Source organism: Citrobacter sp. CK199 (assembly GCF_030333285.1).
GTDB lineage: Bacteria > Pseudomonadota > Gammaproteobacteria > Enterobacterales > Enterobacteriaceae > Citrobacter_B > Citrobacter_B koseri.
Genome location: NZ_JAOWGF010000029.1, coordinates 159,867 through 621,239, shown reverse-complemented (window position 1 = coordinate 621,239; position 461,373 = coordinate 159,867). Strand labels below are relative to the sequence as shown.

Below are 461,373 nucleotides of genomic sequence, written 5' to 3'. Positions count from 1 at the left end.
AACGCATGCAGATTAACGCCTCTAAAATGAAGGCGAATGCTGTACTGCTGCACAGCTGCGAAGTCACCAGTGGAACGCCAGGCTGCTACCGTCAGGCTGTTTGCATCGGTTCCGCCCTTAACATCTCGGCTAAATGAGCAGTTTTCAGTTTGAGCAAATAGGCGTTATTCGCTCCCCCTATAAAGAAAAGTTCGCCGTCCCGCGCCAGCCTGGTCTGGTAAAAAGCGCCGACGGCGAACTGCATCTTGTTGCGCCCTATAATCAGGCCGATGCCGTTCGCGGTCTGGAAGCGTTCAGCCATTTGTGGGTAATCTTCGTCTTTCATCAGACGATGGCTGGCGGATGGCGCCCGACGGTTCGCCCTCCCCGTCTCGGCGGCAATGCCCGGATGGGCGTCTTCGCGACCCGCTCCACCTTTCGCCCTAACCCTGTCGGCATGTCACTGGTTGAGTTGAAAGAGATTGTCTGTCAGAAAGAGAAAGTCATCCTGAAGCTGGGCAGCCTGGATCTGGTTGATGGCACGCCGGTTATTGATATCAAACCCTACCTGCCGTTTGCCGAGTCATTACCGGGCGCAACGGCCAGCTACGCGCAACAGGCGCCTGTGGCAGAGATGCACGTCAGCTTCACGGCCGACATTGACCAACAGCTTTCACGGCTTGAACAACGTTACCCGCAACTGAAAACATTTATCGGCGAAGTGCTGGCGCAAGATCCGCGTCCTGCCTATCGTAAAGGTGAAGAGACCGGTAAAACGTACGCCGTCTGGCTGCACGATTTCAACGTGCGCTGGCGCGTCACCGAAGAGGGTTTTGAAGTCTTTGCGCTGGAACCCCGCTAATTTCACGCCCTTCTCTTTTGACATCCCTTTCTCGCTGGTAAACTAAATCACTTTTTTTGTGTCAGGCTCGCGTTGAGCCTGTTCGATCGTCCAACTGGAACCGTAACAACATGCGTACTAGCCAATATCTGCTCTCCACTCTGAAGGAGACACCTGCCGACGCCGAGGTTATCAGCCATCAGCTGATGCTGCGCGCCGGGATGATCCGCAAGCTCGCCTCCGGGTTATATACCTGGCTGCCGACTGGCCTGCGCGTCCTGAAAAAAGTCGAAAACATCGTGCGTGAAGAGATGAATAACGCCGGTGCCATCGAGGTGTCAATGCCAGTGGTTCAGCCTGCTGACCTGTGGCAAGAGAGTGGTCGTTGGGAACAGTACGGCCCGGAACTGCTGCGTTTTGTTGACCGTGGCGAGCGTCCGTTCGTACTCGGCCCGACTCACGAAGAAGTTATCACCGACCTGATTCGTAACGAACTCAGCTCTTACAAACAGCTGCCGCTGAACTTCTTCCAGATCCAGACCAAATTCCGTGACGAAGTACGTCCGCGTTTCGGCGTAATGCGTTCCCGCGAGTTCCTGATGAAAGACGCCTACTCTTTCCATACCTCTCAGGAATCGCTACAGGAAACTTACGACGCGATGTATGCCGCTTACAGCAAAATCTTCAGCCGTATGGGCCTGGATTTCCGCGCGGTACAGGCAGACACGGGGTCTATCGGCGGTAACGCATCCCACGAGTTCCAGGTACTGGCGCAAAGCGGTGAAGATGATGTGATCTTCTCTGATTCTTCTGACTACGCGGCTAACATTGAGTTCGCCGAAGCCGTTGCGCCGAAAGCGCCGCGCGCGGCTGCCAGCCAGGAGATGACGCTGGTTGATACGCCAAACGCGAAAACCATTGCGGAGCTGGTTGAGCAGTTCAATCTGCCGATTGAGAAAACCGTCAAAACGCTGCTGGTGAAAGCGGTTGAAGGAAGCAGCTACCCGCTGGTTGCTCTGCTGGTACGTGGCGATCACGAACTGAACGAAGTGAAAGCGGAAAAACTGCCGCAGGTTGCCAGCCCGCTGACCTTCGCCACAGAAGAAGAGATTCGTGCGCTGGTGAAAGCCGGCCCGGGTTCTCTCGGCCCGGTAAATATGCCGGTTCCGGTGGTGATCGACCGTACCGTTGCAGTAATGAGCGATTTCGCGGCAGGCGCCAACATCGACGGTAAGCACTACTTCGGCATCAACTGGGATCGCGATGTCGTGACGCCAGAAGTCGCCGATATCCGTAACGTCGTGGCAGGCGATCCAAGCCCGGACGGCCAGGGCACGCTGCTGATTAAACGCGGCATCGAAGTGGGTCATATCTTCCAGCTGGGCACCAAGTATTCCGAAGCGCTGAAAGCCTCCGTACAGGGTGAAGATGGTCGTAACCAGATCCTGACGATGGGTTGCTACGGTATCGGGGTAACGCGCGTGGTGGCGGCGGCGATTGAGCAGAACTACGACGAACGCGGTATTGTATGGCCTGACGCCATCGCGCCATTCCAGGTTGCCATTCTGCCGATGAACATGCACAAGTCCTTCCGGGTGCAGGAACTGGCGGAAAAACTGTACGGCGAACTGCGCGCACAAGGCATCGAAGTGCTGATGGATGACCGTAAAGAGCGTCCGGGCGTCATGTTCGCGGATATGGAACTGATCGGCATCCCGCACACTATCGTGCTGGGCGACCGTAACCTGGACAACGACGATATTGAATACAAATACCGTCGTAACGGCGAGAAGCAGTTGATTAAAACTGGCGAGATCGTCGATTTCCTGGTGAAAGCCATCAAAGGCTAAACACAAAAAACCCCGCTGATGCGGGGTTTTTTAATGTCCAGACGGGGTCGATACCGCAATTACTTGCTGGAACAATCCTGTCCAGGAACGAATTTAATCTCTTTATCGGCCACCAGCGTTTTTACCTGCGCGCCCGTATCCGGGTTGGCTTCCTGCGTAAAGTGACCTTCCACCGTTAATAATACCGGCTTTTCCGCAGCGCCTCGTGCCGCCAGATAATCACGTTCCAGCTGAGCATTGTTCGCCACCGGCATGCGTTTCCCGGTAGCGCAATCGGTAAAGGTCGCCGCATCCGCCATATAGAAATACATGCCGCGCACCGGCATTGGCGTTACGGGCAAACTGGCAGACACCGACTCAAGCGTGTAATTAAACTGCGACTCAATCGGATTACCTTCACGATCAAGCATTTCCAGAGCGTCGCCTTTCGCACGATAGTAAGACTTCTCGCCTTTGCTGTCGGTCAATACCAGTTTATCGGCTGTACGCGCCCAGGTGCCATACGAGGCAAACGAAGAGGGTTCTTCACGAACGCCCTGATAACGTTCATTCATCACCCATGTTCCATCTTTTTCCAGGAACAAAGAGGTTTCGATCCCTTCACAGTCTGCGCAAGGCAATACGCCACGCCAGCTTTGCTGCATCGGTTTTAATTCTGCCGTCTGCGTCGGCTGTAGCGCCTCCACTTCAGTACGATTATTACATCCGATCAAGGCAAAGAGCGTACATGCTGCCGCTACTGACAATATCGCTGTTTTCACCATAAATTCCTTATGAAATGTTATCCCCGCTCGTCACTCCTGAGGACGACGAACTCTACCGCGAAGCGCCTTCACTGTGGATTTTTGTGCCTTCGATGACAACCTGCGTTCTTTCGACGCGCGCGTAGGGCGGGTTGCCCGTCGGCTTTTTTGCACTGCGGTTAATTCTTTGATGACTGCCACCAGCCGGGCGATAGCCGCCTCCCGGTTGAGCTCCTGGCTGCGATACTCCTGCGCCTTAATAATAATGACGCCATCGCTGCTAATAAGGTGATGGCTGGCAGCCAACAAACGTTCCTTATAATACTCTGGCAGGCCAGAGGCCCGAATGTCAAAGCGCAAATGGATAGCCGTTGAGGTCTTATTAACGTGCTGTCCACCCGCTCCCTGCGCACGAATGGCTGTGATTTCCAGCTCATTGTCGGGAATCGAGACATTTCGGGAGATGACAATCATGAAGGCTGTTGCCATGCAGCCAGATGAATTTCCAGATTATTCTGAGAATCCGACAGCCAGATGGCGCCATCCTGAATCGTTGCCTGCAACGTCATGGTTCGGCCGGCAAAATCACTCAGTTTCACCAGTTGCTCATCATCCAGATACCACACGGACAGGTTAGCGTACTGCGCGCATTTACTCTGGTTCTGCTGCCACCAGATTTGCGCGGCACGACTATTATAGGCAAACAGCGCAACCTCCGCAGCCTGGGTACAGGCTTTCTTAATGCGGCGCTCATCCGGCAGCCCCAGCTCAACCCATAAATCAATCCCCAGATGGTCGTTACGCAGCCATGCCTCAGGCTCATCTTCTGCGCTCAGACCACGCGTGAACTGTAGGCGCTCATCGGCATATTTAATCCAGGCCAGAAGGCGCAGCATCATGCGCTCCTGCGTTTCAGAAGGGTGACGCGCCAGCGTCAATGCCGCGTCAAGAAACTGGTTGCGATCAAGATCCGCCACATTGACTACGGCTTTATAAATCGTCGCTTTAAGCGCCATGAGAGAACTCCTTTCGAATCAGGGACACATTGTAGCGAAATCTGCGTCAAAAGGCTGTTAACGGATGTCGTATACCTGCGCCGTCAACCTGCTGATATTGCCTGGATGGGTATGTTATAGTCACCTTGCTAAACAGAGTTTATCTTCGTAGGCTTAGACTTGCATCCACGGTTAAGTCAGAGTGCTGACAGGAGGGCATGTGGAAAAATATTGTGAGTTAATACGCAAGCGGTATGCGGAAATCGCCAGCGGAGACTTAGGGTATGTCCCGGATGCGCTGGGTTGTGTATTGAAAGTGCTTAATGAAGTGGCAGCAGACGATGCCCTTTCAGAGTCGGTCAGGGAAAAGGCGGCATATGCTGCCGCGAACTTACTGGTGAGCGATTATGTCAATGAATGAAACGTATCAACCCATCAACTGCGATGATTACGATAATCTTGAGCTCGCCTGCCAGCATCATCTGTTACTGACGCTGGAACTTAAGGATGGAGAAGTTTTACAGGCGAAAGCCAACGATCTGGTGTCGCGCAAAAACGTGGAATATCTGATCGCGGATGTCGCCGGTGAAACACGCGAGCTGCGTCTGGACAAAATTACCAGCTTCAGTCATCCACAAATCGGTACTGTAATCGTCAGCGAATCCTGATTCTTTTGTTGCCGGATGGCGGTGCAAGCACCTTATCCGGCCTACTTTCCATGCGATACGTAGGCCTGATAAGCGCAGCGCCATCAGGCATTACGCGATGACGATGTCTCTTCCTTCCATTCCAGCCTGACGCCTGCTCCCTCCTCCGCCAGACCATCACAGGTAACAAAAATACCTGCGGCAGCAATCAACGTCTCGCCATAAAACAGCAGCGGCGTGGTATCCCGCCGCCAGGGCGGTACGCCCAGCTCCTGCCAGATTTTCTTTAGCTTACGCCCGCCATTGCGCCCGATAATATGCAGTAACCCAGATGCCTTAAAGCGTATGCTAACTGGCTCGTCGGCACGCGGCATGCGCAGGTCGCCTCCTGGAACGAGCCGCACCGTCCCAAGTCCAACGGGCAGCGATAACGGTGTTTGCCACGATGACCACGGGATCACCGTCGCGCTTTGGCCGGTAACGGATTTTATCCACCATAGCTGTGACTGATAACGGCGAATGTCGTACTCGCCAAAGCGCAAACAGGGAGCGGCGTCCTCACGCGCCAGCGCCACCTCCTGCCAGATACGTTCCAGCCCGTCGCGGGAAGGCATCGGCGCATGCTTCGCGGCCAGCCAGCGGCGCAATAGCGCAGCACGTCGCGGGCCGCTCATCGCCATTAACGGCGCTAACTGCAATGCTCCATCAGCGGTGATACAGCCCGCTAAATCCTCTGCCAGAAGCTCATCCAGCAGGCGCTCCTGTTCTGCGCAAAGCGCGGCGCTACGGGCAGTCGCTTCAGCAAAATGCGGCCAGCGTTGTTGCAGCAGCGGCAGCACCCTAAGGCGCAGGAAATTACGATCGTAGACATCATCCTGATTGCTTTCATCCTCAATCCAGCGCAGCGCATAGCGTTTTGCCCACTGCTCCAGCGCCGCACGGGTTTCCCCAAGTAACGGGCGGATCAGCTGCGTTCCGGCAAACGACGAGCGTTCCCCCATAGCGGACAATCCCGCCGGGCCGCTGCCGCGCTTCAACGCCAGCAAAAACGTTTCACATTGATCGTCAAGATGCTGGGCCGTGACCAGGACTTCACCGGGATGCAGCGCCTGCGCAAAGGCCGCGTATCGCGCCTGGCGCGCCTGAGCCTCAATCCCCAACCCCTCATCCTGAAGCTGCACTCGTCGGACAACCAGCGGCACCTGCCACTGCTGGCACACAGCCTCGCAATGCGTCACCCAGCTATCGGCATGAGAGCTTAACCCATGATGAATATGGATGGCGCGCAGCGTGACATCAGGCTGCTGTTCTCGCCATTGCACCAGTTGATGCAGCAGTACGGTAGAATCCAGCCCGCCGCTAAAGGCCACCAGAATCTGGCGGTATGGCAGGAGTGAGGCGTTCAGGGTGAGTGTTGTCATGATCATTGCTTAACTGTGGCACTGCCCGGCACGTTACCGGGCAGAAACCGTGATGACAAGTTTTACTGCTCATACAGTTCGAGCGGCAGTCCGTCTGGATCGTTGAAAAAGGTAAAACGTTTATTCGTAAACGGGTCAACGCGAACCGGCTCGCATTTAACGTTGTTCTCCTCCAGATGCGCTACCGCTTTGTCTACGTCTTCCACGCTGAACGCCAGATGCCGCAGACCGCAGGCCTCCGGTCGGCTCGGTCGCGCAGGCGGGAAGGGAAAAGAAAAAAGCTCAATCACATATTGCCCGTTTAACGCCAGGTCGCCTTTCCAGGAATCACGTTCTTCCCGGTACGCTTCACTCAACAGCGTGAAGCCCAGTACGTCACAATAAAACGTTTTGCTCGCCGCATAATCCGTCGCGATAATCGCAATATGGTGAACCTGTTTTAATCCCAGCATAGCGTCTCCTTAATGTGTTATCAGCACGTTACCCGCCTTGCCGTCGCGAGGGCAAGCCATCATGCCGTTTTTAAGACTCTCACTCGGTAAACGCCATCCTCATCCTGTTTTGCGCCATGAATATCGGTCTCAAAGCCAGGGTAATGGTGGCCGATGGAACACAGCATCAGCAGAAAATCGAGTACCGCACGGCTCGCTTCGGTGATCATCTCCCCCGGCATCAGCAACGGCACGCCAGGCGGATACGGCAGCACCATACTGGCGGAAATACGCCCCACCAGTTGATCAATCGCAATGGTCTCCACTTCGCCTTTTATCTGCCTCTGCCAGGCCTGATGCGGCGTCATTTTCATTTCGGGCAATGTGTCGAACGCCCGTAACATCAACCCGGAAAGATCGTGCTGGCGGATCAGTTTATGGATACCCTGCGCCAGATCCTGAATCCGCATATTACGATAAAAATCTGGATCTTCGGCGTACAGATCCGGCAGCATATTTTTAATGCGCAGATTAAGATCGTAAGCGCGTTTAAACTCCGTCAGGCCGCGCAGCAACCCCATCGCCCGGGTTTTATCAATACCAATACTGAACAGGAACAGCAGGTTATAAGGCCCGGTTTTTTCTACCACCACGCCGCGCTCATCAAGGAACTTCGCCACCAGCGCGGCGGGAATCCCCTCCTCGCTCATGTTGCCCTGCTCATCCATACCGGGCGTCAAAATGGTGACTTTCACCGGATCGAGAAACATATGGTCGGCATCCGCATCGGTAAAACCGTGCCACTCCTCGCCGGGCGCAACGGGCCAGCATTCCGCTTCATCCACCTCTTCCGGTTGCCAGATATCAAAGAACCAGCCTTCCGACTCTTCGCGCAGCCGCTGTACCTCTTTGCGAAAATGAAGCGCCCGCTCCACGGAGCGATTGATCAATCGTTTACCCGGATTGCCACGCAGCATTGCCGCAGCCGTCTCAATCGACGCCACGATGGGGTAGCTTGGCGATGTTGAGGTGTGCATCATAAACGCTTCATTAAAGGTATCTTCATCGTAATCCCCTTTAATGTGAATAAGCGATGCCTGGGACAGCGCCGCCAGCATTTTATGCGTCGACTGCGTTTCGAAGATGACTTTTCCCGGCACCCGCTCGCCGCTCATCCCGCTTTTCCCCTGATAAATCGGGTGAAAATGGGTATAGGGCACCCAGGCCGAGTCGAAATGGATCGAAGGGACATCCAGCGTTTGTTTAATCCAGTTGGTGTTGTACAGCAGGCCGTCATAGGTCGAGTTGGTGATAACCGCATGTACCGGCCACTGCGCCTGCGCCGTCTCCGAAACCTTATGTTCAATACTCTCACGCGTAAATTCACGCTTAGGAATGCCCCCCAGAATACCGAGTGCGTTACGCGTGGGTTTCAGCCAGAGGGGCACCACATCGCTCATCATCAACAGGTGCGCGAGAGATTTATGGCAGTTGCGGTCAATCAGCAGCGTGCTGCCCGACGGCGCCGCGTACATGCCGACAATTTTGTTCGATGTGGAGGTGCCGTTGGTCACCATATAACTCTGCTCGGCGCCGAAGGTGCGGGCAATATACTCTTCCGCCTCCAGGTGCGGCCCGGTATGGTCCAGCAGCGAACCCAGTTCGGTCACGGAAATAGACACATCCGCTTTTAGCGTATTCCCTCCGAAGAAGTCATAAAACAGACAGCCAATTGGGCTTTTCTGGTAAGCGGTTCCCGCCATATGCCCCGGCGTACAGAAGGTATACTTCCCTTCCTTCACATAGGTAAACAGCGCCCGGGTGAACGGCGGCGTGATGTTATCAAGGTATTCATTCGTATACTGGCGGATGCGGGTTGCAATATCTTCTGACTGGCCGAGCGCGTATTCAAAAAACCACAGTGCCATCCGCATATCATGCACGCTGACATCCATCGTCGAATGCGTATTGATAAACGCATACAACGGCAGGTATTCATTTAGCTGGTTGATATCGCTACACAAATCGAGGCTGTACTCATCCCAGTCAAAAATGACGCCACAGATTCGCGGATTGTGTTCAATGAATTTCAGCAGGTCGACGCTATTTTGCGGCCAGATAATCTGAAACCCCTGCGACTGTAGGGCAAGCTCAAGTTCCTTGATGGGTTCGTCTTTATAAAAAACGCCATGCGGCCCCATGATGGCAATGATATTCATGCGTTCCTCCTGGAAAAACCTTAGCTAATCATAGCCTGGTCAAACCGCAGGTAAAAAAAAGGGCCACAAAATGTGACCCTTTTTACTCCATGTCCGATAAGCGCAAGCGCCATCAGGCATTGATGATGTTTACGCGTAGCCGTAGCTCATCAGGCGCTGATAACGACGGTTTTTCAAATCGTCTTTGCTCAACACGTCGAGATCGGCGAGATCGGCCAGCAGTTGCGCTTTCAGAGAAGCCGCCATCGCTTCCGGGTTACGGTGCGCGCCACCCAGCGGTTCCTGAATGATAGAATCAATCAGCTTCAGCTCCTTCAGGCGCGGCGCAATAATACCCATCGCTTCGGCAGCCAGCGGCGCTTTGTCCGCGCTTTTCCACAGAATGGACGCACAGCCTTCCGGGGAGATAACGGAATAGGTGCTGTACTGCAACATATTCACTTTATCGCCCACGCCAATCGCCAGCGCGCCGCCGGAACCCCCTTCGCCGATAACGGTACAAATCACCGGTACGCTCAGGCGTGACATTTCACGCAGGTTACGTGCGATCGCTTCAGACTGACCGCGTTCTTCCGCGCCCACGCCAGGGTAAGCGCCAGGGGTGTCGATAAAGGTAATGATCGGCATGTTGAAACGCTCAGCCATTTCCATCAGACGCAGCGCTTTGCGATACCCTTCAGGTGCCGGCATGCCGAAGTTACGACGGATTTTCTCTTTCGTTTCACGGCCTTTCTGATGACCAATAATCATCACTGGACGACCATCCAGACGCGCGATACCGCCGACGATAGCTTTATCATCCGCATAGGCGCGATCGCCCGCCAGTTCGTCAAATTCATCAAACGCCAGGCGAACATAATCCAGGGTGTATGGACGTTGCGGATGGCGCGCCAGTTGAGCAACCTGCCATGCGCCAAGATCGGCAAAGATTTTGCGCGTCAGTTCTACGCTTTTTTCACGCAGACGATGCACTTCTTCATCGATATTAATATCCAGTTTCTCGTCCTGGCGGCTTACCGCTGTCAGAGAATCGATTTTCGCTTCCAGCTCTGCAATCGGCTGTTCAAAATCAAGGAAATTCAGACTCATAGTATTCCTGTATTAGTCAAACTCCAGTTCCACCTGCTCCGAACCAATGAGGCCACGGAGATCGTTTAGCAAACGATCGCTCGGAGAGACACGCCACGTCGCGCCAAAACGCAACCGCGCGCGTGCATCCGCCCTCTGATAGTAGAGATGTACTGGAATTGTCCCCGAGCGGTGGGGTTCCAGAGACTGACGGAGTCGGTTTAAAAGCTGGTCATCAATTTGCCTGTCCGTCAGCGAGATAGCAAGCCCGCGAGCATATTTTTCCCGGGCTTCGTCAATATCCATGACTTCACGGGCCATCATTTTAAGCCCGCCGCTGAAGTCATCAAAGCTGACCTGTCCGCTGACGATAAGTATGCGGTCTTTTTCCAGCAATTGCTGATATTTATCCAGAGCGTCGGTAAACAGCATAACTTCCAGACGTCCAGAGCGGTCATCCAGCGTACAGATGCCGATACGATTGCCGCGCTTGGTGACCATAACCCTTGCAGCAATCACGAGCCCCGCAGCCGTGGTGACTTTACCACGTTCTGTCGGATGCATGTCTTTCAGCCGGTAGCCTCCGACATAGCGCTCAATTTCTTTTAAATACTGATTGATAGGGTGTCCCGTCAGGTAAAGCCCCAACGTTTCACGTTCCCCGTCCAGCACCACCTGTTCCGGCCACGGCTGGCAGCTGGCATAGGATTGTTCAATTTGTTCCGGCTCTTCCGCCAGTACGCCAAACATATCCGCCTGCCCAATCGCTTCCGCTTTGGCATGCTGTTCGGCGGCTTTCAGCGCGTCGCCCAGCGAGTTCATCAGCGCGGCGCGGTGCGGCCCAAGGCGGTCAAACGCCCCGGACATGATCAGTTTTTCCAGTACCCGGCGGTTGAGCTTTTTCGTGTCCGTGCGGGCGCATAAATCAAACAGCTCGCGGAAGTAACCGTCTTTATTGCGCGCCTCGATGATAGCTTCAATCGGGCCTTCACCCACGCCTTTGATCGCGCCGATGCCGTAAACAATTTCGCCATCGTCGTTAACGTGGAAGTGATACAGCCCTGAATTGATATCCGGCGGCAGGATTTTAAGCCCCATGCGCCAGCATTCATCCACCAGACCGACCACTTTTTCGGTGTTGTCCATATCGGCGGTCATTACCGCCGCCATAAACTCTGCCGGGTAGTGCGCTTTCAGCCACAGCGTCTGGTAAGACACCAGCGCATAGGCGGCGGAGTGCGATTTGTTAAACCCGTACCCGGCGAACTTTTCCACCAGGTCGAAGATTTTTATCGCCAGCTCGCCGTCAATGCCGTTCTTTCTGGCGCCCTCTTCAAAGACGGAACGCTGTTTCGCCATCTCTTCCGGCTTTTTCTTACCCATCGCACGACGCAGCATATCCGCGCCGCCAAGGGTATAACCGGAAAGCACCTGGGCAATCTGCATAACCTGTTCCTGGTACAGGATGATGCCGTAGGTCGGCTCCAGTACGGGTTTCAGGCTTTCATGCTGCCATTGCACGTCTGGATAGGAAATCTCTTCACGGCCATGCTTACGGTCGATGAAGTTATCCACCATGCCCGACTGCAACGGGCCGGGGCGGAACAACGCCACCAGCGCGATCATATCTTCGAAGCAGTCAGGTTGCAGACGCTTAATCAGATCTTTCATGCCGCGGGATTCAAGCTGGAAGACCGCCGTGGTTTCCGAGCGTTGCAGCATGTCGAAACTTTTCTTGTCATCCAGCGGGATCGCCGCGATATCCAACGGCGGTTCGCCATTCTTCTCGCGGCGGGCGTTGATCATCTCCAGCGCCCAGTTAATGATGGTGAGCGTGCGCAGCCCCAGGAAGTCGAATTTGACCAGCCCGGCGTATTCCACGTCGTTTTTATCAAACTGCGTTACCGGGTGCTGACCGGCCTCATCACAGTACAGCGGCGCAAAATCGGTGATTTTGGTCGGCGCGATAACCACGCCACCGGCGTGCTTACCGGCGTTACGCGTGACGCCTTCCAGCTTGCGCGCCATATCGATCAGCGCTTTAACTTCCTCATCCGCCTCGTAAATTTCCGGCAGTTGCGGTTCCGCCTCAAACGCTTTCGCCAGCGTCATGCCCGGGTCAGGCGGCACCAGCTTCGAGATACGATCCACGAAACCGTACGGATGCCCCAGCACGCGCCCCACGTCGCGGATAACCGCTTTCGCCGCCATCGTACCGAAGGTAATAATCTGAGATACCGCATCGCGGCCGTACATATCCGCTACGTGTTCGATAACCTGGTCGCGTTTCTCCATACAGAAGTCAACGTCGAAGTCAGGCATGGAGACACGTTCCGGGTTAAGGAAACGTTCGAACAGCAGGTCGAATTCCAGCGGATCAAGGTCGGTAATTTTCAGCGCATAGGCCACCAGCGACCCCGCACCGGAACCGCGCCCCGGCCCTACCGGTACGCCGTTATCTTTCGACCACTGGATAAACTCCATCACGATGAGGAAGTAGCCTGGGAACCCCATCTGGTTAATAACCTGAAGTTCAATGTCCAGACGTTCGTCATAGGGGGGACGCTTCTCTTTACGCACCGCTTCGTCAGGGAACAGGAATTCGAGACGTTCTTCCAGACCTTCTTTCGATTTCTTGACCAGGAAGTCTTCGGTGGTCATGTCCCCCGTCGGAAACTGCGGCAGGAAGTATTCGCCCAGACGGACGGTCACGTTACAGCGTTTGGCAATCTCAACGCTGTTTTCCAGCGCTTCCGGGATGTCGGAGAACAGTTCGCACATCTCGTCTTCGCTACGCATATATTGCTGCGGCGAATAGTTACGCGGGCGTTTAGGATCGTCGAGCGTAAAACCATCGTGAATAGCCACGCGGATTTCGTGCGCGTCAAAGTCCTCGCTGTTAATAAAGCGGACATCATTCGTTGCGACAACCGGCAAGCCACGCGTTTCCGCCAGCTCAACCGCCGCATGCAGATACGTTTCCTCATCCTGCCGACCCGTGCGGATCAGCTCCAGATAGTAGCGGTCGGAGAAATATTCTTCATAGAAGGCGACGCATTCGTCCACCAGCGCACTGTTGCCGCGCAACAAACTGCGGCCCACATCGCCCATCCGGCCACCGGAAAGCAAAATCAGACCGTCTTTTAATTCAGTCAGCCATTCCCTGTCGATCACCGGCCCTTCTGCGCCGTAGCCACGCTGATAGGCTTTTGAGATCAACAGAGTAAGATTCTGATAGCCCGTATTATTTGCCGCCAGCACGGTCAACTGGCAGAGTTCATCTCCCAGCGGAGTGCCGCGAACATGGAAATCAGCGCCGACAATAGGCTTAATCCCTGCGCCGTGGCCCGTTCCGTAGAACTTCACCAGACCGCAAAGGTTGGTAAAATCGGTGATCGCCAGCGCAGGCATGCCTAACGCGGCCGCCTTTTTTACCAGCGGCCCGGTTTTCGCCAGCCCATCGATCATGGAGTAGTCGCTGTGCACCCGCAGGTGGACGAAACGTGGTTCAGACATCTTCAGATTCCCGTTTACTTAATCTCGACACAAGAATCAGGACGCAAGTCCCAGGGCGCGTTTGACAGGAGCAAAACTACGTCGATGATGCTCCGTCGCACCATGTTCAGCAAGCGCCGCCAGATGAAAAGCGGTCGGATACCCTTTGTGCTGGGCAAAACCATACTGTGGGAAAATACCGTCCAGCGCCGCCATTTCGGCATCGCGCGTCACTTTCGCAATAATAGATGCCGCGCTGATCTCGGCCACACGGCTGTCGCCTTTCACCACCGCCATAGAGGGCACGGGCAGTGCCGGACAGCGGTTGCCGTCAATCAGCACATATTCCGGCGCAATATGCAAACCGGCAACGGCGCGCTGCATCGCCAGCATCGTGGCGTGCAAAATATTTAGTTCATCAATTTCATGAGGTTCCGCGCGTCCCAGACTCCAGCTTAACGCTTTTTCTTTGATTTCATCATACAGCGCCAGACGGCGCTTTTCTGAGAGCTTCTTGGAATCATTGAGACCCACGATTGGGCGAGCCGGATCGAGGATCACAGCGGCCGTCACCACCGCGCCGACCAGCGGGCCGCGTCCAACCTCATCCACACCCGCGACCAACTGCGTATGCGGATAAACAAATTCGATCATTGTGCTAACTCCAGGACAGCGTCCGCCGCTTGCTCATCGGCATTACAACGGATTTGCTGGTGCAACTCGCGGAAGGTGTCATGCATCGCATGGCTGGTTTTGCCATTCGCCAGCAGCGGCAGCAAGGCCTCTGCAAGCGCATGCGGCTCACACTCTTCCTGCAACAGCTCTTTGACTAATTCTCTTCCCGCCAGCAGATTAGGCAGCGAAACATAATCGGTCTTTACCAGGCGCTTCGCCAGCCAGAAGGTAAAGGGTTTCATCCGATACCCCACCACCATCGGGCATTTCGCCAGCATACACTCCAGCGCCGCCGTACCAGACGCCAGCAATGCGGCGTCGCTGGCCACCATCGCTTCACGTCCCATTCCGTCGAGCAGATGCACGGAAAGCTCCGGCGCAACCTCAGCTTTAATGCGCTCGAACTGCTCGCGGCGTTTGGCGTTCACCAGCGGTACGACAACTTCAAGGTCAGGATAGGTCTGACGCAGCAGCTGCGCGGTTTTCAGGAAGTCCGCGCTCAGCATCTCCACTTCCGCGCCACGGCTACCGGGCAGTAGCGCCAGGCAGTGTGCATCATGCGAGATTCCCAGCACATCACGCGCGGCGTTTTTATCCGGGTCCAGCGGCATAGCGTCCGCCATCGTATGCCCGATAAAACGGCATGGCACGTTAAACTTGTCGTAAAACGCTTTTTCGAAAGGCAGAAAAGCCAGCACCATATTGGTGGATCTGCCTATTTTGAAAACGCGTTTCTGTCGCCACGCCCAGACGGACGGACTGACATAATGGATGGTTTTTATACCCTGCTTTTTCAGGTTGCCTTCAAGGGTAATATTGAAGTCCGGCGCATCAATGCCGACAAAAACATCCGGCTGAAGCTCGGTAAAGCGGCGGGTCAAATCGGCACGAATATGCAATAAGCGACGCAGGCGACCAAGCACTTCAACAATGCCCATTACCGCCAGCTCTTCCATCTCATACCAGGCTTCGCAGCCCTCAGCCTGCATACGCGGCCCCGCCACGCCGACGAAACGCGCGTTGGGCACACGCGCCTTCAGCGCGCGAATCAAGCCTGCACCAAGAATATCGCCGGAGGTTTCTCCGGCGACCAGGGCTATCGTTAAGGGACGCTGTTCCGCCATTAACGAATCAGACCGCGCGTTGAGCGGGCAAAGAAATCGCTAAAGAGTTGCACTTCCGGGTACTGCTTCGCCAGTTCGGCAATTTCCGGTTTAGCTTCATCCAGCGTTTTGCCGCTGCGGTACAACGCTTTATAGGCGTTGCGGATCGCGGTGATCGCTTCGCGGGTGAAACCGCGACGCTTCAGCCCTTCGATATTGACGCCAAACGGCGTCGCGTGATTGCCCTGAGCAATAACGTACGGCGGAACGTCCTGAGCAACGCCAGAACAGCCGCCAACCATCACATGCGCGCCAATGGTGCAGAACTGGTGCACTGCGGTCATGCCGCCGATGATGACAAAATCATCCAGCGAAACGTGGCCCGCAAGCGTAGCGTTATTGGCCAGAATACAGCGGTTGCCTACTGTACAATCGTGCGCCACATGGGCATTGATCATCAGTAAGTTATCGCTGCCCACCTTCGTCAACCCACCACCCTGCACTGTGCCACGATGAATGGTGACGCTTTCGCGAATGCGGTTACGATCGCCAATTTCCACACGGGTCGGTTCGCCAGCATATTTCAGATCCTGGTTTACTTCACCGATGGAGGCGAACTGATAAATCTCGTTATCGCGACCAATTTTTGTATGGCCATTCACGACAACGTGAGACTTCAGTACGGTACCCTCACCAATTTCGACATGGGGTCCAACAATACAAAAAGGACCAATATGAACATTAGCGCCAATACAGGCGCCGTCTTCCACAATGGCGGTTGGATGAATAAAGGCGGATTTATCAATCACGTATCAGGCCTCCCGGCTACGAGCACACATCATGGTTGCTTCGCACACGACTTTGCCATCGACCAGAGCAACCCCTTTAAAGCGGGTCAGGCCACGGCGCGTTTTCTCGAAAGTCACTTCCATGATCATCTGATCGCCAGGCACGACAGGACGCTTAAAGCGCGCTTCGTCAATACCCGCGAAGTAATACAGTTCACCCGGCTCCAGTTTTCCAACGCTTTTAAACGCCAGAATCCCTGTTGCCTGCGCCATCGCTTCCAGAATCAGCACACCCGGAAAAATCGGTTTACCCGGGAAATGGCCCTGGAAGAAAGGCTCATTTACGGAGACATTCTTCACTGCGCGCAGAAAACGACCTTCTTCAAAGTCCAGCACACGGTCAACCAGCAAAAACGGAAAACGGTGCGGCAGAAGTTCTAAAATCTCTTCAATATGCAGAGTATGAGTGTTAGTAGTCAAAATACTCTTCCTGTCCAAATATACTAAAAGGCAATAATAACACGGCCTGCCGCAATCATATGAATGTGACAGGCCGTAAAAGGATGGCACTACAGGTGGAACGCTAGTCTTGTTGATTAACCTTGCGCTCAATCGCTTTGAGACGCTTGCTCATATCATCAATGTTCATCACCAGTGCAGCGGTTTTACGCCATACTTTGTTAGGCTGCAACGGAATGCCTGAAGAATAGACGCCAGGCTCAGTGATAGGACGCATGACCATCCCCATACCCGTCACCGTGACTTTATCGCATATTTCCATATGCCCGTTAATCACGCTGGCCCCGCCAATCATGCAGTAACGGCCAATCTTCAGGCTGCCCGCCATAATGACGCCACCGGCAACCGCCGTATTGTCGCCAATCACAACGTTATGTGCAATCTGGCACTGGTTATCAATGATAACGCCGTTGCCGATCACAGTGTCATCCAGCGCGCCACGGTCAATCGTCGTACAGGCGCCGATCTCAACACGATCGCCAATAATGACGCGACCAAGCTGCGGGATCTTCACCCAGTTACCCCGATCGTTAGCGTAACCAAAACCGTCTGCGCCGACGACAGTGCTCGACTGGATCAGGCAATTCTCACCGATCTGAATGTCGTGGTAAATCGTTACATTCGCCCACAGACGCGAACCTGCACCGATTTTTGTGTTTTTCCCGACGAAGCAACCTGCGCCGATAATCACGTTATCGCCCAGTTCTACGCCAGACTCAATTACCGCATTCGCGCCAACTGAAACATTGTTACCCAGCGTCGCTGTCGCATCGATCGCTGCACTCGGTGCAATATTCTGCGCAGGCTGCGGCGTGGTATCTAAAATTTGCGCCATTCGCGCATACGTCAGGTAGGGGTTCTTCACTACCAGCGCAGCACTCTTAGCAAAAGGAAGATCGTCCTGCGTCATGACAACGGCAGAAGCCTGGCATACGCCTAAGTGTTCACGGTATTTAGGATTCACCATGAACGTGATGTGGCCTGTTTGCGCAGATTGCATGGACGCAACGCCGGTGATGACGATATCGCCATCACCGTGTAATTCTGCATCCAACTGCTCTGCTAAATCAGCCAGTCGAATTGAAGGCATTACTTATTTAACCTGTTTCAGTACGTCAGCAGTGATGTCTTTCACGTCGCTGCTGTTATAAGCAACTGTGTTGGCATCAACGACCAGATCGATACTCTGGCTGTTAGCAACGGATTTCACAGCAGTCTGGATACGGGTAACCAGTTTGCCACGCTCTTCGTTGGAACGACGCGCGCGATCCTGTTCAAAAGCCTGGGCTTTCTGAGAGAAAGTCTGGCGTTGAGCCATCACGTCTTTTTCCAGCTTAGTACGTTCGCTACCTGCTTTCATGGACTGCAAACGCTGCATTTTAGATTGCAGATCGGTTTCCATACGCTGCAATTCGCTGGCACGGCCTTTGAACTCGTTTTCCAGCGTGTTAGAAACACCCGTCTTCTGTGCGACCTGTTGGAACAGGCTACCCATATTAACGATCGCAATTTTGTCAGCAGCCTGTGCGGACGTTACCATCGCTAAACCGAGACCTGCAGCTAATAACCACTTTTTCACAATAAACTCCTTACCATCCCATTTGTGCCCGCAGGCACAGTTCTTTGCGTGGCCAGGCGATCTCAGACGAGATCGCCAAAAGTCATCGCTACACTACCATTACATTCCTTTGTACAGAACAATTACCAGGTCTTACCAATGTTAAACTGGAACTGTTCCGATTTGTCTCCATCGTACTTTTTGAACGGCTGGGCGTAGGAGAAGACCAACGGCCCCAATGGGGACATCCATTGTAATGCGATACCAGCAGACATACGGATATTACTCGGATCGCTGTAGTCCGGGTAACCGGCATACGCGTTCGAATCCCAGTTCGTATCCCAGACAGTACCTACGTCCCAGAAGAAGGAGGTACGAACCGAGTTAGCGTACTTGTCGCTAATAAACGGCGTCGGGGTGATGAATTCGAGGCTGGCGACAGCCATAGCGTTACCGCCTACTGCGTCATCAGACTTACACGGCGCAGTTTCAGTGCTCTTACAATCGTTATCGTAGTCGTCATCGCCGTCATGACGGCTGCTCGCCGGGTAGTACACCGCTTTTGGACCGATAGTATTGGACTGGAAGCCACGCACGGTGCTTGAGCCACCGGCATAGAAGTTCTCATAGAACGGCATCTCTTTGCCGCCAATACCGTCACCATAACCCCAACGAGTACGACCCAGAACCACCCATTTGTGATCGTCATCGATCGGCACATAGGTCGCGGTATCCAGCGTCGCTTTGTAGTATTCGTTATCAGAGCCCGGGATGGTCACTTTACCATTCAGGTTGACACGCGTACCTTCCGTCGGGAAGAAGCCACGGTCCAGCTTGTTATAAGTCCAACCGTAGTTGAAGGTGAAGTCGTTAGCGCTGAATGAGTTGCGGTCATTCGTATTGGACGGATATTCACCCATCGAGTTCAGGTAACGCCACATGGCAACCTGCGGCTGCATGTTGGACAGGGAGTTATGTACATAACCTAAACCTGCACGCAGCGTGTTGTACTCGTTAATCGGGAAGCCCAGCGTAACGTCCGTACCATAACTTTTGTTGGTATAGTCGGACAGATCTGCATCATCTGCCTGGAAGTCATTATAGAAGATACGGCCGCCGAGGCTGACGCCATCAACGGTGAAGTATGGGTTAGTGACAGACAGTTCAGTATAGGTCTGGTAGTCGTTTTTGGTCCCGTTAATACCCACGGAATAACCCGTACCTAACCAGTTGTCCTGCTGAACGCCCGCCTGGAAGCTCACGCCGCTTTCTGTGCCGTAACCAATACCGAAGTTAAAGCTACCGGTGTTACGCTCTTTCACTTTATAGACGACGTCAACCTGGTCCGGGCTGCCCGGAACGCGCTGCGTGTCGGTATCGACGGTTTCGAAGTAACCCAGACGGTTCAGACGCTCTTTACCCTGATCGACCAGATCGCTGCCTAACCATGCCCCTTCCATCTGGCGCATTTCGCGGCGCAGGACGGAATCTTTCGAGGTGTCGTTGCCTTCAAAACGGATCTTACGCACGTAGAAACGGTTACCCGCATCAACGTTCACACGTAATTTAACGGTTTTGTCGGCATCGTTGATTTCAGGCTGCGACTGCACGCGCGGGTAGGCATAGCCATAACGACCAAGAAGTTTCTTGATGTCGTCTTCCATTTTGGTCACTTTGGTGCCGTTATAGAGTTCACCTGGTTCGATCTTCGTCAGGTTCTCAATCTCGGCGGAGTGTCCAGCCAGGTTACCGCTCACCTGCACACCGGAAAGCTTGTACTGATCGCCTTCGGTGATATTAACGGTGATGTAGATGCCTTTCTTATCCGGCGTCAGGCTGACCTGCGTCGAATCGATGTTGAAACGGGCATAACCGCGATCCAGATAGTAGCTGCGCAGCGTCTCAAGGTCGCCAGCCAGTTTCTGTTTCTGGTATTTACGATCGCCCACGACGTTCCACCACGGCACTTCGTCGCGCAGTTGGAAGTGAGAAATGAGTTCGTCAGTGCTGAAGGCATGGTTGCCGACGATATTGATCTGTTGGATCTTCGCCGATACACCCTCCTGGAACACCAGTTTGAGATCCACACGGTTACGCGGCAGCGGCGTGACGACCGCTTTTACGCTGGCGCTGTATTTACCAACGCTGTAGTAGAAGTCTTCCAGTCCTTTTTCGATATCAGAGAGCGTGGTGCGATCCAGTGATTCGCCAACACGCACGCCAGACGCCTCAAGGTTCTGCTTCAGCATGTCATCTTTCACCGATTTGTTACCGGAGAAAGTGATGCTGGCAATCGTCGGACGTTCTTTTACCTGAACCAGAAGCGTATCACCATCGCGCAGGACGCGGACATCCTCGAAGTTGCCAGTGGCGAACAGAGCACGAATGGTATTACTGATATCTTCATCATTAACCGTGTCGCCTGTGCGCACCGGCATACTGAGGAGGGCCGCACCAACGGCGACTCGCTGTAGGCCTTCGAAATGAATGTCCTTCACCACGAACCCTTCAGCACCGTATACGGTGGCGCTGCTAAACAGCAGCGACGCTATGAGCAACTTTTTCATCGCCATCGTTATTATGCGTTCTTCCTAACTAACTCTCTTACAACCGAGAGAAATCATTGAAAAGTGCAAGCCCCATTAACAACACCAGCAAAATCGCGCCAATGCGGTAACTAAAGTCTTGAACCCGCTCGGATACCGGCCCGCCCTTCAGCTTTTCAATCGCCAGGAACAGCAGATGCCCCCCGTCAAGAACGGGCAGCGGAAACAGGTTGATTATCCCTAAGTTCACGCTGATAAGCGCAAGAAACATCAGGTAATAAATGCCCCCAAATTCCGCTGACATCCCAGCCCCCTGAGCGATAGAAATCGGCCCACTGAGGTTGTTCAGTTTCACATCACCGGTTATCAATTTTCCCAGCATACTGACCGTCAGCTTCATCAACTGCCACGTCTTGTCCGTGGCTTCGAGGATGGCGCTGAATGGCCCATACTGGCGTACAGTCTTGTACTCATCCGGCAGAGGAATAATTTTAGGCACAACACCCGCAAAACCTTCTGCCTTTCCGTTAACCGGCTTTGTATCCGGGATTAACGTCAAAGACAAGGAACTCCCCTGCCTTTCAATTTCCAGCGCTAACGGCTTATCTGGATTGTTGCGCACAAGCGTCACAAACGTCATCCATTGCGTTAACGACTGACCATCGACTTTAACGATCCTGTCGCCTGCTTGCAAACCCGCCTTACTTGCAGCGGAGTTCGCCTGCACTTCTGACAGCACCGGTTCGATCTGTGGACCACGCGGCCGAATCCCTAAAGAAGATACAGGATCTTCTTTATCTGGCTCAAATGCCCAGTGGCGCAAATCTAACGTTTTATCCTGGCGCTGATTACTGCCGAACGGCGCCACGCTGATTGTCGTACGCTCATCGCCGATTTTGGACACCAGCTGTAAGCGCACCGCATCCCAATCAGGGGTTTCGATGCCATCAATGGCTTTAAGTTCCGTACCAGGAAGAATTTGCGCCTGGGCGGCAATCGAGTTGGGTGTTATTTCACCAACCACCGGACGAACGCCAGGGACGCCGATGATAAAAACCAGCCAGTAGGCAAAAATAGCGAAAAGAAAATTTGCAATCGGACCTGCGGCGATAATCGCCGCCCGCTGTCCCACGGTTTTATTGTTGAAAGCGTGGTGGCGCAGTTCCGGCACAACCGGCTCAGCGCGCTCATCCAGCATTTTGACGTAACCGCCGAGGGGAATCATGGCGATCACATATTCCGTACCGTATCGATCGGTACGCCGCCAAAGCGCTTTCCCAAAACCGATAGAAAAGCGCTCGACACGAACACCGCAGCGCCGGGCAACCCAGAAATGACCAAATTCATGCACGGTGATAAGCACACCCAGTGCGACGATGAATGCAGCCAGATTCCAGAGAATACTCAGCATAAAACCTTCCGTTAGAGTGTCCTGAATACCAGTAACAACAGGCAAGCAAAGACCGGTACTGCCGCCGTCAGGCTATCAATACGATCCAGAATACCACCATGCCCTGGGATCAAGTGACCACTGTCCTTAATTCCTGCTTCACGCTTAAACATGCTCTCAGTCAGATCGCCCAGCACTGACGCCAGGGCCGCGATGACAGAACAAATCAGTAAGGTTGAAGGCGCAACATCCAGATTCGCCCACATGCCGTAACCCCATGAAATCACGGCGGCAGTCGCGAGTCCGCCAATAAAGCCCTGCCAGGTTTTACCAGGAGAAACCTTTGGCGCAAGTTTATGTTTGCCGAACAGTTTGCCAAACATATATGCCCCGGAGTCTGCCCCCCAGACGAGGATCATGACATAGAGCAGCCATATGGCGCCACTGTAATGATTCTCATCATAGTGCCAGGCGCGCAGCGCCAGCATTCCCCAAAAAAAAGGAATGATGGTTAACACCCCGAAAATTACGCGTAATGTCTTTGAATTACGCCAGATCGCCGCCGAACCGGGATAAAATAACACCAGTAATAATGCAACGACCCACCAGCCCAACGACGCCCAAAGCGAAACCTCAACAAGCGGCTGATGAATGTTGCGGTGATATTCAGGCAGCAAAAACAGCATCAGCGCCAGCAATAACCCGCACAGCACCGCCAGCCAGACCCGCTGAGTACGCGTGGTAAAACCGCTTAACTGTCCCCATTCCCAGGCGGCCAGCATACAAACGACCAGCGTGACAATGGCGAACCCCACCGGCGGGAGTAAAAAAAGCGCCGCGATGACAACGGGTATTAAAACAAAAGCAGAAATCAGGCGATACTTCAGCAAAAGCGACCCCCATCAGGCTTTTTCATCACCGGGCTCGGTGCCGCCGAAACGACGCTCTCGATTGGCAAAGGCATGCAGCGCCCCTTCAAAGTCTTGTTCATCGAAATCGGGCCAAAGAACATCAGTAAAGTAAAGTTCGGCATAGGCAATTTGCCAAAGCAAAAAGTTACTAATGCGATGCTCTCCCCCAGTCCTAATTACTAAATCTACAGGAGCCAGTTCATGCATACAGATTTTCTGGTTTAGCATCTCTTCGTCAATCTGATCAGGGCGCAGCAGTCCTTCCTGCACCTGTTCTGCCAGTTGCCTGACTCCCTGGACAATATCCCAACGTCCGCCATAATTCGCCGCGATATTCAGCGTCAGCCCGGTATTCTGGGCGGTAAGCGCTTCAGACTTGCGAATACGTTCTTGCAAACGCGAGTTAAATCGACTGGTGTCGCCAATAATGCGCAGGCGAACGTTATGGCGATGCAGGCTTTTTACTTCGCTATCCAGCGCCCACACGAACAGCTCCATTAACGCACTCACTTCCTGCGCTGGTCGGTTCCAGTTCTCACTGCTAAAGGCATACAGCGTTAACGCATCAATACCGTTGTTGGCAGCGAAAGATACGGCCCGACGGACGGATTTTGCTCCGGCCTTATGCCCAAAGGCGCGAATCTTCCCTTGCTTTTTCGCCCAGCGGCCATTGCCATCCATAATGATTGCTACATGGCGACAGCCATGTGCTGGCAAATTTTCGCTTAGTGGTTGAGTTGCAGACAACATAACGCGTTTTTAGTCCCTGAAAGGATTTAACGGTACTCAGGAATACTGAAGCCTTTTGCGCTTCATCCTTCAGGCTGCCTCTTCGTTGGCTATGAATGATGCAACCTGAATGATTTTGTGCATCCACAAAAAAGCCGTGTCAAACCACGGCTTACCTGACCGCATAAAGCCAAATATCTGCGATCGGGTGGCGCAGACTATATCACTGAAGCCCAACGCTAACAAATAGCACGATCCTGTGTAGAGGGATTATCATCAGCTTGCGAGTCGCATCACCTGTTTTCTGGCGACGTCACGCGCGACGGCATCAACCCTGAGAACGTCGTCAACGCTTCCCGGTTCCTGCAAATCCATTTTCTCCAGCACAGATAAATTGAGCTCAGCAATATCTGTAAAGCGAATCTCTTCAGCCAGAAATGCGGCGACGGTGATTTCATTCGCCGCATTCAGCGCGGTTGTCGCGGCCTGGCCTTGCTCAAACGCGTCCATCGCCAGTTTCAGGCACGGATAGCGCTGATAATCTGGCGCAGAGAACGTCAACGCACTGAGCTTGCAAAAATCGAGCGGCTTCACGCCAGAGTTCACGCGATTCGGCCACGCCATCGTATGCGCGATTGGCGTACGCATATCCGGCTCCCCCAGTTGCGCCAGAACGCTGCCGTCCTGATAACGCACCATTGAGTGAATAACCGACTGCGGGTGAATCAACACGTCCATCTGGCTTGCGCTGGCGTTAAACAACCAACGCGCTTCAATGTATTCCAGACCTTTATTCATCATGGTGGCGGAATCGACGGAAATTTTTCGTCCCATAGACCAGTTCGGATGACGACATGCCTGATCGGGCGTCATGGCCGCCAGATCGCACAATGGCGTTTCACGAAAAGGGCCACCAGACCCGGTAAGCAAAATCGACATCACGCCATTTTGCTCCAGCTCAGCGTATCCCAGATCGTTTTGAATAGGTTGGGGCATACTCTGAAAAATCGCGTTATGTTCGCTATCTACCGGTAAAAGCCGGGCTTTACTGCGTTTCACCTCGTCCATAAACAGACGCCCGCAGGTGATCAGCGACTCTTTATTGGCAAGCAGGATGGTTTTACCGGCGCGAATCGCCGCAAGCGTAGGCAGCAGACCTGCCGCGCCCACGATAGCCGCCATCACCTGATCGACCTCATCCAGCGCAGCCATATCGCAGGCGGCCTGTTGTCCGCTCAGGACGTCAGTGCGGCTTCCATGTTCCAGAAGCGCAGTTTTCAGCCGTTGAGCGCTCTGTTCATCGTCCATCACCGCATAACGCGGCGAAAACTCCAGGCACTGCTCTACCATACGGGTGACATTTTTACCCGCAACCAGCGCGACAACACGGAAGCTTTCAGGATTATGGCGCACCACATCCAGCGTGCTGCAACCAATAGAGCCGGTCGAGCCCAGAATGGTTAGTTGCTTCATGAAACGTCCAGAAGAATTGAGACAGGATAGAAAGCAAAACGCCGCCCGGAAGACCCGTCAGGGTCAACCAGCGGCGTTTTAGTCGTACAGGAAAATCAGAACTGCATCAGTTCCGCTTCTTTTTCCGTCAGCGCCGCATCAACTTTCTTGATGGCAGCGTCAGTCAGTTTCTGTACTTCGTCCTGAGAACGGCGATCGTCATCTTCGCTGATCTCTTTATCTTTCAGCAGCGCTTTTACTTTGTCGTTCGCATCACGGCGTACGTTACGCACGGCAACACGCGCCTGCTCTGCTTCGCCACGAACGATTTTAGTCAGGTCTTTACGACGTTCTTCAGTCAGCGGCGGCAGCGGAACACGGATATCGCTACCCGCAGAACTCGGGTTCAGGCCGAGGTCAGAAGCCATAATCGCTTTCTCAACCGCCGGGCTCATGGAGCGATCGAACACATTGATTTTCAGCGTGCGGGAGTCTTCTACCGTTACGCTCGCCAGCTGACGCAGCGGAGTCGGCGTGCCGTAATATTCCACGACAATGCCATCCAGCAGGCTGGGAGAAGCACGACCCGTGCGAATTTTGCTGATTTGGTTTTTAAACGCTTCAACGCATTTTTCCATGCGTACTTCAGCATCTTTTCTGATATCGCTAATCACGTTACGAATCCTTGAAAACTAGTCTCAGTCGACCAGACAATCACACAATACACTTCATCCTTCAGGCTGCCTCTGCGTTGGCTGCGAACGTTCTTCCCTGCCACGTACCAGTGTACGCGCCTCGGGATTCACGCTCTTGCCGCCGTGATGCAGCATGAATGATTTCGTGTATACAGAGTATGCTCAGTATAGTCTCGTTTAATTCATGCCACAGGATATATAAATCCTGCCGGGTAAAGGCGAATCTTACCCGGAATTGGCCATCACGGGAATTATTCCGTGATTAAAGTCCCTTCTTTTTCGCCCATCACGACGCGACGCAGCGCGCCCGGCTTGTTCATATTGAAGACACGAATTGGCAATTTGTGGTCACGAGCCAGCGTGAACGCGGCCAGATCCATCACTTTCAGCTCTTTATCCAGCACTTCGCCGTAGGTGAGTTGCTCATACATCGTGGCGGACGGATCTTTGGCCGGGTCCGCAGTAAATACGCCATCGACTTTCGTGGCTTTCAGCACCACATCCGCTTCAATTTCGATACCGCGCAGGCAAGCCGCAGAGTCGGTGGTGAAGAAGGGGTTGCCGGTGCCCGCAGACAGGATAACCACACGGTTATTACGCAGCAGACTAATGGCTTCTGCCCAGCTGTAGTTGTCACACACGCCATTCAGCGGAATAGCGGACATCAGGCGGGCGTTCACATAGGCGCGGTGGAGCGCATCGCGCATCGCCAGACCGTTCATCACGGTGGCCAGCATGCCCATGTGGTCGCCCACAACGCGGTTCATACCCGCTTTCGCCAGACCAGCACCACGGAACAGGTTACCGCCACCAATCACCACACCAACCTGAATGCCCAGTTCCACCAGTTCTTTGATTTCCTGAGCCATACGATCCAGTATGCTTGCATCAATACCGAAGCCTTCCGAACCCTGCAAAGCTTCGCCACTCAATTTAAGCAGAATACGTTTATAGACGGGTTTTGCATTGGTAGCCATGTTTCTTTCCTGAGACTGTCAACGATTGAGATGAGTTAATTCCGGCGACATTGTATGTCGCTTTTCAGCGCAGCCACTATAGGGGTTGGCTGAATTTACAAGATGGACGCAAAAAGAAGCCGCCCTCAGGCGGCTCCTTTTCGACAATTAAGACTGCTTGGACATCGCAGCAACTTCTGCTGCAAAGTCAGTCTCAACTTTCTCGATGCCTTCGCCCACTTCAAAGCGGATGAAGCCAGTTACGTCGGCGTTGTGCTCTTTCAGCAGTTGACCAACAGATTTGCTCGGTTCCATAACGAAAGGCTGACCGGTCAGAGAAACTTCGCCGGTGAATTTCTTCATGCGGCCTTCAACCATTTTCTCTGCGATTTCTTTCGGCTTACCAGACTGCATCGCGATATCCAGCTGTACCTGGTATTCTTTCTCTACCACTTCAGCAGACACGTCTTCCGGCTTAACGAACTCAGGCTTGCTTGCAGCAACGTGCATTGCCAGCTGTTTAACCAGCTCTTCGTCAGCGCCTTTAGCCGCAACCAGAACACCGATGCGCGCACCGTGCTGGTAAGAACCCAGAACGTCGCCTTCCAGGGAAGCAACACGGCGAATGTTGATGTTTTCACCGATTTTTGCCACCAGAGCAACGCGCTCTTCTTCGAACTGTGCTTTCAGCACGTCAACGTCAGTGATTTTGCCAGCAACAGCGGCGTCCAGCACTTTGTCAGCAAATGCCTGGAAACCAGCATCTTTAGCAACGAAGTCAGTCTGGCAGTTAACTTCCAGAATGATGCCGTAGTTGCCGTCGATTTTGGTTTTGATCACGCCGTCAGCAGCAACGTTGCCTGCTTTTTTCGCTGCTTTGATCGCACCGGATTTACGCATGTTTTCGATTGCCAGCTCGATGTCGCCATTCGCTTCAGTCAGTGCTTTTTTGCAATCCATCATGCCTGCGCCAGTACGCTCACGCAGCTCTTTTACCAGGGATGCGGTAATTTCAGCCATTCTAAAATCCTCGGAAGATTTGATCTGCCCGGCATCAAACCGCACAGATTTAAAAGTGAAAAAGGGGCCTAAAGGGCCCCTAACCAAACGTGATACTACCTGGTTTATAAGGGGGCTCGAACGAGCGTGCCTTATTATTCAGCTTCTACGAAGCTTTCTTCCGCCTGAGAAGCCAGATCCTGAGAACGGCCTTCACGAACGGTTGCAGCTACAGCGCCCAGGTACAGGCTAACAGCACGGATTGCGTCGTCGTTACCCGGGATAACGAAGTCAACACCGTCCGGATCAGAGTTGGTATCAACGATAGCAAATACCGGGATACCCAGGTTGTTTGCTTCTTTGATAGCAATGTGCTCGTGGTCAGCATCGATAACGAACAGTGCGTCCGGCAGGCCGCCCATGTCTTTGATACCGCCCAGGCTGTTTTCCAGTTTCTCAAGCTCACGAGTGCGCATCAGCGCTTCTTTTTTGGTCAGCTTTTCGAAAGTACCGTCCTGAGACTGAGTTTCCAGGTCTTTCAGACGTTTGATGGACTGACGAACGGTTTTCCAGTTAGTCAGCATACCGCCCAGCCAGCGATGGTTCACGAAGAACTGGTCGCAGCTGTTAGCAGCGTCTTTCACCGCTTCGCTTGCAGCACGTTTAGTACCAACGAAAAGGATTTTACCTTTGCGAGAAGCAATCTTGTTCAGTTCAGCCAGCGCTTCGTTGAACATCGGTACCGTTTTCTCAAGGTTGATGATGTGAACTTTGTTACGCGCACCGAAGATGAACGGCTTCATTTTCGGGTTCCAGTAACGGGTCTGGTGACCGAAGTGAACACCAGCCTTGAGCATGTCGCGCATGGAAACAGTTGCCATGATTAAAACCTCTATATATAAAAGTTGGGGTTATGCCTCCACGTATCCCATATTACCGACCCCAAAGGGCACCCCGGAATATGTGCCGATACGTGTGTGTTGTTACACAAAGTGAGATTTGTCGCTTCAGTCCATCTTGTGTAGTCTTCGAATGGAACGGAAGTCCGGCGCGCTTTATACCACAAATACGCCGCGGACACCAATAATTGTTGGCTCGATGTGCTGTTAATGATTCTCAATTTGGCAGGCTACGCTTTGGACTGATACCATTGACAGCACTTACACAATTATTGTCGAAATAATCGACACCGATGGACAGAATTCATGGCTATCTCAATCAAGACCCCTGAAGAAATCGAAAAAATGCGCGTCGCTGGCCGCCTGGCCGCAGAAGTGCTGGAGATGATCGAACCGTATATCAAACCGGGCGTCAGCACCGGGGAACTGGATCGCATCTGCAACGACTACATCGTCAATGAACAACACGCGATCTCCGCTTGCCTCGGCTACCACGGTTATCCGAAATCCGTTTGCATCTCCATTAATGAAGTGGTGTGCCACGGTATCCCGGACGATGGCAAATTGCTGAAAGACGGCGATATCGTCAATATCGACGTAACCGTAATTAAAGATGAATACCACGGCGATACGTCAAAAATGTTTATCGTCGGCAAACCGACGATTCTGGGCGAGCGCCTGTGCCGAGTAACCCAGGAAAGCCTGTATCTGGCGCTGCGAATGGTCAAACCGGGCATCCGTCTGCGCACGCTGGGCGCGGCCATTCAGAAATACGCGGAAGGCGAAGGCTTCTCTGTCGTTCGCGAATATTGCGGTCACGGGATTGGTCGCGGCTTCCATGAAGAACCGCAGGTTCTGCACTACGATGCGGACGACGGCGGCGTGGTTCTGCAACCGGGAATGACGTTCACCGTTGAACCGATGCTGAACGCCGGTGATTACCGCATCCGCACCATGAAAGACGGCTGGACGGTAAAAACCAAAGACAGAAGCTTGTCTGCGCAGTACGAGCATACTATTGTGGTAACCGAAAACGGCTGTGAAATTCTGACGTTACGCAAGGATGACACCATCCCGGCGATTATCACGCACGACGCATAAACTTTTGCCTGATGGCGCTACCGCTTATCAGGCCTACAATCAGCGTTTACCCGTAGGCCGGATAAGGCGTTAACGCCGCATCCGGCTTTTTAATGGGTGGCGCATAATGAATACTCTTCCTGAACAGCACGCGAATACGGCTCTCCCCACCCTACCCGGCCAACCGCAAAATCCGGGAGCCTGGTCGCGTGACGAGCTTACCGTCAGCGGAATTAAAGCCCACATTGATATTTTCCAGCAGTGGCTGGGAGACGCTTTTGACAGCGGGATTTCCGCAGAGCAATTGATTGAAGCCCGCACCGAATTTATCGACCAGTTGTTGCAACGACTGTGGATCGATGCCGGATTCGGGCAAATTGCCGATCTGGCCCTGGTGGCCGTCGGCGGCTATGGCCGGGGCGAGCTGCATCCGCTTTCCGACATTGACCTGCTCATCCTGAGCCGTAAAAAGCTGCCCGACGCTCAGGCGCAAAAAGTCGGGGAACTGCTGACCTTGCTGTGGGATGTGAAGCTGGAAGTCGGGCATAGCGTGCGCACACTGGAAGAGTGTTTGCTGGAAGGGCTGTCAGACTTAACCGTCGCCACCAATCTGATTGAAACACGTCTGCTGATCGGCGACGTGGCGCTTTTTCTGGAGCTGCAAAAGCATATTTTCAGTGAAGGCTTCTGGCCGTCGGAGAAATTTTTCGCCGCCAAAGTCGAAGAACAAAACCAGCGCCACCAGCGCTATCACGGCACCAGCTATAACCTTGAACCCGATATTAAAAGCAGCCCTGGCGGCCTGCGTGATATCCACACCCTGCAATGGGTGGCCCGCCGCCACTTCGGCGCAACGTCTCTCAATGAGATGGTCGGCTTCGGCTTCTTAACCCAGGCAGAACGCGCCGAGCTAAACGAGTGCCTGCATATTTTGTGGCGCATTCGCTTCGCGTTGCACCTGGTGGTCAGCCGTTACGACAACCGCCTGCTGTTCGACAGGCAGCTCAGCGTTGCCCAGCGGCTCAACTACACTGGCGAAGGCAACGAGCCGGTTGAGCACATGATGAAAGACTATTTCCGGGTCACGCGTCGGGTCAGCGAACTGAACCAGATGCTATTGCAGCTGTTTGATGAAGCAATCCTCGCCCTGCCCGCCGATGAAAAACCGCGCCCGATTGATGACGAGTTTCAACTGCGCGGCACGCTGATCGACCTGCGCGATGACGATCTGTTTATCCGTTCGCCGGAAGCGATCCTGCGGATGTTTTATACGATGGTGCGCAATAGCACCATCACTGGCATCTATTCCACCACGCTGCGCCATCTGCGCCATGCCCGCCGCCACCTGACCCAGCCGCTGTGCTACATCCCGGAAGCGCGCTCTCTGTTTCTCAGTATGCTGCGTCATCCGGGCGCCGTCAGCCGCGGTTTGCTGCCAATGCATCGCCACAGCGTGCTTTGGGCTTACATGCCGCAATGGTCGCATATCGTCGGCCAAATGCAGTTCGACCTGTTCCATGCCTATACGGTGGATGAGCACACCATTCGCGTAATGCTGAAGCTGGAAAGTTTCGCCAAAGAAGAGACCCGCCAGCGCCATCCACTGTGCGTCGATCTCTGGCCGCGCCTGCGGCAACCGGAACTGATCCTGATCGCGGCGCTGTTCCATGATATCGCCAAAGGGCGCGGCGGCGATCACTCGGTACTCGGCGCGCAGGACGTGCTCAAATTTGCCGAACTGCACGGCCTGAACTCACGCGAAACGCAACTGGTCGCCTGGCTGGTACGCCAGCACCTGCTGATGTCGGTTACCGCCCAGCGGCGCGATATCCAGGACCCTGAGGTCATCAAACAGTTCGCCGAAGAGGTGCAAACGGAACACCGTCTGCGCTTCCTGGTATGCCTGACGGTCGCTGACATTTGCGCCACTAACGAAACGCTGTGGAACAGCTGGAAGCAAAGCCTGTTGCGCGAACTGTACTTTGCCACCGAAAAACAGCTACGTCGCGGCATGCAAAACACGCCGGATATGCGCGAACGCGTGCGCCATCATCAGCTTCAGGCACTGGCGCTGCTGCGAATGGACAATATAAACGAAGAGGCGCTGCATCAAATCTGGACACGCTGCCGCGCTAACTATTTCGTGCGCCATAGTCCGAATCAGCTGGCCTGGCATGCGCGTCATCTGTTACAGCACGATCTGACCCGACCGCTGATTCTGGTCAGCCCACAGGCCACGCGCGGCGGAACGGAGATCTTCATCTGGAGTCCTGATCGCCCTTATCTGTTTGCCGCCGTTTGCGCAGAGCTGGACAGGCGCAATCTGAGCGTTCATGACGCGCAAATCTTCACCACCCGCGACGGCATGGCGATGGATACCTTTATTGTGCTGGAGCCGGACGGCAGTCCTCTCTCCGCCGACCGTCACGAAGCCATCCGTTTTGGACTGGAGCAGGCAATTACCCAGAGCAGCTGGCAGCCTCCGCAGCCGCGTCGCCAGCCAGCCAAATTACGCCACTTTACCGTCGATACCGAGGTCACTTTTCTGCCTACTCACACCGACAGAAAATCGTTCCTTGAACTTATCGCTCTCGATCAGCCGGGCCTGCTGGCGCGGGTCGGGCAAATTTTTGCCGATCTGGGAATTTCGCTTCATGGCGCCCGAATTACAACCATTGGCGAGCGAGTAGAAGATTTATTCATAATCGCGACAGCCGACCGGCGTGCCCTTAATAATGAGCTACAGCAGGAAGTGCATCAACGGTTGACAGCGGCCCTCAATCCAAACGATAAAGGGTAGTGTGTTTATTCATATGGAAAGAGTTTAACAATGCAGCAGTTACAGAACGTTATTGAGTCCGCTTTCGAGCGCCGTGCCGACATCACTCCGGCGAATGTAGATACCGTGACCCGCGAAGCGGTTAACCAGGTCATTTCTCTGCTGGATTCCGGTGCGCTGCGTGTGGCAGAAAAGATTGATGGCCAGTGGGTGACTCACCAGTGGCTGAAGAAAGCGGTTCTGCTCTCTTTCCGTATTAACGATAACCAGGTTATCGACGGTGCGGAAAGCCGCTACTTCGATAAAGTACCGATGAAATTCGCCGACTATGACGAAGCGCGCTTCCAGAAAGAAGGCTTCCGCGTAGTGCCGCCTGCCGCTGTGCGTCAGGGCGCGTTTATCGCACGCAACACCGTGCTGATGCCATCCTACGTAAACATCGGCGCATTCGTTGATGAAGGCACGATGGTAGATACCTGGGCGACCGTAGGTTCCTGCGCGCAGATTGGTAAAAACGTACACCTGTCCGGCGGCGTCGGCATCGGCGGCGTACTGGAACCGCTACAGGCGAACCCGACAATCATCGAAGATAACTGCTTCATCGGCGCGCGTTCTGAAGTGGTTGAAGGGGTGATCGTTGAGGAAGGTTCCGTGATCTCTATGGGCGTGTACATCGGTCAAAGCACCCGTATTTATGATCGCGAAACGGGCGAAATCCATTATGGCCGCGTACCGGCAGGCTCCGTTGTGGTTTCCGGCAACCTGCCGTCGAAAGACGGTAAATACAGCCTGTACTGTGCGGTCATCGTGAAAAAAGTTGACGCGAAGACGCGCGGAAAAGTCGGGATCAACGAGCTGTTACGTACCATCGACTAACAATGATTTGAAAAAGCGGGCTGAGCCCGCTTTTTTTACATCTGTGGCTGGCGGAAAGAGAACTTTTCGTTAATTATTCATAGGTTATGTTGAGATGAAGGGTACCGCTATGTATGACAATCTGAAAAGTCTGGGCATTACCAATCCTGAAGAAATCGATCGTTACAGCCTGCGGCAAGAAGCCAACAACGATATCCTGAAAATCTATTTCCAGAAGGATAGAGGCGAGTTCTTTGCCAAAAGCGTAAAGTTCAAATATCCCCGCCAGCGTAAAACCGTCGTCGCCGATGGTATCGGACAAGGTTACAAAGAGGTGCAGGAGATCAGTCCTAACCTGCGCTATGTGATCGATGAGCTGGATCAGATCTGCCAGCGCGATCGCACGGAAGTCGATCTCAAACGTAAGATCCTGGATGATTTACGTCATCTGGAAAGCGTGGTCGCCAACAAGATCAACGAAATTGAAGCCGATCTGGAAAAACTAACGCGTAAGTAAGCTGTGTGTTGCCGGATGGCGGCGTGTTACGCCTTATCCGGCCTACAGGTAACTCCCGGTAGGCCTGATAAGCGTCGCGCCATCAGGCAATCAATGCTGCTCGTCCAGTTGCAGCGCGACATACAGCAACAGCCGATCGTCAAAATTGCCCAAATCCAGCCCCGTCAACTCAGAGATGCGGTTCAGACGGTATTCCAGCGTATTACGGTGAATAAAGAGCGCCTTCGACGTTGCCAGCGGCTGCACGTTATGGCGAAACCACGCGGCCAGCGTCCGGCGTAACAGCCCGTTATTATCCATCGCCTTCAGCTTTGAGAGCGGGCGTGCCAGCTCATTGGCCTGCCAGCCACCACGCAGGCTGTCCAGCAGCACTGGCAGCATCAAATCCTGGTAAAAGTAGCTGCGTTGCTCCGGCATACGCTGCTTGCCCACCATCATGGTGGTACGCGCAGTGCGCCAGGAGCGGGCGATACTGCCCGGGCCGGTAAAATAGTTCCCCAGTGCGACCCGAAAGCGCAATTGCCCGTTCTCTTTCATCCGGGCAATCAACTGCTCAATACGCTTGCGATGATCGTCCGCATCCCAGCGCCCAAACTGATTCAGCGCCGGTTTCAGCACAACCATTTCCGTCAAAGAAACGATAGCAATCAAATTGTTGCGTTCAGGCGTCGTTAACGCATTTTGCAGCTGCTGCAACTCCTCCATCGCGCTGTCAACGCCAAGCTGCCCGCTGTCCACTTCGACCACGGCAGCCACACGCGGTTGGTTCAGGTCGATACCCAGCCGCTGCGCCCACTCCGTCAACGCTGGCGTATTTTCCTCGGCCTGAATCAGGTTCATCACCAGTTCTTCACGCAGACGGCTGTCCTGGGCCAGCAGATGCATCAGCCGCGACTGCTCCAGCATCATTTCGGCCGTCATACAGACCAGCTCACCGTATTTTCGCAGGTGTTGCGGCTCACCGGTTAAACCAATAACGCCGACGATCTCCCCTTCCAGGCGCAACGGCAGGTTGATCCCCTGGCGCACGCCGTGGAGATGCCGCGCCACCGCATCATCAATATCGACCACGCGCCCCTGCGACAGCACCAACAGCGCGCCTTCGTGCAATTCACCAATGCGCTCCCGATCGCCGCTACCGATAATACGCCCACGGGCATCCATTACGTTGATATTGGTATCGATGATGCGCATTGTGCGCGCCACAATATCCTGTGCCATTTTGGTATCAAGATGCCAGCCAGCCATAATCCCCTCCTGTGAGCAGAGCTCAAGCATAGGGAAGATGCTAACCTGCATCATTGTGCATCTGCACAAACTAAAGCAGAGAAGTATGGAGTTGTGGGGGGCCTCACAGAATGTGAGAAATGCCCTTTTCCCGGACAGGAAAAGGGCAAGAGAGGAAATTACTGCATCAGCAGATAGATGGTGCTATCGCCACGCTGAATATTCAGCGCCAGAACAGAAGGTTTGCTGTCGAGGATTTTACGCAGCTCAGCGATGTTCTTAATCGCCTGCTGGTTGGCTCCCACAATTACATCCCCTTTCTTCAGGCCAATCTGCGCAGCCGGCGTATTCGGCTTCACGTTGCTGACAACAACGCCTTTATCCTGGCCTTTGTTGCTCATTTCCGCGCCTTCAATACCATTGAAGATGGAGCTGGAATCAACCTGATTCTGGCTGCTCTGTTGCAGTTCCAGGTTGACAGTCACCGGCTTGCCATCACGCAGCAGACCAAGGCTGATTTTGCTGCCTACCGGCATCGTACCCACCTGGGCGCGCAGCGCGGCAAAGCTGCTGATCGGCTTACCGTTCAGGGACGTGATCACATCCCCGGCTTTAATACCGGCTTTCGCCGCAGAAGAGTTCGCCATCACCTGGCTGACAAACGCGCCGCGCTGGGCATCAACTTTCATCGCCTTCGCCAGTTCCGAGTTTAGCTCCGTCCCCATGATACCCAACTCACCGCGTTTAACCTGGCCATACTCCACCATCTGGGAGGTCAGGTTTTTCACCATGTTGCTGGGGATAGCAAAACCAATACCGATGTTGCCGCCGTCCGGCGCAAGAATCGCGGTGTTAATCCCGATCAGTTCACCGTTCAGGTTCACCAGCGCGCCACCGGAGTTACCACGGTTGATGGCGGCATCCGTCTGGATAAAGTTTTCGTAGTTTTCCGCGTTCAGACCGCTACGGCCCAGTGCGGAGACGATACCGGAAGTCACCGTTTCGCCCAGACCAAACGGGTTGCCGATAGCGACGGTATAATCCCCCACGCGCAGCGCGTCGGAATCCGCCAGCTTAATGGCCGTCAGATTTTTCGGGTCCTGAATTTGAACCAGCGCGATATCAGAGCGCGGATCTTTACCGACGACCTTGGCGTCAAATTTACGGCCATCGCTCAGTTGAACTTTGATGACCGTCGCGTTATCCACCACATGGTTGTTGGTGACGACATAACCTTTTGCGGCATCAATAATGACGCCGGAGCCCAGCGCCATAAATTTCTGTTGCTGACCGCCGCCCTGACCCCCGCCCTGGCAGAACGGAGAACTCTGGAACGGCGAACCGTCCTGGCAGAATGGCGAATCATCGCCAAAGAACTGCTGGAAATTACGCGGCATGCGCGGCGTGTTGACGGTTGTGCTACCTTCCACGTTGATACTCACCACCGATGGCATCACTTTTTCGAGCATCGGTGCCAGACTTGGCATCTGCTGGGCAGTCGTTGCCGAAGACGCCGTCTCAGCCGCCGTTGCAGACAGGGGGGACAGCGCCAAACCTAAACTCAGAGCCAGTGCACTCATTGCTAATGTGGTTTTTTTCATGTGTTTCAATCTCGATTAACAGATAACGCAAAATTGCTGTGTACGTCAGATTCGTTTTATAGCGCGAAGTTCCAGAATAAAGTTTCTGGAAAAAGTAAAAATTTATTGTTCATCTTTACAAAAGCGTATTTATTATTCAACCGCCATCAGACGCCGGTATTCATCCCAGGCGTACAGATCCGTCATCCCGCTGATATAATCCTGGATCAAACGGCAGCGATAATAATATTCCAGCGTGGGGTACTCCGGCGCCTCCGGCGATAATTTACTGACGGCCTCCACGTAAGCCAGGCGATGGCGCGTAGAGAGCTTCTGGAATAAACGAGATTCTATTGGAAAGCGCTTCACCCGCTCTTTTTCAACCAGTTCCCTGAAATCGACCAGGGACATACGTAATAACGGTTGGTAAATTTCTAATAACCCGCTGATGACGCGGTAGCCCTGTAATTCCAGTTGTTCAACATCCGGGTGGCTAAACACATGTTTTATCGCCACATTTTTATATAACTCAAGCAACTGGCTGAAGCTGCTGGCGTCTTCCAGCAGCGCATGATTGAAACTGCCGTCAAAGATTTGCGGCAAGTTATCAATAAAACGCTGAGCCGCGTAGGGCACCAGTTTATTTAGCGTATTCACGCGTAAATACATAAAGAACTGATCTTCCGTACTGCGACTTAGCGAATTTGAGCGAGACTTTTCCCAGGCATTCTCAACAACCTGAGTAAACAGCGACCCTTTTTCATGGTGGCCCCATGCTTCGTAAAGATGGTGATATAACTGCTCAACGCTGAAGATTCTTTTCTCGACGGCATCTTCCAGATCGGCCACGCAATAAGAGATATCATCGGCGGCCTCCATAATCCATGTTAATGGGAAACGGCTGTAAGGCGCTAACGCAAGTTCTTTACGTAACCTCTCAATATACGGCGCTTCAGAGAGATAATACCCCGGCTTTTTCATTAAATAACGGTGCGTCGCGGGCGTTTCTCCTCGCCACCATGCCGGGCGAGTGTATTTTAAAATGCCGCCCACCTGCGCCCAGGTCAGATTCATGCGCATTAATGTATGCACCAGGCGGATGCCCTGCGCGTTGCCCTCGAAATGACATAAATCCTGGCGCACCTTGCGACGAATATCATTCAAAGACTCCTCGCCTTCACGCAGACGCAGCGCCGCCACCGCGCAGCGATCGTCGCTAAGCGGCTGGCTTTCCGCATCCGCCGGGTGCAGGCGCTGGCGAAACCAGTCATTGATCGCCGCCTCGCCGAAATGACCAAACGGCGGATTGCCAATGTCATGCATCAGGCAGGACATTTCCACAATGCTCTCAAAGGGGCCGGTCAGTTCATCCAGACCGTATTGTTCCAGCAGCTTTAACTCTTTTAACCGGCTCAGGATCTCTTTCGCGATATAACGCCCGACCTGCTGCACCTCCATAGAATGCGTCAACCGCGTCCGAACGGCGGCGTTACGCTCCAGTGGAAAGACCTGCGTTTTTTGCTGAAGCCGACGGATCGCCGGGGAATTGATGATGCGTCCACGATCGCTTTCAAAGATCCGCAGGATCTCATGTTCGGTCTTCACACCCTGCGGTGAACGATAACGACGATGCCAGTTAATTTTATTTCGGAAATCGATCTGTGCCATGTCCTCTCCCGCCTGAGAAATGCGCTTCCCCTTAAGCGCATGATAGACTATGCCCTCAAATCTGGCTTATCGCGAGTAAATCTATGAAAATCGGCATCATTGGTGCAATGGAAGAAGAAGTTACGCTGCTGCGTGACAAAATCGAAAACCGTCAGACGATCACCCTGGGCGGTTGTGAAATTTACACCGGCCAACTGAACGGGACCGAGATTGCGCTGCTGAAATCCGGCATCGGTAAAGTCGCGGCGGCGCTGGGCGCAACGTTGCTGCTGGAACGTTGCAAGCCGGATGTCATTATTAATACCGGTTCCGCTGGCGGTCTGGCCCCGACGCTGACAGTCGGCGATATCGTCGTTTCCGATGAAGCGCGTTATCACGACGCCGACGTTACCGCGTTTGGTTATGAATTTGGTCAGCTTCCTGGCTGCCCGGCAGGTTTTAAAGCCGACGACGCGCTGATCGCGGCGGCGGAATCCTGCATCGCAAAACTCAACCTGAATGCGGTTCGCGGACTGATCGTCAGCGGCGACGCTTTCATTAACGGCTCCGTGGGCCTGGCGAAAATCCGCCACAATTTCCCGCAGGCGATTGCCGTGGAAATGGAAGCGACCGCGATCGCGCATGTCTGCCATAACTTCAACGTGCCTTTCGTGGTGGTTCGCGCCATCTCTGATGTGGCCGATCAGCAATCCCACCTCAGCTTTGACGAATTCCTGGCCGTAGCCGCGAAGCAGTCCAGTCTGATGGTTGAAACGCTGGTGCAGAAACTGGCGCATGGCTAAATTATTCCCCAGGGCGCTGGCCGCCCTGCTTTTAGCCCTTCCGCTGTGGCTTTGTGCCGCACCGCGCGTCGTTTCCCTCTCCCCTTCCAACACCGAACTTGCCTTTGCCGCAGGGATCACGCCCGTTGGCGTCAGCAGTTATTCCGACTATCCCCCGCAAGCGAAAAACATCGAAGAAGTCTCCACCTGGCAAGGGATGAATCTGGAACGTATTGTGGCGCTCAAACCCGATCTGGTCATCGCCTGGCGAGGGGGCAATGCTGAACGGCAGGTTAACCAGCTGGCGTCCCTGGGCATTAAAATCATGTGGGTGGATGCCGTAACCATTGAGCAGGTCGCCGACGCACTGCGCCAGCTTGCCGCATGGAGTCCTGAGCCAGAAAAAGCCAGACGCGCGGCGCAAACGCTGCTGGACGAGTATGCCGCGCTAAAATCGCAGTACGCTGATAAACCGAAAAAACGCGTTTTTCTCCAGTTTGGCGCGAATCCGTTATTCACCAGCGGAAAAGGCTCCATCCAGAACCAGGTTCTGGAGGTCTGCGGCGGAGAAAATATTTTTGCGGGCAGTCGCGTCCCCTGGCCGCAGGTCAGCCGCGAGCAGGTGCTGGCCCGACATCCGCAGGCGATTGTCGTTACCGGCGATGCGGGCGAAATTCCTAAAATCGAACAATACTGGCAAAATCAGCTAAAAATCCCGGTTATACCGCTGAATGGTGACTGGTTTGAACGCGCGAGCCCGCGTATCATCCTCGCCGCAAAACAACTCTGTAATGCGCTTTCACAAGTAGAATAGAACCTGCGCAGTCAGGTTCTCAGTGGGGATTCGATAATGCTCGTCTATTGGCTGGATATTGTAGGCACAGCTGTCTTTGCTATCTCTGGCGTATTGCTGGCCGGAAAGTTGCGTATGGACCCGTTTGGCGTACTGGTATTGGGCGTCGTGACCGCAGTGGGCGGCGGGACAATCCGCGATATGGCGCTGGATAACGGGCCCGTCTTTTGGGTCAAAGATCCGACCGACCTGGTGGTGGCGATGGTCACCAGCATGCTCACCATTTTGCTGGTGCGCCAGCCGAGACGATTGCCTAAATGGATGCTTCCCGTGCTGGATGCCGTCGGCCTCGCGGTGTTCGTCGGTATCGGCGTCAATAAGGCGTTCCTTGCTGAAACAGGCCCGCTGGTCGCCATCTGTATGGGCGTGATTACCGGCGTCGGCGGCGGGATTATCCGCGACGTGCTGGCGCGTGAAGTGCCGATGATCTTACGCACGGAGATTTATGCCACGGCCTGTATTATCGGCGGCATCGTGCATGCGACGGCGTTTTATACCTTTTCCGTGCCGCTGGAAAGCGCCAGTATGATGGGGATGGTTGTGACGTTAATGATTCGTCTGGCCGCAATTCGTTGGCATTTAAAATTACCGACGTTTGCTCTGGATGAGAACGGGCGTTGATTTCACTGCCCGATGGCGCTGACGCTTATCGGGCCTACATTCAGGAACGCAGCAACACGCACCGTAGGCCGGATAAGACGCCCTGCGTCGCCATCCGGCAATACATCAGATACTAAAGGACGAACCACACCCGCAGGTGCTTTTCGCATTCGGGTTGGTGACCACAAAGCGGGAACCTTCCAGACCTTCGGTGTAATCGACAGCGCCGCCTACCAGATATTGCAGGCTCATCGGGTCAACCACCAGGCCAACACCCTGCTTCTCGATGGTCATATCACCTTCGTTCACCTGATCATCAAAGGTAAAACCGTACTGGAAACCGCTGCAACCACCGCCGGTGATATACACGCGCAGTTTCAGATTCGGGTTATCTTCGTCAGCGATCAGGCTTTTTACTTTCTTGGCTGCTGCTTCAGTAAATTGCAGTGGCAGCGCTACGTCATCACTCATTTTTTGCTCCAAACGACATTGGCAATTGGGCAAATTATAACCCAATCGTTATGGCATTATCTAATACCCTGGTATTTCATTCAAGTATTCTCACCAGCGACCGACCGCTGGCTTTTTGCCGCCTGCTCCGCATCCTGTTTCGCCAGCGTGCGCGCAAGGATGGTGGAGTATAGCGGTTTTCCGCCCATAAATTGTGCTAATAGTGTTGCGCCAAGACAGGTAATAATCATTGGCAAAATGAGCTGATAGTTATCGGTCATCTCCAGCACTAACACGATTCCCGTTAAAGGCGCACGCACCGACGCCGCCAGCAACGCGCCCATTCCGGCAATCGCGAATGTTCCGGCCTCCAGATGGTACTGCGGAAAACACGCCGCAGCCGCCATACCAAATGCGGTGCCGAGCAACGTCCCCAGCGCCAGCATTGGCGCAAAAATTCCGCCCGGCGCACCGGATGAGAAACAAAGCAGCGTGGTAAGGATGCGGGCAATAAAAATAAACAGCAGCAGAGCTACGCTGTAATTCCCCGCCGCCGCAATGGGGATCAAATTAAACCCACCGCCCGCCGCTTCCGGCTCAATTAAGCCGAGAATACCGCACAGGCCGCCGATCGCGCCGCCCATCAGAACCCACTTTTTGATTTCGCCGCCGTGAAAACGCTGGAACATATCCTGAGTGCGTAATACCAGGTGATTGAACAGCGGCCCGACGCAGCCAAAAATCATGCCGAGGATTAAATATAACCATAGCGTATTAACTGGTGCGTTTGAGAGCTTCCCGACCTCAATAATCGGCGCTTCACCGTTAAAAATACGAAACACAATGCTCGACATGATCACGCCCGTAAACACGGCTTTGATCGAAATTAAATTGTAACGAAACTGCGGGCGCATCTCTTCGATGATAAATAAGATCCCCGCCAGCGGCGCGTTAAAGGCTGCCGATAACCCTGCGGCCGCGCCGGTTGCCAGTAAGGTGTGACGCGCCTCAGCGCTACGCATACGGAAGAGATCCAGCACCATTCGCCCGATATTGCCCCCGATTTGTACCGTCGGCCCTTCCCGCCCCAGCACCATGCCAGCGCCCAGCGTTCCCATACCGCCCACAAATTTCACCGGCAGCACGCGCCACCAGCGGACAGGACGCAACTCTTCCAGCGCGCCTTCTATTTCCGGGATGCCCGACCCACCGGCTTCCGGCGCAAACTTACGCACCAGAAAATAACCGACCATCGCCAGCAGCGCAGAGAGGATAAAGGCCAGCGGCCAGACCAGAATCGCGTAATCGGCCGTCTGAACGAGCGCGCCGATACGTAAGTTTTGCACCCAGGTCACGGCTTTCTCAAACGCGACGCCAATAAGACCCGTGACGGTGCCGACCACCGCCGCCGTTAATAAGATGGCCAGCGGCGTTTTATCCCGCTGAAGTAGTCTGCGGATCAGATCCCCGCGCCGTAAGCGCACAACTTGCTGTGCTTCGAAAGTGGGAGTGTCTGTGTTCATCAGATGATCATTAATTGGTAATACAAATACAGAAGCGGCATTGTACCCGCCTGTTTCGGGAAAATCCCCTGTAAATCGTCATGTTTCAAATGCGCAAAATGTTCATAACCTTCTGTGAATAACTTAGAATAAAGGGCATTCACTTTTTCTACGAACCAGGAATCCCATCCATGAGCAAGTCTGAAAACCTCTACAGCGCAGCGCGCGAGCTTATCCCCGGCGGCGTCAACTCCCCTGTTCGCGCCTTCACTGGCGTGGGCGGCACCCCGCTGTTTATCGAAAAAGCAGACGGCGCGTATCTGTATGATGTCGATGGCAAAGCGTACATCGATTACGTCGGCTCCTGGGGTCCGATGGTGCTGGGCCATAACCACCCCGCCATCCGTAATGCAGTGATTGAAGCCGCTGCGCGCGGGCTGAGCTTCGGCGCGCCGACCGAGATGGAAGTTAAAATGGCGGAGCTGGTCACCGAACTGGTGCCGACTATGGACATGGTGCGGATGGTGAACTCCGGCACCGAAGCCACAATGAGTGCGATTCGCCTGGCGCGCGGCTTCACCGGTCGCGACAAGATCATCAAATTTGAAGGCTGCTACCACGGCCACGCCGACTGCCTGCTGGTGAAAGCGGGTTCCGGCGCACTGACGCTGGGCCAGCCGAACTCACCGGGCGTTCCGGCTGATTTCGCCAGACATACCCTGACCTGCATCTATAACGATCTGGCTTCTGTACGCGCGGCGTTCGAGCAATATCCGCAAGAGATTGCCTGTATTATCGTCGAGCCGGTGGCGGGCAATATGAACTGCATCCCTCCGCTGCCGGAATTCCTGCCGGGCCTGCGCGCCCTGTGCGACGAATTCGGCGCACTGCTGATCATCGACGAAGTGATGACCGGTTTCCGCGTGGCGCTGGCGGGCGCACAGGATTATTACGGCGTAGTGCCGGATCTGACCTGTCTGGGAAAAATCATCGGCGGCGGTATGCCGGTAGGCGCATTTGGCGGACGCCGCGATGTGATGGACGCACTGGCGCCGACTGGCCCGGTTTACCAGGCGGGAACGCTTTCCGGCAACCCGATTGCCATGGCGGCGGGTTTCGCCTGCCTGACCGAAGTCGCCCAGCCGGGGATTCACGAGACGCTGGACGAACTGACGACCCGCCTGGCAGAAGGCCTGCTGGACGCCGCGCAGGAAGCCAATATTCCACTGGTGGTGAATCACGTCGGCGGTATGTTCGGCATCTTCTTTACCGACGCGGAATCCGTAAACTGCTATCAGGATGTAATGGCATGCGACGTTGAGCGCTTCAAACGTTTCTTCCACATGATGCTGGATGAAGGCGTTTACCTGGCGCCGTCCGCCTTCGAGGCAGGCTTTATGTCCGTGGCGCACAGCATGGACGATATCAACAAAACCATTGATGCCGCGCGTCGGGTATTTGCGAAGCTGTAAATCGTCATTGCCGGGTGGCGCTTACGCTTACCCGGCCTACATATGGCACCGTAGGCCGGATAAGGCACCATTACCGGCTCTGCTTACGTAACAGATAAATAAAATACGGCGCGCCGATAAACGTCGAGAGCAATCCCGCCGGGATCTGATACGGGAACAACACCATTCTGCCGCACCAGTCGGCGAAAACCAGCAGTATTCCCCCCGCCAGCGCCGACATAATCATATGCGGCATCGTGCGGCGAAAACCGAGCATCCGCGCGATATGCGGCGCCATCAGCCCGACGAAGCTCAGCGGCCCAATGGTCATCGTCGCGGTCGCCGTCAGACAGGCCGCCAGCAACAACAGCCCAACACGCGATGGCGTCAACGCGATACCCACCGCCCGCGCCGTCTCGCCGCCCAGCGGTAAAATGGTTAACCAGCGACGACACAGCGGCGTAATCGCCAGCAGAATCACCATCACAATGCCGGTGCGTACCACCTGTTCTTCCGACGCGTTGTAGGTCGAACCGGAGATCCAGGTCAGCACTCCCGCCATGCGCGGATCGCCGCTCGCCTGTAACATCATCAACAGCATCGTAAACGCCGTACTGAGCGCCATCCCCGCCAGCAGCATACGGTGCGGAGAAAAGCCCCCGCGTCCTGCCGCGACCATGATGATCAGCAACGTCGCCGCCGCGCCAATGCTCCCGGCAGGCAGCAGCCAGCCAAAGGCGTTACCCGGCACCAGGAACAGCATCAGCACCACGCCGAACGCCGCGCCGGAGCTGATCCCCAGCACTTCCGGGCTGGCCATCGGGTTTCCGGTCAGGCGTTGAATAATGCACCCCGCTACCGCCAGCATCACGCCCGCAATCAATGCCGCCAGAATACGCGGCCAGCGCCAGGGCATCAGTTCATCCAGCAGCGCGCCGCTCGCCCAGTTCCAGCCGTGCGCGTCACGGCCAAAAGAGAGCGCCACGAACACCGCTAACAGCAGCACGACACCGCCTGCCAGCGCAAAACTCAACACATGCTGGCGTTCCGCCGCTACGCGGTCATTGGCGTTCATTGCCGGAGCGCTCATGCTGCGCAGACGCGGCAGCAGCCACAGCAACAGCGGCGCGCCAATCAGCGCCGTCACGGAACCCGTGGAGACCTCCATCCAGACGCGGGTCAGCCACAAAATGGTCTGATCGGAAAGCCAGAGGATCAGCGCGCCAATCAGCGGCGCCAGCATCAGGCGCGCCAGTAAGCGACGCGCGCCAAGCATTTTCGCCAGCAGCGGGGCGAACAGGCCGATAAAGCCGATAATCCCAACGGCGTTAACCAGCATCGCGCTGAGCACGATCGCCAGCGATAAAGCCGCCAGACGCGCCAGCGACAAGGCCAGCCCCAGATTGCGCGCCACGCCGTCATCCAGCCCCATCAGGGTCATCGGACGCAGCAATAGCAAGGTGAGCATCACGCCGCCCAGCAGCTGCGGCCACAGCCTCTGCACCCCGCTCCAGTCGGTTTGCGTCAGCGTTCCGGTGCTCCACAGGAACATGCTTTGCAACTGGTCGTGGTGGAAAATCACCATCAGCTGGTTAATCGCCCCGCAATACAGGCTCACCACCAGACCGGCGAGAATCAGCGTAACCGGTGACAGGCGTTTTCCCCAGGCGACGCCAAACACCAGCGCCCCCACCACGCACGCGCCTGCCAGCGCCGCAAATTGCGTGGCCATCGCGCCGGGAATCGCCCATAGCGTCGTTACAGTAATCCCGAGCTGCGCCCCTGTCGCCACGCCGAGCGTCGTTGGCTCCGCCAGCGGGTTACGCAGCACCTGCTGGAACAATACGCCCACCAGCCCAAGTCCGGCCCCGACCAGCAAGGCGATCGCCAGGCGTGGTAGCAGGCTATAGTGGAAAATCATTTGCTCAATGCTGTCGATATCCGGCGACCAGAACGCTTGCTGCCACTGGCTGCGCGGCAATGCGATGGAGAAGTTAAACCAGGTCAGCCAGGCAGCGGCGATAAATAACACCGCCAGCAGCAACGCCGGAAATAGCGCAATACGTCGGCTCACGCTTTACCTCCCAGCGCATTATCCAGAATGCGCACGAAACGCATGCTCGACAGCGTCGCGCCATAAAACCAGACGGCAGGCACGCGCTGAAAACGTCCGGCGCGCACAAACGGCATCGCCTGCCACAGCGGCGTCGCCATCAGCGCAGCCATATCCGGGTTATTGCCGTGATCAAAACAGAGGACGTCAGCGTCTTTATAGGCCGCCAGCCGGTCGATACCAACCGCAGTGCTGCCCCAGAAATTGGTTTCCCCCTGCCAGGCATTGCGAATGCCGAACGCGTCCAGCGTCTCCTGGAATAAGCAGTTCGGGCCGAAAACCAGCATATGGCGCGGATCGAGCAACGTCATCAGCAGCAGAGGCCGGTCGCCACGCCGGGCAAAGCGCGGTTTCTGGCTGTCGATAAAGCTATCGTATTCCGCCAGATGGCGGCTGGCCGCAGACTCAAGATTAAGCAGTTGCGCCATTTCAATTAACGACTGACGCGCTACCGCTAACGGTTTTTTGCCGTCGCTGAAGCTAAAACCGCGCCCCGGCGCGATACGCGCCAGCTTTTCAGGCGAAGGGCCATAGCCTGCCGACCAGACCATAAATGAGGGCTTCATTTCGGTCAGCAGTTCCAGATTAGGTTCGGTACGCAGCCCAACGTCAATGACCGACTCCGGCAATGCGGGCTCGTTAACCCACAGGCGATAATTGGGAATATCCGCCACACCGTAAGGCATGATGCCGAGCGCTAACAGCAACTCTACCGGCAACCATTCCAGGGCGACAATACGATGAGGATCGACGGTTGCGGCCCGGGCTTGCCCCATTTGCCAGAGCAGAGGAGAAAGCGCCATCGCCGTTAACAATCGACGTCGGGTAATAGAATGTAAGCCGCTCATTAATAGACAAAACTCACGGGTGCGGCGCCAGCCGGATGCGGCAAAATGCCCATCGGGATGCCATAAATCAGCTCCAGCGTTTCACCACGCATCAACTCTGCTGGCGTTCCCTGGGCAATCATTTCGCCACCGCGCAGCGCCACCAGATAATCACAGTAGCGGGCCGCCATGTTGATATCGTGCAAAACGGCAATCACCGTCAGCCCACGCTGCTGGCTTAAGCGGTGCACCAGCGCCAGCACATCAACCTGATGCGCGATATCCAGCGCGGAGGTGGGTTCATCGAGTAGCAGACAGCGGCTATCCTGAGCCACCAGCATGGCGATCCACGCCCGCTGACGTTCCCCACCGGAGAGGCTGTCCACCAGACGGTGCGCCAGTGGTTTTAGTCCCACCAGCGTAATCGCCTCTTCCACTTTTTCTCTGTCGGTTACGCCAAAACGACCCAGCGCGCCGTGCCACGGATAACGCCCAATCGCCACTAGCTCGCGCACCGTCATCCCTTCCGCCTGCGGAAGCTGCTGCGGCAGATAGGCGACCTTGCGGGCAAACGCTTTACTGTTCCAGCTGTTCAACGGCTGATCGTCGAGCAACACGTCGCCTTCCGACGGCGGTTGATGCCGCCCCAGCATTTTCAGTAAGGTTGATTTACCTGAACCGTTGTGACCAATAAGCCCGGTAACTTTACCCACCGGAAAGGTCAGCGAAAGAGGATGCAGAAGCGTGCGGCCAGGCACACGAAAGGAGACATTACGTAGGGCGAAAGTCGTGTCGGGACGGGTTATGTTTTCCTGCATAGCGGCCAACTTGTAAAGCGGGCACGGCGAACCGTGCCCAGAGAGAAATTAGAAACGGAAGGTTGCGGTTGCAACGACCTGACGCTCCGCGCCCCAGAAGCAGCCATAGGTAGCAAAACAGCTGGAGACATATTCACGATCAAGCAAGTTTGTTACATTTACTGCAACACTGGAACCCGCCATCCCCAAACGAGCCAGATCGTATTTCACAACTGCATCCATCACAGTTGAACTACCGACCTTAAAGGAGTTCTCCGGATCGCCATAGCTGGAGCCAACTAAACGGCCACCAGTCCCCAGCGTTAAGCCAGAAAGGTAACCTTCGTAAAAGGTATAGTCGCCCCAAAGCGAAGCCATATGTTTCGGCACCTGAACAGGGGTTTTGCCTTTCAGCGTTGTGTCTTCCGTATATTCAGCATCCGTATACGTATAAGACGCTGTCATATTAATGTTCGCATTAACTGCCGCTTTCGCTTCTAACTCAACGCCACGTGAACGCACTTCACCTGCCGGAACCTGAGCAAACGGATTACTTGGATCAGAAGTCAGATTGTTCGTTTTGGTCAGTTCATAGACAGCAGCAGTGACTACAACAGGCAGATCTTTCGGCACATATTTCACACCAGCTTCATATTGCTTACCTTTAGAGGGAGCATAAGCAACGTTGTCCGCAGGTGTAGCAGCCCAGGCTTTAGACGGGTTCGGTTCGAAAGACTCGCTGTAACTGAAATATGGCGTAATGCCATTATCGAAGAGATAATTTATCCCGGCACGCCAGGTAAATTGCTCATCGTTACGTTCAACTTTCTGGTTGCTGGAACGAATTGTTGTTGCCTGCTCAGACCAATCATAGCGCCCTCCCAGAGTTGCAACCCATTTATCCCATTCCAGTTGATCCTGAACATACAGGCCAGTCTGATGTTGAGTATTTAACTGGAAAGGTTTCGCATCCGGGAACACGACATCCTCATATACAGGATTATTCATATCTAACGGAGGCGCTGTACCATAAGCGTTGTCGATATCGTTACGCAGACGAGAATAGTCAACACCCGTCAGCAGAGTATGCGCCACATCACCTGTAGCAAACTTGCTTTCCAACTGTGTATCTACACCAAAATCATTATAGTTTTCATTCGCGACAATACTCTGTCGGGTCAGTTGGTTGCCAACAGCACCAAAACCGTACACTGTTTGCTGAGATGTCTTAATTTGGCTATAACGTAAATTTTGGCGCACGGTAAATGTGTCATCGAAACTGTGCTCAAAGCTATACCCGACCATTCTTTGGTAGCGAGAATAGGTATTGTTAGGAGCAGCATCGGTAAAACTTACTGGAATACGAGAACCGTCAGGTAAGGGTTCTACCGTCCCCTCTTTCGGCAACCAGCCATAAAAACCCGTTGAAGGTTCATTCTGGATATTTGCACGCAGTGTCAGGTTTGTTTTCTCATCCGGTTTCCAGCTAAACACGGGAGCAATGGCATAACGCTTCTGCTTCGCAAAATCCTGTTGCTCATCGTTTGAGCGAGCAAGCCCTGTTAAGCGATAAGAATAGACGCCATCATCATCCAGAGAATCGCTGAAATCAAAACCAGTCTGGAACAGATTGTCTGTTCCCATTTTAAATTGAATTTCTTTTAAAGGCTCTGACGTCGGGCTTTTGCTTACCATAGAGATCAAGCCGCCCGGATTACTTTTTCCATAAAGAACGGACGTCGGTCCACGCATCAATTCCACACGTTCAAGCATATAGGGATCAACAACAGCAGAACTGTAGTAGTCACCCTGTAATTTGATGCCATCCAGGTAATTGTTCGGGGTTGGGCCTGGCGTGTAAAAACCACGAATAATAACAAAATCATAGGTGGTAGAAGCGCCGCGTGTTGAAGCGGCAGCCCCTGGAGTATATGCCAAAGCCTCTTTTACTGAGCCTGGCTGATGAATATCCATCTCTTCACGAGTCACCACCGAAACAGACTGTGGTGTTTTCTCAATCGGGGTATCGGTCTTGGTGGTGGTTGCGGATCGTTTGGCCGCAATCGTCGGTGATGGCCCCCAGGCACTTTCCTGCTGGGCAGGTGCAGCGGTTACGGTGATAGTTTCTTCTTTCGGTTCAACCGCCGCCTGTGCATAGACAGACATGCCGCTAACCGCTGTGGCTACTACGACTGCGATTTTACGCAGCGAAGAGTTTGGCTGAGCAGTTTTAAGACGCGCCATTGGTATATCTCTAATGAAAAGTGAATGATAACGTAAACGAGAATTATTCTTATGACCGCAGCATAATATTCGAAACGTTGGCGCGATAGCAAGCAATACGCGCCCCTATCAAAACTAAGGGGTTAAGAAATAACCAGATGAAAAGGAAGGGTTAATGATTTAGGCTGGAATGTTATTCTGCGGAAATTTGCCGGATGGCGGCGCTGGCGCGCCTTATCCGGCCTACAAGATCCAATGCGTTTATTGGTTCTGTAGGCCTGATAAGCGCAGCGCCATCAGGCGCAACGGTTAGTTACTACCAAACATATCCTTGATCCACCCCGCCACGCCGTCGCTGTCTTTCTTCTCCTGCTGCGCCGGTTGCTGCTGTTGAGGCTGCTGTTGCTGCGAAGAAGACTGATCGAACGGATTCCCGGTCGGCTGCTGCTGTTGCATCATTTCGCCCTGCTGGCACAGCGCGTCCGGGTCGGTCGTCCAGACCGGCAGCGCACGCATTCCACCGCTACAGACGAAATTACCGTCGTAATCAACGCCCATATCCACCACATCTTCCGGCGGCGTCAGCGTCAGCGGCGTTGGCGTTTGGTTCGCCAGATAACGCTGATAAATCGACATCGCGCCGCTGGCGCCGTACAGTTTCGTCGGCTGGTTATTATCGCGACCCACCCAGGTAATCGTCACCTGGCTGCCATCAATCCCTGCAAACCAGGTATCGACATTGTTGTTGGTGGTCCCGGTTTTACCCGCCAGATGCAGACCCGGATACTTCGCACCCAGCTGACGTCCGGTGCCGCGCTGCACAACCTGCTGCATCGTCCATAACGTCATATACGCCGCCTGCGCCGGAACCGCGCGCTCAGCCTGCGGGAAGCTCTGATACAGCACCGTACCGTCTTCCGCAATCACCGAACGCAATGCTGACAACGGCGCCCGGTTGCCGCCGCTGGCGATGGTCTGGAACGCTTGCGCCACTTCGATTGGCGTCAGGTTCAGCGCCCCCAGCAGCATGGCCGGAACCGGATGCAGCTGATCTTTCGGCACGCCCAGCTTCATCCAGGTATCGGTGACGGCAGGAAGCCCCAGCGCCATCCCCAGATTCACCGTCGGCACGTTCATGGAGCGCGTCAGCGCGTCCACCAGCATCACTTTGCCACTTTCGCTGTAACGACGGTCATCATTCTGCGGGGACCAGACCTGCCCGTTCGGCTGACGAAGCGCGATCGGCGCGTCGGCAATCCAGGTGTTCAGGCGATACAGCTTCGGCTGGCTTAACGCCGTCAGATAGGTCGCCGGTTTTGCCAGAGAGCCGATAGAACGGCGCGCCTGCATCGCACGGTTGTACCCGGCGAACTGCGGCTCCGCCCCGCCGACCATCGCACGCACCTCGCCGCTGAAGCGGTCTACCACCACAATCGCGGTTTCCAGATCGCTCAGATTGCGCTGTTTCTTCAGCGCCGGAATGCCCTCAACGGCCGCTTTTTCAGCCGCATCCTGCGCCACGGAATCAAAAGTGGTGAAGATCTTCACGCCAGAAAGGTCTTTCACTTTGTCGCCGAGCTTCGCCTGCAACTCCTGACGCACCATCTGCATAAAGGCTGGCTGTGGCGAGATCACCCCGCCGCGCGGCTGCACGCCCAGCGGACGCGCGCTCAGCATGTCGTACAGCTCCTGGTCGATCACCTGCTGTTGTTGCAGCAGACGCAGTACCAGATTACGACGCTCCAGCGCCAGTTTCGGGTTACGCCACGGGTTGTAGATTGACGCCCCTTTCACCATCCCCACCAGCAGCGCCTGCTGATCGAGACTCAACTCTTCGACCGGGCGGCCAAAGTAGTACAGGCTCGCCAGCGGGAAGCCGCGAATCTCGTTATCGCCGCTCTGGCCGAGATAGACTTCGTTCATGTACAGCTCAAGGATCCTGTCCTTGCTGTAGCGCGCATCCATCAGCAGCGCCATGTAAGCTTCGTTCGCTTTACGCCAATAGGAGCGCTCGCTGGTGAGGAACAGGTTTTTCACCAGCTGTTGCGTCAGCGTACTCGCCCCCTGAACCGTGCGCCCGGCGGTAAGGTTCGCCAGCACCGCACGACCGATGGAATACAGGCTAACGCCATCGTGCTCATAGAAATGACGGTCTTCCGTCGCCAGCAGCGTATCCACCAGCAGATCCGGGAAACCGCTGCGCGGCACGAACAGGCGCTGTTCGCCGTTCGGCGAAGAGAGCATGGTGATCAGGCGCGGATCGAGACGGAAGAAACCAAACTGACGGTTGTTATCCATATTCACGATCGTATCCAGATGGCCGCCGTCAAAGGTCAGACGCGCACGCACCTGCCCTTCTTTGCTGTCCGGGAAGTCAAACGGACGGCGGATCATCTCGATGCTGTTCGCCTGCACGGTAAACTCGCCGGGACGCGTCATTTTCGTCACCTGACGGTACTGGGTGGCCTCCAGCAATTTCACCATTTCATTCTTGCTGACGGGCATTTCCGGCTCAAGGTTAACCATCCGGCCATATACCGCCGCAGGAAGCTGCCAGACTTTGCCATCAATACGGCTACGGATTTTTTGATCCAGATAGACGCCGTAGATCGCAATCAGCACGACAAAAACAATCGACAGTTTTAGCAGTAGCCAGAGCCAGCCACGCTTGCCACGAGGCTTACGCCCTTTGCCCTTACCGTTACGCGGCATCGGTTCTTCATCCTCATAGTCATCATCATAATCGTCGTCGTACTCTTCATCTCTGAGTCGACGACGGCTTACCTTTTGTTTCACCGGACGCGGTGGTTTCCCTTTGCGTCCAATTGGCTCGCGGTCATTCCCGGCCATGCTTTTTCTCCGCAACATACAGGCGCAAAGGCCCGATTCTCTGTTCTTCCGTCAGTCGACAGAAGAAGAAATCTCTCAATTTTCTGCCATGTTTACGCCGGATGGCGGCTTCGCCTTATCCGGCCTACATTTGAGCGAGCAGGCCTGATAAGCACAGCGCCATCCGGCAGTCATGAATACTTCTTCGTGCGCCGCGTTGGCGCGGTATTCGCCGGATCGTCCGGCCAGACATGTTTGGGATAACGCCCTTTCATCTCTTTTTGTACCTCGCGGTACGCTCCCTGCCAGAACGCGCTTAAATCGCGCGTAATCTGTAGCGGGCGTTGAGCCGGTGAGAGCAACTCCAGCACCAGCGGCACGCGCCCCTGCGCGATAGCAGGCGTATTCGCTTCGCCAAACATCTCCTGCATTCTGACCGCCAGCGCTGGCGGGTTATCTTCGTGATAACGAATGGCTATCCGGCTTCCCGTCGGCACAGTGTAATGCGCGGGCAGCTCACTATCCAGACGTTGCAGCATAGACCAGTCCAGCAGGCCGCGTAACGCCTGGGTAATATTCAGGGCTTTCAGGGCGCGCAGCGTATGAACGCCCGTCATATGCGGCAGCAGCCAGCTTTCCAGCGTCGCCAGAAGAGAAGCGTCATCAACGGCGGGCCAGTCGTACTCCGGCAACCATTGCGCCGCGCGCAGCAGACGCAGGCGGAACTGTTCAGCCTCCGGCGTCCAGTTGAGCACACTTAGCCCTTTATCGCGAATGCCATTGAGCATCGCCTGGTGCAGTTCCTCTTCCGAAGGCTTAGCCAGCGGCTGAACTTTTACCGTCAGTTGCCCGATACGCATTCGGCGCAGCGCCTTTAACGTTCCCTGCGCGTCGTCCCACTCTACCGTGTCGGACTGCTGCAACAGCGCCGGACATGCCTGAATAAGCGCCTCAATATCCAGCGGTAAAGCCAGCAGAATACGGGCATCCGGCGACGCGCTCCCCTGCAACAGCAACGGTGCGATAAGCCACTCATGGCGACCCAGCGCATCATCGGCGTCGAGCACCGCGCCCATGCCATTCGCCAGTTGATAGCGCCCTTCCTGACCGCGTCGACGCGCGATACGATCGGCAAACGCCTGCGCAAGCAGCGGCGCCAGCATCGTGCCGTCCACTTCGCCGCCTCGCCCGTTGAGCCGTTTCAGGAGCTGCTGGCTACGCTGCTGCCAGCCCGGTTGCTGGCGCGAAAACGCCACGCTGAGGTCGGTATTGCCCGCGCGCGGCGGCTCCTCCAGAATCGCCGCCAGTTTCGCCGCTGTCGCCTTTTCACTGTCATTGCCGGCGCTGACCAGCATCGCCGCCAGACGGGGGTCGTTGCCAAGCCGCGCCATTTTCTGCCCCGTCGCGCTCAGCCGCTCGCCATCCAGCGCATTCAGCATCTGCAACAGCCGCCGGGCTGCCTGCACGTTGGTAGACGGGGGAAGGTCCAGCCAGTTTAGCTGCGCGGGATCGCTGCATCCCCATTGCAGCAGCTCCAGCAATAAACCGGACAGATCGCTTTGTAAAATCTCCGGCTCGCTTTGCGCCGCCGCCCTTTCCGCCTGCTCTTTCGCCAGCAGGTGAACACACACGCCCGGTTCCAGACGCCCGGCGCGTCCGGCTCGCTGCGTCATGGAGGCCTGGCTGACGCGCTGGGTAATCAGCCGCGTCAGGCCGGTTCGCACGTCATAGCGCGCCACGCGCTCCTGCGCGCTGTCCACCACCAGACGGATACCCTCGATGGTTAAACTGGTTTCGGCAATATTGGTCGCCAGCACGACTTTGCGCATCCCGCGCGGCGCAGGCAGTATCGCTTTACGCTGCGCCTCCAGAGACAACGCGCCATACAGCGGGCATAACAGCACATCATCCGCCACGCGCGCGGCCAGGTGTTCCTGTACGCGCAGAATTTCCCCAACGCCCGGTAAAAACAGCAGCAGAGAGCCGGTTTCGTGACGCAGCAAATCTGCCGTGGCGATGGCCACCGCCTCATCAAAACGCAGTTGGGCCGGAAGTGACTGGTAGCGACGCTCAACGGGCCAGGCACGCCCCTCAGACACCACCTGCGGCGCATCAGGAAGGCGCTGTTGCAGCTTCCCGTTGTCCAGCGTCGCAGACATGATCAGCAGTTTCAGATCGTCACGCAGCCCTTGCTGCACGTCCAGCAGCAGGGCCAGCGCCAGATCCGCCTGCAAACTACGCTCATGAAATTCATCAAGGATCACCAGCCCGACGCCGCTCAGCTCGGGATCGCGCTGGATCATTCTTGTCAACACCCCTTCCGTCACCACTTCAAGCCGCGTCTGCGGGCCAACACAGCTTTGCGCGCGCATCCGATAACCGACCGTTTCGCCAGGCTTCTCGTTCAGGAGTTCCGCCAGCCGCTGCGCCACATTGCGTGCCGCCAGGCGGCGCGGCTCCAGCAGGATAATTCGCCCCTGAATGCCTTTATGCGTCAGAAACTGCAACGGCAGCCAGGTCGATTTCCCCGCGCCGGTTGGGGCGGTGAGCAAAACCTGGGGCGCGCTTTCAAGCGCGGCAAGTAATTCGGGCAGTACGGCGGCAACGGGCAACGACGTCACAAATGGCTCCAGAGGGTTAACATTCTTCGCGCTGCATTGTAGCATCGCGTTAATTCATAACCGAGTACCCATCATGTCTGAGCCGAAAAGGCTGTTCTTTGCCATTGAATTGCCCGACGAGGTTCGTGAGCAGATCATCGCCTGGCGCGCCGGTCATTTTTCCCCGGACGACGGCAGGCCGGTCGCCGCAGCGAATTTGCACCTGACGCTGGCGTTTTTAGGCGAGGTGAGCGCGAGCAAGCAACAGGCGTTATCACAGCTTGCCGGACGCATCCGTCAGCCGAGCTTTACGCTCAGGCTGGATGACGCGGGCCAGTGGCTACGTTCGCGGGTCGTCTGGCTGGGGATGCGACAGCCGCCGCGCGGGCTGCTGCAACTGGCGAACATGTTACGTGCCCAGGCGGCGCGTAGCGGTTGTTATCAAAGCCCGCAGCCTTTTCATCCGCATATTACGCTGCTGCGCGACGCCAGCCATGCGGTCGCCATTCCAGCGCCGGGTTTTTGCTGGTCGTTTCCGGTCAATGAATTTGCGCTTTATGCCTCGTCGTTCGAACGCGGCCGCACACGTTACACACAACTACAGCGCTGGACGCTTGCCGAATAAAATAGTCTGCAAAGCAGGCTTTAAGGAAATCACATGCAGTTCTCTCCGCCATTGCAGCGCGCCACCTTAATTCAGCGCTACAAACGTTTTTTAGCCGATGTCATTACGCCGGACGGCACGGAATTAACGTTACACTGCCCAAATACCGGTGCGATGACCGGATGCGCCACGCCGGGCGATACCGTCTGGTATTCGACATCAGAAAATACTAAACGCAAATATCCGCACACCTGGGAATTAACGCAAACCCGGACAGGCGCACTTATCTGCGTTAACACCCTGTGGGCAAACAGATTAACGAAGGAAGCGATTCAGAATGAGCAGCTTTCAGAACTTTCAGGCTACAGCCTGTTAAAAAGCGAAGTAAAATACGGCGCGGAACGCAGCCGTATTGATTTCATGTTACAGGCAGATTCCCGACCCGACTGCTATATTGAAGTGAAATCGGTCACATTAGCGGAACAAGAGTATGGTTATTTTCCCGATGCCGTCACCTTACGGGGACAAAAACACCTTCGGGAACTGATGAGCGTAGCGGCTGAAGGCCATCGCGCCGTGGTGTTATTCGCGGTGCTGCATTCAGCCATTACACGGTTTTCACCCGCGCGGCATATCGATGCAAAATATGCGCAACTATTGATTGAAGCACAGCTAAAGGGGGTAGAAATTCTGGTTTATAAAGCCGAACTTTCTGCCGAAGGTATGACTCTAAAAGAACCGTTACCCATGACTTTATAATGGCGTAAACAATCGGTTAATTAGTATTCTGGTCGCGTACGCAAATACGCTTTTCCTCACAGGGTTGTCAAGTGTTACGTTTAGATAATTGCTATCCTGAAAAGCATCTGCTATTTATAGCGACCTGATTTTTCCCCCGACAATGGGGATCGATAGTGCGTGTTAAGGAGAAGCAACATGCAAGAAGGGCAAAACCGTAAAACATCGTCCCTGAGTATTCTCGCCATCGCTGGGGTGGAGCCGTACCAGGAGAAACCGGGCGAAGAGTATATGAACGAAGCCCAGCTGTCGCACTTCAAGCGTATTCTTGAAGCATGGCGTAATCAACTCAGGGATGAAGTCGATCGCACTGTGACTCATATGCAGGACGAAGCGGCTAACTTCCCTGATCCGGTTGACCGTGCCGCGCAGGAAGAAGAATTTAGCCTTGAGCTGCGTAACCGCGACCGTGAGCGCAAACTGATCAAAAAGATCGAGAAAACGCTGAAGAAAGTGGAAGACGAAGATTTTGGCTACTGCGAATCCTGCGGTGTCGAAATTGGTATTCGCCGTCTGGAAGCGCGTCCAACAGCCGATCTGTGCATCGACTGCAAAACGCTGGCTGAGATCCGCGAAAAACAAATGGCGGGCTAATCCCGTCAGACCGTAGAACGCCGGATGGCGCTACGCTTATCCTGCCTGGCAACAATTCGTAGGCCGGATGAAGGGTTTGCGCCGCCATCCGGCAAAATCCGGGCGGGGTTATCTCCCGCCTTATTCTTTTATATTGTCCACCGGTATGACCAACGCACACTATATTGGCCGCTTCGCCCCGTCCCCCTCTGGCGAGCTGCACTTTGGTTCACTGATCGCCGCCCTCGGTAGTTACCTGCGAGCCCGCTCTCAGCATGGGATCTGGCGAGTACGCATTGAAGATATCGATCCCCCTCGTGAAGTTCCCGGTGCCGCAGAGACAATTCTGCGTCAGCTGGAACATTACGGCCTGCACTGGGATGGCGATATATTGTGGCAGTCCCAACGCCATGACGCCTACCGCGACGCGCTCGCCTGGCTGCGCCAGCAGAATTTAAGCTATTACTGCACCTGCCCGCGCGCGCGTATTCAACGCATCGGCGGCGTTTACGACGGCCATTGCCGAACCTTGCAGCATGGGCCGGAAAATGCCGCCGTGCGGATTAAACAGTTCAGTCCGGTGATGCAATTTCATGACGTGCTGCGCGGCGATATCCAGGCCGACCCGCTGCTGGCGCGCGAGGATTTTATTATTCATCGCCGCGATGGTCTGTTCGCCTATAACCTGGCGGTGGTCGTGGACGATCATTTTCAGGGCGTCACGGAAATCGTGCGCGGCGCGGATTTAATCGAACCCACGGTACGGCAAATTTCGTTGTACCAGCAGTTCGGCTGGCGCGCGCCGGACTATATTCATCTGCCGTTGGCGCTCAACGAACAAGGCGCTAAACTTTCCAAACAGAATCATGCCCCAGCCTTGCCGGAGGGCGATCCACGCCCCGTACTCATTGCCGCGCTGCGCTTTCTGGGCCAGAACGCCACGGCACAATGGCAGGATATGCATACCGACGAATTATTGCAGTATGCGGTGGATAACTGGACGCTTACGACGGTGCCGGAATCGGCAAGTGTAAATCCAGCATTCTCAAATGCGTCTTGCTGAGCTATGATTAGCCGCTATTTTTACGCAGTAACTTGTCCTGATTGATGTTTGACACTACCGAGGTGCACTATTTTTACCCGAGTCGCTAATTTTTGCCGCAAGGTGCTAAACCGCGAGGAGAGCGAGGCCGAGCTTGCCGTCGCCCGTCCACATATGACGGTAATCCCGCGTGAGCAGCACGCTATTTCCCGCAAAGATATCAGTGAAAATGCTCTGAAAGTAATGTACAGGCTCAATAAAGCGGGATATGAGGCCTGGCTGGTTGGCGGCGGCGTACGCGATCTTCTGCTCGGCAAAAAACCGAAAGATTTCGATGTCACCACCAACGCAACGCCGGATCAGGTGCGGAAGTTGTTCCGTAACTGTCGTCTGGTGGGTCGCCGTTTCCGTCTGGCGCACGTCATGTTCGGCCCGGAGATTATTGAAGTGGCGACATTCCGTGGTCACCATGAAGGCAACGACAGCGACCGCGCCACCTCCCAGCGCGGGCAAAACGGCATGCTGCTGCGCGATAACATCTTCGGCTCCATTGAAGAAGACGCCCAGCGTCGCGACTTCACCATTAACAGCCTCTATTACAGCGTGGCGGATTTCACCGTGCGCGATTACGTCGGCGGTATGCAGGATCTGAAAGATGGCGTGATTCGCCTGATCGGCAACCCTGAAACGCGTTACCGCGAAGATCCGGTGCGAATGCTGCGTGCAGTCCGTTTCGCCGCAAAACTCGATATGCGCATCAGCCCGGAAACCGCAGAGCCGATTCCGCGCCTGGCGACCTTACTCAACGATATTCCGCCAGCGCGTCTGTTTGAAGAGTCTCTGAAACTTCTGCAAGCGGGCTATGGTTTCGAAACCTACAAAAAGCTGCGTGAATACAGCCTGTTCCAGCCCCTGTTCCCCACCATTACGCGTTATTTCACCGAAAACGGCGACAGCGCGATGGAGCGCATCATTGCGCAGGTGCTGAAAAATACCGATAACCGCATTCATAACGACATGCGCGTTAACCCGGCGTTCTTGTTTGCCGCCATGTTCTGGTATCCGTTGCTGGAAATGGCGCAGAAAATCGCTCAGGAGAGCGGCCTGGCCTATTACGACGCCTTTGCGCTGGCCATGAACGAGGTGCTGGACGAAGCGTGCCGTTCGCTGGCGATCCCGAAACGCCTCACAACGTTAACCCGTGATATCTGGCAACTCCAGTTGCGGATGTCCCGCCGTCAGGGCAAACGCGCCTGGAAGCTGCTGGAGCACCCGAAATTCCGCGCCGCATACGATCTGCTGGCATTGCGCGCCGAGGTGGAAAACAACGCTGAACTGCAACGTCTGGCGCAGTGGTGGGGCGAGTTCCAGGTTTCAGCGCCGCCCGATCAGAAAGGCATGCTGAATGAACTGGATGAAGACCCCGCGCCGCGCCGCCGCCATCGTCGTCCGCGCAAACGCGCGCCACGCCGCGAGGGAACCGCGTGACGGTTGCCTATATCGCGCTCGGCAGCAACTTAGCCTCTCCGCTGGAGCAGGTTAATGCTGCCGTGAAGGCTATCGGCGACATCCCGGACAGCCGTATTGTTGCCGTTTCCTCGTTTTACCGCACTCCCCCGCTAGGCCCGCAGGATCAGCCGGACTACCTGAACGCCGCCGTTGCGCTGGAAACCCAACTGGCGCCGGAAGAACTGCTCAACCACACGCAGCGTATTGAGTTACAACAGGGCCGCGTTCGCAAAGCCGAACGCTGGGGGCCGCGCACGCTCGATCTCGACATCATGCTGTTTGGTGATGACGTAATAAACACGCCCCGCCTGACGATACCGCACTACGACATGAAAAATCGCGGTTTTATGCTGTGGCCGCTCTTTGAAATCGCCCCCGACCTGGTGTTCCCGGACGGCGTTACGCTGCATCATTACCTCACACGCCTCGCAGCAGAAAAACCTGCCTACTGGTAAATTGCCCGCCCCTCTTTAGCGTTTACTGCTTTCGGGTTAATCGATTGCTTAAATCCATTGCCCCCATCAATGCTGCTGTTAAAATGCCGGTTAATATGACCTCCACCATCAGGAAACGTTATGAAACCGACGACTATCGCCTTGCTGCAAAAATGTAAGCAAGAGAAAAAGCGCTTCGCAACTATCACCGCCTACGATTACAGCTTTGCCAGACTCTTCGCTGACGAGGGTATCAACGTGATGCTGGTAGGCGACTCGCTGGGCATGACGGTTCAGGGACACGATTCCACCCTGCCTGTTACCGTAGAAGATATCGCTTACCACACGCGTGCGGTGCGCCGTGGCGCGCCTAACTGTCTCCTGCTCTCCGACCTGCCGTTTATGGCCTATGCCACCCCGGAGCAGGCGTTTGAAAACGCCGCCGTGGTGATGCGCGCGGGGGCGAATATGGTCAAAATCGAAGGCGGCGCCTGGCTGGTCGATACGGTAAAAATGCTCACCGAACGCGCGGTGCCGGTGTGCGGCCATCTGGGACTGACGCCGCAGTCCGTCAACATCTTTGGCGGCTATAAGATCCAGGGGCGCGGCGATGCGGGGCAGGTACTGCTGGATGATGCGCTGGCGCTGGAAGCGGCAGGCGCGCAGTTGCTGGTGCTGGAATGCGTACCGGTTGAGCTTGCTAAACGCGTCACCGAAGCGCTCTCTATTCCGGTCATCGGCATTGGCGCAGGCAACGTAACCGACGGTCAGATCCTGGTGATGCACGACGCCTTCGGCATTACCGGCGGCCACATTCCGAAATTTGCTAAAAATTTCCTGGCGGAAGCAGGCGACATGCGCGCCGCCGTGCGGCAGTATATTGCCGAGGTTGAGTCCAGCGTCTATCCGGGCGAAGAACACAGCTTCCATTAATGGGGTGCTTGTAGGCCGGATAAAACGCCCTGCGTCGCCATCCGGCAAAATGCCTGATGGCGCTACGCTTATCAGGCCTACAAACCACGGTCCATCAGGCAACTTAAGGAGTCTTGTTGTGCTAATTATTGAAACCCTGCCGCTGCTGCGACAGCATATTCGCCGCCTGCGCCAGGACGGTAAACGCATTGCGCTGGTGCCAACGATGGGCAACCTGCACGATGGTCATATGAAACTGGTTGAGGAAGCGAAAGCGCGCGCTGACGTCGTGGTGGTCAGTATTTTCGTGAACCCAATGCAGTTTGACCGCCCGGACGATCTGGTACGCTACCCACGAACGTTGCAGGAAGATTGCGAAAAGCTGAACAAACGCAAAGTGGATTTCGTGTTCGCGCCGGCGCCAGCGGAAATTTACCCGCAAGGCACCGACGGCCAGACTTACGTTGATGTTCCCGGGCTGTCCACCATGCTGGAAGGCGCCAGCCGTCCGGGCCATTTCCGTGGTGTTTCCACCATCGTCAGCAAACTCTTCAATCTCGTCCAGCCGGACATCGCCTGCTTTGGCGAAAAGGACTTCCAGCAACTGGCTTTAATCCGCAAGATGGTGGCCGATATGGGCTACGACATCGAGATCGTCGGCGTACCGATTATTCGCGCCAAAGATGGTTTAGCGCTGAGTTCGCGTAACGGTTACCTGACCGCCGAACAGCGCAAAATTGCTCCTGGCTTAAATAAGGTGATGAACAGCGTCGCCGAGAAATTGCTGGCGGGTAATCGCGATCTGGAAGAGATGATCGCCGTCGCCGAGCAGGAGCTGAATGAAAAAGGCTTCCGCGCGGATGACATTCAGATTCGCGACGCGGACACGCTGCTGGAACTCACCGATAGCAGCAAACGCGCGGTGATCCTGATGGCGGCATGGCTGGGTCAGGCTCGCCTGATCGACAATCAGTCCGTTACATTAACCCAGTAGACAGGGGTTAAAAATCAGGCAATACTGCCTGAGAATTTCCTCAAAGCAGGCAACGCCTGCTTCGTTATCGCTAAGATTTAAAGGTAGAAGTTATGATTCGCACTATGCTGCAGGGCAAACTCCACCGCGTGAAAGTGACTCAGGCGGACCTGCACTACGAAGGTTCCTGCGCCATTGATCAGGATTTTCTGGACGCAGCCGGTATTCTTGAAAATGAAGCCATTGATATCTGGAACGTGACTAACGGCAAGCGCTTCTCAACCTATGCGATTGCCGCCGAGCGTGGTTCCAGAATCATCTCCGTGAACGGCGCAGCGGCGCACTGCGCTGCGGTGGGCGATATCGTGATCATCGCAAGTTTCGTTACCATGTCAGACGAAGAAGCGCGTCGCTGGCAGCCCAACGTTGCCTATTTTGAAGGCGATAATGAAATGAAGCGCACCGCGAAAGCGATCCCGGTACAGGTTGCCTGATATTTCCCAAATATATTATTATATTAATAAAAGGAGCCGAAAAACTTCAGCTCCTTTTATTTTAAATAATTCCGGCCTTTCTTATCAGGACAACTAATAATATTAGTTGAGGCGTTATCAGAAAATTTAAACAAACGTTCAACAATCCATCGTTATATTTATTTATATCATTAAATTCTTTTCCTCACAAATTCATCAGATGAATAACCAAAAATAAAAACACTTACCTTTCAACGAAATAACCATCAGTTAAGTTTACTTAAACACCATTTAAGTAAAGATAATTACAATTATCAATAAATATTTTCCTATACTCCGCAAAGTTAATGTAATTCCCCGGCCGGCCTTTACGCTTAACAGACGAAGTACTTTTTCTAAAAACGTAAAGTACACTTATTATCTAATACGGATGTTTATCAAAATGGCATTGAAAAAATACGCATTAGCTGCGGCAGTTCTGGCAACTATTTCCAGTTCAGCATTCGCAGCAGACGCAGATCGTGGCACCATCACCTTCCACGGCCTGGTCACCCCGAATACCTGTAACATCACGCTGAAAGATGATCCACTGAGCTCCCAGACAACTAAAGACTTCAACGTCACTCTGCCGACCGTGTCAGTAGAAGACTTCACCCCAGGTACTGCTGCCGACGTTAACAGCACCCTGGGCCAGGCTAAGTTCGCGCTGTCTATTTCCTGTGCGGATACTGAGTTGCAGTCTGCTGATGCGCAGTTTGATTCCTGGGGCGGTTCTTCCGCAAACAACGAAGGCGCGCTGGTTCCACCAACTGGCCTGCAAGGTTCAGCAACCAACGTAAGCCTGGTTCTGCACAACGATGGCAACACGAAGACCGATCTGATCAAAATCGATCATCCTAACAACACTCAGTCAACCACGCTGACTGATGGCAAAGGCGAATTGAACTACACCGTCGCTTATATGGGCCCGGCTACTGGCGTAACCAGCGGTTCCGTGCAGGCACAGGTTGCCTTCACCATGAACTACCAATAAGCAACAGGACTGTTGTTCTTCATCCTCTGGCTTAAGCCAGAGGATGTTTTCGTTACATCCAACAGGGAGTGGGTAGCATTATGTTCAGCCTGACGTTAAAAACCGGATTAAAAACCCTCACCGCCGCCATGATCGGCATCGCCTCGTTTCAGGCATGCGCCGACGTGGTTATCTCCGGCACACGCATCGTATATCAACAATCCATGAAAGATGTGATTGTGAACCTGGATAACCGAGGCAAAAACCCGCTGTTACTTCAGATCTGGCTGGATGACGGGAGCCCGAACGTTAACCCGCAGGAATTAAAACTGCCTTTTGTCATTACCCCGCCCATTTCACGCATCGATCCAGGGAAAGGCCAGTCTGTGCGTGTGACATATTTACAGCAGCCGCTGCCGCAGGATCGGGAATCCTTATTCTGGTTTAACGTACTGGAAATTCCCAAAAAAGCAACGGCGAAAGACGGCGAAAGCCAGAACCAACTGCAACTCGCTTTCCGTACCCGTATTAAGCTATTTTTCCGCCCGGACGGTTTAAAAGGCACCCCGGGTGAGGCGATGAAGCAGGTTAAATGGTCGCAAACGCGCCAGGGCAACACCCTGTCTTTAGTTGGCCGTAACGACTCGCCCTATAACGTTTCACTCTCCAGCGCAACGTTTAAGGTCGGCGCCAAAGAGTATGAAATTGACAGTAAGTCGATTAAGCCGTTCTCCAGCGAAACCATGACGGTTAAAGGATTAACGAATAACGCCAGCGGAGAAGTGGTGTATATCGCTATCAATGATTTTGGCGGAACGGAAAAACTCACCGCCAACGTTAATTAATAAATTAAAAATATATTTTTTCTTCTTATATAACGGCAACCCGCTTTAATCGACTGGACTTGTTATGATTTTTCGACGATCTCTATTATGTCTCGCCATTAGTGCGGCATTGCCGTTCTCTGTTCATGCGACGGGAAATACGCCTGCACAGTCCTCTGCTCCCGACTCAGAGGAAATGGTAGAGTTTAACGATCAATTCCTGCTGAATATGGGGAGTGCAGTCGATGTAAGCCGTTATGCTCAGGGTAATCCAATATTACCGGGAACCTACCGGGCGAAAATAAGCCTGAACGGTGAAAATAAATCGACGCAAAACATCGAATTTAAAGATAACGGAACGCCACGCGCCACGCCGTGTATTACCGCATTGTTGCTGAAACAAGCGGGCGTTGATAGTAGCGTGCTGGGGAATACTATTTCCGACGATGATACAACCTGTATTGATATCAAAAAATATTATCCCCACTCGTCGGTGAATTTCGATACCTCAAAACTTACCCTGGAATTGACGATGCCGCAGCTTTACGTTCTCAAGCGCCCGGCGGGATATGTCGATCCATCATTATGGGATGCAGGTATTCCGGCGGCGTTGCTGTCGTACAACCTCAACGCCTGGCATAGCGAAAGCGATGGCAATAATTCCGACACGGCTTACGCCGGTCTGCAATATGGTCTGAATTTGGGCGCATGGCGGCTGCGCTCCCGTGGCACCTACAACTGGGATAAAGACAACGGCTCGGACTACTCCAGCCAGGACATTTACCTCCAGCGCGATATTCCGGCGTTAACCGCGCAGGTTGTGGCGGGCGAAACCTACACCAACGGCGATACCTTCGACTCCGTCAGCCTGCGCGGGATGCGCCTGTACAGCGACGATCGCATGCGCCCGGAAGGCCGTACCAACTACTCACCAGTCATTCGTGGCGTCGCCAACAGCAACGCCAAAGTCACCGTCATGCAAAGCGGCAGCAAAATTTATGAAACCACCGTACCGCCAGGCCCGTTTGAACTGAGCGATCTCAGCACCACCGGCTACGGTAACGATCTACAGGTGACTGTAGAAGAGTCTGACGGCAGCAAGAGAACCTTCACGGTTCCTTTTTCCTCGGTTACGCAGATGATGCGTCCGGGAACCTCACGCTGGGAGTTTGGCGCGGGCGAACTGAACGACGATTCGCTGCATGACAGACCGAACATTGGTTACGCCACCTGGTATTACGGTCTCAACAACACCTTTACCGGCTACGCGGGCGTGCAGTACAGCGACATGGATTTTTACGCCGGTTTGCTTGGCGTGGCGATGAACACCGCGATCGGCGCCTTCGCGTTAGACGTCACGCAGTCACATGCACAAATTGACGAGCTGGGAACGCTGACCGGCCAAAGCTATCGCCTGACGTACAGCAAAGTCATCGAAACCACCGACACCTCATTCAATGTGGCGGCATACCGTTTCTCGACGGAAGACTACCTCAGCTTACGGGACGCCGCCGCGCTACAGGACGACGTGAAATACGGCAGCTATAAGAATCAGTCATATGAGTCCAGCGACGAACTCTATTCTGACTATCAGCGTATGAAAAACCAGTTTCAGATTAGCGTCAGTCAACCGCTGGCGTTCAATGGTGAAAACTACGGCTCGCTCTATGTCACCGGCACCTGGGAAGACTACTGGAATGAGAGTGGTTCCACCTCAAACTACAGCGCAGGTTACAGCAATGACTTCCGCTATGGCAGCTACAGCATCTCGCTCCAGCGTACCTATGATGAAGATGGCGAAAAAGATGACAGCGTTTATCTCAACGTCAGCATTCCGTTAAGCACGTTCTCCAGTGAACGTAAAAATATTGCCGGTTTTAACAACGTCAATATGAGCGCGCGTACGGATATGGAAGGCAGCGCCAACTTTAACAACACCGCCAGCGGTAATACTGAAGACGGTAAGATTAACTACTCCATCAGTACGGCAAGCAATACCGGTGATTATGGCGATTTGAATCAGATCAGCGGTTACGGCTCGTGGAGCAGTCCGTATGGCCCCCTGTCAGTCTCTACCTCTTTTAGCGATGACAGCAGCAAACAATATTCCGCCAACTATAGCGGCGGCATGGTGGTTCACACTGGCGGCCTGACGATGGCGCCAGGAACGTTAAGTGACACCGGCCCCATCATTCTGGTTCATGCCAGCGGCGCAAAAGGCGCGCAGCTCGGTTACGGCAAAGGTGAAATAGGTCGTTCAGGATACGCGATTATGCCGTATGCCTCGGCTTACCGTGAGAACCGCGTTGGGCTGAATATCAGTTCTCTGGACGCCGACGTCGAGGTCAAAAACACCAGTGAAACCATCGTCCCGCGTGATGGCGCCGTGGTGCTGGTCAACTTCGAAACCGACGAAGGTCGTTCTCTCATCCTTGAACTTCTACGCAACGATAAAGGCTTTATTCCACTCGGCGCAGACGTCCTGACCGATAAAGGCGAGCTGGTCGGCGCCGTCGGTCAGGCCGGGCAGGCTTATGTGCGCGGCGTAGAAGATCAGGGCACCCTGCGAGTTGTCTGGGGTAAAGAAGCAGGTAGCGCCTGTACGGTGAATTATCACATTACCGACAGCGCACAAAAGGCAGGATTAACCACAATCCTGAACAATCAACTCTGTCATATGCAATAAGTTATTTTTCTACAGGGAGTTCCCTTAATGACTTTAAAAAGTAATAAATATCTCCGCAGTTTACCTGTCGCTATGTTAGCGCTGGCGGTGTGTTCATCCGTTCATGCAGACAACGGCGACAGCATCGACATTACCTTCCGAGCCAATATCCGGGACACAACCTGTGATATGACGATTAATGACTCGGACAGTAGCTCCACCATCATCATCGGCGCCGACGGCAAAGTGTCGCTGGGCGATATCATTAAATACCAGACCAGCGAGGCAGCGTCAGGGCCAACGATGGCGCAATTCGCCCTGAAAATTAAAAACTGCCCGGAATCCGTAACCGGAATTAAAGCCTCCATCAGCGGCACGACCTCCGGTTACGACAGCGGTACGCCGAAAACCATCCTCCTCCCCGGTACGGGTGAGACAGGCCCCACCGGGGTTGGCCTGAAATTCTCTCGTGTCAGTGCGCCAACCAGCTATTTTGCTATTTTTGCCAACGAAACGGAGACCTCAGATAACGATGCCGAGGTGATTAAATGGAGTCCTGCTGAAATAGACAGCAAACAGGTCGACCTTGTGGCGCGTCTGGTGACGACAAGGATCTCCGGTACAACCCCGGCGGTTGGCGCCTTCCAGGCAACAGCAACCTTTAACTTTAGCTATGAATAATTCCTGCGATATAACGGAGCATCATAATGAAATCTAATTCTCTTTTTCTCGCGCTGGCGGTAGCTGGTGGATTATTCAGCGGCCTGACCCACGCCGCCCCGGTGACAGGCACCAATCAGTTGCAGGCTATCTTTACCACTGAGATCCTCCCCGGCACCTGTAACACCCAGGTGACGGATGCAGATGGCCCGACCAGCACGATTGACTTCGGCGATCTGTATAAGAACGAAGTCGGTACGCGTACCGAATCCTTTAATATCGCACTGACCGAATGCGCGGGCGTGTTAACCACAACCGTGGCGGCTCAGCCAGGGGCGGGCAATACCTGTTCCGGCGACTCCTACGCGACAACAGGCGCCACGAATACCGCCGTTGAGATCTGGGAAACCGCCGCAGACTCAGGCACCCAGTTAGCCTGCCAGACGGGCAACCCTTCGAATGTACTGACGCATTCGTTTGGTTCGAAGAATATGAACCAGAGCTACACCTATCCTCTGGTGGCTCGCTGGGTCGTTGCGAACGGTAAAACAGCCGCTGATATCACAACAGGTGAAGCGACGTCGCTTATCACCTTTTTAGTCACCTACCAGTAATGTAGCCAGCGGGCAACTATGCGACAGACACTATTTTTTATGCGATTTACTTTCGCCCTGCTGGTGGGCCTGGCAGGACTGTGGCCTGTCGTCAGTCAGGCTGACGACAGCGGAATGGACGTCAATTTTAAGGCGAAGATTCTGGCCAATACCTGCCAAGTAAGCCTGGAAAATGGCGGTAATGTCGAGTTGCCAACCGTCACGCGCAGTTGGTTTTACAATACGGACAACAGCGATCGCCTGCGGCCGGAAACGGACGCTGGCGGTACAACGTTTACCATTCAGGTTGTCAACTGCGACGTGCCGCCAGCAGGAAGCGAAGGAAGCCAGCAGCTTCATTTTCGATTTGAACCGCAATTCGGTATAAACCCCGACAACAGCCAGGTATTTATCAATAACGCGGTCAGCGATCAGGCCAGAAATGTCGGTGTGGTTGTTTTTTCCGCCACACACCACACGAACGTATTGAATAGCGATGGCAGTTCCGACGTAGCGTATGACCTTAGCGGGCAAGCGGCACCGCTCTTTCCAGCAGATTATGTGTTTTACGCCCGCTACCAGAACACGGGCGATGTCGGCAACGGACTGGTGACCAGCAATGTGGTGGTCAATGTAACCTATCAGTAAAGGGATTTATGATGAAATTACGCTATTTACTGCCGTTATTATTTTGCGTGCTCTCCATTTCCGCCAGGCAAGCGTTAGCAGACACCGCATGTCATTTTACGACACAGCAGGCCAGTATACCTGCTTTCTGGACTGCCAGAACGCTCATTGGCCCCATCGGAGGCATTGATACGCCGCTCATCATTATGAACCCTCAGTCTATGGAGGGTGATTTCCCTTTATTCCAGGGAGCGGCGCCCATCACATGCGGAGGTAATGGGAGCAATGCCGTAACGTTGACCGGCCCTACCGACGCCAATTTGTGGGATCAATATACCACTCAGGGGTCAGATGGCCCTACCGGGCTGCTCAAAACCTCGATTCCCGGCATTGTTTACACCTATTCCGTGAGGTGTATCGGGAACTGCCACAACGGCAACAACACTAACGATCTGGATTTAAACCTGCCGCTGCCCGGAGGAACGTCAACCTTCCCAAGCCATGGCGATGCCCCCTGGACGGGGCCTAGCGCAACACGCAACTGGGATATCTTCGTTACGATGTATCAGACGCCAGACTACCACCCCCGAAATGGTCAGACGGACGGGAACGCGCTGCCAGGGAAAATCGGTACTCTGCACATAGGAGATGCCGGGCAAAACGATCTCGACCTTATGATGAGTGGAGCATCAATGGCATTTTCCGTCATGGAGCCAACCTGCCAGGGGATGGGGATAAATAATGACGAATACGATCGGGACGTGGATTTTGGCGACTTTTACCGTTCCGATTTCGAAAAAACGGGCGAGTCGGTAGAAAAGCCGTTTACGTTTAACTTATTCCGCTGCTCATTGACGACCGTTACCGTCACCCTGACCGGCAATCATGGCGCAGACAATACGATTCTCACCAACTCTTCAGGGAGCGCCGAGGGCGTGGGCGTAAAAATTCGTTCCATTATCAATAACAACACACAAACAATGAAGGTAGACGGTTCGGAGCGTGTCGGTATCACCTACAGCGGAAATCGTGAGTGGTATCATGAATCTATTGGTCTGGATTTCACCGGGCAGTTAATCAAAATCGGTACAATTAAAGCCGGCACTTTTGAAACCGTCGGTACTTTCACCCTCAGCTACGAATAACGTTCCCTGCGGCTGACTGCCTGTCAGCCGCATCATCGTCTCCACGAATTGACCGTCAGTACGCGTACAAATCATGCTTCAGCACAAAAGGCGGATTTTTTTGCTGTTGATGCCAGAGACTGGTGACATCGGGCGCGCCGAGGGAAACAATGGTGTCACGGAACGCCGCGCTGCTCATGGATTCCCGCGCGACAAGCATTTCTTCAAGCAATGAATACGTCACACCGGCAATCACTTCGCAGCCGGAATGTTTATGGCTCATCAGCGACGCCACACGATAAGGCGCGGCGCCGGACGTGTCCGTTAAAAAGATCACCCCATCGCCGGAATCCGCCTGGTGTAATGCTTCACACATCATACGGCTGAGCATATTGGTACTCAGACCACGCCAGAAGTTCACCGCCCGGCACTGCGCCAGCGGGCCATGTTTTTCTTCCAGACGATCCTGTAGCTCCTGCGCGCGATCGTCATGACAGGTAATCACCCAACCCAACATAGCCTACCTCCTTAGCAAGCAAGTAGTTTATCAGTGTGATAAATGAGTAAGGGTGATAAACGTCAAAGTCTGCCTCTCCCCCCGGCGGAGGAGAGGAAAAACATTACGTGCGCAAGCCGCGTCCGCGCTGAATTAAGTACCAGCACAGCAGGTAAAACGCCAGGATAAACACGGCCAGCACGCCGAACGTAGTGACCAGCGGTACGTCGTGAATGCCCAGGAAACCATAGCGGAAGCCGCTGATCATGTAGACAATCGGGTTCAGATGCGACAATCCTTGCCAGAACGGCGGTAGCAGCGTCAGGGAATAAAACACCCCGCCCAGGTAAGTGAGCGGCGTCAGCACGAACGTCGGGATCAGGCTGATATCATCAAAGGTCTTCGCAAAGACCGAGTTCAGCAGCCCTGCCAGCGAAAACAGCACCGCCGTCAGCACCAGCGTTAACGCCACGAACACCCAGGAGTGTACCTGGAACGGCACAAAGAACAGCGAAATCACCGTAACCAGAACCCCTACGCACAGCCCGCGCGCCACGCCGCCGCCAATATATCCGATGATAATGACGTGCGTCGGGACAGGCGCCACCAGCAGTTCTTCAATGTTGCGCTGGAATTTGGCGCTAAAGAAGGATGAGGCCACATTGGCATACGCGTTGGTGATCACCGCCATCATGATTAAGCCCGGCACGATAAACTGCATATAGCTAAAACCGTGCATCTCGCCAATGCGTGAGCCGATCAGATTACCGAAGATAATAAAATAGAGCGTCATGGTGATGACCGGCGGCACCAGCGTCTGCACCCAGATACGCATAAAGCGGTTAATCTCTTTCGCCCAGATGCTTTTCAGCGCGACCCAATACAGCTGCATCATCCGCGATCTCCTTTTTTATCATGCACCAGAGAGACAAACAGTTCTTCCAGGCGGTTTGCCTTGTTACGCATACTGAGAACCTGAACGCCCTGGCTGCTCAGTTGCGAAAAGACGCTATTGATGCCCTGTTCCCGCAATACTTCGACCTCCAGCGTCGAGGTATCCACCAGACGGTACTGATAGCCTTCCAGCCTCGGCAGCGGGCTTTTCGCCGCCAGATCGAGAATAAACGTCTCGGATTTCAGCTTAGAGAGCAGATTTTTCATCGAGGTGTTTTCCACCAGCGCGCCGTGCTGAATGATACCGATGTTGCGACACAGCATTTCCGCTTCTTCAAGATAGTGCGTCGTCAGGATAATCGTGGTGCCTTTGTCGTTTAAATCCTTCAAAAAGCCCCACATTGAGCGGCGAAGTTCAATATCCACCCCCGCGGTGGGTTCATCCAGAATCAACAGTTTCGGCTCATGCATCAGCGCCCGGGCGATCATCAAACGGCGCTTCATCCCGCCGGAGAGCATACGCGCGCGTTCGTTACGTTTTTCCCACAGATCGAGTTGTTTCAGGTACTTTTCGCTGCGCGCAACGGCTTCTTTACGCTCAACGCCGTAGTACCCCGCCTGATTGACGACGATCTGCTGGACGGTTTCAAACGGGTTGAAGTTAAATTCCTGCGGCACCAGGCCAAGCTGGCGTTTGGCGTTGACCACATCTTTTTCAAGGTCGTAACCAAAGACGCAGACGCGCCCGGAGGTTTTGTTAACCAGCGAGCTGATAATGCCAATGGTGGTTGATTTCCCCGCTCCGTTTGGCCCCAGAAGCGCATAAAAATCACCCGCTTCAACCTGCAAATCGATCCCACGGAGCGCCTGAACGCCGCCCGGATACGTTTTTTTAAGTTGCTGAAGTTCCAGTGCAATGGTCATGAATTTTTACTTACCTTACGTTCTTACACTTTATTTACACTCTAAATAATTCGAGTTGCAGGAAGGCGGCAACGCAGTGAATCCCCGGAAGCTTACACCAGTAAGTGACCGGGGTGAGCGAGGAAGCCAACGCACCTGCAACGTGAAGAATGACGAGTATATGGTTTAAATAATCCCGGAGTTGCCCTATATTAGCCCAACGCACTTATTTGGTTACAGGTCGTTAACCTCCATGAAAGACATAGATACACTCATCAGCAACAATGCACTATGGTCAAAAATGCTGGTGGAAGAGGATCCCGGATTTTTTGAGAAACTGGCGCAAGCGCAAAAACCGCGCTTTCTATGGATTGGATGTTCCGACAGCCGCGTTCCCGCAGAACGTTTAACCGGCCTTGAGCCGGGCGAATTATTTGTTCACCGCAATGTTGCCAACCTGGTCATTCACACCGATCTCAACTGCCTCTCCGTGGTGCAGTATGCCGTCGATGTACTGGAAGTTGAACACATTATTATTTGTGGTCACTACGGTTGTGGCGGCGTCCAGGCGGCCGTTGAAAACCCGGAACTGGGGTTAATTAACAACTGGTTGCTGCACATTCGCGATATCTGGTTCAAACATAGCTCATTACTCGGAGAAATGCCGCAGGAGCGTCGAATCGATACCCTGTGCGAGCTGAACGTGATGGAACAGGTATACAACCTGGGCCACTCAACCATCATGCAGTCCGCGTGGAAACGCGGTCAGAAAGTGACGATTCACGGCTGGGCCTACGGTATTCACGACGGCCTGCTGCGCGATCTGGAAGTCACGGCGACCAACCGTGAAACGCTGGAACAGCGCTATCGTCGGGGGGTTTCAAACCTCAGCAAAAAGCATATTAACCACAAGTAAACGTGTATTGCCGGGTGGCGGCTACGCCTTACCCGGCCTACATTTCTACGGACATAGCACCTGTAGCGCCATCCGGCACAACGTTCTTACTCGTCCAGCAACACCACTTTACCAACATACGGCAGATGGCGATAACGCTGGGCATAGTCGATGCCGTAACCCACAACGAACTCATCCGGGATCGAGAAACCGATAAACTCAACCGGGACGTCAACCTCACGGCGAGACGGCTTATCCAGCAGCGTACAAATCGCCAGAGACTTTGGCTCACGCAGGCTCAGGATTTCCCGCACTTTCGACAGCGTATTCCCGGAATCGATAATATCTTCGACAATCAGAACGTCCTTGCCACGGATATCTTCATCCAGGTCCTTGAGAATTTTCACATCGCGAGTGGTGGACATGCCGCTACCGTAGCTGGAGGCGGTCATAAAATCGACTTCATGAGACACCTGTACCTCGCGGCACAGATCCGCCATAAACATAAATGAGCCACGCAGCAGACCTACCAGCACCATGTCACTGCCGCTGTCTTTATAACGTTCAGTAATTTGACGACCCAGTTCGGCAATGCGCGCTTTGATCTCCGCTTCGGGGATCATTACTTCTACAGTATGTTTCATATCTCTAACCATATGATTTAAAAACAAATCACTTCATGCCTGCTCTTGATAAGACAGCATCGAAGCGCAAGGCACGCAGTATACCAGCAAAAGTATTTATTCGCGGCATCTGTTAATAAAGCTCATTTTGTGATGACGATCACACTTGTTAAATCCTATAATTAATTGCTACTAAAAAATTAACAAATTGAGATGGTATCTTTTTATGGCAAATAACAACGCAAAAGCGCCACGGCTTCTCGTGACGCTGACAGCCCTCTTCGCTGCACTCTGCGGGCTGTATCTGCTGATCGGCGGCGGCTGGCTGGTCGCCATCGGCGGCTCCTGGTACTACCCGATTGCGGGCATCGTCATGCTTGGCGTCGCCGGGCTATTATGGCGCAGCAAGCGTTCCGCGCTGTGGCTGTATGCCGCCCTGCTCCTCGCCACTATGATCTGGGGCGTGTGGGAAGTCGGCTTCGACTTCTGGGCGCTGACCCCGCGTAGCGACATTCTGGTCTTCTTCGGCATCTGGCTGATTTTACCGTTTGTCTGGCATCGCCTGAGCGTCCCTTCCAGCGGCGCTGTCAGCGCACTGGTGGTTGCCCTGCTGATAAGCGGCGGCATCCTCACCTGGGCTGGCTTCAACGACCCGCAAGAGATCAACGGTACGCTAAGCGCGGACGCGGTGCCTGCCGAACCGATCTCTCCGGTTGCGGACCAGGACTGGCCTGCCTATGGCCGCAATCAGGAAGGGCAGCGCTACTCCCCGCTGAAGCAGATCACTGCTGATAACGTCCACAACCTGAAAGAGGCGTGGGTGTTCCGTACCGGCGATCTGAAGCAGCCGAACGATCCGGGTGAAATCACCAACGAAGTGACCCCGATTAAAGTCGGCGATACGCTGTATCTGTGTACCGCCCACCAGCGTTTGTTCGCGCTGGACGCGGCGAGCGGGAAAGAGAAGTGGCATTTCGACCCGCAGCTCAATACCGATCCCAGCTTCCAGCATGTCACCTGCCGTGGCGTCTCCTATCATGAAGCCACGGCCGATAACGCCTCGCCGGATGTCGTTTCAGACTGCCCGCGCCGGATTATTCTGCCGGTGAACGATGGCCGTATTTTCGCCCTCAACGCGGACAACGGCAAGCTGTGCGAATCCTTTGCCAACAACGGCATTCTGAACCTGCAAACCAATATGCCGGTCACTACGCCGGGCATGTATGAACCCACATCACCGCCGGTCGTGACCGACAAGGTGATCGTCATTGCAGGCGCCGTCACCGATAACTTCTCTACCCGCGAGCCGTCCGGGGTTATTCGCGGCTTTGACGTGAACAGCGGTAAATTGCTATGGGCATTCGATCCCGGTGCGAAAGACCCGAACGCGATCCCGTCGGATGAGCACCACTTCACGCCAAACTCGCCAAACTCCTGGGCGCCAGCCGCGTATGACGCGAAGCTGGATCTGGTCTATCTGCCGATGGGCGTCACCACCCCGGATATCTGGGGCGGCAACCGTACGCCGGAGCAGGAGCGCTATGCCAGCTCGATCCTGGCGCTCAATGCAACGACCGGTAAACTGGCCTGGAGCTATCAGACCGTTCATCACGATCTGTGGGATATGGATATGCCGTCCCAGCCGACGCTGGCGGATATCACCGTGAAAGGGCAAACCGTTCCGGTCATCTACGCTCCGGCAAAAACCGGCAATATTTTCGTGCTGGACCGTCGCAATGGTCAGCTGGTGGTGCCTGCCCCGGAAAAACCGGTGCCGCAGGGCGCGGCCAAAGGGGATTACGTCACCAAAACGCAGCCGTTCTCTGATTTGAGCTTCCGTCCAACGAAAGACCTGACCGGTGCGGATATGTGGGGCGCCACCATGTTCGATCAGCTGGTGTGCCGCGTGATGTTCCATCAGATGCGTTATGAAGGGATCTTTACCCCGCCATCAGAAAAAGGCACGTTGGTCTTCCCGGGCAACCTCGGTATGTTCGAATGGGGCGGCATTTCCGTCGATCCGAACCGTCAGGTGGCGATTGCCAACCCGATGGCGCTGCCGTTTGTCTCTAAACTGATCCCACGCGGCCCGGGTAATCCGATGGAGCCGCCGGAAGATGCCAAAGGCACCGGTTCGGAATCGGGTATTCAGCCGCAGTATGGCGTACCGTATGGCGTGACGCTGAACCCGTTCCTGTCGCCGTTTGGTCTGCCGTGTAAACAGCCTGCCTGGGGTTACATCTCCGCGCTGGATCTGAAAACCAACGAAGTTGTCTGGAAAAAACGTATTGGTACGCCGCAGGACAGCATGCCGTTCCCGATGCCGTTTAAAGTGCCGTTCAATATGGGGATGCCAATGCTGGGCGGCCCAATCTCTACCGCTGGCAACGTGCTGTTTATTGCCGCGACCGCAGATAACTACCTGCGCGCTTACAACATGAGTAATGGTGAAAAACTGTGGGAAGGCCGTCTGCCCGCAGGCGGTCAGGCAACGCCTATGACGTATGAAGTCAACGGTAAGCAGTACGTCGTGATTTCCGCCGGGGGTCACGGTTCGTTCGGGACGAAGATGGGCGACTATATTGTCGCGTACGCTCTGCCTGACGACGCGCAGTAACGTTTATGCCGGATGGCGGCTTCGCCTTATCCGGCCTACAGGATGCTCATTTTACTGTAGGCCGGATAAGCGTCAGCGCCAACCGGCATGTTTATACCGTAAAACCGAGACTGTAGGCCGGATAAGCGCCAGCGCCATCCGGCATGTTTATACCGTAAAGCCAAGCATCATGCCTGTATCTTCATGCTCCAGCAGATGGCAGTGCGCCATGTAAGCATGTTCTTGCGATGCCTCGTGATCAAACTTCACCAGCACCTCGCTGATCCCGCCTTCAACCCTCACCGTATCCTTCCAGCCTGCGCGATGCGCCGCCGGAGCGCTGCCGTTTTCCGACAGGATGCGGAACTGCGTACCATGAATATGGAACGGATGCAGCATCATGTCGCCTTCGCCGGAAATAACCCAGCGCTCATACTGCCCTTTGGCGGCGGCAAACATCGGTGTCGTCATATCAAACACCTGGCCGTTGATCTTATTGGCATTGTGGAAATCGAACTTCCCACCGTGATTCATATGTCCACCATTGCCGTGATTCATTGAGCCATGATTCATATGCCCCATCATCTGCCCATGATCCATTCCCGCCATCGCCCGGTCGCCATACTTTTGCATCAGCATCTGCATACCCATCATGTCGAGCATCGGGTCCATCGACAGTTGCAGTTTTCGCTGCGTCAGGCCATCAAGAGAAGGCAACGCAGGCATCGTGGTCAGCGTATCCGGCAAAGTGCCGGAGGCCGTGACCGCCAGCGGCTGGATATGCATAACCGGGTGCGGTTTATCAAACGGCGCGATCGTCATCCCCATCTGGCTGACGGGCAGCGTCATCAACTCAAACGCTTTGCCGTCGCTGATGTCGATAAGCACTTCGAAACGCTCCCCCATTAACATGGGCAGTGCGTTTACCTTCACCGGCTCCGCCAGCAGGCCGCCATCGCTGGCGATAACATACAGCGGGCGGTTGTCGCTGGTGGCGATGTTCAGTGAACGCGCGTTGCAACCATTCAGCAGGCGCAGACGCAGCCAGCCTTTTGGCGCAGCATGTTGCGGATAAATCGCCCCGTTGGTCAGCAGCGTGTCGCCAAACCACCCGACGGCGGCAGTCATCATATCCAGCTGATAATTGATTTGTCCGTCAGGAGAAAACTGTTTGTCCTGAATAATCACCGGCACATCGTCTATCCCCCACTGTTTCGGCAGGAGCAGTTTGCCAATGTCTTCATCTTCAATCAGTACCAGGCCCGCCAGTCCCATCGCCACCTGACGACCGGTTTTCCCATGCTGATGAGGGTGGAACCAGCAGGTTGCCGCACGCTGTTCAGGCGTGAAGGTGACGGAGCGCTTGCCGCCCGCCGCAATCCCCCCCTGCGGGCCGCCGTCCACTTCGCCGGGAACTTCCAGCCCATGCCAGTGCAGCGTCGTCTCCTCGGCAAGCTGGTTATGAATATCCACGGTAATACGCTGACCTTTGCGCAGTTTTAGCGCCGGCCCGAGTAGCGTGCCGTTGTAGCCCCAGGTCGCTGCCGTTTTACCCGCGAAGGTCGACTGTCCGGCTTTGACAATCAGCGAAATGTGATTGCGCGCGTCGGCGGTTAAAAGATCGGGAATGGGTAACGCGGGACGTTCCGCAGCAAACACGGCGCGGCTCCACAACGGCAGTGCCGATACGACCCCAAGCGCCACAGAATATTTTAAGAAATCACGACGTTGCATAATCACTTCCTTATTTTCAACCGGCGGGACGCAGTCTGACCTTTGAGCATAGACCCTCCCCTTACGGGAAGGTCAAGTCACAGACGCCCGTCGGATACAATAATAAATGTCGTCGCCTCGCCCGCAGTGTGCTAACGTTTAATTTCCGTGATGCAGTGGTAGAAGCAATGAAGACGTTTTTCAGAACAGTGTTGTTCGGCAGCCTGATGGCCGTATGCGCAAACAGCTATGCGCTCAGTGAATCCGAAGCCGAAGATATGGCAGATTTAACGGCGGTGTTCGTCTTTCTGAAAAATGACTGCGGCTACCAGAATCTCCCGAACGGTCAGATTCGTCGCGCACTGGTCTTTTTTGCCCAGCAAAACCAGTGGGACCTCAGCAATTACGACTCCTTCGACATGAAATCCCTCGGTGAAGACAGCTACCGCGATCTGAGCGGCATCGGTATTCCCGTCGCCAAAAAATGCAAAGCGCTGGCGCGCGATTCCCTGAGTTTGCTGGCCTACGTAAAATAACTCGCGTTATACCCAACGGATACCTTATTGCTGAAATAATGACCGTGCATCATCGGTCATTGTTAGCTATTATGTTGCGCCCATTTTTTACGGGTGTTAACAATGGAGGTATCAGCCAATGGCCGAAAATACGAAGTGGCATGAAACGCTACACGACCAGTTTGGTCAGTACTTTGCCGTAGACAACGTGCTGTATCACGAGAAAACCGATCACCAGGATCTGATTATTTTCGAGAACGCCGCGTTTGGCCGCGTAATGGCGCTGGACGGCGTGGTGCAAACCACCGAGCGCGATGAGTTTATCTATCACGAGATGATGACCCACGTTCCGCTGCTGGCACACGGCCACGCGAAACATGTGCTGATCATCGGCGGCGGCGACGGCGCAATGCTGCGTGAAGTGACACGGCATAAAAATGTCGAAACCATCACGATGGTGGAGATCGACGCAGGCGTGGTCTCTTTCTGCCGTCAGTATCTGCCGAATCACAACGCAGGCAGCTATGACGATCCGCGTTTTAATCTGGTGATCGACGATGGCGTTAACTTCGTGAATCAGACCAGCCAGACCTTTGATGTGATCATCTCCGACTGTACCGATCCGATCGGCCCCGGCGAGAGTCTGTTCACCTCAACCTTCTATGAAGGTTGCAAGCGCTGTTTGAATCCGGGCGGGATCTTTGTCGCACAGAACGGCGTCTGCTTCCTGCAACAGGATGAAGCCATTGACAGCCACCGCAAGCTCAGCCATTACTTTGGCGATGTCAGCTTCTACCAGGCAGCCATTCCGACCTACTACGGCGGCATTATGACCTTCGCGTGGGCGACGGACAATGACGCGCTGCGCCACCTGTCGACCGAGATTATTCAGGCGCGTTTCCATACCTCCGGCCTGAAATGCCGTTACTACAATCCGTCTGTTCACACGGCAGCTTTTGCCTTACCTCAGTATTTGCAAGACGCGCTCGCAACACCGTCGTCCTAAGGAGAAGATAAGAAATTGAAAAAACTGAAACTGCATGGCTTTAATAATCTGACCAAAAGTCTGAGTTTTTGTATTTACGATATCTGCTACGCCAAAACCGCAGAAGAGCGCGATGGTTACATTGCCTATATCGATGAACTCTATAACGCCAATCGCCTGACGGAAATTCTGTCAGAGACGTGCTCCATCATCGGCGCGAATATCCTGAATATCGCCCGCCAGGATTATGAACCCCAGGGCGCCAGCGTCACTATTCTGGTAAGCGAAGAGCCGGTCGACCCGCAGCTTATCGACAAAACAGAGCATCCCGGCCCGCTGCCCGAGGCCGTCGTCGCCCATCTGGATAAGAGCCATATCTGCGTGCATACCTACCCGGAAAGCCACCCGGAAGGCGGATTGTGCACCTTCCGCGCCGACATTGAAGTTTCGACCTGCGGCGTGATTTCCCCGCTGAAGGCGCTGAATTACCTGATCCACCAGTTAGAGTCCGATATCGTCACCATCGACTACCGCGTGCGTGGGTTTACCCGCGACGTCAACGGCATGAAACACTTTATCGATCATGAGATTAACTCCATTCAGAACTTTATGTCCGACGACATGAAGTCGCTGTATGACATGGTGGATGTGAACGTGTATCAGGAAAATATCTTCCATACCAAGATGCTGCTTAAAGAGTTCGATCTTAAGCACTACATGTTCCACACTAAACCGGAAGATCTGACGGAAACCGAGCGCAAAGAGATTACCGCTGCGCTGTGGAAAGAGATGCGCGAGATTTACTACGGCCGCAATATCCCTGCGGTATAAGCGTAACGGCGGAGCACGGAGGCTCCACCGTATTTAGCGTTGTTGAATGAAATGACGGTAAGCCGCAACAACCTGAAGAAAGTCCTCCACGCCGCAGAGCGATAAGCTCTCTTCGTCGTAGTAGTTCATCCCCTCTTCCATTTCGTCGCCGGTAAACTCCAGCTGATTAGCGCGAACCATCACCTCTTCGCCATCCATCCAGAGCGTATATTCATGTCCCGCCCGTTGCCAGGAACGCTCACTGCCCTTTAGCGCACGCGCCGCTTGTTCCACTTCATCAAGCAAGGCCAGGTTCTCTTTCACTTCTTCGTTAAACCAGTGCCCCACCACCTCGTGGCCCATGGACATTCGCACTTTTACCACTCCGGTAATATCGCGCAGAAATTCGTAATCCATAATGTGTTCCTCTGCTCCCGGCAATGCGCCATTACCGCATTGCGCCCATGCTGTAATTATCGCAGCACAACGGAAGAAAAAAAGCGGAACGGGCGGAAGGAATAGAAATAAAAATGCCCGGTGACGCAAGGTTTCACCGGGCATTGATGCGTTTTTACGCAGAACAGGTCGGAGCCGTTACACCGCAGTCTGGAAAATCACGCCGTCGGCTTTCTCGGTGTACTGGGAAAGCTGATCGAAGTTCAGATAACGGTAGGTATCCACGGCGGTTTTATCCACCTGCGCAACGTAGGTCTGGTACTCTTCCGGCGTCGGCAGTTTGCCGATCAGCGCCGCAACCGCCGCCAGTTCCGCAGAAGCCAGATAGACGTTCGCCCCGGTTCCCAGACGGTTCGGGAAGTTACGGGTTGAGGTAGAAACAACCGTCGCCCCGTCAGCCACACGCGCCTGGTTCCCCATGCACAGTGAACAGCCTGGAATTTCAATCCGCGCGCCGCTCTTACCAAAGACGCTATAGTAGCCCTCTTCGGTCAACTGCGCGGCATCCATACGGGTTGGCGGCGCCACCCACAGGCGGGTCGGCAGCTGGCCTTTGTGCGCATCCAGCAGTTTACCTGCCGCACGGAAGTGACCGATGTTGGTCATACAGGAACCGATAAAGACTTCGTCAATCTTCTCGCCCTGCACATCAGACAGCAGACGCGCATCGTCAGGATCGTTCGGCGCGCAGAGGATCGGCTCTTTGATATCAGCCAGATCGATCTCGATCACCGCCGCATAATCGGCATCCGCGTCCGCTTCCAGCAACTGCGGGTCCGCCAGCCATTTTTCCATGCCCTGAATACGGCGCTCCAGGGTGCGGCGATCGCCGTAACCTTCCGCGATCATCCACTTCAGCAGAACGATGTTGGAGTTCAGGTACTCGATGATCGGCTCTTTGTTGAGCTTAATAGTACAGCCTGCCGCAGAACGCTCCGCAGAGGCATCGGTCAGCTCAAACGCCTGTTCCACTTTCAGATCCGGCAACCCTTCGATTTCCAGAATGCGGCCAGAAAAGATGTTTTTCTTACCTTTCTTCTCAACGGTCAGCAGACCCTGTTTGATCGCGTACAGCGGGATCGCGTGTACCAGATCGCGCAGGGTGATACCCGGCTGCATTTTGCCTTTGAAGCGCACCAGCACTGATTCCGGCATATCCAGCGGCATGACGCCGGTCGCCGCCGCAAATGCCACCAGGCCAGAACCCGCCGGGAAGGAGATGCCAATCGGGAAACGGGTATGGGAGTCGCCGCCCGTACCAACGGTATCCGGCAGCAGCATACGGTTCAGCCAGGAGTGGATTACGCCATCGCCCGGACGCAGAGAGACGCCGCCACGGTTCATGATGAAATCCGGCAGCGTGTGGTGCGTAGTTACGTCAACCGGTTTCGGATACGCTGCGGTATGGCAGAAAGACTGCATCACCAGGTCAGACGAGAAGCCCAGGCACGCCAGGTCTTTCAGTTCGTCACGGGTCATTGGGCCAGTGGTATCCTGAGAGCCTACGGAGGTCATTTTCGGTTCGCAGTAAGCGCCCGGACGGATACCGGCAACGCCGCAGGCGCGGCCCACCATCTTCTGCGCCAGCGAGTAGCCGCGAGCGCTTTCCGCCACGTCTTTCGCCTGACGGAACACATCGCTGTGCGGCAGACCCAGCGCTTCACGCGCTTTGGTGGTCAGGCCGCGACCGATGATCAGCGGAATACGACCGCCCGCGCGCACTTCGTCGATCAGCACGTCGGTTTTCAGTTCAAAGCTCGCCAGCAGTTCGCCGGTTTCGTGATGGCGGACTTCACCTTTGTACGGGTAAACGTCAATCACATCGCCCATGTTCAGGTTATTCACGTCCACTTCAATGGGCAGCGCGCCCGCATCTTCCATCGTGTTAAAGAAGATAGGCGCAATTTTGCCGCCAAGACACAGACCGCCGCCGCGTTTGTTCGGCACATTCGGGATGTCATCGCCCATGAACCACAACACGGAGTTGGTGGCGGATTTACGCGAAGAACCGGTGCCGACAACGTCGCCCACGTAGGCTAACGGATAGCCTTTTTGCTGCAACGCTTCGATCTGTTTGATCGGCCCCACCACGCCAGGCTGATCCGGCTCAATGCCTTCACGGGCGTTTTTCAGCATCGCCAGCGCGTGCAGCGGAATGTCCGGGCGGGACCAGGCATCTGGCGCCGGAGAGAGGTCGTCGGTGTTGGTTTCACCGGTCACTTTAAAGACGGTAACGGTGATTTTTTCAGCCAGAGCAGGACGGTTCAGGAACCATTCGGCATCGGCCCAGGACTGCATCACCTGCTTCGCGTATTCGTTGCCCGCTTTGGCTTTTTCTTCTACATCGTAGAAGTTGTCGAACATCAGCAGGGTATGGGACAGCGCTTTAGCGGCAATCGGCGCCAGTTTGGCATCGTCCAGCGCGTCAATCAGCGGATGAATGTTGTAACCACCCTGCATGGTGCCCAGCAGTTCAATGGCTTTTTCTGGAGTAACCAGCGGGGAGGTGGTGTCGCCTTTCGCGACGGCAGCGAGAAAGCCCGCTTTTACATAGGCGGCTTCATCGACGCCAGGGGGAACGCGGTTGATTAACAGGTCTAACAGGAATTCTTCTTCGCCCACAGGCGGGGTCTTCAGCAGCTCGACAAGTGCGGCCATTTGGGTTGCATCTAAGGGTTTGGGCACAATCCCAAGGGCGGCACGCTCAGCTACGTGCTTACGGTATTCTTCTAGCACGACGGTTCTCCTCGCTCTCATTGTCATAGTGCGGCGCTTTTGTATATGGGCGATTCTCTTCACGCTCCTGTGAGACAGCAGTTTGTAGGGTAAATGCCCGATACCGCAACGGGCAGAATAGCAGGATTTTAGTGGGGTGTTAATCTGTTTACAAAAAAGCAACATAAAAAAGTGGCTGAATCGTTACGCATGGTCTATTGCCCTTCGCCTTTTCAGGAAAGAGACATTTTCCCCTGCAACGTTTGCTCACATTATTTCGAACGCTAATCATCACCTGACGGTAGCGATCCCAATATTAGTCAAAAATTAAACTCCCGCCGCCCTATACTCACGCAACACCGCACCCGCTGGCGGCAGGCATAATGACCATGACGATTCTTCAGGAATCGGGAGAGATAAAATGACGTTGCCCTTTAAGCCCCATGTAATTGCGCTGGTATGCAGCGCAGGGTTATTTGCCGCTTCGGGTGTGTTGTATGTAAAAAGCCGCACGCCCGAAGCCCCGCTTCAACCCGCGCCCGTTGCCGTGCAGCCGCAGCCGACCGCCGCCGCGGAACCTGAAGCAAAAGCCGCGTTTACCGCAGCGCAAATCGATCAATGGGTCGCCCCAATAGCGCTCTACCCTGACTCGCTGCTTTCTCAGGTGCTGATGGCCGCCACCTATCCAGCGAACGTGGTTCAGGCGGTGCAGTGGTCGCATGACAACCCAACCCTGCAAGGCGATGCGGCAATACAGGCCGTCTCCGGTCAGCCCTGGGACCCGAGCGTGAAATCACTGGTGGCGTTTCCCCAGTTGATGGCGCTGATGGGCGAAAACCCAACGTGGGTGCAAAACCTTGGCGACGCTTTTCTGGCCCAGCCGCAGGACGTCATGGACGCGGTGCAACGGTTGCGTTTACTGGCGCAGCAAACCGGCTCGCTGAAATCCACGCCGCAGCAAACGGTTAGCAGCACGCCGAAGCAGAGCGCCGCCGCTAACGTACAGAGCACGACGCCGACGGTGATCAAAATTGAGCCCGCCGATCCACAGGTCGTCTATGTTCCCAACTATAATCCCGCGACCGTTTACGGCGCCTGGCCGAACACCGCTTACCCGCCCGTGTATCTGCCGCCGCCTCCCGGACAGCAATTCGCCGACAGTTTCGTGAAAGGCTTTGGTTATAGCCTCGGCGTCGCCACCACCTACGCGTTGTTCAGCAGCATCGACTGGGACGACGATCATCATCACCACGACGATGACCATCACCACCACGATGATAACGACCATCACGGCGGCAATGGCTACCAGCACAACGGGGATAACATCAATATCAATGTGAATAACTTCAATCACATTACCGGGCAAAATCTCAAAGGGCAGACAATGGCCTGGCAGCACAACCCGGCGTATCGCAACGGCGTGCCCTATCAGAACAACGCGGTGTCCCAACGTTTTCATCAAACCGATGTCAGCGGCGGGTTAAGCGCTACTCAACAGACGCCAGCCTCCCGCGACGGCCAGCGTCAGGCGGCGATGGCGCAATTCCAGCAGCATAGCCACGCGTCTCCCGCCACGCGAACCCAACCGCCTGGCGCGACGTCCCGCGATGCCCAGCGCAAAGCGGCCTCGCAGCAGCTAAACCAGATTGCCCAGCGGAATAACTATCGCGGCTACGACACCCGGCAAAACAGCGTTCACAGGGAGTCGGCTCAGTCACATTCACTGTCACAGCAGCAACGGGAGACCGTTCACCAGCGCGTCGTATCCGCCACGCCGCAGCAGCGTCAGACCTTCCGGCAGAACCATGCCAATGTGTTCAGCGGTAACGACAGCCGTTCGCCCTCCTGGCAATCTCAGCAGCAGCGCGGCCAGCAGAGTCGTCACGTCGGCAATCTCAATACTGAACAGCGTGCCGCTGCGCGTGAACACCTTTCCGAGCGCCATGAATTTCGCCGTCGTTAACCGGAGTCGATGATGAAAAAAATCCTGTTAAGCACCCTGCTGCTGTCGCTGCCGTTGTTGAGCTACGCGCAACAACGCTTCCCTTCGCCTGACGACGCGGCAACGGCGTTCGCGACCGCAGTCGCCACGCAAAACGAGGCGCAGTTGACTGCGCTATTGGGCGACAACTGGCGACAGTTTCTGCCGCAGGAAGGCGCCGACCCCGAAGCCGTTGCCCGCTTTAACCGCGACTGGAAAATCAGCCACCGTATCGTGCAGCAAGGCGATACCGCGCACCTGAACGTCGGGCGCGACGAGTGGCAACTGCCTGTACCGATGATGAAAGATGCTGATGGCTGGCATTTTGATATGGCGGCCGCTCAGGACGAGATCCTCACCCGCGCCATTGGCCGCAATGAACTGTCGGCGATAGAAGCGATGCGCGCCTATGTGGATGCCCAATACGATTACTGGCAACGCAAACAGAGGTTCGCGACAAAACTCATCAGTAGCAAAGGTCAGCAGGATGGATTGTACTGGCCGGTACAACCCGGCGAGATATCCAGCCCGTTAGGCCCGGCATTCAGTCCTTCGGCACCCGGTGAGGGTTATCACGGCTACCATTTCCGCATTATTCCTGATAGCGAAAAGAACGGTTTCGCCCTGCTGGCCTGGCCGGTAATTTGGGGGAAGACGGGCGTCATGAGCTTTATGGTGAATCAGGACGATAAGGTGTATCAGGCGAACCTGGGAAGAGAGACGGAGAAGAACGTCGCGAAAATCAATAAATTCAATGCCGATGCCCACTGGCAGACCGTTGAGTAAAAGCGGTTGTCAAAGATTACAGGCCGGATAAGGCGTTGATGCCGCCATCCGGCAAAACCCGGGGCAGGATTTGCCCCAATAAAAAAGCGGCCGCTAAGCCGCTTTTTCTTTATCCACTCAGAAGATTATTTCTTCTTCGCTTTCGGGTTCGGCAGGTCGGTGATGCTGCCTTCGAACACTTCGGCTGCCAGGCCAACGGACTCGTGCAGAGTCGGGTGAGCGTGGATAGTCAGCGCGATGTCTTCAGCATCACAGCCCATCTCGATCGCCAGACCGATTTCGCCCAGCAGCTCGCCGCCGTTGGTGCCGACAATCGCACCACCGATAACACGGTGAGACTCTTTGTCGAAAATCAGCTTGGTCATACCGTCTGCGCAGTCAGAAGCGATAGCACGGCCAGACGCTGCCCACGGGAAGGTGGCGGTTTCGTAGCTGATGCCTTTCTCTTTCGCTTCTTTCTCCGTCAGACCTACCCATGCAACTTCTGGCTCAGTGTAGGCGATGGACGGAATAACTTTCGGATCGAAGTAGTGTTTCTTACCGGCGATAACTTCAGCGGCAACGTGACCTTCGTGAACACCCTTGTGCGCCAGCATCGGCTGACCGACGATATCGCCGATAGCAAAGATGTGCGGTACGTTAGTGCGCAGCTGTTTGTCTACGCGGATGAAGCCACGGTCGTCAACTTCTACGCCAGCCTTGCCAGCATCGAGGTTTTTACCGTTCGGCACACGGCCGATAGCCACCAGCACCGCATCGTAACGCTGTGCTTCTGCTGGTGCTTTTTTGCCTTCCATGGAAACGTAAATACCGTCTTCTTTCGCTTCAACGGCAGTCACTTTGGTTTCCAGCATCAGGTTGAATTTCTTGCCGATGCGTTTGGTGAAGACTTTAACGATGTCTTTGTCAGCCGCCGGGATAACCTGGTCGAACATTTCAACCACGTCGATCTCTGAACCCAGCGCATGGTACACCGTACCCATTTCCAGACCGATGATACCGCCGCCCATAACCAGCAGACGTTTCGGTACGGATTTCAGTTCCAGTGCGTCGGTGGAGTCCCAGACGCGCGGATCTTCGTGCGGAATAAACGGCAGTTGGATCGGACGGGAACCTGCTGCAATAATCGCGTTGTCGAAGTTGATCACGGTTTTGCCGTTCTCGCCTTCCACTTCCAGGGTGTTGGCCCCGGTGAATTTACCCAGACCGTTTACCACTTTCACTTTACGGCCTTTCGCCATACCAGCCAGACCGCCGGTCAGCTGAGTGATAACTTTCTCTTTCCAGGTACGAATTTTGTCGATATCGGTTTTCGGCTCGCCAAAAACGATACCGTGTTCAGCCAGTGCTTTGGCTTCTTCGATAACTTTTGCTACGTGCAGAAGAGCTTTAGAAGGGATACAGCCGACGTTCAGACAAACACCGCCGAGGGTGTTGTAACGTTCTACGATTACGGTTTCCAGACCTAAATCAGCGCAACGGAAGGCAGCAGAGTAACCTGCCGGGCCTGCCCCAAGTACCACGACCTGAGTTTTGATTTCAGTACTCATCATGACCTCTTAATTTATTCCCGGCGATCCCTGGTCTTGTCGCCCATCATCCACCGGGTCGTTCTATCCGCCCGTATTTTACAAAATTGTTAACAATTTTGAAACAACAAACGGCAACCGATTTGTCTTTCGCACGATAACCTCACTCACTTCATGAGATTACCAGAAAAAAGCCGGCCGTCAGGCCGACTTTTTTGCTTGCTTACATCACCAGACGGCGAATGTCAGACAGCGTGTTGTTGATGATGGTGATAAAGCGAGCACCATCAGCACCGTCAATCACGCGGTGGTCGAAGGAGAGAGAAATCGGCATCATCAGACGCGGAGTAAACTCTTTACCATTCCACACCGGTTCCATTGCGGACTTAGAAACGCCGAGGATAGCCACTTCCGGCGCGTTCACAATCGGCGCGAAGTGGGTGGTGCCCAGGCCGCCGATGCTGGAGATAGTGAAGCAACCGCCCTGCATTTCGCCAGCGGTCAGCTTACCATCACGCGCTTTCTTAGAGATGGTCGTCAGTTCACGGGACAGCTCAGTAATGCTCTTCTTGTTCACATCTTTGAACACCGGAACAACCAGACCGTTCGGCGTGTCGACCGCGACACCAATGTTGATGTACTTCTTCAACGTCAGGCGCTGACCGTCTTCAGACAGAGAGCTGTTGAAGCGCGGCATCTGTTCCAGAGCAGCGGCAACGGCTTTCATGATGAAGACCACTGGCGTGAATTTCACGTCCAGCTTACGTTTTTCAGCTTCCGCATTCTGCTGCTTACGGAACGCTTCCAGATCGGTGATATCCGTTTTGTCGAAGTGCGTAACGTGCGGGATCATCACCCAGTTACGGCTCAGGTTAGCACCAGAGATTTTCTGGATGCGGCCCAGTTCAACTTCTTCCACTTCACCAAACTTGCTGAAGTCCACTTTCGGCCACGGCAGCAGACCCGGCAGAGAACCGCCGGTTGCGCCCGCTGGCGCGGATTCAGCGCGCTTGATAGCGTCTTTCACGTAAGCCTGAACGTCTTCGCGCAGGATACGACCTTTACGGCCAGTGCCCTTCACTTTCGCCAGGTTAACGCCGAACTCGCGCGCCAGGCGGCGAATCAGCGGGGTCGCGTGAACGTAAGCGTCGTTTTCAGCAAACTCAGATTTGCCTTCCGCTTTTGCCGCAGGCGCAGCAGCCGGTTTAGCGGCCTGAGCAGGTGCAGCGGCAGGTGCCGGAGCAGCAGCAGCCGGAGCCGCGGCAGGGGTAGCGCCTTCCACTTCGAAGACCATAATCAGAGAGCCGGTAGACACTTTGTCGCCAACGTTAACTTTCAGCTCTTTAACCACGCCCGCGAACGGCGCCGGCACTTCCATAGAGGCTTTGTCGCCTTCTACGGTGATCAGCGACTGTTCAGCTTCCACTTTATCGCCGACTTTAACCATCACTTCGGTGACTTCAACTTCGTCGCCGCCGATGTCCGGTACGTTAACGTCTTTCGCGCCAGCTGCTGCTGCCGGAGCCGCCGCTGCTGGTGCTGCCGCCTGAGCCGGCGCAGCAGCAGGCGCAGCGCCCGCCACTTCGAAGACCATGATCAGAGAGCCGGTAGACACTTTATCGCCAGCGTTGACTTTGATCTCTTTAACTGTACCCGCGAACGGAGCCGGCACTTCCATAGAGGCTTTGTCGCCTTCTACGGTGATCAGCGACTGCTCAGCCGCAACTGTGTCGCCCACTTTGACCAGGATCTCGGTGACTTCAACTTCGTCGCCGCCGATATCCGGTACGTGTACGTCTTTCGCTGCCGCAGCAGCAGGAGCGGCTGCCGGAGCAGCTTCTTTCTTCTCTTCTGCCGGAGCTGGCGCAGCGTCAGCTGCACCGTCGGCGGAATCGAAAATCATGATAAGTGCGCCCGTCGCGGTTTTGTCGCCAACAGAGACTTTAATCTCTTTAACGACGCCCGCCTGCGGCGATGGAACTTCCATAGAGGCCTTGTCGCCTTCTACGGTGATCAGCGACTGTTCAGCTTCAACTTTGTCGCCCACTTTGACCAGGATTTCGGTGATTTCAACTTCATCAGCCCCGATGTCCGGTACGTTGATTTCGATAGCCATTATTCTTTTACCTCTTACGCCAGACGCGGGTTAACTTTATCTGCATCGATGTTGAATTTGGTGATGGCTTCCGCTACCACTTTCTTATCGATTTCGCCACGTTTAGCCAGCTCGCCCAGAGCCGCAACAACCACATAAGATGCATCCACTTCAAAGTGGTGACGCAGGTTCTCACGGCTGTCAGAGCGGCCGAAACCGTCAGTACCCAGTACGCGGTAATCATCAGCCGGTACATAAGTACGAACCTGCTCGGCGAACAGTTTCATATAGTCAGTCGATGCCACTGCCGGCGCGTCGTTCATTACCTGGGCAATGTACGGAACGCGTGGAGTTTCCAGCGGGTGCAGCATGTTCCAGCGCTCACAATCCTGGCCATCACGCGCCAGTTCAGTGAAGGAGGTGACGCTGTAAACGTCAGAACCTACGCCGTAATCTTTCGCCAGGATCTCTGCTGCTTCGCGAACGTGACGCAGGATAGAACCGGAGCCCAGCAGCTGAACTTTACCTTTCTTACCTTCGAGGGTTTCGAGTTTGTAGATACCTTTACGGATACCTTCCTCAGCACCTTCCGGCATGGCTGGCATGTGGTAGTTTTCATTCAGCGTGGTGATGTAGTAGTAAACGTTCTCTTGTTTCTCACCGTACATACGCTCCAGACCATCGTGCATGATGACCGCAACTTCGTACGCGTAAGACGGATCGTAAGAGATACAGTTCGGGATAGTCAGAGACTGAATGTGGCTGTGACCATCTTCGTGCTGCAAACCTTCGCCGTTCAGCGTCGTACGACCGGAAGTACCACCGATCAGGAAGCCGCGCGCCTGTTGGTCACCTGCTGCCCAGCACAGGTCGCCGATACGCTGGAACCCGAACATGGAGTAGTAGATGTAGAACGGGATCATCGGCAGGTTGTTGGTGCTGTAAGAGGTCGCAGCGGCCAGCCAGGAAGAACCTGCGCCCAGCTCGTTGATGCCTTCCTGCAAAATCTGACCTTTCTCGTCTTCTTTGTAGTAAGCAACCTGCTCACGGTCCTGCGGGGTGTACTGCTGGCCGTTCGGGCTGTAAATACCGATCTGACGGAACAGGCCTTCCATACCGAAAGTACGCGCTTCGTCGGCGATGATCGGAACCAGACGATCTTTGATCGACTTGTTTTTCAGCATCACGTTCAGGGCACGAACGAAAGCGATAGTGGTGGAGATCTCTTTGTTCTGCTCTTCCAGCAGCGCGCCGAAGTCTTCCAGGGTCGGCAGTTCCAGCTTCTCAGTGAAGTTCGGCTGGCGGCTCGGCAGGTAGCCGTGCAGTTTCTGACGCTGTGCGTGCAGGTAAGTGTGCTCTTCAGAACCTTCCGGGAAGGTAATGTACGGCAGTTTTTCGATATCAGCATCGGATACCGGCACGTTGAAACGATCGCGGACGTAACGAACGCCGTCCATGTTCATTTTCTTAACCTGGTGCGCGATGTTTTTACCTTCGGCAGTGTCACCCATGCCATAACCTTTGATGGTATGGGCCAGGATTACCGTTGCTTTGCCTTTGGTTTCCTGCGCTTTTTTCAGTGCAGCGTAGACTTTCTTCGGATCGTGACCACCACGGTTCAGTGCCCAGATCTGCTCATCAGTCCAGTCAGCAACCAGGGCTGCGGTTTCTGGATATTTACCGAAGAAGTGCTCACGTACGTAAGCGCCATCTTTGGATTTGAAGGTCTGGTAGTCGCCGTCAACGGTTTCGTTCATCAGCTGGATCAGTTTACCGCTGGTGTCTTTACGCAGCAGCTCATCCCAACGACCGCCCCACATCACTTTGATCACGTTCCAGCCAGCGCCGTCAAAGATGCCTTCCAGTTCGTTAACGATTTTGCCGTTACCGGTTACCGGGCCGTCCAGACGTTGCAGGTTACAGTTGATGATGAAGACCAGGTTGTCCAGTTTCTCACGGGTGGCGATGGTGATAGCCCCTTTGGATTCCGGCTCGTCCATCTCGCCGTCGCCCAGGAAAGCGTAAACGGTCTGTTTGGACGTGTCTTTCAGACCACGGTGTTCCAGATATTTCAGGAATTTAGCCTGGTAGATCGCACCAATTGGCCCCAGACCCATAGATACGGTCGGGAACTGCCAGAATTCCGGCATCAGTTTCGGGTGCGGGTAGGAAGAGAGGCCTTTGCCATGAACTTCCTGACGGAAGTTGTCCATCTGCTCTTCAGTCAGACGGCCTTCCAGGAATGCGCGTGCATACACGCCCGGGGAGATGTGGCCCTGGAAGTATACCAGGTCGCCGCCATCCTGCTCATTGCGTGCGCGGAAGAAGTGGTTGAAGCAAACATCATAAACGGTTGCGGAAGACTGGAAGGAAGCCATGTGGCCACCCAGTTCGAGGTCTTTTTTAGACGCACGCAGTACGGTCATGATGGCGTTCCAGCGGATAGCTGAACGGATACGACGCTCCAGTTCCAGATTGCCCGGGTATTCCGGTTCATCTTCAACGGCAATAGTGTTTACATAGTTGCTAGCCCCTGCACCTGCCGCTACTTTCACGCCGCCTTTGCGGGCTTCAGAAAGAAGCTGGTCAATCAGATACTGAGCACGCTCAACACCTTCTTCACGGATGACCGATTCGATCGCCTGTAGCCAGTCGCGAGTTTCGATCGGATCCACGTCATTTGGGAAACGTTCTGACATGGGGGTATTCCTTATCTATCTAATACGTTGATTTGTCTGGAACCTGTCCCATTGAGCTTTCGCCAGAAAGCGCAATAAGACAGGTTCTGCGTTTAGTTGCCGCGCGCTATAATTTGCGCTTGATTTACAACATCTTCTGGTTAACGTTCTGCCAGAAAAATCACTAATTCTTTCGTTGCTCCAGACGGCGTAAGGCGCGTTCACGACGGCTTTCCTCACGGCTTCTGTCCAGGAGAATCTCTTCGATAAACGCCAGGTGACGATGCGACGCTTCACGCGCATCGATCGGATTACCGGCGATGATCGCTTCAAAAATACGGGTACGATGACTGCTCACCAGCGGAAGCATCTCCCGGCGCGCATACAGCAATTCAAAGTTCTGACGAACGTTTTGCGCCAGCATCGGCTCCATACACCTTAGCAGATGGAGCAGCACCACATTGTGCGCCGCTTCGGTGACAGCGATTTGATACTGGAGAACCGCGTCGGATTCGGCATCCAGATCGCCGGACTGTTGTGCAAGCTCGATGGCATGATGGAGTTCACGAATGCGGGTTTTGTCTTCATCCGTGCTACGCAATGCCGCGTAATAAGCGGCAATGCCTTCCAGCGCATGGCGCGTCTCAAGCAGGTCAAATTGGGATTCAGGATGATCGGAGAGCAGTTCTACCAGTGGGTCGCTAAAGCTCTGCCACAGACTGCTCTGCACAAAAGTTCCGCCGCCCTGGCGACGAAGCAGCAAACCCTTCGCTTCGAGACGTTGGATCGCCTCGCGTAAAGAGGGGCGGGAGACGTCGAACTGTTTAGCCAGTTCACGTTCCGGTGGGAGTTTTTCGCCGGGGCGCAAAGTCCCCTCAAGAATTAAAAACTCCAGCTGCTGCTCAATCACATCGGATAGTTTTGGTTGGCGGATTTTGCTGTAGGCCATGATTTCCTGTCTTAAGCCATTTGCCCGGAGTCAATTGGTCTTACCAATTTCACGTTCGTGACGCTAAAGTAACAAAGTATTCACCTTCTGTCCATACAGGTTTTGATTGAAATCAGTAAACCACGCACATTTTAACAAGATTACAGAAATAACGTTTCAAAGATGTAACTATGCACAAATGTTAAATTTACTCCCCTGGGAGTAGATTTAACGTAATTGAAACGAGGAAAAATTTTATCTGAACCGATTCAACCGCTTATTTAATGCTTTTATATTCACAAATAATGAATAAATATTTATCAGCTAAAATTTGAGGTGGGAGAGGTGGTATTTACAAATGGTTTCTTTTTATTCAACTCGTCATCGTCCCTTCATAAAGCAGGTGCATTAACGCACGCATACCATTATTCTTTAGCCGACGAAAGACTTTCGGTAACAATTAAGATTTCATCAGCGTAAACATATTAATACAACAAATGGAATTGCAAACTTACACACGCGTCACTGCGTAGTTCAAAAATAACCACACACGAGGTTTCATGATGGAAGGTCAACAGCATGGCGAGCAGCTAAAGCGCGGTCTTAAAAACCGCCATATCCAGCTAATCGCCCTGGGGGGCGCAATCGGTACCGGGCTGTTTCTGGGCAGCGCATCCGTTATCCAGTCAGCAGGGCCAGGGATTATTCTGGGTTATGCCATCGCGGGCTTTATCGCTTTTCTGATCATGCGTCAGTTAGGTGAAATGGTGGTTGAAGAGCCGGTTGCCGGTTCGTTCAGCCACTTCGCCTATAAATACTGGGGCGGATTTGCAGGCTTCGCTTCCGGCTGGAACTATTGGGTGCTGTATGTGCTGGTTGCAATGGCGGAACTGACGGCGGTCGGAAAATACATTCAGTTCTGGTGGCCTGAAATCCCCACCTGGGTCTCCGCTGCGGCCTTCTTTGTGCTCATCAACGCCATCAACCTGACCAACGTGAAAGTGTTTGGTGAGATGGAGTTCTGGTTTGCCATCATTAAAGTTATCGCAGTGGTGGCGATGATCCTCTTCGGCGGCTGGCTGCTGTTTAGCGGCAACGGCGGCCCGCAGGCAACCGTGCGTAACCTGTGGGAACAAGGTGGCTTCCTGCCGCATGGTTTCACCGGGCTGGTCATGATGATGGCGATTATCATGTTCTCCTTCGGCGGACTGGAGCTGGTCGGGATCACGGCGGCGGAAGCGGACAACCCGGAGCAAAGCATTCCGAAAGCGACGAACCAGGTTATCTACCGTATTTTGATTTTCTATATTGGTTCGCTGGCGGTGCTGCTTTCTCTGCTGCCGTGGACGCGCGTAACGGCTGATACCAGCCCGTTCGTCCTGATCTTCCACGAACTGGGCGATACCCTCGTGGCCAACGCGCTGAATATCGTGGTACTGACCGCGGCGCTGTCCGTCTATAACAGCTGCGTATACTGCAACAGCCGTATGCTGTTCGGCCTGGCTCAGCAGGGCAACGCGCCGAAAGTGTTTTTAAGCGTGGATAAACGCGGCGTACCGGTGAACACCATTCTGGTTTCCGCACTGGTTACCGCGCTCTGCGTGCTGATTAATTATATGGCGCCGGACTCGGCATTCGGCTTGCTGATGGCGCTGGTGGTCTCTGCTCTGGTGATCAACTGGGCAATGATCAGCCTCGCGCACATAAAGTTCCGTCGCGCCAAACAGCAGCAGGGAGTGAAAACTCGCTTCCCGGCGCTGTTCTACCCGCTGGGTAACTGGGTCTGCCTGCTGTTTATGGCGGCGGTGCTGGTCATTATGCTGATGACGCCAGGCATGGCCATCTCGGTCTACCTGATTCCGGTGTGGATTGTCATTCTGGGCGTAGGCTATCTGTGTAAACAGAAAACCGCAAAAACCGTTAAAGCGCATTAATCCCCACAGCCCTCACTTGCAAGAGTGAGGGTTGCAACCTGCCTCACATTTTCCTCTGTATAGCCATTTTATCCATATCAGCGGCGTTATCCTGCAACGCAATTACTTCGCTTGCGCAGAATAATTCTCTACATCATCTGATGGGAGACGTTTCAATGGAAAAGGGTAAGCTGTCGATAAAAGAAAAAATCGGCTATGGCATGGGTGACGCCGGATGCAACATCATCTTTGGCGCCATAATGCTGTTTGTTAACTATTTTTATACAGATATTTTTGGGCTGGCTCCCGCTCTGGTCGGTGTATTACTCCTCTCCGTTCGCGTGATTGATGCCGTTACCGACCCGATTATGGGCGCAATCGCCGATCGTACCCAAAGCAAATACGGGCGATTTCGTCCCTGGCTACTGTGGATTGCCTTCCCTTATGCGCTGTTCAGCATCCTGATGTTCACCACCCCGGAATGGACATATAACAGCAAGGTTATCTATGCGTTTGTCACCTATTTCCTGCTATCGATTACCTACACCGCCATCAATATTCCCTACTGCTCATTAGGCGGCGTCATCACCAACGATCCGCAAGAGCGCGTGGCCTGCCAGTCATACCGTTTTGTGCTGGTCGGGATTGCCACTCTGCTGTTGTCATTAACGCTGCTGCCGATGGTGGAGTGGTTTGGCGGCGACAATAAAGCCAAAGGCTACCAGATGGCGATGACCGTACTGGCGATTATCGGCATGTGCATGTTCCTGTTCTGCTTCGCCACCGTTCGTGAACGCATTCGTCCTGCCGTTCCTACCCATGATGACATGAAGAACGATTTCAAAGACGTATGGAAAAACGATCAATGGGTGCGCATCCTGCTGCTGACATTGTGCAACGTCTGTCCGGGTTTTATCCGCATGGCGGCAACCATGTATTACGTGACCTGGGTAATGGGGCAAAGCACTCACTTCGCCACCCTTTTCATTAGCCTTGGCGTGGTGGGAATGATGATCGGCAGTATGCTGGCGAAAGTGCTGACCGACCGCTGGTGCAAACTGAAGGTCTTCTTCTGGACCAATATCGCGCTGGCGCTGTTCTCCTGCGCCTTTTACTTCTTCGATCCAAAAGCCACTACGCTTATCGTGGTGCTTTACTTCCTGCTTAACATCCTGCATCAGATCCCTTCCCCGCTGCACTGGTCGCTGATGGCAGACGTCGATGACTACGGCGAATGGAAAACCGGCAAGCGCATCACCGGCATCAGTTTTTCCGGCAACCTGTTCTTCCTGAAACTGGGTCTGGCGATTGCCGGAGCAATGGTCGGTTTCCTGTTATCCTGGTATGGCTACGACGCTGGCGCCAAAGCGCAGAGCGACACGGCAATCGGCGGTATTGTTCTGCTCTTCACTGTGATCCCCGGCGTCGGCTATCTGATCACCGCCGGCGTGGTTCGCCTGCTGAAAGTGGATCGCGAACTGATGAAACAGATTCAGAAGGACCTGGAAAAACGCCGCGCCAACTACCGCGAGCTCAACGATGACCCGCAATTTAACGTCGCTGAAACAGTAAGGAAAGCCTGATGCAAAACTGGCCCAACCCGTTTATTGAACAACGCGCCGATCCGTTTATTCTTCGCGACGGCAACCATTATTACTTTATCGCCTCGGTGCCGGAGTATGACCGGCTGGAGATCCGTCGGGCAAACTCGCTGGAAAACTTACGCACCGCCTCCCCTGTCGTCGTCTGGCGTAAACCTGAAAGCGGCCCGATGTGCGAGCTTATCTGGGCGCCAGAGATTCACCGCATCGACGGCAAGTGGTACATCTATTTCGCCGCCGCGCATACCCAGGCGCTCGACAAACTGGGAATGTTCCAGCACCGTATGTTTGTCCTGGAGTGTACAGATGCCGACCCGCTCAGCGGCGTCTGGGAAGAAAAAGGTCAGGTCAAAACACCATTTGATACCTTCGCGCTGGATGCCACGACTTTTAGCCATCAGGGAAAACAGTGGTATTTGTGGGCGCAGAAAGCGCCGGATATCGCCGGAAATTCCAATATCTATCTTGCCGGGCTGGAAAATCCGTGGACGATCAAAGGCGCGCCGGTGATGCTCAGCAAACCGGAATATGACTGGGAGTGCCGGGGTTTTCGCGTCAATGAAGGGCCTGCGGTTATAACGCACGGCGATAAGCTGTTTATCAGCTATTCCGCCAGCGCCACCGACGAAAACTACTGTATGGGTCTGCTGTGGATTGATATGCATGCCGATCCGCAAAATCCGGCAAACTGGCACAAATCACCGCGTCCGGTCTTTACCACCAGCAATGAAAACCGCCAGTATGGGCCAGGGCACAACAGCTTTACCCAAACGCCGGAAGGCGATGATGTACTGGTCTACCATGCGCGAAATTATACGGAGATTGAAGGCGATCCGCTGTACGATCCGAACCGTCATACCCGCCTGAAGCTGATTCGCTGGGACGAAAACGGAATGCTAGATTTTGGCATCCCGCCTGCGGATACCGTCTGAGCACGTTGCCCGGCGGCGCTGCGCTTACCGGGCCTATAAACCTATAAATGAGTGATGCCGTAGGCCGGATAAGCGCAGCGCCATCCGGCAAAACGACATTACACCAGCGCTCCATAAATGGTCAGAAACGCGATCGCCACCACCACCACCAGAGACGTTTTCTTCGCCATTGAGACAGCGGCTTTCGGCGTTTCGACCTTATCCGTGTGCGGCTCGCGGGCCAGCGAGAACTGTGCCAGACGCGTCAATACCTGGTACTGGGACGTGCGCAGATCCGCCAGCGAAACAAACCAGGCGGGCAGCGCCTTCTCGCCATGCCCCAGCAGCGCATAAACCACGCCAGCCAGACGCACCGGAATCCAGTCCAGAACATGAAGAATCGCGTCAATGCCAGACTGCAAACGTTGATGCGGCGTTTGATAACGCGCCAGCCAGGACTGCCAGGCGCGCAGAAACGCATAGCCGACCAGCGTCACCGGCCCCCACGGGCCGCCGACAATAAACCAGAACAGCGGCGCCAGATAGAAGCGGAAATTTATCCAGAGCAGCGCATTTTGCAGCTCGCGCAAAAACTCCCGTTCGTTGCAGTCTGGCGGCACGCCGTGGATCAGCGTCAGTTCGTTAGCCATCGCTTCACGGGCATGGGCATCATTACGGGAAGCCGCGTTCAGGTACGCGTGATAATGCAGACGAACCTTCCCTGCGCCAATACACAACACACCAATCAGTATCCAGACCACCAGCGTGGGAGCGTTAAACAGTAAACCTTCCAGCGCACGCAGCAGCAGGAACGTCACCGCCATCGCAACAATCGTCATCCCCAGCGTACGCACCATCGAAAAATGCGTCGTCCGGCGGAACAGGACCTCCAGTCGGTGGTCGAGGTGCCAGTGCTCACCCAGCTTGAACAGGCGCTCAACAATCAGCACCAGTAATGTCGTAAACAGCGTCATGTCATCTCCTTGTGTGACGAGGCGGTGACCAGCGCGCGAAACTTCGCCCAGTCGAAAGACGGACCGGGATCGGTTTTACGCTCAGGCGCAATATTGCAGTGTCCGGTCATGTTGTCGGCTATCGCCGGGTAAAGCGCAATCAGCGTGCGCGTCACGGCGGCCAGTTGCTGATACTGCGCATCGGTATAAGCCAGCGTGTCCGTTCCCTCCAGCTCGATACCAATGGAAAAATCATTACAGCGCTCACGCCCCTGATAGTTCGACACGCCCGCATGCCAGGCACGCTTGTCGAAAGGGACATACTGCACAATTTCGCCATCACGGCGAATCAGACAATGTGCCGAAACGCGCAAATGGGCAATCTCGGCAAAAAAAGGATGGGCAGCGGGATCGAGTGTTCCGGTGAATAGCGCATCAATCCACGGACCACCAAACTCGCCTGGCGGCAGGCTGATATTGTGCACCACCAGCAAAGAAGGGGTTTCGTCATCCGGGCGGCAGTCAAAATGAGGAGAGGGGACGCGTCGCGCCTCCGCCAGCCAGCCCTTGTCTAACAGCATACAGAACCTCCTTTTATATGGTGCAGTTATCCGGTTCAGAGTAGCATGTTTCTACCTTATGATTCGTTACCAATTTGGAGTTTTATCATGCCGCCTCGCCGCTACAACCCTGACTACCGACGTGACGCGCTGTTGGAACGCATAAATCTGGATATCCCCACCGCTGTCGCCCAGGCGCTGCGTGAAGATTTAGGCGGAGAAGTTGACGCAAATAACGATATTACCGCGCAGCTTTTACCGGAGAACACCCGTTCTCACGCCACGGTGATTACCCGTGAAGATGGCGTATTCTGCGGAAAACGTTGGGTAGAAGAGGTCTTTATTCAACTGGCCGGCGATGATGTCAGCATCACCTGGCGCGTACAGGACGGCGACAGCATTAAAGCCAACCAGCCGCTGTTTGAACTGGACGGACCGTCTCGCATCCTGCTGACCGGCGAGCGCACCGCGTTGAACTTTGTTCAGACGCTTTCCGGCGTCGCAAGCGAAGTCCGTAAATACGTTGATTTGCTGGCGGGGACAAAAACGCAACTGCTGGACACCCGCAAAACCCTACCGGGTCTGCGAACCGCATTAAAATACGCCGTATTGTGCGGCGGCGGCGCGAATCACCGTCTGGGGCTTTCCGACGCCTTTCTGATTAAAGAGAACCACATCATCGCTTCCGGCTCAGTGCGCCAGGCAGTCGAGAAAGCCTTCTGGCTGCATCCTGATGTGCCGGTTGAAGTTGAAGTTGAGAATCTGGATGAGCTGGACGACGCGCTGAAAGCGGGCGCAGACATCATCATGCTGGATAACTTCGAAACGGATCAGATGCGTGAAGCGGTGAAACGCACCAACGGACAGGCGCGGCTGGAAGTTTCCGGCAATGTCACTGATGAAACCCTGCGCGAATTTGCCGAAACCGGCGTGGATTTTATCTCCGTTGGCGCGCTGACCAAACATGTGAGAGCGCTCGATCTCTCCATGCGTTTTCGCTAACGCCGAATTGTCATGCCCGATGGCGCTTTGCTTATCGGGCCTACAAATGATGCAAATCCCGGCTGATAATGCCCGGTGGCGCTCCGCTTATCGGGCCGACAAATGATGCAACGCCCTGCCAATAATGCCCGATGGCACTTCGCTTATCGGGCCTACAAATGATGCAACACCCTGCCGATAATGCCCGATGGTGCTTCGCTTATCGGGCCGACAAACGATGTAACGCCCTGCCGATAATGCCCGATGGCGCTCCGCTTATCGGGCCTACAAATGATGCAACACCCTGCCGATAATGCCCGGTGACGCTTTGCTTATCGGGCCGACAAATGATGCAAATCCGTAGGCCGGATAAGGCGTTTACGCCGCCATCCGGCACATTTTTTCGGGCTGCCTCGCAAACCTGTTGCCTTGCTATGCAACCCGCCAACAATCTTCTGAATCCCCTTTCCCGTTTCGATTTTTGCCGCTCGCGAATTATCCCCTACGTTTGCCAAAGTAGCGCCTGTTAACTCAAGGAGCAGACAATGGACAAACAACGCGGATTTACGCTTATCGAACTGATGGTGGTGATCGGCATTATCGCCATCCTGAGCGCCATCGGCATTCCGGCCTACCAGAACTACCTGCGCAAAGCCGCACTGACGGATATGTTGCAGACATTCGTTCCTTACCGCACCGCCGTCGAACTCTGCGCGCTGGAACACGGCGGCATTGCAACCTGCGACGCCAGCAGCAACGGCATCCCCTCTCCGACCACCACCCGCTATGTCTCTGGCATGAGCATAGAAAAAGGCGTGGTAATGCTCACCGGGCAGGAGAGTCTCAACGGCCTGAGCATCACCATGACGCCCAACTGGGATAACGCCAACGGCATCACCGGCTGGACGCGCAGTTGCAACATCCAGAGCGACAGCGCGCTGCAACAGGCTTGTGAAGATGTTTTCCGCTTTGACGCCAGCTAAGGAGAACGCGATGAACATCACGCAACTTACGGCGCTGTGCCTGCGTCATCAGGGAATATTGCTCGATGCCGATAACGAGGTGGTTCACGTCGCGGTCGTGGATTCACCGTCCCATGAACTGCTGGACGCCCTGCACTTTGCCACAACAAAGCGGATCGACATTGTCTGCTGGACTCGTCAGCAAATGGAAGGCCATATGCATAAGCCGCGGAAAATGCTCCCGGCCGTCATTGCCGACGATAGCCGCACAGCGGCGGAACTTTTGCAGCAGATGCTGGAATCCGCGCGGGCAAAACGCGCTTCCGACATCCACATTGAACCTGCGGAAAACCACTACCGAATCAGGCTACGCGTGGATGGCGTACTTCATGCCTTGCCCGGCGTGTCATCCGTCACCGGCGCGGCACTGACGGCAAGATTAAAGGTACTGGGCAATCTGGATATTGCCGAACATCGACTCCCGCAAGACGGGCAATTTACCGTGACGCTTGCGGGCAATTCGGTTTCATTTCGTGTCGCGGTCCTCCCCTGCCGGGACGGTGAGAAAGTGGTGCTGCGGTTACTTCACCAGGTCGAGCAGGCGCTTGATCTCAACGCGTTAGGCATGCCTGATACGCAACTCGCCCTGCTCATGCAGGCGCTACGGCAACCGCAGGGACTGGTTCTGGTGACAGGCCCTACCGGCAGTGGAAAAACCGTAACGCTCTACAGCGCGCTACAGGCGCGCAACACCCAGGATGTGAATCTCTGTAGCGTAGAGGACCCGGTCGAAATTCCTGTCGAGGGCCTTAATCAGACACAAATTCATCCGCGCGCCGGACTTACCTTTCAGAGCGTATTACGCGCGCTGCTGCGTCAGGACCCCGACATTATAATGGTGGGCGAAATCCGTGATGGCGAAACGGCAGAAATTGCGATTAAAGCCGCGCAAACCGGCCACCTGGTGCTGTCCACGCTGCACACCAACTCCACCAGTGAAACGCTGATACGTTTACAACAGATGGGCGTCGCGCGTTGGATGATCTCATCCGCCCTGACGCTGGTCGTCGCCCAGCGACTGGTCAGAAAATTATGCCCGTACTGCCGTCATCTTGCCGCAGAGTCTGTCTCGCTTCCCGCCGCGCTATGGCCTACCACGCTTCCCCGCTGGCAAGCGCCCGGTTGCGAACGTTGCTACCACGGATTTTATGGGCGTACCGCGCTCTTCGAGGTTTTGCCTGTTACGCCCGCATTGCGACAGTTGCTTATCAACAATGCAACCGTTGAGGCGCTGGAGTCCTGCGCCCGACAGGAAGGGATGAGTACGCTTTTTGAGAACGGCTGTCATGCGGTTGAACAAGGATTGACGACCTTTGAAGAACTCCTGCGCGTTCTGGGGCTACCCCATGTCAGCTAAACAGCTTTGGCGCTGGCAAGGGATTAACGCCACGGGCCATTCGGAAGAGGGGGCCTTATGGGCTGACGATCGTGCCGCACTGCTCGTTGCTCTGGAACATCAGCACATCATGCCGATACGCGCAAAACGCTTGAGCGTTAAAGCGGCACACTGGCGCGCAGAACAAAGCGCGGAGATCGTCCACCAACTGGCGACGCTTCTCAAAGCGGGGCTTACGCTTTCCGAAGGACTGACATTGCTTGCCGGGCAGCATCCCTGTCGACAATGGCAGGCGCTGCTGCAAACGCTGGCCCATAACCTGGAGCAAGGCGCCCCGCTTTCTTCCGCGCTGGCGCAATGGCCGCAGGTCTTTCCTCCACTCTATCAGGCGATGATCCGTACCGGGGAACTTACCGGAAAACTCGATGAATGCTGCTTTGAGCTGGCACGTCAGCAAAATGCCCAAAAACAGCTTGCTGACAAAGTCAAAAAAGCGCTGCGTTATCCCATCATAATTCTGACGATGGCCGTGATGGTTGTTTTCGCCATGCTGCACTTTGTCCTGCCGGAGTTTGCCGCTATTTACCGGACATTCAATACGCCGTTACCGGCACTGACGCAGGGCATCATCACACTGGCGCAGTGGAGTGCCCAATGGGGCTGGCTGATGGCGCTGCTCGGTATCGCAACGGGGGTAATCTACGGTTTGATAATAAAAAAACCGTACTGGCAGATTCAACGCCAGCGTCTTCTGCTGCGCTGTCCCGTTATTGCACGCCTGGTCAGAGGCCAAAAACTCACGCAGATTTTCACCATCCTGGCATTAACGCAACGCGCCGGAATCCCCTTTTCACAAGGGCTGGAAAGTGTCGCAGAAACCCTGAATTGCCCTTACTGGTCTCAGCGTTTAGCTCAGGTTCATCGCGATATTCATGCCGGAAAACCGGTCTGGCAGGCGCTTAAAAATGCCGGTGAGTTCAGCCCATTGTGCATACAGTTGGTCATGACCGGTGAAACTTCCGGCGCGCTGGATGCAATGTTGCATAACCTTGCCCGGCACCACGGTGAGAATACGCTATCGCTGGCGGATAACCTGGCGGCGCTACTGGAACCCGCCTTGCTTGTTATCACAGGGGTCATTATTGGTACGTTGGTCGTGGCAATGTATTTGCCCGTTTTCCATCTGGGGGATGCAATGAGCGGTATGGGATAATGCTGGCGCATTGTGCTGCGCCAGCGCACGGGATTACAGGCTATTGAAAATGCGGTTTTCTTGTTCCTGTACCCGAATAAACGTCGTGCGTTTCGTCAGCTCTTTCAGACGGGAGGCGCCAACGTAGGTACAGGCTGAACGCAGACCGCCGAGGATATCACGCGCGGTGTATTCCACCGGGCCACGCAGCGGCAGCTTAACGGTTTTCCCTTCTGCTGCACGATATTGCGCAACGCCGCCAACGTGACGGGTCATAGCGGATTCAGAACTCATGCCATAGAACAGCATAAATTTCTCGCCATTCTCTTCAACAATTTTACCGCCGCTTTCTTCATGGCCTGCCAGCATACCGCCCAGCATCACGAAATCCGCGCCGCCGCCGAACGCTTTTGCGACATCGCCAGGCATGGTGCATCCGCCATCGCTGACAATCATACCGCCCAGACCATGCGCGGCATCGGCGCATTCAATCACCGCAGAAAGCTGCGGATAGCCCACGCCAGTTTTCACACGCGTGGTACATACGGAGCCAGGCCCAATCCCGACTTTTACAATATCCGCGCCGGAGAGAACCAACTCTTCACACATTTCACCGGTCACCACGTTACCGGCACAAATGGTTTTTGTCGGCCATGCTTCACGCGCCTTTGAAACAAACTGCACGAAGTGTTCGGAGTAACCATTTGCCACATCAATACAAACAAAGTTCAGTGCCGGGCTCTGCGCCAGAATCTGTTTGGTTTTTTCGAAATCAGCATCGGAGGTGCCTGTTGAAACCATCACATGCCTGAGAACATCCTCAGAGGCGGTACTGGTGAAAGCGTTCCAGTCCTCAACGGAATAGTGCTTATGTACGGCAGTCAGAATGTCGAACGATGCCAGAGCGATTGCCATCTCGAAAGTCCCGACGGTGTCCATATTGGCCGCGATAATCGGCACGCCGGACCAGGTCTGACCTGAATGTTTAAAGGTGAATTGACGTTCCAGTTCAACATCAGAACGACTTTTGAGAGTAGAGCGTTTAGGGCGGATAAGAACGTCTTTGAAACCTAATTTCAGATCTTCTTCGATACGCATGTGCGGATTCCTGGGGTTAATGGCGAAAAAGCGAAACTCACAACTCCAGTGACGTTATCATACGCACTAATCAGGCTTGCGCAAGACTGCGAAATTCTCTTTTTTTACGCTACAATCCCATAAATTTACCTGGCGAATAGTAGATAATGCCTACAGTAATATCGCCTTCGCGCGCTCAACTTTTAACCATTTGATTATCAAACCTAAATCCCAGGATCTGGACTTATGAGGTATACAGTAGCCTTAACCGGCGGCATTGGCAGTGGTAAAAGCACCGTTGCGAATGCATTCGCTGACCTCGGAATAAACGTTATCGACGCCGATATTATTGCGCGTCAGGTGGTTGAACCCGGTCAACCCGCCCTTATGGCGATCGCTGAACATTTTGGTTCTGCACTTATCGCGCCAGACGGTTCGCTACAACGCCGGATGTTGCGCGAACGTATCTTTGCCAGTCCTGAAGAGAAGTCCTGGCTGAATGCCCTGCTCCATCCGTTAATTCAGCAGGAAACCCGGCGTCAGTTTCAGCAGGCAACGTCCCCTTACGTGCTATGGGTTGTGCCCCTGCTCGTCGAAAATGCGCTGTATAAACAAGCCAATCGCGTTCTGGTGGTCGACGTGACGCCCGAAACGCAGCTCTTGCGAACCATGCAGCGCGATGATGTGACGCGTGAACATGCTGAACAAATTCTGGCTGCCCAGGCAACGCGTGAAGCACGCCTTGCCGTGGCAGATGATGTTATTGATAATAATGGCGCACCGGACGCTATCGCGTCGGATGTCGCCCGCCTGCACGCGCGCTATTTACAGCTTGCGTCGCAGTTTGTCTCACAGGAAAAACCGTAATGCACACCCAGGTCCTTTTTGAACACCCTCTCAATGAGAAGATGCGTACATGGCTGCGCATTGAGTTTCTGATTCAGCAACTCTCCGTCAATTTGCCCCTCGCAGATCATGCGGACGCTCTGCATTTTTTCCGTAACATCGGGGATTTGCTGGATGTGTTCGAACGTGGTGAAGTGCGGACCGAGTTGCTAAAAGAGCTTGAGCGTCAGCAGCGCAAACTTCAGGCCTGGGTTGAAGTGCCGGGGGTTGACCAGAGTCGAATTGAGGCTCTGCGCCAGCAATTGAAGATGGCGGGCAGCATTTTGATTTCTGCTCCGCGTATCGGGCAGCAGTTACGTGAAGATCGCCTGATTGCTCTGGTTCGTCAGCGCCTGAGTATTCCTGGCGGTTGTTGTAGTTTTGATTTGCCGACCCTGCATATCTGGCTGCATTTGCCGCAGGAACAGCGTGATGCGCAGGTTGAAACCTGGATCGCCAGCCTGAATCCGCTCAATCAGGCATTAACGCTGATCCTGGATTTGATTCGTAATTCCTCGCCGTTCCGTAAGCAAACCAGCCTGAATGGTTTTTATCAGGACAATGGCGATGATGCCGACTTGCTGCGTTTGCAACTGGCGCTTGATTCACAGCTCTATCCGCAAATTTCCGGGCATAAGAGCCGCTTTGCGATTCGCTTTATGCCGCTGGATAGCGAAAATGGGCTGGTGCCTGAGCGCCTCGATTTCGAACTGGCATGTTGTTAAGGAGTAAAGATGTCAGAAACTATCACCGTTAGCTGCCCAACCTGCGGGAAAACCGTTGTCTGGGGCGAAGTGAGTCCGTTCCGTCCATTTTGTTCTAAACGCTGCCAGTTGATCGATCTCGGCGAGTGGGCCGCTGAAGAGAAGCGTATTCCAAGCTCTGGCGACTTGTCAGAAAGCGACGACTGGAGTGAAGAGCAGAAGTAATTCAACTAAAACGTAGGGCGGGCAAGCGTAGCACCCCCGCCATAATTTGCCGGATGGTGGCGTTGCCTTATCCGGCCTACGAACTACGAACACCATTAGCCAGCAATCAGCTTTTCAATTACTGGCGCATTCGCGGGCGGGAAATCTTCCGCATTCAGAGCATCTTGCGCAATCCACCGTCCCGGTTGCCCCTCTTTTCCCCACGGCTCCCCTTCCCAGTGATCAACTAACCAGAACCACAGTGTGATGTGCCTGTCCGGGAACTGATATTCCAGCTTTTCAAATAGCGTCGCTTCACGCGGGGTGATCCCTACTTCTTCCTGCAACTCCCGGATCAGCGCCTGCTCCGGCGTTTCGCCCGCTTCGATTTTCCCGCCGGGAAACTCCAGTTTATTGGCCATATGAGCATCGGCCGCACGTTGGGTAATAAAAATTTCGTGGTTCGGGTTGCGAATAATCCCGACAGCGATTTGCAGTTTTTTCATACGGTTACATCCATAAAAAAGGCGCAGTCACCTGCGCCTCATTGTCTTTATTCAGACCTTAGCTCAGACGGCCGTGGCACTGTTTGTATTTTTTACCGGAACCGCAAGGGCAAGGATCGTTACGACCCACTTTACGATCGCCCGTTTGCGCTGCCAGAGCAGCCGCCGCTGCGCTGTCGTCATCCTGATGACTAAGCTGCTGCATCTGCGCTAAACGTTCGGCTTCTTCGCGGCGCTGTTGTTCCATCGCCTCCACTTCTTCAGGCATACGAACCTGAACTTTGCTCAGCGTACTGACCACTTCATACTTCAGCGATTCCAGCATTGCTGCAAACATGGAGAAGGACTCGCGCTTGTATTCCTGCTTCGGATCTTTCTGCGCATAGCCACGCAGGTGGATACCCTGACGCAGGTAATCCATCGCCGCCAGGTGCTCTTTCCACAGCGAATCGAGAGTTTGCAGCATGACGCCTTTTTCGAAGTGACGCATCATCTCTGCGCCAACCACTTCTTCTTTACGCTGATACACTTCGATTGAGTGTGCCAGAATACGCTCACGCAGCGTCTCTTCGTGCAGCTCCGGCTCTTTATCCAGCCACTCGGCAATTGGCATATCCAGATCGAAGTCGTTTTTCAGACGTTCCTGCAAACCCGGAATATCCCACATCTCTTCCAGCGACTGCGGCGGAATGTACGCATCGATCGTCACTTTAAAGACGTCTTCACGAATGCTGTTGATGGTTTCGCTGACATCGCTGACATCCAGCAGTTCGTTACGCTGGGTGTAAATGGCGCGACGCTGATCGTTCGCGACATCATCGTATTCCAGCAGTTGCTTACGAATATCGAAGTTACGGCTTTCAACTTTACGCTGCGCATTAGCAATCGCTTTAGTCACCCACGGGTGCTCAATGGCTTCACCTGGTTTCATACCCAGTTTACGCATCATGCCCGACACACGGTCAGAGGCAAAAATACGCATCAGCGCATCTTCCATTGACAGGTAGAAACGGGAAGAGCCCGCATCGCCCTGACGACCGGAACGACCACGCAACTGGTTGTCGATACGGCGAGATTCGTGGCGCTCAGTACCGATGATGTGCAGACCGCCAGACGCCAGCACCGCCTCATGACGAACCTGCCAGTCCGCTTTGATCTGCGCGATCTGCTCTGGCGTTGGGTTTTCCAGCTCCGCCACTTCAGCCTGCCAGCTACCGCCCAGCACGATGTCCGTACCACGACCGGCCATGTTGGTGGCGATAGTGACCGCAGCCGGGTAGCCCGCCTGTGCAACAATCGCCGCTTCGTTGGCGTGGAATTTGGCGTTCAGAACGTTATGCTTGATGCCCGCTTTGGTCAGCTCATTAGAGACCACTTCAGATTTTTCGATCGAGATCGTACCCACCAGTACCGGCTGGCCGTTCGCGGTACGCTCTTTGATGTCTTCAATGATCGCCTGAATTTTTTCCGCTTCGGTCATGTAGACCAGATCCGGCATATCCTTACGGATCATCGGACGGTTGGTCGGAACCACAACGGTATCCAGCTTATAGATGGAGCTGAATTCGAACGCTTCCGTATCCGCTGTACCGGTCATACCGGCCAGTTTCTCATACAGACGGAAGTAGTTCTGGAAGGTGATGGATGCCAGCGTCTGGTTCTCGTTCTGGATTTCCACGCCTTCTTTCGCTTCCACAGCCTGGTGCAGACCGTCGGACCAGCGGCGACCCTGCATGGTACGACCGGTGTGTTCATCAACGATAATCACTTCGCCATCTTTAACGATGTAATCCACGTCGCGGGTAAACAGCGCGTGCGCGCGCAGCGCGGCGGTTACGTGGTGCATCAGCATGATGTTACCCGGAGAGTACAGGGACTCGCCTTCATCCATAATGCCTTCTTTCACCAGCAGTTCTTCGATCAGCACCAGACCGCGTTCCGTCAGGTTGACCTGACGCGCTTTCTCATCAACGGAGAAGTGACCTTCACCCTGGAAGGTATCAGAGTCTTCTTTCTCCTGGCGAATCAGGTGCGGGATGATCTTGTTTACTTTCTTGTACATTTCCGAGCTGTCTTCAGCCGGGCCGGAAATGATCAGCGGCGTACGCGCTTCATCGATCAGGATGGAGTCGACCTCATCCACCAGCGCATAGTGCAGTTTACGCTGTACGCGCTCTTCCGGGCTGAACGCCATGTTATCGCGCAGGTAGTCAAAGCCGTATTCGTTGTTGGTGCCGTAAGTGATGTCGGCGGCGTAAGCTTCACGTTTTGCTGGGGCAGGCATGCCCGGCAGGTTAATACCGACGCTCATCCCGAGGAATTCAAACAGCGGGCGGTTGTTTTCAGCATCACGTTGCGCCAGATAGTCGTTCACTGTGACGACGTGTACGCCCTTACCGCTTAACGCGTTCAGGTAAGCAGGCAGCGTTGCGGTCAGGGTTTTACCTTCACCGGTACGCATTTCCGCGATACAGCGATCGTTCAGCACCATACCGCCCAGCAACTGGACGTCAAAGTGACGCATGCCGAATACGCGCTTACTCGCTTCACGAACCACGGCGAACGCTTCCGGGATCAGGCTTTCAACGCTTTCGCCTTTCTCCAGACGCACGCGAAACTCTGCCGTTTTCCCTTTCAGTTCGTCATCGGAGAGTTTTTCCATCTCCGGTTCCATGGCATTGATGATGCCGACCGCTTTACGCATACGACGCAAGGTACGATCGTTACGACTACCGAATACTTTGGTTAACAATTTGATTAGCATAATAAAATCTCAAACGCCCCGCGATGCGGAGTCTCTATAATTAGTTGAAGGTTTTTTGTTTTTAGCTGAGGCGTTGAGGGCCAGCGCGGATTCCCTGCGCCTGACTTATCCAGGCGGGAACGCTAAATGAGGCCTGAGGCGTAAAGTGCGCACGGGCGACGCGACGTACAATCGTTGGCGGTGTGCCTTCCTGCGTCAGCATCGCGCTGAGCGTGTTCAGTAACGCAATATGGTGCGCCTGAAGTGGCGAAGACTCTTCAACAACCGGCAGCGTTTGCGGCGCCATGGCAAAAGAGAGATGGCGGATAACCGTGCGAATCGCATGCTGATGCCAGTAGTCGACGGTAAAATTCGGGCGGCGGTTACTCGCCTCCAGCAGCGCGAGCTGGCTGAAGTTAACCTTAGCAGATTGATCGTGATTACTGGCGGTCGCTTTCGCCGGCGTATTAGGCTCGGCTGCGTTACTGAGAGCGGGCAGACCAAAGCTAGCCGCGACCATCCCCAATAAGAGATGCGGCCAGAAGTACCGTCTACCTAACTGTCGCCAGCGCGTCAGTATTCCACTCACGTCATTGCCACCCTGATATGCCCGGCATGTGGGCTTACGAATTCAAAACGTTTTTTGCGCACAAATCTTACCATTAAAGCGTACGCTCTACAGCAGTAATGACATGGCGCTGAGGATAAAAATGCTTAAGAAAGCAGCGAACGCACTGTATTTCGGTTCAGCGGCAGAGAAAAAGGCGAAGGCAAACGCCGTACGGAAGAGATAAAAAAACGACTGGCTTACCTGGCCGGAGAGGGTGCCAGATTAACCAGTCGAATTTATGCGACAGGTATACACTTCATCCTTCAAGCTGCCTCTTTGTTGGCTGCCTTCTCTCACCCCAGTCACGTACTGGTCGTACGTTCCTGGGAATTCGCTCAGTTGCCGTCTTGATGCAACTTGAATGATTTTGTGTATAGCTATTATGCCAGTACAGTCGAAGGCGCTTTGAAAGCCAACGGCAGTTCTGCGTCGTCCTGGAAAGTCACATATTCCCAGGCTTCCTGTTTCGCCAGGACAGCCTGCAACAGTTTGTTATTCAATGCGTGACCGGACTTATACGCGGTAAACGCACCAATAATGTTGTGACCGCACATGAACAAGTCACCGATCGCGTCGAGCATTTTGTGACGAACAAATTCGTCTTCAAAACGCAGGCCGTCTTCGTTCAGTACGCGATAATCGTCAACAACGATGGCACAATCGAAGCTGCCGCCCAGGCACAGGCCACGGGACTGCAAATATTCGATATCACGCATGAAACCGAAGGTACGCGCACGGCTGATCTGGCGCATGAATGCATCCGCAGAGAAGTTCATCGCATAGCGCTGGCTGCTGGAATCAATCGCCGGATGGTTAAAGTCGATGGTGAAATCCAACGTAAAACCATTGTACGGCTTAAATTCAGCCCACTTATCGCCATCTTCGACGCGAACCGTCTCTTTGATGCGTACAAATTTTTTGGCGCAGTTCAGCTCATCAATACCCGCATCAAGCAGCAGGTAGACAAACGGAGCAGCACTGCCATCCATGATCGGGATTTCCGGCGCATCGACTTCGATAACGATATTATCGATACCCAGACCCGCCAGAGCAGCGTTAAGGTGCTCTACGGTTGAAATCCGTACATCATGCTCGTTGACCAGACACGTACAGAGCATGGTATCACGCACAGATTTGGCATCGGCCGGGAAATCTACCGGTGGATTCAAGTCGGTGCGACGATAGATGACCCCGGTGTTGGCCGGCGCAGGGCGTAAGGTCAGGGTGACTTTCTTGCCGGTATGTAAACCGACACCTGTCGCCTGAACGATACGTTTAAGTGTCCTTTGTTTGATCATCGTATAATCTCGCCAAATTACCTATCCAACCGAAGTGTACTATACATTCGGTGGGCCAGTTTAGCACAAAGAGCCGTGAATCCCAAATTCCAGCCAATTCTTAATCGGCTTGCTTACGCAGGAACGCAGGGATATCCAGATAATCCGGTTCTTTTGCCGTTTGCGGCGTATTGTCGTTCACCACTTTTGCGACCGGCTTCTGCTCTTGCGTCAGCGGCGCCATGCCGTGCTGCTGGTAACGATCCATCACCGGCTGCTGTACCTGTTTGTTGGTCACCAGGGTGATTTCAGGACGCTTGTCCATACCAATACCGGTTGCCACAACGGTGACGCGCAGTTCGTCGTTCATATCCGGGTCCAGAGAAGTACCGATAACCACGGTCGCGTTATCCGACGCAAAAGCACGGATGGTGTTACCGACGGTTTCGAACTCATCCAGACGCAGGTCGAAGCCCGCAGTGATGTTAACCAGCACGCCGCGCGCGCCAGACAGATCGATATCTTCCAGCAGCGGAGAAGAGATCGCCATTTCTGCCGCTTCTTCCGCACGGTCTTCACCGCTTGCCACGCCGGAGCCCATCATCGCGTAGCCCATTTCGGACATCACGGTGCGCACGTCTGCAAAGTCGACGTTCATCAGACCCGGGCGGGTAATCAGCTCAGCGATACCCTGAACCGCGCCTTTCAGCACGTCGTTCGCCGCGCCAAACGCATCCAGCAGGGAGATACCGCGTCCCAGCACTTTCAGCAGTTTGTCGTTCGGGATGGTGATCAGCGAGTCCACATGTTTGGACAGCTCAGTAATACCCTGCTCCGCAAATGCCATGCGCTTCTTGCCTTCGAAGTTGAAAGGCTTCGTCACCACGGCAACGGTCAGGATACCTAAATCTTTTGCCACTTCCGCAACCACTGGCGCTGCACCGGTACCGGTACCGCCGCCCATGCCTGCTGCGATAAACACCATGTCTGCGCCGTCAAGCGCTGCACGCAGTGCTTCACGATCTTCGTCCGCCGCATTGCGACCGACTTCCGGGTTTGCACCCGCGCCCAGACCTTTGGTGATGCCGCTACCAATCTGAATGGTCTGCCCAACCGCAGTCTTACGCAACGCCTGAGCGTCGGTATTCACCGCGAAGAATTCAACACCTTCGATGCGCTCGCGCACCATGTGTTCAACGGCATTACCGCCGCCGCCACCGACGCCGATGACTTTAATCACCGCGTCGTTGGTCAGTTCCATAGGTTCAAACATAGTTTCTCTCCGTTTTGTGCCTGTCGCCTGAGACCGTTAATAGTCGCCGGTCTCATAAAAATTAAAACTCTTTTCGCAGCCAGCTATTAAGTCGCTTGATCCACGAGCCAACTGATGCCGTAACACGTTTTTCCACTTCCGCTTCGCCACTTAAGTGGGACTCTTTCCCGTAGTGAAGCAGCCCCACCGCCGTTGAGTAGTACGGCTCCTGGGCATAATCCGTCAGTCCGGTAATATTCAGCGGCGCGCCAATACGCACTTGCGTATGGAACACGCGCTGAGCACAGGCAGCAAGACCTTCAATTTGCGCCGCGCCGCCGGTTAATACAATCCCCGCCGCCAGATGATGTTTCACACCCTGCTGGCGAAGCTGTTCCTGTAATTGCAAAATCTCTTCGTTGACCAGGTTGAGCAGCTCGGTGTAACGCGGCTCAATCACCTCCGCAAGCGTCTGACGTTGCAGGCTACGCGGCGGACGACCGCCCACGCTCGGCACTTCAACGCTTTCGTCTTTGCCGACGATAGAGCCCAGCGCGCAGCCGTGACGCACTTTGATGGCTTCAGCATCGCTCGGCGGCGTACCGAAGGCATACGCGATATCGCTGGTCACGACATTCCCTGCGTAAGGGATTACCTTGGTATGGCGCAACGCCCCGCCAGTATAAACGGCGATATCCATTGTACCACCACCGATATCAACCACGCAGACGCCCAGTTCACGTTCATCTTCCGTTAAAACGGAGTAACTGGCCGCTAACCCGGCAAATATGAGTTGGTCAACTTTCAGGCCACAACGTTCCACCGCTTTAACGATGTTTTTCGCCATGTCGTTGTGGCATGTGATCAAGTGCACTTTTGCCTGCATACGCACGCCGGAAAGGCCAACCGGATTCTTAATGCCTTCCTGGTAATCGATCGCATATTCCTGCGGAATGACATGCAGTACACGATGCTCATCACGCACGCGCACCGACTTCGCGGTATGCACGACGTTTTCCACATCTTCCTGCGTCACTTCTTCTTCGGAGATCGGCACCATACCAATTTCATTCTGACAGCTAATGTGCTTGCCAGAAAGCGCCAGATACACCGAGGAGATCTGGCAATCCGCCATCAGCTCCGCCTGGTCAATGGCGCGCTGTACGCACTTCACCACTGACTCGAGGTCGTTCACCCCGCCTTTATCCATACCTCGCGACGGGCAACTGCCCACGCCAATGATATTGACCATACCGTCGGGCAGAACTTCCCCTACTAAAGCGGCAACCTTCGCGGTGCCAATCTCCAGTCCTACTACCAGTTTTCTGTCCGTCGCCTTGATCATTGTTGTTCTGCCTGTGCCTGATTCTGTTGCTGATTAGATTCCTCTGGAGGTAAGGGTGCCCACCCTACTGCCGCCCCCGAGTCATAACGCAAATCAACGTAGCTTATCCGTTTGCCATCGGTTTGCGCCTGCTGCTGTAAAACCGGATAAAGTTCTACAAAGCGAGCCAAACGTTTCATCGTATCGCCCCTGCCGAGGTTGAGCTTAATATCGTTATTCAGCGTCAACTGCCAGGAACGACGCGCGGTCATTGCCGCTTCCTTCAGGGTGAATCTGTCCTTAGCCAGCACCTGCCCCATATCGCGATACCCCTGCAACACTTCACTCGCGCTGCCTTCCGGGCCATACAACATGGGTAATACCTGTTTACTGGTTCGCTCTGCCGGTACGCTGAAGGTATTGCCTTCGGCATCAACCATATGCTGATCATTCCAACGCGCAATCGGCACATATTCAACCAGATGAATCTTCAATTCATCAGGCCATTGCTTTCTGACGCTGGCCTGTTTAATCCACGGTAAACGCTCTATCTGGCTCTGGATAATGTTCACATCCTGAGTCATAAACGTACCCGGCGCGCCCAACGCCAGAATCGACTGGCGGATGTCATCATTGCGCGTGTAATGCCGCTCGCCGGTCAACACCAGTTTCGACAACGGCAAACGCTGCGCGTCTTCCATCCAGCCCAACACAACCCAGCCGCTGACAAACACGGTGCAGAGCACCGTCAGCAGGAACAGTATTCCTGCAAGACGCGTTCCATTATTGCGCCGTGAAGAAGACACCTCTTCATCACTGTTTCGCGTGTTCAGCGCAGCCTGCGACATATCAGTCCGCCAACTCCAGAATTCGTACCACCAACTGCGAGAAGCTCATGCCCGCCTGACGCGCCGCCATCGGCACCAGACTGTGGCTGGTCATACCCGGCGAGGTATTCGCTTCCAGCAGATAAAACTGGCCATCGCTGTCCAGCATGACGTCGATGCGGCCCCATCCTTTGCAACCCAACGCGGTCCACGCTTTCAGGACCAATGTCTGCAAAATAGCCTCTTGTTCCTCTTCCAGACCTGCCGGGCAGAAATATTGTGTCTCATCAGAGAGATACTTCGCCTCATAATCATAGAAGGTTCCGGCGGGTTGGATACGAATTGACGGTAAAATTTCTTCACCGAGTATCGCAACCGTAAATTCCGGGCCACTGAGCCATTTCTCAATCAGTACTTCTTCATCATGCTGAAAAGCCAATGCTAATGCTGCCTGCAAAGCATTTTCTTCTACCACTTTCGACATGCCGACGCTGGAACCTTCACGGCTCGGCTTCACAATCAGCGGCAAACCCAGCGCAGAAATTCGCGTTAGCGCGTCGTCGCTAAGCCCTTTTTCAAACTCAGCGCGCGTCAATGCCACCCACGGCGCAACCGGTAATCCGGCGCCCTGCCACAGCAATTTGCTGCGCAGTTTATCCATTGAAATTGCTGAAGCCATCACCCCGCTGCCGGTATAGGGCAGGCCAATCAGATCCAGCATCCCTTGCAGCGTGCCATCTTCGCCGCCGCGACCATGCAACGCAATAAACACCTTCTGAAAACCCATTGATTTCAGCAGGGTGACATCAACCTCTTTCGGGTCGATCGGATGCGCATCCACGCCGCCTTCGCGTAACCCGGCCAGCACCGCCGCGCCGGAATTCAGCGAAACATCACGTTCGGCGGAGGTTCCACCCAACAGGACCGCGATTTTATCAGCCATGTTGCTCCTCCTCCTGGGTTTGCGGCTTCAGTTTAATTTCAGCTAAGGTGCGCGCAATTTTGCCGATATTTCCCGCGCCTTGCACCAAAATCAAATCATTACCGGTTAATACCGGCGCCAGCATTTGCGCAACCTGCGCCGGTTCGGAGACCAGAATCGGGTCAATTTTACCGCGACCGCGAATCGTACGGCACAGCGAACGGCTGTCCGCTCCCGGAATTGGCGCTTCGCCTGCGGCGTAAACATCCAGCATTAACAGCGCGTCAACCTGCGTCAGCACATTGGCGAAATCGTCGTACAGATCGCGCGTACGCGTGAAGCGGTGCGGCTGGAAAACCATCACCAGATTTTTATCCGGCCAGCCTGCACGCGCGGCCTTAATGGTGGCGTCGACTTCCGTTGGATGATGGCCGTAATCATCGACCAGCATCGCCGTCCCTGCTTTACCGTTTACCGGCTCAAGCGGGAATTCACCGAGGAAATCGAAGCGACGCCCGGTGCCCTGGAAGCTTTCCAGCGCGCGCAGAATCGCCTCGTCGTCAATCCCTTCTTCGGTCGCCACCGCCACGGCAGCCGCCGCGTTCAGCGCATTGTGGCGGCCCGGCGCATTCAGCGTCACCTGCATTGCAGGTTTATCCTGACGCAGCAGCGTAAAATGCCCCTGCGGCCCAACCTGCTGGTACTCTTCCACACGCACGTCAGCGTCGTCGCTAAAACCATAAGTTGTGGTCTGACGGCCCACGCGCGGCAGCAGCTCGCGGATCACCGGATCGTCAACACACATCACTGCACGACCATAAAACGGCAAATTGTGCAGGAAATTAATAAAGGTCTGCTTCAAATTTTCGAAGTCGCCCTGGTAAGTATCCATATGGTCGGCTTCAATATTGGTGACAATCGCCACCATCGGTTGCAGATGCAGGAACGACGCATCGCTCTCATCCGCTTCCGCAATCAGATAACGGCTGTGGCCTAAACGCGCATGCACGCCAGCCGCTTTCACCAGCCCACCGTTGACGAAGGTCGGGTCCAGCCCCGCTTCCGCGTAAATGCTGGAGACCATCGCGGTGGTCGTTGTTTTACCGTGCGTCCCGGCAATGGCGATGCCGTGACGAAAACGCATTAACTCCGCCAGCATCTCCGCGCGGCGGATCACCGGAATACGCGCTTCATGCGCCGCGACAATCTCCGGGTTATCCGCAGAGATCGCGCTGGAAACCACCACCACGCTCGCATCGCGCACGTTTTCCGGGCGATGATTGAAGAAAATGGTGGCGCCGAGGTTCGCCAGTTGCTGCGTAACCGGATTCGGCGCTAAATCAGAACCACTGATCTGATACCCTTCATTGGCCAGAACTTCGGCAATACCGCCCATACCGGCACCACCGATGCCGACAAAGTGGATGTGCCGAACGCGACGCATTTCGGGCACGATAGAACGCAGTTTTGCCAGTTGTTGTGTATTCATTCTTTACGCCATTCACTTCTCAATTCATGCGGTGCAAAAGGCACCGCCACAATTACGCCCGGGCAGCCCGGCTCACTTCATTTGCAACACGCTCGGTGGCATCTGGAATAGATGCAGCGCGGGCACGTTCTGCCATGGTTAATAACGTTTCTCGCGACCACCCGGACAGGGTGCTGGCGACGGCATCCACAGTAAACTGCGGCTGCTCAAAAATTTTGGCGGCCCCCGCTTTCTCCAGCGGCAGGGCATTCCAGTACTGCTGCCGGTCTTTATGCTGAAACGGCACAAACAGCGCGGGCAAACCGGCGGCGGCGATTTCACTCACCGTTAACGCGCCAGAGCGGCAAACGACAACATCCGCCCACGCATAGGCTGCGGCCATGTCATCAATAAATTCCGTCACCTTATGCTGCGGTTGCCCCGCCCCGGCATAAGCCTGCTCTACGGTCTGCTGCGCGCCTTTACCGCTTTGATGCCAGATAGTGACCGTATCGCCCAGTTTTGCCGCAACCTGCGGCAGCGTCTGGTTCAATACCCGGGCCCCCTGAGAGCCACCCACCACCAGCACGCGAATCGGCCCTTCACGTCCGGCCAGGCGTTCTTGCGGCAAGGGGAGCGCCAGTACGTCAGTACGTACCGGGTTTCCGACCACGTCCGCTTTCGGAAACGCGCCGGGAAAAGCCTGCATCACCGTCGTGGCGATTTTCGCCAGCCACTTATTGGTCAACCCTGCAATGCCGTTTTGCTCATGCAGCACAACCGGAATACCCAGCGACCACGCCGCCAGACCGCCGGGGCCAGAGACATAGCCGCCCATGCCGAGCACCACATCAGGCTTAAACTGCTTCATGATCGCCCGCGCCTGGCGCCAGGCGTTAAAAATACGCAGCGGTGCCGCCAGCAGCGCTTTCACGCCTTTTCCGCGCAAACCGGAAATGCGAATGAAATCAATCTCAATGCCATGCTTTGGCACTAAATCCGCTTCCATACGATCGGCGGTTCCGAGCCAGCGTACTTGCCAGCCCTGGTCCATTAAATGGTGCGCGACGGCCAGTCCTGGGAACACATGTCCGCCAGTACCGCCCGCCATCACCATTAACCGCTTCGGTTGACCACTCATCGTGAACCTCGTGTAAACGCCTGCGCTTTTTCCAGACGCGTTTCATAATCAATACGTAACAAAAACATGATGGCCGTCGACATGATCAGCAAACTGGAACCACCATAACTGATCAGCGGCAGCGTCAGACCCTTCGTTGGCAGCATGCCTGCCGCCGCGCCGACGTTGACCAGCGCCTGGAAGCTGAACCAGATTCCAATCGAGCAGGCCAGGAATCCTGAAAAACGGTGATCAATCTCCAGCGCCTTACGGCCAATCGACATCGCGCGAAAAGCGACGAAGAATACCATTAAAAGCGCCAGTACCACACCGATATAACCCAGTTCTTCCCCAATAATGGCGAAGATGAAGTCAGTATGCGCTTCCGGCAGATACTCCAGTTTTTGTACCGAGTTCCCCAGCCCCTGCCCCCACATCTCACCACGGCCAAATGCCATCAGGGATTGCGTCAGCTGGTAGCCGCTGCCAAACGGATCTTCCCAGGGGTTCCAGAAAGAGGTCACACGGCGAATACGATACGGTTCGGCGAGGATCAGCAGGATCACCGCCGATATCCCCATGCCGATGATGGCAATGAACTGCCATAACTTCGCCCCGGCGAGAAACAGCATCGCCAGCGTGGTAACGAACAGCACCACCACCGTCCCGAGATCGGGCTGCGCCAGCAGCAAAATCGCCAGCACCAGAATCACGCCCATCGGTTTTAAGAAGCCGCGCAGGTTATTACGCACTTCATCAACTTTGCGCACCAGATAGTTGGCGAGGTAGCAGAACAGCGACAGTTTGGTAAATTCCGCAGGCTGAATACGCAGCGGCCCCAGCGCAATCCAACGCGATGCCCCGTTAACTGAGCTACCCACCACCAGCACGATCAACAACATGATGATCGACGCGATCAGCATCGTGGTGCTGTACTTTTGCCAGAACTCCATCGGTAAACGCAGCGTGATCATCGCCAGGCAAAACGCCAGGAGTATGTACAGCGCGTCACGCTTGGCAAACAGGAAAGGATCGTTCGCCAGACGTTGTCCGACAGGCATTGACGCCGACGTCACCATGATGAAACCGATCGCCGCCAGGCCAAATGTCAGCCAGAGCAACGTGCGGTCGTACATGATCAGGCTATCGTCGTCTTTATCGCGCGACGCCATCACCCAGCCTTTAAGCGCCGTAAAGACCCATACCAGGATTCCAAATCCCGGCAGGCGCGGCATTCTCAGGCGAGGGAGAGATAAACGCATCAACCTAACTCCTTCGCCAGACGGGTAAAGACATCGCCCCGTTGCTCAAAATTCTTAAACTGATCGAGGCTGGCGCAGGCCGGAGACAGCAGGACCATATCGCCCGGTTGCAAACGCGGCGCCAGCAGACGCATCGCCTCTTCCATCGTCTCAGTTTGTTCTGCGATTTCCGGGCGCAGCGCCGCCAGCTGCGCGCCATCACGACCAAAGCAGTACAGGCGAACGCGATCGCCGCCCAGGTAACGGGTGAGCGAAGAGAAATCCGCCGATTTACCATCGCCGCCGAGCAGCAGGTGCAGCGTACCGTCTACGTGCAGGCCATTCAGCGCCGCTTCCGTGCTGCCTACGTTGGTGGCTTTGGAGTCGTTAATCCAGCGCACGCCGTTATGCTCCAGCGCCAGCTGGAAGCGATGCGCCAGGCCGGTAAAGGTCGTCAACGCTTTCAGGCTGCTGGCGCGCGGTAAACCCGCCGCATCGGCCAGCGCCAGCGCCGCCAGCGCATTGGTGTAGTTGTGCTGGCCGGAAAGCTTCATCTCTTTCACGTTCAACACTTTTTCACCCTTCACCCGCAGCCAGGTCTCGCCCTGCTGGCGATTGAGGTGATAATCCCCCATGTTGACGCCAAAACTGACGCAACGCGCATCCGCGCCGCGTACCGGCATGGTCAGCGCGTCATCGGCATTCACCACGCAAACTTTCGCATTCTCATACACGCGCAGTTTTGCCGCGCGATACTGTTGCAGACCAAACGGATATCGGTCCATATGGTCTTCGGTAACGTTCAGGATGGTTGCGGCAACGGCCTGTAGGCTGGATGTCGTTTCCAGCTGGAAGCTGGAAAGCTCCAGTACGTACAGCTCGCGAGCGGCGTCCAGCAGCATCAACGCAGGCAGACCGATGTTACCGCCAACGCCCACGTTCACGCCCGCCGCTTTCGCCATCTCACCTACCAGCGTGGTCACGGTGCTTTTCCCGTTCGATCCGGTGATCGCCACGATCGGCGCCTGCGCTTCGCGACAGAACAGTTCGATATCGCCGACAATCTCAATACCCGCATCGGCGGCAGCGCTCAGTGAAGGGTGCGCCAGAGCAATACCAGGGCTGGCGACAATCAGATCCGCCGCCAGTAGCCAGTCATCATTCAGGCTGCCGACGTGACGCTCTACCGCTTCCGGTAATTTGTCCAGACCCGGCGGCGTCGCACGGGTATCCATTACGCGCGGCGTTACGCCGCGCGCCAGGAAAAAGTCCACGCAGGAAAGTCCGGTCAATCCCAGACCAATAATGACGACTTTTTTACCCTGGTAATCAGCCATGATTAACGTACCTTCAGCGTTGCCAGGCCAATCAGGACCAGCATCAGCGAAATAATCCAGAAGCGCACGATAACGCGCGGTTCCGGCCAGCCTTTCAGTTCATAGTGATGGTGAATCGGCGCCATGCGGAAGATGCGCTGCCCGCGCAATTTAAAGGAACCGACCTGCAAAATGACTGACAGGGTTTCCACGACAAACACGCCGCCCATAATCACCAGCAAAAACTCCTGACGCAGCAGCACCGCGATGATGCCCAGCGCGCCGCCCAGCGCCAGCGACCCGACGTCTCCCATAAAGACCTGCGCCGGATAGGTGTTAAACCACAGGAAACCTAAGCCCGCGCCGACAATCGCCGTACAGACAATCACCAGTTCACCAGCATGACGTAAGTACGGAATATGCAGGTAGTTGGCGAAATTCATGTTGCCGGTTGCCCACGCCACCAGCGCAAAACCGGCGGCGACGAATACGGTCGGCATAATCGCCAGGCCGTCCAGTCCATCGGTCAGGTTAACCGCGTTGCCCGTTCCGACGATCACGAAGTACGCCAGCAGCACGTAGAACAGACCCAGTTGCGGCATCACGTCTTTAAAGAACGGCACCACCAGTTCGGTGGCCGGCGTATCTTTCCCTGCCAGATACAGCGCGAACGCCACGCCCAGCGCAATTACCGACATCCAGAAATATTTCCAGCGAGCGATCAGCCCTTTGGTGTCTTTACGCACCACTTTGCGGTAATCATCGACAAAACCAATAATGCCGTAGCCCACCAGCACCACCAGCACGCACCAGACGTACGGGTTAGACGGGTAAGCCCACAGCAGGACGGAGACCACAATCGCCGTCAGAATCATAATCCCGCCCATTGTCGGCGTACCGCGCTTGCTAAAGTGCGATTCCGGGCCGTCATTACGCACGACCTGGCCAAAAGACAATTTTTGTAAGCGGGCAATCATACGCGGGCCCATCCACAAGGAGATGAACAGCGCGGTCAGCAGGCTGACGATGGCGCGAAACGTCAGATAGGAAAAGACGTTAAAGCCGGAATAATATTTGACCAAATGTTCGGCCAGCCAAACTAACATGTTCCATTCTCCTGTAATGCGCGTACTACCTCTTCCATGGCGGCACTACGTGAACCCTTCACTAAAATAGTAATAATCTGATGCTCCGCAATCAGCGTGTTAAGACGCGCGACCAGAGCCGATTTATCCGCAAAATGTTCGCCAACGCCGCTGGCATTGCCGATCGCCTGACTCAGTTTTCCTGTACTCAGCACGCTGTCGATACCCGCCGCTTTTGCCGCTTCACCGACCTGAACATGGCATGCTTCGCTTTCCGCGCCCAGCTCCGCCATATCGCCGACCACCAGCACCCGGTAGCCTGGCATTTCAGACAGCACCTGCACAGCGGCGGTCATCGAACCGACGTTGGCGTTATAGGAGTCATCAAGTAACAGCTGGTTGTCATTCAACTGGATGGGGAACAGGCGCCCCGGCACGGCTTTCAGGTTCGCCAGACCGGTTTTAATGGCGTCAAGGGTCGCCCCTACCGCCATCGACAGCGCAGCCGCCGCCAGCGCGTTTGCAATATTGTGGCGACCAGGCAGCGGCAGCAGGACATCAATGTCGCCCGTCGGCGTTTGCAGCGTGAATTCCGTACCGTGCGAGGTCACATGGATATTGGTCGCGGTAAAATCGCTGTTAGCGGCATTCGGTGAAAAACGCCACACTTTGCGATCGCCAATAATGCCCTGCCAGTTCAGCCAGTCGTTGTTATCGGCGTTCATAATGGCGATCCCATTCACCGGCAAGCCGGTATAGATTTCGCCTTTCGCTTTCGCCACGCCCGCCAGCGAACCGAATCCTTCCAGGTGCGCTGCCGCCAGATTATTAACCAGTGCCGCTTCAGGACGCGTCAGGCCGACGGTCCAGGCAATTTCGCCCTGGTGATTGGCGCCTAACTCAATGACGGCATAGTCATAATCGTTGTTTAACCGCAGCAACGTCATCGGTACGCCGATATCGTTATTCAGGTTGCCCGCGGTGTATAAGGTGTTGCCACACTGACTCAGAATGGCGGCGGTCATCTCTTTAACGGATGTTTTGCCGGAGGAGCCGGTTAACGCCACGACGCGAGCGGGAACCTGCGCCCGAACCCATGCGGCCAGTTCGCCGAAGGCCAGCCGCGTATCTTTGACGATCAGCTGCGGCAGATCGCAATCCAGCGGGCGACTCACCAGCAGCGCACCGGCGCCGCCCTCTTTCGCGTTATCCGCAAAATCGTGGGCGTCGAAACGCTCGCCTTTCAGCGCCACAAACAGGCAGCCCGGCGTCACCTTACGCGTATCAGTCGTGACCGCGTCAATCGTCAGGTCAGCGCCCTGTAATTCGCCGTGCAGAATACCGGCCAGTTGGCTGAGCGTTACGCTAATCATGCGATCACCCCCAGCAGACGTGCAGCCGTTACGCGGTCGGAGTAATCAAGGCGCTGAGTACCGACAATCTGGTAATCCTCATGCCCTTTACCCGCGACCAGAACCACGTCGTTTTCTTTCGCCTGCATAATGGCGCAGGTCACCGCCTCTGCGCGGCCTTCCATCACTTTCGCGTGCCCGGCATCCAGCATACCCGCCAGAATGTCGTTGATGATCGCGCGCGGCTCTTCGGTACGTGGGTTATCGTCCGTCACGACCACCACGTCCGCGAACTCTTCGGCAATCGCCCCCATCAGCGGACGTTTACCTTTATCGCGATCGCCGCCGCAGCCAAAGACGCACCACAGTTGACCAGTACAGTGCAACCGCGCAGCCTGCAACGCTTTTTCCAGCGCATCCGGCGTGTGGGCGTAATCGACCACCACCGTGGTTTTGCCCGGCGCGCTGAACACCTCCATCCGCCCGCAAACCGGTTGCAGTCGAGGGGCGGTTTTCAGCAGATCCGCCAGGGGGTAGCCAAGCGCCAGCAACGTTGCCAGCGCCAGCAGCAGGTTGCTGACGTTAAACGCGCCCATCAGACGGCTTTCAATCTCGCCTTCGCCCCAACTGGAGTCGAAACGGATCGTCGCGCCGCTATCGTGGTACTTCACCTCAACCGCTTTCAGCCAACGTCCGTGGCAGTTCGGGTTGATATGATCCTCCATCGAGACCGCAACGGCATCCGGCAACCTCACCAGCCATCGGCGTCCGACTTCATCATCGGCATTGATGATAGCCTCGCCGTAATGGTGCGTTGAATAGAGCATCCATTTCGCCGCTTCGTAATGTTCCATGTCACCGTGATAATCAAGGTGATCGCGGCTTAAATTCGTGAAAACAGAGGCGGCAAATTTCAGCGCGGCGACCCGGTGCTGCACCAGACCGTGGGAAGAGACTTCCATTGCACCGAATGTTGCGCCCTGCTCAACCAGACTGGCCAGCACATGCTGTACGTCAACGGCGGAACCGGTTGTGTTCTCCGTCGGGATCACTTTGCCCAACAGACCATTACCCACCGTTCCCATTACCGCGCTGGTTTCGCCAAGCAGTTGGCTCCACTGCGCCAGCAGTTGCGTGGTGGTGGTTTTTCCGTTCGTTCCGGTCACGCCGACCAGACGCATATGTTCAGATGGCTCGTGGTAGAAGCGGCCCGCCAGTGCAGATAAACGCTCGTTGAGCTGGCTCAGATAGATAACCGGCACACCGTGCATTTCACGGATTTCCCCGTCGGTCGCCTCATCTTTGGCCTCTGCAATAATGGCAGCCACACCTTGCGCTATCGCCTGCGGGATATATCGACGCCCGTCCGCCTGATGACCCACCACTGCCACAAAGAGATCGCCCGATGCAGCCACACGGCTGTCGAGTGTCATCTCCCGCAGTGCTCGCTCCGGTGCGCCAGGCACCCACGGAGCGAGAAGGTCGCGCAAATTACGATCTGCCACCTGTTCCCTCGCCTTGGTTAATTACAAATTCACTTTTTTCGCCCGTTGCCAGCGCATCCGGTTCGATGTTCATGGTGCGCAGTACGCCGCCCATAATGGCACCGAATACCGGCGCGGAAACGGCGCCGCCGTAGTATTTACCCGCCTGCGGATCGTTGATAACAACCACCAGCGCGAAGCGCGGCTGACTCGCAGGCGCAACGCCTGCGGTATAAGCAATGTATTTGTTGATGTAGCGGCCATCCGGCCCCACTTTTTTCGCCGTACCGGTTTTAATGGCGATGCGATAACCTTTGATCGCCGCCTTCACGCCGCCGCCGCCCGGCAGCGCCACGCTTTCCATCATGTGGACGACGGTACGAACGGTCGCTTCCGGGAAGACGCGCTCGCCCGGTACAGGAGGATCAACTTTGGTAATCGACAGCGGACGATAAACGCCGTAGCTGCCAATCGTTGCGTAGACTCGCGCTAACTGTAACGGGGTTACCATTAGCCCATAGCCGAAAGAGAAGGTGGCCCTCTCTATGTCAGACCACCGTTGTTTTTGAGGATATAAGCCACTGCGTTCTCCGACCAACCCCAAATTGGTCGCCTTTCCTAGCCCAAAACGTGAGTAAGTATCTACTAACGCTGAGGACGGCATCGCTAACGCCAGCTTAGAAACGCCGACGTTACTCGACTTCTGTAAAACCCCGGTCAGGGTCAATTCGCTGTAACGCGCCACGTCTTTGATTTCGTGACCATTAATTCGATATGGCACCGTGTTCAGCACGGTGTTTTCACGCACAACCCCGCGCTGTAACGCGGTCATCACCACCATCGGTTTGACGGTTGAACCGGGTTCAAACACGTCCGTGATGGTGCGGTTACGCATAGCGTCTTTCGGCGTACCGGTCAGGTTATTCGGGTTGTAGGACGGGCTGTTCGCCATTGCCAGCACTTCGCCAGTATTGACATCCACCAGCACGGCGCTGCCTGACTCCGCTTTGTTGAAGGCCACGGCGTTGTTCAGTTCGCGATAGACCAACGCTTGCAGACGCTCATCAATGCTCAGCGCCAGATTGTGCGCGGCCTGGCTGTCGGTAGAAGAGATATCTTCAATAACCCGGCCATAGCGGTCTTTACGTACAATACGTTCACCAGGCTGGCCGGTCAGCCATTTATCAAAACTCTTCTCAACCCCTTCGATCCCCTGGCTGTCAACGTTGGTAAAACCGATAAGGTGAGCGGTCACTTCCCCGGAAGGATAGTAACGGCGGGACTCTTCGCGCAGATGAATGCCTGGCAGCTTCAGTTTTTTGATGTAGTCGCCGAGATCCGGGTTAACCTGACGCGCCAGATAGATAAAGCGGCCTTTCGGGTTCGCATTAACGCGAGCCGCCAGTTGGTCGAGCGGCATTTTCAGCGCGTCCGCCAGCGCTTTCCAGCGGTTGTCCAGCGTGATCCCGCCTGCATCATGCAGCTCTTTCGGGTCCGCCCAGATGGCTTTTACCGGCACGCTCACCGCCAGTGGGCGACCAGAGCGATCGGTGATCATGCCGCGAGAGGTGGAGACTTCCTGTACACGCAAAGAGCGCATGTCGCCCTGACGCACTAACATGTCAGGCGCAATAATTTGCAGCCAGGCCACGCGCCCCAGCAGGAAACCCAGCGCCAGCAGAATGCAGCCGCACAGCAACGCAAAACGCCAACTGACAAAGTTGGCTTGTTCTTCCTGGCGTTTTGGTTTGAGCGTCTTTGCCGCTGCTTTCATGCGTCGCGTTTATCCTTATTTTTGCACTACGATATTTTCTTGTGAGGGATCGACATGCTGCATCTGCAACTTTTCCGTTGCGATCCGTTCTACCCGGCTATGATCGCCGAGCGCGTTTTCTTCAAGAATCAGGTTGCGCCATTCGATATCCAGCGCATCACGCTCCAGCACCAGTTGCTCGCGCTGCGCGGTTAACAGGCGCGTATGGTGCGCCGTTGTCACGACGGTGACCGCCGTTAAAATAATGCAAATGAACAGGCAGAGTGGCAGCTTCCCAAATCGCAAAAGATCGTCACCGATCACGCCAGGCAAAGCATGGCGATTGGTGATTCCCGTCGATCCCTTCACTTTGCTCAGGGCTTCTGTCACTCTGCTGATCATGCGTTCGTCCTCTCTGCAATACGCAGAACTGAACTACGGGCGCGTGGATTTTCCGCCACTTCTTCTTCGCCCGGCATCAACTTGCCTAATGCTCTTAGCTCACGACCGCCCAGTTTTTTGAGCTGCTCTTCCGTCATCGGCAACCCTGCTGGAACCTGTGGACCGCGGCTTTGCTCACGCATAAAGCGCTTCACAATACGATCTTCCAGCGAGTGGAAACTGATAATGGAAAGCCGCCCACCCGGGGCCAGCACGCTGAGCGAGCTTTTTAGCGCCTGCTCTATCTCCTCCAGTTCACTGTTCACCCAAATGCGCACCGCCTGGAAGGTACGGGTCGCGGGATGTTTGAATTTGTCCTTCACCGGCGTCGCCGCTGCGACCACTTCCGCCAGTTCTTTGGTGCGGGTCATGGGCTGTTCGCGGTTGCGCTCCACAATGGCGCGGGCAATACGTTTCGCAAAACGCTCTTCGCCAAAGGTTTTCAGCACCCAAGCAATATCGGCTTCTTCCGCGGTTTGCAGCCATTCTGCGGCAGACTGACCGCGCGTTGGGTCCATACGCATATCCAGCGGGCCATCGCGCATAAAAGAAAAACCACGTTCGGCATCATCGAGTTGCGGTGAAGAGACGCCAAGATCAAGGAGAATCCCGTCGATCTTGCCGATAAGTTCGCGCTCACTTACATAATCAGCAAGCGCAGAGAAAGGTCCATGAATGATGGAGAAGCGAGGATCATTGATGGCCTGGGCTTCGGCAATAGCCTGCGGATCGCGATCGATCGCCAGCAAACGTCCCTCTTCGCCAAGCCGGGAGAGGATCAGACGTGAGTGGCCGCCGCGACCAAATGTCCCATCAATGTAGATGCCGTCAGGGCGAATGTTCAGACCGTTTACGGCCTCGTCCAACAGCACCGTAGTGTGTTTAAAATTTTCCATCATCATTATAGAGACAAGTCCTGCAGTCGTTCCGACAAGGTTTCGGTTACTGACTGCTCAGCGTCGATATCTTCCTTGACCTGTTGATACCAGGTCGTTTCATCCCACAGTTCAAACTTATTGAACTGTCCAACCAGCATCACTTCTTTCGTCAGCCCGGCATGTTGCCGCAGAATTGGCGCGATCAATAAGCGACCCGCGCTATCCATCTGACATTCGCTGGCATGCCCCAACAGTAAACGCTGCACGCGGCGCTCAACCGGGTTCATGCTCGACAGACGCGATAATTTTTGCTCGATAATTTCCCATTCAGGCAGGGGGTAAAGCAGCAGGCACGGGTGATGGATGTCAATGGTACAAACCATTTGACCGGTAGCGTTCTCGATCAGTTGATCCCGGTAACGGGTGGGCACAGATAAGCGCCCCTTACTGTCGAGATTGACTAACGTTGCTCCCCGGAACATGCCAGCCTCACCCCTTATTACCACTTTGCCCCACAAATTCCCACTTAAAGGAGTTTACGGAGCGGAGGAAAAGCTTGTCAAGCAAGTCAGGACGCTTACCGGAGTAAAAAACCCAATGTATACGGCTAATATCAGCGTTGATTAAATTCCGTCCAACGAGCGAAGCAAATTAACGTCATGAATATTTGTAAGAAAAAAGATCCAAAAACTCATCACCGTTTAAAACGACTCAATATCATCTGATAAAAATATAAAGTGTCAGTTTGCGACGCGAGCGGCATTTTAGGACAATATGCAGCGAGATAACAGTACCTGTTTATCGCTCTCTACGCCCCGCACCGACAAGCCAGCCGCGACGTGAAGGCCACATCGAAAAAAAGTGTTTGTTAATTCGGCAATTCGTCGCCCGCATGTAACAAAATAATACAAAACGGGTTCAATACGACGTCTCAATAAACCTGAAGTCGGTATCGACAGGTTTAAAATCAGCATATTTGAAAGATAAGTCGGATAATTCTAAGGAATAATCTTAATTATGGTGTGAGTATTGTTGGCAGGTGAATATTTGCCCGGTCAGCGACAACGCGCCGGGCGATTTGCCGGATGGCGGCATAACCGCCTTATCCGGCATACAGAAATGGACTAACTGCGGCTAAGAATACCGCGGCGGTACAAATTACGTTTGATTCGCGTTAAACCTGGCTTCGGTTTACGCGGCTCATCCAGGCTGGCCAGGACGATCTCCAGGACGCGTTCAGCAACATCACGATGACGCTGTGCGACCGCCAGAACCGGACACTGCAAGAAGTCGAGCAGTTCATTATCGCCAAAGGTGGCGATCGCCAGGTTGGAAGGCAGCTTCCCGTCACGACGTAACGTCACATCCATCACGCCCTGCAAGAGCGCAAACGACGTGGTAAACAGCGCCTGCGGCATCGGGTGAGTTTCCAGCCATTTTTCGAACAGGTGCGCCGCCGCTTCCCGCTCGTAGCTGTTGGCGTACAGATAGTGTACTTCGCGCGGATCGTCTTTCCATGCGGTACGGAACCCCTGCTCGCGCAGGAAACTGACGGACAGCTCCGGCAACGCGCCCAGGTAAAGCACCGTTTCCGCCGGGAATTTACGTAACTCTGCCGCCAGCATTTCCGCATCATCCTGATCCGCCCCGACAACGCTGGTGAAATGTTCGCGATCCAGCGCGCGATCCAGCGCCACGATGGGGAATGAACCATTGGCCCAGCGCTGGTAGAACGGATGCTCCGGCGGTAACGAGGTTGATACAATGATCGCATCCACCTGGCGTTGTAGAAGATGTTCGATACACCGCATTTCGTTATCCGGCTGATCTTCTGAGCAGGCAATCAGCAGTTGATAACCGCGCTGGCGCGCCTGGCGCTCCAGGTAGTTTGCGATACGGGTATAACTCGTGTTCTCCAGATCGGGAATGACCAGTCCGATAGAACGTGTGCGTCCAGCACGCAGCCCGGCGGCCACAGCATTCGGGTGGTAATTATGCTCACGCACCACCGCCATGACTTTCTCGACGGTCTTGTCGCTCACGCGGTATTGCTTTGCTTTTCCGTTAATAACGTAGCTTGCAGTCGTTCGCGATACACCGGCCAGCCGAGCGATTTCATCCAGTTTCACAATTGCCCCTTGCGTAAAATGTACAAACCATAACCATTGTGACGGCATGGGTTAAATTTCTTAACATCTAAGCGCAGAATAGTGACTGCGGCAACCGCTTTTATTCCGGGTTACCACTGATTTCGCAAAAAAAAGCCAACGGGTAGCGTCGGCGGAGGTCGAGACGTCACCTGTAGGCCGGATAAGCATTAGCGCCATCCGGCTGGGTATAATTGCCTGATGGCGCTTCGCTTATCAGGCCTACAATTGAAATACAACACAATGACTAACGCATGATCTTGTCGCCGCGCGAAAGCCCGACGACGCCGGAACGGGCAACTTCAACAATTTTCGCCACTTCACGCAGCGTCGCCAGAAACGCGTCCAGCTTATCGCTGGTGCCTGCCAGCTGGACGGTATAAATAGAAGGCGTGACATCAATAATCTGCCCACGGAAAATCTCCGTGTTGCGCTTCACCTCTTCCCTTCCGTATCCGCTGGCCTGAATCTTCACCAGCATGATTTCTCGCTCAACGTGCGCGCCCTGCCCAAGTTCGCTTACGCGCAGAACATCCACCAGCTTGTGCAGTTGCTTTTCGATCTGTTCCAGGACTTTCTCATCGCCAACCGTCTGGATGGTCATACGCGATAACGTCGGATCGTCGGTCGGCGCGACGGTAAGGCTTTCAATGTTGTATCCACGCTGGGCGAAGAGGCCAATCACACGCGACAATGCACCCGACTCGTTTTCCAGCAATACTGATAATATCCGGCGCATAATCAGGTCCTCTCCGTTTTGCTTAACCACATTTCATCCATCCCGCCCCCACGAATCTGCATCGGGTAGACATGCTCACTGCCATCGACGGTGACATCGACAAACACCAGACGATGGTTACGCACATGTTCCAGCGCTTCGCCCAGCTTGCTCTCCAGTTCATCTGGATGATTAATCTGGATACCGATATGCCCATAAGCCTCAGCAAGGCGTACAAAATCGGGCAGCGACTGCATGTAAGACTGGGAGTGGCGCCCGGAGTAGATCATGTCCTGCCACTGTTTGACCATGCCGAGATAGCGGTTATTCAGGTTGAGCACCAGTACCGGCAGTTCATATTGCAGCGCCGTCGACAGCTCCTGGATGTTCATCTGAATGCTGCCATCTCCCGTGACGCACACCACCGTTTCATCCGGCAGCGCCATCTTCACGCCCAGGGCCGCTGGCAGGCCAAAGCCCATCGTGCCGAGACCGCCGGAGTTAATCCAGCGACGCGGCTTATCAAAGGGGTAGTAGAGCGCGGCGAACATCTGGTGCTGACCGACATCAGAAGTGACATACGCATCGCCTTTCGTCAGACGCCAGATAGCCTCGATCACCGCCTGCGGTTTAATGCTCTCGCTTTGGGTGTCATATTTCAGGCACTGACGGGCGCGCCAGCGTTCAATGTGTTGCCACCAGTCGCGAATATCATCCAGCGGCTGCTGTGCGACTTCCTGCGGCAGTAATTCCAGCATTTGCTCCAGAACCAGGCGCGCATCGCCCACAATGGGAATATCCGCCGTCACGGTTTTAGAGATAGACGTCGGATCGATATCGATATGCAGCACGGTCGCATTCGGGCAGTATTTCGCCAGATTATTGGTCGTGCGATCGTCAAAACGCACCCCGACGGCAAAAATCACATCGGAATGATGCATGGTCATGTTGGCTTCATAGGTGCCGTGCATCCCCAGCATCCCTAACGACTGACGATGCGTGGCCGGGAATGCGCCCAGCCCCATCAGCGACGAGACGACCGGCAGGTTGAGCGCTTCAATGGTTTGCCGCAGTTGTTCATGACAACCCGCATTCACTGCACCGCCGCCGACGTAGACCACCGGTTTTTTTGCCGCCGCCAGCGTTTGCAGCGCGCGCTTAATCTGCCCTTTATGCCCTGTCGTGGTCGGGTTATAAGAGCGCATACTGACCGACTCCGGCCAGACGTAGGGCAACTTTTTCGCCGGATTCAAAATATCTTTCGGGAGATCCACGACCACGGGTCCAGGACGCCCGCTTGCCGCCAGCCAGAACGCTTTTTTCAGCACCTGCGGGATGTCTTCCGTCTGTTTAACGAGGAAGCTGTGTTTCACCACCGGACGTGAGATCCCCACCATGTCGCATTCCTGAAAGGCGTCATAGCCAATCAACGACGTCGCCACTTGCCCGGAAAGGATGACCAGAGGAATGGAGTCCATATAGGCCGTGGCAATACCGGTGATCGCATTCGTGGCGCCTGGCCCGGAAGTGACCAGAACGACCCCGACTTCACCTGTTGCCCGCGCCAGGCCATCCGCCATATGCACAGCCGCTTGTTCATGACGGACAAGCACATGATCAATACCACCGACCGTGTGCAGCGCATCATAAATATCGAGGACCGCGCCCCCGGGATAACCGAATACCTGCTTCACGCCCTGATCGATGAGCGATCGGACGACCATCTCGGCTCCAGACAACATCTCCATGGCTTGCTCCACTATTATGATGATTTACCTTTTGCTAACACATTAACTGCTCACCATGACGCAGGCAATTCAGGCTGATGTCGTCGTTCGAAGATAAATAAGAATAAATGAGATGAAAGCGCAGAAGAAACGGCGAATTACACCAGGATAAGCAGATGTGATGATAAATAATCGCTTAAAAATGGGGACTTACAGCAATATCGCCATTTTTTGCGATATGCGTAAAGCGCCTGGATGCACAATTCAGTATAAAATTTCACACACAGACGAAAAAGCAGAATAAACCAGATATTTCACTCTGATTTATTCCGCCCGTATTCACTTTTGACAGACAGAAACCAATAACTCTTCCATCCATTGATGACCCTTATCCCGACCCGCGGCATCATGCCAGGAAAGATAACAGGTCCGGCTATTCAGTTTTAAAGGCAACGGTAATATCTGTAACGCTAATGACTCGGCAAATTCATCGGCTAACCAACGCGGCGCAACTGCCACCAGTTGCGTTTGAGAGACAACATTAAGCACGCTGATCAACGCCATTCCCTGATAAGCGATGCAGCTTTGTCTGTCTGGCGTGTCATACCACGGCTGGCTAAATGAGGCATAACGATCGAGTGAAACGACCGCATGTTGTTCATTATAAACATCGCTCTCCAGCAACGGACCGCTGATACGCGGATGTTTTCTGCTGGCGACCAGCACCATTTCATCTTTAAATAACGATACGCTGGTAAACTCAGGACGGCGAAACTCTTCATACCCAATAACAAATTCCGTTTCCTGATAACGCAGCTGATGTTCCGTATTTTGATTTAACGATGATTTAAAAACGACATGAATATTCGGCGCAATCTTTTCAACGCGATTATAAATAAGCGACGTCAGAATATTATCCAGCGGGCTGCACACGCAAAGATGGAATACACGCTCGCTGCTGGCGGGTTCAAAACCTGAACCGGGCAACTCATTTTGCACCAACTGTAACGCCTGGCGAACGGAACCAAATAGCTGATAAGCGCGCGCCGTTGGCTGGATACCGCGTCCGTACCGGACAAACAGCTCGTCATTAAACATGACTTTCAGACGCGCCACCGCATTACTGACTGCGGGCTGCGACATCCCCAGGGAGTGGGCCGCCCGCGTGATATTCTGCTCTTGCATCACGGCGTCAAAGACGGTCAGTAAATTCAGATCAACCATACGAAGCTGAGGCTTAACCATTTCTATCGGATGCGGTTTATCTATTTCTATCTCTGGCATAGTTAACTCCACTGTCACACTAAACTCCCTTTTTCTTGACGAAATGCAGAAATAATCTCAGGAAATATGATTTATCATGCATATAAAATAAGAAAAAGAGAAAACATAAAAATTAGGAAAACATAAAGGCATCGTTCAGGAAAAGGCGAAAGCCCATGCCAGTATAATACGGCAGAGGCCACAGCACGATGATTCATAATGTTTAAATTACAAAAGCAATATAAACATAAGCGTGGCGAATACACAATCATGCTTTTGGTGAATAATAAATTAAGTTTTAATTAATTGTTTATATTAGTTGTGCTTTTACTCTTAACAATAATTTATCAATAACGTGTGCAACGGTTTCATTAATTTATTCACGAAAGATATAAAAATAAATAAAATCAAAAAGATAAGTACGACCTTTGCAATACCTTTACTCCCCTTTCAGCTTGCTGTAGTTGCAAATAAACATGCTCAAATATGTCAAACAGTGAAAAGTATGTACGCACCTCCTGTCGATTTATTTTGCATTCGCCTGAAAGTTCAGCACAATTAGCTAAAGTACAGAACGCAAGATCCCCTCTGCATGGGAGGGTTTATCTGCAACAGGGTTGACATCGCGCAGCGTATCCAGTACCACTAAAAGCATATCGCATTCATCTGGAGTTGATTTAATGATTCGTATCGCTCGCTTTAACGGTCTACTACTACTAAACGCATCTTCGTTGCGCGGTAGACTGGTGAGCGACATTCAGCATTAAGTCAGCATCAGTAAGTAAAAACCCGCGCCGTTGCGCGGGTTTTTTTATGCTCGAAGCAAGGCGCCCTAAAGAGACAAGGACCTAAACCATGAGCCAGCAAGTCATTATTTTCGATACCACTTTACGCGACGGTGAACAGGCGTTACAGGCTAGCCTGAGTGTGAAAGAAAAGCTGCAAATTGCCCTGGCCCTTGAACGTATGGGCGTCGATGTGATGGAAGTGGGTTTTCCCGTCTCTTCACCTGGCGATTTTGAGTCGGTACAGACTATCGCCCGCCAGGTCAAAAACAGCCGCGTTTGCGCGTTAGCCCGCTGCGTGGAAAAAGACATTGACGTCGCGGCAGAATCACTGAAGGTCGCGGACGCTTTTCGCATCCATACCTTTATCGCCACCTCGCCGATGCATATCGCCACCAAGCTGCGCAGCACGCTGGATGAAGTGATTGAGCGTGCTGTCTATATGGTTAAGCGTGCGCGTAATTACACTGATGACGTGGAGTTCTCATGCGAAGACGCAGGTCGTACCCCGATTGACGATCTCGCTCGCGTCGTGGAAGCGGCGATCAATGCGGGCGCGAAAACAATCAACATTCCCGATACCGTGGGCTACACCATGCCCTTCGAGTTCGGCGGTATTATTTCCGGGCTGTATGAGCGCGTACCGAATATCGACAAGGCCATCATCTCCGTACATACCCATGATGATTTAGGTCTGGGCGTCGGCAATGCACTGGCGGCCGTCCACGCGGGCGCGCGTCAGGTTGAAGGCGCCATGAACGGTATCGGCGAACGTGCCGGTAACTGCTCGCTGGAAGAAGTCATCATGGCGATCAAGGTACGCCAGGACATTCTGAATGTGCATACCCGCATCAATCACCAGGAGATCTGGCGCACCAGCCAGTTGGTCAGTCAGATCTGCAATATGCCGATCCCGGCGAACAAAGCTATTGTCGGCAGCGGCGCGTTCGCCCACTCCTCCGGCATTCACCAGGACGGCGTGCTGAAAAACCGTGAAAACTACGAAATCATGACGCCAGAGTCTATCGGCCTGAACCAGATCCAGTTGAACCTGACCTCTCGCTCCGGGCGTGCTGCCGTAAAACACCGTATGGACGAGATGGGCTATAAAGAGAGTGAATACAATCTGGATAACCTGTACGACGCTTTCCTGAAGCTGGCGGATAAAAAAGGTCAGGTATTCGATTACGACCTGGAGGCGCTGGCCTTCATCAATAAACAACAGGAAGAGCCAGAGCATTTCCGTCTGGACTATTTCAGCGTGCAGTCCGGCTCTAACGATATCGCCACGGCCTCCGTCAAACTGGCCTGCGGCGACGACATCAAAGCGGAAGCCGCGAACGGCAACGGCCCGGTCGATGCCATTTACCAGGCCATCAACCGCATCACCGATTACAACATTGAACTGGTGAAATACAGCCTGTCGGCGAAAGGCCACGGCAAAGATGCGCTGGGCCAGGTGGATATCGTCGCCAACTATAACGGCCGTCGCTTCCACGGGGTCGGTCTGGCGACCGATATCGTCGAATCCTCCGCGAAAGCGATGGTGCATGTCCTGAACAACATCTGGCGCGCCGCCGAAGTCGAAAAAGAATTGCAACGCAAAGCTCAGAATAAAGAGAACAATAAGGAAACCGTGTGATGTCGAAGAATTACCATATTGCTGTTTTGCCGGGTGACGGTATTGGCCCGGAAGTGATGGCGCAAGCCCTGAAAGTCCTGGAAGCCGTTCGCAGTCGTTTTGCCATGCGCATTACCACCAGCCATTATGATGTCGGCGGCGCCGCTATCGACAACCACGGTCAACCGCTGCCGAAGGCGACCGTTGAAGGCTGTGAACAAGCGGATGCCATTCTGTTTGGCTCCGTCGGCGGCCCGAAATGGGAAAATCTGCCGCCGGACAGCCAACCGGAACGCGGTGCATTGCTGCCGCTGCGTAAACACTTCAAATTGTTCAGCAACCTGCGTCCGGCAAAGCTGTACCAGGGGCTGGAAGCCTACTGCCCGCTGCGCGCCGACATCGCGGCCAACGGTTTCGACATCCTGTGCGTGCGTGAATTAACCGGCGGGATCTATTTTGGTCAGCCGAAAGGCCGCGAAGGTAGCGGGCAACATGAAAAAGCCTTCGATACCGAGGTGTATCACCGTTTTGAAATCGAACGTATTGCGCGCATCGCCTTCGAATCGGCGCGTAAACGTCGCCGTAAGGTTACGTCGATCGACAAAGCCAACGTCCTGCAAACGTCTATTCTGTGGCGCGAGATCGTCAATGAGGTCGCCAAAGCGTACCCGGATGTCGAACTGGCGCACATGTACATCGACAATGCCACGATGCAGTTGATTAAAGATCCCTCTCAGTTTGACGTGCTGCTGTGCTCCAACCTGTTTGGCGACATTCTGTCTGACGAATGCGCGATGATCACCGGCTCAATGGGGATGTTGCCTTCCGCCAGCCTGAACGAGCAGGGTTTCGGCTTGTATGAACCTGCGGGCGGTTCTGCGCCGGATATCGCCGGGAAAAACATCGCCAACCCGATCGCGCAGATCCTGTCGCTGGCGTTGCTGCTGCGTTACAGCCTGGATGCTGACGATGCGGCAACGGCCATTGAAAGCGCCATTAACCGCGCATTAGAAGAAGGTATTCGCACCGGTGATTTAGCCCGTGGCGCTGCCGCTGTCAGTACTGATGAGATGGGCGACATCATTGCCCGTTATGTCGCCGAAGGGGTGTAATCATGGCTAAAACGTTGTATGAAAAATTGTTCGATGCGCATGTGGTTTATGAGGCGCAGAACGAAACCCCGCTGCTGTACATCGACAGGCATCTGGTGCATGAAGTGACCTCCCCGCAGGCGTTTGACGGCCTGCGCGCCCACGGCCGCCCGGTTCGCCAGCCCGGTAAAACCTTCGCGACGATGGATCATAACGTCTCTACGCAAACCAAAGACATCAACGCCTCTGGCGAGATGGCGCGGATTCAGATGCAGGAGTTGATCAAAAACTGCAAAGCGTTCGGCGTGGAGCTGTATGACCTGAACCACCCGTATCAGGGGATCGTCCACGTAATGGGGCCGGAACAGGGCGTGACCTTACCGGGGATGACCATTGTTTGCGGCGATTCCCATACCGCCACGCACGGCGCATTCGGCGCGCTGGCATTTGGCATCGGCACCTCCGAAGTTGAACACGTTCTGGCGACGCAGACCCTGAAACAGGGCCGCGCAAAAACCATGAAGATTGAGGTGAAAGGCACGGCTGCGCCGGGCATTACGGCGAAAGATATCGTGCTGGCGATTATCGGTAAAACCGGCAGCGCGGGCGGTACGGGCCATGTGGTCGAGTTCTGCGGCGAAGCAATTCGCAATCTGAGCATGGAAGGTCGTATGACCCTGTGCAACATGGCGATCGAGATGGGTGCCAAAGCCGGTCTGGTCGCGCCGGATGACACCACCTTCAACTACGTAAAAGGGCGTCTGCACGCCCCGAAAGGCAGCGATTTTGACGATGCCGTCGCATACTGGAAAACCCTGAAAACCGACGACGGCGCAACGTTCGATACCGTCGTGACCCTGCAAGCGGAAGACATTGCGCCGCAGGTTACCTGGGGAACCAACCCGGGTCAGGTTATCTCCGTCAACGACAATATCCCCGATCCGGCCTCGTTTGCCGATCCTGTCGAGCGCGCAAGCGCCGAAAAAGCGCTGGCCTATATGGGGCTGAAACCGGGCATTCCGTTAACCGACGTGGCGATCGACAAAGTGTTTATCGGTTCCTGCACCAACTCGCGTATTGAAGATTTACGCGCGGCGGCGGAAATCGCCAAAGGGCGTAAAGTTGCACCGGGCGTTCAGGCTCTGGTGGTTCCCGGCTCCGGCCCGGTAAAAGCGCAGGCAGAGGCGGAAGGTCTGGATAAGATCTTTATCGAAGCCGGTTTTGAATGGCGTTTACCAGGCTGTTCTATGTGCCTGGCGATGAACAACGACCGACTGAATCCGGGCGAGCGCTGCGCCTCCACCAGCAACCGTAACTTTGAAGGTCGTCAGGGGCGCGGCGGACGCACGCATCTGGTTAGCCCGGCGATGGCTGCCGCTGCCGCCGTCACCGGTCATTTCGCCGATATTCGCAGCATCAAATAAGGAGCACACCATGGCAGAGAAATTTACCCAACACACCGGCCTGGTCGTCCCGCTGGATGCTGCTAACGTCGATACCGACGCGATTATACCGAAACAGTTTTTACAGAAAGTCACCCGCACCGGTTTTGGCGCGCATCTGTTCAATGACTGGCGTTTTCTGGATGAAAAAGGTCAGCAACCGAACCCGGAGTTCGTGCTGAACTTCCCGGAATATAAAGGCGCATCGATTCTGCTGGCGCGGGAAAACTTCGGCTGCGGTTCATCGCGCGAGCACGCGCCGTGGGCGCTGACTGATTACGGCTTTAAAGTGGTCATCGCGCCGAGCTTCGCGGATATCTTCTATGGCAACAGCTTTAACAACCAGCTGCTGCCGGTGAAACTGAGCGATGAAGAGGTCGATGAACTGTTCGCCCTGGTGAAAGCCAATCCGGGGATTAAATTTGAAGTGGATCTGGAAGCGCAGGTAGTAAAAGCGGGCGATAAGTCCTACAGCTTTAAAATCGACGACTTCCGCCGCCACTGCATGTTGAACGGTCTGGACAGCATCGGCCTGACGTTGCAACACGAAAGCGCAATTGCGGCATACGAAGAGAAACAACCGTCGTTTATGCGCTGATTCTCAGCATACCTGCCGGATAGCACTTCGTTTATCCGGCCTGCCACTCTGTGTAGGCCAGATAAGGCGAAGCCGTCATCCGGCATTTTTTACACATCCTTCACCCGCCCGGTCATCACCAGCGCCACCAGCGAAATCGCCGCTATCACCCAGTAAACAGCGAAATGCCCGTAGCTTTGCGCGACCGCGCCCTGAATCACCCCCGCCAGAATCACTCCCGTGGAGATACTGTTGGTAAACAGCGTGGTGGCTGAACCGGCGCGGCCAGGCATTAAATCCTGAAACCACAGCATACCAATCCCCGCCACAATGCCGATAAACACCGCGTTAAACAGTTGCAGGATAAGCAACGCCGTCTGGCTGTGAAAGAAAATCAGGCCGAGATAAAACAGTACCCCCGCAGCCACGGCGATAACCATCATCCGCCGCTTACCGAAGCGCTTCACCGAGTAGCCAGCCAGAATCATCGCCGGGATCTCCAGACCTGCTGCGGTTCCCATCAATATTCCGGCCAGTTTATCCGGTAAACCCAGCTCAAGGCTTATCCATAGCGGCATATCAATGATGTACATGGTGTTGCAGGTCCACATCAGCGTGGAGGCGATAAACAGCATACGGACGTTTTTATCCTGCCAGCCGCCCGCTTCCGTGACCGGAACATCGGCAGGCTGCTCAACGCGCGCCACCGAGGGCAGAATAAAAGCAATCAACGCCAGGCTGATGGCGAATATGCCGGCGGCAATGGAAAACATCGCCGTGAAGCCATAGTTCAGCGCCAGCATAAAAGCCAGCGGCGGGCCAATCACCCATGCCAGTGAAAGCTGCGCACGCATTACCGAGCTGAACATCACCACTTCACGCGCGGAGTTATCGGCATATTCCCGCGCCAACGCAAATAGCTGCGGCATGGCGGTATTGGCCAGCGACGCGAATAACACGCCGCAGGTGATCAGGGTGAGATAATGGCGATTGAAGGCGAACAGTAGCGCGTTGCCAATCGCCATCAGGCAGCAGAACATAATCAGCTTACGGCGATCGCCTTTACTGTCCGAGCGTTTTGCTAATGCAAGGCTGACCAGAATCCCGGCAATCGCGTTGACCGTGTAAAAAAGGCCGACCCAGAACGGCTGCGCACCCACTTCACGACTTAAAAACAGGCTCAGCGTCGGTGCCTGCAACGCTCCCGCCACGCCCATCATAAAGGCAACCAGCATAAAAGCGGCATAAACACCGTTGAGGCGCCGTCCCATCGTCATTAACCAGAGCATACTTTCCCTTTTTATGGCTAAACGCAGCCGAAACGAAAAAAGCCAGCAGGAATTATCTGCTGGCGCGGCGATAAACACCAATACTCAGTCACACATGATGTCTGCAATTCGGAAATCCGAGGTCAGGCAGTCACCTCCCACTGCATCAGTTCTTCAAGCATCTTTAAGCGCTGCGGCGCGCTCGGACAAGCCAACCAGGACAACCCTTCTGTCGCGGTAAAGTACTTCAAATAAAACTGACGCATCGAAGACCTCTCCATATTGCTTCATCGGAATTCATTATTGACCTAATATGGGGATAGTAAAATTGCTGAGTTTTGCGCAGGAGTTCCCCTTTTATGTCTTCAGGTCGTCTGCAACAACAGTTCATCCGTCTGTGGCAATGCTGCGACGGCAAAACGCAAGACACCACGCTCAACGAGCTGGCGGACCTGCTGAGCTGCTCCCGCCGCCATATGCGTACGCTGCTAAATACCATGCAGGAACGTGGCTGGTTGACGTGGGAGGCGGAGGTCGGACGCGGGAAACGCTCCCGTCTGACCTTCCTCTATACCGGGCTGGCGCTACAGCAGCAGCGGGCGGAAGACCTGCTGGAGCAAGATCGCATCGACCAGCTGGTACAGCTGGTGGGCGACAAAACCGCCGTGCGGCAAATGCTGGTGTCCCACCTGGGGCGCAGCTTTCGCCAGGGGCGGCATATTCTGCGCGTGCTCTACTATCGTCCAATGCACAACCTGCTGCCTGGCACCGCATTGCGTCGTTCAGAAACCCATATCGCCCGGCAAATTTTCAGCGCACTGACGCGCGTAAATGAGGAAAATGGGGAACTGGAAGCCGATATTGCCCACCACTGGCAACAGATTTCCCCTTTGCAGTGGCGTTTTTTTCTTCGTCCGGGGATTCACTTCCATCACGGACGTGAGCTGGAGATGGAGGATGTCATTGCCTCACTGACGCGCATCAACGCCCTGCCGCTCTACTCGCACATTACCGAGATAGTCTCCCCCACCGCCTGGACGCTGGATATTCACCTGTCGCAGCCGGATCGCTGGCTGCCGTGGCTGCTGGGTCAGGTTCCGGCGATGATCCTGCCGCGGGAGTGGGAAACGCTGAATAACTTCTCCAGCCATCCGATCGGCACCGGCCCTTACGCGGTGATGCGTAATACGCGCAACCAGTTAAAAATCCACGCCTTTGATGATTTCTTCGGCTATCGGGCGCTGATTGATGAAGTGAACGTCTGGGTATTGCCGGACATTGGCGACGAGCCGAACGGCGGTCTGACGTTAAAAGGGCCGACCGAAGATGAAAAAGCCATCGAAAGCCGGCTGGAAGAGGGCTGCTACTATATGCTGTTCGACGCCCGGACGAATCGCGGCGCGAATCAGGAAGTCAGAGAGTGGATAAGCCGCGTGCTCTCCCCCAGCAATTTGCTCTTCTATGCCGACGAGCAATACCAGCGCCACTGGTTCCCGGCTTACGGATTACTGCCCCGCTGGCACCATGCCCGCCCGGGACACGGCGAAAAACCCGCCGGGCTGGAGACAATCACGCTGACCTACTACCACGACCACATCGAACATCGGGTGATCGCGCAGATCATGAGCCAACTGCTGGCTGAACATCAGGTCCATCTGGATATCCATGAGATCGACTACGATCAATGGCATGCGGGGGAGGTCACAAGCGACATCTGGCTCAACAGCGCCAACTTTACGCTACCGCTCGATTTTTCCCTGTTTGCGCACCTGTGCGAAGTCCCGCTGTTGCAGCATTGCATCCCGCTGGACTGGGAGGGCGACGCCGCGCAGTGGCGAAACGGCGAGATGAACCTGGCAGTGTGGTGCCAGCAATTGCTCGCCAGTAAAGCGATCGTCCCGCTGATCCACCACTGGCTGATCATCCAGGGGCAGCGCAGTATGCGCGGGCTACGTATGAACACCCTCGGCTGGTTTGACTTTAAATCGGCATGGTTTGCGCCACCCGACCCATGATTGCCGCTTAGCAACAAAATCACTACACTAACGCCGTCCTCAACGGGGTGCTGATAAACATACGCAAAACCATTCGTGAAGTGTATGGGCTGAGAAAATACCCGTCGAACCTGATCCGGATAACGCCGGCGAAGGGATTTGAGACTGCTTCTCAAGTCCTTTGCCACCCACTTTATGAGGTGCAAAGTGTTAAAAAAATGTCTTCCCTTGCTACTCCTGTGCGCAGCGCCTGCCTTCGCCAAACCTGTTCTGACCGTCTATACCTATGACTCCTTCGCTGCCGACTGGGGGCCTGGCCCGACAATCAAAAAAGCCTTTGAAGCTGACTGTGATTGCGAACTGAAGCTGGTGGCGCTGGAAGATGGCGTGTCGCTGCTCAACCGCCTGCGAATGGAAGGGAAAAACAGCAAAGCCGACGTGGTGCTTGGCCTGGACAACAACCTGCTGGAAGCCGCCACGCAAACCCGCCTGTTCGCGAAAAGCGGCATTGCGCCTGATGCGGTTAACGTGCCAGGCGGCTGGCATAACGACACATTCGTGCCGTTTGATTATGGCTACTTCGCCTTCATCTATGACAAAAACAAACTGAAAAACCCACCGAAAAGCCTGAAAGAACTGGTAGAGAGCGATCGGAAATGGCGCGTGATTTATCAGGACCCGCGTACCAGTACACCGGGGCTGGGTCTGCTGCTGTGGATGCAGAAAGTCTACGGCGATAACGCGCCGGAAGCCTGGCAAAAACTGGCGGCCAAAACGGTCACCGTCACCAAAGGCTGGAGCGAATCCTACGGCCTGTTCCTGAAAGGCGAAAGCGATCTGGTACTGAGCTACACCACCTCTCCGGCGTATCACATCATCGAAGAGAAGAAAGATAACTACGCCGCCGCCAGCTTCAGCGAAGGTCATTACCTGCAAGTGGAAGTGGCTGCGCGCACTGCCGCCAGCAAACAGCCGGAACTGGCAGAAAAATTCCTCAAGTTTATGGTTTCACCGGCATTCCAGAACGCCATTCCCACCGGCAACTGGATGTATCCGGTCGCTGACGTCGCCCTACCCGCAGGATTTGAACAACTGACGAAGCCATCCACCACGCTGGAATTTACGCCTGCGGAAGTGGCATCCCAGCGTCAGGCATGGATTAGCGAATGGCAACGCGCCGTCAGCCGCTAATTCCCGGCTGGCTGATACCCGGGCTTTCTGCCGCCGCGCTGATGGTGGCAGTGGCTCTGGCGGCATTTCTGGCGCTATGGCTTAACGCGCCGCAGGGTGAATGGTCGTCGCTGTGGCAGGACAGCTACCTGTGGCACGTCGTGCGTTTCTCGTTCTGGCAGGCGTTCCTGTCGGCGCTGCTCTCCGTCATCCCGGCGATTTTCCTCGCCAGAGCGCTCTATCGTCGCCGTTTTCCCGGACGTCTGGCGTTATTGCGCCTGTGCGCCATGACGCTGATTTTACCGGTGCTGGTCGCCGTTTTCGGTATCCTCAGCGTCTACGGTCGTCAGGGCTGGCTGGCCTCGCTGTGGCATACGCTGGGGCTGGAGTGGCATTTCTCGCCCTACGGCTTGCAGGGGATTTTACTGGCGCACGTCTTTTTTAACCTGCCGATGGCAAGCCGCCTGCTGCTTCAGGCGCTGGAAAACATTCCCGGCGAACAGCGACAGCTCGCCGCGCAGCTAGGTATGCGCGGCTGGCACTTCTTCCGCTTTGTTGAATGGCCGTGGCTGCGTCGTCAAATCCCGCCGGTGGCGGCGCTGATTTTTATGCTCTGTTTCGCCAGTTTCGCCACCGTGTTGTCACTTGGCGGCGGCCCGCAGGCTACCACTATCGAGCTGGCCATCTATCAGGCGCTGAGCTACGACTACGATCCTGCCCGTGCGGCCATGCTGGCGCTGATCCAGATGATATGTTGTCTGGCTCTGGTGCTGCTGAGCCAGCGGCTGAGTAAAGCCATTGCCCCCGGCGTCACGCTGGTGCAAGGCTGGCGCGACCCTGACGATCGGCTCCACAGCCGCCTGACGGACAGCCTGCTGATCGCCCTGGCGCTGCTGTTGCTTCTCCCGCCGCTGCTGGCGGTTATTATTGATGGCGTCAATCGCAGCCTGTTGGACGTGCTGGCGCAACCCATTTTGTGGCAGGCGCTGTGGACCTCTCTGCGCATTGCGCTGGCGGCGGGAGTGCTGTGCGTCATCCTGACGATGATGCTTTTATGGAGCAGCCGCGAACTGCGCGCCCGCCAGCAGGTACTGGCAGGCCAGGCGCTGGAACTGAGCGGGATGTTGATCCTTGCTATGCCCGGCATCGTGCTGGCGACCGGCTTCTTTTTACTGCTCAACAACAGCGTTGGACTACCGGAGTCGGCTGACGGTATTGTGATTTTCACCAACGCGCTAATGGCGATTCCCTATGCGCTAAAAGTGCTGGAAAACCCCATGCGCGACGTGACCGCACGTTACAGTATGCTGTGTCAGTCATTGGGCATTGAGGGATGGTCGCGGCTGAAGGTGGTGGAACTGCGCGCCCTGAAACGCCCTCTGGCGCAGGCGCTGGCCTTTGCCTGCGTGCTCTCCATCGGTGATTTTGGCGTGGTGGCGCTGTTTGGCAACGACGATTTCCGCACGCTGCCGTTTTATCTGTATCAGCAAATTGGCTCCTATCGCAGCCAGGACGGCGCGGTTACCGCATTATTACTGCTGATGCTCTGCTTTATGCTGTTTACCGTTATCGAAAAATTACCGGGGCGAAATGTTAAAACTGACTGATATCACCTGGCTTTATCACCATTTGCCCATGCGCTTCACACTGTCGGTAGCGCGCGGTGAACAGGTGGCGGTTCTCGGGCCAAGCGGCGCCGGGAAAAGTACGTTGCTGAATTTAATCGCCGGGTTTCTGACACCGGCCAGCGGCACAATAATGATTGAAGGTCAGGATCACACCACGACCCCGCCCTCCCGCCGTCCCGTTTCCATGCTGTTTCAGGAAAATAATCTGTTCAGCCACCTCAACGTGCGGCAGAACATCGGGCTGGGGTTAAACCCTGGGCTAAAGCTGAACGCGGCTCAGCGGGAGAAGCTGCATCATATTGCACGCCAGATGGGGATCGAAAATCTGCTGGAGCGCCTGCCGGGCGAGCTTTCCGGCGGGCAACGTCAACGCGTGGCGCTTGCGCGCTGCCTGGTGCGCGAACAACCGGTATTGCTGCTCGACGAGCCGTTTTCCGCTCTCGATCCCGCCCTGCGTCAGGAGATGCTGACGCTGGTCAGCGACGTCTGCCGCGACCAGCAATTAACCCTGCTGATGGTGTCACATAGCGTGGAGGATGCCGCGCGCATTGCGTCACGCTCGATTGTCGTGGCCGACGGGCGTATCGCATGGCAGGGCAAAACGGATGAGTTATTAAGCGGTCAGGCCAGCGCCTCGGCATTGCTGGGCATTAAAGCGTAATGGGATGCCCGGCGGCGTTACGCTTACCGGGCCTACGGACAGGCATCCGTTGTAAGCCGGATAAGCGTCAGCGCCATCCGGCAAAAGATTCCTCAGTAACCCACGACTTTACGCAGAATATCGATATACACCGGCATCAGCGGATGACGAAGCAGCATCACCAGCGCGACAATGCCCGCGCCGAGCATCACCGGCGCCAGCCATAACAAGCGGCCTCGCGGTAAAAACGGCGTTAAGCGATCGGCGGCGGCCTTACCGCTACGCCATAACCGCCAGCACAGCCAGGCCGCCAGCCACAGCAGCAGCGCCGTTGCCAACAACAGCCATTTGAAATAGCCGCTCTGCATATCGGCCGGAATGTCGATCGCAGCGCCCGCCAGAATCCCCGGCAAGAAATAGAACGGCGGCCACAGCACGCAACCAATAATATTCGGCACGATAAATTTCGCGACGGGCAGATCCAGCATCCCCGCCACCATCGGCACCAGCGGCCGCGTCGGGCCAACAAAACGCCCGACCAGAATAGTGAACATGCTGTGTTGATGCAGCGCGTGTTCGGTTTTGTCCAGCAGCGCTTTGTTCTTTTTCATAAAAGACCAGCGGTGCAGCGGCTTTTTGAAGCGCCAGCCCAACCAGAAGGAGATCCAGTCCCCCAGCAGGCAACCGATAATGCCCGCCAGCCACGCATGCCAGAAATTCAGCTCACCGCTGCCGATAAGCGCCCCCAGCCCCGCCATCATCACCGTACCGGGCAGAATCAGACCGACCAACGCCAGCGACTCCAGAAAGGCCACCAGCGCCACCGCAATTAGCGAGTACAGAGCGGATTGGAGAATAAAGTGTTCCAGCAATGCTTGCATAATGTGTCCGTCAGATTTACGAAGCAGCGATTCTGCTAACCCTCACCCGCTTCGTCAAGTCGCCAATTGTCTGAATAGATTACGCGTTATGACATCTTTGCAGACACATCATTCACTTTTTATTCACAACCAGCGCGGAACTCGCTCGGGCTGGCCCCGGTACATTTTTTAAAGACGCGAGAGAAATAAAGCTGATCGTCAAACCCGACATTGCGCCCGACGGTGGCTATCGGCATCCGCGTCGTGCTGAGCAGCAGCTTCGCCTGGCTGATGCGCTGATCCTCGCGCCAGCTCAGTACGCTAATGCCTAACTGTTGGCGGAACAGGTGCGACAGGCGGGACGGCGACAGGCAGACGTGCTGCGCCACGCTGGCAATATCAAACTGGCTGTCCGCCAGATGATCGCTGATGTACTGACAGGCGTCGCGCACCCGGCTGTCCATCGGCGGATGCAACGATTCATTGATCGCCTCCATACGTCGCAGCAGAAGCTGCTCCAGCAGGTTAATCGCCAGCAGTTCAGAGTAGCGCCCTTCCCCCTGCCCGGCATTGATGATTTGACCAAAAAGCTCATTAAAGCGCGGCTGGTGCGCTTCGTCAGGGCGGAAAAAACCGGTCTGCGCAAAAATCGTCGGCCAGGTGAGCCACTCCTGCCAGTAGGCGCGCGGTCGGAAGTACACCCACTGGTGATACCATTCGCTCGCGTTGGGATGGCGACCGTAGTGGTGTACCTCGCCAGGCGGAAACAGCAAAATATCCCCCGGACGGCAGACAAACTGTTTGCCGTGGTTATTGATCACCCCTTCCCCGCGAATCGTAAGATTAAGGATATATCCCTTCATCCCCAGCGGGCGGTCGATAAAAAAATCCAGATAGCCGTTCGCCTCAATGGGCGTCAGCCCGGCAACCAGATGCGCATTAAACGAATAGCCCGGCAGCAGGGGATCATTTTGCGTTTCAGCCATAAATTCAATACTCCCGGCGTTCTGAGAAGAAACCAATTGTCCATATTGAGTGAGACATCTTCACCTTCCCCTCTGCGCCCCGCCGTCATTGCGGTTACGGACCATCAACCCCGCTTGCGAAAAGAGATTTGTAACAAAGGCCGATTGCGAAGGCGATAAAAACGGGTAACAAAAGTGTCTATAACTACGGCAGAAATGTCCACATTGAATATTTGCACAGCGTCACACTTTGCAATGCCATAGCATTTTAATCCATAAGATTAGCGGATCCTGCCTGACGATTTTTATCCCCGCTATCTACTGTTTCTCCATACCTGTTTTTTTCGATGGAGTAAGACGATGGCGATTGCAATTGGCCTCGATTTTGGCAGTGATTCAGTTCGTGCTCTGGCGGTGGATTGCGCCACCGGGGAAGAGATCGCCACCTGCGTAGAGTGGTATCCCCGCTGGCAGGAAGGGCGCTATTGCGACGCCCCGAACAACCAGTTCCGCCATCATCCACGCGACTACATAGAGTCAATGGAAGCCGCGTTGAAAAACGTCCTCGCGACCCTGAGCGCGTCACAGCGTGGCGAGGTGGTCGGCATCGGCGTCGACAGCACCGGCTCCACCCCCGCCCCTATTGATGCCGACGGCCACGTACTGGCGCTGCGTCCTGAGTTCGCCGAAAACCCGAATGCGATGTTCGTCCTGTGGAAAGATCACACCTCGGTCGAAGAAGCGGAAGCCATCACCCGCCTGTGCCATACGCCGGGCAAAACCGATTATTCCCGCTACATCGGCGGCATTTACTCCAGCGAATGGTTCTGGGCGAAAATTCTGCACGTTACGCGTCAGGACAGCGCCGTCGCGCAGGCCGCCGCCTCCTGGATTGAGCTGTGCGACTGGGTGCCTGCCCTGCTCTCCGGCACCACGCGCCCGCAGGATATTCGCCGTGGTCGCTGTAGCGCCGGACATAAATCGCTGTGGCATGAGAGCTGGGGCGGTTTGCCGCCCGCCAGTTTCTTCGATGACCTCGATCCCATCATCAACCGCCACCTCGCCTGGCCGCTGTTTACCGACACCTTCACTGCCGATCTGCCGGTTGGCACGCTGTGCGCGGAGTGGGCGCAACGCCTCGGCCTGCCGGAAAGCGTGGTCATCTCTGGCGGCGCGTTTGACTGCCATATGGGCGCGGTTGGCGCGGGCGCGCAGCCGAATGCGCTGGTGAAAGTGATCGGCACATCGACCTGCGACATTCTGATTGCCGACAAGCAGAGCGTCGGCGACCGCGCGGTGAAAGGCATTTGCGGCCAGGTAGACGGCAGCGTCGTGCCTGATTTTATTGGCCTGGAAGCGGGACAGTCGGCATTCGGCGATATCTATGCCTGGTTTGGCCGCATTCTCGGCTGGCCGCTGGAGCAGCTTGCGGCGCAGCATCCTGAACTGAAAGACCAAATCGCCATCAGCCAAAAGCAGCTACTCCCGGCGCTGACCGAGGCGTGGGCGAAGAATCCATCGCTGGATCATCTGCCCGTAGTGCTCGACTGGTTTAACGGTCGCCGCACGCCGAACGCTAATCAGCGTCTGAAAGGGGTGATTAGCGATCTGAATCTCGCCACCGATGCGCCAGCGCTGTTTGGCGGCCTGATCGCCGCCACTGCCTTCGGCGCACGCGCCATTCAGGAATGCTTTACCGAACAGGGCATTGCCGTCAACAACGTGATGGCGCTGGGCGGCATCGCCCGTAAGAATCAGGTGATCATGCAGACCTGCTGCGACGTGCTCAACCGTCCGCTACAGATTGTCGCCTCAGACCAGTGCTGCGCGTTAGGCGCCGCCATTTTTGCCGCCGTCGCCGCAAAAGCGCATGTCGATATCCCTGCCGCACAACAAAAAATGGCCAGCGCCGTAGAGAACACCCTGCAACCGCGCCCGGAACAGGCTCAACGCTTCGAACAGCTTTATCAGCGCTACCGGCAGTGGGCGGTCAGCGCTGAACAACACTATCTTCCGACTGCCGCCCCGGCGCCAAAAACCCCGGTCAGCCAGGCAACCCTGACCCATTAAGGACACGACAATGACGATTTTTGACAACTATGAAGTGTGGTTTGTGATTGGCAGCCAGCATTTGTATGGCTCTGAAACGCTGCGCCAGGTTACTCAGCATGCCGAACATGTGGTAAAGGCGCTGAATACCGAAGCGAAACTGCCCTGCAAACTGGTGCTGAAACCGCTGGGGACGTCGCCTGACGAGATCACCGCGATTTGTCGTGACGCCAGTTATGACGATCGCTGTGCGGGCCTGGTGGTCTGGCTGCACACCTTCTCGCCCGCGAAAATGTGGATTAACGGGCTGAGTATTCTCAACAAGCCGCTGTTGCAGTTCCACACCCAGTTCAATGCCGCCCTGCCGTGGGACAGCATCGACATGGACTTTATGAACCTGAATCAGACCGCACATGGCGGACGCGAGTTTGGTTTTATTGGCGCGCGTATGCGTCAGCAGCACGCGGTAGTGACCGGTCACTGGCAGGATAAACACGCGCACGCGCGTATCGGCTCATGGATGCGTCAGGCGGTCTCCAGACAGGATACCCGCCACCTGAAAGTGTGCCGCTTTGGCGACAACATGCGTGAAGTGGCCGTGACCGACGGCGATAAAGTGGCGGCGCAGATCAAGTTCGGCTTCTCGGTGAATACCTGGGCGGTGGGCGACCTGGTGCAGGTCGTGAATGCGGTTAGCGACGGCGACATTAACGCGCTGGTGGATGAATACGAAAGCCGCTATACCCTGACGCCCGCGACGCAAATTCACGGCGACAAGCGGCAGAACGTGCTGGAAGCCGCGCGTATTGAACTGGGCATGAAGCGCTTTCTGGAACAGGGCGGCTTCCACGCGTTCACCACGACGTTTGAAGATTTACACGGCCTGAAGCAGCTTCCAGGGCTGGCCGTACAGCGCCTGATGCAACAGGGCTACGGTTTCGCTGGCGAAGGCGACTGGAAAACCGCCGCGCTGCTTCGCATCATGAAAGTGATGTCTGGCGGTTTGCCGGGCGGCACCTCATTTATGGAGGATTACACCTACCACTTTGAGAAGGGCAACGATCTGGTGCTCGGCTCGCACATGCTGGAAGTATGCCCGTCTATCGCGGTGGAAGAAAAACCGATCCTCGACGTGCAGCACCTCGGCATCGGAGGTAAAGACGCGCCCGCCCGTCTGATCTTCAACACCCAAACCGGCCCGGCGATCGTCGCCAGCCTGATCGACCTCGGCGATCGCTATCGTCTGCTGGTCAACTGCATCGACACCGTAAAAACGCCGCATGACCTGCCGAAGCTGCCGGTCGCCAACGCGCTGTGGAAAGCCCAGCCGGATCTGACCACCGCATCCGAAGCGTGGATTCTCGCCGGGGGCGCGCACCACACCGTCTTCAGCCATGCGCTGGATCTGAACGATATGCGCCAGTTCGCAGAGATGCACGATATTGAAATCACCGTCATCGATAACGATACCCGCCTGCCCGCCTTTAAAGACGCGCTGCGCTGGAACGAAGTTTATTACGGTTTCAAACGTTAACAGTTGCCGGATAGCGGCGTAAATGCCTTATCCGGCCTACAGGTCGCACCAACCTCGTAGGCAGGATAAGCGCAGCGCCATCCGGCGTGGAGACAGCTATGTTAGAAGATCTCAAACGTCAGGTGCTGGAAGCCAATCTGGCGCTGCCAAAACACAATCTGGTGACTCTCACCTGGGGGAACGTCAGCGCCATCGATCGCGAGCGCGGCGTCTTCATCATTAAACCTTCCGGCGTCGACTACAGCGTGATGAGCGCAGAGGATATGGTGGTGGTCAGCATTGCCACGGGTGAAGTGGTGGAAGGAACGAAAAAGCCCTCCTCCGATACGCCGACCCACCGTCTGTTGTATCAGTCTTTCCCGTCGATTGGCGGCATCGTCCACACCCATTCGCGCCACGCGACCATCTGGGCGCAGGCCGGGCAATCCATCCCGGCGACGGGGACGACCCATGCGGACTATTTTTACGGCACGATCCCCTGCACGCGCAAAATGACCGATGCGGAGATCAACGGCGAATATGAATGGGAGACGGGCAACGTCATCGTCGAAACCTTTGAAAAACAGGGTATCGATGCCGCGCAGATGCCGGGCGTGCTGGTGCATTCACACGGTCCGTTCACCTGGGGAAAAAACGCCGAAGACGCGGTGCATAACGCCATTGTGCTGGAGGAGGTCGCCTGTATGGGCATCTTCTGCCGCCAGCTTGCGCCACAGTTGCCGGATATGCAGCAAACGTTGCTGGATAAGCACTACCTGCGCAAACACGGGGCGAAGGCCTATTACGGGCAGTAATGGATAACCCGACGGCGCAACCATACCTGTATAAAACCACAGCAAAACGTTCCGAACCAGGCTATAATCATGCCTGGTTTTTTAATGAGTACGCAGCGTGGCGCAGGCAGGTTTTATTTTAACCCGGCACTGGCGGGATACCCCGCAAGGAACGGAGGTCTCATTCTGGCTGGCAACGGACACTGGTCCTTTGCAGGTCACGCTCGCGCCGCAGGAGTCGGTCGCGTTTATCCCTACGCATCAGGCCGCCCGCGTCACCTCGCTGCTGCGCACAGAAAACGGCTATCGCCTGACGCCGCTCAATTTGCAGGATTTTCATCGCCAGCCTGTCTCGGGGTTGTACTGCCGCTCGCACCGACAACTGATGCGTCTGGAAAAACAGCTGAAAGAACAGGGTGTAACGGTCTATGAAGCCGATGTGCGCCCACCGGAACGTTACCTGATGGAGCGGTTTATCACCGCTCCCGTTTGGCTGGAGGGCGACACAAAAGACGGCGCGATCGTCAATGCTCGCCTGAAACCGCACCCAGACTACCGCCCCCCGCTGAAATGGGTATCGCTGGATATTGAAACCACCCGACACGGCGAGCTGTACTGCATTGGCCTGCAAGGCTGCGGGCAACGCGTCGTTTTTATGCTCGGCCCGGCGAATGGCGATGCCTCGGCGCTGGATTTCCAGCTTGAGTATGCGGCGAGCCGCCCGCTGCTGCTGGAAAAACTCAACGACTGGTTTGCCCGGCACGATCCTGATGTGATCATCGGCTGGAACGTGGTGCAGTTTGATTTACGTGTCCTGCAAAAACATGCCGAGCGCTATCGTATCCCTCTACGTCTGGGGCGCGACAACACCGAGCTGGAATGGCGCGAGCACGGTTTCAAGAACGGCGTGTTTTTCGCCCAGGCCAAAGGGCGGTTGATCATTGACGGCATTGAGGCGCTCAAATCCGCGTTCTGGAATTTCTCATCATTTTCACTGGAAACCGTGGCCCAGGAGCTGCTTGGCGAAGGGAAATCGATCGATAATCCCTGGGACAGAATGGACGAAATTGACCGCCGTTTCGCCGAAGATAAGCCCGCTCTCGCCACGTATAACCTCAAGGACTGCGAGCTGGTGACGCAGATTTTTCATAAGACGGAGATCATGCCGTTTTTACTGGAGCGCGCCACCGTTAACGGTCTGCCCGCTGACCGCCACGGTGGTTCTGTCGCCGCCTTCGGTCATCTCTATTTTCCCCGTATGCATCGCGCCGGTTACGTTGCGCCGAATCTCGGTGAAGTCCCGCCGCATGCCAGTCCTGGCGGTTACGTGATGGACTCGCGCCCTGGCCTGTATGACTCCGTACTGGTGCTGGATTATAAGAGCCTGTACCCGTCGATCATTCGCACGTTCCTGATCGACCCGGTTGGGCTGGTGGAAGGGATGGCGCAACCGGACCCGACACACAGCACCGAAGGCTTTCTTGACGCCTGGTTCTCGCGAGAAACGCACTGTCTCCCGGAGATCGTCACGCAGATCTGGCACGGGCGCGATGAGGCCAAACGCCACGGCAATAAACCGCTGTCTCAGGCGCTGAAGATCATCATGAATGCGTTTTACGGCGTGCTCGGGACGACGGCCTGCCGCTTTTTCGATCCCCGACTGGCCTCGTCGATCACCATGCGCGGCCACGCGATCATGCGTCAGACCAAAGCGCTGATCGAGGCGCAGGGTTATGACGTGATCTACGGCGATACGGATTCTACTTTCGTCTGGCTGAAAGGCGCGCATTCTGAAGACGAGGCGGCAAGGATTGGCCGCGAGCTGGTGCGTCATGTGAATGACTGGTGGACGCAATCCCTGCAACAGCAAAAACTGACCAGCGCGCTGGAATTAGAGTTTGAAACCCACTTCCGCCGTTTTCTGATGCCGACCATTCGCGGGGCGGACACCGGCAGCAAAAAGCGCTATGCCGGGCTGATTCAGGAAGGCGAGAAGCAGCGAATGGTATTTAAAGGGCTGGAGACCGTGCGCACCGACTGGACGCCGCTGGCGCAGCGATTCCAGCAGGAGCTTTACCTGCGTATCTTCCGCCAGGAACCCTATCAGGAGTATGTCCGGGAAACCATCGATAACCTGATGACGGGCAAGCTGGATGAACAGCTGGTTTACCGCAAGCGACTGCGCCGCCCGTTGAGCGAATATCAGCGTAACGTTCCGCCGCACGTTCGCGCCGCCCGACTCGCCGATGAACAAAACATCAAGCTGGGGCGCCCGGCGCAGTATCAGAACCGCGGCACGATCAAATACGTGTGGACGACTAACGGCCCTGAGCCGCTGGATTACCGGCATTCACCGCTGGATTACGAGCACTATTTAACCCGCCAGCTACAGCCGGTTGCAGAGGGAATACTTCCCTTCATCGATGATAATTTTGCTACACTACTCACAGGACAACTGGGGTTATTTTGACGCGTGACGAATGCGCCGCCATCCATTACCATAGCGCCCTTTCCATTCCTGGACCCAATTAACACTGCTGCCATTCTATTTTGGTAGCGGGTGATTATTGCCTGCAATTAAAGATATAGAGCCGAACATATATGCCTTTTACACTTGGTCAACGCTGGATCAGCGATACAGAAAGCGAACTGGGACTTGGAACCGTCGTCGCGATGGATGCGCGAACTGTCACCTTACTTTTCCCGGCGACAGGTGAAAACCGTCTGTATGCGCGCAGTGACTCCCCCGTGACCCGCGTGATGTTTAACCCTGGTGATACGATTACAAGCCATGAAGGCTGGCAGCTACAAATCGATGAAGTAAAAGAAGAAAACGGCCTGCTTGCCTATACTGGCACCCGCCTTGATACCGAAGAAACCGCCGTCACGCTGCGTGAAGTCCTGCTCGACAGCAAGCTGGTTTTCAGTAAACCGCAGGATCGCCTGTTCGCCGGGCAAATCGACCGGATGGACCGATTCGCCCTGCGCTACCGCGCACGTAAATTTCAGAGCGAGCAGTACCGCATGCCGTGGAGCGGTCTGCGCGGTCAGCGCACCAGCCTGATTCCCCACCAGCTCAACATTGCCCATGATGTCGGTCGCCGCCACGCGCCGCGCGTCCTGCTGGCGGATGAAGTGGGCTTAGGAAAAACCATCGAAGCCGGGATGATCCTGCACCAACAACTGCTGTCTGGCGCGGCGGAACGCGTGCTGATCATCGTCCCGGAAACCCTGCAACATCAGTGGCTGGTTGAAATGCTGCGCCGCTTCAACCTGCGCTTCGCGCTGTTCGACGACGAGCGTTACACCGAAGCCCAGCACGATGCCTACAACCCGTTTGAAACCGAGCAACTGGTTATCTGCTCGCTGGACTTCGCGCGTCGCAACAAACAGCGTCTGGAACATCTGTGCGACGCACAATGGGACCTGCTGGTCGTCGATGAAGCTCACCACCTGGTGTGGAGCGAAGACGCGCCAAGCCGCGAATATATGGCGATTGAACAACTGGCGGAACGCGTGCCTGGCGTCCTGCTGCTGACCGCAACGCCTGAACAGCTGGGCATGGAAAGCCACTTCGCCCGCCTGCGTCTGCTCGATCCAGGCCGTTTCCACGACTTCGAACAATTTGTCGAAGAGCAAAAAAATTACCGCCCGGTCGCCGACGCCGTCGCCATGCTGCTGGCAGGCAACAAGCTGAGCAACGAAGAGCTGAACATGCTCGGCGACCTGATTGGCGAGCAGGACATCGAACCGCTGCTGCAAACGGCGAACAGCGACCGCGATGGCGCGCAGAATGCCCGCCAGGAGCTGGTCTCCATGCTGATGGACAGACACGGCACCAGCCGCGTACTGTTCCGCAACACCCGCAACGGCGTCAAAGGCTTCCCGAAACGCGAGCTGCACACCATCAAGCTGCCGCTGCCAACGCAATATCAGACGGCGATTAAAGTCTCCGGCATTATGGGCGCGCGTAAAAGCGCGGAGGACAGAGCGCGCGATATGCTCTACCCGGAGCAGATTTATCAGGAATTCGAAGGGGATAGCGGCACCTGGTGGAACTTCGACCCGCGCGTGGAGTGGCTGATGGGGCATCTGACCAGCCACCGCTCGCAGAAAGTGCTGGTGATCTGCGCGAAAGCCGCCACCGCGCTGCAACTGGAGCAGGTGCTGCGCGAGCGCGAAGGCATCCGCGCCGCCGTATTCCATGAAGGCATGTCCATCATTGAACGCGACCGCGCCGCCGCGTGGTTTAGCGAAGAAGACAGCGGCGCGCAGGTTCTGCTGTGCTCGGAAATCGGTTCTGAAGGCCGTAACTTCCAGTTCGCCAGCAACCTGGTGATGTTTGACCTGCCGTTTAACCCGGATTTGCTGGAGCAGCGTATTGGCCGTCTGGACCGTATCGGCCAGGCGCACGATATTCAGATCCACGTTCCGTATCTGGAAAAAACCGCGCAGTCCGTGCTGGTTCGCTGGTATCACGAAGGGCTGGATGCCTTTGAGCACACCTGCCCGACCGGTCGCGCCATCTACGATACGGTGTATCACGATCTGATCGCTTACCTGGCGACGCCTGAAAATACCGACGGTTTTGACGCGCTGATCAAAACCTGCCGCGAGCAGCACGAAGCGCTGAAGGCGCAGCTGGAGCAAGGGCGCGACCGTCTGCTGGAGATCCACTCTAACGGCGGCGAGAAAGCGCAGGCGCTGGCAGAGAGCATTGAAGAACAGGATGACGACACCAGCCTGATCGCCTTCGCCATGAACCTGTTTGATATCGTCGGGATTAACCAGGATGACCGTGGTGAGAACCTGATTGTGCTGACGCCTTCCGATCATATGCTGGTGCCGGACTTCCCTGGCCTGCCGGAAGATGGCTGCACCATTACGTTCGAGCGTGATGTGGCGCTGTCGCGTGAAGATGCGCAGTTTGTTACCTGGGAACATCCGCTGATTCGCAACGGACTGGATCTGATTCTGTCTGGCGATACCGGCAGCAGCACGATTTCGCTGTTGAAAAACAAAGCGTTGCCGGTGGGAACGCTGCTGGTGGAACTGGTGTATGTCGTTGAAGCGCAGGCGCCGAAACATTTACAGCTTAACCGTTTCCTGCCGCCGACGCCGGTGCGCATGCTGCTGGATAAAAACGGCAATAACCTGGCCGCGCAGGTGGAGTTTGAAACCTTCAACCGCCAGCTGAGCGCCGTTAACCGTCATACCGGCAGCAAGCTGGTCAACGCGGTTCAACAGGACGTACACGCGATTCTGCAACTGGGCGAAGCGCAGGCGGAGAAATCGGCCCGGGCGCTGATCGACGCCGCGCGTAGCGAAGCGGATGAAAAACTGTCTGCCGAACTGTCGCGTCTGGAAGCGCTGCGCGCCGTTAACCCGAACATCCGTGATGATGAACTTGCGGCGATCGACAGCAACCGTCAGCAGGTAATGGAAAGCCTGGATCAGGCCAACTGGCGTCTGGATGCCTTGCGTCTTATCGTCGTCACGCATCAGTAACGGAGCAAAAAATGGGGATGGAAAACTACAATCCGCCGCAGGAGCCCTGGCTGATTATCCTGTATCAGGATGAGCACATTATGGTGGTCAACAAGCCCAGCGGCTTGTTGTCCGTGCCGGGCCGCCTTGAGGAGCACAAAGATAGCGTGATGACGCGTATTCAACGCGATTATCCGCAGGCGGAGTCGGTGCATCGTCTGGATATGGCGACCAGCGGCGTGATTGTAGTGGCGCTGACCAAAGCGGCGGAACGGGAACTGAAACGCCAGTTCCGCGAGCGTGAGCCGAAAAAACAGTACGTTGCGCGCGTGTGGGGGCATCCAGCCCCTGCCGAAGGGCTGGTTGATTTACCGCTGATCTGCGACTGGCCGAACAGGCCGAAACAGAAAGTGTGCTATGAGACAGGTAAGCCTGCGCAAACCGGGTATGAGGTGGTGGACTTCGCTGCGGATAACACCGCACGGGTGGTGCTTAAACCGATTACCGGGCGTTCTCATCAGCTACGTGTGCATATGCTAGCGTTGGGACACCCCATTCTCGGCGATCGCTTCTACGCGTCGCCAGAAGCGCTGGCGATGGCGTCGCGTCTGTTGCTGCATGCCGAAACGCTAACCATCACCCATCCCGCGTATGGCAACAGTATGACCTTTAAAGCCCCGGTAGATTTTTAAATTCTGTACCCATTTTTGCCGGGGGCGCTTCGCTTGCCCGGCCTACCGTTCTCAACGTAGGCCGGATAAGACGCTTTACGTCGCCATCCGGCAAAACCATTATTTAAAACCTTTCTGCTCTTTAATCATTTCATACGCTTTCTGAATTTCCTGCGCTTTTTGCTTCGCCATCTCCATCATCTCCGGCGGCAACCCTTTTGCGACCAGTTTGTCCGGGTGGTGCTCGCTCATCAGTCTGCGGTACGCGCGTTTAATGGTTGTCGCATCATCTGTCGGCTTAACCCCCAGCACATTGCAGGCATCTTCCAGCGTAGGGCCACGCTGCGCCTGCTGCCAGCCGCCGCCGGACTGCTGTTGCTGATAACCGCCGCCAAACTGCGCCCCGCCCTGCATCATGCGTAAGAACTGATCGAACTGAGCGCGGGAAATCCCCAGCTCCTCGGCGATAACGTACAGCACTTCCCGCTCGTTCGGATGGAGCGTTCCATCCGCAAACGCCGCCTGAATCTGAATTTCCAGAAACATCCGTATCAGATCAAACCGCCCAAAGCAGACGCTGCGAAACTGGCGCATTTTTTCACGTAACGGGTAATTATCCGATTTTCCCACGCGAAACGCGTGTTGGGCGGCGGTACGTGATTCGCCGTGTAAGTTCATCCGGTCCATCAACTGGCTGGCAATATGGATATCCGCTTCCGTCACGCGCCCTTTCGATTTGGTTAAATGCCCCATGACCTCAAAAGTGGTGGCGAAAAACAGTGCCTGCCGTTCACGCTGATTGGCGAACCATGCCATTTTGCGGCTGCGGGCTTTGTCGAACATGTGGCCTATCAGCAGACCTAATACCACGCCCCAGAAGCCGCCTCCCATCATCAGCGCCACTGCGACACCTACAATCTTTCCCCAGTACTGCATAGACTCCCCAAATCTTTACGCTGACAGTGAGGCTATGTCCCACAATATAGAGTGCTTTTCCTGGAATGAAGGCTGCGGTCAATTGTGGGACATCGCCTATAATTTGCATTATCATACCTGTCATTCAATGCCGTGCCTAACACCACAGACACATACCCATTGGATTTCACGTTGCAGCAAGACCGCCGCACAGCCGCCAGACGCTTATCCAGGCAAGTCGCCGGGGGCATGCGAATAACGTCCACGAAAGCGCAACCTGAAAGACGACGGGTAGAAAAGGGACAGGATTAACACTAGCGTAGTGAAGATGAGTACGTTAGTCTCTGACCGTTTGTCACGCGCAACGCTACTGATGATGGAACAATAAATACAACGTATGAAAAAACGTATTCCCACTTTCCTGGCCACCATGATCGCCAGCGCCCTTTATAGTCAGCAGGGACTGGCCGCCGACCTTGCCTCGCAGTGCATGTTGGGTGTGCCAAGCTACGACCGTCCTCTGGTGAAAGGCGAGACGAACGAATTACCCGTGACGATCAACGCCGATCACGCGAAAGGGAACTACCCGGACGACGCGGTATTCACCGGTAATGTCGATATCAACCAGGGTAACAGTCGCCTGCAAGCTGACGAGGTGCAACTCCATCAAAAAGAGGCGCCAGGCCAGCCGGAACCGGTGCGTACCGTCGATGCGCTCGGCAACGTCCATTATGACGACAATCAGGTTATTCTGAAGGGGCCGAAAGGCTGGGCGAACCTGAACACCAAAGACACAAACGTGTGGGAAGGCGACTACCAGATGGTCGGCCGTCAGGGGCGCGGGAAAGCGGATCTGATGAAGCAGCGTGGCGAAAACCGCTATACCATTCTGGAAAATGGCAGCTTTACCTCCTGTCTGCCAGGCTCCGATACCTGGAGCGTTGTGGGCAGCGAAGTGATTCACGATCGTGAAGAGCAGGTAGCGGAAATCTGGAACGCCCGTTTTAAACTGGGTCCGGTTCCCGTCTTTTACAGCCCTTATTTACAGCTGCCGGTCGGTGACAAACGCCGCTCCGGTTTTCTGATCCCGAACGCGAAGTACACCACCAAGAACTATTTTGAGTTCTACCTGCCGTATTACTGGAACATCGCGCCCAATATGGACGCCACCATTACGCCGCATTATATGCACCGCCGTGGCGGTGTCATGTGGGAGAATGAGTTCCGCTACCTCAGCCAGGCGGGCGCGGGTTTAATGGAGTTCGACTATCTGAATTCCGATCGCGTTTACGACGATGAGCATCCGAACGACAGCAACTCCCGTCGCTGGTTGTTCTACTGGCGTCATGGCGGCGTGATGGATCAGGTATGGCGCTTTAATGTCGACTATACCAAGGTCAGCGACTCCAGCTACTTCAATGACTTTGACAATAAATACGGTTCCAGTACCGACGGTTACGCCACGCAGAAATTCAGCGTCGGCTATGCCGTGCAGAACTTTGATGCCACGGTGTCGACCAAACAGTTCCAGGTATTCAGCGATCAGAATACCAGCAGTTACTCCGCTGAGCCGCAGTTAGACGTTAACTTCTACCAGAATGACGTTGGTCCATTCGATACGCGTATTTACGGCCAGGCCGTGAAGTTTGTGAACACCCGAGACAACATGCCGGAAGCGACTCGCGTTCACCTGGAGCCAACCATCAATCTGCCGTTATCGAATCAGTGGGGCAGCATCAATACTGAAGCGAAGCTGCTGGCGACGCACTACCAGCAAACCAATCTGGACTCGTACAACAACAATTCGCGAAACGTCAATAAACTCGATGAGTCGGTTAACCGCGTAATGCCGCAGTTCAAAGTCGATGGCAGGATGGTGTTTGAACGCGATATGACGACGTTGGCACCTGGTTACACCCAGACGCTAGAGCCGCGCGCGCAGTATCTGTACGTTCCCTATCGTAACCAGAGCAGCATCAATAACTACGACTCCTCATTATTGCAGTCCGACTACAGCGGCCTGTTCCGCGACCGCACATATGGCGGTCTGGACCGTATCGCCTCCGCAAACCAGGTCACGACCGGCGTCACATCGCGTATTTATGATGATGCCGCAATTGAACGTTTTAATGTTTCCGTGGGTCAAATCTACTATTTCACGGAGTCTCGCACCGGCGATGACAACATAACCTGGGAGAATGACGACAAAACGGGCTCACTGGTTTGGGCGGGCGACACCTACTGGCGTATCTCCGACCGCTGGGGACTGCGTAGCGGCATTCAGTACGACACGCGTCTGGACAGCGTCGCGACCAGCAGCAGTACGATCGAATACCGTCGCGATGAAAATCGTCTCTTACAGTTGAACTACCGTTATGCCAGCGCGGAATATATTCAGGCTACGCTGCCGTCTTATTCCACTGCGGAGCAGTATAAAAACGGGATTTCCCAGGTCGGGGGCGTTGCCAGTTGGCCGATTGCCGATCGTTGGTCTATCGTAGGCGCTTACTACTTTGATACCAATGTGAATAAGCCTGCCGACCAGATGCTCGGCGTGCAGTACAACTCCTGCTGCTATGCGATTCGCTTCGGTTATGAGCGTAAGCTGAACGGTTGGGATAACGATAAAGAACACGCTGTTTATGACAACGTGATCGGCTTTAACATTGAATTGCGTGGTCTGAGCTCCAACTACGGTCTCGGCACCAAAGAGATGTTGCGTTCGAACATTTTGCCGTATCAAAGCTCTCTGTGATTTGATTGATTTACCACGTAATCCGCATTGCGGTTAATTGAAATGGAAAAAGTATGAAGAACTGGAAAACGCTGCTTCTCGGTATCGCCATGATCGCGAATACCAGTTTCGCTGCCCCGCAGGTGGTCGATAAAGTCGCAGCCGTCGTCAATAACGGCGTCGTGCTGGAAAGCGACGTTGATGGCTTAATGCAATCAGTAAAACTTAATGCGGGTCAGGCTGGTCAGCAGCTTCCTGATGATGCCACGCTACGTCATCAGATCCTGGAACGTTTGATCATGGATCAAATCGTTCTCCAGATGGGTCAGAAGATGGGGGTGAAAATCTCTGATGAACAGCTGGATCAGGCTATCGCCAATATCGCTAAACAGAACAACATGACGCTGGACCAGATGCGCAGCCGTCTGGCTTACGATGGTCTGAGCTACTCGACCTACCGTAGCCAGATCCGCAAAGAGATGATCATCTCCGAAGTGCGTAACAACGAAGTGCGTCGTCGCGTCACCATCCTGCCGCAGGAAGTGGATGCGCTGGCCCAACAGGTCGGTAACCAGAACGATGCCAGCACAGAGCTGAACCTGAGCCACATTCTGATCCCGCTGCCGGAAAACCCGACGTCGGATCAGGTAAGCGAAGCGGAAGCCCAGGCGCGTTCGATTGTTGATGAAGCGCGTAATGGCAGCGATTTCGGCAAACTGGCGATCACCTACTCCGCCGACCAGCAGGCGCTGAAAGGCGGCCAGATGGGCTGGGGACGTATTCAGGAGCTGCCGGGCATTTTCGCGCAAGCGCTGAGCACGGCGAAAAAAGGCGACATCGTTGGCCCGATTCGTTCCGGCGTTGGCTTCCACATTCTGAAAGTGAACGATCTGCGCGGCCAGAGCCAGAGCATCTCCGTCACTGAAGTTCATGCCCGCCATATTCTGCTGAAACCCTCGCCGATCATGACCGATCAACAGGCGCGCCTGAAACTGGAAGAGATCGCAGCAGACATTAAGAGCGGCAAAACGACCTTTGCTGCCGCAGCGAAAGAGTTTTCACAGGACCCAGGTTCTGCCAACCAGGGCGGCGATCTGGGCTGGGCGGCAGCGGATATTTTCGATCCTGCCTTCCGCGACGCGCTGACCCGCCTCAACAAAGGCCAGATGAGCGCCCCGGTGCACTCCTCCTTTGGCTGGCACCTGATCGAACTGCTGGATACGCGTAACGTTGATAAAACCGACGCGGCGCAGAAAGACAGAGCTTACCGTATGCTGATGAACCGTAAGTTCTCGGAGGAAGCGGCGACCTGGATGCAGGAACAACGCGCCAGCGCTTACGTTAAAATCCTGAGCAATTAATGGCTACTGTTCAACGCGTTGTTATCACTCCCGGCGAACCCGCCGGGATTGGTCCTGACTTAGTCGTTCAGCTCGCACAGCGTGAGTGGCCGGTCGAACTCGTCGTCTGCGCAGATGCCCGTCTGTTAACCGACCGGGCCGCGTTGCTCGGTTTGCCCCTCTCGCTTCTTCCCTACTCGCCAAATCACCCTGCAAAACCGCAATCCGCCGGCACGCTGACCCTGTTGCCGACAGCACTTCGCGCTCCTGTCACCCCAGGTCAACTCTGCGTTGAGAATGGGCAGTATGTGGTGGATACGCTGGCGCGCGCCTGCGACGGTTGTCTGCAAGGGGAATTTGCGGCGCTGATCACCGGTCCGGTTCACAAAGGCGTCATCAATGACGCTGGCGTACCGTTTACCGGACACACGGAATTTTTTGAAGCGCGTTCGCAGGCGAAGAAAGTGGTGATGATGCTGGCCACCGAGGAGCTGCGGGTCGCGCTGGCGACAACGCACCTGCCGTTAAGAGCGGTTGCCGACGCCATTACGCCCGCTTTGCTGCATGAGGTGATCGGCATTCTGCATCATGATTTACGCACGAAATTCGGCCTTGCCGATCCGCATATTCTGGTGTGCGGGCTAAATCCGCATGCGGGTGAAGGCGGCCATATGGGAACCGAAGAGATCGACACGATCGTTCCGGTACTGGATGATCTGCGCGCTCAGGGGATGCGCTTAAGCGGCCCTTTACCCGCCGACACGCTTTTCCAGCCTAAATATCTCGATCATGCCGATGCCGTGCTGGCGATGTACCACGATCAGGGTCTCCCCGTGCTAAAATACCAGGGATTTGGTCGCGGCGTGAATATCACGCTGGGCCTGCCTTTTATTCGAACATCCGTAGACCACGGCACCGCGCTTGAACTGGCGGGTCGGGGGCAAGCGGATGTCGGCAGTTTTATTACGGCGCTTAATCTCGCCATCAAAATGATTGTTAATACCCAATGAATAATCGAGTCCATCAGGGCCACTTAGCCCGTAAACGTTTCGGGCAAAACTTTCTCAACGATCAGTTTGTGATCGACAGTATTGTCTCCGCCATTAACCCGCAAAAGGGTCAGGCAATGGTCGAAATCGGCCCCGGTCTGGCAGCGCTGACGGAGCCTGTCGGCGAACGTCTGGACCAGCTCACGGTGATCGAACTTGACCGCGATCTGGCCGCGCGCCTGCAAACGCACCCGTTTTTGGGGCCGAAACTGACGATTTATCAGCAAGATGCCATGACCATGAACTTTGGCGAGCTGTCTGAAAAGATAGGTCAGCCGCTGCGCGTATTCGGCAACTTGCCCTACAACATCTCCACCCCGTTGATGTTCCACCTCTTTAGCTATACTGATGCCATTGCCGACATGCACTTTATGTTGCAAAAAGAAGTGGTCAATCGTCTGGTTGCAGGGCCGAACAGTAAGGCGTATGGTCGATTAAGCGTCATGGCGCAATATTATTGCCAGGTGATCCCGGTGCTGGAAGTGCCACCATCCGCCTTCACGCCGCCGCCTAAAGTCGATTCCGCCGTTGTGCGCCTGGTGCCTCACACGACGATGCCGTATCCGGTGAAAGACATACGCGTGTTGAGCCGCATCACCACCGAGGCGTTTAACCAGCGTCGTAAAACGATTCGCAACAGCCTCGGCAATCTGTTCAGCGTCGAGGTGCTGACGGAACTGGGCATTGACCCGGCATTGCGAGCGGAAAATATCTCTGTCGCGCAATATTGCCAGATGACGAACTATCTGTCAGAAAACGCGCCTTCGAAGGAGAGTTAAGCATGATCAATTCGCCCCGAGTGTGTATTCAGGTTCAGAGCGTCTACATTGAAGCGCAATCTTCACCTGATGATGAACGTTACGTATTCGCATACACGGTAACCATCCGCAATTTGGGGCGAGCGCCAGTGCAGTTGTTGGGGCGTTATTGGCTGATAACCAATGGTCATGGCCGCGAAACCGAAGTACAGGGCGAAGGTGTGGTTGGCGTGCAACCGCACATCGCGCCCGGAGAAGAGTACCAGTACACCAGCGGCGCCGTTATTGAAACGCCGCTGGGCACCATGCAGGGTCACTACGAAATGATCGATGAAAAAGGCGTCGCCTTTACTATCGATATTCCCGTGTTCCGACTCGCCGTTCCAACACTTATTCATTAAAACTAAAGCAATGGCAACATACCTCATTGGCGACGTTCACGGTTGCTACGACGAACTGATCGCATTGTTACACCAGGTGGAATTTACCCCCGGTTCAGATACCCTGTGGCTTACCGGCGATCTGGTCGCTCGCGGCCCTGGTTCTCTGGAAGTGCTCCGCTACGTGAAATCACTGGGCGACTGCGTGCGTCTGGTGCTTGGCAATCACGATTTACATCTGTTGGCCGTCTTTGCGGGCATTAGCCGCAATAAGCCGAAAGACAGGCTGACTCCGCTGCTGGAAGCGCCAGACGCCGACGAACTGCTCAACTGGCTGCGCCGTCAGCCGCTGTTGCAGGTAGACGAAGAGAAGAAGCTGGTGATGGCGCATGCGGGCATTACGCCGCAGTGGGATTTACAGACAGCGAAAGACTGCGCGCGCGATGTTGAAGCCGTACTGTCGAGCGACTCCTATCCCTTCTTCCTCGACGCGATGTACGGCGATATGCCGAACAACTGGACGCCGGAGCTAACGGGTCTGGCGCGGCTGCGTTTTATCACGAATGCCTTCACCCGTATGCGTTACTGTTTCCCGAACGGCCAACTGGATATGTACAGCAAAGAGTCGCCGGAAAACGCCCCTGCGCCGCTGAAACCCTGGTTCGCCATTCCGGGACCGGTTAGCGAAGCATACAGCATTGTCTTTGGTCACTGGGCGTCGCTGGAAGGTAAAGGGACGCCGGAAGGCATTTATGGTCTGGATACCGGCTGCTGCTGGGGCGGGGATTTAACCTGCCTGCGTTGGGAAGATAAGCGCTACTTCGTGCAGCCGTCGAATCGTCATCTTGATTCAGGCAAAGGAGAGGCGGTAAACGCCTGAGCGTTATTTTGTAGGCCGGATAAGGCATTTACGCCGCTATCCGGCATTCACGCCACATTATTGCCTGATGGCGCTTCGCTTATCAGGCCTACAAATCCGCATTACAACATGCCGGATTAACGACGTTCCAGAATCTCGAAGCAGTAGCTGTGAGAATTCTGCTCATCGGCGTCGTGGAACTCGCTGAAGACCGATTCCCAGTCATCCGGTTCGTAGTCCGGGAAATGGGTGTCCCCTTCCACTTCGGCATCAATATGCGTCAGATACAGTTTCTGCGCTTTCGGCAAGAACTGTTCGTACACGCGTCCGCCGCCAATCACCATAATCTCTGGCGCATCGCCGCAGGCGGCAATCGCTTCATCGACCGATTTCACCCACTGCACGCGATCGTCAGTGCCAGGCTGGCTGCTGATGACGATGTTTTTACGCCCTGGCAGCGGTCGTCCGATGGATTCCCAGGTATGGCGCCCCATAACCACAGGCTTGTTTAAGGTGTTACGTTTAAACCAGGCGAGATCGGCAGGCAGGTTCCACGGCATGGCGTTTTCCATGCCGATAACGCGATCTACCGCTAACGCCGCAATCAGACTGATCATTGAATATTTCCTGGATACAAAAAATTGTCGCCACTATACGGAAAGAGCAATCTTTCGTCGACTAACGAAAAGAGGAATAGCACGAAAATTTTCCGTTCTGCTGGCAACCCGACTTATTTAAAGCGGTGTCAGCCCGCAGGCCGCCATCAGGCCCAATGCCGGATGGCGGCATAAATGCCTTATCCGGCCTACGATGGTTTGTAGGCCCGGTAAGCGCAGCGCCACCGGGCAAATTGCCGGATGGCGGCGTAAACGCCTTACCTGGCCTACGTTGACGGTTTCACTTCCGGCTCATCATCTGCATCCCCCGTATGTTTACCTTCATCCGTGCCTTGCCAGCCGTGGCGTTGAATTAACGATAAATGTTCACGGTCTTCAGTAATAATCTCGCTCAACATAGCGCTGGTGCGTTTATAGACAGCCGCGCGGGACGTTGGATCGTTTTCCCCTTTCGCCATCTCTTCCACCATCTGCGTATTAAAACGACGGAACAGATCGGCACGCTCGCGCGCCTCGTAGCGTCCCAGCCCTAATTTCTCCAGCGCCTGACGCCCTGTTTTTAACGCGCCTTCAAATGTTTCACGCTCCGGCATCTCAACACCGGCCTGTCGCAGACGGATGTAGTGATCGACATCGCGGGCGCGGGCAATAATTTGCAGGTCGGGGAAATGGGCTTTTACCATTTCTGTCAGTTGTAAACTGGTTTGCGGATCGTCAATCGCGTTGATCAGCACTTCCGCTTTTGCCGCACCGGCGGACTCCAGCAGATCCATGCGCGTCGCGTCACCGTAAAAGACCTTCATGCCAAATTTGCGCAGCGTTTCAATATGATCCGGGTCATGGTCGAGAACCACCATTTTTACTCCGCTCGACAGCAGCAAACGCCCCGTAATCTGCCCAAAACGGCCAAATCCGGCGATGATCACGCGCGGTTGCTCCGCATCGATCTCATCCGCTTCACGCGCTTCGCCGATTGCGGATTTTTCCAGACGGCTCAGGAGCACCAGAAAAATGGGCGTCGCCGCCATTGAGAGCGCAACGGTGAGCGTCAACGCCTTCGCCCATTCCGGGTCGAGTACATTGGCCATTTGCGCCGCGCCGAATACCACAAAGGCAAACTCACTCCCCTGCCCTAATAATACGGCAAACCAGAGACGTTGCTTATTCGGCACCCGTAGCGGCCTGGCGACAAGCCACAGCATTACCGTTTTAATTACCAGGAAACCGACCAGCAGGATAAGAATGCGTAACGGATTATCGATCAGCGTGCCAAAGTCGATAGACATGCCGACGCCGATAAAGAACAGCCCCAGCAGCAGCCCTTTAAACGGTTCTATGTCGCTTTCCAGCGCATGCCGGTATTCCGAGCTTGCCAGCAACACGCCCGCCAGAAACGCCCCCATCGCCATCGACAGCCCCACTTCTTCCAGCAGCAAGCCGAAGCCAAAGACCAGAAACAAGGCCACGGCGCTGAACACTTCACGCAAACCGGAACGCGCGACAAAACGCAACGCCGGGCGCGTGACATAGCGCCCTAACAGCACCACCAGCGCCAGCGCCCCTGCCACTTTTAACGCAGACAGTGCAAAGACGCCCAGCGTCGTTGAAGCGCTGCTGGCGGCCAGTAAGGGGATCATCGCCACCAGTGGAATAGCGGCAATATCCTGAAACAGCAGCACGGCGAATGTGCTACGGCCCATTTGCGAGACGGTCAGGTTACGCTCATCCATCGCCTGCATCGCAATCGCCGTGGAAGAGAGCGCCAGCGTCATGCCGATCAGCTCCGCCACCTGCCAGCGCAGACCGAGGAACATACAGAACAGGCCAATCAACCCACCGCATACCACCATCTGCAACGCGCCGCCGCCAAAAACCGACGCACGCAATTTCCACAAACGCTGCGGGTCCAGCTCCAGCCCAATCACAAACAGCATCAGCACCACGCCAATTTCGGCGAAATGAAGAATAGCTTCAGCGTCCGTCACCAGACGCAGCCCCCACGGGCCGATAATACACCCGGCAATGAGGTAGCCCAGCACCGACCCTAAGCCCAGCCGGACGGCAATCGGCACAATCAGCGCGGCCGATCCCAGATAAATCAGCGCCTGTATCAGCGTATGGCTATCCATGATTTGCCTCCTGCCACGCCAGCAAACGTTGCTTGTAGTGGCGCGCCTGCGCCTGGAGCGTTTCGTCATCACAGACAAACGTACAGTGCATCGCAAAAGGCGGCAGCCAGTTGAGCCCACAATAGAGCGCGGTAGCCTGTAACGGCTGCGAGAGCACGTCAAAGCCCGGATAGGCGCCAATAGCGAAGTGGCTTTCGCCTCCGCCGGTCGTCACGGCCCACATCAGATCTTTGCCCCGGAGCGCCGTGCCGCCATGCCCGTAGGCCCAGCCATGCGCGAGGACTTTGTCCATCCAGAGTTTGAGTAAAGGGGGAACGCTGTACCACTGCATTGGATGCTGCCAGATGATAAGACGCGCGCGCGCCAGCGCCTGCTGCTCGGCGGCAACATCAATATTGAAGTCAGGATAAAGCTGATAGAGCGAACGAATTTCGACGCCATCCAGCGTCCTTGCCTGTTCCAGCATCCGTTTATTCGCATGCGAGTGCTGCGGATACGGATGGGCATAAATAATGAGGATCATGAAGTAGCCTGTTATTTTACATCTCTGTTTTATCACAGAGTGTAGTCAGTAATTTAACAGGCTAATAGTGAATATTATTGAGCAGCTAAATGGATAAAACTGAATTAATTATCCAGTTCGCTCATGTTCTTCACCTGATCGCGGTTGATCTGTTCCGTTTTACCGGTTTCTGCGTTTTTGTAGGACACCAGTCCGGTATCATCATCGACCTGTGGTTTACCATCGGTGACGATCGTTTTGCCGTCGGTGGTTTTTATGGCCTGGTTTGATGAACAGCCCGCTACGGTAAATACCGTCGCAGCGGCAAAAAGAGACGCAATAAGAAGTTGTTTTTGCATGGTGTTCTCCCTGCTTTTCAGTCATTTTCAGTGGCATACCCATTAACTATAGACTAACTGACTGACCTTAAAAGAAAATACAGAACACTCTGAAGATATCCCCTAGCACAGGGGCTTGTTGCGAATCGTCATACTGCTCGTCTGGGCAAGCGTCAGTCCACGCGTCTCCGGCGCAAAGGCGATGGAAATAAGCAGACCGATAAGTGAAATTCCCGCCCCCATCAGCATGACGTAGCTGATCCCATATCTGGTGATGAAGATCGGCAGCGCCCACGTTGAAAGGATGGTGCCAATTCGACTCAGGGACATAATGACGCCCACGGCAGACGCGCGAATATCCGTCGGGAACAGCTCATTCGGGTAGAGCCACTGAAGGTTCCCCGGGCCGCCGGAGAAAAAGGCGTACACCGCAAAGGCCGCAACCACCAGCCAGATCCCCATTTCTGGGATCAACCCCAGCACAGCCAGCGCCAGCGTCATCATAACAAAGCTGCCGATCAGCAATGGCCGTCGCCCTATGCTGTTCAGCCAGTACATCGGCGGAATACAGCCCAGCATAAAGAACAAACTGATCACCACATTACCCAGCGCCGCGCTTTTCCCGACGCCCAGCCCCAGCAGGCCGACAATCTGCGGGCCAAAGGTATAGATGGCGAACATCGGGATGACCTGGCAGGTCCAGATGGCGGCGACAAACAAAACAAACGGGAAGTGACGGCGATTAAACAGCTGTAAGAAGCGCGTCTCCTGGGGCGGTTCTTCATCGAACGCCACCGGCTCGCCAAACAGTTTAATCATCATCTCCTCACACTCTTTCACCCGCCCCTTACGCAACAGCCAGCGCGGTGATTCGGGAAGATCGAAGCGCCCGATCAGGATCATAATGCAGGGAATTGCCGCGCTCCCCAGCATCCAGCGCCATCCGCCCGCCACATCGTACAACCAGTAGCCGACCAGGTCGGCGCAGGTGGCGCCGACGTACCACATCGCGGCAATAAAACTGATCGAGAAGGCGCGCTGGCGGGTGTTGGAAAACTCGGTAATCATCGAGGTGGCGATAGGATAATCCGCGCCAATCACCACCCCAATCAGCACGCGCATGACGAGCAACTCCATCGGCGATGAGACAAACATCGTCGCTACCGATATCACCCCAATGGCGATGATATCGATGAGGAACATTTTACGTCGCCCCACTTTGTCTGAGATATAGCCGAACAGCGACGTACCGACAAACAGCCCGGCCAACGTGCCTGCCCCCAGCAATCCCAGCCACTGCGCATCCAGCTTCAGCGCAGGCGTGAGCTGCTCCAGCGCCACGCCAATCATGACCAGTACGTAACCGTCCAGGAACGGCCCGCCGCTTCCCCACAGCATAATTCTGCGGTGAATAGAGGAGAATTTAATGTCGTCAAAGTTCCTGGGCTGCTGCATAGCCGCGTCCTGTTTTGTTTTCACTTGATGCCTGATGGCGCTACGCTTATCAGGCCTACGAATCACGTATTTTGTAGGCCGGATAAGACGCATCAGCGACGCCATCCGGCATCAACCTCAGCCGTAGCGAAATTCCACGCCAAAGGTGCCGCGCGGGTATTCCCATTTCTCCAGCGCCGTCCCCAACCCGAGAATTCGACAGGTGCCGCACTCCAGGCACCCGGCGTAATCAAAACGTACGCTGCCGTCGTCCTGCTGTTTATACAACCCGGCCGGACACGCCTTGATCAGCACCTCCAGCGCCTGCTTATCCGGTTCGGTTTTCAGGATGATGTGCGGATTGTCTTCATCCACATTGAATTTATTGACGCCCAGTTTGACGTCCACATTGACGGGAGAAGTCATAATACGGTCACTCCTTTGATGCCATCCTTCATCAGGTTGATGAAGCCCACTTTCTTCGCGTGGCGCAGGATTTTTTTACGCACAGGGACGGGAGCGCTGCCATCGACGGTAAACAGATCGCGGGCAATGCCCACCGCCATTTCAGGGTAGCGCGTGAACATACGCGGGTTGTCCAGAAACGCCGGTAAGCGCTGGTACATACGCATATCCCGCATCGGCCCGTTGTCGAGATGCTGTCGATATTCCGCCAGCCCCTGTCGGCTGAAATCGTTGCTCTGCATGGCCGAAAGTACGGTCTTCGCCGCCGCTTCCCCTGCCGCGACGGCCAGGTCCATACCGCGAATCGTAAAACCGAGGTTCATACACATACCGGCGGCGTCACCGGCAATCAGCACGCCGTCGCCCACCAGCTCCGGCTGCATATTCATTCCCGCTTCCGGGACGACGTGCGCGGCGTACTCCAGCAGTTTTCCGCCCGCAATCAGCGGCGCCACCGCCGGATGCTGTTTAAAATCTTCCAGCATTTGTGGAACCGACTTTTTCGCCTCTTTCAGATGATGCAGACCGCAAACCAGCCCCAAAGAGAGGGTCGTTTTATTGGTATAGAGGAAGCCGCCGCCCATCAGACCGTCGGTCGGAGAACCGGCAAACAGACAGGCCGCGCCTTCATTTCCCTGTAATCCGAAGCGATCCACAATGACCGATTCAGGCAACTCAATTAACTCTTTTACGCCTACCGCGACATGGGCGGCATCTACACGTTTCGCCATTCCCAGTTTTTCCGCCAACAGCGAGTTCACGCCATCAGCGAGAATGACCGTTTTCGCTTCAATAACGTCGCCATCCGCCTCAACGCCCACCACTTTGCCGTCGCGCTGAACAAGATTATCCACGCGGATGCCGGTTATCAGCTGCGCGCCCGCCTCTTCAGCCTGTTCCATCAGCCAGGCGTCAAATTTACTGCGCAATACGGAATAAGAGACCTGCGAAGGCGCGGCATCCTCGCCATTGACGTAATCCACCGCCATCGCCCCTTTTTCGGTCATAAAAGCGAGTTTTTCATGGGTGATCACGCGTTCAACCGGGGCATGTTCAGCAAAACCGGGGATAATGCGCTCCAGACTGTGCGCGTAGATGCGCCCGCCGGTGACATTCTTCGCGCCAGCGGAATTGCCGCGCTCAATAACCAGCACCTGCGCCCCTTCACGGGCGAGCACCAGCGCCGCGACGGAACCCGCCAGCCCGGCCCCCACGATGATGGCATCAAAGATATCTTCGGACATAAGAACTCCAGATTTACCTGTCAGCGGCAGGGCCGATACCCACAAGCCCTGCCCGAGTGGATCAGCGTGCTAAAGCGCTCGTAAGCGCAGGCAGAATCTTCATCACATCGCCGACAATGCCGTAATCAGCGTATTGAAATATCGGCGCATTTTTATCTTTGTTGATGGCGCAGATGGTTTGTGAACCGTTCGCGCCCACCATGTGCTGGATCTGCCCGGAAATGCCCACCGCGAGGTAAAGCTCTGGTTTAAGCATCAGGTTGGAGATGCCGACATAACGCTCGTGCTCCATCCATTTTTCGTTTTCCGCCACCGGACGAGAACACGCCAGTTCCGCGCCTATGGCCTGACACAGCGCCTGGGCCAGCGAGATATTCTCTTTGCTGCCGATGCCGCGCCCGACGCTGACCACCAGTCGCGCTTTATCAAGATCGACCGTGTTGCTCTGGCGCGCCTGCGTTGCGGTGCGCGTTACGACGACATCTGGCGACTGCCACTGCACGTCATGCGACTCGCCGTGGCGGGACGCGTCCGCCTGTTGCGCCTCGAACGTGCCGCTGCCGACGGTGATCACCGCATACGGTGATGTAATGGTCTCTTCGCCAATCGCCAGCCCGCCGTAGACCATATGCCGGACGGTCGCATGGCCCTCCTGCTGCGTTACCGCACTGGCGTCGTTAGAGACGGCCGCCGCGAGACGAAATCCCAGCTTTGCCGCCAGCAGTTTGCCACGGCGGGTATTAGGCAGCAGCACCAGACCCGAATCCCCCTGCTGGCGAATCGTCTGTGCCATCACCCCGGCGTAATCTTCCACCATGCGGTCGTCCGGTTTACCGCGTAAATGCCAGATGTGATTCGCCCCCAGCTGGCGTGCCGTCTCGCCCTCGGCGTCGTGCTGCACAAACGCATGAATCTGCTCGCCTGAAGCCAGTGCGCCGCTCATCAGCTCCGGCAGACGAGAAGGGGTATCGCTGAATACCCAGACATGAGAAAACGTGTTCATAATATCCCCCGGTAATTAAATGATTTTGCGCAGATGTTCGGCGAACGCGGCGATCTGTTCTTCACCATCGCCTTCAATAACAATGCGCTGACGCTCGCGTTGTTTCGGTGCGGCGACCTTCTGGACGGAGTACGCGTCTGGCGCACTGAAACCAATATCCGCCGCAGACCAGACCTGCACCGGTTTTTTCGCCGCGCCCAGAATCGCTTTCATCGACGGGATCTGCGGAGCGTTAATGTCTGTGGAGACCGCCACCACCGCAGGCAGGGGAATACTCAGGGTTTCAATTTCATCTTCCAGTTCACGCTCAACGGTAAGCGCACTTTCCGTCAGGGAGAGGATTTTGCTCACGCCGTTGATGGCCGGAATGTTCAGCGTTTCACCCACCAACAGGCTGACCTGCTGGGCATAAAGGTCGGAGGAACCGTCGCCGCAAACGATCAGATCAAAGCCCGATTTTTGCGCGGCGGCGGCAAGCGCTGCGGCGGTGCGTTGCGGCAAAGCCTGTTCAAACTGGTCGTCTATCACCACGACCAGTTCATCTGGCCCACGGGAAAGCACATCTTTACGCCCTTTGGCGTTGGTCAGCGCCTTGCCGCCTACACTCATGGCAATCACCTGGGCATCGCTTGCCTGCTGCTTTAACTGGCAGGCAGCTTCAATCGCATTCAGATCGTACTGACTGATTTTGGCATCCGCTTTGCTGATATCTAATGAACCATCGGCATTATTGATCGCAATATCCTGCTCATCAGGCACGCACTTGTAACAAGTAATTATCTTCATTGCATCTCCAGAAATCATGAAGGAAACGTCATCCATATCGGCGGTGTTAAATACAGATATCACGCTCTTTAATTCGGAAATAAAACTTTAATCACCAATATTGAAAATGTCACACGCTGATATTTACAACTTTCAATATTGTTAAGCACTTCACTAATATTGAACAGCACCCGTAGAACATAAAAATTTTCAATATTGCTTGATGGATCACCAATATTGAATGAGAGATGCGCGCAATTCGACCAAAATACATCACATCCAATTGTTTTAAATTGATTTTATTTGAAAGTAAGGGTCAAAAACACCAGACAAAAAAGTGTGATCAACATAACGGATTACCGCAAAATGAATACCCATTATGAGTTACTCGCCAAAGCGACTCTGAGGTCTAACTGTCATCAGATTATTACTAAGAAAAATAAACAAAATATAACAAACGGGAACGTAACATAAATTTCGTTTTGACACTGGAATTGACTCATGAAAAATGAAAAGAGAAAGTCCGGGATTGAACCTAAGGTTTTTTTCCCGCCGTTAATAATTGTAGGGATACTTTGTTGGCTAACCGTCAGAGATCTCGACGCTGCGAATATTGTTATTAATGCCGTCTTCAGTTATGTCACAAATATCTGGGGTTGGGCATTTGAATGGTACATGGTGGTGATGCTTTTTGGCTGGTTCTGGCTGGTCTTCGGCCCTTACGCTAAAAAAAGATTAGGTGATGAACCGCCTGAATTCAGCACCGCCAGCTGGATTTTCATGATGTTCGCCTCCTGCACTTCCGCCGCCGTGCTGTTCTGGGGCTCAATCGAAATTTATTATTACATCTCGACGCCGCCCTTTGCTCTGGCACCTGGCTCCAACGGCGCCAAAGAGATCGGCCTCGCCTACAGCCTGTTTCACTGGGGGCCGTTACCGTGGGCGACTTACAGCTTCCTCTCCGTCGCGTTCGCCTACTTCTTTTTTGTTCGCAAAATGGACGTGATTCGTCCCAGCTCAACGCTGGTGCCTTTAGTGGGCGAGAAACACGCGAAAGGGTTATTCGGTACTATTGTCGATAACTTCTATCTGGTGGCGCTGATCTTCGCGATGGGCACCAGCCTCGGTCTGGCGACGCCGCTGGTGACAGAGTGTATGCAGTATCTGTTCGGCATCCCTCATACGCTGGAACTGGACGCCATCATCATTACCTGCTGGATCGTTCTGAACGCCATTTGCGTGGCCTGCGGCCTGCAAAAAGGGGTGAAAATCGCCAGTGACGTGCGTAGCTATCTCAGCTTCCTGATGCTCGGCTGGGTGTTTATCGTCAGCGGCGCCAGCTTCATCATGAACTACTTCACCGATTCCGTCGGTATGCTGTTGATGTATCTGCCACGCATGTTGTTCTACACCGATGCGATCGGCAAAGGCGGCTTCCCGCAGGGCTGGACCGTTTTCTACTGGGCATGGTGGGTCATTTACGCCATCCAGATGAGTATCTTCCTCGCGCGTATTTCCCGCGGCCGTACCGTGCGTGAACTGTGCTTTGGGATGGTGCTCGGCCTGACCGCCTCCACCTGGATTCTGTGGACCGTTCTTGGCAGCAACACCCTGCTGCTGATGGATAAAAATATCCTCAATATTCCACAACTGATCGAACAGCACGGCGTGGCGCGCGCCATCATCGAAACCTGGGCCGCACTACCATTCAGCACGGCTACGATGTGGGGATTCTTCATCCTCTGCTTTATCGCCACCGTCACGCTGATTAACGCCTGCTCCTACACGCTGGCCATGTCCACCTGCCGCGAAGTGCGCGACGGTGAAGAGCCGCCGCTGCTGGTACGTATCGGCTGGTCGGTGCTGGTTGGCGTTATCGGCATCGTCCTGTTAGCGCTCGGCGGGTTAAAACCCATTCAAACCGCGATTATCGCCGGAGGATGCCCGCTGTTCTTCGTCAACATCATGGTAACGCTCTCCTTTATCAAAGACGCCAAAGTGCACTGGAAAGATAAATAAACTCAATAAACTCCTTACAAATGAGGCTGGAAGATGGATTTTAATTTGAATGACGAGCAGGAACTGTTTGTCGCCGGTATTCGTGAACTGATGGCCAGTGAGAACTGGGAAGCCTACTTTGCCGAGTGCGATCGCGACAGCGTCTACCCGGAACGTTTTGTGAAAGCGTTGGCGGATATGGGCATCGACAGCCTGTTGATCCCGGAAGAACACGGCGGGCTGGAAGCAGGTTTCGTCACCGTTGCCGCCGTATGGATGGAACTGGGGCGTCTGGGCGCGCCAACTTACGTGTTGTACCAATTGCCGGGAGGTTTTAACACTTTCCTGCGTGAAGGGACCCAGGAGCAAATTGATAAAATCATGGCGTTCCAGGGAACCGGCAAGCAGATGTGGAACTCGGCGATCACCGAACCGGGAGCGGGATCGGATGTTGGCAGTTTAAAAACTACCTATACCCGTAAAAATGGTAAGGTTTATCTTAACGGCAGCAAGTGTTTCATCACCAGTAGCGCCTACACCCCCTACATCGTGGTGATGGCACGGGACGGCGCCTCCCCGGACAAACCGATTTATACCGAATGGTTTGTCGATATGAGCAAACCCGGCATCAAGGTTAACAAACTTGAGAAGCTCGGCCTGCGCATGGACAGCTGCTGTGAAATCAATTTTGACGATGTTGAGCTGGACGAAAAAGACATGTTCGGCCGGGAAGGTAATGGCTTTAACCGCGTAAAAGAAGAGTTCGACCACGAACGTTTCCTGGTGGCTTTAACCAACTACGGTACGGCGATGTGCGCGTTCGAAGACGCTGCGCGTTACGCCAATCAGCGCGTGCAGTTTGGCGAGACGATCGGCCGCTTCCAGCTGATTCAGGAGAAGTTCGCGCATATGGCGATCAAATTAAACTCCATGAAAAACATGCTGCTGGAAGCCGCGTGGAAAGCGGATAACGGCACCATCACCTCGGGCGATGCCGCGATGTGTAAATACTTCTGCGCCAACGCCGCGTTTGACGTGGTAGACAGCGCCATGCAGGTATTGGGCGGCGTCGGGATTGCGGGCAACCACCGCATTACGCGTTTCTGGCGTGACCTGCGCGTTGACCGCGTCTCCGGCGGCTCTGACGAAATGCAGATCCTGACGCTCGGCCGCGCCGTGCTGAAGCAATACCGTTAAACATTGCCCGGTGGCGGGCCTACAAACCATCCGGCAATTTGCCCGGTGGCGCTACGCTTACCGGGCCTACAAACATCGTAGGCCAGATAAGGCGTTTACGCCGCCATCCGGCAACATGCCCGGTGGCGCTGCGCTTGCCGGGCCTACAAAAAATGCAGGAATTTATTTATGAACCGTTTACCGATGCCCACTTTCGGGCCGCTCGCCGGATTGCGGGTCGTGTTCTCCGGGATTGAAATCGCCGGGCCGTTCGCCGGACAAATGTTCGCAGAGTGGGGCGCGGAAGTGATCTGGATTGAAAACGTCGCCTGGGCCGATACCATTCGCGTCCAGCCGAACTATCCGCAGCTTTCACGCCGAAACTTGCATGCCCTCTCCCTAAACATCTTCAAAGATGAAGGTCGGGAAGCGTTTCTGAAACTCATGGAAACCACTGACATCTTCATTGAAGCCAGCAAAGGCCCGGCGTTTGCCCGTCGCGGAATTACCGATGACGTGCTGTGGGAACACAACCCCAAACTGGTGATCGCCCACCTTTCCGGTTTCGGTCAGTACGGCACGGAGGAGTACACCAACCTCCCGGCTTACAACACCATCGCCCAGGCCTTTAGCGGCTACCTGATTCAGAACGGCGATGTCGATCAACCCATGCCCGCGTTCCCGTATACGGCGGACTATTTTTCCGGGATGACCGCCACCACCGCCGCGCTGGCGGCTTTGCACAGAGTGCGTGAAACCGGCAAAGGCGAAAGCATTGATGTGGCGATGTATGAAGTGATGCTGCGCATGGGTCAGTACTTCATGATGGATTACTTCAACGGCGGCGAAATTTGCCCGCGCATGACCAAAGGCAAAGACCCCTACTACGCCGGATGCGGGCTGTATAAATGCGCAGACGGTTACATCGTGATGGAGCTGGTCGGCATTACGCAGATCAACGAGTGCTTTAAGGATATCGGTCTGGCGCACATTCTGGGTACGCCAGAGGTGCCGGAAGGCACCCAGCTTATCCATCGCGTTGAGTGCCCTTACGGGCCGTTAGTCGAGGAAAAACTGGATGCGTGGCTGGCAACCCGTTCCATCGCCGACGTGCAAGCACGTTTCGCCGAGCTGAATATCGCCTGCGCGAAAGTGCTGACCATTCCAGAACTGGAAAGCAACCCGCAGTACGTCGCCCGCGAATCCATTACCGAGTGGCACACGATGGATGGCCGTACCTGTAAAGGGCCAAACATCATGCCGAAATTCAAAAACAACCCAGGGAAAATCTGGCGTGGCATGCCGTCGCATGGCATGGACACCGCCGCCATTCTAAAAAACATCGGTTACAACGAAGCAGATATACAGGAACTGGTCAGCAAGGGTCTGGCCAAAGTTGAGGATTAAACGCAAAGCGCTAACCGGTTTATCCGGTTAGCGCGCATGCCTATTTTCGAACGGATAACAGTGCAATGGATATCGTTGGCGGACAAAACTTACGTCAGATGTGGGACGACCTGGCCGAGGTATACGGAAATAAAACGGCGCTTATTTTTGAATCCAGCGAAGGCGTTGTCCGGCAATTCAGCTACGCGTCGCTGAATGAAGAGATCAACCGCACGGCGAACCTTTTCCTCGCCTCAGGCATTCAGAAAGGCGATAACGTCGCGCTGCATCTGGATAACTGCCCGGAGTTCTTTTTCTGCTGGTTTGGTCTGGCCAAAATTGGCGCCATCATGGTGCCGATCAATGCCAGGCTCCTGCGCGAAGAGAGCGCCTGGATTTTACAAAACAGCCGCGCGCAGCTCATCGTCACCAGCGCTGAATTTTATCCGATGTATCGCCAGATACTGCTTGAGGACGATACCCTGCTCAATCATATCTGTCTGATTGGCGAAAATGCGCCCGTTGAAGATAACGTTAGCCATTTTTCTCAACTGAAAGACCAGCAGCCTGCCACATTGTGCTATGCGCCGCCGTTATCCACTGACGACACGGCGGAGATTCTGTTTACTTCTGGCACCACCTCGCGGCCAAAAGGCGTGGTCATTACCCATTACAACCTGCGTTTTGCGGGTTACTACTCCTCCTGGCAGTGTGCGCTGCGTGAAGATGACGTCTATCTGACGGTGATGCCCGCCTTTCATATTGACTGTCAGTGTACTGCGGCAATGGCGGCATTCTCCGCAGGCAGCACCTTTGTGCTGATCGAAAAATACAGCGCCCGCGCGTTCTGGGGACAGGTACGAAAGTATCGCGCCACCGTCACGGAATGTATTCCGATGATGATCAGGACGCTGATGGTGCAGCCCGCTTCCCCGGAAGAGAGGCAGCATTGTCTGCGCGAAGTGATGTTCTATCTCAACCTTTCCGTGCAGGAAAAAGACGCTTTTATTGCACGTTTCGGCGTCCGGCTGCTGACCTCTTACGGGATGACGGAAACCATTGTCGGCATTATTGGCGATCGTCCCGGCGATAAACGGCGCTGGCCATCTATTGGTCGCCCTGGATTTTGCTATGAGGCGGACATCCGCGATGAGCAGAACCGCTCGCTGCCCGCCGGAGAAATCGGTGAAATCTGTATTAAAGGCGTGCCGGGAAAAACCCTCTTTAAAGAGTATTACGCCAGGCCGGAAGCCACCGCCAAAGCGCTGGAAGCCAACGGCTGGCTGCATACCGGTGATTCCGGCTATCGGGATGAGGAGGGATTTTTCTATTTCGTTGACAGGCGTTGCAACATGATTAAACGCGGCGGCGAAAATGTCTCCTGCATCGAACTGGAAAACATTATTTCGGCTCATCCCAAAATTCAGGACATCGTCGTTATTGGTATTCACGATTCGATCCGCGATGAAGCCATTAAAGCCTTTGTGGTGCTTAATGAAGGTGAAACATTAACGGAAGAGGAGTTTTTCGCTTTCTGTGAACAGAATATGGCGAAATTCAAAGTCCCCTCTTTTCTTGAGATAAGAAATGATCTGCCCCGAAACTGTTCAGGAAAAATAATTAAAAAGAACCTGAAATAAGCATTCTTACCCGTCCGATTTTAAATAATGGAGTGAAGATATGAGTGAATCATTACATTTGACCCGTCACGGCCCGATTCTGGAAATTACGCTGGATCGCCCGAAAGCGAATGCAATAGACGCAAAAACCAGTTTTGAGATGGGCGAAGTTTTTCTCAATTTCCGTGACGATCCCGAATTGCGTGTGGCGATCATCACCGGTGGCGGCGAAAAATTCTTCTCCGCAGGCTGGGATTTAAAAGCGGCAGCCGAAGGCGAAGCCCCGGACGCCGATTTTGGCCCCGGCGGGTTTGCCGGTTTAACCGAGATCTTTGACCTGGATAAACCGGTGATTGCCGCCGTTAACGGCTATGCCTTCGGCGGCGGGTTCGAACTGGCGCTGGCGGCGGATTTTATCGTCTGCGCCGATAACGCCAGTTTCGCGCTGCCTGAAGCAAAGCTCGGCATTGTGCCTGACAGCGGCGGCGTGCTGCGCCTGCCTAAGCTGTTGCCGCCTGCTATCGTCAACGAAATGCTGATGACCGGCAGACGAATGGACGCAGAAGAAGCCTTGCGCTGGGGAATTGTGAACCGGGTTGTCAGCCAGCAAGCGTTAATGGACAGCGCCCGCGAACTGGCGCAACAGTTGGTGAACAGCGCGCCGTTGGCGATTGCCGCCCTCAAAGAGATCTACCGCGCAACCAGCGAAATGCCGGTGGAAGAAGGCTATCGCTACATTCGCAGCGGCGCATTGAAGCATTACCCGTCGGTACTGCACTCTGAAGATGCGATCGAAGGCCCGCAGGCGTTTGCCGAAAAACGCGATCCGGTCTGGAAAGGCCACTAGCGCCGCGCTGCCGGATGACACTAACGCTTATCCGCCTACTGCCGTAGGTCGGATAAGGCGCAGCCGCCATCCGACAATAATCACGGAGGAATAACCATGAGCTATTACGCCTTTGAAGGCCTGATTCCGGTAGTACATCCAGAGGCGTACGTGCATCCCAGCGCCGTGTTGATTGGCGATGTCATCGTCGGCGCCGGCGTCTACATCGGCCCACTTGCATCGCTGCGCGGCGACTATGGGCGTCTGATTCTTGAGGCGGGCGCTAACCTTCAGGATGGCTGCATCATGCACGGTTATTGCGATACCGACACCATCGTGCATGAAAACGGGCATATCGGGCACGGCGCAATCCTTCACGGCTGCGTGATTGGTCGTGATGCGTTGGTGGGCATGAACAGCGTAATCATGGATGGCGCAATCATCGGCGAAGAGAGTATCGTCGCCGCCATGAGTTTTGTAAAAGCGGGTTTTGTCGGCGCGCCCAGGCAGCTGCTGGTTGGCGCACCTGCGCGCGTCAAACGTGATGTCACGAATGAAGAGCTGCACTGGAAACGGCTCAACACGCAGGAATATCAGGATCTCGCGGTACGCTGTCGGGCATCGCTATGTGAAACGCAACCCTTAACCCAGGTCGAAAAGAACCGGCCGCGCCTGAAAGGCACGACGGAGGTGAAGCCAAAATCGGCGTAGCGCTTTGTGCCGGATGGCGCTGACGCTTATCCGGCCTACGAGTCAACACACCGTTGCAGGCCGGATAAGGCATTTACGCCATCATCCGGCACACCGACATTACCGACGCATACTTTTTGATAGCATCATCTGCCATTTCTGCTCACGGTTTAGCTCTGCGGGCGGAACCGGCATTCGCGGGGTTCTCTCCGCTTTTACCATCTTCTCCTGCGCGCGATGACCCAAACGCGCATAGAGCTGCGCGTCAATACGCTTAATACGCACCAGACGCTGGCACTGGCATCCTCGCCCTTCCAGCTGATTAGGGATCGTCCTGGTCTCGCACTCTATTTCCCCCACTTCAGAAAGAATATACGAAACCGTATTAATCGCTTTGCAATAATCCATATTAAATTGCTTCGCGATCTCTTTGGCGCTCACCCACCGGTTTTCTGCCATTACCCAATCAGCAATTAACAAATAAAGTGGTTTCTCAACATATTTTTCACTCATAAGCACACCATTTTACAAATTAAAAATCTTGCTACGGTTCGTTATGGCCTGAATATAAATAACGCCATTAACCATAAATAAATTGTGGATATAAGGGGATAGTATGCGACTTAATTGTTGATTAGTGTGAGCGAAATCGTGCTTGTTACATTGAAAACCACATCCAGGAAGCGTATGTGACCAGGAATGACCTTATGGCGTAAAAAAAGGTTCCTTTGCAGGAACCTTTTTATATCACCAGATAAATGCGTCTGCCGCTTACTTCGTAATTTGCGCGTGCATTTCCTGTACGGAGATCACCTTTTCAGTCGCATCGGCGTTCAGCGCCATCGTCGTGGCGAAGCCGCCGTTCAGGGTCGTGTCGTAATGCACTTTATACTGCAACGCGCTGCGGCGAATCAGTTTAGAGTCCTCAATCGCCTGACGACCTGCGGTGGTGTTGATGATGTAGGTGTATTCGCCATTCTTGATACGGTCCTGAATGTGCGGACGACCTTCATGCACCTTGTTGACCAGACGCGGGTTGATACCCGCCTCACCCAGCACAATCGCCGTACCGTGAGTCGCATCCAGTTCGAAGCCCTGTTTCAGCAGCTTCGCCGCCAGGTCCACCACGCGTTCTTTGTCGCCTTCACGGACGGAGAGCAGCGCACGGCCCGATTTCTTCATCGTCGAGCTGCTGCCAAGCTGCGCTTTGGCGAACGCTTCAGCGAAGGTGCGGCCGACGCCCATCACTTCCCCGGTAGAGCGCATTTCCGGCCCTAACAGCGGGTCAACGCCCGGGAATTTGTTGAACGGCAGCACCACTTCTTTCACCGAGTAGTACGGCGGGATGATTTCTTTCGTCACGCCCTGCTCGGTCAGCGATTTTCCTGCCATCACGCGCGCCGCCACTTTCGCCAGCGGTAAGCCGGTCGCTTTGGAGACAAACGGTACGGTACGCGCCGCACGCGGGTTCACTTCAATCAGGTAGACTTCGTTGTCTTTCACCGCGAACTGCACGTTCATCAGACCACGCACCTGCAACTCAAAGGCCAGCTTCTGCACCTGCTGGCGCATCACGTCCTGAATCTCTTTGCTTAACGTGTAGGCCGGCAGAGAACATGCGGAGTCACCGGAGTGCACGCCCGCCTGTTCGATGTGTTCCATGATGCCGCCAATCAGCACCATTTCACCGTCGCAGATAGCATCCACATCCACTTCCACCGCGTCATCAAGGAAGCGGTCCAGCAGTACCGGCGCATCGTTAGAGACGCTGACTGCGGTCTGGAAGTAACGACGCAGGTCAGCTTCGTCGTAAACGATTTCCATCGCGCGGCCGCCCAGCACGTAGGACGGGCGAACCACCAGCGGATAGCCAATCTCTTTTGCCTTCTCAACGGCCTGTTCAATCGCCGTCACGGTGGCGTTAGCAGGCTGTTTCAGTTTCAGACGGTCAACCGCCTGCTGGAAGCGCTCACGGTCTTCCGCGCGGTCAATCGCATCCGGGCTGGTGCCGATAACCGGCACGCCTGCCGCTTCCAGCGCGCGCGCCAGTTTCAGCGGAGTCTGGCCGCCGTACTGTACGATGACGCCTTTCGGTTTCTCGACGCGCACGATTTCCAGCACATCTTCCAGCGTGACCGGCTCGAAGTACAGGCGGTCGGAGGTGTCGTAGTCGGTGGAGACCGTTTCCGGGTTACAGTTGACCATAATGGTCTCGTAACCGTCTTCGCGCAGCGCCAGCGAGGCGTGTACGCAGCAATAGTCAAATTCAATCCCCTGGCCGATACGGTTCGGGCCGCCGCCGAGCACCATGATTTTGTCGCGATCCTGGTTCGGATTCGCTTCGCACTCATCTTCATAAGTGGAGTACATGTAGGCGGTGTCGGTAGCAAATTCCGCCGCACAGGTGTCCACGCGCTTGTAAACCGGGTGCAGGTTGAACTGGTCACGCAGTTTGCGCACTTCCGCTTCGCGCACGCCCGCCAGTTTAGCCAGGCGCGCATCGGCGAAGCCTTTGCGCTTCAGCATCCGCAGGAAGTCAGCGTCGAGGCCGGTGATGCCAAGCTCTGCCACTTTCTCTTCCAGACGAACCAGTTCCTCAATCTGCACCAGGAACCAGCGGTCGATGTTGGTCAGGTTAAAGACGCCATCGACAGACAGCCCCGCGCGGAACGCATCAGCGATGTACCAGATACGCTCGGCGCCCGCATCTTTCAGCTCGCGACGAATTTTGGTCAGCGCTTCCGGGTCATCCAGGCTGACTTTCGGGTCAAAACCGGCGGCGCCCACTTCCAGACCGCGCAGCGCTTTCTGTAAGGATTCCTGCTGAGTGCGGCCAATCGCCATCACTTCGCCGACGGATTTCATCTGGGTGGTGAGACGGTCGTTGCTGCCCGCGAATTTTTCAAAGTTGAAGCGAGGAATTTTGGTGACAACGTAGTCGATGGACGGTTCGAACGATGCCGGAGTACGGCCGCCGGTGATGTCGTTCATCAGTTCGTCGAGGGTGTAACCCACCGCCAGTTTCGCCGCCACTTTGGCAATCGGGAAGCCGGTGGCTTTTGACGCCAGCGCCGAGGAGCGGGAGACGCGCGGGTTCATTTCGATGACAATCAGACGACCGTTTTTCGGGTTCACCGCAAACTGAACGTTGGAACCGCCGGTTTCCACGCCGATTTCACGCAGTACCGCCATCGAGGCGTTACGCATGATTTGGTACTCTTTGTCCGTCAGCGTTTGCGCCGGAGCCACCGTGATGGAATCACCGGTGTGGATGCCCATCGCGTCAAAGTTCTCAATAGAGCAGACGATAATGCAGTTGTCGTTCTTATCACGCACCACTTCCATTTCGTACTCTTTCCAGCCAATCAGCGACTCATCAATCAGCAGTTCGTTGGTTGGGGAGAGATCCAGACCGCGCGCGCAAATTTCTTCGAACTCTTCGCGGTTGTAGGCAATACCGCCGCCGGTGCCACCCATCGTAAAGGATGGACGGATAATGCACGGATAACCGACGTCAGCGGCAACCGCCAGCGCCTCTTCCATCGTATGCGCAATACCGGAGCGGGCAGTGTCGAGGCCGATTTTCTTCATCGCCACGTCGAAACGGCGGCGGTCTTCGGCTTTATCAATCGCATCGGCAGTGGCGCCGATCATGGTCACGCCGAACTCAGCCAGCACGCCCTGACGCTCCAGCTCCAGCGCGCAGTTCAGCGCCGTCTGGCCGCCCATCGTCGGCAGCACCGCATCCGGGCGCTCTTTCTCAATAATTTTACGCACCACTTCCCAGTGAATCGGCTCGATGTAGGTCGCATCGGCCATTTCCGGGTCGGTCATGATGGTCGCGGGGTTAGAGTTCACCAGGATGACGCGATAACCTTCTTCGCGCAGCGCTTTACACGCCTGGGCGCCAGAGTAGTCAAACTCACACGCCTGGCCGATAACAATCGGGCCCGCACCCAGAATCAGGATACTTTTTATGTCTGTACGTTTTGGCATGGCTCTGTTTACTCCTGATTATTTCGCGGACTGACAGTACTGCTCAATTAACTCGATAAAGTGGTCGAACAATGGCGCGGCATCATGCGGACCAGGGCTCGCCTCAGGGTGTCCCTGGAAGCTGAACGCCGGTTTATCGGTGCGATGAATCCCTTGCAGAGTGCCGTCGAACAGCGATTTGTGCGTCACTCGCAGATTTGCAGGCATAGAAGCCTCATCCACCGCAAAACCGTGGTTCTGCGCCGTAATCATCACGGTATTGTTATCGATATCTTTTACCGGATGGTTACCGCCGTGGTGGCCGAACTTCATCTTGATGGTTTTCGCGCCGCTCGCCAGCGCCAGCAGCTGATGGCCGAGGCAGATGCCGAAAACCGGAATATCGGTTTCGAGGAATGCCTGAATCGCCTCGATAGCGTAGTCGCACGGCGCCGGATCGCCAGGGCCGTTAGAGAGGAAGATACCGTCCGGGTTCATCTTCAGCACCTCTTCGGCGGAGGTCTTCGCCGGAACCACCGTCAGGCGGCAGCCTCTGTCTACCAGCATACGCAGGATGTTGCGTTTCGCGCCGTAGTCGTAAGCCACAACGTGGAACGGCAGGTCAGTTTCTGATTTGGCTTCCGGCAGGTCGTCTGCAAGCGTCCAGCTTCCCTGCGTCCAGCTATAGGATTCAGCGGTGGTCACTTCTTTCGCCAGATCCATTCCGTTGAGGCCCGGGAAGGCTTTCGCTTTCTCCAGCGCCAGTGCCGCATCCGGGTTATCACCCGCGATAATGCAGCCGTTCTGTGCGCCCTTCTCACGCAGCAGGCGCGTCAGCTTACGGGTATCAATATCGGCAATCGCCACGATGTTATGGCGTTTCAGGTAAGAAGAGAGGTCTTCAGTATTGCGGAAGTTGCTGGCAATCAGCGGCAGATCGCGAATGACCAGACCTTGCGCATGAACCTGAGAGGATTCTTCATCGGCTTCATTGGTGCCGACATTACCGATATGAGGATAAGTAAGAGTGACAATTTGGCGGGAATAGGAAGGATCAGTGAGGATTTCTTGATAACCGGTCATTGAAGTATTGAAAACGACTTCCCCAACCGCCGAACCTGTTGCCCCTATGGCCCGACCGTGAAACTGGGTTCCGTCTTCCAGAACCAATAGCGCTGACTTAATCAAAACACCCTCCAGAGAATATTCACTCACTTTATTTGCATATTAATTCATTTGTATAACCTGAATCAATGCAAATCTGCTTACCCGTGGATTTCTGGCAAACGGCGGCATTCTGAAGATAAGGCGGGTAAAAGTCAACTTAAAGGCGGTATTTTTTGTATTGTTTTACGACTCAGGGAAGGATGTTCTGATTTAACAGGCAAAAAGATCAGCTAACTTGTCCTGGAAAACGCTTGCGTGGCTGAAAGAATGCATTATGAAACCAGAGAGAAGGAAAAAGTGGACCATTTGGTCAAAATTTACATAAAAGCAACAAATAAACAGAAGAAAACAGATAAATTCACAAGTTTAAATAAAAAACAGAAAGATAATGCTAAAAATAATAGGGCAATAAATTATTGCCCTATGTAATCAACAAATTATGATTACTATAACCACATCACGAAGGGTAAAAACAGGCTATAAATTGTTTAAATCCAGCACATCTCGCATATCAAAAAGACCATTTGGCTTTGATTTTAGCCAGATAGCCGATCTGACCGCACCATTCGCAAACGTCATACGGCTGGAGGCCTTATGCGTGATTTCAATACGTTCACCAATATCAGCAAACATCGCGGTATGTTCACCCACAATGTCGCCAGCACGAACCGTCGCAAAACCGATGGTGCCCGGCACGCGTTCGCCGGTATAACCTTCACGACTGTATACCGCGCACGCTTTCAGATCTTTGTCCAGCGCGTGGGCGATCGCTTCCCCCATCGCCAGCGCGGTGCCTGACGGCGCATCCACTTTATGGCGATGGTGCGCTTCGATAATTTCAATATCGGTATAGTCGCCCATCACTTTCGCCGCTTTCTCAAGTAGCTTCAGCATGACGTTAACACCGACGCTAAAGTTGGCGGCGAACACAATGCCGATATCCTGTGCGGCATCGCGAATGGCCTGCTTGCCTGCGTCATCAAATCCCGTCGTGCCAATGACGATGCCTTTACCGTGCTGATGGCAAAACGCCAGGTGCGACAGCGTCCCTTCCGGGCGAGTGAAATCGATAAAGATGTCAAAATCATCTTTTACCGCTTCCAGGCTACTTTGCACGGTGACGCCCGTTTTCCCTGCGCCTGCTAATTCACCGGCATCGCTGCCCAGTAACGAAGAACCTTCCCGCTCCAGCGCCGCGCCGAGTTGAACGCCGTCCATCCCCAGGGCGGCCTGAATCAGCTGACGTCCCATGCGTCCCCCGGCTCCCGCGATGGCAACGCGGATTTGTGCATCATGCATAGCTATTCTCTTTTGTTAATTTTGCGTAAATCGTTTTCAGATTAACCAGCGCCACGCCGCGCCGCTAGCCAAAAACGTCGATAATTAGAATTTAATGATAAACAGGGAGAGATATCAGTAAAAGCTATATGCGGGAAAAGCGGGACACCGCAGGCAACTCTGCCTGCGATCAAGAGCAAATGGACGCTATTCAATGGAATAGTTAATGATGAGCTGCCCTTTCTTCATTTTGATCCCACCGATCGTTATACGACCAAGTTGGCCGAGCGAAGTGACATGTGTTCCTCCACAGAAGTACATCGGAAGTTCACCAAACCCCACTTTACGTCGCTCACCGTCAAACTCAATTCGGCGGGCATAATCCTTCGCCTGCCACTGTTCAATACACGCCAGCAGATTTTCAGCATCAGGAAGACGAGCATGTGCACCTGCTGAAAAGGTAATGCGCCCCTCACCCGGCCAGTGGTGTGCTTTCACTGGCGACCAACCCCATGTTTCTCCCGCACACCCGATAAGATGGCCTGCTGAATGCAGACGAGAGTTGAGCAAACGCGTCTGTGCATCGACTTTTAGCTGCACCATTCCCGCTGCAACAGGTTGCGGCAGAATATGTATAATTTGATTATCACGTAACATGATTCCGCAAACCGGAATATCCGCAATCCAGCCTTTGTCTGCGGGTTGCCCACCTCCCTGAGGGTGGAATAATGTTTTATCGAGCGTAACGGCATACAGGCCATCCATTTGTGGAGAGCACCCCGTCACACATGCCATACCTTCTGTATCATCGGTGTTGTAATAAAGACGTTCTGTCATATGTCCTCCTGTCGTGAAGGGCAGTATATTATTTATCCCGGAGCAGATAATCCGCCTGCCCGGCAATGAATCTTTGCCTGAGAAACACAAATGAATTTGACACTCCTTCCCGATCTGGCCACTTTTGTGTTGATTGTTGATCACGGTAGCTTTTCTGCCGCAGCGCGCGCAGCAGGTGTGACCCCATCAGCCATGAGCCGCAGCGTTTCACGCCTTGAACGCGAAACGGGCAGCCAGTTGTTGCATCGTTCAACACGTAAGCTGGCATTAAGTGAAACAGGAAAGATGGTGTATGAACATGCGAAAATGATGCTGGAAGCAGCGCGACAGGCCATTGATTCCGGGGGAAGCGTACAACACGTTCCTCAGGGAAAGATTACGCTCAGCGTACCCAAAGCCGTCGGACGCTTCGTTATTCATCCACTGATCCCGCAATTTCTTGAACGTTTTCCCCTGGTTGATGTTTGCCTGAGGCTCGAAGACCGCTATATGGATCTCATTGATGATGGTGTCGATCTGGCGCTGCAAATCACCAATACCCCCTCGCCCGGGTTGCATGGCAAGCCGTTAATGCCAATCACCCACATCCTCTGCGCCACGCCAGAGTATCTGCAAAAACAGGGGACACCGAAGCACCCGGAAGATTTACGTCAGCACAGTTGCATTAGCCTCGGAGAGACGCCAACGGACTCACGCTGGAAATTTCGTAAACAAGGTAAGACAGAAGTCGTTCAAACAACGGGGCGCTATGCGGCTAATCATACGGGTGTAAGACTGGACGCAGTAAAGCGCCATCTGGGAATTGGCAGTCTCCCCGCATTCACGGCCAGAGAAGCGTTACAAGACGGCGAAATCATGCAGGTGTTGCCGGAGTGGACGTTCATCAGCAACTACTCCGGCGAGCTATGGCTTTTGTGGGCTGGAAACAAGCATATGCCGCTCAAAATACGGGCCATGATTGATTACCTTAGCCAACAACTAAAATCCTAGGGTGCCAGCGCCAGCACGTCGGCGACCCACTGCTGGAAGCCAGCCACATCAATCTCCAGCGCCACCTGCACGTTAGGGCTTTTACCCAGCCGGCCTTCAATATCAACAACCGTTGTGCCTGCGGTGTATTCCCCCTGCGTCTCTACCGCGACAAAACAGGGTTTAACGGTGAACAGATCCGGGCGAACCAGCCAGGCGATGGCGCAGAGATCGTGCATACGCAGCCCGGTGTTCATGCTGCCGCTGCGGTAGTGGCTAAACAATGCATGCAGCATTTTTCCCGTCCGGTTAAGTTCGGGCAGTTTTGCCAGATAATCCGGCGCCAGCAGGGCCTGGTTGGTCACGTCCAGCCCGCACATCACAATCTCTACCCCACTCTGAAAAACGCGGGAAGCGGCTTCCGGGTCGACGGCAATATTGAATTCGGCGTTCGGCGTAAAGTTCCCCCGCTCCGCAGAGCCGCCCATGATCACCAGACGACGAATGTTAAAAGCGCATTCCGGGTAGTGAATCAGCAGCAGCGCAATATTGGTCAACGGGCCGATCGCGACCAGCGTGACGGGTTCCGGGGCGCTCATCAGGGCATCCCGAATGGCGATAAAGGCCGGTTTTGCCAATGGCTGGCAATCATGGGCGACAAAGTCATAGCCTTCCATGCCCGACTCGCCGTGGACGTAAGCAGCATCGCGCAACGGGCGCAGCAGCGGCGTGGCGGCCCCCTGCGCTAGCGGGATATCCACGTTCCAGAAATGCAGCAGTTGCAGCGCGTTGCGGGTGGTTTTCTCTACGGAGACATTCCCCGCGACGGTGGTCATCAGTTGCAGGTCAAGCTGCGGGGCAAACAGGGCGGCGGCGATGGCGGCGGCATCGTCTATACCCGGATCGGTATCCAGAATAATGGGCAGGCGCATGTTTCCTCCATAAAAAGATGACAAGCTCCAGGGTTGGCATCCGATTATTGGCAAACCTTTTGCCGGTTGGCAAGCGACCGACCGACAAAAGGAGACGAAACAAAATTTGTCATTAATCCCATACGCCAAAACGTGTTGGCTCATCGTATTAATGCGCCGCCGCAAAGGCCTGTAGCGGGGCTTCCATAATGACATTACTCAGATGGCCAATGTGCTCAATCTCCACCTCAATACGATCGCCTTCCTGCATGAATAACGGCGGATTCCTCTTTTTCCCTACGCCGCCCGGCGAGCCCGTAATGATGACGTCACCGGAATTAAGACGGGTGAAAGTGCTTATATACTCAATTAATTCAGCAACTTTATGGATCATACTGCTGGTGTTATCTTCCTGTACCATGCGGCCGTTGAGCCAGGTGCGGATCGCCAGCTGATGCGGATCGGGAATTTCATCGGCAGTGACCATCCACGGGCCAAAAGCGCCGGTCTGCCGCCAGTTTTTCCCCGCAGTAAACCAGCTGTGCTGCCAGTCGCGTGCGGAGCCATCCATATAGCAGCTGTATCCGGCGACATGGTCAAGCGCATGGTTGCGGGAGATATTCTCGCCACCGTTACCGATGATCACCGCCAGCTCTCCCTCGTAATCAAACTCATGCGAATGACGTGGCTTGAGTACCGGCATGTTGTGCCCGGTTTGCGAATCCGCAAAACGAACAAACAGCGTCGGCGCGGGGTCATGCTGATCGAACTCCTGGCGCTTTTCGGCGTAGTTCATGCCGACACAGAGTATTTTTTCCGGTCGCTCTATCACCGGTAAAAAGGTGATTGCATCCATTTTTAGATCGACCGGCGTCTGCGCGAAGCGCCGCGCCTGCTCCAGACCATCCCCCTGCAGTAGCGCCTTCAGGTCCCGATACTGGTCGCCGATGCGGTTCCCCAAATCAATAACGCCTCCGGCAGTAACGATGCCATAGCTGCGAGTACCCTGATAAAGAAAGCTTGCGAGTTTCATAATTATCAATCCTGCATACTTCAATTAAATAAGAAAGTTACCCAGCACCAGCAGCGAAATGGAAACATTTATCGCCCCGCCGATACGCGTCGCAATTTGTGCGAATGGCATCAGGCTCATGCGGTTGCCTGCGGTTAAAATCGCTACGTCGCCCGTACCGCCTTGCCCACTCTGACAGCAGGAGACAATGGCGACATCAATAGGATGCATACCGATTTTTTTACCAACGAAGAATCCTGTCGCGACCAGCGCAGCAACGGTACTGATAATGACCAGAAGATTGGTCAGGGTGAAGGCGTTCACCAGCTCCTCCCACGGCGTAATGGCGACGCCAACCGCGAACAGAATGGGGTAAGTCACTGAAGTCTGGAAGAATTTGTACACCACTTGCGAGCCTTCAAGAACGCGGGGCGATACGCCGTTAACTAACTTGACCAGCACAGCCACAAACAACATGCCAACCGGTGCGGGCAAGCCAATCAGCTTGTGCCCTAACATCCCCAGCATATAGAGCAGTATCGCCAGCAGCGCGCCTGCGGCAATCGTGGTCACATCCGTTTTGCCAGAGACGCCTTCCGCCAGTGACGGAGATTGTTCATCGGCATTCGCACGATTTGGCATCAATTGACCTTCGCCGGTCAGATGCGGGAAGCGCTTGCCCAATTGGTTCAGGCAGCCGGAGATGATAATGGCGGTCAGACTGCCCAGCATCACCATCGGTAAGATACGACCGAGCGCCACCCCTTGATCCATGTGTAACAGGGTCGCATAGCCGATTGAAAGCGGAATGGCGCCTTCGCCAACGCCGCCGGCCATGATGGGCAAAATAATAAAGAAGAAAATCTGAAAGGGTTCGAGGCCAAGCGCCAGGCCGACGCCCATACCAACAACCATGCCGACGATTTCACCGCATAACATTGGGAAGAAAATACGCAGAAAACCCTGAATCAGCACGGTGCGATTCATACTCATAATACTGCCGACGATAATGCAGCAGATATAGAGATACAGGATGTTGGTAGATTTATAGAACTTGGTCGTCGACTCCACCACCACATCCGGCAGCAGACCATAGTAAACTAACGCGGAAGGAATAAAGGTCGCGCAAATTGCGGCGGCCCCCAGTTTGCCGACGATGGGCAAACGCTTTCCAAACTCTCCGCAGGCAAAGCCAAAAAAAGCCAGCGTGGCGACCATCACGACAATATCGCTCGGCAGCTTCCCGCCCAGGCAATCAATCGCGATTAATGCGCCGGCCAACAAAAACATCGGTAATGGAATAATACCGATTTTCCATGTATCCATAATGTGCCACCAGCGCTCTTTAAGTGACAAGCGCTGAATGTTTAACGGTTCATGAGTAACAGAGAAAGAATCATCAGTCGTGCTCATTATTAAGCCCTCGGTTATTTTTCAGGGTTAGTTTATGGGCTTCAATATTTACTTTGTGTGAGTACTGACGAATTCAAAAAGAAGTTTTAATGGTCTCTATAGTTTTAATGGTTTCTATTATTTTATGTGATTTATCTCTTATTTAACGCCGTGGTTTTTATGGTTTCTTTTCAGCGCGTATTTAAAGCAACGTTTGGTAACACCGTTGCGCCTGCGCGCTGCCTACTGCAATATATTCTGCTGTGCAAAAGATCACAGGTTTCTGGCAAAATCGCTTCATTCAGGCCAAAAGATGATACAGTGACGTATCCCTGATGACGATGCCTGAACATTATGAAAGTTTCATTTCAGATCAAACTGTTTATATCGCTGATTGCTTTTTTCTCCATATTATTTGCCTTACTGGGTGGATACTATTATATGCACGTAGAAAAGCAGCTTTATCAGGAGATGGGAGCCAGGGCAAAAATACAGGCGGAAGAAATTGCGCTTATTCCGAATTTGCGAAAAGAAGTCGTGGAAAGAGATACCACGGCGATTCATCAATTTATGCAAAAAATAGCCGCGCATAGCGACGCCAGTTTTATTGTTATCGGAGATAAAGAAGGCATCCATCTGTTTCATTCGGTTTATGCCGACAGAGTAGGAAAAAAGCTGGTTGGCGACGATAACACTGAAGTGCTTCACGGAAAGAGCACCACGACAATTCGCCGTGGCGGCCTGGGCATCTCCCTGCGCAGTAAAGCGCCCATTGTTGACGATCAGGGCGAGGTTATTGGTATCGTCTCCGTTGGATACCTCACCAGTTACCTCAACACCATTACGGTGAATAAAGCCGTCAGTATCCTGGTTGCCGCCATCCTGCTGCTGATATCCCTTTTTGTCTTTTCCTGGTTCTTCACCCGCAGTATTAAAAAACAGATTTTTTCACTGGAGCCGCGAGAGATAGGCCTGCTGGTTCGTCAGCAAAAAGCGATGATGGAATCGATTTATGAAGGGGTAATCGCCATTGATAATAATTTGCACATTGAGGTGATCAATCAGGCTGCCCGCGAGCTGCTGGGTTTAGGCCAGCCTGCGCAGGCGATACGCGGTCAACACATTACCGAAGTGATTACGCCATCCCCCTTCTTCCTTAAAGAGGTAATGCTGAAGAATGACACTCATGATGAAATCTGCCGTTTCAATGAATTGACGGTTATCGCCAGCCGGGTGCGCATCATGCTGGAGAACTCGCTTCAGGGATGGGTGATAACCTTCCGCGATCGCAATGAAATAGACAGTTTGAGCGCTCAGCTAAGCCAGGTAAAACGTTACGTAGATAATTTGCGCATCATGCGCCACGAGCAGCTCAATTGCATGACGACCCTTTCTGGTTTACTGCATATGGGTCGTTACAATGAAGCCATTGATTATATTCAGGCCCAGTCAGAACATGCCCAGGAGCTGCTGGACTTTATCTCATCGCGCTTCAGTTCACCGACGTTGTGCGGCCTGCTGTTAGGTAAAGCGGCAAGAGCGGGTGAAAAAGGGGTGGAACTGAATTTCGATCCCAGCTGCCGGATGGATGGGCCTTTTCCGCCACTTGCAGAATCAGAACTGATTTCGATCCTGGGCAATTTACTCGATAACGCGATCGAAGCAACGCAGCGATCGACATTACCGCATGCGCCAGTGGACGTGCTGATCAGACTCAACGAGCATGAGTTGATTATCGAAGTGGCCGATCAGGGAGTCGGTATTAAACCGGAGATTCGCGAGCATATTTTCGAACGTGGCGTCACCACGAAAACCCGGGGCGATCATGGCATTGGATTGTATCTGATTGAAAGTTATGTCACTCAGGCGGGAGGGGTGATAGAAGTCGCTGATAATTCGCCGCGCGGCGCCATATTTACGTTGTTTATTCCCGCTACGGGAATTTCCCGCAGTCCCGTACAGGAACTGGAAGGTACCGATTATGCAACCTGAACTTATCGATGTCCTGATCGTTGAGGACGAGAACGAACTGGCGCAGCTGCACGCTGAACTGATCGACAAACATCCGAGACTCCGACTGGCAGGCATTGCCTCCACGCTTGCCGATGCCCGGCAAAAACTCAACCAGCTGCGGCCTCAGCTACTGCTGCTGGACAACTATCTACCGGATGGTAAGGGTATTACGCTCATCAGCGATCCGTTAGTCATGAACACGAATTGCTCAGTGATCTTTATTACTGCCGCCAGTGATATGGATACCTGTAGCCTGGCGATTCGCAACGGCGCGTTTGACTACATCCTGAAGCCAATCTCGTGGAAACGGCTCAGCCAGTCGCTGGAACGTTTTGTCCAGTTTGCCGAACAGCAGCGGGTATGGAAAATTGTCGATCAGCAAAACGTCGATTCACTCTACCTGTTACAGGCGAAAAATTACCGTCAGGAGAATGGCAGTAAGGGGATTGAAGAAATCACGCTGGCGCTGGTGCAGAAGCTTTTTACAGAAAACAGCACACGCAGCTTCTCCGTTGACGATGTGGTTGCCGGAACGGGGTTAAGTAAAACCACGGCACGCCGCTATGTTGAACACGGTGTCGAGACGGGGTTTCTTCGCGTCGAGATGCTGTATGGCAAGCCAGGACATCCGCGCAGGATGTATCGCCTGAGCGATACGTAATGGCATAAAAGATGCCGGTCGGATAGCAGACCGGCGTCAAAGCGTAATTACTCTACTTCACGAACATCCACACGCAGTTCTTTCGGCACTTCGAAAACGATGTTCTCTTCGCGGCCTTCCAGCGGAATGGCTTCGCCGCCGCCAAGCTCTTGCAGGCGAGCGATCACGTTCTGCACCAGAATATCCGGTGCGGAAGCGCCAGCGGTCACGCCAACGCACTTCGCCTCTTTCACCCAGGCTTCCTGGATGTCGGTGGCATCGTCGATCAGAAACGCCGCTTTCCCCATACGCTGCGCCAGTTCAGCCAGACGGTTGGAGTTGGAGGAGTTTTTCGAACCGACCACCAGCACAACATCGGCCTGTTCCGCCAGCGCGCGCACCGCTTCCTGGCGGTTCGTCGTGGCGTAGCAAATGTCATCTTTACGCGGCCCGACAATTTTCGGGAAGCGTTGACGCAGCGCGTCAATCACATCAGACGTGTCATCGACAGAGAGCGTCGTCTGGGTCATAAATGAGAGTTTGCCTTCGTTTTTGACATCAAGCGACAAAACGTCGTCCGGCGACTCGACCAGATACATGCCCCCTTCCGGGTTGCTGTACTGCCCCATCGTCCCTTCCACTTCCGGGTGCCCGGCATGACCGATCAGGATTGACTCTTCGCCGCGACGGCTGGCGCGCGCCACTTCCATATGCACTTTTGTTACCAGCGGACAGGTGGCGTCAAAAACGGTGAGATCGCGGCTTTTCGCCTCGTTACGTACCGCCTGGGAAACCCCGTGTGCGGAGAAAATCAGGATCGCGCCGTCCGGCACTTCACTGATCTGCTCGATGAAAATCGCCCCGCGCTCACGCAGGCTATCCACCACGTAGCGGTTGTGCACCACTTCGTGACGGACATAAATTGGCGCGCCGTAAATAGCCAGCGCGTTTTCTACAATGCTGATAGCGCGGTCTACACCTGCGCAAAAGCCGCGCGGGTTGGCCAACAGGATCTGCATTTTACGCCTCCAGTGCCGGATCGATTTCCAGCACTTCAATATCAAAATGAACGGTATGCCCGGCCAGCGGATGGTTGAAATCGACGGTAATCGAGTCACCGTTAATTTCGCGGATCACGCCAGGCATCTCACTGCCGTCCATTGCGGTAAAGAGCATAATTGCCCCTACTTCAGGCTCGCCCGCGTCCATAAACTCGCGGCGAGAGAAGTATTGAACCAGGTCCGGGCTCGGTACGCCAAACGCGGCATCCGGTTCCAGAGAAAACGTGGTTTTATCGCCGTCTTTCAGTCCCAGAAGATGCTGCTCCAGCCCTTCAGACAGGGAGCCGTCACCCAGGCGGAATAGCGCTGGCTTACCATTGTTACGCGTTGACTCAGCGGTAGAGCCATCGTCAAGCTTTAAGGTGAAGTGCACCAGCACCGCACTGTTACTCTGTACTGATTTAGACATGCAGGTTTGCTCACTTGTTTTGGGTCACCTGTTTGCCCGGTGGCGCTTACGCTTACCGGGCCTACAAGAGGCTTGTTTTGGGCTACCTGTTTGCCCGGTGGCGCTACGCTTACCGGGCCTACAAGAATCGCGCTATTTTGTAGGCCGGATAAGGCGTTTACGCCGCCATCCGGCATTTTATTACGCCTGCTTTTTCGGCAGGAAACCCTCCAGCACAATCAACGCCGCACCGATACAAATCGCGCTATCGGCCAGGTTAAAGGTGGCGAAATGCCAGTCGCCAACATAGAAGTCGATCATATCGACAACGAAGCCGTGCCACAGACGGTCGAACAGGTTGCCCAGCGCACCGCCAATGATTAACGCATAAGCGATGTTGTTCAGCTTTTGCGTCGCCTTCGAGCGATACATCATCACCATCAGGATAACGCAAATACCGATGGCGATACCGGCAAAGAACCAGCGCTGCCAGCCGCCGCTGTCGGCGAGGAAACTAAACGCCGCACCATAGTTGCGCGCGTAGTGCAGATTAAGCGACGGGAACAGCGACACCGTATCCCCCAGAGCAAAGTTCTGGAGGATCAGGTACTTGCTGCCTAAATCGATAATCAGCACGACCACCACCAGCCACAGCCAGCGCAGTCCTGTTGAACAAAGAGGCTTACTCATCAGGCAAACTTACGTTTTTCGCCATCACCGGCGATGTTGCTGACACAGCGGCCGCAGATCTCTGCGTGTTCCGCTACCTTGCCGACATCCGTGGTGTAGTGCCAGCAGCGTGGGCACTTCTCACCTTCGGCTTTACTCAACGCGACTTTCAGCCCTTTGAGCAGTTCGCTCTGCTGCGCATCAGCAGAAGCCTCCGCATAGTCAGCGACTTTCGCGCCAGAGGTCAACAGGACAAATCGTAATTCATCGCCCAGTGCAGTCAGCTTCGCCGCCAGTTCCGGTTCAGCGTACAGGGTGACAGCCGCTTCGAGAGAACCACCGACTTTCTTATCCGCACGCGCCTGCTCGATAATCTTGTTCACTTCGCCACGCACTTTCAGCAGCTCGTCCCAGAAACTATCGTTCATCGGCTCAGTCGCGGCCAGGCCAAACAGACCTTCATACCACTCACCGGTAAAGACGTACTTCTCACGATCGCCTGGCAGATAACCCCAGATTTCATCTGCGGTGAAGGACATGATCGGCGCCATCCAGCGCACCAGCGCTTCTGCGATATGGTACAGCGCGCTCTGGCAACTACGACGCGCCACGCTGTCGGCTTTCGCGGTGTACTGGCGGTCTTTGATGATGTCGAGGTAGAACGAGCCCATCTCAACGGAGCAGAAGCGCATCAGACGCTGTACCACTTCGTGGAAATCATAGGCTTCGTAGGCTTTCAGGATATCGTCCTGCGCCGCTTTCGCGCAGCCCACCGCCCAGCGATCCAGCACCACCATATCTTCCGGTTTCACCATATCTTTTACCGGATCAAACCCGTTCAGGTTCGCCAGCAGGAAGCGCGCGGTGTTACGGATACGACGATAGCTGTCGGCAGCGCGTTTCAGGATCTCGTCGGAAACGGCCATTTCGCCGGTGTAGTCGGTAGACGCCACCCACAGACGCAGAATATCCGCGCCCAGTTTGTTCATCACATCCTGCGGAGAAACGGTGTTACCGATGGATTTGGACATTTTGCGGCCCTGACCATCCACGGTGAAGCCGTGGGTCAGTACCTGACGGTACGGCGCTTTGCCCTTCATCGCAGTGGAGATCATCAGGGAGGACATGAACCAGCCGCGATGCTGGTCGGAACCTTCCAGATACATATCCGCCGCATGACCGGCAAACTCAGGACGCACATCGACCACAGAAGCGTGCGTCGAACCGGAGTCAAACCAGACGTCCAGCGTATCCGGCACTTTTACGTACTGGTCAGCGTCGTCGCCGAGGATCTCTTTCGGATCGAGATCCCACCATGCCTGAATGCCGTCCACTTCAACGCGCTTCGCCACTTCTTCCATCAGTTCGATGGCGCGCGGGTGCAGCTCTTCGGTGTCTTTATGTACGAACAGAGACATCGGCACGCCCCAGGTACGCTGACGGGAAATACACCAGTCAGGACGGTTCGCAACCATTGATTCAATACGTGCCTGACCCCAGTCCGGGATCCACTGTACGCCTTTGATCTCTTTCAGCGACTGCTCGCGCAGGCCTTTCTGATCCATGCTGACGAACCACTGCGGCGTCGCACGGAAGATGATCGGCGTTTTGTGACGCCAGCAGCACGGATAGCTGTGTTGCAGCTTCTCAACGTGCAGCAGCGCGCCTTTTTCACGCAGCAGCGCAACGACGATATCGTTCGCTTTGAAAACGTTCACACCATCGAGCGTCGGATACGTGCCTGGCAGGTAAGCGCCGTCCGGTCCGACCGGGTTAGCGGTTTCCAGACCGTATTTTTGACCGATGACATAGTCGTCCGGGCCATGACCAGGCGCGGTATGCACCGCCCCCGTACCGGCATCCAGCGTGACGTGATCGCCGAGGATAGCCGGAACGTCGAAGTCCATAAACGGATGGGTAAAGCGCAACAGCTCCAGCTCCGCGCCTTTTACGGTGCCGAGGATGGTATAGTCAGCCGCGCCAAGGCGCTGCATCACGCTTTCCACCAGGTCTTTCGCCAGAATCAGCGCCTGGCCGTCAATTTGTACCAGCGCGTAATCAAAATCCGGCGCCAGAGAGATCGCGCGGTTCGCAGGCAGCGTCCACGGGGTGGTGGTCCAGATAACCAGCGAGATCGGGCCGTTGACGCTGGAAACGCCAAACTTCGCTTTCACCGCATCCTGGTCAGCGGCGTGGAACGCCACGTCGATAGACGGAGACGTTTTGTCATAATATTCAACTTCCGCTTCCGCCAGCGCGGAACGGCAGTCCACGCACCAGTGCACCGGTTTCGCGCCTTTATGCAGATGGCCGTTGCCGATGATTTTACCCAGCGCGCGAATGATGTTGGCTTCAGTTTTGAAGTCCATCGTCAAATACGGATGCGACCAGTCGCCCAGCACGCCCAGACGGATGAAGTCTTTACGCTGGCCGTCAACCTGGGTGGCGGCGTATTCGCGACACTTCGCACGGAATTCCGCAGCCGTGAATTTTTCGCCCGGCTTACCGTATTCCTGCTCGACTTTCAGCTCGATCGGCAGACCGTGGCAGTCCCAGCCCGGAACGTAAGGCGAGTCAAATCCCGCGAGTCCTTTGGACTTCACGATAATGTCTTTCAGAATCTTATTAACCGAGTGACCAATATGAATGCTGCCATTCGCATAAGGAGGGCCATCATGCAGAATGAAGGTTTTTTTGCCTTTTTTGGCCGCACGAATGATGCCGTACAGGTCATCATCGGTCCAACGCGCCAGCATTCCCGGTTCACGCTTGGCGAGATCGCCGCGCATCGGGAACCCTGTTTCCGGCAAATTCAGGGTTGATTTATAGTCACTCATCAGATTCTCGGTTCCGTATTTAAAACTCGTATAGGCATTAAGCCGGTTTTGATAGCCCAAAAAAATCGCGGGCAGTTAACTCATCACGCGCAATCTGCGCTTTTAGTTCATCCAGCGATGCGAATCGCTGTTCGTTGCGTATTTTTTTACGCAGTATTACATCTATATGGCGACCATAGAGGTCCATTACAACGTCCAGCAGATGCACTTCTAACTGTTGGCGTACGCCTGCCACTGTCGGACGCGTGCCGATATTGGCAACGCCAGGCATGGGTTTATCACCCAGCCCCATCACTTCCACCGCATAAACCCCTTTTACCGGGGAGACCTGACGACGCAGCGGTAAATTCGCCGTCGGGAAACCAATGGTGCGCCCTAACTCATCGCCGTGGACGACACGCCCGGAGATGGTAAATGGATGCCCCAGCAAACTTTCAGCCAGCGGCAGGTTGTCCTCCGCCAGCGCCTGACGCACGGCCGTACTGCTGATTCGTACGCCACCTTCGCAAAAGGTCTGCGTGTTGGTGATGTCAAAACCGTACTCCGCTCCGGCTTTCTGTAATAACAAGAAATCGCCTTCGCGACCAGCGCCAAAACGGAAATCATCACCGACAGCGAGGAACCGCACGCCGAGACGCTTCACCAGCAGATCGCTGATAAAGTTTTGTGCGGTCAGGGCGGCAAAGCGGCGATCGAAGCGTACGCACAGCACGTAGTCCACGCCGCATTCCGCCAGGTAACGCAGTTTTTCCCGCAGGCGGGTCAGGCGCGCAGGGGCCTTTTCCGTAGCGAAGAGTTCCAGCGGCTGCGGTTCGAAAATCATTACCATCACTGGTAAACCCCGCTTGCGCCCTTCTTCCCGCAAGCCCTGCAGCAATGCACGATGGCCACGATGCACACCGTCGAAATTACCAATAGTCAGCACACACCCATGCGGGGCCTGACTGAGATTATGTATGCCGCGTATCAGCTTCATGTCTGGCTCAAAACAGTGAAAATCGTCAGAGTATACCTTGTACAGCGGTCAAGGTTAACCGACGATTGCCCCTGTGAAACATAAAGAAGATTGTTTTCATTGTTATGGGGCAAATCAGAACAAGAAACTGCCCATTCAATGTAATTTTTATCGTGGAAAAGCTGTATTCACGACCCGCAAGCTGGTAGAATCCTGCGCCATCACTACGTAACGAGTGCCGCCATATTAACGGCGCTTATTTGCACAAATCCATTGACAAAAGAAGGCTAAAAGGGCATATTCCTCGGCCTTTGAATTGTCCATATAGAACACATTTGGGAGTTGGACCTTGGCTAATATCAAATCAGCTAAGAAGCGCGCCGTTCAGTCTGAAAAGGCTCGTAAGCACAACGCAAGCCGTCGCTCTATGATGCGTACTTTCATCAAGAAAGTATACGCAGCTATCGAAGCTGGCGACAAAGCTGCTGCACTGAAAGCATTTAACGAAATGCAACCGATCGTGGACCGTCAGGCTGCTAAAGGTCTGATCCACAAAAACAAAGCTGCACGTCATAAAGCAAACCTGACTGCACAGATCAACAAACTGGCTTAATCGCCCGCTCGTTATCAGCTTTGTAAAAAAGCCCGCGCAAGCGGGTTTTTTTATGTCTGGCGGATGGCGGGCAAACGCCTTATCCGGCCTGTAGCGCTTACCCTTTGTGGCTAAATAGCGCCGAGTAATCCGCGTGACAAATGCGCTGTACGGCCGGGTGCTGAATCATCCTCTCGGCAAAAATAGCGTGGTACTCTTCCATGACTTTTTCCACACGGCCAATCTCAACGATCGATTCATCGGCGTAAAAGTCATGCGCATAGAGCGTCGGCGCGACGAAAATCGCATTGTGGGTAGCGCCAAACGCTTTCATCAGCGCCGCATCATCAAACTCGCCGAGGATTTCGACATTTAAGCCCTGCGAATTAAACCAGTTTAATAATTTGCGACCGAGCATAGAGCGACGGCCAGGGATCAGCAGCCGACGCTCTTCCAGACACGCCGGGAAGGGTTTTGCAGGCAGCGGTTTCGTACACCAGAAGCTCACGCTGCATTCACCTATTTTCACCGAAAACAGCCCTTCCTGCTGGGTAGAGTCGATTGGGCAATCCGAGATAATCATATCCAGCTTATGCTGGCTAAGCTGCTCAAGCAGCATCTCATGGGTGGATTCAAAACAGCGCAAATGAATTTGTTCGTCGTCAACCACGGCCGCGTCCAGCACATTGCTGACCAGACGTTTTGACAACGCATCCGCCACGCCGACATCAAACAGCAGGTTAGACTCTTTGCGGTAGTTAACGATATCCAGCATTTCCTGGCTTAAGGTAAACATTTTGTCCGCATAGCGAAACACCAGTTCCCCTAATTCACTGGGCTCCAGCCCACGCCCTTTACGCTTGAATAATTTTCCCTGCAAGCGCTCCTCAAGGGCTTTGATCTGACCGGTGATGGTTTGCGGCGTCAGGTAAAGCGCTTCTGCCGCCCCGACAACGGAACCTTCTTTATACACATGCCAAAAATAATAAAGATGGTTGTAGTTAATATGAGACATGCTCACTCCTCTCCCTGATCTGTGTCGCAAGGGGGGGCCACATCAGCCCCCCTAACCCTCTGTCCCCACTCAGACCACCGGGCTTAAACGTGTACGTAACCAGCTATAGCCGATCACTGCCGAAAGCAGAGAACCAATCAAAATCCCCAGCTTCGCCCAGTTAATCAGTGCCGGATCTACACTACCAAACGCCAGACTGGCGATGAAAATCGACATCGTAAAACCGATCCCGCACAGAATACCGACCGCCATAATTTGCTGAAAACGTGTTCCTTCCGGCAGCTTCGCCAGTTTGAGACGCAGCGCCAGCCAGCAAAACAGGCTAATCCCCAGCGGTTTACCGATCAGCAACCCGGCAATGATCCCCAGTGGGAGTATTGAGGTCAGCCCGTCAAGCGTTACCCCCTGTAGCGAGACGCCCGCATTGGCGAAGGCGAACAGCGGCAGAATCAGATACGCCACCCACGGGTGCAGCACATGTTCCAGACGCTTCGCCGGAGAACGGCCATGCTTCTCCTTCAATGGGATGAAGAAGCCGACGATCACCCCGGCAAGAGTGGCATGGACGCCAGATTTCAATACTGCAGTCCACAGCACCACGCCGACCAGGATATAAACCCCTGTTCGTCTGACATCACACAGGTTCAGCACGGCCAGAAGCACAATCGCAAATGCCGCCACCCCCAGCGAGACCATCGAAAGATCGCTGGTATAGAACAGCGCAATGATCACAATCGCGCCCAGATCGTCAATAATAGCCAGCGCCATCAGGAATATCTTCAACGCCAGCGGCACCCTGCTGCCCAGCAAGGCCAATACGCCCAACGCAAAAGCAATATCCGTTGCCGCCGGGATCGCCCAGCCTTCGCGCGTAATCGGGTCGGAATAGTTAAAAGCCAGATAGAGCAGCGCCGGAACAATCATACCGCCAATGGCGGCAATCACCGGAAACGCCGCCTGACGTAAACTGGCAAGCGAACCCTGCATAAGCTCGCGCTTGACCTCCAGACCAATCAGCAGGAAAAATACCGCCATTAGCGCGTCGTTGATCCACAGCAGCATATTTTTGTTGATCTCAAGCGCCCCGACCCGCAGCTGAACGGGCGTCTCCAGAAAGGCGTGATACCATCCGCTGGTGAATCCGCTGTTCGCCATCAGCATAGCCAGCACGGCGGCGATAATGAGAATGATGCCCCCGGAGGCATCACTGCTAAAAAAACGATGCAGGTGTTTCACTTTTTATTCTCTCAATATAATCAAACCTCGTGGCGTCTATCTTACCTCGCATGATCTATCGTTAAAATTAGATTATTTATGGTGAAATATTCGGTTTTTACGAAATAAAATCATCACCGCCGACAAACAAAAAAGCCCGGGATTGTGCAATCCCGGGCTTTTTATGCAATGTAACAACGGTGATTAACGCGTCAAATCGTCAAAGAACTTCTTCACGCCGTCGAAGAAACTCTTCGAACGCGGGCTGTTTTTCTCGCCTGTCGGGCCACCGAAGCTTTCTTGCAGATCTTTCAGCAACTGCTTCTGCTTCTCGTTCAGACCTACCGGCGTTTCGACCACAACACGGCACAGCAGATCGCCCTGCGCGCCGCCGCGTACGGATTTCACGCCTCTTCCGCGCATACGGAACAGCTTGCCGGTTTGCGTTTCGTGCGGCACTTTCAACTTCACACGGCCATCCAGCGTCGGGACTTCAATCTCACCACCCAGCGCTGCCATTGCAAAGTTAATCGGCACTTCGCAATACAGGTTGTTGCCTTCACGCTCGAAGATCGGGTGCTGCTTCACCTGCACCTGAACGTACAGATCGCCCGCTGGCGCGCCATGCTCGCCCGCTTCACCTTCGCCGGAGAGACGAATACGATCGCCTGTGTCCACACCCGCCGGGATTTTAACCGACAGGGTTTTGGTTTTCTCTACGCGGCCATGACCGTGGCATTTGTTGCACGGATCTTTAATCAGCGTACCGCGCCCCTGACAGTGCGGGCAGGTTTGCTGCACGGCGAAGAAGCCCTGACGCATCTGCACCTGGCCGGAACCATGACAGGTTGGACAGGTCTGCGGCTGAGTGCCTGCTTTCGCACCGCTGCCGTGGCAAACGTCGCACTCTTCCAGCGTCGGAATACGGATCTCTTTGGTCACGCCACGTACGGCTTCTTCCAGGGTGAGATCCATGTTGTAACGTAAATCAGCACCACGCGCTGCGCGCTGACGACCACGTCCGCCGCCAAAGATATCGCCGAAAACGTCACCAAAGATATCGCTGAAGTCAGCGCCGCCGCCGAAGCCGCCGCCAAATCCACCACCGCCCTGTTCAAACGCGGCGTGCCCGTACTGATCGTATGCCGCACGTTTTTGCGCATCGGTCAGAACTTCGTAGGCTTCCTTGATCTCTTTGAACTTGGCCTCGGCCTCTTTATCACCCTGGTTACGGTCCGGGTGATATTTCATGGCCAGGCGCTTGTACGCCTTTTTGATTTCACGCTCTTCCGCTGTTTTGGAAACGCCTAAAATCTCGTAATAGTCTTGCTTAGCCATCTTTTTTTTATCTGCCCCTAACATGCGTGCACGGGCGGAGAGGAACCCTCTTCGCCCGTGCCAGTATTTTACCCGTTCAAAGGGCGATTATTTTTTGTCTTTCACTTCTTCAAACTCAGCGTCGACAACATCGTCATCTTTCGCGTTGTTTGCAGAAGCGTCAGCGCCGCCAGCCTGCTGCTGTGCATGCTGCTGCTGAGCGATTTCCATCAGTTTCTGGGAAGCCTGCGCCAGTTCCTGCATTTTCGCTTCGATAGCCGCTTTGTCTTCGCCTTTCAGCGCCGTTTCCAGCGCGCTCAGTGCAGACTCGATAGCCGTTTTGTCGTCTGCTGGCAGCTGATCGCCCGCTTCTTCAACCTGCTTACGCGTGCTGTGCAGCAGATGGTCGCCCTGGTTACGCGTCTGAACCAGCTCTTCGAACTTACGGTCAGATTCTGCGTTCGCTTCAGCATCGCGAACCATTTTCTGAATTTCGTCCTCGTTCAGACCAGAAGAAGCCTTGATGGTGATCTTCTGCTCTTTACCGCTGTTTTTGTCTTTCGCGGAAACGTGCAGGATACCGTCAGCATCGATATCAAAGGTGACTTCGATCTGCGGCATACCGCGCGGCGCCGGGTTGATGCCATCCAGGTTGAACTGACCCAGAGATTTGTTATCAGACGCGCGTTTACGCTCACCCTGCAACACATGGATGGTTACCGCAGACTGGTTGTCTTCAGCGGTAGAGAACACCTGGCTGTGCTTGGTCGGGATAGTGGTGTTTTTGCTGATCAGCGCCGTCATTACGCCGCCCATGGTTTCGATACCCAGAGACAGCGGGGTAACGTCCAGCAGCAGAACGTCTTTCACATCACCGGTCAGTACGCCGCCCTGCACCGCTGCGCCGATAGCAACAGCTTCGTCCGGGTTAACGTCTTTACGCGGTTCTTTACCAAAGAACTCCGCCACTTTTTTCTGCACCATCGGCATACGCGTCTGACCACCAACGAGGATAACGTCGTTGATATCAGATACGGACAGGCCAGCATCCTGCAACGCGACTTTCAGCGGCTCGATGGAACGGTTCACAAGGTCTTCGACCAGGCTTTCCAGTTTCGCGCGAGTCACTTTGATGTTCATGTGTTTCGGACCGGTGGCATCTGCGGTGATGTACGGCAGGTTCACGTCGGTCTGCTGTGCGGAAGAAAGCTCGATTTTCGCTTTTTCTGCCGCTTCTTTCAGACGCTGCATCGCCAGCGGGTCGTTACGCAGGTCAATGCCCTGATCTTTCTTAAATTCTTCAACCAGGTAGTTGATCATACGGCTGTCGAAGTCTTCACCACCCAGGTGGGTATCACCGTTGGTTGCCAGAACTTCGAAGGTTTTTTCGCCGTCAACTTCGTCGATTTCGATAATAGAGATATCGAAAGTACCACCACCGAGGTCGTAAACCGCGATAGTACGGTTGCCGACTTCTTTATCCAGACCATAAGCCAGCGCGGCGGCGGTCGGTTCGTTGATGATACGTTTTACTTCCAGACCTGCGATACGACCGGCATCTTTCGTTGCCTGACGCTGAGCATCGTTGAAGTAAGCAGGCACGGTGATAACAGCTTCAGTTACCGGTTCGCCCAGGTAATCTTCTGCGGTTTTCTTCATTTTTTTCAGCACTTCAGCAGAGATCTGCGGCGGTGCCATTTTCTGACCTTTCACATCAAGCCATGCGTCGCCGTTATCGGCGCCGATGATTTTGTACGGCATGATGGAAACGTCACGCTGAACTTCTTCGTCCTGGAAGCGGCGGCCAATCAGGCGTTTAATCGCAAACAGGGTGTTTTGCGGGTTTGTCACTGCCTGACGTTTAGCCGGCTGACCAACCAGAGTTTCACCATCCTGGGTATAAGCAATGATAGAAGGCGTGGTGCGATCGCCCTCGGCGTTCTCCAGCACACGTGCAGTTGTGCCATCCATAATCGCTACACAAGAGTTGGTAGTACCCAGGTCGATACCAATAATTTTACCCATCTAAACGTCTCCACTAAAAATTCGGTCATCATGTGGTTGTGAATCTGTAATAAGGGCGAAACGTGCGGTTTCAACTACCCTGAATCGTTTTTTTTCAGACTCACTCACTGCGGTTGACTACAAGATGGGGTCGTAACCCACGTCATCAAGGGGGGCATGAAAAATTTTTTTTGCGAAAAACGATAATTTTCTTCACCGGGCATATGGAAAACACCTCTGCCAGCGCGACGGTTAAGCCTTTTTCTTCCGTGATCGTCATCACAAGGGGAAATATTTCATTTTCCCCCTATTAGATCATAGACAGCCTCTATTCCCCTGATTATCATGCCGCGCCCCGAATACGGTATCGGTTGTTCGGGGAAACTATTTCACCATTCGATTAATGATGATTTTGAGGAATTATGGGCAACACTAAGTTGGCTAACCCGGCTCCGCTGGGCCTGATGGGCTTCGGCATGACCACCATTCTGCTTAACCTGCACAACGCGGGTTTCTTCGCTTTAGACGGCATTATTCTGGCGATGGGCATTTTCTACGGCGGTATCGCGCAAATTTTTGCTGGCCTGCTGGAATATAAAAAAGGCAACACCTTCGGCTTAACCGCATTTACCTCTTACGGTTCTTTCTGGCTGACGCTGGTCGCGATCCTGTTAATGCCGAAAATGGGTCTGACAGAAGCGCCGAACGCGCAGTTCCTGGGCGCCTACCTGGGGCTGTGGGGCGTGTTCACACTGTTCATGTTCTTTGGCACGCTGAAAGCCGCTCGCGCGCTACAGTTTGTCTTCCTGAGCCTGACCGTACTGTTCGCCCTGTTGGCCTTCGGCAACATCGCGGGTAATGAAGCGGTGATCCACGTTGCGGGTTGGATTGGCTTAGTGTGTGGCGCCAGCGCCATTTACCTGGCGATGGGCGAAGTGCTGAACGAACAGTTTGACCGCACCATCCTGCCAATCGGTGAAGCGCACTAATCTTCCGTTATCCCCCCGACCGGGGGGATAATTTTTACAGCTGTTGTAATTCTGCCTGCACATCCGCATCGCGATAATAAATATCCTGTCGCAACCAGACGCCCAACCCCAGCCCCACCAGTGACAACGCCAGCACATACCAGGCCGGCGCCATTGGCGACACGCCCATCAACATGGTGACCGCAATTGGCGTCAGGCCGCCAAAAATGGCATACGAGACGTTGTAAGAAAAAGAGATGCCGGTGAAACGCACTTCCGCCGGGAAGGCTCGCACCATTACGTACGGCACCGCGCCAACAACACCAACACACAGCCCCACCAGCCCGTATAATAAAAACAACTGCTCGGGATGCGCGCCAGACAGGTGATAGAAGATCCAGCTTGAGCAGGCCAGCAGAAAACTGCCTACAATAAAGGTTTTGCTGGCGCCAACCCGATCGACAATGAACCCTGCCAGCAGGCATCCCACGCACAGCATAATGGTCGCCACGCTATTTGCCTGTAAAGTTAACGCGGGCGCAAACCCGTACTGCTTTTGCAACCAGACCGGCGACATCAAAATCACGACGACAATGCCGGCCGATAACAACCAGGTCAGCAGCATCGAAATCGCCACCGCTTTTTTATGTTTCACCACTACCGCTTTGACGGGCAATTCCTGCGCGAGCGTTTTGCGCTGCTGCATTTCAAGGAAGATGGGCGTTTCCTGCAACCAACGACGTAAATACATCGCAATCAGACCAAATACGCCGCCGAGCAGGAAGGGAATACGCCAGCCATAATCATGCACCGCCTGCTGGGTCATACTGGTATTCACCAGCGTCGCCACGACAGAGCCAAGCAGGATACCGACCGTCAGTCCCGCAGTCAGCGTGCCGCAGGCGATGCCGATACGGCGCTCCGGCACATGTTCAGCCACAAACACCCACGCTCCCGGCACTTCGCCGCCAATCGCTGCGCCTTGCAAAATACGCATCAGCAGCAATAACAACGGCGCAAGGATGCCCATTGAGGCGTAAGTCGGCAGCAGGCCAATCGCCAGCGTTGGAACAGCCATCAATAGAATACTCAGGGTGAACATCTTCTTGCGCCCTACCAGATCGCCAAAGTGCGCCATGATAATGCCGCCCAGCGGGCGCGCCAGATAACCGGCGGCGAAGATCCCAAACGTCTGAACCTGACGAAGCCATTCAGGAATATCGGCGGGGAAAAATAGTTCGCCCACAACCGCTGCGAAGAAAACAAAGATGATGAAGTCGTAAAACTCGAGCGCGCCGCCGAGAGCGGCAAGTGAAAGAGTCTTATAATCCTGGCGATTCAGAGGTCGTGTGTGTCGTGACATAGCAAACCATGAGTCAGTGGAGTTATTGAGGGCGCTTATCGATATGTGTAAATCAAAAATTACTATATCGTAAACAATTCAATACTCCACCACCTGCGTAATTTATGTCACAGAAAGGCCAACTTCAGGCGTTTATGTCGCATCTGGCATTTTTCGGGCGGAAAGATGCTACCACTTCCGCTGCGGTTTCCACATAAGGCCCTTCAAGCAACTGTACACAATACGGTACGCTTGCGAAAATTCCCGGCACAACAACCTTACCCTCGGCATCTTTCACCCCTTCCAGGGTCTCTTTGATGGATTTTGGCTGCCCCGGTAAGTTCAGGATCAGTGCCTGCTTACGGATCACACCAACCTGGCGGGAAAGGATCGCCGTAGGAACAAAGTGCAGGCTGATCTGGCGCATCTGCTCGCCAAAGCCGGGCATTTCTCTGTCGGCGACGGCCAGAGTCGCGTCAGGCGTGACATCACGACGCGCCGGTCCCGTACCGCCCGTCGTCAGTACCAGGTGACAGCTCATTTCATCCACCAGCTCACACAGCGTTTGCTCAATGATCGCCTGCTCATCCGGGATCAGTCGGGTTTGTACGTCAAAAGGGGTGGTCAGCGCGGAGGCCAGCCACTCTTCAAGAGCAGGAATGCCTTTATCCTGGTATACGCCGCTGGACGCGCGGTCAGAAATGGAAACTAAACCAATACGTAAGGTGTTCATGATTATTCCGTCTAAACAGTCTCGTTAAACAGAATGATACACTGCAAAGGGAAGGACAGACAGGTTTCAGAAGAGGTAGCGTGACCAGAAACCTGTCTGGTCACGCCGAATGATTACAGCAGATCGCCGATCATTTTTTCCAGTTTTTCCTGGTCAATAGCAAACTTACGGATACCGTCCGCCAGTTTGTCTACCGCCATCGGGTCCTGGTTGTGCTGCCACAGGAACTCAGACTCGGTGATGCGTTCTGGACGCGCTTTCACTTCGCCAGAGAAGGACAGTTTACGTTCGATAGCGCCTTCGCTTTCTGCCAGCTCTTTCAGCAGCGCCGGAGCGATGGTCAGACGATCGCAACCCGCCAGCTCCAGAATTTCACCGACGTTGCGGAAGCTCGCGCCCATCACCACTGTCTCATAACCGTGCTGTTTGTAGTATTCGTAGATTTCCGTAACGGAAACCACGCCCGGATCTTCTGCCGGAGCGTACTCTTTCTTGTCGGTATTGGCTTTGTACCAGTCAAGAATACGGCCCACGAACGGAGAGATCAGGTATACACCCGCTTCCGCACAAGCACGCGCCTGCGCGAAGGAGAACAGCAGAGTCAGGTTACAGTTGATACCTTCCTTTTCCAGCTGTTCAGCAGCACGAATCCCCTGCCAGGTAGACGCCAGTTTGATCAGGATGCGATCGTTGCTGATGCCCGCGTCGTTGTAGAGCTTGATGATGCGTTTTGCTTTGGCGATAGACGCGTCGGTGTCGTAGGACAGACGAGCGTCAACTTCGGTGGAGATACGGCCCGGAACCAGTTTCAGGATCTCCAGACCAATGTTCACCGCCAGCTTGTCGGCCGCGTCAACAATCTGCTGCGCGCGATCGCTGCTCTGCTGTTTCGCCCAGGCAACGGCATCGTCAATCAGCTTACGGTATTCCGGGATCTGTGCTGCGTTAAGAATGAGAGAAGGGTTGGTTGTGGCATCCTGCGGCTGGTACAGCTTCATTGCCGCGATGTCTCCGGTGTCGGCCACCACGGTGGTGAACTGACGAAGGGAGGTCAATTTGTCCGTCATGATAGTGTTTCTCTTTAAACAGCTTGTTAGGGGGATGTAACCGGTCTGCCTTGATGATAACACGACGCACTCACAGCGCAACCGCAGACAATGCGGTTATCCCATACCCCTCTTTGTTTGCCCCCTTTTCAGCCCCTCGCCAGGGCTGCGCGCAATTAAAGGATATTGCCATATAGTATGGTAGACTCCCCCCATTCAATAGCCTGACAGGGTCTATACTATTCGTGAATTGGTAACGCTTACACTGGAACCCAAAAGCGTACCGGCATCAACAAGAGGGATGTTAATGCCTGATTTCTTCGCCTTTATTAATGAAATACTCTGGGGTTCGGTAATGATCTACCTCCTGCTTGGCGCAGGTTTTTGGTTTACTTACCGTACCGGATTCGTTCAGTTTCGCTATATCCGCCAGTTTGGCAAAAGTCTTAAAAACAGCATACATCCCCAGCCGGGCGGGCTTACGTCATTTCAGGCGCTGTGTACCAGCCTTGCCGCGCGTATTGGCAGCGGCAACCTGGCAGGCGTTGCGTTGGCCATCGCCGCAGGCGGGCCAGGCGCCGTATTCTGGATGTGGGTATCTGCGCTTATCGGCATGGCGACCTCGTTTGCCGAATGCTCTCTGGCCCAGCTCTACAAAGAGCGCGACAGCACAGGACAGTATCGCGGCGGCCCGGCATGGTATATGGCGCGTGGTCTGGGTATGCGCTGGATGGGCGTTCTCTTCGCGATTTTCTTACTCATTGCGTATGGTCTGATTTTTAATAGCGTACAGGCGAACTCCGTCTCGCGGGCGCTCGCTTTTGCCTTTGACATACCGCCCATTATCTCCGGTATCGTGCTGGCGCTGGCGGCCTTTTTTGTCATCGTTCGCGGCATTAAAGATGTCGCAAAACTCATGCAATGGTTCGTCCCTGCGATGGCCCTTCTGTGGACGCTCACCGGTTTAGTGATTTGCCTCTGGCACATCGAACAGCTGCCCGACATTATCGCGTCGATTGTGAAAAGCGCATTCGGCTGGCAGGAAGCCACTGCCGGGGCGGCTGGGTATACGCTCAGCCAGGCGATTACCAGCGGTTTCCAGCGCGGCATGTTCTCCAACGAAGCGGGAATGGGTTCTGCGCCTAACATTGCGGCCGCCGCTTCATCCTGGCCGCCGCACCCTGCCGCGCAGGGAATTGTGCAGATGATCGGCGTCTTTACCGATACCATTATTATCTGCACCGCCAGCGCGATGATTATTCTGCTGGCAGGCAATGGCGCCTCGCATATGCCAACGGAAGGCATCCAGCTGGTGCAACAGGCAATGATTTCACTGACCGGCGAATGGGGCGCAAGCCTTGTCGCGTTTATTGTGGTGTTGTTCGCCTTCAGCTCGATTGTCGCCAACTACGTTTACGCCGAAAATAACCTGATTTTTCTGCGTCTGGACAGTCTGCGAATGCGCTGGGCGCTGCGTATTGTCACCGTCGGGATGGTCGTGGCGGGCACGTTACTCAGCTTTCCGCTCGTCTGGCAGTTGGCCGACATTATTATGGCCTGTATGGCCATCACCAACCTGACGGCGATTCTGCTGCTCTCGCCGGTGGTGCATACGATCGCCAGCGACTATCTGCGACAGCGTAAGCTCGGCGTACAACCCGTGTTCGACCCGTTCCGCTACCCTGAAATTGAGCAACAACTGGCGCCGGATACATGGGATGAGTTGCCGCGTCACTAGCGCGGCAATCACAACCATCGATCAAATCGGTCGGTTTTTTTGCTAAAGTCGCAGTAAATCTCCTGCAAGGACTGGATATGCTGATTCTGATTTCACCTGCAAAAACGCTCGATTACCAAAGCCCGCTGGCCACGACGCGCTATACGCGGCCTGAACTGCTGGATTACTCCCAGCAGTTGATCCGCGAGGCGCGCAAGCTCTCGGCGCCGCAGATTGGCAAGCTAATGGGCATTAGCGACAAACTGGCCGATCTGAATGCCACCCGTTTTCATGACTGGCAGCCTGACTTCTCCCCTGAAAACGCCCGCCAGGCGATTCTGGCGTTTAAAGGCGACGTCTATACCGGACTACAGGCGGAAACGTTCAGCGAAGCCGATTTTGATTTCGCGCAGCAGCATTTGCGTATGCTTTCCGGGTTGTACGGCGTCCTGCGTCCGCTGGATCTGATGCAGCCTTACCGTCTGGAGATGGGCATTCGCCTTGAGAACGCCAAAGGGAAAGACCTTTATCAGTTCTGGGGCGATGTGATTACCGATAAGCTGAACGAAGCGCTGGCTGCGCAAGGCGATAAAATCGTCATCAACCTGGCCTCGGATGAATATTATAAATCCGTGAAGCCGAAGCAGCTGAATGCGGAGATTATCAAGCCTGTGTTCCTTGACGAGAAAAACGGCAAATTCAAAGTTATCAGCTTCTACGCCAAAAAAGCGCGCGGCCTGATGAGCCGTTACATCATTGAAAACCGGCTGACGAAGCCGGAACAGCTCACCGCATTTAACAGCGAAGGCTATTTCTATGATGAGCAAGCGTCAGGAAAAGGCGAACTGGTGTTTAAACGCCACGAGCAAAACTGATGCCCTGAAGCGCAGGCCGGATAAGACGCCTTTTGTAGCTATCCGGCGCTAAAATCGCATAACTGCCTGATAGCGCTACGCTTATCAGGCCTGCGTACTTAATGGCGGTGGTCGTCGCGGCGATCATCATGACGATGCTCGTCATGCTTATTATGATGCGGTTGCGGACGTGGTCCATGCGGCTGCCAGCGGTTTTCTCGCCACTCATAATGCTTCTGCCACCAGCCGTGGTCGCGCCAGTGACCGCCATCCCAGTAGTTACCGTGGTTATCGCGATCGCCAATCTGAAGTTTAACTGCCGGTACGAGAGTAATTTCGGCAGCCTGTGCTGCGAGGGGAGCCACCAGCATCATGGAAAGTGCAAGAAGCACGGGTTTCAACTTGTTCATGAGGTACTCCTTTTTACCATTGCCCGATTTGGGTCGATGAAAGGAGATTACTTGATGAGAACGCGGGTTGTTATTCTCTGCAATCCTAATCTCTAAGTTACCGCATTTATTGAGAATTACTCCTTTTTACCTGCTAAATTTCTCCTTATTTTCTCCATAAAAAAGCCGGATGGCGGCTAACGCCTTATCCGGCCTACATTAGCTACAATAGCCCCGAAGCGCCACCGGGCACAACTGTTAGCCGCGTGTCATCATCAGCTTACGCAATTCGGCAAAATCGGCAGGCAGATTATGCGAGAGCAGCGGCAGATCGGCACGATCCGCCAGCTCTTTTGGCAGATCCAATGTTTCACCAAGAATCGCCTCCACACTCTCTTTGAATTTCGCCGGATGCGCAGTCCCGAGGAACAAGCCATACTCCCCCGGATGCAGCTGATCACGCAGCGCGCGGTACGCCACGGCAGCGTGCGGTTCAGAGGTATAACCTGCCGCTTTCAGTTCGCGCATGGTCTCCTGCGTCGTCTCATCGTCAACCGCAGCGTAGCCCAACTCCGTCAGACGCCATATTTTACGGCGGAACAGCTCTTCCACACGCGGCCAGTTATTGGGCTGGCTGACATCCATCGCGTTCGACAAGGTAGCCTGCGTCGCTTTTGGCGACCACTGCCCCTCTTTCAGGAAGCGCGGCACCGTATCGTTGACGTTAGTAGCGGCGATAAAGCGTTTCACCGGCAGGCCGAGCGACTTCGCCAGCAGCCCCGCCGTCAGGTCGCCAAAGTTACCGCTGGGCACGGAAATCACTAACTGATTACGCGCGTCCTGCGGCAGTTGAGCGACCGCTTCAAAGTAATAGCAAATCTGCGCCAGCAGACGGCTGATGTTGATGGAGTTCGCCGAATTCAGCCCCAGCGCCGCCTTCAGTTCTTCATCATCAAACGCCTGTTTTACCAGCGCCTGGCAGGCATCGAAATCACCGTCAATCGCAACCGTTTCGATGTTGCCGCCCAGCGTACAGAACAGTTTTTCCTGCAACGGGCTGATCTTGCCGCGTGGGTAGAGGATCACGACGCGTACATTTTTCAAACCGTAGAATGCGTGAGCAACTGCCGCGCCGGTATCGCCAGAGGTCGCCGTCAGGATAGTCACCGGTTTGTCGCCGCTGATGTGCGTCAGCATTTGCGCCATAAAGCGACCGCCAAAATCCTTAAAGGCCAGCGTCGGGCCGTGGAACAACTCCAGGCACCCGACATCGCCTTCCACCTGACGCACCGGCGCCGGAAAAGCGAATGCCTTACGGACGCGCTCTTCTAAGATTTCCTGCGGGATCTCATCCCCGATAAACGCGGAAAGGATCTTTGCGCTACGACTCACAAAGTCCTGATTCAGCATCTCATCAACTTCAGTCAGGCTAAATTCCGGCAGGTCGTGCGGGAAAAAGAGCCCCTGATTCTTGCCAAGCCCCTGCGTAACGGCCTGCGCAAAGCTGACCTGCTCATTATGATCTTTCAGATTGTAGAGTTTCATTGTTTATCCCAGTACTCGTGCGCCCGCCGTATCCAGCTGACAAATATGAACAAAGCCTTCCTGATTTTGCAGGTAATTTTTACCCAGCCAGTCTGCTACACGCTGCGCCGTATCCGGCTTATCACAGAGCGCGAAAAGCGTCGGCCCGGACCCGGAAATACCGCTGGCCAGCGCGCCAATTTCCGCCACCGCCTGACGCGCCTGGCTGAAGCCCGGCAGCAGACGAGCGCGGTACGGTTCGGCAATCACATCCTTCATCAGCTTCGCAGCAAGCTGCGGCTGACGGGAATAGCAGGCATGAATAAACCCGGCCAGATGCCGCCCGTGGGCGATACAGTCCTGACGGCGATACTGCGCGGGTAAAATCGCCCGCGCTTCAGCCGTCGAAACGTTAATCCCCGGATAGGCCAGTACCCACAGCCACTCATCAAATCCTGGCACCTGCTGGCTGATAATGCCGTTTTCTTCGATCATCAACTGCATGCCGCCGAGAAAGCACGGCGCGACGTTATCGTAATGAATGCTGCCAGAGATACGCCCTTCCAGTTCCCCCATGATCGCCAGCAGACGCGTGTCGTTCAGCGGTTTGCCACAGAACTCATTCATCGCCACCAGCGCGGCGACCACGGAACAGGCGCTGGACCCTAACCCGGAGCCAATCGGCATGTTCTTTTCCAGCGTCATCGCCACCGGAATCTGTTTACCCAACTCCTGGCAAAAACGCTCCCAGCACTGATAAACGATATTTTCACGCGGCGCTGACGGCAACTTGTCGGCAAAACGCCCTAAATTATTCAGCGTGAAGCTTTCTGCCGCATCCACCGAGACCACATCGCCCAGCAGTGAGCCATCAACCGGCGTGACGGCCGCCCCAAGCACATCAAATCCGACGCTCATATTGGCACTGGAAGCCGGAGCATAGACTTTCACCATTTTAGACTCCTAACTTCCATGAAAGGGTGCGCAGCAGATCGGCAAAAACACCCGCCGCCGTCACATCATTCCCCGCACCGTAACCGCGCAGAACCAGCGGCAGCGGTTGATAATAGTGACTGTAAAACGCCAGCGCATTCTCCCCGTTTTTCACTTTAAACAGCGGATCGTTGCCGTCAACCTCGGCGATCTTCACGCGACACACGCCGTCGTCTTCAATGTTGCCAACATAGCGCAATACTTTGCCTTCATCACGGGCTTTCGCCACGCGGGCGGCAAACGCGTCGTCAAGCTGCGGCAGATTGGTCATAAACGTGGCGACATCGCCGGAATCGTCGAAACCTTCCGGCAGCACCGGCTCAATCACGATATCGGACAGTTCCAGCTCACGTCCCGTTTCACGGGCGAGGATCAGCAATTTGCGCGCCACATCCATCCCGGAAAGATCGTCACGCGGATCGGGTTCGGTATAGCCCAACTCGCGCGCCATCGTGGTCGCGGCCGAAAGGCTCATGCCTTCATCCAGCTTGCCGAAAATAAAAGAGAGCGATCCAGACAGGATACCGGAGAAGTGTTGCAGTTCGTCACCCGCGTTCAGCAGGTTTTGCAGGTTCTCGATAACCGGTAAGCCCGCGCCTACGTTGGTGTCGTACAGGAACTTACGTCGGGATTTCGCCGCGGCAAAACGCAGTTGATGGTAGTAATCCATCGACGACGTGTTGGCTTTTTTGTTCGGCGTTACCACATGGAAGCCTTCACGCAGGAAGTCGGCGTATTGATCCGCCACCGCCTGGCTGGAGGTACAGTCGACAATAACCGGGTTAAGCAGGTGATACTCTTTCACCAGGCGAATTAAGCGCCCTAAATTAAACGGTTCTTTCGCTTCCGCCAGTTCCGCCTGCCAGTTATCCAGGTTCAGGCCATGCACATTGGTCAACAGCGCTTTCGAATTCGCCACGCCACAAACACGCAGGTCGATATGCTTGTTTTTCAGCCAGGACTGCTGGCGTTTCAGTTGCTCAAGTAACGCGCCGCCAACGCCGCCAACGCCGATAACGAACACTTCAATCACCTGATCGGTGTTGAACAGCATCTGGTGGGTAACACGTACGCCCGTTGTGACGTCATCGTTATTCACGACCACCGAAATCGATCGTTCGGACGAGCCCTGCGCAATCGCGACAATATTGATATTCGCGCGCGCCAGCGCCGCAAAGAACTTCGCCGAAATGCCACGCAGCGTGCGCATACCGTCGCCAACCACCGAGATGATCGCCAGACGTTCAGTCACCGCCAGCGGTTCCAGCAACCCTTCTTTCAGTTCCAGGTAGAACTCATCCTGCATTGCACGCTGGGCCCGCGCGCAGTCGCCCTGCGGTACGCAGAAACTGATGCTGTATTCAGAAGAGGATTGCGTGATCAGCACCACGGAGATCCCCGCGCGGGACATTGCCGCGAAGACACGCGCCGCCATCCCGATCATCCCTTTCATTCCAGGGCCGGAAACGCTGAACATCGCCATATTGTTCAGGTTCGAGATCCCTTTCACCGGCAGTTCGTCTTCATCGACGCTGGCGCCGATCAGCGTACCAGGGGCTTGCGGGTTTCCGGTGTTTTTAATCAGGCATGGGATTTGGAACTGGGCAATGGGGGTGATGGTGCGAGGATGAAGGACTTTGGCGCCGAAGTAAGAAAGCTCCATCGCCTCCTGATAGGACATCGACTTCAGCAACCTGGCGTCCGGCACCTGGCGCGGATCGCAGGTATACACGCCGTCGACGTCAGTCCAGATCTCACAACAGTCGGCGCGTAAGCAGGCAGCCAACACCGCAGCGGAGTAATCAGAACCGTTGCGGCCCAGCACGACCAGCTCGCCTTTTTCGTTACCGGCGGTGAAACCTGCCATCAGCACCATGTGGTCAGCCGGAATGCGGCCCGCCACGATACGGCGCGTAGATTCGACGATATCAACGGTCGATTCGAGGTAATGCCCGACCGCCAACAATTTTTCGACCGGATCGATAACCGTCACGCCATGACCGCGCGCTTCCAGCAGGCCAGCCATGATCGCGATCGACATCTTCTCGCCACGGCAGATCAGCGCAGCATTGATGCTATCCGGGCACTGGCCCAGCAGGCTGATTCCGTGCAGGATATGTTTGATTTGCGCAAATTCTTGCTCAACGAAAACTTTCAACTGCGCCAGCGGGAACCCCGGCTGAGCGGCTGCAAGACCCGTAAGAAGTTCGGAAAAAATACGTTCGGCATCGCTGATATTCGGTAAAGCCTCCTGACCGCTGATGGTCTTTTCAATCATCGCCACCAGATGGTTAGTAATTTTGGCGGGGGCAGAGAGAACAGTCGCTACCTGCCCCTGCCTGGCATTGCTTTCCAGAATATCGGCAACACGCAGAAAGCGCTCTGCATTTGCCACTGATGTACCGCCGAACTTCAACACTCGCATGGTTGTTACCTCGTTACCTTTGGTCGAAAAAAAAGCCCGCACTGTTCAGGTGCGGGCTTTTTTCTGTGTTTCCTGTACGCGTCAGCCCGCACCGTTACCTGTGGTAATGGTGATGGTTGTGGTAATGGTGGTGCTGATGCGATTCATGGATGTTGTGTACTCTGTAATTATTATCTGTCTGTCTTGTATCTTTAAAGGGTTAAAGTATCTCGTGACCTAAGTCAATAAATTTTTAATTTGATCACATTCCGCAACATGTTCACGAGCTGCTGCTTGCGCATTTATTTTCAACCAATACGGAATGAAGCAACCTCTTGAAACCAGATTTAAAATCTCACATCAAGCAATTCAACAAGATTTTATTTTGTTATATTTTTCTCAATATCATGCAATAAACGGTGCAGCATGGCCGTGTCGCGCTGCCCTGACAGCCCCAGTCGTTGTTGCAGCCAGTCCGCCAGTTTGATGTCATCAGCAACATCCAGCGTCGCCAGTAACTGCGAAACGCGTGTGCGTAACGCCTGCAATTGAGGCGCGTCAGTCACCTCTGCTTGTTTCGCCGATTGTTGCATTAAACCTGCTAATTGATAGCAATACACCATTACTGCCTGCCCTAAATTGAGTGAAGGATAATCAGCAACCATTGGCACGCCGGTTAAAACGTCCGCCAGCGCCAGTTCTTCATTCGTCAGGCCCGAATCTTCCCGGCCAAAAACCAGCGCCGCATGGTTCATCCACTGCGATTTTTCCTGCAACAGCGGCAGCAGTTCTGCGGGCGTTGCGTAGTAGTGGAACTTCGCGCGACTGCGGGCCGTGGTGGCGACAGTGAAATCAACATCGTGCAGCGCTTCCGCCAGCGTTGGATAAACACTAATATTATCAATAACATCAGCGGAACCATGTGCGACCCAACGGGTCGCCGGCTCCAGGTGCGCCTGGCTGTCGACAATACGCATATCGCCAAAACCCATCGTCTTCATTGCCCGTGCCGCCGCGCCAATATTTTCCGCTCTGGCCGGCGCGACCAGAATAATTGTTACACGCATTTCGATTCTCTTTTTGACCAGCCGCTGGCAATAATGTGACCAATGTCAACATATTACGCAGCACGAATTTACAATTTTTTAACGAAAATCGTTGAAAAACCATTTCACATTCAGTAAAAGGCACTAAACTATTTCTTATCTTTACTATTGCGTTTTATGTTAAGAAATACTACATATCCTTCTGTTTATTTAGGATAATTTAATTTAGAATGAATCACACCTATTGGATTCATTACATTTATTAGTTGGCATGCGCAACTAGTTGGATTATTGCAAATTTGTGATGAACGCTAGCATTTGGATACGATGATTTCATCAAACTGTTAACGTGCTACAATTGAACTTGATATATGTCAACGAAGCGTAGTTTTATTGGGTGTCCGGTACGTCTTAGCCTGTTATGTTGCTGTTAAAATGGTTAGGATGACAGCCGTTTTTGACACTGTCGGGTCCAAAGGGAAAGTACCCACGACCAAGCTAATGATGTTGTTGACGTTGATGGAAAGTGCATCAAGAACGCAATTACGTACTTTAGTCATGTTACGCCGATCATGTTAATTTGCGACATGCATCAGGCAGGTCAGGGACTTTTGTACTTCCTGTTTCGATTTAGTTGGCAATTTAGGTAGCAAACATGCAGACCCCGCACATTCTTATCGTTGAAGACGAGTTGGTAACACGCAACACGTTGAAAAGTATTTTCGAAGCGGAAGGCTATGATGTATTCGAAGCGACAGATGGCGCGGAAATGCATCAGATCCTCTCTGAATATGACATCAACCTGGTGATCATGGATATCAACCTGCCAGGGAAAAACGGTCTTCTGTTAGCGCGTGAACTGCGCGAACAGGCTAACGTTGCGTTGATGTTCCTGACTGGCCGCGATAACGAAGTCGATAAAATCCTCGGCCTCGAAATCGGCGCAGACGATTACATCACCAAGCCGTTTAACCCACGCGAACTGACTATCCGTGCGCGCAACCTGCTGTCCCGTACTATGAATCTGGGTACGGTCAGCGAAGAGCGCCGTAGCGTCGAAAGCTACAAGTTCAACGGTTGGGAACTCGATATCAACAGCCGTTCTTTGATCGGCCCAGATGGTGAGCAGTACAAACTGCCACGCAGCGAATTCCGCGCCATGCTTCACTTCTGCGAGAACCCGGGCAAGATCCAGTCTCGTGCAGAACTGCTGAAGAAAATGACCGGTCGCGAGCTGAAGCCGCATGACCGTACTGTTGACGTGACTATCCGTCGTATTCGTAAACATTTCGAATCCACGCCGGATACCCCGGAAATCATCGCGACCATTCACGGTGAAGGTTACCGTTTCTGCGGTGATCTACAGGACTAATCGGTTACCACCGGCAGCAAAAACGGCGCAAAACGCGCCGTTTTTTATTGTCTGTCAATGGTTTATCCGACCTGAACGGGAATCACTTCCAGAGACGCGTCAGGAACGTTACCGCCACGGCATAACGGGCACCGCGCTTATGGCATTTTTTGGCGACCCTTCAACGACCTTGTCAGAATAGGCCAGATACGCCAGCGTATTGCGTTTGGCATCATAAAAACGCACGACCTGTAATTTTTTAAACACCAGCGACGTGCGCTTCTGGAAAACGACATCCCCTTGCGCTTTCCCGTTCTTAATTTTATCGCTCAGCTCAATCGGCCCTACCTGCTGACAGGAGATCGCCGCGTCGGAGGTATCTTCGGCCAGTCCCAGGCCGCCTTTAATCCCCCCCGTTTTCGCCCGACTTACATAGCACGTCACATTTTTGACGTCGGGATCGTCAAACGCTTCGACGACGATTTTATGGTCAGGCCCAAACATTTTAAATACGGTATCGACGGAACCCACCTGTTCTGCATGCGCAAACTGCCCCAGCATCAACAGAATTGAGGAAAGTATTAAGCTCTTGTATTTCATATTGTTACCATTCATAAAAGTTACACTGCGCAATTATTCGACACGTCTGGATAAACTGTTTACAGATCACAGGATTAGAATAATCATGCTTTAGTGTGCCCCAAAAAAGCACAGATGAGCAAAAAAAACACCGAATGCTAAAACAGCAAAAAATGCTATTATCCACTTACCTGATGTCAGGTGCTCGTTGTGGAAAGGATGAGGATATTTTATGGATCAGGCTGGCATTATTCGCGACCTCTTAACCTGGCTGGAAGGCCATCTGGATCAGCCTCTGTCGCTTGACAATGTGGCGGCAAAAGCAGGTTATTCCAAGTGGCACCTGCAAAGAATGTTTAAGGACGTGACGGGCCATGCTATTGGCGCTTACATCCGCGCTCGCCGCTTATCTAAATCCGCCGTGGCCCTGCGCCTGACGGCGCGTCCGATTCTGGATATCGCGTTGCAGTACCGCTTCGATTCTCAGCAAACCTTTACCCGCGCGTTTAAAAAGCAGTTCTCTCAGACGCCGGCGTTATATCGCCGTTCTCCAGAATGGAGCGCCTTTGGCATTCGTCCGCCGATGCGTCTGGGTGAGTTCGCCATGCCTGAGCATCAGTTTGTCACCCTGGAAGATACGCAACTGCTCGGCACCACCCAGAGCTATTCCTGTTCGCTGGAGCAAATCTCCGATTTTCGACACGAAATGCGCGTACAGTTCTGGCAAGACTTTCTCAGCCAGGCGCCAACGATTCCTCCGCTGCTCTACGGCCTTAACGAAACGCGCCCCAGCCTGGAGAAAGATGACGAACAGGAGGTGTTCTACACCACCGCGCTACCGCAAGAACATGCCAACGGGTATGTGCCGTCAGCGCAGCCTGTTACCCTACAGGGCGGCGAATATGTGATGTTCACCTACGAAGGTTTAGGAACCGGGGTACAGGAGTTTATCCTGACGGTATACGGCACCTGTATGCCGATGCTGAACCTGACCCGCCGTAAAGGGCAGGATATAGAGCGATACTACCCGGCAGAAGATACCAAAACAGGCGGTCGCCCTATTAACCTGCGTTGCGAATTCCTGATCCCCGTTCGCCGTTAACGCTGTAGCTCATCTAACGCAGGGGCATCGAGATGCGAGACGTCCCCTGCCGTTTCAACGACCCAACCAGGCGCCAGCCACAAACTTTCCTGATAATCGACGCGGGAAATAGAGCAGTTACGCAGACGTAACCGACGCTCCGCCCAGGCCGGTAATCCCAGAATGGTGCTGACCAGGCAACCCAGCGCGATACCGTGACTGACCAGCAGCGGGCGGCTGCCCTGCGGCAGTTCCAGACAGGACGCGAGAGCGGCATTGACGCGATCGCTCAGTTCCTGCATGGATTCGCCATCAGGAATGCGCCCGTCAACCGTGCCGTTCACTAACTGGCGACGCCAGTTCTCTTCTTCTTCGGTGAGGGTGTCGATGTGCCGTTTTTCCAGCACGCCCATGTCCAGCTCACGCAGACGGGCGTCGAAAGTGATATCGCAACCGCATGCCTGGGCGATGATTTCAGCCGTGCGGCGGGTGCGACCGAGATCGCTACTGACGATATGGGTGATGCCGAGCGTTCTGGCGCGTTCTCCCACTTGCATAGCTTGTTGCTCACCTTTAGCGGTCAGCGGACTGTCAGACTGGCCTTGAATACGTCGCTCGGCGTTCCACTGCGTTTCACCGTGGCGAACAAGGTATACCTGTAACATGCTTTTTATCCGTTATACTGCGATGACATTCATTTCTGAGTAATTCTGATTATGCACCATGTTGTCTCAGCAACCACCAATCCCGCTAAAATTCAGGCAATTCTGCAAGCATTTAACGAGATTTTCGGTGAAGGATCCTGCCATATTGAGTCCGTCTCCGTCGAGAGCGGCGTGCCGGAACAACCTTTTGGAAGTCAGGAAACGCGCGCTGGCGCACGGAATCGGGTAGAAAATGCGCGCTGTCTGCGTCCTCAGGCCGATTTTTGGGTGGCTATCGAAGCGGGGATTGATGATGACAGTACGTTCAGTTGGGTGGTGATAGAGAATGCCGCCCAGCGAGGCGAGGCGCGATCGGCAACGCTGCCGCTTCCTGCTGTTATCCTTGAAAAAGTTCGTCAGGGCGAAGCGCTCGGCCCGGTGATGTCGCAGTATACCGGTATTGATGAGATTGGCCGTAAAGAGGGGGCTATCGGGGTGTTTACCGCCGGAAAACTGACCCGCTCCAGCGTTTATCACCAGGCGGTGATTCTGGCGCTCAGTCCGTTTCATAATGCGGTGTATCGGTAGGGCTCGCGATCCACGCCGGATGGCGGCTTCGCCTTATCCGGCCTACGTTCACCGTTTCTGTAGGCCTGATAAGCGTAGCGCCATCAGGCGAAATTACCTTTCGCTCTTGAGCAACACCTGCTCCAGCCACTGGCGTAACTCTACCGGTGCGGATTTCAGGCTGTTGGAACCGCGCGTAATGGTGGCGATGCCCGCCCCCAGCTCATTTTTAAGCTCGCGCTGGCTCATTTCACCGCGTAACAACTCTTCAATGATACGCACGCGCGTTCCCAGCGCCTCACGCTCATCCGGCGTCAGCATCAAATTGAGTAAGGGAAGATGCAGGTCTTCCGCACAAGCGTGCTTGAGCAGCTCAACAAAGCGTAACCACTCCTGGTGACGCTGTTCTGCCATCGCTGCTGAATAGGGTGATTGCTGAGTCATAGAATGTCGCCATCGTTGCAGGGGGAAACGTATCTGCCTCCCCCGATTGTACTCTTTAACGAGTACGATAGCATAACATAACCGATGCGATCAGTAACGGCGCTGCCATTCTGCGTCATTCATCAACGTTGGTTTATCGCCCATGAAGTAGCGATAGTAGGCATCATAAGCCAGCACGTTCTTCACGTAGCCCCGCGTTTCTGAGAACGGAATACTTTCAACAAACGCGACGGCGTCGATGCGCCCTGCGCTGTTGCCAAGCCAGGTACGAACACGCCCCGGCCCGGCATTGTAAGCCGCTGAAGAGAAAATACGGTTATTACCAAACTGTTGATAAACGTATTGCAGGTAACTGGTGCCAATGTTGATGTTCGTCTCCGGGTCAAGCAGCTGGCTGGGGCTGCTGTAGCCCGGTATCGAGAACATTTTCACCGTATGCGTCGCCGTGCCCGGCATAACTTGCATCAGACCGCTGGCTCCTACCGGGGATTTCACTTTCGGATTCCAGGCGCTCTCCTGACGCGCAATCGCCATAGCGTAACTTTGCGAGATCGCTTTGCCGCCGGTGTAACGGGCGAAAAGATCCTTGTACGCCAGCGGGAAACGCTCTTCCAGATGATCCCACAGTTTTCCTGCGATCGTCGCCTGTACGCTCAGATCCCACCAGTGGTTATTGAAGGCATAACGCGCCAGCTGCGCCTGCTCCGACTTCGTCCTGCTGGAGACCAGATTCGCCCACTCGCTGCGCGCCGTATTATCCAGGTTCCAGTACATCAGTTCGCGTACTCGCGCCATTTCCGCGCCCTGCGTAAGCGAAGCGTCCACTGTCGTCGGCGCTTTGTCGATCTTCAGCACATACGCTTCACCCAGCTTTTGTGCGGCGACCATCGGGTAGAAACCACGCTGTTGCATCAGCGCATGGAGGATCTCTTTTGCCTCTGCCTCACGCCCGCGCTCAAGCAACAAATCCGCCTGCCAGTAGCGCCATTCATCCTTCTCCTTCGCTTCCATCGGCAGTCGGGCAAGCCAGGTATTCAGCCCACGCCGATCGCCGGTGCCCAGCGCCATCCGCACGCGGCGTTCCACCAGCGTGGTGGATTGCGAGCGCATAATCGCATCATCGCGCCACTTCGCCTGCGCATCGGTCACATCGTTCCCCATCAGCCGCCAGGCGACGATATCGCGCAGTTCCTGAGTTTGCTCCTCATTAAGCTGCTGGGCCTGCACCAGTGACGGGATCATCAAACGCGCATTCTCTGCGTCCTGACGCGCGACGCTGGCAAAGGCCACTGCCGCCATCTGACGGGTAAAATCGGTCGCGCCGGTCGTACGCGCAAAAGTCATCACGCTATTGGGATCGTTCGCCAGCGCGATGATCGCCGAAGCAATGGTCTGGTACTGCGCAGGCATCTGCCCGGCCAGCACCGTTACCAGCCCCGTGTTGCCTGCTTTCATCGCCAGGCGGATGCGCTCCAGCCAGGCCAGCGGGTCCTGGGTGCCGGAAGCGCGCCAGACGCTGAACAGTTTGTCACAGGCGTTCGGCTGGCTTTTCCCGGTCAGCCAAAGTGCTTTCGCCCCCTGCCAGGCCTCTTCCGTCTGCCCGGTATTCCATTTCGCGTAGTAGTAATTACATTGCGCTTCGGTGGTGCCCGGCTTCTCGGGGCTGAACGCTAGCAGTCCACGCCAGTCTTCACGACGCGCCAGCTCATTAACGAAACGCGATTGCAGCGTACGCGCAGGAGGAAGCGTAGGGTTGGCGCGCACAAACTGGGTAACGGTGACCGCAGGCTGGTTCATCAGATCGTCGGTGATCTGGCGATACTCAAGATAGGGATACAGCGGGTAATTCTTCAGGCCAGGCATCATCTGCTCAACGACATCCATCTGTCGGTTATCCCAGGCCTGTTTGATTTGCGCATAGCGATTGCGCTGCTCATCCAGAGAATCCGCTCGCGCCGCCTGACTTACCGTCAGCAGACATACGCTGGCGGCGATAAGACGCCAGGTAAATGGTTTGGCTTTGTCCACAAGCTCTTCCTCTTGTCGTGATACATCAATGCAGCATCATGCCGCGTAATGAATTTATGCTAACCAGACATTGCTAAATGCGCCATGTTACGGACACTTTTTTACTTTTATTGCGAGTGAGAGTTGCTGGCTGGGATTAGCCCGGGAAAAAGGCTACACTTCGCCTTTGAAAATTATTCTTCATCACGATAAACCTATAGAGGCGAAGTCCAACGTGGCTCAATTCGTTTATACCATGCATCGTGTCGGCAAAGTGGTTCCGCCGAAACGTCATATTTTGAAAAACATCTCGCTGAGCTTCTTCCCTGGGGCGAAAATCGGCGTACTGGGTCTGAACGGCGCCGGTAAGTCTACCCTGCTGCGCATTATGGCTGGCATCGATACAGATATTGAGGGCGAAGCTCGCCCACAGCCAGGCATCAAAATTGGCTACCTGCCGCAGGAACCTCAGCTCACCCCTGAACACACCGTTCGCGAATCGATCGAAGAGGCGGTGGCTGAAGTGGTCGGCGCCCTGAAACGTCTGGATGAAGTGTACGCGCTGTACGCCGATCCAGATGCGGACTTTGACAAGCTGGCCGCCGAACAGGGCAAGCTGGAAGAGATCATCCAGGCGCATGACGGCCACAACCTGAACGTACAGCTGGAGCGCGCCGCTGACGCCCTGCGTCTGCCGGACTGGGATGCCAAAATCGCGAATCTTTCCGGTGGTGAGCGCCGCCGCGTCGCGCTGTGCCGTCTGCTGCTGGAAAAACCGGACATGCTGCTGCTCGACGAACCGACCAACCACCTGGATGCGGAATCCGTCGCGTGGCTGGAACGCTTCCTGCACGACTTCGAAGGCACCGTTGTGGCGATTACCCACGACCGTTACTTCCTCGACAACGTGGCGGGCTGGATCCTCGAACTTGACCGTGGCGAAGGAATTCCGTGGGAAGGCAACTACTCCTCCTGGCTGGAACAGAAAGATCAGCGTCTGGCGCAGGAAGCCTCTCAGGAAGCGGCCCGCCGTAAATCCATTGAGAAAGAGCTGGAGTGGGTGCGTCAGGGTGCTAAAGGCCGTCAGTCTAAAGGCAAAGCCCGTCTGGCGCGCTTTGAAGAGCTGAACAGCACCGAATACCAGAAACGTAACGAAACCAACGAACTGTTTATTCCACCTGGACCACGTCTGGGCGACAAGGTCGTTGAAGTCAGCAACCTGCGTAAATCCTACGGCGATCGCCTGCTGATCGACGATCTCAGCTTCTCAGTACCGAAAGGCGCGATTGTCGGCATCATCGGTCCGAACGGCGCGGGTAAATCCACCCTGTTCCGCATGATGTCCGGTCAGGAACAGCCGGATAGCGGCACCATCACGCTGGGGGAAACCGTAAAACTGGCTTCCGTTGACCAGTTCCGTGACGCGATGGATAACAGCAAAACCGTGTGGGAAGAAGTTTCCGGCGGGCTGGATATCATGAAGATCGGCAACACCGAAATGCCAAGCCGCGCCTATGTGGGCCGCTTTAACTTCAAAGGCGTCGATCAGGGTAAACGCGTGGGCGAACTGTCCGGCGGTGAGCGCGGTCGTCTGCATCTGGCGAAGCTGTTGCAGGTTGGCGGCAATATGCTGCTGCTCGATGAACCGACCAACGACCTGGATATCGAAACCCTGCGCGCGCTGGAAAACGCCCTGCTGGAGTTCCCGGGCTGTGCAATGGTTATCTCGCACGACCGTTGGTTCCTCGACCGTATCGCCACGCACATTCTGGATTACCAGGATGAAGGCAAGGTGGAGTTCTTCGAGGGTAACTTTACCGAGTACGAAGAGTACAAGAAACGCACGCTGGGCGCCGACGCGCTGGAGCCAAAGCGTATCAAGTACAAGCGTATCGCTAAGTAATGTATCAGATGCCGGATGGCGCTACGCTTATCCGGCCTACACCTTGTAGGCCGCCATCCGGCGCTTCAGGCTTAACCCTGCTCGCCCATCATCTCTTTCACTAACTCCACGCAGCGCAAAAATCGACCATCGTAATCGGCCTCTTCTACGTGGACGAAATTGATGTTGTTCTCCCGCAGCATATCCACCAGCAGATTCTGGAACTCTTTACGATCCACCGAACTGCCCAGACTCCGTAAGCCATCCGCGACCCAGGGCGTATTGTTCTCCAGCAGGATCACCAGATCAAAGCGGTATTCATCGATCAACGCCTGTACAAACGGATGCTCGCGCCCTTCGTATTTTTTACAAAAGGCCTGCGTGGTAACGAAATCGGTATCGATAAAGGCCACTTTATTGGCGTATTTCACCGCAAAATCAATATATTGTGCATGGCCCAGCGCGATCTTATCGTAATCAGAATACTGTAACGCCATCTCGTCACCGCCCAGATGCGAGAAGACATAGTCGCGCCCGTACTCCCACGCGCTGGTGGTATTAAAAATATTGGCGAGCTTGTTCACCAGCGTGGATTTCCCGCTCGACTCCCCGCCTAATATCGCCACGGTGCGCACGAAAAAGGGCTTCACTTCCGTCGGAATGTATTCCCAGTAGCGGAACGGGTTTTCACGGATCTGCGCCCCGCTGATACTCATAAAGGTTCGTTTCGGATCGACCAGCACCGTTTCAATAGCCAGGTGTTCGAGATACTGCGGCGCATCGGTTTCCTCGGACGTGTAGATCCAGTTGGGCTGAATCCCCTTCTCTTCCATAAAGGCTTTGATGCCGTTGCTCCACACATCCCAGCCGTGCGGGTACGGCTCCATCCCTTCCTCATTGAAGGCATGAATACGAATATTCTTCTGATATTTAAAGGTCTGTAGTAGCCAACGCAGACGATCCGACACGGTAGGCTGTTGCGACATGGCGCTGTCTTCAAACAGTTCGCGGTCACGGGTATCGTCATAACCCATAATGATATGCAGTTCATCCACCTGGCTACAGGCGCGCTGAATCAAATAGATATGCCCGGTATGCAGGGGGTAGAACTTGCCAAACACCACGCCGATGTTTTTCCGCTGCCGGGGAAACTCCAGCCCCAAAAAACGATGCAGCGCCTCCAGCTTTTGCGCACTGGGGCTTTTAATCTTCGCGTTCAGAAGTTGGCTCAAATACCCTTTGGTCATGCCGCTGGCATCCGCCACCTGTTGAAGGGTACACCCCTTTTGCTTGATCGCGGTTTTGAGATAGTCGAACGATGACACAAGAGCCTCCTGCTAAAAAACGCGTAACAATGCCTGATGGCGCTTCGCTTATCAGGCCTACAACATCAATCCGTAGGCCGGATAAGACGCACTGCGTCGCTATCCGGCAAATTATACAACATCAGTGCATACAGATGATTATAAGTCGTCAAACACACTTAACGCATCCGCAAGCTTTTTAACGCCAAAAACCTGCATCCCTTCCGGCGGCTTTTTCGGCACGTTGGCAGCCGGTACGATAGCACGGCGGAAACCGTGTTTAGCCGCTTCAGAAATACGTTCCTGACCGCTGGGCACCGGGCGAATTTCCCCTGCCAGCCCCACTTCGCCAAACACCACCAGATCCTGCGGCAGCGGCCTGTCGCGCAGGCTGGAGACCATCGCCAGCAATAGCGCGAGATCCGCGCTGGTCTCCGTGACCTTCACGCCGCCCACGACATTGACGAATACATCCTGATCGGCCATCTGCAATCCGCCATGACGGTGCAGCACCGCCAGCAGGATCGCCAGACGGTTTTGTTCCAGACCGACCGCCACGCGACGCGGATTCGCCATCATCGAGTGATCGACCAGCGCCTGAATTTCTACCAGCAGCGGGCGCGTCCCTTCCCACACCACCATGACCGAACTGCCGGAAGTCACCTCATCGCCACGGCTTAAGAAAATTGCGGACGGGTTGCTGACTTCACGCAGCCCCTGCTCCGTCATCGCAAAAACGCCCAGCTCGTTTACCGCGCCAAAACGGTTTTTATGGCTACGCAGCGTGCGAAAGCGGGAGTCAGCGTCGCCATCCAATAGCACCGAGCAGTCAATGCAGTGCTCCAGCACCTTCGGGCCAGCCAGCGAGCCGTCTTTGGTTACATGACCAACCATCACGATAGCCACGCCGCGCGTTTTGGCAAAGCGCGTCAGATAAGCGGCCGTCTCACGCACCTGGGCCACGCTGCCCGGCGAGGACTGGATATCCGCCATATGCATCACCTGGATGGAGTCGATCACCATCAGCTTCGGTTGTTCTTCTTCCGCAATCAGGCAGATCTGTTCAATACTGGTTTCTGACAGCATATTCATGTTAGCCGTCGGCAATCCCAGCCGATGCGCGCGCATCGCTACCTGTTGCAGGGACTCTTCGCCCGTGACGTACAGGGTTTTCATCTGCTCGGCCAGTTTGCAAAGCGTTTGCAGCAGCAGCGTGGATTTCCCCGCACCGGGGTTGCCGCCGATCAGGATGGCGCTGCCGGGCACGACACCGCCGCCCAGCACACGGTCGAACTCTTTAAACCCGGTGGAAAAACGCGGCAGCTCCTCAAGGCTGATGTCAGACAATTTCTGCACCTTTGCCACACCTGCGTTACCGGCATAGCCGCTGAGTCGCTCATTACGCGCCACCGTTGGCGACGCGGCAAGACGCACCTCGGTGATGGTGTTCCAGGCATGACAGGCGCTGCATTGCCCCTGCCAGCGCGGATAATCGGCCCCGCATTCATTACAAACAAAGGCGCGTTTTGGAGCTTTTGCCACGGTTTACCTCTTTATTTCATGCAGTTGCCGGATGGCGCTGGCGCTTATCCGGCCTACAGAATACTTATCCGGCCTACAGTCACTTTTCCGTAGGCCCTGCGCCATCGGGCAATTCAATCATTTTTGATTCATACTGCCGGAGAGAATGCAGAACACCCCCATCAGGTCAGCGTGACGAATCGTGATTTCCGTTTTTTCATTCACTTTCGGTTTGGCGTGGTACGCAATCCCCAGCCCGGCCGCTTTGATCATCGGCAGATCGTTAGCGCCATCGCCAATCGCCACCGTCTGCGCCACGGGAATTTCATACTCCTGCGCCAGTCGGGTCAGCGTGTTAGCTTTGTACTGGGCATCGACGATATCGCCAATGACATTGCCGGTAAATTTCCCGTCGATGATCTCCAGCTCGTTCGCCACCACCGCGGTTAAACGCAGCTTTTCACGCAGGTATTCTGCAAAAAAGGTAAACCCGCCGGAGGCGATCGCCACTTTCCAGCCGAGCGTTTCCAGCTTCAGCACCAGTTGCGTCAGACCCGGCATCAACGGCAAATTCTCGCGCACCTGGCGCAGAATATCGGCATCCGCGCCTTTCAGCGTCGCCACACGGCTGCGTAAGCTGGCGGTAAAATCCAGTTCGCCGCGCATCGCGCGTTCCGTGACTTCCGCAACCATTTCGCCCGTCCCGGCCAGCTTCGCGATTTCATCGATGCATTCGATCTGAATCGCCGTCGAATCCATATCCATAACCAGCAGGCCTGGCGTACGCAGATGCGGAATTTTGCCCAGCGGCGCGACGTCCAGCCCGGCGCCGTGCGCCAGCTTCGTCGCGCGCGGCGTTAAGGAACCCGCCAGACGAATCACCTGATAATCTTCGACGCACCAGGCCGCCACGATCACCATCGCCGCGCCCAGCTTGCTCTGGTACTGCGTTAAGCGCTGCTTATCCAACCCGCGACCGTACAGCAGCCAGCCGCTACGGCCTGCGTGGTAATCCAGTGGCATCACCTCGTCACCACTTAATGAAAGGGGTAAACCAGGCCACAAAGAAACATCTTCAGGCAGATCGCACCAGGTAATGTTAGGCATTAAAGCTCCTGTAAAATCGTTCGGGTCGGGAATCATCCTGGGGAAAATAACGCATGAGGCTACCCTGTAACCATCGCTTCTGGCAACATTAAGCCTCAAATTTTCAGCAGGTGGAATATGGCTCGCGCAAAACTGAAATTCCGGCTTCATCGTGCAGTGATTGTATTGTTCTGTCTCGCACTGCTCGTCGGGCTGATGCAGGGGGCGTCCTGGTTCAGTCAAAACCATCAACGGCAGCGCAATCCGCAGCTCGAAGAACTGGCCCGCACGCTGGCGCGCCAGGTGACCTTAAATATCGCGCCGCTGATGCGCACCGAAACGCCGGATGAGAAGCGGATCGCCGTCGTACTCCGCCAGCTAACGGAAGAGAGCCGCATTCTGGATGCCGGTGTCTACGACGAGCAAGGCGATCTCATTACGCGCGCAGGCGAAAGCGTCAATGTGCGCGACAGGCTGGCGCTGGACGGTAAAAAAGCGGGCGGCTATTTTAATCAGCAGATTGTCGAACCTATTCAGGGTAAAAATGGCCCGCTGGGCTATCTGCGCCTGACGCTGGATACGCATACGCTGGCGACCGAAGCGAAACAGGTCGATAACACCACCAACATTTTACGCCTGATGCTGCTCCTGTCACTGGCAATTGGCGTGGTGCTCACGCGCACCTTGCTACAGGGCAAACGCACGCGCTGGCAGCAATCACCTTTCCTGCTCACCGCCAGCAAATCCGTACCGGAAGAGGAAGAGAGCGAGAAGAAAGAACCATAGGATAGCCGCCGCTTTGTCGTTAATATAGTTGAGACCACGAAAAGGAATGCTGCCATGACGACATTACGTCTGCTTATCTCTGACTCTTACGATCCCTGGTTCAACCTGGCGGTTGAAGAGTGTATTTTTCGCCAGATGCCCGCGACACAGCGCGTTTTGTTCCTGTGGCGCAACGCTGATACGGTCGTCATCGGCCGGGCGCAAAACCCGTGGAAAGAGTGCAACACCCGGCGCATGGAAGAAGACAATGTCCGGCTGGCGCGTCGCAGCAGCGGCGGCGGCGCGGTGTTCCACGATCTCGGCAATACCTGTTTTACATTTATGGCCGGGAAGCCGGAGTACGACAAAACGATCTCCATCGCGATAGTGCTCAATGCGCTGAACGCGCTGGGCGTTAGCGCAGAGGCTTCCGGTCGTAACGATCTGGTGGTGAAAACGCCGGAAGGCGACCGCAAGGTTTCCGGCTCCGCCTATCGGGAAACCAAAGATCGCGGCTTCCACCACGGCACATTGCTGTTGAATGCCGATCTCAGCCGTCTGGCGAACTACCTCAATCCTGATAAGAAAAAATTACAGGCCAAAGGGATCGCTTCCGTGCGCGGGCGCGTCGCCAATCTGGTCGAACTGCTACCTGGCATTACCCATGAACACATCTGCGACGCCATTACCGAGGCGTTCTTCAGCCACTACGGCGAACGCGTGGAAGCCGAAATAATCTCTCCAGATAAAACACCGGATCTGCCCAATTTTGCCGAAACGTTCGCTCGCCAGAGCAGTTGGGAATGGAACTTCGGCCAGGCGCCAGCCTTTACGCATCTTCTGGACGAACGCTTTATCTGGGGCGGCGTTGAACTGCACTTCGACGTTGAAAAAGGGCACATCACGCGCACTCAGGTTTTTACCGACAGCCTTAACCCTGCGCCGCTGGAAGCGCTGGCAGGCCGTTTACAGGGGTGTCTGTACCGTGCGGATATGCTGCAACAGGAGTGTGATGCGCTGTTAGTCGATTTTCCAGAGCAGGAAAAAGAGCTACGGGAATTGTCGGCGTGGATTGCGCGGGCGGTGCGTTAACCCTCTCCAGGACGTGCCCGTTTACCCTTAACAAGGGCGGCACGTTACTTTCTCAATAACCATCAGCAATGCATTAAAAGCCTGCCGATTAACGCTCAGGCTGGCATATTATTTATCAATAATATTCACCACATGAATATATAAACATACAATCTCGCCATATTCCAACCGCATACAAAATAGCAGCAACTCTAAAACAAAAAATAACAAAGATCACCAGAAATCAGTTTTAAATAAAACTAAAACCACTGTCTGCTGTGTCCAGATAATATATTACTTCTGGAATATAACTCTATCCCAACCATATTCCATAGCTATCTGGTTGATATAAAACGTATTCAGAAGGCAAGTAACATGCCTTTTCGTACCATCACACAATTCAAGTTAAGGATCAACAAATGAAAAAAGCACTTCTTGCCACCGCAATCGCGGCACTGACCATGTCTAACGCATGGGCGGCCGACGGCGCCACCACTGAACTGCGCGTAACGGGGAAACTGCTGGTCGGTGGCTGTACCGCGACAGTCAACGGCGGCAACGCACTTGACTTCGGCTCGCATCTGATCAGCGACCTTAGTTCAACGGCCGTCAACGATATCGCCACGAAAGACACCGATCTGGTCATCGAGTGCCCCAGCGCCACGAAAGTAGGCTGGACGCTGACCGATAACAAAGCGGATAGCAACGCAGAGATCTGGATAACCGGCATCATTAAAGGTAAAGGAGTCTCATTCGGCGTAGGTAAAACAGCAGGCAATGTCAACATTGGCGCCTATGCCGTATCCATCGATTCTGTCAAGGCTGCAAGCGCGAAAGCCGTCAATGGCGAAGACACTTTTGACGCTGACTATATTGTAAGCGCCGCCGCAAGTACGGGTTTGTGGGCTAAGGCGACAACGGAAACTTCTTTTCGGAACCAGGAAGGGACGCAGGATATCATCACCGTCGGCGCCAAAGGCACGCTGGAACCAGCAGCCTATAACAATGCAACTTATCCGCTTAAGGTTTCTCTGGCTGTAGATAATACCACCAAACTGGCCATTAGCGATGATACCGATATTTCAGGTTCCGCCACCATTACCCTGAGATATATCTAATCACATCGTTATTAATCATATCTGTACAACAACTCCCTACATGGATGGGTGGGGAGTTTTTCCAATAGAAGGAATTACAATAATGTCTGACAAATCTTGTACCGTTAAAGCGTATATATTTGCCGCCACGCTTCTCTGTTTACCTTTATCTCAGGCTTATGCGGCAGGAATGGTTCCCGCCTCCACGCTACTGGTTATTGAAGAAAGCCATAATGGCGGAACGATAAATGTCAAAAACAGCGATACGGTTCCGATGTTGCTGTACACCACAATAGAAGATGTAAAAGATGACAGTGGCATCACCGTCAACGTCACCCAGCCCGTCGTACGCGTGGAACCTGGTCAGGAACAGCAGGTCCGCTTTATTATGGAAAGCAGCGCCCCGCTAACCAAAGAGCACTATAAACGCGTCACCTTTGAAGGCATCCCGCCATCAGGCGTGTCTAAAGGCGCAATGAAAGTTAACTTCAATTTGCGTCAGGATCTGCCGGTATTAATTCGCCCCAAAAATTTACCGGTCGTCACCGATGCGTGGAAGCTGCTGAAATGGTCCGGCTCCGGGCAGCATATTAAAGTCAGCAACCCTTCCGCCTATGTGGTGCGTCTGGCGCAACAGGTGATTTTTTTACCTTCGCAAACGGCCGGGGAAATCGCAAAAACCTATATTTTACCCGGAGAAGTTCTGGATGTAACCGTCAAGAAATCCATCATTTCCGATCAATCTGTACGCTTCTTCCCAGCCAGCCGCTACGGCATCGACATACCCAATTTCACTGCGCCGTTAACACCATAATCAATAAAAAACGGGGACAAAGTAAGTGTATATGAAAGGAATCAACCTGCTGTCTCGCCATATTCAGATCGCGTTATATTCATGTACGTTATTAACCTCAACGGCGTTAGCCCGTGAGGTAACGTTCAGTACCGATATACTCAATACGCGGGGCATCAGTAAAAATATCGCAAATTACTTCGCAGAAGAGCCGCGTTTTTTGCCCGGTGTACATAGCGTTCTAATCAACGTAAACGGGTCAGAAAAAGGTTCGCTGGGCGCCAAATTTGACGAACAAGGGCAACTCTGCGTAGATGACGATTTTCTGACAGCGATCGGGCTACGTCCTCTGGGGATTTCCCTGCAAGAACACTGTCATGACCTGCAAAAAGATTATCCCTCCGCCGTCATAAAGTCCCTTCCCGGTAAGGAGATGCTGGAGTTAACTGTCCCGCCCGACGCACTGGAAAATAGCGCGTCCCGGGAGAAAAACTATAGCCACGGCGGCAGCGCCGGGCTGCTCAACTACAGCCTGTTTTCCACGCGAAATGAATACAACGGCGGCGACAGCCATAACTACACGCAGGGCGATCTCGAAGCGGGCGCCAATCTGGCCAACTGGGCATTGCGCAGCCGCTATTTTCTGCTGGACTCTGACGGCGATCGCAGCGCTAAAAATTTATTCACTTATGGCGAACACGTTTTTGAAGCGCAACAGATGCGTGTCCAGGTTGGGCAGATCAGCTCCAGATCGGCGCTGTTTTCTGGAACATCCCTCAGCGGCATTCAGTTACTCCCCGAGTCCAGCATGACCTCTGATAATTCAGGCGTCACCGTGACGGGGATTGCCCGCACGAACCAGGCGCGAGTAGAAGTCCGCCAGGCGGGGCAGCTTGTTTATTCCACGCTGGTAAACGCGGGGGCATTCAGGCTGGACAATGTCCCCATCCTGTTAAATAACGCCGATCTTCAGGTCAGCATCGTCGAAACCGACAACGTCACAACCAGTTTCATCGTACCTGCCTCCTCAATCAACCTGAACGGCCTTCCGCGACCACAAGGGCTTATGATGTCAGTAGGCCAGGTGCGCAACGTCGACAGCGATTACAGCGACCCCTGGGTATATAACATTTCAGACGGCTGGCGCCTTACCCCACAAACAAGTTTACTGGCGGCAGGGGTTCTTGCCGAGGATTATCAGGCAAGCGGTGCAATGCTGGAGTGGAGTTCAAACGAGAAATGGCAAGTATTTGCCAGTCTGCTGGGCAGCCGCGAATCCTTCGGTGATACGCGCAGCGGTATAAAGGCGGAAATTCAAAACCAGCTGACGCTTCCCGGCCATGTCTCTGTTGGGGTCAGCACCGCACGTTATTCTGACGACTATCGTGAGTTGTCCGAGGCGATGGACGACGACAGCGCAAGCTATCAAAGCAGCTATAGCGCCAATGTGAACTGGAGCGGCAGAACAGCAGGAACCTTCTCGTTAGCCTATAGCTATAATCAGGCCACGGATGATTATGAAGACTCCAGTTACGTGAGTCTTTCATGGGGAAAAACATTTAAATACGCGTCAATAAACGTGAACTGGCAGCACTCTGTTAGCAACGATAACGATAATGACGACATCAACGATGACAGCTATGACGATGATGTGTTTTACATCAACCTCAACATTCCTTTCCAGTCGCAGTCGATTAACGCATATATGCGCAATCAGGGCGACCGAACGACATATGGCTTACGCAGCAGTGGCCCTCTCAGCGACAATACCAGCTACTCCGTTTCGGCGGATCGCGATATCGGAAACGATCTCAACACCCTCAACGGCAACATCAACAGCAACCTGCACTACACGCAGATGAGCGTTGGCGCAACAACCAACAATGACGATCAGCGTAGCTACAGCGCAATGCTGTCGGGCGGCATTGCCCTGCATCGCCAGGGGGTAACCTTCTCCCCCTATACCATTAAAGATACTTTTGGCATTGCCCACCTGAGCGAACCGGAAAGCGGCATCGAAATCGCAACGCCGCAAGGCCCGGTCTGGACAGATTTCTGGGGGCAGGCCGTGGTGCCAGGACTGACGGAGTGGCGTAAGTCACGTATTGAGGTGAACGCAAATACGCTGCCCAAAAATATGGATCTGGCTAACGGAACAAAGCTACTGGTGCCCGCTCATGCCACCGTCAGCGACCTGGATTTTAACGTGCTAAACACCCGTCGCGTCATGCTGAAGATAAAACAGCAGGATGGCTCCTGGCTTCCTAAAGGCACGTCTGTTGTTGATGAAAAAGGAAACTACCTGGTCAGCGCAGTGGACAGCGGCCGCGTCTTTATTAGCAATATTGACGAAACGCCAACGCTCTATAGCGTTGATGACAATATGAACCGTATCTGCAAAATCACTTACACATTAAGCAATGTGCAGAATAAAGAGGCGTTTTACGAAACGGCGGAGGGTATTTGCCAATGAAGTCATACGGAAAGTGGATCATTGCATTATGTACGTTAGCAGCGCTGGGATCACGCATGGCATGGGCAGACGAGAACTGCCAGGTATCGCTCTCTCGCGCTACCGTGGCCTTTCCCCCGATGCAGCGAAATGACAACGTCGGCTCACAGCAAAACTGGTTTAAAATGCCCTCGCGCGATATCAATGTCAGCATCGATTGCCCGCAACCACAGGTGATGGCGCTATTTGTACATGGCGCCGCAGGCCCACAAGGGCGATTTCTTTTCGGTAACGGCGGGGGGCTGGCGTTGAAAGCCAGCCAAATGATACTGGATGGCCGCAGCTATATGATCGGGAAAACAACCGATCGCAATGAGTTCATTCCCGCAGACGGCCATGCCGATACACAGCTGCTGCACAATAATGAAGCCATTATCGCTATCGAGAACAATGAAGCCGCGCGCGGGCAGCAGTTGAACTTTACGTTAACGCTAACGCCAGTGCTGAACGAAAAGCAGTTCCGTAACGTCAGCGACAATACTGAGATGGAGAGTAATTTAAGCTGGGAGTTGCTAACGCATTAATCGCCAAAGGGCGGTAAATAAACAGGCAAGAAAAAGGGGCAAACTGCCCCTTCAGAGTGCTGACAAAGGATTGTGCAGCATTTATGTCGGGTGGCGGCCAGGCCTTACCCGACCTACAAATCACGTAAAATATTTTGTAGGCCTGATAAGCGAAGCACCATCAGGCGTAAGGGGCAAACTGCCCCTTCTTTTTTACGCTTTATCGCCCAGCAGAACAGATTCCAGCGCGATTTTGATCATGTCGTTGAAGGTCGTCTGACGTTCAGCGGCAGTGGTCTGCTCGTGAGTACGGATATGGTCAGACACGGTGCAGATGGTCAGCGCTTTCGCACCAAACTCAGCCGCCACGCCGTAGATACCCGCCGCTTCCATTTCCACGCCCAGGATGCCGTATTTTTCCATCACGTCGAACATTTCGCCGTCAGGAGAATAGAACAGATCGGCAGAGAACAGGTTGCCCACGCGTGCGTCAACACCCAGCGCTTTCGCCGCGTCTACCGCGTTGCGCACCATGTCAAAGTCAGCGATCGCCGCAAAATCATGATCCTTGAAGCGGATACGGTTAACTTTGGAATCAGTGCAGGCACCCATACCAATCACCACATCGCGCAGTTTCACGTCGTTGCGTACCGCACCACAGGAACCGACACGAATGATTTTCTTCACGCCGAAATCGGTGATCAGCTCTTTGGTATAGATGGAGCAGGACGGGATACCCATACCGTGACCCATGACGGAGATCTTACGGCCTTTGTACGTCCCGGTGAAACCTAACATGCCGCGAACGTTGTTCACTTCACGCACGTCTTCAAGGAAAGTTTCAGCAATGTGCTTCGCACGCAGCGGGTCGCCCGGCATCAAAACGACGTCAGCGAAATCACCCATTTCTGCGTTAATATGTGGAGTTGCCATCTTTTATCCTTATCTCGTTGTTATTGCCTGATGGCGGCTACGCCTTATCAGGCCTACAAAACCGTAGGCCCGGTAAGCTTGCGCCACCGGGCAATTGCATCACAGCATGTTTTTGCCGTAGTCCATCGGCGACGTACCGAAGTACGTTGCCAGCGTCTGACCGATATCCGCGAAGGTTTCACGGTGACCGAGCGAGCCCGCTTTCACTTTCGGGCCATAAATCAGCACCGGAATGTGCTCGCGAGTATGGTCCGTACCGGTCCAGGTCGGGTCGCAACCGTGGTCGGCGGTCAGGATCAGAATGTCATCTTCACCGACCAGTTCCATCAGTTCCGGCAGACGACGGTCAAACAGCTCCAGACCCGCAGCATAGCCCGCTACGTCGCGGCGATGCCCCCAGGAGGAGTCGAAATCAACGAAGTTGGTAAAGACGATCGTCTCGTCGCCCGCTTCTTTCATCTCTTTAAGGGTGGCGTCGAACAGCGCGTCCAGGCCAGTGGCTTTCACTTTTTTGGTGATGCCGCAGTTGGCGTAGATATCCGCAATCTTACCGACGGAAACCACATGCCCTTTTTTCTCGTCGACCAGTTTCTGCAAGATGGTCGGCGCCGGCGGTTCAACGGCCAGATCGTGACGGTTGCCGGTACGCTGGAAGTTACCGGCCTTATCGCCGATAAACGGACGCGCGATAACGCGGCCAATGTTGTAGCCGCCTTCGGTCAGCTCTTCACGGGCGATTTCGCACAGCTCGTACAGTTTATCCAGCCCAAAGGTCTCTTCATGGCAGGCGATCTGGAATACGGAGTCAGCGGAGGTATAGAAAATCGGTTTACCGGTTTTCATATGCTCTTCGCCCAACTGATCCAGAATGACCGTACCGGAAGAGTGACAGTTACCGAGATAACCCGGCAGGTTGGCACGTTTTACCAGCTTATCCAGCAGTTCCTGCGGGAAGCTGTTTTCGTGGTCGCTGAAGTAGCCCCAGTCAAACAGAACCGGAACACCCGCAATTTCCCAGTGGCCAGACGGGGTATCTTTACCGGAAGAGAGCTCGTGTGCCCACGCGTACGCGCCAATCACTTCCGCATTGCCGTCCATACCCGCAGCAATTTTACCGGTAGAACCTTCATGCGCTTTCACCAGACCCAAGCGGGTCAGGTTAGGCAAATTCAGTGGGCCTTTACGGCCATTGTCGGCCTCGCCCCTGGCGCAGGCTTCTGCAATATGGCCCAGGGTATCTGAACCTACGTCGCCAAAGCGATCCGCATCTTCAGTTGCACCAATACCAAAGGAGTCCAGCACCATAATAAATGCACGTTTCATCTTGTTCTCCATACATCTTGCGCTGCAAAAAAGCGATCAGATCAGTATACAGCTATTCGGTAATACGACGATAGACTGTCGGTGTAATTTCAGGCGCTTTGTCGTCAAGGCTGATTGCCGCTTTGACGGCTTTCGCAGCTTCCTGCCAGCTGGCTTCGTCTTTGGCGTGGATAACAGCCAACGGACGCTGCCCGTCAACGCTGTCGCCCAGACGCGCCATGTCGGTAAAGCCGACGCTGTAATCAATGGTGTCCGACGCCTGGCGACGACCGCCGCCCATTGAGACCACCGCCATGCCCAACGCGCGAGTGTCCATCGCGGATACAAAACCTTCAGTATCGGCATAGACGGCTTTGCTGAGCATCGCCGTCGGCAGGTATTTCGCGTAGTTTTCCACGAAATCGCTCGGCCCTTTCTGTGCCGCTACCATGCGACCAAAGATTTCCGCCGCTTTGCCGTTATCCAGCACCGCCTGTAGTTTCACTCGCGCATCAGCGTCATCTTTCGCCAGTTTGCCGGAGATCAGCATCTCCACGCACAGCGCCATCGTGACGTCGAACAGACGCGGGTTGCGGTATTCACCTGTCAGGAACTGCACCGCTTCGCGCACTTCGACGGCGTTACCGGCGCTGGAAGCCAGCACCTGATTCATGTCGGTGAGCAGCGCAGTTGTGCGCACGCCTGCACCGTTGGAAACGCCAACGATGGCTTCAGCCAGCGCTGCAGAGAGTTCGTAGGTCGGCATAAAGGCGCCGCTGCCCACTTTCACGTCCATCACCAGTGCATCCAGCCCTTCCGCCAGTTTTTTCGCGAGGATTGAAGCGGTGATCAGCGGGATGGAGTCCACCGTCGCGGTAATGTCGCGGGTGGCGTAAAAACGTTTATCCGCCGGTGCGAGCGAACTGGTCTGCCCAATAATCGCCACACCCACGTCTTTAATGATTTCGCGGAAACGGTTGTCGTCCGGGAAAATATCAAATCCCGGGATCGCTTCCAGTTTGTCGAGCGTACCGCCGGTATGACCGAGGCCGCGCCCGGAGATCATCGGAATGTAGCCGCCGCAGGCCGCCACCATAGGGCCAAGCATCAGCGAAGTCACATCACCCACGCCGCCGGTGGAGTGTTTGTCAACAATGGGGCCGTTAAGGTTGAGACTCTTCCAGTCCAGAACGGTTCCTGAATCTCGCATCGCCATGGTCAGCGACACACGCTCAGGCATCGACATATCGTGGAAGAAAATGGTCATCGCCAGAGCGGCAATCTGCCCCTCAGAGATGGTGTTATCACGAATACCATTGATAAAGAAGCGGATCTCTTCGTCGCTTAACGGATGACCATCACGTTTTTTACGAATAATTTCTTGTGCGAGAAACACGGTAACCCCCAGGGGAAAAGAGTAGAAGGCCATTGTAGGCCGGGTAAGCAACGCGCCCCCCGGCAGTCGTATTGATGCCGGATGGCGGCTGCGCCTTATCCGGCCTACGTCACTACAACTCCGGCAATATAAGGCTTAGTAGCTGCTTGCGCTCTTGCCGTCCCCGTGACCCAGCGCTTTCAGCAGGCTTGCCAGCAGGCTGGATGCGCCGAAACGGTAGTGACGGGAATCCGCCCAGTCAGCGCCAAACAGTTCGTCAGCAATGGCCAGGAACTGCTGTGCATCTTCAGCGGTACGCACGCCGCCAGCCGGTTTGAAACCAACGGTTTTGGAAACATCCATATCGCGGATCACTTCCATCATGATGCGTGCGCTTTCCGGCGTTGCGTTAACCGGGACTTTACCGGTAGAGGTTTTGATGAAATCCGCACCGGCTTTGATGGAAATTTCAGACGCTTTACGGATTAATGCTTCTTCTTTCAGTTCACCGGTTTCGATGATCACTTTCAGCAGCACGTTTGCCGCCGCACAGGCGTCTTTACAGGCTTTCACCAGATCGAAGCCCACCTGCTCGTTACCGGCAATCAGCGCGCGGTACGGGAATACCACGTCAACTTCGTCCGCGCCGTACGCGATGGCTGCGCGGGTTTCTGCCAGCGCGATGTCGATGTCGTCATTACCGTGCGGGAAGTTGGTGACGGTCGCAATGCGGATATCCGGCGTGCCCTGCTCTTTCAGAGTCTTACGCGCAATCGGAATAAAACGCGGATAGATGCAGATAGCGGCAGTATTCCCAACCGGGGTTTTCGCCTGATGACACAGCGCGATCACTTTTTCATTGGTGTCGTCGTCATTCAGGGTGGTCAGGTCCATCAGTTTCAGCGCACGCAGGCTGCTTGCGGTTAAATCAGTCATTACATTCTCCTGGCTCATCGCCGGTATAAAATTTCACCTTGCGAGTTTGTTAGTATTCTAACATCCGCTCGCCATTACACTTCGATATACATCACAGTTAATGAAAACTACGTACAAATTTGCATTACTGTAACGAGATCTACTTCAAATAAATGACCTTTCCCGGCCTCGCGAGTGGGCAACAGGCGCATCCTGATCAAAAGCCATCATCACGCAACTTCCTACAATGGCGCTTAACCTTCGGCACAAAAAGGAAACGAAGATGCCCACTTCATGCGAAACCGCGCTGCAACATCGTTGCCAGCAAATTGTGACCAGTCCGGTGCTCAGCCCCGAACAAAAACGCCATTTTCTGGCGCTGGAAGCTGAGAACGCGTTGCCTTATCCGGCCTTGCCACCAGAGGCTCGCCAGGCGCTGGACGACGGGGTTATCTGCGATATGTTCGAAGGTCATGCCCCGTTCAAACCTCGTTATGTTTTGCCCGATTACGCCCGTTTTCTGGCTAATGGCTCACAGTGGCTGGAACTGGAAGGCGCAAAAGATCTGGATGACGCGCTATCTTTGCTGACCATCCTCTACCATCACGTTCCTTCCGTAACATCGATGCCGGTCTATCTGGGGCAACTGGATGCGCTGTTGCAGCCGTATGTTAAAATTCTAACACAAGACGAGATCGATATTCGAATAAAACGTTTCTGGCGCTATCTCGACAGAACGCTGCCGGACGCCTTTATGCATGCCAATATTGGCCCGGCCGACACGCCTGTCACCCGCGCTATTTTACGTGCCGATGCTGAGTTAAAGCAGGTTTCACCTAACCTGACGTTTATCTATGATCCCGATATCACACCGGATGATTTACTGCTTGATGTCGCTAAAAACATTTGTGAATGCAGCAAACCTCATATTTCTAATGGCCCGGTAAATGATAAAATTTTCACAAAAGGTCAATATGGCGTCGTCAGTTGTTACAACTCTCTGCCGCTTGCGGGCGGCGGCAGCACGCTGGTCAGGATCAATCTGAAAGCCGTTGCAGAGCGCAGCACCTCTGTCGATGACTTCTTTACGCGCACGCTACCGCACTACTGCCAGCAGCAGATCGCCATCATTGATGCCCGATGTGACTTCCTCTATGAACAATCACATTTCTTTGAGAATAGCTTCCTGGTGCAGGAAGGGTTGCTTGATCCCGGACGTTTTGTACCGATGTTTGGGATGTATGGCCTGGCCGAAGCGGTAAACCTGCTGTGTGAAAACGCGGGGATGAACGCACGCTACGGGAAAGACGACGCGGCCAATGCGCTGGGCTATCGCATCAGCGCGCAGTTGGCCGATTTCGTCGCAAACACGCCTGTTAAGCATGGCTGGAAACAGCGGGCGATGCTGCATGCCCAGTCAGGCATCAGCTCCGATATCGGTACGACGCCGGGCGCGCGTTTACCGTACGGCGATGAACCCGACCCCATTACCCACCTGCAAACCGTCGCCCCCCATCATGCGCACTACCATGCCGGGATCAGCGACATCCTGACGCTGGACGAAACCATCAAGCGGAATCCTCAGGCGCTGGTGCAGCTTTGTCTGGGCGCGTTCAAGGCCGGCATGCGTGAATTTACCGCCAACGTCAGCGGCAACGATCTGGTGCGCGTTACCGGGTATATGGTGCGCCTGTCGGATCTGGAAAAATATCGCGCCGAGGGATCGCGGACAAACACCACCTGGCTGGGGGAAGAAGCCGCGCGCAATACGCGCATTCTGGAACGACAAGCACGCGTAATAAGTCATGAACAGCAGATGCGCTTCCTAACGCAAAATCATTCGAGAGGCATCGAGGCGGCAAGCGAATGAATCCCCAGTCACGTACACGTAGTACGTGACTGGGGTGAATAAGTGCAGCCAACAAAGAGGCAGTTCGAAGGATGAAGTGTTTAGTCAGTAAAATCATACCGTTCTCCTGCGTGGACGGCCCCGGCAGTCGTCTGGCTCTGTTCTTACAAGGGTGCAATCTGCGCTGTAAGAATTGCCATAATCCGTGGACGATCGGGCGCTGCAACGACTGCGGTGAGTGCGTTCCCCAGTGCCCTCATCAGGCGCTGGGCTTCAGCGCGGGGAAAGTGGTGTGGCAGGCTGACGTCTGCGAGCAGTGCGATACCTGTTTGCGGATGTGCCCGCAGCAGGCCACGCCGATGGCGCAGACGATGAGCGTCGATGAAGTGCTGGGCCATATCCGTAAGGCATCGCCATTTATTGAAGGCATCACCGTCAGCGGGGGCGAAGCCACCACTCAGTTACCGTTTATTTGCGCGCTGTTTGCCGCGATCAAGGCCGATCCGCAGCTGTGTACGCTGACGTGTCTGGTCGACAGCAACGGTCTGTTGAGCGAAACCGGCTGGCAGAAACTGCTGCCCGTTTGTGATGGCGCGATGCTCGATCTAAAAGCCTGGGATAGCGCCTGCCATCAGCGTCTTACCGGGCGGGATAACGCGCAGATCAAGCACAGCATCAGGATATTGGCAGAGCATGGCAAGCTGGCCGAGCTACGGCTGCTGGTGATTCCTGGTCAGGTGGATTACCTGCAACAGATAGCGCCGCTGGCCGCGTTTATCTCCCGTCTGGGCGATATTCCCGTCCGGTTAAACGCTTTCCATGCGCATGGGGTGTATGGCGAAGCAAAAGCGTGGCCGGGCGCAACGCCTGACGACGTGCAACAGCTGGCAAACGCATTATGGGCGCACGGGGTGCATAACCTGATTTTCCCTGCTTTATATTTATGAATCGCCGGATGGCGGCTGCGCCTTATCCGGCCTACAAATGATGTCGACCCGTTGGCCGCCTTATCCGGCCCACAAATGATGTCGGCCCGTAGGCCGGGTAAGACGCTTTTGCGTCGCATCCGGCAATCAGAGACGAAATAACGCCGCCGTATTGCGATACAGCGTTTCGGCTATCACCTCAGAGGGTTCATCGCGTAGCGCACACAGCTCGCTGAATACCCGTGCCGCCTGTTCCGGGCGGTTTGGCTGCCCCTGAAAACCATTTAACGGCATATCCGGCGCGTCGGTCTCCAGCAGCAATGCGTCCAGCGGCAGTTGCGCCATCACATCACGCGTTTTACTGGCGCGCGGATAAGTAATCGTGCCGCCAACGCCAATTTTGTAGCCTAACTGAACAAAGCGTTCCGCCTGTTGCAGACTGCCGGAAAAACCGTGTACCACCCCGGTTCGCGCCAGGGCGTGGCGTTTGAGATGCATTGCCAGCTTGTCATGGGTGCGACGCGAGTGAAGGATCACCGGCAGATCGTAGCGTTTCGCCAGTTTAAGCTGCGCCTCCAGGAGCCGTTCTTGCTCATCAAACTGAGGATTATCGCGGTAAAGATCCAGCCCGATCTCCCCTACCGCCACGACTTTCTGCGGGCGTTGATCCAGCGCCTGTTGCAGGCGATCCAGACTGTCATCTGCGTGCTGCTCAATAAACACAGGGTGCAGCCCCAGCGCCGCAAACAGCGGCGGGAAGCGCTCCGCCAGCGCCAGCACGCGTGAAAAACAGGCCGCAGCCGTCGCCGGAACAATGATTTTGCCAATCCCCGCGTCAGCGGCACGCTGAATGCTGGCCGCTTCATCACCGGTGAAAGGCGGAAAATCAAAATGACAATGCGTGTCGATAAATCGGCAACTCACGCCAGATCCTCATTATTGAAGGTAGTGTCGTTGGCCTGCGCCGCGCCGCTGACCGTTGCTACGTGCATATCGTTGGCCACCGCCGCCGGAGGCACCACCACCGGGCCAGGAATGACAATCTTCGGCGTGTGGCGGGAGAGCGGCGGTTTCTCCGCCAGCAGTTTCCCCACCGTCGCCAGAAAATAGCGCCCGCACAGGCGTCCAATTTTGTAATCTTCGCGCAGCGCAGGAAGACGGCTGCCCAACGCCATACTTTGCAGCGGTTTCGGCGGGTAGATTTCAATGATACGCAGCTTACCCGGCGGCTTCTCAATAAAACGCTGAATGGCGCTATAGCTGGTTTCGTGGTGCTGTACCAGATTCACCAGCGGCTGCAAACTGCTCTCCCCCAGCCAGCGCTCCATGCGCTTAAACCACTGCGGCGTATAGTACATTTGCGAAGGCACCGTGCGGATCACCACGATCGTTTTCGCGCCACGCTTTGCCGCCTCCTGTACCGGGATCGCATCGCTGATCCCGCCGTCCAGATAATTGATGCCATCCAGCGCCACGCCTGTACGGTAGAACCCCGGAATCGCGCTGGTCGCACGAATAATATCGAGCCAGTTTTGCTTCGTTGGCGAGAAATAGTTCGCCGTGTAGTCATCCCCACGACAGGCGCACATATAGAAGGATTTTCCGCTATCGAACAGACGCGCGGCGGTGTCCATCTCCAGCGGCATCTGCCCGGATGTCGCGTCCACCAGCCAGTCGAGATCGATCAGGTTCCCCCCGCGAACAAAACGCACCGGATCGAAGAACTCCCGCTTCGTGGTGTAACGCATAATAACTTTGCGCCCATAGCCGGGCTGGTTACAGAGATAGGCAGAAAGGTTTTGCGCCCCGGCAGAGGTGCCGAGGTAGAGGTCGAATGGATTGAACTTCGCGCGCATAAACTCATCCAGCACGCCAGCGGTAAAGATTCCCCGCTGCCCTCCGCCCTCGCACACCAGAGCCATTCGGCCTGGTCGGAACGCGTTTAATGATAATGGCGCAATATTGCCGAGCGTCACGGGTATTCGCTGCCCCACCTCTGCCTTCCTATGTTTTATTTTATAGAATGACAAAGTAACGCAAATTCGCGATAGCTAAAACCGTAAAAGCCAGTCCGATGGACTGGCTTAGCATGAATCATGGGTATTACGGGTGACGTGCTAGGGTCGTTTACGGCCCATAAACAGGCTGATCAGGAACAGGACAATCCCGACGACGAAGACAATTTTCGCTGCGCTAGCCGCGGTGCCTGCCAGTCCACCAAAACCCAGAGCGGCGGCAATTAACGCGATAACCAGAAATATAATGCCCCAACGAAACATAAGCTTCTCCTTTACCATAGTTAATGTCGACCGCTTGATATGAGCGTTCAGGTTGCTCATTCGCGATATTTTTAGTGTGGTGTACATTGCGCCTCCCGACAAACGTCGGGAGGGCGAATTAAGACGAATTACTGAGTTTTCAGGTCATTTTTGACGCTTTTCACACCATCAACCGCTTTTGCGATACTTTCAGCACGGTCGATTTGCGCCTGAGAATCTACGGTTCCTGAGAGCTGCACCACGCCGTCGGTGGTTTCGACTTTCACTTTGCGGGAAGGCACGATGTCATCCGCCAACAGTTTCGCTTTGATCTCGCTGGTAGTGGCCGTATCCCCGGCATAGCCTTTCATCGTGCCGGACTTGCTGTCGCGAACATGCAGTTTGTCGCTGACGGAGGTCACACCCTCAACGCCTTCCGCTACTTTCACGGCTTCTTCAGCCTGAGCCTGGCTTTCAACAAAGCCGCTTAATGTCACCACTTTGTTATCGGTTTTGACCGAGATATCGGTGCTCTTAATACTTTCATGATCCACCAACGCCGCTTTCACTTTTGCGGTGATGGCGCTGTCATCCATGAAGTTACCGACTTTATTCATAGAGCTATCGACTTTCTGTCCCGCGCTTTCTGCGCTGGACTGTGCCTTATCCAGCGTAGAGGTTTCCGCAAATGCAGAACCGGTCGCGACAGCGGAGGTCAACATTACGGCCAGGAGAGTTTTAGAAATCTTCAGTCTTGTCGTCGTCATCGATTCATTCCTGTATGGATGGCAGCCGTCACAATCAACATACTTATGCAGAATCGCGGCGCTAATCCCATCTTTATTCAGTTATTAATATCGCAGACAAGATAAATGACGGCCTTAACAACCAGTATTCACGCATTGAACAGTGTTAAAAGTCGTCATTTATGTCATCACTTTGTTAAATATAGATCACAATCGCAAAATCGCTTGCTGATACGCTTAAAAAACAAGCAACCATAAGAAAAACTGAGGGATTTAAGAACATTCCGCAAGCGGTTAAAAAGGCAGGGAAAGTAACAGGGCGCGCCGGATGACGCGCCCTGGAGGGACAATTAGTGCTCGCGCGTTTTGCGGAACTGAACGTCAGGGTAGCGTTCCTGCGTCAGGTTCAGGTTAACCATTGTCGGTGCGATATAGGTGAGGTTATCACCGCCATCCAGCGCCAGTTGTACTTCGTTCTTACGCTTGAACTCTTCGAATTTCTTCGCGTCAGTACATTCAACCCAGCGTGCGGTGGCGACGTTGACGGACTCATAGATAGCCTCAACGTTGTATTCGCTCTTCAGACGGGCAACCACCACGTCAAACTGCAACACGCCGACAGCGCCCACGATCAGATCGTTGTTGGCGATCGGACGGAACACCTGTACCGCGCCTTCTTCAGACAGCTGAACCAGCCCTTTCAGCAGCTGTTTTTGCTTCAGCGGATCTTTCAGGCGGATACGACGGAACAGCTCCGGCGCGAAGTTCGGTATACCAGTGAACTTCATCATTTCGCCCTGAGTGAAGGTGTCGCCGATCTGAATGGTGCCGTGGTTGTGCAGGCCCAGAATATCGCCCGGATACGCCTCTTCAACGTGAGAACGGTCGCCCGCCATAAAGGTCAGCGCATCAGAAATCACCACGTCTTTGCCGATACGTACCTGCCGCATTTTCATGCCTTTCTCGTACTTACCGGAGACCACTCGCATAAACGCCACGCGGTCGCGGTGTTTTGGGTCCATATTGGCCTGAATCTTAAACACGAAACCGGTGAACTTCTCTTCTTTCGCTTCTACCGTACGGGTATCGGTCTGGCGCGGCATCGGCGCAGGCGCCCACTCCACCAGGCCATCCAGCATATGGTCAACGCCGAAGTTACCCAGCGCAGTACCAAAGAAGACCGGGGTGATTTCACCTGCCAGGAACAGCTCATGGTCGAACTCGTTGGACGCGCCCTGCACCAGTTCCAGCTCGTCGCGCAGCTGCTGCGCCAGGTCTTCCCCTACGGCAGCGTCAAGTTCCGGGTTATCCAGACCTTTTACAATGCGCACTTCCTGGATAGTGTGGCCTTTACCGGTCTGGTACAGGTAAGTTTCGTCTTTATAAAGGTGATAGACGCCTTTGAACAACTTCCCGCAGCCAATCGGCCAGGTGATCGGCGCACAGCCGATTTTCAGCTCGTTCTCAACTTCATCCAGCAGCTCCATCGGGTCGCGGATGTCACGGTCAAGTTTGTTCATAAAGGTGAGGATCGGCGTATCGCGCAGGCGGGTTACTTCCATCAGCTTACGGGTACGATCTTCGACGCCTTTTGCCGCGTCAATCACCATCAGACAGCAGTCCACCGCCGTCAGCGTGCGGTAGGTATCTTCCGAGAAGTCTTCGTGCCCGGGGGTGTCCAGCAGGTTGACCAGGCAATCATGATACGGGAACTGCATTACCGACGTGGTAATAGAAATACCACGCTGCTTTTCCATTTCCATCCAGTCAGATTTTGCATGCTGGCTGGAGCCACGGCCTTTTACCGTCCCGGCAGTCTGGATAGCCTGTCCGAACAGCAATACTTTCTCAGTGATAGTGGTTTTACCGGCATCCGGGTGAGAAATAATGGCAAAAGTGCGGCGCTTAGCCACCTCTTGCAAATAAGGAGACAACGTCATAGTTCAATCTTCTTGAGTAAGCGCGGCGTCTGACCACGCATGTTGAATACGAAAAATTGCGGCTATTTTACCCATCAACGGGGGGGAGGCAATCAGTGTTTACACAGGAGTTGCTCCAGTTCGCTTAATGACGCCACGGTCCAGGTCGGTTCAATGCCCGCAGGCTGCTCGCGATGGTGCGCATTCAGCCAGCAGGTGGAAAGCCCGGCGTTAATGCCGCCGAGAATATCAGACTCTGCGGTATCGCCGACCATTAACACGCGAGAGCGGTCAGGGCTGCCTGCCTGCTCCAGCGCGTAATCAAAGATGCGCGGATCGGGCTTCGCCACGCCCACTTCTTCAGAAATAACCAGCAGATCAAAACGATCGCGAAGCCCTGTTCGTTCAAGGCGAATTTGCTGCAATGAGGTGAATCCGTTGGTGATGATGCCCATCTTCACCTTACCGTGCAGGGCGTTAACCAGCGAAACCGCACCCGGCAGCGGTGCGCAAATCTCCGCCATAGCATTCATAAACGCATCATTTAACTCTTCAGGCGGGACGTTCAGCTGCTCGCCCCAGCCGACAAAGCGCTGGCGCTGAAGCTGAAGCGAAGTGATAGCGCCGTTCTGATAATCCACCCACAGCGGTTTATTGACAGCCTGGTAGTCCTGAAAATCTTCAGCGGTAAAGGTGACGCTATAGTCGAGAAACATCCGCTGCAAGCCGGTAAACGAGTCAAACGTAAACAGCGTTTCGTCGGCATCAAAGAAAATCCAGTCCCACTTCATCATTCCACCTTGTCTTACATACTGATTGGCAATGCCATGATTATCGCGTCCTCACGCCCGTCAACCGTCGGGTAGTAATTACGGCGCACCGTTGCCTCATTAAAACCTAAACTTTCATAGAGTGCGATGGCGGCGGCATTTGAGGCGCGCACCTCCAGCCATAACGTCAGGACGCCGCGTTTTTCCAGTTCATCAATCAGATGTTCCAGCAGTTCTCGCCCCAGCCCCCGACGCTGAAAATCCGGGTCGACCGCAATATTGAACAGCGTCGCCTCATCCAGCACCACCTGCGTAATCGCGAACGCCGCCATCTTTCCGCCGACCGTCAGTTGATAGTTGAGGTAACGTTCGCCCTGATTGCTGGCAAAGGTTTTTTCACTCCACGGAAACGCATGGGCGCGTTTTTCAATCAGAAACGCAGCAGGTAAATCAGTCGGATTGAGGGAAGAAATCGTGTTCATATGCGCAAATTTGTTGCCATAGTGCGGCGCGTGCCGTTGGGTTTGCCCGTAATTCATTAAACGCAGGACTTGTCACCTGAGCGCCTTCCAGCAGCAAAGGCTCTTCAGTACCCAGCCGCCAGCTGTTGCACCGGCTGCCTTCCGGCAGCATGGCGATGCGGTCAGGCGTCAACGGTAATACCTGGTCGGGACTGACGGTCAATGCGCGCAAAATATCGCTCATCAAGGGTTCGGTCAGCGCCGGTAATTCTTCCGCCACGACCACCAGACGAACGTGCGCCGGAAGGGAAATCGCGATTTCCCCCTGTAGCGCGCCAGGGCGACGCAGCGACCACTGGGTAATGCCCAGTTGCTGTAATTGCCAGTCTCGTCGGGATGTCATAGCGAAACGCTCCTGTCTGTCAGGGGCGCAAATATAGCAAATTCGTCGAAACTGCGCCAACAAACAACTATAATCGCCGCCAGGAACAATAGAGGAACCTTTCATGTCTGCTTTTACCCCGGCAAGTGAAGTCTTGCTGCGCCACAGTGATGATTTCGAACAAAGCCGTATTCTGTTTGCCGGAGATTTGCAGGATGACCTGCCAGCCCGCTTCGAAAGCGCCGCCAGCCGCGTGCATACGCAACAATTCCACCACTGGCAGTTGTTAAGCCAGCTGATGGGCGAGAAGGCGCGCTTTAGCCTGGTCGCCCACGCTGACGACGTCGCGGACTGCGACACGCTGATCTACTACTGGCCGAAAAATAAACCTGAAGCCCAGTTCCAGTTGATGAATATCCTGTCGCTGCTGCCGCTCGGCACCGACATCTTCGTGGTGGGCGAAAACCGTAGCGGCGTTCGCAGCGCAGAGCAAATGCTGGCCGACTACGCGCCGCTGAACAAAATCGACAGCGCGCGCCGCTGCGGGCTGTATCATGGCCGTCTGGAAAAACAGCCTGTCTTTGATGCGGAAAAATACTGGGGCGAGTACCGCATTAACGATCTGACCATCAAAACGCTGCCCGGCGTTTTCAGCCGCGACGGTCTGGATGTCGGCAGCCAGTTGCTGCTTTCCACGCTGACGCCACATACCAAAGGCAAAGTGCTGGATGTCGGTTGCGGCGCAGGCGTGCTCTCTGCGGCCTTAGCCAGCCACTCGCCAAAAGTGCGTTTAACCCTGTGTGATGTTTCCGCGCCTGCCGTTGAGGCCAGTCGCGCAACGCTTGCGGCAAACGGCGTTGAGGGTGAGGTGTTCGCCAGTAACGTCTTTTCTGACGTAAAAGGGCGTTTTGATATGATCATCTCTAACCCGCCGTTCCACGATGGAATACAAACCAGCCTGGATGCCGCGCAAACGCTGATTCGCGGCGCGGTTCGCCACCTCAACAGCGGCGGTGAGTTGCGCATCGTGGCTAACGCCTTCCTGCCCTACCCGAAAGTGCTGGATGAAACGTTTGGCTTCCACGAAGTGATTGCGCAAACCGGGCGCTTTAAAGTTTACCGCACGGTGATGACGCGCCAGGCGAAGAAATAGAGTGGTCATCGTAGGCCGGATAAAGTGCCTGCACCGCCATCCGGCATGGTTTGCAGATGCCGGATGGCACTTCGCTTATCCGGCCTGCGGTTAGCGCCCATTTTTGCAGCAATCAATCCATCCTGCGTAATTAACTATTGACGAAAAGCTGAAAACCACTAGAATGCGCCTCCGTGGTAGCGATTCTTTTTAAGAATCGATGGTATGCGAAGGTGGCGGAATTGGTAGACGCGCTAGCTTCAGGTGTTAGTGTCCTTACGGACGTGGGGGTTCAAGTCCCCCCCCTCGCACCAAAACCACGTTGATATTGCTCGCACTGGGCGAAGGTGGCGGAATTGGTAGACGCGCTAGCTTCAGGTGTTAGTGTTCTTACGGACGTGGGGGTTCAAGTCCCCCCCCTCGCACCAACGAGGCGATATCAAAAAAGTAAGATGACTGTGCGAAGGTGGCGGAATTGGTAGACGCGCTAGCTTCAGGTGTTAGTGTCCTTACGGACGTGGGGGTTCAAGTCCCCCCCCTCGCACCAATTATCTTATTTCCCTTCTCTGTTTTACGCCTTGTTTGTTCATCCCTGATTCAAATTCATCATAACCAGCACCATGCCGCTGATCAGCGCGACACATGACGGCAGCAGGACGAAATGCCGTAAGCGTTTGTGATACAGCATCAACGAAGTCAGCAGTAATCCTAATACAATCAGTACCTTCCATGCGTCAATGGAGAGGCCGGCAAACGCCAGTCCGGTAATAAAAATACCCGGCAACAATATCCCCCATCCACTGCCCAGTGTACGCTGCAACATGGCTTTACCTCTGATACCGATAATGATAACCAATAGCATATGATAAAATTTCTCATTTGTCAGCAGTTCGTCACACTTCCTTGTATGAGATTGTCTTAACAATTGATGACATGAATTCAGCAAGGTGATAGATTGAGCAGTGGTTAACTTACAAACAATAAAAACGTTTATTTATGCGGGCTTTTTCCCGCACGTTATTTTTCATTTTGGCCCCAACCAGCGTAATTCATAGATAAATAACGACATTCAGATATGACAGCTCAATCCTGGCGCGCATTACGCACCAAAAAATATCAATTCTCTTTACGCCTTTTTCTGTTTCTCAATGCGGTGTCCGGGCTGTTTACGCTTGTCTTTCCTCTTTATGAGGTCAGGGCTGTCTCAGTCCCGGCAATACTGCTCTTTGTTGCAAGTACGTTACTTCTGATATGGCACGGAAAATATACACATAAAAAGATTAATATCCCCTTTATTTCTGTTATATCAGGCATATTGTGGGCCTGGCATATCACACTGAAATATAATGCTATGAACCATAGCGATTATACTTTTCTACTCATCGCCCTTCTCTGCGTGTTATTTATTGGCTCCATCGCTTTTGCTAATAATATCATTGCGTTTACGTTCCATTCATTGCCTTCCGTTCTGGCCTGCCTGTGGCTTAATGGCAGCGAACACGGCATACGGATTATTTATCTCATGGCGCTCCCGATGGCGGGCATTGCCATCCAGCATGTTATTCAAAAACGCTATGACGATTTCGCTCAACAGCTGATGTACAAACTGCTGGAAGAGAGAGAAACGCTGAACGGGCTGAGTATGCTCGATCCTTTGACTGGCCTGTATAATCGCCGCGGCCTGCAAAATAAGCTGAATACGCTCCTTGCTCTGGAAACGCACGAAGAACACTACGTATTGCTGCTGGATATCGATCACTTCAAAGCTTATAACGATCACTATGGGCACATGATGGGCGACCAGGCTCTCATTCGCGTTTCAGCCGCGATTCGTGACGCTGTCCGTTCCCGGGATATTGTCACCCGTTTTGGCGGTGAAGAGTTTATGGTTCTGCTGACCGCGACCGATCCACAGGAGGCGCGCACGACCGCCGAACGTATTCGCCAGAAGGTCTACGATCTCAAAATCCCACATATGTTTAATGTCAGCGTGGCGACCAATGTCACCATCAGCGTTGGCATCGCGCCGCTACTGGGTCAGGACATGGAGGCTGCAATCGTCAAAGCGGATAAAGCGCTGTATGAAGCCAAAAACCTGGGGCGCAACAACATTCTTGCGAGTGACGAACTGCGTACGGTCTGACACAGGGCGATATCATCGTGCTACCGCGCACAGCGTCACGACAAAGCGCTTGCCATCGACTATCGCTATCATTAGGATTAGCAATCATTATCATTTAGATTACTATCCTTATATACAGCGCTATGCCTTACCGTTCCGCACCGATTATTGAAGATGTCACCTGGCGAGCCCATCTCCAGCCTGAGATGCCCTCGCTGGCTGAAGCCGTGCGTGAAACGATAACCCGGACGCGCGAACATCTGCTTGATTTTATTCGGCTGGACGAACCGCACCCAACGGGCGCCATGACGCTGGCGCAGTGGGCTCGACCGGGTACGATGCGCTCCCTGCTGGCTATCTATTCCGACCATATTTATCGTCATCAACCGACGCAACCACGCGAAAATAAGCCGCTCATTTCGCTTTGGGCGCAATGGTATATCGGTCTGATGGTACCGCCTCTGATGCTTGCCCTGCTCACCCAGGAAAGGGCCATTGACGTTTCGCCCGAGCACATGCACGTTGAGTTTCACGAAACCGGACGCGTAGCCTGTTTTTGGGTTGATGTGCATCAGGACGAGCGGGCAACCGCGCATTCTCCTCAACAGAGAATGGAAACGCTGATCGTCTCTGCGCTGATGCCGGTCGTTCAGGCACTGGAATCAACCGGCGATATTAACGGTAAGCTTATCTGGAGTAACACCGGGTATCTGATCAACTGGTATCTGACCGAAATGAAACCGCTGCTTGGCGAAGCATTGCTGGCAACGCTGCGCCAGAGCTGCTTCTTCGAAAAGCAGCTTTCCAGTGGCCAGGATAACCCGCTGTGGCGTACCGTCGTCCCTCGCGAAGGTCTGCTGGTGCGCCGAACCTGCTGTCAACGCTACCGGTTGCCAGACGTTCAGCAATGCGGTGACTGTACGCTGAAATAAACAAGGCGCCGCAGCGCCTTGTTCAACACGTCAGGCCATCTGCTGGCTCTCCTCTTCTGCACGCCCGGCCTCTTCGGCCTCTTGCGCCAGAAGCTGCTTCTCATAAACCTTAAAGAACGGGAAGTATATGATGGCGGACACCAGCGCCAGTATGACCACCAGGATCGCCGCACGGTAGTCCCAGCCCAGTGCCCACGCAGCGCCAACCGGTGCGGGCGCAGTCCACGGTACCACGGAAATCACCCGCCCAATCAGATCCAGTTTCATCGCCGCCCACGCCAGCACGGCGTTCACCATTGGCGCCAGCAGGAACGGGATAAAGAACACCGGGTTCATCACAATCGGCGTCCCGAAAATAACCGGTTCGTTGATATTAAAGATACTCGGCACGACGCTTAAGCGGCCAATAGAGCGCAAATGTACGGAACGGCTGCGTAAATAACAAATCACCAGCCCCATCGTGGCGCCAGAACCGCCAATGACGATGAAGAAAGTCCAGAAGGCTTCCATGAAAATGTGCGGCAACGGCGCCCCCTGCGCCAACGCGGTCTGGTTCATACCGAGATTGGTCAGCCAGAACATTTGCAGCATCCCGGAGACAATCGCCGCTCCGTGAATCCCCGCAAACCACAGCAGATGCCCAATCAGCACCGCCAGCAAAATAGCGGGCAACGAATCCGCAGCGGAAACCAGCGGTTTAAAGATCGCCATGATCGCCTGTGGGATCAGCATATCGAACTGCGACTGGATCGCCAGGCTCAGCGGATACAAGGTCAGAACCACCACCAGCACCGGAATCAGCAGATCAAAGGAGTTCTTGATCATCGGCGGCACCTGGTCGGGCAGGCGAATGCCAATGTTATGCGCCTTCAGGAAGCGCATCATTTCAACACAGTAAATCGCCACCAGAATCGCGGTAAAAATCCCCGTTCCGCCCAGGCTGTCAACTGGCATAGTGCCGTTTGTTTTCGGCGCGGCAACCAGCAAGAAGGCCATGATCGAGAGCATGGCGCACATAAACGGATCTAACTGATGCGATTTAACATAGTGTTTGCCCAGGTTATAGGCAATGGCCGCACAGATATAGATGGACATGATCCCCATCGTCATATCAAACGGCGTCAAAATCTGGCTTTCAAACTGTTTCGCCAGCGCCAGCCAGCCACGGGCAAATCCCCAGGTGGTGTCCGGTGAGAAAGGAGGATAGGCGAAAACCAGCAGGAAGGAGCCGACAATCATAAACGGCATTGCCGAAATGAAGCCATCACGAATCGCCATAACATGACGTTGTGAGGAAATACGTCCGGCAACGGGACTTACGTAGTTTTCGACAAACCGAAAAATCACATTAAACACAGCATGGTTGGTAGACATAGCGTTCTCCTGTCAGTCAAAACAACATAGACGTGCTGGCAGCAGCACCGCCGTGTAAGGGTCCATTACTACTTTTCGCGACCGCGCCGGGGAGAACACCAGCGATACAGCAGAGAGAATGAAGTTTCATAAATGGCTCTTATTATGTGATACAGAGGAAGTGACAGGTTCAGTATTAATCCCCGCCCGCCGGACTGCAACCGGTTACTGTAACCGGTTTCCGTGAATGTGAAGACGATCGAAAAATCGTTCATGCTGCTGGTTTATTACATAAATTATTTACAGTGCCGCTTTCCTTATGACAAATTACGCCACGCGGTTTTCTGAAAAACAGGACTGCTAATACAGCGTCAGGAGAAAAGAATGAGTCTGCAATCGGTACGGCAGTTTCTGGCCGAACGTGCCCCGGATATTGAAATCATCGAATTAAATCAGAGTACGGCGACGGTGGAACTGGCAGCGAAAGCGCACAATGTCGCGCCAGGACAGATAGCGAAAACGCTTTCGCTTAAGGTGAAAGACGACATTATTCTGGTTGTCGCCAAAGGCGATGCTCGCCTGGACAATAAGAAACTCAAGAGCACGTTTGGCGCGAAAGCGCGAATGCTCAGCAGCGATGAAGTCGTGATCGCCACAGGGCACCCGGTCGGCGGTGTCTGCCCTTTCGGGCTGGAAACGCCTCTGCCCGTCTATTGCGACGTCTCATTAAAACATTATGCTGAAGTCTTACCAGCAGCAGGGGCAACGCACAGCGCAGTCCGAATCTCCCCCGACAGAATGGCAGAACTCACTTCAGCAACCTGGATTGATGTGTGCCAGTGATGCTATTTGTGCCCGGGCGATAAACCCGGCACAAGCAACCTGTAAATACAGAGCGACTACAGAATTACGCGGATAAGCGACCTGGCTTTTCGGCGCGCAGAGACAGCAGGATATCCGCCGCATCAAGCAATCCAGCATCTGAGCTGACGCCCAGTTTAGACATCACATTAAATTTATGGGCGCGAATCGTCTTGATATTGCGTTCCAGCTGAACGGCTATCTGTGGCATCGAATAACCATTCGACATAAAACGCAGAATTTCACGCTCAGTGGGGCTGATCATTCGGCTCTGATTGAGATACCAGAGGTTCAGAGTGTGTTCCGTCACCTCTCGCTTACTGTTCAATAATAAAAAGAGCTTTTCCTGCAAACTGGCCAGTGACGACGCTTTACTTAAGACCCCATCTAACGGCGAAGGCGACAGCGAATCAATTAACCGGGCTTCCGCATCATCATCCGCGATGACCAGTCGGCGCACACGAGGAAAATTCACAGCCAGTTCCGCCAGATAAGCCAGCCCCATCCGGCGATCTTCCCGCATCGCAGAAAGTGAAAAAATAACGACGGAAAAAGGAGTACTTAACATCGCTTTCTGGAAAGCAGATTGAGTTGGAAAAATATGAAGTTTATATTGGCAATCAGGAAACGCGTCAAATAAACTTTTCATTCCAATACTGCTCATTACACACTTCTCTATGAGTGCGACATTTCCCTTGGCAATTCTGTTTTCCATTCAGTAGCATCTCCATAAACTGAAGGTAAATTCAATTCTCTTGCTCCCTGAGAACTGTTTATCCAGGCATACATCTCAGCATTGCTGTGTATTGACAGACGCCGCATCGCACTGTTTTTCTGCGCGCTAATCGTTTTATTACTCTTCTTAAGCAACATCGCTATCTGATTAATCCCCCAACCCTTACCCAGAAGCCGTAACACTTTCCGTTCCGACAGCGTAAGAACAACCGGACGATGGCCAAAACTCGAGACGTCTGGCAGAGCGGGAGATAGCAGCGTCTTACTGATCCTGTCCGTATGGGCATTGCCTGCTTCAATCACGTTTACCAGATTCTCAACCGGTTCAACGTCAGACAGCAACGTACTGAAGGGGCTCATCAGAAGCTCAATCGCCTGTGAGTAAAACGCACGGGAAACAAGAAATATCCAGTGAATATCATGGTATTGAGATAATAAAGCGTAAAATTGCTCGCAGACAGCGCGGGGATGTTTACATTCTCCCGTTAAATCCGTAATCACTACATCGGAGCGGCGCAACTGCATTAATGTCAGTTCTTCTACGGAACGGCAGTACATCAGTTCATAAGCAGGGAAATGGCCCAGCACCACCTCTTTTAACCCCGTCTGTATAACAGGTATTTTACTGATAATAATTATGTTTTTGCGGCATCCTGGCAACATATCTCCTCCATATCCACAGGTCTCCCCTCCTGTTCACTCATTAATAAATAATATAATTAATGAGAAAAACAGACGTGGTAATAGACGAAGTGAATTGTTTATCCTTGGCTTTTATTTGAAATGTTATAGCAATAACGACTCTATACAATGATCCGCATAGTATAAAATCACCAAACTATTATTGCATAATTACCGCTAAAAATAATTGCGGTACAATTAAATTAACTAAATTAGATCATTAGCATTTCTAACATATGCAAGGGGAATTTAATAAACTCACGCTATGTTTCGCATCAGATAGTTATGCTTTCAGGAAGCACAAGAAAAGAATATCGTCTCATTAATTTCAGAGGTTACAGACGATACTTCATTCCCTGTCATTCACGTTCGATGTAAGGCATTCAATATACTGCAATTATGACATTCAGCGACTGATTGTCTGGCATCCTGCCTCTTTTTTCATCACAAAATTGATCTTAGCCAGAGCCAAAAGGGTCGGGCTTCATGATACAAAGAAGACTTTCGTCATTCAGATGGTACGCAACGCGTCTTTTCAGTCAGGGCGAGTCATGCAAACAGAGCAGTCGTTACAACGAACGGTTACACGGTTATGTATTCAATGCGGGCTTTTTTTATTGCAACACGGCGCGGAGAGCGCGCTGGTTGATGAACTCTCCACCCGCCTGGGGCTGGCGTTAGGGATGGACAGCGTGGAAAGCGCCATCTCCTCCAACGCTATCGTTCTCACCACCATTAAAGATGGGCAGTGTCTGACATCGACACGTAAGAACCAGGATCGCGGCATTAATATGCACGTTGTCACGGAGGTGCAGCATATTGTCATCCTGGCCGAACATAATTTGCTGGATATAAAAGGCGTAGAGAAGCGCTTTAGCCAGCTCAGACCGTTGCGCTACCCGCGGTGGCTGGTGTCGCTGATGGTCGGGCTTTCCTGCGCCTGTTTCTGCAAACTGAATAACGGCGGATGGGATGGCGCGGTGATCACCTTTTTCGCCAGCATGGTGGCGATGTATATTCGCCAGATGCTGGCGCACCGGCATTTACACCCACAAATCAACTTTTGCATCACCGCTTTTGTCGCCACCACCATTTCCGGCCTTTTGCTTCGCTTGCCCACTTTCAGCCATACCCCGACCATCGCCATGGCCGCCAGCGTCTTACTGCTGGTGCCGGGGTTTCCGCTGATTAATTCCGTCGCGGATATGTTTAAGGGCCACATTAATACCGGTCTGGCGCGCTGGGCGATTGCCAGTCTGTTAACGCTGGCGACGTGCGTCGGCGTGGTGATGTCGATGACGCTGTGGGGGCTACGCGGATGGGTGTAATCGATTTTCTTCTGGCGCTGATGCAGGACATGATTCTCTCCGCAATCCCGGCAGTGGGCTTTGCGATGGTGTTCAACGTGCCGCACCGGGCGCTCCCCTGGTGTGCGTTGCTCGGCGCGCTGGGCCACGGCTCACGCATGGTGATGATGACCGCCGGGTTTAATATCGAATGGTCGACATTTATGGCCTCACTGCTGGTAGGGAGCATCGGCATTCAGTGGTCGCGCTGGTATCTGGCGCACCCCAAAGTCTTTACCGTCGCGGCAGTCATCCCGATGTTTCCGGGGATATCCGCCTATACGGCAATGATATCCGCCGTCAAAATCAGCCACTTTGGCTACAGCGAACCGTTGATGATCACATTGCTGACCAATTTCCTGAAAGCCTCCTCTATTGTCGGCGCACTTTCCATTGGGCTTTCCGTTCCCGGTCTGTGGCTGTATCGCAAACGCCCACGGGTGTGATGCTTTTCTCCCTGCGCTCAGGCAGGGTGAGGCTGCTTTCCCTCACCCTGCCGATATCTCCCGTCTGTGTGTTACTATAAAAACAGTATTCCTTCTCGGTTGTGGTTCCCTGTTGAGAAACATTATGTCTTCCAGAATTTTGACCCCGGACGTCATCGGTATTGACGCCTTATTACACGATCACAACGCGGTGCTGGCAAAATCGGCAAGCGGCGCGGTGGCGGTCTTCGCCAATAACGCGCCCGCGTTTTATGCCGTGACGCCGGCACGTCTGGCGGAACTGCTGGCACTGGAGGAAAAGTTATCGCGTCCGGGAAGCGATGTCACACTGGATGCTCAACTCTACGAAGACTCCCAGGCCGCGCCTGTGGCCGTTCCGCTGGGGAAATTCTCCATGTACGCAGACTGGCAGCCGGATGCTGACTTCCAGCGGCAGGCCGCGCTGTGGGGCGTCGCGCTAAGGGAACCCGTCACCGCCGAAGAGCTGGCCTCGTTTGTGGCTTACTGGCAAGCGGAAGGTAAGATTTTTCACCACATCCAGTGGCAGCAAAAGCTGGCGCGCAGCGTGCAAATCAGCCGGGCCAGTAACGGCGGTATGCCGAAACGTGATGTGAACAACGTCAGCGAACCTGACGACCATATTCCACCTGGTTTTCGAGGGTAACGATGAAAAACGTTGGCGACCTGATGAAACGTCTGCAAAAAATGATGCCAGCAAATGTTGAGCCTGCATTCAAAACGGGCGAAGAACTGCTGGCATGGCAGAAAGAGCAAGGCGAAATGCGTGCGGCAGCGCTGGCGCGTGAAAACCGGGCGATGAAAATGCAGCGCACGTTCAACCGTTCCGGCATCCGTCCGCTGCATCAAAACTGCTCGTTTGATAACTATCGTGTTGAGAACGACGGGCAGATGAACGCGCTGAGCAAAGCGCGGCAGTACGTCGAAGAGTTCGACGGCAACATCGCCAGCTTTATCTTTTCGGGCAAACCCGGCACCGGGAAAAACCATCTCGCGGCGGCAATCTGCAATGAACTGCTGCTGCGCGGAAAATCGGTTTTGATCATTACCGTCGCCGATATTATGTCCGCGATGAAAGGCACCTTTAGCAATCGCGAAACCAGCGAAGAGCAGTTGCTCAACGATCTCAGCAATGTGGATCTGCTGGTGATCGACGAGATCGGCATGCAGACCGAATCCCGCTATGAAAAAGTGATCATTAACCAGATCGTCGATCGCCGCTCATCATCCAAACGCCCTACCGGGATGTTAACCAACAGCAATATGGATGAGATGACCAAACTCCTTGGCGAACGCGTAATGGATCGTATGCGTCTGGGAAACAGTCTGTGGGTGATCTTCAACTGGGAAAGCTACCGTAGCCGCGTCACCGGCAAAGAGTATTAAGACCATTCCGACCCAGGCAAGCGCTATACTGCGACGAAAGGTACACACACACGAGTCATAACGATGAAAACCACAAAACGTCTTCTGTGCTGCGCGGTTGCCGCCAGCGCGTTTATCGCCACCAGCGCCTTCGCCGCGTCCTGGCAGGATTCTCTCTCCAGCGCCGCCAGCGAACTGAGCAAACAAAGCAGCTCTTCACAGCAGGGCGGCATGTCGCTGTCTTCTCTGACCAGCCTGCTGAATGGCGGCAATCAGGCATTAAGCGCTGATAACATGAACAACGCGGCAGGTATTTTGCAGTATTGCGCGAAACAGAAACTGACTTCTGTTACCGATGCGGAAAACGTTAAAAACCAGGTGCTGGATAAACTGGGGCTTGGCGCCGCCGAACAGAAGCAGGACACCAATTATCTGGATGGCATTCAGGGTCTGCTGAATACCCAAAATGGCGAACAGCTTAGTCTGGATAACATTGGCAGCACGCCGCTGGCGGAAAAAGTGAAAACCAAAGCCTGCGACCTGGTGTTAAAACAGGGGATGAACTTCATTTCCTGATGCGCCAACATGCCGCGTTTCAACCGTTTAGCGTTGAGCGCGGCCTGACCTCTCTCTTTCTACTTCTCTCTGTCTCGCCTTCCCCGCATCACGGGAAGTGACGACGATCAAAAAAGCCAGGTTCTAAACCAATTCTTAATCACTGCACATTTTAATGTCACCATAATTGCAGCAATATGACATCGCCATTACATTGTATGTCCTGAAAAGAGATTACGCCGCCTGCCGAATGCGGGTTTATTGAGGATCATCAGTTGTCTGAGTTACTTTCCATCGCCCTGTTTCTCGCATCCGTGCTGATTTATGCGTGGAAAGCGGGTCGCAACACCTGGTGGTTTGCCGCCATTTTAGCGGTACTTGGGCTTTTTGTTGTCTTAAATATTACGCTCTATGCCAGTGATTACTTTACCGGTGACGGCATTAACGATGCGGTTCTCTACACGCTGACCAACAGCCTGACGGGTGCCGGCGTCAGCAAATATATTCTGCCCGGCGCCGGCATCGTACTTGCGCTGGCCGCCGTATTTGGCGCGTTAGGCTGGGTTCTGCGCAGGCGTCGCCACCATCCTCACCATTTTGGCTACAGCCTGCTGGCGCTCTTACTGGCGCTGGGATCGGTGGATGCCAGCCCGGCATTTCGCCAGATCTCCGAACTGGTCAAATCCCAGTCGCGCGATGGCGACCCGGACTTCCCGGCTTATTACAAAGAACCGTCGAAAACGATCCCGAATCCACAGCTCAACCTGGTCTATATCTACGGTGAAAGCCTGGAGCGCACCTATTTTGATAACGATGCCTTCCCGGATCTCACGCCGGAACTCGGAGCGCTGAAAAACGAAGGGCTGGATTTCAGCCACACCATGCAATTGCCGGGCACAGATTACACCATCGCCGGAATGGTCGCCTCGCAGTGCGGCATCCCGCTGTTTGCGCCGTTTGAAGGCAACGCGTCGGCTTCCGTATCCAGCTTCTTCCCGCAGAATATCTGCCTGGGCGATATCCTGAAAAACTCCGGCTATCAGAACTATTTTGTGCAGGGCGCAAATCTGCGTTTCGCCGGAAAAGACGTGTTCCTCAAATCCCACGGTTTCGACCACCTGTATGGTGCGGAAGAGTTAAAAACCGTGGTGGCTGACCCGAGCTATCGTAACGACTGGGGCTTTTACGACGATACGGTGCTCGACGAAGCATGGAAAAAGTTTGAAGAACTCTCTCGCTCCGGCCAGCGTTTCTCGCTGTTTACGCTGACGGTGGATACTCACCACCCGGACGGGTTTATCTCACGCACCTGTAACCGCAAGCGTTACGACTTCGACGGTAAGCCGAACCAGTCCTTTAGCGCCGTCAGTTGCAGCCAGGAGAACATTGCCGAATTTATCAATAAAATCAAAGCATCGCCGTGGTTTAAAAATACCGTCATCGTGGTTTCCTCCGACCATCTGGCGATGAACAACACCGCGTGGAAGTACCTGAACAAACAGGATCGCAACAACCTGTTCTTCGTGCTGCGCGGCGACCAGCCTCAGCAGGATACGCTGGCGGTGAAACGCAACACGATGGATAACGGCGCGACCGTGCTGGATATTCTGGGCGGGGATAACTTTATCGGCCTGGGGCGCAGCAGCCTCTCCGGTCAGTCGCTGTCGGAAGTCTTCCTGAACAGCAAAGAGAAGATCCTGGCGATGAAGCCGGACATTATTCGCCTGTGGAACTTCCCGAAAGAGATGAAGGATTTTACCGTCGATCGGGATAAAGACATGATCGCTTTCTCAGGGAGCCACTTCCGCCTGCCGCTGCTGTTGCGGGTGTCGGATAAGCGCGTCGAACCGCTGCCGGAAAGTGAATACTCCGCCCCGCTGCGTTTCCAGCTGGCTAATTTTGCCCCGCGCGATAACTTCGTCTGGGTCGATCGCTGCTACAAAATGGCGCAGCTGTGGGCGCCGGAGCTGGCGCTCTCCACCGACTGGTGCGTTTCACAAGGGCAACTGGGCGGGCAACAAAGCATCCAGCACGTCGATAAAGCACAGTGGAAAGGCAAAACGGCGTTTAAAGATACGGTTATCGATATGGAACGTTACAAAGGCAACGTTGATACGTTGAAGATCGTCGATAACGATATTCGTTACAAAGCCGACAGTTTTATCTTTAACGTGGCTGGCGCGCCGGAAGAGGTGAAGCAGTTCAGCGGTATTTCACGACCGGAATCGTGGGGGCGCTGGTCTAATGCGCAACTGGGTGATGAGGTGAAGATTGAATACAACACGCCGTTACCGAAGAAATTCGATCTGGTGATCACCGCCAAAGCCTTTGGCGCGAATGCTAATCGCCCTATTCCTGTTCGCGTAGGCAAGGAAGAACAGACGCTGGTGTTAGAGAACGAAGTCACCACAACAACGCTGCATTTTGATAACCCGTCAAATGCCAGTACGCTGGTGATTGTGCCGCCCGACCCGGTATCGACCAATGAAGGCAATATTCTCGGCCACTCCCCGCGTAAGCTGGGTATCGGGATGGTTGAGATTAAAGTGGTGAATGCCGAAGGCTAATCCTTAGTACAGGCCCGATAACACAACGTTTATCGGGTCTGCGCAATCCACGCTATACTCCCACGCATGAAGATGACTTTTCGCCCTACCACGCTGGCTGATATCACCGTCATGCCCGCCATTGAACGCTCTGCGGGTCAACGCTTTCGGGACGTGCCTGCGCTGGCATGGATAGCCGACGGCCCTGTTATTTCAGTTGAACAACACCGGGAACACGCCGCAAAAGGATTGAGCTGGCTGGCGCTGGCCGATGAGCGTCCTGTCGGTTTTTTACTGGCCGAAGCGCTGGATTCATCGCTGTTTATCGCCGAGGTGTCTCTGCTGCGTGAATGGCAGGGAAAAGGCATTGGCCGTCAACTGATTGCGTACGTCGCGGAGCAGGCGCGCAGCAGCGGTTTTGATGCGCTGACGCTTACCACCTTTCGGGACGTGGCGTGGAATGCGCCGCTCTATGCGCGAATGGGATTTGTGGTGCTGGATGATGAGCACCTGTCGCCAGGGTTACTTCAAAAGCGAGAGGAAGAAGCGGCGCACGGTCTGGCGTATGAATCACGCTGCGCCATGCGCCTGAGGCTGGTTTGAAGCGCCCGATGGCGGCTGTCGCCTTATCGGGCCTACATAGCACCGCATCCATACCGTAGGCCGGATTCATCCGGCAACACAGCAACTCCCTACCCGTAGGCCGGATAAGCGTTAGCGCCATCCGGCATCACAGCAGCTCCTTACCCGTAGGCCGGATAAGCGTTAGCGCCATCCGGCATCACAGCAGCTCTCTGCCCGTAGGCCGGATAAGCGCCAGCGCCATCCGGCATGACGGCTTAGAAGGTTTCCCAGTTATCGCCGCTATCCGCGACGGCTGCTTTACGCGGCAGTACAGACGCAGAAGCCGGTTTCACCGCTGCGGCATCACGCGCACGCTGCTGTTCCTGCTGAATGCGGAATACGGCAACGGCCTGCGTCAAGCGGCTGGCCTGCTCTTCCAGCGCGGCAGCGGCGGCGGCAGACTCTTCCACCAGCGAGGCGTTCTGCTGGGTAACGCGATCCATCTCCGCTACCGCCAGGCCAACCTGGTCGATACCACGGCTTTGCTCATCAGATGCCGAGGCGATTTCCCCCATGATATCGGTCACACGCGTCACCGCGTTCACGATTTCATCCATCGTTTCACCGGCGCTTTCGACCAGCGTTGAGCCCACATCCACACGGCTGACGGAGTCTTCAATCAGGCTCTTGATCTCACGCGCCGCCTGCGCACTGCGTTGCGCCAGGTTGCGAACTTCACCCGCTACCACGGCAAAACCACGCCCCTGTTCGCCCGCGCGCGCCGCTTCTACCGCCGCGTTCAGCGCCAGGATGTTGGTCTGGAAAGCAATACCGTCGATCACACTGATGATGTCGGCAATTTTCTGCGAACTGGAAGCAATATCACGCATCGTTTGCACGACGTTATCCACCACTTTACCGCCTTTCTGCGCGGTTTCAGACGCGCTCAATGCCAGATGGCTGGCCTGGCGCGCGTTCTCGGCGTTCTGTTTCACCGTAGCGGTCAGCTCTTCCATGCTGGCGGCGGTCTCTTCCAGAGAGGCGGCCTGCTGTTCAGTACGGGAAGAGAGATCGTTGTTGCCCATCGCGATTTCGCTGGCGCCGCTGTAAATCGCATTCGCGCCGTTACGCACATCACCGACGGTACGAACCAGCTCGCCCTGCATATGACGCAGGCTCTGCGCCAGTTGTCCCATTTCGTTAGAGCCTTCCACATCAATGCGTTTCACCAGATCGCCGTTCGCAATATGACGAATACTTTCGATCAGACGGTTCATCGGCGCGATCAGAGAGAGCTTAATGCCGAACCAGACGGCGACGATCACCAGCAGCACAACGATTAACACGCTCGCCAGTACCCACATCGCCTGGCTGTATGAACGGTTATTATCTTCTACCGCAATGTCATACAGACGATCGTTCTGCTGCATGTAGTTAACATACTGCTTCTCAAAACCGTCCTGATAACCCTGAGTCGGCTGATCGAAGAAGTCGTTGATCTTACCTGCGCCCAACAGTTGGATCAGCTCCGCCAGCGCATTGTGGTAGATATCGTAGTTACGCTTGATCTCCACTGCCGCCGTTTCACTCTGGCGCGGATCGCGAGGCAACGCCTCGTACTCAGCCCAGTGTTTTTCCGCCAGTTTCAGAGAGGTCGTCGCAATTTGCATCAGATCGGTAACGGTCGCGCCGCTGCCAATATTGTTCTGATCCATCATGTAACGGATACCCGCCCGGTTCAGGGTGTTTCGCGTTTGCAGCAGCGCAACCCAGCTGGCGTTCAGTGTGGACTGTTGCTGACGAATGGTTTGCAGAACGGTGAAGTTCTCTTTGTCATTCTTCAATGAGTTAAAGAACAAACCGCCTGAGGTGAGTTGTAAAAGGCCAAATATTGCCAGGACCAGCAGCAAGCTGGTCACAATCTTGATTCGTTTTAACATGTTTTCTCTTTCCGCTAGACAGATACCAGAATTTTCGGCCTGGAAAGGGAAAACTTTACCGAATTCGTACTGGTTGGGACGATATCAGCACGAATGATTCTCCGTTCACGATCGACGAAAAAGAAATGCTGGATTTTAATTAGTGATCTCAATCACATAAATGACCGCATCCCTCCGTCGGAAAAACCACTCACTGACACTCCTGACCGCTTAAGCCCACATATAACCACTCACTTATTTACCTTACTTTACGCGCGCGTATCTCTGGCAGGATCACCTCAGCATAGCAGTCAATTTACCTCCTCAAACACAGACTCAAACCCAACGGCTTCGGCCAATTATTAATCTTAAAAACCAGGTTTTACTATGGATACGAAAAAGATATTCAAGCACATACCCTGGGTGATTCTTGGAATCATCGGTGCATTCTGCCTCTCGGTCGTCGCCTTACGCAGAGGTGAGCACGTCAGCGCCCTGTGGATCGTGGTCGCTTCCGTCTCTGTTTATCTGGTGGCTTATCGCTACTACAGCCTGTACATCGCCCAGAAGGTGATGAAACTCGACCCAACGCGTGCTACGCCTGCGGTCATTAATAACGACGGACTGAACTACGTACCGACAAACCGCTACGTACTGTTTGGTCACCACTTTGCCGCTATCGCTGGCGCCGGCCCGCTGGTCGGCCCGGTTCTGGCCGCGCAAATGGGCTACCTGCCGGGTACGCTGTGGCTGCTGGCGGGCGTAGTGCTGGCCGGTGCGGTACAGGACTTCATGGTGCTGTTTATCTCTTCCCGCCGTAACGGCGCGTCTCTCGGTGAGATGATCAAAGAAGAGATGGGCCCGGTGCCGGGCACCATCGCCCTGTTCGGCTGCTTCTTAATCATGATCATCATCCTCGCGGTACTGGCGCTGATTGTGGTAAAAGCGCTGGCCGAAAGCCCGTGGGGCGTCTTCACCGTTTGCTCAACCGTACCTATCGCGCTGTTTATGGGGATCTACATGCGCTTCCTGCGTCCGGGACGTGTGGGTGAAGTCTCCGTTATTGGCATCGTGCTGCTGGTTGCCTCTATTTACTTCGGCGGCGTAATTGCGCACGATCCGTACTGGGGCCCGGCGCTGACCTTTAAAGACACCACCATTACCTTCGCGCTGATCGGTTACGCGTTTATTTCCGCACTGCTACCGGTATGGCTGATCCTCGCCCCGCGCGACTATCTGGCAACCTTCCTGAAAATCGGCGTTATCGTCGGTCTGGCGCTGGGGATTCTGATCCTCAACCCAGAGCTGAAAATGCCGGCGATGACCCAATACATCGACGGTACCGGCCCGCTGTGGAAAGGCGCGCTGTTCCCGTTCCTGTTCATCACCATCGCCTGTGGCGCGGTATCTGGCTTCCACGCGCTGATCTCTTCCGGTACGACGCCGAAACTGCTGGCTTGTGAAACCGACGCGCGTTTCATCGGCTATGGCGCAATGCTGATGGAGTCCTTCGTGGCGATCATGGCGCTGGTTGCGGCGTCTATCATCGAACCGGGTCTCTACTTCGCGATGAACACCCCGCCAGCGGGCCTCGGTATCACCATGCCGAACCTGCACGAAATGGGTGGCGAGAACGCGCCGCTGATTATGGCGCAGCTGAAAGACGTCACCGCGCACGCGGCGGCAACTGTCAGTTCCTGGGGATTTGTGATTTCGCCTGAGCAGATCCTGCAAACCGCGAAAGACATCGGCGAACCGTCGGTACTGAACCGCGCAGGTGGCGCACCGACGCTGGCGGTCGGTATCGCTCACGTATTCCACAAAGTGTTGCCGATGGCTGATATGGGCTTCTGGTATCACTTCGGTATTCTGTTCGAAGCGCTGTTCATCCTGACCGCACTGGATGCGGGCACCCGCTCCGGCCGCTTTATGTTGCAGGATCTGCTGGGTAACTTCGTCCCGTTCCTGAAGAAAACCGACTCTCTGGTTGCTGGCGTCATCGGTACTGCGGGTTGCGTCGGTCTGTGGGGCTACCTGCTGTATCAGGGCGTGGTTGATCCGCTGGGCGGCGTTAAGAGCCTGTGGCCGCTGTTCGGTATCTCCAACCAGATGCTGGCCGCCGTGGCGCTGGTTCTGGGCACCGTGGTACTGGTTAAAATGCAGCGCACCAAATACATCTGGGTTACCGTTATCCCGGCAGTATGGCTGCTGATCTGCACCACCTGGGCGCTGGGTCTGAAACTGTTCAGCACCAACCCGCAGATGGAAGGCTTCTTCTACATGGCTAACCAGTACAAAGAGAAGATTGCCAACGGCAGCGAACTGACCGCGCAGCAAATTGCCAATATGAACCACATCGTCGTGAACAACTACACCAACGCAGGCCTGAGTATTCTGTTCCTGGTGGTAGTGTACAGCATCATCTTCTATGGGTTCCGTACCTGGCAGAAAGCCCGTACCATCAACGGTCGTACCGATAAAGAGACGCCGTATGTACCGGTGCCGGAAGGCGGCGTGAAGACCTCTTCACACCATTAATCGGATGCCGGGTGGCGCTACGCTTACCCGGCCTACAAAATGCAGTTAACGTAGGCCGGATAAGGCGCAAGCCGCCATCCGGCAAAACCAACGCCCGGTTCGCTGGGCTTTATTCATATCTGGATGAGAAAATGTTTGGTAACTTAGGTCAGGCAAAAAAATATCTCGGCCAGGCGGCGAAGATGTTGATTGGCATTCCAGACTACGACAACTATGTCGAGCATATGCAAACCAACCATCCAGACAAGCCGTACATGAGCTATGAAGAATTCTTCCGCGAGCGCCAGCAGGCACGTTACGGCGGCGACGGAAAAGGCGGCATGCGCTGCTGTTAATGGAGGCACTGATGACCCCGATTGCAGTTACCCTACTCACCGGTTTTCTCGGCGCGGGTAAAACCACCCTGCTGCGCCACATTCTTAACGAAAAGCACGGCTACAAGATTGCCGTTATCGAAAACGAATTTGGCGAAGTTTCCGTTGACGATCAGTTGATTGGCGATCGCGCCACCCAGATCAAAACCCTGACTAACGGCTGCATTTGCTGTACCCGCTCCAGTGAACTGGAAGACGCGCTGTTAGACCTGCTCGACAACCTCGACCAGGGCAACATCCATTTCGACCGTCTGGTGATTGAGTGCACCGGCATGGCCGACCCCGGCCCGATTATTCAGACCTTTTTCTCCCATGACGTGATTTGCCAGCGCTACCTGCTGGACGGCGTGATTTCGCTGGTCGATGCGGTACACGCCGACGAGCAGATGAACCAGTTCACCATCGCCCAGTCGCAGGTCGGTTATGCCGACCGCATCCTGCTGACCAAAACCGACGTGGCGGGAGTTAGCGAAAAACTGCGTGAACGCTTAGCGCGCATCAACGCCCGCGCCCCGGTTTACACCGTCACGCACGGCGATATCGACCTCTCCCTGTTGTTCGACACCAACGGCTTTATGCTGGAGGAGAACGTGGTCAGCGCCACACCGCGCTTCCACTTTATCGCCGACAAACAAAACGATATCTCATCAATTGTGGTGGAGCTGGATTATCCGGTAGACATCAGCGACGTTTCCCGCGTCATGGAAAACCTGCTGCTGGAGTCCGCCGAGAAACTGTTGCGCTACAAAGGAATGCTATGGATTGAAGGCGAACCGAACCGCCTGCTGTTCCAGGGCGTCCAGCGCCTGTACAGCGCCGACTGGGACCGCCCGTGGGGCGACGAACAGCCGCACAGCACGCTGGTGTTTATCGGTATTCAACTGCCGGAAGACGAGATCAGAGCCGCATTTGCGGGGTTGAAGAAGTAATGCGTATCAGGGCCATCACGGGATGATGGCCCCTGCTGAGCTGATAAGAAACACCCCATTCGCCGTTGTCGTACTCTTCCCATCACCAGCACACCACCACATAAGGATAAATACAAGCTACCTTAACCACGAGGGTATATTATATTCCGGCAAAGGTTCTACAATATAAGAATCTCTCCTGTCACTCCCTTTTTTGCAGGTAAGCTCATAGAACCCCCATTTTTCATTTTTATCTGAATAAAAGACTGTATATTTATTAGTATTAAAACCAAAATACTTTTCGTTTTTATTCTTAATTTTTAGCTCACCACATTTTGCTTCATCACGCCATTCATAGTTGATGGTCTTTTTTAGCACAAAATAAGCGGCATCACCGATCAGCATAGGAACAAGCAGAAACAAAAATATTGACATGATAAAAGCACCCGTTAATGTAAAGATTCGATACCCTTTTGCTTTATCACCGTAACGCAGAAATAGCCCATAGCAAATAGGTTGTGATAACCACAAGAAAAACATAAGAAATGCGGTGGCTTTCCAACAATATTCTAACCACGGAGAAGAGGATAGCGCCAGATTACTAATTTGCCAGAAAATGCTGGCAGAGTAACTACTAGTAAAAGCAAAAATACCTGAAAATGCGGTAACAGCCAGGCCGATTACCTTAAGGGTTTTTGCTGTATTATTTCTGGCAAGATCTAAAACAGTCAAAATGCTACTAATGAGGATAGAGACTGAAAATAAAATTGCTAACCAATACGTTATGGTGTTAACAAACACATTAGCAGACAACAACAAAAGCAAAAAAATTGACCATGCAGTTAGCGATAGAATACCAGCAAACCGAGTCAATAAATGGTTATTGTCTGTACGTATAAAGAAACTAATATATTCCCTGACTCGATTTTCTTGAGTACAAGAGAATATCAGAATAGATATAAAAAGAAATGCAACCAGGTAACTTTTTAAAGGAAACTTATAGGGAATTAAATAGATTGCGATCATGCCGTAGACAACCACCGCAGAGTCTAATTTTTTCTGTTTAAAATGTTTAAGAAAGGATCTCCAAATATTAATAACTTCCATATTAAAACCTTATATGTTGGGTACAAAATTCACGAATTCATCTAAAACAGAGACTTAACACCAATAATGCACATAGCGTGTAATGATTTCATCTGATTTTTTGTGTAGAATTCGCGCATCGCTATTTGATGAGAATCCCCAATGGCTGACCTGAACCTGAGTACCCTGACGGAAGCAGACATCATCACCAAACGCGTTATGCCCGCCATCCTTGATGCTGGCTGGAACGACACAACGCAAATCAGACAAGAGGTCAAACTCCGGGACGGTAAGGTCATTGTGCGCGGCAAAGTCGCGGCGCGCAGAACGGTGAAATCTGCCGATATCGTGCTGTATCACAAATTAAACATGCCACTGGCGGTGATCGAAGCCAAAGCCAATAAACATGAAATCGGCAAAGGCATGCAGCAGGCACTGGGTTATGCCCACCTGCTGGACGTTCCCTTTGCGTTTGCTTCTAACGGCGATGGCTTTATCTTCCACGATAAAACGGCAATCGGCGCGATTGAGCGAGAAATTACCCTCGACGAATTCCCAACGCCTGACGAATTGTGGCAAAAATACTGCGTCTGGAAAGGTTACACCGAAACTCAGCTTCCGGTTATTACCCAGGACTACTACGATGACGGCAGTGGCAAAGCGCCGCGCTACTATCAGCTACAGGCCATCAATAAAACCATTGAAGCCGTGTCCGCCGGGCAGAACCGCGTTCTGCTGGTGATGGCGACCGGAACGGGGAAAACCTACACCGCCTTCCAGATTATCTGGCGTTTATGGAAAGCGAAAAGTAAGAAGCGGATCCTGTTCCTCGCCGATCGCAACATTCTGGTCGATCAGACCAAAAATAACGACTTCCTGCCGTTTGGCACGGCAATGACCAAGGTCACCGGGCGCACCATCGACCCGGCATTTGAAATCCACCTCGCGCTGTACCAGGCCATCACCGGCCCGGAAGAAGCTCAAAAAGCCTTTAAGCAGGTAGCCCCGGATTTCTTTGACCTGATTGTGATCGACGAATGCCATCGCGGCAGCGCCTCCGAAGACAGCGCGTGGCGCGAAATCCTCGACTATTTCAGCGCCGCCACGCAGATTGGCTTAACCGCCACGCCGAAGGAGACTCATGAAGTCTCCAGCACCGATTACTTCGGCGACCCGGTCTATATCTACTCGCTGAAAGAAGGCATCGAAGACGGCTTCCTTGCCCCTTATAAAGTGGTGCGCGTCGATATCGACGTCGATCTCCAGGGCTGGCGCCCGACTAAAGGCCAGACGGATAAAAACGGCGAGCTGATCGACGACCGTATCTACAACCAGAAAGATTTTGATCGCACGATGGTGATTGATGAGCGTACCGAACTGGTGGCCAAAACCATTACCGATTACCTCAAGCGCACCAACCCGATGGATAAAACCATCATCTTCTGTAACGACATCGATCACGCGGAGCGGATGCGCCGCGCGCTGGTCAATCTCAACCCGGAACAGGTCAAGAAGAACGACAAGTACGTGATGAAAATCACCGGCGATGACGACATTGGCAAAGCCCAGTTGGATAACTTTATTAACCCCAAAAAAGAGTATCCGGTTATCGCCACCACCTCCGAGCTGATGACCACCGGCGTCGACGCAAAGACCTGCAAACTGGTGGTGCTGGACCAAAACATTCAGTCGATGACCAAATTCAAGCAGATCATCGGCCGCGGCACCCGCATCGATGAACGCTACGGCAAGCTATGGTTCACCATCCTCGACTTCAAAAAGGCTACCGAACTGTTCGCCGACGAGCGCTTCGACGGCATCCCGGAAAAGGTGATGGACACCACGCCGGAAGATATCGCCGACCCGGACTCTGATTTTGAAGCGCAGTTCGACGAGCACGAAGAAGAGGCCGAAGACGACATCACCGGGGCCGATGAAGATCCTGCGCCGTATACCGTCACCGGCTCAGACGATGTCGGCCCGCTGCCGGAAGACGACGAGAACAAAGTACGTAAGTTTCACGTTAACGGCGTGGCCGTCGGCGTGATCGCCCAGCGCGTGCAGTATTACGACGCCGACGGCAAGCTGGTCACCGAATCCTTCAAAGATTACACCCGCAAAACGCTGCTCAAAGAGTACGCCTCGCTGGATGATTTCACCCGCAAGTGGCAGGACGCCGAACGCAAAGAGGCCATCATCAAGGAACTGGAGCAGCAGGGGATCATCTGGGAAGTACTGGCGGAAGAGGTCGGTAAAGAGCTCGACCCGTTCGACATGCTGTGCCACGTGGTGTATGGTCAGCCGCCGTTAACCCGCAAAGAGCGGGCGGAGAACGTGCGTAAGCGCAACTACTTCACCAAATACTCCGACGCCGCGCAGGCGGTGCTGAATACGCTGCTGGATAAATACGCCGATGCGGGCGTGCAGGAAATCGAGAGTATTCAGGTGCTGAAGCTCAAGCCGTTCGACAGCATGGGTACGCTGCCGGAGATCATTAAAAGCGGATTCGGCGACCGTAACGGGTATAATCAGGCCATCAGCGAGCTGGAGAGCGAAATCTACCACCTACCGCCCCGCTCCGCGTAACCACTCCCCTTTTGCGCCTTCTGCTGCCACCGCGTAGCAGAAGGCCTTATTGTTAATGAAACATGGAATACATCATGTCAATCAGCTCAGTGATCAAATCCTTGCAGGACATTATGCGCAAAGACGCCGGCGTGGACGGCGATGCGCAGCGCCTCGGCCAGCTCTCCTGGCTGCTGTTTCTGAAAATCTTTGACGCCCAGGAAGAGGCGCTGGAACTGGAGCAGGATAACTATCAGTATCCGATCCCGCAGCGCTACCTGTGGCGCACCTGGGCGGCAAACGCTGAGGGCATTACCGGCGATTCCCTGCTGGAATTCGTCAACGATGACCTGTTCCCGGCGCTGAAAAACCTCACCGCGCCTATTGATAAAAACCCGCGCGGCTTTGTGGTTAGACAGGCGTTCAGCGATGCCTATAACTACATGAAAAACGGCACCCTGCTGCGTCAGGTGATCAACAAGCTCAACGAAATCGACTTCACCAGCGCCAGCGAACGCCACCTGTTCGGCGACATTTACGAACAGATCCTCAAAGATCTGCAATCGGCGGGCAATGCCGGTGAGTTTTATACCCCGCGCGCCGTCACCCGCTTTATGGTCGATCGCGTCGATCCGAAGCTCGGCGAGTCGATTATGGACCCCGCCTGCGGCACCGGCGGCTTCCTCGCCTGCGCGTTCGATCACGTAAAAAACAACTACGTGAAGAGCGTGGCCGATCACCAGACGCTGCAACAGCAGATCCACGGCGTGGAGAAAAAACAGCTCCCGCACCTGCTGGCGACCACCAATATGCTGCTGCACGGTATCGAAGTGCCGGTGCAAATTCGTCACGACAACACCCTCAACAAGCCGCTGTCGTCGTGGGATGAACAGCTGGATGTGATCGTCACCAACCCGCCCTTCGGCGGCACCGAAGAAGACGGCATCGAGAAGAACTTCCCGGCAGAAATGCAAACCCGCGAAACGGCGGATCTGTTCCTGCAACTGATCATTGAAGTGCTGGCGAAAAATGGTCGTGCGGCGGTGGTGCTGCCGGACGGCACGCTGTTTGGCGAAGGCGTGAAAACCAAGATCAAAAAGCTGCTCACCGAGGAGTGCAACCTGCACACCATCGTGCGTCTGCCGAACGGCGTGTTTAACCCGTACACCGGGATCAAAACCAACCTGCTGTTCTTTACCAAAGGCCAGCCGACGAAAGACATCTGGTTCTACGAGCACCCGTACCCGGCGGGCGTGAAGAACTACAGCAAAACCAAGCCGATGAAGTTTGAAGAGTTCCAGGCCGAGATCGACTGGTGGGGCAACGAGGCCGACGGCTTCGCCAGCCGCGTCGAGAACGAACAGGCGTGGAAGGTCAGCATCGACGAGGTGATTGCCCGCAACTTTAACCTCGATATCAAGAACCCGCACCAGGCGGAAACCGTCAGCCACGATCCGGACGAACTGCTCACGCAGTACGCGAAGCAGCAGGAAGCAATCCAGACTCTGCGCCACCAGCTGCGCGATATCCTCGGCGCGGCGCTCTCCGGCAAGGAGGCTAACTGATGGCGGTGGAAAAACTGATTGTCGACCATATCGATACCTGGACCACGGCGCTGCAAACCCGCTCCACGGCGGGGCGCGGCAGCTCGGGTAAGATTGACCTGTATGGCATCAAGAAGCTGCGCGAGCTGATTCTGGAGCTGGCGGTGCGCGGCAAGCTGGTGCCACAGGATCCGAACGATGAACCGGCGTCGGAGCTGCTGAAACGCATTGCGGCGGAAAAAGCCGAGCTGGTGAAGCAGGGGAAAATTAAGAAGCAGAAGCCGCTGCCGGAGATTAGCGAAGAGGAGAAACCGTTTGAGCTGCCGGTGGGGTGGGAATGGGTTCGTCTAGGAGAAATAGTAGAAGTTTTAGACTATATGAGGAAACCCATTTCAAAAGATGAGCGAACACAGGGTATATATCCTTATTATGGCGCTTCAGGCATTGTTGATCATGTCAGCGATTATATATTTGATGATAAATTAGTGCTTGTTGGAGAGGATGGTGCTAAATGGGGGAAGGGTGATAAGACTGCGTTCTGTATTTCAGGAAAAAGTTGGGTAAATAATCATGTGCATGTCCTAAAAGTATTCAACTCAATTATAACCAATGAGTTTTTAGTTAATTACTTAACTATTTCCGATCTAGCACATTTTATTACTGGAACAACTGTTCCAAAACTTAACCAAGCAAAATTAATATCTATCCCTGTTATTATTTCACCAATTAAGACACAAATTAATATTAACGCCAAGATCGAACAGTTAATGTCCCTCTGCGACCAGCTAGAACAGCACTCCCTGACCAGCCTGGACGCCCATCAGCAGCTGGTTGAAACCCTGCTGACCACGCTAACCGACAGCCAAAACGCCGATGAACTGGCCGAAAACTGGGCACGTATCAGCGAACATTTCGATACGCTGTTTACCACCGAAGCCAGCATTGATGCCTTAAAACAGACCATTCTACAGCTGGCGGTGATGGGCAAACTGGTGCCGCAGGATCCGAGCGACGAACCGGCCTCTGAACTGCTCAAACGTATTACGCAGGAAAAGGCGCAGTTGGTAAAAGACGGGAAAATGAAAAAGCAAAAGCCGTTGCCACCGATTAGTGATGAGGAAAAACCGTTTGAACTGCCAGATGGGTGGGAATGGGTTAAATTGGGAAATATACTCCATGATATAAAATATGGAACTTCTCAAAAATGTGATTATAATATTGCAGGCTATCCTGTTCTAAGAATTCCTAATATTGTAAAAGGTATTATCGATCTTACCGACATAAAGTATGGTGTATTAACCGATTCTGAATTAAAAGATCTTACACTAAATAAAAATGATCTTTTATTTATAAGATCTAATGGCAGCACTAATATTGTCGGTCAAAGTACATTAGTTCAACACGATTTAAAAGACCATGCTTATGCTGGTTATATAATTAGAGTGCGACTACATAACGAATATATTAATGCCAGATATATAAACATGGTAATGAAATCAAATTTAATACGTGAGCAAATTGAAGGTCCGATTAGAACAACTACAGGCGTCAAAAACATTAATTCAAATGAACTTATGGGACTTCTTGTACCTCTTCCATCAAAAAATGAACAAGGGGTAATCATTAAAAAAATTAGTGAGATAGATACAACTTTATCAAATTTGAAAGTTAGCATCCAATCCGCCCAACAAACCCAGCTCCACCTGGCCGACGCCCTCACCGACGCCGCCATAAATTAACCCGCCCCCAGAAACCAATAAAGCGGCTAAATAGCCGCTTTATTCCCATCACCAGAAATAATCCATCCCCGTATCCCCGCCCTTATTTTCATTCATTTTCAGCTGGACTTTCCTTCTATTCCCTGATGATATATCCAGGTATTTTTCGCAAGACGCCCGTGCTGGAACACGAGCGCCTCGCTAATCACAATCACTATTTAGAGAGAATAGCCATCATGACTACCCCGCATTCTATTGCAGAATTCACCGATCCAGAAGTCTCCCCAACAAATAACCGCGTTGCCACCGTCAGTTATGCGAGCCGCTACCCGGAATACACCCGTATTCCCGCCATTACCCTGAAAGGCCAGTGGCTGGAAACCGCCGGTTTTACCACCGGCAGCAAAATGGATATCAAGGTGATGGCAGGCTGTATTGTGCTGACGACAAAGCAGTCGGAGCCTGAAGAACCGGCGTTATTGCAGTCGCTGCGTCGGGTGTGCAAACTGTCCGCGCATAAGCAACAGCAGGTGCAGGAGTTTATCGACGTAATTTCGGCGAAGCCTGCCAGGCAGAAATAACCGCCCGAATGCCCGGCGGCGCTGCGCTTACCGGGCCTACAAATCAACTACGTAGGCCGGATAAGGCGAAGCCGCCATCCGGCACTCACTCCCCCTCCCCCCACTCACTCAGTAATCACAAACCGCGTCGCAGCAAAGCAGTTGAGGATGCGGTGGACCAGAAACACCATCGTCAGCGTCGCCACCAGCGCGACGGTGACTGAGGTGATGCGGTACAGATCGCTGAACACCAGATCGCTGTCCGGGTGCAGGTTCTGGCCGAACATAATGCCGATGGTGGTGATACTGGCAAAACCGACGCCCGCGCCAACCTTTTCCATCACATGCAGACGAGCGCTGAAGCCTAGCCCGAGGCCGATCAGCGGCATCATCAGTAGCATATGGTTGCTGAAGTCATAAATGAGCAGTTGCACCAGCAGAATATACAGGCAGGCCAGCACCACGCCGACGACACGCCAGATAGAGCTGATCACCGCGCCACGATAATGCATCGGAAACAAAATCAAAATTCCCGCCATCAGCGCCGACAGCGAATCGCTCAAATCGCAGATCTGGAAAATCACAAAGATCATCGTCGCCACGGTGCCGGAAAGCAGCGACTCATGGCGAATACGGGCGGCATCTTTCTCAATACGCGGCGGCGGCTGACGCGGTTCGACATCCGGGATCAGATAGTGCAGCAGCGCGCTCAGGGCTACCGCCATCACGCAGGCCTCCATATTGGAGAACATCAGCGTGTGCCAGTTGGTGCCAGGGTAACTCATAAAGTTGAGCATCGTGCTCTGGCACACCACGCCCATCGAACCGAGCAAAAACAGCGGCCCCTTGCTCATAAAACGAAAGCGCATCACGTACAGGCCAAACACCACCAGCGTCATAATTACCGGCCACTGCGAGAGATAGCCGACAATCAACACCATTTCAACGCAGTTCACCGCCGCGCTGAATACAAACTGACGAGCCACATGGCGGTTAAACACCGGCACCAACGACAACAGCATCAGCGGATAAACCACAAAAAACACGCCGTACTGCACGTTGTAAAAGGTCGAGATACTCAGCGCTATCGTCCCGGCAACGGAAATACGCACGGTCTGGCGAAAATCATTGGCGGTGTAGACAATATTCCCGTGCGGCGTAAAGACGTGGGCCAGGGTGTTAATAGACATAGTGAAGCCAGCTTACCAGGTGGATCTGCGCCCCTGCAAAGGTGCGGGCAAACATCCCCTCGCTGTTATACAACTGCACCGTAGCGCGGGCGCCGGTCGGCAGGGGGTTCTCCAGCGGGGTATCCAACGCAACGTGAATGCGCATACGCTGGGCATCGCGCACCCAGCGCGTTGACTGTTCCGGCTGCGACAGCTGTCCGTTAACCGCTTCCTGCCCGGCCAGAATCCCGGCGTCGCTGCTGGTCACATGCGCAGGAAACACTTTGCCCGGCATGGCGTCAAACACCACTGCGGCATCGGTATTTACGCGGGTGTGACGCAGACTTTTCTCACGAAAATCGGCCACAATATCGGTCTGGTTACTGACCAGCGCCATCAAAGGCGTGGCAGCGGTGGCGTAAAGCCCAGGGTTGAGCTGGAGATTGCTCACCGTCCCGTCGGTTTCCGCCCGCACCTTCGTCCAGCCCAGGTTCAGTTGCGCCTCCTCCAGCGCATTGCGGTATTTTTGCAGCGTCACATTGCGACTGTCGTCGCGTTCACCGCGCTGGATCAGCAGGTTCTGGATACTGGCATTCAGCGCCGCCACCGACTGCTCGCTGGTCTGCCAGGTGGTGCGCACTTTATCCAGATCCGACTGAGAAACATTCTGCATCGCGCTCAGCCGCTGATAGCGGTCAAGCGTGAGCTTATCGTTGCGGGCGGTGTATTGCGCGGTGCGCAGGTTGGCGCGCGCAGAGGCGATCTGCGCATCCAGCTGTTGGTTGCTCAGTTTCGCCTGCTCAAAGGCAATCTGTGCGGCCTCAACTTTATTGATAAACGGCGTTGGGTCCAGTTCATACAACAGGTCGCCCTTTTTCACCTGGCTATTGTTGCGTACGTAGACGTGAGAGACATAGCCGGAGACGCGCGAGGAGACCGGCGTCACCACGCGCATCACGGTGGAATCCGGCGTCAGCGGGATCCAGATATCGGCAACAATAAACCAGGCGAATATTGCAAGGAAAGCGGCAATACTCACCCTTACCCAACGGGCAAATTTTTGTTCTGGGGTCATCATAGTTTTTTAGAGTTAATTATCTTCTTCGCGGATTAACCGCAGATTGCAGGCGATTTGATTTAATGTGGCGCTGAAGGCGGCAAGTTCCGCTTCCGGGATAGTGCGGGTGACGCGTTGCTGATAGGTCTCAATCACCCGGTTCAGTTCTTCCAGCCTTGAACGGCCTTGCGCTGTCAGCGTCAGCAGGCGGATGCGTTTGTCATATGGCGATGTTGAACGCACCAGATAGCCCTGTTTTTCCAGTTGCGTGAGGGTACGCATCAGCGGTGGCAGCTCAATGCCCTGCACCTCCGCCAGTTCGCTGACCGAGACGTTGTCTCCCAACTGATGCAGTTGCATCAGCACCGTCCAGCTTGACTGCGTCAGGCCGGTATCGGTGATGGCAGCATCAATAATTGCACGCCACTGGCGTACCACCATTGCCATGCGCATCCCCATCGGACGTCGGGCAAACAGTTCATCTTCAGTCATCTCTCTTTCCCCTCTTAGCAGATGGGAAAATAATACTTATCAGGATAAGTATCAAGAAACAGCTGATAAGGAAGCATCAATTGATAAATTACGTGAATGTAAAAAAGGCCGGACTGAATACAGCCCAGCCTCTGTGATGTTACGGGGGATCACTCAATCTGATCCCGTCGCAGCCCCACATCCTTTAACTGTTCATCGTTCATGCGTTGCAATACGCGCTGCGTCTGCGCCCGCAGTCGCCATCTTTTTAGTGCTCGCCAGACCTGAACAAAACCAATAAACGGCTGTTTTGCGCGATTCTCGTGAAATTCCATACTCCACCTCCCCACCTGGTCAGAGGCTTTATCTTCCCGGATCTTCACCACCACAATACAGATTCAAAAAATACTTTTCTTTGCCATACAGATTGGCTAAAACGGTATCTGAACGCGATTTCGACCACCGTTCTGTACTGGTTTTTCCATCTGTATGGCAAGAGTGAGGGATACAGCATGACGCGTTACCAACATCTGGCTAATCTGCTGGCCGAGCGTATTGAGCAAGGGCTGTATCGCCACGGGGAAAAATTGCCCTCGGTGCGTAGCCTGAGTCAGGAGCATGGGGTGAGCATCAGTACCGTACAGCAGGCATATCAGACGCTGGAGACGTTGCAGCTCATCACTCCACAGCCGCGCTCCGGCTACTTTGTCGCCCCGCGCAAGGCGCAACCGCCGGTGCCGCTGATGTCACGCCCGGTACAGCGACCGGTAGAGATCACCCAGTGGGATCAGGTGCTGGACATGCTGGAAGGGCACAACGACAAATCAATCATTCCTTTCAGCAGCGGCGTCCCCGATATCCACCAACCCAGCCTGAAACCGCTCTGGCGCGAGCTAAGCCGCGTGGCGCAACATAACCTGGGGGCGGTGCTGGGCTACGATGAACTGGCCGGATACCGCGAACTGCGGGAACAGATCGCCCGCCTGATGCTTGACAGCGGTTCGGTCGTCAACGCTGATGATATCGTTATCACCAACGGTAGCCAGAGCGGTTTGTCGCTGGCGCTGCTGACCGTCTGCCAGGCAGGCGATATTGTCGCCGTCGAATCCCCCGCCTATTACGGCACCATGCAGCTCCTGCGCGGCTTAGGAATAAAAGTCATTGAAATCCCGACCGACCCAGATACCGGTATCAGTATTGAAGCACTGGAACTGGCGCTGGATCAGTGGCCGATTAAAGGGGTTATCCTCGTACCAAACTGCAATAATCCCCTCGGGTTTATTATGCCGGACGCACGCAAACGGGCAGTGCTCAGCCTCGCGCAGCGCCACGATATTGTGATTTTTGAAGATGACGTGTATGGCGAGCTGGCGACGGATTACCCGCGCCCCCGCACCATCCACTCCTGGGATATCGATGGTCGGGTGCTATTGTGCAGTTCGTTTACCAAATCCGTCGCGCCGGGCCTGCGCGTGGGCTGGGTCGCTCCGGGTCGTTACCACGATCGGCTGCTGCATATGAAATACGCCGTCATCGGCACCAACGTTCCCGCCACGCAACTGGCGGCGGCCACCTTCGTCCGCGAGGGCCACTATCACCGTCATGTCCGGCGAATGCGCCAAATCTACCAGCGCAACATGGAGATCTATACCTGCTGGGTACGCGAATATTTTCCCTGCGGGATCTGCGTCACCCGACCAAAAGGCGGCTTTATGCTATGGGTCGAGCTGCCGGAGCATATCGATATGGTCTGCGTCGCCAGACAGCTATGCCGCCTGAAAATCCAGGTCGCGCCGGGGTCACTGTTTTCCGCCTCCGGGAAGTATCGCAACTGCGTGCGCATCAACTGTGCGTTACCGCCGAACGAGAAACATCGTGAAGTGATGCAAAAACTTGGAGAGGCGGTGAAGGTGGCGATGGAATAAGCCCGCCCGGCAGAACGGCGTTTACCGGGCCAGTGATGCGCTGGCGAATATGTATTTAGTGGTTCAGCGCGATAACCTCTTCAACAGCAAGTCCGGTGATACGTAAAACCGTATCGCGATCGATGCCGTCTTCCAGCATTGTACGCGCGATACGCTGCGCCTCAGCCCGTTGGCCTTGCTGCATACCCTCCTGGCGACCCGCTTCATGTAATCGTTCAGCTATCGTCATCAGACTCTCCTTGTGTTGGGGGGAACGTTCGGCTACCTCGTGAATAAACTGGCTAAAACGAGATGCATCGCCGCACTGCATCATATAATTAAACAGCACTTTAAGCTGGCTGTCAGTAGTGTATCCCATCACCAAAAGTGAGGCCAGTTGCTCCACCAGCCCCATCAGGTCACGCTGGCGGATATGTTTTTGTATCAACTCCAGCAAGGCAATACGCCGATGTTGCATGATCTCACTATCCGGCGTCACGGTGATATCCACCAGCGGAAAGGCCGCAGCATAAAGCTGCCTCGCCAGTTCCGGGTCGGCAAACTCATCCAACCAGCATAAGGAATAGGGATAGGGATAGGGATAGGGGCTGTCGATACCGTGATAAAACAACATCGGCACCACCAGAAGGAGTCGTTTATGCCCGGCATCCAGGTGATGTTGCATCGCGGCAATCGCATAACGCATCAAACGAAACGCCATATGCGCATCCGGTGAACTCTGATGCTCAATCACAACATAAATATAGCCATCTCCCTCTGTCGTTTTCAGCGACCAGAGCACATCAGAATAATAAGCGCGCAAATCCTCCTCGATAAAGCTGCCGGACTCCAGCTTCAGCGTGCTCAAGTCACAAAGCTCAAGCAGCGCAAGAGGAAGATGAATTTCAAGAAAATCACGTGCGGTATTGGGGTGACATAAAAACGTTTTGAAAACCGCATCATGCGGGGTGGATGTCGTTCCTTTTTTCATGGCAATCCATCGCGTGTTAAACAACCCGGCGTCACCTTACCTTGTCAGGATGCCAACGACATTCGGTATTATGCGTTGCTGCGAGGCGCTATCAACGATAAATTCACCTTTCTGCAAGGCGTACATTTTTTCTGAATACGCCACGCAGAAATATTTCACTGTACCCGTTCAGGGTTTTCTCCGACATGGAGTGCGATTTATATGCAACGGATACGTCAATTCTTCTCCCGGCGCGCGACAACGCTATTTTTCCCGATGGCGCTGATTCTGTACGACTTTGCCGCCTACCTGTCGACGGATTTGATTCAGCCGGGCATCATCCATGTCGTGCATGATTTCAATGCCGATGTCAGCCTGGCTCCGGCATCCGTCAGTCTCTATCTGGCCGGAGGGATGGCATTGCAGTGGTTGCTCGGCCCGCTTTCCGACCGGATTGGCCGCCGACCGGTGCTGATTACGGGCGCGCTTATTTTCACCATTGCCTGCGCCGCCACGCTCCTTACAACGTCAATGACGCAGTTTCTGGTCGCGCGTTTCATTCAGGGCACCAGCATCTGTTTTATCGCCACGGTCGGTTACGTCACCGTGCAGGAAGCCTTCGGCCAGACCAAAGCCATAAAACTGATGGCGATCATCACCTCAATAGTCCTGGTTGCGCCGGTTATCGGCCCGCTCTCAGGCGCTGCGCTAATGCACTTTGTTCACTGGAAAGCCCTGTTCGGCATTATTGCGCTGATGGGGCTGATCGCCCTGTGCGGCCTGGCGCTGGCGATGCCAGAGACGGTACAACGCGGCGCGGCGCCGTTTAGCATTCCCGCTGTCCTCCGTGATTTTCGCCACGTCTTTCACAACCGGATTTTCCTCTTCGGCGCCGCAACGCTTTCGCTGAGCTACATCCCGCTAATGAGTTGGGTGGCGGTCTCGCCAGTAATCTTAATCGACACGGGCGGCATGACTACCGCGCAGTTCGCCTGGGTGCAGGTGCCGGTGTTTGGCGCGGTAATCATCGCCAATATGATGGTCGCTCGGGTGGTGAAAGATCCCGGCGATCCGCGTTTTATCTGGCGCGCACCGCCGATACAGCTTGTCGGTCTGGCCATCCTGATCGCAGGAAATCTGTTGTGGCCTCATGTCTGGCTGTGGTCAGTGCTGGGCACCAGTCTGTACGCTTTCGGGATCGGGATGATTTTCTCGACGTTGTTCCGCTTTACGCTGTTTTCCAACACTCTGCCTAAAGGCACCGTCTCAGCATCGCTGAATATCGTCATCCTGACAGTCATGGCCGTCGCTATCGAAGTCGGACGCGGGCTGTGGTTTAACGGCGGCAAGATTCCGTTTCATCTGCTGGCGGTGGTGGCAGGAATTGCGGCGGTGTTCACATTGAAAGGGCTATTACAGCGCGTGCGTCAGTATGAGGTAACAGAACTGGCAACTGAGAAATAAACTCATGCCTGATAGCGCTACGCCAGAAGGCCTTCACCGCAGGTAGCCCGGGATGATCTTTTGCACGATCCCCCCGTCTGGCTCTATCCTTAACGCTATGAATAAAATTGCTGAACTCAAACGCGCCAAACGACTGGCGCTCTCGCTGCTGCTGATTGCCGCCGCCACGTTCATCACGACGCTTTTCCTGCCGCCAAATTTTTGGGTACTCGGCATTAAAGCCATTGCGGAAGCGGCAATGGTGGGCGCACTGGCAGACTGGTTCGCCGTCGTGGCGCTGTTTCGTCGGGTGCCGATCCCGTTTATCGCGCAGCATACCGCCATTATCCCGCGTAATAAGGATCGAATCGGCGAAAATCTTGGCCAGTTCGTGCAGGAGAAATTTCTTGATACCCAGTCGCTGGTCGCGCTCATTCGCCGTCATGAACCGGCCTTGCTGATCGGCAACTGGTTCAGTCAGCCGGATAACGCCCGGCGGGTTGGGATGCATTTGCTGCAAATCATGAGCGGTTTTCTCGAACTGACGGACGACGCCCGTATTCAGCGCCTGCTCAAGCGGGCGGTACACAAAGCGATCGATAAAGTGGACTTCTCTGGCACCAGCGCGTTAATGCTGGAGAGTATGACCAAAAACGATCGTCATCAGGTACTGCTGGACACCCTGATCGCGCAGTTGATCGCCCTGCTTCAGCGCGACAGCTCACGCGCGTTTATCGCGCAGCAAATCGTGCGCTGGCTGGAGACGGAACATCCGCTAAAAGCAAAAATTTTACCGACCGAATGGCTGGGGGAACACAGCGCAGAACTGGTTTCCGATGCGGTGAATTCGCTGCTGGATGATATCAGCCACGACCAGGCGCACCAGATCCGCCACGCCTTCGATCGCGCCACCTTTAAGCTGATCGACAAACTCAAAAACGATCCAGAGATGGCCTCCCGGGCGGAAAGCATCAAAGCGTACCTGAAAGAAGATGAGGCGTTTAACCATTATCTTGGTGAACTCTGGGCTGATTTACGCCAGTGGCTGAAGGCAGATATTAACGCAGAGGGTTCCCGCGTGAAGCAGCGGATCGCCCATGCCGGGCAATGGTTCGGCGAAACGCTGGTGGCGGATGATGCCCTTCGCGCTTCGCTCAACGGCCATCTGGAACAGGCTGCGCACCGGGTCGCGCCGGAGTTCGCCGCGTTTCTGACGCGCCACATCAGCGACACGGTAAAAAGCTGGGATGCCCGCGATATGTCACGCCAGATAGAGCTGAACATCGGCAAAGATTTGCAGTTTATCCGCGTCAACGGCACGCTGGTCGGCGGCTCCATCGGGCTGGTGTTGTATCTGCTGTCACAAATACCGTCCCTGCTGACGTTACCCAACTTTTAAGCAGATCAATAAACACCTGGTTTTTACAGGGTTATAATGCGTGGTCTTTTCATTGTCTCCCGTGTTACGGGGAAGGAAAACCATGTCGCTTATCACCGATCTACCCGCCATTTTTAACCAGTTCTCCGACGCCCGTCAGAAAGGCTTTCTCACCGTCATGGATCTTAAAGAACAGGGGGTTCCACTGGTCGGCACCTACTGCACGTTTATGCCGCAGGAGATCCCAATGGCGGCGGGCGCGGTTGTCGTTTCCCTGTGTTCAACGTCGGACGAAACCATCGAAGAAGCCGAAAAGGATCTGCCGCGCAACCTGTGTCCGCTGATCAAAAGCAGCTACGGCTTCGGCAAAACGGACAAATGCCCCTACTTTTATTTTTCCGATCTGGTGGTGGGCGAAACCACCTGCGACGGCAAAAAGAAAATGTACGAATACATGGCCGAATTTAAGACAGTACACGTCATGCAACTGCCCAACAGCGCCAATGACGCCGCCTCCCGTGCGTTATGGAAAGCAGAGATCCTGCGTCTGCAACAGGCTGTGGAAACGCGTTTTGGCCGCCCCATCAGCGAAACCGCCCTGCGCGACGCGATCGTATTGAAAAACCGCGAACGCCGCGCGCTGGCCAATTTCTACCGCGTCGGCCAGCTTAATCCTCCTGCTCTTAGCGGCAGCGATATCCTGAAAGTGGTGTACGGCGCGACGTTTCGTTTTGATAAAGAAGCGCTTATCGACGAGCTCAACGGCATGGCTGACCGCGTGCGCCAGGAGTGGCAGGACGGCAAGCGGCTGGACGCCCGCCCGCGCATTCTGATCACCGGCTGCCCGATTGGCGGCGCGGCAGAAAAAGTGGTACGCGCCATTGAAGAAAACGGCGGTTGGGTCGTCGGATTTGAAAACTGCACGGGGGCAAAAGCCACCGAACAGTGCGTTGAAGAGACGGGCGATGTCTATGACGCGCTGACCGACAAATACCTCGCAATTGGCTGTTCCTGCATTTCGCCCAACGACCAGCGGCTGACGTTGCTCAGCCAGATGGTAGAGGAGTATCAGGCGGACGGTGTCGTGGATGTGATTTTGCAGGCCTGTCATACCTATGCCGTTGAGTCTATGGCGATTAAGCGCCACGTACGCCAACAGCACAACATCCCTTATATCGCCATCGAAACGGACTACTCCACTTCGGATATCGGGCAACTCAGCACCCGCGTCGCGGCCTTTATCGAAATGCTGTAAGGAGCGCCCGTGACGTATTCGATTGGCATTGATTCCGGCTCCACGGCGACAAAAGGCGTTTTGCTGGCGGAGGGCGTTATCACACGCCGTTTCCTCTGCCCCACGCCGTTTCGCCCCGCCGATGCTATCCACGAGGCGTGGGAAACGCTAAACGCAGGGCTGGACACGCGCCCGTTTCTGACGCTAACCGGCTACGGACGCCAGTTGGTTGATTTTGCCGATAAACAGGTGACAGAAATCTCCTGTCACGGGCTGGGGGCACGCTTTCTGGCTCCTGAAACCCGCACGGTCATCGACATTGGCGGCCAGGACAGCAAGGTTATTCAGCTGGATAACGACGGTAATCTCACCGACTTTCTGATGAATGATAAATGTGCCGCCGGAACCGGGCGTTTTCTGGAGGTGATTTCGCGCACCCTCGGCGCCAGCGTGGATCAACTGGATACGATCACCGACGGCATTGAGCCTCATGCTATCACCAGCATGTGCACGGTTTTTGCCGAGTCTGAAGTGATCAGCCTGCGCTCTGCGGGCGTTGCGCCAGAAGCCATTCTTTCCGGCGTGATCAACGCGATGGCCAGACGTAGCGCCAATTTTATCGGCCGACTGTCTGCCGGGGGACCTTTGCTGTTTACCGGCGGCGTCAGCCACTGTGCGGCATTCGCGCGTATGCTGGAAAGACACGTTGCGATGCCGGTTTACACCCATCCTGACGCGCAGTTTGCCGGGGCCATTGGTGCGGCGCTGATTGGTCAACGCCAGAGAAAACGCGGATGACGGAATATCTGTTTTTATTTCATTCGACGGTGGGCGTCATTCAGACCCGCAAAGCGCTTCAGGCTGCGGGAATGACCTTTCGGGTGGCGGATATTCCGCGCCAGCTACGCGGCGGCTGCGGGTTATGTATTTACCTGCACTGCCCCCCCGGCGAAGAAACGCAGTGGATTATCCCCGGTCATACCGAATCCATCTATCGCTGCGTGGATGATGGCTGGCACTGCGTAAAAACGATCGACGCCTGCTGAATTTCCCAACGCGTATACCTTGCCGGGCTCTCACATACCCTCTATTTTTTACTTTTTATTATCATTTACACATGTAATATAACAAACACAAATTAACGCGCTAAGTGAGAGCAAGTATGGTTCAGGGCAATGCCGATTCAAACCGTCATGCCATCAGTACGGCACTCTTCGGCTTAATGGTACTAACGCTGGGAATGGGGATCGGACGTTTTCTGTATACCCCGATGCTACCGGTCCTGCTGTCTGAAGGTCAGTTTACCTTCGCGGCGCTTTCCTGGATTGCCAGCGCCAACTACGCGGGGTATCTGGCGGGCAGCCTGTTGTTCTCCTTCGGCGCCTTTCACCTCCCCTCTCGCTTACGGCCAATGCTGTTGACGTCGGCGGTAGCAACCGGAGGATTAATCCTTGCGATGGCGATATTTACGCAACCTGCCATCGTGATGCTGATCCGTTTTCTGGCCGGGGTCGCCAGCGCCGGAATGATGATTTTTGGCTCGATGATCGTCCTGCAACATACCCGTCACCCGTTTGTGATTGCGTCGCTTTTCTCCGGCGTTGGCGCCGGTATCTTGCTGGGCAACGAGTATGTTATCGCCGGTTTACGCTATGCGCTTTCTTCCCATGCACTGTGGTCAGGCGCTGCCGTTATCTCCGCCGTGTTACTGCTGCTCCTGGCGTTCCTCATCCCTGCCCGCGCCCACGCGTTGCCGCCCGCTCCTCCGGCGCCGACGCATCATCCGCTGATGCGCTGGTGGCAACTGGCGCTGCTGTATGGCTTCGCCGGATTTGGCTACATCATCGTCGCCACCTATCTGCCGCTGATGGCGAAAAACGCGGGCTCGCCGCTACTCACCGCCCATCTCTGGTCACTGGTAGGACTGGCGATCGTTCCCGGTTGTTTTGGCTGGCTGTGGGCGGCAAAGCGCTGGGGCGTATTACAATGCCTGACGGCGAATCTGCTGATTCAGGGGGTCTGCGTCATACTCACGCTCGCCAGCGACGCACTGCCGCTTCTTATTATCAGCAGCATTGGTTTTGGCGCGACGTTCATGGGGACAACCTCTCTGGTGATGCCGCTGGCGCGGCAACTGAGCGTGCCGGGGAATATCAATCTGTTGGGTCTTGTCACGCTTACCTACGGCATCGGTCAGATCGTCGGCCCACTGTTAACCAGCCTGCTAGGCAGCGGCACGGAGGCGATCGCCAGCGCAACGCTTTGTGGCGCTGCGGCCTTATTTTTCGGCGCCGTCATCAGCATGATTCAACTTGTTAAGCAGCGGCAGTTTACGCAAAAAAGAGAATGCTGAAGAGCGCTGATGGCAAGCAGAGTGAACAGGTTGCCCATTAACAACCCTGACATAGCAGGTTTACCCCTGCGCTTAACCGTGATACGGTCATTTTTATGAACAAACAGACTGCGATTCCCCAACGCCATAACCGCTGGTGGCTGCCTGACTAAAGGCGGCACGGTTCTGTTTTATCCCCGTATTAATAGCCGCCGAAAGGCGGCTATTGCGTTCCAGAGACGTCTTTCGGTTTTTTCACGTAAAGGAGTCTTTAATGAACACAAAACCCACCATTCTGACCGGCGATCGCCCTACGGGCGCCCTGCACCTCGGGCACTACGTTGGCTCACTGCGCCAGCGCGTTGCCTTGCAGCATACCCATCAACAATTTGTGCTGATTGCTGACCTGCAAGGGCTGACCGATAACGGTACGAACCCGCAAAAGATCCGCGACAACATCCCGGAAGTGCTGGCGGATTATCTGGCCGCCGGAATCGACCCTGAACTCACCACGCTCTGCCTGCAATCCGCCTTACCTGCACTGGCGGAACTGACCATGCTGTATATGAATGTCGTTACTGTCGCCCGCGTAGAGCGTAATCCGACGGTGAAAAATGAAATTGCGCAGAAAGGCTTTACCCGCTCGTTACCGGTCGGATTTATGGTCTACCCCATCAGCCAGGCGGCGGATATCACCGCGTTTAAAGCGGAATATGTGCCCGTAGGAGACGATCAGTTGCCGATGATCGAGCAGACTAACGAAATCGTACACAAGATGAACAGCCTGCTGCCTGCCCCACTGCTACGTCACTGTCAGGCGATTCTGAGCGACACCAGCCGCCTGCCCGGCATCGATGGCGGCGCTAAAATGTCAAAATCTCTCGGCAATACCCTGCAACTCTCCGCCAGTGAAGAGACGATCCACAAAGCGGTTAGCGCCATGTACACCGATCCTCACCACCTTAACGTCAGCGATCCGGGTCAGATCGAAGGAAATGTCGTGTTCACCTGGCTGGATGCCTTTCACCCGGACAAAACGAAAGTCGCGGCGATGAAAGCGCATTATCAGCAGGGCGGGCTTGGCGATCGCACCTGTAAAAACGAACTGGAAACCTGTTTGCAGGAGTTGATTGCCCCAATGCGCGAGCGGCGGGCAACCTATATTCAGGATAAAGGCATGCTGATGCAGATACTGCAACAAGGCAGTGAACGGGCGCATGAGGTCACACAGACAACGCTACGGGAAGTGAAACGCGGGCTGGGATTGCCCGTACTATTTTAACGCTTGTCAACCCGGCGGCAGGGTTGCCGATCGTGTTACTCCTCCACATTTTGCAGAGTGAACAAAAAGCTTTACACCACGCACACGATAAGAACGATGCGGCGATCTTTTACGCAATGCCTGCGCTGACTAAAATAGCGCCTGCATTTTAAACAGAGGATTGTTGTTATGTTGTTCTGGAAAAAGATGGTGAAGAAGATCGACGCATTCTCAACGTTGATTCCACCACGCTACTTCCGGGTGTAAATCCAGGCAGGCCTGTCAGCGACAGGCCTGATTGCTTTTGTGAGTTTTATTCTTGCGCAGTCCGCATTTTCTTAACACCACCACCCACACCCTCAGCCAGGCGTAACGATAAACCAGCGGATGCTGTAACCTGAGTAATGTCAGAAACATAGCGCCTCCCGCTAACGGAACGTCGGCAGCAAACCAAACACATCCAGCACCACCGTCAGATACACAATCCCTCCGCCGACAATTACCAGATTCAGCACCGTATTGTTACAGGGGGCGGTATAACGCGCCGTGGCAAAACGCTTACGGGACGCTTTCACCAGAAATGGCGGCAGGATCACGCTCCAGATGGTAAACGCCAGTCCCGCATAGCCAATCGCGTGGACAAAACCATTCGGGAAAAAGAAACAGACGGCAGCGGGCGGGAAATAGGTCACCAGCGCGGTTTTCAGTCTGCCGATGCCGTTATCCGGGAAGTGGAACAGATCGGCAATATAATCAAACAGACCCAGCGTAGCGGCCAGCAGCGAACTGGCAACGGCAAAGTTACCGAAAAAGGTCAGGATTAAATCCATATAGCGACTGGTAAACAGCCCACTGATGGCTTCCACAAACACATCAATATTGCCGCCTTTGGCAATGATCGGCGAAAACTCGGCGCGGCTGATATTGCCCATCGTCACCGCCAGCCAGAAGATATAGAGCAGCACGGCAAACAGGGTGCCAATCACGATGGAGCGCGTAATATGGGACACGCCGTGGGTGCCATACAGTTTCACCAGACTCGGCACATTGCCGTGAAAACCAAAGGAGATAATGCAGAACGGCAGCGTCATCAGAATATAGGGAAGATATTGCGTATTCGGCAGTGCGATGGCGACGCTATCGACCAGTTTCGCCACCTCAATATGGCCGATTAGCCCGGAGAACGTGGCAAAGAACGCCACAAACTTACCGACGATCAGAATGGTGGTGATCCGCCCGACCAGCAGCGAGCTGTACCAGGCGATTACGCCAACCAGCATACTGACGACAATAACGGAGATGTTTGCCGGGAAACGAAAACCGCTATATTTAAACACCGTCTGCGCCATCACCGCCGATGACCCGGAGATATACGCATAGGTTAAAATATAGAGTACAAAACCAAAGGCGATGCCAACCACGATATTCCACTTTCGCCCTAATAGATCCTGAGTAAAGGTGTTAAAACTGGCTCCGGCACCATAGTGAAGGTTCACTTCAACCAGCATCAGGCCGGTTAATAACATCATGATGGCAATAACGATCAGAATAACAGAGGCGCCGGGAAACCAGACTCCCGCCATCGCAATAGGCAGGGAGAACATTCCCCCGCCGACTACCGTTGCGATGACAAGCATCGTCCCGCTAATAAGTCCGGGGGAACTCTGTCGTTCAATGGCATTAATATCCATGATAAATGTTCCTGTTGACTATTAATTATAATTACGGCTGTCATTTGTACATCTTCGGATAATAAAAAACAAAAAGCCCCATTTAAAAATGGGGCTATCAATATCATTAAATATAATCAAAACGTGCAGTAAAGAAGCGCAACTGCTTAGGCTCATAAATAAACTTCAGCCCGCGAATATCCTCTTTATGCTTATAGAGTTTAATAATGCCATCGGCCACCACATCCATATGCGCATAAGTATAAACGCGGCGTGGAATAGTCAGGCGTACCGTTTCCAGTTTTGGCCGGTGGTGATCGCCCGTCTCTTTATTACGCCCTGCGGAGATGATGCCACGCTCCATGCTGCGCACGCCCGTTTCCATATAGATGCTTGCCGCCAGACTCTGCGCCGGGAACTGATCCTGGGTCAGGTGTTCGCAGAAGCGACGAGCATCGAGGAATACCGCATGGCCGCCTACCGGTTCAACAATCGGCACACCTGCCGCCTTCAGCTTATCGCCCAGATAACGAACCTGCTTCACACGGTGCTCAATGTACTCAAACTGCATGGATTCACGCAGACCAATGGCCATTGCTTCCATGTCGCGCCCGGCCAGACCGCCGTAGGATGGCATCCCTTCATATACCACCACCAGCTCTTTAGCCGCCGAGAACATCTCATCATCGTTCATGCACAGGAACCCGCCGATATTCACCAGGCAGTCTTTTTTCCCGCTCATGGTACACCCATCGGCGTAGCTGAACATTTCATGGACGATCTCTTTGATGCTCTTGTTCTCAAAGCCTTTTTCCTGCTCTTTGATGAAATAGGCGTTCTCTACGCAGCGGGTTGCATCGTAGAAGACTTTAATGCCATGCGCCTGCGTCAACTCCCTGACGGCACGCATATTCGTCATCGAGACCGGCTGACCGCCCGCAAGGTTCACCGTCACCGCCAGACAGATATAGGCAATATTTTCGGCGCCCTTTTCGTCAATCAGTTTTTGCAGCTTTTTAAGATCGATATCGCCTTTAAAGGCGATATTCAGACCGGCATCGTGCGCCTCATCACGGACGATATCCACAAAGGTGGCGCCATTTTTTTCCTGATGATAACGCGTGGTGGTGAAATACATATTCCCTGCAACATATTGCCCCGGTTTAATCGCCAGCTGCGATAGCAGGTTTTCCGCCCCGCGCCCCTGGTGCGTAGGAACAATATGTTTAAAGCCAAACAGCTCCTGAACCGTTCTTTCCAGATGATAAAAGTTTTCACTGCCTGCGTAGGCCTCATCACCAATCATCATCCCGGCCCACTGCTTATCACTCATGGCGTTCGTACCACTGTCCGTCAGCAGGTCGATATAGATATCTTTCGAGTTCAACAGGAAGGTATTGTAGCCCGCTTCCTGCATTTTTTGGATGCGCTCATCACGCGAGATCATAGATACAGTTTCAACGCTTTTAATACGGAAGGGTTCTGCCGGATAATTCATTTTGTTTCTCCAGTTAACAGTGGTCATGTTCGTATTAATGTGAAGTAAAGCATACCTGGCCCATCAATAAAGTTTGATGGAATATAACTATCCGCCTCCTGATTCAGGGGGAGAAATAATGTGAGGGCACTATGCAAGATTTAATTCATGAAGAAAATAGCTCCGTCAATATTCGCCATTGGCGTAAATCATAAAATCTGTAAATACGCGTGATTTAAATCACATAGCATTTTTTTACTGACTCAATTTCAACAAGTTATTTTTTATCTTTTGAATTGCAGTTTCCCTCCAGACGCGGTAAAAGAGAGAAAGCAGTGAAAACTTAACTTTCCAGCCTCTTTTCCGCTCACATTGTCGATTTTGTATACCAGGATATTGTGAGATTGCGATCACCCTCCGCGCTTAATTTTGTGACTAACATCACTAAAAGTGTAAAGTAAAGTTTACGACACAGATCGATTTCAGAGATTACGATTTGCTTCAGGGATGAGGTTCACATTTTTTGGCATGAATTTGGGGAGAGTAGATAAGCAGCAAAGTTCACGTAGTTTGAGAATAAAAAGAGACCGTCGAACACAACGTTGCCAGTGGTTTTGATGAAGAACATGACTCTCTGCTGACGAGGTAGGATTCGCTATCCAACAGACACGCAAACAATGTGGCCCATCATAAAAGTTTTGATAAAGGAACGATTGGACCAGACGAGACTATGCACATACAGATGTCGAAGATGATGAATGGAGGCAGGATTGTCGACAGGCTGTTCTGTGTTCTGCCGACAAGCTGATTGACGTGCCGTAAGGGCTTGTAGAATGGTACATGAGAGAGGTGTTAAGGGGATAAGTGCGAAGGCCGGACTCGAATTTCACACCCAATAGACTGATATCAATGTAGTTTATAAACAGGAATAAAAAGTTATACCCGCACTTGTACCCACACGTTGTAATCCGTATAAAAGATAGACATTTCGAGTGGGTATAAAGCCATAGCAGTAGAACACTGTTATGGCTGTCGAAGCAAGACTCAGGCAGGCAGGAACGTTTTCTTCAGAGGCACCAAAAGTTTAGTCTCGATATCAACTTGTTCGTAGTTCTCAATAAGCGCACGGACGAGATCATCAAGCGTCCAGAGCGTTAGTGGTATCGTCGAACGGTCGGCTTCATATCGAGCATCTTTTGTAAAACCACCGGTACTGACATAAAGCCCGCGATCGTCTTTATGGCGACCTCCGATAAAGCTGCGGATCTGTTGGCTTCCCATTTGCTCCCTGCGATGTTTTACCTCAACGATAATACGTGGATTTTCAAAACCGAATCCATCAGGTGAAGCAATGATATCTTTACCCCGATCGGCTCCCGCAGGTGACACCTGCGTTTTATAACCCATACTGCGTAAAACTCCGGCAACCAGATTTTGCATCTCGTCCCAGTCAAGAGAGTTGATGCGATCTTTGATACCTTCAAACGCGAGCATTTCCATATCGCGGAGCGGATCAGAAACGACCTCATCTTCATCCATCGCAATTGGATTCTGAGTAATTACATCTGCAGTGGGTTTCTTATCCTGCAAAAGCTCTTCTAGCGCATATTCTGGAAGCTGGAAAACCGTCAGCGTAGAACCCAATGTGTTTTTGGTAGCAACAGACAGTCTATCGCGGTCGATTTCTTGAGTATTCCATTTAACCTGCCGAGCGATACCCATCCCCTCTTCCACCCATTCAGGATGATACTGGAAGTCTGAAGTAACTTTGCCTAGCAAATAAGTACGGTTGGCTGGCGAATAGGTAATAACCCAATCACCCTTTTGGATCTCATTCACAAAACGCCAGACCTGCGATGCGCCAGAACGGGCTGTTCCGAGCTTTGTTAAGGGATCAGCCTCCTGGTATAAGGCGAGTAACTGGGCTCGGGATAGGCCGGGTTTGACTAATGGAGCCAGCTGAGACCAACCGATGCCTACAATTTGCTTATCGCGAAAATCGTCATAGAGCTTGCCGCCGTCACCGCGGATCATCCACATTCTGTTGCCCATACCAGTCCCTTCATGAGGAAAAGAAATTATGCTGGATCATAAGCTTGTTCGTAGTATGCGTCAAAACCATCAACAACGACGGCCCAGCATTCCCGGATTGTGCTTGCGATAATGTGCCCAGTTAAAATTACAGCTTCAATTTGCATGATATTTCGTCCATATAAGTAAAAGCACCAACCAGCATCGGCAGGTGCTTTTTGGAATGAGTAAATTAAATAAGTAAGGAAAGCTGCAGTGTGAATCAGGAAGGCTATTCCCAATGTTCACCGTGCCGCGCTTTCAATAAACCTGTTGCCTGTCGCGCCCGCAGAATATCGACTGCCCGCAGATATGGAGACTGTTCTTGCCAGCCGAATCCCCTGCGATCAATACGAACCAGCCCGTACTTTTCCACCAGAAAATTAACGGCATCGGCCAAAGATATACCGGCATCGATATGTTCCTGAATTACCGTTTCATCACTGAATGGCGTGTCGTTGAGTGTCAGGCCATAATGTTGTTCCAGCAGGCGTGCAAGCAGCATTTGCCAGACAGCCACGGGCGACAGACATAGCTTCGCCGCCTGCGGATTTGTTGCAGGTAGAGTTTTCATATTTGCTCTTGTGAAAGTAGTTAACGATGGGTGGAGTAAACGGCGATGTATACGTAGCCGCAACTGCCAAGGGTATCGGCTTCGCAGGTGAAACCATTGTGGTACAGGGTGACACAGTGGGCATGGCGAGGATTCATTTCACCAGTAGTCAGCATCGATTCCATCTGGCTGATAAAATGCGGGAATGCCACATCCAGCTTAAGACATTCTGCTTCGCTGAACTTACCGGTGATACTGGCCCGGTCAGCCAGATAGTGCAGCCGGTTTCCCTCCTGTACCAGACGAGCGCCAAAGCAAGGTGTCACATTACGATTCAGACCCCACTTGAGAAATGAATCGTTCTCTGAGTCAGTAGATTTCATTGAAGTGCCCTCATATCCAGCCTCGCTCTGCAAACGACACTATGCCCTCTGAACCGATGACTAGATGATCGAGCGTGTTCACATCAACCAGTGCCAGCGCTTCTTTAAGCCTGCCCGTAATGTTGCGGTCACACTGACTGGGCTCCGGATCACCGGATGGATGGTTATGCGCCAGTACGACAGCTGCAGCATTGAAGCGAAGCGCTGACTTCAATACCTCACGGGGATGGACCTGGACATGGTTAATCGAACCGGCAAATAGCGTTTCACTCTCCAGTAAACGGTGCTGGTTATCGAGATAGAGCACCATAAACACTTCCCGTTCTTGTCCTGCCAGATGTAACCGAAGCCAGTCACGGGCAGCAGTACTTGAGGTAAAGGATATACCGGGCTGGCGCAGATATTTATCCAGTAGATTGGTAGCGCGTCGGATGGTCCGTTGAGCATAGGGTGTTAATCCGGATGTCGCAGTAAGCAGGTAATCATGTTGAGCCATAACCGCCAGCGGAAAAAGTTCAGGCTGAGATGACAGCGGGGATAATGCGGTATTCATGTTCGGTATCCCTCAGTCGATAAGATGCATAATGGCGCTGCATTCCGGATGGTTCAGCGCGAAGTCGCGTAAGCGATAATAGTGTTCAGTCATCGCGTCACACTCGGTGCGGCAAGCGTGGTGGCTGTATGCCATCAGGCAGGCGACTATCCCTGCCGCTTCTCCAGTAAGTTCCGCGCCGTTGCCATTCATCGGGTTGAACAACGTCCATTTCTCACCGTCAGGCTCCGGAGCCACAAATGCGCCGCTATTGTTGAGTGTGTAAAAGCTCCAGACGCCGCCGCTGTAATCAGCGCACAGGCGATCCATCCAGCCGAAGATTTGGGGCTCAAGGGTTATCCATTGTGGGATGGAGCCAAAGTGCTGCGGCCAGAAGCCGATGCGTAGCTCGTCAGGGACCACCGAGGCAGTAATTGCGGAATGCTCCGCAACCTGATGATTTTGTGTATTCATTAAACTATCTCCTTATGCCGGAACCGTTGTTTAACGCCCGAAAAAATCGAGCATGTTTTCTGCCATCTCCCAAAGAGCACGATTGAGCTTCACATCGCCATCAATACCGGTAACAGCACGGGTGCGGCTGCTTTTCCCCTGTGCGGTTCGCCCTGACAGACCACCTTTCATCAGGTTCTCCTGTACGCGCTGGTAGACGGTCCACAGGTCATCGCTGTAGTCCTCCCGACGACGCGGAGTCAGCAACTGCGATACCGTGACCGGCTGGTGATCCTCACCAAATCGATACTTCAGTGCGGCATGAGCCAGCGCGTGACGAGCCGGCGCTGGTAACGCCAGTGACTGCATTGCATCGCGCTTCTCCTCTACCCGGTCAAACACCCCGAGCACTTCGTAAGCCCCTTCAATCACCTTCTCAACAACATTCCCTTTATGCGGTACTCGTACTTCTCCGAATGACTGACCGCAGACCAGACCATTGGTACAGACGCCACGAAACAGCCCCGGCAGCATCTGGTAGCTTGATGAGCCGTCATGGCTGTTGAGAAGAATGATTTCCGGCACCTGATGGCCGGTCAGTTGTCCGGCCCGACGCAGACGCAGCATATGCTTGGTGTGCTCCCGCTTGCTCTGGTCGCGAACCTTCGTCTGGCAGGCAAAGAACGGCTCAAAGCCTTCACGCTGCAGGCTTTCGAGGATGGTAATGGTAGGGATGTAGGTATAACGGTCTGAACGAGATTCATGCTTGTCACTCCCGAACACGCTGGGGACATGACTCATCAGCTCTTCGTGGGTCAGAGGTCGGTCACGGCGTATCTGGTTTATACGGCCAAAGCGGCTGGCTAATCGCATGGGTAACTCCTTATGCAGTGAGTAAAAATACAAAAGGCCACACTTCCCGAGGGAGGTGTGGCCTGACTTTGTTTATAACGGTGAAGCGCTGGTGGTGGTTATGCAGGGAATTTGCGGATGCCATAACGAGCGATATACCGGTTCAGCCAGTAACCGGCATCCTGCTCAAAGTTCCAGGCCCGCCAGACCATGCAACGCTCATGACGGATAACCAGACGGAAATGCGACCCCTGGTCATCCTCTATCGCAACGTTGGAATATTGAGACGCAACTGACTCTGCCTGCTGGCGTGTAAACGGCCCATCAGGCAATTCAGTGAATTCAGTCATACAGGCTCCTTAAAACAAAAAGCCCCTGCGGCATGTGCGACAGGGGCTGAATCAAACGGATAACGAATCGGCTAAGATGCCTTGCCACCGACAACCGTGACTTGCAGCGGTTGGTAATACTGCGGGTCGAAAACGGACAGTGGCAGGTCAATCTGGTAACCATTACGCTCTTCCGTTGCCTTCATGATTTCGACCGAGTTGACGTTTTCCACGCATTCGTTCTCCAGCGAAGCTTCCTGAGAGCGGGTGGCATCGCTGTCGCCAAATGCAGCCACCCCCATATTCCCCATCGCCAGCGTGTTTCCCCCTTTATCTTTCAGACGCAGGGAGAGTGTCAAAGGCCCGAACTCTTCACCATTTCCGCCGTTGTCCAGGCGAAACTGCCAGACGCAGATATTGCCCGGCACCCAGACCATGTCGGTATTACGGATACTGATGTAACGCTGTTCTTCGGCCTGAGCCGGTGACAGCAGGCAAAGGCTCAGAGCGCAAACTGAGAGAACGCATTTCAGTTTCTTCATGGATTTTTCTCCTGATTCTCCGGCAGATAGAGTTTCCCCATTTCCTTGCCATCGTGCGAATACACCACCGATTTTTCACCCGTGTAGCTGTCGGTTTCAATCCGGAAGCTCAGGGTGATATTGTCCGCAAGACACAGGGCAGCAATCAGAGGCTGCACCGTTTTCTGCTGCATATCCGCAATGTAGTAATAATTGCCTGACTCACAGCCTTCCGGCGACTGGCGGGTTTTCATCACCGTATATTGCGGTGTACCGAAGGCATCCTTTTTTACCCACTCCTGGGCGATATCAGATTTATGCGAGACAACCTTGCTGAATGGTGGTGGAGTCAGGTCTTTAAACCTGGCTATCGCTTTCACGCCAGCATCTTCCTTGCTGTCGCAGCCAGAGGCACTCATTGCACCGATAACTGTCAGAACGGCAAGCACAGGTGGATACAATTTCTTCATGGTGCAGATTCCTTATTATTCGTCCGTTCCGTTGCTTCAGCAGTTGCCAGTTCGTCGGCACAACTCAGCCAGACTCTGTTGGGCTACCCACTGCTGCAGTTTCTGCTCTGAGGCAGAACGCTTCGCCGCCAGGGCCGCCTGCTGCCGTTTGTTGACACAGTTTTCCGGGAATGCAGCAAGTACCTGGTTGCTGTGAGGTTCGTTAGCCAGCTCCAGTTGATACTGGGTGTCGATGATAGTGAAATAACACCCTTTCCCCTGGTCTTCGCCCTGATAGACCGATGTCAGGTCGGAGTAATAACCGCTGGCAGGTTTCAGATTCAGCTTGCGCACGGTATGCGTTTTCTTGTCGGCGAGAAAATAAGCACCACCACCTCGCTGACGCAGCAGAAATTGCCTGGTCCAGGGATAATTGCCAATGACACTGGCCTGATAGAGCGTATTGTTTAACGTGTCGTTATCTATGCCATCGGCCGATTTCCAGCCATCCGCCTGCATGTACTGCCAGAATTTGACGGTACCCACGACAGTTTCAGCAGACGCCGGAAAAACAGTGCCAGCGCAGAGACTGACGGCCAGCGCCGTTGTAGCCAGTAATTTTTTCATCATGATTCCTTATGAGGTAAAAGACCGTCGCCGGTTCTGGCGAGCAGTGAGTGAAAAACGTGAAAATGGGGAAGAGCTCTGAGGAATTCCGGTTCGGCGAGAACATTGCGAATCTGAAGGTCAGGAACGAACAGTTCCGGGTGCAAGGTAACTGCATGGATATCGTTTAGCGGAAACACTGCCACGCGATGATGATGCTCTCCAGTCAGATACCAGTGCCCGCCACAGAGTACGAGGCGGTATGGTGCAAGCCCTGAACAGCGACAACCTTCAGCCAGCAGTGTCACGCGACGATGCTCTGATATAGCCCTGACAAGGCGTGTAAATATGCCTGGCCTGGGCGGCGACAATGACTCCGATTCTGCCCATATGAGGCACGGAGACTCACCGGGCCCACTCAGCAGTGAGCTGACCATGTGGTTATCCATGTCAGGAAACAAGGCCTCCACACCTGACTGACGAGCAAAAGTCAGCACCGCCAGTTCGCGCTGATGGCTACCTGAAAGCAGACGACAGGTGCCGTCGCGATATTCCAGGTCCAGGTACATCAGTCGCTCACGAAAATCCCGGCGGAGGGTACGGAGCGATACACCAAACTCTGCGGCAAGAAGGCCCATATCCAGTGTTTCGCCAGCAACAAGGCGGCTGATAATGAGGGACAGTCGAACCGCCAGCCGCTCATGGCGACGCTCAGTCTGGGACATTAGATTTTCTCCATCCCGTTAACAGGCTGAAAATTAAGTGATTAGTGTAACGAAGGGGTCGGACAGGGTATGGACATGGGAAGGCGTATTTTTTCAGTGCGAGGATTACAGCTGTAATGCGCCTTTACGCGTTGAAGGTGCATTAATCGCTCATTAATTGAGCACGAAAAGGACAGGAAGTGTCCGCTATACGCGGTTTTTCAGAAGAAAATCCAGTCCCAGACGGCACGAGCAACGGTCACCACGGCTTCCCGCACGGTTCGAATCACAGCCCTTACAGGCGCTGGCAGAAAAGATGATGACTCCACATTGCCAATCATTTCATCAACTGCATGACCAAAGCGCTCACGTGCCTGCTTTTTTACCGGCTCGGTGCAGAGCCTTCCATGCAGTTGTGTTGTCAGTGGACTGGTGGCCCGGTCAGGCAGGCTATGCATCATAATATAGACAAGGGTTTCCACGCCCCACCCTGTGCGGGCTGACACCACACAGACAGGATGGTGCGGCAGGAACAACTGCTGCATCGCGATTCTCTTAGTCTCAATCGTTAACTGCTGAGCAGGTGAAGGCGTGCTATCGGTGGTACACCATTCATGACAGGGTTCGGCCTTGTCGACCTGATTAACCACGAACAAAACCCGGTACTGATACGCCAGCATCACCTTGCGATAGAAGTGTTCATCCACTGACAGTGCCCGATCATCAGCCTTGATGACCCATAAAACTAAATCCAGTTCGGGTAGGATGCGGCGATACAGTGCAGTGTATTCTTCATCGCGTTGCTCGCTTTCACCCACACCCGGTAAATCAACAATCATCAGGCTGTGATTGCCATTGCGGAGCCTGAAGCGCAGCACATCGCGGGTGCAGGCCTCCACATCGCTGACCGACGTGACTTCTCCCTGGAACAGGGCATTGCAGAGAGACGATTTGCCTGCCCCACTTTTGCCCATAATGCCAATAACCGGCTCGTAATGGGTCAGGTTCTGGATACGTTCAAGAATAAGCTGGCGAAGCGTGTGCGGAAGCGACGCGAGCGGTTGTTCAAGGGCTTGAAAGCCATCAGGTTTATTCATACAGTAGTCTCAGCGTGAAAAATAAAAAAACCCGAGTTCCAGTCAGGAAAGCGGGGATTCACGGAGATAATATCTATCTGAAATTATTTGGAATTTTAGATTAATACATATAGGACCTTGTGTAGCCCAGAACTGAACGATTTCCGCTTAGTGCCAGAAGCGGACATCGACGAGACATAGTTTATGTTCGTTAGCAGGGAATCGGTCAGTAGACTTCTTCCTGGCTCCTCGGGTAGTTCGTTATATGTTTTGCATGCCCTTACTTGGCACACAATCCTCTCCGGAGGTTCGGACTGACCGTACCCGCCGTAAAAACAGCATTTACAGCCTCAACCACACCCACGGTGCTCGCTATAGTGTGCTAGCTCAGTGTCTGCCATTACTGTTCTGCGACTGCAGAAGTCATCTATCAGGAAATACAGATCATGCTGTTTAACTGGAAAGATCTTATCACACCCATTGTGACCGTCACTGCGGTCTGGCTCGGGGCCAAACTCGCGTTAAGTAATGATATGCGTAAGAAAGTGCTAGAGCTCGAAACTACCAAGTTGGAGCGGTTGGCATTTGAGTGCGACAGCTGTGTGAACAATCTGCACATGAACTGCATGAGAATCTATAAAATTATTGAAGATTTATCCGGGGAATATACCAAGAGAATCACCTTGGCGGAGGTTACTCAATGCCTGAAAAAATCAGCTGAAGCAGGAACAGTAATCGATACTAAAGCTGGACAACAATTTCAGAATACGCTGGAACTTCACCGTCAGGCCGACTTTGAAGAATGGAAAATACTCATCCTTCCACTGCTACTACATATTAACAAGGTACTTGCCTCCCCATCGCTGGCCAACGATGACTGTACGAAAGAACTCAGCCGCCTTTACTGGAAGCCAGAGCAAGCAAAAAGCTACAATGAAGAGCTTGCCGTGCTGGCAGGCCCATTGCCTAGCTATCGGCAACAGCTGTTTAAACGCATCGCCGATGATTACCAAGCATTACTGCAACCCGCACCGCTTAATATATGGGTGATTACACGTAAAACTTGCCACTCAATCCGGGATTTCGTCAAATACACCCCGTTAGCGTCGCGAAATAATATGCGGCAATGATATCAGTTTTGCTGGCAGCGTTTCACTCATAGTGAACCTGCAATACGACGGTACCTCATGGTTATTTCCCAAAGCATGACTCTGTCAGGCTAGCTTTTTAATGTAGTACTTATGTAACTAGACCCGTTTTGGTTCCATGCATTTTTTGAGATCCCCGCCAAATAATGGTGCTGCCGGTATTCCTCCGGTGTCATATTGTTCAGTGATTCATGCGGGATACTTACACTTAGTTCACATTTACGACGCAGAGACGTAAATCATATGGATGATTATTATGACATTTATACATAAGCCACAAACAATCCATTCAGTACAAAATACTGAATCTTTAGATGCTCAGGAATTCAATGAGCTGATAACAGAGTTATCCGAACTGGGCTTTACGCATAGCTCGGAGGTTTCTGAATATATTGTTAAGAATAATCTCGGCAATAAGTATAAAAATATATCTGGGATTATACAGATGACGAAACATAGCGATAAATGGTCGTTCGATGGAGGTTTTCCTCCAGATGTTTATGGACGATTATGTCGAAAGCTGAAACTTAAAAATAAAGGTTCACAATCTCGTCCAGGAAAATTTACTCCATATAAAAGCGTCAAGTAATCGGTGGTCGTTGATACGTCGATGAATAAGCCAAAACTGCGAAATACTTATCGTCAGCACTGATCGTAACTGGCGGTCCGTCCCTATAAAGTCGGAGGGGCCGAACGTCCTCAGAGTGCCAGGAGGGGACGTTGCTCACCTATAAATATCCCAGCAAAACGGAACACTCATCTTTGCAATCTTTTTATGTTTATATAAAGTTCCTCAATCAGCTCTTCCGAATTTTGACTGTAATGCAATGCCCGATGGCAATTCGGGCATAGTGCAACACAATTGCTTATGGTGTCAGCACCAGATAAAGAAAGAGGTATCACATGATACACTTCGAGATATGGGATATCGCCATTTATTAAGAACGGTGTATTTTCACTACATCTTTCACAAACGCCCTTACTCCCTTGCAATACACAAGATTTAACAGCAGGATCCCGAATATAAACCTTCTGAACTCTTTCTAATGTTCCAGTTTTTTATGTCCCTCGGGCTCGTTCAAAGGAATTTATATTAGCTTACTGACCATTTTACTTAGAACACTCTCATCATTAGTGGCTCGAAAAGCACTGATGTATCTCCGTAGATGATAGGTTTCCAAAATTCAGCACTATTAACACTAGGAACATTTATCATTACTCGCTCAGTTCTGTTCCCTGATGGTGCATCTTTTTTAGCAGTACTGTTCAAATGAGTCTGATACATACACATTTTTTGGGAAATATCGGAAGGGTAGTTTCCCACTAAAGAAAATCACATCATCAGGATGTATTTTTCTTTCCGCTATAGATGGTATATGTCTTCCGGTTGATGATGAGGCCAAATACACAACGCCTTTGTTTACCCCGGAATCAATAAGTCGTCCAATGATATAATCGAGGGCAACATTATAATCTTTGTTTCTATGCGCCGGTCCTCAGGGCTCAAATATCAGGCCATATACCCCATCTTCTTCACCTACTAGGCACTCAACGTTCAGTTCCATACCATTGTTATCAAGAGATTGCTATGTATTGCGCGGGAAACGTCTAGTTTGAATTAAGGAATTGTGAGGCGGAAGATGGGATTTAGGAATTTGGTTAGAGTTAGCAATGTTAATAAATGGGCCTAATTTCACTTTAAATCAAATTCCTAAATATTAAAGAAAGCAAGCTGGCCTACATAAACAGCCAGCCTTGGATAATTCAATTCACTTCTTACATAGAATACTGGGTTTTACTCCGTACTCAACACATGCACTCAAAAATGTATTTATAAGCCAGATTAGCTGAACAGTATAAGGTTTGGCTGACTGATTTCTCTTGATGATTTCCACCTCATCGATTAACATTTCTTTTCTTAAAAATGGAGCAGCTAATATTAACTCCCTACTAGTTTTCGGACTCTCATTAATTTTGTCAAGAGCTAACTCAATGTCATTCCTGGAAGTGTCAATTGGTCTAACTCTACTAATCTGCGTTTGTAAATATTTTGAAGACCATTCATTATCATATTTATCAAGGTAAAGTTCTTTTGGTGAATGTAATCTGCCAATATTTTTTAAAGCTTGACTTATAACTTCATGAAATTTACTGGCGCCATAGCTCTCTTTTTTAATATATTTAGAATGAATAAACTTTATGGATGGATTTCCTGTCGTGATATCCAGCACAATATGATCGGCCCACTCATCATTCATATCATCACAAATTACAATAGCATCTTTATTTGAATAGATATTCTCCACTCGTCTAAATAGCGATCTCACTGGAAATCTTTTAATATTTTCTGGATAAGATTGTTTGTCATCTTTCTCTTTTTCCGATCTGATTGTTGAAAAATCAAAGCTATCATCAAAAACGGACAGGAAAATATTCAAATTATTTAACATCGTCTTATCTTCAAAACACGAACGACCATGATAGCAATATTGGGGGGAATCGAAGGTTATAGTGAATGGCTTAAACTTGTTAATATATTTACTAAGCGACATTAACTGAGAACCATTTTCACTAATCATTATACCATCGAGATATTTGGATACTATAGTCACAACCTTAGTATTGAATCTCAGACGACATTTGAATTTGAATCTTAAATTGGTTAGCGTTTCACCATCTAAGAAATATGATGATTTAAATCCATTGAAAAATTTATCAAGTTCAACAGAACTTAACGTCACCGTTCCATGAGGCACATTTTTTGTTAGTGTAAAAGTATGGGACGTGCCACGCACCATATCATCCAACTCGCTAAGATCTATAAAAATAGCTTTTGGCTTGACTTTTTTTGCTAATAATTCACTCAAAGTAATAGGGGAAGAGAAACCTGCCATTAGCTTACTTGACAAAGAGGCTGTGTTAGATAATTCATTTACTGTAGCTATTGCCCATGAGCAGAAATTAAAAAAATCCACTTTTTTATCTTTGTAGCCTATTCGTGAAGTATTTGGTGTTAAAGTAAATATGTCATTTCCTGTCTTGACTCTAAATGTCCCTGGAATTGAACGTCCAGTCGTGTTAGGAGAAAGAATGCCACTTAGATTTTTTGCTTCCACTGTTCTATTTCTTATCACTGAATCTGACAGTGACATATTCCTCATGCTAATCTTTTCATACTCAGGATTCAGCCTTCCATTAAAATTTGAAAATTTATCAAACTCAAAGTATTCTATGAACCTTTCCAACTCGCTTTCAATTGCATCAACATTTTTCTTCGAAATTATTAAAAAATCCTGAACCTCCAAGATCATTAGATACGCATACTTGCTTTCTGAAATGCTAGTGCCTTGTAGAAATGAAGGCTCTTCTAGAACTTTAAAAGACACCAAAGAGTAAGTTAAATTCCCATTATCTACAACAACTTCAGATTTAATTTTATTTATAAGAAAAACACCATCTTTTATCGAGGATATGCTTCTAAATAGATTTTTTATTTTATTTCTAGATAAAGGTTTTTTTATCTTAAAAAATTGTGCATTTTTTGATAAAATTAAATCATTGATACTGAAAATATATTTAGTCACTTTGATGTCCTTATAATTAACATTTGATTATTCAAGAACAACTAGACAGCACTTCAGAGAAAATCAAATGGGAAATGGAATAGTTTAGATTCAGAAAATTACATTAACACGTAATATATTAAAAGTAATTATCTAAAACAATATTAATTATTGACTCGCGCAGTATTTAACTGCAAAAATTTGATTTAGGTCGTTTTTTTCTTACAAAGGCCAAGCCGCCAGGCCCGAAATGCCGCCTCTGCCGGTTAGCGCAATTGGGCTGACGCCCCGGGGCACTGGGGAGCCGAAACTTTAAGAAATCCGGAGAATTGACCGTTATTTGAAATAAAAATGCCATTGTAACTTTCGTGTTTAGGCATAGAAAAAATTTCCTTTTAACAAAACATAGTAATACTAGTAATGTGCCTTGTGCGGTGATCAAAATTGCGAACTTCCGCTCCTCGCTCATATAAGACCTTCGTCCTGCCCGTCAAGTGCCGTGAGTAGATTGTGCGAGCGTATGGATACATTAGATACCTAAAGGCTCTTGAGTAGACCTACAAACATTGTCTGTCGCTTGGGTTGAGCATAAAATACCCATTCAATTTTATGCGGGTATTTGTATGGAATACGTGGCTTTTGGTGATGAGAGTGGTACGACAGGGAGTGACCGCTGTTATGGCATTGGTTTGCTGTGTGTGCGTAAAGACACGTTGCACATCTTCAATGAGCGAGTCCAGAAATTAAAAGATAAGTACGGGATTGTCGGTGAGTTGAAGTGGTCCAAGATTAAGAACAGTGCAGGGCAGGCAAACATTTGCATTGAGCTGCTGGCTATGGTGCTCAAGAACTCGTGCTGCTTCCACTCAATTGTTGTAGTTAAGAACATTTACAACAACTGGCAGACGGACAGGGAGTTGGCTTTTTACCAGACGTACACAATGCTCGTTAAGAACGTTGCTAAGCAGATTAAGAGTGACGTTGAGGTGATCATCGACCAGAAGATTGATAAATACAAAAAGAACGATGAAGTGACAGGTATTGTTGCTAACAACATGCTGGCTAGGGCAGGGATGAAGAAGCTGGTTAAGTCTGTGACGATGCACGACTCTAAGCATCATCTTGGATTACAGGTTGTCGACATTCTGACCGGATCTGTGAACTCTGGGTACTTGAAGTACCTTAATCCTCGGCTAGAACTATCAGTGGCTAAGGAGCTTGCCTTTGAACGTATGGCTGCTCTGCTTGGCTGGGATTTTTTCCATTACGATACATTCCCGAATAAGGATTTTAATATCTGGCATTTCCCGCAAGAGATGCGAGCTATGCCGGGTTCAAAGAGTATTCGACCTGATTACAGCGTTCCATTGGTTAAGCGGGAAGAGCTGCCCTAACCTTGACTTCAAAAATCGATGTTTATGCATAGGCCGACCAGATTTAAAGGATAGGTGTCAATCGATACTGTAGTAGTGCACTAAATTTGGCCACTGGAACAAATATGTAAATGTCCACTTCTCGCTCAGACTGTGTGAAAACCCTACCTGAAAGCCGAAGTGCGTGAGGTTATGCAAAATTTGGAGTCGATCGACTGGTCAACCTGCGTCAAATTTTACGTAGGAGCGCATTTTTCGACTCTGTTCTACACCCTTTCTACGATCGCTAACGTTTTCACACAGCCTGCGCTCACAGCGGACCTTTAGCACCTCACCTGATGCCTGCCAGCATCGCACCTCGCTTCATGTCTAACCTCTCTGTTAGCCCGGCATGTTCAGTGGCTCTGTTGACAATGGTGCCACTTTCCAATACGTTAAGCACAAGGTTAGCGCGACCCGGCAGCTCACGGCCAAAGCGGAATGCAGCGCAGACTTATCAAATCTTTTTTGGTTAAGTGTCTTTGATTCTTATGGTTCGTGAGCACATAAGACAGATTAGAGACTTAAACCATGAAACAACTCCCTACATGCGCTGAAGCAAAAGCCCACGCTAAATACCTTTCACGGTCGCTCAATATCAATCTAAGCTACGCCCGGGATGCAGTGGCATTACGCTATAACTGCCATAACTGGTCGGAACTCAGCACAGTATTTGGTCAGCTTAGCGATAAGTACATGTCGTTCTATGGCCTTGCCAGCCATGAAGAAAAGCGTGTTTTTAGCCAGCTTCTGGCACCGTATATCGCAGAATTGCAAAATGCCATTCATCCTGACCGCCATGTGCCGGAAAGCTTGATACGTAAGATCGCTGAAGGCCATATTTCCCGGGTATCCGGTAAAGTCATGTCGGCTGTAATACGTGAATGCGAGGATTTTCCTCCCACGACAGTTAAAGACATCATTGAACTTATTGAATTTTATGATGAAACGGTCAGCCGGGTATTAGCAGGACATCACAAACAGATCCCGACCAATAATCCTTGGCTGGAACCTTGGGTATTTGGTGTGCGCTTTTATGCCTATTACCACTTTAATGGCAAGCAGGTCACCATCTTAAGCCGGGAATGGGATTTAGATATTCATGATGCCTACCTGCCACATGCCTGTGACAGAGTATTTTCACGCCCATGGTTTCAGGACTATATGATCGGCTATCTGGCCTACCTCGTGAAGCAATTTATCGGATTGGGTTACGACGGTACCGTTAAGATTTGTTGCATTAATAATTATAGCGCGCTGGATTACCATCAGAAAAAAGCAGCCCCCAACGGTCGTGTGGGGCTCAATCACTTATACAGAGAGTTACTTAATCGCGGGGGAGAGGAAAAGTGGTCGTTTAGTCAAAATGGTCATAAACATGATTTTGGTATCGAGCTCCCGTTTGCCACATTGACCTCATTGAAGAAAGGAAGAAAATGAGATGAACAAAGCCGGAAAAATAGCGTATTCATGGCTAAAGGCACAGAGCGATAGCGAAAAAATTCGATTTATTGCACAAGCGCTGGGGAGTGTCGAATATCAGGCGTTTATAAAAAAACATCAGCCTGAAAAGCAGCATACCCACAATCTACCTTTAAGTTTTTTGAAATGGTATTTGCCTCAGAAACTAGTGGCCTCCTTTCACGGCAAGGAGATCGGCCTAAGAAGTGTGCCGAAGACGGTTGGCGATAAGCTGGAAATTCGGCATACCTGGATGCCAACAGGACAGTTTGCTCCTTCGCGTCATGGATCTTACATACCACTGGGAACCCACTTTGCTTGTACTGCTCTGATGCAACCCTTTTTGCAAAAGCAGCAGGAAAAATGTCTGGAGCAGGCCTGGCAGGCAGCGCTTCCCCTGCTTCTGTCACCTGACATCAGCAATGGCAATGAATTCACCGCTCCATGGCTGGATTACGAGCCCTATCTCAATGGTGAAACGGATGTCTACTTTTTACTGGATGAACCTCAGGAAAGAGTCAAGATTGGAATATCAGGTAATCTCAGGCAACGCGTGGATACCTTGAAGCAACAACATAATACCAGCCTGAGTCTTATCTCCATAATACCCGCAGGGGGTATTGAGACAGAATCTGCATTACATCTTTTCTTTAAAAAATACAGGTTGGATCAGAAGGGACTTGGTAGAGAGTGGTTTTCTTATACGGATGAATTATGCGAATTTATCAATACCCTGAACACCTATGCAATCAGGAGCAACTGCCTAAGAGCTTACGGCATTATCTGACATCAGATCGTATCTTTAGGGCCCGTGGCGCTACGCACCTACAGGTGTGAAAAATGGATTATTTAACCCCAGTGCCGTATGTAACCATTAAGCCAGTACAGGTCTGACAGAGCCAGACAACAACTTGACAGAATGAATGCTACAAGCCATCTGTCTTGGCAAGAGAAATTATATCTTCTTCGGGAGCGACACGATGGTGAGTACAACGAAAACCTATCTTTTTACGCCACATCTAGATCGCACCAACTGCCTTTATGCGCTGGTGCGTATCAGATATCAAGACTTATGCCCTGGAACCCCGGTTCATGTCAGACAGAGCGTTGACAGTGCCGCATAATATATTCTTTGTGACTTTGCTGACTTTCATCCGCACTTGGTAAATAACCCTAAATGAGGATAAGGTTGCCACGGGATAAATGAAAACGCGTGGCATGGCAGGAACAAGAATCAACGTTACTTTTTGCCCTGGTAGACCACTGTTATGTTGTCTGGTTTTCTTAACGTCGGGGCCGTAGCAGGGTCAATCAGGTACACAGGTACTATCACGGCATTTTTCCCACTAAACAGGATTGGCACCCAGCAGTGAACTCGTGGGTCTCCTGTCGTCTCCGGGATACCACTTGTACCGTATGACATAAGATCAACCACATTGATAAAAAGCGCCTTACCTATATCAAAGAAAAACTCGTTAAAAACCACATCTTTTGCCAGCAAAATCACAGCGTCACCTGCCGCAAATTTGACTGGCGATGAGGGGAGTTCTGAGGTCTCGGCATCAGCAAATATAATCCTTTCGGTATAGATAAAACAGGCGTAACGGGCATCCTGTTCTGACCTATCCAGGATAAACTGACAGAGCTCTTTGATATGTCGATTTTCGACCCTGCCAACTGCATTATCCCGACGGTAGTGTCGTTTATGTTCGCGAACATGCACCTTGCCATTGACGCTGTCAAAGTCATACCCTTTTCCAACCTGAAGCTTACTCTCCCAGATCTCCATACAATACTTTTCAGCAGCTACAACATTTCTTCGGCGAGGCAAATCCTGCTGGTAGACACCAGACAGTAGCCGAGCCTTAAGTTCGTCCGCTAGCTGATAATAGCGATTAATATCTTTCAGTACCGGAACGGTAGCATCCAGCAATGTGGAAATAACCTGCGACCGTGAGATCTTCTGTTTTTTGCTGTATTCATCAACAACACGCAGAGTCTCAGAATTGGTTACATTGAAAGTGATTCGTTCTGACATGCCAATCACCTATTAAGCATTTTATAAAAAGTGCATAACAATCAACCTTAAACACCTTTATTATCAACAAGTTTATTTTATTGATATTTCTATTTCGTTATCAATTCATAGTAATATGCTCTCACGTAAAAATACTGAATATGATGCTGTCAGGACAGCCTGTATACCAGGAACGAACATTTGGGTTTTTAGTATAATTAAGGTCTTCATGTTTTAAGAACTTCCTCTTCATATCCCCTCCCGCAGTGATCCGCTTAACCCGTCTGTATATCTCCAATCCCCACAGTACTGCTCAGTAAACAGAAATACTGTGACTTTCCTGCATAAAAAATTACATATCACCACCTTCCTTTGTACACACACTACAGAGGATTAAATCATGGACTTTCCCTGGCCCTGGAACCGCAAATACACAATGAACTGGTTCCTGTTGTCGTTACTGAACCACCATCTAGATCAGCTACTGGGACGTTACTCCCGCCTTCAGCCCCTCAGACTCGATGTGTTCTATCAGAATGACACATGGCGTTATAACCATCACGGATGGTACGAGACAGAAAGGGAGGTACGCCAGTTAACAGAACATCTGATGTTAGAGAGCAACATCGTGGGTCACTTCTGGGTGCTGGAGTGCACTTCCCGACACAAATGCCATGCCCATATTGTGATGTATCTTGATGGTCACCATAACCAGGCCACCTTTCCGGTGGCTGAACAGGCAGGGGCTGTCTGGCAGAAGATTACACAGGGTGAGGGGTACCACAATCGCTGTGATCCTAAGAAATGCTACGAAGCCGATATCACCCGCCCCGTCAATTACGATGATGCTACAGCCATCAACAACCTGCGCTACATCATCAGCTATCTCGCCAAGGAGAAATCAAAACACGGGCAGACTTACTACGGGGCCAGCGAGGTACCACCCGCAAGTGGACTGGGCAGACCGCGAGGGCTTCGATAAAACGACGCACTTTTTTACGTCAGTTCCGGTTGTTATGCCGGAGAAGGCTACAGTGATTCATCACACGACTCCGGTACTTACTTAGCTACCGGAGAATCTCATCATGACAATTAAACCTTCCCTGCTTGAAGACCAGTTTGTCGATATGGCTTTTATCACCCGGCTCACAGGGTTAACCGATAAATGGTTCTACAAGCTAATCAAAGACGGTGAGTTTCCGGCACCCATCAAGTTTGGTCGCAGTTCCCGCTGGCGACAGAGTGAAGTCGAAGCCTGGCTGCAGGCCCGTATTGATGCATCCCGTGGGGAGAATTCCTCCCTGCCAACGACCCACAAACTTACCGTAACTCCCGTGGAGACGTTGTCATGAAAACACCGAATTCCCGTCATGACTTCCTGTTGCAGCATTACCAGCGCTGGCTGGACGATTTCACGCGTCTGGCTGTACGACATGGGTTGTGTCACCCGAACATCCAGGCCAGCCATCAACTCACCATAGGCTCGCTCCGCTTCACGGGTACGGGGCAGGTCACTGCCGTGGTACCCCATGCTTTGTACCGGTTGTTCTGCGGTAATCAGCCTCCGGTCATCACGGTGACAGAGGACATGTCCACCCGGCTGGATTCAGACACCACGCTGCTGCTTCACCATCCCATGCTGGAAGGCATATTGCTGAGTGAATGTGCCCGACTGAAGCAGTTCCCGGTACAACGGGCACTGCTGGTGATGTTACAGCGACTGACCAGCCGGGAAATCCGACACAAAATCGTCTGGCTGTGCTGGCGCGATTTGATGTGCGGAAATGACCCTTGCGACTGGCTGGAGCGTCTGGTCGGACAGCCAGACGACGCGCTGTATCTCTGGCTGGGTGACCGCCAGGATAGTGATCCCGTTTTAACCCTGATGATGGATGAATACCTGCTGTTTACCGGCAACTGATGCCAGAGACGAAAGTACATCCTCCTCCCCCAATCCCGCATTACTTTCCACAGATGCCGTTTCCCGCACCGCTTCACACTAGCGGAACGGCGCTGTCTGCGATTCAACGATAAGGATTTACAGATGAACTCAACCATTTTTACCGCGCACTGTCAGGCCTGGCTTGATGACCTCACCCGGCTGCAGGTCACTCATGGGCTCTGCCAGCCTGAAATTAAAAAGTGGCACAGGCTGACCGTGACGTCCTGCTCGTTACCGAACGGGCTTACCGGACTGCTCATTATTCCGCAGTTTTTGCTGACGGTAACGCAGGCTGCTTGTGTGGAAGAAGAATCAGTAGCGGGACGTATCATTAAACGTGCTGAGGGGCCAGCGCTGGCGGGGATGTTGCGCAGTGAATGTTACCGACTGGGACTCAGTGCCCTTGCTGAGCAGTTATTGCTGCTCTTCCGCCAGTATCCACAGCCCGGTATACGTGAATCACTGATGTTGCTGTGCTGGTGTGAGCTGGTGAAAGGGATTGAGCCGGAAGCATGGTACGCACTGCATCTGCTGCTTCCGGCCACGCTGAAGAAATGGATCAATACACGACAAAAAGAGTTCAATGGTTTATCGGCACTGACTGAGGATTACATTCGTGCCACCCGGCCACTGTGAAGGTCGGATACCTGTCCGTAACAGCGATCCGGTACCGAGCGGCATGCGCAATGTACCGGAGCATATGACCTGGATTGAGCAGAAAAATACGCGCTTACTGTATGGCTGTAACGGAGTAGCTGACCATCAGTTAACCGTGCGCCGACGAAGTATCGATTTCTGAGTCTGACAGTTTTTTACGTCAGCATTCCATTATGTGACAGCCACACCAATCCCCCCCTTTAATCATCTAATCGCAAGGCACAGGCTTCCCTTTTCGGGACGACTTGCGCCTGCCCTCAGGAGTCTGAAGATGTTTGCCAAATTCTTCCTCGCACACAACGGTAAACGGTGCTGTGTGACCTGCCATACCGATAGATACATTACAGTACATAACATCCAGATCGAGGTACTGGCATGCGCATGCTGAAATGTTACATTGCCAATAATCGTGACGGGCACGTTGTGACTGCTAAAGACGCGATGCAGTCACCAGGCAGGGTACGCGGCCCGCAATGCGGCACTAGACATTTATCGAGGAAGTAGGTGATTTTCCTCGACGAAGATATTGTCTACGGATTCAATGAAAAACGATGGCAAGTAGCAAGTGCGTCGCAAGCCGACATAGTGATCTTTGACGACAGGCATTCGGGTGCAGGGCAACATCGAAGAGGGGTTCACAGAAAGCAACCCTATGCCGGGGCGGGGTCAGTCCACAATGGACTCAGAAGTGTATAGATTATCTATGGCGACTCAAGCCTCACAATTGAAAACCAACTGGTTTGGGTTCGACCGGAAATATTTTTGTCTATCACCAGAGAGTTAGTAGATAACTCAGAAATGCTAGAAAATTTTGCTTCTTATTGTTACTGTATAACAAAAAAAGGGGGCACCATGAAAACTACGTTGTATAAAGACTTTACCTTTGAAGCCGCACACCGTCTTCCCAATGTTCCGGAGGGCCATAAATGCGGTCGCTTACACGGTCACTCTTTTTTAGTGCGCCTTGAGATAACCGGTGAAGTGGATAAACATACTGGTTGGATTATCGATTTTGCCGAACTGAAAACCATTTTTAAACCCACACTAGATCGTCTGGATCATAACTATCTCAATGATATTACTGGATTAGAGAATCCCACCAGCGAAGTGCTGGCGGAATGGATTTGGCACCAAGTGAAGCCGCAACTGCCACTCCTTAGCGGAGTAATGGTGAAAGAGACCTGTACAGCGGGTTGTATTTATCGTGGGGAGTGACAATCACCTTAGAGATTGAGCAAAGGCTGCGACTATGCTAGATGCGCCTTTTCCTGCTGGATAAATAATATCTTTGCGATAATCTGATACCGTATAAAAAGCCTGATGTTTTGAACTATCACTGGAAAAAATAAAGAAATCGGCTTTTTTTGCCAAATTTATCAATGCAGGGGTAGAGACGTGATCATGGTTAATTTCAACCTTCAACCCAGGATAGAGTTCCATCAATACGTCCTTTCCACGTCGCGCCGCACCTTCAGTCAGGCTGTAAATCGCCAATATTTTCCCTTTCAATACGTGTTGTAGCGATGACGTTACCGCGTTCTGCTCTGGTGGCGACGGAAACGCACTGTCAGCCCCTGCCCCCAAATAACTGCAGGACAAAATGCGGATCAGAATTTGCGAGTTGTTATCCAGTCGTTCCCAGCGTCTTAACGCCTCAGTCTGTAGACTCATCCAGTATTTTTGCATCATCGAGTGGTCAATAGATGGTGTATCCAGTATTATTTCAGCTGTTTCAATCGCATAGGCCAATGCACGCATTGAAGCATTTTTACTCCAGATGGCTTCACAAGCATCAAGTGCATCGTGATATTCGCTGCTAGAAAACTGTCCAGCCAGACATTTATCCAACAGCAGGCCTCCCAAGCGAACATCCTGTTCAAAATGGATGTCGTCCGCAGCCAGCAACGTCAACCACGCCAGCCAAAGTTGCGATGAGCCACATACCATGTTGTTTTCCATCCATGTCAGGAACAGCGGCAAAACGTTGCGCAGAAGCTTACCTTGCTCTTCGCTTAAGCCGCTTTCAAGAATATCGATCATCTCATACTCATCGAATGACGAGATAAGCCATTCACGCCACTGTCCGTCCATTCGCTGTCGCAACTGCTCCAATCGATCCAACTGGCTAGTATTACGGATATCCTGCAACCATGGCATCCAGCCATACGAGCCCACCCGATACTTATTTTGCAGTTCCTCCCAGAACGCCCATAACCTCTCGTTTTGGCGCAGGACCTGCTGCGTCGCATCAGGCATTGCTAATAGTTGCGAGTAAATTTCCATTTCATTTTCGGTACTAATGCCTCCGAAGATGTCCAACAACATTCGCTTCGCCTGTTCCGGCGAGATTAACAGTACTGGCGGTTGCTCTGCGCTGATTTCCTTGCTGGTATTGTCAGTAAAATGCATACCCCCAATCCACTCCCGCAACTTAGATTTCCAAGTCTCGGTTAGCAGTGGCGACGAATATTCCCACTCGGTATAACCCAGAGTCGCTGCCCCAAGTGTCCAGAGTTGCCAGTCACGCAAACTGCTAGCCATGTGAGAAAATGCGGGGGTTTGTTTAAACAATGGACGTAATCTTTGGCTTAATGCGCGGGCCTCTTCGAACTTTAATGCGTGAAAGCCCTCCAGTAAAAGGCGATCTAGCCCCATATGGCCAAGGGTCCGCACCAGCAAACTCTGTATATTTAATGGGATCCGTCCGCCCAGTACATCGCCAATTTTTTCATGAGCGACAATTTCCTCCCACTTAGAACCCGCCGCCAGCGCCAGCAATTCCAAAAAAAGAGTATTTCTAGGCGACAGCGCGTTATTGTTGCGAATCTCATCCAGATAAGCGCTGGCAGCGATGTAGTCATGGGAATGAACTGCAGTATAAAAATCACGCAAGATGCGCCCCGTCTGGCGCCGAGCTGTCGATGACAGTTGCGGACGACAGGCGTACAAATTCAGTAACTCCTGCAACAAGCCAAACACTCTGTCGCGGCTATCAACCTGCTTGGCCAACCAGGGAAACAGGGAGAATTTGATAAAGCCGTCCGGGAATTGCCTTAACAACAACTTCTCACTGTTATTTTCTGAATGTTGGCGTATCAGAAAGTCAGAAGGCGTATCAGCTGAACCTAAACCCGCAATTAAAAAACGGCGTAGTTCATCGAGACTCCTTCCGTCAGGTGCTAAGGCATAGAATGTTAAATCGGGTCTTGCTGATGGGATAAAGCATGGCATCTGTTTTCTACAAGCTGCTTCAATAAGCGGCGGCAGCCACTCATTAAATTTATGATGCTTGTAACTCTTCTCAAGCACTTTTTTTAAGTCAATCTTTTCGTCGCAGTCCGCATAAAAGGCTTCCAGCCAATCTGGTAGAGTGATCATTTGATAGTCTCCTGCGGCTTAGCAAAAAAGTATTGCTTTTCAAACTCAGTTCGCGCTTCTGTGATGATATGTTGATCGCAGGTTAGCACCACACTTTCCTCATTGCGATTGGCCCCGCGCCATGTGAAATTCATTGACCCCTGAATAAAAAAATGCGGTGATAACATGCCCTTGGTATGGAGATCATGGCTGCAGGTATGGTGGAAAACAGCTTTGCTATGAAGACGATTATATAATTGCTTGACGAAATCTCGATTGAGGGGTAAATCACGCGTAACCATCTTCAACTCAACGCCATAATTCACCATGCCGGCTAGAAGTTCTTGAAAATAGATTTCGCGGTTTCCCCATGCCGGTTCAACAAAGCTCCAATTGCCGGAACGATTATCCAGCACAGCAAAATTGCTGACCCATGGTGAAACCAGCCACAGCGGTTGAGGATTCATCATTAATCCAACTAATTGCGCACCCAGTACTTCTCGTAATACACGCTGCCCTTCTGAACCATGAACAAAAATTTGTCGATGCGTTGTCTTATGACTCATTGTACTACCTCCGCCATTTCCACCCGCAAAATTACTATTCCTTTCTCACGCCGCAATTCACCTATACGTGGATAAAGCAGCAGCCCTAAGTAATCCAAGGGCTCGATCAGTAAGATCGCTATGTAAGTGTGAATGGCTTCGGGGTCCATCTTGGGAAGCAACAGATCAACACGCCCATGCTTGCGCAATGCTATGTGAACATCTTCTAACCAGTGGGAAGAGTCGCCTTCAACTCGAACAATATTGGCATCAAACAGCACGCCAGCCAGCAACCGCTCAGTCACTGAACTCCGCGAGCTGAATGGATTGTAATGGTTCAATTCTGCCTGGCGGATCGTGTAACCGCGCGGCCAGAGTAAGTTCTGGTTACGGCATTGAGTCTGAAAAGTATCCGAGAAAGAGGCATGTGGACCGCACTCCCCGAACGCAAGTGCATGCGCCACGATATTAAGGTTGAACTCGATTTCAGCGCGATCCTCGAGTTGACGCCAACCTGCAAGCAGTGTTTGTAAATCCGCATCTGTACTCTCAGAACTACCCGCGCGCAAAATTCGGGAATAGAGTACAGTAGTGAAACTGTGAGACAGTCTAAATCCCAAACGACGCAGTTCGAGTTGGAGTTGTTTGTTTGATTCCCTGCGTGCCTCATAGTTCTCAGCCTCGCGTACTTTGCGAAATACTTCGCGAAGCACTGAAGAATCCTTAAGCGTTTCTAAAAGACTCTGCAGATCGAAATCGATTTGTTCGTAATCTCCCGGAGCAAGATTCCTGACCATTATATTCAGAAATTGAACCGGATCACTGAACCAAGTTTCCTGGAGCCGGATAAGAATACCGCATCCTCCTGATTCCACCTCAGTAAGCCAAACTTCAAGCCATTCTATATCATTGGCAGCATCGCGATCCCAACGTGATTCCGTCACCACGGCGCGTTCATCTACATCCGGCAGCAGAGAACATAATGTCTGGTGTACGCCGGCGCATAGAGTATCAGCCAGCACCTGACGCGCCCATTCGATAAAACCGTCAAGATATTCGACCGGTTTCCAGAGTGCATCTGCGCAATTCAGCAGTTGCTGCTGGACGATTGCACTTGAAAGTAAGTCCTGAAGAGCTAATTGCAGTTGCTGCTCATTTTTATCTTCATCAGATAGATCCGGCTGGAATAGGCTAGCCGGAATTTGCACGAGACGTTCAACTCCACTTTCAGTGGCAATGAAAGCAAGTGCTTCCCTTAAAGACATATCCGGTTGCATGACCATGATCTCTGCAAGACATGCCTGAAAACACTCCATTACCCAGTTAGCTTTGAATTCATCGAACTCAAATTCTGGCATCATGCTGACCAGATGCTGGAAATAGACTGGACGTAGACCGCGTAACACATCAGGCTGGTTGACGAGGTGCGTGACAGTGTCGCGGTCTAGCACGAACCGAAGGCGCATAGCATCCACCCACTGCCTAGCGCCAATGCCAGCCGACTGCGTTCCATCAGTCCACAAGAAATCAATATGGGCCCGATCTTTCTGCTTATTTTTGAAGCGTAGTGAGGCCAGAGCGCCAGTTGTATAGCGTACAACCTCCAATGGAGTCATATGCTGATGGCTAAAGAAGCTTACATCTCGCAATGCCGGATACCACGCACCTTTAGGCACATCATGCCTAATGGCTGAGAACGGATTGACTAAATACAAATGCCAGTAAAGTTGTGAATTACTCTTATCGCTTATGCGCGTGATATCCGCTCTTTTGGTCATTACCCGGAATGGTTTAATGATATTGAGTGGCCTTCCCTCATGCTCAATAGAACATTCTAGTTGCAGTACATCACCAAAAGCGTCATTAATCGGGAAATTGACCGTGTAGTTACCCGGAGTTGGATTAAACCCTTCAGGCACCAACCAGTCAGTATTTCTGTTGGTAGTCACCGCATAGCGTTTGGATAAACGCCCCGGCGCAAACTCTCGCATTCCTTGCCAAAAAGATAGCCCTTCCCACTTATCACCTGTTCTGATACCACGCTGCAGACGAATCAACAAAGTCGGCAAGTTCAATTCGTTGAACAAAGTTTGAGGAATAAATTCTGGCACCGGCGAACCGCGACTACTGTCAGTCATCGACCAGGGTTTCCCGTTCTCAGCCCAATAGCTTTTCAAATAACGTTGTACAGTAGGCAGAAATTCGAACATCAACGAACGGGGCGAGTTCCACAATAACGGTTGAATCTCTGCGTCTTTGAGTTGCAGCGCATGTCCCAGATAGCGGGTAAGTGAATTTAAAACTGCTCCCCCCAGCAGAATCTTACCAATAAGCACCTGTAAGGCATGATATTGTTTGCGGTTATATTCTGTATTGTCTGGATAGCGTAACATCGCCCAAATATCGCGGAAATTCCCGTTCTGGCTAAGCCAATCAAGTGTCGCCATTGCCGCCTGCATTTTTTGGATGTGCTGGTTACACATCGGCAAGCCTTGGCGTTTTACTTCCGGGCTAATAAGCTCTTCATAACGCTGGAACGCTACTCGGTCACGACCGAATTCAGAAAGCACGATCAGCATCCATGGACGCATGCCTCTGAGACGGCCAGCACGGCCTTTACGCTGAAGATACGAGGCAACATCGCTCGGTGATTTATGCTGGATCACTGCCCCCACCAAGGGATCGTTATAGCCTACTTCTAAAGACGCTGTTGCCACCACAATGTCCGCCAACTGATCGACGCCAGCATCCTGACTGGATGTGCGTGACACTCGTTTACGTTCACTCAATAGGTGTCCAATATTCTCTGAAATTCGCCAGTTCTGACCCAATTCGGTCTGTTTTTTACCGCTATTCTGCGATGCACGTAATGACGCCAGTGGCGCATGTTCTGCGACAGGCACGTCACCGCTGACATCCCAACCTTCTGCGTCACTCAATTGAGAATAAAGACGGTTTATACCATCGAGATTATCAGTAAAAACAAAAGTTTTTTGTCCCCAAGTCCCTTGTGCAACAGCCTCTTTGCTATCCAGCAAACGCGATGTAAGCATACTGGTCTGGATGGTAGTGGAAAGCAGTGCAGTTTCCGATACAGGGTCTCCACGCAACGCCAGCAAATATTCTGCGCCTTCCGCCTTCATCTCTTCTTCATGCGGTTGAATGAGCGCAACATTATCTACTGGTGAGCCAATCAACTGTGCAAAGAACGACTGCGCGTCCGCCAACGTGGCTGATAAGCCAACGAAATGTGGAAGACAGGCACCTCGTTGCATCCATCGGCGTAACAGGAAGGCTGTCTGCGCGCCCGTAGAACCACCATAGGTATGCACTTCATCCAGCAATACCAAGGTCGGACCTGCACCTTTGCCGATGCCAAACAACGCATGACTGGTCTTGTTGTTAAGTTGCTGGTTGAGCATTTCTGTAGTAGTGAAAATGATATCTGGCGCGATATTCTTGTATTGCGCATAACGCGTAAGCATGACTTCGCTGTTATCTACAGTATGGCGGCATTTCACACAGGTCAGGATTTCGTTATTGGCTTCTATGTCTTCACGCCGCCACTGCATTTCTCCATCGCAATGCTCTACCGGACATCGCAGCAGTTCGAAAGGAAGACCCGCGAGGTTATGAAGTTTATTTTGCGCATCTTGTCTGTTTTTTACCGTATCGCCGTAATAAGAGCCAATACGAATTTTTCGCGCGCCTTGCGCCTGAAGAAACCCATCCAATTTGCGGCACTGGGCATAGGTCTCAGCAAACTGATCCTTGAGGAGTTCCTTACGCGGATAAATCGCCAGAATACGTACCCGGGCTTGCGGATTGCCGCAGATTTCATTAGCAAGGCTGGTTAGCGCAGGCAAATAAAACGAGAGCGTTTTTCCACTACCGGTCCCAGCACAAACTATGGATCCACTGGAGCTATCTACACTGCCGGAATGACGTCGCCAGAATTGGATAATGCGTTCAGTCGCTCTCTTCTGAAAACCAGCCAGCCGGAAACTATCCATAGGCTCCAATGCGGCACGCATGATGCCAACCTCACGTTCATTCAGCGGCAGCGATTCCCGCCACTGCTTCAATAGCATTTCGGGAATTTCTTCACGCTTGGGATATGTACGCTGCTGACGGATAAAACGAAAGTCAGATACCAGAGTTCGGCTCTCTTCTAATGGCTTATTCAGGAACCATTGACGCAAGTTGCGGTAAAGATGCACTGACTCGCCCATACGACTGCGCCAGATTTTCAATCCTGAGGAATGAGGCACCTGAATCAGCATAGCTGCATCAATCATTTGTACGATGACATCATCACAATTCTCATCACCCGCCTCTTGCTGAATGATCTCCCTTAACTCGTCATCATTGAAAAATCCGCCCGTGTCGCCCCAAACCAGTAACGCATTCTCTTTGGATTCTAGCGCATCAAGCACTTTGTGAAGTTTTTCTAACGGGACATTACTCATCCATGCAACCCTTTACGTATAACAACCATTGAGGATTGAATATCGTGTTTTTCTAGCCAATCCATGACCCTCGGCGTGAGTAGATTTAGCGGTGCACGTTGCTCCGTATTCAACGCCGTTAAAAAAGCCAAAACTTCAGGTGGCGCATCAGGTTGCATTTTGGTCTTGATGGCCATTAAATTTTTGGTGAGTTCAATGATTTTATCAGCCACAACGGGGGAGTCCGGCGACATTTTTATTGTCTGCAGGAATATTTTTTCCTGTTCGTAATAAGCGTGATACACGTCCGGTTGCAAATGCATTAGCTGATCCATAATTGCTTTGTCCTGCAACGCTAGACTTTTGTGATGCTCAAGAAACGATTGCCATGTATCGTTAATTTTTTTTGCCAGTGTTGTGTTACTTCCCGCCAGTGCATTCTCTGTTACACCCAATTGGTGGTTCTGAGAGGCCTGTTCGCCATCCTGTTGCAATATTGCCATAAAACTTTGCAGGTGCTGATGAGCGACTTTAAGCGAGTCTAGTTCCTTCTCGGTCATCACAAAGTCGTGAGGGACATTTTCCGGCAGTTGGCTAAGCATTTCAGCGCGTTTTTTCAGTTGACGTGCAGTCAGTGCTAGGGACAAAAAATTCACCATGATTTTTTGATACTTATTCAGCACCACTTCCACACTACTGGAGTGACTTTTTATCTCATACTGCTCGCGAAGTGTGCTCAATTGTGTTTTAAGCGTGAGCATTTTCATCTCCTGCCAAAATGCATATTTTAGTCATATCGTTATCGAGCTCATTGAACATGGCATCAATTTCTGCTCGGTATTCAATAATCTTGCCCCCACCCATTTCGGCGTTATATTGAGACATGACATTAATCAACCGGATACTAACCTGGGTCCATTTATTCAATGTATCCATTGCTCGTTTAAGTACATCCCGATCCAAATTGCAAAGCAGGCGCCACTGACGGATCGCATCATCACTCTGCTGGACTTGTCGCAAATTCTGTAACGTACTCCAAATATTGCCTTGAGTTAATGAATTCATTGACGCAATTAACTCATGTGCCTGCGGTAACGCCTCAGGAACATGATAATCCCCTGCATTACTCATTTCCATAAAAAGCTCACCAAAACCAGCAATCAATCCATTGAATTCGCTAGCATTTTCGCAATCACTTAGGCATTCCAGCATCTGAATTGAAGACCTCAATTCTTTTAAAGAGTCAGCAATGGCCCTTGTCAACTCTTTATCCGCTGGAGATCTGAAAGCTTCCTGAAGAATTTGCGGCAGTATGTCGCCTTCCAGCGCATGGTCATTCGAGGCCACAAGATCAAGCCAAGCTGAACGTGCCGCCGACCATTCACGTAGTGATTTCTGACAAATGGCTTTGACAGCATCGGTCACAGGAGCAACCATTTGCTTCTTAATGTCCCTCTCTTTGAGTAGCAGTCGCGACAGAATATCTTTATTGCCATCCCCGTTTCTAACCACGCCGAGCGCGCGCGCTAATTGAAGTTGAGCGGTCAACAATTCAGATAATTTAGTGCGCTGTTCTTCGATTAAATCCCGGACAGCGTTCGGCACCCATTCGGCAGCAAAATTTTGAATATATAGAAAATCGTTAGCTGCTTCCGGATAGGACCAGTCATCTTCCTTGCGTTGTGAACGGAAATATTCCGCACGAATGAGCGCAATCGCGACATTATAAAGAATAACGGAATACCGGCTGTTTTTAAATTTATCTACAGAACAAAACCATACCGTTTTCTCACCACGGTTAGAATCGGCGTTATAAATGTAAATATTAACCTGTCCTTTGATCGCAGCTCTTATTGATGGCAGAGATTTGATACCAGACCATTCAGCCTGACCGTAATGTTCATAAACGTTTGCAAGACTACTACGAATCAATCTCGCAAACTTTTGATCTAGCCTCTGGTCATTGTTAATCCAAGCATCAATCGCTTTTGCTGCTTCCTCAAAAAATACGACAGAGGGTGATTGCGGCTTTGCTTCTGTTTTTATTTTGGTTTCTGTTTCTGTTTCTGTTTCTGTTCCTAAAACTGTTTCAAGTTCTTTCCCTAGTACAACATGTTTGAATGCCCCCGCCAACTGGTCAAAACCAAAACTACTTAAAATGTCGGAACTAAGCGTTTCGCGCAATTTAACTTCATTTTCAGCAGGATAACCCCAGATAGCCAATAACGACTCGGCACGCTCCTGATGGGGAACGTTCTGACGATAAAGCCAATTACGCACGGCGGCTGTTGGTGATATCTCGGCTAGCCTGAGGGGCGGGAAACAGTCGTTTTCGGCATCACGTCGAGTTAACAATAAGATATTCAACAATATATCCCTGATAATGTTCCTCGGGTTGAATCGTAACAACCCCGCATCACGGCAATACTTATTCGCAAGCGCGCATATCGCATTCGCATTAAAGGGGTAAAGCGAGATACCTAAATTGCTAGTGCCAAAAGCCTGTAATTCTTCATCACTATCGTCATGCCGCCATATAGGCGGCCAGTCTGCACCTGGCTGTCTGTCGAGCCAAAGTTGACGTAATTTATCACTGCCAAACCGGGCTGCATTAAGATAACGGCTGCAAAAATTAATTATTCGTTGCTGTGTGACAGTATTGCCGGCATCGCTAATATCTTCGATAACCCACTCGCCCCTTGCACGATCACGTATACCTTGGCGGCGACGCTGATAACCCGAGTAACCATCCGTGACCGCAATTGCTGAACATACAGGGCAAAGCACTTCTTCACCATCACGGATACCTTCTCGCTCCAAGCTGTCGATCAGTACGTCTTCAATAGCTGAAATCAATGACATATCTTCAACCAGCACCATCAACGTTTTACCCTGCTGGTGTAAGGCTTGACGAATCAGGTTAAACAACTCAGAAAAGCTACGCCCCTGGAAGCTATAAAGTTGATTAAAAAGTGTTCTTGTGGCATCTCCAAGGACCATATTAAGAATATCAGCAGCGGACTGACGGACTTCTTCATGGGTAATAAGCTTCGATGTTGAAAAATATGCAAAGGCCGGAGCACTCAGATCAGCAGCATTAAATTCAAAATCAAGGTCAGAAGCCTTTAGTTGATGATCATTTTCGCCTAACTCTTCACTTGATGCACCGGAGGTCAAGCGCTTAGTTAATCGAAATAAGCAGTGTTGTTCGTTAAGCAGAAATCGTTTGAAAAACACATCGTTAATTAGGGTCGGCAGTGCATTTTCCGCCGCATGGATGTCGATTACTCTAAGCGCATCCATCCGAGGTTTAAGCTCCAACTTCTGCTCAGCTGTTAGGTTTTTCTGCTGACGCAGAGCTTCCATCTCCTGTCCATTTTTTTCATGCAGGCGGCGAAGTTGTTGCCCCATGATCACTAGCAACCATTCAGCCAACTCTTTATCAGTCAGTTTTTCGCTAACCTGATGAATTTGCGCACGAGCATCCTCAAATGCCTTACCGTCCAATCCCGCCAGCAAAAGTGTCAATACTTCCCGAAGGCTGGCGCTTTTCGGTATTCGCACAATGTGCCAGTCTTTTGATTCAGGCATTAAACGCAGATTGGCGTCTAACCAGCGTATAATATGCGATTTTCCCGCTCCGACCTTACCAATGATGGGCAACGGACGCGGTGTTGCCAAAAAATGGCGGAGTAAATCTTCCTGTGTTTCATAGCCGACCGCATTACCGTTCGCATCATGACGCAAAAATTTCATCGGCTCATGTACCGCAAGCAGTGTATGCTCGGCCAACTCTTCCGCTTCGTTGCGGATGCAATCATTAATATTATGTAGGCTTGGCCAGTATTCCATTAATTTCATTTGGCAATGACCTCGCGCAGCGTAATTAAGCTGACTTGTCTTAACGTTCCATCTGGATGTTGAATCGTGAGCGCCTCACTATCATCCGAAAGGCTCTCAAAACTGATAGTCATCGAGGTTTCAAGGCGGATCAGTGCATGGCTAAGAGCTTTACTGATTTGATGACGCTCATTACGCCCTTTAATATTATTCATTTGCGCCGCTACTTCCTGCCGATAGCTTCCGCAGTCCAGCATCGGTAATAATTCTGCTAGTCGCGCTATAAACTCTTTTATCCTCAGACGAGTATCGTGATTAAAAAGTGTAGGCAATACAGGTGTAATGGCGCGCGTTGGGTCGAGGATAAAACCATTTTTGAATGGCTCAAGAAAACCTAGGAATAGGCCGTAATTCAATACTTCTTTATCTTCTGATTCGTTGACCGTTCTATGTTCATCTTTCCCAGCCTTAGTATCAACAAGTAATGGCCCCACTAAATTAGAAACGTTTTCTCGAACCAACAGATTATTACCGCAAAAAGTAAACTGATCATGAAGTAGTAAGGCGGTAATAGTTAACAGGCATTGCTCTCCGCGTAAGCCTGTCAGCAAATTTCCTTTCTCATTTTGGATAAGTAAACGCAGTACACGAGCGGGCAGATCGTTTTCATTTGCTGTGATAAATTGGCTGCTGATTCCACTTTCATCGCTTTTCCATAGCCCTTCTTCAATCCAGAAATCAAGATTTCGTGGCAGACGGAGATGTCCGTTATCAGTGGCTTTCAACGCTTCCGGACGCAATTGGTCGATTAAATCATCCCGGCGAATAGGTTTTTGTCGGCGGCGGTTCAATACTCGGTCTATCAGACACAGCAAGCGTATCTGACTCCCCGGTTGTGCGGTATTAATGATTGACATAGCTTAATGTCCTTTGAAAATGTTCCAAGCTCTGCGCCTCGCTATCACCTTCCCACCATTGCCGGCCAGGATGACGCACGTCTTTACGTTGACGGGGAGCAACGATAATACGATTTACTTCACTATAGTTGTCAGGAAATTGGAAAACGTCTTCCGGCATGACCAGCAACAGTTCATCCCAGTGATTGTTGGCATCTTTAGGTTCCAGCGAACACCAAAACGGTGTGCCTTTAGGTAAGATTTTGGCGAGCTCATCGAGTACCATACGATTGGCACGGATCGCTGCGATCTGTTTTTTGTGTAGCAGAGTGGAAATCCAGTATTGCCATTCGCGAAGCAGCAACTTAGCAGGTTTCGATTCGTTGTAATAAATATTTTGGTGTCGACCAGGCCAAGCCTCTGCCCGTAGTCCGGTGGTGCAAACGTTGTTACCTAATGTTGGCGTAAATATACCGCGATGGTCCGCACGACATCCAGGGCATCCACCACATGCCATTTGAGGCATGATGCCATTGAGTGTATAAAATGCTGCCAATTCCCGGCAAAATGCCCGCCGATCCGTGGCCATAAGCCAATCGGCCAACACTTCATAACCTCGCTCACGAGCCGAAAATTCTTGAGAACGATAGCGATTAAAAGTTTCATTCCAGATGCTGTCAACCCGCAAATCTCCACGCAGTACTTCAACCTGAACATGGTTAAAATAGTCGCGGTAATAGTCATCGACCGCATTTTCATCTGTAAGATCGTCAACAACGGCAGCCACATTCGGCACCGAAAAGTGCATACGTAGAAATCCTGCCCGGCGCATTAACAAAAGAGTACGCCAGTTCCACGCTACATTGTTTTTGGAATCAAGTGTCAGTTTGTCATGTTTACTGGTCAGCGTAACGGTAAGGTGATGACGAGCTGTCAGAGTGGCATCCTGATGCAGCGCTTGCCAACGCATCCTTCCTTTTCGCGCACCAATCAGTTTACGCCGGTTCAGTTTGCTTGCTACACTTAACTGCAATGGATGGTAAATCATCCATGCTATGCAGGCATTTCCATCGCGCCCGCCACGCCCGCTTTCCTGATAGAAACGATCGATATTTTCTGGTACTGCGACATGTAGTACTGAACGGACATTGCTTTTGTCCATTCCGACGCCGAACGCAGATGTTGCCACAACAATATCTAGTTGATCCCCCTGCCAGCATTCAATCAGTTGCTCACGCTGTTTTATCGGTGTATTTCCATGAAACAGACCGCTTCTCAGATAACCTTGTTCTAGTAACCATTGATGCCAGTATTCTGCTTCAGCCACTTTTGTTGCGTAGATGATCAATGGCCTTGGCAAAGTGGCAATCGCCTCTACCACACGTTGATGGTGATGGTGTTCATCGACTTCACGATTAACGAACCAAACTGGTTCAGGGCGCAAAAAGCTACCGTTGATCTCTATACAATGTGCAGTATCGCCGATAAACAGGTGTTTAAGCGTATCCAAGGTAGTCTGATGCCAAGTAGCGGAGAGTAGCACCGTACGAAATCCTCTGCTGGAAACATCTTTCAGAGAGTGCACTAAAGGTGAAAGTAGTTGGAATTCCGGGCGAAATTCAGCGCCCCACTGGTCGATCAGATGAGCTTCATCAACTACCAATGCACCCAGCATTCCTTTTTGAGCCAAATAAAACAGTGAAGTCAACAGACTGCCGCGTGCAGATTCCGGCGAGCAAAACAGAATGCGCTGCTCGCCGGATTTAAGGCGCTGGTGGATATCCGCCTTCTGCTCGGTGCTTTGATCGCCATACCACGCGTATGCACCGCCGTGATCTTCCTTTGCCTGTGCCAGTATCTCTTTCGCTCGTTGGGCCTGCTCAATCGCCAACCCAATCGTTGGAACGATCACCAGCGTTAAACGATCTTTTTGGGTATTAAGCATGAGAGCATGAATGACGAATGTCTTGCCTGCACCTGTTGGTAAATTGATCACAAGCGTCTTATCTTCGGGACTGGTAAGCACTGCCCTGACCGCCATCTGCTGGCCCGCCGTTGAATAGTGATGGTACTGTGGATCTTTGAGTTGGTTAGCGAGTAGGCTATCCAACGGCGGCGATGATAATGTGCGCCGTTTATCCAAACGCCAGACAGCGTCAAATTCCGCCGGCACTGCAGTGGCGTCTATCAACATTATTTCCGATGGCATATCTTGGCAACGAATCAGGCCAAAGGGTGCCAGTAATGAATTAGTGATTCGCCGATCCGGCAGGGGTAAGCGCAATATCCTTGCGCCGGATGCTCTGGCGCATTGTAGCGCATCGTAAAAAGCATGAAGTTTATCGCCAGCCCCGCAGACATCCCCTTCAAGAATCGCCAATAAACGTCGATAGAAAGGCTGGGTTATTTCATGTATACGTTCATACTGACCTTTAAGGACATTACGCAATAAAGGCCATTGAGCGTCCTCGGCTTCCATTATTTCTCCTCCATGAACGTTTCACGTGTACAGAGAATGACCGCCTTCATGGCCATCAACTGGTAACGCAGCGCCACGCAGTCCGGTGCTTCACAATGTTGCTGCACCTGCAGCTTAGCTTTCTCCGCCATTTGCAATATCGTCGCCTGCCATGAGTCTGCTGAAAACCAAGGCTCCACTGCCCTCCATCGTTCAGAGCGAAGGTTATAATCTTCGTAAAGCGAGTTGCCGTTAGGATCGTAATTTTTTTCGAGCAATTGCGCGCCAGTCTCGCTAACTTCTTTACCTAAATCGTCTAGCCAAAAACTAACAATACGTGGTGGCCAGAGCGCGTCAGATCTGCGCTGGGCAGACGCTGAATGATCCGTTCCGGTATCAGCACAAACCAGCCATTGAAAATGGCAATAAAGCGCGGGTGAGTAAAGTTTGATCGCCGGATTTTTCACCATTCGTAAAATGCACATAGTGGTTCCACGAGGATCACTTTGCATTAACTCCCAAATAGTTTCGATAAAAGGTTGACCGTATCGAAATGGGAATACAGCGTGCTTACTGCTGGTAATTTCTTCACGCTTAAAGCTCATTGCGGCACTAGTTGGCGGATAACCCTTGCTAAAATCCAATCCTATCATGCACTTATCTATAAACGTCGCCGTATCAATTAGCGTTTTTTCATGTTTATCTCCACGCTCGAAACGCAGTCGAAAACCCTGAGTTTCATCCGAATACTTAACAAAGTGCAGTGCATCGGTAATCCACTTCAATAGATCAATTGATTGATTTTGAGCATCTTCTTCCGCCTGTAAAAGTTGTCCAGCGAATTCCCTAACCTCAATAACATCTTGTTCCATGGAATGTAGGTTTTCTTGCGCATTAATTCTTTTACGCTCCTGCGCGATCAAACCTGAATGCCCACTAAACTCTACTTTGGCCTCGTCCAAGGCTTTAATACCTTCATGAATATAACGCTGCCAAGTGCCTTCCATTTTTGCTTCGAGCACGAACTGCAGACTGGCGACACTTTGGCGGAACAGCCCAATACCTTGGTCCAACAATTCCAACCATGACTGTGTCAAGCTTGCGCGCGAAGGAAGTACGACAAGGCTTTCAACCTTACTCACCCCACGTAACATTGCGCTATAACGGTTAAAGCGTCCAAGTCTCTGTTCGAACCTGTTAAAATCACGACTTAAAGCATAATGAACGGCTAAACGGTGGCCACCATGCAAATTTAATCCATCCTCTCCACGCTTATCGCACACCAACACTTGCCAATGCTCATCCAGTTCCGCCGCATTGACAGGATCGTCCGGATTATGACGTACTACTCGCTGAGAAATAGACATATTAAGCTTAACGAAGAAGCTGAGAGCAACCGCCTCGTCTGTGCAAAAAATGACGGCTTTACCCTGAGGGTGCTCATCAAACCAATGAGATATTTTCGCAATGACAGCATCGTCTTTCTGTTTTTGTTCTAGTTTCGCTAACGCAACAATTTGCTCCAGCAAAACCTGCTCTTCTTCACTACCAGCACCGACATCCAACACCCGACGAGCCATTCTAGCGAGGGTTAGCGGGCTAGTGAAATGCGCATCTAACCACTGTAGTCCGTTTTGAACACTAAAATGCAAATAGCGTTCGGGGTAAACCGTAGCAAAGCTACGATACTCCTCAAGCAATTCATCAAGCGTGACGTCATTGGATGTAACCGGCCAGTGGCCCGTCCTCACACCAGCTAACCCTGGGAACATATCGACTAGGGCAGGATTTTCTCTTCTATTTCGTAAAAGGCGGTGGTACAAACGATAATTTTCACCAATCCAGTCACGCAAAGCTGCAATTTTTCTTGCCCGTTCATAACCCGACTCTTCAGCAAAGAAATCGACAAAGGGACGTAATGCTTCGACATGCGTCATCAGGCCATGATCGGCACTGAAAAGTTCGCTAAGTTCTTCAAGACTGGATTCAAGCACTGCATTAGGAGTTTCCGCTCTCAATGCGCTGTATATGCCGCCTATACGTTCACGTTCTGCTGCCTTTTGCATAAATTGCGCATAGCCAGATTCGTTAAGGCTCCAACCTTCGGGATTCAAGCAATGCAGCATCGCCAGATAATTGCGTTCATTACCATTCATTGGTGTGCCGGAGAGCAATAACCCAATTTTCGCCTGATGGCAGAATTCGGCCATTTTGTCAAAGTGTGATCGCTGTTCATCTTTCCAAGCGAGGCAGGCTAGTTGATGGGCTTCATCTATTGCTACCAGTGTAGGGTGCCATTTTTCCAATTCTGCCTGGTCTATTTGCTGATGAGTACGTAACAGAATCTGGGTGGTGCGTCCATCCTCCATCACATCTGCAAGGTCAAAGCGATCAACCAACTCCTGACGCCACTGCGGTAATAGGGCTTGCGGGACCAGAATAAGTACCCGCGCATTACGTTTAAACTCGAGAATATGTTCTCGGATTACTAATCCAGCTTCGATGGTTTTCCCCAGCCCCACTTCATCAGCTAACAGATACTTTGGATTAGGGTCGCGGAGAATGCGGCAAGCTATAGCTATCTGGTGGGGTTCAATCTCAATGCGACTGCTGAACAACGATGACATTGATAGGCATGCTGCACGTTGCTTAATCCATGCGCTGACAAATCGCTCACGCAGGGGATAAAAAAACGGAGCATCGTTTGAACGGGCGGCAAGAAAATGGGCGGGGTTCATTACCAAACCCTGCCCATAGTTGGGATAAAATATGTCCGCTAAATCCACAACAGCAACTTGCCCAGAACGAATAATCAGCAAGTGTTTATTATCAGGCCTTGGTCCGCCATAGCGTCCACGACACCATAGACCACTGTCCTTCGAACGGAAGTAAACGGTACTTTCTTCATAAAGTTTTGCTGGCACCAGCGTACAAATCTCTGCTATCTGGCGATTGACCTCTGATTCCAGTGGAGAAAAAAACCATGCGATTTCGGCCATTTCAGCTGAGTGTAAATGCAGAATTTTAGCAATCCCACTGAATAACGAAGAAGTAACCAAGTCACCTTCTGAGAATGTACTAGATTGTGTAGTCATTGCATTTTTTGGCCATGAAAGGAATCGTCGTTACGATCAGATAACTGCATACCGTAATGAAAAAAAAATAATACACGTGAAGGATAAGTTGAATCAATTCTAACTGGTGACTACCGCCAACAAGAGGACTACGAAGGCGTGACATAGATCACAGAATAAAAAGGGCAATGATATCAATCATATTTATGTATGGAACTTATGCATTGACGTAAAGAATATATAGCCTGTGATATTAAACCAGAAGTGAAATTGTTACATTAATAAATAAAAAGCCCCCTATTAATAATAGGGGGCTACTATTTAAATTATGGATTAAATATCTGCATTTACAGCTTTCATATAGCTGGTTACCAAGTAGTCAGTAACCAAAGCTATATCTTTTGAAAGATTCTGCAACTCATTCCATTTACGAACAACGGGCTGACCATCAATATCTGTGCCGAAGTTCCACACGCCACTACTCCATGCACAAAGCGGCTTAATGCGATTTAATTCTTCGACAAAACGAGAATAGGAAGGGATCTCAGTCCAGCCTGATTCACCTTTATAGTCCTGATGTACCTGATCGATTTCATCCATCAGGCTACCCAATGCAAGAATACCGACGCCGTGTAATAAGCGGGAATAGCGCGGCTTTTTGTCCCAGTCATCGGTAAACACGGTTTCCACCGCCGACCAGAAGTTATGCAGCAGTTTCACCATCTTCCCTTCATCCCCCAACCCTGTTGCCGGGTCACGGAAGCGATACAATGCTCCCTCACGAAGACTAGCATCGATCATTTTGATCATCGAGTTGTCAGCAATAACTCCATCAGGATTGGTTGCCGTTTTGATGCGCCCCGCAAGTGGACCTTCTCCGAAGTTCAGTCGTTGAGTCAGCAGTGAAGGAAACTTACGCATTTGCAGATCGGATGGCAAACGACCGTGGGTATGCGGTGCCAGTTCGTATAACAACGTTTTGGGCAGCGGTTTTGTGGAGTTAACCAGCATAAATTGCTCGCGTTGTTCCTCTGCATCATTAGCGATAAATGCAGAGACCGGCATCATAAACGAGTCGATTTCCGCATCCCGCAAAGCAGCGGTACGTTGTTGACCATCCACAATAAACCCTGGCTTCTCAAAATCCTTATCTTCGGAGAAAGGTATCACCAGATGCCCCATATCGCCATTATCTGTAAGAGGTTCATAACGCACACGCTTATCAAAAGCGATAATCACCGGGTTTGGTATCATCGGGTTTTTGCTCTCAATATAGCGCTGAATTTCGCGAATATGGTTACGTACTTCTGGACGCTGATAACCAACCAAACTCTCTTCACCGCGACGAATACGCGAAATCGCTGCAATTTTGCTGATCTGTTTACCTTCTATCGCAAGGCTATAGAGTTGCCTCTCCTCACCCTGTCGGATTCGCAGGGCGGGAACACGATATTCACTCATGACAGTTCCTCTGAGCGTAATGACAATGTGTGCTGTAAACGGTTGTACAACACCTGAATATTATGGAAACCGCGGCGACGGTTACGTTCTGCTCCGCGGAAAATGATGACGTTGATACCGATGGTCTGGCAAATATTGCACTGGCATTGTTTCCAAGGACGTTCTCCCAGAGTACGCTCATAATCCGCACGGATTTTATCGGCCTCTTTTTCACCCGAATGGAGGCGTTCATAAGCCAGGACTGCATCAAGAGCCTTCTCAAGGGACAAAGCCCCTTTATCGTATTCAAACAGGGCAGTCATGGCATCCTTTTCCAGATGTCGTGCAATATCCTGATCAATTACGCCAGATTTTATTTTGCGACTCAAACTTGGATTCGCATCAAACTGAGGGACACGCACAGCGGTATAGGCCGGGCCATCAGGCGTATGATAGTTGTTTTTCCGATCTTTGAAGGCCTGCTGCAGCGGTGTTGTCGAGTCAATACTGGTCACACCAAACTTGATAAAGTCGGCGAAACTCTCAGGACGGGCAATGCCAAGTAAGTGAACATGTGTATCACTTTTCAGCAACGGTTTAATCTCTTCGAGAGTCTCAAGGATCTGCGCCGTTTTCAACGGCACCATCCCCCCCATGGTGATATTTTTGTATCCCATGGCCAGCAGGGCCTCTACAGACTGACGGTAGGAGATTTTGCTCCATCCATGTGCAACGCCAAAGGGAGTGAAACAGGACTTTTGAGACTTGTTTAAAAACTCTTGAGCCAAGGTTAGCGTGATATCCTGACGTCGGCGACACTCAGCCAATACTTCGCCACTGAATACTTCACCAGGTTTCTCATAGCCAAAAACAATATGATCGAGAGACACGCCATGGTTAAAGCGGGAAGTTTCGTAGAACTCAATCACCTCTTCCACACGGTATGGCGGAACATTCTGGTTAACATAGGTGAAGGCTCCGCAATCACCCATAGTTTCCATATTCTCCGGCAGGCGGAAAAAATGCTTCATTCCATTACGGAAGTAACGCAAACGCTGGGCACGGGTATATTTGCTCTCGCCACCGCCAAGACCATCTACTACAGCCTTAGAAACCAGCATACCATCGTAAGGATGAGGAAAAACCTCATGCGGATAATGATCGTCACGTTGACGCACGCGATGTTCGTTTCGCGTTTCGCGGAAGAAGTCGAAACTGGGATCGATAAAATCCTGACTATCAGGGAAAAAATACTTTAGCTTCGACAACTTACTCTCCTGTGACGCCACTGCAAAGCCTCAAAAAACGAGGGATTCTACCATGAAACCCAGGCAAGTGGCATTAAGGTTTAGCCTCTCTCAGGGCCTTAAACTCAGCCCGAAAACGTTTTTCCTCAAATGAATTTCCCGAGTCACGAAATTCACGCAACGCATGTGTTGCACTGATACTAGGATTTTGTTCCATAAGCTTTAAAATGAAAGACTTAACTTCCTCCGGACTACGGCGAATTCCTTTTTTTACTTCTCGATCAGGTAATTCCTTGAGTTCTTCACATAGATTTTTAGAAAACTCGTTTAAATCGCCAAACTGCTTTGACGTAAACTCCTTCACAAAATATTTTGCCACACTGATATTAAGCATGAGCATATTGCATTTCAACCACTGAGCCATATTTTGGTTTGTTTGGAAAAGATATGTACTCAATCTGTCATTGATTTTTTTCGAAGTTATAATAAGCAATTGTTTTCTTGCATCAACCAGATATTCAAGACCACTAATAATATCTAATTCAATAGCATTAATATAATCTGGAGACCCGCAGATTATATAATAATCTTTTTTGTTTTTTTTCATTAAATCTAAAATAGATGTAGGATGTTTAGACTTAAAAATAGATCTATTGGTTATTTCTTTCCACCACGTTCTATGAAAACTCTTCCCTACATATTCTTGAGAATACAATGGTATCGATTCGTCATATCCAACAGCAAAGGTAGCTTTATAAGGTACAACATTGTCTTTGTGGTGAAGGAGCCCTATACCAGCAGAAAGAACCCATAAATCAATAGGATAATCATTTAATATCGCTTTAGCTGTCGCCCAATGCCCTCCTTTGTAAAGATCCTCTACACTTACAGTTGCAGATGTAGATATAGCTTCATTCAGAGCATTACACCAAGAATTGACAAGAACACTTGAAGGGATTCGGCCTGATGAAAATTGACTCAGGCTCAATATATCTCTGTTTCCACAGTGTTTGCCATTTGTGCATGTAGTTATTAAGTTGATATTGCTCACAATCGCTCCCCCAAAACCGTGCTACACAAGCTACCTCAGAAAAAGGGGGAAGACAAGAACGGAGTTATCAGTCCCTGAAAAATTTTTTCAGGGACTGATATCAGTGAGGAATGTATTCGAAATACTCATCTTGAGAAAATGAGCATCTTTGGCATCGCCTCAAAACTCCTTTTTCCTCAAGAGAAAGACAAAAAATACGACATGACTCAAGCAAAGCTTCTGGGCTCTCACCTTTATCTTTAGAAATCAATGCTCTGGCAAGAGTATCGTAACTAAAACCGCCAGTAGAATGCGATACAATTCTCATCGCCTGTTTGGTATCGAAAGTTTTCATAATGCACCTCTGAGCCGCCAGAATAATACTGTTATAAAAAAGTATTGATAGAAGTTCAAGATGACTTTGTCGTTCGAACATAGTATTTATAAGAAATAAATCTACTTACCAAATTCATAAGGGCTCACTTCCCTTTCTCTGTTAGCCTCCAAAAAATCAGCCCACCACTGCAGCATTAGTCTGCGTTCGTCAAGATGTTCGGCCTTATGGATATAAGCCGCACGCACAGAGTTTCGCTCCATATGACTCATCTGCCGTTCCACTGCATCCCTAGACCACAATCCCGACTCAATCAACGAACTACAAGCCATTGTCCTGAAACCGTGACCACACACTTCCGTTTTCGTGTCATACCCCATCACACGCAGAGCCTTGTTCACCGTGTTTTCACTCATCGGTTTACGAGAATTGTGATCGCCAACGAAAACAAAATCTCGATTTCCGCAGATCTTATGAACCTGTTTGAGGATGTCCAGTGCTTGCCGAGATAATGGCACAAGGTGAGGTGTGCGCATTTTAGAACCACGTTGAGAATGCTTAACACCTTCTATAGCTTCTCGTTCTGCCGGGATTGTCCACATTGCCCTTTCAAAATCGATCTCTGGCCAACGGGCAAAGCGCAACTCACTGGAACGAATAAAGATTAATAACGTGAGCTCAACAGCCAGACGGGTTAAAAGTCGTCCGGAGTAGCTATCAATTCGCTGGAGTAGTTCAGGTAAGCGTTTCAGTTCAAGTGCTGGTCGATGGACACGATTACTTGAAGCAACTGCCCCAGCCATCTCCTGAGCAGGATTGTAATCGATCAAACCGCTTTGCACTGCATAACGCATAATCGCATTGGTACGCTGCTGAAGACGCGAAGCCACTTCAAGACGCCCTGTAGCCTCAACTACTTTGATAGGGACAAGGAGATCGCGCGTACTAAAACTATCAATACTGCGCTTCCCAATTGCTGGGAACAAATTATCTTCCAGGCTCTTCAGCACCCGTCGGCTATGTTCTTCTGTCCATTTTTTATTTGCTGCGTGCCACTCTCTGGCAACTGACTCAAAGGTAATAGCCTCTTTCGTCTGCTCTTCTTTCACTGCACGTTTGTGTTCACGGGGATCGATGCCTGCAGCAACAAGCTTTCTGGCCTCTTCCCTTTTTTGACGAGCATCAGCCAGGGACGTTTCAGGATAAACCCCAAATGCCATCAGGTGCTGCTTACCACCAAAGCGAAAGCGGAACCGCCAGTATTTTGAGCCGTTAGGGTGAATGAGCAAAAACATGCCATCCCCATCGACCAGGGTGTACTCCTTTTCCTGTGGTTTTGCAGAACGCACTTTGATATCTGTCAGAGCCATAAAGTTCTCCTTCCATGTACCGAAGTGAGTATACAACCATTATCGAACCAACATATATACTCGGTTCTATACTCACAAGCGACTTGATGTGGGTTGACTCAGATTGACTTCTGTTGAGTGAAAAAGCGAGGAAAGCCTTGCGGATACTGGATTTCAGGCACAAAAAAAGACGTCCGTTGACGTCTATTGATGTTCCGATGGTGCCGAAGGCCGGACTCGAACCGGCACGTATTTCTACGGTTGATTTTGAATCAACTGCGTCTACCGATTTCGCCACTTCGGCACTGAAGAGGTATGCGGAAAACGTTGTGGATTATACCTGTCACACGCCACCATGCAAGCGGTAGCATATGCCCGGCTCGCTAAGTGTTGAAAAAATCAGCACAACCCTACGGCGGGCACCTCCTTAACCCCTCCTTCTGCGAAGCGACTCCGTTTCCCATGCTCTACACTTCCAGTTCAACACCACACTGAGGGAAACACGATGTCTATTATAAAAAGCTATGCCGCAAAAAAGGCGGGCAGCGAACTTGAACTCTATGAATATGATGCGGGTGAACTCAAGCCGGAAGATGTTGAGGTACAGGTAGATTACTGCGGTATCTGCCACTCCGATCTGTCGATGATCGACAACGAATGGGGCTTCTCTCAATATCCGCTGGTTGCCGGGCATGAGGTGATTGGCCGCGTCGTGGCACTCGGCAGCGCCGCGCAGGATAAAGGTCTGAAGGTAGGTCAACGCGTCGGGATTGGCTGGACGGCGCGCAGCTGCGGGCACTGCGATGCCTGTATCAGCGGCAATCAGATTAACTGTCTGGAAGGATCGGTGCCAACCATCCTCAATCGCGGCGGCTTTGCCGAGAAGCTGCGAGCAGACTGGCAATGGGTGATCCCGCTTCCAGAAAGCATCGATATTGAATCCGCAGGTCCTCTGCTGTGCGGCGGCATCACCGTCTTCAAACCGCTGCTGATGCACCACGTTACCGCCACCAGTCGCGTTGGGGTGATCGGTATCGGCGGCCTCGGCCATATCGCCATTAAGCTGCTGCACGCGATGGGCTGCGAGGTTACCGCATTCAGCTCCAGTCCGGCCAAAGAACAGGAAGTGCTGGCGATGGGTGCCGATAAAGTGGTCAACAGCCGCGATCCAGAGGCGTTGAAAGCGCTGGCAGGTCAATTTGATCTCATCATCAACACCGTCAATGTCGATCTCGACTGGCAGCCTTACTTCGAAGCGCTGGCCTATGGCGGCAACTTCCACACCGTTGGCGCGGTGCTGAAGCCGCTACCGGTTCCGGCGTTTACCCTGATTGCAGGCGATCGCAGCATCTCCGGTTCGGCAACCGGTACGCCGTATGAACTGCGCAAGTTGATGAAATTTGCCGGGCGCAGCAAGGTCTCGCCGACGACCGAGCTGTTCCCGATGTCGCAAATCAACGAGGCTATCCAGCACGTTCGTGACGGTAAAGCTCGCTACCGTGTGGTACTGCAAGCCGACTTTTAATTGCCTTCACCGGGCGGCATTCGCTGCCCGGTTTTGCTCCCCCTTTTGGAATTCTTCTCGCAATCTCCGCAATTTAGCGGTGAAGAGTATGCCGCAGTTGCCTATACTCCAGGCAGGATAAATGGAGAAAATCTCATGAGTGCACCCCTGTTAATTGCCCGCACGTTGGAAAGCGAACTGTTCCTGTTGCCGGGCATGACCAACCGTCACGGGCTGATTACCGGCGCAACCGGAACCGGCAAAACGGTTACCCTGCAAAAACTGGCTGAGTCCCTATCAGACATCGGCGTTCCGGTATTTATGGCGGATGTGAAAGGTGACTTAACCGGCGTCGCGCAGGAAGGCGAACCTTCTGAAAAACTGCTCGCACGGCTGAAAAATATCGGCATCACCGACTGGCAACCGCACGCTAATCCGGTGGTGCTGTGGGATATTTTTGGCGAAAAAGGTCATCCACTACGGGCGACCGTCTCCGATCTTGGGCCGCTATTGCTGGCTCGCCTGCTGAACCTGAACGATGTGCAGTCCGGCGTGCTGGATATTATCTTCCGCATCGCCGATGACCAGGGGTTGTTGCTGCTGGACTTTAAAGATCTGCGGGCGATCACGCAGTATATCGGTGATAATGCCAAATCCTTCCAGAACCAGTATGGCAATATCAGCAGCGCATCGGTCGGGGCGATCCAGCGCGGGTTGCTGTCGCTGGAACAGCAAGGCGCGGCGCACTTCTTCGGCGAACCGATGCTGGACATCAAAGACTGGATGCGTACCGATGCCAACGGCAAAGGCATTATCAACATCCTCAGCGCCGAAAAACTCTACCAGATGCCCAAACTGTATGCCGCCAGCCTGCTGTGGATGCTCTCCGAACTGTATGAGCAACTGCCGGAAGCGGGCGATCTGGAAAAACCGAAGCTGGTGTTCTTCTTCGACGAAGCTCACCTGTTGTTCAACGACGCTCCGCAGGTGCTGCTGGATAAAATCGAACAGGTTATCCGCCTGATTCGCTCCAAAGGCGTGGGCGTCTGGTTCGTCTCACAGAACCCTTCCGATATCCCGGACAACGTGCTCGGTCAGTTAGGCAACCGCGTACAGCACGCCCTGCGCGCCTTCACCCCCAAAGATCAGAAAGCGGTGAAAGCCGCCGCGCAAACCATGCGGGCGAATCCGGCGTTTGATACCGAGAAAGCGATTCAGGAACTGGGCACCGGCGAGGCGCTAATCTCCTTCCTGGATGCCAAAGGCAGCCCATCAGTGGTTGAACGAGCGATGGTCATCGCGCCGTGCTCACGCATGGGGCCGGTGACGGACGATGAGCGTAACGGGCTTATCAATCACTCCTCGCTGTACGGCAAATATGAAGACGAAGTCGATCGCGAATCGGCGTATGAAATGTTGCAAAAAGGCGTTCAGGCCACCACCGAGCAGCAAAACAATCCGCCAGCAAAAGGCAAAGAAGTCGCCGTTGATGACGGAATTCTTGGCGGGCTGAAAGAGATATTGTTTGGCAGCACCGGGCCACGTGGCGGCAAACGTGATGGCGTGGTGCAGAGCGTCGCCAAAAGCGCAGCGCGTCAGGTAACGAACCAAATTATCCGGGGGATGTTAGGTAGCCTGATGGGCGGTAGAAAACGCTAGCAGAAGGAATCCTGCTTTGCTAAGCGCAGCGCCTGATGGCGCTGCGCTGTATCTGGCCGGATAGCGGCGTAAACGCCTTATCCGGCCAACAACGAGAGAGATCGATTTTACGACTTACGCATCATCAGCCAGAGGCTAATCAGGAAGAACGAGGCGCTTGGCAGCAGCGCGCCGATAATCGGCGGAATGCCATAAACCAGCGTCAGCGGGCCGAAAATCTGGTCCAGAACGTAGAAGACGAAACCAAAGCTGATCCCGGTCACCACACGCACGCCCATCGGCACGCTACGCAGCGGGCCAAAAATGAACGACAGCGCCATCAACATCATTACCGCCACGGAAAGCGGCTGGAAGATTTTACTCCACATATTGAGCTGATAACGTCCGGCGTCCTGGCCGCTCGACTTCAGATACTTCACATAGTTATGCAAACCGCTGATGGAGAGCGCATCCGGGTCCAGCGCCACCACGCCCAGTTTGTCCGGCGTGAGGTTGGTTTTCCAGGTGCCACTCACGGTCTGCGAACCGGTGATCTGTTTCGGGTCTTTCAGGTCAGACTCGTCCACCTGCGACAGACGCCAGACCTTGTTGTCTGCGTCGAACTTCGCAGACGCGGCATAACGCACTGACTGTAAGCGACGCTGATCGTTAAAGGCGTAGATGCTAATGCCCGCCAGCTCTTCGTCGCCCTTCACCCGCTCGATATAGACGAAATTGTTGCCATCTTTCGCCCACAGGCCTTGCTGAGTAGAGAGCAACGAACCGCCGTACATTGCCTGCGCACGGTAGTTACGCGCCATCTGCTCGCCCTGCGGAGCGACCCATTCACCGATGGCCATTGTCAACAGCACCAGTGGAATGGCGGTTTTCATCACCGACAGCGCCACCTGCATCCGGGTGAAACCCGAAGCCTGCATCACCACCAGTTCACTGCGCTGCGCCAGCATCCCCAGCCCCAGCAGTGCACCAAGCAGCGCCGCCATCGGGAAGAAAATCTGCACATCTTTCGGCACGCTGAGCAGGGTATACATCCCCGCGCCCAGCGCATCGTAGCTCCCCTGCCCGGCTTTTTTGAGCTGGTCAACAAACTTGATGATGCCGGAGAGCGACACCAGCATGAACAACGTCATCATGATGGTGGTTAAAATGGTTTTACCGATATAGCGGTCAAGTACACCAAACGGCTGCATTATACCGCTCCTTTACGCAGAAGACGGGCGCGCAGGCGGCGTACCGGCACCGTATCCCAAAGGTTCAGACCAACCGCCAACGCCAGATAGATCAGGTTGACCGCCCACATCCAGATAACCGGGTCCAGTTTGCCCTTACCGCCGTTTGATTTCAGGGAGGTTTGCAGGAGGAAGAACAGCAGATACAGCAGCATAGCTGGCAGCATCGACAGCACGCGCCCCTGTCGCGGGTTAACCACGCTCAGCGGTACAACCATCAGCGCCATCATAAATACGGTGAATACCAGCGTAATACGCCAGTGCAGTTCCGCACGGGCGCGATTGGTATCAGTCTGCCACAGCGTGCGCATATCCATCTGATCGGTATCGTTCGGGTCCAGCGCAACGGCCTGATGACCAATAATCGCCTGATAGTTCTGGAAATCGGTGATGCGGAAGTCACGCAGCAGGGCAGTGCCTTCAAAGCGCGTCCCTTTGTTCAACGTCACAACCTGGGAGCCGTCGCGCAATTGCGTCAGATGTCCAGAATCGGCCACCACCACAGAAGGACGGGCGTTGCCTTTCGGGCGGATTTGCGCAAGGAACACATCTTTAAAATCGCTGCCGTCAACGCTTTCAATAAACAGCACGGCGCTGCCATTGGTCGCCTGCTGGAACTGCCCTTGCGCCAGCGCGGCCATGCCAGGATTGGCTTTTGCTTCCGCCAGTACCTCATCCTGGTGTCTGGATGACCAGGGCCCCGCCCACATGACGTTGACAGCGGCGACGACGCCGGTAAACAGCGCCAGCACCATCGCGGCTTTCACCAGCACAGCCCGGCTCAGACCACAGGCGTGCATGACCGTTATTTCACTTTCGGTATACAGTTTGCCCAGCGTCATCAACAGCCCGAGGAACAGGCTTAATGGCAGGATGAGCTGCGCCATTTCCGGCACGCCCAGCCCCAGTAGCGAGAGCACCAGATTTGCCGGAATGTCACCGTCAACCGCCGCCCCGAGGATCCTCACTAGCTTTTGACAAAAGAAGATTAAAAGCAGGATGAAAAGAATCGCCAGTTGGCTTTTGAGCGTCTCCCGCACCAGATATCTTATGATTATCACTTTAAATACGCCCGTAAAAACTCGTCTTTTGCAGGAATTTAGCTTGTTTCATGGCTTAAACGTCATTTATTCTCTTGAGTCGTCGAAATCGTCGCTAAAATTATTATACTCAGCGGATTCGCCACTCAGAACGCGTTCTGACGTGCCAATGCCGTAATAACGTTAAGATTAACACGAAGTCACCGCAACTGCGGACATGAGTTACGAAAGCTTGCAATTCTAACTGTAGCCGCCGCCGTTGTCTTTAAGATTCAGGAGCGTAGTGCATGGAGTTCAGTGTAAAAAGCGGTAGCCCGGAGAAACAGCGGAGTGCCTGCATCGTCGTGGGCGTCTTTGAACCACGCCGCCTTTCTCCGATTGCAGAACAGCTCGATAAAATCAGCGACGGGTACATCAGCGCCCTGCTGCGTCGTGGTGAACTGGAAGGAAAACCGGGGCAGACCCTGTTGCTGCACCATGTTCCTAACGTTCTTTCCGAGCGAATCCTCCTCATTGGTTGTGGTAAAGAGCGCGAGCTCGATGAGCGCCAGTACAAGCAGGTCATTCAGAAAACCATCAATACGCTGAATGACACCGGCTCAATGGAAGCGGTCTGCTTCCTGACCGAACTGCACGTCAAAGGCCGCAACAACTACTGGAAAGTGCGTCAGGCTGTCGAAACGGCCAAAGAGACGCTGTACAGCTTTGATCAACTGAAGACCAACAAGAGCGAGCCGCGTCGCCCGCTGCGTAAAATGGTCTTCAACGTGCCGACCCGCCGCGAGCTGACCAGCGGCGAGCGTGCGATCCAGCACGGTCTGGCGATTGCCGCCGGGATTAAAGCGGCGAAAGATCTCGGCAATATGCCGCCGAATATCTGTAATGCCGCCTACCTGGCCTCTCAGGCGCGCCAGTTGGCCGACAGCTACAGCAAGAACGTCATCACCCGCGTCATCGGCGAACAGCAGATGAAAGAGCTGGGTATGCACTCTTATCTGGCGGTCGGCCACGGTTCGCAGAACGAATCGCTGATGTCGGTTATCGAATACAAAGGCAACCCGTCCGAAGACGCGCGTCCGGTTGTGCTGGTCGGCAAAGGGCTGACCTTTGACTCCGGCGGCATCTCCATCAAGCCTGCCGAAGGCATGGACGAGATGAAGTACGATATGTGCGGCGCGGCGGCAGTGTACGGCGTGATGCGCATGGTCGCGGAACTTCAGTTGCCGATTAACGTCATCGGCGTGCTGGCAGGCTGCGAAAACATGCCTGGCGGGCGAGCGTATCGTCCGGGCGACGTGCTGACCACCATGTCCGGCCAGACGGTAGAAGTGCTGAACACCGATGCCGAAGGCCGCCTGGTACTGTGCGACGTGTTAACCTACGTTGAGCGTTTTGAGCCGGAAGCGGTGATTGACGTCGCGACCCTGACGGGCGCCTGCGTGATTGCGCTGGGCCATCACATCACCGGTCTGATGTCGAACCACAATCCGCTGGCGCATGAACTGATTAGTGCGTCCGAACAGGCGGGCGACCGCGCATGGCGCTTGCCGTTGGGCGATGAGTTCCAGGAACAGCTGGAGTCTAACTTTGCGGATATGGCGAACATCGGCGGCCGTCCTGGCGGCGCAATCACCGCCGGTTGCTTCCTGTCGCGCTTTACCCGTAAGTACAACTGGGCGCACCTGGACATCGCCGGCACCGCATGGCGTTCCGGTAAAGCGAAAGGCGCAACCGGTCGTCCGGTGGCGTTGCTGTCGCAGTTCCTGCTCAATCGCGCGGGTTTTAACGGCGAAGAGTAAGTTTGCATGATTGCCGGATGGCGACGCATATGCGCCTTATCCGGCCTACATGGAGTATTTAACCGTAGGCCGGATAAGCGTAGCGCCATCCGGCTTCGCATTTAAATTCACCACAAGAAGCCCCATATATGAAGAATGCAACGTTCTATATTCTGGACAATGACACCACCGTTGATGGCCTGAGCGCCGTTGAACAACTGGTGTGCGACATTGCCGCAGAACGTTGGCGCAGTGGTAAACGCGTGCTGATTGCCTGTGAAGACGAAAAACAGGCCATCCGTCTGGATGAAGCGCTGTGGGCAAGACCGCCGGAGAGTTTTGTCCCACATAATCTGGCGGGAGAAGGTCCGCGCGGCGGCGCGCCGGTGGAAATCGCCTGGCCGCAAAAACGCAACAGCAGCCCGCGTGATATTCTGATCAGCCTGCGTACTGGCTTTGCAGATTTTGCCACCGCTTTCACAGAAGTGATAGACTTTGTCCCTTACGAAGAAACTTTGAAACAACTGGCGCGCGAACGCTACAAAGCCTACCGCGTGGCTGGTTTTAACCTGAATACGGCAACCTGGAAATAATGGAAAAGACATATAACCCACAAGATATCGAACAGCCGCTTTACGAGCACTGGGAGCAGCAGGGCTACTTTAAGCCGAATGGCGATGAAAGCCAGGAAAGCTTCTGCATCATGATCCCGCCGCCAAACGTCACCGGCAGTTTGCATATGGGTCACGCCTTCCAGCAAACCATCATGGATACCCTGATCCGCTATCAGCGTATGCAGGGTAAAAACACCCTGTGGCAGGTCGGTACTGACCACGCCGGGATCGCTACCCAGATGGTGGTTGAGCGCAAGATTGCCGCAGAAGAGGGTAAAACCCGCCACGACTATGGCCGCGATGCCTTCATCGACAAAATCTGGCAGTGGAAAGCGGAATCCGGCGGCACCATTACCCGTCAGATGCGCCGTCTGGGCAACTCCGTGGACTGGGAGCGCGAACGCTTCACCATGGACGAAGGTCTTTCCAATGCCGTGAAAGAAGTGTTTGTCCGCCTGTACAAAGAAGATCTGATTTACCGTGGCAAGCGCCTGGTCAACTGGGACCCGAAACTGCGCACCGCGATCTCTGACCTGGAAGTGGAAAACCGCGAGTCCAAAGGCTCTATGTGGCACATCCGCTATCCGCTGGCTGACGGTGCGAAAACCGCAGACGGTAAAGATTACCTGGTGGTTGCCACCACCCGCCCGGAAACCCTGCTGGGCGATACCGGCGTAGCCGTCAACCCGGAAGATCCGCGTTATAAAGATCTGATTGGCAAATTCGTGGTGCTGCCGCTAGTGAACCGTCGTATTCCGATCGTGGGCGACGAGCATGCCGACATGGAAAAAGGCACCGGCTGCGTGAAGATCACCCCGGCGCACGACTTTAACGACTATGAAGTGGGCCGTCGTCATCAGCTTCCGATGATCAATATTCTGACCTTTGACGGCGATATCCGTGAAAGCGCGGAAGTGTATGACACCAAAGGCGAAGAGTCCGACGTTTACTCCAACGAAATCCCGGCTGAGTTCCAGAAGCTGGAGCGTTTTGCCGCGCGTAAAGCGGTGGTTGCCGCTATCGATGCCCTCGGCCTGCTGGAAGAGATTAAACCGCACGACCTGACCGTACCGTACGGCGACCGTGGCGGCGTGGTTATCGAACCAATGCTGACCGACCAGTGGTACGTCCGTGCCGACGTGCTGGCAAAACCGGCGGTGGAAGCGGTAGAGAACGGCGATATCCAGTTCGTGCCAAAACAGTACGAAAACATGTACTTCTCCTGGATGCGTGACATTCAGGACTGGTGTATCTCCCGTCAGCTGTGGTGGGGCCACCGCATCCCGGCATGGTACGACGACGCGGGCAACGTCTACGTTGGCCGTAGCGAAGACGAAGTGCGTCAGGAAAACAACCTGAGCGCCGACGTTGCGCTGCGTCAGGACGACGACGTACTGGACACCTGGTTCTCTTCCGCGCTATGGACCTTCTCGACTCTCGGCTGGCCGGAAAACACCGACGCGCTGCGTCAGTTCCACCCGACCAGCGTGATGGTCTCCGGTTTCGACATCATCTTCTTCTGGATTGCCCGCATGATCATGATGACCATGCACTTCATCAAAGATGAAAACGGCAAGCCGCAGGTGCCGTTCAAGACCGTCTACATGACCGGTCTGATTCGCGATGACGAAGGCCAGAAGATGTCCAAATCCAAGGGTAACGTTATCGACCCGCTGGATATGGTTGACGGCATTTCCCTGCCGGATCTGCTGGAAAAACGTACCGGCAACATGATGCAGCCGCAGCTGGCTGAGAAGATTGCCAAACGTACCGAGAAACAATTCCCGGACGGCATTGAGCCGCACGGTACTGACGCCCTGCGTTTCACCCTGGCGGCGCTGGCCTCTACCGGCCGCGACATCAACTGGGATATGAAGCGTCTGGAAGGCTACCGTAACTTCTGTAACAAGCTGTGGAACGCCAGCCGCTTTGTGCTGATGAATACCGAAGATCAGGATTGCGGCTTCAACGGCGGCGAGATGACCCTGTCGCTGGCAGACCGCTGGATCCTGGCGGAGTTCAACCAGACCATCAAAGCGTACCGCGAAGCGCTGGACAGCTTCCGCTTCGATATCGCAGCGGGCATTCTGTACGAGTTCACCTGGAACCAGTTCTGCGACTGGTATCTGGAGCTGACCAAGCCGGTCATGAACGGCGGCTCTGAAGCAGAACTGCGCGGCACCCGCAACACGCTGGTCACCGTGCTGGAAGGTCTGCTGCGCCTGGCGCATCCGATCATCCCGTTTATCACCGAGACCATCTGGCAGCGTGTGAAAGTGATTTCCGGCATTACCGCCGACACCATCATGCTGCAACCGTTCCCGCAGTACGATGCCTCCCAGGTGGATGAAGCCGCGCTGGCCGATACCGAATGGCTGAAGCAGGCGATCGTTGCCGTACGTAACATCCGTGCGGAAATGAATATCGCGCCGGGCAAACCGCTGGAACTGCTGCTGCGTGGTTGCAGCGAAGAAGCGATTCGCCGCGTGAACGACAACCGCAGCTTCCTGCTGAACCTGGCGCGTCTGGAAAGCATCACCGTGCTGCCAGCCGATGACAAAGGTCCGGTTTCCGTGACGAAGATTATCGATGGCGCCGAGCTGCTGATCCCGATGGCGGGGCTGATTGACAAAGAAGCCGAGCTGGCGCGTCTGGCGAAAGAAGTGGCGAAGGTCGAAGCTGAAATTGGCCGCATTGAAGGCAAGCTGGCGAACGAAGGTTTTGTCGCCCGCGCACCAGAAGCGGTGATCGCCAAAGAGCGTGAGAAGCTGGAAAACTACGCGGAAGCGAAAGCGAAGCTGATTGAACAGCAGGCAGTTATCGCCGCGCTGTAAAGAGAGTGCCTGACTGTTTGCCGGATGGCGCTACGCTTATCCGGCCTACAGGCATCTTCAGCACATCCGGCACCACGGACGATAAAAGCCTCTGACGCACTCGCTAAGAGGCTTTTTATTGAATTATCCTCGCTTGCACTCCCCCTCCCCGCAGTGTTATTAACTGCATATGTTCCACGTTTCTGTCATGAGTTCGCTATGAGTGTCATTACCTCTGTCCCGGCAACGTTGCGTCGTATTACCGCTGACGATAACGCTGCTATCGCCCACGTCATCCGCCAGGTTTCCGCTGAATACGGCCTGACCGCTGATAAAGGCTATACGGTTGCCGATCCTAATCTGGATGAATTGTTCCAGGTTTACAGTCAGCCAGGCGCGGCCTATTGGGTCGTCGAGCAGAACGGTCAGGTGGTGGGCGGCGGCGGCGTGGCGGCGTTAGGCTGTAGCGAACCGGATATCTGCGAACTGCAAAAAATGTACTTTTTGCCGACGGTGCGCGGCCAGGGGCTGGCGAAGAAACTGGCGCTGATGGCGCTGGAGCACGCGCGTGAGCAGGGGTTTAAACGCTGCTACCTGGAAACCACCGCATCCTTACGCGAAGCAATTGGCCTGTATGAACATCTGGGATTTGAGCATATCAGCGAACCGCTGGGCTGCACCGGGCATGTTGACTGCGAAGTCCGCATGCTGAAAACGCTGTAAGTCACCCACAGGCCGGATAAGGCGACGCCATATCCGGCAATTTATGCAAACATTCTGCTTCTGAGTTAGTGGCGTACGCCGTCATCGTCTTCGTCGACGTAATCTTCATCGTCGCCGTCTTCACCCTCTTCACCGTTCGGATCTTCGAAGTACGTACCCCAGCCGTCATATTCCACGTCAAATTTCTCAGCCAGGTTCATCAGTTGTTCAACCTGAGCATCAATCAGATCGGCATTCAGCGCACATTCGCTGAGGATATCGCAGCAAATCACCGTATCGCCTTCTTCCACTTCCAGCTCTTCTGGCTCGGTCACTTCATAACCGAGTTTGAACGCTTCTACGGCTGCTTTTTCCAGCGTTTCGAAGTCGTCAGCGGAAAAGTGGTGCTCGATAGTGTACAGCGCATCTGGATCGCTGCCATCTTCAAGTAATTCTTCAATAATCAGCCGCGTCTCTTCACGCTGCTCTTCCAGTAGTTCCGGGTTTGCCATGGCTCGTTCCTCATAAATGTCCTGCCGATACTCTTATTGTCACACACCGCTGTCATTGCCTCCACCTTTCCAGGAAAGATTTGTTAAATGGGGTTGCAAATGCATAATCATCCATATAAATTGAATTTTAATTCAACAAATGGCCTTTGCCATGTGAGGGAACCATGTCTACGTTTTATCAGAAACATTTTTTGAAATTACTCGATTTCACCTCCGCTGAACTCACCGCTCTGCTGCAACTCGCCGCCAAACTGAAAGCCGACAAGAAAAACGGCGTAGAAGTCGCCAGACTGACCGGCAAAAACATCGCGCTCATCTTCGAAAAAGACTCGACCCGCACCCGATGCTCTTTCGAAGTTGCCGCATACGATCAGGGCGCTCGCGTAACGTACCTTGGGCCAAGCGGCAGCCAGATTGGGCATAAAGAGTCAATTAAAGACACCGCCCGCGTGCTGGGACGCATGTATGACGGTATTCAGTACCGCGGCCACGGCCAGGAAGTGGTCGAAACGCTGGCGGAATATGCAGGCGTTCCCGTGTGGAACGGGTTGACCAACGAGTTTCACCCCACGCAGCTGCTGGCGGATTTGCTGACCATGCAGGAACATCTGCCGGGCAAAGCCTTCAATGAGATGACCCTGGTTTACGCTGGCGATGCGCGTAACAACATGGGAAATTCCATGCTGGAAGCCGCCGCGCTGACAGGGCTGGATTTACGTCTGGTGGCTCCGCAGGCCTGCTGGCCGGAAGCGAGCCTGGTCGCAGAGTGCAAAGCGCTGGCACAAAAGAACGGCGGCGATATTACGCTGACTGAAGATATCGCAGCGGGCGTGAAAGGCGCGGACTTTATCTATACCGACGTATGGGTGTCGATGGGTGAAGCAAAAGAGAAATGGGCGGAGCGTATCGCACTGCTGCGTCAGTATCAGGTAAACAGCGCAATGATGGCGCAGACCGGTAATCCTCAGGTGAAGTTTCTGCACTGCCTGCCCGCATTCCACGATGATCAGACCACGCTTGGCAAGAAAATGGCCGAAGAGTTCGGTTTGCACGGCGGGATGGAAGTGACCGATGCGGTGTTTGAATCTCCGGCCAGCATCGTGTTTGACCAGGCGGAAAACCGGATGCACACCATCAAAGCGGTGATGGTGGCAACGCTGGCGAAATAACGATTACGTCTTATCCGGCCTACAGATCGTGTTCCCGTAGGCCGGGTAGGACGTTTTGCGTCGCCACCCGGCAATGCAACTTACTCGACCAGCAGCTTAACGACCGCTTTGCGTACCTGAGCTGGCGCCCCTACGGCGCACAGCGGCTTATGGACTTCCCCCGGGTAAAAGACCACAAAATCGCCTTCATTAAGGATCACCGTTTTCTCCTCTGCCCCTTCAGGCAAAAACGCGATGTCTTTATCCGCCAGCCAGTCAGTTTCCGGCGCGCCCGCAGGCTGGGTGCTGAAGGTCATTCCTTCCTGCCCCTTTAATACGATCTGAATATCGAGATAGCGCGCGTGATACTCCGCACGACGCTTTTCAAACGGCTCGGTCATGTCTTCCGAAACCAGATAAAACAGGCGATTGCCGTCGATATCATGCTTGCCTTTTGCCGTTTCATCCGTCACATGCGCTTTAATATGTTCAATGGCCTGACGCAGCACGTCCGGCAGCCAGGGTTGCAGATTGTGGATATTGCCAACGATCATCACAGACTCCTTAAATAAAACAACGTTTCATTTTTATGGTTATACGAAAAAAACCGCTGCCATACCACTTCTATTTCACGATGTTTTGCGTCAGCGCATGTTTATCGCTGAAGATGTTGTCCGACTGTTAATCGTCATCGAAGATTATGCATATCCTTTGCATAACTTTCCCCCTCCACTTTACAGTAAAAATCGTAATATGCTGTTATAAAAGGGTTTATCAGAAAAACACCTTGTTGATCACACTTCCTTTTCCCTGCATAACCTGCATTTATCACCATAGTTATTTTATGATTTACGTTAAGGTAAAAATAATAAAATAACCCTCCCGCATACCTATGCACAGACAAAAATAAAATATCATAAAATCAACAAGATAGAATTAAATAATAAATTTAGGTCATCTACAAATAATTAACAAAAAAGAATAACAAGACATTTTATTGCGTAGTAATTCAGTTATTACTCTCTTTATTTTTCAATTTCTCTGACCTCGCTCATATATTAAATAAGAAAAATTAAATATCCCTTCCGATGTGAAACACATCACATTATCAGACCGAATTAGAATCAATGATGATTTCCGAAAATTAGCTGAACAGTAATGACTGCAAACAATTTAATTATTTGCAGCCACCACTTCTTTATTCCTGAAAATTGAGTAAAAGGTATCGTGATGGAAAAACATTATGTCGGTTCTGAAATCGGTCAATTACGTAGTGTGATGTTACACCGCCCTAATCTCAGTCTGAAAAGACTGACGCCGTCAAATTGCCAGGAGCTGCTTTTTGATGACGTTCTGTCGGTGGAACGCGCAGGCGAAGAGCACGATATTTTCGCTAATACGTTACGCCAACAAGGCATAGAGGTGTTGCTGCTAACCGACCTGCTGACGCAAACACTGGATGTTATCGAAGCCAAAACCTGGCTGCTGGAAACACAAATCTCCGACTATCGCCTGGGCCCGACGTTCGCGGCGGATATTCGCGCCTGGCTGGCGGATATGCCGCATCGGGAATTAGCGCGCCATTTAAGCGGTGGGCTGACATATGGCGAAATCCCCGCCTCGATTAAAAATATGGTGGTTGATACACACGATATTAATGACTTTATTATGAAGCCATTACCCAATCACTTATTTACCCGCGATACCTCATGCTGGATATATAACGGCGTGTCGATCAACCCAATGGCAAAAACAGCGCGCCAGCGTGAAACCAATAACTTGCGGGCGATTTATCGCTGGCATCCACAATTTGCAGATGGCGAATTTATTAAATATTTCGGCGACGAAAACATTAATTACGACCATGCCACGTTAGAAGGCGGGGACGTGCTGGTTATTGGTCGCGGCGCCGTGCTGATTGGCATGTCTGAACGTACCACCCCGCAGGGGATCGAGTTCCTCGCCCAGTCGCTGTTTAAACATCGCCAGGCCGAGCGCGTCATCGCCGTTGAATTGCCAAAACACCGTTCCTGCATGCACCTCGATACCGTCATGACCCATATCGACATCGACACCTTCTCCGTCTACCCGGAAGTGGTTCGCCCGGACGTCCAGTGCTGGACCTTAACACCGGACGGGCGCGGCGGGCTGAAGCGTACCCAGGAAAGCACGCTGGTACACGCCATCGAAAAAGCCCTCGGCATTGATCAGGTGTGTTTGATCACCACTGGCGGCGATGCCTTCGAAGCCGAACGTGAGCAGTGGAATGACGCCAACAACGTTCTCACCCTGCGCCCCGGTGTGGTGGTCGGCTACGAGCGCAACATCTGGACCAACGAAAAATACGACAAAGCGGGCATCACCGTTCTGCCCATTCCTGGCGATGAACTGGGACGCGGACGCGGCGGCGCGCGCTGCATGAGCTGCCCGCTGGAACGCGACGGCATTTAAGGAAGCGATTATGGACAACAAACCCACTCTGGTTGTCGCACTGGGCGGCAATGCGCTGCTCAAACGCGGCGAACCGCTGGAAGCGGATATCCAGCGCAAAAACATCGATCTGGCGGCAAAAACCATCGCCCAACTGACGCAACAGTGGCGCGTGGTGCTGGTACACGGCAACGGCCCGCAGGTTGGCCTGCTGGCGTTGCAGAACAGCGCCTATGACCGCGTCACCCCCTACCCGCTCGATATTCTCGGCGCGGAAAGCCAGGGGATGATCGGCTACATGCTGCAACAGTCGCTGAAAAATCAGCTTCCGCAACGTGAAATCAGCGTCCTGCTTACTCAGGTGGAGGTGGACGCCGACGATCCGGCATTCCGCAACCCAACCAAATATATCGGCCCGGTTTATGACGGCGCCCAGGCCAACGCGCTACAGGCGGAAAAAGGCTGGATTTTCAAAGCCGACGGAAAAGCGTTTCGCCGCGTAGTGCCTTCGCCACAGCCCAAACGCATCGTTGAGAGCGACGCGATCCGCGCCCTGATCGCCCGCGACCATCTCGTGATCTGCAACGGCGGCGGCGGCGTGCCGGTAGTGGAAAAAGCCGATGGTTTTCATGGCATTGAAGCGGTGATCGACAAAGACCTCTCTGCCGCTCTGCTCGCCAGTCAAATCCACGCGGACGCGCTGCTGATCCTGACTGATGCCGACGCGGTGTACCTCGACTGGGGCAAGCCAACCCAACGCCCGCTGGCTCAGGTAACGCCGGAACTGCTCAGCGAAATGCAGTTCGATGCCGGTTCGATGGGGCCGAAAGTCACCGCCTGCGCCGAGTTTGTCAGCCACTGCCAGGGGATTGCCGGTATCGGTTCACTGGCCGACGGCCCGGCCATTCTCAGCGGTGACAAAGGCACTCTGATTCGACCCGAAACCGTCGATTACGACGCATAAGTCAATTTCTGCCGGATGGCGGCGGCACCTTATCCGGCCTACAGCACGCGCATAACCGTAGGCCTGACAAGCGCAGCGCCATCAGGTAATTCATTTTAACAAGGACACTGTAATGGCTACTTCACTGAAAAATCGCAACTTTCTTAAACTGCTCGACTTCACTCCGACGGAGATCCAGTACCTGATCGATCTGGCCATCGAGCTGAAAGCGGCAAAAAAAGCCGGACGCGAGAAGCAAACGCTGGTCGGTAAAAACATCGCGCTAATTTTCGAAAAAACCTCCACCCGCACCCGCTGCGCGTTTGAGGTCGGCGCATTCGATCAGGGCGCACAGGTGACCTATCTCGGGCCAAGCGGCTCGCAGATTGGGCATAAAGAATCCATGAAAGATACCGCCCGCGTGCTGGGCCGGATGTATGACGGCATTGAGTATCGCGGTTTTGGTCAGCAGATCGTTGAAGAACTGGGGCAGTACGCGGGCGTACCGGTGTGGAACGGCCTGACCGATGAATTTCACCCTACGCAGATCCTCGCCGACCTGATGACCATGCTGGAACATGCGCCGGGCAAAACGCTGCCTGAACTCAGCTTCGCTTACCTCGGCGACGCCCGCAATAACATGGGCAATTCGCTGATGGTCGGCGCGGCAAAAATGGGGATGGACATCCGCCTGGTCGCGCCGAAATCCTTCTGGCCGGACGACGCACTGGTGGCGCAGTGCCGCGACATCGCCAGCGTCACCGGCGCGCGCATTACGCTAACCGAGGACGTGGAGGAAGGCGTTTATGACGTAGATTTCCTCTATACCGATGTCTGGGTGTCGATGGGCGAACCAAAAGAGGCGTGGGCGGAGCGCGTCAGCCTGATGAAGCCCTACCAGATCAACCAGCAGGTCATCAACGCCACCGGCAACCCCAACGTGAAGTTTATGCACTGCCTGCCCGCCTTCCACAACGAGCACACCAAAGTGGGCCGCGAAATCGAGGCCGCCTATGGCCTGAAAGGACTGGAGGTGACGGAAGAGGTGTTCGAGTCAGCCCACTCCATCGTGTTTGACGAAGCGGAAAACCGTATGCACACCATTAAAGCGGTCATGGTGGCGACGCTCGGCGACTAACCCCTCCGGGCATGTGCCGCCTGACGACACATGCCCGTGTTATCTGGAGAGAACACCATGGGCAAATTTAAATTTCCCAGCGCGTATACCATCCTGTTTATTCTTATCGCACTGGTCGCTGTGATGACCTGGATTGTCCCGGCGGGCAAATACCAGATGGCGATGAACCCCACGTTGGGTAAAGAGGTTCCGGTCGCGGGCACCTATGCTCCTGCCGAGTCGCATCCGCAAGGGATTACCGCCGTACTGTTGGCCCCCATTGACGGCCTCTACAACCACGAAACCTATACCGCAGGCGCAATCGATGTGGCGCTGTTTGTACTAATCATCGGCGGCTTTCTCGGCGTGGTGAACAAAACCGGTGCAATCGATGCGGGTATTGAACGCGTCACGGTACGGCTCAACGGCAAAGAGGAGTGGATGATCCCCATACTGATGGGACTCTTTGCCGCAGGCGGGACGATTTACGGGATGGCGGAAGAGTCACTCCCCTTCTACACGCTGCTGGTTCCGGTGATGATGGCCGCTCGATTCGATCCGCTGGTCGCGGCCGCCACCGTGCTGCTCGGCGCAGGTATTGGCACACTCGGTTCGACCATCAACCCTTTTGCCACGGTGATTGCCGCCAACGCTGCCGGAATCCCGTTCACTCAGGGTATGCTGTTACGCATCATTCTGCTGGTCGTTGGCTATGTTATTTGCGTGGTCTGGGTGATGCGCTATGCCCGCAAAGTGCGCAGCAACCCGGAGTTATCTATCGTGGCGGATAAGATGGAGGAGAATCGCGCTCACTTTCTTGGCAACCGTTCCAGCACGCTGCTGGAGTTCACCGCAACCCGCAAATGGATCTTGCTGATTTTCGCCGCCGCCTTTGCCGTGATGATTTACGGCGTCGCGGTTCTCGGCTGGTGGATGGCGGAAATTTCCGGCGTTTTCCTGGCGTCCGCGATTATCGTCGGCGTTATCGCCCGGATGAGCGAAGAGGCGTTCACCAGTACGTTTATCGACGGCGCGCGGGATCTGCTTGGCGTAGCGCTGATTATCGGTATTGCACGCGGCATTGTGGTGGTGATGGATAATGGCATGATTACGCATACCATTTTGCACAGCGCGGAAAATCTGGTATCTGGCTTGTCCACCACCATTTTTATCAATGTCACTTACTGGCTGGAAGTATTGCTCTCATTCCTGGTGCCCTCTTCCTCTGGTCTGGCGGTGTTGACCATGCCGATCATGGCGCCGTTAGCGGACTTCGCCCATGTGCAACGGGATCTGGTGGTGACGGCGTATCAATCGGCGTCCGGGATTGTGAACCTGATTACGCCGACGTCGGCGGTCGTAATGGGAGGTCTGGCGATTGCGCGCGTGCCGTATGTGCGGTATCTGAAGTGGGTCGCGCCGCTGCTGCTGATCCTGACGCTACTGAATATGGCTGTTTTGAGCGTTGGCGCAATGCTGTAACTCCCGCCGGATGGCGCTTCGCTTATCCGGCCTACAAGTTACGCATTTCGTAGGCCGGATAAGGCGCTTTAGCGCCGCCATCCGGCAAACGAACGCAGCCAATACGCTTTCTTTTTTGACTGGCTTCTCACTTTCCTGCAAAACCGACCGGTTGATTCGTTATCAATGTGACAAACAGGATGAATTTCGCTAGTCCATTGATATCAATGACAAAGCAAGGTGCATATATGAAGGAATACAATGATTGCTCCGCCAAAGAACAGCAGCAACTGGCGGTATGTCAGCGCCTGATTACAGAAAAAAGTTACTTATCCCAGGAGGAAATACGTCGCGATCTGCAAAACCACGGCTTCGAAGGCATCAGCCAGTCGACCGTTTCACGTCTGTTGAAACTGCTCGGCGTCATAAAAATAAGAAATACAAAGGGACAAAAAATTTATTCCGTAAATCCGCAATTGCGCCCCGCTCCTGACGCTGCGCGATCGATATCCGAGATGGTGGTCAGCGTGGAACACAATAGCGAATTTATCCTTATCCACACGGTGGCCGGTTATGGCCGCGCCGTTGCCAGAATCCTGGATTATCACGCCCTGCCGGAAATTTTAGGTGTGATCGCGGGCAGCAGTATCGTCTGGGTCGCGCCACGGGTCGTACAGCGCACCGGGCTTGTTCACAAGCAAATTAATTATTTATTAAAAATGAATTCTTATTCATGAGAACCGTTTGCGATGAATAAAATGTGCATTAATCGCTTGATCCCATAACATAGCTGAGTATAATCGCGGACAATTTGCCGGGAGGAAGTATGGTTCAGTGTGTACGACATTCTGTCTTACCGCGTCTGAAAACAGACGCTGGACTGCCGTTTTTCTTCCCGTTGCTCACCTATTCCAGGCCCCTCATTGAGGGGCTTTTTTTTTGCCCAGGCGTCAGGAGATAAACATGGCTAACCCGCTATACCAAAAACACATCATTTCCATAAACGACCTCAGCCGCGATGACCTCAATCTGGTTCTGGCGACGGCGGCGAAATTAAAAGCCAATCCACAGCCGGAGCTGCTGAAGCATAAAGTGATCGCCAGCTGCTTCTTCGAGGCATCCACACGCACCCGCCTGTCGTTTGAAACCTCGATGCACCGCCTCGGCGCCAGCGTGGTGGGCTTCTCCGACAGCGCTAACACGTCGCTGGGCAAAAAAGGCGAGACGCTGGCGGATACCATCTCCGTTATCAGCACTTATGTGGACGCGATTGTGATGCGTCACCCACAGGAAGGCGCAGCGCGTCTGGCGACCGAGTTCTCCGGCAACGTGCCGGTACTGAACGCCGGCGACGGCGCAAACCAGCATCCGACCCAGACGCTGCTGGATCTGTTTACCATTCAGGAAACCCAGGGCCGCCTGGACAATCTGAACATCGCCATGGTCGGCGACCTGAAATATGGCCGAACCGTACACTCACTGACGCAGGCGCTGGCGAAGTTTGACGGCAACCGCTTCTACTTTATCGCGCCGGACGCGCTGGCGATGCCGCAATACATTCTGGATATGCTGGATGAGAAAGGCATTGCCTGGAGTCTGCACAGCGCCATCGAAGAGGTGATGGCGGAAGTGGATATTCTGTATATGACCCGCGTGCAGAAAGAGCGTCTGGACCCGTCCGAATACGCCAACGTCAAAGCGCAGTTTGTCCTGCGCGCCAGCGACCTGAACGGCGCGCGTGAAAACATGAAGGTTCTGCATCCGTTGCCGCGTATTGATGAGATCACCACCGACGTAGATAAAACGCCGCACGCCTGGTACTTCCAGCAGGCAGGAAACGGTATTTTCGCTCGCCAGGCGTTACTGGCACTGGTTCTGAATAGCGATCTGGCACTGTAAGGGGAAAAGAGATGACACACGACAATAAACTACAGGTTGAAGCGATCAAACGTGGCACCGTAATCGACCACATTCCCGCGCAGGTTGGCTTTAAGTTACTGACGCTGTTCAAACTGACCGAGACCGATCAGCGCATCACCATCGGCCTTAACCTGCCGTCCGGCGAGATGGGGCGTAAGGACCTGATTAAAATCGAGAACACTTTCCTGACCGAAGAACAGGTTAACCAGCTCTCCCTATACGCGCCGCAGGCAACGGTAAACCGCATCGACAACTATGATGTGGTGGGCAAATCGCGCCCGAGCCTGCCGGATCGCATCGACAACGTGCTGGTCTGCCCGAACAGCAACTGCATCAGTCATGCTGAGCCGGTTTCATCCAGTTTTGCAGTGAAAAAACGCACAGATGACATTGCGCTCAAATGTAAATACTGCGAAAAAGAGTTTTCGCATTATGTGGTGCTGGCCAACTAATTGAGGTTGGTAATGGGTATCCGGCTCCCTATAATGGCCTGTACCTAATTTACCGCTGTAATTCAGGAGAAATCATGAGCAAAACTATCGCGACGGAAAATGCACCCGCAGCTATCGGCCCATACGTTCAGGGCGTTGACCTGGGCAGCATGATCATCACTTCCGGTCAGATCCCGGTTGATCCAAAAACCGGCAGCGTACCGGATGACGTGTCCGCTCAGGCGCGCCAGTCGCTGGAAAACGTAAAAGCTATCGTCGAAGCCGCAGGCCTGAAAGTGGGCGACATCGTGAAAACAACCGTGTTCGTTAAAGACCTGAACGACTTCGCGACCGTGAATGCGACCTATGAAGCATTCTTCACCGAGCATAATGCGACCTTCCCGGCACGTTCATGCGTTGAAGTTGCGCGTCTGCCGAAAGACGTAAAAATCGAGATCGAAGCGATCGCTGTTCGCCGCTAAGTCTCCTTAAAAATATGTCTGCGCCGGATGGCGGCTTCGCCTTATCCGGCCTACGGAAAGTGCCGTTTGTAGGCCCGGTAAGCGCCAGCGCCACCGGGCATTTATCACATCACCCCAAACAGTTTCGGCAGGAACAGCGAGATCGCCGGAATATAGGTCACTAACATCAACACCAGGAAGAGTACCGCGTAGAACGGCAGCATCGCCTTCACCACCTGCTCTATTTTCTGCTTACTCACCGCACTGGCAACAAACAGCACCGATCCCACCGGCGGCGTAATCAGGCCGATCCCAAGATTCACCAGCATGATCATGCCGAAATGCACCGGATCAATACCCAATGCCGTAGTGACCGGCAGCAGAACAGGCGTCAGGATCAGGATCAGCGGCGCCATGTCCATCAGTGTCCCGATCAGCAGCAGCATAATGTTAATGCACATCAGGATGACGTACTTGTTATCTGAAATACTGGTGAACGCCTCGGTAATGCGCATCGGCAGCTGCATGTAGGTCATGATGGCGCCGAATGCGGCGGCGAACCCGATCAGGATCATCACAATGGTGACCGTTTTTACCGTGCGGTACATCAGCTTCGGCAGTTCAGACCATTTGTAGTCGCGGTAGATAAACATAGTGACGAAGAAGGCCCACAGACAGGCGATCGCCGCCGATTCCGTCGCGGTGAAGATGCCAGAGAGAATCCCGCCCATGATGATGACAACCGTCATCAGCCCCCACAGCGTATCGACAAAAATCTTCAACGCCTGGCGAAACGGCACCCGCTCGCCTTTCGGATAGCCGCGCTTATGGGCAAAACCGACGCACATCACCATCAGGGTAAAACTTAACAGCAGCCCCGGCAGAATGCCGGCGATAAACAGCGCGGCAATCGACACCGTACCGCCCGTCGCCAGCGAATAAATCACCGAGTTGTGGCTGGGCGGCGTCAGGATCGCCTGTACGGAGCCGCTGGCGGTGACCGCCGCCGCGAAGTCACGCGGATAGCCTTTTTTATCCATCTCCGGGATCATCACCGAGCCGATAGACGCCGTATCCGCGACGGACGAGCCGGAAATCGCGCCAAAAAAGGTAGACGCCACAATGTTCACCAGCGACAGCCCGCCGCGTATAAAGCCGACAAAGATGTAGGCGAAGTTCACCAGGCGACGCGCAATACCGCCCTCCGCCATAATCGCCCCCGCCAGAATAAAAAATGGGATCGCCAGCAGCGAAAATTTGTTCACGCCGCTGGTGAGCTGGATCATGACCGCTTCCAGGGGAATGTCGATATACCAGGCGCCAATGATCGCGCTAATGCCCACCGCGTATGCTACCGGCACCCCAATCGCCAGCATAATGCCGAGCGTAAAGACGAGAATAAATGCATCCATCTGCTTTCCTTTATGAAATGGGGTCGCGCATTAATGGGTTGAGCCCAGCATGACGACAGGACGTTGATACTGCGAACCACGGAAAATTTTCTCGATAATGAAAAGCAGCGTGATGGCAGAGCCGACAGGCAACGGCAGGTAGTTCTCTCCCGCTGATAACAGAGGAAATTCCGCCACCGGCTGTTCCCACAGGTCGTAGCACAGCAGGGAGCCGTACCAGAGGATAAACAGGCTGACGGCCATCAGCATCAGATCCGCCACGATAAAACAGATTCGTTGCGCGCCCTCGCTCAGGCGGTCGGTCACCATGCTGACGGCAATATGGGAACCCGCGCGATAGCTCACCGCGGCGCCAACAAAGGTGAATGTCACCATGCAAAGAATAGCGACCGGTTCCGGCCATGACAGCGCGCTGTTCATCACATAGCGCGCAAATATCCCGACGGGAATAACGGCCACCATAATCAACAGCGCCAATCCGGCAACCCACATTGAGATTCGGTAAAACAAATCCATTACCGACGAATAAAATTCACCCATGGTCGTCCCCTTGAATTAATCTTTAGGTTCAGGCGGATAAAGTCCTTACCCCGCCAGAGGTATTACTTCATATCCTGAATCCGTTTAATCAAATCCTGGCGATCTTTATAGGGTTCGCTGGCAGTTTAAAAAATGCCATGAATAGCGCTAACTGACAGGATAAAAGAGTGCCGGGCTTAACTTACAGTTATATATGACCTTTTACAGCGTAGCCTGCGCAGGCCAACGCATGTAAGAAAGTATTACGATAATTATGTTCATAAAATATGACTGAATGGAAATATTTTTAGCACGCTGTTTCATTTTTGCAATGAAGGTCTTTTTCCTGATAAAAAGATGTCTGAAAGAGGAGTAAAATTGTGATCCGTCACACTCTTTAGTATTTCAAAAAAAATAAAACAGGAACTTTCGTGAGGATATATTTACGGAGTATAGAAAAGCGTAATGGCTGCCGCAGCAGCCATTATTCTGGATTATTGCCAGCCGTAACGACGGCTATAAAAACCTTTCACTAATTGTGTCAATGTCATATAACCCGCGAGAATAGCGATCAGCCACGGGAAGTAGCTCAGCGGCAGCGCCTGTAATTGCAGATAGCCCGCCAACGGCGAGAACGGCAGCGCGATACCCACCACCATCACCACCAGCGTCATCAGCATCAGCGGCCATGCGGCGCGGCTCTGAATAAACGGTACGCGGCGCGTGCGAATCATATGCACAATCAATGTTTGCGATAACAGCCCGACGACAAACCAACCCGACTGGAACAGGGTTTGCGCTTCCGGCACATTCGCATGGAATACCCACCACATCAGGCAGAAGGTCAGGATGTCGAAAATCGAACTGATTGGCCCGAAGAAGATCATAAAACGCCCCAGATCGGCGGGATTCCAGCGTTGTGGCTTCTGGAGCTGCTCGTCATCCACGTTATCAAACGGGATCGCCACCTGGGATACATCGTACAGCAGGTTCTGAATCAGTAAGTGCAGCGGCAGCATTGGCAGGAAGGGCAAGAATGCGCTCGCCACCAGCACGCTAAAGACGTTACCAAAGTTAGAACTCGCGGTCATTTTGATGTATTTCAGCATGTTGGAGAACGTGCGACGCCCTTCGATAACGCCCTCTTCCAGCACCATCAGGCTCTTTTCCAACAGGATGATATCCGCAGCTTCGCGGGCAATATCCACGGCGCCATCAACGGAAATGCCGATATCCGCCGCACGCAATGCCGGAGCATCATTGATGCCATCGCCCATAAAGCCAACCACATGCCCTTCGCGTTTCAGCAGCGTGACGATGCGCTCTTTGTGCATCGGCGTCAGGCGTGCAAACAGCGTGGTGCGCGCGGCAAGTTCCGCCAGTTCATCATCGCTCAGCCCTTCGATATCACTGCCAGTCACCACATCGCCCGCATCAAGCCCGACTTCATGGCATACTTTCGCCGCCACCAGTTCGCTGTCGCCAGTGAGGATCTTCACGGTGATGCCGCTCTCTTTCAGCGCCTTCAGCGCCGGAGCGGTCGTCTCTTTCGGCGGATCGAGAAACGCAATGTAGCCTTCGAGGATCAGGTCAGACTCATCAATGCGTTGATAATCCCCTTCCCGCGCAGGCAGATACTTCGTGGCAACGGCCACCACGCGCAGCCCCTGGCGGTTCAGCGTATCCGTTACGCGCTTCACCCGGCGCAGCATGTTGTCATCCATCGGCACAATGTCGCCATTGTGGCGCACCTGGGTGCAGACGCTGAGGATCTCCTGCAACGCGCCTTTGCACACCAGTTGATGCACATCGGCTTCTTCCGCCACCACTACGGACATCCGGCGACGCTCAAAATCAAACGGGATCTCATCAATTTTCTGCCAGCGCCCGGAGAGCTGACGCGCAGACTCTTCATCCACGCCTTCCAGCACTGCGGTATCCAGCAGATTTTTCAACCCGGTCTGGTAGTGGCTGTTCAGCCAGGCGGAATGCAGCACGCGTTCGCTGGGCTTGCCGGAGACATCCGTATGGTTCTCCAGCACAATTTTATCCTGAGTCAGCGTACCGGTTTTGTCGGTGCAGAGAATATCCATCGCGCCGAAGTTCTGAATGGCGTCCAGGTGCTTAACAATGACTTTTTGCTTCGACAGTTTCACCGCCCCGCGCGCCAGCGTGGAGGTGACAATCATCGGCAGCATTTCCGGCGTCAGCCCTACCGCGACCGAGAGCGCAAACAGCGCCGCTTCCCACCAGTCGCCTTTGGTATAGCCGTTAATGATCAACACGATAGGTGCCATGACCAGCATAAAGCGGATCAACAGCATACTGACGCGGCTGATGCCTTTCTGAAACGCGTTTTGCTCGCTTTCCTGCTCGCTCACGCGGCCCGCCAGTTGACCAAACCAGGTCTCGCCGCCCGTCGCGATGACGATCGCCTGCGCCGTTCCGCTCACCACGTTGGTGCCCATAAAGCACAGCGTGTCGCATTCCAGCGGATTGCTTTGCTTAGGGTCGCGGGTTGTCGCCACTTTTTCTACCGGCAGAGATTCGCCCGTGAGCGAAGCCTGCGCGACAAACAGATCGCGCGCCTGAATAACGCGTAAATCCGCCGGGATCATATCGCCCGCCGCCAGTTTGATAATATCGCCCGGCACCAGTTGGTCGATGGGCAGCTCAACCCAGCTGTTCTCGCCTTTCTCATTGATAACGCGCAGCACCGTAGCGGTATTGCTGACCATCGCCTTCAACGCATCTGCCGCTTTGGTCGAACGTGCTTCCTGCACAAAATTCAGCAGCGTCGAAATCCCGACCATCAGCGCAATAACGCCTGCGGCAAACAGATCTTCCGTGGCATAGGAGATGACGCCGAGAATGGTCAGCAAGATATTGAAAGGGTTGCGATAGCAGACCCACAGGTGTCTCCACCACGGAGTCGGCTTCTGTGTGGGCAGCTGATTTTCACCGTATTTCTCGCGCACATCCTCCACCTCTGCGACATTCAGCCCCTCAGGATGCGCATCGAATGCGCGCCAGAGCGCCGCCTCTTCCATCACCGCCATTTTCAGGCAGCGATCGCTCAATGACGGGGGAATCGGAGTATTCGCAACGCTCTGCGCACTGGGCAGGGGGTCGCGATGCACCAGACGATGAGGTAAATGACGGTTAAGGCGGGCAAACAGCTCGCGGGTGATATTTTTCAGCATAAGCAGTCCCTCCGCGCCGAAAAAGCGGCGCAGAAACATCTCTCAGGCGCGGCAAAGCCTTACCTGACGATAATTTAAAGCGATAACAGGGACGTCGGGAACGTCACTGCCTTACGTATCCGGTAAGACAGTGAAAAACAGGCTTACCGGAAAGGGCTATTTCTCCATCGCGGGAGAGGGGTGGGTTCGGGATCCATGCAGCCTCCGGTAAGTGAATGATTGGCGCCGCGCATTATACGCAGAAAACCATAAGGTTTGTGGCAATTATGGCGGTATGATACCGCCGTGTAATTAAACCAAACGTATACACAAAAACATTTAGCTTGAAGGATGAAGCGTATAAACCAGACTTTACCCATTGCCCCTGGCTTGAGTAAAGTTACTCTTTTTGACACAACTTGATGCGCACCACGGGAAAACAGGATGCAGAATCGGCTGACCATTAAAGACATTGCCCGCTTAAGCGGCGTAGGGAAATCCACCGTTTCCCGCGTGCTCAACAACGAAAGCGGGGTAAGTGAACGGACTCGTGAACGTGTGGAAGCCGTAATGAATCAACATGGTTTTTCCCCTTCCCGTTCCGCACGCGCCATGCGCGGGCAAAGTGATAAAGTGGTCGCCATTATCGTTACCCGTCTGGATTCCCTGTCAGAAAACCTCGCCGTCCAGACCATGCTGCCCGCATTTTACGAGCAGGGTTACGATCCCATCATGATGGAGAGTCAGTTCTCGCCAGAACTGGTAGAAGAACACCTGGGGATGCTCAGACGGCGTAATATTGACGGCGTGGTGCTGTTCGGTTTTACCGGTATTTGCGAGGAGATGCTTGCGCCCTGGCAGGCCTCGCTGGTGCTGCTGGCACGGGACGCCAGCGGTTTTGCGTCGGTGTGCTATGACGACGAAGGCGCTATCCATACCTTAATGCAGCGTCTGTATGACCAGGGACATCGGGCGATCAGCTTTCTCGGCGTGCCTCACAGCGACGTCACGACCGGTAAGCGCCGTCACGAAGCCTATCTGAGTTTCTGCAAAAAAAATAAACTGCACCCTGTCGCCGCTCTGCCTGGCCTGGCGATGAAACAAGGCTATGAGCACGCTGCGGATGTCATTACGCCAGACACCAGCGCGCTGGTCTGCGCGACCGATACGCTGGCGCTGGGCGCCAGTAAATATTTGCAGGAACAGCGTATCGATTCTCTGCAACTGGCGAGCGTCGGGAACACGCCGCTGATGAAATTTCTCCACCCGGAGATTATCACGGTTGATCCCGGTTACGCTGAAGCCGGGAAACAAGCGGCCTTACAGCTGATCGAGCAAATCAACGGCCGCAGCGATCCCCGCCAGATCGTCATTCCGTCTACCCTCTCCTGATTCTTTTCTGAACGGTAATTTGTGATCTTCGCTGCGTTTCGGGAACGTTCCCATTTTTTAATATTCACCGAAGATATACTCTTGCGCCAACAACGTAAGAGCTGCCGGATGGCGACGCTAAAGCGTCTTATCATCCGGCTTACAGGGACACATTTCATCTGCCACGGGGCTTTATGATGAGCAAAGTAAAACAAGCTGATATAGACCAGCTGATTGAACTGGTCGGCGGGCGAGACAATATCGCCACGGTGAGCCACTGCATTACTCGCCTGCGCTTTGTGCTGAACCAGCCAGCAAATGCCAGACCGAAAGAAATTGAACAATTACCGATGGTTAAAGGCTGCTTCACCAACGCCGGGCAGTTCCAGGTGGTGATTGGCACTGACGTTGGCGACTACTACAACGCGCTGCTGGCGACCACCGGTCAGGCGCACGCCGACAAAGAGCAGGCTAAAAAAGCCGCGCGGCAGAATATGAAATGGCACGAGCAGTTGATCTCCCACTTCGCTGAGATCTTCTTCCCGCTGCTGCCTGCGCTGATCAGCGGCGGTCTGATCTTAGGTTTTCGCAACGTGATCGGCGATCTGCCGATGAGCAACGGCCAGACGCTGGCGCAGATGCATCCCGCGCTGAAAACGATCTACGACTTCCTGTGGCTGATCGGCGAAGCGATCTTCTTCTACCTGCCGGTCGGGATCTGCTGGTCTGCGGTAAAGAAAATGGGCGGCACGCCGATCCTCGGTATCGTACTCGGCGTAACGCTGGTGTCGCCGCAGTTGATGAACGCCTATCTGCTGGGCCAGCAGGCTCCTGAAGTGTGGGACTTCGGCATGTTCAGCATTGCGAAAGTCGGCTATCAGGCGCAGGTCATCCCGGCATTGCTGGCGGGTCTGGCGCTCGGCTTTATTGAAACGCGCATGAAGCGCATCGTGCCGGATTACCTCTATCTGGTGGTGGTGCCGGTATGCTCGTTGATCCTCGCGGTCTTTCTCGCACACGCCTTTATCGGCCCGTTTGGCCGCATGATTGGCGATGGCGTGGCCTTTGCGGTGCGCCATCTGATGACCGGGAGTTTCGCCCCTGTCGGCGCGGCGCTGTTCGGCTTCCTGTACGCCCCGTTGGTCATTACCGGCGTACATCAGACTACGCTGGCTATCGATATGCAGATGATTCAGAGCATGGGTGGTACGCCGGTATGGCCGTTGATTGCGCTATCGAATATCGCCCAGGCTTCCGCTGTGGTGGGCATTATTATCTCCAGCCGTAAGCACAACGAACGCGAAATTTCCGTTCCGGCCGCCATCTCCGCCTACCTCGGCGTGACCGAACCGGCGATGTACGGCATCAACCTGAAATACCGCTTCCCGATGCTGTGCGCCATGATCGGCTCTGGCCTCGCCGGGTTGTTATGCGGCCTGAACGGCGTCATGGCGAACGGGATCGGCGTCGGCGGCTTGCCGGGCATTCTTTCCATCCAGCCGAGCTACTGGCAGGTGTTTAGCATGGCGATGGCGATCGCGGTCGTCATCCCAATCGTGCTGACTTCCGTTATCTATCAGCGTAAGTACCGTCAGGGCACGTTGCAGATTGTCTGATTCTTCTTCGGGGCGCAGTTGCGCCCCATCGCATATGTAGGTTACAAGCATGAATACCCTTCCCCACTGGTGGCAAAACGGCGTTATTTACCAGATCTATCCCAAAAGTTTTCAGGACACGACCGGCAGCGGAACCGGCGATTTACGCGGCGTTACGCAGCGCCTTGATTACCTGCAAAAACTGGGGGTGGATGCTATCTGGCTGACGCCATTCTATGTTTCACCGCAGATTGATAACGGCTACGACGTCGCGAACTACACCGCCATCGACCCGGCCTACGGCACGCTGGATGATTTTGACGAACTGGCGGCGCAGGCCAAAGCGCGCGGCATCCGCATTATTCTGGATATGGTGTTTAACCACACCTCCACGCAGCATGCCTGGTTCCACAACGCGCTGAATAAAGAGAGTCCGCACCGGGAGTTTTATATCTGGCGCGACGGTACGCCGGATGCGCCGCCCAATAACTGGCGCTCCAAATTTGGCGGCAGCGCCTGGCGCTGGCATGCCCAGAGCGAACAGTATTACCTGCACCTTTTCGCCCCGGAGCAGGCCGACCTGAACTGGGAAAATCCGGCGGTGCGCGCTGAGCTGAAAAAAGTGTGTGAATTCTGGGCCGATCGCGGCGTGGACGGGCTGCGCCTGGATGTCGTGAACCTCATCTCCAAAGATCAGCGTTTCCCGAACGATCTGGACGGCGATGGTCGCCGCTTTTACACCGACGGGCCGCGCGCGCATGAGTTCTTGCACGAGATGAACCGTGACGTTTTTACTCCGCGTAACCTGATGACGGTGGGCGAAATGTCATCCACCACTCTGGAAAACTGTCAGCGGTATGCCGCTCTCGATGGCAGCGAGCTGTCGATGACCTTTAACTTCCATCATCTGAAAGTCGATTATCCCGGCGGCGAGAAATGGACGCTGGCAAAGCCGGATTACGTGGCGCTAAAAGCGTTGTTTCGCCACTGGCAGCAGGGGATGCATAACGTTGCCTGGAATGCCCTGTTCTGGTGTAACCACGATCAGCCGCGTATCGTGTCGCGCTTTGGCGACGAAGGCGAACTGCGGGTTCCGGCGGCGAAGATGCTGGCGATGGTGCTGCACGGTATGCAGGGTACGCCCTATATCTACCAGGGCGAAGAAATTGGCATGACAAACCCGCATTTCTCCCACATCACCGATTACCGTGACGTGGAAAGCCACAACATGTTTGCCGTGCTGCGCGCCCAGGGCCGGGAAGCCAATGATTTACTGGCTATTCTTGCCAGCAAATCCCGCGATAACAGCCGCACGCCCATGCAGTGGGATAGCAGCGCGAATGCAGGGTTTACGCAAGGCGAGCCGTGGATCAACCTCTGCGATAACTATGCGGACATCAACGTGGCGGCGGCGCTAAATGATGAAGACTCGGTGTTCTACACCTATCAAAGACTGATTGCCTTGCGCAAAACAGAGCCGGTCTTAACCTGGGGGAATTATCAGGATCTGCTGCCGGACAGCCCGCATGTATGGTGCTATCGCCGCGAATGGCAGGGGCAGCGGTTACTGGTGGTCGCCAACCTGAGCAACGCCTGTCAGGCCTGGTTGCCAGAGCATCACGAAGGAAACTGGCAGGCGCTGATGCACAACTACGACGAGGTTGCCACCCGCCCTGCCGCCATGACGTTACGCCCGTTTGAGGCCGTCTGGTGGTTGCAAAAGTAATCACAACGGGATACGGACAGACCTGTCTGTATCCCGGATTATTCAGCCCACAGATATTTTCTCCGTCTTTCTGACAGCGTAAAAAAATGCCGCGTATAGTGATACTTAGAATGTACCATCATAAAATTTACACGCGCTAAAGAATAAAACAAAAATAGACCTGCCACTGACACTTATCATATAACCGGCAGGATATCATGAATAAACCTCTTATTAAGTTAAGTTTACTTTCAGCTTTACTCATTAGCAGCCAGGGATGGTGCGGTAATACCTCTGTTGATTTGCGTTTTGGTCATAATACCAATTCAGAAGCTAATGATTCCAGAATTAAAGTCATGCACCAGGCCGACAATGGTTTTTATTTCTCCGTTGAAGCTGCGCAAAACCATAACGATACGTTTTTTGGCGATACCGATCGCTACAGTTCCGATGATAAAGGCGTGACCGAAGCAGCCCAGGAAATAGAAACTCGCTGGCGCTTTGATTTAGGTGACGGTTACTCGGTCGCACCGGGGATGGTCACCGTATTTACGTCCAGTAATACCCATTATCGCCCTTTTATTCAGGGCTGGAAATCCTTCGATAATGGCCTTAACCTTTCTGCCCGTTATCGTTACAACACGGTGAACGATGCGCACAGCGACAGAGAATTAGACGGCAGCGGTTATACACGTCGTGAATCTCATCAGTTCGATATATGGTTTGCCTACAATATTGGTAACTTTGGCATGTCTTATAACCCCCGTTTCCGCTATCAGGATGGCGTCGATCAGGGGACGGGCGACGATACTTACTGGGAACATACCCTCGCGTTCAACTACAAACTGGACGATGGCTGGACGCCGTACGTCGAGCTGGTCTCTCTTGATAAAACCTATATCAATGACGACGGTCATCATGAAAATGATTACGCCGTACGTCTTGGTATCGTAAAACAGCTTTAACGCGCTATGCCGCATCGTATTGCAGCAGATAACATCCGATGCGGTCTACTACCGTCAGCAGTTCCAGCTGGCCTTCTCGTTGATATAACGAGATTGCGTCAATATCAATATCCAGAGGCCAGCATAATGTTGAAATCGTCGCTAACGTGGATTCTCGTTTTGTAATCGCAATGATTTTTAATCCCTTACGTAACGCGTTTCGCGCCATTTCGACTAACGACGCCGTTTCACCCGATTTGCTGATCAACACCAGCGTACCTTTAGAGACACGCGTCAGCTGATGAACATCATTGAGAATGAGGTGCGGCAAGCTCGCCAGCGACAAAAAACGCGATAAATAATTCAGGCTGGTCAATGACGCGCCGCGCGCATATAAGAAGATATGGCTGGAATTAACCAGTATGTTGCACAGTTGTGTAATGGTCTCTTCTTTTTCATCACCAACAACATATCTTACGGGTTCGGCTATTAACCTGTCGCGAGAAAACTGATACCGTAGCTCGGTATAGCTCCGGTATCCCATTTTTTTACACACCCGATTAACGGATGTTGTAGTGGTGAATGTTTCGCTCGCAATCACCTTAGCTGAAATACCCGATATTTCATGAGCATGACACTGAATATACTCAAATATTAATCTTTCACTACCCTGAAAGGAATTCATAAAACCCCCCCTTAACCTACGAATATAATATATTCTATCAATATCGTATTTATAACACTGGAATGCGAATCACACTCTATTCAACAGGTATGGCGATACGCAATTAGTACCATCAAACCTTTTATTGCCTTTTTTATTTCTCTTTATAATTTCTGCAATTCTATTGTTAGGGGTTTTACAATGACAAGGCAAAAAGTCGTCGCGATAACGGCATGCCCGACCGGCATCGCTCATACCTTTATGGCTGCCAACAAAATTGCAGCGTGGGGAGAAGAAAATAACGTCATCGTCAAAGTGGAAACACAAGGAAGCGATGGCGTCAAAAACAAGCTTTCCCGACAAGATATTGCCAGCGCAGATGCCGTCATTCTGGCAATCGATGTTCCCATCCAGGACGCTGAACGATTCGATAACGTTCCTCATCTCAAAATACGCACTCAGGAACTGATCAAAAACACCGATCGTTACCTGCGTCAGGCGCTGGCGATGGATAAAACCGTAACGGCCGCGTGTGAAGAACAGGAAGAGGCTCGCTCTGCCTGGCAGACCTTCATCGGCCATATTATGGCGGCGATCAGCTATATGCTCCCGGTCGTCGTCCTCGGCGGATTACTGATGGCGGTCGCCAAAATAACCGGGCAGTTTATTCCAATTGCCGGTACGCCGTTCGAGGTGCTGGATAAACTGGGCTTTATGGTGATCAAATTCATGTACCCGGTTTTTGCCATGTACCTCGCGTTCTCTATTGCCGGTAAACCTGCGCTGATCCCCGGACTTATCGGCGGCATTATGTCCGACGAGGTCTATAAACGCTTTTTTGATCTCGACGGTTTTATGCCCTCAGGCTTCTTCGGCGCCATCGCCATCGGCTTTTTTGTCGGTCATCTGGTGCAGTGGCTCAACAATACCATTAACGTTCGCGCCCAACTTACCACCATTAAAACGATGCTTATCGTGCCGCTGTGTACCGGCATTACGCTCGTCATCGTTATGCAGTACCTGATCAACCCCTTCTTTGGCGCAATCAACCAGGCGATGGTCGAGTTTTTCACCTCCGCTGGCGACACCGGGCGCGGTTTTTACGCCATGATGATCGCCGCAGGGACGGCCTTCGACCTCGGCGGCCCCATCAATAAAGCCGCTGGTTCGGTGGCGCTGGGGCTCAACGGCGTCAGCGAAACCTTCGATTTAACCGCCAGAGAGCTGGCGATCGTCATTCCATCTATCGGCGTCGGCCTGGCGGCGTTGCTGAATAACCGTTTTGGCCTGCCCAACGTGTTTAGCAGCGAAGAAAAAACCGTCGGCGGTACGTCTTTACTGCTGGGATTCATTGGCATTTCAGAAGGCGCTATTCCTTTCATCCTGAAAAATCCACGCCTGATTCCGGTCTTTATGGTCGGCGCGATGTCCGGCGCGCTTATTGCTATCGCACTCGGCGTGAAGCAATCGCTGCCGTTGCCTGCCATCTGGGGATGGCCGCTGGCGACAAATGTCACAGGGTATCTGATCAGCGTGTTTGCCGGTTCTCTTGTATGCGCGCTGGGCGTGCTCTTCGCCAGCCCTAAGATCGCCAAATAATTCAGGAAGTAGAAATGAGCAACATTCACGTCATCGCCCATACGCACTGGGATCAGGAATGGTATTTCACCTTGCAGGATAGCAATATTCTCGCGTCCTGGAATTTTGCGGATGTGATCCGAACTCTGGAACAGAACCCTGCGTATACCTGTTACCACTTCGACGGCCAAACCGCTGTCGTGGAAGATTTCCTGGCCGTCAATCCTCAATACTGCGAACGGCTGAAACAGCTGGTCGCCGACAGACGGCTTTTTATCGGCCCGTGGTACACCCAGACGGATACGTATAATGTTCATGGCGAATCCATCATTCGCAACCTGAAATACGGGATACTTTCCGCGCGTAAACTGGGCCATGCCATGATGGTTGGCTATTTACCCGATACGTTCGGCCATAACAGCCAGCTCCCGACCCTGCTTCGCGGGTGTAACCTTGATAACATCGTTTTCTGGCGGGGCATCAACCATGATACGCAGGTTGAAAAGAGTCAGTTCATCTGGCAAGCGCCGTCCGGCGCGCAGGTTATCGCTTGCGCCATGCCCTTCGGCTATGGCGCGGCAAAAAATATTCGTGCAGACGACGCGCATCTGCACGACAAAATATTCCCAATCGTTAACCACATCCGCCAACGCTCCGGCCTGAACGATCTGCTCCTGCCCTGCGGCGGCGACCAGGTCAATATTGATCCCCATCTGCCGGAGATACTGCGTATCGCCAGCGCATGTTCCCCTGAGAGCGATCGTTTTCAGATCTCCTCTCTGGAAGCGTACATTGACCGCCTTCGACAACAGGCATCGGGATATGATCGCTGGCAAGGGGAATTAAAATCTCCCCGCTATACCCGCATTCATAAAACAATCGGTTCAGTACGTTACGACATCAAAAAGAAGAATTATGATGTTGAACAGTTCCTGTTAGGCAAGCTCGAACCCACCATTGCGCTGGCGCGTTATCAGGGCATTGAGGTCAACGTGCAGTGGGTTGACCAGATATGGAAAAACCTTCTGCGTAATCATGCGCATGATTCCATCGGCGGGTGTAACAGCGATGCCACCAATCGCGATATTCTCCATCGCCTTGAGCAAACGGAACAGCTTAGCCATAGCCTGTGGAATCTGGTCGTAAAAGAACTGGCGACCGCCAGTTGTGAAGAGGGCGATCTTTTCGTCATCAACCCCAGCGCCACCGCCTGGTCAGGCATTATCAAAGCCACATTATATAGCCGTACGGCCGGTATTGAACTCAACCATCATACGCGTCCTCTTTCGTTCAGCGTTCTCGAACGCACGCAGGTCTCCGGCGGGCGCACGGTTCAGGTTACTGTGCAAGGCGAAAAAGAGGTCGAACTTCCGCCTTATTACCGCTGGCAGGTCGCTATTGACGCGCCAGTGTTACCGCCGCTGGGTTATACCCACATTCAGGTGCAGGAATCGTCACGCACCGCGCCTGCAATGCGCAACTGCGCTGAAAGCGCCATTGAAAACAATGATTACCGGCTGGTGCTGCATGCCGGTTCGCTGTCGCTTCATGATAAGCGCAACGGCCGGGTAATATCCGACCTGCTGACCTTTGAAGACTGTGCGGATGCGGGCGATAGCTATGACTTTTCGCCGCTGGAGGGCGATGTTCCGCAGCGCTGCCACACATTTACGCTTATTGCCTGCGAGAAAGGCCCGCACATTGAACGGATGACGCTAAGCGCCACGCTGATGCTGCCCCCTTCGCTGGCGGCGCGAGCGGCGCAGGATGTTCAGCCCTACCCTGTACGCCTTGTCTGCGAGCTTCGCCAGCATGACGCTCAGCTTTTTATCGACGTTTCGCTGGAAAACACCGTCTGCGATCACCGCCTGCGCTTACTCATCAACAGCGATATTCGCACCACGGAATCCATCGCCTCTCAGCCCTTTGCCGTCATCCGGCGTCCTGTTGCCGATGCGCCAGCCGACTGGCGTCAGCACTATCGGGAAAAGCCGGTCGATATTGAAACCAGCGAGGGCATTATCGCCATTGAGGAAAACAACCGCTCGCTCATCATCAATAGCCTGGGCATGAAAGAGTTTCAGATATGCCAGAACGAGACGGCGCAGATAGCGTTGACGTTGTTTAAATCAACGGGAGTCCTGGGACGTGACGATCTTGACTGGCGACCCGGACGCGCTTCCGGCATTAATAATACCGTCGTCAACACGCCCGACGCGCAGCTGCTTAAACCGCTGCATTTCAGCCTGACGCTGGCGCTTGCCGATCGGGCCGACCCTATGACGTTAAGGCATCTTGAAACCCGCGTGACGCGCCAGCCATTCACCTGGCAAAATCAGACGTTGAACACGCTGGACAACCGCCTGGAGCGTTTTACGCTCAATTTTGTTTCGCGCTCGCTGCCGGAAACATTCAGCCTGCTGACGCTTCCCGAACCGCTGATGCTTTCCGCAATACCCCATGCCCATACGGTAGACGGAACAATCATTCGCATTTTCAATGCCGGAGAGCACCCGGTGCCGCTCCCGCCTTCGCTAAGAAATATTCCGCAGATCAATTATCTGGAAGAACCTGTCGCAGATTGCACCACCATTTTGCCTTGCAGTACGTGTGATTTTCTTTTTACTCATCAGGAGCGTAACGAAAAAGTATGAGCCAGAACGCCCATCATACCTTCATCAAAAATACGTTAGCTCAGCTTTATCCCCATGCGGATCGGTACGCGCTGGCGGCGAAAATCGAGCAACTCTGCCAACGCTGGAAGCTACGGGAGCAAACCGCCGCGCCTTTGGATCAGAGCCGGGTGTGGATGATTGCTTATGGCGACAGTATCCATAGCGGGGACACAAACGCTCTTGCCTGCCTGCATCAGTTTTCGACACGCTGGCTTAAAGGCGTCATCAGCGACATTCATCTGCTGCCCATGTTCCCGTGGACATCTGATGATGGCTTCAGCGTTAAAGATTATCGCCACATTGCGCCAGAGTTAGGCCAGTGGTCAGACATTGCAGCGCTGGCAGGCGATTTTAATCTGATGTTTGATTTCGTGATTAACCATATCTCTCAGCAAAGCCGCTGGTTCCAGGGCTATTTACACGGCGAACCGCGTTATCAGCACTACTTTATTAGCGCCGACCCTGACGATGACTATCATCTTGTCACGCGTCCACGCGCCCTTCCCCTGCTTACGCCATTCAAGCGCAAAACGGGGGAAACCGTACATATCTGGACGACATTCAGCGCCGATCAGATCGATCTGAATTTCCGGGAACCTGACGTGTTACTGGAAAGTATCGACATCCTGCTGGAATACGCAGCGCGCGGCGCGCGCGCAATCAGACTCGATGCGATCGGTTTTTTGTGGAAAGAGCGAAACAGCACCTGTATTCACCTGCCGCAGACGCATCTGATCGTTAAACTCTGGCGCGCCATTCTGGATACTACCTGGCCTGACTGCCTGTTGATTACGGAAACCAACGTCCCACATCAGGAAAATATCAGCTACTTCGGCAACGGCGATGAAGCTCACATGGTGTATCAGTTCCCCTTGCCGCCGCTGACGCTCCATGCCTTTTTACGCGGTAACGCACGCTGGTTACGCCAGTGGGCGCAACGTCTGGAACAGGATGCGTTTCCCGACAAGACGACCTTTTTTAATTTCCTCGCCAGCCACGACGGCATCGGGCTGCGTCCCGTGGAAAATCTCCTTTGCGCAGAAGAACGGCAGTTTCTGATAAGCGAGGTAGAACGCAAGCAGGGGCGTATTTCATGGAAAACCAACCCTGACGGCAGCCAGTCGCCGTATGAACTTAACATCAACTTTCTGAGCGCATTGAGCGAGCCAGGGGAAAGTCCCGACGACCAGCTCGCCAGATTCACCGCCGCGCACGCCATCCTCTTTATGCTGCGGGGCGTGCCTGCGATCTATTATCACAGCCTCTTCGGCAGTGAAAATGACAACGCCGGGCTGCTCGAATCGGGCATAAATCGCCGCATTAACCGGGAAAAACTGGACGCTGCCACGCTCCATGAGCAGTTGCTCTCGCCGGAAACGAGACAATCCCGAATCTACGCGTCTCTGGCAAAGTTAGCGCATATACGTCAGCAGCATTCCGCATTTTCTCCGTTCGCCTCGCAGCACGTTCCTGAATTGCCTGACGCGCTCTTTGGCGTCGTTCGCCAGCATCCTACAGAAGGCGAAACGCTGTACTGCGTCGTGAACGTCACAGGAATATCACAATCACTTTCACTGCCTGTCACAGGAACAGATCTGCTGACGGGCGCAGCATTCAACGGCGCTTGCGAGCTTTCCGGCTGGCAAACGGTATGGATTCTCGCTGATACGCAACCGGAGGCATAACATGGAGTTGTCCGCGCTTACGCATTCTGAACTGATTTTTATCGATCCGCCGCACCGCACTCCTGAAGCGGTGATCGAGGAAATGTCCGCTGCCCTGTTCAGGCAGGGCCTGATCAACGACAAGGCGATGTTTATTGATAGCGTCCTGCGCCGTGAAAGCGAAGGGCCCACGGCGTTGGGAGAGTCGCTGGCTGTCCCACATGGGAAATGCGGCTCGGTTGTCCAGGCCGCATTTAGCGTCGCCCTGTTTCGCCAGCCCGTCATGTGGCCGGGTCTTGAGGGGGACGAGGAGGTTCAACTGGTGTTTCTGCTGGCGATTCCCCCAGAAGAAGCAGGCAGTACGCATATGCAATTATTAACCCGACTAACCTCGTCTCTGGTGGACGATAAAGTGCGTGAATCACTCATCAACGCTTCCTCTGCCGAAGAGGTGCTTGCGCTGCTCTCGCCAGATGCGCCTTCGGTTTCGCCAGACCCCGCCATTGCGGTGAAAAACACCCGGCTTGTCCCCCTGGTTTTGGGGATCGTCGCTGTTGCTGCATTTATCAATGCGGGTATTCACTGGATGAACGCAACAGCGCAATAACCCCTCCTGCGTCAAACCGGTCGTTTCTTTTCGCGTCGGTTTGACGAACGCCTGGCTTAACGCCCGAATTTTGTTGAATTTTTACGCAATTTTTAAGTCCAAAAATTTACATTAAGCGCAAGCGCCCGCCATTCGTACTCTTAAATTTTTACTTTGTTCTGAATCAATAAAATCGTAAACATCTTTGATGCAAATCACTACATATAGAACTTAAAATGCAACCCGACCCAATATGTTGTATTAATCGACTACAATTGCTACAAACACAACACGACGCCATAACGGTGATGTTGTGGATAACGTGGGTCGGGATTGCGGGAAGTCGTTGGATAGAGAGATGAATAAACCCACGCAGACTTCCTCAGCCTCTGTGGATAACCTGTTCTTATAAATATGGAGTGATCATGACACCGCATGTGATGAAACGAGATGGCTGTAAAGTGCCGTTTAAATCAGAGCGCATCAAGGAAGCCATTCTGCGTGCAGCTAAAGCAGCGGGAGTCGATGACGCAGATTACTGCGCCACCGTCGCAGAAGTCGTTAGTAACCAGATGAATGAGCGCAGCCAGGTTGATATCAACGAGATCCAGACAGCCGTTGAGAACCAGCTGATGTCCGGGCCGTACAAACAACTCGCTCGCGCTTACATTGAATACCGCCATGACCGTGATATTCAACGTGAAAAACGTGGCCGTCTGAACCAGGAAATTCGTGGTCTGGTTGAGCAAACCAACTCCGCGCTGCTGAACGAAAACGCCAACAAAGACAGTAAAGTGATCCCGACCCAGCGCGACCTGCTGGCCGGTATCGTGGCGAAACACTACGCCCGTCAGCATCTGCTGCCGCGTGATGTGGTGCAGGCGCACGAGCGCGGCGACATTCACTATCACGATCTCGACTATTCTCCGTTCTTCCCGATGTTCAACTGTATGCTGATCGATCTGAAAGGCATGCTGACGCAGGGCTTTAAGATGGGGAATGCGGAAATCGAGCCGCCGAAATCCATCTCCACCGCCACGGCCGTAACCGCGCAAATCATCGCACAGGTCGCCAGCCATATTTATGGCGGCACCACCATCAACCGTATTGATGAAGTGCTGGCGCCGTTTGTTACCGCCAGCTTCAATAAACACCGTAAGACCGCCGAAGAGTGGCAGATCCCGGACGCTGACGGCTACGCGCACGCCCGTACCGAGAAAGAGTGCTACGACGCTTTCCAGTCTCTGGAATACGAAGTGAATACGCTGCACACCGCCAACGGGCAGACGCCGTTCGTCACCTTTGGTTTTGGCCTCGGCACCAGCTGGGAATCGCGCCTGATTCAGCAATCCATCCTGCGTAACCGTATCGCAGGTCTGGGTAAGAACCGTAAAACCGCCGTGTTCCCGAAACTGGTGTTTGCGATTCGCGACGGTCTGAACCACAAGTTTGGCGATCCGAACTACGACATCAAACAGCTGGCGCTGGAGTGCGCAAGCAAACGCATGTATCCAGACATCCTGAACTACGATCAGGTGGTGAAAGTGACCGGTTCGTTCAAAACGCCAATGGGCTGTCGCAGCTTCCTCGGCGTCTGGGAAAATGGGAACGGCGAACAGGTTCACGATGGCCGCAACAACCTGGGCGTCATCAGCCTCAACCTGCCGCGTATCGCGCTGGAAGCCGGTGGCAATGAAGCAACGTTCTGGAAGCTACTGGACGATCGCCTGGTGCTGGCGCGTAAGGCGCTGATGACCCGTATCGCCCGTCTGGAAGGCGTGAAAGCCCGCGTTGCGCCAATCCTTTATATGGAAGGCGCCTGTGGTGTCCGCCTGAAAGCTGACGATGACGTTTCCGAGATTTTCAAAAACGGCCGCGCGTCCATTTCTCTGGGCTATATCGGTATTCACGAAACCATCAACGCGCTGTTTGGCGACAAACATCTGTACGACAGCGAAGCGCTGCGCGCTAAAGGTATCGCCATTGTCGAACGCCTGCGTCAGGCAGTGGATCAGTGGAAAGACGAAACCGGCTATGGCTTCAGCCTGTACAGCACACCGAGCGAGAACCTGTGCGACCGCTTCTGCCGTCTGGATACCGCTGAGTTTGGCGTCGTGCCGGGCGTGACCGATAAAGGCTACTACACCAACAGCTTCCACCTCGACGTGGAGAAAAAGGTGAACCCGTACGATAAAATCGATTTCGAAGCGCCGTATCCGCCGCTGGCGAGCGGTGGCTTCATTTGCTACGGCGAATACCCGAACATTCAGCACAACCTGAAAGCGCTGGAAGACGTCTGGGATTACAGCTATCAGCATGTGCCGTATTACGGAACCAACACGCCAATCGATGAGTGTTACGAGTGCGGCTTTACCGGCGAGTTCGAGTGCACCAGCAAAGGGTTTACCTGCCCGAAATGCGGTAACCACGACGCCGCGCGTGTTTCAGTCACCCGCCGCGTATGCGGTTATTTAGGCAGCCCGGATGCGCGTCCGTTTAACGCCGGTAAGCAGGAAGAAGTGAAGCGCCGCGTTAAGCATTTAGGCAATGGGCAGATCGGTTAATCCGCTGTCACGTTAATGCCCGGTGGCGCTACGCTTACCGGGCCTACGGACTGCACTCTTACTGTAGGCCGGGTAAGCGTAGCGCCACCCGGCGTGGTTACAGACTATGAACTTTCACCAGTACTACCCCGTCGACATCGTCAACGGCCCCGGCACGCGCTGTACCCTGTTTGTTTCCGGGTGCGTGCATGAATGCCCTGGGTGTTACAACAAAAGCACCTGGCGGCTCAATTCGGGTAAACCGTTTACGAAAGAGATGGAAGACCAGATCATTAACGATCTGAACGACGCGCGGATTAAACGCCAGGGGATCTCACTGTCTGGCGGCGATCCGCTGCATCCCCAAAACGTACCGGACATTCTGAAACTGGTGCAACGCATTCGCGAAGAGTGCCCCGGCAAAGACATCTGGGTATGGACGGGTTATAAGCTGGATGAACTCACCGCCGCGCAAATGCAGGTTGTGGATCTGATTAACGTGCTGGTCGACGGTAAATTCGTACAGGATCTTAAAGACCCGATGCTGATCTGGCGCGGCAGCAGTAACCAGGTCGTCCATCATTTACGTTGAGCGCACTCTTTAACGCCGTTTCTCTGCTTCAGGATAAACAAATGTAATGCGTTATAGCATTACATTTGCATTAACATTCATTTCTGGAAAACGCCTCTCAAAAACGGCTCACACACTCCATCGCTACCGCTTTGAACTCGGCAAAATTCTGGCTGGCGCAGAGTCGCGTCATGGCGCGCTCACGCAGGAAAGTGACAAAAATATCGTAGATCGCCATTGCTTCTTCGTACTCGCTTTTACTGATGGCGAGTAAAAAGATGACGTGCGCCGTCTCATCTCCCCAGACGATGCCCTGCGGCGCGAGCACGGTATAGACCACCGTTTTCTTCGCCAGCAATCCCAGGGCGTGCGGCAGGGCGATACTGTCGCCTAACATCGTGCTGACAATGGCCTCACGCTCAACCACCGAGTCGAGAAACTCCGCATCCACAAACCCCTCGCTTTGCAGCTGATCGCACAATGTCTTAAACAGCGTCTGCTGATCCATTGCACCGTCGACAATGCGAAAGTGGGCGGCGTCGAAGTATTTGTTCAGCATCCACGGGCGGGTTCTGTCCACCAGCACCAGCTTGCCGATCTGCTCCAGCTGGTAGTCGGTAGGGAATGGCGCAATCATGACCACCGGCTTATCTTTTTCGCTGACGCGCGCGGTAGAGATGACAAAATCTTCGGCAATGCTGTCCCGCTGCTCATAGTCACGCAGAGTCAGGGTTCTCACGATCTCAATCTGCGGATATTTCCGCGCCAGCACCGCTTCGATCATGCGTACCATCGCATTTCCCGCGTCACATACCAGCAGGATTTTAGGCTGCCGTTGGTAACCGATGTTGTAACTACGCTCCAGCCCAACGCCGATATGCAATACCAGAAAACCAATCTCGTTTTCGCTGATGGTGTATGGAGTGTATTTTCCCCAACCCGACACGGCCGCCAGCGTCATATCCCACGCCATAGGGTAGTGCTGCTTAATGTTTTCCAGTAGCGGATTGGGGATCATGATCTGATAGCGCACCCGCGTGATCATCGTTTTGATGTGGGTGAGCAGGTCGGCGTGTAACTGTTTGTCATTCAACAAGTTATAGTTGTACTGCGTGTTGATAAAACGGAGGATATAGTTAACCAGCGCTTCATCGTCATCGGCATTGATGGCGCTGGGAGCAATCTCCTGCACCTGCCGTGCGGCAATGTGTACCTTCAGCCAGTTCTCTTCAGACGCCGACAGCGGTTTATCCGCCAGGTGTTGCAGCACCGCCGCAATATCCCGCGCCGCGAAGCAGACGTTGTCCTCCACCTCTTCCGTGGTAAATTCCGACAGTGGATACCCTTCGCTGATGCGCCGTACCGCGACGGCGCAATACAGGCGTAAAAACAGCTCGCCTTCATCTGTCAAACGAATACGAAAACGGGTAAATATTTCCTGCAAAATCGGCTGCAATTGCTCCGGTACGCCCGCGTTAAGCGCTTCTTCCACAATCAACGGGTTCGCCGGGTCCTGCTGCGCCAGCGTCCACAGAAGATCGGTCAGACACGCGCGGATCGCCATTTCGCTGCCGAACAATTTCATGCCGTGGCGCGGGCGGGTTTCCAGCGTCAGATGATAGCGGCGCAGCCACTCGCGAACTTCCGCCATATCGTTTTGCAGCGTCGCGCGGCTGACGAACCACTCATCCGCCAGATCTTCCAGTTTGAGCGAGAAAGCGGACGTCAGGAAACGAACCACCAGATAGTGCACCCGTTCCTGGCTGGTTCGCGGGATGCGCAGCGTACTCGGCTGCTGCTCCCGCAGGGTTTGATAGCGGGTCGGATCGTCAATTCGGAGCTGATAACCGTTGCCCCGGCTCAGAACAAACTGCGCGCCATACTGCGTCAGCAACGCATTCAACGCAGTAATGTCCGCCCGCACGGTGCGCGTGGAAACCGACAACCGCTGCGCCAGCTCATCCTGCGGCAGCGTCTCGTTTTGCAACATATCAAACAGCTGTGCCAAACGTTGGTTGGGGAATCGCACGTCACTTACCTCACTCTTGCTATTAACCTACGCACGTCCGGGTAATGGCCAACAGCTGGCGCACATCGTCTGGACGGGTGTTGCCACTCACCTTATCAATAATCGAACTATAAATGTGAGGAATGATTTTGCTGACGCCAGCATCAAGCGCAATCTGCAAAATCTCGCCAAAGTTTTCCAGATCGATACCGCCAGTCGGCTCCAGCCAGAAGTCGTGACGGGCGCAGGCTTCCGCTACCGCTTTGTACTCATCACGGCATTTCAGGCCGCCCATCGGGAAGTATTTAATCGAGCTGCCGCCCATGTCTTTCAGCAGGGCAATCGCCGTCTCAACGGGAACAATGCCGTCCGGCGTTTTGCTGCTCAGCGGGCCGGTAGAAATTTTCACCCTGCCCGGCGTCCCCGTCGGGGAGACCAGACCGTTAACGACCGTTTCACCCTGCCCCAACAGCGCGCGGCTGGTCGCCACGCCGGTAAAGACCTGATTAACGTGCTGCGGCTGCACCTGACGAGAGATTTCGCTCACCATCGCCGACTGGTTCGGATCGCCAGCCCCCAGGCCAACGGAGAGGGCATTGTCGATAAGCGCCGCGTATTCGCGCATATCCGCCACCGCGCTGTCGACATCCGGGTAATTTTTGGAGAGCACGCCGACCAGCACATGGCCTTCCGCCGCCGCATAAATCTCACGGGCGTTCTCTTTGGAACCCGCCAGAACGTTCAGACAAACGCGGTCACGGTAAAAGTTAGGGGTCAGTTTCATGCTTTTTTCTCCTGATTAATCACGTCGCGAATGCGGCGTGCCACAATCTCCAGTTGCACCTGATTTACGCTGCGGACATCCGCCTCAATAATGCCTTCGTTAGCTTTGTAGCCACGGAAATAGATGGCGTACTCACCCTGTTTGAGGGCTTCCACCAGATCGCCGGTGGCAATGCCGGTCACGGCCTCATCGAATTTAATTTCCGTTCGCGCGATATCGCGTCCAGCGCTGTCCCACACCACGCGGGCGCTCACGCCATTAAGCGCATTCAGCGCATCAATAAACGGCGTCATTTTTTCGACCATCTCCGCGCCGCTCTCTTTCTGCGCGTTCAGGTAGAGTTCGATGGCGCAGGTCAGCCCGAGGATGCCCTCTTTGCCGACTTTCATGGCGCGGCCAATGCCCGCCGTCTGGCGTTTCACCCACTCGACGTACTGAGTTTTACCGATCACCAGACCGCTGGTCGGCCCTTCAATCGCTTTCGCGCCGCTGTAGATCACCAGATCCGCGCCGACGCGGTAGTAACACTGCAAATCCTCTTCTGCCGCCGCATCCACAATCAACGGTAAATTGTGCGTGCGCGCGACTACCGCCGCCTGCTCTACGCTGAGCATGCTTTTCTGCACGCAGTGGTGAGATTTGATATAGAGGATCGCCGCCGTGCGCGGAGTGATCGCCGCCGCAAGCTGCGCTGCGGAACATTCGTTGGCATAACCGGCTTCGACCAGCTTACCGCCGCCCAGCGCCACCATCGTGCCAACCGGCGCGCCAAAGTTAACGTTGTGCCCTTTCGGCAATACAATTTCGTTATTCTCGATCGGAGTAACATGCAGGTTTTCCAGCAGCCAGTCGCTGTCCTGAACCAGTACCGCCGCTACCGACTGGGCAATTCCCGCCGAGGCGCAGGAGACGACCGTCGCCCCTTCCACATCCAGCAGTTTTGCAATGTACTCCCCGGTTTTATTGACCAGATCTTTCATCTCAAAGTACTGGTTCATGCCATCCATTGCCGCCTGCACTACTTCCGGGCGCGGGGTAGAAACACCGAGCGCGGTCATGCGCCCTGATGTATTAATCACTTGTTTCAGATTGTATTTTTCATAAATCGAAGTCACGTTCAGCACTCCCTTGTTCGGTTACATAGCCCTTACCCGCACGGATGGCGGCAAGCGGCACCAGCAATTTTTCAGCCTGTAAGCTGTCGTTTTCAGCGTCCACCAGCACGGTTGGCTGGCGCCTGAGCGTAAAGAGGGTCAAGTCGGCGTCCAGACCTGGCTCAAGGCGGCCTTTGCTTTTCAGGTTCAGGCCATCAGCGGCATTTGCCGTCACACAGTCGATGACCTGCGGTAGCGTCATGCCGATAGCGAGGAATTTCGACATCACGTTGGCAAGCGAATAAACCGGGCCATTGATGCGGTTACGACAGTAAATATCTGAGCTGATGGTGTGCGGCAAAATGCCTAAGCTAATCGCGCGCTGCGCGACCGCAAAGCTCAGGCTGGCAGTGCCGTGACCAACGTCCAGGCGCACGCCGCGCTGTAGCGCCCGGGTGATTGACGCGCGCAGCTCGCCGCCCGGCGTCAGAATGCGATTAGGTTTGCCGTTATAGCAGTGAGTGATGATATCGCCCGCCGTCAGACGCTCAGCGATCTCATCCAGATCCGGCGGGTTGTTGCCGATGTGTACCATCAACGGCAGATCGCCGTTCTCTTTCTGCATCGCTTTGGCGCATTCCAGCGGCGTAATGCCGTTCTCACCCACCACGCTGCTGCTCATTCGCGCCTTCAGGCCCACAATGAAATTCGGATGGCGTTTCACCGCCTGTTTCACGGCGTCCGCATCGACATTGGCCATATTCGCCAGTTCGTTTTGTGCGATCAGCCCTACGCGGGAGATATTCAGCAACGCATAAACTTCAGTGGCCGCTTCACGGGTCAGCGTGTAGAAATCATCAATGTCGTCTGCGCCGGTACTGCCCGCATCAACAACGGTGGTGACGCCTGTCGCAATACCGACGCTGTCCGGCTCATCGTGATAAATCGGGGATTTCGGATAGCAGTGGACGTGGGAATCAATCCACCCTGCGCTAACGTAATACTCGCCGCGCAGATCGACGGTTTTCGCCGCCGGTTGCTGGATATTGCCCAGCGCGGCAATTTTGCCGTCCTTCAGGGCGATATCGCTCACCGTATCGTCAACCAGACGCGCACGGCGCAGGAGTAAATCATACATCGCTCTCTCCTTTGCCGGATGGCGGCGTAACCGCCTTATCCGGCCTACAAATCAACAGTTAGCTAATGGCAATCGGGAAGATCGAACCTAAAATCATGGCGCCGAGGATCGCGCCGCCGGTGATCGGCTTCTGCCAGAGATAGAACAGCAACGCCCCCAGCAAAGAACCCACGCCGATTGGAATCGAGGCGGTCATCGCGCTGAGGATGATCAGCGGCCCCAGGAAGCGGCCTGACGCATTACCCGCCCCCATCATCACGTCCGCCCCGTAGGTGGAGTCGCTCTGATTGATGGTGAACTTACGCGCCAGAATGATGACGTAGCCAATTGCCAGACCAATCACCAGACCGGTGATTAACGAGGCGACAAAGTTAGCGACCGGGAAAACGATCCCTGCGCCCAGCAGCAGCGCCGGAACCCCAAGACCGACGCCGGTCTGGATCGCCCCGCCGATGTCCAGAATCCCCACCAGCGACCCTTCGATAATGCGGGCAAACAGGAAGCTTGCGCCAAACGCGGCCACCGCACCGTAAACGCCGGTGTCCATCCCCGCTTTCAGCATTGCCACAAAGGCCACTTCGTTAAACGCGCCGATACCGTACAGGTAGTACATATGCGTCCCGGCAAAAACGCCGGATGAGAGCAGGCCTACAAAGATCGGGAACGACCAGTCGGCATACCAAAAACCTTTATTCTGTTCCATTATGATGGCCTCCGTTATTTGCCGCTGAGCGAGCCGTGGATCAGTTCGAGCCAGTTCGGCACGGTCATATTGAAGGATTCGATCATCTTCATATCGAAGCCGCGGAAGAAGCCGCTCAGGACAAACAGCGCCACAATGGCGACCATCATCACTTTGGTGACGTGGTTCCAGCCGCTCTCTTCAACGCCTTTGCCGATCAGAATACCCAGCACCAGACCCGGAACGGCGTTGCCCATGATCAGCTGCGCCGCGCCGCCAAACACGGTGGCCCAGAAGCCTGATTTTTTCCCGGCGTCGATCGCCGCCAGCCAGAAGATAACCGGCATCACGGTATTCACCAGCAGGTTAGCCGCAGGCACCAATACCTTAACGGCGGTGACCTGCAAGGCTTCCGGTACGGAAGAGGCGGTAAGGTTGAGGAAGGTCACGACGATCATGCCGATGATGCCGCAGGCAATCGCCATTTTCTTCGGATCGTGCAGCGTCTCGCCGACATTGCGGTTTTTGATCATCAGCGCTGCCGCGCCCCAGTTCGGGATGATGCGGTGATCGACATCCTGCGTGAATGAACCCGCCGCAACGGATGAGGCCCAGGCGTTGAAGAAGAAGCCCAGACCGAAGGAGAAGTGAGAAGCCGGGTCCCCTTCACAGGAGTTCAGTTCCCCCAATGTACGAAACGCGCCCATACCCTGTGTAGTCGGCGCATGAAACATGCGTGCAGCCCCGGCGCCCACACCGACGCCGACCAGGCCACCAATGATGAGCGATTTTATTAATATTATCAGGAACATATTTATGCCTTTTAATAAAGAATCAGCGTTGCGCGACGAAGTCCACCTTGTCGAGATTGATGGCAGTCACGTTGACGGTCACTTCCAGCTCCACGCTGTAGGTGCGTCTTTCCCGGCGCAAAAAGACAAATAAAAACGCTTCTTTGCGCACCGTTTCACGCGCTTGAACAACCTGCACATCCTGTGGCTCAATACGCAATAAAATATGCGGCGATGCTTTCATCACCGCGCCCTGAACGTGGTTCAGGGCATCGGCAAAGGCGCGCGCTTTGGCTTCGCCTTTACCGGTGACTCTCACCGTAGTGGTGAATTGTTCTTTCATACTTAAGCGCCGTATTTCTTCTGCCACGCCTGAACCAGACGCTCGCCAAGTTCTTCTTTATCCATAAAGCCGAACCCCAGCACGTTGCAGCCTTCGTTGATAGCCGTGACGCCTTCATCCACAGAGCGCATCCCGTATTTGGCTTTGTAGCCATACTTGTTTTGCGCCGTGATGGCGCCCGCACCGCCGCTACCGCAAAAAGAGATGCCAAAGGTGGCGTTTTCCGCTTTCATCACGTCGCCCAGCTTCATATCCGCCGCCACGCCCGGCACCACCACCGCACGACCACCGGCTTTTTCCACACCTGTCGCCACTTTCTGGCCCTTACCCAGACGATCGCCAATTACGACTGTAATCTGTTCCATTTTTTGCTCCTTAAAGGTTGTCTTTCGCGACTTCGAAATGTACTGACAGCAGCCAGGCTTCTTCCTCTGGAAGGTTGCCAAACGCCGCCACGATGTCGCGGGCAAGTGCCATTGATTCGGCTGAAATTTCATCAAATAAACTGGCATCCACTTCCGGCAAAGGCTCGCCGGTCACTGACCGGTGCGCCATGGCGCGAACATGAGACGTCAGCATTTGTTCCTGTACGGCGTTGGGAATGATGTGATGTTCGCTGAGTAAGGCATACACCTGCGCCAGCATGCGATCGGCCAGTTCACCGATCTCCGTCACCTGCTCCCCCATGTCGTTCATTACTGCTCCGTTATTCACTCGTCTTACCCCGTTAATGGCTCTGGGTTAAAACTAACGGCAGGGGTTAAAAGTTTGTAGCGAGTTGTTTTCCACTTCGAAGTGGAAAGGCGAGTGGCGACAGTGATCTGTTCCACAGAAAAGGGGGATTTGGCGATTTATCGCTGAAAAACTGTGACATACGTCGCAAGGAAAGGCGGAAAAACCGATGAGAAAAAGCACATGCGCGCGATCGCCGAATGTGAAAAAGTGTGACGGGAATAGGGATTACTTATGGCCCAGGGGAAATGCCGGATGACGACGCGATGCGTCTTATCCGGCCTACATCACGTTATTAACGATACTTCTTATGGTACGCATTGCGGGTGGTTTTAAACGCTTCCGCCGCCGCTTGCGCCTCTTTGATTTTGCCTTCATTCGCCAGTTTTAATGCGCCGTCAATCTGACCGACCAGCGTATCTAAACCGTGGCGAAAATCCTTCATCTCCGGGCTATCCGGGGCTTTATCTTCCAGCTTAGGCGGCGTGCCTTTTTGCGCATCCAGCGCAGCGGCGCGCATTTTGCTTAACGCGTCTTTCAGTTCGGTCGCGTTATCCGTTTTTTCCACCACCTTCAGATTGTCGTTAAGCGTGTCCATATTGTCTTCAAGATCGGCAGAAAACACCGCCGAACTGAATGCCAGGGATGATATGGCAAGAACAGTTAACAGGTTTTTACGCATTGCTCACTTCCTCATTTTTATTATGAAAAGAAAACAAACGAGTGCTACTGCCCGGCGATTTTCATCTCCGGTAACAGCACGGAACCACACTGTATATTGCTACGCGTTTCAATATCGTTACCCACGGTGACGATATTGCGCCACATCTCTTTTAAATTCCCGGCGATGGTGATCTCACTGACCGGATACTGGATCTCGCCGTTCTCAACCCAGAAACCGGCCGCGCCACGGGAGTAGTCGCCAGTAATGCCGCTCACTCCCTGGCCCATGAGTTCGGTGACGACCAGACCGGTGCCCATCTCTTTGAGCAGTTGTTCAAAGCTCAGCCCCTGCCCGGCAATGCGCCAGTTATGGATGCCGCCCGCGTGCCCGGTGCTTTTCAGCCCCAGTTTGCGCGCGGAATAGTTGGTCAGCAGCCACTGGGTCAGCACGCCGTCTTTCACAATGTCGCGACGCTCTGTGCGCACACCTTCGCTGTCGAATGGCGAAGAGGCCAGCCCTTTCAGCAGATGCGGGTGTTCTTCGATGGTCAGCCATTCCGGCAGAATTTGTTTGCCCAGCGAATCCAGCAGGAAGGTCGATTTACGGTATACCGAGCCGCCCGCAATCGCGCCGACCAGGTGACCAAACAACCCGGTCGCCACTTCATTCGCGAAAATCACCGGCGCTTTCATGGTCGAGAGTTTGCGCGGCGCCAGGCGAGATAACGTGCGGCGCGCGCACTCGGCGCCCACCCATTCCGGCGTTTGCAGATCGCCTAACGCGCGGCCAATGGTGTAGGCGTAATCACGCTCCATGTCGCCCTTTTCTTCGGCGATGACACAGCTTGAGAGCGAATGGCGCGTGGAGCAGTACCCCTGCAACATGCCGTGGCTGTTGCCGAACACTTTGATGCCGTAATGGCTGTTAAAGCTGCCGCCTTCGGTGTTGGTAATACGTTTATCCGCCTGTAACGACGCCTGTTCCGCGCGAGCAGCCAGATCAATGGCTTCATCCGGGGTCACTTCCGCCGGGTGGAACAGGTCGAGATCCGGCGCCTCAAAGGCCAGCAGATCTTTATCTGCCACGCCCGCGCACGGGTCCGGCGAGGTATAGCGAGCAATATCCAGCGCTGCCTGTACGGTACGGGCAATCGCCTGCGGGCTTAAATCGGTGGATGACGCGCTGCCTTTACGGTTCTGGTGATAAACGGTGATCCCCAGCGCGCCGTCACTATTAAATTCTACGTTCTCCACTTCACCATAACGGGTGCTGACGCTGATGCCGGTGGTCTTGCTGACAGAGACTTCCGCGCCGTCTGATTTGCCTGAGGCGAGCTCCAGGGCTGTCGAGACCGCTTCTTCCAGAATCTTACGCTGCGCTTCAACTTGTGAGATTACTTTCATCGCAAATGCCATACTGTAGAGAGAGTTTCTCTGAAGTCTAACAGAGAACCGTTTTTCAGTGCGCATCTTAACTGGTAACATTAGCCTCTTTTTTTAAGGAGCCTGACATGACAAAGCAGCCCGAAGACTGGCTCGACGACGTTCCCGGTGATGACATCGAAGACGAAGACGATGAAATTATCTGGGTCAGCAAAAGTGAAATTAAACGCGATGCCGAGGAGTTAAAACGCCTGGGCGCGGAAATTGTGGATCTGGGGAAAAACGCGCTGGATAAGATCCCGCTTGATGCGGATCTGCGCGCCGCCATTGAGCTGGCCCAGCGTATTAAGATGGAAGGCCGCCGCCGTCAGTTGCAGCTGATCGGTAAGATGCTGCGTCAACGCGACGTTGAACCTATTCGTCAGGCGCTGGATAAGCTGAAAAACCGCCACAACCAGCAGGTGGTGCTGTTCCATAAGCTTGAGCAACTGCGCGATCGCCTGATCGTTGAAGGTGATGATGCGGTGGAGGAAGTGCTGAGCCTGTGGCCGAATGCCGACCGTCAACAGCTTCGCTCGCTGATCCGCAACGCGAAGAAAGAGAAAGAAGGCAATAAGCCGCCGAAGTCGGCGCGGCAGATCTTCCAGTATCTGCGTGAGCTGGCGGAAAACGAAGAGTAATGCGTACGTGAGTTAAGTGTGCCGGATGGCGACGCAATGCGTCTTATCCGGCCTACAGATTGTAGGCCCGGTAAGCGCAGCGCCACCGGGCATATGATTACTCCGCAGCCTCTGCCTTTTTCGCCAGGCCATCCAACAGTTTTTGATGGATGCCGCCGAACCCGCCGTTGCTCATCACCAGAATATGATCGCCAGGCTGCGCGGTTTTCACCACCATATCGGCCAGCGCGTCCACATCTCCGCTCCAGTGCGCAGGCTGAACACAGGCATCCGCGACTTCCGCCACCTGCCACGGAATATGCTGCGGTTGCAACAAGAACACTTCATCCGCACGCCCTAACGACGGAGCCAGATCGTCTTTGCAAAGACCCATCTTCATGGTGTTGGAGCGCGGTTCCAGCACCGCAAGAATGCGTGCCGTACCGCCCACTTTACTGCGCAACGCCGCAAGCGTCGCCAGAATCGCCGTCGGGTGGTGAGCGAAATCGTCATACACCGTCACACCGTTGGCTTCACCGCGCAACTCCAGACGACGACGGGCGTTGATGAACGATCCCAACGCGTTAGCCGCATCCGCAGGCATCACGCCAACATGACGAGCGGCGGCAATCGCCATCAGCCCGTTATTCATATTATGTTCACCGACCAGCGACCACTTCACTTCACCGGCTTTTTCACCGTCCAGCCACACTTCCCAAACGGATGCATCCGCGTTCAGTTTCTTCGCCTGCCAGTGCCCCTGCTCGCCCACCAGTTCCTGCTCGCTCCAGCAGCCCATCGCGATCGTCTGCTTCAGGTTGATGTCGTGTTCCGGGAAAATAATACGCCCTTGCCCCGGCACGATGCGCACCAGGTGGTGGAACTGCTTCTGAATCGCTTTCAGATCGTCAAAGATGTCCGCATGGTCGAACTCAAGGTTGTTGAGGATCAGCGTGCGCGGGCAGTAATGCACAAACTTGGAACGCTTATCGAAGAACGCGCAGTCGTACTCATCCGCCTCAATGACGAAGAAGTGACTTTCACCCAGACGGGCAGAAACGTCGAAATTGCCCGGAACGCCGCCAATCACGAAGCCCGGCTGATAACCGCAGGCTTCCAGAATCCAGGTCGCCATGCCTGCCGTGGTGGTTTTACCGTGCGTACCGGCTACGGCCAGCACCCAGCGATCGCGCAGAACAAAGTCATGCAGCCACTGCGGGCCGGACATATACGGAATGTTCTTTTCCAGCACCGCTTCAACACACGGATTTCCACGGGTCATGGCGTTGCCGATGATCACCAGGTCTGGCTGTGGGTCGAGCTGGCTGGCGTCGTAACCCTGAATTAAATCAATGCCCTGCTTCTCAAGCAGGGTGCTCATCGGCGGATACACATTGGCGTCCGAACCCGTTACTTCATGACCGAGCGAGCGCGCCAGCATCGCCAGACCGCCCATGAAAGTGCCACAAATTCCCAAAATATGAATGCGCATACGTCACTACCCTTTTTTAATCTGGGGGCCATTTTACGCACATGTCAGGCAAGTGAGAAACGCATTTCAGGATATTCCGTACTTTGCTGGCGCGATTCACCTGAGCGCGGCCGCTGAAATATTTGTTAAGATTGTTACGGTCGCTTTACTCCATATCAATTGCAGGGAAAGTGTTATGAAAACGTTAGGTGAATTTATTGTCGAAAAGCAGCACGAGTTCTCTCATGCTACCGGTGAGCTCACTGCTTTGTTGTCGGCAATAAAGCTGGGCGCCAAGATCATCCACCGTGATATCAACAAGGCCGGTCTGGTCGATATCCTGGGTGCCAGCGGTGCTGAGAACGTGCAGGGCGAGGTTCAGCAGAAACTCGACCTGTTCGCGAACGAAAAACTGAAAGCTGCACTGAAGGCGCGCGATATTGTGGCGGGCATCGCTTCTGAAGAAGAAGATGAAATTGTCGTCTTTGAAGGCTGCGAACACGCGAAATACGTGGTGCTGATGGACCCACTGGATGGCTCGTCCAACATCGATGTTAACGTCTCTGTCGGTACTATTTTCTCTATCTACCGCCGCGTAACGCCTGTCGGCACGCCGGTGACGGAAGAAGATTTCCTGCAACCGGGCAACAAGCAGGTGGCTGCGGGTTATGTGGTCTACGGCTCTTCAACCATGCTGGTTTACACCACCGGCTGCGGCGTACACGCCTTCACCTACGATCCGTCGCTGGGCGTTTTCTGCCTGTGCCAGGAGCGTATGCGCTTCCCGGAGAAGGGCAACACCTACTCCATTAACGAAGGCAACTACATCAAATTCCCGAATGGCGTGAAGAAGTACATTAAGTTCTGCCAGGAAGAGGACAAGTCCACGAATCGCCCGTACACCTCGCGCTATATTGGCTCCCTGGTGGCGGATTTCCACCGCAACCTGCTGAAAGGCGGGATCTACCTCTACCCGAGCACCGCCAGCCACCCGGAAGGGAAACTGCGTCTGCTGTACGAATGCAACCCGATGGCCTTCCTGGCTGAGCAGGCGGGCGGCAAAGCGAGCGACGGTAAAGAGCGCATTCTGGATATTACGCCGGAAAGCCTGCACCAGCGCCGTCCGTTCTTCGTCGGCACCGATCATATGGTGGAAGACGTAGAGCGCTTCATCCGCGAGTTCCCGGACGCATAATTATCATTAATCGCACGGATGTAGGCCGGATAAAACGCGCAGCGTTGCCATCCGGCAATTTATTGCCTGGTGGCGGCTTCGCCTTATCCGGCCTACGTTCGGTTACGCTGCCTGTAGCTTAAATACGGCCATCGCCTCCAGCAGCGCATGGGACTGCTCTTCCAGCGAACGGGTGGCTGCGGAAGATTGCTGTACCAGCGCCGCGTTCTGCTGTGCGGTTTCATCCATCTGACTGACCGCGATATTCACCTGCTCAATACCCCGGCTCTGTTCCTGAGAAGCACTGGCAATCTCACGCATCAGTTTGGTCATGCGCATCACTTCTGTCGCAATCTCATCCATCGTTTCACCGGCCTGCATCGCCAGATCGCTGCCCTCTCCGACATGCGTTTGCGAGTCGCTGATGAGCGCGCGGATCTCTTTCGCAGCATCGGCGCTGCGGCTGGCGAGATTACGCACCTCACCGGCAACCACCGCAAAACCGCGCCCCTGTTCACCAGCGCGCGCCGCTTCAACGGAGGCATTCAGCGCCAGAATATTGGTCTGGAAAGCGATGCCGTCAATTACGCCGAGAATATCGGCGATACGGTCAGAACTGCCGGAAATATCACGCATTTTCTCAATGACATAGCACACCATCTCGCTGCCGCGATCGGCGGTGTCCGAGACTGATTTCGCCAGTTGGTGCGCCTGATCGGCATTCTCAGCGTTCAGTTTCACCGTCGCAGTCAGCTCTTCCATGCTGGCGGCTGTCTGTTCCAGCGAGGTGGCCGTAGACTCTGTACGTTGCGCCAGGTGCAGGTTGCCCGCCGTCAGTTCACGGCTGCCGGTATCAATCTGCGTGCTGGCGTCACGAACGCGTACCACGGATTCACTCAGCGCCGCACGCATCTCTTCAAGGGCGGTATTCAGACGGTTAAATTCAGAGCTGGCAAAACGGCTTACCGTTGGCGATAAATCCCCTGTCGCCAGACGCTCCAGTTGCTCAACAACATTATCAAGAGGTTTCAGGAGCTTATTACGCAACATCAGCCATACCAGCGCCAGCAGGCCGATGGCGGCCAGCGTCGCCCCCGTCATCACCCCATAATAGACCCAGGAAGTGATAATACGGGTGGAGGCGTAAAGCCCCATACCGCCCGTCAGCAACAGGAGCAGGGTAAGTAAAGACAGTAAAACCAGTAAACTTGTACGAATAGAGAGGGATTTTGGCATCGTTATCTTTCCGGTTGTAGGGATATAGAATCTATCGACTACAACCGGAAAAAGTTTATACGTTTCAGGAAATTCAATATGTTACTTCGGTGTTGCGGCTGTGTTGACACGCGTAACCGGAGAACTCTGGCGATTCTCCCACAGCACCGTCAGACCACGCTGCAAGGCAATAAAAATAAACAACAAAATCCCGATAGCGATCTTCGTCCACCAGGAACTCAGCGTACCATCGAAGTTAATATAGGTCTGGATCAGCCCCTGGATCGCCACGCCGAACAGCGTACCTAACACCGTCCCCACGCCCCCACTCAGCAACGTACCGCCAATCACCACCGATGCGATGGCATCCAGCTCAACGCCAACGCCCGCCAGCGCATAACCGGCCTGGGTATAAATGGAGAAAACAATACCCGCCAGCGTCGCAAGCCCGGTAGAGAGCATATAAATACGGATGGTGGTGCTGCGCGTCGAAATCCCCATCAGGTTCGCCGACGCCGCATTTCCGCCAATGGCGTAAACCTGATTACCAAACCGCGTACGGTGCGCGAGGAAAATGCCGATCACCACCACCGCCAGCATCAGCAGCCCCATTGCGCTCAGACGCCCGCCGCCGGGGATTTTCCATGCCAGGCTGGAGAGCGTATCGTAAATCGGGTGGTTAATCGGAATCGACTCCTCAGACACCAGGTAGCTGACGCCACGCAGGAAGAACATCCCCGCCAGCGTAATGATAAACGCCGGAATCTTCAGCGCATCAATCAGCAGCCCCATAAATGCCCCGAACGCACAGCCCATCGCCAGTACCAGCGGGAAGGCCAGCAGCGGCGAGATCCCCCAGTAGCCAATGGCCTTCGCCAGAAAAACGCCGGTAAACGCGATCACCGATCCCACGGACAGATCGATGCCGCCGGAGAGGATCACGAAGGTCATGCCGACCGCGATAATCCCGAGGAAAGCGTTATCGGTCAGGATGTTGCAGATAACCCGGGTTGAGGCGAAACCGGGGAACTGCGTCAGGCAATAGAGATAGCCCAGCACAAAAACCCCGAGGGTGATCATCAACGGTAAGTTACGTTTTATCACGACCACGCACTCCTTTTATCAGACTGATAAAGCGCTGCGACTGCACAATCAGCACGCATAACACCACGATGGCTTTGACGACCTGGTTCATCTCCGGCGGAAAGCCTGACAGCAGGATGCCGGTATTCATCCCCTGGATAATCAATGCGCCCACGACCGACAGCAGCAGGTTAAAGCGCCCGCCCATCAGCGAGCCGCCGCCAATAACCACGGCCAGAATGGCGTCCAGCTCCAGCCAGAGTCCGGCGTTGTTGGCGTCCGCGCCGCGAATATCCGCCGTGATGATAATGCCCGCAATCGCCGCGCACAGGCCGCTCAGAACATAGGTGAGCATGACGATAATGCGGGTGTTCACCCCGGCATTTTTCGCCGCCCGAATGTTGATTCCCACCGCTTCAATGAACATCCCCAGCGCCGTTTTACGGGTCAGCAGCCAGAACACCACCAGGGTAAGCAGCGCGATAATCACGGGCGTCGGAAACAGCAGCAGCGAACCGCTGCCGAACCACGATAAGTTGGGTGAGTTAAAGGTGACGATCTGCCCGGAGGTGATGAGTTGCGCCACGCCACGTCCGGCCACCATCAGAATGAGCGTGGCGACAAACGGCTGAATTTTAAGGATCGCCACCAGAATGCCATTCCACAAGCCCGCCAGTACGCCGGTTCCCAGCGCCGCGAGCAGCACCACCGGTAAACTGTGCCCGGCCACCGTCATGGCGGCAGTGGTCGCTCCGGCAATCGCCATTACCGCCCCGACGGAGAGATCGATACCGCCAGTGGCGATCACCAGCGTCATCCCAATCGCCAGCAGCGCAACGGGAGCCGCGCGGTTAAGAATGTCAATCGGGCTGCCGAACAGGCGACCATCCTGCAAAATCACCTGCCAGAAATGCGGCGCCACCAGGCTGTCCACCAACAGCACCAGCAGCAATGCCACGATCTGCGGCATACCTGTCGGCCAGCGAAAACGTCGCTTCGGCGGTGTGGTTTGCGGGAGAGACTGAGGCATCACACTATTCTCCTTACGCCGCAATGGCGTTCATGATCGCCGGAACGGACAGTTCCGCCAGCGGGATCTCCGCCACCTGTTTACGATCGCGCATGATGATCACCCGATCGGCATAGCCCACCAGTTCCTCCAGTTCAGAGGAGATGACCAGCAGCGCCAGCCCGTCCGCACACAGCGTTTCAATCAGTCGGATGATCTCCGCATGCGCCCCAACGTCGATACCGCGTGTCGGTTCATCCAGGATCAGGAACTGCGGTTTGGTCAGCAACCAGCGTGACAGCAACACTTTTTGCTGATTGCCGCCGGAGAGAAATTCAATCGGCTGTTCCGCACTGGGGGTACGAATACCCAACTGGCGGATAAAACGCTCGGCAATCTCCTGCTGTTCTCTGCGGGAAATCGGCCGCAGCCAGCCTCGCTGCGCCTGTAGCGCCAGAATGATATTTTCCCGTACCGATGCGGCGGCAATAATGCCGTCCGTTTTCCTGTCTTCCGGGCAAAAGCCGATCCCAAGGCATGAAGCCTGATGCGGCGATCGCAGGGTTTGCGGTTTACCTTTGATCATCGCACTGCCGCTGTCGGCCGGTTTAATGCCAAAGATCACCTCTGCGGTTTCGGTACGCCCCGATCCCAACAGCCCTGCCAGACCGACGATCTCGCCGGGGCGGACTTCCAGGCTGAACGGCGAGATGGTGCCCTTCCTGCCGTAATCTTTAAAGGCAGCCACCGGTTTATCGCTCAGCAAGGTGCGCCCCGCCCGCTGTAGCGCATGGGTCTCCAGTTCGCGCCCCAGCATCATTTTCACCAGTTCGATCTGTGGAAGCTCGCGGGTTTCGCGGCAGCCGACAAAGCTGCCGTTGCGTAACACGGTGATCCGATCGCTCACCTGATAAACCTGATCGAGAAAGTGCGTAACAAAGATCAGGCTGACGCCGCGATCGCGCAGATGGCGCATCAGGCCAAACAGCATCTCAACTTCCTGGGTGTCGAGGCTGGCGGTGGGTTCGTCGAGAATCAGGACTTTCGCGGAGAGATCGATGGCCCGGCAGATAGCGACAATCTGCTGCATTGCAACGGAAAAGCGGTTGAGCGGCTCACGCACATCCAGCGAAAAACCGTAAGAGGCCATCAATTCTGTGGCGCGTTTCTCCATTTCTTTGCGCCGCAGCAGGCCAAAACGCCGGGGCTCACGACCGATAAACAGGTTATCCGCCACCGACATATTGGGCAGAAGGTTAACCTCCTGGTAGACGGTTCCGATCCCCAGTTGCTGGGCATGCGCGGTATTCTTCGGTGAAATCGCCTGGCCTTCCAGCCAGATTGTGCCGCGATCGGCATGGTATACGCCGGTTAATGCTTTAATCAGCGTTGATTTTCCCGCCCCGTTTTCCCCGAGCAGCGCCATGATTTCGCCCCGGCGCAGGCTAAAATCGACGTTATCCAGCGCCTTAACGCCGGGAAAAAATTTACTGAGTCCCTCGGTACGGAGGATTTCCTGATTTTGGTCGATGGTCATGGCATTCCTCCGGTTCGAAAGCGCGGCCTTTCCGTAGGCCCGATAAGCGCAGCGCCATCAGGCAATAAATGCCGGATGGCGGCGTAACGCCTTATCCGGCCTACAGAAGACCAACAGCAAAATCAGTAGCCCATGTTTTTCTTCTTCTCTAACTCTTCTTTTGCGGTGTCAGGCAGGTACAGCGTCGATTTGGTGATGGTCAGCTTCTCAGGCATCGTGCCGTCTTTTTTGTATTTCTCCAGCGCATCGAAAGCGGGCCCGGCCATGTTCGGCGTCAGTTCAACGCTGGCGTTGGCTTCGCCATCAATCATCGCTTTATAGATATCCGGCACGCCGTCGATAGAGCCCGTCAGAATATCTTTGCCTGGCTTCAGGCCCGCTTCTTTAATCGCCTGGATCGCGCCGATCACCATGTCGTCGTTATGGGCGTAAACCATGCAGATGTTTTTGCCGTTGTTTTCCGCTTTGATAAAGCTCTCCATCACCTCTTTCCCCTTACTACGGGTAAAGTCGCCAGACTGAGAGCGGATGATTTTGATGTTTGGCGCTTTGGCGATAGCTTCGGCAAACCCTTTCTTACGGTCGATCGCCACGCTGGCCCCAACGGTGCCTTGCAGCTCAACAACGTTACACGGCTTGCCATCCACCTCTTTTACCAGCCAGTCGCCGATCAATCTGCCTTCCAGCACGTTGTCGGCGGTGACGGTGGTCATATAGAGCGATTTGTCTTTAACATCAATGGAGCGGTCGAGCAGAAAGACCGGAATTTCCGCATCTTTGGCTTCTTTTAAGACCGGTTCCCAGCCTGTCGCGACCACTGGCGCAATAAAGATGGCGTCCACGCCCTGAGCGACAAATGAGCGTACGGCTTTAATCTGGTTTTCCTGTTTTTGCTGACCGTCGGCAATTTTCAGCGTGATGCCGCGTTTTTCGGCCTCGCTCTTCGCCACGTTGGTTTCGGCGGCGCGCCAGCCGGACTCAGAGCCGACCTGCGAAAATCCTACGGTTAAGGGGGCGGCCATTGCCATAGACGACATGGCTGCCGAAACTGCTGTGACTAAAAGTAAGCGCTTCCACATAATGATGTCCTCGTAGCCCAGGTTATTGTTGGGTGAAAAGCATTCGCGAGGAAAACTATAGACAATAGGTGATGTAACGGATTGCGTTACATCACACTTCAAAAAAGTAAATAAAAGGTTAATCACAACTTTGTAATCGCTTTCATTCGCCTATGAAAAAAGCAGCTGTTGTTATGGATTTTCCTGTCACGTAAACCGTCTGAAAATCGCAGCCGGAGGGGAAAGAAGACGAAAACAAGCGGAGACTTTCAGCGCGAGTTGGCTATAATACTCGCCACTTGTTTGCCATATATATTTAAAGGAAACAGACATGAGCTTACTCAACGTCCCTGCGGGTAAAGATCTGCCGGAAGATATCTACGTTGTTATTGAGATCCCGGCTAACGCAGATCCGATCAAATACGAAGTTGACAAAGAGAGCGGCGCACTGTTCGTTGACCGCTTCATGTCCACCGCGATGTTCTATCCGTGCAACTACGGCTACATCAACAACACCCTGTCTCTGGATGGCGATCCGGTAGACGTTCTGGTTCCGACGCCGTATCCGCTGCAACCGGGTGCTGTGATCCGTTGCCGTCCGGTTGGCGTTCTGAAAATGACCGACGAATCCGGTGAAGATGCGAAGCTGGTTGCCGTACCGCACACCAAACTGAGCAAAGAATACGATCACATCAACGACGTGAACGACCTGCCGGAACTGCTGAAAGCGCAGATCACGCACTTCTTCGAGCACTACAAAGACCTCGAAAAAGGCAAATGGGTGAAAGTTGACGGCTGGGACAACGCTGAAGCGGCTAAAGCTGAGATCGTTGCTTCCTTCGAGCGCGCAGCGAAGAAATAAGTTCGTTTTCGCTTGAGCTCAACGTAATTTTTCAAAAGCCCTCATATTTGCGAGGGCTTTTTTATGCCGGGTAAAACTGCCTAAGAGAGATTATCGACAAACCCTGGTTCCAGTAGTACCGAGTGTAGAGACTATGATAAATCTTTGGTCAGTTGCTCCGGTGATAAAGCCAGAGATACGATAGTCTTTCCTTCTTCATCACAAAACTCAACCTCATAAGCTAACGATGGTGAGTGATACACATCAATAACCGCACCGATCTGACCTTTCGTTAAACCAACGGCAGGTAAATCAACATTCAGGAACACAACATCCAGAAGTGATAGTTTCATCATTTCACCTTACTATTTTACATAGAGGGTTGTCATGCGAGGTACTAACGAATCAGTCTCATATATCCAACCAGTACGTACTATCGCAGTTTCTCCGTTCACACCGATAATCGGTACATCAACGGACAGTCTTTGACCGAAACTGTCATATAGCCCTAATTCAGCAGGGTTAGACAGGACTCCCTGCTGAACTCTGGAAACTAAGACCCCTGCATTAGATGGGTTATAACCCAAAGCTGATTCGAAAACTCGCGCTTTATTTCCCCCAACCGGATGATCAGAATTTAGAGCATAAGAAGCTATTTTTTTAGGATCGATAACTGCATGTTTGGCATTGAGTAATGTTCCAGCCTCAGATGTGAATCCTTTTAAATAGGGGGATTCAAGGGACGGGGCCATACTATAATTCGATATTTCGCCTGGCCCATTTACAGTGCTCAACCTACCAATCCCTAACCCGGCGGCGATTGAAGCGCCAGCAATCAGCAATCCCCTGGTCTGATCGTTCATTACCTGGTTATAACCAACAGGAGCATCACCACCGAGCAATTCAGCAGTCTGATGAAACCCATCGACATTACCATTATAAATCCCCCCGGCCGCCAGCAGTCGCCCTACGCCAGCGCTGTTAAGAGTATGAGTCTGGGCTTTCGGCGTTGGAACAAACAGCTTATTGTATTCCGCTGGCAGGGCAAGATAACTACACTCGGTATTGCTTATCAGATGTTTACTGAGAATATAATCATAATCAACAGATATTGTTTCTGTATCTATCTCGTCTTTTATAATGCGAAGCTGAATCCTTGATATTGAAGCACCTCTGAGCTGAATATAATAATACTTCTCCCATTGACCATATCTATTTATGCGGTAAAACCAAAACGCCAGAAACAGGTTTTCATTGTTATTAATCGCATTAGCTAACAGCGGTGAACTTTTATCTATTTGCTTGCTGAATGTTAAGCTCTGTAGATTCGCACCTTTACCTGTATTCGTTACCCCCGAACTCAAAGAAAATACAAATATTTCATTCACATGGTTTCGTTGCCAACGATTACCGACTGAATCAGTTGTGCCACATCCATCAGAAATATCACCTTGTTGCTCACCAATGAGTTTAAGATAAACAATATCACTCATCCATTACTATCCTTACCTGGATAATTATTTTGCAGAACAAGAATGCGACTGAAATAAAACAATTTCCGCTAGCGGGATCATATTGCTTTATAATAATACAAGATAATATTTTAAGAAGAATAATAATTCACACTAATTAGTGTTTCAGTTAATAAGCATTTTGCGTGATGAACAAAAAGATAAGTACGTCCTGATAATCCAGGACGACAGCTGGCACCACATAAAACAACGCCACCCGAAGGTGGCGTGTTTTTTATCAGCACTGGTCTCTGTCTAACCAGTTACCGCTTTCAATCAGCGTTAACCCTTCGACCGGACGTTGGTACACATACATCCATGCGCTTCCGTACGGTGTCTGGATTAACTGGCGTGCATATTCGCCGCCCCTGGTGCGCAAGGCATCAAGTTCGGCCAGCGTGGCGTTATCAATACGATAAACTTCACCGTGTACCGATCCGTTTCCCGGAACTGCGCCTGGATAGTGGCCCAGGCTATACAACTGGTAGTTATCGATACTGTAATCGCCCAGCAACTGGGCGTTGGTCATCCAGTGGCTGTTGCCCTGTTTGCGTCGTAAACTGCCGTAAACAAATATTCGCATTGCTAAAACTCGAACTGATAGAGCAAATCAAGTGCCTGATCTACGCCAGACACTGCTTCCAGATATAGCTTAGGCATCAGGCGATAACGTAACGTGAGCGTCGCCAAAGAGTCAAATATACCCACACCATATTTCACTTGCAGACCTGGCAGCACATATCCGCTGACCACAACCTGGGATGAGTCGCCCACCCCTTGCGTGTCCAGCGCCAGATTGCTTACGCCAAATGTCTCCCCGATTTTACCCACAACCTGACCACTTTGTGCAACCCCCAGACCAACAAGCATTGAGGTCATCGCCGCACTGTCGCTCTGATCGCTCTCCAGCCCCTGGCCGCGCAGCAGGTAAGACAGCGCCTCCTGCTGGGACATCGCCGGGTCGGAGAAGATTTCCGCTTTCGGCTCATCCGCAGTGCCGGTCACGCGCACCCCGGCAATGACGTCGTTCTCCGTCGATTCAGGATTACGAATCGCCTCGATGTTGAGCAGTGGCTGATCCGGCGGGCCAGAGAACAGCAGTTCCCCCTTACGCACGATCAGATCCTGACCATACGCATGGAAGCGCCCGTCAGGAATATTGATCTGCCCGTTAAGCCCCAGCCCCTGTTTGTCCTGCGCAACTTTCAGGTCGCCGGTCAGACGCGCTTTCAGGCCAAACGCATCCATGCGGACGTTGTTCCCTACGTGGACAATCAGGTTGCTGTTGATCGGAATCGACGCGCTCTGCGGATTTTCAGGCTGTAGATCGTTATTGAGCATGACTTCATCACTGGAGACGCCTACCGCGCTTTCCGGCAGTTCATGCACCACGATACGCGCCCACGGCACATCCACGCGTCCATCCAGCGTGAACAGGCTCGGCGTCGCCTCAAAGACCACATCCGGGGAAACATCCAGCCGCACCATCGGCGGCACGGTGATACGCACGCGGCTGCCTTTCGCCGCCACGCGGGCGCGCCAGTTATCTATCTGGCTCCAGTCGGCGTCGCCGCTCAGATTAATTTGCCCCTGCTGCGTGCGCACCACGCCTTGCAGAGTTGAGCGCGTACCGTTGAAATTCATCGCCAGTTGGCTTGGCTGCATATCAAACGGCATAAAGTTGCCATCCACATCCAGGCCGCTCAGCTGTAGCTGACCAAACATCTGTGGGCTTTGCACGTCGCCCCCCAGACGCAGGTTTGCGTTCAACATGCCCGCCGCTTTTTCGCCGCGCGAGAAGACAGGGTTGACCATCGCCAGGTTGAAGTTGCGGATATTGATGTTACCGCCAATATTACGCCGCCCTTGCGGGTCGGTTATCTGTACCTGCCCGTCGAACTGGCCGTTATTGGTCAGACGGATCATCCAGCCTAACTGCGCCCGGTTATTGTGCAGATCGGCATTCAGGTTCAGCGTGTCGAAAGCCACCGGTAACGGCGCGTCATTGACCCGTTGCGTTACCTTCACGTTACGACCCGACAGCGTGACCTGCCCTTGCGGCAGCCCCTCTTTGGTGGTGTCCCACGCGACATCCGCTTTTCCGCTAAAGACGCCGCTGGCCTGCGTGGCGTCCGGCATAAACGGCTTCAGCATCGCCAGATCGAAACGGTTGAGATTCACCACCGCCCGTCCTTCTGCCCCGGCATCGATCGTTTGCGGTACGCACAGCTCCGCATTCGGGTTCGTCCAGCAGTGCGGCCCGATGCTGATTTTCTGTTCCTGGTTACGGTAATCCAGCGCAATGGCGCGCGTCAGCGACCACGGTCCCACCGGCGTCTGGAAGCGCGTATTGCTGAGCGTGCCTTTCCAGCGCGCTTCTTTACGGTCAAAACTGCCCGCAAGCGCAAGCTGCCCGGAGACCGGCTCGCCCTGAATCCGCAGTTGCAGTTCATGCTGCTTTTCGCTGCCTTTGGCATTCAGAGTGACGAGGTTGATATTGACGTCCGGCTGCGTAATCCGCTCAACGCGAACGTCAAGATTCCCGGCGATCTGGTCGGTGGATTTGATGTCCCCTTCCACACGCACCTGCGCCACCGACAGCTCCTGCCAGCGTAATCCGCGCGCGTTGATATCCGCCAGCAGCTGCGGCGCATCGACCGTACCACGGACTTTCACCAGCCCTTTGGCAGTACCGCCCAGCCCCGGCAGCGCGTTATCCAGATTCGGCGCATCAATCGTGGCGTCGAGATTGAGATCCTTAATGCCCAGTTCGCCTTTCACATCGGCGCTATTGCGTCCCAGCTCCAGATGCAGACCCGGAATGACCCACTGCATGTAGCTGTTACCCTTCAGAGAGCCGTTAACATTGACCTTGTTCTGCTTCACGTTACCGGTCAGTTTCAGCTCAGGCACATCCATCTGCCAGCTGCCGCCATAGAGGCTTCCCCGGGTTTTGATCAGGCCGTTGAGCGTAGAAGGCCAGTCCGGGATCTCTTTCGCCGTGTTGATGCCGTCCAGCGTCAGCTCGCCGCGCCAGCTGATCGCCTGCTGCCAGTCGACCAGCGCTTTCAGCTCGGTTTTCCCTTCCAGCGCCGCCACGGTGAGCTTATCGAGATTGATCTGCTGTTCGTTGCCTTTCGCATCCAGGGTAATGGTGGCGGGCGGAATGTCCTGCCCCTTCACCGCCGTGCGCATCGACAACGTGTAGTCGGTCATCTTGCCGGTAAGTTTGAGTTTGATATCGTCGGCCTGGAACTGCTTGTCACCGGTAAACGGCCAGTAAACCTGGCGGCTTGCCACTTCAACGTTCAGCGGCAACCCGGCCTCGGCGAGGCGCGTCTGGGCGCGCAGATCCATATCCACCGGCCCGGAGAGGTTAACGCCGATCTCCAGCTGTTCACGCAGCGCGCCGCCTACCTTCAGCTTCACCTTTTCGCCTTTCAGCGGATCGATATTCAGCGTGCTGTTGAGGGTGATATCCACCGGCCACGAGTTGGTCAACTGCGCCGTTCCGGTCGCATTGACGGTGCCCTGGTTGGCGTCGATATCCAGCGCATCCAGTTTCATATTGCCGTCGATGCTGCTGACTTTCAGCAGCATGTTGCGCACCGTCAGGTCAGTATCGCCCGTCACGCGCAGCTGTTCGCCCTTAAACTCCTCAATATTAAGGTTGAGCGGCAGATGCACATCGGCCATCTCCGGCAACACGGGCTTTGAGAACAGATCCTTCAGCGTCTCGCCAAGCGGCTTTTCATCCGGTTGGGGATGGTCAATCTTCGGTTCAACCACCTCTTCCTGCGCCACTTCCGCCACTTTTGGCAGCGCGATTAGCAGCCCCTGTAGCGAAGTGGGCTTCAGAGTCAGGGTTTTCTCCTGCCAGTTAAGGCCGGAGGTGAAAGCCATCACCGAGACGGTCGTATCATCAATTTTGAGATTGATATTGCTGAGCGCCACGCGTGAAAGCGTGATGGGATACGGCGTGGAAAGATTCAGCGGCCCGCTGTCCTCTTCTTCCTCCACCGGTTCGGAAGGCGGCATTTTTTTGCTGTCGATGGCGACGTTGATGTCCTTCAACGACAGATCGTTAACACACAGGCTGCTGTCCCACAGGCAGCCGAGTTTCACCGCCAGGTGGATTTCACCGGCATTCACCGCCACGCCGGGCTGATCGTAACGAATATTTTTCAGCGACAGGTCACGCCAGCCGCCAGTTACCTGACCGATCTCCAGCCCCGGCACCCAGCGGTTCGCCGCGTTAAAGACCAGATGCAGCCCCGTCGTGGTGCCCACCAGGAACGCCACGGTTCCCAGCAGCAGCAGAATAAAAATCAGTACGCCGAGGCTTATTTTCTTCCATAAACTCATAATTCAGGCCCCAGACCGATGTAAAACTGTAAACCGTGTTCGTCTTTGTCACCAACCGGCACGGCAAAATCGAGCTTGATCGGCCCGACCGGAGACTGCCAACGCACGCCAACCCCGGCGCCGGTTTTAAAGTCGCTCTTACGGATATCGCTGACGGCTTCGCCGCTGTCGACGAACATCGCCCCCCACCATTTTCCGGTCACGTTGTACTGGTATTCCAGCGAGCCCGTCACCAGCTTCGACGCCCCTTTCAGGTTGCCGTCGCTGTCTTCCGGCGAGATAGATTTGTATTTATAACCGCGAATACTGCGATCGCCACCAGCGAAGAAACGCAAATCCGGCGGCACTTTGTCGAAATCGCCGGTCTCAATCCAGCCCAGGTTGCCGCGCATCACGAAGCGATGGCGATCGTACAGCGAACGAATCCAGACGTTTTGCGCCTGAAATACCGAGAAATCCACGTCCGAACCCCAGGCGGTGTTCGAGTAATCGATGGAATAACGCTGGGAATCCCCCCACGTCGGCATCAGGCCGCCGCGCGATCGGGTACGGCTGATCATCACGCCCGGATAGAGCAGCATGGTGGTGTTGGTGACGTTACCCTGCGTAAAGTGATCGAGGCTCCAGCGCAGATTGATGGCGCGCTGCCAGCCGCTGGAAAGGTCCCAGTAGCGGGAAACGGCAAGCGTGGAGGAGTCCGCCTCGGTGTCGTTGAGATCGGTGCGCTTAATCCCCCCCTGAACCAGATAGTATTGTTCCAGCGGGTTCTTTAAGAGCGGCATTTTATAGCTGAAATCGACCTGCTGCTCCGGGGCGGAGATACTGGCGCTGGTGGTCAGGCTGTGGCCGTAGGAGTTCATCCACGGTTTTTTCCACGTCGCCTTCACACGCGGCCCGACGTCGGTAGAGTAGCCGACGCCCGTTTCAATGGTGTTTTCAGTACGTGGCGACATGACGCCGTGCAGCGGTAATACTTTGGTTTCGCGCGCTTTATCAAATTCAGGCGCGACGACGACCGAGTTAAACCAGCCGGTGGCCGACAGACGGCGGTTCAGTTCCGCCAGGTCTTTCGACTGGTAGTAATCTCCCTCTTTGAACGGGATCAGGTTTTGCAGATACTCGTCGCGAATCTGCGAACCTTCGAAAGTGACCTGGCCAAAGCGATAGCGCTCGCCGCTGTTGTAATCGATGTCCCAGAACGCCTGGTGACGATCGAGCGACACGCCTAACTGGCTTTTATTAAATTCACTGTCGAAATAGCCTTTACGTAGCGCCACGCTGGTTAATGACTTTTTGAAGCCGTCATAGTCGCCATGATTCAGCACGGTTCCGATGGCCGGACGCGTTTTCAGCAAATCCAGATAATCCCTGTCGGTACGCGCGCCGCCGCGTAAAATCACTTCTGTTCCGCCGATGCGAACCGGTTCGCCTGGCGTCACTTTGGCGAGCAAGACCTGACGCCCCTTCTCCGGCGGCGGGCGCAGCTCAAAATCAATGGTCGGCTCGTAGTAGCCCAGCGCTTTTAATCCTTCGCGGATGGCATCATCAACGCGCGCGCGAAAACGCCGGTCCGGCGTCACTTCATCACTTTGAATCGTAGACAACTGCGCACGAACGTTTTTTTCCAGCTCGCCCGATAACCCCTCGACCTGTAAACGGACGTTTGCGGCTACGGCAGAACCGCTTAAGCACAGTAAGCTAACCCAGCATAACTGACGGATATATGGCACGTTTTCTCCTGAATATCCCTTATTCCCACCCCTGGAAGGAAATCACAATGCCGCTCCACGGCTTAACAAAAACCCAACAACCGGGATTGAAAAACAGACGACAACCCAAATATTTCTTATGTTTACTCTAGACGCATTCACTGTAACTATTGTGTGCAAAGACGCGTCTCGTTACAACCTTAACCCCAATTACTGATTTCGGGAGAATGGCCCATGAGTTTATTTGATAAAAAGCATCTTGTTTCACAAGCAGATGCCCTACCTGGACGCAATACCCCGATGCCAGTGGCAACTTTACATGCGGTAAACGGACACTCAATGACAAACGTGCCCGAAGGGATGGAAATTGCCCTCTTCGCCATGGGTTGCTTCTGGGGCGTCGAGCGTTTGTTCTGGCAATTACCCGGCGTTTACAGCACCGCAGCGGGATACACCGGCGGCTACACGCCAAACCCAACCTACCGGGAAGTCTGCTCCGGGCAAACCGGCCACGCCGAAGCGGTACGCGTCGTCTACGATCCGCAGGTTATCAGCTATGAACAATTGTTGCAGGTCTTCTGGGAAAATCACGATCCGGCGCAAGGTATGCAGCAGGGCAACGATCACGGAACGCAGTACCGCTCGGCGATTTATCCGTTAACGCCAGAGCAGAACGCCGCCGCACATGCCAGCCTGGCGCGTTTCCAGAGCGCGATGACTGCGGCAAACGACGATCGCCACATCACCACCGAGATCAACACCGCCACCCCGTTTTACTATGCCGAGGACGATCACCAGCAGTATCTGCACAAGAATCCGTATGGCTATTGCGGCATTGGCGGGATCGGCGTGTGCTTACCGCCGCAAGGTTAATTCAGCGCCTCTGGCGGCTTTACAGTTCCTTACGCTATACTAGCGACTGAAATTACCGGCCCACATCCTTCGGGCCGGTTTTCAATGTGTATATCACACGGATTTATCAACTTCCCCTTCCGAGGATCTGACCTGAACGGTCGGATAAGATATGTTAAACAGTATTTTAATTATACTCTGCCTGATCGCTGTGAGTGCGTTCTTCTCGATATCCGAGATCTCGCTTGCCGCTTCACGAAAGATAAAACTCAAGTTGCTGGCTGATGAAGGCAACATCAATGCGCAGCGCATCCTGAAAATGCAGGAAAACCCCGGGACATTTTTTACCGTGGTGCAAATTGGCCTTAACGCTGTCGCCATTCTGGGCGGTATCGTCGGCGATGCCGCATTCTCTCCGGCCTTTCATTCGTTGTTCTCGAACTATATGTCGCCAGAACTCTCCGAGCAGTTAAGCTTCGTGCTCTCCTTCTCGTTAGTTACCGGCATGTTCATCCTGTTCGCCGATTTAACCCCGAAACGCATCGGTATGATTGCGCCAGAAGCCGTGGCTTTGCGTATCATCAACCCGATGCGCTTCTGCCTGTTCGTTTTCCGCCCCTTAGTGTGGTTCTTCAACGGCCTGGCAAACAGCATTTTCCGCCTGTTTAAAATCCCGATGGTACGTAAAGACGATATCACCTCGGACGATATTTACGCCGTCGTGGAAGCCGGGGCGCTTGCTGGCGTGCTGCGTAAGCAGGAACACGAGCTGATTGAAAACGTGTTTGAGCTGGAATCACGTACCGTGCCGTCTTCCATGACGTCGCGTGAAAACATCATCTGGTTCGATCTGCATGAAGATGAGCAAAGCCTGAAAAATAAAGTCGCGGAGCATCCGCACTCAAAATTCCTGGTGTGTAATGAAGATATCGATCACATCATCGGCTACGTTGATTCTAAAGATCTGCTCAACCGCGTTCTGGCAAACCAGAGTATGGCGCTTAACAGCGGCGTGCAGATCCGCAACACATTAATCGTGCCGGACACCCTGACCCTCTCTGAAGCGCTGGAAAGCTTTAAGACGGCGGGGGAAGACTTCGCGGTGATCATGAACGAATACGCGCTGGTGGTCGGGATTATCACGCTGAACGACGTGATGACCACGCTGATGGGCGACCTGGTCGGCCAGGGTCTGGAAGAACAAATCGTGGCGCGCGATGAAAACTCCTGGCTGATCGACGGCGGAACGCCGATTGACGACGTCATGCGTGTGCTGGATATCGACGAGTTCCCGCAGTCCGGCAACTACGAGACCATCGGCGGCTTTATGATGTTTATGCTGCGTAAAATCCCGAAACGCACCGACTCGGTGAAGTTCTCGGGTTATAAATTTGAGGTGGTGGATATCGACAACTACCGTATCGATCAGCTACTGGTAACACGCCTCGACACCAAAACCAGCATCCTGGTCCCTAAACTGCCGGATAGCAAAGAGAAAGAAGAAGGCCCGGCATAAATGCCCGGCCCTGGAAACATCAACGGCTCCCATTGGGAGCCGTTTTTTTATACTACTTTAAACTACTGCATAGCACTTTGGTTAAGCCATCTCAGTTTGCAGACGCAGAACCTGACGGTTAACTTCGGACATCACAGACAAATGCTGCTTATCCTTCACTTTTGGGATAAGAATCTTGCCCTTATCAAACTCAAAAGCGCCAACGTCCTTGATATATAACCGTCCACGGAACAGGATCTTCACGTACTTCGCCACCTGTAGCGGGTTGTACCGTTGGAAAATTTTCATTGTTATCTCCTGCTGAGCGTTACGCCTTTGCGGTGCCACATTCGGCCCAGCTGTTCTAAGGCGCAAATTTTAATGCCATATGACTATAGACTATCTCTACGATGTTTCCAGTGTGTATAAGTTTATTTACCTTTTCATTACAGTTATTCAGAATTATCTATTCACCGATTCGCTGTCTTCAGTATAAGTCTTCATTTTTCGCAGGATTTGTGCGCCCGTCCGCAAACTGGCATCACGCTTGCGGGAAAAAGCATCATTCGCACATATGATTAAACTTCAGACCCAAGTGGTCGGATCACCTGCAAAAAATAAAGAAGGAAACCCCATGACCTTACGTAAACTGCTGGCGCTGTCGTGCCTGTTACTGCCGATGATGGCCTCCGCGCATAACTTTGAAACCCATCAGCGCGTATCACCGATTGGGATCGCCGATCGCGGCGAACTGATTCTTGATAACAACAAGTTTAGCTACAAAAGCTGGAATAGCGCGCAGCTCCCCGGGAAAGTTCGAGTGTTGCAGCACATCGCCGGGCGAACGTCAGCGAAAGAGAAAAATGCCGCGCTGATAGAAGCGATTAAATCCGCGAATCTCCCGCATGACCGCTACCAGACGACCACTATCGTCAACACCGACGACGCGATTCCGGGCACCAGCATGTTTGTGCGCAGCAGCATCGAGAGCAATAAAAAACTCTATCCGTGGTCACAATTTATTGTCGACAGCAATGGCGTGGCGCGTAAGGCATGGCAGCTTGAAGAAGAGAGCTCCGCCATTGTGGTGCTCGATAAAGACGGGCGTATTCAGTATGCCAAAGACGGCGGGTTAAGCCCGGCAGAGGTGCAGCAGGTGATCGCCCTGCTGCATAAGTTGCTGAATAATTAATAGATAGAGACCCGGAAGCCGGGGTTAAGGAACGATTCACGCGGGGTATAGTCCAGGGGTTTCCCCTGCCAGTTGTGAACGTGCGCCCCGGCCGCAGCGGCAACGGCATGGCCTGCGGCAGTGTCCCAGACGCAGGTCGGCCCAAAGCGCGGATACAGCTGCGCCTGCCCTTCCGCCACCAGACAAAACTTCAGCGATGAGCCGATGGAGGTCGTCTGATGCTCGCCCAGCTGTTGCAGGTACTCTTGCAGCTCGTTGTCGGCATGGGAGCGGCTAATCACCACCAGCGGCGGTCGCGCGTCGCGCACCTGAATCTGTTTACGCACGCCGCACTCTTCTTTCCAGGCTTTTCCTTCCGCAGCGCTGTACATCACTTTCATGACGGGCGCGTAGACCACGCCCAGAACCGGTTTACCTTTATCAATCAGCGCAATATTGACGGTAAACTCGCCGTTACGTTTGATGAACTCTTTGGTGCCGTCTAACGGGTCAACCAGCCAGTAGCGCTGCCAGTGCTGGCGCACATCCCAGGAGGGCGGATCTTCTTCCGACAAAACCGGGATATCCGGCGTCAGCGCCTGTAACCCTTCCAGTATCACCGCGTGGGCGGCAATATCCGCCGCAGTAACCGGAGAATCATCCTGCTTGTTGGTGATTTCAATCGGTTTGATTCCATCGTAGACCTGCATAATGGCATCGCCCGCATTCCGTGCAAGCTGGCATACATGTTCTAGCATTCTCCACCTCGTTTATGGCAGTGGCGTTTAACTCTTTGTTTTACTTATACCCCATCGTAAATGAATCCGCCATCTGTGATAGCGATTGCGGTTTTAATGGCTGAATTCATGTCATGATTCACAGTTCTGTAAGCAACAAGACTTATATACATTTTCTTTTGTGTTTCAGATCTAAAAAAGGATGCCTCTGATGATTAAGTTTAGCGCAACGCTCCTGGCCACGCTGATCGCCGCCAGCGTGAATGCGGCGACCGTCGATCTTCGGATTATGGAAACCACTGATTTGCATAGCAACATGATGGATTTCGATTATTACAAAGATACAGCGACCGAAAAATTCGGACTGGTACGCACAGCAAGTTTAATTAACGCCGCCAGAAATGAAGTCAAAAATAGCGTGCTGGTCGATAACGGCGATCTTATTCAGGGGAGTCCGCTGGGCGATTACATGGCGGCAAAGGGGCTGAAAGCCGGTGATATTCACCCTGTCTATAAGGCGTTGAATACGCTGGATTATGCGGTCGGCAACCTCGGTAACCATGAATTTAACTACGGTCTGGACTATCTGCATAAGGCGCTGGCGGGCGCGAAATTCCCTTACGTGAATGCCAATATCATCGACGTTAAGACCAAAAAGCCGCTGTTTACGCCTTATCTGATCAAAGAGACTGACGTGGTCGATAAAGAGGGCAACACGCAGACGCTGAAAATTGGCTATATCGGTTTTGTCCCTCCGCAGATTATGACCTGGGATAAAGCCAACCTGAGCGGCAAAGTCACCGTCAACGACATTACCGAAACCGCCCGTCAGTATGTGCCGGAGATGCGCGCCAACGGCGCCGACGTTGTGGTGGTGATTGCCCACTCCGGGCTTTCTGCCGATCCGTACCAGACGATGGCGGAAAACTCCGTGTATTACCTGAGTGAAGTCCCCGGCGTTGACGCCATCATGTTCGGCCATGCGCACGCGGTCTTCCCTTCCAAAGATTTTGCCGATATCAACGGCGCGGATATCGCAAAAGGTACGCTTAACGGGGTACCGGCGGTCATGCCGGGTATGTGGGGCGATCATCTGGGCGTGGTGGATCTGGTGCTCAACAACGACAGCGGCAAATGGCAGGTGACCGATGCGAAAGCCGAAGCGCGGCCCATTTACGATGCCGCCGCGAAAAAATCGCTGGCCGCAGAAGATAAAAAACTGGTGGGTATCCTGAAAGCCGACCACGATGCCACCCGCGAGTTTGTTAGCAAACCGATCGGTAAGTCCGCCGATAACATGTACAGCTACCTGGCGCTGGTGCAGGACGATCCTACCGTGCAGGTGGTGAACAACGCGCAGAAAGCGTATGTCGAACACTTTATTCAGGGTGACCCGGACCTGGCGAAACTGCCGGTGCTCTCTGCCGCTGCGCCGTTTAAAGTCGGTGGACGTAAAAACGATCCTGCCAGCTTTGTTGAAGTGGAAAAAGGTCAGCTTACCTTCCGCAACGCCGCCGATCTTTACCTCTATCCGAATACGCTGGTCGTCGTAAAAGCCAGCGGCAAAGAGGTGAAAGAGTGGCTGGAATGTTCCGCCGGGCAATTCAATCAGATTGATGTCCACAGCAGTAAACCGCAGTCATTGATCAACTGGGACGGTTTTCGCACCTATAACTTTGATGTGATTGACGGCGTGGAGTATCAGATTGATGTGTCACAGCCTGCGCGCTACGACGGCGAATGCCAGACGGTAAATCCGCAAGCGGAACGTATTAAAAATCTGACCTTCAACGGCAAGCCTGTCGATCCGAACGCTATGTTCCTGGTCGCGACCAATAACTATCGCGCCTACGGCGGCAAATTTGCCGGTACGGGCGACAGTCACATCGCCTTTGCATCACCGGATGAGAACCGCTCCGTGCTGGCGGCGTGGATTGGCGCGGAGTCGAAGCGTGCGGGGGAAATCCATCCGGCGGCGGACAACAACTGGCGTCTGGCGCCAGTTCACAGCGACACGAAACTGGATATCCGCTTCGAAACCTCGCCGTCCGACAAGGCTGCCGCGTTTATCAAAGAGAAGGGACAATATCCGATGAATAAAGTCGCTACCGATGATATCGGTTTTGCGATTTATCAGCTGGATTTGAGTAAGTAAAACCACGCCGGGTGGCGGCTTCGCTTATCCGGCCTACGCGATCGACACGCCGTAGGCCGGATAAGCGCAGCGCCATCCGGCAAGCCGTTATGCCGCTCGCTCTTTCCGCTGTGCCAGCACCTGCGGCAAATTGAGTTCGATCCAGTCTGCCAGCGCGGCGACCTTCTCACTCACCTGTTCACCCAACGTCGTCAGACTGTACTCCACATGCGGCGGCACCACCGGGTACGACACCCGATGAATAAATCCATCCTGCTCCAGAGCCTGCAATGACTGCGCCAGCATTTTTTCACTCACGCCGCCCATCTTGCGGCGTAAATCGCTGAAGCGGTGCGTTCCATCACGCAGCGCCACGAGAATTAATACGCCCCAGCGGCTGGTGACATGCTTTAACACCTCGCGAGAAGGACACTGCTCGGCAAACAAATTGCCATCGCGAAGCTGCTGAGAAAGCGTCGGGTTCGTCATCTTTACACTTACCTTTTTGTACGTACTTACTAAAAGTAAGTTTAAGTGCTAGCTTAATGAAACACAAGACGAACACAGGGAGATCCCCCATGATTGCAATTACCGGCGCGACCGGCCAACTGGGCCAACACGTTATCGATACCTTACTGAAAACCGTTCCTGCCAGCCAGATTGCGGCGATTGTCCGTAACCCCGCGAAAGCTGACGCGCTAACCCGACTGGGCGTTACCGTACGCCAGGCGGACTACAGCGACGAAGCCGCGTTCACGGCAGCGTTGCAGGGCATCGACAAATTGCTGCTGATCTCATCAAGCGAAGTCGGGCAACGTGCCGCTCAGCACCGCAACGTGATTAACGCGGCAATAGCCGCAAACGTGAAATTCATTGCCTATACCAGCCTGCTGCACGCAGACCGTTCCCCGCTGGGCCTGCATGTTGAACATGTGGAAACCGAAAAAATGCTGGCGGATTCAGGCATTCCTTACGCCCTGCTGCGCAACGGCTGGTACACCGAAAATTACCTGGCGAGCGCGCCAGCGGCCCTGGAGCACGGCGTCTTTATCGGCGCGGCCGGAGAAGGCAAAATCGCCTCTGCAACCCGTGCCGATTACGCTGCCGCAGCCGCTCGCGTCATCAGCGAAGAAGGCCATGCCGGTAAAGTGTATGAACTGGCAGGCGACGAAGGCTGGACGCTGAGCCAGTTAGCCGCCGAACTGGCAAAACAGAGCGGGAAAAAGGTCGTCTATCAGAACCTGAATGAAGCCGATTTCGCCGCCGCGCTGAAAGGCGTGGGCCTGCCAGCGGGTCTGGCGGATATGCTGGCTGATTCTGACGCGGGCGCCGCAAAAGGCGGTCTGTTTGACGACAGCCATACTCTGAGCGCACTGATCGGTCGCCCGACAACCTCGCTGGCGGAAAGCGTCAAAAGCATCCTGTAAGTGTTAAAAACAGGTTAATTGTTGTGGCATCCCTGCTGGCCATCTCTGATAATGAACAGATGGCTTTCAGGGAGAGACAACGTGCAAGGCGTACCCGAACAGTTTAGCGATGAGAAAGACAGCGCCCGCTTTCGCCATCTGGCGCAGGTGCCGGGGGTTGAGCTGTATCATGCGCATATCTCGCGTTACGCTTTCGAGCCTCACACCCACGAAGCCTTCGGTATCGGCGCAATTGAAGCCGGCGCCGAACGCTTTCGCTATCGCGGCACGCAGTACGTTGCCCCCGTTCACTCCGTTGTCACCATGAATCCCGATGAACTGCATACCGGCGAAGCGGAAACCGCCGACGGCTGGCGCTATCGGATGATTTATCTCGATCCCGATCTGCTGGAAGAGGTGACCGGGGTTCGTCACTGGTGGTTTCATGAGGTCACGCGCCACGATCCGCTGCGCTCACGCCAGATCTGCACGCTGATCCACGGCCTGTGGCATACCGACGATCCGCTGGCGCAAAAAGGGCTGCTGCTCGATCTGATCGACACCTTCCAGCCGCTGGCGCGCCATGCGCCGGAAGTGCGGGAAGGCGGGCATCGCTTTGAGCGCGTGCGGGACTACCTGCACGACAACTACATGCATCCGGTCACGCTTGACGAACTGGCGCGGGTCGCCTCATTAAGCCCCTGGCATTTTCAGCGTCAGTTCAAGGCCCATTTCCACGTTACGCCGCACCAAATGCTGATGGCGATCCGTCTGTGGCGGGCAAAGGCGTTTCTCACGCTCGGGATGCCCGCAGCGGATGTGGCGGCCGCCACCGGGCTAACCGATCAATCTCATCTCACGCGCGCCTTTACCCATCGCTACGGCATTACGCCAGTGCGCTATCAAAAACAGGTTTATCCGCGCTAATGCGCAATCTCATACAATACTGGCGCATTTCTCCTGCCTACACTTTTCGCAATGTGAAACGATGTGGATATCAACGATGATTAGCGGCGTGTTGTATGCCCTGCTGGCAGGGTTAATGTGGGGACTGATTTTTGTCGGACCGTTGATCGTACCGGAGTATCCGGCGGTATTGCAGTCGATGGGGCGCTATCTGGCGCTGGGGTTAATTGCTGTGCCCCTGGCGTGGCTGGGGCGTGCGCGCCTGCGCCAGTTGACGTGCAAAGACTGGATAACCGCACTCGCGCTGACGATGATGGGCAATCTGATCTATTACGTCTGCCTGGCGAGCGCTATCCAGCGCACGGGAGCCCCTGTTTCTACCATGATCATCGGCACGTTGCCGGTGGTGATCCCGGTGTTTGCCAACCTGCTCTACAGCCAGCGAGATGGTAAGTTATCCTGGCGGCGTCTGGCGCCTGCGCTGGCGCTCATCGGCGTTGGCCTGCTGTGCGTCAATATTGCGGAGCTGAATCAGGGGTTGCCGGAGTTTAGCGGCTGGCGCTACGGTTCAGGTATCGCGCTGGCGCTGGTTTCCGTTGTGTGCTGGGCATGGTACGCGTTGCGTAATGCCCGCTGGCTGCGGGAAAACCCGGATAAACATCCGATGATGTGGGCAACAGCACAGGCGCTAGTGACGCTTCCCGTTTCGCTGTTGGGTTATGTTGCGGCCTGCATCTGGTTGGGTAAGCAGATGCCCGACTTTCCTCTCCCCTTTGGCCCCCGGCCAGATGTCTTTGTCGCCCTGATGGTCGCCATTGCCGTGCTCTGTTCATGGGTGGGGGCGCTATGCTGGAACGTCGCCAGTCAAAAGCTGCCGACGGTGATTCTGGGGCCCTTGATCGTGTTCGAAACACTGGCTGGCCTGTTGTACACCTTTATACTGCGCGAGGAATTTCCACCGCTGCTGACGGTAAGCGGCATTGCGCTGCTGATTGTTGGGGTGGTGATAGCCGTCAGAGCCAGGCCGCAGAAACCCGGCGTCGTCGTGGTTTCACAATCATAATGTACCGGATGGCGCTGCGCTAATCCGGCCTACAAGATATTATCCTGTAGGCCGGAGCAGAGGTTAAACTTTAAACACCGCTACCGTCTGGGTCAGACGCGCCGCCTGCTCTTCAAGCGCTACGGCGGCAGTCGCCGACTCTTCCACCAGCGCGGCGTTCTGCTGCGTCACGCGATCCATCTCCGCCACCGCCAGGCCAACCTGGTCAATGCCGCGACTTTGTTCATCAGATGCAGAGGCAATCTCCCCCATGATGTCGGTCACACGGGTTACCGCACTGACAATTTCCGCCATCGTTTCCCCCGCTTCATGCACCAGCGCGGAACCCGCGCTGACTCGATTACCGGAGTCATCAATCAGCGTTTTGATCTCTTTCGCCGCCTGCGCGCTACGCTGCGCCAGCGTGCGCACCTCGCCAGCGACCACCGCAAAGCCACGGCCCTGTTCGCCCGCACGAGCGGCTTCCACCGCCGCGTTCAGCGCCAGGATATTGGTCTGGAATGCGATACCGTCGATAACGCTGGTGATCTGCGCGATTTTGCTGGAGCTGGTGGCAATTTCATCCATCGTGCGCACAACGCCGTCCACTACGTTGCCGCCCTTCTGCGCCGTCTCAGAGGCATTTTTCGCCAGGCTGGACGCCTGACGCGCGTTGTCGGCGTTCTGTCTCACGGTTGCGGTGAGTTGTTCCATACTGGCGGCAGTCTCTTCCAGCGATGCGGCCTGCTGTTCAGTACGTGAAGAGAGATCGCTACTGCCTGTCGCAATTTCACCCGCACCGGTATAGATCGTGTCAGCGCCTTCACGTACCACGCTGACCGTATTCGCCAGCGCCTGCTGCATCTCATGTACGTTATGCGCCAGCAGCGCCATTTCATTACTGCCTTCGGTATGGATATTGCGCGTCAGGTCGCCTGCCGCAATATGGCGGATATGTTCCATAACATCATGTAACGGTTTAAGTAAGACACGCTGCATTGCCAGCCAGCTAATCACGATCACCGCGACAACCGCCAGCATAACGGCCGCCAGAATCCACAGAATGCGCTGGTAGTCCTGTTCATTTTGTTGAATGCCCGCGTTCGTCAGTTCGGCCTGCGCGGCACGCCATTCCAGGTACACGTCCTGCATCGCCGTCTGTTTTTGTTCCGCATTCTGTTTGAACATCTCTTCCAGTTGTCCTGCGGCAAGGAAGGTATTCATTTTCGCCAGCGTCGCGGAGTAGATGCCATACTGCTCTTCCAGACGGTCGGCCAGGTGTTCATCCAGCCCCGGCGTTTCTGGCAGCGCGTAGTATTTATCGTAATGACGCTGCGCATCAGCCAGCAGGGCATTCGCCGTCTTCACCAGTTCATTTAGCTGACCGCCGTTGATCTCATTGGCCATGCTACTTTGCAGGCGCAACATGCCGCGGTTAAGCGTGACGCGCGCCTGGTTCAGGCTGATCCAGGCATCGGTAAACTCCGCGACGTTCTGGCTGGAACGCTGCGATACGGTAAAATTTTGCTTATCGTTATTGAGCGCGCTGATAAAAACGCCCGCCGAAATAAGCTGCATCGCGCCGAGGGCGAGTAACACGATAATCAGTAAGGTTATAACTTTGATTCGTTTGAACATTTGTTGCCTTTTACTATGCAGGTATTGTCAGAGGTCTAACTATCGGCAGTGCCGCCGGCATATTTAATTTTGCCCGGCGACTTGCCGCGCGTATTCCTGCCCTTTTCAATAAGATTCAGCACGTTAAGGCACAAACATTTTTTTGTGATGGTCATCACATTTTATTCTGACCCGAAAGGGTTATATCTTCGGCTTAAAGATGTATTTAAAATACATCTTATATTATTGAGAATGAGGTAACGGCTATGTCTTTTCGCGATCAACCTTTAGGTGAACTGGCGCTCTCTATTCCTCGCGCCTCGGCGCTGTTTCGTAAGTACGATATGGATTACTGCTGCGGTGGTAAGCAGACGCTCGCGCGCGCTGCTGCACGTAAAGAGCTGGATGTAGAAGCCATTGAAGCAGAACTGGCACAGTTGGCTGAACAACCGATTGAGAAGGACTGGCGTACCGCGCCGTTGGCCGAAATTATCGACCATATTATCGTGCGCTACCACGACAGACACCGTGAGCAACTGCCGGAGCTGATCCTGCAAGCCACCAAAGTGGAACGCGTTCACGCAGACAAACCCAGCGTACCGAAAGGTCTGGCGAAATACCTGACTATGCTGCATCAGGAACTTTCCAGCCACATGATGAAAGAAGAGCAGATCCTGTTCCCGATGATCAAACAAGGCATGGGAAGCCAGGCAATGGGCCCGATTAGCGTCATGGAAAGCGAACACGATGACGCTGGCGAACTGCTGGAAGTGATCAAACACACCACCAACAACGTCACGCCGCCGCCAGAAGCCTGCACCACCTGGAAAGCGATGTACAACGGCATTAATGAAATGATTGACGATCTGATGGAGCACATCAGTCTGGAAAACAACGTCTTGTTCCCGCGCGCACTGGCCGGGGAATGATGTGTTGCCGGATGGCGCTAACGCTTATCCGGCCTACAATCCGTAGGCCCGGTAAGCTTTGCGCCACCGGGCATCAAGATTAACGCACTCCTGCCATACGTTTCTTACCGATAAACAGCCAGCCCAGCCCCAGCGCAATAAACCACAGCGGCGTGACGATCAGCGCCTGACGGGTATCATCTTCCAGCGTCAGCAGTACCAGCACAAAGACGAAGAACGCCATACACACCCAGCACATCAGCTTACCAAGCGGCATCTTATAGATGGACTTCTCATGCAGGTGCGGACGCTGCTTACGGTACACCAGGTACGAGCAGAGAATGATGGTCCAGACAAACATGAACAGAATAGCCGACACCGTCGTGATCATGGTGAACGCGCCAATCACGCTCGGATTGATGTACAGCATCACCACGCCGCCCAGCAGACAGATACAGGAGAAGGTCAGCCCTTTCGCCGGTACCGCGCGCTTAGACAATTTAGCGAACGCTTTCGGCGCCACACCCTCTTGCGCCAGACCAAACAGCATACGGCTGGTAGAGAACACGCCGCTGTTGGCGGAAGAGGCCGCAGACGTCAGCACCACGAAGTTAATCAGGCTGGCGGCGGCCGGCAGTCCTACCAGTACAAACAGCTCAACAAACGGGCTCTTGGTTGGTACTACCGAGCTCCACGGCGTGACCGACATAATGATGATCAGCGCAAAAACGTAGAACATGATGATACGAATCGGGATTGAGTTAATCGCGCGCGGCAGGGATTTCTCCGGGTCTTTGGTCTCTGCGGCGGTGGTGCCCACCAGCTCAATCCCCACGAACGCGAATACCGCTATCTGGAAGCCAGCAAAGAAGCCGCTGATCCCTTTCGGGAACCAGCCGCCATCATTCCACAGATGAGTAAACGACGCTTCAACCCCGGTCGGTGATTTGAAGTGCATCATAACCATCACCAGACCGACGACGATCAGCGCCACGATGGCGACAATCTTGATCATCGCGAACCAGAACTCCATCTCGCCGAACATTTTCACGGTCGCAAGGTTAAGGCTCAGCAGCAGAACAACGACCGCCAGCGAGGCGACCCAGTCGGAAAGGCCGGGGAACCAAAACTGCGCATAGGCGGTAATCGCAACGACGTCCGCCATCCCGGTGACCACCCAGCAGAACCAGTAAGTCCAGCCGGTGAAATATCCCGCCCACGGCCCGAGCAGGTCGGAAGCGAAATCACTGAAGGATTTATATTCCAGATTCGAGAGCAGCAATTCACCCATTGCCCGCATGACGAAAAAGAGCATAAAACCGATGATCATATAAACGAAAATGATCGACGGCCCGGCGAGGCTGATCGTTTTACCAGAGCCCATAAATAAGCCGGTGCCGATGGCGCCGCCAATCGCAATAAGCTGAATATGACGGTTTGTGAGATTGCGCCGTAGCGACTGTTCAGCCGGTGCCTGTTCGTCGGCAACGACTTTTACCTGATCTACCATGTTTTTTCTTCCTGTACCTGTCTGTGTTGTGCAGGCTCTGCGGCCTTTAGTGCGTCATATGATACGACGATCCTGTTATCAGGACTCATCGATATTAGGTAAGAATCGGCGGGATGAATACTAAGATTTAGATATAATGTTAATTATATGTTTAAAGTGAGTGTCATATCACTCTGGCAACGCGAATTAGCTCACAAAAATACACGCAATGGCTACATTTGCAAGATAAAATATCGACATCTGGCTAACTTACGGTTTTCTTGCATATTTTCTGTTCCCCCCAACAAAGAGGGGAACAGAAGTCACTGCTTACAGGATTTCCAGCAGTTCTACGTCAAACACCAGAGTGCTGAACGGAGGAATGGACGCGCCCGCGCCACGCTCGCCGTAGGCCAGTTCCTGAGGGATAGTCAGTTCCCATTTGGAACCAACCGGCATCAGGGTCAGCGCTTCAATCCAGCCTGGGATCACGCCGTTCACCGGGAATTCAGCCGGTTCGCCGCGCGCAACGGAGCTGTCAAAGACGGTGCCGTCGATCAGTTTGCCGGTGTAGTGTACGCGTACACGGTCAGTACGCGCCGGAATCGCACCTTCACCCTGGGTGATCACGCGGAATTGCAGACCGGATTCGGTGCTGTTCACACCCTCTTTCTCACGGTTTTCTTCCAGATATTTGACGCCATCTGCCGCCATTGCCTGGAAACGTTCGCGACGTACGGCATCCGCACGTTCGTGAATTTCACGCAGCGCGCGATGCACCACATCAACAGGCACTGCCGGGTGTTTGCCTTCCAGCGCATCAGCGATACCTGCCACCAGCGCTTCAGGCAACAGACCTTCCAGACCGGATTCGCTCAGCTGCTGCCCTACCTGTAAACCAATGCCGTAGCTTGCTTGCGCTTCGATAGTGTCAAAAGTCGGGGTTGCCATCATATTTCCTTTCATCGGAGGTAAAGTAGCGGGCAGCATAGCAGCCACGTCTCTTCCGGTAAAACTTTGTCTCGGGAAGAGATGACAAATCGCGGGGAAAAAGAAACAATAAGAATAACCCATGCTGATGTCACGAAAGCGGGTATAACTACGAACATCATAGCGTTAGGCATCTATACTCTATGATTGAGGAACGAGACGCGGAGCAGGAGGAAAGCCATGCCCGGGCGCTTTGAACTAAAACCAACCCTGGCGAAAATCTGGCATGCACCGGACAATTTTCGCATCATGGACCCGCTGCCGCCTATGCATCGCCGTGGCATTATTATTGCCGCTATCGTGCTGGTGGTCGGTTTTCTGCTTCCCTCGAATGATACCCGCGATACGCCCGTCGTCACGCGTAATGTCCAGACAGATATTCAGTCACAGTCGCAACCGCCGACAGAAGCCGAACTTCAGGCGCAACTGGTCGCCCCGCAAAACGATCCGGGACAGGTCGCCCCCGTGGCGCCGGAACCCATCCAGGAAGGCCAACCGGAAGAACCGCCGCAGACGCAGCAATCCCAGCCGCAAACACAGCCTTTCCAGCAGAATGGGGGAATTGACCAGCAGTGGCGCTCCTATCGCGTGGAGTCAGGTAAAACGCTGGCGCAGTTGTTCCGTGACCACGGCCTGCCGCCAACGGACGTTTACGCGATGGCGCAGGTTGAAGGCGCAGGCAAGCCGCTGAGCAATCTGAAAGATGGCCAGATGGTGCAGATCCGCCAGAATGCGAATGGCGTGGTGACAGGATTGACCATCGATACCGGTAATGACCAACAGGTTCTGTTTACCCGTCAGCCAAACGGCAGCTTTATTCGCGCCCGTTAAGCGCGCAAATTGCCGGATGGCGGCGTCGCCCTATCCGGCCTACGGCACCCGCGATTGCAGGCCTGATAAGCGGTAGCGCCATCAGGCGTTACCGCTTCACCTTGTTCACCCACCAGATCCCCGAACACACCAGCACCAGCGCAACCGCATATTTCAATTCAAAAATGTTTTCGCCGAGGAAAATCGCCGACAGCACCGCACCGGAAACCGGAATCAGGAAGTTAAACGGCGCAATCATCCCGACGCGGTTGTACTTGAGCAAAATACTCCACAGCGCAAAAGCAACAGACGAGAGCAGCGTCAGATAGCCCAGAATCGCCACAGAAGCGAGGCCGTGCACGGAGAGCGAGCCGCCGAAGGCATAGCCGCCAATCACCAGCGCCAGGCCGCCGATGCCAAGCTGATAGCCCGTCATCACCGTTGGGTCAACCGTCTGCGAAATACGTTTACCGTAAAGGGTCGCGGCAGAAAGAATAAAAGCAGCCAGCACCACGGAGCCATCACCCAACAGGCTAAAGCTGAAATCCATCAGCCCGCTGTTGAAGTTCACCACCATCACCCCGGCAAAGCCAAGAATACAGCCGAGGGTTTTGTTGTAGCTCAGTTTGTCGTTCTGGTAGATGAAGTGCGCCAGCAGCACGCTAAAAAAAGTGCCTGTGGCATTCATGATCGATCCTTTCACGCCCGTGGTGAACGCCAGACCGATATAGAAAAAGATATATTGCAGCGAGGTTTGCGTCAGCCCCAGCAGGGTCAGTTGACCAAACTGGCGCGGGCTTAAGCGGCCGATCGGTTTACGCTGCGCCATCGCCAGCAACAGCAGCAATAACCCCGCGAACAAGAAACGGTATCCGGCAAAGACAATTTTTGACGGGATATCATCTGTCGCAATCTGAAAGATCTCGTACCCGCTTTTTATCGCCGGGTAGGCGCTTCCCCATAACAGACAACAAAATGCCGCCCCCAGATAGACAACGTTTTTACGCGCGAACAGGGGCTGCTGGTGGGTTATCTCCATTCCATCACCACTTTGAAATAATGTTTTATTTTTTATTATCCCGAAAAGGGTAAAGAATAGCCAGTGCGAAAAACAGGGGGGCAGAAAAGCAAAACGCCAGCGCAAGGCCGGCGTTTTTACGCGATAGAAGAATAAAACTTATTCAGCTACTACGTTTACAGTCAGTTTAGCGAATACTTCGCTGTGAACCTGGAAGTTCACTTCGTGCTCACCAGTGGTACGCAGAACGCCGTTCGGCAGACGAACTTCGCTCTTAGCCACTTCAACGCCTGCTGCTGTTACAGCGTCAGCGATGTCGCGAGTACCGATGGAACCGAACAGTTTACCTTCGTCGCCAGCTTTGGACGCGATGGTTACGGTTTCCAGGGCGTTGATTTTCTCTGCGCGTGCATTTGCAGCAGCCAGAACGTCAGCCAGTTTAGCTTCCAGTTCAGCGCGACGTGCTTCGAAGAACTCAACGTTTTTCTTGGTAGCAGGAACAGCTTTACCCTGTGGTACCAGGAAGTTACGAGCGTAGCCCGCTTTAACGTTAACCTGATCACCCAGGCTACCCAGGTTTGCTACTTTATCAAGCAGAATAACTTGCATTACCTTATCCTCTCAAAGTCGTATTAATGGACCGTGGCCGATTACTGATGACGATCAGTGTACGGCAGCAGGGACAGGTAGCGAGCGCGTTTGATAGCGCGAGCCAGCTGACGCTGGTATTTTGCACGGGTACCGGTGATACGGCTTGGGACAATCTTACCGCTTTCGGTGATGTAGTTTTTCAGCGTAGCGATATCTTTATAGTCGATCTCTTGAACGCCTTCCGCGGTGAAACGGCAGAACTTGCGACGACGGAAATAACGTGCCATATGGCTAGTCTCCAGAATCTATCAATTCAATCTGCTCGGCATGCAGAACCATTTTGCTCAGACCGTTCTTTGCCTTGTGGCAAGAGATGAACCCCTGAACGGTTATGCGGCTGCCGACCGTTATACTGTGAGTAATGGCCTGGTTTTCGTGTCCGCTAACAATAACGGGCATTTGACACCACGCCTGCCGGTGAAACCCGGCTTCCTCCTGCACAGAACGATGCTCAAGCACGAACTGGCAGTGCGGAATTCCTGATGGACTGACCTTTCGAAGGGGCATCCTGCACACGGTGCCGGACAACGCCAGACGGTTGGTCATCAGAAATTACTCTTCAGAATCCCCAGCATCTGCATCATCTGCGGTTTCGTTTGCGAAATCATCGCGACGCTCACGGCGCTCGTCTTTCGCTTTAACCATCGGAGATGCTTCGGTAACAGCGTGCTTAGTACGCATTACCATGCTACGGATAACGGCATCGTTGAAGCGGAAGTTAGTTTCCAGCTCATCGATCACTTCCTGCGGCGCTTCAACGTTCAGCAGAACGTAGTGAGCTTTGTGCAGTTTGTTGATCGGGTAAGCCAGCTGACGGCGGCCCCAGTCTTCCAGACGGTGGATCTTGCCTTCTGCACCAGTGATTGCACCAGTGTAGCGCTCGATCATGCCCGGAACCTGTTCGCTCTGGTCAGGATGGACCATAAAAACGATTTCGTAATGACGCATCGAATTGCTCCTTACGGATTATTCAGCCTCCTGTCTGGGTCAGCCGAATCCCGGGGAGGCAAGGAACGTGTTAAAGGTCGGCTGAAAAATGACGCGTCATAATACTTGCGCCCATGAGGAAACACAAGTTGATTGCGCAAAAATTCACACGAAGCGCAAAGACAGGTTAACCATGTGATTTAAAATTAATCACATGGCATCGCGCCAATTTTTTGAACAACTGCATCAGAAATGGTCGCTATCGACTTCGCTGGTAGCGATTAAAATTAAATCAGAAGCAATTCACTTACAGGAGATATTGCTAACCAGACACAGCAGTCGAGGAGGTACAGTATGCGAGCGCGTGTTATGACCCTTCTGGCTGCGCTTTTGCTCAGTGCAAACGCGATGGCAGCCATCAAAATCGATAATCACCAGGCACGAAATATGGATGATGTGCAGAGCTTAGGCGTGATTTATATAAACCATAACTTCGCCACTGAAAGTGAAGCAGATCAGGCATTGAATGAAGAGACAGATGCGCGAGGTGCAACGTACTACCACGCCATCCTGACCCGGGAACCGGGAAGTAACGGCAACATGCGCGCCAGCGCGGATATTTATCGCTAGCACCAGGAAAAACCAACGAGAACATTGCCATAGTTTGACTTGCCCCCTTCACCGGGGGCTTTTTTATGGCAAAAGCGGCCCCGGAATCAGGCCGGTAACATCCCGAAGGAAGTAATGATTCCAGGGCACGTGTCTTACTTTTGTCCGTAATAGGCGTCAGGCCCATGCTTACGCATAAAATGTTTATTCATTAAATAATCGTCGATCGGGCTGAGCGCCGGATTGATACCGCGAGCAATCCATGCCATCCGCGCGACCTCTTCCATCACCACCGCATTATGCACGGCGTCATGCGCATCTTTGCCCCAGGCGAACGGCCCGTGCTGATACACCACGACACCAGGCGTATGCAGCGGCTGACCGTCACCCAACGTTTCGATAATCACATGGCCGGTGTTCAGCTCATATTCACCCTGCACTTCTTCTTCGGTTAACGCCCTGGTACAGGGGATATCGCCAAAGAAGTAGTCCGCATGGGTCGTGCCCAGCGCCGGGATCGCCAGCCCTGCCTGCGCCCACGCCGTGGCATGCGTAGAGTGCGTGTGCACGATGCCGCCCAGCGAAGGGTAACGACGGTACAGCGCCAGATGCGTGGCGGTATCGGAAGAAGGCCGCCACTGCCCTTCCACCACATTGCCCTGGAGATCCACCACCACCATATCGTCCGCTTTCATGGTTTCATAAGCCACCCCGCTAGGCTTAATGACCACCAGCCCGCGCTCCCTGTCGATCGCGCTGACGTTGCCCCAGGTGAAAGTCACCAGGCCATAACGCGGCAAATCCATATTGGCTTCAAAAACGTGCTGCCTGAGTTTTTGCATTATGCTGTCTCCACCAGACCGGCGCTGGCCATACGCGCTTTCACCCAATCACGCGCTTTCGCCACCTCACGCGCCGGATCGTCCGACGTTTCACTCCACATCTCAATCAGGTATGGCCCGCAATACCCACTCTGCTTGAGCGTGGCGAAACAGCGTTCAAAATCGACGACACCTTCACCGAACGGCACGTTCTTGAACACGCCTGGCTTCGTATCTTTGACATGAACCGCGACGATATGCCCCATTCCAGCCTGCAACTCCATCTGCACATCGTTATCCCAGGCTGACAGGTTGCCGATATCAGGATAAAGCTGGAACCACGGGTTATTAAGATAGTGCGCATAACCCAACGCTTTGCTGATGGAGTTCATCAGAGGGTAATCCATGATCTCCATCGCCAGCGTGACCTGGGCACGGCTTGCCATTTCGACGCTCTCTTTCAGCCCATCACGAAAACGACGGCGCGTTTCATTGTTGGCTTCCTGATAGTACACGTCGTAACCCGCAAGCTGGATGACGCGAATACCGATGTCCTGCGCAAACTGAATGGCTTTACGCATGATCTCCAGCCCTTGCGCACGTACAGCATCATCTTCGCTGCCCAACGGAAAGCGACGATGCGCGCTCAGGCACATGGACGGCACCCGCACGCCGGTCTCCGCGATAGCGCTCACCAGCGCCAAGCGCTGCTCACGGTTCCAGTCGAGACGCGCCAGGCGGGCATCGGTTTCATCGACAGACATTTCAACGAAATCGAAGCCCAGTTCTTTCGCCAGCCGCAGGCGATCCAACCAGCACTCCCCGGCGGGGAGCGCTTTTTCGTAGATGCCAAGCGGAGTCTGTTTAGACAGCATATCCGCTCCTTATCCCCACAACTGGGCGATAGAACGTTTGAACTGACGCGCGGCTTCAACCGGAGAGGCGGCGTCGCGAATGCTGCGACCAGCAATAAAGACATGGATTGGAATGCCCTTAAACAGCGGCAGATCTTCCAGCGCCAGACCGCCGGTCACGGTCACTTTAAAGCCCATATCAGAGAGACGTTTGATCGCGCTGATATCCGCTTCGCCCCAAGCCACGCCAGCGGCCTGTGCATCACGGCTACGGTGATAAACCACCTGCTGAATCCCCGCATCGCGCCACTCCTGCGCCTGCTCCCAGGTCCAGTAGCCGGTCAGTTCAATCTGCACATCGCCGTTAAACTCTTGCGCCACTTCCAGCGCGCCTTTGGCGGTGTTGATATCCGCGCAGCAGATAACCGTCACCCAATCCGCGTTGGCTTCAAAGCACATACGAGAAAGAATTTTCCCCGCATCCGCAATTTTGGCGTCAGCCAGCACGATCTTATGCGGATAAAGCGCTTTCAGATCGCGTACCGCACGTACGCCTTCACCCACGCACAGGATGGTGCCAACTTCGATAATATCGACTTCTTCCGCGATCAGGCGGGTCGTTTCGTAAGCGTGGGACAGCGTCTGGTTATCCAGCGCAACTTGCAACATAGGTAATGACATTTCTATTCCTTACTTAAACTGCCGCCGCAGTGGCGTTATCAATTAAATCCAGCACATCCTGCTCGGTACGGCAGGCGCGTAAACGGTCAAAGTTGGCTTCATCTTCAAACAGGTTGACGATTTGCATGATGCCGTCTTCCTGATGCGCGCGGGCATCCACTGCCGCCAGCGTGATGAGGATATCGACCGGGTCATTATCTTCGTGGTTGAAGACCATCGGCGTTTTCAGCGTCACCAGCGCGAAGCCGGTTTTTTTGACGCCCTCTTCCGGGCGGCCATGCGGCATCGCCAGGCCTGGCGCAATCACAAAATACGGACCAAAACGCTCTACGCCATCAAGAATGGCCTGGTAGTAACGCGGCTCCACAACATCTGCTTCCACCAGCAGGTCTACGCCGATTTTCACCGCCTCCTGCCAGGTGCTCGCTTCTGCATTCAGGCGAATGGACTTATTCTCCGCCAGCGAATCACGTAATTTCATGCTGCGTCCTTATTTCAGGTCGTTCGGAAAGTGCTCTTTGATCACTTCCATCAGTTTCGGACCAAAATCAGCGGCGGAAAGCATATTGCGCACACCCACCACATATTTATTACCGGAAACGGTGATTTCGCTGGCGACGTGCGTCGAGGCAATAATGATGTCCGCACCGTTCAGCTCACTTTTGTACTCACCCACCGCGCAACTATTTACCGTGTGCGCAACGCCCTGCTGCGTCAGAAACTGGTCAACTTTCATTTTCATGATCATTGAACTGCCTTGCCCACAACCACAAACAGCCAGAATACGTACGGTCATAATCGGAACTCCTTATTAAGCAGAGTGTTCTGCCAGTTGTTTTTCTGCATCTTCTTCAGCGCGCAATGTGCGCCCTGCGAAGAACATATAAGCCAGTGAAATCAGTATCATGACGCTCATAAACATCAGCCCGACGCTGACGAAGCCTTGCATCATCGGAGGCGCCAGAATCGACCAGTCAGCCATTCCCATCCAGGCGCTCATACCGGTCAGTTTCACCGCCCAGACGCAGCCAAAGATTTCGATCATGCCCATAACCAGGCAAATCTTGAGCGCCGCGCGCCAGCCGCCAAAGTGGTTAGCGAACACGCCAATCGTGGCGTTAGAGAAGAACATTGGGATAAAGCCAGGGATGATCAGAATGGAGGAGCCGCAACCTACCAGAATACCAACGGCGATCAGCTGACCAATCGTGCCCCACATAAAGCCCCAGACCACCGCGTTCGGCGCGAAGCTATAAATCGCCGCACAGTCAATCGCCAGCACAGCACCGGGGATCAGACGCTGAGAGATACCGTTAAATGCTTCGGACAGTTCGGCGACAAACATGCGCACGCCCTGCGTGATGATGAAAATAGCGACGGCGAACTGGAAGCCGGTTTGCAGGATATAGATAGACCAGTGCGTTTTACCCGCCATCGCCTGAACCACATCCAGGCCAAAAGAGAGCAGGATCGCGCCGAAGAAGATGGTCATGACAATTGCCGTGGAGACGATATTGTCGTGGAAGATATTCAGCCAGCCGGGCAGTTTGAGATCTTCAACGCTCTCTTCTTTTTTACCGAGATATGGCGCGACTTTATACGCCAGCCATGCGGCAAACTGCTGCTGGTGACCAATGGAGAAACCACAGCCGTCCGTGACTTCCTGCGTCGGCTTATACATCATATTGGAGGTGATCCCCCAATACAGAGACACCAGAACCGCCGTGCAGATAATGGTAGTCCACATCGGATAACCGAAGATGTAGAAGAACACCGCGATCAGCCCCGCCTGCTGGAACATGATATGCCCGGTAAGCATGATGGTGCGAATCCCGGTAATCCGGCGCAGCAGCACGTAGCCGATATTCAATGCCAGCGCTAACAGCACGGCATACCCGACCCAACTGTAGGCGTCACCCATACGCTCGATCGTCGCCATCATGGAGGCGTAAGTATCAGAAATCGCGCCGTTGATGCCATACACCTCAGACATCTTCGCCACGACGGGCTTAAAGGTACTGGTCAGGATGCCGGACCCTGCCTGTAATAACATGAAACCAATAATGGTTTTTATCGTACCTTTGATAATAACGCTGACACTTTTGCGTAGGAGGATATAGCCCAGACAGGTGACAATACCCAGTAGCAGCGGAGCATTGGTCATAACCTGGTTAAAGAAAACGGTAAAGATGTTGTAGAGGATCTCCATAACGATCTCCAGTAGACGAAGTTGCTGAGCTCTGCGTACGCTCAGGTTGTTGTGTCACCACTCTAATTTTCAAAAGTAATCACAACAAGATTGAATTTGATTAATTGTGACGCACCACGCAAATAATTCCCACACTTCAGAAAAGGATTAACTCGACATTAACCAGTCATCAATAAAACTCATTTTAATCAAATAGATATATTTAATTTCAATAGTTATACGCCCTTCATTACGTTCTCCTTTACTTCCAGACCGCCCTTCACAAGCAAAAATATGCCGTTGCCATCTTGAAAAAATAATGTCAGGATTAATCAAAACCAATCACACACTGATTCAATTTGAACAAACATGAAGGTAAATGCGATGAGTAAAGTGAAAAGTATCACGCGTGAATCATGGATCCTGAGCACCTTTCCTGAGTGGGGAAGCTGGCTGAATGAAGAGATCGAACAGGAACAGGTCGCGCCCGGCACATTTGCTATGTGGTGGCTCGGTTGCACCGGCATCTGGCTGAAATCAGAAGGCGGCACCAACGTATGCGTTGATTTCTGGTGCGGCACCGGCAAACAAAGCCACGGCAATCCGTTGATGAAAACGGGCCATCAGATGCAGCGTATGGCAGGGGTGAAGAAATTGCAGCCGAACCTGCGCACCACGCCGTTTGTTCTCGATCCTTTCGCGATTCGCCAGATCGATGCCGTGCTGGCCACTCACGATCATAACGATCATATCGACGTCAACGTCGCCGCAGCGGTGATGCAAAACTGCGCTAACGATGTGCCTTTCATCGGGCCGCAAACCTGCGTTGACCTATGGATTGGCTGGGGCGTGCCGAAAGAGCGCTGCATCGTGGTCAAACCGGGCGATGTTGTGAAAGTGAAAGACATCGAAATTCATGCGCTTGATGCGTTTGATCGTACTGCGCTCATCACGCTTCCGGCCGATCAAAAGGCGGCGGGCGTACTGCCGGACGGCATGGACGCGCGCGCAGTGAACTACCTGTTCAAAACGCCGGGCGGTACGCTGTATCACAGCGGCGACTCCCACTACTCCAACTACTATGCGAAGCACGGCAATGAGCATCAGATCGACGTGGCGCTCGGCTCCTATGGCGAGAACCCGCGTGGCATCACCGACAAGATGACCAGCGCCGACATGCTGCGTATGGCGGAAGCGCTGAACACGAAAGTCGTGATTCCGTTCCACCATGATATCTGGTCGAACTTCCAGGCCGATCCGCAGGAAATCCGCGTTCTGTGGGAAATGAAAAAAGATCGCCTGAAGTATGGCTTCAAGCCGTTTATCTGGCAGGTTGGCGGTAAGTTCACCTGGCCACTGGATAAAGACAACTTTGAATATCACTACCCGCGTGGTTTTGATGACTGCTTCACGATGGAACCGGATTTACCGTTCAAATCCTTCCTGTAATTGTTCTCCGATGCCGGGTTTTCCCGGCATTTTTCTATATTTACTTTAGTATTTTCAGGCTATTTCAAATATCATCTTTTAAAATCAATTCGTATCGGAATAGCTCATGACTGAAGCACAAAGACATCAAATATTGCTGGATATGCTGGCGCAATTGGGCTTTGTTACCGTCGAGAATGTGATCGAACGTCTGGGGATCTCACCGGCCACGGCGCGTCGGGATATCAACAAGCTCGATGAGAGCGGAAAGCTCAAAAAAGTGCGTAATGGCGCCGAAGCGATCGCTCAGCAACGTCCGCGCTGGACGCCGATGAATCTGCATCAGGCGCAGAACCACGATGAAAAAGTGCGCATTGCTAAAGCGGCAGCGCAACTGGTGAATCCTGGGGAAAGCGTGGTGATCAACTGTGGATCGACCGCCTTTCTGCTGGGCAGAGAAATATGCGGTAAGCCGGTGCAGATCATCACCAACTATCTCCCGCTGGCGAACTATCTGATCGATCAGGAACATGAAAGCGTGATCATCATGGGAGGTCAGTACAACAAGAGCCAGTCCATCACGCTTAGCCCCCAGGGCAGCGAAAACAGCCTGTATGCCGGGCACTGGATGTTTACCAGCGGCAAAGGCCTGACCGCAGACGGACTGTATAAAACCGATATGCTCACCGCTATGGCCGAGCAGAAAATGCTCAGCGTAGTCGGAAAGCTGGTGGTGCTGGTGGATAGCAGCAAGATCGGCGAGCGCGCAGGCATGTTGTTCAGCCGCGCCGATCAAATCGACACGCTGATTACGGGCAAAAATGCTAACCCTGACATTCTGCAACAGCTTGAAGCGCAAGGCGTTAGCATTCTGCGCGTTTAAAGATGCTGGCGGAAAAACGACACCGTTGCCGCCAGCGCCTCTGGCGTAATACGGTGGCGTACGCCTGCTTCCCACAGACAGGTCAGGTTCTGATCCCTGTTCGCCTGAATCAGCGCCTGTTGTAAGCGGAACGTTTCCACCGCAGGGACGACGTCATCTTCCTGTCCATGCCATAGCAGCAGCGGCCGGTCGGCCAGTTTTGGCAACTGATGCGCCACCTCCCACTCAGCCAGGGGAGCAATAATGTCGTCAAATTCTCGCTGTTGCTCAGGCGTCTCAGGAATTAATGGCGGAAAAAGCGTATGCGCCAGTCGGGTGAAATAACCCGACCCCATCAGGCTGGCGACGCATTTTACCTCCGGGTGGCGGGCCATGATCCCCAGCGCCGTCATACCGCCCATTGATGCGCCCCCCACGGCCAGACGTTCTTCCAGCACCCAGTTTTCCTGTTGAACTGCCGCACGTAACGCAGCGAATTCCTGCATGTTTTGCCGCAGAATCTGCCAGAATTGGGTCATTCGCCCCTGCGCATCACCGCTAAACCGCGCGCCATGCTCGGGCGCATCCGGCATGATAACCCGGAACCCGGCCTGCGCCAGAGCAACCGCAAAGTAGCTATAGACCAGGCTGGAAGAGGTAAAACCGTGGTAAAAAATAATACATGGAAGGGGCGTGTCACGTTTACCGTCAGGAAACGCGTGGAGTATGGAATGTCCTGCCAGGTACCGTGTTTCTATTTTTATCATATATCCCCCTTTCTCTGATATGCCACGGAGAAATACATAACTCAAGTTAATGAGTACGGCAATGATTCATAATGTTGAGAAGTGGATTACGCTTTCACTCTATTTTCATTCGAAAATCGCGTGAGAGATAACAATTTGGGAACATTCCCCCTAAAGGAAATTAATAAGGCACTACACTATGGCTATCAGTAAACGAGATAGAGTTATGCGCCGGTTCGCCCCATTGATGCTGGTACTGTTTTTAAGCGCCTGTAGCGTATTGCAAGGGACGCCGCAACCAGCACCGCCAGTCGCTGACCATCCTCAGGAAATTCGCCGTGACCAGATACAAGGGTTGCAGCGCCTGGGAACGGTAAGCTCAATGGTTCGGGGTTCTCCTGACGATGCTGTGGCAGGGATCAGAGCGAAAGCCGCCGCCGCTAAAGCAGATTATTACGTTATTTTGTTGGTTGATGAAACCATCGTAACAGGCCAATGGTATTCGCAAGCCATCCTGTATCGTAAATAGCGGAAGGTTGAAATTTAGTCAGCTTTACATTGCTTTGCGCCTCTATGCGTTTACCTGTGCACAATGAAATCATGGGATGACCGCAATGGAATGCCCTGTTGAATGCGGGGTCACGTAAAAGGAGCTGACGATGAAACGATCTCTTGCCTTATCCTCACTGCTGCTTTCTGCCGGCCTGGTGAGTACGACGGCGCAGTCTGCCGAATTCGCCAGCGCGGACTGCGTAACGGGCCTGAATGAAATTGGTCTGATATCCGTGAGTAATATTTCGGGAAATCAGCAGGATGTGGAACGTATCATTGCGTTAAAAGCCGATGAGCAGGGCGCTTCGTGGTATCGGATTATCCAGATGTACGAAGAACAGCAGCCCGATAACTGGCGCGTACAAGCCATACTTTATGCGTAACAGATTGCCTGATGGCGTAAACTTATCTGGCCTGCACCGATCGCAGGCATGATAAGACGTGCCCGCGCCGCCATCAGGCAAATCGTTATCGCAATCCCCCCGTTGCCCGCAGCAACAGATCATTTTGCACCTGTTCAGACAGGCGTAACACGCCGCGCGTGTCCAGCATCATTTGGCACCAGGCCTGTGCCAACGGCGGAGAAGCATAGCGCAGCATTTGCGCCCCGCAGCCGAGCAGGAACAGCTGCTGCGTTATCTCCCGCCCCTGCGCTTCATCGGGTTTGCGCAAGCGCTGTTGCAGCTGACGTACCGCCCGATCATAATGCCGATCCTGCCCTTTGACCTCCGCAAAAGCCTCGCTGAGCAACTCATAGACGCCGGTCTGTTTACTCAGCACCCGCAGCACGTCCAGACACATGACGTTTCCCGACCCTTCCCAGATGCTGTTGACCGGCATCTCACGATACAGGCGTGGTAGCTCGCTCTCCTCGCAATAGCCAACGCCACCGAGCACTTCCATCGCCTCGGCAACAAAGGGGATGCCACTTTTGCAAATAGCAAACTTCGCGGCTGGCGTAAACAAACGCGCCCGGAGCGCTTCTTTCGGGTCGCCACGACGATCCCACGCCCGAGCCAGACGAAACAGCAGCGCCGTCTGGCCTTCAAGCTGGAGCGCCATACGACTTAAAACCTGCCGCATCATGGGCTGATCAATCAAAGATTTGCCGAACACCTGCCGCTGATGCGCGTGGTAAATCGCCACGGAAAACGCCCGGCGCATCATACTATGACTGCCCAGCGCGCAATCAAAGCGGGTCATCCCTCCCATCTTCAGTATGTGACGAATCCCCTCACCTTCCTCACCCAGTAGCCAGCCTACCGCATCCTGAAACTCAACCTCGCAACTGGCATTAGAGCGGTTGCCCAGTTTGTCTTTCAACCGCTCAAGGCGAACGCCGTTTCGCTGCCCGTCAGGCAAAAAACGCGGGACAAAAAAGCAGGATAACCCGCCTTTCGTCTGCGCCAGCACCAGGTGCGCGTCGCTTTGCGGCACGGAGAAAAACCATTTGTGCCCCACCAGGCGCCAGGCGCCGTCGTCCAGTCGCTCTGCCCGGGTGGTGTTACTCAGCACATCGGAACCGCCCTGCTTTTCCGTCATGCCCATGCCAATCAGCAGGCCGCGTTTTTGCCCTCCGGGCAGGAGGTGTGAATCATAGCGATCGCTGCGTAGCGGCGTTAACCAATCGTGAAAGGGAGGCGGCAGCATCTGTAGCAGCAGCGGCGTAGCGGCAAAAGTCATCGTGACTGGACACAACGTACCCGCTTCCACCTGCGCATGCAGCATAAAACGCGCAGCCCGCGCGACAAAGGCCCCCTGTCTGGCGTTCTCTTCCCAGGACAGGTTATGCACACGGTTAGCGCACAGGCCCTGCATCAGCAGATGCCAGGCGGGATGAAAACGGACATCGTCCAGCCGCTGCCCTTGTGGATCGTAACGCAGCAGTTCAGGTGGAAAGGCGTTCGCCAGCCGCCCCAGCTCCAGCGACTCCGCAGTGCCCAGTTGTTGACCGATGCTGGCGAGAAGATCGCTATCCCAACCCGCGCCTTCACGGGCGACCGCCTCGCAAAGCGCGCCATCAGACAGGAATAAATTGCTGTTGTTGAGCGGTGCCGGTTGGTTAAAAACGGTATGCGTTTGCCAGTGCATTGTGTTTCCCTCCGTCAATGGCAGTCGCATTAAGTATGGTCAGCCTGCGGGGGACACGCCTGGGATAACGGTCACAAAAAAGCCATCCCGAGGGATGGCTTCATCAGTCAAAAGCGCTTAGCTGCGCTGTCGCACCGCTTCAAACAGGCAGATCCCGGTCGCGACGGAGACGTTCAGCGACGACACGCTGCCCGCCATCGGAATGCTGATCAGCTCATCACAGTGCTCGCGGGTCAGACGACGCATCCCTTCGCCTTCAGCGCCCATCACCAGCGCCATCCGGCCGGTCATTTTGCTCTGAAACAGCGTATGGTCAGCTTCGCCCGCCGTACCGACAATCCAGATATTCTCTTCCTGCAACAGACGCATGGTACGCGCCAGGTTGGTCACACGGATCAGCGGCACGCTTTCGGCTGCGCCGCAGGCCACCTTTTTCGCCGTTGCATTAAGCTGTGCAGAACGATCTTTCGGCACAATGACCGCATGTACGCCAGCGGCGTCTGCGCTACGCAGACAGGCGCCGAGGTTATGCGGATCGGTCACGCCGTCGAGGATCAGCAGGAAGGGATTGTCGAACTTCGCGATCAGATCAGGAAGATCGTTTTCCTGATACTGGCGTCCCGGCTTCACGCGCGCAATGATCCCCTGATGTACCGCACCCTCGCTTTTTTCATCAAGATACTGGCGGTTCGCCAGTTGGATCACCACGCCCTGCGCTTCCAGCGCATGGATCAGCGGCAGCAGGCGTTTATCTTCCCGCCCTTTCAGAATAAAGACGTCCTGAAAGCGCTCTGGCGCACGTTCCAGCAGAGCCTGCACCGCGTGGATGCCGTAAATCATTTCACTCATTGATGGTTCTCATTGATCAATTTTGCCGGGCGGCGCGATGCCTGCCCGGTCTACAGTACAAACGCCCTCTCCACGCAGGGGGAGAGGGGGAAATTACTCAGCTGACTTTTTCTTCGCCGCGCGCTTCGCTTTTGTCGCGGCAGCGATTTTCTGCGTCTTTGCCGATGGATTTTTGGCTTTCTTCTCTTTCTTCGCCTTACCTTTCGCTTTCTCGCCGCGGAAGGCGCTATCCGGTTCGAAATTCACCTTTTTGCCCACCTGACGACGCTTACCGGCATTTTTAGCCGTTTCGCCTCTTTTCGCTTTCTCACGCGCGGTTTTACCGACGTTGCGCGGGGCGCGTTCGCTGGAGATCAGGCTAAAGTCAATTTTACGCTCATCCATATTGACCGCTTCAACGCGGACTTCCACGCGGTCGCCCAGACGGTAGGTCTGGCCGCTGGATTCCCCCATCAGACGCTGCCCTACCTGATCGAAACGGTAGTAATCGTTGTCCAGCGAAGAGACGTGTACCAGACCATCAATAAACAGCTCATCCAGACGAACAAAGAAGCCGAACCCGGTTACGCTGGAAATCACCCCTTTAAAGACGTTCCCCACCTGATCCAGCATGAAGTCACACTTCAGCCAGTCAGAGACGTCGCGCGTGGCTTCGTCAGCACGGCGCTCGGTCATAGAACAGTGCTGGCCCAGTTGCAGCATCTCTTCCATCGAATAGTGGTAGCCGCCCGTTTCCGTCGTATTGCCCTTATGCCCTTGCTCATGCGCCAGCAGATACTTAATGGCGCGGTGCAGCGACAGGTCAGGATAACGGCGGATCGGTGAGGTAAAGTGCGCGTAAGACTGCAATGCCAGACCAAAGTGGCCACGGTTTTCTGGATCGTAAATTGCCTGTTTCATTGAGCGCAGCAGCATGGTTTGCAGCATTTCCGCGTCAGGCCTGTCGGCAATCGACTCCAGCAGTTCCGCATAATCACGCGGTTCCGGCTTATTGCCGCCCGGCAATTCCAGCCCCAGCTCCGCCAGAACGGAACGGAAGGAGGTTATCGCCTCGGTGCTCGGCTTGTCGTGGATACGGAACAGCGCAGGCTCTTTGGCTTTCTCAACGAATCGCGCCGCCGAGATATTCGCCAGAATCATGCATTCTTCGATCAGCTTGTGCGCGTCATTACGCTGCGTCTGCTCGATACGTTCAATGCGACGTTCAGCATTGAAGATAAACTTCGCTTCTTCGCTTTCAAATGAGATGCCGCCACGCTCTTCGCGGGCGTTATCCAGCACTTTGTAGAGGTTATGCAGCTCTTCGATGTGCCTGACCAGCGGCGCATACTGCTCGCGCAGGTCCTGGTCGCCCTGTAGCATATGCCAGACTTTGGTATACGTCAGGCGCGCATGGGAACTCATCACTGCTTCGTAGAATTTATAGCCGGTTAAACGCCCTTTTGATGAAACGGTCATTTCGCAGACCATACACAGGCGGTCAACCTGCGGGTTCAGCGAGCACAGGCCATTGGAGAGCACTTCCGGCAGCATCGGCACAACCTGCGACGGGAAATAGACCGACGTCCCACGGTTGCGCGCTTCGCGATCCAGCGGCGTTGGCGGACGCACGTAATAACTTACGTCAGCGATAGCCACCCACAGGCGCCAGCCGCCACCGCGTTTCTTCTCGCAGTAAACCGCATCGTCAAAGTCACGGGCGTCTTCGCCATCAATCGTCACCAGCGGTAAGTCGCGCAGATCCACACGGCCTGCTTTCGCCTCTTCCGGCACTTCTTCTTTCAGGCCGGCGATCTGCTGTTCTACCGCCTGCGGCCAGATATAAGGAATTTCATGGGTGCGCAGCGCCATATCGACAGCCATGCCAGTGCCCATGTTATCGCCGAGAACCTCAACGATTTTACCGACCGCTTTAGTGCGGCGGGTCGGTCGCTGGGTGAGTTCCACCACCACCACAAAGCCCATGCGCGCACCCATCACCTCTTCAGGCGGGATCAGGATGTCGAAGCTCAGACGACTATCGTCCGGCACCACAAAGCCCACGCCCGCATCGGTAAAGTAACGACCGACAATCTGGCTGGTTTTCGGCACCAGAACGCGCACGATACGCGCTTCGCGGCGGCCTTTACGATCGGCCCCCAGCGGCTGCGCCAGTACCTGATCACCATGAATGCAGGTTTTCATCTGCTCACTGGAGAGATACAGGTCATCTTTACGTCCTTCGACACGCAAAAAGCCGTAGCCATCACGGTGGCCGATAACGGTACCTTTCAGCAGGTCGAGGCGTTCCGGCAGCGCATAGCACTGGCGGCGGGTAAAGACCAGCTGTCCGTCGCGTTCCATCGCGCGCAGACGGCGGCGCAGGGCTTCCTGCTGCTCTTCACCTTCAATGTTCAGTTCCGCAGCCAACTCATCACGGTTGGCTGGTTTTTCACGTTTTGTTAAATGTTCGAGGATAAATTCCCGGCTCGGGATAGGGTTAGCGTATTTTTCAGCTTCACGTTCCAGGAAAGGATCTTGTGACATGGCGGTTCCTCCGTTGTCAGCTCTGATGAAGATTTTCGTCACTCCACCAGCAATAATTTATAAAGCGGTTGATTCTCTTCAACCAAATCGGCAAGCGTGTAGTTATCCAGTTCCTTGAGAAAACTTTGCACGGCCTTCGAAAGTGCCTGCTTGAGTCGGCAGGCAGGAGTAATGTGGCAAAATTCGCTGCTGCAATTTACCAGAGATAAAGGTTCCAGCTCACGAACCACATCACCGATAACAATAACATTAGCCGGTTTACCCAGGCGGATACCGCCATTTTTTCCTCGAATAGCAGTAACGAAGCCCGCCCGGCTAAGTTGATTGATTATTTTGACCATATGATTACGGGACACGCCGTAGACTTCTGTCACCTCAGAAATACTGGTCATACGTCCTTCGGGTAGCGACGCCATATAGATTAGCGCACGTAATCCGTAATCGGTGAAACTCGTTAACTGCACATCAACCTCAGGAAAAGGGGAAAACGGGATAAACCAGGTTGTATTAATTACATTGATGATAAACCAGCCACCAGCCAGGTCGCTAATTTATTTCAGTTCGGGAAGGAAAAAAGCGAGGATCTTACGCTGTATTAAGCCGGATGGCGGCGAAAAGCGCCTTATCCGGCCTACAGTGTGAACAGGTCTGATAAGCGCAGCACCATCAGGCACTGCGCCATGACCCCAAATTATGCGTCAAACGGGTCACGCAGAATCATCGTTTCAGTACGATCCGGGCCGGTAGAAATAATATCAATCGGCACGCCGGTCAGTTCTTCGATACGTTTGATGTAGTTCAGCGCCGCCTGCGGCAGGCCGCTGCGATCCTTCACGCCAAAGGTGGACTCAGACCAACCCGGCATGGTTTCGTAGATCGGCTCAATGCCTTCCCAGTCATCCGCTGCCAGCGGTGTGGTGGTTACTTCACGGCCATCCGGCATACGGTAAGCCACGCAGATTTTCACCTCTTCCAGACCGTCCAGCACGTCCAGTTTGGTCAGGCAGAAGCCAGACAGGGAGTTGATCTGCACCGCACGGCGCACAGCAACGGAGTCCAGCCAGCCGGTACGACGACGACGACCGGTGGTGGCGCCGTATTCGTTACCCTGCTTGCACAGGAACTCGCCGGTGTCATCAAACAGCTCAGTCGGGAACGGACCCGCGCCCACGCGAGTGGAGTAAGCTTTGATGATACCCAGAACGTAGTCCACATAACGCGGCCCCAGGCCAGAACCGGTCGCTACGCCACCCGCAGTGGTGTTAGAGGAGGTAACGTACGGATAAGTACCGTGGTCGATATCCAGCAGCGTACCCTGCGCGCCTTCGAACATGACGAAATCGCCACGCTTACGCGCCTGGTCCAGCAGATCGGAAACATCAACAACCATAGAGGTCAGGATGTCGGCGATTGCCATCACATCATCCAGCACTTTCTGGTAGTCAACGGCTTCCACTTTGTAGAAGTTCACCAGCTGGAAGTTGTGATATTCCATCACTTCTTTCAGTTTTACAGCGAAGGTAGCTTTATCGAACAGATCGCCAACGCGCAGACCGCGACGAGCCACTTTGTCTTCATAAGCCGGACCGATACCACGACCGGTGGTGCCGATCGCTTTCGCGCCACGCGCTTTCTCACGCGCGTTATCCAGCGCAACGTGATAATCAAGGATCAGCGGACAGGCTTCAGACAGCAGCAGGCGCTCACGGACAGGGATACCACGGTCTTCCAGTCCTTTCATCTCTTTCATCAGCGCAGCCGGAGACAGCACAACGCCGTTACCGATGATGCTGATAACATTCTCACGAAGAATACCTGATGGAATAAGATGGAGGACGGTTTTTTCACCGTTGATTACGAGAGTATGGCCTGCGTTGTGACCGCCCTGGTAGCGTACAACATATTTAGCCCGTTCAGTCAGAAGATCGACGATCTTTCCTTTACCTTCGTCACCCCATTGGGTGCCCAGTACGACGACGTTGTTACCCATTTTTCAAAATCACCGTTTGCTTAAAAATGGATTCTACCATCGCTTTTTCAGATATACAGCACTTTTTGCACGCTAAGATCGGCAAATACGACTACTTTTTGATCAGCCAATCGTTTTCCTCAACATGTAGTAGACAACAACTCCGGCAACCACAAGACCGCCGCCAAAACGACGTAAAACATTTTCCGGCAGTTGCGTCATGGCAGAGATCATTTTCTTCCAGGCGCGGGGATACAGCATCGGGCCTAAACCTTCCAGCACCAAAACGAGGGCAAGCGCCAGCCAGATAGTTGAATTCATCCATCGTCCTTATATAAAAAGAAAACCACCGCCTCCCTGAGGATGCCGGTGGTTTTGTTCATCTAAAACCGTTGATACGATTTTAACGTGTTGCCGTATTCGGTGTCTTCATGTAACGGAAGAAATCGCTGTCCGGGCTCATGATCATCACGTCCTGATTGCCTTCGAAGCTCTTCTCGTAAGCACGCAGGCTACGGATGAAGGCGTAGAAGTCCGGGTCCTGACTGAAGGCATCGGCAAACAGTTTCGCGGCTTCGGCATCACCTTCACCACGCGAAATGCGGCCCTGACGCTCGGCTTCCGCCAGCGTTCTGGTCACTTCATAGTCGGCGGTCGCGCGCAGTTTCTCCGCTTCTTCCTGACCCTGTGAACGGTGACGACGGGCTACCGCTTCACGCTCGGCGCGCATACGGTTGTAAATCGCCTCGGATACCTCGGTCGGCAGGTTGATCTGCTTGATACGCACATCCACCACTTCGATACCTAACGCCGCCATACTGTTCGGGTTGATCACCGGCACTTTGCCATTGGTTTCTGCCGCAACGCGTTCAGCCGCTTCGGCAATCGCGCTATCCGCCGCCGGAGTCGCCACTTCATCTTCCGTTCCCGCAGAACCGGAGTTCAGCGCGTCACGCACTTCCAGCGTTAAACGGCCACGGGAATCGGTCACGATGTCTTTCACATCCAGACGACCAATCTCAGAGCGCAAACGGTCAGAGAACTTACGTTTCAGCAGCACTTCGGCCTGAGAAACATCGCCGCCGCCTGTCGCCAGGTAGTAACGGCTGAAATCGCTGATGCGCCATTTGATGTAGGAGTCAACGATCAGGTCTTTTTTCTCTTTGGTTACAAAGCGATCGGCCTGGTTGTCCATCGTCTGGATACGCGCATCAAGCGTTTTCACCGACTCAATGAACGGGATCTTAAAGTGCAGGCCCGGCTCATAAACCAGCGGTTTGTTTTCATCGTCACGCAGAACTTTACCGAAACGCAGCGTAATTCCGCGCTCGCCTTCTTTGACAACAAAGACAGACATGTACAGCACTACCAGCACGATGATGATAATCGCAATAACTGACTTACGCATCGTTATTCCCCCTGACGCTGGTAGTCGTTACGCTGCGCGTTAGCGCGGCGTTGGTCCATAATATCGCCCTGACTGGTGGACGAGGTATTGCTTGCTCCGCTCGTGCTGGACGATGAAGCCGGCGGCAGACGCAGCAGATTGTTACCCGTGCTGTCTTTTGCCGCAGGCGCGTTAGCGCCTTTCAGCATCTGATCCAATGGCAGAACCATCAGATTGCCGCCTTTGTCGTTGACCAGAACTTTACGCGTATGGCTCAACACTTTTTCCATCGTCTCGATATACAGACGCTCGCGAGTAATCTCTGGTGCGGCTTTATATTCCGGCAGAATTTTAGCGAAGCGAGCCACTTCACCCTGCGCTTCCAGGATGGTTTGGGTTCTGTATGCACGCGCTTCTTCAAGAATACGCTGCGCCTGACCGTTCGCACGCGGCTGAACTTCGTTGGTGTACGCTTCCGCTTCACGGATGTATTGCTGTTCGTTCTCACGCGCCGCGATAGCATCGTCAAACGCCGCTTTTACCTCTTCCGGCGGACGCGCTGCCTGGAAGTTGACGTCCAGCAGGGTAATACCCATGTTGTACGGACGAATGGTCTCTTCCAGTTCACGCTGGGTATCGCTACGAATAACGGTACGACCTTCCGTCAGAATGCGGTCCATCGTGTATTTACCGATAACCCCACGCAGGGCGCTGTCGGTCGCCTGACGCAGACTGTCATCCGCGCTGGTCACGCTGAACAGATAACGCTGCGGATCGGTCACACGGTACTGCACGTTCATCTCAACGCGCACAACGTTTTCATCAGAAGTCAGCATCACACCGGACGCCGCCAGTTCGCGAACCGCTTCCACGTTTACCGGGGTAACTTCATCGATAAACGTCGGCTTCCAGTTCAGACCCGGCTCAACCAGGTGGCTGAATTTACCGAAGCGTGTCACCACGCCGCGTTCCGCTTCTTTGATGGTGTAGAAACCGCTGGCAGCCCAGATAATGACGATCGCTGCCGCTGCGATGGTAACGACACGACCTCCGATATGCGGGCGCGGCCCCTGCGATGAACTACCACCGCCAGAGCCTGTACCTTTACCGCCACCCAGACCACCGAGCTTTTTACTCAGTTTGCGGAAGATATCATCAAGATCAGGTGGCCCCTGATCGCGACCACCTTTGTTTCCATTTCCCTCAGAGTTGCCGCCAGGTTTGCTGCTTCCCCACGGGTCGCGGTCTTGTCCGTTATTACCGGGCTGATTCCACGCCATGTTTGTGCTCCATATTTGTTATGCGGTGATCCCCGTAGTCTTTCGACGAGAGGGATAAGGCGAAATTACTCCATGCTCCAGACGAGCCGCCATTAGATCACATAGTCGATCAACGCCGGTTCTTGTTTACAGAGGCGACGCCAGTCGACAATCGGCATGCGAACCTGCAAACTTACGCTGCCGTCCTCCTCCATCCACTCTTTTTCTATTGCCTGAAGTTGGTAAAACCGGCTTCTCAGACGCCCTTCCTGCGGCGGCAAACGCAACGTATGCTGCGCCACCTCGCCGGAAAGCCGCTCCGTCAAAGCCTGAAAAAGCTGTGGTATCCCAACCCCTGTTTGCGCAGAAAGCCAGACACGGATTGGTTTGTTCTCTTCATCCCTGTCGATACGCGGTTCAAAATCGTCCAGCATATCGATCTTATTCATCACCATCAGGGTTGGGATCTCGTGAGCATCGATCTCTTCGAGAACCGTATCCACTGCGTCGATGTTTTCCTGTACGCGCACGTCAGCGGCATCAACAACGTGTAACAAGAGCGTGGCCTGCCGGGTTTCCTGCAAGGTCGCTTTAAACGCCGCCACCAGATCGTGCGGTAAATGACGGATAAACCCTACGGTATCCGCCAGTACGGTTTCCCCCACATCTGCGACATCGATACGGCGCAGCGTCGGGTCCAGGGTCGCAAACAGTTGGTCTGCGGCATACACCCTGGCTTCAGTAATCTGATTGAAAAGGGTGGATTTACCGGCGTTGGTATATCCCACCAGCGAGACCGTCGGGACATCCGCTTTTATACGCGACTGCCGCCCCTGCTCACGTTGCTTCTCAACTTTTTCCAGGCGCGACTGTATCTGTACAATACGATTACGCAGCAAACGACGGTCGGTTTCGAGCTGGGTTTCACCCGGACCGCGCAAACCAATCCCGCCTTTCTGCCTTTCAAGGTGGGTCCAGCCACGAACCAGACGCGTGGCCAGATGACGCAACTGCGCCAATTCAACCTGCAACTTACCTTCGTGGGTACGTGCACGCTGAGCAAAAATATCTAAAATAAGACCGGTTCTGTCGATCACGCGACATTCACACAAACGTTCCAGGTTACGCTCCTGGGCCGGGCTTAAAGCATGATCGAAAAGCACGACCGCAGCGTTAGACGCTTTCACGGCTTCCGCAATTTCAACTGCCTTACCTTCACCTACAAAGTACTTCGGGTGCGGTGCTTTACGGCTACCGGTAATCACCTGCATTGCTTCGACACCGGCGGAAGAGACCAGAGACTCAAACTCCTGGAGGTCTTCCATATCTTTGTCTTGCGAAAAATAGATGTGTACCAGTACCGCCTGCTCACCGGCATCATAACGGTCAAACAAGCGTCAACCCCTCGATATATATCAGCGGGGAACGCAGGTTCCCTGGCTCCCCGTGTGTAAAACAGCCAAAACCTTATTCGGTTTCTTCGCTGTCCTGTTGCGCAGAAGTACCCTGCGCGCTGCTACCGTGATGGTAGTTACTGCTGGTGCCGCCACCGGCATTGTTACTGTGATGAGAAACCGGGCGAGACGGGACAACAGTAGAAATCGCGTGCTTGTAAACCATCTGGCTGACCGTGTTTTTCAACAGGATCACGAATTGATCAAAAGACTCGATTTGACCTTGCAGCTTAATACCATTCACCAAATAAATAGAAACTGGAACACGTTCCCGACGCAGTGCGTTCAGGAACGGATCTTGTAAAGATTGCCCCTTAGCCATTCTCTCTTTTCCTTATATGCTTATTTGTACTTTGAACCTTTCGATTCTGAAAAATTGCGCACGATACGTCTCAATTGTACACATTCAGTTCGCGATAGCACCAACAACCTGCAATACTTCGTTTCGCGCCTGGTCAGGCTTTTCACTGTCAAGCCAGCGTACTCCTTCCCAACCACGCAACCAGGTTACCTGACGCTTCGCCAACTGCCTCGTGGCGCAAACACCTCTATAAACCATTTCATCATATGAAATTTCGCCTTCAATGTATGACCACATCTGGCGGTATCCCACACAACGAATGGAAGGCAAGTCCGTATGCAAATCTCCACGGGCAAAAAGCGCCCGAACTTCTGCTTCAAAACCTGAAGCCAACATCTGATGAAAACGCTGCTCAATTCGCTGATGGAGCAGTTCACGGCTCGCCGGGGCGATGGCGAACTGATGCACCTGATACGGTAGAGCGTCTCCTGACGTTTGCGTCAGTTCCGTTAAAGTTTTACCCGAAATGAAAAAAACTTCCAGTGCCCGGGAAAGTCTTTGCGGATCATTTGGATGAATCCGTGCGGCAGCGACCGGATCAATATCCTGAAGCTGTCGGTGCAACGCATCCCATCCCTGCTCTGCCGCCTGTTGCTCAATTCGGGCTCTGATCTCAGGTTCCGCCGACGGTAAGGGCGAAAGTCCCTCCAGCAACGCCTTGAAATACAACATGGTGCCGCCCACTAACAGCGGAATACGCCCCGCCGCAGTAATCTCCGCCATTTCCGCTAACGCATCGCGACGAAAATCCGCTGCTGAGTACGCTTGCGCCGGATCGAGAATATCCAGCAATCGGTGCGGAGCGGCCTTTAACTCTGAAGCCGTCGGCTTCGCCGTACCGATGTCCATCCCCCGATAAATAAGGGCGGAATCAACGCTTATCAACTCTACTGGCAAAACTTTACGCAATTCAATTGCTAACGCCGTCTTGCCGGAGGCCGTCGGCCCCATCAAAAAAATCGCCTTTGGCAGGCTCGCCTTACTTACATCACTCATGTTTCAGGGCGTTCATCACCGAATGTAAATCAACAGGTTGTAACAGACCACCCGGCGGCGCCTTCACGAGTTGCGGACATAGCCGCTCTACATCAGCCAACAGCGTAATGGCCTGCGCCATCGTCCACTGCGGATGTTCACTCATCAAATTCCGCGCAATCCACTGTGCAATATTGCCCGCGTCAAACGCTGACTGCTGCGCGAGGTAGCCTATCAGTTCAGGAATCAAGATTTGTAAATTTTGTTGGCGTAAGGGTAAAGGCACTGCACGAATGGTCACATGCTGCGCATCTGACTGGAATTCAATCCCCAGATCCGTCAGTGGTGTTTGCGCTTTTTCCAGCGCGGATTTCTCCTCCGCCGACACTTTTAAGCGCAGCGGAATCAACAACGGCTGGGCGCAGACCGGCGTCTGCCCCGGCGTCAGTTGGGCCTGACGCAGCCAGCGTTCCGCCACGGGCAGCGCCAGCAGGTGGATATTGCCGTCACGCTCAAGCAATGCGCAATCCGCGCCGACAATGGTCAGCACGCGACCGAAACTCTGGCTATGCCCTGCCAGCGACGGCGCTGCCGTTTCTGCTTCCGGTGCAAGCGCCGGTTGTCGCGGAGCGGGCGTCTGTAACAGCTGGCGGTACACTTCGCCCTGCTGTTTCTGGTAGCCCGGCTGGGCATGCGGCCAACTGGCAGCAGGCTGACGTCCGCCGGTTGCCCCTGACGACGTGGAATAGCGCGGCGCGGCGGGTTCCCGCGCAGAGGCCGGTTCAGCGAAATGATTACGCCCGGCCGCCACGCGGTTTTCCGGGATGTGACGCGGCGCAGGCGCTTCTTCCGCCAGCGGCAGCGGCGCATCAAGCTGCTGCTGTAGCACGCTCAATACGCCCTGATAGATGAAATCATGCACCAGCCGCGACTGGTGGAAACGCACCTCATGTTTCGCCGGATGCACGTTCACATCCACCTGATGCGGGTCAATCTCCAGATACAGCACAAATGCCGGTTGCCGATCGCCGCCCAGTTTGTCTTCACAGGCCTGACGAATCGCATGATTGATTAACCGGTCGCGCATCATGCGGCCGTTCACGTAGCAGTACTGGATTTCCGCCAGCGCCGCCGTGGTATGGTGAGGATCGGCCACCCAGCCGCGCAGCGTCAGATCGCCGTGCTGCCATTCAATCGCCAGCGCCTGTTCCAGAAACGGTGCGCCGCAAATCGCGCCTAATCGACGTTCCTTCTGTCCGTCCTGCGCAACCGCGCGGTACTGGCGCACCATTTTACCGTTGTGCGACAAATTAAGGGTGACGTCGAAGCGCGCCAGCGCAATGCGGCGGATAATTTCGTCAATGTGGTTGAACTCGGTTTTCTCGGTGCGCATAAACTTGCGCCGTGCCGGCGTGTTGTAGAACAAGTCCAGCACCTCCAGCGTGGTGCCGACCGGATGCGCCGCCGGTTTTACCGTCACGTCCATATCACGCCCTTCGGCATAGGCCTGCCAGGCTTCCGCCTGTTCCGCGGTACGTGATGTGAGGGTTAAACGCGAAACCGAGCTGATACTTGCCAGCGCTTCGCCGCGAAATCCGAGGCTGATAATCGCTTCGAGATCGTCAAGCGAGGCGATTTTACTGGTGGCATGGCGGGCCAGCGCCAGCGCCAGCTCGTCTTTTTTAATTCCGCAGCCATTATCGCGAATACGAATAAGCTTTGCGCCGCCGCGTTCGATATCAATATCGATCCGCGTCGCCCCTGCATCAAGGCTGTTTTCCACCAGCTCTTTCACAACCGACGCAGGTCGCTCTACCACCTCACCTGCGGCAATTTGGTTCGCCAGTTGCGGCGGTAGAACCTGAATCGGCATGTAAAATCCTTAGTTAATCAACGACTCGCCCGGCGACACCGCGCTGGCCGTTTGCGCCGGAGCGCTCTGCGGCCCGGATTGCACCGGATGCGCCTGGAAGTAGTTACGCAACCCTTGGTAAATCGCCTCTGCCAGCTGCTGCTGATAAGCATCGCTTGCCAGCAAACGTTCTTCGCCGCTGTTGCTGATAAAGCCCGTTTCAACCAGCACCGAGGGGATATCCGGGGAACGCAACACGCCGAGGCTGGCGTGTTCAGGGCGACGCTTATGCAGCGAACCAATGCGCTGCAACTGACCTAACATGTTTGTCGCCACATCATACCCTACGCGCTGGGAATGACCGAATTGCAAATCCAGCACCGCCTGGCTTAAGTAGGGGTCAGCCTGACTGTTCGCCAGCACATCGCCCGCGCCGCCCAGCAGCTCAGACTGCTTCTCATGTTCTTCCAGCCAGTTCGCCATTTCGCTGTTGGCGCGCCGGTTTGACAGCACCCATACCGAGGCGCCCGTCGCGTTGCGGTTTGGCGCGGCATCCGCATGAATGGAGACGAGGAAATTGGCGTTCTGCTTACGCGCCACGTCGGAGCGCCCCATCACGGAGATGAAATAATCCCCGTCGCGGGTCAATACGCCTTTGAACATCGGATCGTTATTCAACAGCGTGCGCAGCTTACGGGCGATAGCAATCGTCACGTTTTTCTCCCGCGTCCCGCCGGGGCCAATAGCGCCGGGGTCTTGCCCGCCGTGACCGGCATCAATGGCGATCACCACTTTGTCGCCGTTACTGGATGTCGTCCGCGCTGCCGGGCGCGTTACCGTATTGCTGCTGGTGACAGCGGTAGCGCGATCCTGGTTTGTTTTAAACGGATTTCGCGCAGGTTCAGTCGGACGCGGAGTGACCACCGGCGTCTCAACGCGTTTTGCGACGACAGGCGGTGGAGGCGTATCGGCGTTGATGGTAAAGACCACGGTATAGTTACCGCCGCTCTGTCGTTTCACGGCCTCGGTTTTACCGTTCTCCGTCAGATCGACAACCAACCGCAGCGACTGCGCGTCTTTCGCCGTACCGGAGCGAATCGCTTTTACCAGGTTGTTGCCGCTAAACTGCAACGGCAGTCCCTGAATCACGCCGGTCTGTTTGATATCCAGCGCGACGGTACGTTTACCTTCTTGCGAAAACGCGTAATCAGGATCGCCGATAAAACTGAACGTAATCCGCGCCTGCCGATCGCCGTTAGATACCTGAATATCGGAGAGGCTGGCGGCCCCCGCCTGCGCGCACAGCAGGACCAGCGTAGCCACCACCCAATTTCTGATGCGATAAATCATCCCGCCACCCTTAAGGTTAACCGGCCAAACGCGCCAGCAACAAATCACCTGATGAGGAGACAGCACTAATGCGCGCCTCACGACCTTGCGCCTGGTAATCTATGTGTATTTCGACATCCGGGTCAGGCAGTACACCTTTACCTTGTTGCGGCCATTCCACCAGGCAAATGGCATCGTTGGCAAAATAATCACGGATCCCCATAAATTCCAGCTCCTCAGGGTCCGCAAGTCGGTATAAATCGAAGTGATACACCATTAAGTTATCGAGCGTATAGGGTTCAACCAGCGTGTAGGTCGGGCTTTTCACATTACCTTTGTGGCCCAACGCCTGTAGAAACCCCCGGCTGAAGGTGGTTTTCCCCGCCCCCAGGTCGCCGTACAAATAGATGACGGTCGCACCGTCACAGGCTTTCGCTACGCGTAGTCCCAGGTCTAAAGTCGCCTGCTCGTCAGGTAGCGGAATTACTCGATTCATCATGGTTTACGTCAATCACATCAGGGTTAACAATACGCTGTAGCGTAGAAAAGAGATCGGTTGCCAGCATGCCGCGGGCGCCATAACGCGCCGCTAAAACATCCGCCGCCGCACCGTGGGCAACACATCCCGCACACGCTGCATCATACGGGGAAAACTTCTGTCCAAGCAATGCGCCAATAATGCCGGAAAGCACATCGCCCATTCCACCGCTGGCCATCCCGGCGTTACCGGCATCAATAATGCCCAACGCATGCGATTGGGCGGCGACGACCGTTCCCGCACCTTTCAGCACCGCCACGCCGCCATACCGTTTTACCAGACGACGTGCTGAAAGTAAGCGATCACTTTCAATTTCTGCGACAGAACAACCCAGTAGCCGCGCGGCTTCCCCCGGATGCGGCGTGATCACGCGATTGTGACGTTTATCGGGATTGATTGCCAGCAGGTTCAGCGCATCCGCATCCCAGAGCATCGGTTTGCGAAAATTCTCAGCTTTCTGTAGCGCTTTTTTACCCCATTCCTGCTGTCCGAGCCCGGGGCCTATCACCACCACGTCCGCCCATTGCAGGCTGTCATCAAGAGATTGAGGCGTCAGTTCATGCACCATCAGTTCGGGACGGGCGGTCAGCAACGGCGCGATATTTTCGCTGCGCGTCAGCACCCGCACTAATCCCGCTCCGGCACGCAGCGCCGCTTCGCCGGTCATACGTATCGCTCCCGCCGTCCCATGGTCGCCGCCAATAATGACCAGCCGACCATGATCGCCTTTATGCGACGTCGGGCGGCGTGGTGTCAGCCAGTGGGAAAGTTGCGAAGCCGCAAAGCGCTGGATACGAACTTCTTGTCCTGCCAGCCAGCTTTCCAGCCCCAGCGCGTCAAAGTGCAGCGCTCCCACCACATCCCGCGCCTTGCCCGTCAGTAAACCGGGTTTCAGCGCAACGAAGGTAACGGTATGCGCGGCATTCATCACCGCTCCAGGCGTGGCGCCCGTTTGCGCCAGCAAACCGGAAGGGATATCAATAGCCACCACCGGCGATGAATGGCTGTTCGCTCGTTCAATAAGCGTAGAGAGGGAGGTGCGCGGAGCCTGCGTCAGGCCGGTCCCCAGCAGGGCGTCAATAATCACATCAATATGATCCGGCCAGATGATATCCGACGCATGAATGACGCCCCCGGCATTGAGCCACGCCTCGCGCGCCTGCGCCGCCTCTTCAGGAAGCGGCTTATCGCTCTCCTGCGCCAGTAGCGTCACCTCAATACCTGCGGCTTTCGCCAGCCTCGCCACCACGTAGCCGTCGCCGCCATTATTACCGTGACCGCAAAGCACCAGCCAGCGCCGGGAATCGGGGTACGCGTCGCGTGCAACCTGAAATGCGGCTTCCCCCGCCCGCAGCATCAGCTCATACAGCGTCAGCCCTAAGCTGTCCGCCGCCTCGCGTTCCACCCGTTTGATCTCATCGGCGGGCCAGATGGAGTGTGGTATACTTGCGGGGTTTTTCTTCATTGTATGGTCCGTCATGTCAGAGCCCCTCGATCTCAATCAGTTAGCGCAAAATATTAAACAGTGGGGGCTGGAACTGGGCTTTCAGCAGGTCGGTATTACCGATACCGATCTCAGCGCCAGCGAACCCAAATTACAGGCATGGCTGGATAAACAATACCACGGCGAAATGGACTGGATGGCTCGCCACGGAATGATGCGCGCCCGCCCTCACGAATTATTGCCCGGCACGCTGCGCGTCATCAGTGTGCGCATGAATTATCTGCCTGCCAATGCCGCTTTCGCCAGTACCCTAAAAAATCCCTCTCTGGGCTACGTCAGCCGTTATGCGCTGGGCCGTGATTACCATAAGCTGTTACGTAACCGTCTCAAAAAACTCGGCGAGAGGATTCAGCAGCACTGCGTTTCGCTGAATTTTAGACCGTTTGTCGATTCTGCGCCCATTCTGGAACGTCCGCTGGCTGAAAAAGCCGGGCTTGGCTGGACAGGTAAGCACTCACTAATCCTTAACCGCGAAGCCGGTTCGTTCTTTTTCCTGGGGGAGTTGTTAATTGATTTGCCTCTCCCCATTGATGCGCCAGTTGAAGAAGGCTGCGGGAAATGCGTTGCTTGTCTGACCATCTGCCCGACTGGCGCAATCGTCGAGCCCTACACGGTGGATGCGCGCCGCTGCATCTCCTATCTCACGATTGAGCTGGAGGGGGCGATACCAGAAGCGCTTCGGCCATTAATGGGCAACCGGATTTACGGCTGCGACGATTGTCAGCTTATCTGCCCGTGGAACCGCTACTCGCAACTGACCGATGAAGAAGATTTCAGTCCCCGCAAGCATCTCCACGCGCCAGAGCTGATTGAACTGTTTGGCTGGAGCGAAGCCTGGTTTTTAAAAGTTACGGAAGGATCGGCGATTCGCCGCATTGGTCACTTACGCTGGCTGCGAAATATTGCCGTCGCGTTAGGCAATGCGCCCTGGGATAACGCCGTGATTACCGCCCTGGAAAGTCGCCGGGGTGAGCACCCACTTCTCGATGAACACATAGAGTGGGCGATTGCGCAGCAAATTGAGAAGCGAAATACCTGCGTGGTGGAGGTGCAATTACCGAAGAAACAACGCCTGGTCAGGGTCATTGAAAAGGGACTGCCGCGCGACGCCTGAGTCATCCACAGCTTGTGTATAAAAATAAAAAGACATTGCGATTCAAGAGGGAAAAAATCGTCAAGTGATCGCATTAACATTTCGAAATGATAATTAATTTATCAATTTCAATAAGTTACAAAGTTACTATTCACCATGCGAAGTTTTTTGTATTCCAGGAATAATGCCTGGACCTGTGGATAAGTCTGTTTACAAGAGTGTTTCAGAGGCAAAATAAAAGGTCCCCAACGTGAAAATACGCTGTGGATAATTTTATGGAGATAAGAATTTGGAGCGGGAAACGAGACTCGAACTCGCGACCCCGACCTTGGCAAGGTCGTGCTCTACCAACTGAGCTATTCCCGCTT

General features: G+C 53.7%; 412 protein-coding genes, 5 tRNA genes, 2 pseudogenes, 1 riboswitch and 1 other annotated feature (1 of these 421 cut by a window edge). Of the genes and pseudogenes, 176 read left to right on the top strand and 243 right to left on the bottom strand.

The genetic code is table 11. The features are described from left to right. The 3 genes from rcsF to proS all read left to right on the top strand — a co-directional run. Positions 1 to 137 carry the 3' portion of an envelope stress sensor lipoprotein RcsF gene (rcsF, locus tag OGX75_RS21180; protein ID WP_012133960.1) on the top strand. Its footprint begins 268 nt before the window's first position, so only the last 137 of its 405 coding nucleotides appear in the window; the start codon falls outside the window, past its left edge; it ends in the stop codon at positions 135 to 137. Beyond that, positions 134 to 841: a tRNA (N6-threonylcarbamoyladenosine(37)-N6)-methyltransferase TrmO gene (tsaA, locus tag OGX75_RS21175; protein ID WP_024130680.1), complete on the top strand. Its 708-nt coding sequence runs from the start codon at positions 134 to 136 to the stop codon at positions 839 to 841. The genes rcsF and tsaA overlap by 4 nt, the downstream gene beginning before the upstream one ends. Positions 842 to 951: 110 nt before the next feature. Then, entirely contained in the window at positions 952 to 2,670 is a 1,719-nt protein-coding gene (gene proS / locus OGX75_RS21170; RefSeq protein ID WP_286451566.1) for a proline--tRNA ligase, read from the top strand. A 59-nt stretch (positions 2,671 to 2,729) separates the two neighbouring features. Here the strand turns inward: proS and nlpE are convergent, their stop codons facing one another. From nlpE to OGX75_RS21155, 3 genes are read right to left on the bottom strand one after another with little or no spacing between them, the layout of a single operon-like run. Continuing rightward, positions 2,730 to 3,434, bottom strand: a complete 705-nt coding sequence (gene nlpE / locus OGX75_RS21165) for an envelope stress response activation lipoprotein NlpE (RefSeq protein ID WP_012133964.1) — start codon at positions 3,432 to 3,434, stop codon at positions 2,730 to 2,732. Positions 3,435 to 3,464: 30 nt separating this feature from the next. Next, positions 3,465 to 3,887: an alternative ribosome rescue aminoacyl-tRNA hydrolase ArfB gene (gene arfB / locus OGX75_RS21160; RefSeq protein ID WP_012133965.1), complete on the bottom strand. Its 423-nt coding sequence runs from the start codon at positions 3,885 to 3,887 to the stop codon at positions 3,465 to 3,467. Then, positions 3,884 to 4,429, bottom strand: coding sequence for a YaeQ family protein (locus tag OGX75_RS21155; protein WP_200073991.1), 546 nt, complete (start codon positions 4,427 to 4,429; stop codon positions 3,884 to 3,886). Before OGX75_RS21155 ends, arfB begins: the two co-directional genes overlap by 4 nt. Before the next feature lie 199 nt (positions 4,430 to 4,628). Here OGX75_RS21155 and OGX75_RS21150 point away from each other — a divergent pair, with 199 nt between their 5' ends. Together OGX75_RS21150 and rof are read left to right on the top strand one after the other, a co-directional pair. Then, the gene (locus OGX75_RS21150) at positions 4,629 to 4,829 is read left to right on the top strand and encodes a YaeP family protein (RefSeq protein WP_012133967.1); all 201 of its coding nucleotides are present in this window, start codon (positions 4,629 to 4,631) and stop codon (positions 4,827 to 4,829) included. After that, positions 4,816 to 5,076 carry a Rho-binding antiterminator gene (gene rof / locus OGX75_RS21145; RefSeq protein ID WP_024130681.1) on the top strand — a complete coding sequence of 87 codons (261 nt, stop codon included), beginning with the start codon at positions 4,816 to 4,818 and terminating at the stop codon, positions 5,074 to 5,076. The genes OGX75_RS21150 and rof overlap by 14 nt, the downstream gene beginning before the upstream one ends. Before the next feature lie 83 nt (positions 5,077 to 5,159). On the opposite strand, the gene tilS is transcribed toward rof, so the two are convergent. The 20 genes from tilS to rpsB form a co-directional block, all read right to left on the bottom strand. Further along, positions 5,160 to 6,476, bottom strand: a complete 1,317-nt coding sequence (gene tilS, locus OGX75_RS21140; RefSeq protein WP_214143607.1) for a tRNA lysidine(34) synthetase TilS — start codon at positions 6,474 to 6,476, stop codon at positions 5,160 to 5,162. A 62-nt stretch (positions 6,477 to 6,538) separates the two neighbouring features. After that, entirely contained in the window at positions 6,539 to 6,928 is a 390-nt protein-coding gene (locus tag OGX75_RS21135; RefSeq protein WP_286451565.1) for a VOC family protein, read from the bottom strand. A 59-nt stretch (positions 6,929 to 6,987) separates the two neighbouring features. Beyond that, positions 6,988 to 9,126, bottom strand: coding sequence for a lysine decarboxylase LdcC (gene ldcC, locus OGX75_RS21130; protein ID WP_104869059.1), 2,139 nt, complete (start codon positions 9,124 to 9,126; stop codon positions 6,988 to 6,990). A 129-nt stretch (positions 9,127 to 9,255) separates the two neighbouring features. Continuing rightward, the gene (gene accA / locus OGX75_RS21125; protein WP_012133972.1) at positions 9,256 to 10,215 is read right to left on the bottom strand and encodes an acetyl-CoA carboxylase carboxyl transferase subunit alpha; all 960 of its coding nucleotides are present in this window, start codon (positions 10,213 to 10,215) and stop codon (positions 9,256 to 9,258) included. Between the two features lie 12 nt (positions 10,216 to 10,227). Continuing rightward, entirely contained in the window at positions 10,228 to 13,710 is a 3,483-nt protein-coding gene (dnaE, locus tag OGX75_RS21120; protein ID WP_286451564.1) for a DNA polymerase III subunit alpha, read from the bottom strand. 36 nt (positions 13,711 to 13,746) lie between these two features. Then, positions 13,747 to 14,343: a ribonuclease HII gene (gene rnhB / locus OGX75_RS21115; protein ID WP_012133974.1), complete on the bottom strand. Its 597-nt coding sequence runs from the start codon at positions 14,341 to 14,343 to the stop codon at positions 13,747 to 13,749. Then, complete coding sequence (gene lpxB, locus OGX75_RS21110; RefSeq protein ID WP_012133975.1) at positions 14,340 to 15,488, bottom strand: lipid-A-disaccharide synthase; 1,149 nt, start codon at positions 15,486 to 15,488, stop codon at positions 14,340 to 14,342. Before lpxB ends, rnhB begins: the two co-directional genes overlap by 4 nt. Continuing rightward, positions 15,488 to 16,276: an acyl-ACP--UDP-N-acetylglucosamine O-acyltransferase gene (lpxA, locus tag OGX75_RS21105; RefSeq protein WP_024130684.1), complete on the bottom strand. Its 789-nt coding sequence runs from the start codon at positions 16,274 to 16,276 to the stop codon at positions 15,488 to 15,490. Before lpxA ends, lpxB begins: the two co-directional genes overlap by 1 nt. A 3-nt stretch (positions 16,277 to 16,279) precedes the next feature. Beyond that, positions 16,280 to 16,735: a 3-hydroxyacyl-ACP dehydratase FabZ gene (gene fabZ / locus OGX75_RS21100; protein ID WP_003018528.1), complete on the bottom strand. Its 456-nt coding sequence runs from the start codon at positions 16,733 to 16,735 to the stop codon at positions 16,280 to 16,282. Between the two features lie 103 nt (positions 16,736 to 16,838). Further along, a complete protein-coding gene (gene lpxD, locus OGX75_RS21095) occupies positions 16,839 to 17,864 on the bottom strand; it encodes a UDP-3-O-(3-hydroxymyristoyl)glucosamine N-acyltransferase (protein ID WP_012133978.1) in 1,026 nt (341 codons plus the stop codon). A 3-nt stretch (positions 17,865 to 17,867) separates the two neighbouring features. Further along, positions 17,868 to 18,353 (bottom strand): molecular chaperone Skp, encoded by a 486-nt coding sequence (skp, locus tag OGX75_RS21090; protein ID WP_024130685.1) that lies wholly within the window; start codon positions 18,351 to 18,353, stop codon positions 17,868 to 17,870. A gap of 122 nt (positions 18,354 to 18,475) precedes the next feature. After that, positions 18,476 to 20,905 (bottom strand): outer membrane protein assembly factor BamA, encoded by a 2,430-nt coding sequence (gene bamA / locus OGX75_RS21085; RefSeq protein ID WP_012133980.1) that lies wholly within the window; start codon positions 20,903 to 20,905, stop codon positions 18,476 to 18,478. A 31-nt stretch (positions 20,906 to 20,936) separates the two neighbouring features. Then, on the bottom strand, positions 20,937 to 22,289 hold the full coding sequence (gene rseP / locus OGX75_RS21080; RefSeq protein ID WP_012133981.1) for a sigma E protease regulator RseP: 1,353 nt from the start codon (positions 22,287 to 22,289) through the stop codon (positions 20,937 to 20,939). 11 nt (positions 22,290 to 22,300) lie between these two features. Then, the gene (gene cdsA / locus OGX75_RS21075) at positions 22,301 to 23,158 is read right to left on the bottom strand and encodes a phosphatidate cytidylyltransferase (RefSeq protein WP_012133982.1); all 858 of its coding nucleotides are present in this window, start codon (positions 23,156 to 23,158) and stop codon (positions 22,301 to 22,303) included. Between the two features lie 12 nt (positions 23,159 to 23,170). Next, entirely contained in the window at positions 23,171 to 23,929 is a 759-nt protein-coding gene (gene ispU, locus OGX75_RS21070; protein ID WP_049007937.1) for a (2E,6E)-farnesyl-diphosphate-specific ditrans,polycis-undecaprenyl-diphosphate synthase, read from the bottom strand. A 255-nt stretch (positions 23,930 to 24,184) separates the two neighbouring features. After that, a complete protein-coding gene (gene ispC, locus OGX75_RS21065) occupies positions 24,185 to 25,381 on the bottom strand; it encodes a 1-deoxy-D-xylulose-5-phosphate reductoisomerase (protein WP_012133985.1) in 1,197 nt (398 codons plus the stop codon). 95 nt (positions 25,382 to 25,476) lie between these two features. Beyond that, on the bottom strand, positions 25,477 to 26,034 hold the full coding sequence (gene frr, locus OGX75_RS21060; RefSeq protein WP_024130687.1) for a ribosome recycling factor: 558 nt from the start codon (positions 26,032 to 26,034) through the stop codon (positions 25,477 to 25,479). Positions 26,035 to 26,306: 272 nt separating this feature from the next. Then, complete coding sequence (gene pyrH, locus OGX75_RS21055; protein WP_012133987.1) at positions 26,307 to 27,032, bottom strand: UMP kinase; 726 nt, start codon at positions 27,030 to 27,032, stop codon at positions 26,307 to 26,309. Between the two features lie 147 nt (positions 27,033 to 27,179). Further along, positions 27,180 to 28,031 carry a translation elongation factor Ts gene (gene tsf / locus OGX75_RS21050; protein ID WP_024130688.1) on the bottom strand — a complete coding sequence of 284 codons (852 nt, stop codon included), beginning with the start codon at positions 28,029 to 28,031 and terminating at the stop codon, positions 27,180 to 27,182. 134 nt (positions 28,032 to 28,165) lie between these two features. Next, positions 28,166 to 28,891, bottom strand: a complete 726-nt coding sequence (gene rpsB / locus OGX75_RS21045) for a 30S ribosomal protein S2 (RefSeq protein WP_012133990.1) — start codon at positions 28,889 to 28,891, stop codon at positions 28,166 to 28,168. Between the two features lie 324 nt (positions 28,892 to 29,215). On the opposite strand from rpsB, the gene map reads away from it, so the two are divergent. The 4 genes from map to OGX75_RS21025 all read left to right on the top strand — a co-directional run bounded on the left by map (position 29,216) and on the right by OGX75_RS21025 (position 34,140). Continuing rightward, positions 29,216 to 30,010 carry a type I methionyl aminopeptidase gene (map, locus tag OGX75_RS21040; RefSeq protein WP_012133991.1) on the top strand — a complete coding sequence of 265 codons (795 nt, stop codon included), beginning with the start codon at positions 29,216 to 29,218 and terminating at the stop codon, positions 30,008 to 30,010. A gap of 106 nt (positions 30,011 to 30,116) precedes the next feature. Further along, complete coding sequence (gene glnD, locus OGX75_RS21035; RefSeq protein WP_047458818.1) at positions 30,117 to 32,789, top strand: bifunctional uridylyltransferase/uridylyl-removing protein GlnD; 2,673 nt, start codon at positions 30,117 to 30,119, stop codon at positions 32,787 to 32,789. 30 nt (positions 32,790 to 32,819) lie between these two features. Further along, positions 32,820 to 33,644, top strand: coding sequence for a 2,3,4,5-tetrahydropyridine-2,6-dicarboxylate N-succinyltransferase (dapD, locus tag OGX75_RS21030; protein WP_012133993.1), 825 nt, complete (start codon positions 32,820 to 32,822; stop codon positions 33,642 to 33,644). A 109-nt stretch (positions 33,645 to 33,753) separates the two neighbouring features. Beyond that, positions 33,754 to 34,140 carry a DUF3461 family protein gene (locus tag OGX75_RS21025; RefSeq protein ID WP_024130689.1) on the top strand — a complete coding sequence of 129 codons (387 nt, stop codon included), beginning with the start codon at positions 33,754 to 33,756 and terminating at the stop codon, positions 34,138 to 34,140. A gap of 90 nt (positions 34,141 to 34,230) precedes the next feature. Here OGX75_RS21025 and cdaR read toward each other — a convergent pair whose 3' ends face one another. From cdaR to dgt, 3 genes are all read right to left on the bottom strand, one after another. Then, a complete protein-coding gene (cdaR, locus tag OGX75_RS21020) occupies positions 34,231 to 35,388 on the bottom strand; it encodes a DNA-binding transcriptional regulator CdaR (protein WP_049011619.1) in 1,158 nt (385 codons plus the stop codon). A gap of 158 nt (positions 35,389 to 35,546) precedes the next feature. After that, entirely contained in the window at positions 35,547 to 36,968 is a 1,422-nt protein-coding gene (degP, locus tag OGX75_RS21015; RefSeq protein WP_012133996.1) for a serine endoprotease DegP, read from the bottom strand. A gap of 132 nt (positions 36,969 to 37,100) precedes the next feature. Then, on the bottom strand, positions 37,101 to 38,615 hold the full coding sequence (gene dgt, locus OGX75_RS21010; RefSeq protein WP_012133997.1) for a dGTPase: 1,515 nt from the start codon (positions 38,613 to 38,615) through the stop codon (positions 37,101 to 37,103). A gap of 83 nt (positions 38,616 to 38,698) precedes the next feature. Here dgt and mtnN point away from each other — a divergent pair, with 83 nt between their 5' ends. From mtnN to OGX75_RS20995, 3 genes are read left to right on the top strand one after another with little or no spacing between them, the layout of a single operon-like run. Further along, positions 38,699 to 39,397, top strand: a complete 699-nt coding sequence (gene mtnN / locus OGX75_RS21005) for a 5'-methylthioadenosine/S-adenosylhomocysteine nucleosidase (protein ID WP_012133998.1) — start codon at positions 38,699 to 38,701, stop codon at positions 39,395 to 39,397. Beyond that, positions 39,390 to 40,190, top strand: coding sequence for a vitamin B12 ABC transporter substrate-binding protein BtuF (gene btuF, locus OGX75_RS21000; RefSeq protein WP_199976526.1), 801 nt, complete (start codon positions 39,390 to 39,392; stop codon positions 40,188 to 40,190). The genes mtnN and btuF overlap by 8 nt, the downstream gene beginning before the upstream one ends. A gap of 36 nt (positions 40,191 to 40,226) precedes the next feature. After that, complete coding sequence (locus OGX75_RS20995; protein WP_012134000.1) at positions 40,227 to 40,850, top strand: TRIC cation channel family protein; 624 nt, start codon at positions 40,227 to 40,229, stop codon at positions 40,848 to 40,850. A 105-nt stretch (positions 40,851 to 40,955) separates the two neighbouring features. Here the strand turns inward: OGX75_RS20995 and erpA are convergent, their stop codons facing one another. From erpA to clcA, 3 genes and pseudogenes are all read right to left on the bottom strand, one after another. Beyond that, positions 40,956 to 41,300: an iron-sulfur cluster insertion protein ErpA gene (gene erpA, locus OGX75_RS20990; protein ID WP_012134001.1), complete on the bottom strand. Its 345-nt coding sequence runs from the start codon at positions 41,298 to 41,300 to the stop codon at positions 40,956 to 40,958. After that, a pseudogene (gene yadW / locus OGX75_RS20985) lies at positions 41,293 to 41,352 on the bottom strand (small protein YadW). The gene erpA and the pseudogene yadW overlap by 8 nt, the downstream one beginning before the upstream one ends. Positions 41,353 to 41,380: 28 nt before the next feature. Continuing rightward, positions 41,381 to 42,802 carry a H(+)/Cl(-) exchange transporter ClcA gene (gene clcA / locus OGX75_RS20980; RefSeq protein WP_286451563.1) on the bottom strand — a complete coding sequence of 474 codons (1,422 nt, stop codon included), beginning with the start codon at positions 42,800 to 42,802 and terminating at the stop codon, positions 41,381 to 41,383. A gap of 170 nt (positions 42,803 to 42,972) precedes the next feature. On the opposite strand from clcA, the gene hemL reads away from it, so the two are divergent. Continuing rightward, positions 42,973 to 44,253: a glutamate-1-semialdehyde 2,1-aminomutase gene (gene hemL / locus OGX75_RS20975; protein ID WP_286451562.1), complete on the top strand. Its 1,281-nt coding sequence runs from the start codon at positions 42,973 to 42,975 to the stop codon at positions 44,251 to 44,253. A 70-nt stretch (positions 44,254 to 44,323) separates the two neighbouring features. Here the strand turns inward: hemL and fhuB are convergent, their stop codons facing one another. The 6 genes from fhuB to hrpB form a co-directional block, all read right to left on the bottom strand. After that, positions 44,324 to 46,306 (bottom strand): Fe(3+)-hydroxamate ABC transporter permease FhuB, encoded by a 1,983-nt coding sequence (gene fhuB / locus OGX75_RS20970; protein WP_012134005.1) that lies wholly within the window; start codon positions 46,304 to 46,306, stop codon positions 44,324 to 44,326. Next, positions 46,303 to 47,193: a Fe(3+)-hydroxamate ABC transporter substrate-binding protein FhuD gene (gene fhuD, locus OGX75_RS20965; RefSeq protein WP_024130692.1), complete on the bottom strand. Its 891-nt coding sequence runs from the start codon at positions 47,191 to 47,193 to the stop codon at positions 46,303 to 46,305. Before fhuD ends, fhuB begins: the two co-directional genes overlap by 4 nt. Then, positions 47,193 to 47,990: a Fe3+-hydroxamate ABC transporter ATP-binding protein FhuC gene (fhuC, locus tag OGX75_RS20960; protein WP_012134007.1), complete on the bottom strand. Its 798-nt coding sequence runs from the start codon at positions 47,988 to 47,990 to the stop codon at positions 47,193 to 47,195. The genes fhuD and fhuC overlap by 1 nt, the downstream gene beginning before the upstream one ends. A 48-nt stretch (positions 47,991 to 48,038) precedes the next feature. After that, on the bottom strand, positions 48,039 to 50,213 hold the full coding sequence (gene fhuA, locus OGX75_RS20955) for a ferrichrome porin FhuA (protein WP_071257599.1): 2,175 nt from the start codon (positions 50,211 to 50,213) through the stop codon (positions 48,039 to 48,041). Between the two features lie 288 nt (positions 50,214 to 50,501). After that, positions 50,502 to 53,042 (bottom strand): bifunctional glycosyl transferase/transpeptidase, encoded by a 2,541-nt coding sequence (gene mrcB / locus OGX75_RS20950; RefSeq protein ID WP_012134009.1) that lies wholly within the window; start codon positions 53,040 to 53,042, stop codon positions 50,502 to 50,504. A gap of 170 nt (positions 53,043 to 53,212) precedes the next feature. Further along, positions 53,213 to 55,642 carry an ATP-dependent helicase HrpB gene (gene hrpB / locus OGX75_RS20945; RefSeq protein WP_286451561.1) on the bottom strand — a complete coding sequence of 810 codons (2,430 nt, stop codon included), beginning with the start codon at positions 55,640 to 55,642 and terminating at the stop codon, positions 53,213 to 53,215. 73 nt (positions 55,643 to 55,715) lie between these two features. Here hrpB and thpR point away from each other — a divergent pair, with 73 nt between their 5' ends. From thpR to OGX75_RS20865, 16 genes are all read left to right on the top strand, one after another. Beyond that, the gene (gene thpR, locus OGX75_RS20940) at positions 55,716 to 56,246 is read left to right on the top strand and encodes an RNA 2',3'-cyclic phosphodiesterase (protein WP_012134012.1); all 531 of its coding nucleotides are present in this window, start codon (positions 55,716 to 55,718) and stop codon (positions 56,244 to 56,246) included. Between the two features lie 33 nt (positions 56,247 to 56,279). Next, the gene (gene sfsA / locus OGX75_RS20935; RefSeq protein WP_012134013.1) at positions 56,280 to 56,984 is read left to right on the top strand and encodes a DNA/RNA nuclease SfsA; all 705 of its coding nucleotides are present in this window, start codon (positions 56,280 to 56,282) and stop codon (positions 56,982 to 56,984) included. Positions 56,985 to 57,161: 177 nt separating this feature from the next. Beyond that, positions 57,162 to 57,617: an RNA polymerase-binding protein DksA gene (gene dksA, locus OGX75_RS20930; RefSeq protein ID WP_001155232.1), complete on the top strand. Its 456-nt coding sequence runs from the start codon at positions 57,162 to 57,164 to the stop codon at positions 57,615 to 57,617. A gap of 145 nt (positions 57,618 to 57,762) precedes the next feature. After that, the gene (gluQRS, locus tag OGX75_RS20925) at positions 57,763 to 58,659 is read left to right on the top strand and encodes a tRNA glutamyl-Q(34) synthetase GluQRS (protein WP_012134014.1); all 897 of its coding nucleotides are present in this window, start codon (positions 57,763 to 57,765) and stop codon (positions 58,657 to 58,659) included. Positions 58,660 to 58,728: 69 nt separating this feature from the next. Next, complete coding sequence (pcnB, locus tag OGX75_RS20920; RefSeq protein ID WP_204267647.1) at positions 58,729 to 60,126, top strand: polynucleotide adenylyltransferase PcnB; 1,398 nt, start codon at positions 58,729 to 58,731, stop codon at positions 60,124 to 60,126. Continuing rightward, positions 60,123 to 60,602 (top strand): 2-amino-4-hydroxy-6-hydroxymethyldihydropteridine diphosphokinase, encoded by a 480-nt coding sequence (gene folK, locus OGX75_RS20915; RefSeq protein WP_012134016.1) that lies wholly within the window; start codon positions 60,123 to 60,125, stop codon positions 60,600 to 60,602. Before pcnB ends, folK begins: the two co-directional genes overlap by 4 nt. 120 nt (positions 60,603 to 60,722) lie before the next feature. Beyond that, complete coding sequence (gene panB / locus OGX75_RS20910; RefSeq protein WP_012134017.1) at positions 60,723 to 61,514, top strand: 3-methyl-2-oxobutanoate hydroxymethyltransferase; 792 nt, start codon at positions 60,723 to 60,725, stop codon at positions 61,512 to 61,514. Between the two features lie 118 nt (positions 61,515 to 61,632). Beyond that, positions 61,633 to 62,487: a pantoate--beta-alanine ligase gene (gene panC, locus OGX75_RS20905; protein WP_024130695.1), complete on the top strand. Its 855-nt coding sequence runs from the start codon at positions 61,633 to 61,635 to the stop codon at positions 62,485 to 62,487. Between the two features lie 92 nt (positions 62,488 to 62,579). Further along, positions 62,580 to 62,960 carry an aspartate 1-decarboxylase gene (gene panD, locus OGX75_RS20900; RefSeq protein ID WP_012134019.1) on the top strand — a complete coding sequence of 127 codons (381 nt, stop codon included), beginning with the start codon at positions 62,580 to 62,582 and terminating at the stop codon, positions 62,958 to 62,960. Positions 62,961 to 63,381: 421 nt separating this feature from the next. Beyond that, positions 63,382 to 63,972, top strand: coding sequence for a fimbrial protein (locus tag OGX75_RS20895; RefSeq protein ID WP_024130696.1), 591 nt, complete (start codon positions 63,382 to 63,384; stop codon positions 63,970 to 63,972). Between the two features lie 80 nt (positions 63,973 to 64,052). Then, positions 64,053 to 64,796, top strand: a complete 744-nt coding sequence (locus OGX75_RS20890; protein ID WP_049009322.1) for a fimbrial chaperone — start codon at positions 64,053 to 64,055, stop codon at positions 64,794 to 64,796. Between the two features lie 64 nt (positions 64,797 to 64,860). Further along, positions 64,861 to 67,461, top strand: coding sequence for an outer membrane usher protein (locus tag OGX75_RS20885; RefSeq protein ID WP_024130698.1), 2,601 nt, complete (start codon positions 64,861 to 64,863; stop codon positions 67,459 to 67,461). 27 nt (positions 67,462 to 67,488) lie between these two features. Beyond that, a complete protein-coding gene (locus tag OGX75_RS20880) occupies positions 67,489 to 68,121 on the top strand; it encodes a fimbrial protein (RefSeq protein WP_071257592.1) in 633 nt (210 codons plus the stop codon). Positions 68,122 to 68,147: 26 nt separating this feature from the next. Next, positions 68,148 to 68,714 (top strand): fimbrial protein, encoded by a 567-nt coding sequence (locus OGX75_RS20875; RefSeq protein WP_012134024.1) that lies wholly within the window; start codon positions 68,148 to 68,150, stop codon positions 68,712 to 68,714. An 18-nt stretch (positions 68,715 to 68,732) separates the two neighbouring features. Then, positions 68,733 to 69,341, top strand: a complete 609-nt coding sequence (locus tag OGX75_RS20870; RefSeq protein ID WP_012134025.1) for a fimbrial-like protein — start codon at positions 68,733 to 68,735, stop codon at positions 69,339 to 69,341. An 8-nt stretch (positions 69,342 to 69,349) separates the two neighbouring features. Next, on the top strand, positions 69,350 to 70,465 hold the full coding sequence (locus OGX75_RS20865; protein WP_286451560.1) for a fimbrial protein: 1,116 nt from the start codon (positions 69,350 to 69,352) through the stop codon (positions 70,463 to 70,465). Between the two features lie 55 nt (positions 70,466 to 70,520). Here OGX75_RS20865 and OGX75_RS20860 read toward each other — a convergent pair whose 3' ends face one another. The 3 genes from OGX75_RS20860 to OGX75_RS20850 all read right to left on the bottom strand — a co-directional run bounded on the left by OGX75_RS20860 (position 70,521) and on the right by OGX75_RS20850 (position 72,758). Further along, positions 70,521 to 70,961, bottom strand: coding sequence for a PTS sugar transporter subunit IIA (locus OGX75_RS20860; RefSeq protein ID WP_115626364.1), 441 nt, complete (start codon positions 70,959 to 70,961; stop codon positions 70,521 to 70,523). A gap of 103 nt (positions 70,962 to 71,064) precedes the next feature. After that, positions 71,065 to 71,835, bottom strand: coding sequence for an ABC transporter permease (locus OGX75_RS20855; protein ID WP_049009282.1), 771 nt, complete (start codon positions 71,833 to 71,835; stop codon positions 71,065 to 71,067). Continuing rightward, positions 71,832 to 72,758: an ABC transporter ATP-binding protein gene (locus tag OGX75_RS20850; protein WP_012134029.1), complete on the bottom strand. Its 927-nt coding sequence runs from the start codon at positions 72,756 to 72,758 to the stop codon at positions 71,832 to 71,834. Before OGX75_RS20850 ends, OGX75_RS20855 begins: the two co-directional genes overlap by 4 nt. A gap of 232 nt (positions 72,759 to 72,990) precedes the next feature. Here OGX75_RS20850 and can point away from each other — a divergent pair, with 232 nt between their 5' ends. After that, positions 72,991 to 73,653, top strand: a complete 663-nt coding sequence (gene can / locus OGX75_RS20845; protein ID WP_012134030.1) for a carbonate dehydratase — start codon at positions 72,991 to 72,993, stop codon at positions 73,651 to 73,653. Between the two features lie 86 nt (positions 73,654 to 73,739). Here can and hpt read toward each other — a convergent pair whose 3' ends face one another. Then, positions 73,740 to 74,276 carry a hypoxanthine phosphoribosyltransferase gene (gene hpt / locus OGX75_RS20840; protein ID WP_024130701.1) on the bottom strand — a complete coding sequence of 179 codons (537 nt, stop codon included), beginning with the start codon at positions 74,274 to 74,276 and terminating at the stop codon, positions 73,740 to 73,742. Positions 74,277 to 74,481: 205 nt separating this feature from the next. Here hpt and OGX75_RS20835 point away from each other — a divergent pair, with 205 nt between their 5' ends. Beyond that, the gene (locus OGX75_RS20835; protein ID WP_071257587.1) at positions 74,482 to 76,872 is read left to right on the top strand and encodes a glucose/quinate/shikimate family membrane-bound PQQ-dependent dehydrogenase; all 2,391 of its coding nucleotides are present in this window, start codon (positions 74,482 to 74,484) and stop codon (positions 76,870 to 76,872) included. A 147-nt stretch (positions 76,873 to 77,019) separates the two neighbouring features. On the opposite strand, the gene cueO is transcribed toward OGX75_RS20835, so the two are convergent. After that, positions 77,020 to 78,585: a multicopper oxidase CueO gene (gene cueO, locus OGX75_RS20830; RefSeq protein ID WP_286451559.1), complete on the bottom strand. Its 1,566-nt coding sequence runs from the start codon at positions 78,583 to 78,585 to the stop codon at positions 77,020 to 77,022. 167 nt (positions 78,586 to 78,752) lie between these two features. Between cueO and OGX75_RS20825 the strand changes: the two genes are divergently transcribed. From OGX75_RS20825 to speD, 3 genes are all read left to right on the top strand, one after another. Then, on the top strand, positions 78,753 to 79,100 hold the full coding sequence (locus tag OGX75_RS20825) for a YacC family pilotin-like protein (protein WP_012134034.1): 348 nt from the start codon (positions 78,753 to 78,755) through the stop codon (positions 79,098 to 79,100). 118 nt (positions 79,101 to 79,218) lie between these two features. Further along, a complete protein-coding gene (gene speE / locus OGX75_RS20820; protein ID WP_012134036.1) occupies positions 79,219 to 80,085 on the top strand; it encodes a polyamine aminopropyltransferase in 867 nt (288 codons plus the stop codon). 15 nt (positions 80,086 to 80,100) lie between these two features. Next, on the top strand, positions 80,101 to 80,895 hold the full coding sequence (gene speD, locus OGX75_RS20815; protein ID WP_012134037.1) for an adenosylmethionine decarboxylase: 795 nt from the start codon (positions 80,101 to 80,103) through the stop codon (positions 80,893 to 80,895). A 33-nt stretch (positions 80,896 to 80,928) separates the two neighbouring features. Here speD and yacL read toward each other — a convergent pair whose 3' ends face one another. Continuing rightward, entirely contained in the window at positions 80,929 to 81,291 is a 363-nt protein-coding gene (yacL, locus tag OGX75_RS20810) for a protein YacL (protein ID WP_012134038.1), read from the bottom strand. A 177-nt stretch (positions 81,292 to 81,468) separates the two neighbouring features. After that, positions 81,469 to 84,066 (bottom strand): bifunctional aconitate hydratase 2/2-methylisocitrate dehydratase, encoded by a 2,598-nt coding sequence (acnB, locus tag OGX75_RS20805; RefSeq protein WP_047458888.1) that lies wholly within the window; start codon positions 84,064 to 84,066, stop codon positions 81,469 to 81,471. 400 nt (positions 84,067 to 84,466) lie between these two features. Between acnB and OGX75_RS20800 the strand changes: the two genes are divergently transcribed. Continuing rightward, positions 84,467 to 86,008 carry a DUF3300 domain-containing protein gene (locus tag OGX75_RS20800; protein ID WP_286451558.1) on the top strand — a complete coding sequence of 514 codons (1,542 nt, stop codon included), beginning with the start codon at positions 84,467 to 84,469 and terminating at the stop codon, positions 86,006 to 86,008. A 12-nt stretch (positions 86,009 to 86,020) separates the two neighbouring features. Then, entirely contained in the window at positions 86,021 to 86,812 is a 792-nt protein-coding gene (locus OGX75_RS20795) for a DUF2950 family protein (RefSeq protein WP_115609610.1), read from the top strand. A gap of 125 nt (positions 86,813 to 86,937) precedes the next feature. Here OGX75_RS20795 and lpdA read toward each other — a convergent pair whose 3' ends face one another. From lpdA to pdhR, 4 genes are all read right to left on the bottom strand, one after another. Next, complete coding sequence (lpdA, locus tag OGX75_RS20790) at positions 86,938 to 88,362, bottom strand: dihydrolipoyl dehydrogenase (RefSeq protein WP_047463778.1); 1,425 nt, start codon at positions 88,360 to 88,362, stop codon at positions 86,938 to 86,940. A 202-nt stretch (positions 88,363 to 88,564) separates the two neighbouring features. Continuing rightward, a complete protein-coding gene (gene aceF, locus OGX75_RS20785; RefSeq protein WP_286451557.1) occupies positions 88,565 to 90,457 on the bottom strand; it encodes a pyruvate dehydrogenase complex dihydrolipoyllysine-residue acetyltransferase in 1,893 nt (630 codons plus the stop codon). 14 nt (positions 90,458 to 90,471) lie between these two features. Then, entirely contained in the window at positions 90,472 to 93,135 is a 2,664-nt protein-coding gene (gene aceE, locus OGX75_RS20780; protein ID WP_012134048.1) for a pyruvate dehydrogenase (acetyl-transferring), homodimeric type, read from the bottom strand. Positions 93,136 to 93,298: 163 nt separating this feature from the next. Beyond that, entirely contained in the window at positions 93,299 to 94,063 is a 765-nt protein-coding gene (gene pdhR / locus OGX75_RS20775; protein ID WP_012134049.1) for a pyruvate dehydrogenase complex transcriptional repressor PdhR, read from the bottom strand. 539 nt (positions 94,064 to 94,602) lie between these two features. Between pdhR and aroP the strand changes: the two genes are divergently transcribed. From aroP to OGX75_RS20760, 3 genes are all read left to right on the top strand, one after another. Further along, positions 94,603 to 95,976, top strand: a complete 1,374-nt coding sequence (gene aroP / locus OGX75_RS20770; protein ID WP_012134051.1) for an aromatic amino acid transporter AroP — start codon at positions 94,603 to 94,605, stop codon at positions 95,974 to 95,976. Between the two features lie 155 nt (positions 95,977 to 96,131). Further along, on the top strand, positions 96,132 to 97,538 hold the full coding sequence (locus OGX75_RS20765) for a glycoside-pentoside-hexuronide (GPH):cation symporter (RefSeq protein ID WP_047458898.1): 1,407 nt from the start codon (positions 96,132 to 96,134) through the stop codon (positions 97,536 to 97,538). After that, entirely contained in the window at positions 97,538 to 98,488 is a 951-nt protein-coding gene (locus OGX75_RS20760; RefSeq protein ID WP_286451556.1) for a glycoside hydrolase family 43 protein, read from the top strand. Before OGX75_RS20765 ends, OGX75_RS20760 begins: the two co-directional genes overlap by 1 nt. Positions 98,489 to 98,586: 98 nt before the next feature. Here the strand turns inward: OGX75_RS20760 and ampE are convergent, their stop codons facing one another. After that, a complete protein-coding gene (ampE, locus tag OGX75_RS20755; protein WP_286451555.1) occupies positions 98,587 to 99,441 on the bottom strand; it encodes a beta-lactamase regulator AmpE in 855 nt (284 codons plus the stop codon). After that, the gene (ampD, locus tag OGX75_RS20750) at positions 99,438 to 100,001 is read right to left on the bottom strand and encodes a 1,6-anhydro-N-acetylmuramyl-L-alanine amidase AmpD (protein WP_012134055.1); all 564 of its coding nucleotides are present in this window, start codon (positions 99,999 to 100,001) and stop codon (positions 99,438 to 99,440) included. The genes ampE and ampD overlap by 4 nt, the downstream gene beginning before the upstream one ends. A gap of 87 nt (positions 100,002 to 100,088) precedes the next feature. Here ampD and nadC point away from each other — a divergent pair, with 87 nt between their 5' ends. From nadC to hofC, 4 genes are all read left to right on the top strand, one after another. Next, positions 100,089 to 100,982: a carboxylating nicotinate-nucleotide diphosphorylase gene (gene nadC, locus OGX75_RS20745; RefSeq protein WP_012134056.1), complete on the top strand. Its 894-nt coding sequence runs from the start codon at positions 100,089 to 100,091 to the stop codon at positions 100,980 to 100,982. 524 nt (positions 100,983 to 101,506) lie between these two features. Beyond that, positions 101,507 to 101,944 carry a prepilin peptidase-dependent pilin gene (gene ppdD, locus OGX75_RS20740; protein WP_047458901.1) on the top strand — a complete coding sequence of 146 codons (438 nt, stop codon included), beginning with the start codon at positions 101,507 to 101,509 and terminating at the stop codon, positions 101,942 to 101,944. A 10-nt stretch (positions 101,945 to 101,954) separates the two neighbouring features. Further along, entirely contained in the window at positions 101,955 to 103,340 is a 1,386-nt protein-coding gene (gene gspE, locus OGX75_RS20735) for a type II secretion system protein GspE (protein ID WP_286451554.1), read from the top strand. After that, entirely contained in the window at positions 103,330 to 104,532 is a 1,203-nt protein-coding gene (gene hofC, locus OGX75_RS20730; RefSeq protein ID WP_286451553.1) for a protein transport protein HofC, read from the top strand. The genes gspE and hofC overlap by 11 nt, the downstream gene beginning before the upstream one ends. A gap of 33 nt (positions 104,533 to 104,565) precedes the next feature. On the opposite strand, the gene OGX75_RS20725 is transcribed toward hofC, so the two are convergent. Further along, on the bottom strand, positions 104,566 to 105,609 hold the full coding sequence (locus OGX75_RS20725; protein ID WP_275055277.1) for a GMP reductase: 1,044 nt from the start codon (positions 105,607 to 105,609) through the stop codon (positions 104,566 to 104,568). Between the two features lie 225 nt (positions 105,610 to 105,834). Here OGX75_RS20725 and coaE point away from each other — a divergent pair, with 225 nt between their 5' ends. From coaE to yacG, 3 genes are read left to right on the top strand one after another with little or no spacing between them, the layout of a single operon-like run. Continuing rightward, complete coding sequence (gene coaE / locus OGX75_RS20720; RefSeq protein ID WP_012134062.1) at positions 105,835 to 106,455, top strand: dephospho-CoA kinase; 621 nt, start codon at positions 105,835 to 105,837, stop codon at positions 106,453 to 106,455. Continuing rightward, complete coding sequence (gene zapD, locus OGX75_RS20715; RefSeq protein WP_219935996.1) at positions 106,455 to 107,198, top strand: cell division protein ZapD; 744 nt, start codon at positions 106,455 to 106,457, stop codon at positions 107,196 to 107,198. The genes coaE and zapD overlap by 1 nt, the downstream gene beginning before the upstream one ends. Before the next feature lie 9 nt (positions 107,199 to 107,207). Next, on the top strand, positions 107,208 to 107,402 hold the full coding sequence (yacG, locus tag OGX75_RS20710; RefSeq protein WP_047458910.1) for a DNA gyrase inhibitor YacG: 195 nt from the start codon (positions 107,208 to 107,210) through the stop codon (positions 107,400 to 107,402). A 95-nt stretch (positions 107,403 to 107,497) separates the two neighbouring features. Here the strand turns inward: yacG and mutT are convergent, their stop codons facing one another. From mutT to leuO, 23 genes are all read right to left on the bottom strand, one after another. Further along, positions 107,498 to 107,887, bottom strand: coding sequence for an 8-oxo-dGTP diphosphatase MutT (gene mutT, locus OGX75_RS20705; RefSeq protein WP_049010061.1), 390 nt, complete (start codon positions 107,885 to 107,887; stop codon positions 107,498 to 107,500). Between the two features lie 58 nt (positions 107,888 to 107,945). Next, positions 107,946 to 110,651 carry a preprotein translocase subunit SecA gene (gene secA, locus OGX75_RS20700; protein ID WP_012134066.1) on the bottom strand — a complete coding sequence of 902 codons (2,706 nt, stop codon included), beginning with the start codon at positions 110,649 to 110,651 and terminating at the stop codon, positions 107,946 to 107,948. Between the two features lie 61 nt (positions 110,652 to 110,712). Beyond that, a complete protein-coding gene (gene secM, locus OGX75_RS20695; RefSeq protein WP_199976505.1) occupies positions 110,713 to 111,219 on the bottom strand; it encodes a secA translation cis-regulator SecM in 507 nt (168 codons plus the stop codon). A 401-nt stretch (positions 111,220 to 111,620) separates the two neighbouring features. Next, positions 111,621 to 112,538 (bottom strand): UDP-3-O-acyl-N-acetylglucosamine deacetylase, encoded by a 918-nt coding sequence (lpxC, locus tag OGX75_RS20690; RefSeq protein ID WP_012134068.1) that lies wholly within the window; start codon positions 112,536 to 112,538, stop codon positions 111,621 to 111,623. A 100-nt stretch (positions 112,539 to 112,638) separates the two neighbouring features. Continuing rightward, positions 112,639 to 113,790 carry a cell division protein FtsZ gene (ftsZ, locus tag OGX75_RS20685; RefSeq protein WP_004857884.1) on the bottom strand — a complete coding sequence of 384 codons (1,152 nt, stop codon included), beginning with the start codon at positions 113,788 to 113,790 and terminating at the stop codon, positions 112,639 to 112,641. A 61-nt stretch (positions 113,791 to 113,851) separates the two neighbouring features. Further along, positions 113,852 to 115,114 (bottom strand): cell division protein FtsA, encoded by a 1,263-nt coding sequence (gene ftsA / locus OGX75_RS20680; protein WP_003018755.1) that lies wholly within the window; start codon positions 115,112 to 115,114, stop codon positions 113,852 to 113,854. Then, positions 115,111 to 115,941, bottom strand: a complete 831-nt coding sequence (gene ftsQ / locus OGX75_RS20675; protein WP_012134069.1) for a cell division protein FtsQ — start codon at positions 115,939 to 115,941, stop codon at positions 115,111 to 115,113. Before ftsQ ends, ftsA begins: the two co-directional genes overlap by 4 nt. Position 115,942: 1 nt before the next feature. After that, positions 115,943 to 116,863 (bottom strand): D-alanine--D-alanine ligase, encoded by a 921-nt coding sequence (locus OGX75_RS20670; protein ID WP_012134070.1) that lies wholly within the window; start codon positions 116,861 to 116,863, stop codon positions 115,943 to 115,945. After that, a complete protein-coding gene (gene murC, locus OGX75_RS20665) occupies positions 116,856 to 118,331 on the bottom strand; it encodes a UDP-N-acetylmuramate--L-alanine ligase (RefSeq protein ID WP_286451552.1) in 1,476 nt (491 codons plus the stop codon). Before murC ends, OGX75_RS20670 begins: the two co-directional genes overlap by 8 nt. Positions 118,332 to 118,383: 52 nt before the next feature. Continuing rightward, entirely contained in the window at positions 118,384 to 119,451 is a 1,068-nt protein-coding gene (gene murG / locus OGX75_RS20660) for an undecaprenyldiphospho-muramoylpentapeptide beta-N-acetylglucosaminyltransferase (protein WP_012134072.1), read from the bottom strand. After that, entirely contained in the window at positions 119,448 to 120,692 is a 1,245-nt protein-coding gene (ftsW, locus tag OGX75_RS20655; RefSeq protein WP_024130710.1) for a cell division protein FtsW, read from the bottom strand. The genes murG and ftsW overlap by 4 nt, the downstream gene beginning before the upstream one ends. Beyond that, the gene (murD, locus tag OGX75_RS20650) at positions 120,692 to 122,008 is read right to left on the bottom strand and encodes a UDP-N-acetylmuramoyl-L-alanine--D-glutamate ligase (protein ID WP_012134074.1); all 1,317 of its coding nucleotides are present in this window, start codon (positions 122,006 to 122,008) and stop codon (positions 120,692 to 120,694) included. The genes ftsW and murD overlap by 1 nt, the downstream gene beginning before the upstream one ends. A gap of 2 nt (positions 122,009 to 122,010) precedes the next feature. Continuing rightward, positions 122,011 to 123,093 (bottom strand): phospho-N-acetylmuramoyl-pentapeptide-transferase, encoded by a 1,083-nt coding sequence (gene mraY / locus OGX75_RS20645; RefSeq protein WP_012134075.1) that lies wholly within the window; start codon positions 123,091 to 123,093, stop codon positions 122,011 to 122,013. Continuing rightward, positions 123,087 to 124,445 carry a UDP-N-acetylmuramoyl-tripeptide--D-alanyl-D-alanine ligase gene (gene murF, locus OGX75_RS20640; RefSeq protein ID WP_012134076.1) on the bottom strand — a complete coding sequence of 453 codons (1,359 nt, stop codon included), beginning with the start codon at positions 124,443 to 124,445 and terminating at the stop codon, positions 123,087 to 123,089. The genes mraY and murF overlap by 7 nt, the downstream gene beginning before the upstream one ends. Beyond that, positions 124,442 to 125,929, bottom strand: coding sequence for a UDP-N-acetylmuramoyl-L-alanyl-D-glutamate--2,6-diaminopimelate ligase (gene murE, locus OGX75_RS20635; protein ID WP_214319144.1), 1,488 nt, complete (start codon positions 125,927 to 125,929; stop codon positions 124,442 to 124,444). The genes murF and murE overlap by 4 nt, the downstream gene beginning before the upstream one ends. After that, positions 125,916 to 127,682 (bottom strand): peptidoglycan glycosyltransferase FtsI, encoded by a 1,767-nt coding sequence (gene ftsI / locus OGX75_RS20630; RefSeq protein WP_012134078.1) that lies wholly within the window; start codon positions 127,680 to 127,682, stop codon positions 125,916 to 125,918. Before ftsI ends, murE begins: the two co-directional genes overlap by 14 nt. A 15-nt stretch (positions 127,683 to 127,697) precedes the next feature. Continuing rightward, positions 127,698 to 128,063, bottom strand: a complete 366-nt coding sequence (gene ftsL / locus OGX75_RS20625; RefSeq protein ID WP_012134079.1) for a cell division protein FtsL — start codon at positions 128,061 to 128,063, stop codon at positions 127,698 to 127,700. Then, positions 128,060 to 129,001: a 16S rRNA (cytosine(1402)-N(4))-methyltransferase RsmH gene (rsmH, locus tag OGX75_RS20620; RefSeq protein WP_024130711.1), complete on the bottom strand. Its 942-nt coding sequence runs from the start codon at positions 128,999 to 129,001 to the stop codon at positions 128,060 to 128,062. The genes ftsL and rsmH overlap by 4 nt, the downstream gene beginning before the upstream one ends. 2 nt (positions 129,002 to 129,003) lie before the next feature. Further along, entirely contained in the window at positions 129,004 to 129,462 is a 459-nt protein-coding gene (gene mraZ / locus OGX75_RS20615) for a division/cell wall cluster transcriptional repressor MraZ (RefSeq protein WP_012134081.1), read from the bottom strand. A 642-nt stretch (positions 129,463 to 130,104) separates the two neighbouring features. Then, positions 130,105 to 131,109, bottom strand: coding sequence for a catabolite repressor/activator (cra, locus tag OGX75_RS20610; protein WP_286451551.1), 1,005 nt, complete (start codon positions 131,107 to 131,109; stop codon positions 130,105 to 130,107). A 265-nt stretch (positions 131,110 to 131,374) separates the two neighbouring features. Further along, complete coding sequence (gene ilvN, locus OGX75_RS20605) at positions 131,375 to 131,866, bottom strand: acetolactate synthase small subunit (protein WP_003829566.1); 492 nt, start codon at positions 131,864 to 131,866, stop codon at positions 131,375 to 131,377. A gap of 2 nt (positions 131,867 to 131,868) precedes the next feature. Further along, the gene (gene ilvI, locus OGX75_RS20600) at positions 131,869 to 133,593 is read right to left on the bottom strand and encodes an acetolactate synthase 3 large subunit (RefSeq protein ID WP_012134088.1); all 1,725 of its coding nucleotides are present in this window, start codon (positions 133,591 to 133,593) and stop codon (positions 131,869 to 131,871) included. A 318-nt stretch (positions 133,594 to 133,911) separates the two neighbouring features. Beyond that, positions 133,912 to 134,856, bottom strand: coding sequence for a transcriptional regulator LeuO (gene leuO, locus OGX75_RS20595; protein ID WP_012134089.1), 945 nt, complete (start codon positions 134,854 to 134,856; stop codon positions 133,912 to 133,914). Positions 134,857 to 135,515: 659 nt separating this feature from the next. On the opposite strand from leuO, the gene leuL reads away from it, so the two are divergent. The 5 genes from leuL to leuD all read left to right on the top strand — a co-directional run bounded on the left by leuL (position 135,516) and on the right by leuD (position 140,372). After that, positions 135,516 to 135,602: a leu operon leader peptide gene (gene leuL / locus OGX75_RS20590; RefSeq protein WP_047458945.1), complete on the top strand. Its 87-nt coding sequence runs from the start codon at positions 135,516 to 135,518 to the stop codon at positions 135,600 to 135,602. Between the two features lie 88 nt (positions 135,603 to 135,690). Continuing rightward, a complete protein-coding gene (gene leuA / locus OGX75_RS20585; RefSeq protein ID WP_114847960.1) occupies positions 135,691 to 137,262 on the top strand; it encodes a 2-isopropylmalate synthase in 1,572 nt (523 codons plus the stop codon). Continuing rightward, entirely contained in the window at positions 137,262 to 138,353 is a 1,092-nt protein-coding gene (leuB, locus tag OGX75_RS20580; RefSeq protein WP_286451550.1) for a 3-isopropylmalate dehydrogenase, read from the top strand. Before leuA ends, leuB begins: the two co-directional genes overlap by 1 nt. 2 nt (positions 138,354 to 138,355) lie before the next feature. Continuing rightward, positions 138,356 to 139,756, top strand: coding sequence for a 3-isopropylmalate dehydratase large subunit (gene leuC, locus OGX75_RS20575; RefSeq protein WP_012134093.1), 1,401 nt, complete (start codon positions 138,356 to 138,358; stop codon positions 139,754 to 139,756). A 10-nt stretch (positions 139,757 to 139,766) separates the two neighbouring features. Then, a complete protein-coding gene (gene leuD, locus OGX75_RS20570; RefSeq protein WP_049008518.1) occupies positions 139,767 to 140,372 on the top strand; it encodes a 3-isopropylmalate dehydratase small subunit in 606 nt (201 codons plus the stop codon). Between the two features lie 89 nt (positions 140,373 to 140,461). Here the strand turns inward: leuD and OGX75_RS20565 are convergent, their stop codons facing one another. Together OGX75_RS20565 and sgrT are read right to left on the bottom strand one after the other, a co-directional pair. Further along, positions 140,462 to 141,640 carry a sugar efflux transporter gene (locus tag OGX75_RS20565; protein WP_012134096.1) on the bottom strand — a complete coding sequence of 393 codons (1,179 nt, stop codon included), beginning with the start codon at positions 141,638 to 141,640 and terminating at the stop codon, positions 140,462 to 140,464. 122 nt (positions 141,641 to 141,762) lie between these two features. Further along, positions 141,763 to 141,885 carry a glucose uptake inhibitor SgrT gene (sgrT, locus tag OGX75_RS20560; RefSeq protein ID WP_024130713.1) on the bottom strand — a complete coding sequence of 41 codons (123 nt, stop codon included), beginning with the start codon at positions 141,883 to 141,885 and terminating at the stop codon, positions 141,763 to 141,765. A 93-nt stretch (positions 141,886 to 141,978) separates the two neighbouring features. On the opposite strand from sgrT, the gene sgrR reads away from it, so the two are divergent. The 4 genes from sgrR to thiQ all read left to right on the top strand — a co-directional run bounded on the left by sgrR (position 141,979) and on the right by thiQ (position 147,072). After that, the gene (gene sgrR / locus OGX75_RS20555; protein ID WP_012134099.1) at positions 141,979 to 143,634 is read left to right on the top strand and encodes an HTH-type transcriptional regulator SgrR; all 1,656 of its coding nucleotides are present in this window, start codon (positions 141,979 to 141,981) and stop codon (positions 143,632 to 143,634) included. Between the two features lie 33 nt (positions 143,635 to 143,667). Next, a riboswitch (TPP riboswitch) is annotated at positions 143,668 to 143,789 on the top strand. Positions 143,790 to 143,820: 31 nt separating this feature from the next. Further along, positions 143,821 to 144,804: a thiamine ABC transporter substrate binding subunit gene (gene thiB / locus OGX75_RS20550; protein ID WP_047458953.1), complete on the top strand. Its 984-nt coding sequence runs from the start codon at positions 143,821 to 143,823 to the stop codon at positions 144,802 to 144,804. Then, positions 144,780 to 146,390 (top strand): thiamine/thiamine pyrophosphate ABC transporter permease ThiP, encoded by a 1,611-nt coding sequence (gene thiP, locus OGX75_RS20545; protein ID WP_110494682.1) that lies wholly within the window; start codon positions 144,780 to 144,782, stop codon positions 146,388 to 146,390. The genes thiB and thiP overlap by 25 nt, the downstream gene beginning before the upstream one ends. Then, positions 146,374 to 147,072 (top strand): thiamine ABC transporter ATP-binding protein ThiQ, encoded by a 699-nt coding sequence (gene thiQ, locus OGX75_RS20540; RefSeq protein WP_012134102.1) that lies wholly within the window; start codon positions 146,374 to 146,376, stop codon positions 147,070 to 147,072. Before thiP ends, thiQ begins: the two co-directional genes overlap by 17 nt. Positions 147,073 to 147,164: 92 nt before the next feature. On the opposite strand, the gene OGX75_RS20535 is transcribed toward thiQ, so the two are convergent. Both OGX75_RS20535 and araC read right to left on the bottom strand, forming a co-directional pair. Next, complete coding sequence (locus OGX75_RS20535; protein WP_012134103.1) at positions 147,165 to 147,932, bottom strand: DedA family protein; 768 nt, start codon at positions 147,930 to 147,932, stop codon at positions 147,165 to 147,167. Positions 147,933 to 148,051: 119 nt separating this feature from the next. Next, positions 148,052 to 148,897 (bottom strand): arabinose operon transcriptional regulator AraC, encoded by an 846-nt coding sequence (araC, locus tag OGX75_RS20530; RefSeq protein ID WP_012134104.1) that lies wholly within the window; start codon positions 148,895 to 148,897, stop codon positions 148,052 to 148,054. A gap of 339 nt (positions 148,898 to 149,236) precedes the next feature. Here araC and araB point away from each other — a divergent pair, with 339 nt between their 5' ends. The 6 genes from araB to rluA all read left to right on the top strand — a co-directional run bounded on the left by araB (position 149,237) and on the right by rluA (position 159,411). Then, positions 149,237 to 150,946, top strand: coding sequence for a ribulokinase (gene araB, locus OGX75_RS20525; RefSeq protein ID WP_112001191.1), 1,710 nt, complete (start codon positions 149,237 to 149,239; stop codon positions 150,944 to 150,946). 10 nt (positions 150,947 to 150,956) lie between these two features. After that, entirely contained in the window at positions 150,957 to 152,459 is a 1,503-nt protein-coding gene (gene araA / locus OGX75_RS20520) for an L-arabinose isomerase (protein WP_047458964.1), read from the top strand. A gap of 98 nt (positions 152,460 to 152,557) precedes the next feature. Then, positions 152,558 to 153,253 (top strand): L-ribulose-5-phosphate 4-epimerase, encoded by a 696-nt coding sequence (gene araD, locus OGX75_RS20515; RefSeq protein WP_049008529.1) that lies wholly within the window; start codon positions 152,558 to 152,560, stop codon positions 153,251 to 153,253. Positions 153,254 to 153,350: 97 nt separating this feature from the next. Beyond that, a complete protein-coding gene (gene polB / locus OGX75_RS20510) occupies positions 153,351 to 155,702 on the top strand; it encodes a DNA polymerase II (protein ID WP_012134108.1) in 2,352 nt (783 codons plus the stop codon). Positions 155,703 to 155,833: 131 nt separating this feature from the next. After that, entirely contained in the window at positions 155,834 to 158,740 is a 2,907-nt protein-coding gene (gene rapA, locus OGX75_RS20505) for an RNA polymerase-associated protein RapA (protein WP_248622822.1), read from the top strand. Positions 158,741 to 158,751: 11 nt separating this feature from the next. Then, positions 158,752 to 159,411, top strand: coding sequence for a bifunctional tRNA pseudouridine(32) synthase/23S rRNA pseudouridine(746) synthase RluA (gene rluA, locus OGX75_RS20500; protein WP_104867779.1), 660 nt, complete (start codon positions 158,752 to 158,754; stop codon positions 159,409 to 159,411). A gap of 99 nt (positions 159,412 to 159,510) precedes the next feature. On the opposite strand, the gene djlA is transcribed toward rluA, so the two are convergent. Then, positions 159,511 to 160,326: a co-chaperone DjlA gene (djlA, locus tag OGX75_RS20495; protein WP_012134111.1), complete on the bottom strand. Its 816-nt coding sequence runs from the start codon at positions 160,324 to 160,326 to the stop codon at positions 159,511 to 159,513. A gap of 376 nt (positions 160,327 to 160,702) precedes the next feature. Here djlA and lptD point away from each other — a divergent pair, with 376 nt between their 5' ends. The 6 genes from lptD to apaH are packed head-to-tail and all read left to right on the top strand — an operon-like array spanning position 160,703 to position 167,446. Next, positions 160,703 to 163,060 carry an LPS assembly protein LptD gene (lptD, locus tag OGX75_RS20490; protein ID WP_049011438.1) on the top strand — a complete coding sequence of 786 codons (2,358 nt, stop codon included), beginning with the start codon at positions 160,703 to 160,705 and terminating at the stop codon, positions 163,058 to 163,060. 53 nt (positions 163,061 to 163,113) lie between these two features. Further along, on the top strand, positions 163,114 to 164,400 hold the full coding sequence (gene surA / locus OGX75_RS20485; protein WP_047458976.1) for a peptidylprolyl isomerase SurA: 1,287 nt from the start codon (positions 163,114 to 163,116) through the stop codon (positions 164,398 to 164,400). Continuing rightward, complete coding sequence (gene pdxA / locus OGX75_RS20480) at positions 164,400 to 165,389, top strand: 4-hydroxythreonine-4-phosphate dehydrogenase PdxA (RefSeq protein WP_286451549.1); 990 nt, start codon at positions 164,400 to 164,402, stop codon at positions 165,387 to 165,389. The genes surA and pdxA overlap by 1 nt, the downstream gene beginning before the upstream one ends. Beyond that, positions 165,386 to 166,207, top strand: coding sequence for a 16S rRNA (adenine(1518)-N(6)/adenine(1519)-N(6))-dimethyltransferase RsmA (gene rsmA, locus OGX75_RS20475; RefSeq protein ID WP_286451548.1), 822 nt, complete (start codon positions 165,386 to 165,388; stop codon positions 166,205 to 166,207). Before pdxA ends, rsmA begins: the two co-directional genes overlap by 4 nt. A 2-nt stretch (positions 166,208 to 166,209) precedes the next feature. Then, the gene (apaG, locus tag OGX75_RS20470; RefSeq protein ID WP_012134116.1) at positions 166,210 to 166,587 is read left to right on the top strand and encodes a Co2+/Mg2+ efflux facilitator ApaG/CorD; all 378 of its coding nucleotides are present in this window, start codon (positions 166,210 to 166,212) and stop codon (positions 166,585 to 166,587) included. Positions 166,588 to 166,597: 10 nt separating this feature from the next. Further along, the gene (apaH, locus tag OGX75_RS20465) at positions 166,598 to 167,446 is read left to right on the top strand and encodes a bis(5'-nucleosyl)-tetraphosphatase (symmetrical) ApaH (RefSeq protein WP_012134118.1); all 849 of its coding nucleotides are present in this window, start codon (positions 166,598 to 166,600) and stop codon (positions 167,444 to 167,446) included. A 116-nt stretch (positions 167,447 to 167,562) separates the two neighbouring features. Here the strand turns inward: apaH and folA are convergent, their stop codons facing one another. The 9 genes from folA to OGX75_RS20420 form a co-directional block, all read right to left on the bottom strand. Further along, positions 167,563 to 168,042 (bottom strand): type 3 dihydrofolate reductase, encoded by a 480-nt coding sequence (gene folA / locus OGX75_RS20460; protein WP_012134119.1) that lies wholly within the window; start codon positions 168,040 to 168,042, stop codon positions 167,563 to 167,565. A 266-nt stretch (positions 168,043 to 168,308) separates the two neighbouring features. Further along, a complete protein-coding gene (kefC, locus tag OGX75_RS20455) occupies positions 168,309 to 170,171 on the bottom strand; it encodes a glutathione-regulated potassium-efflux system protein KefC (protein WP_115182001.1) in 1,863 nt (620 codons plus the stop codon). Then, on the bottom strand, positions 170,164 to 170,694 hold the full coding sequence (kefF, locus tag OGX75_RS20450; protein WP_047458991.1) for a glutathione-regulated potassium-efflux system oxidoreductase KefF: 531 nt from the start codon (positions 170,692 to 170,694) through the stop codon (positions 170,164 to 170,166). The genes kefC and kefF overlap by 8 nt, the downstream gene beginning before the upstream one ends. A 104-nt stretch (positions 170,695 to 170,798) precedes the next feature. Beyond that, the gene (locus OGX75_RS20445; protein ID WP_012134122.1) at positions 170,799 to 171,032 is read right to left on the bottom strand and encodes a YgdI/YgdR family lipoprotein; all 234 of its coding nucleotides are present in this window, start codon (positions 171,030 to 171,032) and stop codon (positions 170,799 to 170,801) included. A gap of 102 nt (positions 171,033 to 171,134) precedes the next feature. Beyond that, positions 171,135 to 172,466, bottom strand: a complete 1,332-nt coding sequence (locus tag OGX75_RS20440) for an MFS transporter (RefSeq protein ID WP_024130715.1) — start codon at positions 172,464 to 172,466, stop codon at positions 171,135 to 171,137. A gap of 117 nt (positions 172,467 to 172,583) precedes the next feature. Continuing rightward, a complete protein-coding gene (gene fixX, locus OGX75_RS20435) occupies positions 172,584 to 172,871 on the bottom strand; it encodes a ferredoxin-like protein FixX (protein WP_071257541.1) in 288 nt (95 codons plus the stop codon). Further along, positions 172,868 to 174,154 carry an FAD-dependent oxidoreductase gene (locus tag OGX75_RS20430; protein WP_012134125.1) on the bottom strand — a complete coding sequence of 429 codons (1,287 nt, stop codon included), beginning with the start codon at positions 174,152 to 174,154 and terminating at the stop codon, positions 172,868 to 172,870. The genes fixX and OGX75_RS20430 overlap by 4 nt, the downstream gene beginning before the upstream one ends. Before the next feature lie 61 nt (positions 174,155 to 174,215). Further along, positions 174,216 to 175,157 carry an electron transfer flavoprotein subunit alpha/FixB family protein gene (locus OGX75_RS20425; RefSeq protein ID WP_110494691.1) on the bottom strand — a complete coding sequence of 314 codons (942 nt, stop codon included), beginning with the start codon at positions 175,155 to 175,157 and terminating at the stop codon, positions 174,216 to 174,218. Positions 175,158 to 175,172: 15 nt separating this feature from the next. Continuing rightward, positions 175,173 to 175,943, bottom strand: coding sequence for an electron transfer flavoprotein FixA (locus tag OGX75_RS20420; RefSeq protein WP_049008001.1), 771 nt, complete (start codon positions 175,941 to 175,943; stop codon positions 175,173 to 175,175). A 480-nt stretch (positions 175,944 to 176,423) separates the two neighbouring features. Between OGX75_RS20420 and caiT the strand changes: the two genes are divergently transcribed. The 6 genes from caiT to caiE all read left to right on the top strand — a co-directional run bounded on the left by caiT (position 176,424) and on the right by caiE (position 183,638). Next, positions 176,424 to 177,941, top strand: coding sequence for an L-carnitine/gamma-butyrobetaine antiporter (caiT, locus tag OGX75_RS20415; RefSeq protein WP_012134129.1), 1,518 nt, complete (start codon positions 176,424 to 176,426; stop codon positions 177,939 to 177,941). Between the two features lie 33 nt (positions 177,942 to 177,974). Continuing rightward, the gene (gene caiA / locus OGX75_RS20410) at positions 177,975 to 179,117 is read left to right on the top strand and encodes a crotonobetainyl-CoA dehydrogenase (protein ID WP_012134130.1); all 1,143 of its coding nucleotides are present in this window, start codon (positions 177,975 to 177,977) and stop codon (positions 179,115 to 179,117) included. A 168-nt stretch (positions 179,118 to 179,285) separates the two neighbouring features. Beyond that, entirely contained in the window at positions 179,286 to 180,503 is a 1,218-nt protein-coding gene (gene caiB, locus OGX75_RS20405; protein ID WP_024130718.1) for an L-carnitine CoA-transferase, read from the top strand. A 65-nt stretch (positions 180,504 to 180,568) separates the two neighbouring features. After that, a complete protein-coding gene (gene caiC, locus OGX75_RS20400; RefSeq protein WP_214143631.1) occupies positions 180,569 to 182,122 on the top strand; it encodes a crotonobetaine/carnitine-CoA ligase in 1,554 nt (517 codons plus the stop codon). A gap of 40 nt (positions 182,123 to 182,162) precedes the next feature. Continuing rightward, the gene (gene caiD, locus OGX75_RS20395; RefSeq protein ID WP_286451547.1) at positions 182,163 to 182,948 is read left to right on the top strand and encodes a crotonobetainyl-CoA hydratase; all 786 of its coding nucleotides are present in this window, start codon (positions 182,163 to 182,165) and stop codon (positions 182,946 to 182,948) included. Positions 182,949 to 183,044: 96 nt separating this feature from the next. After that, the gene (gene caiE / locus OGX75_RS20390) at positions 183,045 to 183,638 is read left to right on the top strand and encodes a carnitine operon protein CaiE (RefSeq protein WP_200028958.1); all 594 of its coding nucleotides are present in this window, start codon (positions 183,045 to 183,047) and stop codon (positions 183,636 to 183,638) included. A gap of 99 nt (positions 183,639 to 183,737) precedes the next feature. Here the strand turns inward: caiE and caiF are convergent, their stop codons facing one another. The 5 genes from caiF to OGX75_RS20365 all read right to left on the bottom strand — a co-directional run bounded on the left by caiF (position 183,738) and on the right by OGX75_RS20365 (position 190,874). Then, positions 183,738 to 184,130, bottom strand: coding sequence for a carnitine metabolism transcriptional regulator CaiF (gene caiF / locus OGX75_RS20385; protein ID WP_286451546.1), 393 nt, complete (start codon positions 184,128 to 184,130; stop codon positions 183,738 to 183,740). A gap of 258 nt (positions 184,131 to 184,388) precedes the next feature. After that, positions 184,389 to 187,613: a carbamoyl-phosphate synthase large subunit gene (carB, locus tag OGX75_RS20380; protein WP_012134136.1), complete on the bottom strand. Its 3,225-nt coding sequence runs from the start codon at positions 187,611 to 187,613 to the stop codon at positions 184,389 to 184,391. Positions 187,614 to 187,631: 18 nt separating this feature from the next. Beyond that, the gene (gene carA / locus OGX75_RS20375; RefSeq protein ID WP_286451545.1) at positions 187,632 to 188,780 is read right to left on the bottom strand and encodes a glutamine-hydrolyzing carbamoyl-phosphate synthase small subunit; all 1,149 of its coding nucleotides are present in this window, start codon (positions 188,778 to 188,780) and stop codon (positions 187,632 to 187,634) included. A 456-nt stretch (positions 188,781 to 189,236) separates the two neighbouring features. Then, positions 189,237 to 190,058, bottom strand: a complete 822-nt coding sequence (gene dapB / locus OGX75_RS20370; RefSeq protein ID WP_153258098.1) for a 4-hydroxy-tetrahydrodipicolinate reductase — start codon at positions 190,056 to 190,058, stop codon at positions 189,237 to 189,239. A gap of 186 nt (positions 190,059 to 190,244) precedes the next feature. Continuing rightward, positions 190,245 to 190,874, bottom strand: a complete 630-nt coding sequence (locus OGX75_RS20365; RefSeq protein ID WP_049010166.1) for an alanyl-tRNA editing protein — start codon at positions 190,872 to 190,874, stop codon at positions 190,245 to 190,247. Positions 190,875 to 190,964: 90 nt separating this feature from the next. Between OGX75_RS20365 and OGX75_RS20360 the strand changes: the two genes are divergently transcribed. After that, positions 190,965 to 191,864: a LysR family transcriptional regulator gene (locus OGX75_RS20360; protein WP_200031194.1), complete on the top strand. Its 900-nt coding sequence runs from the start codon at positions 190,965 to 190,967 to the stop codon at positions 191,862 to 191,864. Here OGX75_RS20360 and rihC read toward each other — a convergent pair. From rihC to OGX75_RS20345, 3 genes are all read right to left on the bottom strand, one after another. Next, a complete protein-coding gene (gene rihC, locus OGX75_RS20355) occupies positions 191,861 to 192,775 on the bottom strand; it encodes a ribonucleoside hydrolase RihC (RefSeq protein WP_286451544.1) in 915 nt (304 codons plus the stop codon). The genes OGX75_RS20360 and rihC overlap by 4 nt on opposite strands. A gap of 148 nt (positions 192,776 to 192,923) precedes the next feature. Beyond that, positions 192,924 to 193,787, bottom strand: coding sequence for a fumarylacetoacetate hydrolase family protein (locus OGX75_RS20350; RefSeq protein ID WP_115626340.1), 864 nt, complete (start codon positions 193,785 to 193,787; stop codon positions 192,924 to 192,926). 24 nt (positions 193,788 to 193,811) lie between these two features. Next, on the bottom strand, positions 193,812 to 195,179 hold the full coding sequence (locus OGX75_RS20345; RefSeq protein ID WP_012134145.1) for a 2-hydroxycarboxylate transporter family protein: 1,368 nt from the start codon (positions 195,177 to 195,179) through the stop codon (positions 193,812 to 193,814). A gap of 333 nt (positions 195,180 to 195,512) precedes the next feature. On the opposite strand from OGX75_RS20345, the gene OGX75_RS20340 reads away from it, so the two are divergent. Next, positions 195,513 to 197,150: an ATP-binding protein gene (locus OGX75_RS20340; RefSeq protein WP_058668548.1), complete on the top strand. Its 1,638-nt coding sequence runs from the start codon at positions 195,513 to 195,515 to the stop codon at positions 197,148 to 197,150. Continuing rightward, positions 197,140 to 197,832 carry a response regulator gene (locus tag OGX75_RS20335; protein WP_286451543.1) on the top strand — a complete coding sequence of 231 codons (693 nt, stop codon included), beginning with the start codon at positions 197,140 to 197,142 and terminating at the stop codon, positions 197,830 to 197,832. The genes OGX75_RS20340 and OGX75_RS20335 overlap by 11 nt, the downstream gene beginning before the upstream one ends. A 47-nt stretch (positions 197,833 to 197,879) precedes the next feature. Here the strand turns inward: OGX75_RS20335 and ispH are convergent, their stop codons facing one another. The 6 genes from ispH to OGX75_RS20305 all read right to left on the bottom strand — a co-directional run bounded on the left by ispH (position 197,880) and on the right by OGX75_RS20305 (position 203,968). Next, positions 197,880 to 198,830, bottom strand: coding sequence for a 4-hydroxy-3-methylbut-2-enyl diphosphate reductase (ispH, locus tag OGX75_RS20330; protein ID WP_012134149.1), 951 nt, complete (start codon positions 198,828 to 198,830; stop codon positions 197,880 to 197,882). 1 nt (position 198,831) lies between these two features. Beyond that, entirely contained in the window at positions 198,832 to 199,281 is a 450-nt protein-coding gene (gene fkpB, locus OGX75_RS20325) for an FKBP-type peptidyl-prolyl cis-trans isomerase (RefSeq protein WP_012134150.1), read from the bottom strand. 180 nt (positions 199,282 to 199,461) lie between these two features. Further along, positions 199,462 to 199,950, bottom strand: a complete 489-nt coding sequence (gene lspA, locus OGX75_RS20320) for a signal peptidase II (RefSeq protein WP_047459022.1) — start codon at positions 199,948 to 199,950, stop codon at positions 199,462 to 199,464. After that, the gene (gene ileS / locus OGX75_RS20315) at positions 199,950 to 202,766 is read right to left on the bottom strand and encodes an isoleucine--tRNA ligase (RefSeq protein WP_286451542.1); all 2,817 of its coding nucleotides are present in this window, start codon (positions 202,764 to 202,766) and stop codon (positions 199,950 to 199,952) included. Before ileS ends, lspA begins: the two co-directional genes overlap by 1 nt. 37 nt (positions 202,767 to 202,803) lie before the next feature. Continuing rightward, on the bottom strand, positions 202,804 to 203,742 hold the full coding sequence (gene ribF / locus OGX75_RS20310; protein WP_012134153.1) for a bifunctional riboflavin kinase/FAD synthetase: 939 nt from the start codon (positions 203,740 to 203,742) through the stop codon (positions 202,804 to 202,806). A gap of 25 nt (positions 203,743 to 203,767) precedes the next feature. Further along, positions 203,768 to 203,968 (bottom strand): DUF2575 family protein, encoded by a 201-nt coding sequence (locus OGX75_RS20305; protein ID WP_049008862.1) that lies wholly within the window; start codon positions 203,966 to 203,968, stop codon positions 203,768 to 203,770. A gap of 102 nt (positions 203,969 to 204,070) precedes the next feature. Between OGX75_RS20305 and rpsT the strand changes: the two genes are divergently transcribed. Next, complete coding sequence (gene rpsT / locus OGX75_RS20300) at positions 204,071 to 204,334, top strand: 30S ribosomal protein S20 (RefSeq protein WP_001518655.1); 264 nt, start codon at positions 204,071 to 204,073, stop codon at positions 204,332 to 204,334. A gap of 97 nt (positions 204,335 to 204,431) precedes the next feature. Here the strand turns inward: rpsT and nhaR are convergent, their stop codons facing one another. The 4 genes from nhaR to dnaK all read right to left on the bottom strand — a co-directional run bounded on the left by nhaR (position 204,432) and on the right by dnaK (position 209,885). Beyond that, the gene (nhaR, locus tag OGX75_RS20295) at positions 204,432 to 205,328 is read right to left on the bottom strand and encodes a transcriptional activator NhaR (RefSeq protein ID WP_286451541.1); all 897 of its coding nucleotides are present in this window, start codon (positions 205,326 to 205,328) and stop codon (positions 204,432 to 204,434) included. Positions 205,329 to 205,397: 69 nt separating this feature from the next. Further along, on the bottom strand, positions 205,398 to 206,564 hold the full coding sequence (gene nhaA, locus OGX75_RS20290) for a Na+/H+ antiporter NhaA (RefSeq protein WP_012134155.1): 1,167 nt from the start codon (positions 206,562 to 206,564) through the stop codon (positions 205,398 to 205,400). A gap of 183 nt (positions 206,565 to 206,747) precedes the next feature. After that, complete coding sequence (gene dnaJ, locus OGX75_RS20285) at positions 206,748 to 207,881, bottom strand: molecular chaperone DnaJ (protein ID WP_047463780.1); 1,134 nt, start codon at positions 207,879 to 207,881, stop codon at positions 206,748 to 206,750. Positions 207,882 to 207,968: 87 nt separating this feature from the next. Beyond that, complete coding sequence (gene dnaK / locus OGX75_RS20280) at positions 207,969 to 209,885, bottom strand: molecular chaperone DnaK (protein WP_012134158.1); 1,917 nt, start codon at positions 209,883 to 209,885, stop codon at positions 207,969 to 207,971. Between the two features lie 401 nt (positions 209,886 to 210,286). Between dnaK and satP the strand changes: the two genes are divergently transcribed. After that, complete coding sequence (gene satP, locus OGX75_RS20275) at positions 210,287 to 210,853, top strand: acetate uptake transporter (RefSeq protein ID WP_286451540.1); 567 nt, start codon at positions 210,287 to 210,289, stop codon at positions 210,851 to 210,853. Between the two features lie 34 nt (positions 210,854 to 210,887). Here satP and OGX75_RS20270 read toward each other — a convergent pair whose 3' ends face one another. From OGX75_RS20270 to tal, 3 genes are all read right to left on the bottom strand, one after another. Next, complete coding sequence (locus tag OGX75_RS20270; RefSeq protein WP_012134161.1) at positions 210,888 to 212,195, bottom strand: MFS transporter; 1,308 nt, start codon at positions 212,193 to 212,195, stop codon at positions 210,888 to 210,890. A 124-nt stretch (positions 212,196 to 212,319) separates the two neighbouring features. Then, a complete protein-coding gene (mog, locus tag OGX75_RS20265; protein ID WP_286451539.1) occupies positions 212,320 to 212,907 on the bottom strand; it encodes a molybdopterin adenylyltransferase in 588 nt (195 codons plus the stop codon). Between the two features lie 113 nt (positions 212,908 to 213,020). After that, a complete protein-coding gene (tal, locus tag OGX75_RS20260) occupies positions 213,021 to 213,974 on the bottom strand; it encodes a transaldolase (protein ID WP_012134163.1) in 954 nt (317 codons plus the stop codon). A gap of 286 nt (positions 213,975 to 214,260) precedes the next feature. On the opposite strand from tal, the gene OGX75_RS20255 reads away from it, so the two are divergent. Beyond that, positions 214,261 to 215,691, top strand: a complete 1,431-nt coding sequence (locus OGX75_RS20255; protein WP_024130724.1) for an alanine/glycine:cation symporter family protein — start codon at positions 214,261 to 214,263, stop codon at positions 215,689 to 215,691. A gap of 77 nt (positions 215,692 to 215,768) precedes the next feature. Beyond that, positions 215,769 to 216,545, top strand: coding sequence for a peroxide stress protein YaaA (gene yaaA, locus OGX75_RS20250; protein WP_110494699.1), 777 nt, complete (start codon positions 215,769 to 215,771; stop codon positions 216,543 to 216,545). A 98-nt stretch (positions 216,546 to 216,643) separates the two neighbouring features. On the opposite strand, the gene OGX75_RS20245 is transcribed toward yaaA, so the two are convergent. From OGX75_RS20245 to yjjY, 7 genes are all read right to left on the bottom strand, one after another. After that, positions 216,644 to 216,934, bottom strand: coding sequence for a DUF2502 domain-containing protein (locus OGX75_RS20245; protein WP_012134167.1), 291 nt, complete (start codon positions 216,932 to 216,934; stop codon positions 216,644 to 216,646). A 237-nt stretch (positions 216,935 to 217,171) separates the two neighbouring features. Further along, complete coding sequence (thrC, locus tag OGX75_RS20240; RefSeq protein ID WP_049010528.1) at positions 217,172 to 218,458, bottom strand: threonine synthase; 1,287 nt, start codon at positions 218,456 to 218,458, stop codon at positions 217,172 to 217,174. A gap of 3 nt (positions 218,459 to 218,461) precedes the next feature. Further along, positions 218,462 to 219,391 carry a homoserine kinase gene (gene thrB, locus OGX75_RS20235; protein ID WP_012134169.1) on the bottom strand — a complete coding sequence of 310 codons (930 nt, stop codon included), beginning with the start codon at positions 219,389 to 219,391 and terminating at the stop codon, positions 218,462 to 218,464. Position 219,392: 1 nt separating this feature from the next. Beyond that, entirely contained in the window at positions 219,393 to 221,855 is a 2,463-nt protein-coding gene (gene thrA, locus OGX75_RS20230) for a bifunctional aspartate kinase/homoserine dehydrogenase I (RefSeq protein WP_286451538.1), read from the bottom strand. A gap of 25 nt (positions 221,856 to 221,880) precedes the next feature. Next, positions 221,881 to 222,001, bottom strand: a sequence feature (Thr leader region). Next, the gene (thrL, locus tag OGX75_RS20225; protein WP_060815970.1) at positions 221,937 to 222,002 is read right to left on the bottom strand and encodes a thr operon leader peptide; all 66 of its coding nucleotides are present in this window, start codon (positions 222,000 to 222,002) and stop codon (positions 221,937 to 221,939) included. Its footprint overlaps the feature before it by 65 nt. 212 nt (positions 222,003 to 222,214) lie before the next feature. Continuing rightward, positions 222,215 to 222,901, bottom strand: coding sequence for a tRNA/rRNA methyltransferase (locus tag OGX75_RS20220; protein ID WP_199976483.1), 687 nt, complete (start codon positions 222,899 to 222,901; stop codon positions 222,215 to 222,217). Positions 222,902 to 223,299: 398 nt separating this feature from the next. Continuing rightward, a complete protein-coding gene (yjjY, locus tag OGX75_RS20215) occupies positions 223,300 to 223,440 on the bottom strand; it encodes a YjjY family protein (RefSeq protein ID WP_001541509.1) in 141 nt (46 codons plus the stop codon). A 95-nt stretch (positions 223,441 to 223,535) separates the two neighbouring features. On the opposite strand from yjjY, the gene arcA (OGX75_RS20210) reads away from it, so the two are divergent. Beyond that, a complete protein-coding gene (gene arcA, locus OGX75_RS20210; RefSeq protein WP_001194359.1) occupies positions 223,536 to 224,252 on the top strand; it encodes a two-component system response regulator ArcA in 717 nt (238 codons plus the stop codon). 108 nt (positions 224,253 to 224,360) lie between these two features. On the opposite strand, the gene creA is transcribed toward arcA (OGX75_RS20210), so the two are convergent. Continuing rightward, entirely contained in the window at positions 224,361 to 224,831 is a 471-nt protein-coding gene (gene creA / locus OGX75_RS20205) for a protein CreA (RefSeq protein WP_024130725.1), read from the bottom strand. A 211-nt stretch (positions 224,832 to 225,042) separates the two neighbouring features. On the opposite strand from creA, the gene robA reads away from it, so the two are divergent. Continuing rightward, on the top strand, positions 225,043 to 225,912 hold the full coding sequence (gene robA, locus OGX75_RS20200; protein WP_286451537.1) for an MDR efflux pump AcrAB transcriptional activator RobA: 870 nt from the start codon (positions 225,043 to 225,045) through the stop codon (positions 225,910 to 225,912). Here the strand turns inward: robA and gpmB are convergent. Further along, positions 225,909 to 226,556, bottom strand: coding sequence for a 2,3-diphosphoglycerate-dependent phosphoglycerate mutase GpmB (gene gpmB, locus OGX75_RS20195; RefSeq protein ID WP_012134175.1), 648 nt, complete (start codon positions 226,554 to 226,556; stop codon positions 225,909 to 225,911). The two genes, robA and gpmB, sit on opposite strands and share 4 nt — an antisense overlap. A gap of 51 nt (positions 226,557 to 226,607) precedes the next feature. On the opposite strand from gpmB, the gene yjjX reads away from it, so the two are divergent. After that, positions 226,608 to 227,123 (top strand): inosine/xanthosine triphosphatase, encoded by a 516-nt coding sequence (gene yjjX, locus OGX75_RS20190; protein ID WP_012134176.1) that lies wholly within the window; start codon positions 226,608 to 226,610, stop codon positions 227,121 to 227,123. 93 nt (positions 227,124 to 227,216) lie between these two features. Here yjjX and trpR read toward each other — a convergent pair whose 3' ends face one another. Beyond that, a complete protein-coding gene (gene trpR / locus OGX75_RS20185) occupies positions 227,217 to 227,546 on the bottom strand; it encodes a trp operon repressor (protein ID WP_024130726.1) in 330 nt (109 codons plus the stop codon). 90 nt (positions 227,547 to 227,636) lie between these two features. Then, positions 227,637 to 229,574: a murein transglycosylase gene (gene sltY / locus OGX75_RS20180; protein ID WP_012134178.1), complete on the bottom strand. Its 1,938-nt coding sequence runs from the start codon at positions 229,572 to 229,574 to the stop codon at positions 227,637 to 227,639. Positions 229,575 to 229,788: 214 nt separating this feature from the next. On the opposite strand from sltY, the gene ettA reads away from it, so the two are divergent. Then, positions 229,789 to 231,456, top strand: coding sequence for an energy-dependent translational throttle protein EttA (gene ettA, locus OGX75_RS20175; RefSeq protein ID WP_071257493.1), 1,668 nt, complete (start codon positions 229,789 to 229,791; stop codon positions 231,454 to 231,456). 71 nt (positions 231,457 to 231,527) lie between these two features. On the opposite strand, the gene nadR is transcribed toward ettA, so the two are convergent. From nadR to serB, 3 genes are all read right to left on the bottom strand, one after another. After that, the gene (gene nadR, locus OGX75_RS20170) at positions 231,528 to 232,760 is read right to left on the bottom strand and encodes a multifunctional transcriptional regulator/nicotinamide-nucleotide adenylyltransferase/ribosylnicotinamide kinase NadR (RefSeq protein ID WP_286451536.1); all 1,233 of its coding nucleotides are present in this window, start codon (positions 232,758 to 232,760) and stop codon (positions 231,528 to 231,530) included. A gap of 138 nt (positions 232,761 to 232,898) precedes the next feature. Further along, entirely contained in the window at positions 232,899 to 234,281 is a 1,383-nt protein-coding gene (radA, locus tag OGX75_RS20165; RefSeq protein ID WP_024130728.1) for a DNA repair protein RadA, read from the bottom strand. A 117-nt stretch (positions 234,282 to 234,398) separates the two neighbouring features. Further along, the gene (gene serB / locus OGX75_RS20160; RefSeq protein ID WP_024130729.1) at positions 234,399 to 235,367 is read right to left on the bottom strand and encodes a phosphoserine phosphatase; all 969 of its coding nucleotides are present in this window, start codon (positions 235,365 to 235,367) and stop codon (positions 234,399 to 234,401) included. Positions 235,368 to 235,484: 117 nt separating this feature from the next. On the opposite strand from serB, the gene OGX75_RS20155 reads away from it, so the two are divergent. The 6 genes from OGX75_RS20155 (at position 235,485) to OGX75_RS20130 (ending at position 242,108) form a co-directional block, all read left to right on the top strand. Further along, entirely contained in the window at positions 235,485 to 236,132 is a 648-nt protein-coding gene (locus tag OGX75_RS20155; protein WP_012134185.1) for a YtjB family periplasmic protein, read from the top strand. A 54-nt stretch (positions 236,133 to 236,186) separates the two neighbouring features. Further along, positions 236,187 to 237,203 (top strand): lipoate--protein ligase, encoded by a 1,017-nt coding sequence (gene lplA / locus OGX75_RS20150; protein WP_286451535.1) that lies wholly within the window; start codon positions 236,187 to 236,189, stop codon positions 237,201 to 237,203. Between the two features lie 398 nt (positions 237,204 to 237,601). Continuing rightward, a complete protein-coding gene (locus tag OGX75_RS20145) occupies positions 237,602 to 238,300 on the top strand; it encodes a DUF1120 domain-containing protein (RefSeq protein ID WP_012134187.1) in 699 nt (232 codons plus the stop codon). A gap of 82 nt (positions 238,301 to 238,382) precedes the next feature. Next, entirely contained in the window at positions 238,383 to 239,093 is a 711-nt protein-coding gene (locus OGX75_RS20140) for a fimbria/pilus chaperone family protein (protein WP_047459060.1), read from the top strand. Between the two features lie 31 nt (positions 239,094 to 239,124). Next, positions 239,125 to 241,545, top strand: coding sequence for a fimbrial biogenesis outer membrane usher protein (locus OGX75_RS20135; RefSeq protein ID WP_286451534.1), 2,421 nt, complete (start codon positions 239,125 to 239,127; stop codon positions 241,543 to 241,545). Continuing rightward, on the top strand, positions 241,542 to 242,108 hold the full coding sequence (locus tag OGX75_RS20130) for a DUF1120 domain-containing protein (RefSeq protein WP_286451533.1): 567 nt from the start codon (positions 241,542 to 241,544) through the stop codon (positions 242,106 to 242,108). The genes OGX75_RS20135 and OGX75_RS20130 overlap by 4 nt, the downstream gene beginning before the upstream one ends. Positions 242,109 to 242,300: 192 nt before the next feature. Here OGX75_RS20130 and deoD read toward each other — a convergent pair whose 3' ends face one another. The 4 genes from deoD to deoC form a co-directional block, all read right to left on the bottom strand. Continuing rightward, complete coding sequence (gene deoD / locus OGX75_RS20125; RefSeq protein ID WP_012134191.1) at positions 242,301 to 243,020, bottom strand: purine-nucleoside phosphorylase; 720 nt, start codon at positions 243,018 to 243,020, stop codon at positions 242,301 to 242,303. 99 nt (positions 243,021 to 243,119) lie between these two features. After that, positions 243,120 to 244,343 carry a phosphopentomutase gene (gene deoB / locus OGX75_RS20120; protein ID WP_024130731.1) on the bottom strand — a complete coding sequence of 408 codons (1,224 nt, stop codon included), beginning with the start codon at positions 244,341 to 244,343 and terminating at the stop codon, positions 243,120 to 243,122. 52 nt (positions 244,344 to 244,395) lie between these two features. Beyond that, positions 244,396 to 245,718, bottom strand: a complete 1,323-nt coding sequence (deoA, locus tag OGX75_RS20115) for a thymidine phosphorylase (protein ID WP_024130732.1) — start codon at positions 245,716 to 245,718, stop codon at positions 244,396 to 244,398. A gap of 135 nt (positions 245,719 to 245,853) precedes the next feature. Continuing rightward, complete coding sequence (deoC, locus tag OGX75_RS20110) at positions 245,854 to 246,633, bottom strand: deoxyribose-phosphate aldolase (protein ID WP_283316241.1); 780 nt, start codon at positions 246,631 to 246,633, stop codon at positions 245,854 to 245,856. 262 nt (positions 246,634 to 246,895) lie between these two features. On the opposite strand from deoC, the gene OGX75_RS20105 reads away from it, so the two are divergent. Both OGX75_RS20105 and OGX75_RS20100 read left to right on the top strand, forming a co-directional pair. Continuing rightward, positions 246,896 to 248,482: a YjjI family glycine radical enzyme gene (locus OGX75_RS20105; RefSeq protein WP_286451532.1), complete on the top strand. Its 1,587-nt coding sequence runs from the start codon at positions 246,896 to 246,898 to the stop codon at positions 248,480 to 248,482. 71 nt (positions 248,483 to 248,553) lie between these two features. Further along, the gene (locus OGX75_RS20100) at positions 248,554 to 249,408 is read left to right on the top strand and encodes a YjjW family glycine radical enzyme activase (protein WP_049011482.1); all 855 of its coding nucleotides are present in this window, start codon (positions 248,554 to 248,556) and stop codon (positions 249,406 to 249,408) included. 126 nt (positions 249,409 to 249,534) lie between these two features. Here OGX75_RS20100 and OGX75_RS20095 read toward each other — a convergent pair whose 3' ends face one another. The 8 genes from OGX75_RS20095 to OGX75_RS20060 all read right to left on the bottom strand — a co-directional run bounded on the left by OGX75_RS20095 (position 249,535) and on the right by OGX75_RS20060 (position 255,944). Continuing rightward, positions 249,535 to 250,311: a metal-dependent hydrolase gene (locus OGX75_RS20095; protein WP_153258090.1), complete on the bottom strand. Its 777-nt coding sequence runs from the start codon at positions 250,309 to 250,311 to the stop codon at positions 249,535 to 249,537. Next, positions 250,308 to 251,381, bottom strand: coding sequence for a patatin-like phospholipase family protein (locus OGX75_RS20090; protein ID WP_115626329.1), 1,074 nt, complete (start codon positions 251,379 to 251,381; stop codon positions 250,308 to 250,310). Before OGX75_RS20090 ends, OGX75_RS20095 begins: the two co-directional genes overlap by 4 nt. Before the next feature lie 123 nt (positions 251,382 to 251,504). Next, positions 251,505 to 251,666 (bottom strand): DUF1328 domain-containing protein, encoded by a 162-nt coding sequence (locus OGX75_RS20085; protein ID WP_047459078.1) that lies wholly within the window; start codon positions 251,664 to 251,666, stop codon positions 251,505 to 251,507. Between the two features lie 128 nt (positions 251,667 to 251,794). Then, positions 251,795 to 252,412 carry a molecular chaperone OsmY gene (osmY, locus tag OGX75_RS20080; protein WP_047459081.1) on the bottom strand — a complete coding sequence of 206 codons (618 nt, stop codon included), beginning with the start codon at positions 252,410 to 252,412 and terminating at the stop codon, positions 251,795 to 251,797. Between the two features lie 329 nt (positions 252,413 to 252,741). Continuing rightward, entirely contained in the window at positions 252,742 to 254,331 is a 1,590-nt protein-coding gene (gene prfC / locus OGX75_RS20075; RefSeq protein ID WP_012134201.1) for a peptide chain release factor 3, read from the bottom strand. Positions 254,332 to 254,423: 92 nt separating this feature from the next. Next, on the bottom strand, positions 254,424 to 255,101 hold the full coding sequence (gene yjjG, locus OGX75_RS20070; protein ID WP_024130736.1) for a pyrimidine 5'-nucleotidase: 678 nt from the start codon (positions 255,099 to 255,101) through the stop codon (positions 254,424 to 254,426). Positions 255,102 to 255,115: 14 nt separating this feature from the next. Then, a complete protein-coding gene (gene rimI / locus OGX75_RS20065; protein WP_200097113.1) occupies positions 255,116 to 255,562 on the bottom strand; it encodes a ribosomal protein S18-alanine N-acetyltransferase in 447 nt (148 codons plus the stop codon). After that, positions 255,531 to 255,944, bottom strand: coding sequence for a DNA polymerase III subunit psi (locus OGX75_RS20060; RefSeq protein ID WP_200097116.1), 414 nt, complete (start codon positions 255,942 to 255,944; stop codon positions 255,531 to 255,533). Before OGX75_RS20060 ends, rimI begins: the two co-directional genes overlap by 32 nt. A 103-nt stretch (positions 255,945 to 256,047) precedes the next feature. On the opposite strand from OGX75_RS20060, the gene rsmC reads away from it, so the two are divergent. The 4 genes from rsmC (at position 256,048) to OGX75_RS20040 (ending at position 257,602) form a co-directional block, all read left to right on the top strand. Further along, positions 256,048 to 257,076: a 16S rRNA (guanine(1207)-N(2))-methyltransferase RsmC gene (gene rsmC / locus OGX75_RS20055; protein WP_047459087.1), complete on the top strand. Its 1,029-nt coding sequence runs from the start codon at positions 256,048 to 256,050 to the stop codon at positions 257,074 to 257,076. Between the two features lie 206 nt (positions 257,077 to 257,282). Next, positions 257,283 to 257,369, top strand: a tRNA-Leu gene (locus OGX75_RS20050). 27 nt (positions 257,370 to 257,396) lie between these two features. Next, positions 257,397 to 257,483 (top strand) — tRNA-Leu (locus tag OGX75_RS20045). A gap of 32 nt (positions 257,484 to 257,515) precedes the next feature. Next, a tRNA-Leu gene (locus OGX75_RS20040) sits at positions 257,516 to 257,602 on the top strand. 39 nt (positions 257,603 to 257,641) lie between these two features. Here OGX75_RS20040 and OGX75_RS20035 read toward each other — a convergent pair. After that, positions 257,642 to 257,878 carry a DUF1435 domain-containing protein gene (locus tag OGX75_RS20035; RefSeq protein WP_080516675.1) on the bottom strand — a complete coding sequence of 79 codons (237 nt, stop codon included), beginning with the start codon at positions 257,876 to 257,878 and terminating at the stop codon, positions 257,642 to 257,644. 252 nt (positions 257,879 to 258,130) lie between these two features. Here OGX75_RS20035 and OGX75_RS20030 point away from each other — a divergent pair, with 252 nt between their 5' ends. Continuing rightward, on the top strand, positions 258,131 to 259,198 hold the full coding sequence (locus tag OGX75_RS20030; RefSeq protein WP_012134209.1) for a GGDEF domain-containing protein: 1,068 nt from the start codon (positions 258,131 to 258,133) through the stop codon (positions 259,196 to 259,198). Between the two features lie 122 nt (positions 259,199 to 259,320). Next, entirely contained in the window at positions 259,321 to 260,109 is a 789-nt protein-coding gene (gene fhuF, locus OGX75_RS20025) for a siderophore-iron reductase FhuF (RefSeq protein ID WP_134769775.1), read from the top strand. A gap of 30 nt (positions 260,110 to 260,139) precedes the next feature. Here fhuF and OGX75_RS20020 read toward each other — a convergent pair whose 3' ends face one another. Continuing rightward, the gene (locus tag OGX75_RS20020; RefSeq protein WP_024130738.1) at positions 260,140 to 261,483 is read right to left on the bottom strand and encodes a PTS sugar transporter subunit IIC; all 1,344 of its coding nucleotides are present in this window, start codon (positions 261,481 to 261,483) and stop codon (positions 260,140 to 260,142) included. A gap of 363 nt (positions 261,484 to 261,846) precedes the next feature. Here OGX75_RS20020 and OGX75_RS20015 point away from each other — a divergent pair, with 363 nt between their 5' ends. Beyond that, positions 261,847 to 262,305, top strand: a complete 459-nt coding sequence (locus OGX75_RS20015) for a YbaK/EbsC family protein (RefSeq protein WP_012134213.1) — start codon at positions 261,847 to 261,849, stop codon at positions 262,303 to 262,305. Between the two features lie 64 nt (positions 262,306 to 262,369). On the opposite strand, the gene bglJ is transcribed toward OGX75_RS20015, so the two are convergent. Further along, positions 262,370 to 263,038 carry a DNA-binding transcriptional activator BglJ gene (gene bglJ, locus OGX75_RS20010; protein ID WP_049008312.1) on the bottom strand — a complete coding sequence of 223 codons (669 nt, stop codon included), beginning with the start codon at positions 263,036 to 263,038 and terminating at the stop codon, positions 262,370 to 262,372. Continuing rightward, positions 262,999 to 263,721 (bottom strand): LuxR C-terminal-related transcriptional regulator, encoded by a 723-nt coding sequence (locus tag OGX75_RS20005; RefSeq protein ID WP_047459110.1) that lies wholly within the window; start codon positions 263,719 to 263,721, stop codon positions 262,999 to 263,001. The genes bglJ and OGX75_RS20005 overlap by 40 nt, the downstream gene beginning before the upstream one ends. 569 nt (positions 263,722 to 264,290) lie before the next feature. Between OGX75_RS20005 and OGX75_RS20000 the strand changes: the two genes are divergently transcribed. The 7 genes from OGX75_RS20000 to OGX75_RS19970 all read left to right on the top strand — a co-directional run bounded on the left by OGX75_RS20000 (position 264,291) and on the right by OGX75_RS19970 (position 270,618). After that, complete coding sequence (locus OGX75_RS20000; protein WP_024130740.1) at positions 264,291 to 265,067, top strand: threonine/serine exporter family protein; 777 nt, start codon at positions 264,291 to 264,293, stop codon at positions 265,065 to 265,067. Next, a complete protein-coding gene (locus OGX75_RS19995) occupies positions 265,058 to 265,531 on the top strand; it encodes a threonine/serine exporter (RefSeq protein WP_012134217.1) in 474 nt (157 codons plus the stop codon). Before OGX75_RS20000 ends, OGX75_RS19995 begins: the two co-directional genes overlap by 10 nt. Before the next feature lie 124 nt (positions 265,532 to 265,655). Continuing rightward, the gene (gene dnaT, locus OGX75_RS19990; RefSeq protein ID WP_199976472.1) at positions 265,656 to 266,195 is read left to right on the top strand and encodes a primosomal protein DnaT; all 540 of its coding nucleotides are present in this window, start codon (positions 265,656 to 265,658) and stop codon (positions 266,193 to 266,195) included. A 2-nt stretch (positions 266,196 to 266,197) separates the two neighbouring features. Then, positions 266,198 to 266,935 (top strand): replicative helicase loader DnaC, encoded by a 738-nt coding sequence (dnaC, locus tag OGX75_RS19985; protein WP_049008305.1) that lies wholly within the window; start codon positions 266,198 to 266,200, stop codon positions 266,933 to 266,935. Between the two features lie 63 nt (positions 266,936 to 266,998). Then, entirely contained in the window at positions 266,999 to 267,490 is a 492-nt protein-coding gene (locus tag OGX75_RS19980; protein ID WP_058668533.1) for a YjjA family protein, read from the top strand. A 254-nt stretch (positions 267,491 to 267,744) separates the two neighbouring features. Next, positions 267,745 to 270,036, top strand: a complete 2,292-nt coding sequence (gene opgB, locus OGX75_RS19975) for a phosphatidylglycerol--membrane-oligosaccharide glycerophosphotransferase (RefSeq protein ID WP_200053696.1) — start codon at positions 267,745 to 267,747, stop codon at positions 270,034 to 270,036. A gap of 66 nt (positions 270,037 to 270,102) precedes the next feature. Further along, complete coding sequence (locus OGX75_RS19970) at positions 270,103 to 270,618, top strand: GNAT family N-acetyltransferase (protein ID WP_286451531.1); 516 nt, start codon at positions 270,103 to 270,105, stop codon at positions 270,616 to 270,618. Between the two features lie 236 nt (positions 270,619 to 270,854). On the opposite strand, the gene tsr is transcribed toward OGX75_RS19970, so the two are convergent. Next, complete coding sequence (gene tsr / locus OGX75_RS19965) at positions 270,855 to 272,519, bottom strand: methyl-accepting chemotaxis protein (RefSeq protein ID WP_012134223.1); 1,665 nt, start codon at positions 272,517 to 272,519, stop codon at positions 270,855 to 270,857. Between the two features lie 366 nt (positions 272,520 to 272,885). Here tsr and btsT point away from each other — a divergent pair, with 366 nt between their 5' ends. The 3 genes from btsT to yjiA all read left to right on the top strand — a co-directional run bounded on the left by btsT (position 272,886) and on the right by yjiA (position 276,339). Beyond that, on the top strand, positions 272,886 to 275,036 hold the full coding sequence (btsT, locus tag OGX75_RS19960; protein ID WP_047459136.1) for a pyruvate/proton symporter BtsT: 2,151 nt from the start codon (positions 272,886 to 272,888) through the stop codon (positions 275,034 to 275,036). Positions 275,037 to 275,167: 131 nt separating this feature from the next. Further along, positions 275,168 to 275,371: a YbdD/YjiX family protein gene (locus tag OGX75_RS19955; RefSeq protein ID WP_024130742.1), complete on the top strand. Its 204-nt coding sequence runs from the start codon at positions 275,168 to 275,170 to the stop codon at positions 275,369 to 275,371. 11 nt (positions 275,372 to 275,382) lie between these two features. Then, positions 275,383 to 276,339 carry a GTPase gene (yjiA, locus tag OGX75_RS19950; RefSeq protein ID WP_024130743.1) on the top strand — a complete coding sequence of 319 codons (957 nt, stop codon included), beginning with the start codon at positions 275,383 to 275,385 and terminating at the stop codon, positions 276,337 to 276,339. A 117-nt stretch (positions 276,340 to 276,456) separates the two neighbouring features. Here the strand turns inward: yjiA and OGX75_RS19945 are convergent, their stop codons facing one another. Next, a complete protein-coding gene (locus OGX75_RS19945) occupies positions 276,457 to 277,425 on the bottom strand; it encodes a hypothetical protein (RefSeq protein ID WP_110494706.1) in 969 nt (322 codons plus the stop codon). A 141-nt stretch (positions 277,426 to 277,566) separates the two neighbouring features. On the opposite strand from OGX75_RS19945, the gene hsdR reads away from it, so the two are divergent. From hsdR to symE, 4 genes are all read left to right on the top strand, one after another. Further along, positions 277,567 to 279,990 carry an EcoAI/FtnUII family type I restriction enzme subunit R gene (gene hsdR, locus OGX75_RS19940; protein WP_286451530.1) on the top strand — a complete coding sequence of 808 codons (2,424 nt, stop codon included), beginning with the start codon at positions 277,567 to 277,569 and terminating at the stop codon, positions 279,988 to 279,990. A 74-nt stretch (positions 279,991 to 280,064) separates the two neighbouring features. Beyond that, positions 280,065 to 281,534 (top strand): N-6 DNA methylase, encoded by a 1,470-nt coding sequence (locus tag OGX75_RS19935; RefSeq protein WP_024156552.1) that lies wholly within the window; start codon positions 280,065 to 280,067, stop codon positions 281,532 to 281,534. Further along, entirely contained in the window at positions 281,534 to 283,252 is a 1,719-nt protein-coding gene (locus OGX75_RS19930; protein WP_286451529.1) for a restriction endonuclease subunit S, read from the top strand. Before OGX75_RS19935 ends, OGX75_RS19930 begins: the two co-directional genes overlap by 1 nt. Positions 283,253 to 283,467: 215 nt before the next feature. After that, positions 283,468 to 283,812, top strand: a complete 345-nt coding sequence (gene symE, locus OGX75_RS19925) for an endoribonuclease SymE (protein ID WP_286451528.1) — start codon at positions 283,468 to 283,470, stop codon at positions 283,810 to 283,812. A gap of 104 nt (positions 283,813 to 283,916) precedes the next feature. Here symE and OGX75_RS19920 read toward each other — a convergent pair whose 3' ends face one another. The 4 genes from OGX75_RS19920 to OGX75_RS19905 all read right to left on the bottom strand — a co-directional run bounded on the left by OGX75_RS19920 (position 283,917) and on the right by OGX75_RS19905 (position 286,823). Beyond that, positions 283,917 to 284,981 carry a DUF2955 domain-containing protein gene (locus OGX75_RS19920; protein WP_286451527.1) on the bottom strand — a complete coding sequence of 355 codons (1,065 nt, stop codon included), beginning with the start codon at positions 284,979 to 284,981 and terminating at the stop codon, positions 283,917 to 283,919. Further along, the gene (locus tag OGX75_RS19915) at positions 284,971 to 286,038 is read right to left on the bottom strand and encodes an HlyD family secretion protein (protein WP_047459142.1); all 1,068 of its coding nucleotides are present in this window, start codon (positions 286,036 to 286,038) and stop codon (positions 284,971 to 284,973) included. Before OGX75_RS19915 ends, OGX75_RS19920 begins: the two co-directional genes overlap by 11 nt. A 12-nt stretch (positions 286,039 to 286,050) precedes the next feature. Beyond that, positions 286,051 to 286,509 carry a MarR family winged helix-turn-helix transcriptional regulator gene (locus tag OGX75_RS19910; RefSeq protein WP_012134229.1) on the bottom strand — a complete coding sequence of 153 codons (459 nt, stop codon included), beginning with the start codon at positions 286,507 to 286,509 and terminating at the stop codon, positions 286,051 to 286,053. Positions 286,510 to 286,658: 149 nt separating this feature from the next. After that, a complete protein-coding gene (locus tag OGX75_RS19905; RefSeq protein WP_286451526.1) occupies positions 286,659 to 286,823 on the bottom strand; it encodes a DUF1127 domain-containing protein in 165 nt (54 codons plus the stop codon). 177 nt (positions 286,824 to 287,000) lie between these two features. Here OGX75_RS19905 and OGX75_RS19900 point away from each other — a divergent pair, with 177 nt between their 5' ends. Further along, positions 287,001 to 288,413, top strand: a complete 1,413-nt coding sequence (locus OGX75_RS19900; protein ID WP_058668528.1) for an aminotransferase-like domain-containing protein — start codon at positions 287,001 to 287,003, stop codon at positions 288,411 to 288,413. Between the two features lie 55 nt (positions 288,414 to 288,468). On the opposite strand, the gene OGX75_RS19895 is transcribed toward OGX75_RS19900, so the two are convergent. Next, the gene (locus OGX75_RS19895; protein ID WP_286451525.1) at positions 288,469 to 289,383 is read right to left on the bottom strand and encodes an Rpn family recombination-promoting nuclease/putative transposase; all 915 of its coding nucleotides are present in this window, start codon (positions 289,381 to 289,383) and stop codon (positions 288,469 to 288,471) included. 201 nt (positions 289,384 to 289,584) lie between these two features. On the opposite strand from OGX75_RS19895, the gene mdtM reads away from it, so the two are divergent. From mdtM to trpS, 7 genes are all read left to right on the top strand, one after another. After that, complete coding sequence (gene mdtM / locus OGX75_RS19890; RefSeq protein WP_286451524.1) at positions 289,585 to 290,826, top strand: multidrug efflux MFS transporter MdtM; 1,242 nt, start codon at positions 289,585 to 289,587, stop codon at positions 290,824 to 290,826. 97 nt (positions 290,827 to 290,923) lie between these two features. Continuing rightward, positions 290,924 to 292,204, top strand: coding sequence for a DUF445 domain-containing protein (locus OGX75_RS19885; protein ID WP_058669144.1), 1,281 nt, complete (start codon positions 290,924 to 290,926; stop codon positions 292,202 to 292,204). An 82-nt stretch (positions 292,205 to 292,286) separates the two neighbouring features. Continuing rightward, a complete protein-coding gene (locus OGX75_RS19880) occupies positions 292,287 to 293,438 on the top strand; it encodes a double-cubane-cluster-containing anaerobic reductase (protein ID WP_286451523.1) in 1,152 nt (383 codons plus the stop codon). A gap of 9 nt (positions 293,439 to 293,447) precedes the next feature. Next, complete coding sequence (gene yjiL, locus OGX75_RS19875; RefSeq protein WP_115182037.1) at positions 293,448 to 294,215, top strand: putative 2-hydroxyacyl-CoA dehydratase activator YjiL; 768 nt, start codon at positions 293,448 to 293,450, stop codon at positions 294,213 to 294,215. Next, complete coding sequence (locus OGX75_RS19870; RefSeq protein ID WP_115182038.1) at positions 294,212 to 294,463, top strand: putative Se/S carrier protein; 252 nt, start codon at positions 294,212 to 294,214, stop codon at positions 294,461 to 294,463. The genes yjiL and OGX75_RS19870 overlap by 4 nt, the downstream gene beginning before the upstream one ends. 116 nt (positions 294,464 to 294,579) lie before the next feature. Continuing rightward, complete coding sequence (locus tag OGX75_RS19865) at positions 294,580 to 295,770, top strand: MFS transporter (RefSeq protein ID WP_104867815.1); 1,191 nt, start codon at positions 294,580 to 294,582, stop codon at positions 295,768 to 295,770. Between the two features lie 253 nt (positions 295,771 to 296,023). Then, positions 296,024 to 297,031 (top strand): tryptophan--tRNA ligase, encoded by a 1,008-nt coding sequence (gene trpS, locus OGX75_RS19860; protein WP_286451522.1) that lies wholly within the window; start codon positions 296,024 to 296,026, stop codon positions 297,029 to 297,031. A 407-nt stretch (positions 297,032 to 297,438) separates the two neighbouring features. Here the strand turns inward: trpS and OGX75_RS19855 are convergent, their stop codons facing one another. The 14 genes from OGX75_RS19855 to OGX75_RS19785 form a co-directional block, all read right to left on the bottom strand. Further along, the gene (locus OGX75_RS19855) at positions 297,439 to 298,701 is read right to left on the bottom strand and encodes an aromatic amino acid transporter (protein WP_012134247.1); all 1,263 of its coding nucleotides are present in this window, start codon (positions 298,699 to 298,701) and stop codon (positions 297,439 to 297,441) included. 106 nt (positions 298,702 to 298,807) lie between these two features. After that, positions 298,808 to 300,178 carry a tyrosine phenol-lyase gene (locus OGX75_RS19850; protein WP_047459198.1) on the bottom strand — a complete coding sequence of 457 codons (1,371 nt, stop codon included), beginning with the start codon at positions 300,176 to 300,178 and terminating at the stop codon, positions 298,808 to 298,810. 1,023 nt (positions 300,179 to 301,201) lie between these two features. Continuing rightward, complete coding sequence (locus tag OGX75_RS19840; RefSeq protein ID WP_368913910.1) at positions 301,202 to 302,191, bottom strand: restriction endonuclease; 990 nt, start codon at positions 302,189 to 302,191, stop codon at positions 301,202 to 301,204. A gap of 268 nt (positions 302,192 to 302,459) precedes the next feature. Continuing rightward, positions 302,460 to 302,801, bottom strand: a complete 342-nt coding sequence (locus OGX75_RS19835; RefSeq protein WP_286451521.1) for a TA system toxin CbtA family protein — start codon at positions 302,799 to 302,801, stop codon at positions 302,460 to 302,462. 20 nt (positions 302,802 to 302,821) lie between these two features. Continuing rightward, positions 302,822 to 303,163 carry a type IV toxin-antitoxin system YeeU family antitoxin gene (locus OGX75_RS19830; protein WP_021530984.1) on the bottom strand — a complete coding sequence of 114 codons (342 nt, stop codon included), beginning with the start codon at positions 303,161 to 303,163 and terminating at the stop codon, positions 302,822 to 302,824. Positions 303,164 to 303,173: 10 nt separating this feature from the next. Beyond that, a complete protein-coding gene (gene radC / locus OGX75_RS19825; protein ID WP_286451520.1) occupies positions 303,174 to 303,716 on the bottom strand; it encodes a RadC family protein in 543 nt (180 codons plus the stop codon). A 12-nt stretch (positions 303,717 to 303,728) separates the two neighbouring features. Next, positions 303,729 to 304,169, bottom strand: coding sequence for an antirestriction protein (locus OGX75_RS19820; protein WP_047667320.1), 441 nt, complete (start codon positions 304,167 to 304,169; stop codon positions 303,729 to 303,731). Between the two features lie 30 nt (positions 304,170 to 304,199). Continuing rightward, positions 304,200 to 305,021: a DUF932 domain-containing protein gene (locus OGX75_RS19815; RefSeq protein WP_286451519.1), complete on the bottom strand. Its 822-nt coding sequence runs from the start codon at positions 305,019 to 305,021 to the stop codon at positions 304,200 to 304,202. 98 nt (positions 305,022 to 305,119) lie between these two features. Beyond that, on the bottom strand, positions 305,120 to 305,350 hold the full coding sequence (locus OGX75_RS19810; protein WP_047667324.1) for a DUF905 domain-containing protein: 231 nt from the start codon (positions 305,348 to 305,350) through the stop codon (positions 305,120 to 305,122). 71 nt (positions 305,351 to 305,421) lie between these two features. Next, a complete protein-coding gene (locus OGX75_RS19805; RefSeq protein WP_286451518.1) occupies positions 305,422 to 305,871 on the bottom strand; it encodes an IrmA family protein in 450 nt (149 codons plus the stop codon). Then, complete coding sequence (locus OGX75_RS19800) at positions 305,868 to 306,320, bottom strand: YfjS/YafY family lipoprotein (RefSeq protein WP_015699705.1); 453 nt, start codon at positions 306,318 to 306,320, stop codon at positions 305,868 to 305,870. The genes OGX75_RS19805 and OGX75_RS19800 overlap by 4 nt, the downstream gene beginning before the upstream one ends. Before the next feature lie 36 nt (positions 306,321 to 306,356). Continuing rightward, positions 306,357 to 306,926: a hypothetical protein gene (locus tag OGX75_RS19795; protein ID WP_286451517.1), complete on the bottom strand. Its 570-nt coding sequence runs from the start codon at positions 306,924 to 306,926 to the stop codon at positions 306,357 to 306,359. Beyond that, positions 306,926 to 307,630, bottom strand: a complete 705-nt coding sequence (locus OGX75_RS19790; RefSeq protein ID WP_286451516.1) for a helix-turn-helix transcriptional regulator — start codon at positions 307,628 to 307,630, stop codon at positions 306,926 to 306,928. Before OGX75_RS19790 ends, OGX75_RS19795 begins: the two co-directional genes overlap by 1 nt. 200 nt (positions 307,631 to 307,830) lie before the next feature. Further along, positions 307,831 to 308,706, bottom strand: a complete 876-nt coding sequence (locus OGX75_RS19785) for a GTPase family protein (RefSeq protein ID WP_286451515.1) — start codon at positions 308,704 to 308,706, stop codon at positions 307,831 to 307,833. Between the two features lie 425 nt (positions 308,707 to 309,131). Here OGX75_RS19785 and OGX75_RS19780 point away from each other — a divergent pair, with 425 nt between their 5' ends. Together OGX75_RS19780 and OGX75_RS19775 are read left to right on the top strand one after the other, a co-directional pair. Then, positions 309,132 to 309,815, top strand: coding sequence for a hypothetical protein (locus OGX75_RS19780; RefSeq protein WP_286451514.1), 684 nt, complete (start codon positions 309,132 to 309,134; stop codon positions 309,813 to 309,815). A gap of 274 nt (positions 309,816 to 310,089) precedes the next feature. Beyond that, positions 310,090 to 310,422 (top strand): hypothetical protein, encoded by a 333-nt coding sequence (locus tag OGX75_RS19775; protein ID WP_072041100.1) that lies wholly within the window; start codon positions 310,090 to 310,092, stop codon positions 310,420 to 310,422. Positions 310,423 to 310,589: 167 nt separating this feature from the next. Here OGX75_RS19775 and OGX75_RS19770 read toward each other — a convergent pair whose 3' ends face one another. The 3 genes from OGX75_RS19770 to OGX75_RS19765 all read right to left on the bottom strand — a co-directional run bounded on the left by OGX75_RS19770 (position 310,590) and on the right by OGX75_RS19765 (position 313,417). Next, positions 310,590 to 310,745: an HNH endonuclease signature motif containing protein gene (locus tag OGX75_RS19770; RefSeq protein ID WP_270753767.1), complete on the bottom strand. Its 156-nt coding sequence runs from the start codon at positions 310,743 to 310,745 to the stop codon at positions 310,590 to 310,592. Between the two features lie 341 nt (positions 310,746 to 311,086). Further along, the gene (locus OGX75_RS21340; RefSeq protein WP_487336115.1) at positions 311,087 to 311,269 is read right to left on the bottom strand and encodes a hypothetical protein; all 183 of its coding nucleotides are present in this window, start codon (positions 311,267 to 311,269) and stop codon (positions 311,087 to 311,089) included. Between the two features lie 333 nt (positions 311,270 to 311,602). Continuing rightward, on the bottom strand, positions 311,603 to 313,417 hold the full coding sequence (locus tag OGX75_RS19765; RefSeq protein ID WP_004215749.1) for a hypothetical protein: 1,815 nt from the start codon (positions 313,415 to 313,417) through the stop codon (positions 311,603 to 311,605). Between the two features lie 602 nt (positions 313,418 to 314,019). Between OGX75_RS19765 and OGX75_RS19760 the strand changes: the two genes are divergently transcribed. The 3 genes from OGX75_RS19760 (at position 314,020) to OGX75_RS19750 (ending at position 317,056) form a co-directional block, all read left to right on the top strand. Beyond that, complete coding sequence (locus tag OGX75_RS19760; protein ID WP_004215750.1) at positions 314,020 to 314,790, top strand: DUF3800 domain-containing protein; 771 nt, start codon at positions 314,020 to 314,022, stop codon at positions 314,788 to 314,790. Between the two features lie 549 nt (positions 314,791 to 315,339). Further along, positions 315,340 to 316,248 (top strand): hypothetical protein, encoded by a 909-nt coding sequence (locus OGX75_RS19755; protein ID WP_040196622.1) that lies wholly within the window; start codon positions 315,340 to 315,342, stop codon positions 316,246 to 316,248. Between the two features lies 1 nt (position 316,249). After that, complete coding sequence (locus tag OGX75_RS19750; RefSeq protein ID WP_004215754.1) at positions 316,250 to 317,056, top strand: GIY-YIG nuclease family protein; 807 nt, start codon at positions 316,250 to 316,252, stop codon at positions 317,054 to 317,056. 453 nt (positions 317,057 to 317,509) lie between these two features. Here OGX75_RS19750 and OGX75_RS19745 read toward each other — a convergent pair whose 3' ends face one another. Beyond that, entirely contained in the window at positions 317,510 to 318,307 is a 798-nt protein-coding gene (locus OGX75_RS19745; RefSeq protein WP_286451513.1) for a YagM family protein, read from the bottom strand. 379 nt (positions 318,308 to 318,686) lie between these two features. Between OGX75_RS19745 and OGX75_RS19740 the strand changes: the two genes are divergently transcribed. From OGX75_RS19740 to queD, 6 genes and pseudogenes are all read left to right on the top strand, one after another. Further along, positions 318,687 to 319,268 (top strand): YagK/YfjJ domain-containing protein, encoded by a 582-nt coding sequence (locus tag OGX75_RS19740; protein ID WP_286451512.1) that lies wholly within the window; start codon positions 318,687 to 318,689, stop codon positions 319,266 to 319,268. A gap of 103 nt (positions 319,269 to 319,371) precedes the next feature. Further along, positions 319,372 to 319,572 (top strand): annotated as a pseudogene (locus tag OGX75_RS19735) (helix-turn-helix transcriptional regulator); the annotation flags it as partial. Between the two features lie 62 nt (positions 319,573 to 319,634). Next, a complete protein-coding gene (locus OGX75_RS19730; protein WP_286451511.1) occupies positions 319,635 to 320,207 on the top strand; it encodes a hypothetical protein in 573 nt (190 codons plus the stop codon). A 123-nt stretch (positions 320,208 to 320,330) separates the two neighbouring features. Continuing rightward, positions 320,331 to 320,864 carry a hypothetical protein gene (locus OGX75_RS19725; protein WP_004215986.1) on the top strand — a complete coding sequence of 178 codons (534 nt, stop codon included), beginning with the start codon at positions 320,331 to 320,333 and terminating at the stop codon, positions 320,862 to 320,864. A 396-nt stretch (positions 320,865 to 321,260) separates the two neighbouring features. After that, positions 321,261 to 321,389 carry a DUF7828 domain-containing protein gene (locus tag OGX75_RS21335; RefSeq protein ID WP_439954708.1) on the top strand — a complete coding sequence of 43 codons (129 nt, stop codon included), beginning with the start codon at positions 321,261 to 321,263 and terminating at the stop codon, positions 321,387 to 321,389. A gap of 348 nt (positions 321,390 to 321,737) precedes the next feature. After that, the gene (queD, locus tag OGX75_RS19720) at positions 321,738 to 322,100 is read left to right on the top strand and encodes a 6-carboxytetrahydropterin synthase QueD (RefSeq protein WP_210526556.1); all 363 of its coding nucleotides are present in this window, start codon (positions 321,738 to 321,740) and stop codon (positions 322,098 to 322,100) included. Between the two features lie 3 nt (positions 322,101 to 322,103). Here queD and dpdD read toward each other — a convergent pair whose 3' ends face one another. The 14 genes from dpdD to OGX75_RS19650 form a co-directional block, all read right to left on the bottom strand. After that, a complete protein-coding gene (gene dpdD, locus OGX75_RS19715; RefSeq protein WP_286451510.1) occupies positions 322,104 to 324,263 on the bottom strand; it encodes a protein DpdD in 2,160 nt (719 codons plus the stop codon). Further along, positions 324,260 to 324,808: a phospholipase D-like domain-containing protein DpdK gene (gene dpdK, locus OGX75_RS19710; RefSeq protein ID WP_210526536.1), complete on the bottom strand. Its 549-nt coding sequence runs from the start codon at positions 324,806 to 324,808 to the stop codon at positions 324,260 to 324,262. Before dpdK ends, dpdD begins: the two co-directional genes overlap by 4 nt. Next, positions 324,805 to 329,256: a protein DpdJ gene (gene dpdJ, locus OGX75_RS19705; RefSeq protein ID WP_286451509.1), complete on the bottom strand. Its 4,452-nt coding sequence runs from the start codon at positions 329,254 to 329,256 to the stop codon at positions 324,805 to 324,807. Before dpdJ ends, dpdK begins: the two co-directional genes overlap by 4 nt. Next, a complete protein-coding gene (locus tag OGX75_RS19700) occupies positions 329,253 to 329,996 on the bottom strand; it encodes a hypothetical protein (protein WP_286451508.1) in 744 nt (247 codons plus the stop codon). The genes dpdJ and OGX75_RS19700 overlap by 4 nt, the downstream gene beginning before the upstream one ends. Further along, complete coding sequence (gene dpdH, locus OGX75_RS19695) at positions 329,983 to 333,096, bottom strand: protein DpdH (protein WP_286451507.1); 3,114 nt, start codon at positions 333,094 to 333,096, stop codon at positions 329,983 to 329,985. The genes OGX75_RS19700 and dpdH overlap by 14 nt, the downstream gene beginning before the upstream one ends. Next, positions 333,093 to 333,992, bottom strand: coding sequence for a protein DpdG (gene dpdG, locus OGX75_RS19690; protein ID WP_286451505.1), 900 nt, complete (start codon positions 333,990 to 333,992; stop codon positions 333,093 to 333,095). Before dpdG ends, dpdH begins: the two co-directional genes overlap by 4 nt. After that, complete coding sequence (gene dpdF, locus OGX75_RS19685; RefSeq protein ID WP_286451504.1) at positions 333,979 to 336,450, bottom strand: protein DpdF; 2,472 nt, start codon at positions 336,448 to 336,450, stop codon at positions 333,979 to 333,981. The genes dpdG and dpdF overlap by 14 nt, the downstream gene beginning before the upstream one ends. Beyond that, positions 336,450 to 339,524, bottom strand: a complete 3,075-nt coding sequence (gene dpdE / locus OGX75_RS19680) for a protein DpdE (protein WP_286451503.1) — start codon at positions 339,522 to 339,524, stop codon at positions 336,450 to 336,452. The genes dpdF and dpdE overlap by 1 nt, the downstream gene beginning before the upstream one ends. Positions 339,525 to 339,836: 312 nt before the next feature. Continuing rightward, positions 339,837 to 340,964, bottom strand: a complete 1,128-nt coding sequence (dbpB, locus tag OGX75_RS19675; protein WP_286451502.1) for a DGQHR domain-containing protein DpdB — start codon at positions 340,962 to 340,964, stop codon at positions 339,837 to 339,839. Continuing rightward, complete coding sequence (gene dpdA / locus OGX75_RS19670) at positions 340,961 to 342,211, bottom strand: tRNA-guanine transglycosylase DpdA (RefSeq protein WP_286451501.1); 1,251 nt, start codon at positions 342,209 to 342,211, stop codon at positions 340,961 to 340,963. The genes dbpB and dpdA overlap by 4 nt, the downstream gene beginning before the upstream one ends. A 73-nt stretch (positions 342,212 to 342,284) precedes the next feature. Then, positions 342,285 to 343,241 carry a hypothetical protein gene (locus OGX75_RS19665; RefSeq protein WP_286451500.1) on the bottom strand — a complete coding sequence of 319 codons (957 nt, stop codon included), beginning with the start codon at positions 343,239 to 343,241 and terminating at the stop codon, positions 342,285 to 342,287. A gap of 100 nt (positions 343,242 to 343,341) precedes the next feature. After that, a complete protein-coding gene (locus OGX75_RS19660; RefSeq protein ID WP_210526551.1) occupies positions 343,342 to 343,575 on the bottom strand; it encodes a hypothetical protein in 234 nt (77 codons plus the stop codon). Between the two features lie 101 nt (positions 343,576 to 343,676). Further along, on the bottom strand, positions 343,677 to 344,924 hold the full coding sequence (locus OGX75_RS19655) for a tyrosine-type recombinase/integrase (protein WP_286451499.1): 1,248 nt from the start codon (positions 344,922 to 344,924) through the stop codon (positions 343,677 to 343,679). Between the two features lie 198 nt (positions 344,925 to 345,122). Continuing rightward, positions 345,123 to 345,207: transfer RNA gene (locus tag OGX75_RS19650), tRNA-Leu, on the bottom strand. A gap of 201 nt (positions 345,208 to 345,408) precedes the next feature. On the opposite strand from OGX75_RS19650, the gene ahr reads away from it, so the two are divergent. Together ahr and OGX75_RS19640 are read left to right on the top strand one after the other, a co-directional pair. Further along, the gene (gene ahr / locus OGX75_RS19645; RefSeq protein ID WP_049009364.1) at positions 345,409 to 346,428 is read left to right on the top strand and encodes an NADPH-dependent aldehyde reductase Ahr; all 1,020 of its coding nucleotides are present in this window, start codon (positions 345,409 to 345,411) and stop codon (positions 346,426 to 346,428) included. Between the two features lie 135 nt (positions 346,429 to 346,563). Then, complete coding sequence (locus OGX75_RS19640; RefSeq protein ID WP_286451498.1) at positions 346,564 to 348,066, top strand: helicase HerA-like C-terminal domain-containing protein; 1,503 nt, start codon at positions 346,564 to 346,566, stop codon at positions 348,064 to 348,066. Between the two features lie 107 nt (positions 348,067 to 348,173). Here OGX75_RS19640 and lptG read toward each other — a convergent pair whose 3' ends face one another. The 3 genes from lptG to ytgA all read right to left on the bottom strand — a co-directional run bounded on the left by lptG (position 348,174) and on the right by ytgA (position 350,469). Continuing rightward, positions 348,174 to 349,256: an LPS export ABC transporter permease LptG gene (gene lptG, locus OGX75_RS19635; protein WP_286451497.1), complete on the bottom strand. Its 1,083-nt coding sequence runs from the start codon at positions 349,254 to 349,256 to the stop codon at positions 348,174 to 348,176. After that, positions 349,256 to 350,356, bottom strand: coding sequence for an LPS export ABC transporter permease LptF (gene lptF / locus OGX75_RS19630; protein ID WP_012134315.1), 1,101 nt, complete (start codon positions 350,354 to 350,356; stop codon positions 349,256 to 349,258). Before lptF ends, lptG begins: the two co-directional genes overlap by 1 nt. Before the next feature lie 62 nt (positions 350,357 to 350,418). Then, positions 350,419 to 350,469 carry a protein YtgA gene (ytgA, locus tag OGX75_RS19625; protein ID WP_211180521.1) on the bottom strand — a complete coding sequence of 17 codons (51 nt, stop codon included), beginning with the start codon at positions 350,467 to 350,469 and terminating at the stop codon, positions 350,419 to 350,421. Positions 350,470 to 350,622: 153 nt separating this feature from the next. On the opposite strand from ytgA, the gene pepA reads away from it, so the two are divergent. The 4 genes from pepA to OGX75_RS19605 all read left to right on the top strand — a co-directional run bounded on the left by pepA (position 350,623) and on the right by OGX75_RS19605 (position 356,263). Next, positions 350,623 to 352,134 carry a leucyl aminopeptidase gene (gene pepA / locus OGX75_RS19620; RefSeq protein ID WP_047459338.1) on the top strand — a complete coding sequence of 504 codons (1,512 nt, stop codon included), beginning with the start codon at positions 350,623 to 350,625 and terminating at the stop codon, positions 352,132 to 352,134. A gap of 128 nt (positions 352,135 to 352,262) precedes the next feature. Further along, entirely contained in the window at positions 352,263 to 352,706 is a 444-nt protein-coding gene (holC, locus tag OGX75_RS19615) for a DNA polymerase III subunit chi (RefSeq protein WP_071257400.1), read from the top strand. Then, a complete protein-coding gene (locus tag OGX75_RS19610) occupies positions 352,706 to 355,561 on the top strand; it encodes a valine--tRNA ligase (RefSeq protein ID WP_012134320.1) in 2,856 nt (951 codons plus the stop codon). The genes holC and OGX75_RS19610 overlap by 1 nt, the downstream gene beginning before the upstream one ends. A gap of 198 nt (positions 355,562 to 355,759) precedes the next feature. Further along, positions 355,760 to 356,263, top strand: coding sequence for a GNAT family N-acetyltransferase (locus OGX75_RS19605; RefSeq protein ID WP_286451496.1), 504 nt, complete (start codon positions 355,760 to 355,762; stop codon positions 356,261 to 356,263). Positions 356,264 to 356,328: 65 nt separating this feature from the next. Here OGX75_RS19605 and rraB read toward each other — a convergent pair whose 3' ends face one another. Next, a complete protein-coding gene (rraB, locus tag OGX75_RS19600) occupies positions 356,329 to 356,754 on the bottom strand; it encodes a ribonuclease E inhibitor RraB (RefSeq protein WP_047459344.1) in 426 nt (141 codons plus the stop codon). A 164-nt stretch (positions 356,755 to 356,918) separates the two neighbouring features. Here rraB and argF (OGX75_RS19595) point away from each other — a divergent pair, with 164 nt between their 5' ends. Further along, positions 356,919 to 357,923, top strand: coding sequence for an ornithine carbamoyltransferase (argF, locus tag OGX75_RS19595; protein ID WP_012134329.1), 1,005 nt, complete (start codon positions 356,919 to 356,921; stop codon positions 357,921 to 357,923). 80 nt (positions 357,924 to 358,003) lie between these two features. Here argF (OGX75_RS19595) and OGX75_RS19590 read toward each other — a convergent pair whose 3' ends face one another. Beyond that, a complete protein-coding gene (locus OGX75_RS19590) occupies positions 358,004 to 358,456 on the bottom strand; it encodes a YhcH/YjgK/YiaL family protein (RefSeq protein WP_049010330.1) in 453 nt (150 codons plus the stop codon). A gap of 676 nt (positions 358,457 to 359,132) precedes the next feature. On the opposite strand from OGX75_RS19590, the gene arcA (OGX75_RS19585) reads away from it, so the two are divergent. The 5 genes from arcA (OGX75_RS19585) (at position 359,133) to OGX75_RS19565 (ending at position 364,590) form a co-directional block, all read left to right on the top strand. After that, positions 359,133 to 360,353 carry an arginine deiminase gene (gene arcA, locus OGX75_RS19585; RefSeq protein WP_286451495.1) on the top strand — a complete coding sequence of 407 codons (1,221 nt, stop codon included), beginning with the start codon at positions 359,133 to 359,135 and terminating at the stop codon, positions 360,351 to 360,353. A 10-nt stretch (positions 360,354 to 360,363) separates the two neighbouring features. Then, the gene (arcC, locus tag OGX75_RS19580; RefSeq protein WP_112001298.1) at positions 360,364 to 361,296 is read left to right on the top strand and encodes a carbamate kinase; all 933 of its coding nucleotides are present in this window, start codon (positions 360,364 to 360,366) and stop codon (positions 361,294 to 361,296) included. A gap of 112 nt (positions 361,297 to 361,408) precedes the next feature. After that, on the top strand, positions 361,409 to 362,413 hold the full coding sequence (gene argF / locus OGX75_RS19575) for an ornithine carbamoyltransferase (RefSeq protein WP_012134335.1): 1,005 nt from the start codon (positions 361,409 to 361,411) through the stop codon (positions 362,411 to 362,413). 57 nt (positions 362,414 to 362,470) lie between these two features. Beyond that, positions 362,471 to 363,874: a YfcC family protein gene (locus OGX75_RS19570; RefSeq protein WP_024130766.1), complete on the top strand. Its 1,404-nt coding sequence runs from the start codon at positions 362,471 to 362,473 to the stop codon at positions 363,872 to 363,874. 227 nt (positions 363,875 to 364,101) lie between these two features. Continuing rightward, a complete protein-coding gene (locus OGX75_RS19565; protein ID WP_024130767.1) occupies positions 364,102 to 364,590 on the top strand; it encodes an arginine repressor in 489 nt (162 codons plus the stop codon). On the opposite strand, the gene OGX75_RS19560 is transcribed toward OGX75_RS19565, so the two are convergent. Beyond that, the gene (locus OGX75_RS19560; RefSeq protein ID WP_077956855.1) at positions 364,581 to 364,700 is read right to left on the bottom strand and encodes a hypothetical protein; all 120 of its coding nucleotides are present in this window, start codon (positions 364,698 to 364,700) and stop codon (positions 364,581 to 364,583) included. The two genes, OGX75_RS19565 and OGX75_RS19560, sit on opposite strands and share 10 nt — an antisense overlap. Between OGX75_RS19560 and pyrL the strand changes: the two genes are divergently transcribed. The 4 genes from pyrL (at position 364,680) to ridA (ending at position 366,686) form a co-directional block, all read left to right on the top strand. Beyond that, positions 364,680 to 364,814 carry a pyr operon leader peptide gene (gene pyrL, locus OGX75_RS19555; protein ID WP_024130768.1) on the top strand — a complete coding sequence of 45 codons (135 nt, stop codon included), beginning with the start codon at positions 364,680 to 364,682 and terminating at the stop codon, positions 364,812 to 364,814. The two genes, OGX75_RS19560 and pyrL, sit on opposite strands and share 21 nt — an antisense overlap. Positions 364,815 to 364,816: 2 nt before the next feature. After that, positions 364,817 to 365,752 (top strand): aspartate carbamoyltransferase, encoded by a 936-nt coding sequence (pyrB, locus tag OGX75_RS19550; protein WP_012134340.1) that lies wholly within the window; start codon positions 364,817 to 364,819, stop codon positions 365,750 to 365,752. An 11-nt stretch (positions 365,753 to 365,763) separates the two neighbouring features. Next, complete coding sequence (gene pyrI / locus OGX75_RS19545; RefSeq protein ID WP_012134341.1) at positions 365,764 to 366,225, top strand: aspartate carbamoyltransferase regulatory subunit; 462 nt, start codon at positions 365,764 to 365,766, stop codon at positions 366,223 to 366,225. A 74-nt stretch (positions 366,226 to 366,299) separates the two neighbouring features. Continuing rightward, on the top strand, positions 366,300 to 366,686 hold the full coding sequence (gene ridA, locus OGX75_RS19540) for a 2-iminobutanoate/2-iminopropanoate deaminase (protein ID WP_012134342.1): 387 nt from the start codon (positions 366,300 to 366,302) through the stop codon (positions 366,684 to 366,686). A gap of 104 nt (positions 366,687 to 366,790) precedes the next feature. Here ridA and OGX75_RS19535 read toward each other — a convergent pair whose 3' ends face one another. The 4 genes from OGX75_RS19535 to mgtL all read right to left on the bottom strand — a co-directional run bounded on the left by OGX75_RS19535 (position 366,791) and on the right by mgtL (position 371,996). After that, a complete protein-coding gene (locus OGX75_RS19535) occupies positions 366,791 to 368,077 on the bottom strand; it encodes a TRAP transporter large permease (RefSeq protein WP_047459361.1) in 1,287 nt (428 codons plus the stop codon). Between the two features lie 30 nt (positions 368,078 to 368,107). Further along, positions 368,108 to 368,617 (bottom strand): TRAP transporter small permease, encoded by a 510-nt coding sequence (locus OGX75_RS19530; RefSeq protein ID WP_012134344.1) that lies wholly within the window; start codon positions 368,615 to 368,617, stop codon positions 368,108 to 368,110. 473 nt (positions 368,618 to 369,090) lie between these two features. Then, positions 369,091 to 371,799, bottom strand: a complete 2,709-nt coding sequence (mgtA, locus tag OGX75_RS19525; RefSeq protein WP_286451494.1) for a magnesium-translocating P-type ATPase — start codon at positions 371,797 to 371,799, stop codon at positions 369,091 to 369,093. A gap of 143 nt (positions 371,800 to 371,942) precedes the next feature. Beyond that, positions 371,943 to 371,996 carry a mgtA regulatory leader peptide MgtL gene (mgtL, locus tag OGX75_RS21230; RefSeq protein WP_223849130.1) on the bottom strand — a complete coding sequence of 18 codons (54 nt, stop codon included), beginning with the start codon at positions 371,994 to 371,996 and terminating at the stop codon, positions 371,943 to 371,945. A 226-nt stretch (positions 371,997 to 372,222) separates the two neighbouring features. Between mgtL and treR the strand changes: the two genes are divergently transcribed. The 4 genes from treR to OGX75_RS19505 all read left to right on the top strand — a co-directional run bounded on the left by treR (position 372,223) and on the right by OGX75_RS19505 (position 377,414). Continuing rightward, complete coding sequence (gene treR / locus OGX75_RS19520) at positions 372,223 to 373,170, top strand: trehalose operon repressor TreR (RefSeq protein ID WP_012134348.1); 948 nt, start codon at positions 372,223 to 372,225, stop codon at positions 373,168 to 373,170. A gap of 176 nt (positions 373,171 to 373,346) precedes the next feature. Beyond that, positions 373,347 to 374,765: a PTS trehalose transporter subunit IIBC gene (gene treB / locus OGX75_RS19515; protein ID WP_024130770.1), complete on the top strand. Its 1,419-nt coding sequence runs from the start codon at positions 373,347 to 373,349 to the stop codon at positions 374,763 to 374,765. Between the two features lie 49 nt (positions 374,766 to 374,814). After that, positions 374,815 to 376,470 carry an alpha,alpha-phosphotrehalase gene (gene treC / locus OGX75_RS19510; RefSeq protein WP_286451493.1) on the top strand — a complete coding sequence of 552 codons (1,656 nt, stop codon included), beginning with the start codon at positions 374,815 to 374,817 and terminating at the stop codon, positions 376,468 to 376,470. Positions 376,471 to 376,667: 197 nt separating this feature from the next. Next, entirely contained in the window at positions 376,668 to 377,414 is a 747-nt protein-coding gene (locus OGX75_RS19505) for an oligogalacturonate-specific porin KdgM family protein (RefSeq protein WP_047459367.1), read from the top strand. A gap of 4 nt (positions 377,415 to 377,418) precedes the next feature. On the opposite strand, the gene OGX75_RS19500 is transcribed toward OGX75_RS19505, so the two are convergent. After that, positions 377,419 to 378,078 carry a MurR/RpiR family transcriptional regulator gene (locus OGX75_RS19500; RefSeq protein WP_012134352.1) on the bottom strand — a complete coding sequence of 220 codons (660 nt, stop codon included), beginning with the start codon at positions 378,076 to 378,078 and terminating at the stop codon, positions 377,419 to 377,421. A gap of 180 nt (positions 378,079 to 378,258) precedes the next feature. Between OGX75_RS19500 and OGX75_RS19495 the strand changes: the two genes are divergently transcribed. From OGX75_RS19495 to nrdG, 6 genes are all read left to right on the top strand, one after another. Then, complete coding sequence (locus OGX75_RS19495) at positions 378,259 to 379,656, top strand: PTS fructose transporter subunit IIC (RefSeq protein ID WP_012134354.1); 1,398 nt, start codon at positions 378,259 to 378,261, stop codon at positions 379,654 to 379,656. 14 nt (positions 379,657 to 379,670) lie between these two features. Further along, positions 379,671 to 382,289, top strand: a complete 2,619-nt coding sequence (locus OGX75_RS19490) for a glycoside hydrolase family 38 N-terminal domain-containing protein (protein ID WP_286451492.1) — start codon at positions 379,671 to 379,673, stop codon at positions 382,287 to 382,289. Next, a complete protein-coding gene (locus OGX75_RS19485; RefSeq protein WP_286451491.1) occupies positions 382,286 to 383,995 on the top strand; it encodes a sugar phosphorylase in 1,710 nt (569 codons plus the stop codon). The genes OGX75_RS19490 and OGX75_RS19485 overlap by 4 nt, the downstream gene beginning before the upstream one ends. Before the next feature lies 1 nt (position 383,996). Continuing rightward, positions 383,997 to 384,581, top strand: coding sequence for a fructose PTS transporter subunit IIA (locus OGX75_RS19480; RefSeq protein ID WP_200091260.1), 585 nt, complete (start codon positions 383,997 to 383,999; stop codon positions 384,579 to 384,581). A gap of 404 nt (positions 384,582 to 384,985) precedes the next feature. Further along, entirely contained in the window at positions 384,986 to 387,124 is a 2,139-nt protein-coding gene (nrdD, locus tag OGX75_RS19475) for an anaerobic ribonucleoside-triphosphate reductase (RefSeq protein ID WP_286451490.1), read from the top strand. A 106-nt stretch (positions 387,125 to 387,230) separates the two neighbouring features. Beyond that, complete coding sequence (gene nrdG / locus OGX75_RS19470; RefSeq protein ID WP_110494754.1) at positions 387,231 to 387,695, top strand: anaerobic ribonucleoside-triphosphate reductase-activating protein; 465 nt, start codon at positions 387,231 to 387,233, stop codon at positions 387,693 to 387,695. A 97-nt stretch (positions 387,696 to 387,792) separates the two neighbouring features. On the opposite strand, the gene OGX75_RS19465 is transcribed toward nrdG, so the two are convergent. The 11 genes from OGX75_RS19465 to pmbA all read right to left on the bottom strand — a co-directional run bounded on the left by OGX75_RS19465 (position 387,793) and on the right by pmbA (position 397,325). After that, positions 387,793 to 389,703 carry a BglG family transcription antiterminator gene (locus OGX75_RS19465; protein ID WP_199971742.1) on the bottom strand — a complete coding sequence of 637 codons (1,911 nt, stop codon included), beginning with the start codon at positions 389,701 to 389,703 and terminating at the stop codon, positions 387,793 to 387,795. A 22-nt stretch (positions 389,704 to 389,725) separates the two neighbouring features. Beyond that, complete coding sequence (gene dagF, locus OGX75_RS19460) at positions 389,726 to 390,466, bottom strand: 2-dehydro-3-deoxy-phosphogluconate aldolase (RefSeq protein WP_104867852.1); 741 nt, start codon at positions 390,464 to 390,466, stop codon at positions 389,726 to 389,728. Then, positions 390,463 to 391,581, bottom strand: a complete 1,119-nt coding sequence (locus OGX75_RS19455; RefSeq protein WP_071257369.1) for a DgaE family pyridoxal phosphate-dependent ammonia lyase — start codon at positions 391,579 to 391,581, stop codon at positions 390,463 to 390,465. The genes dagF and OGX75_RS19455 overlap by 4 nt, the downstream gene beginning before the upstream one ends. Then, complete coding sequence (locus OGX75_RS19450; RefSeq protein WP_047459397.1) at positions 391,565 to 392,698, bottom strand: amidohydrolase/deacetylase family metallohydrolase; 1,134 nt, start codon at positions 392,696 to 392,698, stop codon at positions 391,565 to 391,567. Before OGX75_RS19450 ends, OGX75_RS19455 begins: the two co-directional genes overlap by 17 nt. A gap of 58 nt (positions 392,699 to 392,756) precedes the next feature. Continuing rightward, complete coding sequence (locus OGX75_RS19445) at positions 392,757 to 393,401, bottom strand: DUF4310 family protein (protein ID WP_012134365.1); 645 nt, start codon at positions 393,399 to 393,401, stop codon at positions 392,757 to 392,759. A gap of 14 nt (positions 393,402 to 393,415) precedes the next feature. Continuing rightward, a complete protein-coding gene (locus OGX75_RS19440) occupies positions 393,416 to 394,192 on the bottom strand; it encodes a DUF4311 domain-containing protein (RefSeq protein WP_012134366.1) in 777 nt (258 codons plus the stop codon). Between the two features lie 22 nt (positions 394,193 to 394,214). Beyond that, a complete protein-coding gene (locus OGX75_RS19435) occupies positions 394,215 to 394,514 on the bottom strand; it encodes a DUF4312 family protein (protein ID WP_012134367.1) in 300 nt (99 codons plus the stop codon). A 2-nt stretch (positions 394,515 to 394,516) separates the two neighbouring features. Then, positions 394,517 to 394,879 carry an SFCGS family glycine-rich protein gene (locus tag OGX75_RS19430; RefSeq protein ID WP_286451489.1) on the bottom strand — a complete coding sequence of 121 codons (363 nt, stop codon included), beginning with the start codon at positions 394,877 to 394,879 and terminating at the stop codon, positions 394,517 to 394,519. Positions 394,880 to 394,889: 10 nt separating this feature from the next. After that, a complete protein-coding gene (locus OGX75_RS19425; protein WP_012134369.1) occupies positions 394,890 to 395,210 on the bottom strand; it encodes a glycine dehydrogenase in 321 nt (106 codons plus the stop codon). A gap of 331 nt (positions 395,211 to 395,541) precedes the next feature. Then, positions 395,542 to 395,928 carry a cytochrome b562 gene (gene cybC / locus OGX75_RS19420; protein WP_230012247.1) on the bottom strand — a complete coding sequence of 129 codons (387 nt, stop codon included), beginning with the start codon at positions 395,926 to 395,928 and terminating at the stop codon, positions 395,542 to 395,544. A 44-nt stretch (positions 395,929 to 395,972) separates the two neighbouring features. Beyond that, positions 395,973 to 397,325 (bottom strand): metalloprotease PmbA, encoded by a 1,353-nt coding sequence (gene pmbA, locus OGX75_RS19415; RefSeq protein WP_047459405.1) that lies wholly within the window; start codon positions 397,323 to 397,325, stop codon positions 395,973 to 395,975. 95 nt (positions 397,326 to 397,420) lie between these two features. On the opposite strand from pmbA, the gene yjgA reads away from it, so the two are divergent. Next, the gene (gene yjgA / locus OGX75_RS19410) at positions 397,421 to 397,972 is read left to right on the top strand and encodes a ribosome biogenesis factor YjgA (protein WP_012134373.1); all 552 of its coding nucleotides are present in this window, start codon (positions 397,421 to 397,423) and stop codon (positions 397,970 to 397,972) included. A 97-nt stretch (positions 397,973 to 398,069) separates the two neighbouring features. On the opposite strand, the gene mpl is transcribed toward yjgA, so the two are convergent. Then, positions 398,070 to 399,443, bottom strand: coding sequence for a UDP-N-acetylmuramate:L-alanyl-gamma-D-glutamyl-meso-diaminopimelate ligase (gene mpl, locus OGX75_RS19405; RefSeq protein WP_024130777.1), 1,374 nt, complete (start codon positions 399,441 to 399,443; stop codon positions 398,070 to 398,072). 175 nt (positions 399,444 to 399,618) lie between these two features. On the opposite strand from mpl, the gene fbp reads away from it, so the two are divergent. Beyond that, the gene (gene fbp / locus OGX75_RS19400) at positions 399,619 to 400,617 is read left to right on the top strand and encodes a class 1 fructose-bisphosphatase (protein ID WP_024130778.1); all 999 of its coding nucleotides are present in this window, start codon (positions 399,619 to 399,621) and stop codon (positions 400,615 to 400,617) included. A gap of 102 nt (positions 400,618 to 400,719) precedes the next feature. Here the strand turns inward: fbp and OGX75_RS19395 are convergent, their stop codons facing one another. The 5 genes from OGX75_RS19395 to ytfQ all read right to left on the bottom strand — a co-directional run bounded on the left by OGX75_RS19395 (position 400,720) and on the right by ytfQ (position 406,519). Further along, complete coding sequence (locus OGX75_RS19395) at positions 400,720 to 401,832, bottom strand: methyl-accepting chemotaxis protein (RefSeq protein ID WP_080750335.1); 1,113 nt, start codon at positions 401,830 to 401,832, stop codon at positions 400,720 to 400,722. An 81-nt stretch (positions 401,833 to 401,913) separates the two neighbouring features. Next, the gene (gene yjfF / locus OGX75_RS19390; protein ID WP_024130779.1) at positions 401,914 to 402,915 is read right to left on the bottom strand and encodes a galactofuranose ABC transporter, permease protein YjfF; all 1,002 of its coding nucleotides are present in this window, start codon (positions 402,913 to 402,915) and stop codon (positions 401,914 to 401,916) included. Then, entirely contained in the window at positions 402,902 to 403,924 is a 1,023-nt protein-coding gene (gene ytfT, locus OGX75_RS19385; protein ID WP_024130780.1) for a galactofuranose ABC transporter, ATP-binding protein YtfT, read from the bottom strand. The genes yjfF and ytfT overlap by 14 nt, the downstream gene beginning before the upstream one ends. 13 nt (positions 403,925 to 403,937) lie before the next feature. Beyond that, a complete protein-coding gene (ytfR, locus tag OGX75_RS19380) occupies positions 403,938 to 405,440 on the bottom strand; it encodes a galactofuranose ABC transporter, ATP-binding protein YtfR (RefSeq protein ID WP_058668471.1) in 1,503 nt (500 codons plus the stop codon). Between the two features lie 122 nt (positions 405,441 to 405,562). Continuing rightward, positions 405,563 to 406,519 (bottom strand): galactofuranose ABC transporter substrate-binding protein YtfQ, encoded by a 957-nt coding sequence (gene ytfQ, locus OGX75_RS19375; protein ID WP_012134381.1) that lies wholly within the window; start codon positions 406,517 to 406,519, stop codon positions 405,563 to 405,565. A 310-nt stretch (positions 406,520 to 406,829) separates the two neighbouring features. On the opposite strand from ytfQ, the gene ppa reads away from it, so the two are divergent. Continuing rightward, on the top strand, positions 406,830 to 407,360 hold the full coding sequence (ppa, locus tag OGX75_RS19370) for an inorganic diphosphatase (RefSeq protein ID WP_012134382.1): 531 nt from the start codon (positions 406,830 to 406,832) through the stop codon (positions 407,358 to 407,360). Between the two features lie 131 nt (positions 407,361 to 407,491). On the opposite strand, the gene OGX75_RS19365 is transcribed toward ppa, so the two are convergent. From OGX75_RS19365 to tamA, 5 genes are all read right to left on the bottom strand, one after another. Next, entirely contained in the window at positions 407,492 to 407,692 is a 201-nt protein-coding gene (locus OGX75_RS19365; RefSeq protein ID WP_024130781.1) for a DUF4926 domain-containing protein, read from the bottom strand. A 12-nt stretch (positions 407,693 to 407,704) separates the two neighbouring features. Next, positions 407,705 to 408,832, bottom strand: a complete 1,128-nt coding sequence (gene tssD, locus OGX75_RS19360) for a type VI secretion system tube protein TssD (protein ID WP_047459413.1) — start codon at positions 408,830 to 408,832, stop codon at positions 407,705 to 407,707. A 256-nt stretch (positions 408,833 to 409,088) separates the two neighbouring features. Then, positions 409,089 to 409,433 (bottom strand): gamma-glutamylcyclotransferase family protein, encoded by a 345-nt coding sequence (locus tag OGX75_RS19355; RefSeq protein WP_012134386.1) that lies wholly within the window; start codon positions 409,431 to 409,433, stop codon positions 409,089 to 409,091. A gap of 2 nt (positions 409,434 to 409,435) precedes the next feature. Further along, complete coding sequence (tamB, locus tag OGX75_RS19350; protein ID WP_286451488.1) at positions 409,436 to 413,215, bottom strand: autotransporter assembly complex protein TamB; 3,780 nt, start codon at positions 413,213 to 413,215, stop codon at positions 409,436 to 409,438. After that, on the bottom strand, positions 413,212 to 414,945 hold the full coding sequence (gene tamA, locus OGX75_RS19345) for an autotransporter assembly complex protein TamA (RefSeq protein WP_012134388.1): 1,734 nt from the start codon (positions 414,943 to 414,945) through the stop codon (positions 413,212 to 413,214). The genes tamB and tamA overlap by 4 nt, the downstream gene beginning before the upstream one ends. A gap of 213 nt (positions 414,946 to 415,158) precedes the next feature. Between tamA and msrA the strand changes: the two genes are divergently transcribed. After that, positions 415,159 to 415,797, top strand: a complete 639-nt coding sequence (msrA, locus tag OGX75_RS19340; protein WP_024130782.1) for a peptide-methionine (S)-S-oxide reductase MsrA — start codon at positions 415,159 to 415,161, stop codon at positions 415,795 to 415,797. Between the two features lie 151 nt (positions 415,798 to 415,948). Next, on the top strand, positions 415,949 to 417,292 hold the full coding sequence (gene paeA / locus OGX75_RS19335) for a polyamine export protein PaeA (protein WP_012134390.1): 1,344 nt from the start codon (positions 415,949 to 415,951) through the stop codon (positions 417,290 to 417,292). An 81-nt stretch (positions 417,293 to 417,373) separates the two neighbouring features. Here paeA and OGX75_RS19330 read toward each other — a convergent pair whose 3' ends face one another. Next, positions 417,374 to 417,580 (bottom strand): DUF1107 domain-containing protein, encoded by a 207-nt coding sequence (locus OGX75_RS19330; RefSeq protein ID WP_004857160.1) that lies wholly within the window; start codon positions 417,578 to 417,580, stop codon positions 417,374 to 417,376. A 325-nt stretch (positions 417,581 to 417,905) separates the two neighbouring features. Between OGX75_RS19330 and OGX75_RS19325 the strand changes: the two genes are divergently transcribed. After that, positions 417,906 to 418,463: a YtfJ family protein gene (locus OGX75_RS19325; RefSeq protein WP_024130783.1), complete on the top strand. Its 558-nt coding sequence runs from the start codon at positions 417,906 to 417,908 to the stop codon at positions 418,461 to 418,463. On the opposite strand, the gene cysQ is transcribed toward OGX75_RS19325, so the two are convergent. Continuing rightward, a complete protein-coding gene (gene cysQ, locus OGX75_RS19320) occupies positions 418,460 to 419,200 on the bottom strand; it encodes a 3'(2'),5'-bisphosphate nucleotidase CysQ (RefSeq protein ID WP_049010955.1) in 741 nt (246 codons plus the stop codon). The two genes, OGX75_RS19325 and cysQ, sit on opposite strands and share 4 nt — an antisense overlap. A gap of 190 nt (positions 419,201 to 419,390) precedes the next feature. Here cysQ and OGX75_RS19315 point away from each other — a divergent pair, with 190 nt between their 5' ends. Further along, positions 419,391 to 421,334: a bifunctional 2',3'-cyclic-nucleotide 2'-phosphodiesterase/3'-nucleotidase gene (locus OGX75_RS19315; RefSeq protein WP_115609717.1), complete on the top strand. Its 1,944-nt coding sequence runs from the start codon at positions 419,391 to 419,393 to the stop codon at positions 421,332 to 421,334. 87 nt (positions 421,335 to 421,421) lie between these two features. Here the strand turns inward: OGX75_RS19315 and OGX75_RS19310 are convergent, their stop codons facing one another. Continuing rightward, entirely contained in the window at positions 421,422 to 421,802 is a 381-nt protein-coding gene (locus tag OGX75_RS19310; RefSeq protein WP_012134394.1) for a winged helix-turn-helix transcriptional regulator, read from the bottom strand. A gap of 89 nt (positions 421,803 to 421,891) precedes the next feature. Between OGX75_RS19310 and OGX75_RS19305 the strand changes: the two genes are divergently transcribed. The 3 genes from OGX75_RS19305 to OGX75_RS19295 all read left to right on the top strand — a co-directional run bounded on the left by OGX75_RS19305 (position 421,892) and on the right by OGX75_RS19295 (position 424,688). Beyond that, positions 421,892 to 422,740, top strand: coding sequence for an SDR family oxidoreductase (locus OGX75_RS19305; protein WP_286451487.1), 849 nt, complete (start codon positions 421,892 to 421,894; stop codon positions 422,738 to 422,740). 81 nt (positions 422,741 to 422,821) lie between these two features. Continuing rightward, positions 422,822 to 423,646 carry an AraC family transcriptional regulator gene (locus tag OGX75_RS19300; protein ID WP_047459432.1) on the top strand — a complete coding sequence of 275 codons (825 nt, stop codon included), beginning with the start codon at positions 422,822 to 422,824 and terminating at the stop codon, positions 423,644 to 423,646. A 76-nt stretch (positions 423,647 to 423,722) separates the two neighbouring features. Next, positions 423,723 to 424,688: a DMT family transporter gene (locus OGX75_RS19295; protein WP_286451486.1), complete on the top strand. Its 966-nt coding sequence runs from the start codon at positions 423,723 to 423,725 to the stop codon at positions 424,686 to 424,688. 63 nt (positions 424,689 to 424,751) lie between these two features. On the opposite strand, the gene OGX75_RS19290 is transcribed toward OGX75_RS19295, so the two are convergent. Next, a complete protein-coding gene (locus OGX75_RS19290; protein ID WP_012134399.1) occupies positions 424,752 to 426,305 on the bottom strand; it encodes a methyl-accepting chemotaxis protein in 1,554 nt (517 codons plus the stop codon). A 245-nt stretch (positions 426,306 to 426,550) separates the two neighbouring features. Between OGX75_RS19290 and ytfE the strand changes: the two genes are divergently transcribed. Further along, positions 426,551 to 427,213, top strand: coding sequence for an iron-sulfur cluster repair protein YtfE (ytfE, locus tag OGX75_RS19285; protein ID WP_012134400.1), 663 nt, complete (start codon positions 426,551 to 426,553; stop codon positions 427,211 to 427,213). Positions 427,214 to 427,292: 79 nt separating this feature from the next. Here ytfE and cycA read toward each other — a convergent pair whose 3' ends face one another. Further along, positions 427,293 to 428,702 carry a D-serine/D-alanine/glycine transporter gene (gene cycA, locus OGX75_RS19280; RefSeq protein ID WP_012134401.1) on the bottom strand — a complete coding sequence of 470 codons (1,410 nt, stop codon included), beginning with the start codon at positions 428,700 to 428,702 and terminating at the stop codon, positions 427,293 to 427,295. A gap of 309 nt (positions 428,703 to 429,011) precedes the next feature. Next, complete coding sequence (bamJ, locus tag OGX75_RS19275) at positions 429,012 to 429,632, bottom strand: BamJ family beta-barrel-assembly machinery protein (protein WP_024130787.1); 621 nt, start codon at positions 429,630 to 429,632, stop codon at positions 429,012 to 429,014. A 219-nt stretch (positions 429,633 to 429,851) separates the two neighbouring features. Between bamJ and OGX75_RS19270 the strand changes: the two genes are divergently transcribed. After that, positions 429,852 to 430,502 carry an OapA family protein gene (locus OGX75_RS19270; RefSeq protein WP_012134403.1) on the top strand — a complete coding sequence of 217 codons (651 nt, stop codon included), beginning with the start codon at positions 429,852 to 429,854 and terminating at the stop codon, positions 430,500 to 430,502. Between the two features lie 88 nt (positions 430,503 to 430,590). On the opposite strand, the gene OGX75_RS19265 is transcribed toward OGX75_RS19270, so the two are convergent. The 5 genes from OGX75_RS19265 to rpsF all read right to left on the bottom strand — a co-directional run bounded on the left by OGX75_RS19265 (position 430,591) and on the right by rpsF (position 433,098). After that, positions 430,591 to 431,520 (bottom strand): DMT family transporter, encoded by a 930-nt coding sequence (locus OGX75_RS19265; RefSeq protein WP_049010943.1) that lies wholly within the window; start codon positions 431,518 to 431,520, stop codon positions 430,591 to 430,593. Between the two features lie 138 nt (positions 431,521 to 431,658). Continuing rightward, positions 431,659 to 432,108 (bottom strand): 50S ribosomal protein L9, encoded by a 450-nt coding sequence (gene rplI, locus OGX75_RS19260; RefSeq protein WP_012134405.1) that lies wholly within the window; start codon positions 432,106 to 432,108, stop codon positions 431,659 to 431,661. A 41-nt stretch (positions 432,109 to 432,149) separates the two neighbouring features. After that, complete coding sequence (rpsR, locus tag OGX75_RS19255) at positions 432,150 to 432,377, bottom strand: 30S ribosomal protein S18 (protein WP_000135199.1); 228 nt, start codon at positions 432,375 to 432,377, stop codon at positions 432,150 to 432,152. Positions 432,378 to 432,381: 4 nt separating this feature from the next. Further along, complete coding sequence (priB, locus tag OGX75_RS19250) at positions 432,382 to 432,696, bottom strand: primosomal replication protein N (RefSeq protein WP_012134407.1); 315 nt, start codon at positions 432,694 to 432,696, stop codon at positions 432,382 to 432,384. A 6-nt stretch (positions 432,697 to 432,702) separates the two neighbouring features. Further along, positions 432,703 to 433,098, bottom strand: a complete 396-nt coding sequence (gene rpsF, locus OGX75_RS19245) for a 30S ribosomal protein S6 (RefSeq protein ID WP_012134408.1) — start codon at positions 433,096 to 433,098, stop codon at positions 432,703 to 432,705. A gap of 333 nt (positions 433,099 to 433,431) precedes the next feature. Here rpsF and yjfY point away from each other — a divergent pair, with 333 nt between their 5' ends. Beyond that, positions 433,432 to 433,707 carry a DUF1471 family protein YjfY gene (gene yjfY, locus OGX75_RS19240; protein WP_024130788.1) on the top strand — a complete coding sequence of 92 codons (276 nt, stop codon included), beginning with the start codon at positions 433,432 to 433,434 and terminating at the stop codon, positions 433,705 to 433,707. A gap of 134 nt (positions 433,708 to 433,841) precedes the next feature. On the opposite strand, the gene OGX75_RS19235 is transcribed toward yjfY, so the two are convergent. From OGX75_RS19235 to ulaA, 6 genes are read right to left on the bottom strand one after another with little or no spacing between them, the layout of a single operon-like run. After that, entirely contained in the window at positions 433,842 to 434,528 is a 687-nt protein-coding gene (locus OGX75_RS19235) for an L-ribulose-5-phosphate 4-epimerase (protein ID WP_012134412.1), read from the bottom strand. Next, complete coding sequence (locus tag OGX75_RS19230) at positions 434,528 to 435,382, bottom strand: L-ribulose-5-phosphate 3-epimerase (protein WP_012134413.1); 855 nt, start codon at positions 435,380 to 435,382, stop codon at positions 434,528 to 434,530. The genes OGX75_RS19235 and OGX75_RS19230 overlap by 1 nt, the downstream gene beginning before the upstream one ends. Before the next feature lie 9 nt (positions 435,383 to 435,391). Beyond that, positions 435,392 to 436,042: a 3-keto-L-gulonate-6-phosphate decarboxylase UlaD gene (gene ulaD, locus OGX75_RS19225; protein ID WP_024130789.1), complete on the bottom strand. Its 651-nt coding sequence runs from the start codon at positions 436,040 to 436,042 to the stop codon at positions 435,392 to 435,394. A gap of 13 nt (positions 436,043 to 436,055) precedes the next feature. After that, positions 436,056 to 436,523, bottom strand: a complete 468-nt coding sequence (gene ulaC / locus OGX75_RS19220; protein ID WP_012134416.1) for a PTS ascorbate transporter subunit IIA — start codon at positions 436,521 to 436,523, stop codon at positions 436,056 to 436,058. Positions 436,524 to 436,532: 9 nt separating this feature from the next. Then, on the bottom strand, positions 436,533 to 436,838 hold the full coding sequence (gene ulaB / locus OGX75_RS19215; protein ID WP_024130790.1) for a PTS ascorbate transporter subunit IIB: 306 nt from the start codon (positions 436,836 to 436,838) through the stop codon (positions 436,533 to 436,535). Between the two features lie 15 nt (positions 436,839 to 436,853). After that, complete coding sequence (ulaA, locus tag OGX75_RS19210) at positions 436,854 to 438,251, bottom strand: PTS ascorbate transporter subunit IIC (protein WP_286451485.1); 1,398 nt, start codon at positions 438,249 to 438,251, stop codon at positions 436,854 to 436,856. A gap of 363 nt (positions 438,252 to 438,614) precedes the next feature. Here ulaA and ulaG point away from each other — a divergent pair, with 363 nt between their 5' ends. Continuing rightward, complete coding sequence (ulaG, locus tag OGX75_RS19205; protein ID WP_047459442.1) at positions 438,615 to 439,679, top strand: L-ascorbate 6-phosphate lactonase; 1,065 nt, start codon at positions 438,615 to 438,617, stop codon at positions 439,677 to 439,679. Between the two features lie 106 nt (positions 439,680 to 439,785). Continuing rightward, the gene (gene ulaR, locus OGX75_RS19200) at positions 439,786 to 440,541 is read left to right on the top strand and encodes an HTH-type transcriptional regulator UlaR (protein ID WP_012134422.1); all 756 of its coding nucleotides are present in this window, start codon (positions 439,786 to 439,788) and stop codon (positions 440,539 to 440,541) included. Here the strand turns inward: ulaR and yjfP are convergent. After that, positions 440,538 to 441,287 carry an esterase gene (yjfP, locus tag OGX75_RS19195; protein ID WP_047459445.1) on the bottom strand — a complete coding sequence of 250 codons (750 nt, stop codon included), beginning with the start codon at positions 441,285 to 441,287 and terminating at the stop codon, positions 440,538 to 440,540. The two genes, ulaR and yjfP, sit on opposite strands and share 4 nt — an antisense overlap. A gap of 178 nt (positions 441,288 to 441,465) precedes the next feature. On the opposite strand from yjfP, the gene bsmA reads away from it, so the two are divergent. Together bsmA and yjfN are read left to right on the top strand one after the other, a co-directional pair. Continuing rightward, positions 441,466 to 441,795: a biofilm peroxide resistance protein BsmA gene (gene bsmA / locus OGX75_RS19190; RefSeq protein ID WP_286451484.1), complete on the top strand. Its 330-nt coding sequence runs from the start codon at positions 441,466 to 441,468 to the stop codon at positions 441,793 to 441,795. A gap of 130 nt (positions 441,796 to 441,925) precedes the next feature. Further along, the gene (gene yjfN, locus OGX75_RS19185) at positions 441,926 to 442,201 is read left to right on the top strand and encodes a DUF1471 family protease activator YjfN (RefSeq protein ID WP_012134425.1); all 276 of its coding nucleotides are present in this window, start codon (positions 441,926 to 441,928) and stop codon (positions 442,199 to 442,201) included. An 85-nt stretch (positions 442,202 to 442,286) separates the two neighbouring features. Here yjfN and OGX75_RS19180 read toward each other — a convergent pair whose 3' ends face one another. The 15 genes from OGX75_RS19180 to nnr all read right to left on the bottom strand — a co-directional run bounded on the left by OGX75_RS19180 (position 442,287) and on the right by nnr (position 459,888). After that, a complete protein-coding gene (locus OGX75_RS19180; protein ID WP_286451483.1) occupies positions 442,287 to 443,909 on the bottom strand; it encodes an isovaleryl-CoA dehydrogenase in 1,623 nt (540 codons plus the stop codon). A gap of 117 nt (positions 443,910 to 444,026) precedes the next feature. Beyond that, positions 444,027 to 444,758 carry a 23S rRNA (guanosine(2251)-2'-O)-methyltransferase RlmB gene (gene rlmB / locus OGX75_RS19175; protein ID WP_012134428.1) on the bottom strand — a complete coding sequence of 244 codons (732 nt, stop codon included), beginning with the start codon at positions 444,756 to 444,758 and terminating at the stop codon, positions 444,027 to 444,029. Between the two features lie 93 nt (positions 444,759 to 444,851). After that, a complete protein-coding gene (gene rnr / locus OGX75_RS19170; protein ID WP_024130793.1) occupies positions 444,852 to 447,284 on the bottom strand; it encodes a ribonuclease R in 2,433 nt (810 codons plus the stop codon). Between the two features lie 38 nt (positions 447,285 to 447,322). Further along, positions 447,323 to 447,748 carry a nitric oxide-sensing transcriptional repressor NsrR gene (nsrR, locus tag OGX75_RS19165; protein WP_024130794.1) on the bottom strand — a complete coding sequence of 142 codons (426 nt, stop codon included), beginning with the start codon at positions 447,746 to 447,748 and terminating at the stop codon, positions 447,323 to 447,325. 227 nt (positions 447,749 to 447,975) lie between these two features. After that, on the bottom strand, positions 447,976 to 449,274 hold the full coding sequence (gene purA, locus OGX75_RS19160; protein WP_286451482.1) for an adenylosuccinate synthase: 1,299 nt from the start codon (positions 449,272 to 449,274) through the stop codon (positions 447,976 to 447,978). Positions 449,275 to 449,376: 102 nt separating this feature from the next. Continuing rightward, complete coding sequence (locus tag OGX75_RS19155; protein ID WP_024130795.1) at positions 449,377 to 449,574, bottom strand: DUF2065 domain-containing protein; 198 nt, start codon at positions 449,572 to 449,574, stop codon at positions 449,377 to 449,379. An 82-nt stretch (positions 449,575 to 449,656) separates the two neighbouring features. Continuing rightward, positions 449,657 to 450,661 carry a protease modulator HflC gene (gene hflC, locus OGX75_RS19150; protein WP_012134436.1) on the bottom strand — a complete coding sequence of 335 codons (1,005 nt, stop codon included), beginning with the start codon at positions 450,659 to 450,661 and terminating at the stop codon, positions 449,657 to 449,659. 2 nt (positions 450,662 to 450,663) lie between these two features. Continuing rightward, positions 450,664 to 451,920 (bottom strand): FtsH protease activity modulator HflK, encoded by a 1,257-nt coding sequence (gene hflK, locus OGX75_RS19145; RefSeq protein WP_012134437.1) that lies wholly within the window; start codon positions 451,918 to 451,920, stop codon positions 450,664 to 450,666. Positions 451,921 to 452,012: 92 nt separating this feature from the next. Beyond that, positions 452,013 to 453,293 carry a ribosome rescue GTPase HflX gene (gene hflX, locus OGX75_RS19140; protein ID WP_047459460.1) on the bottom strand — a complete coding sequence of 427 codons (1,281 nt, stop codon included), beginning with the start codon at positions 453,291 to 453,293 and terminating at the stop codon, positions 452,013 to 452,015. A gap of 73 nt (positions 453,294 to 453,366) precedes the next feature. Further along, the gene (hfq, locus tag OGX75_RS19135) at positions 453,367 to 453,675 is read right to left on the bottom strand and encodes an RNA chaperone Hfq (RefSeq protein WP_012134439.1); all 309 of its coding nucleotides are present in this window, start codon (positions 453,673 to 453,675) and stop codon (positions 453,367 to 453,369) included. 84 nt (positions 453,676 to 453,759) lie between these two features. Continuing rightward, positions 453,760 to 454,710, bottom strand: coding sequence for a tRNA (adenosine(37)-N6)-dimethylallyltransferase MiaA (miaA, locus tag OGX75_RS19130; RefSeq protein WP_047459461.1), 951 nt, complete (start codon positions 454,708 to 454,710; stop codon positions 453,760 to 453,762). Continuing rightward, positions 454,703 to 456,562, bottom strand: a complete 1,860-nt coding sequence (mutL, locus tag OGX75_RS19125) for a DNA mismatch repair endonuclease MutL (protein WP_104867862.1) — start codon at positions 456,560 to 456,562, stop codon at positions 454,703 to 454,705. Before mutL ends, miaA begins: the two co-directional genes overlap by 8 nt. Positions 456,563 to 456,571: 9 nt before the next feature. After that, entirely contained in the window at positions 456,572 to 457,891 is a 1,320-nt protein-coding gene (gene amiB, locus OGX75_RS19120; protein WP_286451481.1) for an N-acetylmuramoyl-L-alanine amidase AmiB, read from the bottom strand. A 16-nt stretch (positions 457,892 to 457,907) separates the two neighbouring features. Continuing rightward, on the bottom strand, positions 457,908 to 458,369 hold the full coding sequence (tsaE, locus tag OGX75_RS19115; protein ID WP_012134443.1) for a tRNA (adenosine(37)-N6)-threonylcarbamoyltransferase complex ATPase subunit type 1 TsaE: 462 nt from the start codon (positions 458,367 to 458,369) through the stop codon (positions 457,908 to 457,910). After that, positions 458,341 to 459,888: a bifunctional ADP-dependent NAD(P)H-hydrate dehydratase/NAD(P)H-hydrate epimerase gene (nnr, locus tag OGX75_RS19110; RefSeq protein WP_286451480.1), complete on the bottom strand. Its 1,548-nt coding sequence runs from the start codon at positions 459,886 to 459,888 to the stop codon at positions 458,341 to 458,343. Before nnr ends, tsaE begins: the two co-directional genes overlap by 29 nt. Between nnr and queG the strand changes: the two genes are divergently transcribed. Further along, a complete protein-coding gene (gene queG / locus OGX75_RS19105; RefSeq protein ID WP_286451479.1) occupies positions 459,887 to 461,026 on the top strand; it encodes a tRNA epoxyqueuosine(34) reductase QueG in 1,140 nt (379 codons plus the stop codon). The genes nnr and queG overlap by 2 nt on opposite strands. Positions 461,027 to 461,295: 269 nt before the next feature. On the opposite strand, the gene OGX75_RS19100 is transcribed toward queG, so the two are convergent. Then, positions 461,296 to 461,371 (bottom strand) — tRNA-Gly (locus OGX75_RS19100). Positions 461,372 to 461,373: the final 2 nt, after the last annotated feature.

Coding starts and splice junctions, on each gene's coding strand:
- tsaA (WP_024130680.1), top strand. CDS start 134: ATGAGCAGTTTTCAGTTTGAGCAAATAGGCGTTATTCGCTCCCCCTAT.
- proS (WP_286451566.1), top strand. CDS start 952: ATGCGTACTAGCCAATATCTGCTCTCCACTCTGAAGGAGACACCTGCC.
- nlpE (WP_012133964.1), bottom strand. CDS start 3,434: ATGGTGAAAACAGCGATATTGTCAGTAGCGGCAGCATGTACGCTCTTT.
- arfB (WP_012133965.1), bottom strand. CDS start 3,887: ATGATTGTCATCTCCCGAAATGTCTCGATTCCCGACAATGAGCTGGAA.
- OGX75_RS21155 (WP_200073991.1), bottom strand. CDS start 4,429: ATGGCGCTTAAAGCGACGATTTATAAAGCCGTAGTCAATGTGGCGGAT.
- rof (WP_024130681.1), top strand. CDS start 4,816: ATGTCAATGAATGAAACGTATCAACCCATCAACTGCGATGATTACGAT.
- tilS (WP_214143607.1), bottom strand. CDS start 6,476: ATGACAACACTCACCCTGAACGCCTCACTCCTGCCATACCGCCAGATT.
- OGX75_RS21135 (WP_286451565.1), bottom strand. CDS start 6,928: ATGCTGGGATTAAAACAGGTTCACCATATTGCGATTATCGCGACGGAT.
- ldcC (WP_104869059.1), bottom strand. CDS start 9,126: ATGAATATCATTGCCATCATGGGGCCGCATGGCGTTTTTTATAAAGAC.
- accA (WP_012133972.1), bottom strand. CDS start 10,215: ATGAGTCTGAATTTCCTTGATTTTGAACAGCCGATTGCAGAGCTGGAA.
- dnaE (WP_286451564.1), bottom strand. CDS start 13,710: ATGTCTGAACCACGTTTCGTCCACCTGCGGGTGCACAGCGACTACTCC.
- rnhB (WP_012133974.1), bottom strand. CDS start 14,343: ATGATCGAATTTGTTTATCCGCATACGCAGTTGGTCGCGGGTGTGGAT.
- lpxB (WP_012133975.1), bottom strand. CDS start 15,488: ATGGCGGAACAGCGTCCCTTAACGATAGCCCTGGTCGCCGGAGAAACC.
- lpxD (WP_012133978.1), bottom strand. CDS start 17,864: ATGCCTTCAATTCGACTGGCTGATTTAGCAGAGCAGTTGGATGCAGAA.
- bamA (WP_012133980.1), bottom strand. CDS start 20,905: ATGGCGATGAAAAAGTTGCTCATAGCGTCGCTGCTGTTTAGCAGCGCC.
- rseP (WP_012133981.1), bottom strand. CDS start 22,289: ATGCTGAGTATTCTCTGGAATCTGGCTGCATTCATCGTCGCACTGGGT.
- ispU (WP_049007937.1), bottom strand. CDS start 23,929: ATGTTGTCTGCAACTCAACCACTAAGCGAAAATTTGCCAGCACATGGC.
- ispC (WP_012133985.1), bottom strand. CDS start 25,381: ATGAAGCAACTAACCATTCTGGGCTCGACCGGCTCTATTGGTTGCAGC.
- pyrH (WP_012133987.1), bottom strand. CDS start 27,032: ATGGCTACCAATGCAAAACCCGTCTATAAACGTATTCTGCTTAAATTG.
- tsf (WP_024130688.1), bottom strand. CDS start 28,031: ATGGCTGAAATTACCGCATCCCTGGTAAAAGAGCTGCGTGAGCGTACT.
- rpsB (WP_012133990.1), bottom strand. CDS start 28,891: ATGGCAACTGTTTCCATGCGCGACATGCTCAAGGCTGGTGTTCACTTC.
- map (WP_012133991.1), top strand. CDS start 29,216: ATGGCTATCTCAATCAAGACCCCTGAAGAAATCGAAAAAATGCGCGTC.
- glnD (WP_047458818.1), top strand. CDS start 30,117: ATGAATACTCTTCCTGAACAGCACGCGAATACGGCTCTCCCCACCCTA.
- dapD (WP_012133993.1), top strand. CDS start 32,820: ATGCAGCAGTTACAGAACGTTATTGAGTCCGCTTTCGAGCGCCGTGCC.
- OGX75_RS21025 (WP_024130689.1), top strand. CDS start 33,754: ATGTATGACAATCTGAAAAGTCTGGGCATTACCAATCCTGAAGAAATC.
- cdaR (WP_049011619.1), bottom strand. CDS start 35,388: ATGGCTGGCTGGCATCTTGATACCAAAATGGCACAGGATATTGTGGCG.
- degP (WP_012133996.1), bottom strand. CDS start 36,968: ATGAAAAAAACCACATTAGCAATGAGTGCACTGGCTCTGAGTTTAGGT.
- dgt (WP_012133997.1), bottom strand. CDS start 38,615: ATGGCACAGATCGATTTCCGAAATAAAATTAACTGGCATCGTCGTTAT.
- mtnN (WP_012133998.1), top strand. CDS start 38,699: ATGAAAATCGGCATCATTGGTGCAATGGAAGAAGAAGTTACGCTGCTG.
- btuF (WP_199976526.1), top strand. CDS start 39,390: ATGGCTAAATTATTCCCCAGGGCGCTGGCCGCCCTGCTTTTAGCCCTT.
- OGX75_RS20995 (WP_012134000.1), top strand. CDS start 40,227: ATGCTCGTCTATTGGCTGGATATTGTAGGCACAGCTGTCTTTGCTATC.
- erpA (WP_012134001.1), bottom strand. CDS start 41,300: ATGAGTGATGACGTAGCGCTGCCACTGCAATTTACTGAAGCAGCAGCC.
- clcA (WP_286451563.1), bottom strand. CDS start 42,802: ATGAACACAGACACTCCCACTTTCGAAGCACAGCAAGTTGTGCGCTTA.
- hemL (WP_286451562.1), top strand. CDS start 42,973: ATGAGCAAGTCTGAAAACCTCTACAGCGCAGCGCGCGAGCTTATCCCC.
- fhuD (WP_024130692.1), bottom strand. CDS start 47,193: ATGAGCGGCTTACATTCTATTACCCGACGTCGATTGTTAACGGCGATG.
- fhuC (WP_012134007.1), bottom strand. CDS start 47,990: ATGCAGGAAAACATAACCCGTCCCGACACGACTTTCGCCCTACGTAAT.
- fhuA (WP_071257599.1), bottom strand. CDS start 50,213: ATGGCGCGTCTTAAAACTGCTCAGCCAAACTCTTCGCTGCGTAAAATC.
- mrcB (WP_012134009.1), bottom strand. CDS start 53,042: ATGGCCGGGAATGACCGCGAGCCAATTGGACGCAAAGGGAAACCACCG.
- thpR (WP_012134012.1), top strand. CDS start 55,716: ATGTCTGAGCCGAAAAGGCTGTTCTTTGCCATTGAATTGCCCGACGAG.
- sfsA (WP_012134013.1), top strand. CDS start 56,280: ATGCAGTTCTCTCCGCCATTGCAGCGCGCCACCTTAATTCAGCGCTAC.
- dksA (WP_001155232.1), top strand. CDS start 57,162: ATGCAAGAAGGGCAAAACCGTAAAACATCGTCCCTGAGTATTCTCGCC.
- gluQRS (WP_012134014.1), top strand. CDS start 57,763: ATGACCAACGCACACTATATTGGCCGCTTCGCCCCGTCCCCCTCTGGC.
- panB (WP_012134017.1), top strand. CDS start 60,723: ATGAAACCGACGACTATCGCCTTGCTGCAAAAATGTAAGCAAGAGAAA.
- panD (WP_012134019.1), top strand. CDS start 62,580: ATGATTCGCACTATGCTGCAGGGCAAACTCCACCGCGTGAAAGTGACT.
- OGX75_RS20895 (WP_024130696.1), top strand. CDS start 63,382: ATGGCATTGAAAAAATACGCATTAGCTGCGGCAGTTCTGGCAACTATT.
- OGX75_RS20890 (WP_049009322.1), top strand. CDS start 64,053: ATGTTCAGCCTGACGTTAAAAACCGGATTAAAAACCCTCACCGCCGCC.
- OGX75_RS20885 (WP_024130698.1), top strand. CDS start 64,861: ATGATTTTTCGACGATCTCTATTATGTCTCGCCATTAGTGCGGCATTG.
- OGX75_RS20880 (WP_071257592.1), top strand. CDS start 67,489: ATGACTTTAAAAAGTAATAAATATCTCCGCAGTTTACCTGTCGCTATG.
- OGX75_RS20875 (WP_012134024.1), top strand. CDS start 68,148: ATGAAATCTAATTCTCTTTTTCTCGCGCTGGCGGTAGCTGGTGGATTA.
- OGX75_RS20870 (WP_012134025.1), top strand. CDS start 68,733: ATGCGACAGACACTATTTTTTATGCGATTTACTTTCGCCCTGCTGGTG.
- OGX75_RS20865 (WP_286451560.1), top strand. CDS start 69,350: ATGATGAAATTACGCTATTTACTGCCGTTATTATTTTGCGTGCTCTCC.
- OGX75_RS20860 (WP_115626364.1), bottom strand. CDS start 70,961: ATGTTGGGTTGGGTGATTACCTGTCATGACGATCGCGCGCAGGAGCTA.
- OGX75_RS20855 (WP_049009282.1), bottom strand. CDS start 71,835: ATGATGCAGCTGTATTGGGTCGCGCTGAAAAGCATCTGGGCGAAAGAG.
- OGX75_RS20850 (WP_012134029.1), bottom strand. CDS start 72,758: ATGACCATTGCACTGGAACTTCAGCAACTTAAAAAAACGTATCCGGGC.
- can (WP_012134030.1), top strand. CDS start 72,991: ATGAAAGACATAGATACACTCATCAGCAACAATGCACTATGGTCAAAA.
- hpt (WP_024130701.1), bottom strand. CDS start 74,276: ATGAAACATACTGTAGAAGTAATGATCCCCGAAGCGGAGATCAAAGCG.
- OGX75_RS20835 (WP_071257587.1), top strand. CDS start 74,482: ATGGCAAATAACAACGCAAAAGCGCCACGGCTTCTCGTGACGCTGACA.
- cueO (WP_286451559.1), bottom strand. CDS start 78,585: ATGCAACGTCGTGATTTCTTAAAATATTCTGTGGCGCTTGGGGTCGTA.
- OGX75_RS20825 (WP_012134034.1), top strand. CDS start 78,753: ATGAAGACGTTTTTCAGAACAGTGTTGTTCGGCAGCCTGATGGCCGTA.
- speE (WP_012134036.1), top strand. CDS start 79,219: ATGGCCGAAAATACGAAGTGGCATGAAACGCTACACGACCAGTTTGGT.
- yacL (WP_012134038.1), bottom strand. CDS start 81,291: ATGGATTACGAATTTCTGCGCGATATTACCGGAGTGGTAAAAGTGCGA.
- OGX75_RS20800 (WP_286451558.1), top strand. CDS start 84,467: ATGACGTTGCCCTTTAAGCCCCATGTAATTGCGCTGGTATGCAGCGCA.
- OGX75_RS20795 (WP_115609610.1), top strand. CDS start 86,021: ATGAAAAAAATCCTGTTAAGCACCCTGCTGCTGTCGCTGCCGTTGTTG.
- lpdA (WP_047463778.1), bottom strand. CDS start 88,362: ATGAGTACTGAAATCAAAACTCAGGTCGTGGTACTTGGGGCAGGCCCG.
- aceF (WP_286451557.1), bottom strand. CDS start 90,457: ATGGCTATCGAAATCAACGTACCGGACATCGGGGCTGATGAAGTTGAA.
- aceE (WP_012134048.1), bottom strand. CDS start 93,135: ATGTCAGAACGTTTCCCAAATGACGTGGATCCGATCGAAACTCGCGAC.
- pdhR (WP_012134049.1), bottom strand. CDS start 94,063: ATGGCCTACAGCAAAATCCGCCAACCAAAACTATCCGATGTGATTGAG.
- aroP (WP_012134051.1), top strand. CDS start 94,603: ATGATGGAAGGTCAACAGCATGGCGAGCAGCTAAAGCGCGGTCTTAAA.
- OGX75_RS20765 (WP_047458898.1), top strand. CDS start 96,132: ATGGAAAAGGGTAAGCTGTCGATAAAAGAAAAAATCGGCTATGGCATG.
- OGX75_RS20760 (WP_286451556.1), top strand. CDS start 97,538: ATGCAAAACTGGCCCAACCCGTTTATTGAACAACGCGCCGATCCGTTT.
- ampE (WP_286451555.1), bottom strand. CDS start 99,441: ATGACGCTGTTTACGACATTACTGGTGCTGATTGTTGAGCGCCTGTTC.
- ampD (WP_012134055.1), bottom strand. CDS start 100,001: ATGCTGTTAGACAAGGGCTGGCTGGCGGAGGCGCGACGCGTCCCCTCT.
- nadC (WP_012134056.1), top strand. CDS start 100,089: ATGCCGCCTCGCCGCTACAACCCTGACTACCGACGTGACGCGCTGTTG.
- ppdD (WP_047458901.1), top strand. CDS start 101,507: ATGGACAAACAACGCGGATTTACGCTTATCGAACTGATGGTGGTGATC.
- gspE (WP_286451554.1), top strand. CDS start 101,955: ATGAACATCACGCAACTTACGGCGCTGTGCCTGCGTCATCAGGGAATA.
- hofC (WP_286451553.1), top strand. CDS start 103,330: ATGTCAGCTAAACAGCTTTGGCGCTGGCAAGGGATTAACGCCACGGGC.
- OGX75_RS20725 (WP_275055277.1), bottom strand. CDS start 105,609: ATGCGTATCGAAGAAGATCTGAAATTAGGTTTCAAAGACGTTCTTATC.
- coaE (WP_012134062.1), top strand. CDS start 105,835: ATGAGGTATACAGTAGCCTTAACCGGCGGCATTGGCAGTGGTAAAAGC.
- zapD (WP_219935996.1), top strand. CDS start 106,455: ATGCACACCCAGGTCCTTTTTGAACACCCTCTCAATGAGAAGATGCGT.
- yacG (WP_047458910.1), top strand. CDS start 107,208: ATGTCAGAAACTATCACCGTTAGCTGCCCAACCTGCGGGAAAACCGTT.
- mutT (WP_049010061.1), bottom strand. CDS start 107,887: ATGAAAAAACTGCAAATCGCTGTCGGGATTATTCGCAACCCGAACCAC.
- secA (WP_012134066.1), bottom strand. CDS start 110,651: ATGCTAATCAAATTGTTAACCAAAGTATTCGGTAGTCGTAACGATCGT.
- lpxC (WP_012134068.1), bottom strand. CDS start 112,538: ATGATCAAACAAAGGACACTTAAACGTATCGTTCAGGCGACAGGTGTC.
- ftsZ (WP_004857884.1), bottom strand. CDS start 113,790: ATGTTTGAACCTATGGAACTGACCAACGACGCGGTGATTAAAGTCATC.
- ftsA (WP_003018755.1), bottom strand. CDS start 115,114: ATGATCAAGGCGACGGACAGAAAACTGGTAGTAGGACTGGAGATTGGC.
- ftsQ (WP_012134069.1), bottom strand. CDS start 115,941: ATGTCGCAGGCTGCGCTGAACACGCGAAACAGTGATGAAGAGGTGTCT.
- OGX75_RS20670 (WP_012134070.1), bottom strand. CDS start 116,863: ATGGCTGATAAAATCGCGGTCCTGTTGGGTGGAACCTCCGCCGAACGT.
- murC (WP_286451552.1), bottom strand. CDS start 118,331: ATGAATACACAACAACTGGCAAAACTGCGTTCTATCGTGCCCGAAATG.
- murG (WP_012134072.1), bottom strand. CDS start 119,451: ATGAGTGGTCAACCGAAGCGGTTAATGGTGATGGCGGGCGGTACTGGC.
- ftsW (WP_024130710.1), bottom strand. CDS start 120,692: ATGCGTTTATCTCTCCCTCGCCTGAGAATGCCGCGCCTGCCGGGATTT.
- murD (WP_012134074.1), bottom strand. CDS start 122,008: ATGGCTGATTACCAGGGTAAAAAAGTCGTCATTATTGGTCTGGGATTG.
- mraY (WP_012134075.1), bottom strand. CDS start 123,093: ATGTTAGTTTGGCTGGCCGAACATTTGGTCAAATATTATTCCGGCTTT.
- murF (WP_012134076.1), bottom strand. CDS start 124,445: ATGATTAGCGTAACGCTCAGCCAACTGGCCGGTATTCTGCACGGCGAA.
- ftsI (WP_012134078.1), bottom strand. CDS start 127,682: ATGAAAGCAGCGGCAAAGACGCTCAAACCAAAACGCCAGGAAGAACAA.
- ftsL (WP_012134079.1), bottom strand. CDS start 128,063: ATGATCAGCAGAGTGACAGAAGCCCTGAGCAAAGTGAAGGGATCGACG.
- rsmH (WP_024130711.1), bottom strand. CDS start 129,001: ATGATGGAAAATTTTAAACACACTACGGTGCTGTTGGACGAGGCCGTA.
- mraZ (WP_012134081.1), bottom strand. CDS start 129,462: ATGTTCCGGGGAGCAACGTTAGTCAATCTCGACAGTAAGGGGCGCTTA.
- ilvN (WP_003829566.1), bottom strand. CDS start 131,866: ATGCGCCGGATATTATCAGTATTGCTGGAAAACGAGTCGGGTGCATTG.
- ilvI (WP_012134088.1), bottom strand. CDS start 133,593: ATGGAGATGTTGTCTGGAGCCGAGATGGTCGTCCGATCGCTCATCGAT.
- leuO (WP_012134089.1), bottom strand. CDS start 134,856: ATGCCAGAGATAGAAATAGATAAACCGCATCCGATAGAAATGGTTAAG.
- leuL (WP_047458945.1), top strand. CDS start 135,516: ATGATTCGTATCGCTCGCTTTAACGGTCTACTACTACTAAACGCATCT.
- leuA (WP_114847960.1), top strand. CDS start 135,691: ATGAGCCAGCAAGTCATTATTTTCGATACCACTTTACGCGACGGTGAA.
- leuB (WP_286451550.1), top strand. CDS start 137,262: ATGTCGAAGAATTACCATATTGCTGTTTTGCCGGGTGACGGTATTGGC.
- leuC (WP_012134093.1), top strand. CDS start 138,356: ATGGCTAAAACGTTGTATGAAAAATTGTTCGATGCGCATGTGGTTTAT.
- leuD (WP_049008518.1), top strand. CDS start 139,767: ATGGCAGAGAAATTTACCCAACACACCGGCCTGGTCGTCCCGCTGGAT.
- OGX75_RS20565 (WP_012134096.1), bottom strand. CDS start 141,640: ATGCTCTGGTTAATGACGATGGGACGGCGCCTCAACGGTGTTTATGCC.
- sgrT (WP_024130713.1), bottom strand. CDS start 141,885: ATGCGTCAGTTTTATTTGAAGTACTTTACCGCGACAGAAGGGTTGTCC.
- sgrR (WP_012134099.1), top strand. CDS start 141,979: ATGTCTTCAGGTCGTCTGCAACAACAGTTCATCCGTCTGTGGCAATGC.
- thiP (WP_110494682.1), top strand. CDS start 144,780: ATGGCAACGCGCCGTCAGCCGCTAATTCCCGGCTGGCTGATACCCGGG.
- thiQ (WP_012134102.1), top strand. CDS start 146,374: ATGTTAAAACTGACTGATATCACCTGGCTTTATCACCATTTGCCCATG.
- OGX75_RS20535 (WP_012134103.1), bottom strand. CDS start 147,932: ATGCAAGCATTGCTGGAACACTTTATTCTCCAATCCGCTCTGTACTCG.
- araC (WP_012134104.1), bottom strand. CDS start 148,897: ATGGCTGAAACGCAAAATGATCCCCTGCTGCCGGGCTATTCGTTTAAT.
- araB (WP_112001191.1), top strand. CDS start 149,237: ATGGCGATTGCAATTGGCCTCGATTTTGGCAGTGATTCAGTTCGTGCT.
- araA (WP_047458964.1), top strand. CDS start 150,957: ATGACGATTTTTGACAACTATGAAGTGTGGTTTGTGATTGGCAGCCAG.
- araD (WP_049008529.1), top strand. CDS start 152,558: ATGTTAGAAGATCTCAAACGTCAGGTGCTGGAAGCCAATCTGGCGCTG.
- rapA (WP_248622822.1), top strand. CDS start 155,834: ATGCCTTTTACACTTGGTCAACGCTGGATCAGCGATACAGAAAGCGAA.
- rluA (WP_104867779.1), top strand. CDS start 158,752: ATGGGGATGGAAAACTACAATCCGCCGCAGGAGCCCTGGCTGATTATC.
- djlA (WP_012134111.1), bottom strand. CDS start 160,326: ATGCAGTACTGGGGAAAGATTGTAGGTGTCGCAGTGGCGCTGATGATG.
- lptD (WP_049011438.1), top strand. CDS start 160,703: ATGAAAAAACGTATTCCCACTTTCCTGGCCACCATGATCGCCAGCGCC.
- surA (WP_047458976.1), top strand. CDS start 163,114: ATGAAGAACTGGAAAACGCTGCTTCTCGGTATCGCCATGATCGCGAAT.
- pdxA (WP_286451549.1), top strand. CDS start 164,400: ATGGCTACTGTTCAACGCGTTGTTATCACTCCCGGCGAACCCGCCGGG.
- rsmA (WP_286451548.1), top strand. CDS start 165,386: ATGAATAATCGAGTCCATCAGGGCCACTTAGCCCGTAAACGTTTCGGG.
- apaG (WP_012134116.1), top strand. CDS start 166,210: ATGATCAATTCGCCCCGAGTGTGTATTCAGGTTCAGAGCGTCTACATT.
- apaH (WP_012134118.1), top strand. CDS start 166,598: ATGGCAACATACCTCATTGGCGACGTTCACGGTTGCTACGACGAACTG.
- folA (WP_012134119.1), bottom strand. CDS start 168,042: ATGATCAGTCTGATTGCGGCGTTAGCGGTAGATCGCGTTATCGGCATG.
- kefC (WP_115182001.1), bottom strand. CDS start 170,171: ATGGATAGCCATACGCTGATACAGGCGCTGATTTATCTGGGATCGGCC.
- kefF (WP_047458991.1), bottom strand. CDS start 170,694: ATGATCCTCATTATTTATGCCCATCCGTATCCGCAGCACTCGCATGCG.
- OGX75_RS20445 (WP_012134122.1), bottom strand. CDS start 171,032: ATGCAAAAACAACTTCTTATTGCGTCTCTTTTTGCCGCTGCGACGGTA.
- OGX75_RS20440 (WP_024130715.1), bottom strand. CDS start 172,466: ATGCAGCAGCCCAGGAACTTTGACGACATTAAATTCTCCTCTATTCAC.
- fixX (WP_071257541.1), bottom strand. CDS start 172,871: ATGACTTCTCCCGTCAATGTGGACGTCAAACTGGGCGTCAATAAATTC.
- OGX75_RS20430 (WP_012134125.1), bottom strand. CDS start 174,154: ATGTCCGAAGATATCTTTGATGCCATCATCGTGGGGGCCGGGCTGGCG.
- OGX75_RS20425 (WP_110494691.1), bottom strand. CDS start 175,157: ATGAACACGTTTTCTCATGTCTGGGTATTCAGCGATACCCCTTCTCGT.
- OGX75_RS20420 (WP_049008001.1), bottom strand. CDS start 175,943: ATGAAGATAATTACTTGTTACAAGTGCGTGCCTGATGAGCAGGATATT.
- caiT (WP_012134129.1), top strand. CDS start 176,424: ATGAAAAATGAAAAGAGAAAGTCCGGGATTGAACCTAAGGTTTTTTTC.
- caiA (WP_012134130.1), top strand. CDS start 177,975: ATGGATTTTAATTTGAATGACGAGCAGGAACTGTTTGTCGCCGGTATT.
- caiB (WP_024130718.1), top strand. CDS start 179,286: ATGAACCGTTTACCGATGCCCACTTTCGGGCCGCTCGCCGGATTGCGG.
- caiC (WP_214143631.1), top strand. CDS start 180,569: ATGGATATCGTTGGCGGACAAAACTTACGTCAGATGTGGGACGACCTG.
- caiD (WP_286451547.1), top strand. CDS start 182,163: ATGAGTGAATCATTACATTTGACCCGTCACGGCCCGATTCTGGAAATT.
- caiE (WP_200028958.1), top strand. CDS start 183,045: ATGAGCTATTACGCCTTTGAAGGCCTGATTCCGGTAGTACATCCAGAG.
- caiF (WP_286451546.1), bottom strand. CDS start 184,130: ATGAGTGAAAAATATGTTGAGAAACCACTTTATTTGTTAATTGCTGAT.
- carB (WP_012134136.1), bottom strand. CDS start 187,613: ATGCCAAAACGTACAGACATAAAAAGTATCCTGATTCTGGGTGCGGGC.
- dapB (WP_153258098.1), bottom strand. CDS start 190,058: ATGCATGATGCACAAATCCGCGTTGCCATCGCGGGAGCCGGGGGACGC.
- OGX75_RS20365 (WP_049010166.1), bottom strand. CDS start 190,874: ATGACAGAACGTCTTTATTACAACACCGATGATACAGAAGGTATGGCA.
- OGX75_RS20360 (WP_200031194.1), top strand. CDS start 190,965: ATGAATTTGACACTCCTTCCCGATCTGGCCACTTTTGTGTTGATTGTT.
- rihC (WP_286451544.1), bottom strand. CDS start 192,775: ATGCGCCTGCCCATTATTCTGGATACCGATCCGGGTATAGACGATGCC.
- OGX75_RS20350 (WP_115626340.1), bottom strand. CDS start 193,787: ATGAAACTCGCAAGCTTTCTTTATCAGGGTACTCGCAGCTATGGCATC.
- OGX75_RS20345 (WP_012134145.1), bottom strand. CDS start 195,179: ATGAGCACGACTGATGATTCTTTCTCTGTTACTCATGAACCGTTAAAC.
- OGX75_RS20340 (WP_058668548.1), top strand. CDS start 195,513: ATGAAAGTTTCATTTCAGATCAAACTGTTTATATCGCTGATTGCTTTT.
- OGX75_RS20335 (WP_286451543.1), top strand. CDS start 197,140: ATGCAACCTGAACTTATCGATGTCCTGATCGTTGAGGACGAGAACGAA.
- ispH (WP_012134149.1), bottom strand. CDS start 198,830: ATGCAGATCCTGTTGGCCAACCCGCGCGGCTTTTGCGCAGGTGTAGAC.
- fkpB (WP_012134150.1), bottom strand. CDS start 199,281: ATGTCTAAATCAGTACAGAGTAACAGTGCGGTGCTGGTGCACTTCACC.
- lspA (WP_047459022.1), bottom strand. CDS start 199,950: ATGAGTAAGCCTCTTTGTTCAACAGGACTGCGCTGGCTGTGGCTGGTG.
- ileS (WP_286451542.1), bottom strand. CDS start 202,766: ATGAGTGACTATAAATCAACCCTGAATTTGCCGGAAACAGGGTTCCCG.
- ribF (WP_012134153.1), bottom strand. CDS start 203,742: ATGAAGCTGATACGCGGCATACATAATCTCAGTCAGGCCCCGCATGGG.
- nhaR (WP_286451541.1), bottom strand. CDS start 205,328: ATGTCTCATATTAACTACAACCATCTTTATTATTTTTGGCATGTGTAT.
- dnaJ (WP_047463780.1), bottom strand. CDS start 207,881: ATGGCTAAGCAAGACTATTACGAGATTTTAGGCGTTTCCAAAACAGCG.
- dnaK (WP_012134158.1), bottom strand. CDS start 209,885: ATGGGTAAAATTATTGGTATCGACCTGGGTACTACCAACTCTTGTGTA.
- satP (WP_286451540.1), top strand. CDS start 210,287: ATGGGCAACACTAAGTTGGCTAACCCGGCTCCGCTGGGCCTGATGGGC.
- OGX75_RS20270 (WP_012134161.1), bottom strand. CDS start 212,195: ATGTCACGACACACACGACCTCTGAATCGCCAGGATTATAAGACTCTT.
- mog (WP_286451539.1), bottom strand. CDS start 212,907: ATGAACACCTTACGTATTGGTTTAGTTTCCATTTCTGACCGCGCGTCC.
- tal (WP_012134163.1), bottom strand. CDS start 213,974: ATGACGGACAAATTGACCTCCCTTCGTCAGTTCACCACCGTGGTGGCC.
- OGX75_RS20255 (WP_024130724.1), top strand. CDS start 214,261: ATGCCTGATTTCTTCGCCTTTATTAATGAAATACTCTGGGGTTCGGTA.
- yaaA (WP_110494699.1), top strand. CDS start 215,769: ATGCTGATTCTGATTTCACCTGCAAAAACGCTCGATTACCAAAGCCCG.
- OGX75_RS20245 (WP_012134167.1), bottom strand. CDS start 216,934: ATGAACAAGTTGAAACCCGTGCTTCTTGCACTTTCCATGATGCTGGTG.
- thrC (WP_049010528.1), bottom strand. CDS start 218,458: ATGAAACTCTACAATCTGAAAGATCATAATGAGCAGGTCAGCTTTGCG.
- thrB (WP_012134169.1), bottom strand. CDS start 219,391: ATGGTGAAAGTCTATGCTCCGGCTTCCAGTGCCAATATGAGCGTCGGA.
- thrA (WP_286451538.1), bottom strand. CDS start 221,855: ATGCGAGTGTTGAAGTTCGGCGGTACATCAGTGGCAAATGCAGAGCGC.
- OGX75_RS20220 (WP_199976483.1), bottom strand. CDS start 222,901: ATGCGTGTAACAATTATTCTGGTCGCGCCGGCCAGAGCGGAAAATATT.
- yjjY (WP_001541509.1), bottom strand. CDS start 223,440: ATGACTAAAGTACGTAATTGCGTTCTTGATGCACTTTCCATCAACGTC.
- arcA (WP_001194359.1), top strand. CDS start 223,536: ATGCAGACCCCGCACATTCTTATCGTTGAAGACGAGTTGGTAACACGC.
- creA (WP_024130725.1), bottom strand. CDS start 224,831: ATGAAATACAAGAGCTTAATACTTTCCTCAATTCTGTTGATGCTGGGG.
- robA (WP_286451537.1), top strand. CDS start 225,043: ATGGATCAGGCTGGCATTATTCGCGACCTCTTAACCTGGCTGGAAGGC.
- gpmB (WP_012134175.1), bottom strand. CDS start 226,556: ATGTTACAGGTATACCTTGTTCGCCACGGTGAAACGCAGTGGAACGCC.
- yjjX (WP_012134176.1), top strand. CDS start 226,608: ATGCACCATGTTGTCTCAGCAACCACCAATCCCGCTAAAATTCAGGCA.
- trpR (WP_024130726.1), bottom strand. CDS start 227,546: ATGACTCAGCAATCACCCTATTCAGCAGCGATGGCAGAACAGCGTCAC.
- serB (WP_024130729.1), bottom strand. CDS start 235,367: ATGCCTAACATTACCTGGTGCGATCTGCCTGAAGATGTTTCTTTGTGG.
- OGX75_RS20155 (WP_012134185.1), top strand. CDS start 235,485: ATGGCTCGCGCAAAACTGAAATTCCGGCTTCATCGTGCAGTGATTGTA.
- lplA (WP_286451535.1), top strand. CDS start 236,187: ATGACGACATTACGTCTGCTTATCTCTGACTCTTACGATCCCTGGTTC.
- OGX75_RS20145 (WP_012134187.1), top strand. CDS start 237,602: ATGAAAAAAGCACTTCTTGCCACCGCAATCGCGGCACTGACCATGTCT.
- OGX75_RS20140 (WP_047459060.1), top strand. CDS start 238,383: ATGTCTGACAAATCTTGTACCGTTAAAGCGTATATATTTGCCGCCACG.
- OGX75_RS20135 (WP_286451534.1), top strand. CDS start 239,125: ATGAAAGGAATCAACCTGCTGTCTCGCCATATTCAGATCGCGTTATAT.
- OGX75_RS20130 (WP_286451533.1), top strand. CDS start 241,542: ATGAAGTCATACGGAAAGTGGATCATTGCATTATGTACGTTAGCAGCG.
- deoD (WP_012134191.1), bottom strand. CDS start 243,020: ATGGCAACTCCACATATTAACGCAGAAATGGGTGATTTCGCTGACGTC.
- deoB (WP_024130731.1), bottom strand. CDS start 244,343: ATGAAACGTGCATTTATTATGGTGCTGGACTCCTTTGGTATTGGTGCA.
- deoC (WP_283316241.1), bottom strand. CDS start 246,633: ATGACTGATTTAACCGCAAGCAGCCTGCGTGCGCTGAAACTGATGGAC.
- OGX75_RS20105 (WP_286451532.1), top strand. CDS start 246,896: ATGCCCACTTCATGCGAAACCGCGCTGCAACATCGTTGCCAGCAAATT.
- OGX75_RS20100 (WP_049011482.1), top strand. CDS start 248,554: ATGAAGTGTTTAGTCAGTAAAATCATACCGTTCTCCTGCGTGGACGGC.
- OGX75_RS20085 (WP_047459078.1), bottom strand. CDS start 251,666: ATGTTTCGTTGGGGCATTATATTTCTGGTTATCGCGTTAATTGCCGCC.
- osmY (WP_047459081.1), bottom strand. CDS start 252,412: ATGACGACGACAAGACTGAAGATTTCTAAAACTCTCCTGGCCGTAATG.
- prfC (WP_012134201.1), bottom strand. CDS start 254,331: ATGACGTTGTCTCCTTATTTGCAAGAGGTGGCTAAGCGCCGCACTTTT.
- yjjG (WP_024130736.1), bottom strand. CDS start 255,101: ATGAAGTGGGACTGGATTTTCTTTGATGCCGACGAAACGCTGTTTACG.
- rimI (WP_200097113.1), bottom strand. CDS start 255,562: ATGAACACGATTTCTTCCCTCAATCCGACTGATTTACCTGCTGCGTTT.
- OGX75_RS20060 (WP_200097116.1), bottom strand. CDS start 255,944: ATGACATCCCGACGAGACTGGCAATTACAGCAACTGGGCATTACCCAG.
- rsmC (WP_047459087.1), top strand. CDS start 256,048: ATGTCTGCTTTTACCCCGGCAAGTGAAGTCTTGCTGCGCCACAGTGAT.
- OGX75_RS20035 (WP_080516675.1), bottom strand. CDS start 257,878: ATGTTGCAGCGTACACTGGGCAGTGGATGGGGGATATTGTTGCCGGGT.
- OGX75_RS20030 (WP_012134209.1), top strand. CDS start 258,131: ATGACAGCTCAATCCTGGCGCGCATTACGCACCAAAAAATATCAATTC.
- fhuF (WP_134769775.1), top strand. CDS start 259,321: ATGCCTTACCGTTCCGCACCGATTATTGAAGATGTCACCTGGCGAGCC.
- OGX75_RS20020 (WP_024130738.1), bottom strand. CDS start 261,483: ATGTCTACCAACCATGCTGTGTTTAATGTGATTTTTCGGTTTGTCGAA.
- OGX75_RS20015 (WP_012134213.1), top strand. CDS start 261,847: ATGAGTCTGCAATCGGTACGGCAGTTTCTGGCCGAACGTGCCCCGGAT.
- bglJ (WP_049008312.1), bottom strand. CDS start 263,038: ATGGAAAACAGAATTGCCAAGGGAAATGTCGCACTCATAGAGAAGTGT.
- OGX75_RS20005 (WP_047459110.1), bottom strand. CDS start 263,721: ATGTTGCCAGGATGCCGCAAAAACATAATTATTATCAGTAAAATACCT.
- OGX75_RS20000 (WP_024130740.1), top strand. CDS start 264,291: ATGCAAACAGAGCAGTCGTTACAACGAACGGTTACACGGTTATGTATT.
- OGX75_RS19995 (WP_012134217.1), top strand. CDS start 265,058: ATGGGTGTAATCGATTTTCTTCTGGCGCTGATGCAGGACATGATTCTC.
- dnaT (WP_199976472.1), top strand. CDS start 265,656: ATGTCTTCCAGAATTTTGACCCCGGACGTCATCGGTATTGACGCCTTA.
- dnaC (WP_049008305.1), top strand. CDS start 266,198: ATGAAAAACGTTGGCGACCTGATGAAACGTCTGCAAAAAATGATGCCA.
- OGX75_RS19980 (WP_058668533.1), top strand. CDS start 266,999: ATGAAAACCACAAAACGTCTTCTGTGCTGCGCGGTTGCCGCCAGCGCG.
- OGX75_RS19970 (WP_286451531.1), top strand. CDS start 270,103: ATGAAGATGACTTTTCGCCCTACCACGCTGGCTGATATCACCGTCATG.
- tsr (WP_012134223.1), bottom strand. CDS start 272,519: ATGTTAAAACGAATCAAGATTGTGACCAGCTTGCTGCTGGTCCTGGCA.
- btsT (WP_047459136.1), top strand. CDS start 272,886: ATGGATACGAAAAAGATATTCAAGCACATACCCTGGGTGATTCTTGGA.
- OGX75_RS19955 (WP_024130742.1), top strand. CDS start 275,168: ATGTTTGGTAACTTAGGTCAGGCAAAAAAATATCTCGGCCAGGCGGCG.
- yjiA (WP_024130743.1), top strand. CDS start 275,383: ATGACCCCGATTGCAGTTACCCTACTCACCGGTTTTCTCGGCGCGGGT.
- OGX75_RS19945 (WP_110494706.1), bottom strand. CDS start 277,425: ATGGAAGTTATTAATATTTGGAGATCCTTTCTTAAACATTTTAAACAG.
- hsdR (WP_286451530.1), top strand. CDS start 277,567: ATGGCTGACCTGAACCTGAGTACCCTGACGGAAGCAGACATCATCACC.
- OGX75_RS19935 (WP_024156552.1), top strand. CDS start 280,065: ATGTCAATCAGCTCAGTGATCAAATCCTTGCAGGACATTATGCGCAAA.
- OGX75_RS19930 (WP_286451529.1), top strand. CDS start 281,534: ATGGCGGTGGAAAAACTGATTGTCGACCATATCGATACCTGGACCACG.
- symE (WP_286451528.1), top strand. CDS start 283,468: ATGACTACCCCGCATTCTATTGCAGAATTCACCGATCCAGAAGTCTCC.
- OGX75_RS19920 (WP_286451527.1), bottom strand. CDS start 284,981: ATGTCTATTAACACCCTGGCCCACGTCTTTACGCCGCACGGGAATATT.
- OGX75_RS19915 (WP_047459142.1), bottom strand. CDS start 286,038: ATGATGACCCCAGAACAAAAATTTGCCCGTTGGGTAAGGGTGAGTATT.
- OGX75_RS19910 (WP_012134229.1), bottom strand. CDS start 286,509: ATGACTGAAGATGAACTGTTTGCCCGACGTCCGATGGGGATGCGCATG.
- OGX75_RS19905 (WP_286451526.1), bottom strand. CDS start 286,823: ATGGAATTTCACGAGAATCGCGCAAAACAGCCGTTTATTGGTTTTGTT.
- OGX75_RS19900 (WP_058668528.1), top strand. CDS start 287,001: ATGACGCGTTACCAACATCTGGCTAATCTGCTGGCCGAGCGTATTGAG.
- OGX75_RS19895 (WP_286451525.1), bottom strand. CDS start 289,383: ATGAAAAAAGGAACGACATCCACCCCGCATGATGCGGTTTTCAAAACG.
- mdtM (WP_286451524.1), top strand. CDS start 289,585: ATGCAACGGATACGTCAATTCTTCTCCCGGCGCGCGACAACGCTATTT.
- OGX75_RS19885 (WP_058669144.1), top strand. CDS start 290,924: ATGAATAAAATTGCTGAACTCAAACGCGCCAAACGACTGGCGCTCTCG.
- OGX75_RS19880 (WP_286451523.1), top strand. CDS start 292,287: ATGTCGCTTATCACCGATCTACCCGCCATTTTTAACCAGTTCTCCGAC.
- OGX75_RS19870 (WP_115182038.1), top strand. CDS start 294,212: ATGACGGAATATCTGTTTTTATTTCATTCGACGGTGGGCGTCATTCAG.
- OGX75_RS19865 (WP_104867815.1), top strand. CDS start 294,580: ATGGTTCAGGGCAATGCCGATTCAAACCGTCATGCCATCAGTACGGCA.
- trpS (WP_286451522.1), top strand. CDS start 296,024: ATGAACACAAAACCCACCATTCTGACCGGCGATCGCCCTACGGGCGCC.
- OGX75_RS19855 (WP_012134247.1), bottom strand. CDS start 298,701: ATGGATATTAATGCCATTGAACGACAGAGTTCCCCCGGACTTATTAGC.
- OGX75_RS19850 (WP_047459198.1), bottom strand. CDS start 300,178: ATGAATTATCCGGCAGAACCCTTCCGTATTAAAAGCGTTGAAACTGTA.
- OGX75_RS19840 (WP_368913910.1), bottom strand. CDS start 302,191: ATGATCCGCGGTGACGGCGGCAAGCTCTATGACGATTTTCGCGATAAG.
- OGX75_RS19835 (WP_286451521.1), bottom strand. CDS start 302,801: ATGAAAACTCTACCTGCAACAAATCCGCAGGCGGCGAAGCTATGTCTG.
- OGX75_RS19830 (WP_021530984.1), bottom strand. CDS start 303,163: ATGAAATCTACTGACTCAGAGAACGATTCATTTCTCAAGTGGGGTCTG.
- radC (WP_286451520.1), bottom strand. CDS start 303,716: ATGAATACCGCATTATCCCCGCTGTCATCTCAGCCTGAACTTTTTCCG.
- OGX75_RS19820 (WP_047667320.1), bottom strand. CDS start 304,169: ATGAATACACAAAATCATCAGGTTGCGGAGCATTCCGCAATTACTGCC.
- OGX75_RS19815 (WP_286451519.1), bottom strand. CDS start 305,021: ATGCGATTAGCCAGCCGCTTTGGCCGTATAAACCAGATACGCCGTGAC.
- OGX75_RS19810 (WP_047667324.1), bottom strand. CDS start 305,350: ATGACTGAATTCACTGAATTGCCTGATGGGCCGTTTACACGCCAGCAG.
- OGX75_RS19805 (WP_286451518.1), bottom strand. CDS start 305,871: ATGAAGAAACTGAAATGCGTTCTCTCAGTTTGCGCTCTGAGCCTTTGC.
- OGX75_RS19800 (WP_015699705.1), bottom strand. CDS start 306,320: ATGAAGAAATTGTATCCACCTGTGCTTGCCGTTCTGACAGTTATCGGT.
- OGX75_RS19795 (WP_286451517.1), bottom strand. CDS start 306,926: ATGAAAAAATTACTGGCTACAACGGCGCTGGCCGTCAGTCTCTGCGCT.
- OGX75_RS19790 (WP_286451516.1), bottom strand. CDS start 307,630: ATGTCCCAGACTGAGCGTCGCCATGAGCGGCTGGCGGTTCGACTGTCC.
- OGX75_RS19785 (WP_286451515.1), bottom strand. CDS start 308,706: ATGAATAAACCTGATGGCTTTCAAGCCCTTGAACAACCGCTCGCGTCG.
- OGX75_RS19780 (WP_286451514.1), top strand. CDS start 309,132: ATGCTGTTTAACTGGAAAGATCTTATCACACCCATTGTGACCGTCACT.
- OGX75_RS19775 (WP_072041100.1), top strand. CDS start 310,090: ATGACATTTATACATAAGCCACAAACAATCCATTCAGTACAAAATACT.
- OGX75_RS19760 (WP_004215750.1), top strand. CDS start 314,020: ATGGAATACGTGGCTTTTGGTGATGAGAGTGGTACGACAGGGAGTGAC.
- OGX75_RS19755 (WP_040196622.1), top strand. CDS start 315,340: ATGAAACAACTCCCTACATGCGCTGAAGCAAAAGCCCACGCTAAATAC.
- OGX75_RS19750 (WP_004215754.1), top strand. CDS start 316,250: ATGAACAAAGCCGGAAAAATAGCGTATTCATGGCTAAAGGCACAGAGC.
- OGX75_RS19745 (WP_286451513.1), bottom strand. CDS start 318,307: ATGTCAGAACGAATCACTTTCAATGTAACCAATTCTGAGACTCTGCGT.
- OGX75_RS19740 (WP_286451512.1), top strand. CDS start 318,687: ATGGACTTTCCCTGGCCCTGGAACCGCAAATACACAATGAACTGGTTC.
- OGX75_RS19730 (WP_286451511.1), top strand. CDS start 319,635: ATGAAAACACCGAATTCCCGTCATGACTTCCTGTTGCAGCATTACCAG.
- OGX75_RS19725 (WP_004215986.1), top strand. CDS start 320,331: ATGAACTCAACCATTTTTACCGCGCACTGTCAGGCCTGGCTTGATGAC.
- OGX75_RS21335 (WP_439954708.1), top strand. CDS start 321,261: ATGCGCATGCTGAAATGTTACATTGCCAATAATCGTGACGGGCACGTT.
- queD (WP_210526556.1), top strand. CDS start 321,738: ATGAAAACTACGTTGTATAAAGACTTTACCTTTGAAGCCGCACACCGT.
- dpdD (WP_286451510.1), bottom strand. CDS start 324,263: ATGATCACTCTACCAGATTGGCTGGAAGCCTTTTATGCGGACTGCGAC.
- dpdK (WP_210526536.1), bottom strand. CDS start 324,808: ATGAGTCATAAGACAACGCATCGACAAATTTTTGTTCATGGTTCAGAA.
- dpdJ (WP_286451509.1), bottom strand. CDS start 329,256: ATGAGTAATGTCCCGTTAGAAAAACTTCACAAAGTGCTTGATGCGCTA.
- OGX75_RS19700 (WP_286451508.1), bottom strand. CDS start 329,996: ATGCTCACGCTTAAAACACAATTGAGCACACTTCGCGAGCAGTATGAG.
- dpdH (WP_286451507.1), bottom strand. CDS start 333,096: ATGAAATTAATGGAATACTGGCCAAGCCTACATAATATTAATGATTGC.
- dpdG (WP_286451505.1), bottom strand. CDS start 333,992: ATGTCAATCATTAATACCGCACAACCGGGGAGTCAGATACGCTTGCTG.
- dpdF (WP_286451504.1), bottom strand. CDS start 336,450: ATGGAAGCCGAGGACGCTCAATGGCCTTTATTGCGTAATGTCCTTAAA.
- dpdE (WP_286451503.1), bottom strand. CDS start 339,524: ATGACTACACAATCTAGTACATTCTCAGAAGGTGACTTGGTTACTTCT.
- dbpB (WP_286451502.1), bottom strand. CDS start 340,964: ATGAGTGAATATCGTGTTCCCGCCCTGCGAATCCGACAGGGTGAGGAG.
- OGX75_RS19660 (WP_210526551.1), bottom strand. CDS start 343,575: ATGAAAACTTTCGATACCAAACAGGCGATGAGAATTGTATCGCATTCT.
- OGX75_RS19655 (WP_286451499.1), bottom strand. CDS start 344,924: ATGGCTCTGACAGATATCAAAGTGCGTTCTGCAAAACCACAGGAAAAG.
- ahr (WP_049009364.1), top strand. CDS start 345,409: ATGTCTATTATAAAAAGCTATGCCGCAAAAAAGGCGGGCAGCGAACTT.
- OGX75_RS19640 (WP_286451498.1), top strand. CDS start 346,564: ATGAGTGCACCCCTGTTAATTGCCCGCACGTTGGAAAGCGAACTGTTC.
- lptG (WP_286451497.1), bottom strand. CDS start 349,256: ATGCAGCCGTTTGGTGTACTTGACCGCTATATCGGTAAAACCATTTTA.
- pepA (WP_047459338.1), top strand. CDS start 350,623: ATGGAGTTCAGTGTAAAAAGCGGTAGCCCGGAGAAACAGCGGAGTGCC.
- holC (WP_071257400.1), top strand. CDS start 352,263: ATGAAGAATGCAACGTTCTATATTCTGGACAATGACACCACCGTTGAT.
- OGX75_RS19610 (WP_012134320.1), top strand. CDS start 352,706: ATGGAAAAGACATATAACCCACAAGATATCGAACAGCCGCTTTACGAG.
- OGX75_RS19605 (WP_286451496.1), top strand. CDS start 355,760: ATGAGTGTCATTACCTCTGTCCCGGCAACGTTGCGTCGTATTACCGCT.
- rraB (WP_047459344.1), bottom strand. CDS start 356,754: ATGGCAAACCCGGAACTACTGGAAGAGCAGCGTGAAGAGACGCGGCTG.
- argF (WP_012134329.1), top strand. CDS start 356,919: ATGTCTACGTTTTATCAGAAACATTTTTTGAAATTACTCGATTTCACC.
- OGX75_RS19590 (WP_049010330.1), bottom strand. CDS start 358,456: ATGATCGTTGGCAATATCCACAATCTGCAACCCTGGCTGCCGGACGTG.
- arcA (WP_286451495.1), top strand. CDS start 359,133: ATGGAAAAACATTATGTCGGTTCTGAAATCGGTCAATTACGTAGTGTG.
- arcC (WP_112001298.1), top strand. CDS start 360,364: ATGGACAACAAACCCACTCTGGTTGTCGCACTGGGCGGCAATGCGCTG.
- argF (WP_012134335.1), top strand. CDS start 361,409: ATGGCTACTTCACTGAAAAATCGCAACTTTCTTAAACTGCTCGACTTC.
- OGX75_RS19570 (WP_024130766.1), top strand. CDS start 362,471: ATGGGCAAATTTAAATTTCCCAGCGCGTATACCATCCTGTTTATTCTT.
- OGX75_RS19565 (WP_024130767.1), top strand. CDS start 364,102: ATGAAGGAATACAATGATTGCTCCGCCAAAGAACAGCAGCAACTGGCG.
- pyrL (WP_024130768.1), top strand. CDS start 364,680: ATGGTTCAGTGTGTACGACATTCTGTCTTACCGCGTCTGAAAACAGAC.
- OGX75_RS19560 (WP_077956855.1), bottom strand. CDS start 364,700: ATGTCGTACACACTGAACCATACTTCCTCCCGGCAAATTGTCCGCGAT.
- pyrB (WP_012134340.1), top strand. CDS start 364,817: ATGGCTAACCCGCTATACCAAAAACACATCATTTCCATAAACGACCTC.
- pyrI (WP_012134341.1), top strand. CDS start 365,764: ATGACACACGACAATAAACTACAGGTTGAAGCGATCAAACGTGGCACC.
- ridA (WP_012134342.1), top strand. CDS start 366,300: ATGAGCAAAACTATCGCGACGGAAAATGCACCCGCAGCTATCGGCCCA.
- OGX75_RS19535 (WP_047459361.1), bottom strand. CDS start 368,077: ATGGATGCATTTATTCTCGTCTTTACGCTCGGCATTATGCTGGCGATT.
- OGX75_RS19530 (WP_012134344.1), bottom strand. CDS start 368,617: ATGGGTGAATTTTATTCGTCGGTAATGGATTTGTTTTACCGAATCTCA.
- mgtA (WP_286451494.1), bottom strand. CDS start 371,799: ATGCTGAAAAATATCACCCGCGAGCTGTTTGCCCGCCTTAACCGTCAT.
- treR (WP_012134348.1), top strand. CDS start 372,223: ATGCAGAATCGGCTGACCATTAAAGACATTGCCCGCTTAAGCGGCGTA.
- treB (WP_024130770.1), top strand. CDS start 373,347: ATGAGCAAAGTAAAACAAGCTGATATAGACCAGCTGATTGAACTGGTC.
- treC (WP_286451493.1), top strand. CDS start 374,815: ATGAATACCCTTCCCCACTGGTGGCAAAACGGCGTTATTTACCAGATC.
- OGX75_RS19505 (WP_047459367.1), top strand. CDS start 376,668: ATGAATAAACCTCTTATTAAGTTAAGTTTACTTTCAGCTTTACTCATT.
- OGX75_RS19500 (WP_012134352.1), bottom strand. CDS start 378,078: ATGAATTCCTTTCAGGGTAGTGAAAGATTAATATTTGAGTATATTCAG.
- OGX75_RS19495 (WP_012134354.1), top strand. CDS start 378,259: ATGACAAGGCAAAAAGTCGTCGCGATAACGGCATGCCCGACCGGCATC.
- OGX75_RS19490 (WP_286451492.1), top strand. CDS start 379,671: ATGAGCAACATTCACGTCATCGCCCATACGCACTGGGATCAGGAATGG.
- OGX75_RS19485 (WP_286451491.1), top strand. CDS start 382,286: ATGAGCCAGAACGCCCATCATACCTTCATCAAAAATACGTTAGCTCAG.
- OGX75_RS19480 (WP_200091260.1), top strand. CDS start 383,997: ATGGAGTTGTCCGCGCTTACGCATTCTGAACTGATTTTTATCGATCCG.
- nrdD (WP_286451490.1), top strand. CDS start 384,986: ATGACACCGCATGTGATGAAACGAGATGGCTGTAAAGTGCCGTTTAAA.
- nrdG (WP_110494754.1), top strand. CDS start 387,231: ATGAACTTTCACCAGTACTACCCCGTCGACATCGTCAACGGCCCCGGC.
- dagF (WP_104867852.1), bottom strand. CDS start 390,466: ATGAAACTGACCCCTAACTTTTACCGTGACCGCGTTTGTCTGAACGTT.
- OGX75_RS19450 (WP_047459397.1), bottom strand. CDS start 392,698: ATGTATGATTTACTCCTGCGCCGTGCGCGTCTGGTTGACGATACGGTG.
- OGX75_RS19445 (WP_012134365.1), bottom strand. CDS start 393,401: ATGGAACAGAATAAAGGTTTTTGGTATGCCGACTGGTCGTTCCCGATC.
- OGX75_RS19440 (WP_012134366.1), bottom strand. CDS start 394,192: ATGTTCCTGATAATATTAATAAAATCGCTCATCATTGGTGGCCTGGTC.
- OGX75_RS19435 (WP_012134367.1), bottom strand. CDS start 394,514: ATGAAAGAACAATTCACCACTACGGTGAGAGTCACCGGTAAAGGCGAA.
- OGX75_RS19430 (WP_286451489.1), bottom strand. CDS start 394,879: ATGGAACAGATTACAGTCGTAATTGGCGATCGTCTGGGTAAGGGCCAG.
- OGX75_RS19425 (WP_012134369.1), bottom strand. CDS start 395,210: ATGAACGACATGGGGGAGCAGGTGACGGAGATCGGTGAACTGGCCGAT.
- cybC (WP_230012247.1), bottom strand. CDS start 395,928: ATGCGTAAAAACCTGTTAACTGTTCTTGCCATATCATCCCTGGCATTC.
- pmbA (WP_047459405.1), bottom strand. CDS start 397,325: ATGGCATTTGCGATGAAAGTAATCTCACAAGTTGAAGCGCAGCGTAAG.
- yjgA (WP_012134373.1), top strand. CDS start 397,421: ATGACAAAGCAGCCCGAAGACTGGCTCGACGACGTTCCCGGTGATGAC.
- mpl (WP_024130777.1), bottom strand. CDS start 399,443: ATGCGCATTCATATTTTGGGAATTTGTGGCACTTTCATGGGCGGTCTG.
- fbp (WP_024130778.1), top strand. CDS start 399,619: ATGAAAACGTTAGGTGAATTTATTGTCGAAAAGCAGCACGAGTTCTCT.
- OGX75_RS19395 (WP_080750335.1), bottom strand. CDS start 401,832: ATGCCAAAATCCCTCTCTATTCGTACAAGTTTACTGGTTTTACTGTCT.
- ytfT (WP_024130780.1), bottom strand. CDS start 403,924: ATGCCTCAGTCTCTCCCGCAAACCACACCGCCGAAGCGACGTTTTCGC.
- ytfR (WP_058668471.1), bottom strand. CDS start 405,440: ATGACCATCGACCAAAATCAGGAAATCCTCCGTACCGAGGGACTCAGT.
- ytfQ (WP_012134381.1), bottom strand. CDS start 406,519: ATGTGGAAGCGCTTACTTTTAGTCACAGCAGTTTCGGCAGCCATGTCG.
- ppa (WP_012134382.1), top strand. CDS start 406,830: ATGAGCTTACTCAACGTCCCTGCGGGTAAAGATCTGCCGGAAGATATC.
- OGX75_RS19365 (WP_024130781.1), bottom strand. CDS start 407,692: ATGAAACTATCACTTCTGGATGTTGTGTTCCTGAATGTTGATTTACCT.
- tssD (WP_047459413.1), bottom strand. CDS start 408,832: ATGAGTGATATTGTTTATCTTAAACTCATTGGTGAGCAACAAGGTGAT.
- OGX75_RS19355 (WP_012134386.1), bottom strand. CDS start 409,433: ATGCGAATATTTGTTTACGGCAGTTTACGACGCAAACAGGGCAACAGC.
- tamB (WP_286451488.1), bottom strand. CDS start 413,215: ATGAGTTTATGGAAGAAAATAAGCCTCGGCGTACTGATTTTTATTCTG.
- msrA (WP_024130782.1), top strand. CDS start 415,159: ATGAGTTTATTTGATAAAAAGCATCTTGTTTCACAAGCAGATGCCCTA.
- paeA (WP_012134390.1), top strand. CDS start 415,949: ATGTTAAACAGTATTTTAATTATACTCTGCCTGATCGCTGTGAGTGCG.
- OGX75_RS19330 (WP_004857160.1), bottom strand. CDS start 417,580: ATGAAAATTTTCCAACGGTACAACCCGCTACAGGTGGCGAAGTACGTG.
- OGX75_RS19325 (WP_024130783.1), top strand. CDS start 417,906: ATGACCTTACGTAAACTGCTGGCGCTGTCGTGCCTGTTACTGCCGATG.
- cysQ (WP_049010955.1), bottom strand. CDS start 419,200: ATGCTAGAACATGTATGCCAGCTTGCACGGAATGCGGGCGATGCCATT.
- OGX75_RS19315 (WP_115609717.1), top strand. CDS start 419,391: ATGATTAAGTTTAGCGCAACGCTCCTGGCCACGCTGATCGCCGCCAGC.
- OGX75_RS19310 (WP_012134394.1), bottom strand. CDS start 421,802: ATGACGAACCCGACGCTTTCTCAGCAGCTTCGCGATGGCAATTTGTTT.
- OGX75_RS19305 (WP_286451487.1), top strand. CDS start 421,892: ATGATTGCAATTACCGGCGCGACCGGCCAACTGGGCCAACACGTTATC.
- OGX75_RS19295 (WP_286451486.1), top strand. CDS start 423,723: ATGATTAGCGGCGTGTTGTATGCCCTGCTGGCAGGGTTAATGTGGGGA.
- OGX75_RS19290 (WP_012134399.1), bottom strand. CDS start 426,305: ATGTTCAAACGAATCAAAGTTATAACCTTACTGATTATCGTGTTACTC.
- ytfE (WP_012134400.1), top strand. CDS start 426,551: ATGTCTTTTCGCGATCAACCTTTAGGTGAACTGGCGCTCTCTATTCCT.
- cycA (WP_012134401.1), bottom strand. CDS start 428,702: ATGGTAGATCAGGTAAAAGTCGTTGCCGACGAACAGGCACCGGCTGAA.
- bamJ (WP_024130787.1), bottom strand. CDS start 429,632: ATGGCAACCCCGACTTTTGACACTATCGAAGCGCAAGCAAGCTACGGC.
- OGX75_RS19270 (WP_012134403.1), top strand. CDS start 429,852: ATGCCCGGGCGCTTTGAACTAAAACCAACCCTGGCGAAAATCTGGCAT.
- OGX75_RS19265 (WP_049010943.1), bottom strand. CDS start 431,520: ATGGAGATAACCCACCAGCAGCCCCTGTTCGCGCGTAAAAACGTTGTC.
- rplI (WP_012134405.1), bottom strand. CDS start 432,108: ATGCAAGTTATTCTGCTTGATAAAGTAGCAAACCTGGGTAGCCTGGGT.
- rpsR (WP_000135199.1), bottom strand. CDS start 432,377: ATGGCACGTTATTTCCGTCGTCGCAAGTTCTGCCGTTTCACCGCGGAA.
- priB (WP_012134407.1), bottom strand. CDS start 432,696: ATGACCAACCGTCTGGCGTTGTCCGGCACCGTGTGCAGGATGCCCCTT.
- rpsF (WP_012134408.1), bottom strand. CDS start 433,098: ATGCGTCATTACGAAATCGTTTTTATGGTCCATCCTGACCAGAGCGAA.
- yjfY (WP_024130788.1), top strand. CDS start 433,432: ATGCGAGCGCGTGTTATGACCCTTCTGGCTGCGCTTTTGCTCAGTGCA.
- OGX75_RS19235 (WP_012134412.1), bottom strand. CDS start 434,528: ATGCAAAAACTCAGGCAGCACGTTTTTGAAGCCAATATGGATTTGCCG.
- OGX75_RS19230 (WP_012134413.1), bottom strand. CDS start 435,382: ATGCTGTCTAAACAGACTCCGCTTGGCATCTACGAAAAAGCGCTCCCC.
- ulaD (WP_024130789.1), bottom strand. CDS start 436,042: ATGTCATTACCTATGTTGCAAGTTGCGCTGGATAACCAGACGCTGTCC.
- ulaC (WP_012134416.1), bottom strand. CDS start 436,523: ATGAAATTACGTGATTCGCTGGCGGAGAATAAGTCCATTCGCCTGAAT.
- ulaB (WP_024130790.1), bottom strand. CDS start 436,838: ATGACCGTACGTATTCTGGCTGTTTGTGGTTGTGGGCAAGGCAGTTCA.
- ulaA (WP_286451485.1), bottom strand. CDS start 438,251: ATGGAGATCCTCTACAACATCTTTACCGTTTTCTTTAACCAGGTTATG.
- ulaG (WP_047459442.1), top strand. CDS start 438,615: ATGAGTAAAGTGAAAAGTATCACGCGTGAATCATGGATCCTGAGCACC.
- ulaR (WP_012134422.1), top strand. CDS start 439,786: ATGACTGAAGCACAAAGACATCAAATATTGCTGGATATGCTGGCGCAA.
- yjfP (WP_047459445.1), bottom strand. CDS start 441,287: ATGATAAAAATAGAAACACGGTACCTGGCAGGACATTCCATACTCCAC.
- bsmA (WP_286451484.1), top strand. CDS start 441,466: ATGGCTATCAGTAAACGAGATAGAGTTATGCGCCGGTTCGCCCCATTG.
- yjfN (WP_012134425.1), top strand. CDS start 441,926: ATGAAACGATCTCTTGCCTTATCCTCACTGCTGCTTTCTGCCGGCCTG.
- OGX75_RS19180 (WP_286451483.1), bottom strand. CDS start 443,909: ATGCACTGGCAAACGCATACCGTTTTTAACCAACCGGCACCGCTCAAC.
- rlmB (WP_012134428.1), bottom strand. CDS start 444,758: ATGAGTGAAATGATTTACGGCATCCACGCGGTGCAGGCTCTGCTGGAA.
- rnr (WP_024130793.1), bottom strand. CDS start 447,284: ATGTCACAAGATCCTTTCCTGGAACGTGAAGCTGAAAAATACGCTAAC.
- purA (WP_286451482.1), bottom strand. CDS start 449,274: ATGGGTAACAACGTCGTCGTACTGGGCACCCAATGGGGTGACGAAGGT.
- OGX75_RS19155 (WP_024130795.1), bottom strand. CDS start 449,574: ATGAATTCAACTATCTGGCTGGCGCTTGCCCTCGTTTTGGTGCTGGAA.
- hflC (WP_012134436.1), bottom strand. CDS start 450,661: ATGCGTAAGTCAGTTATTGCGATTATCATCATCGTGCTGGTAGTGCTG.
- hflK (WP_012134437.1), bottom strand. CDS start 451,920: ATGGCGTGGAATCAGCCCGGTAATAACGGACAAGACCGCGACCCGTGG.
- hfq (WP_012134439.1), bottom strand. CDS start 453,675: ATGGCTAAGGGGCAATCTTTACAAGATCCGTTCCTGAACGCACTGCGT.
- miaA (WP_047459461.1), bottom strand. CDS start 454,710: ATGAGTGATGTAAGTAAGGCGAGCCTGCCAAAGGCGATTTTTTTGATG.
- mutL (WP_104867862.1), bottom strand. CDS start 456,562: ATGCCGATTCAGGTTCTACCGCCGCAACTGGCGAACCAAATTGCCGCA.
- amiB (WP_286451481.1), bottom strand. CDS start 457,891: ATGATTTATCGCATCAGAAATTGGGTGGTGGCTACGCTGGTCCTGCTG.
- tsaE (WP_012134443.1), bottom strand. CDS start 458,369: ATGATGAATCGAGTAATTCCGCTACCTGACGAGCAGGCGACTTTAGAC.
- queG (WP_286451479.1), top strand. CDS start 459,887: ATGTCAGAGCCCCTCGATCTCAATCAGTTAGCGCAAAATATTAAACAG.
- nnr (WP_286451480.1), bottom strand. CDS start 459,888: ATGACGGACCATACAATGAAGAAAAACCCCGCAAGTATACCACACTCC.